Annotated in this window: 421 protein-coding genes, 6 tRNA genes, 1 pseudogene and 1 riboswitch (2 of these 429 cut by a window edge); of the genes and pseudogenes, 227 read left to right on the top strand and 201 right to left on the bottom strand. The window is 66.2% G+C overall.

Going from position 1 to position 459,003, the window contains the following annotated elements; genetic code table 11:
* A protein-coding gene (locus N2L00_RS09865; RefSeq protein ID WP_255862887.1) for a DUF4397 domain-containing protein crosses the window boundary here: on the bottom strand, window positions 1-703 show its 5' portion. It extends 125 nt beyond the left edge of the window; the window shows 703 of its 828 coding nt (coding positions 1-703); its start codon is at window positions 701-703; its stop codon lies off the left edge, out of view.
* A 263-nt stretch (window positions 704-966) separates the two neighbouring features.
* On the opposite strand from N2L00_RS09865, the gene N2L00_RS09860 reads away from it, so the two are divergent.
* The 4 genes from N2L00_RS09860 to ettA all read left to right on the top strand — a co-directional run bounded on the left by N2L00_RS09860 (window position 967) and on the right by ettA (window position 4,635).
* A tRNA-Arg gene (locus N2L00_RS09860) sits at window positions 967-1,039 on the top strand.
* Between the two features lie 363 nt (window positions 1,040-1,402).
* Window positions 1,403-2,017: a single-stranded DNA-binding protein gene (gene ssb / locus N2L00_RS09855; RefSeq protein WP_255862888.1), complete on the top strand. Its 615-nt coding sequence runs from the start codon at window positions 1,403-1,405 to the stop codon at window positions 2,015-2,017.
* A 112-nt stretch (window positions 2,018-2,129) separates the two neighbouring features.
* Window positions 2,130-2,543 carry a DUF6993 domain-containing protein gene (locus tag N2L00_RS09850; RefSeq protein ID WP_255862889.1) on the top strand — a complete coding sequence of 138 codons (414 nt, stop codon included), beginning with the start codon at window positions 2,130-2,132 and terminating at the stop codon, window positions 2,541-2,543.
* A 409-nt stretch (window positions 2,544-2,952) separates the two neighbouring features.
* Window positions 2,953-4,635, top strand: a complete 1,683-nt coding sequence (ettA, locus tag N2L00_RS09845) for an energy-dependent translational throttle protein EttA (RefSeq protein ID WP_227921013.1) — start codon at window positions 2,953-2,955, stop codon at window positions 4,633-4,635.
* 78 nt (window positions 4,636-4,713) lie between these two features.
* On the opposite strand, the gene N2L00_RS09840 is transcribed toward ettA, so the two are convergent.
* Complete coding sequence (locus N2L00_RS09840; RefSeq protein WP_255766469.1) at window positions 4,714-5,598, bottom strand: acyl-CoA thioesterase II; 885 nt, start codon at window positions 5,596-5,598, stop codon at window positions 4,714-4,716.
* A 147-nt stretch (window positions 5,599-5,745) separates the two neighbouring features.
* Between N2L00_RS09840 and N2L00_RS09835 the strand changes: the two genes are divergently transcribed.
* Together N2L00_RS09835 and N2L00_RS09830 are read left to right on the top strand one after the other, a co-directional pair.
* On the top strand, window positions 5,746-6,225 hold the full coding sequence (locus N2L00_RS09835) for a thioesterase family protein (protein WP_255862890.1): 480 nt from the start codon (window positions 5,746-5,748) through the stop codon (window positions 6,223-6,225).
* Window positions 6,226-6,888 carry a hypothetical protein gene (locus N2L00_RS09830; RefSeq protein WP_255862891.1) on the top strand — a complete coding sequence of 221 codons (663 nt, stop codon included), beginning with the start codon at window positions 6,226-6,228 and terminating at the stop codon, window positions 6,886-6,888.
* Window positions 6,889-6,906: 18 nt separating this feature from the next.
* Here N2L00_RS09830 and N2L00_RS09825 read toward each other — a convergent pair whose 3' ends face one another.
* The 5 genes from N2L00_RS09825 to N2L00_RS09805 all read right to left on the bottom strand — a co-directional run bounded on the left by N2L00_RS09825 (window position 6,907) and on the right by N2L00_RS09805 (window position 14,515).
* Window positions 6,907-7,395: a globin gene (locus N2L00_RS09825; protein ID WP_255862892.1), complete on the bottom strand. Its 489-nt coding sequence runs from the start codon at window positions 7,393-7,395 to the stop codon at window positions 6,907-6,909.
* Complete coding sequence (locus tag N2L00_RS09820) at window positions 7,388-8,065, bottom strand: mechanosensitive ion channel family protein (RefSeq protein ID WP_255766465.1); 678 nt, start codon at window positions 8,063-8,065, stop codon at window positions 7,388-7,390. The genes N2L00_RS09825 and N2L00_RS09820 overlap by 8 nt, the downstream gene beginning before the upstream one ends.
* 48 nt (window positions 8,066-8,113) lie before the next feature.
* Window positions 8,114-8,632 (bottom strand): OsmC family protein, encoded by a 519-nt coding sequence (locus N2L00_RS09815; protein WP_255862893.1) that lies wholly within the window; start codon window positions 8,630-8,632, stop codon window positions 8,114-8,116.
* A gap of 56 nt (window positions 8,633-8,688) precedes the next feature.
* The gene (gene pepN / locus N2L00_RS09810; protein WP_255862894.1) at window positions 8,689-11,241 is read right to left on the bottom strand and encodes an aminopeptidase N; all 2,553 of its coding nucleotides are present in this window, start codon (window positions 11,239-11,241) and stop codon (window positions 8,689-8,691) included.
* Window positions 11,242-11,419: 178 nt separating this feature from the next.
* Window positions 11,420-14,515 carry a zinc-dependent metalloprotease family protein gene (locus N2L00_RS09805; protein WP_255862895.1) on the bottom strand — a complete coding sequence of 1,032 codons (3,096 nt, stop codon included), beginning with the start codon at window positions 14,513-14,515 and terminating at the stop codon, window positions 11,420-11,422.
* A 248-nt stretch (window positions 14,516-14,763) separates the two neighbouring features.
* Here N2L00_RS09805 and N2L00_RS09800 point away from each other — a divergent pair, with 248 nt between their 5' ends.
* Entirely contained in the window at window positions 14,764-15,234 is a 471-nt protein-coding gene (locus tag N2L00_RS09800) for a ribose-5-phosphate isomerase (RefSeq protein ID WP_255766457.1), read from the top strand.
* Window positions 15,234-16,154 (top strand): Fpg/Nei family DNA glycosylase, encoded by a 921-nt coding sequence (locus N2L00_RS09795; RefSeq protein ID WP_255862896.1) that lies wholly within the window; start codon window positions 15,234-15,236, stop codon window positions 16,152-16,154. Before N2L00_RS09800 ends, N2L00_RS09795 begins: the two co-directional genes overlap by 1 nt.
* A gap of 107 nt (window positions 16,155-16,261) precedes the next feature.
* On the opposite strand, the gene N2L00_RS09790 is transcribed toward N2L00_RS09795, so the two are convergent.
* Window positions 16,262-16,335: transfer RNA gene (locus N2L00_RS09790), tRNA-Gly, on the bottom strand.
* Window positions 16,336-16,486: 151 nt separating this feature from the next.
* Here N2L00_RS09790 and N2L00_RS09785 point away from each other — a divergent pair.
* The 6 genes from N2L00_RS09785 to N2L00_RS09760 all read left to right on the top strand — a co-directional run bounded on the left by N2L00_RS09785 (window position 16,487) and on the right by N2L00_RS09760 (window position 21,758).
* Window positions 16,487-16,560 (top strand) — tRNA-Pro (locus N2L00_RS09785).
* Window positions 16,561-16,614: 54 nt separating this feature from the next.
* Entirely contained in the window at window positions 16,615-17,970 is a 1,356-nt protein-coding gene (tig, locus tag N2L00_RS09780) for a trigger factor (RefSeq protein WP_255766455.1), read from the top strand.
* A 279-nt stretch (window positions 17,971-18,249) separates the two neighbouring features.
* Window positions 18,250-18,870: an ATP-dependent Clp protease proteolytic subunit gene (locus tag N2L00_RS09775; protein ID WP_227922731.1), complete on the top strand. Its 621-nt coding sequence runs from the start codon at window positions 18,250-18,252 to the stop codon at window positions 18,868-18,870.
* A gap of 47 nt (window positions 18,871-18,917) precedes the next feature.
* Window positions 18,918-19,592, top strand: coding sequence for an ATP-dependent Clp protease proteolytic subunit (locus tag N2L00_RS09770; protein ID WP_227921049.1), 675 nt, complete (start codon window positions 18,918-18,920; stop codon window positions 19,590-19,592).
* 168 nt (window positions 19,593-19,760) lie between these two features.
* The gene (gene clpX, locus N2L00_RS09765) at window positions 19,761-21,053 is read left to right on the top strand and encodes an ATP-dependent Clp protease ATP-binding subunit ClpX (RefSeq protein ID WP_255766454.1); all 1,293 of its coding nucleotides are present in this window, start codon (window positions 19,761-19,763) and stop codon (window positions 21,051-21,053) included.
* 66 nt (window positions 21,054-21,119) lie between these two features.
* Complete coding sequence (locus tag N2L00_RS09760; RefSeq protein ID WP_255766453.1) at window positions 21,120-21,758, top strand: DsbA family protein; 639 nt, start codon at window positions 21,120-21,122, stop codon at window positions 21,756-21,758.
* Window positions 21,759-21,828: 70 nt separating this feature from the next.
* Here N2L00_RS09760 and valS read toward each other — a convergent pair whose 3' ends face one another.
* The gene (gene valS, locus N2L00_RS09755; protein WP_255766451.1) at window positions 21,829-24,456 is read right to left on the bottom strand and encodes a valine--tRNA ligase; all 2,628 of its coding nucleotides are present in this window, start codon (window positions 24,454-24,456) and stop codon (window positions 21,829-21,831) included.
* Between the two features lie 47 nt (window positions 24,457-24,503).
* Window positions 24,504-24,827 (bottom strand): hypothetical protein, encoded by a 324-nt coding sequence (locus tag N2L00_RS09750; RefSeq protein WP_255862897.1) that lies wholly within the window; start codon window positions 24,825-24,827, stop codon window positions 24,504-24,506.
* Between the two features lie 1,078 nt (window positions 24,828-25,905).
* Between N2L00_RS09750 and N2L00_RS09745 the strand changes: the two genes are divergently transcribed.
* The 5 genes from N2L00_RS09745 (at window position 25,906) to ndk (ending at window position 32,615) form a co-directional block, all read left to right on the top strand.
* A complete protein-coding gene (locus N2L00_RS09745; RefSeq protein ID WP_255862898.1) occupies window positions 25,906-26,664 on the top strand; it encodes an SDR family oxidoreductase in 759 nt (252 codons plus the stop codon).
* A gap of 328 nt (window positions 26,665-26,992) precedes the next feature.
* A complete protein-coding gene (gene ileS / locus N2L00_RS09740) occupies window positions 26,993-30,292 on the top strand; it encodes an isoleucine--tRNA ligase (protein WP_255766447.1) in 3,300 nt (1,099 codons plus the stop codon).
* Complete coding sequence (locus tag N2L00_RS09735) at window positions 30,292-31,671, top strand: folylpolyglutamate synthase/dihydrofolate synthase family protein (protein WP_255766446.1); 1,380 nt, start codon at window positions 30,292-30,294, stop codon at window positions 31,669-31,671. Before ileS ends, N2L00_RS09735 begins: the two co-directional genes overlap by 1 nt.
* Before the next feature lie 11 nt (window positions 31,672-31,682).
* Window positions 31,683-32,159: a DUF4233 domain-containing protein gene (locus tag N2L00_RS09730; RefSeq protein ID WP_255766445.1), complete on the top strand. Its 477-nt coding sequence runs from the start codon at window positions 31,683-31,685 to the stop codon at window positions 32,157-32,159.
* Window positions 32,160-32,198: 39 nt separating this feature from the next.
* Window positions 32,199-32,615, top strand: coding sequence for a nucleoside-diphosphate kinase (gene ndk / locus N2L00_RS09725; RefSeq protein WP_227921063.1), 417 nt, complete (start codon window positions 32,199-32,201; stop codon window positions 32,613-32,615).
* 84 nt (window positions 32,616-32,699) lie between these two features.
* On the opposite strand, the gene N2L00_RS09720 is transcribed toward ndk, so the two are convergent.
* Complete coding sequence (locus tag N2L00_RS09720) at window positions 32,700-33,800, bottom strand: SDR family oxidoreductase (RefSeq protein WP_255766444.1); 1,101 nt, start codon at window positions 33,798-33,800, stop codon at window positions 32,700-32,702.
* Window positions 33,801-33,926: 126 nt separating this feature from the next.
* On the opposite strand from N2L00_RS09720, the gene N2L00_RS09715 reads away from it, so the two are divergent.
* Entirely contained in the window at window positions 33,927-34,565 is a 639-nt protein-coding gene (locus N2L00_RS09715; protein ID WP_255766443.1) for a CG0192-related protein, read from the top strand.
* A 35-nt stretch (window positions 34,566-34,600) separates the two neighbouring features.
* On the opposite strand, the gene N2L00_RS09710 is transcribed toward N2L00_RS09715, so the two are convergent.
* On the bottom strand, window positions 34,601-35,260 hold the full coding sequence (locus tag N2L00_RS09710; protein WP_370647256.1) for a vitamin K epoxide reductase family protein: 660 nt from the start codon (window positions 35,258-35,260) through the stop codon (window positions 34,601-34,603).
* 441 nt (window positions 35,261-35,701) lie between these two features.
* Here N2L00_RS09710 and N2L00_RS09705 point away from each other — a divergent pair, with 441 nt between their 5' ends.
* From N2L00_RS09705 to N2L00_RS09630, 16 genes are all read left to right on the top strand, one after another.
* Window positions 35,702-39,019, top strand: coding sequence for a ribonuclease E/G (locus tag N2L00_RS09705; RefSeq protein WP_255766442.1), 3,318 nt, complete (start codon window positions 35,702-35,704; stop codon window positions 39,017-39,019).
* A 371-nt stretch (window positions 39,020-39,390) separates the two neighbouring features.
* Complete coding sequence (gene rplU, locus N2L00_RS09700; protein ID WP_146361875.1) at window positions 39,391-39,702, top strand: 50S ribosomal protein L21; 312 nt, start codon at window positions 39,391-39,393, stop codon at window positions 39,700-39,702.
* Between the two features lie 84 nt (window positions 39,703-39,786).
* Window positions 39,787-40,050 (top strand): 50S ribosomal protein L27, encoded by a 264-nt coding sequence (rpmA, locus tag N2L00_RS09695; protein WP_104053918.1) that lies wholly within the window; start codon window positions 39,787-39,789, stop codon window positions 40,048-40,050.
* A 107-nt stretch (window positions 40,051-40,157) separates the two neighbouring features.
* The gene (gene obgE, locus N2L00_RS09690; RefSeq protein ID WP_255766441.1) at window positions 40,158-41,741 is read left to right on the top strand and encodes a GTPase ObgE; all 1,584 of its coding nucleotides are present in this window, start codon (window positions 40,158-40,160) and stop codon (window positions 41,739-41,741) included.
* Between the two features lie 52 nt (window positions 41,742-41,793).
* Window positions 41,794-43,008 (top strand): glutamate 5-kinase, encoded by a 1,215-nt coding sequence (proB, locus tag N2L00_RS09685; protein WP_255766440.1) that lies wholly within the window; start codon window positions 41,794-41,796, stop codon window positions 43,006-43,008.
* On the top strand, window positions 43,005-44,315 hold the full coding sequence (locus N2L00_RS09680) for a glutamate-5-semialdehyde dehydrogenase (protein ID WP_255766438.1): 1,311 nt from the start codon (window positions 43,005-43,007) through the stop codon (window positions 44,313-44,315). Before proB ends, N2L00_RS09680 begins: the two co-directional genes overlap by 4 nt.
* 119 nt (window positions 44,316-44,434) lie before the next feature.
* Entirely contained in the window at window positions 44,435-44,668 is a 234-nt protein-coding gene (locus tag N2L00_RS09675; RefSeq protein WP_227921083.1) for a hypothetical protein, read from the top strand.
* Window positions 44,669-44,703: 35 nt separating this feature from the next.
* Window positions 44,704-45,369 carry a nicotinate-nucleotide adenylyltransferase gene (gene nadD, locus N2L00_RS09670; protein WP_255766437.1) on the top strand — a complete coding sequence of 222 codons (666 nt, stop codon included), beginning with the start codon at window positions 44,704-44,706 and terminating at the stop codon, window positions 45,367-45,369.
* A 24-nt stretch (window positions 45,370-45,393) separates the two neighbouring features.
* Window positions 45,394-46,686 (top strand): hypothetical protein, encoded by a 1,293-nt coding sequence (locus N2L00_RS09665; protein WP_255766436.1) that lies wholly within the window; start codon window positions 45,394-45,396, stop codon window positions 46,684-46,686.
* A 24-nt stretch (window positions 46,687-46,710) separates the two neighbouring features.
* Window positions 46,711-47,097, top strand: a complete 387-nt coding sequence (gene rsfS, locus N2L00_RS09660; protein WP_227921091.1) for a ribosome silencing factor — start codon at window positions 46,711-46,713, stop codon at window positions 47,095-47,097.
* Window positions 47,098-47,106: 9 nt separating this feature from the next.
* Entirely contained in the window at window positions 47,107-47,790 is a 684-nt protein-coding gene (locus N2L00_RS09655; RefSeq protein ID WP_255766435.1) for a histidine phosphatase family protein, read from the top strand.
* A gap of 126 nt (window positions 47,791-47,916) precedes the next feature.
* Window positions 47,917-47,992: transfer RNA gene (locus tag N2L00_RS09650), tRNA-Ala, on the top strand.
* A 49-nt stretch (window positions 47,993-48,041) separates the two neighbouring features.
* A tRNA-Ala gene (locus N2L00_RS09645) sits at window positions 48,042-48,117 on the top strand.
* A gap of 171 nt (window positions 48,118-48,288) precedes the next feature.
* The gene (gene pnuC / locus N2L00_RS09640; protein ID WP_255766434.1) at window positions 48,289-48,951 is read left to right on the top strand and encodes a nicotinamide riboside transporter PnuC; all 663 of its coding nucleotides are present in this window, start codon (window positions 48,289-48,291) and stop codon (window positions 48,949-48,951) included.
* Window positions 48,948-50,054, top strand: a complete 1,107-nt coding sequence (locus N2L00_RS09635) for an AAA family ATPase (protein ID WP_255862899.1) — start codon at window positions 48,948-48,950, stop codon at window positions 50,052-50,054. The genes pnuC and N2L00_RS09635 overlap by 4 nt, the downstream gene beginning before the upstream one ends.
* Window positions 50,054-50,794: an NUDIX domain-containing protein gene (locus N2L00_RS09630; RefSeq protein ID WP_255766432.1), complete on the top strand. Its 741-nt coding sequence runs from the start codon at window positions 50,054-50,056 to the stop codon at window positions 50,792-50,794. The genes N2L00_RS09635 and N2L00_RS09630 overlap by 1 nt, the downstream gene beginning before the upstream one ends.
* A 25-nt stretch (window positions 50,795-50,819) precedes the next feature.
* Here N2L00_RS09630 and N2L00_RS09625 read toward each other — a convergent pair whose 3' ends face one another.
* The 3 genes from N2L00_RS09625 to N2L00_RS09615 are packed head-to-tail and all read right to left on the bottom strand — an operon-like array spanning window position 50,820 to window position 54,093.
* Window positions 50,820-51,524 (bottom strand): lysoplasmalogenase, encoded by a 705-nt coding sequence (locus N2L00_RS09625; protein WP_255766431.1) that lies wholly within the window; start codon window positions 51,522-51,524, stop codon window positions 50,820-50,822.
* A 56-nt stretch (window positions 51,525-51,580) separates the two neighbouring features.
* Window positions 51,581-52,888 (bottom strand): D-arabinono-1,4-lactone oxidase, encoded by a 1,308-nt coding sequence (locus N2L00_RS09620; RefSeq protein ID WP_255862901.1) that lies wholly within the window; start codon window positions 52,886-52,888, stop codon window positions 51,581-51,583.
* Entirely contained in the window at window positions 52,885-54,093 is a 1,209-nt protein-coding gene (locus N2L00_RS09615; protein WP_255862902.1) for an amino acid deaminase/aldolase, read from the bottom strand. The genes N2L00_RS09620 and N2L00_RS09615 overlap by 4 nt, the downstream gene beginning before the upstream one ends.
* A 276-nt stretch (window positions 54,094-54,369) precedes the next feature.
* Here N2L00_RS09615 and N2L00_RS09610 point away from each other — a divergent pair, with 276 nt between their 5' ends.
* Complete coding sequence (locus N2L00_RS09610) at window positions 54,370-55,467, top strand: acyl-CoA desaturase (protein WP_227921104.1); 1,098 nt, start codon at window positions 54,370-54,372, stop codon at window positions 55,465-55,467.
* Window positions 55,468-55,529: 62 nt separating this feature from the next.
* Entirely contained in the window at window positions 55,530-56,603 is a 1,074-nt protein-coding gene (locus N2L00_RS09605; protein WP_255766428.1) for an App1 family protein, read from the top strand.
* A 64-nt stretch (window positions 56,604-56,667) separates the two neighbouring features.
* Here the strand turns inward: N2L00_RS09605 and N2L00_RS09600 are convergent, their stop codons facing one another.
* The 4 genes from N2L00_RS09600 to N2L00_RS09585 form a co-directional block, all read right to left on the bottom strand.
* Window positions 56,668-57,081: a hypothetical protein gene (locus tag N2L00_RS09600; protein WP_255862903.1), complete on the bottom strand. Its 414-nt coding sequence runs from the start codon at window positions 57,079-57,081 to the stop codon at window positions 56,668-56,670.
* 324 nt (window positions 57,082-57,405) lie between these two features.
* Window positions 57,406-58,284 (bottom strand): NAD(P)H-binding protein, encoded by an 879-nt coding sequence (locus tag N2L00_RS09595; RefSeq protein WP_255862904.1) that lies wholly within the window; start codon window positions 58,282-58,284, stop codon window positions 57,406-57,408.
* Between the two features lie 110 nt (window positions 58,285-58,394).
* Window positions 58,395-59,495, bottom strand: a complete 1,101-nt coding sequence (locus tag N2L00_RS09590; protein WP_255862905.1) for an aromatic acid exporter family protein — start codon at window positions 59,493-59,495, stop codon at window positions 58,395-58,397.
* A gap of 40 nt (window positions 59,496-59,535) precedes the next feature.
* Window positions 59,536-60,474: a LysR family transcriptional regulator gene (locus N2L00_RS09585; protein ID WP_255766424.1), complete on the bottom strand. Its 939-nt coding sequence runs from the start codon at window positions 60,472-60,474 to the stop codon at window positions 59,536-59,538.
* A gap of 452 nt (window positions 60,475-60,926) precedes the next feature.
* Here N2L00_RS09585 and nrdH point away from each other — a divergent pair, with 452 nt between their 5' ends.
* From nrdH to N2L00_RS09545, 8 genes are all read left to right on the top strand, one after another.
* Window positions 60,927-61,172 (top strand): glutaredoxin-like protein NrdH, encoded by a 246-nt coding sequence (nrdH, locus tag N2L00_RS09580; protein ID WP_146361766.1) that lies wholly within the window; start codon window positions 60,927-60,929, stop codon window positions 61,170-61,172.
* Window positions 61,173-61,271: 99 nt separating this feature from the next.
* The gene (gene nrdI, locus N2L00_RS09575) at window positions 61,272-61,769 is read left to right on the top strand and encodes a class Ib ribonucleoside-diphosphate reductase assembly flavoprotein NrdI (protein WP_255766423.1); all 498 of its coding nucleotides are present in this window, start codon (window positions 61,272-61,274) and stop codon (window positions 61,767-61,769) included.
* A complete protein-coding gene (gene nrdE / locus N2L00_RS09570) occupies window positions 61,766-63,904 on the top strand; it encodes a class 1b ribonucleoside-diphosphate reductase subunit alpha (RefSeq protein WP_255863299.1) in 2,139 nt (712 codons plus the stop codon). The genes nrdI and nrdE overlap by 4 nt, the downstream gene beginning before the upstream one ends.
* Window positions 63,905-63,958: 54 nt before the next feature.
* A complete protein-coding gene (gene nrdF, locus N2L00_RS09565; protein WP_229951693.1) occupies window positions 63,959-64,933 on the top strand; it encodes a class 1b ribonucleoside-diphosphate reductase subunit beta in 975 nt (324 codons plus the stop codon).
* Between the two features lie 844 nt (window positions 64,934-65,777).
* Complete coding sequence (locus N2L00_RS09560) at window positions 65,778-66,800, top strand: hypothetical protein (protein ID WP_255766421.1); 1,023 nt, start codon at window positions 65,778-65,780, stop codon at window positions 66,798-66,800.
* Entirely contained in the window at window positions 66,797-67,945 is a 1,149-nt protein-coding gene (locus tag N2L00_RS09555) for a hypothetical protein (RefSeq protein WP_255862906.1), read from the top strand. Before N2L00_RS09560 ends, N2L00_RS09555 begins: the two co-directional genes overlap by 4 nt.
* Window positions 67,942-69,708, top strand: a complete 1,767-nt coding sequence (locus N2L00_RS09550; RefSeq protein ID WP_255766419.1) for an Hsp70 family protein — start codon at window positions 67,942-67,944, stop codon at window positions 69,706-69,708. The genes N2L00_RS09555 and N2L00_RS09550 overlap by 4 nt, the downstream gene beginning before the upstream one ends.
* 128 nt (window positions 69,709-69,836) lie before the next feature.
* Window positions 69,837-71,075 carry a hypothetical protein gene (locus tag N2L00_RS09545; protein WP_260554255.1) on the top strand — a complete coding sequence of 413 codons (1,239 nt, stop codon included), beginning with the start codon at window positions 69,837-69,839 and terminating at the stop codon, window positions 71,073-71,075.
* Between the two features lie 720 nt (window positions 71,076-71,795).
* Here N2L00_RS09545 and N2L00_RS09540 read toward each other — a convergent pair.
* Window positions 71,796-72,245, bottom strand: coding sequence for a DUF2975 domain-containing protein (locus N2L00_RS09540; RefSeq protein ID WP_255766417.1), 450 nt, complete (start codon window positions 72,243-72,245; stop codon window positions 71,796-71,798).
* A 136-nt stretch (window positions 72,246-72,381) separates the two neighbouring features.
* Here N2L00_RS09540 and N2L00_RS09535 point away from each other — a divergent pair, with 136 nt between their 5' ends.
* The 9 genes and pseudogenes from N2L00_RS09535 to N2L00_RS09495 all read left to right on the top strand — a co-directional run bounded on the left by N2L00_RS09535 (window position 72,382) and on the right by N2L00_RS09495 (window position 79,417).
* Entirely contained in the window at window positions 72,382-72,984 is a 603-nt protein-coding gene (locus tag N2L00_RS09535) for a DinB family protein (RefSeq protein ID WP_255766416.1), read from the top strand.
* A 9-nt stretch (window positions 72,985-72,993) separates the two neighbouring features.
* The gene (locus N2L00_RS09530; protein WP_255766415.1) at window positions 72,994-73,962 is read left to right on the top strand and encodes an ABC transporter ATP-binding protein; all 969 of its coding nucleotides are present in this window, start codon (window positions 72,994-72,996) and stop codon (window positions 73,960-73,962) included.
* Window positions 73,959-74,753: an ABC transporter permease subunit gene (locus N2L00_RS09525; RefSeq protein ID WP_255766414.1), complete on the top strand. Its 795-nt coding sequence runs from the start codon at window positions 73,959-73,961 to the stop codon at window positions 74,751-74,753. Before N2L00_RS09530 ends, N2L00_RS09525 begins: the two co-directional genes overlap by 4 nt.
* 51 nt (window positions 74,754-74,804) lie before the next feature.
* The gene (locus N2L00_RS09520; protein WP_255766413.1) at window positions 74,805-75,659 is read left to right on the top strand and encodes a hypothetical protein; all 855 of its coding nucleotides are present in this window, start codon (window positions 74,805-74,807) and stop codon (window positions 75,657-75,659) included.
* Window positions 75,660-75,746: 87 nt separating this feature from the next.
* Window positions 75,747-76,562: a ribose-phosphate pyrophosphokinase gene (locus tag N2L00_RS09515; protein WP_255862907.1), complete on the top strand. Its 816-nt coding sequence runs from the start codon at window positions 75,747-75,749 to the stop codon at window positions 76,560-76,562.
* Between the two features lie 10 nt (window positions 76,563-76,572).
* Window positions 76,573-78,120, top strand: a complete 1,548-nt coding sequence (locus tag N2L00_RS09510; RefSeq protein ID WP_255766411.1) for a nicotinate phosphoribosyltransferase — start codon at window positions 76,573-76,575, stop codon at window positions 78,118-78,120.
* Window positions 78,117-78,761 carry an NUDIX domain-containing protein gene (locus N2L00_RS09505; RefSeq protein WP_255766410.1) on the top strand — a complete coding sequence of 215 codons (645 nt, stop codon included), beginning with the start codon at window positions 78,117-78,119 and terminating at the stop codon, window positions 78,759-78,761. The genes N2L00_RS09510 and N2L00_RS09505 overlap by 4 nt, the downstream gene beginning before the upstream one ends.
* A gap of 224 nt (window positions 78,762-78,985) precedes the next feature.
* A pseudogene (locus tag N2L00_RS09500) lies at window positions 78,986-79,192 on the top strand (DivIVA domain-containing protein); the annotation flags it as partial.
* Window positions 79,184-79,417 carry a DivIVA domain-containing protein gene (locus N2L00_RS09495; RefSeq protein WP_396124525.1) on the top strand — a complete coding sequence of 78 codons (234 nt, stop codon included), beginning with the start codon at window positions 79,184-79,186 and terminating at the stop codon, window positions 79,415-79,417. The pseudogene N2L00_RS09500 and the gene N2L00_RS09495, both read left to right, overlap by 9 nt.
* Before the next feature lie 59 nt (window positions 79,418-79,476).
* Here the strand turns inward: N2L00_RS09495 and arfB are convergent, their stop codons facing one another.
* From arfB to N2L00_RS09465, 6 genes are all read right to left on the bottom strand, one after another.
* Entirely contained in the window at window positions 79,477-79,899 is a 423-nt protein-coding gene (gene arfB, locus N2L00_RS09490; protein ID WP_255766409.1) for an alternative ribosome rescue aminoacyl-tRNA hydrolase ArfB, read from the bottom strand.
* A gap of 33 nt (window positions 79,900-79,932) precedes the next feature.
* Window positions 79,933-80,298, bottom strand: a complete 366-nt coding sequence (locus N2L00_RS09485; RefSeq protein WP_255766408.1) for a serine/threonine protein phosphatase — start codon at window positions 80,296-80,298, stop codon at window positions 79,933-79,935.
* Window positions 80,299-80,321: 23 nt separating this feature from the next.
* Window positions 80,322-80,891 carry a DUF1697 domain-containing protein gene (locus tag N2L00_RS09480; RefSeq protein ID WP_255766407.1) on the bottom strand — a complete coding sequence of 190 codons (570 nt, stop codon included), beginning with the start codon at window positions 80,889-80,891 and terminating at the stop codon, window positions 80,322-80,324.
* On the bottom strand, window positions 80,888-81,670 hold the full coding sequence (locus tag N2L00_RS09475) for an alpha/beta fold hydrolase (RefSeq protein WP_255766406.1): 783 nt from the start codon (window positions 81,668-81,670) through the stop codon (window positions 80,888-80,890). Before N2L00_RS09475 ends, N2L00_RS09480 begins: the two co-directional genes overlap by 4 nt.
* 118 nt (window positions 81,671-81,788) lie before the next feature.
* Entirely contained in the window at window positions 81,789-82,622 is an 834-nt protein-coding gene (locus N2L00_RS09470) for an SDR family oxidoreductase (protein WP_255766405.1), read from the bottom strand.
* A 105-nt stretch (window positions 82,623-82,727) separates the two neighbouring features.
* Window positions 82,728-83,156, bottom strand: a complete 429-nt coding sequence (locus N2L00_RS09465) for a VOC family protein (RefSeq protein ID WP_255766404.1) — start codon at window positions 83,154-83,156, stop codon at window positions 82,728-82,730.
* A 100-nt stretch (window positions 83,157-83,256) separates the two neighbouring features.
* On the opposite strand from N2L00_RS09465, the gene N2L00_RS09460 reads away from it, so the two are divergent.
* Both N2L00_RS09460 and N2L00_RS09455 read left to right on the top strand, forming a co-directional pair.
* The gene (locus N2L00_RS09460) at window positions 83,257-84,255 is read left to right on the top strand and encodes a YafY family protein (protein ID WP_255862908.1); all 999 of its coding nucleotides are present in this window, start codon (window positions 83,257-83,259) and stop codon (window positions 84,253-84,255) included.
* Between the two features lie 69 nt (window positions 84,256-84,324).
* A complete protein-coding gene (locus N2L00_RS09455; protein ID WP_255766402.1) occupies window positions 84,325-85,716 on the top strand; it encodes a CoA transferase in 1,392 nt (463 codons plus the stop codon).
* A 20-nt stretch (window positions 85,717-85,736) separates the two neighbouring features.
* Here the strand turns inward: N2L00_RS09455 and N2L00_RS09450 are convergent, their stop codons facing one another.
* Window positions 85,737-86,303: an MOSC domain-containing protein gene (locus tag N2L00_RS09450; RefSeq protein ID WP_255766401.1), complete on the bottom strand. Its 567-nt coding sequence runs from the start codon at window positions 86,301-86,303 to the stop codon at window positions 85,737-85,739.
* Between the two features lie 139 nt (window positions 86,304-86,442).
* On the opposite strand from N2L00_RS09450, the gene N2L00_RS09445 reads away from it, so the two are divergent.
* Entirely contained in the window at window positions 86,443-87,144 is a 702-nt protein-coding gene (locus tag N2L00_RS09445; RefSeq protein ID WP_255766400.1) for a D-alanyl-D-alanine carboxypeptidase family protein, read from the top strand.
* A 10-nt stretch (window positions 87,145-87,154) separates the two neighbouring features.
* Here N2L00_RS09445 and N2L00_RS09440 read toward each other — a convergent pair whose 3' ends face one another.
* The 4 genes from N2L00_RS09440 to N2L00_RS09425 all read right to left on the bottom strand — a co-directional run bounded on the left by N2L00_RS09440 (window position 87,155) and on the right by N2L00_RS09425 (window position 90,668).
* Window positions 87,155-88,462 (bottom strand): Y-family DNA polymerase, encoded by a 1,308-nt coding sequence (locus tag N2L00_RS09440; protein WP_255766399.1) that lies wholly within the window; start codon window positions 88,460-88,462, stop codon window positions 87,155-87,157.
* A complete protein-coding gene (locus N2L00_RS09435; protein WP_227921169.1) occupies window positions 88,455-88,874 on the bottom strand; it encodes a LexA family transcriptional regulator in 420 nt (139 codons plus the stop codon). The genes N2L00_RS09440 and N2L00_RS09435 overlap by 8 nt, the downstream gene beginning before the upstream one ends.
* A 72-nt stretch (window positions 88,875-88,946) precedes the next feature.
* The gene (locus N2L00_RS09430; protein ID WP_255766398.1) at window positions 88,947-89,498 is read right to left on the bottom strand and encodes a TM2 domain-containing protein; all 552 of its coding nucleotides are present in this window, start codon (window positions 89,496-89,498) and stop codon (window positions 88,947-88,949) included.
* A 162-nt stretch (window positions 89,499-89,660) separates the two neighbouring features.
* Window positions 89,661-90,668, bottom strand: a complete 1,008-nt coding sequence (locus tag N2L00_RS09425; protein ID WP_255766397.1) for an NAD-dependent epimerase/dehydratase family protein — start codon at window positions 90,666-90,668, stop codon at window positions 89,661-89,663.
* Window positions 90,669-90,781: 113 nt separating this feature from the next.
* Between N2L00_RS09425 and N2L00_RS09420 the strand changes: the two genes are divergently transcribed.
* Entirely contained in the window at window positions 90,782-91,627 is an 846-nt protein-coding gene (locus tag N2L00_RS09420) for an aldo/keto reductase (protein ID WP_255766396.1), read from the top strand.
* A gap of 26 nt (window positions 91,628-91,653) precedes the next feature.
* Window positions 91,654-91,995, top strand: a complete 342-nt coding sequence (locus tag N2L00_RS09415; protein ID WP_255766395.1) for a hypothetical protein — start codon at window positions 91,654-91,656, stop codon at window positions 91,993-91,995.
* A gap of 6 nt (window positions 91,996-92,001) precedes the next feature.
* Here N2L00_RS09415 and N2L00_RS09410 read toward each other — a convergent pair whose 3' ends face one another.
* Window positions 92,002-92,331, bottom strand: a complete 330-nt coding sequence (locus N2L00_RS09410; RefSeq protein ID WP_255766394.1) for a hypothetical protein — start codon at window positions 92,329-92,331, stop codon at window positions 92,002-92,004.
* Window positions 92,332-92,422: 91 nt separating this feature from the next.
* On the opposite strand from N2L00_RS09410, the gene N2L00_RS09405 reads away from it, so the two are divergent.
* A complete protein-coding gene (locus N2L00_RS09405) occupies window positions 92,423-93,127 on the top strand; it encodes an SOS response-associated peptidase (RefSeq protein ID WP_255862909.1) in 705 nt (234 codons plus the stop codon).
* 21 nt (window positions 93,128-93,148) lie between these two features.
* Here N2L00_RS09405 and N2L00_RS09400 read toward each other — a convergent pair whose 3' ends face one another.
* The gene (locus N2L00_RS09400) at window positions 93,149-94,123 is read right to left on the bottom strand and encodes an aldo/keto reductase (protein WP_255862910.1); all 975 of its coding nucleotides are present in this window, start codon (window positions 94,121-94,123) and stop codon (window positions 93,149-93,151) included.
* A 98-nt stretch (window positions 94,124-94,221) separates the two neighbouring features.
* On the opposite strand from N2L00_RS09400, the gene N2L00_RS09395 reads away from it, so the two are divergent.
* The 3 genes from N2L00_RS09395 to N2L00_RS09385 all read left to right on the top strand — a co-directional run bounded on the left by N2L00_RS09395 (window position 94,222) and on the right by N2L00_RS09385 (window position 96,626).
* Window positions 94,222-95,007, top strand: coding sequence for a thioesterase family protein (locus N2L00_RS09395; protein ID WP_255766391.1), 786 nt, complete (start codon window positions 94,222-94,224; stop codon window positions 95,005-95,007).
* A gap of 15 nt (window positions 95,008-95,022) precedes the next feature.
* On the top strand, window positions 95,023-95,751 hold the full coding sequence (locus tag N2L00_RS09390) for a lipoyl protein ligase domain-containing protein (protein ID WP_255766390.1): 729 nt from the start codon (window positions 95,023-95,025) through the stop codon (window positions 95,749-95,751).
* Window positions 95,752-95,852: 101 nt separating this feature from the next.
* A complete protein-coding gene (locus N2L00_RS09385; protein WP_255766389.1) occupies window positions 95,853-96,626 on the top strand; it encodes a winged helix-turn-helix domain-containing protein in 774 nt (257 codons plus the stop codon).
* Here N2L00_RS09385 and N2L00_RS09380 read toward each other — a convergent pair.
* Window positions 96,623-98,065 (bottom strand): lipase maturation factor family protein, encoded by a 1,443-nt coding sequence (locus N2L00_RS09380; RefSeq protein ID WP_255766388.1) that lies wholly within the window; start codon window positions 98,063-98,065, stop codon window positions 96,623-96,625. The genes N2L00_RS09385 and N2L00_RS09380 overlap by 4 nt on opposite strands.
* 55 nt (window positions 98,066-98,120) lie before the next feature.
* Window positions 98,121-98,663, bottom strand: coding sequence for a hypothetical protein (locus N2L00_RS09375; protein ID WP_255766387.1), 543 nt, complete (start codon window positions 98,661-98,663; stop codon window positions 98,121-98,123).
* 118 nt (window positions 98,664-98,781) lie between these two features.
* On the opposite strand from N2L00_RS09375, the gene N2L00_RS09370 reads away from it, so the two are divergent.
* On the top strand, window positions 98,782-99,588 hold the full coding sequence (locus N2L00_RS09370) for a PIG-L deacetylase family protein (protein WP_255766386.1): 807 nt from the start codon (window positions 98,782-98,784) through the stop codon (window positions 99,586-99,588).
* Window positions 99,589-99,715: 127 nt separating this feature from the next.
* The gene (locus N2L00_RS09365; protein WP_255766385.1) at window positions 99,716-100,465 is read left to right on the top strand and encodes a phosphotransferase; all 750 of its coding nucleotides are present in this window, start codon (window positions 99,716-99,718) and stop codon (window positions 100,463-100,465) included.
* Between the two features lie 239 nt (window positions 100,466-100,704).
* On the opposite strand, the gene N2L00_RS09360 is transcribed toward N2L00_RS09365, so the two are convergent.
* Window positions 100,705-101,904 carry an MFS transporter gene (locus N2L00_RS09360; protein WP_255766384.1) on the bottom strand — a complete coding sequence of 400 codons (1,200 nt, stop codon included), beginning with the start codon at window positions 101,902-101,904 and terminating at the stop codon, window positions 100,705-100,707.
* A 16-nt stretch (window positions 101,905-101,920) separates the two neighbouring features.
* Window positions 101,921-102,604, bottom strand: coding sequence for an SDR family NAD(P)-dependent oxidoreductase (locus N2L00_RS09355; RefSeq protein WP_255766383.1), 684 nt, complete (start codon window positions 102,602-102,604; stop codon window positions 101,921-101,923).
* Between the two features lie 153 nt (window positions 102,605-102,757).
* Between N2L00_RS09355 and N2L00_RS09350 the strand changes: the two genes are divergently transcribed.
* Window positions 102,758-103,630 (top strand): helix-turn-helix domain-containing protein, encoded by an 873-nt coding sequence (locus tag N2L00_RS09350; protein WP_255766382.1) that lies wholly within the window; start codon window positions 102,758-102,760, stop codon window positions 103,628-103,630.
* A gap of 4 nt (window positions 103,631-103,634) precedes the next feature.
* Window positions 103,635-104,369, top strand: coding sequence for an NADPH-dependent F420 reductase (locus tag N2L00_RS09345; protein ID WP_255766381.1), 735 nt, complete (start codon window positions 103,635-103,637; stop codon window positions 104,367-104,369).
* Here N2L00_RS09345 and N2L00_RS09340 read toward each other — a convergent pair.
* From N2L00_RS09340 to N2L00_RS09330, 3 genes are all read right to left on the bottom strand, one after another.
* Window positions 104,342-104,542: a hypothetical protein gene (locus N2L00_RS09340; protein ID WP_255766380.1), complete on the bottom strand. Its 201-nt coding sequence runs from the start codon at window positions 104,540-104,542 to the stop codon at window positions 104,342-104,344. The two genes, N2L00_RS09345 and N2L00_RS09340, sit on opposite strands and share 28 nt — an antisense overlap.
* A 169-nt stretch (window positions 104,543-104,711) precedes the next feature.
* Complete coding sequence (locus tag N2L00_RS09335; RefSeq protein WP_255766379.1) at window positions 104,712-104,891, bottom strand: hypothetical protein; 180 nt, start codon at window positions 104,889-104,891, stop codon at window positions 104,712-104,714.
* A 21-nt stretch (window positions 104,892-104,912) separates the two neighbouring features.
* On the bottom strand, window positions 104,913-105,188 hold the full coding sequence (locus tag N2L00_RS09330) for a hypothetical protein (RefSeq protein WP_255766378.1): 276 nt from the start codon (window positions 105,186-105,188) through the stop codon (window positions 104,913-104,915).
* Between the two features lie 199 nt (window positions 105,189-105,387).
* Here N2L00_RS09330 and N2L00_RS09325 point away from each other — a divergent pair, with 199 nt between their 5' ends.
* Window positions 105,388-105,777: a VOC family protein gene (locus N2L00_RS09325; RefSeq protein ID WP_255766377.1), complete on the top strand. Its 390-nt coding sequence runs from the start codon at window positions 105,388-105,390 to the stop codon at window positions 105,775-105,777.
* Window positions 105,778-105,784: 7 nt separating this feature from the next.
* Here N2L00_RS09325 and N2L00_RS09320 read toward each other — a convergent pair whose 3' ends face one another.
* The 4 genes from N2L00_RS09320 to N2L00_RS09305 form a co-directional block, all read right to left on the bottom strand.
* Entirely contained in the window at window positions 105,785-106,603 is an 819-nt protein-coding gene (locus tag N2L00_RS09320; RefSeq protein ID WP_255766376.1) for a DUF427 domain-containing protein, read from the bottom strand.
* 62 nt (window positions 106,604-106,665) lie between these two features.
* Window positions 106,666-107,214 carry a hypothetical protein gene (locus N2L00_RS09315; RefSeq protein WP_255766375.1) on the bottom strand — a complete coding sequence of 183 codons (549 nt, stop codon included), beginning with the start codon at window positions 107,212-107,214 and terminating at the stop codon, window positions 106,666-106,668.
* Between the two features lie 55 nt (window positions 107,215-107,269).
* Window positions 107,270-107,911 carry an MBL fold metallo-hydrolase gene (locus N2L00_RS09310; protein WP_255862911.1) on the bottom strand — a complete coding sequence of 214 codons (642 nt, stop codon included), beginning with the start codon at window positions 107,909-107,911 and terminating at the stop codon, window positions 107,270-107,272.
* Window positions 107,911-108,996, bottom strand: coding sequence for an S-(hydroxymethyl)mycothiol dehydrogenase (locus N2L00_RS09305; RefSeq protein WP_255766373.1), 1,086 nt, complete (start codon window positions 108,994-108,996; stop codon window positions 107,911-107,913). Before N2L00_RS09305 ends, N2L00_RS09310 begins: the two co-directional genes overlap by 1 nt.
* A 214-nt stretch (window positions 108,997-109,210) precedes the next feature.
* Here N2L00_RS09305 and N2L00_RS09300 point away from each other — a divergent pair, with 214 nt between their 5' ends.
* Window positions 109,211-110,227, top strand: a complete 1,017-nt coding sequence (locus N2L00_RS09300) for a zinc-dependent alcohol dehydrogenase family protein (protein ID WP_255862912.1) — start codon at window positions 109,211-109,213, stop codon at window positions 110,225-110,227.
* 31 nt (window positions 110,228-110,258) lie between these two features.
* Here N2L00_RS09300 and N2L00_RS09295 read toward each other — a convergent pair whose 3' ends face one another.
* Together N2L00_RS09295 and N2L00_RS09290 are read right to left on the bottom strand one after the other, a co-directional pair.
* Complete coding sequence (locus N2L00_RS09295) at window positions 110,259-110,768, bottom strand: hypothetical protein (RefSeq protein ID WP_255766371.1); 510 nt, start codon at window positions 110,766-110,768, stop codon at window positions 110,259-110,261.
* 118 nt (window positions 110,769-110,886) lie between these two features.
* Window positions 110,887-111,111, bottom strand: coding sequence for a mycoredoxin (locus N2L00_RS09290; RefSeq protein WP_227933722.1), 225 nt, complete (start codon window positions 111,109-111,111; stop codon window positions 110,887-110,889).
* 134 nt (window positions 111,112-111,245) lie between these two features.
* Between N2L00_RS09290 and N2L00_RS09285 the strand changes: the two genes are divergently transcribed.
* On the top strand, window positions 111,246-112,034 hold the full coding sequence (locus tag N2L00_RS09285; protein ID WP_255862913.1) for an SOS response-associated peptidase: 789 nt from the start codon (window positions 111,246-111,248) through the stop codon (window positions 112,032-112,034).
* 7 nt (window positions 112,035-112,041) lie between these two features.
* On the opposite strand, the gene N2L00_RS09280 is transcribed toward N2L00_RS09285, so the two are convergent.
* On the bottom strand, window positions 112,042-112,479 hold the full coding sequence (locus tag N2L00_RS09280) for a VOC family protein (RefSeq protein ID WP_255766369.1): 438 nt from the start codon (window positions 112,477-112,479) through the stop codon (window positions 112,042-112,044).
* A gap of 96 nt (window positions 112,480-112,575) precedes the next feature.
* Between N2L00_RS09280 and N2L00_RS09275 the strand changes: the two genes are divergently transcribed.
* The 4 genes from N2L00_RS09275 to N2L00_RS09260 all read left to right on the top strand — a co-directional run bounded on the left by N2L00_RS09275 (window position 112,576) and on the right by N2L00_RS09260 (window position 115,188).
* Entirely contained in the window at window positions 112,576-112,914 is a 339-nt protein-coding gene (locus tag N2L00_RS09275; RefSeq protein ID WP_227921230.1) for a chorismate mutase, read from the top strand.
* 89 nt (window positions 112,915-113,003) lie between these two features.
* A complete protein-coding gene (locus N2L00_RS09270) occupies window positions 113,004-113,840 on the top strand; it encodes a hypothetical protein (protein WP_255862914.1) in 837 nt (278 codons plus the stop codon).
* A gap of 9 nt (window positions 113,841-113,849) precedes the next feature.
* Window positions 113,850-114,422: a DUF2087 domain-containing protein gene (locus N2L00_RS09265; RefSeq protein ID WP_255862915.1), complete on the top strand. Its 573-nt coding sequence runs from the start codon at window positions 113,850-113,852 to the stop codon at window positions 114,420-114,422.
* On the top strand, window positions 114,415-115,188 hold the full coding sequence (locus tag N2L00_RS09260) for a tyrosine-protein phosphatase (protein ID WP_255862916.1): 774 nt from the start codon (window positions 114,415-114,417) through the stop codon (window positions 115,186-115,188). Before N2L00_RS09265 ends, N2L00_RS09260 begins: the two co-directional genes overlap by 8 nt.
* A 10-nt stretch (window positions 115,189-115,198) precedes the next feature.
* Here the strand turns inward: N2L00_RS09260 and N2L00_RS09255 are convergent, their stop codons facing one another.
* Window positions 115,199-116,242, bottom strand: coding sequence for a DUF2776 family protein (locus N2L00_RS09255; RefSeq protein WP_255862917.1), 1,044 nt, complete (start codon window positions 116,240-116,242; stop codon window positions 115,199-115,201).
* Between the two features lie 270 nt (window positions 116,243-116,512).
* Here N2L00_RS09255 and N2L00_RS09250 point away from each other — a divergent pair, with 270 nt between their 5' ends.
* Window positions 116,513-118,195, top strand: a complete 1,683-nt coding sequence (locus N2L00_RS09250) for an MDR family MFS transporter (protein ID WP_255862918.1) — start codon at window positions 116,513-116,515, stop codon at window positions 118,193-118,195.
* A 30-nt stretch (window positions 118,196-118,225) separates the two neighbouring features.
* Complete coding sequence (locus tag N2L00_RS09245; RefSeq protein ID WP_255862919.1) at window positions 118,226-119,830, top strand: MDR family MFS transporter; 1,605 nt, start codon at window positions 118,226-118,228, stop codon at window positions 119,828-119,830.
* Between the two features lie 10 nt (window positions 119,831-119,840).
* Here N2L00_RS09245 and N2L00_RS09240 read toward each other — a convergent pair whose 3' ends face one another.
* Window positions 119,841-120,308: a hypothetical protein gene (locus N2L00_RS09240; protein ID WP_260554247.1), complete on the bottom strand. Its 468-nt coding sequence runs from the start codon at window positions 120,306-120,308 to the stop codon at window positions 119,841-119,843.
* A 314-nt stretch (window positions 120,309-120,622) separates the two neighbouring features.
* Between N2L00_RS09240 and N2L00_RS09235 the strand changes: the two genes are divergently transcribed.
* The 5 genes from N2L00_RS09235 (at window position 120,623) to pgsA (ending at window position 127,689) form a co-directional block, all read left to right on the top strand.
* Entirely contained in the window at window positions 120,623-120,934 is a 312-nt protein-coding gene (locus N2L00_RS09235; RefSeq protein WP_255862921.1) for a DUF6504 family protein, read from the top strand.
* 20 nt (window positions 120,935-120,954) lie between these two features.
* Window positions 120,955-124,380: a DNA polymerase III subunit alpha gene (locus N2L00_RS09230; protein ID WP_255862922.1), complete on the top strand. Its 3,426-nt coding sequence runs from the start codon at window positions 120,955-120,957 to the stop codon at window positions 124,378-124,380.
* Window positions 124,381-124,455: 75 nt separating this feature from the next.
* A complete protein-coding gene (thrS, locus tag N2L00_RS09225) occupies window positions 124,456-126,468 on the top strand; it encodes a threonine--tRNA ligase (protein ID WP_255766358.1) in 2,013 nt (670 codons plus the stop codon).
* A gap of 15 nt (window positions 126,469-126,483) precedes the next feature.
* Window positions 126,484-127,068 carry an HIT domain-containing protein gene (locus N2L00_RS09220; protein WP_255766357.1) on the top strand — a complete coding sequence of 195 codons (585 nt, stop codon included), beginning with the start codon at window positions 126,484-126,486 and terminating at the stop codon, window positions 127,066-127,068.
* A 3-nt stretch (window positions 127,069-127,071) separates the two neighbouring features.
* Window positions 127,072-127,689 carry a phosphatidylinositol phosphate synthase gene (pgsA, locus tag N2L00_RS09215; RefSeq protein ID WP_255766356.1) on the top strand — a complete coding sequence of 206 codons (618 nt, stop codon included), beginning with the start codon at window positions 127,072-127,074 and terminating at the stop codon, window positions 127,687-127,689.
* A gap of 102 nt (window positions 127,690-127,791) precedes the next feature.
* On the opposite strand, the gene N2L00_RS09210 is transcribed toward pgsA, so the two are convergent.
* The gene (locus N2L00_RS09210) at window positions 127,792-129,816 is read right to left on the bottom strand and encodes a M3 family metallopeptidase (protein WP_255862923.1); all 2,025 of its coding nucleotides are present in this window, start codon (window positions 129,814-129,816) and stop codon (window positions 127,792-127,794) included.
* A 200-nt stretch (window positions 129,817-130,016) separates the two neighbouring features.
* Entirely contained in the window at window positions 130,017-130,736 is a 720-nt protein-coding gene (locus tag N2L00_RS09205; RefSeq protein WP_255862924.1) for a class I SAM-dependent methyltransferase, read from the bottom strand.
* Window positions 130,737-131,098: 362 nt separating this feature from the next.
* On the opposite strand from N2L00_RS09205, the gene N2L00_RS09200 reads away from it, so the two are divergent.
* The gene (locus N2L00_RS09200; RefSeq protein ID WP_255862925.1) at window positions 131,099-132,643 is read left to right on the top strand and encodes an HNH endonuclease signature motif containing protein; all 1,545 of its coding nucleotides are present in this window, start codon (window positions 131,099-131,101) and stop codon (window positions 132,641-132,643) included.
* Between the two features lie 136 nt (window positions 132,644-132,779).
* Here the strand turns inward: N2L00_RS09200 and N2L00_RS09195 are convergent, their stop codons facing one another.
* From N2L00_RS09195 to N2L00_RS09185, 3 genes are all read right to left on the bottom strand, one after another.
* Complete coding sequence (locus N2L00_RS09195) at window positions 132,780-133,799, bottom strand: hypothetical protein (protein WP_255862926.1); 1,020 nt, start codon at window positions 133,797-133,799, stop codon at window positions 132,780-132,782.
* A gap of 99 nt (window positions 133,800-133,898) precedes the next feature.
* Window positions 133,899-134,645: a type 1 glutamine amidotransferase gene (locus tag N2L00_RS09190; protein ID WP_255766351.1), complete on the bottom strand. Its 747-nt coding sequence runs from the start codon at window positions 134,643-134,645 to the stop codon at window positions 133,899-133,901.
* A complete protein-coding gene (locus N2L00_RS09185) occupies window positions 134,642-135,913 on the bottom strand; it encodes a Mur ligase family protein (RefSeq protein ID WP_255862927.1) in 1,272 nt (423 codons plus the stop codon). Before N2L00_RS09185 ends, N2L00_RS09190 begins: the two co-directional genes overlap by 4 nt.
* A gap of 278 nt (window positions 135,914-136,191) precedes the next feature.
* Here N2L00_RS09185 and N2L00_RS09180 point away from each other — a divergent pair, with 278 nt between their 5' ends.
* From N2L00_RS09180 to N2L00_RS09145, 8 genes are all read left to right on the top strand, one after another.
* Window positions 136,192-136,950: a YebC/PmpR family DNA-binding transcriptional regulator gene (locus N2L00_RS09180; RefSeq protein ID WP_227921280.1), complete on the top strand. Its 759-nt coding sequence runs from the start codon at window positions 136,192-136,194 to the stop codon at window positions 136,948-136,950.
* 9 nt (window positions 136,951-136,959) lie between these two features.
* The gene (ruvC, locus tag N2L00_RS09175) at window positions 136,960-137,559 is read left to right on the top strand and encodes a crossover junction endodeoxyribonuclease RuvC (RefSeq protein ID WP_255766349.1); all 600 of its coding nucleotides are present in this window, start codon (window positions 136,960-136,962) and stop codon (window positions 137,557-137,559) included.
* 73 nt (window positions 137,560-137,632) lie between these two features.
* A complete protein-coding gene (gene ruvA / locus N2L00_RS09170; RefSeq protein WP_255766348.1) occupies window positions 137,633-138,259 on the top strand; it encodes a Holliday junction branch migration protein RuvA in 627 nt (208 codons plus the stop codon).
* A gap of 1 nt (window position 138,260) precedes the next feature.
* Window positions 138,261-139,355 carry a Holliday junction branch migration DNA helicase RuvB gene (gene ruvB, locus N2L00_RS09165; protein ID WP_255862928.1) on the top strand — a complete coding sequence of 365 codons (1,095 nt, stop codon included), beginning with the start codon at window positions 138,261-138,263 and terminating at the stop codon, window positions 139,353-139,355.
* A gap of 101 nt (window positions 139,356-139,456) precedes the next feature.
* Window positions 139,457-139,876: a preprotein translocase subunit YajC gene (gene yajC / locus N2L00_RS09160; protein WP_255766346.1), complete on the top strand. Its 420-nt coding sequence runs from the start codon at window positions 139,457-139,459 to the stop codon at window positions 139,874-139,876.
* A gap of 93 nt (window positions 139,877-139,969) precedes the next feature.
* Window positions 139,970-141,697 carry a protein translocase subunit SecD gene (secD, locus tag N2L00_RS09155; protein WP_255862929.1) on the top strand — a complete coding sequence of 576 codons (1,728 nt, stop codon included), beginning with the start codon at window positions 139,970-139,972 and terminating at the stop codon, window positions 141,695-141,697.
* Window positions 141,697-142,713 (top strand): protein translocase subunit SecF, encoded by a 1,017-nt coding sequence (gene secF / locus N2L00_RS09150; protein ID WP_255766344.1) that lies wholly within the window; start codon window positions 141,697-141,699, stop codon window positions 142,711-142,713. Before secD ends, secF begins: the two co-directional genes overlap by 1 nt.
* A 448-nt stretch (window positions 142,714-143,161) precedes the next feature.
* A complete protein-coding gene (locus N2L00_RS09145; protein WP_227922739.1) occupies window positions 143,162-145,327 on the top strand; it encodes a bifunctional (p)ppGpp synthetase/guanosine-3',5'-bis(diphosphate) 3'-pyrophosphohydrolase in 2,166 nt (721 codons plus the stop codon).
* A gap of 13 nt (window positions 145,328-145,340) precedes the next feature.
* Here the strand turns inward: N2L00_RS09145 and N2L00_RS09140 are convergent, their stop codons facing one another.
* From N2L00_RS09140 to N2L00_RS09130, 3 genes are all read right to left on the bottom strand, one after another.
* Window positions 145,341-145,961 carry a type IV toxin-antitoxin system AbiEi family antitoxin gene (locus N2L00_RS09140; RefSeq protein ID WP_255862930.1) on the bottom strand — a complete coding sequence of 207 codons (621 nt, stop codon included), beginning with the start codon at window positions 145,959-145,961 and terminating at the stop codon, window positions 145,341-145,343.
* Window positions 145,962-146,062: 101 nt separating this feature from the next.
* Entirely contained in the window at window positions 146,063-147,493 is a 1,431-nt protein-coding gene (locus N2L00_RS09135; RefSeq protein WP_255766342.1) for a DUF349 domain-containing protein, read from the bottom strand.
* 53 nt (window positions 147,494-147,546) lie between these two features.
* Window positions 147,547-148,305 carry a peptidylprolyl isomerase gene (locus tag N2L00_RS09130; protein ID WP_255862931.1) on the bottom strand — a complete coding sequence of 253 codons (759 nt, stop codon included), beginning with the start codon at window positions 148,303-148,305 and terminating at the stop codon, window positions 147,547-147,549.
* Between the two features lie 182 nt (window positions 148,306-148,487).
* Here N2L00_RS09130 and hisS point away from each other — a divergent pair, with 182 nt between their 5' ends.
* The gene (gene hisS / locus N2L00_RS09125) at window positions 148,488-149,843 is read left to right on the top strand and encodes a histidine--tRNA ligase (protein ID WP_255766340.1); all 1,356 of its coding nucleotides are present in this window, start codon (window positions 148,488-148,490) and stop codon (window positions 149,841-149,843) included.
* On the opposite strand, the gene N2L00_RS09120 is transcribed toward hisS, so the two are convergent.
* A complete protein-coding gene (locus N2L00_RS09120) occupies window positions 149,840-150,523 on the bottom strand; it encodes a response regulator transcription factor (protein ID WP_255862932.1) in 684 nt (227 codons plus the stop codon). The genes hisS and N2L00_RS09120 overlap by 4 nt on opposite strands.
* Complete coding sequence (locus N2L00_RS09115) at window positions 150,520-151,830, bottom strand: sensor histidine kinase (RefSeq protein WP_255862933.1); 1,311 nt, start codon at window positions 151,828-151,830, stop codon at window positions 150,520-150,522. The genes N2L00_RS09120 and N2L00_RS09115 overlap by 4 nt, the downstream gene beginning before the upstream one ends.
* 49 nt (window positions 151,831-151,879) lie before the next feature.
* Here N2L00_RS09115 and N2L00_RS09110 point away from each other — a divergent pair, with 49 nt between their 5' ends.
* Complete coding sequence (locus N2L00_RS09110) at window positions 151,880-152,524, top strand: hypothetical protein (RefSeq protein ID WP_255862934.1); 645 nt, start codon at window positions 151,880-151,882, stop codon at window positions 152,522-152,524.
* A gap of 45 nt (window positions 152,525-152,569) precedes the next feature.
* Entirely contained in the window at window positions 152,570-153,580 is a 1,011-nt protein-coding gene (locus N2L00_RS09105) for an adenosine deaminase (protein ID WP_255862935.1), read from the top strand.
* Between the two features lie 24 nt (window positions 153,581-153,604).
* Here the strand turns inward: N2L00_RS09105 and N2L00_RS09100 are convergent, their stop codons facing one another.
* Entirely contained in the window at window positions 153,605-154,903 is a 1,299-nt protein-coding gene (locus N2L00_RS09100; RefSeq protein ID WP_255862936.1) for an APC family permease, read from the bottom strand.
* 125 nt (window positions 154,904-155,028) lie between these two features.
* On the opposite strand from N2L00_RS09100, the gene aspS reads away from it, so the two are divergent.
* From aspS to N2L00_RS09085, 3 genes are all read left to right on the top strand, one after another.
* Window positions 155,029-156,822: an aspartate--tRNA ligase gene (gene aspS, locus N2L00_RS09095; RefSeq protein ID WP_227921325.1), complete on the top strand. Its 1,794-nt coding sequence runs from the start codon at window positions 155,029-155,031 to the stop codon at window positions 156,820-156,822.
* A gap of 120 nt (window positions 156,823-156,942) precedes the next feature.
* Window positions 156,943-157,779 (top strand): PhzF family phenazine biosynthesis protein, encoded by an 837-nt coding sequence (locus tag N2L00_RS09090; RefSeq protein WP_255862937.1) that lies wholly within the window; start codon window positions 156,943-156,945, stop codon window positions 157,777-157,779.
* Window positions 157,780-157,787: 8 nt separating this feature from the next.
* Window positions 157,788-158,825, top strand: a complete 1,038-nt coding sequence (locus N2L00_RS09085; protein ID WP_255862938.1) for a nitronate monooxygenase family protein — start codon at window positions 157,788-157,790, stop codon at window positions 158,823-158,825.
* A 6-nt stretch (window positions 158,826-158,831) separates the two neighbouring features.
* Here N2L00_RS09085 and N2L00_RS09080 read toward each other — a convergent pair whose 3' ends face one another.
* Window positions 158,832-159,419 carry a Vms1/Ankzf1 family peptidyl-tRNA hydrolase gene (locus tag N2L00_RS09080; RefSeq protein WP_255862939.1) on the bottom strand — a complete coding sequence of 196 codons (588 nt, stop codon included), beginning with the start codon at window positions 159,417-159,419 and terminating at the stop codon, window positions 158,832-158,834.
* A 67-nt stretch (window positions 159,420-159,486) separates the two neighbouring features.
* Here N2L00_RS09080 and N2L00_RS09075 point away from each other — a divergent pair, with 67 nt between their 5' ends.
* From N2L00_RS09075 to nusB, 13 genes are all read left to right on the top strand, one after another.
* Window positions 159,487-160,902: a replication-associated recombination protein A gene (locus N2L00_RS09075; protein WP_255862940.1), complete on the top strand. Its 1,416-nt coding sequence runs from the start codon at window positions 159,487-159,489 to the stop codon at window positions 160,900-160,902.
* Between the two features lie 209 nt (window positions 160,903-161,111).
* Window positions 161,112-161,738 carry a 30S ribosomal protein S4 gene (gene rpsD, locus N2L00_RS09070; protein WP_104054795.1) on the top strand — a complete coding sequence of 209 codons (627 nt, stop codon included), beginning with the start codon at window positions 161,112-161,114 and terminating at the stop codon, window positions 161,736-161,738.
* Window positions 161,739-161,968: 230 nt separating this feature from the next.
* Complete coding sequence (locus N2L00_RS09065; protein WP_227921340.1) at window positions 161,969-162,343, top strand: DUF948 domain-containing protein; 375 nt, start codon at window positions 161,969-161,971, stop codon at window positions 162,341-162,343.
* Window positions 162,344-162,370: 27 nt separating this feature from the next.
* Window positions 162,371-162,625, top strand: a complete 255-nt coding sequence (locus N2L00_RS09060; protein ID WP_227921347.1) for a hypothetical protein — start codon at window positions 162,371-162,373, stop codon at window positions 162,623-162,625.
* Between the two features lie 93 nt (window positions 162,626-162,718).
* Window positions 162,719-165,412 carry an alanine--tRNA ligase gene (gene alaS / locus N2L00_RS09055; RefSeq protein ID WP_255862941.1) on the top strand — a complete coding sequence of 898 codons (2,694 nt, stop codon included), beginning with the start codon at window positions 162,719-162,721 and terminating at the stop codon, window positions 165,410-165,412.
* Complete coding sequence (gene ruvX / locus N2L00_RS09050) at window positions 165,369-165,986, top strand: Holliday junction resolvase RuvX (RefSeq protein WP_370646996.1); 618 nt, start codon at window positions 165,369-165,371, stop codon at window positions 165,984-165,986. The genes alaS and ruvX overlap by 44 nt, the downstream gene beginning before the upstream one ends.
* On the top strand, window positions 165,983-167,194 hold the full coding sequence (gene mltG, locus N2L00_RS09045) for an endolytic transglycosylase MltG (protein ID WP_255766327.1): 1,212 nt from the start codon (window positions 165,983-165,985) through the stop codon (window positions 167,192-167,194). Before ruvX ends, mltG begins: the two co-directional genes overlap by 4 nt.
* A gap of 2 nt (window positions 167,195-167,196) precedes the next feature.
* Window positions 167,197-168,066 (top strand): shikimate dehydrogenase, encoded by an 870-nt coding sequence (locus N2L00_RS09040; protein WP_255862942.1) that lies wholly within the window; start codon window positions 167,197-167,199, stop codon window positions 168,064-168,066.
* Window positions 168,067-168,098: 32 nt separating this feature from the next.
* Entirely contained in the window at window positions 168,099-169,307 is a 1,209-nt protein-coding gene (gene aroC / locus N2L00_RS09035; protein ID WP_255862943.1) for a chorismate synthase, read from the top strand.
* Window positions 169,297-169,839, top strand: coding sequence for a shikimate kinase (locus tag N2L00_RS09030; protein WP_255766323.1), 543 nt, complete (start codon window positions 169,297-169,299; stop codon window positions 169,837-169,839). Before aroC ends, N2L00_RS09030 begins: the two co-directional genes overlap by 11 nt.
* On the top strand, window positions 169,840-170,961 hold the full coding sequence (gene aroB, locus N2L00_RS09025; RefSeq protein ID WP_255862944.1) for a 3-dehydroquinate synthase: 1,122 nt from the start codon (window positions 169,840-169,842) through the stop codon (window positions 170,959-170,961). It abuts the gene before it with no gap.
* A gap of 99 nt (window positions 170,962-171,060) precedes the next feature.
* Entirely contained in the window at window positions 171,061-171,624 is a 564-nt protein-coding gene (gene efp, locus N2L00_RS09020) for an elongation factor P (protein ID WP_227911484.1), read from the top strand.
* Window positions 171,621-172,031 (top strand): transcription antitermination factor NusB, encoded by a 411-nt coding sequence (gene nusB / locus N2L00_RS09015; protein ID WP_227921364.1) that lies wholly within the window; start codon window positions 171,621-171,623, stop codon window positions 172,029-172,031. Before efp ends, nusB begins: the two co-directional genes overlap by 4 nt.
* A gap of 63 nt (window positions 172,032-172,094) precedes the next feature.
* Here nusB and N2L00_RS09010 read toward each other — a convergent pair whose 3' ends face one another.
* Window positions 172,095-173,312, bottom strand: coding sequence for a PrsW family intramembrane metalloprotease (locus tag N2L00_RS09010; RefSeq protein ID WP_255862945.1), 1,218 nt, complete (start codon window positions 173,310-173,312; stop codon window positions 172,095-172,097).
* Between the two features lie 146 nt (window positions 173,313-173,458).
* Between N2L00_RS09010 and pyrR the strand changes: the two genes are divergently transcribed.
* From pyrR to N2L00_RS08945, 13 genes are all read left to right on the top strand, one after another.
* A complete protein-coding gene (pyrR, locus tag N2L00_RS09005; protein ID WP_255766320.1) occupies window positions 173,459-174,043 on the top strand; it encodes a bifunctional pyr operon transcriptional regulator/uracil phosphoribosyltransferase PyrR in 585 nt (194 codons plus the stop codon).
* Window positions 174,040-175,035, top strand: coding sequence for an aspartate carbamoyltransferase catalytic subunit (locus N2L00_RS09000; protein ID WP_255862946.1), 996 nt, complete (start codon window positions 174,040-174,042; stop codon window positions 175,033-175,035). The genes pyrR and N2L00_RS09000 overlap by 4 nt, the downstream gene beginning before the upstream one ends.
* On the top strand, window positions 175,032-176,360 hold the full coding sequence (locus N2L00_RS08995; protein ID WP_255766318.1) for a dihydroorotase: 1,329 nt from the start codon (window positions 175,032-175,034) through the stop codon (window positions 176,358-176,360). Before N2L00_RS09000 ends, N2L00_RS08995 begins: the two co-directional genes overlap by 4 nt.
* Window positions 176,360-176,875 (top strand): hypothetical protein, encoded by a 516-nt coding sequence (locus N2L00_RS08990; protein ID WP_255766317.1) that lies wholly within the window; start codon window positions 176,360-176,362, stop codon window positions 176,873-176,875. Before N2L00_RS08995 ends, N2L00_RS08990 begins: the two co-directional genes overlap by 1 nt.
* Before the next feature lie 38 nt (window positions 176,876-176,913).
* Entirely contained in the window at window positions 176,914-178,050 is a 1,137-nt protein-coding gene (carA, locus tag N2L00_RS08985; RefSeq protein ID WP_255863300.1) for a glutamine-hydrolyzing carbamoyl-phosphate synthase small subunit, read from the top strand.
* Window positions 178,050-181,343 (top strand): carbamoyl-phosphate synthase large subunit, encoded by a 3,294-nt coding sequence (carB, locus tag N2L00_RS08980; RefSeq protein ID WP_255862947.1) that lies wholly within the window; start codon window positions 178,050-178,052, stop codon window positions 181,341-181,343. Before carA ends, carB begins: the two co-directional genes overlap by 1 nt.
* A complete protein-coding gene (pyrF, locus tag N2L00_RS08975) occupies window positions 181,336-182,205 on the top strand; it encodes an orotidine-5'-phosphate decarboxylase (RefSeq protein ID WP_255862948.1) in 870 nt (289 codons plus the stop codon). Before carB ends, pyrF begins: the two co-directional genes overlap by 8 nt.
* 112 nt (window positions 182,206-182,317) lie before the next feature.
* Entirely contained in the window at window positions 182,318-182,635 is a 318-nt protein-coding gene (gene mihF / locus N2L00_RS08970; protein ID WP_227921382.1) for an integration host factor, actinobacterial type, read from the top strand.
* Between the two features lie 41 nt (window positions 182,636-182,676).
* Entirely contained in the window at window positions 182,677-183,246 is a 570-nt protein-coding gene (gene gmk / locus N2L00_RS08965; protein ID WP_255766313.1) for a guanylate kinase, read from the top strand.
* A gap of 26 nt (window positions 183,247-183,272) precedes the next feature.
* The gene (gene rpoZ, locus N2L00_RS08960; protein ID WP_227921386.1) at window positions 183,273-183,536 is read left to right on the top strand and encodes a DNA-directed RNA polymerase subunit omega; all 264 of its coding nucleotides are present in this window, start codon (window positions 183,273-183,275) and stop codon (window positions 183,534-183,536) included.
* Window positions 183,537-183,568: 32 nt separating this feature from the next.
* Entirely contained in the window at window positions 183,569-184,846 is a 1,278-nt protein-coding gene (gene coaBC, locus N2L00_RS08955) for a bifunctional phosphopantothenoylcysteine decarboxylase/phosphopantothenate--cysteine ligase CoaBC (protein ID WP_255862949.1), read from the top strand.
* 56 nt (window positions 184,847-184,902) lie between these two features.
* The gene (metK, locus tag N2L00_RS08950; RefSeq protein ID WP_255766311.1) at window positions 184,903-186,132 is read left to right on the top strand and encodes a methionine adenosyltransferase; all 1,230 of its coding nucleotides are present in this window, start codon (window positions 184,903-184,905) and stop codon (window positions 186,130-186,132) included.
* A 6-nt stretch (window positions 186,133-186,138) separates the two neighbouring features.
* Complete coding sequence (locus N2L00_RS08945; RefSeq protein WP_255862950.1) at window positions 186,139-188,325, top strand: primosomal protein N'; 2,187 nt, start codon at window positions 186,139-186,141, stop codon at window positions 188,323-188,325.
* A gap of 75 nt (window positions 188,326-188,400) precedes the next feature.
* Here N2L00_RS08945 and N2L00_RS08940 read toward each other — a convergent pair whose 3' ends face one another.
* The 4 genes from N2L00_RS08940 to N2L00_RS08925 all read right to left on the bottom strand — a co-directional run bounded on the left by N2L00_RS08940 (window position 188,401) and on the right by N2L00_RS08925 (window position 191,921).
* Complete coding sequence (locus tag N2L00_RS08940; protein ID WP_255862951.1) at window positions 188,401-188,550, bottom strand: hypothetical protein; 150 nt, start codon at window positions 188,548-188,550, stop codon at window positions 188,401-188,403.
* 230 nt (window positions 188,551-188,780) lie between these two features.
* Window positions 188,781-189,275, bottom strand: coding sequence for an Hsp20/alpha crystallin family protein (locus N2L00_RS08935; protein ID WP_255766308.1), 495 nt, complete (start codon window positions 189,273-189,275; stop codon window positions 188,781-188,783).
* A gap of 151 nt (window positions 189,276-189,426) precedes the next feature.
* Window positions 189,427-190,164, bottom strand: coding sequence for an MBL fold metallo-hydrolase (locus N2L00_RS08930; protein ID WP_255862952.1), 738 nt, complete (start codon window positions 190,162-190,164; stop codon window positions 189,427-189,429).
* A 140-nt stretch (window positions 190,165-190,304) separates the two neighbouring features.
* On the bottom strand, window positions 190,305-191,921 hold the full coding sequence (locus N2L00_RS08925; RefSeq protein WP_255862953.1) for an HNH endonuclease signature motif containing protein: 1,617 nt from the start codon (window positions 191,919-191,921) through the stop codon (window positions 190,305-190,307).
* A 341-nt stretch (window positions 191,922-192,262) separates the two neighbouring features.
* Here N2L00_RS08925 and N2L00_RS08920 point away from each other — a divergent pair, with 341 nt between their 5' ends.
* Together N2L00_RS08920 and N2L00_RS08915 are read left to right on the top strand one after the other, a co-directional pair.
* Window positions 192,263-192,697, top strand: a complete 435-nt coding sequence (locus N2L00_RS08920) for a MarR family winged helix-turn-helix transcriptional regulator (protein WP_255862954.1) — start codon at window positions 192,263-192,265, stop codon at window positions 192,695-192,697.
* A gap of 36 nt (window positions 192,698-192,733) precedes the next feature.
* Window positions 192,734-193,747 carry an NADP-dependent oxidoreductase gene (locus N2L00_RS08915; protein ID WP_255862955.1) on the top strand — a complete coding sequence of 338 codons (1,014 nt, stop codon included), beginning with the start codon at window positions 192,734-192,736 and terminating at the stop codon, window positions 193,745-193,747.
* A gap of 3 nt (window positions 193,748-193,750) precedes the next feature.
* On the opposite strand, the gene N2L00_RS08910 is transcribed toward N2L00_RS08915, so the two are convergent.
* From N2L00_RS08910 to N2L00_RS08900, 3 genes are read right to left on the bottom strand one after another with little or no spacing between them, the layout of a single operon-like run.
* Window positions 193,751-194,842, bottom strand: a complete 1,092-nt coding sequence (locus N2L00_RS08910; protein ID WP_255863301.1) for a glycosyltransferase family 1 protein — start codon at window positions 194,840-194,842, stop codon at window positions 193,751-193,753.
* Between the two features lie 2 nt (window positions 194,843-194,844).
* Complete coding sequence (locus N2L00_RS08905; protein ID WP_255862956.1) at window positions 194,845-195,774, bottom strand: alpha/beta fold hydrolase; 930 nt, start codon at window positions 195,772-195,774, stop codon at window positions 194,845-194,847.
* Window positions 195,775-196,611 (bottom strand): aldo/keto reductase, encoded by an 837-nt coding sequence (locus N2L00_RS08900; RefSeq protein WP_255862957.1) that lies wholly within the window; start codon window positions 196,609-196,611, stop codon window positions 195,775-195,777.
* 197 nt (window positions 196,612-196,808) lie between these two features.
* On the opposite strand from N2L00_RS08900, the gene N2L00_RS08895 reads away from it, so the two are divergent.
* From N2L00_RS08895 to N2L00_RS08875, 5 genes are all read left to right on the top strand, one after another.
* Complete coding sequence (locus N2L00_RS08895) at window positions 196,809-197,552, top strand: MIP/aquaporin family protein (RefSeq protein ID WP_255766302.1); 744 nt, start codon at window positions 196,809-196,811, stop codon at window positions 197,550-197,552.
* 63 nt (window positions 197,553-197,615) lie between these two features.
* Entirely contained in the window at window positions 197,616-199,139 is a 1,524-nt protein-coding gene (gene glpK / locus N2L00_RS08890) for a glycerol kinase GlpK (protein ID WP_255766301.1), read from the top strand.
* Window positions 199,140-199,286: 147 nt separating this feature from the next.
* Window positions 199,287-200,630, top strand: a complete 1,344-nt coding sequence (locus N2L00_RS08885) for an NAD(P)/FAD-dependent oxidoreductase (RefSeq protein WP_255862958.1) — start codon at window positions 199,287-199,289, stop codon at window positions 200,628-200,630.
* Entirely contained in the window at window positions 200,630-201,568 is a 939-nt protein-coding gene (locus tag N2L00_RS08880; protein WP_255766299.1) for a bile acid:sodium symporter family protein, read from the top strand. Before N2L00_RS08885 ends, N2L00_RS08880 begins: the two co-directional genes overlap by 1 nt.
* Complete coding sequence (locus N2L00_RS08875) at window positions 201,565-202,536, top strand: SDR family oxidoreductase (RefSeq protein WP_255862960.1); 972 nt, start codon at window positions 201,565-201,567, stop codon at window positions 202,534-202,536. Before N2L00_RS08880 ends, N2L00_RS08875 begins: the two co-directional genes overlap by 4 nt.
* On the opposite strand, the gene N2L00_RS08870 is transcribed toward N2L00_RS08875, so the two are convergent.
* Complete coding sequence (locus N2L00_RS08870) at window positions 202,527-203,582, bottom strand: RNA polymerase sigma factor (protein WP_255862961.1); 1,056 nt, start codon at window positions 203,580-203,582, stop codon at window positions 202,527-202,529. The genes N2L00_RS08875 and N2L00_RS08870 overlap by 10 nt on opposite strands.
* Window positions 203,583-203,926: 344 nt before the next feature.
* On the opposite strand from N2L00_RS08870, the gene leuS reads away from it, so the two are divergent.
* The 6 genes from leuS (at window position 203,927) to holA (ending at window position 213,495) form a co-directional block, all read left to right on the top strand.
* Window positions 203,927-206,428: a leucine--tRNA ligase gene (leuS, locus tag N2L00_RS08865; protein ID WP_370647266.1), complete on the top strand. Its 2,502-nt coding sequence runs from the start codon at window positions 203,927-203,929 to the stop codon at window positions 206,426-206,428.
* A gap of 12 nt (window positions 206,429-206,440) precedes the next feature.
* On the top strand, window positions 206,441-207,577 hold the full coding sequence (locus tag N2L00_RS08860; RefSeq protein ID WP_255862962.1) for a DegV family protein: 1,137 nt from the start codon (window positions 206,441-206,443) through the stop codon (window positions 207,575-207,577).
* Between the two features lie 63 nt (window positions 207,578-207,640).
* On the top strand, window positions 207,641-208,309 hold the full coding sequence (locus N2L00_RS08855; RefSeq protein WP_255766294.1) for a hypothetical protein: 669 nt from the start codon (window positions 207,641-207,643) through the stop codon (window positions 208,307-208,309).
* 628 nt (window positions 208,310-208,937) lie between these two features.
* The gene (locus N2L00_RS08850; RefSeq protein WP_255862963.1) at window positions 208,938-209,396 is read left to right on the top strand and encodes a helix-hairpin-helix domain-containing protein; all 459 of its coding nucleotides are present in this window, start codon (window positions 208,938-208,940) and stop codon (window positions 209,394-209,396) included.
* A gap of 472 nt (window positions 209,397-209,868) precedes the next feature.
* Entirely contained in the window at window positions 209,869-212,244 is a 2,376-nt protein-coding gene (locus N2L00_RS08845) for a ComEC/Rec2 family competence protein (RefSeq protein WP_255862964.1), read from the top strand.
* A gap of 213 nt (window positions 212,245-212,457) precedes the next feature.
* On the top strand, window positions 212,458-213,495 hold the full coding sequence (gene holA, locus N2L00_RS08840; protein WP_255862965.1) for a DNA polymerase III subunit delta: 1,038 nt from the start codon (window positions 212,458-212,460) through the stop codon (window positions 213,493-213,495).
* Between the two features lie 219 nt (window positions 213,496-213,714).
* Here holA and rpsT read toward each other — a convergent pair whose 3' ends face one another.
* Together rpsT and N2L00_RS08830 are read right to left on the bottom strand one after the other, a co-directional pair.
* Window positions 213,715-213,975 (bottom strand): 30S ribosomal protein S20, encoded by a 261-nt coding sequence (gene rpsT, locus N2L00_RS08835; protein WP_146361896.1) that lies wholly within the window; start codon window positions 213,973-213,975, stop codon window positions 213,715-213,717.
* A 174-nt stretch (window positions 213,976-214,149) separates the two neighbouring features.
* Complete coding sequence (locus N2L00_RS08830; RefSeq protein ID WP_255862966.1) at window positions 214,150-214,824, bottom strand: type II toxin-antitoxin system PemK/MazF family toxin; 675 nt, start codon at window positions 214,822-214,824, stop codon at window positions 214,150-214,152.
* A 174-nt stretch (window positions 214,825-214,998) separates the two neighbouring features.
* Here N2L00_RS08830 and lepA point away from each other — a divergent pair, with 174 nt between their 5' ends.
* Together lepA and hemW are read left to right on the top strand one after the other, a co-directional pair.
* The gene (lepA, locus tag N2L00_RS08825; protein WP_255766289.1) at window positions 214,999-216,852 is read left to right on the top strand and encodes a translation elongation factor 4; all 1,854 of its coding nucleotides are present in this window, start codon (window positions 214,999-215,001) and stop codon (window positions 216,850-216,852) included.
* Window positions 216,849-218,081, top strand: a complete 1,233-nt coding sequence (gene hemW, locus N2L00_RS08820) for a radical SAM family heme chaperone HemW (protein WP_255766288.1) — start codon at window positions 216,849-216,851, stop codon at window positions 218,079-218,081. Before lepA ends, hemW begins: the two co-directional genes overlap by 4 nt.
* Before the next feature lie 30 nt (window positions 218,082-218,111).
* Here hemW and N2L00_RS08815 read toward each other — a convergent pair whose 3' ends face one another.
* Window positions 218,112-218,540: a DUF4870 domain-containing protein gene (locus N2L00_RS08815; protein ID WP_255766287.1), complete on the bottom strand. Its 429-nt coding sequence runs from the start codon at window positions 218,538-218,540 to the stop codon at window positions 218,112-218,114.
* 117 nt (window positions 218,541-218,657) lie between these two features.
* On the bottom strand, window positions 218,658-219,506 hold the full coding sequence (locus tag N2L00_RS08810) for a DUF3097 family protein (protein WP_255862967.1): 849 nt from the start codon (window positions 219,504-219,506) through the stop codon (window positions 218,658-218,660).
* A 242-nt stretch (window positions 219,507-219,748) separates the two neighbouring features.
* Between N2L00_RS08810 and hrcA the strand changes: the two genes are divergently transcribed.
* The 3 genes from hrcA to N2L00_RS08795 all read left to right on the top strand — a co-directional run bounded on the left by hrcA (window position 219,749) and on the right by N2L00_RS08795 (window position 222,776).
* Window positions 219,749-220,762 (top strand): heat-inducible transcriptional repressor HrcA, encoded by a 1,014-nt coding sequence (gene hrcA / locus N2L00_RS08805; RefSeq protein WP_255766285.1) that lies wholly within the window; start codon window positions 219,749-219,751, stop codon window positions 220,760-220,762.
* A 105-nt stretch (window positions 220,763-220,867) separates the two neighbouring features.
* The gene (dnaJ, locus tag N2L00_RS08800) at window positions 220,868-222,007 is read left to right on the top strand and encodes a molecular chaperone DnaJ (RefSeq protein ID WP_229951825.1); all 1,140 of its coding nucleotides are present in this window, start codon (window positions 220,868-220,870) and stop codon (window positions 222,005-222,007) included.
* Between the two features lies 1 nt (window position 222,008).
* Window positions 222,009-222,776 carry a 16S rRNA (uracil(1498)-N(3))-methyltransferase gene (locus N2L00_RS08795; RefSeq protein WP_255766284.1) on the top strand — a complete coding sequence of 256 codons (768 nt, stop codon included), beginning with the start codon at window positions 222,009-222,011 and terminating at the stop codon, window positions 222,774-222,776.
* Window positions 222,777-222,789: 13 nt separating this feature from the next.
* On the opposite strand, the gene N2L00_RS08790 is transcribed toward N2L00_RS08795, so the two are convergent.
* Window positions 222,790-223,761, bottom strand: a complete 972-nt coding sequence (locus tag N2L00_RS08790) for a GerMN domain-containing protein (RefSeq protein ID WP_255862968.1) — start codon at window positions 223,759-223,761, stop codon at window positions 222,790-222,792.
* Between the two features lie 358 nt (window positions 223,762-224,119).
* Here N2L00_RS08790 and N2L00_RS08785 point away from each other — a divergent pair, with 358 nt between their 5' ends.
* The 8 genes from N2L00_RS08785 to N2L00_RS08750 all read left to right on the top strand — a co-directional run bounded on the left by N2L00_RS08785 (window position 224,120) and on the right by N2L00_RS08750 (window position 233,145).
* Complete coding sequence (locus N2L00_RS08785; protein ID WP_255862969.1) at window positions 224,120-225,196, top strand: PhoH family protein; 1,077 nt, start codon at window positions 224,120-224,122, stop codon at window positions 225,194-225,196.
* On the top strand, window positions 225,193-225,669 hold the full coding sequence (gene ybeY, locus N2L00_RS08780) for an rRNA maturation RNase YbeY (RefSeq protein ID WP_255766281.1): 477 nt from the start codon (window positions 225,193-225,195) through the stop codon (window positions 225,667-225,669). Before N2L00_RS08785 ends, ybeY begins: the two co-directional genes overlap by 4 nt.
* Before the next feature lie 20 nt (window positions 225,670-225,689).
* On the top strand, window positions 225,690-226,994 hold the full coding sequence (locus N2L00_RS08775) for a hemolysin family protein (protein ID WP_370647029.1): 1,305 nt from the start codon (window positions 225,690-225,692) through the stop codon (window positions 226,992-226,994).
* The gene (era, locus tag N2L00_RS08770) at window positions 226,987-227,916 is read left to right on the top strand and encodes a GTPase Era (protein WP_255766279.1); all 930 of its coding nucleotides are present in this window, start codon (window positions 226,987-226,989) and stop codon (window positions 227,914-227,916) included. The genes N2L00_RS08775 and era overlap by 8 nt, the downstream gene beginning before the upstream one ends.
* 90 nt (window positions 227,917-228,006) lie before the next feature.
* On the top strand, window positions 228,007-229,521 hold the full coding sequence (locus N2L00_RS08765) for an LCP family protein (RefSeq protein ID WP_255862970.1): 1,515 nt from the start codon (window positions 228,007-228,009) through the stop codon (window positions 229,519-229,521).
* A 177-nt stretch (window positions 229,522-229,698) separates the two neighbouring features.
* Window positions 229,699-231,441, top strand: coding sequence for a 2-isopropylmalate synthase (leuA, locus tag N2L00_RS08760; protein WP_255862971.1), 1,743 nt, complete (start codon window positions 229,699-229,701; stop codon window positions 231,439-231,441).
* Between the two features lie 67 nt (window positions 231,442-231,508).
* Window positions 231,509-232,258 (top strand): DNA repair protein RecO, encoded by a 750-nt coding sequence (gene recO, locus N2L00_RS08755; protein WP_227921472.1) that lies wholly within the window; start codon window positions 231,509-231,511, stop codon window positions 232,256-232,258.
* A 2-nt stretch (window positions 232,259-232,260) separates the two neighbouring features.
* Window positions 232,261-233,145, top strand: coding sequence for an isoprenyl transferase (locus N2L00_RS08750; protein ID WP_374676608.1), 885 nt, complete (start codon window positions 232,261-232,263; stop codon window positions 233,143-233,145).
* Here N2L00_RS08750 and N2L00_RS08745 read toward each other — a convergent pair.
* The gene (locus N2L00_RS08745; RefSeq protein ID WP_255862973.1) at window positions 233,129-234,127 is read right to left on the bottom strand and encodes an alpha/beta hydrolase; all 999 of its coding nucleotides are present in this window, start codon (window positions 234,125-234,127) and stop codon (window positions 233,129-233,131) included. The two genes, N2L00_RS08750 and N2L00_RS08745, sit on opposite strands and share 17 nt — an antisense overlap.
* A gap of 78 nt (window positions 234,128-234,205) precedes the next feature.
* Between N2L00_RS08745 and N2L00_RS08740 the strand changes: the two genes are divergently transcribed.
* Window positions 234,206-235,276 carry a quinone-dependent dihydroorotate dehydrogenase gene (locus N2L00_RS08740; protein WP_255862974.1) on the top strand — a complete coding sequence of 357 codons (1,071 nt, stop codon included), beginning with the start codon at window positions 234,206-234,208 and terminating at the stop codon, window positions 235,274-235,276.
* 63 nt (window positions 235,277-235,339) lie between these two features.
* Here N2L00_RS08740 and N2L00_RS08735 read toward each other — a convergent pair whose 3' ends face one another.
* Complete coding sequence (locus tag N2L00_RS08735; protein WP_255766274.1) at window positions 235,340-235,933, bottom strand: DUF3043 domain-containing protein; 594 nt, start codon at window positions 235,931-235,933, stop codon at window positions 235,340-235,342.
* Between the two features lie 38 nt (window positions 235,934-235,971).
* On the opposite strand from N2L00_RS08735, the gene N2L00_RS08730 reads away from it, so the two are divergent.
* The 7 genes from N2L00_RS08730 (at window position 235,972) to N2L00_RS08700 (ending at window position 242,731) form a co-directional block, all read left to right on the top strand.
* A complete protein-coding gene (locus N2L00_RS08730; protein WP_255862975.1) occupies window positions 235,972-237,387 on the top strand; it encodes a dipeptidase in 1,416 nt (471 codons plus the stop codon).
* A 160-nt stretch (window positions 237,388-237,547) separates the two neighbouring features.
* Window positions 237,548-237,928, top strand: a complete 381-nt coding sequence (locus N2L00_RS08725; RefSeq protein ID WP_227921490.1) for an iron-sulfur cluster assembly accessory protein — start codon at window positions 237,548-237,550, stop codon at window positions 237,926-237,928.
* 182 nt (window positions 237,929-238,110) lie between these two features.
* Window positions 238,111-238,968 carry a cytochrome c oxidase subunit II gene (gene coxB / locus N2L00_RS08720; protein WP_255766272.1) on the top strand — a complete coding sequence of 286 codons (858 nt, stop codon included), beginning with the start codon at window positions 238,111-238,113 and terminating at the stop codon, window positions 238,966-238,968.
* An 8-nt stretch (window positions 238,969-238,976) separates the two neighbouring features.
* Window positions 238,977-240,701 carry a cytochrome c oxidase subunit I gene (gene ctaD / locus N2L00_RS08715; RefSeq protein ID WP_229951841.1) on the top strand — a complete coding sequence of 575 codons (1,725 nt, stop codon included), beginning with the start codon at window positions 238,977-238,979 and terminating at the stop codon, window positions 240,699-240,701.
* Entirely contained in the window at window positions 240,701-241,102 is a 402-nt protein-coding gene (locus N2L00_RS08710; RefSeq protein ID WP_255766271.1) for a cytochrome c oxidase subunit 4, read from the top strand. Before ctaD ends, N2L00_RS08710 begins: the two co-directional genes overlap by 1 nt.
* Before the next feature lie 226 nt (window positions 241,103-241,328).
* Complete coding sequence (locus tag N2L00_RS08705) at window positions 241,329-242,111, top strand: GntR family transcriptional regulator (protein WP_255766592.1); 783 nt, start codon at window positions 241,329-241,331, stop codon at window positions 242,109-242,111.
* Between the two features lie 62 nt (window positions 242,112-242,173).
* Complete coding sequence (locus tag N2L00_RS08700; RefSeq protein ID WP_255862976.1) at window positions 242,174-242,731, top strand: hypothetical protein; 558 nt, start codon at window positions 242,174-242,176, stop codon at window positions 242,729-242,731.
* Between the two features lie 98 nt (window positions 242,732-242,829).
* Here the strand turns inward: N2L00_RS08700 and N2L00_RS08695 are convergent, their stop codons facing one another.
* From N2L00_RS08695 to N2L00_RS08680, 4 genes are all read right to left on the bottom strand, one after another.
* Complete coding sequence (locus N2L00_RS08695) at window positions 242,830-244,515, bottom strand: ubiquinol-cytochrome c reductase cytochrome b subunit (protein WP_255766269.1); 1,686 nt, start codon at window positions 244,513-244,515, stop codon at window positions 242,830-242,832.
* A gap of 2 nt (window positions 244,516-244,517) precedes the next feature.
* Window positions 244,518-245,549, bottom strand: a complete 1,032-nt coding sequence (locus N2L00_RS08690; protein ID WP_255862977.1) for a ubiquinol-cytochrome c reductase iron-sulfur subunit — start codon at window positions 245,547-245,549, stop codon at window positions 244,518-244,520.
* An 85-nt stretch (window positions 245,550-245,634) separates the two neighbouring features.
* Window positions 245,635-246,435 carry a c-type cytochrome gene (locus tag N2L00_RS08685; protein ID WP_255766267.1) on the bottom strand — a complete coding sequence of 267 codons (801 nt, stop codon included), beginning with the start codon at window positions 246,433-246,435 and terminating at the stop codon, window positions 245,635-245,637.
* A gap of 81 nt (window positions 246,436-246,516) precedes the next feature.
* Window positions 246,517-247,155: a heme-copper oxidase subunit III gene (locus tag N2L00_RS08680; RefSeq protein WP_255766266.1), complete on the bottom strand. Its 639-nt coding sequence runs from the start codon at window positions 247,153-247,155 to the stop codon at window positions 246,517-246,519.
* A 160-nt stretch (window positions 247,156-247,315) separates the two neighbouring features.
* On the opposite strand from N2L00_RS08680, the gene trpD reads away from it, so the two are divergent.
* Entirely contained in the window at window positions 247,316-248,362 is a 1,047-nt protein-coding gene (trpD, locus tag N2L00_RS08675) for an anthranilate phosphoribosyltransferase (RefSeq protein ID WP_255766265.1), read from the top strand.
* Window positions 248,363-248,390: 28 nt separating this feature from the next.
* Here the strand turns inward: trpD and N2L00_RS08670 are convergent, their stop codons facing one another.
* The 10 genes from N2L00_RS08670 to N2L00_RS08625 form a co-directional block, all read right to left on the bottom strand.
* Window positions 248,391-248,672, bottom strand: coding sequence for an Lrp/AsnC family transcriptional regulator (locus tag N2L00_RS08670; RefSeq protein ID WP_227921514.1), 282 nt, complete (start codon window positions 248,670-248,672; stop codon window positions 248,391-248,393).
* 91 nt (window positions 248,673-248,763) lie between these two features.
* On the bottom strand, window positions 248,764-249,168 hold the full coding sequence (locus tag N2L00_RS08665; RefSeq protein ID WP_255862978.1) for a DUF3054 domain-containing protein: 405 nt from the start codon (window positions 249,166-249,168) through the stop codon (window positions 248,764-248,766).
* Window positions 249,165-249,773 (bottom strand): TetR/AcrR family transcriptional regulator, encoded by a 609-nt coding sequence (locus N2L00_RS08660; protein ID WP_255766262.1) that lies wholly within the window; start codon window positions 249,771-249,773, stop codon window positions 249,165-249,167. The genes N2L00_RS08665 and N2L00_RS08660 overlap by 4 nt, the downstream gene beginning before the upstream one ends.
* Window positions 249,774-249,798: 25 nt before the next feature.
* Window positions 249,799-250,500, bottom strand: coding sequence for an ABC transporter ATP-binding protein (locus N2L00_RS08655; RefSeq protein ID WP_255766261.1), 702 nt, complete (start codon window positions 250,498-250,500; stop codon window positions 249,799-249,801).
* Complete coding sequence (locus N2L00_RS08650) at window positions 250,497-251,642, bottom strand: ABC transporter permease (RefSeq protein WP_255862979.1); 1,146 nt, start codon at window positions 251,640-251,642, stop codon at window positions 250,497-250,499. Before N2L00_RS08650 ends, N2L00_RS08655 begins: the two co-directional genes overlap by 4 nt.
* 507 nt (window positions 251,643-252,149) lie before the next feature.
* Window positions 252,150-252,935 carry an SDR family oxidoreductase gene (locus N2L00_RS08645; RefSeq protein WP_255862980.1) on the bottom strand — a complete coding sequence of 262 codons (786 nt, stop codon included), beginning with the start codon at window positions 252,933-252,935 and terminating at the stop codon, window positions 252,150-252,152.
* A gap of 37 nt (window positions 252,936-252,972) precedes the next feature.
* A complete protein-coding gene (locus N2L00_RS08640) occupies window positions 252,973-253,320 on the bottom strand; it encodes a UBP-type zinc finger domain-containing protein (protein WP_255862981.1) in 348 nt (115 codons plus the stop codon).
* Window positions 253,321-253,462: 142 nt separating this feature from the next.
* Window positions 253,463-255,094, bottom strand: a complete 1,632-nt coding sequence (locus N2L00_RS08635) for a glycoside hydrolase family 13 protein (RefSeq protein ID WP_255863303.1) — start codon at window positions 255,092-255,094, stop codon at window positions 253,463-253,465.
* 107 nt (window positions 255,095-255,201) lie between these two features.
* Window positions 255,202-256,449: an RNA polymerase sigma factor gene (locus N2L00_RS08630; protein WP_260554477.1), complete on the bottom strand. Its 1,248-nt coding sequence runs from the start codon at window positions 256,447-256,449 to the stop codon at window positions 255,202-255,204.
* A 2-nt stretch (window positions 256,450-256,451) separates the two neighbouring features.
* Window positions 256,452-256,895, bottom strand: a complete 444-nt coding sequence (locus N2L00_RS08625; protein ID WP_255766257.1) for a YciI family protein — start codon at window positions 256,893-256,895, stop codon at window positions 256,452-256,454.
* A gap of 221 nt (window positions 256,896-257,116) precedes the next feature.
* On the opposite strand from N2L00_RS08625, the gene N2L00_RS08620 reads away from it, so the two are divergent.
* The 5 genes from N2L00_RS08620 to N2L00_RS08600 all read left to right on the top strand — a co-directional run bounded on the left by N2L00_RS08620 (window position 257,117) and on the right by N2L00_RS08600 (window position 262,261).
* Window positions 257,117-258,931 (top strand): BTAD domain-containing putative transcriptional regulator, encoded by a 1,815-nt coding sequence (locus N2L00_RS08620; protein ID WP_255862982.1) that lies wholly within the window; start codon window positions 257,117-257,119, stop codon window positions 258,929-258,931.
* A 60-nt stretch (window positions 258,932-258,991) separates the two neighbouring features.
* Window positions 258,992-259,822, top strand: coding sequence for a class I SAM-dependent methyltransferase (locus N2L00_RS08615; protein WP_255862983.1), 831 nt, complete (start codon window positions 258,992-258,994; stop codon window positions 259,820-259,822).
* Between the two features lie 1,148 nt (window positions 259,823-260,970).
* A complete protein-coding gene (locus N2L00_RS08610; protein ID WP_227911407.1) occupies window positions 260,971-261,273 on the top strand; it encodes a DUF4193 domain-containing protein in 303 nt (100 codons plus the stop codon).
* A gap of 90 nt (window positions 261,274-261,363) precedes the next feature.
* Window positions 261,364-261,798 carry a cytidine deaminase gene (locus tag N2L00_RS08605; RefSeq protein WP_255766254.1) on the top strand — a complete coding sequence of 145 codons (435 nt, stop codon included), beginning with the start codon at window positions 261,364-261,366 and terminating at the stop codon, window positions 261,796-261,798.
* 7 nt (window positions 261,799-261,805) lie between these two features.
* Complete coding sequence (locus N2L00_RS08600) at window positions 261,806-262,261, top strand: GNAT family N-acetyltransferase (protein WP_255862984.1); 456 nt, start codon at window positions 261,806-261,808, stop codon at window positions 262,259-262,261.
* On the opposite strand, the gene N2L00_RS08595 is transcribed toward N2L00_RS08600, so the two are convergent.
* Window positions 262,234-262,794 (bottom strand): heme-binding protein, encoded by a 561-nt coding sequence (locus N2L00_RS08595; protein ID WP_255862985.1) that lies wholly within the window; start codon window positions 262,792-262,794, stop codon window positions 262,234-262,236. The genes N2L00_RS08600 and N2L00_RS08595 overlap by 28 nt on opposite strands.
* A gap of 65 nt (window positions 262,795-262,859) precedes the next feature.
* On the opposite strand from N2L00_RS08595, the gene N2L00_RS08590 reads away from it, so the two are divergent.
* Window positions 262,860-263,489 carry a peptide deformylase gene (locus N2L00_RS08590; protein WP_308219730.1) on the top strand — a complete coding sequence of 210 codons (630 nt, stop codon included), beginning with the start codon at window positions 262,860-262,862 and terminating at the stop codon, window positions 263,487-263,489.
* 44 nt (window positions 263,490-263,533) lie between these two features.
* Here N2L00_RS08590 and N2L00_RS08585 read toward each other — a convergent pair whose 3' ends face one another.
* Window positions 263,534-265,573 (bottom strand): S9 family peptidase, encoded by a 2,040-nt coding sequence (locus tag N2L00_RS08585; RefSeq protein ID WP_255862986.1) that lies wholly within the window; start codon window positions 265,571-265,573, stop codon window positions 263,534-263,536.
* Window positions 265,574-265,630: 57 nt separating this feature from the next.
* On the opposite strand from N2L00_RS08585, the gene N2L00_RS08580 reads away from it, so the two are divergent.
* From N2L00_RS08580 to N2L00_RS08565, 4 genes are all read left to right on the top strand, one after another.
* Window positions 265,631-266,467: a putative RNA methyltransferase gene (locus tag N2L00_RS08580; protein WP_255862987.1), complete on the top strand. Its 837-nt coding sequence runs from the start codon at window positions 265,631-265,633 to the stop codon at window positions 266,465-266,467.
* Window positions 266,468-266,637: 170 nt separating this feature from the next.
* Window positions 266,638-267,117, top strand: a complete 480-nt coding sequence (locus N2L00_RS08575; RefSeq protein ID WP_255862988.1) for an NfeD family protein — start codon at window positions 266,638-266,640, stop codon at window positions 267,115-267,117.
* A gap of 107 nt (window positions 267,118-267,224) precedes the next feature.
* On the top strand, window positions 267,225-268,172 hold the full coding sequence (locus N2L00_RS08570; RefSeq protein WP_255766248.1) for an SPFH domain-containing protein: 948 nt from the start codon (window positions 267,225-267,227) through the stop codon (window positions 268,170-268,172).
* A gap of 244 nt (window positions 268,173-268,416) precedes the next feature.
* Entirely contained in the window at window positions 268,417-268,764 is a 348-nt protein-coding gene (locus N2L00_RS08565) for an RNA polymerase-binding protein RbpA (protein ID WP_227921562.1), read from the top strand.
* Window positions 268,765-268,864: 100 nt separating this feature from the next.
* Here N2L00_RS08565 and N2L00_RS08560 read toward each other — a convergent pair whose 3' ends face one another.
* The 18 genes from N2L00_RS08560 to N2L00_RS08475 form a co-directional block, all read right to left on the bottom strand.
* Window positions 268,865-269,593, bottom strand: coding sequence for a polyprenol monophosphomannose synthase (locus N2L00_RS08560; protein WP_227921564.1), 729 nt, complete (start codon window positions 269,591-269,593; stop codon window positions 268,865-268,867).
* A gap of 494 nt (window positions 269,594-270,087) precedes the next feature.
* Window positions 270,088-271,734, bottom strand: a complete 1,647-nt coding sequence (locus tag N2L00_RS08555) for an amidohydrolase (RefSeq protein ID WP_255766247.1) — start codon at window positions 271,732-271,734, stop codon at window positions 270,088-270,090.
* A 43-nt stretch (window positions 271,735-271,777) separates the two neighbouring features.
* Window positions 271,778-274,639, bottom strand: a complete 2,862-nt coding sequence (locus N2L00_RS08550) for an RNA helicase (RefSeq protein WP_255862989.1) — start codon at window positions 274,637-274,639, stop codon at window positions 271,778-271,780.
* A 69-nt stretch (window positions 274,640-274,708) separates the two neighbouring features.
* Entirely contained in the window at window positions 274,709-275,536 is an 828-nt protein-coding gene (gene tatC / locus N2L00_RS08545; RefSeq protein ID WP_255766245.1) for a twin-arginine translocase subunit TatC, read from the bottom strand.
* Window positions 275,537-275,541: 5 nt separating this feature from the next.
* Window positions 275,542-275,850, bottom strand: coding sequence for a Sec-independent protein translocase subunit TatA (gene tatA / locus N2L00_RS08540; protein WP_255766244.1), 309 nt, complete (start codon window positions 275,848-275,850; stop codon window positions 275,542-275,544).
* 32 nt (window positions 275,851-275,882) lie between these two features.
* Entirely contained in the window at window positions 275,883-276,218 is a 336-nt protein-coding gene (locus tag N2L00_RS08535) for a hypothetical protein (RefSeq protein WP_255766243.1), read from the bottom strand.
* A 43-nt stretch (window positions 276,219-276,261) separates the two neighbouring features.
* On the bottom strand, window positions 276,262-278,232 hold the full coding sequence (locus N2L00_RS08530) for a YafY family protein (protein ID WP_255862990.1): 1,971 nt from the start codon (window positions 278,230-278,232) through the stop codon (window positions 276,262-276,264).
* 96 nt (window positions 278,233-278,328) lie between these two features.
* The gene (locus tag N2L00_RS08525; RefSeq protein ID WP_255862991.1) at window positions 278,329-278,724 is read right to left on the bottom strand and encodes an FKBP-type peptidyl-prolyl cis-trans isomerase; all 396 of its coding nucleotides are present in this window, start codon (window positions 278,722-278,724) and stop codon (window positions 278,329-278,331) included.
* A 36-nt stretch (window positions 278,725-278,760) separates the two neighbouring features.
* Window positions 278,761-279,714: an FKBP-type peptidyl-prolyl cis-trans isomerase gene (locus N2L00_RS08520; RefSeq protein ID WP_255862992.1), complete on the bottom strand. Its 954-nt coding sequence runs from the start codon at window positions 279,712-279,714 to the stop codon at window positions 278,761-278,763.
* A gap of 169 nt (window positions 279,715-279,883) precedes the next feature.
* Window positions 279,884-281,245: a Pup--protein ligase gene (pafA, locus tag N2L00_RS08515; protein WP_255862993.1), complete on the bottom strand. Its 1,362-nt coding sequence runs from the start codon at window positions 281,243-281,245 to the stop codon at window positions 279,884-279,886.
* Entirely contained in the window at window positions 281,245-281,985 is a 741-nt protein-coding gene (gene prcA / locus N2L00_RS08510) for a proteasome subunit alpha (protein WP_255862994.1), read from the bottom strand. The genes pafA and prcA overlap by 1 nt, the downstream gene beginning before the upstream one ends.
* A 2-nt stretch (window positions 281,986-281,987) precedes the next feature.
* Window positions 281,988-282,812: a proteasome subunit beta gene (prcB, locus tag N2L00_RS08505; RefSeq protein WP_255766237.1), complete on the bottom strand. Its 825-nt coding sequence runs from the start codon at window positions 282,810-282,812 to the stop codon at window positions 281,988-281,990.
* A 3-nt stretch (window positions 282,813-282,815) separates the two neighbouring features.
* Window positions 282,816-283,016: a ubiquitin-like protein Pup gene (locus tag N2L00_RS08500; RefSeq protein ID WP_227921592.1), complete on the bottom strand. Its 201-nt coding sequence runs from the start codon at window positions 283,014-283,016 to the stop codon at window positions 282,816-282,818.
* A gap of 40 nt (window positions 283,017-283,056) precedes the next feature.
* The gene (gene dop, locus N2L00_RS08495; RefSeq protein ID WP_255766588.1) at window positions 283,057-284,652 is read right to left on the bottom strand and encodes a depupylase/deamidase Dop; all 1,596 of its coding nucleotides are present in this window, start codon (window positions 284,650-284,652) and stop codon (window positions 283,057-283,059) included.
* A 14-nt stretch (window positions 284,653-284,666) separates the two neighbouring features.
* Complete coding sequence (gene arc / locus N2L00_RS08490; protein ID WP_370647002.1) at window positions 284,667-286,427, bottom strand: proteasome ATPase; 1,761 nt, start codon at window positions 286,425-286,427, stop codon at window positions 284,667-284,669.
* Between the two features lie 102 nt (window positions 286,428-286,529).
* Window positions 286,530-287,585 (bottom strand): tRNA (adenine-N1)-methyltransferase, encoded by a 1,056-nt coding sequence (locus N2L00_RS08485; protein WP_255766236.1) that lies wholly within the window; start codon window positions 287,583-287,585, stop codon window positions 286,530-286,532.
* A 72-nt stretch (window positions 287,586-287,657) separates the two neighbouring features.
* Window positions 287,658-288,809: a site-2 protease family protein gene (locus tag N2L00_RS08480; protein ID WP_255862995.1), complete on the bottom strand. Its 1,152-nt coding sequence runs from the start codon at window positions 288,807-288,809 to the stop codon at window positions 287,658-287,660.
* Entirely contained in the window at window positions 288,806-289,528 is a 723-nt protein-coding gene (locus N2L00_RS08475) for an HAD family phosphatase (protein ID WP_255862996.1), read from the bottom strand. Before N2L00_RS08475 ends, N2L00_RS08480 begins: the two co-directional genes overlap by 4 nt.
* A gap of 104 nt (window positions 289,529-289,632) precedes the next feature.
* Between N2L00_RS08475 and N2L00_RS08470 the strand changes: the two genes are divergently transcribed.
* Window positions 289,633-290,517 (top strand): PAC2 family protein, encoded by an 885-nt coding sequence (locus tag N2L00_RS08470; RefSeq protein ID WP_255766233.1) that lies wholly within the window; start codon window positions 289,633-289,635, stop codon window positions 290,515-290,517.
* 30 nt (window positions 290,518-290,547) lie between these two features.
* On the opposite strand, the gene mshC is transcribed toward N2L00_RS08470, so the two are convergent.
* Genes mshC through N2L00_RS08455 form a run of 3 tightly spaced genes read right to left on the bottom strand, consistent with a single transcriptional unit; the run spans window position 290,548 to window position 293,035 of the window.
* The gene (gene mshC, locus N2L00_RS08465) at window positions 290,548-291,828 is read right to left on the bottom strand and encodes a cysteine--1-D-myo-inosityl 2-amino-2-deoxy-alpha-D-glucopyranoside ligase (protein ID WP_255862997.1); all 1,281 of its coding nucleotides are present in this window, start codon (window positions 291,826-291,828) and stop codon (window positions 290,548-290,550) included.
* A 22-nt stretch (window positions 291,829-291,850) separates the two neighbouring features.
* A complete protein-coding gene (locus N2L00_RS08460; RefSeq protein ID WP_227921605.1) occupies window positions 291,851-292,675 on the bottom strand; it encodes an undecaprenyl-diphosphate phosphatase in 825 nt (274 codons plus the stop codon).
* A gap of 45 nt (window positions 292,676-292,720) precedes the next feature.
* Window positions 292,721-293,035: a hypothetical protein gene (locus tag N2L00_RS08455; protein ID WP_255766230.1), complete on the bottom strand. Its 315-nt coding sequence runs from the start codon at window positions 293,033-293,035 to the stop codon at window positions 292,721-292,723.
* 41 nt (window positions 293,036-293,076) lie between these two features.
* Here N2L00_RS08455 and N2L00_RS08450 point away from each other — a divergent pair, with 41 nt between their 5' ends.
* The gene (locus N2L00_RS08450; RefSeq protein WP_229951905.1) at window positions 293,077-293,310 is read left to right on the top strand and encodes a DUF5703 family protein; all 234 of its coding nucleotides are present in this window, start codon (window positions 293,077-293,079) and stop codon (window positions 293,308-293,310) included.
* An 88-nt stretch (window positions 293,311-293,398) separates the two neighbouring features.
* On the opposite strand, the gene N2L00_RS08445 is transcribed toward N2L00_RS08450, so the two are convergent.
* Window positions 293,399-294,550: an acyl-CoA dehydrogenase family protein gene (locus N2L00_RS08445; RefSeq protein WP_255862998.1), complete on the bottom strand. Its 1,152-nt coding sequence runs from the start codon at window positions 294,548-294,550 to the stop codon at window positions 293,399-293,401.
* A gap of 30 nt (window positions 294,551-294,580) precedes the next feature.
* Entirely contained in the window at window positions 294,581-295,903 is a 1,323-nt protein-coding gene (locus N2L00_RS08440; RefSeq protein ID WP_255766228.1) for a M20/M25/M40 family metallo-hydrolase, read from the bottom strand.
* Between the two features lie 194 nt (window positions 295,904-296,097).
* On the opposite strand from N2L00_RS08440, the gene N2L00_RS08435 reads away from it, so the two are divergent.
* From N2L00_RS08435 to N2L00_RS08420, 4 genes are all read left to right on the top strand, one after another.
* A tRNA-Leu gene (locus N2L00_RS08435) sits at window positions 296,098-296,180 on the top strand.
* 113 nt (window positions 296,181-296,293) lie between these two features.
* Window positions 296,294-297,592 carry a hemolysin family protein gene (locus tag N2L00_RS08430; RefSeq protein ID WP_255862999.1) on the top strand — a complete coding sequence of 433 codons (1,299 nt, stop codon included), beginning with the start codon at window positions 296,294-296,296 and terminating at the stop codon, window positions 297,590-297,592.
* 88 nt (window positions 297,593-297,680) lie between these two features.
* The gene (locus N2L00_RS08425; RefSeq protein ID WP_255863000.1) at window positions 297,681-299,084 is read left to right on the top strand and encodes an APC family permease; all 1,404 of its coding nucleotides are present in this window, start codon (window positions 297,681-297,683) and stop codon (window positions 299,082-299,084) included.
* Between the two features lie 37 nt (window positions 299,085-299,121).
* Complete coding sequence (locus N2L00_RS08420) at window positions 299,122-299,514, top strand: universal stress protein (protein WP_255766225.1); 393 nt, start codon at window positions 299,122-299,124, stop codon at window positions 299,512-299,514.
* Window positions 299,515-299,521: 7 nt separating this feature from the next.
* Here the strand turns inward: N2L00_RS08420 and N2L00_RS08415 are convergent, their stop codons facing one another.
* From N2L00_RS08415 to N2L00_RS08400, 4 genes are all read right to left on the bottom strand, one after another.
* Complete coding sequence (locus N2L00_RS08415; RefSeq protein ID WP_255863001.1) at window positions 299,522-300,745, bottom strand: kynureninase; 1,224 nt, start codon at window positions 300,743-300,745, stop codon at window positions 299,522-299,524.
* 83 nt (window positions 300,746-300,828) lie between these two features.
* The gene (locus N2L00_RS08410; RefSeq protein ID WP_255863002.1) at window positions 300,829-301,782 is read right to left on the bottom strand and encodes a MaoC/PaaZ C-terminal domain-containing protein; all 954 of its coding nucleotides are present in this window, start codon (window positions 301,780-301,782) and stop codon (window positions 300,829-300,831) included.
* Window positions 301,779-303,119: a 3-oxoacyl-ACP reductase gene (locus tag N2L00_RS08405; protein WP_255863003.1), complete on the bottom strand. Its 1,341-nt coding sequence runs from the start codon at window positions 303,117-303,119 to the stop codon at window positions 301,779-301,781. Before N2L00_RS08405 ends, N2L00_RS08410 begins: the two co-directional genes overlap by 4 nt.
* Window positions 303,120-303,121: 2 nt before the next feature.
* Complete coding sequence (locus N2L00_RS08400) at window positions 303,122-304,459, bottom strand: acetyl-CoA C-acetyltransferase (RefSeq protein WP_255766221.1); 1,338 nt, start codon at window positions 304,457-304,459, stop codon at window positions 303,122-303,124.
* An 80-nt stretch (window positions 304,460-304,539) separates the two neighbouring features.
* On the opposite strand from N2L00_RS08400, the gene N2L00_RS08395 reads away from it, so the two are divergent.
* Together N2L00_RS08395 and N2L00_RS08390 are read left to right on the top strand one after the other, a co-directional pair.
* Window positions 304,540-305,265 (top strand): TetR/AcrR family transcriptional regulator, encoded by a 726-nt coding sequence (locus N2L00_RS08395; protein ID WP_308219732.1) that lies wholly within the window; start codon window positions 304,540-304,542, stop codon window positions 305,263-305,265.
* Window positions 305,262-307,364, top strand: a complete 2,103-nt coding sequence (locus N2L00_RS08390; RefSeq protein ID WP_255766220.1) for an acyl-CoA dehydrogenase — start codon at window positions 305,262-305,264, stop codon at window positions 307,362-307,364. Before N2L00_RS08395 ends, N2L00_RS08390 begins: the two co-directional genes overlap by 4 nt.
* Window positions 307,365-307,456: 92 nt before the next feature.
* Here N2L00_RS08390 and glgA read toward each other — a convergent pair whose 3' ends face one another.
* On the bottom strand, window positions 307,457-308,653 hold the full coding sequence (gene glgA, locus N2L00_RS08385; RefSeq protein ID WP_255863004.1) for a glycogen synthase: 1,197 nt from the start codon (window positions 308,651-308,653) through the stop codon (window positions 307,457-307,459).
* A 72-nt stretch (window positions 308,654-308,725) separates the two neighbouring features.
* Here glgA and glgC point away from each other — a divergent pair, with 72 nt between their 5' ends.
* Together glgC and N2L00_RS08375 are read left to right on the top strand one after the other, a co-directional pair.
* Window positions 308,726-309,976: a glucose-1-phosphate adenylyltransferase gene (glgC, locus tag N2L00_RS08380; RefSeq protein WP_308219733.1), complete on the top strand. Its 1,251-nt coding sequence runs from the start codon at window positions 308,726-308,728 to the stop codon at window positions 309,974-309,976.
* A 150-nt stretch (window positions 309,977-310,126) separates the two neighbouring features.
* Window positions 310,127-311,563, top strand: coding sequence for an SDR family oxidoreductase (locus N2L00_RS08375; RefSeq protein ID WP_255863005.1), 1,437 nt, complete (start codon window positions 310,127-310,129; stop codon window positions 311,561-311,563).
* Here the strand turns inward: N2L00_RS08375 and N2L00_RS08370 are convergent.
* Window positions 311,542-314,292 carry a cation-translocating P-type ATPase gene (locus N2L00_RS08370; protein ID WP_260554228.1) on the bottom strand — a complete coding sequence of 917 codons (2,751 nt, stop codon included), beginning with the start codon at window positions 314,290-314,292 and terminating at the stop codon, window positions 311,542-311,544. The genes N2L00_RS08375 and N2L00_RS08370 overlap by 22 nt on opposite strands.
* Before the next feature lie 243 nt (window positions 314,293-314,535).
* Here N2L00_RS08370 and N2L00_RS08365 point away from each other — a divergent pair, with 243 nt between their 5' ends.
* From N2L00_RS08365 to pepN (N2L00_RS08355), 3 genes are all read left to right on the top strand, one after another.
* Window positions 314,536-315,552, top strand: a complete 1,017-nt coding sequence (locus N2L00_RS08365) for a YeiH family protein (RefSeq protein WP_255863306.1) — start codon at window positions 314,536-314,538, stop codon at window positions 315,550-315,552.
* Window positions 315,553-315,628: 76 nt separating this feature from the next.
* Window positions 315,629-317,314, top strand: coding sequence for a hypothetical protein (locus tag N2L00_RS08360; protein WP_255863007.1), 1,686 nt, complete (start codon window positions 315,629-315,631; stop codon window positions 317,312-317,314).
* A gap of 4 nt (window positions 317,315-317,318) precedes the next feature.
* Window positions 317,319-319,928, top strand: a complete 2,610-nt coding sequence (gene pepN, locus N2L00_RS08355; protein ID WP_255863008.1) for an aminopeptidase N — start codon at window positions 317,319-317,321, stop codon at window positions 319,926-319,928.
* A gap of 7 nt (window positions 319,929-319,935) precedes the next feature.
* On the opposite strand, the gene N2L00_RS08350 is transcribed toward pepN (N2L00_RS08355), so the two are convergent.
* From N2L00_RS08350 to N2L00_RS08325, 6 genes are all read right to left on the bottom strand, one after another.
* Complete coding sequence (locus tag N2L00_RS08350) at window positions 319,936-320,274, bottom strand: cupin domain-containing protein (protein WP_255863009.1); 339 nt, start codon at window positions 320,272-320,274, stop codon at window positions 319,936-319,938.
* 61 nt (window positions 320,275-320,335) lie between these two features.
* Window positions 320,336-321,412, bottom strand: coding sequence for a biotin/lipoate A/B protein ligase family protein (locus N2L00_RS08345; protein WP_255863010.1), 1,077 nt, complete (start codon window positions 321,410-321,412; stop codon window positions 320,336-320,338).
* Window positions 321,413-321,532: 120 nt separating this feature from the next.
* Window positions 321,533-321,790 carry a type B 50S ribosomal protein L31 gene (locus N2L00_RS08340; RefSeq protein WP_146361982.1) on the bottom strand — a complete coding sequence of 86 codons (258 nt, stop codon included), beginning with the start codon at window positions 321,788-321,790 and terminating at the stop codon, window positions 321,533-321,535.
* Between the two features lie 131 nt (window positions 321,791-321,921).
* Window positions 321,922-322,893 (bottom strand): hypothetical protein, encoded by a 972-nt coding sequence (locus N2L00_RS08335; RefSeq protein WP_255863011.1) that lies wholly within the window; start codon window positions 322,891-322,893, stop codon window positions 321,922-321,924.
* Between the two features lie 52 nt (window positions 322,894-322,945).
* Window positions 322,946-323,749 (bottom strand): RNA methyltransferase, encoded by an 804-nt coding sequence (locus N2L00_RS08330; protein ID WP_255863012.1) that lies wholly within the window; start codon window positions 323,747-323,749, stop codon window positions 322,946-322,948.
* A gap of 13 nt (window positions 323,750-323,762) precedes the next feature.
* On the bottom strand, window positions 323,763-324,551 hold the full coding sequence (locus N2L00_RS08325) for an ABC transporter ATP-binding protein (protein ID WP_255766208.1): 789 nt from the start codon (window positions 324,549-324,551) through the stop codon (window positions 323,763-323,765).
* A 126-nt stretch (window positions 324,552-324,677) separates the two neighbouring features.
* On the opposite strand from N2L00_RS08325, the gene serB reads away from it, so the two are divergent.
* Complete coding sequence (gene serB, locus N2L00_RS08320; RefSeq protein WP_255766206.1) at window positions 324,678-325,583, top strand: phosphoserine phosphatase SerB; 906 nt, start codon at window positions 324,678-324,680, stop codon at window positions 325,581-325,583.
* On the opposite strand, the gene N2L00_RS08315 is transcribed toward serB, so the two are convergent.
* Window positions 325,580-326,344, bottom strand: coding sequence for an SDR family oxidoreductase (locus N2L00_RS08315; protein ID WP_255766205.1), 765 nt, complete (start codon window positions 326,342-326,344; stop codon window positions 325,580-325,582). The genes serB and N2L00_RS08315 overlap by 4 nt on opposite strands.
* Window positions 326,345-326,466: 122 nt before the next feature.
* Window positions 326,467-327,195 (bottom strand): beta-ketoacyl-ACP reductase, encoded by a 729-nt coding sequence (locus tag N2L00_RS08310; protein WP_255766204.1) that lies wholly within the window; start codon window positions 327,193-327,195, stop codon window positions 326,467-326,469.
* Between the two features lie 137 nt (window positions 327,196-327,332).
* Here N2L00_RS08310 and N2L00_RS08305 point away from each other — a divergent pair, with 137 nt between their 5' ends.
* The 3 genes from N2L00_RS08305 to N2L00_RS08295 are packed head-to-tail and all read left to right on the top strand — an operon-like array spanning window position 327,333 to window position 328,874.
* A complete protein-coding gene (locus N2L00_RS08305; protein ID WP_255766203.1) occupies window positions 327,333-327,731 on the top strand; it encodes a DUF3099 domain-containing protein in 399 nt (132 codons plus the stop codon).
* 9 nt (window positions 327,732-327,740) lie between these two features.
* Window positions 327,741-327,995: a hypothetical protein gene (locus N2L00_RS08300; RefSeq protein ID WP_255766202.1), complete on the top strand. Its 255-nt coding sequence runs from the start codon at window positions 327,741-327,743 to the stop codon at window positions 327,993-327,995.
* Window positions 327,996-328,874, top strand: coding sequence for an SURF1 family protein (locus tag N2L00_RS08295; RefSeq protein ID WP_255766201.1), 879 nt, complete (start codon window positions 327,996-327,998; stop codon window positions 328,872-328,874).
* Between the two features lie 96 nt (window positions 328,875-328,970).
* On the opposite strand, the gene N2L00_RS08290 is transcribed toward N2L00_RS08295, so the two are convergent.
* On the bottom strand, window positions 328,971-330,569 hold the full coding sequence (locus tag N2L00_RS08290; RefSeq protein ID WP_255766200.1) for an ABC-F family ATP-binding cassette domain-containing protein: 1,599 nt from the start codon (window positions 330,567-330,569) through the stop codon (window positions 328,971-328,973).
* A gap of 253 nt (window positions 330,570-330,822) precedes the next feature.
* Here N2L00_RS08290 and N2L00_RS08285 point away from each other — a divergent pair, with 253 nt between their 5' ends.
* From N2L00_RS08285 to N2L00_RS08270, 4 genes are read left to right on the top strand one after another with little or no spacing between them, the layout of a single operon-like run.
* Window positions 330,823-331,512 carry a biotin transporter BioY gene (locus N2L00_RS08285; protein WP_255766199.1) on the top strand — a complete coding sequence of 230 codons (690 nt, stop codon included), beginning with the start codon at window positions 330,823-330,825 and terminating at the stop codon, window positions 331,510-331,512.
* Complete coding sequence (locus N2L00_RS08280) at window positions 331,512-332,228, top strand: energy-coupling factor ABC transporter ATP-binding protein (RefSeq protein WP_255766197.1); 717 nt, start codon at window positions 331,512-331,514, stop codon at window positions 332,226-332,228. Before N2L00_RS08285 ends, N2L00_RS08280 begins: the two co-directional genes overlap by 1 nt.
* The gene (locus N2L00_RS08275) at window positions 332,225-332,878 is read left to right on the top strand and encodes an energy-coupling factor transporter transmembrane protein EcfT (protein WP_255766196.1); all 654 of its coding nucleotides are present in this window, start codon (window positions 332,225-332,227) and stop codon (window positions 332,876-332,878) included. The genes N2L00_RS08280 and N2L00_RS08275 overlap by 4 nt, the downstream gene beginning before the upstream one ends.
* Before the next feature lie 9 nt (window positions 332,879-332,887).
* The gene (locus N2L00_RS08270; RefSeq protein WP_255766195.1) at window positions 332,888-333,790 is read left to right on the top strand and encodes a neutral zinc metallopeptidase; all 903 of its coding nucleotides are present in this window, start codon (window positions 332,888-332,890) and stop codon (window positions 333,788-333,790) included.
* A 72-nt stretch (window positions 333,791-333,862) separates the two neighbouring features.
* On the opposite strand, the gene N2L00_RS08265 is transcribed toward N2L00_RS08270, so the two are convergent.
* The 9 genes from N2L00_RS08265 to N2L00_RS08225 all read right to left on the bottom strand — a co-directional run bounded on the left by N2L00_RS08265 (window position 333,863) and on the right by N2L00_RS08225 (window position 341,907).
* Complete coding sequence (locus N2L00_RS08265; protein WP_260554224.1) at window positions 333,863-335,464, bottom strand: HNH endonuclease signature motif containing protein; 1,602 nt, start codon at window positions 335,462-335,464, stop codon at window positions 333,863-333,865.
* A gap of 256 nt (window positions 335,465-335,720) precedes the next feature.
* Window positions 335,721-336,281 (bottom strand): RNA 2'-phosphotransferase, encoded by a 561-nt coding sequence (locus tag N2L00_RS08260; protein ID WP_255863014.1) that lies wholly within the window; start codon window positions 336,279-336,281, stop codon window positions 335,721-335,723.
* 14 nt (window positions 336,282-336,295) lie between these two features.
* Window positions 336,296-336,631 (bottom strand): hypothetical protein, encoded by a 336-nt coding sequence (locus N2L00_RS08255; RefSeq protein ID WP_255863015.1) that lies wholly within the window; start codon window positions 336,629-336,631, stop codon window positions 336,296-336,298.
* A gap of 1 nt (window position 336,632) precedes the next feature.
* Window positions 336,633-337,031, bottom strand: a complete 399-nt coding sequence (locus N2L00_RS08250) for a nuclear transport factor 2 family protein (RefSeq protein ID WP_255863016.1) — start codon at window positions 337,029-337,031, stop codon at window positions 336,633-336,635.
* Window positions 337,032-337,116: 85 nt separating this feature from the next.
* Window positions 337,117-337,446 carry a metal-sulfur cluster assembly factor gene (locus N2L00_RS08245; RefSeq protein ID WP_227921694.1) on the bottom strand — a complete coding sequence of 110 codons (330 nt, stop codon included), beginning with the start codon at window positions 337,444-337,446 and terminating at the stop codon, window positions 337,117-337,119.
* Window positions 337,447-337,469: 23 nt separating this feature from the next.
* Complete coding sequence (gene sufC / locus N2L00_RS08240; protein WP_227921696.1) at window positions 337,470-338,240, bottom strand: Fe-S cluster assembly ATPase SufC; 771 nt, start codon at window positions 338,238-338,240, stop codon at window positions 337,470-337,472.
* A 105-nt stretch (window positions 338,241-338,345) separates the two neighbouring features.
* Window positions 338,346-339,680 (bottom strand): Fe-S cluster assembly protein SufD, encoded by a 1,335-nt coding sequence (gene sufD, locus N2L00_RS08235; RefSeq protein ID WP_255766187.1) that lies wholly within the window; start codon window positions 339,678-339,680, stop codon window positions 338,346-338,348.
* On the bottom strand, window positions 339,680-341,155 hold the full coding sequence (gene sufB, locus N2L00_RS08230; protein WP_269436537.1) for a Fe-S cluster assembly protein SufB: 1,476 nt from the start codon (window positions 341,153-341,155) through the stop codon (window positions 339,680-339,682). The genes sufD and sufB overlap by 1 nt, the downstream gene beginning before the upstream one ends.
* Window positions 341,155-341,907 carry a metalloregulator ArsR/SmtB family transcription factor gene (locus N2L00_RS08225; RefSeq protein WP_255766186.1) on the bottom strand — a complete coding sequence of 251 codons (753 nt, stop codon included), beginning with the start codon at window positions 341,905-341,907 and terminating at the stop codon, window positions 341,155-341,157. The genes sufB and N2L00_RS08225 overlap by 1 nt, the downstream gene beginning before the upstream one ends.
* Window positions 341,908-342,059: 152 nt before the next feature.
* On the opposite strand from N2L00_RS08225, the gene N2L00_RS08220 reads away from it, so the two are divergent.
* Genes N2L00_RS08220 through N2L00_RS08210 form a run of 3 tightly spaced genes read left to right on the top strand, consistent with a single transcriptional unit; the run spans window position 342,060 to window position 344,775 of the window.
* Window positions 342,060-343,028 (top strand): ABC transporter ATP-binding protein, encoded by a 969-nt coding sequence (locus N2L00_RS08220; RefSeq protein ID WP_255863017.1) that lies wholly within the window; start codon window positions 342,060-342,062, stop codon window positions 343,026-343,028.
* Window positions 343,025-343,768: an ABC transporter permease gene (locus N2L00_RS08215; protein WP_255766183.1), complete on the top strand. Its 744-nt coding sequence runs from the start codon at window positions 343,025-343,027 to the stop codon at window positions 343,766-343,768. Before N2L00_RS08220 ends, N2L00_RS08215 begins: the two co-directional genes overlap by 4 nt.
* Before the next feature lie 5 nt (window positions 343,769-343,773).
* Window positions 343,774-344,775 (top strand): heme A synthase, encoded by a 1,002-nt coding sequence (locus N2L00_RS08210; RefSeq protein WP_255766182.1) that lies wholly within the window; start codon window positions 343,774-343,776, stop codon window positions 344,773-344,775.
* 649 nt (window positions 344,776-345,424) lie between these two features.
* Here N2L00_RS08210 and N2L00_RS08205 read toward each other — a convergent pair.
* Window positions 345,425-346,363: a heme o synthase gene (locus N2L00_RS08205; RefSeq protein WP_255766181.1), complete on the bottom strand. Its 939-nt coding sequence runs from the start codon at window positions 346,361-346,363 to the stop codon at window positions 345,425-345,427.
* Between the two features lie 437 nt (window positions 346,364-346,800).
* On the opposite strand from N2L00_RS08205, the gene tkt reads away from it, so the two are divergent.
* The 6 genes from tkt to pgl are packed head-to-tail and all read left to right on the top strand — an operon-like array spanning window position 346,801 to window position 355,065.
* Window positions 346,801-348,990 (top strand): transketolase, encoded by a 2,190-nt coding sequence (tkt, locus tag N2L00_RS08200; RefSeq protein WP_255863018.1) that lies wholly within the window; start codon window positions 346,801-346,803, stop codon window positions 348,988-348,990.
* A 26-nt stretch (window positions 348,991-349,016) separates the two neighbouring features.
* Window positions 349,017-350,132: a transaldolase gene (gene tal / locus N2L00_RS08195; protein ID WP_255766179.1), complete on the top strand. Its 1,116-nt coding sequence runs from the start codon at window positions 349,017-349,019 to the stop codon at window positions 350,130-350,132.
* 6 nt (window positions 350,133-350,138) lie between these two features.
* The gene (locus tag N2L00_RS08190) at window positions 350,139-351,767 is read left to right on the top strand and encodes a glucose-6-phosphate isomerase (protein WP_255863019.1); all 1,629 of its coding nucleotides are present in this window, start codon (window positions 350,139-350,141) and stop codon (window positions 351,765-351,767) included.
* Complete coding sequence (zwf, locus tag N2L00_RS08185; protein WP_255766177.1) at window positions 351,768-353,312, top strand: glucose-6-phosphate dehydrogenase; 1,545 nt, start codon at window positions 351,768-351,770, stop codon at window positions 353,310-353,312.
* The gene (locus tag N2L00_RS08180; RefSeq protein ID WP_255766176.1) at window positions 353,309-354,244 is read left to right on the top strand and encodes a glucose-6-phosphate dehydrogenase assembly protein OpcA; all 936 of its coding nucleotides are present in this window, start codon (window positions 353,309-353,311) and stop codon (window positions 354,242-354,244) included. Before zwf ends, N2L00_RS08180 begins: the two co-directional genes overlap by 4 nt.
* The gene (pgl, locus tag N2L00_RS08175; RefSeq protein WP_255766175.1) at window positions 354,241-355,065 is read left to right on the top strand and encodes a 6-phosphogluconolactonase; all 825 of its coding nucleotides are present in this window, start codon (window positions 354,241-354,243) and stop codon (window positions 355,063-355,065) included. The genes N2L00_RS08180 and pgl overlap by 4 nt, the downstream gene beginning before the upstream one ends.
* Before the next feature lie 76 nt (window positions 355,066-355,141).
* Here the strand turns inward: pgl and secG are convergent, their stop codons facing one another.
* The 15 genes from secG to N2L00_RS08100 form a co-directional block, all read right to left on the bottom strand.
* Window positions 355,142-355,393 (bottom strand): preprotein translocase subunit SecG, encoded by a 252-nt coding sequence (secG, locus tag N2L00_RS08170; protein ID WP_255766173.1) that lies wholly within the window; start codon window positions 355,391-355,393, stop codon window positions 355,142-355,144.
* Window positions 355,394-355,454: 61 nt separating this feature from the next.
* Window positions 355,455-356,270, bottom strand: a complete 816-nt coding sequence (gene tpiA / locus N2L00_RS08165; RefSeq protein WP_255766172.1) for a triose-phosphate isomerase — start codon at window positions 356,268-356,270, stop codon at window positions 355,455-355,457.
* Between the two features lie 102 nt (window positions 356,271-356,372).
* Window positions 356,373-357,599 carry a phosphoglycerate kinase gene (locus N2L00_RS08160; RefSeq protein ID WP_255766171.1) on the bottom strand — a complete coding sequence of 409 codons (1,227 nt, stop codon included), beginning with the start codon at window positions 357,597-357,599 and terminating at the stop codon, window positions 356,373-356,375.
* 24 nt (window positions 357,600-357,623) lie between these two features.
* Window positions 357,624-358,628, bottom strand: a complete 1,005-nt coding sequence (gene gap, locus N2L00_RS08155) for a type I glyceraldehyde-3-phosphate dehydrogenase (protein ID WP_255766170.1) — start codon at window positions 358,626-358,628, stop codon at window positions 357,624-357,626.
* Between the two features lie 239 nt (window positions 358,629-358,867).
* Complete coding sequence (locus tag N2L00_RS08150) at window positions 358,868-359,494, bottom strand: superoxide dismutase (protein ID WP_255766169.1); 627 nt, start codon at window positions 359,492-359,494, stop codon at window positions 358,868-358,870.
* Between the two features lie 103 nt (window positions 359,495-359,597).
* Entirely contained in the window at window positions 359,598-360,578 is a 981-nt protein-coding gene (whiA, locus tag N2L00_RS08145; protein WP_227921727.1) for a DNA-binding protein WhiA, read from the bottom strand.
* A gap of 10 nt (window positions 360,579-360,588) precedes the next feature.
* Window positions 360,589-361,608: a uridine diphosphate-N-acetylglucosamine-binding protein YvcK gene (yvcK, locus tag N2L00_RS08140; protein ID WP_255766168.1), complete on the bottom strand. Its 1,020-nt coding sequence runs from the start codon at window positions 361,606-361,608 to the stop codon at window positions 360,589-360,591.
* Window positions 361,608-362,507 carry an RNase adapter RapZ gene (rapZ, locus tag N2L00_RS08135; protein WP_227933489.1) on the bottom strand — a complete coding sequence of 300 codons (900 nt, stop codon included), beginning with the start codon at window positions 362,505-362,507 and terminating at the stop codon, window positions 361,608-361,610. Before rapZ ends, yvcK begins: the two co-directional genes overlap by 1 nt.
* 81 nt (window positions 362,508-362,588) lie before the next feature.
* A complete protein-coding gene (gene uvrC, locus N2L00_RS08130; protein ID WP_255766167.1) occupies window positions 362,589-364,595 on the bottom strand; it encodes an excinuclease ABC subunit UvrC in 2,007 nt (668 codons plus the stop codon).
* 113 nt (window positions 364,596-364,708) lie between these two features.
* The gene (locus N2L00_RS08125) at window positions 364,709-365,377 is read right to left on the bottom strand and encodes a 1-acyl-sn-glycerol-3-phosphate acyltransferase (protein ID WP_255766166.1); all 669 of its coding nucleotides are present in this window, start codon (window positions 365,375-365,377) and stop codon (window positions 364,709-364,711) included.
* Window positions 365,364-366,062: an HAD hydrolase-like protein gene (locus N2L00_RS08120; protein WP_255766165.1), complete on the bottom strand. Its 699-nt coding sequence runs from the start codon at window positions 366,060-366,062 to the stop codon at window positions 365,364-365,366. The genes N2L00_RS08125 and N2L00_RS08120 overlap by 14 nt, the downstream gene beginning before the upstream one ends.
* Before the next feature lie 148 nt (window positions 366,063-366,210).
* Window positions 366,211-369,114, bottom strand: coding sequence for an excinuclease ABC subunit UvrA (gene uvrA, locus N2L00_RS08115; protein ID WP_255766164.1), 2,904 nt, complete (start codon window positions 369,112-369,114; stop codon window positions 366,211-366,213).
* A 147-nt stretch (window positions 369,115-369,261) separates the two neighbouring features.
* Window positions 369,262-369,678, bottom strand: coding sequence for a GntR family transcriptional regulator (locus tag N2L00_RS08110; RefSeq protein WP_255766163.1), 417 nt, complete (start codon window positions 369,676-369,678; stop codon window positions 369,262-369,264).
* Between the two features lie 9 nt (window positions 369,679-369,687).
* Window positions 369,688-371,655, bottom strand: coding sequence for an ABC transporter ATP-binding protein (locus N2L00_RS08105; protein ID WP_255863020.1), 1,968 nt, complete (start codon window positions 371,653-371,655; stop codon window positions 369,688-369,690).
* Complete coding sequence (locus N2L00_RS08100) at window positions 371,652-373,385, bottom strand: ABC transporter ATP-binding protein (protein ID WP_255863021.1); 1,734 nt, start codon at window positions 373,383-373,385, stop codon at window positions 371,652-371,654. Before N2L00_RS08100 ends, N2L00_RS08105 begins: the two co-directional genes overlap by 4 nt.
* Before the next feature lie 95 nt (window positions 373,386-373,480).
* On the opposite strand from N2L00_RS08100, the gene N2L00_RS08095 reads away from it, so the two are divergent.
* Entirely contained in the window at window positions 373,481-374,119 is a 639-nt protein-coding gene (locus tag N2L00_RS08095; protein WP_255766160.1) for an MBL fold metallo-hydrolase, read from the top strand.
* Window positions 374,120-374,150: 31 nt separating this feature from the next.
* Here the strand turns inward: N2L00_RS08095 and N2L00_RS08090 are convergent, their stop codons facing one another.
* Window positions 374,151-374,930: a trans-aconitate 2-methyltransferase gene (locus tag N2L00_RS08090; RefSeq protein WP_255863022.1), complete on the bottom strand. Its 780-nt coding sequence runs from the start codon at window positions 374,928-374,930 to the stop codon at window positions 374,151-374,153.
* Window positions 374,931-374,999: 69 nt separating this feature from the next.
* Between N2L00_RS08090 and N2L00_RS08085 the strand changes: the two genes are divergently transcribed.
* Genes N2L00_RS08085 through N2L00_RS08075 form a run of 3 tightly spaced genes read left to right on the top strand, consistent with a single transcriptional unit; the run spans window position 375,000 to window position 379,364 of the window.
* A complete protein-coding gene (locus N2L00_RS08085) occupies window positions 375,000-377,540 on the top strand; it encodes an RNA helicase (RefSeq protein ID WP_255766158.1) in 2,541 nt (846 codons plus the stop codon).
* A gap of 10 nt (window positions 377,541-377,550) precedes the next feature.
* Window positions 377,551-378,039, top strand: coding sequence for a GNAT family N-acetyltransferase (locus N2L00_RS08080; protein WP_255766157.1), 489 nt, complete (start codon window positions 377,551-377,553; stop codon window positions 378,037-378,039).
* 59 nt (window positions 378,040-378,098) lie between these two features.
* Window positions 378,099-379,364 carry an alpha/beta fold hydrolase gene (locus N2L00_RS08075; protein ID WP_255863307.1) on the top strand — a complete coding sequence of 422 codons (1,266 nt, stop codon included), beginning with the start codon at window positions 378,099-378,101 and terminating at the stop codon, window positions 379,362-379,364.
* Window positions 379,365-379,427: 63 nt separating this feature from the next.
* On the opposite strand, the gene N2L00_RS08070 is transcribed toward N2L00_RS08075, so the two are convergent.
* The 6 genes from N2L00_RS08070 to coaE all read right to left on the bottom strand — a co-directional run bounded on the left by N2L00_RS08070 (window position 379,428) and on the right by coaE (window position 384,904).
* Window positions 379,428-379,607, bottom strand: coding sequence for a hypothetical protein (locus tag N2L00_RS08070; RefSeq protein WP_255766156.1), 180 nt, complete (start codon window positions 379,605-379,607; stop codon window positions 379,428-379,430).
* Window positions 379,570-380,025 carry a hypothetical protein gene (locus N2L00_RS08065; protein ID WP_255766155.1) on the bottom strand — a complete coding sequence of 152 codons (456 nt, stop codon included), beginning with the start codon at window positions 380,023-380,025 and terminating at the stop codon, window positions 379,570-379,572. The genes N2L00_RS08070 and N2L00_RS08065 overlap by 38 nt, the downstream gene beginning before the upstream one ends.
* A 48-nt stretch (window positions 380,026-380,073) precedes the next feature.
* Window positions 380,074-380,634, bottom strand: coding sequence for an NUDIX hydrolase (locus N2L00_RS08060; RefSeq protein ID WP_255863023.1), 561 nt, complete (start codon window positions 380,632-380,634; stop codon window positions 380,074-380,076).
* Window positions 380,634-381,974 (bottom strand): hypothetical protein, encoded by a 1,341-nt coding sequence (locus N2L00_RS08055; protein ID WP_255863024.1) that lies wholly within the window; start codon window positions 381,972-381,974, stop codon window positions 380,634-380,636. Before N2L00_RS08055 ends, N2L00_RS08060 begins: the two co-directional genes overlap by 1 nt.
* Before the next feature lie 173 nt (window positions 381,975-382,147).
* The gene (gene uvrB, locus N2L00_RS08050; protein ID WP_229951969.1) at window positions 382,148-384,226 is read right to left on the bottom strand and encodes an excinuclease ABC subunit UvrB; all 2,079 of its coding nucleotides are present in this window, start codon (window positions 384,224-384,226) and stop codon (window positions 382,148-382,150) included.
* 57 nt (window positions 384,227-384,283) lie between these two features.
* Entirely contained in the window at window positions 384,284-384,904 is a 621-nt protein-coding gene (gene coaE / locus N2L00_RS08045) for a dephospho-CoA kinase (RefSeq protein WP_255863025.1), read from the bottom strand.
* Between the two features lie 51 nt (window positions 384,905-384,955).
* Here coaE and N2L00_RS08040 point away from each other — a divergent pair, with 51 nt between their 5' ends.
* The 7 genes from N2L00_RS08040 to N2L00_RS08010 all read left to right on the top strand — a co-directional run bounded on the left by N2L00_RS08040 (window position 384,956) and on the right by N2L00_RS08010 (window position 392,847).
* On the top strand, window positions 384,956-385,633 hold the full coding sequence (locus N2L00_RS08040) for a YigZ family protein (protein ID WP_255766151.1): 678 nt from the start codon (window positions 384,956-384,958) through the stop codon (window positions 385,631-385,633).
* Entirely contained in the window at window positions 385,626-386,795 is a 1,170-nt protein-coding gene (locus N2L00_RS08035; RefSeq protein WP_255863026.1) for a methyltransferase, read from the top strand. The genes N2L00_RS08040 and N2L00_RS08035 overlap by 8 nt, the downstream gene beginning before the upstream one ends.
* Window positions 386,796-387,040: 245 nt before the next feature.
* Window positions 387,041-388,354 carry an ABC transporter substrate-binding protein gene (locus N2L00_RS08030; protein ID WP_255766149.1) on the top strand — a complete coding sequence of 438 codons (1,314 nt, stop codon included), beginning with the start codon at window positions 387,041-387,043 and terminating at the stop codon, window positions 388,352-388,354.
* Window positions 388,355-388,410: 56 nt separating this feature from the next.
* Window positions 388,411-389,412 (top strand): carbohydrate ABC transporter permease, encoded by a 1,002-nt coding sequence (locus tag N2L00_RS08025; RefSeq protein WP_255766148.1) that lies wholly within the window; start codon window positions 388,411-388,413, stop codon window positions 389,410-389,412.
* Between the two features lie 20 nt (window positions 389,413-389,432).
* A complete protein-coding gene (locus tag N2L00_RS08020; protein WP_370647031.1) occupies window positions 389,433-390,314 on the top strand; it encodes a carbohydrate ABC transporter permease in 882 nt (293 codons plus the stop codon).
* Window positions 390,314-391,768 (top strand): GH1 family beta-glucosidase, encoded by a 1,455-nt coding sequence (locus tag N2L00_RS08015; protein WP_255863028.1) that lies wholly within the window; start codon window positions 390,314-390,316, stop codon window positions 391,766-391,768. Before N2L00_RS08020 ends, N2L00_RS08015 begins: the two co-directional genes overlap by 1 nt.
* Window positions 391,769-391,872: 104 nt before the next feature.
* The gene (locus tag N2L00_RS08010; RefSeq protein WP_257795032.1) at window positions 391,873-392,847 is read left to right on the top strand and encodes a LacI family DNA-binding transcriptional regulator; all 975 of its coding nucleotides are present in this window, start codon (window positions 391,873-391,875) and stop codon (window positions 392,845-392,847) included.
* Window positions 392,848-392,859: 12 nt separating this feature from the next.
* Here the strand turns inward: N2L00_RS08010 and N2L00_RS08005 are convergent, their stop codons facing one another.
* The 4 genes from N2L00_RS08005 to polA form a co-directional block, all read right to left on the bottom strand.
* Complete coding sequence (locus N2L00_RS08005; RefSeq protein WP_255863029.1) at window positions 392,860-393,069, bottom strand: hypothetical protein; 210 nt, start codon at window positions 393,067-393,069, stop codon at window positions 392,860-392,862.
* A 148-nt stretch (window positions 393,070-393,217) separates the two neighbouring features.
* Entirely contained in the window at window positions 393,218-394,690 is a 1,473-nt protein-coding gene (rpsA, locus tag N2L00_RS08000) for a 30S ribosomal protein S1 (RefSeq protein ID WP_227921792.1), read from the bottom strand.
* Window positions 394,691-394,967: 277 nt separating this feature from the next.
* Window positions 394,968-396,308 carry a GNAT family N-acetyltransferase gene (locus N2L00_RS07995; protein WP_255863030.1) on the bottom strand — a complete coding sequence of 447 codons (1,341 nt, stop codon included), beginning with the start codon at window positions 396,306-396,308 and terminating at the stop codon, window positions 394,968-394,970.
* Between the two features lie 40 nt (window positions 396,309-396,348).
* Window positions 396,349-399,192 carry a DNA polymerase I gene (gene polA, locus N2L00_RS07990; protein WP_374676609.1) on the bottom strand — a complete coding sequence of 948 codons (2,844 nt, stop codon included), beginning with the start codon at window positions 399,190-399,192 and terminating at the stop codon, window positions 396,349-396,351.
* Between the two features lie 19 nt (window positions 399,193-399,211).
* Between polA and N2L00_RS07985 the strand changes: the two genes are divergently transcribed.
* Entirely contained in the window at window positions 399,212-399,700 is a 489-nt protein-coding gene (locus tag N2L00_RS07985; protein ID WP_255863032.1) for a PaaI family thioesterase, read from the top strand.
* Here N2L00_RS07985 and N2L00_RS07980 read toward each other — a convergent pair.
* Complete coding sequence (locus N2L00_RS07980; protein WP_255863033.1) at window positions 399,697-400,233, bottom strand: dihydrofolate reductase family protein; 537 nt, start codon at window positions 400,231-400,233, stop codon at window positions 399,697-399,699. The two genes, N2L00_RS07985 and N2L00_RS07980, sit on opposite strands and share 4 nt — an antisense overlap.
* 128 nt (window positions 400,234-400,361) lie before the next feature.
* On the opposite strand from N2L00_RS07980, the gene N2L00_RS07975 reads away from it, so the two are divergent.
* Window positions 400,362-401,495 carry an alkene reductase gene (locus N2L00_RS07975; RefSeq protein ID WP_255863034.1) on the top strand — a complete coding sequence of 378 codons (1,134 nt, stop codon included), beginning with the start codon at window positions 400,362-400,364 and terminating at the stop codon, window positions 401,493-401,495.
* A 66-nt stretch (window positions 401,496-401,561) separates the two neighbouring features.
* On the opposite strand, the gene N2L00_RS07970 is transcribed toward N2L00_RS07975, so the two are convergent.
* From N2L00_RS07970 to N2L00_RS07955, 4 genes are all read right to left on the bottom strand, one after another.
* On the bottom strand, window positions 401,562-401,804 hold the full coding sequence (locus tag N2L00_RS07970; protein WP_257794955.1) for a hypothetical protein: 243 nt from the start codon (window positions 401,802-401,804) through the stop codon (window positions 401,562-401,564).
* On the bottom strand, window positions 401,801-403,075 hold the full coding sequence (locus tag N2L00_RS07965; protein ID WP_255766140.1) for an inorganic phosphate transporter: 1,275 nt from the start codon (window positions 403,073-403,075) through the stop codon (window positions 401,801-401,803). Before N2L00_RS07965 ends, N2L00_RS07970 begins: the two co-directional genes overlap by 4 nt.
* A gap of 165 nt (window positions 403,076-403,240) precedes the next feature.
* On the bottom strand, window positions 403,241-405,247 hold the full coding sequence (locus tag N2L00_RS07960; RefSeq protein ID WP_255863035.1) for an MFS transporter: 2,007 nt from the start codon (window positions 405,245-405,247) through the stop codon (window positions 403,241-403,243).
* A 32-nt stretch (window positions 405,248-405,279) separates the two neighbouring features.
* Window positions 405,280-405,690 (bottom strand): Hsp20/alpha crystallin family protein, encoded by a 411-nt coding sequence (locus N2L00_RS07955; protein WP_227921809.1) that lies wholly within the window; start codon window positions 405,688-405,690, stop codon window positions 405,280-405,282.
* Window positions 405,691-405,990: 300 nt separating this feature from the next.
* Here N2L00_RS07955 and N2L00_RS07950 point away from each other — a divergent pair, with 300 nt between their 5' ends.
* The 3 genes from N2L00_RS07950 to glsA are packed head-to-tail and all read left to right on the top strand — an operon-like array spanning window position 405,991 to window position 409,963.
* A complete protein-coding gene (locus N2L00_RS07950; RefSeq protein ID WP_255766138.1) occupies window positions 405,991-407,370 on the top strand; it encodes a glutamate decarboxylase in 1,380 nt (459 codons plus the stop codon).
* 17 nt (window positions 407,371-407,387) lie between these two features.
* Complete coding sequence (gadC, locus tag N2L00_RS07945) at window positions 407,388-409,016, top strand: putative glutamine/gamma-aminobutyrate antiporter GadC (protein ID WP_255863036.1); 1,629 nt, start codon at window positions 407,388-407,390, stop codon at window positions 409,014-409,016.
* The gene (glsA, locus tag N2L00_RS07940; RefSeq protein WP_255863037.1) at window positions 409,013-409,963 is read left to right on the top strand and encodes a glutaminase A; all 951 of its coding nucleotides are present in this window, start codon (window positions 409,013-409,015) and stop codon (window positions 409,961-409,963) included. The genes gadC and glsA overlap by 4 nt, the downstream gene beginning before the upstream one ends.
* On the opposite strand, the gene N2L00_RS07935 is transcribed toward glsA, so the two are convergent.
* Genes N2L00_RS07935 through N2L00_RS07925 form a run of 3 tightly spaced genes read right to left on the bottom strand, consistent with a single transcriptional unit; the run spans window position 409,960 to window position 413,488 of the window.
* A complete protein-coding gene (locus N2L00_RS07935) occupies window positions 409,960-410,715 on the bottom strand; it encodes an IclR family transcriptional regulator C-terminal domain-containing protein (RefSeq protein ID WP_255863038.1) in 756 nt (251 codons plus the stop codon). The two genes, glsA and N2L00_RS07935, sit on opposite strands and share 4 nt — an antisense overlap.
* On the bottom strand, window positions 410,716-412,596 hold the full coding sequence (locus tag N2L00_RS07930) for a bifunctional sugar phosphate isomerase/epimerase/4-hydroxyphenylpyruvate dioxygenase family protein (protein ID WP_255863039.1): 1,881 nt from the start codon (window positions 412,594-412,596) through the stop codon (window positions 410,716-410,718). It lies immediately after the preceding gene.
* 19 nt (window positions 412,597-412,615) lie between these two features.
* Window positions 412,616-413,488: a shikimate dehydrogenase gene (locus N2L00_RS07925; protein ID WP_255863040.1), complete on the bottom strand. Its 873-nt coding sequence runs from the start codon at window positions 413,486-413,488 to the stop codon at window positions 412,616-412,618.
* Window positions 413,489-413,688: 200 nt separating this feature from the next.
* On the opposite strand from N2L00_RS07925, the gene N2L00_RS07920 reads away from it, so the two are divergent.
* The gene (locus N2L00_RS07920; RefSeq protein ID WP_255766132.1) at window positions 413,689-415,035 is read left to right on the top strand and encodes an MFS transporter; all 1,347 of its coding nucleotides are present in this window, start codon (window positions 413,689-413,691) and stop codon (window positions 415,033-415,035) included.
* 101 nt (window positions 415,036-415,136) lie between these two features.
* Here N2L00_RS07920 and N2L00_RS07915 read toward each other — a convergent pair whose 3' ends face one another.
* Window positions 415,137-416,795 (bottom strand): AarF/ABC1/UbiB kinase family protein, encoded by a 1,659-nt coding sequence (locus tag N2L00_RS07915; RefSeq protein ID WP_255766131.1) that lies wholly within the window; start codon window positions 416,793-416,795, stop codon window positions 415,137-415,139.
* 157 nt (window positions 416,796-416,952) lie between these two features.
* Here N2L00_RS07915 and N2L00_RS07910 point away from each other — a divergent pair, with 157 nt between their 5' ends.
* Window positions 416,953-419,214, top strand: a complete 2,262-nt coding sequence (locus tag N2L00_RS07910) for a glycoside hydrolase family 3 C-terminal domain-containing protein (protein ID WP_255863041.1) — start codon at window positions 416,953-416,955, stop codon at window positions 419,212-419,214.
* On the opposite strand, the gene N2L00_RS07905 is transcribed toward N2L00_RS07910, so the two are convergent.
* Window positions 419,211-420,278: a glycosyltransferase family 1 protein gene (locus N2L00_RS07905; protein ID WP_255863042.1), complete on the bottom strand. Its 1,068-nt coding sequence runs from the start codon at window positions 420,276-420,278 to the stop codon at window positions 419,211-419,213. The two genes, N2L00_RS07910 and N2L00_RS07905, sit on opposite strands and share 4 nt — an antisense overlap.
* Before the next feature lie 129 nt (window positions 420,279-420,407).
* Between N2L00_RS07905 and N2L00_RS07900 the strand changes: the two genes are divergently transcribed.
* The gene (locus N2L00_RS07900) at window positions 420,408-421,313 is read left to right on the top strand and encodes a glycosyltransferase family 2 protein (RefSeq protein WP_255863043.1); all 906 of its coding nucleotides are present in this window, start codon (window positions 420,408-420,410) and stop codon (window positions 421,311-421,313) included.
* Here the strand turns inward: N2L00_RS07900 and N2L00_RS07895 are convergent.
* The 8 genes from N2L00_RS07895 to abc-f all read right to left on the bottom strand — a co-directional run bounded on the left by N2L00_RS07895 (window position 421,297) and on the right by abc-f (window position 432,093).
* A complete protein-coding gene (locus N2L00_RS07895) occupies window positions 421,297-422,394 on the bottom strand; it encodes a glycosyltransferase (protein ID WP_255863044.1) in 1,098 nt (365 codons plus the stop codon). The two genes, N2L00_RS07900 and N2L00_RS07895, sit on opposite strands and share 17 nt — an antisense overlap.
* 12 nt (window positions 422,395-422,406) lie before the next feature.
* Window positions 422,407-423,555, bottom strand: a complete 1,149-nt coding sequence (locus tag N2L00_RS07890) for a glycosyltransferase (RefSeq protein WP_255863045.1) — start codon at window positions 423,553-423,555, stop codon at window positions 422,407-422,409.
* Window positions 423,556-423,640: 85 nt separating this feature from the next.
* Entirely contained in the window at window positions 423,641-424,090 is a 450-nt protein-coding gene (locus N2L00_RS07885; RefSeq protein ID WP_255766125.1) for an acyl-CoA thioesterase, read from the bottom strand.
* 120 nt (window positions 424,091-424,210) lie between these two features.
* The gene (locus N2L00_RS07880; RefSeq protein WP_255863046.1) at window positions 424,211-425,038 is read right to left on the bottom strand and encodes a hypothetical protein; all 828 of its coding nucleotides are present in this window, start codon (window positions 425,036-425,038) and stop codon (window positions 424,211-424,213) included.
* 79 nt (window positions 425,039-425,117) lie between these two features.
* A complete protein-coding gene (locus N2L00_RS07875; RefSeq protein ID WP_255863047.1) occupies window positions 425,118-426,767 on the bottom strand; it encodes a DUF4389 domain-containing protein in 1,650 nt (549 codons plus the stop codon).
* Between the two features lie 37 nt (window positions 426,768-426,804).
* Complete coding sequence (lpdA, locus tag N2L00_RS07870; protein WP_255766122.1) at window positions 426,805-428,205, bottom strand: dihydrolipoyl dehydrogenase; 1,401 nt, start codon at window positions 428,203-428,205, stop codon at window positions 426,805-426,807.
* A gap of 96 nt (window positions 428,206-428,301) precedes the next feature.
* Complete coding sequence (locus tag N2L00_RS07865) at window positions 428,302-429,819, bottom strand: carboxylesterase/lipase family protein (RefSeq protein ID WP_255863048.1); 1,518 nt, start codon at window positions 429,817-429,819, stop codon at window positions 428,302-428,304.
* A 636-nt stretch (window positions 429,820-430,455) separates the two neighbouring features.
* The gene (gene abc-f / locus N2L00_RS07860) at window positions 430,456-432,093 is read right to left on the bottom strand and encodes a ribosomal protection-like ABC-F family protein (RefSeq protein WP_255863049.1); all 1,638 of its coding nucleotides are present in this window, start codon (window positions 432,091-432,093) and stop codon (window positions 430,456-430,458) included.
* A gap of 86 nt (window positions 432,094-432,179) precedes the next feature.
* Between abc-f and N2L00_RS07855 the strand changes: the two genes are divergently transcribed.
* Entirely contained in the window at window positions 432,180-433,073 is an 894-nt protein-coding gene (locus tag N2L00_RS07855; RefSeq protein WP_255863050.1) for an arginase family protein, read from the top strand.
* Between the two features lies 1 nt (window position 433,074).
* On the opposite strand, the gene N2L00_RS07850 is transcribed toward N2L00_RS07855, so the two are convergent.
* Window positions 433,075-434,592, bottom strand: a complete 1,518-nt coding sequence (locus N2L00_RS07850) for a carboxylesterase/lipase family protein (protein ID WP_255863051.1) — start codon at window positions 434,590-434,592, stop codon at window positions 433,075-433,077.
* A 186-nt stretch (window positions 434,593-434,778) separates the two neighbouring features.
* Between N2L00_RS07850 and N2L00_RS07845 the strand changes: the two genes are divergently transcribed.
* On the top strand, window positions 434,779-435,432 hold the full coding sequence (locus tag N2L00_RS07845) for an SDR family oxidoreductase (protein WP_255766117.1): 654 nt from the start codon (window positions 434,779-434,781) through the stop codon (window positions 435,430-435,432).
* Between the two features lie 59 nt (window positions 435,433-435,491).
* Here N2L00_RS07845 and N2L00_RS07840 read toward each other — a convergent pair whose 3' ends face one another.
* Window positions 435,492-436,304 carry a 1-acyl-sn-glycerol-3-phosphate acyltransferase gene (locus N2L00_RS07840; protein WP_255766116.1) on the bottom strand — a complete coding sequence of 271 codons (813 nt, stop codon included), beginning with the start codon at window positions 436,302-436,304 and terminating at the stop codon, window positions 435,492-435,494.
* A 166-nt stretch (window positions 436,305-436,470) separates the two neighbouring features.
* On the opposite strand from N2L00_RS07840, the gene N2L00_RS07835 reads away from it, so the two are divergent.
* Entirely contained in the window at window positions 436,471-437,415 is a 945-nt protein-coding gene (locus N2L00_RS07835; RefSeq protein ID WP_255863052.1) for an alpha/beta fold hydrolase, read from the top strand.
* Here N2L00_RS07835 and N2L00_RS07830 read toward each other — a convergent pair.
* Window positions 437,375-438,136, bottom strand: coding sequence for a glycosyltransferase family A protein (locus N2L00_RS07830; protein WP_255867575.1), 762 nt, complete (start codon window positions 438,134-438,136; stop codon window positions 437,375-437,377). The two genes, N2L00_RS07835 and N2L00_RS07830, sit on opposite strands and share 41 nt — an antisense overlap.
* A 263-nt stretch (window positions 438,137-438,399) precedes the next feature.
* Here N2L00_RS07830 and N2L00_RS07825 point away from each other — a divergent pair, with 263 nt between their 5' ends.
* The gene (locus tag N2L00_RS07825; protein WP_255863053.1) at window positions 438,400-439,452 is read left to right on the top strand and encodes a YeeE/YedE family protein; all 1,053 of its coding nucleotides are present in this window, start codon (window positions 438,400-438,402) and stop codon (window positions 439,450-439,452) included.
* Window positions 439,453-439,487: 35 nt separating this feature from the next.
* The gene (locus N2L00_RS07820; RefSeq protein ID WP_229952011.1) at window positions 439,488-439,715 is read left to right on the top strand and encodes a sulfurtransferase TusA family protein; all 228 of its coding nucleotides are present in this window, start codon (window positions 439,488-439,490) and stop codon (window positions 439,713-439,715) included.
* A 51-nt stretch (window positions 439,716-439,766) separates the two neighbouring features.
* Here the strand turns inward: N2L00_RS07820 and N2L00_RS07815 are convergent, their stop codons facing one another.
* Both N2L00_RS07815 and N2L00_RS07810 read right to left on the bottom strand, forming a co-directional pair.
* Entirely contained in the window at window positions 439,767-440,408 is a 642-nt protein-coding gene (locus tag N2L00_RS07815; RefSeq protein WP_152272204.1) for a response regulator transcription factor, read from the bottom strand.
* Window positions 440,405-441,742, bottom strand: coding sequence for a sensor histidine kinase (locus N2L00_RS07810; RefSeq protein WP_255863054.1), 1,338 nt, complete (start codon window positions 441,740-441,742; stop codon window positions 440,405-440,407). Before N2L00_RS07810 ends, N2L00_RS07815 begins: the two co-directional genes overlap by 4 nt.
* 177 nt (window positions 441,743-441,919) lie before the next feature.
* Here N2L00_RS07810 and N2L00_RS07805 point away from each other — a divergent pair, with 177 nt between their 5' ends.
* On the top strand, window positions 441,920-443,002 hold the full coding sequence (locus N2L00_RS07805) for an ABC transporter permease (protein ID WP_152272206.1): 1,083 nt from the start codon (window positions 441,920-441,922) through the stop codon (window positions 443,000-443,002).
* Window positions 443,003-443,042: 40 nt separating this feature from the next.
* The gene (locus N2L00_RS07800; protein ID WP_255863055.1) at window positions 443,043-443,780 is read left to right on the top strand and encodes an ABC transporter ATP-binding protein; all 738 of its coding nucleotides are present in this window, start codon (window positions 443,043-443,045) and stop codon (window positions 443,778-443,780) included.
* Here N2L00_RS07800 and ligD read toward each other — a convergent pair.
* Together ligD and N2L00_RS07790 are read right to left on the bottom strand one after the other, a co-directional pair.
* Entirely contained in the window at window positions 443,777-444,799 is a 1,023-nt protein-coding gene (gene ligD, locus N2L00_RS07795; protein ID WP_255863056.1) for a non-homologous end-joining DNA ligase, read from the bottom strand. The two genes, N2L00_RS07800 and ligD, sit on opposite strands and share 4 nt — an antisense overlap.
* Before the next feature lie 46 nt (window positions 444,800-444,845).
* On the bottom strand, window positions 444,846-446,066 hold the full coding sequence (locus tag N2L00_RS07790) for an MFS transporter (protein ID WP_255863057.1): 1,221 nt from the start codon (window positions 446,064-446,066) through the stop codon (window positions 444,846-444,848).
* Between the two features lie 540 nt (window positions 446,067-446,606).
* Window positions 446,607-446,760, top strand: a riboswitch (cyclic di-AMP (ydaO/yuaA leader).
* Between the two features lie 3 nt (window positions 446,761-446,763).
* On the opposite strand from N2L00_RS07790, the gene N2L00_RS07785 reads away from it, so the two are divergent.
* Window positions 446,764-447,642: a LysM peptidoglycan-binding domain-containing protein gene (locus N2L00_RS07785; protein ID WP_255863058.1), complete on the top strand. Its 879-nt coding sequence runs from the start codon at window positions 446,764-446,766 to the stop codon at window positions 447,640-447,642.
* 89 nt (window positions 447,643-447,731) lie between these two features.
* Here the strand turns inward: N2L00_RS07785 and N2L00_RS07780 are convergent, their stop codons facing one another.
* From N2L00_RS07780 to N2L00_RS07750, 7 genes are read right to left on the bottom strand one after another with little or no spacing between them, the layout of a single operon-like run.
* Complete coding sequence (locus tag N2L00_RS07780; protein ID WP_255766103.1) at window positions 447,732-448,406, bottom strand: response regulator; 675 nt, start codon at window positions 448,404-448,406, stop codon at window positions 447,732-447,734.
* Entirely contained in the window at window positions 448,403-450,937 is a 2,535-nt protein-coding gene (locus N2L00_RS07775) for an ATP-binding protein (RefSeq protein ID WP_255766102.1), read from the bottom strand. The genes N2L00_RS07780 and N2L00_RS07775 overlap by 4 nt, the downstream gene beginning before the upstream one ends.
* A gap of 3 nt (window positions 450,938-450,940) precedes the next feature.
* Complete coding sequence (gene kdpC, locus N2L00_RS07770; RefSeq protein ID WP_255766101.1) at window positions 450,941-451,549, bottom strand: potassium-transporting ATPase subunit KdpC; 609 nt, start codon at window positions 451,547-451,549, stop codon at window positions 450,941-450,943.
* 54 nt (window positions 451,550-451,603) lie between these two features.
* Window positions 451,604-453,754, bottom strand: coding sequence for a potassium-transporting ATPase subunit KdpB (gene kdpB / locus N2L00_RS07765; protein WP_255863059.1), 2,151 nt, complete (start codon window positions 453,752-453,754; stop codon window positions 451,604-451,606).
* 2 nt (window positions 453,755-453,756) lie between these two features.
* Entirely contained in the window at window positions 453,757-455,418 is a 1,662-nt protein-coding gene (gene kdpA, locus N2L00_RS07760) for a potassium-transporting ATPase subunit KdpA (RefSeq protein ID WP_255766097.1), read from the bottom strand.
* On the bottom strand, window positions 455,418-455,507 hold the full coding sequence (locus tag N2L00_RS07755; RefSeq protein WP_227921892.1) for a potassium-transporting ATPase subunit F: 90 nt from the start codon (window positions 455,505-455,507) through the stop codon (window positions 455,418-455,420). The genes kdpA and N2L00_RS07755 overlap by 1 nt, the downstream gene beginning before the upstream one ends.
* Complete coding sequence (locus N2L00_RS07750) at window positions 455,504-455,632, bottom strand: hypothetical protein (RefSeq protein ID WP_255766094.1); 129 nt, start codon at window positions 455,630-455,632, stop codon at window positions 455,504-455,506. The genes N2L00_RS07755 and N2L00_RS07750 overlap by 4 nt, the downstream gene beginning before the upstream one ends.
* 200 nt (window positions 455,633-455,832) lie before the next feature.
* Between N2L00_RS07750 and N2L00_RS07745 the strand changes: the two genes are divergently transcribed.
* Window positions 455,833-456,546: a TetR/AcrR family transcriptional regulator gene (locus N2L00_RS07745; protein WP_255863060.1), complete on the top strand. Its 714-nt coding sequence runs from the start codon at window positions 455,833-455,835 to the stop codon at window positions 456,544-456,546.
* Complete coding sequence (locus tag N2L00_RS07740; RefSeq protein ID WP_255766092.1) at window positions 456,530-457,279, top strand: SDR family NAD(P)-dependent oxidoreductase; 750 nt, start codon at window positions 456,530-456,532, stop codon at window positions 457,277-457,279. The genes N2L00_RS07745 and N2L00_RS07740 overlap by 17 nt, the downstream gene beginning before the upstream one ends.
* Here the strand turns inward: N2L00_RS07740 and N2L00_RS07735 are convergent.
* Together N2L00_RS07735 and N2L00_RS07730 are read right to left on the bottom strand one after the other, a co-directional pair.
* Window positions 457,276-458,622, bottom strand: coding sequence for an alpha-amylase family glycosyl hydrolase (locus N2L00_RS07735; RefSeq protein WP_255863061.1), 1,347 nt, complete (start codon window positions 458,620-458,622; stop codon window positions 457,276-457,278). The genes N2L00_RS07740 and N2L00_RS07735 overlap by 4 nt on opposite strands.
* A 98-nt stretch (window positions 458,623-458,720) precedes the next feature.
* On the bottom strand, window positions 458,721-459,003 hold the 3' end of the coding sequence (locus tag N2L00_RS07730; protein ID WP_255863062.1) for a transglycosylase domain-containing protein. 1,769 nt of this gene lie beyond the right edge of the window; the window shows 283 of its 2,052 coding nt (coding positions 1,770-2,052); its start codon lies beyond the right edge, outside the window — the gene reads right to left on this strand; the stop codon is at window positions 458,721-458,723.

Raw genomic sequence — 459,003 nt, 5'->3', positions numbered from 1 at the left:
GTGCACCCGGAACCGCGTGCGGCGCGGAGTGCAGCCCCTCGATGGTCTGGGTGGCGAGGGCCAGGTTTCCTGCTTCGAGCGAACCCCACGCATAGACAATCGTGTTCGTGCCTTCGGCCAGGGCGAGATCTGCCGGACCGATCACCGGAGTGGTGGTGCCGGCTGCAGCGACCGAAGCGGAAACCGTTCCGGCATCCACGGTCAGCGCTTTCTCATTGGGGTTGGTGAGGCCCTCGATCACCGGTGTGCCGCCGGCCAGGACATCGACGGCCGGTGCGGCGGCCACGTGGCGGACGGTCAGGCGTGACTTGCCCGCGTCGACGGCGGATGTGTCATTGGTGAACAGGTTTGCCGTCGGGTTGCCCGAGGCATCCAGGTTGGCGGTGGCGGTGTAGTTGCCTCCCGCTGCCAGGTCAGCCGAGACCGGGCCGATGATCGGGGCGGAGGCGTCGGCGGCGTCGGCGGCAGTGATGGCCAGCTGGTAGTTGCCGCCCGGCAGCTCCAGCGGCCCGGCAAGATCACCGGGCATGAAGTCATCCAGGGTAAGCGTGCCGTTGACGTAGACGTCCACGGGAGTGTCCGGGACGCCGTGCAGTACCGACAGTTTTGCCGTGTCGGAATCAGCAGCGGATGCCGGTACAGCCGAGAAGGCTGCGGCGGCACCCAGTCCGAGGGTCGCGAGAGCGGTAGCGGTCTTGCGCATGGTCTGAGCTCCTTGATCTGCCGCACCTTTCGGGTACGGGTTCCGTGACTTACACCCCTACTACTTCCGGTGGGATCGTCTTGGATGCAGAACCGGAGATAATTTGCGCAGAAGTTTTTCGAGGAGCCGGGCCGGGGACTTCGAGGAGCCAAGTCCGGGACGGTGGCGGCGGGCATTAGCCCGGGACGGGCGGCCCGCAGCAGCGGGGTGCGGGAACGGACTCGGACGGGAGCCTGCGGCGTCCGTAGTATCATCGTGTGGTTGCCCCCGTAGCTCAATGGATAGAGCAACGGCCTTCTAATCCGTAGGTTGCGCGTTCGAGTCGCGCCGGGGGCACTCAGCAGGATCTGTTGCAGCGCCCCGGCGGCGGCCTGGGGCTTCGCGTTTTGGCTGCCCAGCGACGCCAAGCCCGCGTAAACGCCCCGCCGGCCGTCCCGTCGGTCCGCGGCCACCCCACCTTCTTGGCATGACCTTCACCGAGGCAGGGCACATGGTCCGGGGACTGACAGCTCTGCCTCCACAGGACCGGCAGCGCCCCTTGCCGCCTTACGCGGTCCACATTTCGGCCCTTCCCGAGGGCACGCGCACACGCATCGGTGAAGACTCGCACGCACCGGCGGACCAGCCGGAACGCATGCGGGCGACACTGCGCATCGTCAAAGCACAGGCGCCGCGGTACCGAACCGAAGGCAGGAAAACATGAGTGACACCATTACGCTCCGGGGCTACGTTGCCACCGACCTCCGTCAGAACACCACTGACAACGGACTCGCGGTGGCGAGCTTTCGAATGTGCACCACGGAGCGCCGGTATGACCGTGACACCGGGGGATGGCAGGACGGACAGACAAACTGGTACGCCGTCAGCCTGTTCCGCCAGTTGGCCACCAACGCCGCGTTCAGCATCCACAAGGGGGACCGGGTAGTAGTGACCGGCCGGCTCCGCCTGCGGCAGTGGGTCACGGAGGATGGTCGCAGCGGCACCAGCGCCGAGATTGATGCCGACACGGTGGGCCATGACCTGATGTGGGGGACCGCCAGCTTCCGCCGCACCACGTCCGCCGGCAGCGACGCATCCGGTGTCGACGGCGGGATGGCCGGCGGTATCGACGGCGGGATGGCCGGCGGAGCAGGAACGGATGACGCCGCCGGGCCCGGGTCTCACGAGGATCTTGAGTCCGCGGAGTCCCTGGGCCGGATTGATGCGCTGACCGGTGAACTTCTTGATGCCGTCGCCGGGGACAGCCTGGCCGCGGAGGACAAACAGGCGGAAACCACGAAGGCTGCCCGTGAAGGAGCTGCCGCGCCGTATTGAGAGCGCACCCCTATATATCCCGGGACCCCTTTTGTCCGCGCAGCGTAATACGTGGCACAATCGCCGGATGAACCCCCGCCGCAGAGCCCGACCGACCCCTCCCGCCGCTGGCATGGCGGCCGGGTTCCTGGCGCTCGCGGTCGGGCTTTCCGGCTGCGGATGGCAAGGGGGAAACACCGAGGAACCTGCGCCGGCGGGATCGGCCGCGCCGGGATCGACCTCGGCGGAGACACCCTCGCCCCATGCCGCGATCACCGAAGTACTGGAATCCGAGTTGGGAAAGCTGGCTGATTCGGATTCGCTGCCGGACGGGGAAGCGGTGGCTGCGGCGTTTGCCGCGGCCGGCTTCCCGGCGGGATCGGTGGAAGTATCGGCTGACAGCACCCCGACCGGCCTGGAGGTTGACTCGATCCAGGCTGCAGCTGTGCAGGACGGGGAATGCATTTTCGGTGAGGTCCGGGATGGGGCGGCCTACGTCACAGTGTTGCCGGTGTTGTCCGGCGGCGGATGCTTCGTCGGGAACTGACCGGGAACTGACCGGGAACTGACACCGGAATCAACCCCCATGTAGGCACCGGCGCGGAGTCGGATCAGCTGTCCGGACCGCCAGGCCGACTCGGCCGGGGAAAGCCCCTTCGGTTTGTCGTGATCCCTGCGGTCTGTGACAATTCCTGCGCCGCGCGGAGCAGGAATCCGGACATACTGCGGGGATCCGGACAACTTGCGGGGACAACCTGCGGGGATCCGGACAACTTGCGGGGACAACCTGCGGGGATCCGGACATACTGCGGGGATCCGGACGCTTTGCGGGGACAACCTGCAGGGATCCGGACACTCTGGAGCCCCGGTCTCCCCGGTCGCAGCGCAGGAGCGACAGCCCGCGCCCGAAGCAGGGAAATGGTACATATCGGCGCTGACACATTAGCCTTGTAGATATGGCGGAATTTATCTACACGATGACCAAGGCCCGCAAGGCCGTTGGCGACAAAGTTATCCTCGACGACGTAAGCATGTCCTTCTACCCCGGTGCCAAGATCGGCGTGGTGGGTCCCAACGGTGCGGGTAAGTCCACCATCCTCAAGATCATGGCTGGACTGGACACCCCCTCCAACGGTGAGGCCCGGCTCAGCGCCGGCTACACGGTGGGCATCCTGCTCCAGGAGCCGCCGCTGAATGAGGAAAAGACCGTACTCGGCAACGTCCAGGAGGGCGTCGGCGAGATCTACGGCAAGATCCAGCGGTTCAACGAAATCTCCGAAGAGATGTCGCAGCCGGATGCGGACTTCGACAGCCTGCTTGAGGAAATGGGCAAGCTGCAGGAAGCCATTGACGCCGCCGATGCCTGGGACATTGATTCCCAGCTCGAACAGGCCATGGACGCCCTGCGCTGCCCGCCGCCCGAAGCCGATGTCACCCTCCTCTCCGGCGGTGAGCGCCGCCGCGTGGCGCTCTGCAAGCTGCTGCTGCAGAAGCCGGACCTGCTGCTCCTCGATGAGCCCACCAACCACCTGGACGCCGAGAGCGTGCTCTGGCTTGAGCAGCACCTCTCCGCCTACCACGGCGCCGTCCTGGCCGTGACCCACGACCGGTACTTCCTGGACCACGTGGCCCAGTGGATCGCCGAAGTGGACCGCGGACATCTGTACCCGTACGAGGGCAACTACTCCACGTACCTGGAAAAGAAGCGCGCACGCCTGGAAGTCCAGGGCAAGAAGGACCAGAAGCTGGCCAAGCGCCTCACCGATGAGCTGGACTGGGTCCGGTCCAACGCGAAGGGCCGCCAGACGAAGTCCAAGGCCCGTCTGGCCCGCTACGAGGAAATGGCAGCCGAAGCGGACCGCACCCGCAAGCTGGACTTCGAAGAAATCCAGATCCCGCCGGGCCCCCGCCTGGGCTCCCTCGTGCTGGAAGCCAAGGGCCTGCAGAAGGGCTTCGGCGACCGGCAGCTGATCGACGGACTGTCCTTCTCGCTTCCGCGCAACGGCATCGTCGGCGTCATCGGCCCGAATGGCGTGGGTAAGTCCACCCTGTTCAAGACCATCGTCGGTCTGGAAGAGCTCGACGGCGGTGAGCTGAAGATCGGCGACTCCGTGAAGATCTCCTACGTGGACCAGTCCCGCGGCGGCATCGACCCGGAGAAGAGCCTGTGGGAGGTCGTTTCCGAGGGGCACGACTGGATCCAGGTGGGACAGGTGGAAATGCCGTCCCGCGCCTATGTCTCCGCTTTCGGGTTCAAGGGCCCGGACCAGCAGAAGAAGGCCGGCGTGCTTTCCGGTGGTGAGCGCAACCGGCTGAACCTGGCCATGACCCTGAAGCAGGGGGGAAACCTGCTCCTGCTCGATGAGCCCACTAACGACCTGGACGTCGAAACCCTGTCCAGCCTCGAAAACGCGCTGCTGGAATTCCCCGGCTGCGCCGTCGTGGTCTCGCACGACCGGTGGTTCCTGGACCGTGTGGCCACCCACATCCTCGCCTTCGAGGGCACCGAGGAAAACCCGGCGAACTGGTACTGGTTCGAGGGTAACTTCGAGTCCTATGAGCAGAACAAGATCGAACGCCTCGGCCCGGATGCAGCCAAGCCGCACCGTGTGACGCACCGCCGCCTGACCCGCGACTAAGTCCGGCGCAGCCCGAGAAAAAAGAGCTCCGCTTCCCTTCGGGGAAGCGGAGCTCTTTTCGTTCAGGGTCAGCAGTGCTTACTGCGGGACGCGGACCATGCCTTCCTGGGCAACGGTGGCCACCAGTTCACCGCTTCGGTTGAAGATCCGGCCGGTGGACAGCCCCCGCGCGGCGGAAGCGCTGGGGGATTCCTGGACGTAGAGCAGCCAGTCGTCCACCCGCACCGGCCGGTGCCACCACATGGCGTGGTCCAGGCTGGCAATGCTCATGCCCGGGGTGGTCCAGGCAAGCCCGTGCCCGCGCAGCACCGGTTCCAGCAGGGTGTAGTCGCTGGCGTAGGCCAGGGCCGCGCGGTGCAGGTTCTCGCCGTCGGGCATGGGCTTGAAGGTCTTCATCCAGACGGCGTTGTGCGGGGTCTTTTCCCGTCCGGCGCGGACGTAGACCGGGTCCATTACGTGGCGGATGTCCATGGGGCGCCGGTGGGACCAGGCCTCGGCCACCGGGTGGTCGAAGTCCTTCAGCAGCTCGGCAGTGGTCGGCAGGTCCTCCGGCTCGGGGATGCCGGCGGGCATCTCCTCCTGGTGGTCCACCCCCGAATCGGGAACCTGGAAGGAAGCGATCATGGACAGGATCGGCTTGCCGTTCTGGTAGGCGTGGCTGCGCCTGGCGGAGAAGGAGCGGCCGTCCCGCAGCCGTTCCACACCGAAGGTAATGGGTACCTCGGTGTCGCCGGGGCGGAGGAAGTACCCGTGCATGGAGTGCATGATCCGGTCTTCGGGAACGGTGCGGGCCGCAGCAACAAGGGACTGGCCCAGCACCTGTCCGCCGAAGACCCGCTTGCGCGGTTCTGCCTGGGAACCCCCGACAAAAATGTCCTCGTCGGTCTTCGCGCCGTCGGCCCAGCTAAGGTTCAGGAGCTCGAGCAGGGACGCGGTCGGATCGAAGGATTCATCAATGGACATGAGGGACTATCTCCTAGCAGGAAAGGCGGTGCTGCCTGAGGCAGGAACCGTGGAACACTTCTAGCTTAAACGTACCGGCCAGTAACCAGTGCGGCCGCCGGTGCCCTGCGTTTTAGGGCTAACCTCACTCTCTGGAAAGATGGGGGCATGTCTGTGCATCGTTTCCCCGTCCAGCTTCGGTTCGGCGACCAAGATCCCAACGGCCACATCAACAACGTTCGGTTCGTCCAGTTCCTCGAGGAAGCGCGGGTCCAGCTGGGCCTGCTGCCGCTTCCGGCCGGTGCGGGCGGACCGGGTAGCTTCCGGGACCTGGCCGGGGACCGGACGGCAACCTACGTGGTCCGGCAGGAAATCGAGTACGTGTCGCCGTTGCTTCACCGGAAGGAACCTGTCTGGGTGGACGTCTGGGTGACCCGGATCGGCTCCAGCAGCCTTGCCTACGGTTTCCGCGTCGCGGATGAAGAGCCGGAGACGGTGTACGCCTACGCCGAAGCAGCCATGGTGCAGGTGGAGGCTGCCACCGGCAGGCCCACCCCGCTCACGGACGAGCAGCGGGAAGTGCTCCAGGCGTGGATGGGTGAGCCCGTGCCGTTCCGTGCAGCCGTTCCTGCCGGACAGGGGAACTAGATGGACAGCGAACTCCGGCTGGCGGATCCGCAGGTCACGGCCGATCTGCGCAACTTCGTGGCCCGTGCCCGAACGGCCGACGACGGCGCGGTCCGCCTGCAGGCCGTGGGCAGTGTCCTGGCCGCCTATGTCTGCGTCCTGCGCCCCCGCATCCTCGGGGAAGACACACCGACCGTGCTGGGCCTGCGGACCATGCCGCTGGCTGCTCCGGCGGAGGTGGACGCCACGGTCCAGCTGTCGGCTGTGGGGGACCGGCTCGCCCGGATGGGAACCGCAGACACCGTGCTTCCCGTGCCGCCGATGACCGTGCGGGAAACGTGGGCGGGCATCCTGGCACCGCGTTCGGGCTGGCAGCCTGCCGGCCGGGTTCCGGTACAGCTGCTCGAGCAGACGGCACACCGCGGAATCCGCGAGGTCGCGGCGATGCTGCCCCAGAGTCCGGGAGCCGCCGTCGTGCACAGTGCCCGGACACGGGTCTGGGCGCAGCCCATGGGCGGAACCGAAACGCCGGTGCCCGCAGGGGCTGCCTTTGCGGCGCTGTCCCTCGGCTTCCTGCCCGCCGACGGACCCGAGACCGACGCCGCCCTGTTCAGCAACGGGCGCTGGCTGCGGCTGAGCACCACCCTCGGGCACGTCCTGACCCGGTTGCCGGCGGTCCTGTAGGCCTGCCTCGGCGGCGGATCAGGCCGAATTGACCATGGAGTGGGCAGCCCGCTCCAGGTAATCCCAGAGGGTCCCCTCGTGCAGGGGTGAGAGCTCGAGGGAGTCGACGGCGGCACGCATGTGCCGCAGCCAGGCGTCCCGCGCCGCGGGGGTGACGATGAAGGGCATGTGCCGCATCCGCAGGCGGGGGTGCCCGCGCTGCTCGCCGTAGGTCTTCGGGCCGCCCCAGTACTGCTCGAGGAACAGGAGCAGGCGTTCCTTGGCCGGCCCGAGGTCTTCCTCGGGATACATCGGCCGCATCAGGGGGTCCTCCGCCACTCCGGCATAGAACACGTCCACGAGTTTCACGAACGTGGGATGCCCGCCCACGGCCTCATAGAAGTTGTCCGTGTACTGCGGCTGCTGGAAAGCCTGCGGCTGCAGCGTGGGCTGCTGCGCCGGCTGCAGCGGCAGGGATGCCGCGCTCGGGGGCGCCTGGGGTGCCGTTTCAGGCAACGGTTCAGTCATTGGCGGCCATGCCGTCCTTGAGTGCGCCGGCCTTCGCCGGTTCCTCCGGTTCTGCCGGTGTTTCGCCCAGGTACGTGCCCTGGGAGCGGTTGCCGATCTTGGCGATCTCGCCGTTGCGGATGTACCAGATGACGCCGCGGTCATCGATGATCCGCGTGATCCGGATGCCAACGGACTGCACCGTTCCGGCGGTGTCGCCGACTTCGATGACGTCGCCGATTCCGTACTGGTCCTCAATGGTGATGAAGAACCCGGCCAAGGCGTCGCGGATGAGTTCCCGCGCGCCGAAACCGAGGGCGATGCCGACAATGCCGACACTGGCCAGCAGCGGGGCGATGTTGATGCCGACGGCATCCAGGACCATGATGATCGCGACGGTCCAGATGGAAACGTTGACGGCGCTGCGCAGCAGGGCACCGATGGTGTCTGCGCGCTGGGCGCGGCGTTTCTTGTCCAGGTTGCGCATCACCGGCTGCGCCCACTTGATCTTGGAGGAGTGCAGCAGCGAATAGCCCTTCTGGGCGCGCGCCACCAGCCGGTTGATCAGGAAACGGGCGACAAACCACACGCCCGTGGCGGCCAGGACAATAAAGGCAGCCTCGATCAGGCCGGAAAAGTCGAAATCATTGACGGTCACTGAAGAGAGGTCAATTTCGGAAGCGGAAAGCACGGGTAGCCGTTCACCTTTGTGTAGCCGGACAGTGGTCTGCGGTTAAGGCTACCCGTGCCGGCCGTGCCCGGAGGGCAGCACGGGCACGGTCAGCGTCCGGGGCCGGTGCTCCACCGGGAAATTGACGCTCCGCGCAATGAAGCACAGCCGGTTCGCCTCGGCGTGCATCGGCCCGGCTGCCAGTTCGACGGCGGCCGGCCCCGCGCCGCCGTCGATAGTCACCTTGGGACGAAGCACGGCTGTGGTGAACTCACCGCTGCCGTCCCGGTTGAGCCGCAGCAGCCCCTCCGGGGAGTCCTCATAGGCGAGCACCCTGATGCCGTTTCGGACCGCCACGTGCAGGTAGGAAAGCATGTGGCACTGGGCCAGTGCGGCCAGCAGAAGCTGCTCGGGGTTCCAGCGGTCCCGGTCGCCGTGGAAGGTGGGATCCGCCGTTCCGGGCAGGTCAGGCAGTCCGGGGGCGCGGATGATGTGGTCGCGGCCGTAGCCGCGGTAGGAAGCGGTCCCGTCGCCGCGGTTTCCCGTCCATTCCAGGTCGAGCGTGTAACGGTGTTCGGAGAGATTCACGTTCTCCAAGCTACCGTCTGAGCCGTTGGATGGAAGGGAACCGCGGCGGCAAGGTGTTACCGGTCGGCCTGCTGCGCCTTCAGGGCGCGGACCACGCCGTCGCGGCTTTCCAGGATCAGCCGTCGCAGCGAGGGCGAGTCCCCGCCCAGATCGGCGAGGAAGGCATCGGTGGTGTCCACCGTGTCCTGGCGCGTCAGCCGGGACGGATAGAGGCCGACGGCGATCTGCTGGGCGATCTCATGGGTGCGGCTGGCCCACACGTCGCGGATCGAGGCAAAGTACTTCTGTGCGTACGGTTCCAGCAGGCCGGTGTCGTGGACCCGCATGAATCCGGCGATGGCCGAACGCTGCGCGGCGTTGGGCATGTCGGAGCGCTCCACGATCGCTTCCCAGGCCGCTGCCTTGGCTTCTGCCGTGGGGATGGCCGCACGGGCCATGGCCGCTGCAAGGGCACCCGTGGCGGTGGCATCGCGCTCGAGTTCCGCGTCGATGTCCGCTGTGCCCAGCCGGCCTCCGGCCACGAGACCGGTGAGCAGCTCCCAGCGCAGGTCCGCGTCGACAGCCAGCCCCTCAAGGGACTGCTCGCCGGTGAACAGACCTGCCAGCGCGTCCAGCTGCTCGTCCGACGAGGCGTGGGCGGCGAAGGCCTTGACGAACTGCAGCTGTGAATCGGAGCCCGGCTCCGCTGCCGAAGCCAACTCCCAGAGACTCTCCGCAGCGGCAACGGTCATGGGCCCGCGGTCCTGGGGGCTGACGTAGAAGGCCAGGGTGGTGGCCAGCTGGCGCAGCAGCACCTGGACAACAGTCGAGTCGGACTCGGAGGCGATGTTCTGCAGGACCAGTTCCACGTAGTTGCGGGCGGGGATCTCGGCGTCCCGCGCCGCGTCCCAGGCGGAGGCCCACACGAGCGTCCGGGGGAGGGAATCCGCAATGTTGCGCAGGCTGCGGGTGGCGGTGTGCTGCGAGGCGGCGTCCAGGCGGATCTTTGCGTAGGCAAGGTCGTCGTCGTTGAGCAGCAGCAGGGCCGGGCGCGGCTGGCCGATGAGTTCGGAAACTTCGGTGCGTTCGCCGTCGACGTCGAGCTCCACGCGGTGCGTGCGCTGTAGCCGGCCGTCCGCGTCCGGGTTGTAGAAGCCGATCGCCAGGCGGTGCGGGCGAAGGGTGGGGTATTCCTCGATAGCGCTCTGCAGTACGGCGAAGGACGTGATGGTGCCGTCCTCATCGGTCTCGAACTCCGGACGCAGGGTGTTTACGCCGGCAGTCTCCAGCCACTTCGCGGACCAGTCGGACAGGTCCCGGCCGCTGGCTGTTTCCAGCTCCGACAGCAGATCCGACAGCTCGGTGTTCTGCCAGGAGTGCTTGCCGAAGTACTCGCGCACGCCGGCCATGAACTTATCCTGTCCGACCCAGGCCACCAGCTGCTTGAGCACGGAAGCGCCCTTGGCGTAGGTGATGCCGTCGAAGTTGACCTGGACGTCTTCCAGGTCCCGGATTTCGGCGACGATCGGGTGCGTGGTGGGCAGCTGGTCCTGGCGGTAGGCCCAGGCCTTTTCCAACGAGGCGAACGTGGTCCAGGACTGCTTGAACTCGGTGGCCTCGGCAGCGGCGAGGGTGGACATGAACTCTGCGAAGGATTCATTCAGCCACAGGTCGTTCCACCAGCGCATCGTGACCAGGTCGCCGAACCACATGTGCGCCAGTTCGTGCAGGATCGTCACGGCGCGGCGTTCCACGGTGGCTTCGGTAACCCGGGAACGGAAGACATAGCTCTCGAGGAAGGTCACGGCACCGGCGTTTTCCATGGCCCCGGCGTTGAACTCGGGCACGAAGAGCTGGTCATACTTTTCGAACGGGTACGGCGTACCGAACTGCTCCTCGTAGAAGGCGAAGCCCTGGCGGGTGAGTTCGAAGATGTTCTCCGCGTCCATGAACTGCATCAGGGACCGGCGGGCAAAGACACCAAGGGGGATGGTGCGTCCGTCGGAACTGGTCAGCTCGCTGCGGACGGACTGGTACGGACCTGCGATCAGCGCGGTGATGTAGGAGGAGATCCGCGGCGTGGGTTCGAAGGACCAGGTGGAGCGCGGACTGGCGTCCGTCAGGTCGCCGGCGGCAACGGGTTCCGGGGTGGGGGAGTTGGAAATGACGTCCCAGTGCGACGGCGCGGTGACCGTGAAGCGGAAGGTGGCCTTCAAATCCGGCTGTTCGAAGACCGCGAACATCCGGCGGGAGTCCGGAACCTCGAACTGCGAATAAAGGTAGACCTCGTTGTCCACGGGGTCCACGAAACGGTGCAGGCCCTCACCGGTGTTCATGTAGCGGGCGTCCGCGTCCACCACGAGTTCGTTGGACTCGGCGAGGTTCGGCAGGGAGATCCGCACGCCGTCGGACACCTCCGCCGGGTCCAGGGACACGCCGTTGAGCGTGATCCGGTGAACCGTGTCGGTGACCGCGTCGATGAAGGTCGAGGTCCCGGGGCGGGCGGAGAACCGGACGACGGTCGTGCTGCCGAACACCGTCTCTCCCCGGGTCAGGTCGAGGTTGACGTCGTAGGACTCGACGTCGAGGAGTTCTGCACGTTCACGGGCTTCGGAGCGCGTGAGATTCATACCTGGCAAGGTTGGGCCTTTCTCAAGGACAAGGAGTGCGGCGCTTTCATGGTGTTTGCAAGAATCTTCCACACTAGTGATCTTGTGCAACAGTCTCTCATCGCCAAGCACCCTTCCAAAGCACGGAACGGCGGATTGCAAAGAGCAATCCGCCGTTCCGGTGTCCTGCCGTCAGCCGCTAGTTGTAGCTGACCTGTACCTTGCCGTCGGCATCCCGGGTGATCTTTCCGCCCTTGAAGCTCTGGACCGTTGCACCGCCTGCGGCCGCGGTCGGACCGGAGGTCGGGTATCCGAGACGTCCCGTCTCCGCGCCCTGCGCACGGTAGGCGTCCCGGACGGGCCCGTTTGCGAGGATATGCGTTCCCGTGCCGGCAGAGGAGAGGATGGTGCCGCCCTCGTATTCCTGTGTGGTTCCGCCGTTGGAGGATTTTTCTCCGCTGGTCGGCAGGCCGAGGTAGCCCGAGTTGAAACCGGTGGAGCCCCAGGCTGAACGAATTGCCCCGTTCTTCGAGATCTGCGCCCCGGTCTTCTGGGACCAGATGATCGCGCCGCCCTCATAGTCCTGGTACTTGCCCTGCGCTCCCATGCTCCGTTCCCCTCCGGTGGGAAGCCCCAGATAGCCGGAGTTGAAGCCCGTGGAACCCCAGGCGGAGCGGATCGGTCCGTTCACGGAGACCTGGGCTCCGGTCTTTGCGGACCAGATAATGGCTCCGCCTTCGTAGTCCTGGTAGCTGCCCTGGGTGCCCATGGCCCGTTCCTCCCCGGTCGGCAGGCCCAGCGGACCGGCGTTGAAGCCTGTGGCGCCCCAGGCCGAGCGGATGGGACCGTTCCGGGAGATCCTGGCCCCGGTCTTCTCCGACCAGATGATCGCGCCGCCCTGGTAGTCCTGGTATTTCCCCTGAGTGCCCATGCTTGTCTCCGGGCCGGTGGGAAGCCCAAGGTAGCTGGCGTTGAAGCCCGTGGCGCCCCAGGCCGAGCGGATGGGGCCGCTCTTGGAGATCTGTGCTCCGGTCGCAGCGGACCAGATCATGGCACCGCCCTGATAGTCCTGGTAGGTGCCCTGGGTCCCCATCAGGACTTCATTGCCCACGGGATATTTGAGGTCCGACTTTTCCGCTCCGGCGGCACGCCAGACATTCCGGACGGCACCCGTGACGATCCAGGCCCCGGACGCAGGGGAGTGGATGATGGTTCCGCGCTGGTACTCCTGGGAGGTGCCGCCGTCTGCGAGCGTCACCTGGTTTGTCGTCGGGTAGCCGATGGGGCTGTTCTCGAAGCCGGAACGGCGCCAGGCTTCACGGATGGGTCCGTTCCGGGAAACGCGCGCACCCGTGGCCGGAGACCAGATGATGGCTCCGTTCTGGAAGTCCTGGTAGGTTCCGCCGTTGGGCAGTCCGCCTATTTCGTTGCTCGTGGGATAGCCCAGGTAGCTGCGTTCAAAACCGGTGTAGCCCCACTCGGTGCGGATCGGGCCGTTCTTGGAGACCCGCGCCCCGGTGGCGGGCGACCAGATAATGGCGCCGCCCTGGTAATCCTGGTAGGCGCCGCCGTTGGGCAGGCCGTAGACCTCGTCACTGGTGGGAAGGCCGAGGTAGCCGGCGTCGAAACCGGTGGACGCCCAGGCGGAGCGGATCGCTCCGGTGGAAACGCGTGCACCTGTGTTGGGGGACCAGATGATGGCTCCGTTTTGGAAGTCCTGGTACGCCCCGCCGTCCTTCAACCCGCCGCGGATATCGCCGATCGCGTTGCCCAGCTCCGGGTGCGCCCTGCGGGCTTCGTCGATCGGGGCTCCGGCACGAGCGGCGACGCCGCCGGTCACCGTGACGGACGCGGCTTCGCCGCTGATCCAGTTGACGTGCACCGTTGTGCCGGAATGCGAGGTGAAGGTCTGGCCGGCCTGCCAGGTGCTGTTGGCATTGGTATAACCGCTGAAATCCCGGGTGTTGGGTGCAATAACCAGGGAATTCACGGCCCAGTCGTTCGCCAGGTCCGGCTTGACGATCTTCACGCCGCGGTTGCCGCCGACAGCCGTGGACTCGTCATATCCCACCGGAAGCCGAAGCTCGAGGTAATAGGTCTCGCCGGAAGAATCCCTGAATTTCACCGCACGCTGCGCGGAAGAGCCGGCCCAGGGCCTCAGGGTGTATGTGATCGAGGATCCGGGTGTACCGGCGTTGTAGATCTCGTCGCCGCGGCCGAAACCGCCGGCGTCCCAGAAATACGAATTAATGGCCGGCGAAGGATACTGTGCGTAACCCATGAGATCGGAAGTGTCTCCGTACTCACGCGAGGTGCAGGAACCGTCGGCCCAGGCGCCGTTGGAGCCGACACCGATATCGGATCGGCCGTTGTTGCATTTGAGGCTGTTGGCGTGCAGCAGGCCCAGTACGTGGCCGAATTCGTGCGTCACCACGTTGTTGGTGAAGCCCGAAGGCTGCGGCATCAACACCGAACCGCTGGTGGGACCGGAAGTCCAGCCGCCGCCGAGGATGCCGCCGTACCCCCCGCTCTTGAGATCGCCGGCAGGCACAAAGACCAGCAGGGCATTGTTGGCGCTGTCCCGCCATCCGAGGTCACGCTTGATGGTATTCATCATGTCGGCGTAGTCCTGCCGGGAATTGGCGGAGCTGTTGATGGCGCGGGTGCTGGTATGGAGCACGCCCAGCCGGCCGTTGGACATGGCACGCCAGTACTGGTTGGCCGCGGTCATCGAGTTAAGTGCTCCGGCTTCATTCACCGCGCCCCGGTTATCGGTAAGCGTGGCGTACACGAGCGTGATGTTGATCGTCCCGCTGCGGGCGGCGGCACCCATCGTGCTTGCACCGCCGGCCGCGCTGCTGAAGGCAGAGGCGCCGTGGTCATGCGCTGCGGAGATGTCCGTCTCCACGGCGGAACGCACGGTCCCGTCCGGGTCCGTGACCATCGGAGTGTTGGGACCGGGGACCGGGAAGCCCCCGCCGACCACGGGGTCGTACCCGAGCTCATCCCCGGATTCGGCCGTGTCCGTGTGGCTTTCTTCGCCGTCGGCGGGATGTTCCTCAGCCGGGGCGGCGGTCAGCGGGGCGGATGGCGTCGGTTCAGCCTCCGGCACGGCTTCCGCGACGGCGCTGCCGGCGTCGGGCGCAGGAGAGGGAGGCAGGGTGGCGGCGCCGGGATCGGCGGGGACCTGTGTGGCCGCGGGTTCGCCGGGGACGGCGTACTCCTGTGCCGGAAGCCCTCCTGCTGTCAGCGAAACGGCGAGGAGGGCCAGAACGGCGAGTTTTGCACTTTTCAAATGACTAATCCTTGTAGGGCGATTCCTGGTGGGCGCAACGGTGCTGTATCCGCGACGCCAGCGTCGGACGCGGGTAGACCGCTCCAATCCGGAGGGATCGGAGTATAGTCCTACCTGCTCTATCGGCACGCAGCAACGCCATGTAAGGGCGGTTTCCGGTCGGGCCGGGGGAATTTGGAGACGCGGCTGCAGCGGAAGCTAGGCTGGAAGCGTCTTTTCCCCATCCTCAAGAAACGGACTTACCCCAAATGCGCGTCCATATTGCAACCGACCACGCAGGCATGGAACTGAGCTCCCACCTCATTGCCCATCTGACGGGCAAGGGGTACGACGTCGTCGACCACGGCCCCCGGGAATACGATGCCGAGGACGATTACCCCGCGTTCTGCATCGACGCGGCCGAGGCCGTTGTCCGGGATCAGGAAGCGGGCACGGATGCCCTGGGAATCGTGCTGGGCGGCTCAGGCAACGGCGAACAGATCGCCGCCAACAAGGTTCGGGGAATCCGGGCCGCACTGGCCTGGAACCTGGAGACCGCAAAGCTCGCACGCCAGCACAATGATGCCAATATCGTCGCCGTGGGCGGGCGCCAGCACAGCGTAGAGGAGGCCACCGGAATCATCGAAGCCTTCCTCGCCGAGCCCTTCAGCGACGCCGAACGCCATGTCCGCCGGATCGGACAGATTGCACGGTACGAAACCACCGGCTCCACGCTCTAATGCCCGAAGGGCATTCCATCCACCGCCTGGCCCGGCAGTTCTCCTCGGTGTTCGGTGGCGAAAGGCTCACCGTAAGCAGCCCGCAGGGCCGGTTTGCTGCCGGTGCCGCCCGGCTGGACGGACATGTGCTCGAGGCGGCGGAAGCCCACGGCAAGCAGCTGTTCCTGCGTTTCGACCATGATCTCTACCTGCGCATCCACCTTGGCCTCTACGGCGCCTTCGATTTCGGCGGGGACGAAACGTTCATCGGATCCTCCAGTATCGGAGCGCCCCGGCGGCTGGGGGAGCAGGAGGTGGCAGGCGACGACGGCGCGGGCTACTCCGGGCCGCCCGAACCCAAGGGGGCGGTGCGGGTCCGGCTGGTTTCCAAGCACGGCTGGGCGGACCTGCGCGGCCCCACCGCCTGTGAGGTGGTGACCGAAGCCGAACGCCGAAAGGTGCTGGCCAGGCTGGGGCCGGACCCGCTGGCGGGCGGGGACGGCGGCGCCGGGGATGACGGCGCCGCAGGTGCCGGGCGTGCTGCGGAATTCACGCGCCGGCTGCGCAGCAAGGGCTCGCCTGTCGGCCTCCTGCTGATGAACCAGGAGGTGCTGGCGGGGGTGGGCAACGTCTACCGCGCCGAAGTGCTGTTCCGGGCCCGGATTTCACCCTGGCGGCTGGGCCGCAGCGTGGGCGAGGGCGAGGCGGGGGCCGTGTGGGACGACGTCGTGCGCCTGATGAACGACGGAGTGCGGCAGGGCCGGATCATCACTACGGAGCGGCAGGACCGGGACGACACCGGCGAGCCGGTCCCCGTGTCCGAGGCCCACTATGTCTATAAGCGGACCGGACTGCCGTGCCGGCGCTGCGGAACCCCGGTGGCGGGAACCGAGATGGGCGCCCGCAAACTGTACTGGTGCCCGTCCTGCCAGGCCGACTGATCCTGCCAGGCCGACTGGGCGCGGGCGCGGGCAGCGGCCTGGCCGCCTGGCCTGCACGGGCCTAAAAGCAAGAAGGGCCTTCCGCGCGGCGGAAGGCCCTTCTAAGGTGGAGGGGATGACGGGAATCGAACCCGCGTAATCAGTTTGGAAGACTGAGGCTCTACCATTGAGCTACATCCCCGGCGCCGTAAGGCAGGTTTTACCTTAGCACGCGAAAACCGGCCGTGAGTAATCGGCCGGTATCCGGCTCCCAACCGGGTGCGGAATCGATCGTGGTGCCGGGAAAATTCGTCATACCAGCTTCAGGGCAGGTAGGCTGTCAGGTGCACTGACGGGGTGTAGCTCAGCTTGGAAGAGCGCCTGCTTTGGGAGCAGGAAGTCGCAGGTTCAAATCCTGTCACCCCGACTCTGTATAACCATGGTGCAGACCAATCCCAGAACCCTCAGGAGAACTTACGCTGTGAAGAGCGCCGTAGAAAACCTCACACCCACGCGGGTAAAGCTCAACGTCGAAGTTCCGTTCGAGGAACTGAAGCCGAGCATCGAAGAGGCCTACAAGACCATCGCCACTCAGGTGCAGGTCCCGGGCTTCCGCAAGGGCAAGGTTCCCAACCGCCTCATCGATCAGCGCGTTGGCCGCGGCTACGTCCTCGAGACGGCGATCAACGACGGACTCAATGGCTTCTACGCCGAAGCCGTCCAGGAAACCGGAATCAGCCCCCTGAGCCGGCCCGAAGTTGAGATCACCGAAGTGCCGGACCCGACCACCGACGAAGGCCAGCTGGTCTTCACCGTCGAGCTGGACATCCGCCCCGAAATCGAGCTCCCGGACTACGCCGGCCTCGAGGTCACCGTCGAGCCCGCCGAGGCTTCCGACGCCGACGTCGACAAGGCCCTGGACGAGCTGCGCAGCCGCTTCGGCACGCTGAAGTCCGTGGACCGCCCCGCCGCCGCCGATGACTTCCTGACCATGGACCTGGTCGCCAAGGTAGACGGTGAAGAGGTGGATTCCGCTGCTGACCTGTCCTACCAGGTAGGCGCCGGCACCATGCTTGAAGGTATGGACGAGGCCGTTACCGGCCTGAGCAGCGGCGAATCCGCCACCTTCAACACCAAGCTGGCCGGCGGTGAGCACGCCGGTTCCGACGCCGTGGTCACCGTTACCGTCAAGGCAGTCAAGGAGCGCGAGCTCCCCGAGGCCAACGACGACTTCGCCCAGCTGGCAAGCGAGTTCGACACCATCGCCGAGCTCCGCGAAGACCTCACCAAGCGTGCCGCCGAGTCCAAGCTGATGGAGCAGGGCGTCGAAGCCCGCGACAAGGTCCTGGAGAAGCTGCTCGAGCTCGTTGAGGTTCCGGTTCCGGAATCCGTCATCGAAGAGCAGATCGAACAGCACTTCAACTCCGAGAGCGCCCAGACCTCCGGTCCGGACCACGACACCGAAGAGCACCGCGCCGAGGTTCGGTCCAACACCGAGCAGGCGTTCAAGAACGAGATCATCCTTGACGCCGTAGCCGAGAAGGAAGAAGTAGGGGTCAACCAGAACGAGCTGATCGACTACATCGTTTCCTCCGCTTCGCAGTACGGCATGGATCCGAACCAGTTCGCCCAGCTGATCGACCAGAGCGGCCAGGTTCCGATGATGGTCGGCGAAGTCCGCCGCCGCAAGGCACTGGCCAAGGTCCTCGAGCTGGCCAAGGTCACCGACACCACCGGTGCCGAGATCGACCTCACCGAATTCGTCCGGCCCGCCGGCGAAGAGGTCGAGGCAGCAGAAGCAGAAGCAGAAGAGCAGCAGAACGAAGACAAGGCCTAGCCTGTCCCGGTTTCCTTAACCGCCTGTTGTGCCGCCGGTCCGAAAGGGCCGGCGGCACAGTGGTTTAAGCGTTCCTTTGGCGGGCGGCCCGCGCCACAGACCGATGTGACGCGCATCGTGCGCCGTCAGCGAACAGCCGGCCAAACAGAAGCAGATCGCCGCCGCGACAGGCTAGTGTCCTAGAAGAGACAAACGGCAGGAGCCGCTGGCACGGCCAGCACCCGTTCCTGCCAGAGCGAGAGGTCACTCAGTATGGCAACTGCACCGAACACACCCACCATGGCTACGGTGGACCCGGCCGGCCGGGACGACTACATCTACAACCGCCTGCTCAAGGAGCGGATCATCTGGTTGGGCTCGGAAGTCCGGGACGAGAATGCCAACGCGATCTGCTCCCAGCTTCTGCTGCTTTCCGCGGAAGATCCCGAAAAGGACATCTACCTTTACATCAACTCTCCCGGCGGCTCCGTGACCGCAGGCATGGCGATCTACGACACCATGCAGTTCATCCCGAACGACGTCGTCACCGTCGCCACCGGCCTGGCCGCCTCCATGGGCCAGTTCCTGCTCTCCTCCGGCACCAAGGGCAAGCGCTACGCAACGCCGCACGCCCGCATCCTGATGCACCAGCCCTCCGGCGGAATCGGCGGCACGGCTTCGGACATCAAGATCCAGGCCGAGCTGATCCTGAACATGAAGCGTGTGATGGCTGAGCTGACTGCCGAGCAGACCGGCCAGACCGTCGAAACCATCCTCAAGGACAATGACCGCGACAAGTGGTTCACCGCGCAGGAAGCCCTCGAATACGGCTTCTTCGACAAGATCTCCGCGCACGCAGGCGGAGTGACCGGCGGCGGCGGAACCAACCAGGACCAGGCAGAGGGCAAGGACGAGGACTAGGGTCCCCGGCCAGCCACCCCTCCATTTGCAGACTTCAGGAGTAATTCATGAACCATAATTTCGGCACCGCCGGCTCCGCCGTCGCCCCGCAGATGCCCACCAGCCGCTACGTCCTGCCGCAGTTCGAAGAGCGCACGCCCTACGGCTTCAAGCGCCAGGATCCGTACACCAAGCTGTTCGAAGACCGCATCATCTTCCTGGGCGTCCAGGTTGATGACGCCTCCGCCGACGACGTCATGGCCCAGCTGCTGGTGCTTGAGTCCACGGATCCGGACCGCGACATCACCCTGTACATCAACTCCCCGGGCGGCTCGTTCACGGCCATGACGGCCATTTACGACACCATGCAGTACATCCGTCCGGAGATCCAGACGGTCTGCCTCGGTCAGGCTGCCAGCGCCGCCGCCGTGCTGCTGGCCGCAGGGACCCCGGGCAAGCGCCTGGCACTGCCGAACGCCCGCGTGCTCATCCACCAGCCGTCGCTGTCCGGCGGCCAGGGCGGCCAGGCCTCCGACCTGGAAATCCAGGCCGCCGAGGTCATGCGGATGCGTACCTGGCTGGAGGACACCTTGGCGCTGCACTCCAACCGCACCTCCGAGCAGGTCAATACGGACATCGAGCGTGACAAGATCCTGACGGCCGACTCGGCCCTGGAATACGGGCTGATCGACCAGGTGCTTGATTCCCGCAAGCTCAAGACGCCGGCCATTAACAAGATGTAACCTGCTTCGCCGAAATAACGGCATGTCCAGCCGGCCCGTGGCGCGTAATATCGCACCACGGGCCGTTTGGTTGCTGAATAGCTCCTCCAAGTGTCCTAGAGTGGATCATGGTTGGCTCAGCCCATGCTGCGGAACCGTTTTTGATGGACCATCTAAGGGGACTGAACTATGGCTCGCATTGGTGAGAGCACGGATCTGCTCAAGTGCTCTTTCTGCGGAAAGAGCCAGAAGCAGGTACGCAAACTCATTGCCGGCCCCGGCGTGTATATCTGCGATGAGTGCATCGACCTCTGCAACGAGATCATCGAGGAAGAACTCTCCGAGGTTGCTGACCTGGGTACCTTTGAGCTGCCCAAGCCGCGGGAAATCTTCGACTCGCTGCAGGAATACGTCATTGGCCAGGAACCTGCCAAGCGGTCGCTGGCCGTTGCGGTCTACAACCATTACAAGCGGATCCAGGCCGGCCATGCTCCGCGCAACGCCGGCAACCTTGCGGACGCGGTAGCGGCCGACGACGTCGAAATCGGCAAGTCCAATATCCTCCTGATCGGTCCCACCGGCTGCGGCAAGACCTATCTGGCGCAGACCCTGGCCCGCCGGCTCAACGTCCCCTTCGCCGTCGCCGACGCCACCGCGCTCACCGAAGCCGGGTATGTCGGCGAAGACGTGGAAAACATCCTGCTCAAGCTCATCCAGGCGGCGGACTACGACGTCAAGAAGGCCGAGCAGGGCATCATCTACATCGACGAGATCGACAAGATTTCGCGCAAGAGCGAGAACCCCTCGATCACCCGGGACGTCTCCGGCGAAGGCGTACAGCAGGCGCTGCTGAAGATCCTCGAAGGTACGGTCGCCTCCGTGCCGCCGCAGGGCGGACGCAAGCATCCGCACCAGGAATTCATCCAGATCGACACCACCAACGTCCTCTTCATCGTGGCCGGCGCCTTTGCCGGACTGGAAGAAATCATCGGTTCGCGCTCCGGCCGCAAGGGCATCGGCTTCGGCGCGCCGCTGATCGAAACCACCAAGGGCACGGACTCGTACGCCGAGGTCATGCCCGAGGACCTGCTCAAATTCGGCCTGATTCCCGAATTCATCGGCCGGTTGCCCGTCATTACCACCGTGTCCAATCTGGACCGCACGGCCCTGATCCGTATCCTGACCGAGCCGAAGAACGCCCTGGTGAAGCAGTACCAGAAGATGTTCCAGCTCGACGGCGTCGAACTCACCTTCGAGCAGGGCGCCCTGGACGCGATCGCGGACCAGGCGCTGGACCGCGGCACCGGAGCCCGCGGCCTGCGTGCCATCCTCGAAGAAGTGCTGCTGCCGGTAATGTTCGACCTGCCCAGCCAGGAGGACGTCGCCACGGTAGTCATTACCGCGGATACCGTGGAGAAGAAGGCCGAACCGACCCTCATCTCCCACGCAGTCGCCACCAAGCGCCGGAACAAATCCGCGTAGTACGGGGTTGGGGGGAGTAGTACGTTCGGCGCTGAATGCGCCATCGACCGCTTCGAAGGAGTTTCCATGACCGTAAATGGTTCTGCGTCGCCTGCCAGTTCCGCATCGACTGCCGATTTCTGGTTTGACCCGATGTGCCCGTTCGCCTGGGTCACCTCCCGCTGGATGGATGAGGTGGAAAAGGTCCGCGACGTCCGCACCAACTGGCACGTCATGAGCCTGTCCGTGCTGAACGAGGGCCGCGACCACCTTCCGGAGGACTACCGGAAGCGGATGGATGCGGCCTGGGGTCCTGTGCGCGTGATCATCGCAGCGCAGGAACTGCACGGCAGCGAGTACATCAAGAAGCTGTACGACGCCATGGGAACCCGAATCCATATCGGCGGCAACTCCGACTTCCCCACGGTGATCCGTGAGGCCCTGGCCGAGGTCGGCCTGCCCGCCGAGCTCGCGCAGTACGCCGAAACCGACGAGTATGACTCCCAGCTGCGCGCCTCACACAAGGAAGGCATCGCAAAGGTGGGCGACGACGTCGGCACCCCCATCGTGGCCTTCAACGGCACCGCCTTCTTCGGCCCGGTCCTGACCCGCATTCCGCGGGGCGAAGAGGCCGGCGCGATGTTCGACGGCGCCGTCATGCTTGCCTCCAACCCGGCGTTCTTCGAACTCAAGCGCAGCCGCACCGAGAGCCCGCAGTTCGACTGATTGCTTTGCTTCCACAAAGCAGAACGCCCGGCCGGGTAACCCGGCCGGGCGTTCTGCTGTCCTGCTGCGGTTACTCTGCCGGCGGTGCCAGCTCGACGTCGGAAACGCTCAGCTCGCCCTCGCCGACGGCCAGGTTGAGTTCGCGGACGTTACCGGCGGCCTTCAGATCCGCCTGCCCGGCACGGAGGCGGGCGACGGCACCCTCAGGCGCGGTGACCGTGGCCTTGAGGACCTCGGTCCGCTGCTTCACCTTGGCCTCGGACTTCGCCTTGCGGATACCGCCCAGGGCGGCGGCAACCGTACCGAGGATGCCGGCGTCGGCATCCACCACTGCGGCGGCGAGACCGTCCACGTTCGGCCACGGCGCGCGGTGCACCGATCCGGCGCGCCACCAGCCCCAGACCTCTTCCGTTGCGAACGGCAGGAACGGTGCGAACAGGCGCAGCAGCGCATCCAGCGTGGTCGCCAGCGTAGCGAGCACCGAAGCCTGCTCCGCGTCCCCGGCAGCCCCGTAGGCACGGTCCTTGATCAGCTCCACATAGTCATCCGTGAAGGACCAGAAGAAGGACTCGGTCAGCTGCAGTGCCTTGGCGTAGTCGTAGCGTTCGAAAGCACTCGTGGCGGCGTTGACGACGTCGGTCAGCTGGGCCAGCAGTGCCAGGTCCAGCGCGTTGGTGATCACCGAGGTGTCCGCCAGGGCCACGTTCTTCTCCGTAGCGCCCAGGTTCAGGACGAACTTTGACGCATTGAGCAGCTTGATGGCCAGCCGGCGGCCGATCTTCATCTGCGCAATTTCGTAGGCCGTATCCGCACCGAGCTTCGCCGAAGCGGCCCAGTAGCGCACGGCGTCGGAACCAAACTCGTTCAGCACATCGGTGGGGACCACCACGTTGCCCTTGGACTTGGACATCTTCTTCCGGTCCGGATCCAGGATCCAGCCCGAAATCGCGGCGTGCTTCCACGGCGCAGCGGCGTTCAACGCATCGGCACGGACCACTGACGAGAACAGCCAGGTCCGGATGATGTCGTGGCCCTGCGGCCGCAGGTCGAACGGGAAGACCTTCGCGAAGAGGTCCTCGTCCACGCTCCAGCCGCCCACAATCTGCGGGGTCAGCGAGGAGGTGGCCCAGGTGTCGAGCACATCCGCGTCGCCGATGAAGCCGTTCGGCTGGTTGCGGGCAGACTCTTCGTAGCCCGGAGCCGGTTCGGCGGCCGGGTCCACGGGGAGGGATGCGGAATCGGGCAGCACCGGGTGGTCGTAATCCGGGTTGCCGGCGGCATCCAGGGGGTACCAGACCGGAACGGGCACGCCGAAGAAGCGCTGGCGGGAGACCAGCCAGTCACCGTTGAGGCCCTCAATCCAGTTCTCGTAGCGGGAGCGCATAAACGCCGGGTGGAAGTCGATTTCCTTGCCCCGGGCAATCAGGCGTTCGCGGCGTTCCTCGTCGCGGCCGCCGTTGCGGATGTACCACTGGCGGCTGGTGACCACTTCGAGGGGCTTGTCGCCCTTTTCGAAGAAGTTGACCGGGTGGGTGATCTTCTTCGGTTCGCCGTCGAGGTCGCCGCTTTCGCGGAGCATTTCCACCACGGTCTCTTTGGCGCTGAAGACGGTCTTCGTGGCGATGGCCGCGTAGTTTTCCTTGGCCGTCTCGGTGGCAATCCACTCCGGGGTGTCGGCGAGGATGCGCCCGTCGCGGCCGATCACGGCACGGGTGGGCAGGTTCAGCTCGCGCCACCAGGTCACGTCGGTCAGGTCGCCGAAGGTGCAGATCATGGCGATGCCGGAGCCCTTGTCGGGCTTGGCCAGCGGATGCGCCTTCACTTCCACCTCGACGTCGAACAGCGGCGACTTCACCGTGGTGCCGAAGAGGCGCTGGTACCGCTCGTCGTCGGGATGCGCAACGAGGGCAACGCAGGCCGGCAGCAGTTCCGGACGGGTGGTCTCGATGTAGATCTTCTCGCCGTCGGGGGCGTGGAAGCTCACCCGGTGGTAGGCGCCGGGCTGCTCGCGGTCCTCAAGCTCTGCCTGGGCCACGGCGGTGCGGAAGGTGACGTCCCAGAGCGTGGGGGCTTCGGCCATGTAGGCGTCGCCGGCCCGCAGGTTGTCCAGGAAGGCGCGCTGGCTGACGGCACGTGAGTGGTCGTCGATGGTGCGGTAGGTGCGGTTCCAGTCCACGGACAGGCCCAGGGTGGAGAAGAGGTCCTCGAAGACCTTCTCGTCCTCCACCGCCAGCTCCTCGCACAGCTCGATGAAATTGCGGCGGGAGACGACGTCGAAATCACGCTGGTTCTTCGCAGCCTTGGCCGGCGGACGGTAGTCGGCGTCGTACGGCTTGGTGGGATCGCACCGCACACCGTAGTAGTTCTGCACGCGGCGCTCAGTGGGCAGGCCGTTGTCGTCCCAGCCCATCGGGTAGAAGACATTCTTGCCGGTCATCCGCTTGTAGCGGGCCATCACATCGGTCTGCGTGTAGGAGAACATGTGCCCCACGTGCAGCGAGCCGGAGGCCGTGGGCGGGGGAGTGTCGATGGAGTAGACCTCGTCGCGGACCGTGTCCGGCTCGAACGCGTACGTTCCCTCCTCGCGCCAGCGGGCGCTCAGCTTGGACTCAAGCCCCTCAAGGGCGGGCTTGTCGGGGACGGAAACGGTCTGGGGTTCGTTGTCGGGCGTGTCTGTGCCCGGGATATGTTCAGCCATGGTTTCCATTCTTCCATGCAGGCCTATGGTCTGAGGCACTGCCGGGTTTACCGGACTGTCCCGGGTGTTGCCGCCTGTTTCCCGTCCTGCGGTGACTTGCCGAAGTAATGGGCCAGGAAGAAGGTCATGGCGACTGCTCCGGTGAGCAGCGAGATGCGTTCACGTGGACCGGACGGGGCCCGGCCCAGAAGGGCGACGCCGCCCGCTGCGTTCAGGGCGCTCCAGACGGCGTTGGCCACGGGGCCCGAGAGTCCGACGCCGGGCGGATTGGCAAAAGGGGTGGGGAACCTTCGGCCCTGGACGGCGCTGACCCCGTGCGGGACTGCGTTGGCGAGGAGTACTCCGGCGAGGAATCTGGCGACATGAGGCATGGATAGGTCCTGTTCGGTTCGCGGAGGGTGGGGGCAGCTAGCGGGGACGGCGTACCGAGAGCCTACAGCTTGGCCCCCGCCTGTGCGGGCAGGGGGTCTGCTGCGAGCACAGCGTCCCACCGGGTGGTGCTGTTGGTGCCGGTGGGGCCTCAATGGATGCCAGGAGCCCCAAACCGTGGGACCCCGTGCGGGCAGGCACGGCCTCCATCCCTCCACACAGGACCGAACCGCATCGGGTGACCTGATGCACGCCACCCCGCAGCACGGAAGAGCAACAACCGGCCGGAGACCCACCACTGTGAGGGGATGCAGCAACTGGAGGCATTCCTGCTCACACGTTACGGAGTAGCCAGCTACGGGACGCTGACCGCCAACGGGTTCCCTCGGCGCACGATCGACCAGGCCTTGCGCACCGGGATCGTCCGGCGCGTGGCCCGCGGAACGTTGGCGCTGCCTCAGGCAGACGCCCGGTTGGTCCATGCCGCACGCAGCCAGACCTCGCTGACATGCACCTCGGCGGCCGACATTCTTGGCTGGTGGTTGCTGACCCCACCCGAAACCGTACACGTCCGGTGCGACGCGGCCCGGTCAATACCCGGCACGGTTGTCCACCGGGGACAGCGGTCGGCACACCGGCTGATAGCACCGCCCCGGCAGATCCTGAAGGACGCCTTCCGCTGCCTTCCCCCGCTGGACGCACTGGTGATGGCGGAATCCGCAGTCGTAACCAAAGCCGTAGGACTGCAGAGCCTGCACAAGGAATTCTCCGGTCAGCAGGACTGGCAGGTCCGGGCCCTGCTGGGGACCGTTCGGCGCACCACGGCATCACCGCTGGAGGAGGGAGCACTACCGCGCGGACCGGCGACGCTGGAACGCGTCGGCAGCGGGCGGGTGGATCACGCTGCGAATCACCGCGGAACTTGTCCTGCACCGGCCGGAAGAGTTTGTGGACCTGGTGAAAAAGACGCGGGACATGTGGAGCATTCGCGAACATGCCCAGCGACCGCCGCCGTCGTCACAGAGGGAAGGAAAGCGCCGCAAAACCAGGACGGAACCAAACGCTGGCTAAAGTGGTGCCATGACTGAGATCACGCCGAGGCGGGCCGTTGTTACCGGAGCAAGTTCAGGGATCGGGGCTGCCGCAGTGCGCGCACTGCGCGCCTCGGGCTGGGACGTCGTCGCCGTGGCCCGCCGCAGGGAGAAGCTGGAGGCGCTCGCAGGGGAAACCGGCGCTGAAGCCATCGCTGCGGATGTCACCGATGACGCTTCGGTGGCACGGCTCGCCGAGCAGGTCCTGGCGGGCGGGGGAGTGGACGCCTTGATCAACAACGCCGGCGGTGCCTTCGGACTCGACCCGGTCGCGAGCGGAAGCATCAGCGACTGGCAGCGCATGTACGACGTCAATGTGCTGGGGGCACTGCGGACAACGCAGGCATTCCTGCCCGCACTGCGGGCGAACGGCCGGGGATCGGTCCTGCTGCTCACGTCGACGGCGGCCTTTACCGCCTACGAGGGCGGTGCCGGCTACAGTGCAGCGAAGTCCGGGGAAGAGATGCTGGCCCGGACGCTGCGCCTGGAGGAAGCCGAACACAATGTCCGTGTCATCGAGATTGCCCCGGGCATGGTCAAGACAGAGGAGTTCTCCCTGAACCGGGTGGGGGACAAGGAGGCTGCGGACAAGGTGTACGCCGGCGTCGAAAAGCCGCTGACGGCGGAAGACGTCGCCGAGGTCATCGCGTTCGCGTTGAACGTGCCGCACCACGTCAACCTGGACCAGGTGGTCCTGCGCCCGCTGGCGCAGGCTGCCCAGCACAAGGTCATACGCACCGGATTGTAGGCGGGCAGGTACTCCCGGAGCGCCCCGCCGGGGACGGTGCTTCGACAACCGGCGCGGGCGTGGCCTAAACTTGACCGGAACAGCACTGACCCGGCCATCACCGGTGAGCTTCCGGAAGAACAGCTACCCCTTAAATAGGGGCAGCCCAGTAGAACCGGACGGGTAAGCCCGTCACAGCAGTCAATGAGCGGCAGCCGCGCGACCCCAGCACCAGCGGGAACGCACGGCGGCAAGCGAGGTGGTACCGCGGTTACCGCCGGCCTTTCGGGGCCGGTAGAGGCCGCCCTCGCATCCTGTTCCACAGCCAGATTCACTTGCCGCTATCAGGATGACGAATATGCCCTCTGTATACCCCAAAGCCAGCACCGGCGACGCAGCTTCTGCTGCCGTTCCCTCCTCTCCCCGGTTTCCGGAACTCGAAGAACGCGTTCTGAAGTACTGGGAAAATGACGGCACCTTCCAGGCTTCCATCGACGCCCGGCCGGCCGGAAACGACGGCGAGAACGAGTTCGTCTTCTACGACGGTCCGCCCTTCGCCAACGGCCTGCCGCACTACGGCCACCTGCTCACCGGCTACGTGAAGGACCTGGTGGCCCGCTACCAGACCCAGCGCGGCCGCCGCGTGGAACGCCGCTTCGGGTGGGACACCCACGGCCTTCCCGCCGAACTCGAGGCCATGAAGCAGCTCGGGATGAGCGACAAGGTCCAGATTGAGAAGATGGGCATCGACAAGTTCAACGATGCCTGCCGCGCCTCGGTCATGAAGTACGCCGGCGACTGGCAGGACTATGTCACCCGCCAGGCCCGCTGGGTCGATTTCGAGAACGATTACAAGACGCTCAACGTCGAGTACATGGAATCGGTCATCTGGGCGTTCAAGACCCTGCACGAAAAGGGCCTGACCTACAGCGGTTTCCGGGTGCTTCCGTACTGCTGGAAGGACGAGACACCGCTGTCCAACCATGAGCTGCGCATGGACGACGACGTCTACAAGATGCGCCAGGACCAGACGGTCACGGTCACCTTCCCCATCACGGCCGGCGACAACGCGCTTTCCGCCGAGCTCGAAGGCGTGCAGGCCATCGCCTGGACCACCACCCCCTGGACCCTGCCCACTAACATGGCCCTCGCCGTCGGACCCGAGGTCCGCTACGCCGTCGTGCCCGCGGGTCCGAAGGGCACCCAGGCCGGCGAGGGACGTTTCCTCCTGGCCGAGGACCTTGTGGGCTCCTACGCGAAGGACCTGGGGTACGACGACGCCGAGGCGGCCCGCGCGGCCGTCACGGCCGTCCACCTCGGCAAGGACCTCGCCGGGCTGCGCTACGCACCGCTGTGGAACTACTACACCGACACGGAAAAGTGGGGCACTGCCAACGCCTGGCAGGTCGTCACCGCGGATTACGTCACCACCACCGACGGCACCGGCATCGTCCACCAGGCACCCGCCTACGGTGAAGACGACCAGAAGGTCTGCGAGGAATACGGCATCCCCGTGATCCTCTCCGTGGACGAGGGCGGCAAGTTCCTGCCCATGTTCGCCGTCGGGGAGCTCGCCGACATCGCCGGACTGCAGGTCTTCGACGCCAACAAGCCGATCACCCGCGTCCTGAAGGCGGAGGGGCGGCTGCTGCGCCAGGCCAGCTACGAGCACAGCTACCCGCACTGCTGGCGCTGCCGGAATCCGCTGATCTACAAGGCGGTCTCCTCCTGGTTCGTTGAGGTCACCAAGATCAAGGACCGCATGGTCGAGCTGAACCAGCAGATCAACTGGATCCCGGAGAACGTCAAGGACGGCCAGTTCGGCAAGTGGCTGGAAAACGCCCGTGACTGGTCCATCAGCCGCAACCGCTACTGGGGCAGCCCCATCCCGGTCTGGGTTTCGGACGATCCCAACTACCCCCGTACCGACGTGTACGGTTCGCTGGCTGAAATGGAAGCCGACTTCGGCCGGCTGCCGCTGAACAAGGAAGGCCAGCCGGACCTGCACCGCCCGTTCATCGACGAGCTGACGCGACCCAACCCGGACGACCCCACCGGGCAGTCCACCATGCGCCGCGTGGAGGATGTCCTGGACGTGTGGTTCGACTCCGGGTCCATGCCGTACGCCCAGGTGCACTACCCGCACGAGAACGCCGACTGGTTCGAGAACCACAACCCCGGCGACTTCATCGTCGAGTACATCGGCCAGACCCGCGGCTGGTTCTACACCCTGCATGTCCTGGCCACGGCACTGTTTGACCGGCCGGCCTTCCGCAACGTCATCAGCCACGGCATTGTCCTGGGCTCCGACGGGCAGAAAATGTCCAAGTCGCTGCAGAACTATCCGAATGTCTCGGAGGTGCTGGACCGTGACGGTTCCGACGCGATGCGCTGGTTCCTGATGGCCTCCCCGATCCTGCGCGGCGGCAACCTGATCGTCACCGAGCAGGGTATCCGCGACGGCGTCCGCCAGGCCATCCTGCCGCTGTGGAATGTGTGGCACTTCTTCAGCCTCTACACCAACGCCGCCAACAACGGCAACGGCTACGAGGCCAAGGCCTGCTACGACTCCACCGAGCCGCTGGACCGCTACCTGCTCGCCGCCACCGGCGACCTCGTGCGGGACATGGGCACGGCACTGGACACCTATGACGTGTCCGTGGCCTGCGAGATCCTCCGCGCCTACATGGACACGCTGACCAACTGGTACATCCGCCGCAGCCGTACACGCTTCTTCGAAGAAGATACGCAGGCCTTCGACGTGCTCTACACCTGCCTGGAGACCGTGTGCCGGGTGGCAGCTCCGCTGCTGCCGCTGATCGGTGAGGAAATCTGGCGCGGCCTGACCGGCGGGCGCTCCGTGCACCTGACCGACTGGCCGGACGCGGACCTCTTCCCGAGCGACCCGGCCCTGGTGGAACGCATGGAGGCGACCCGCCGGATTGCCTCCGTCGGTTCCTCGCTCCGCAAGGGTGCCAACCTGCGCGTGCGCCTGCCGCTGTCCGAAATGACCGTCGTCGCTCCGGAGGCGCAGTCCCTGACCGGCCAGTTCGCAGCGATCATCGCGGATGAGCTGAACCTGAAGAACGTCCGCCTGGTGGAGGCCGCCGACGCCGACCCGGCAGAATTCGGCATCAGCCAGAAGCTCGTGGTCAATGCGCGCGCCGCCGGACCCCGCCTGGGCAAGAACGTCCAGACGGCCATCAAGGCTGCCAAGTCCGGCGACTGGTCCGTGGACGACGCCGGCACGGTCACCGCCGGCGGCCTCGCCCTGGAGCCGCAGGAGTACACCCTGGAAACCGTCGTCGAATCGGATGAAGGGGAATCCGCCAAGGCGGTTGCCGTTCTGCCCGGCGGCGGCTTCCTGGTGCTCAACACCGAGGTCACCCCGGAACTGGCCGCCGAAGGCACCGCCCGCGACGCCATCCGGGCGGTCCAGCAGGCCCGCCGCGACGCGAACCTGCATATCAGCGACCGCATCCGCACCCGCATCAGCACGGGGGAGGAAGAGGCAGCCGCCCTCCAGGCCAACGTGGCCCTGGTGAAGGCCGAAACGCTCACCGATGACCTCGTCATCACCGGGGACCTGGTCACCGACGGCGCCGATACCGACGCCGAGAAATACACCGTCACAGTGGAGAAGATCTAATGAGTTCAGCAGACCGCCCGTCCGGTTCCATTGACGGGTTCTCCGTGGAGAGCGTCTACGCCGAGCTGCTTAGCCGCGCGCCGGAGAACAAGATGGAGCCGCGCATGGCTCCGCTGTTCCGGGCAATGGAGGTACTGGGGGAGCCGAACAAGGCGTTCCCGATCATCCACATCACCGGTACCAACGGCAAGACGTCCACCGCCCGCATGATCGAAGCCGGGCTGCGGGCTTACGGGCTGCGGACCGGCCGGTACACCAGCCCGCACCTGACCAGCGTCACCGAGCGGATCAGCATTGACGGCGAGCCTGTCAGCGATGAAACGTTTGTCCGGATCTGGGACGAGATCCATCCCTACCTGGACATTGTCGACGCCGAGCTGGAGGCCGCGGGCGAGCCCCGGCTGACGTACTTCGAAGCCGTGACCATCCTGGCCTTCGCGGTGTTCGCGGACGAACCGGTGGACGTGGCGGTCATCGAGGTGGGCCTCGGCGGCATCACCGATGCCACCAACGTCGGCGACGGCACCGTTTCCGTAGTCACACCCATTTCCCTGGACCATACCGAGCTGCTCGGCGACGACGTCGCCGACATTGCCCGGGAAAAGGCCGGCATCATCAAGGAGGACGGGTTCCTCATCAGCGCCGCCCAGCCCATGGAGGCAGCGCAGGTGCTGCTGGAAAAGGCCCACGAGGCAGGCGTCCCGTTCCGGTTCGAAGGCGTCGAGTTCGGCGTCGAATCCCGGGTGATGGCAGTGGGCGGACAGATGGTCACCATCAACGGCCTCGCCGGCCGCTATGAGGACCTGCAGGTTCCCCTGCACGGCGCCCACCAGGCCGAAAATGCCGCAGTAGCCGTGGCGGCGCTGGAAGCCTTCATCGGCGGCGGGACCAAGGAGCTCGACGTCGAACTGCTGCGTACCGGGTTCCTGACCGTCACCTCGCCGGGCCGCCTTGAGGTGGTGCGGACCGCACCCACCATCGTTGTCGACGCCGCGCACAACCCGGCGGGCGCGAAGGCAACCGCTGAGGCGCTGCGCGAGGCGTTCAACTTCACCACGCTTGTCCTGGTGGTCGGCATCCTGGCGGAGAAGGACGCCGTCGGCATCCTGAGCGAACTCCGGGAACAGTTCGGCGACCTGGTCAGCGGCGTTGTCCTGACCCAGTCCGGCTCGCCGCGGGCCATTCCCGCCGAGGAACTGGTCCAGGATGCCGTGGACGCCGGGTTCGCCGACGAAGACATCCAGGTCGAGCCCGGCCTGGACAACGCCATCGAATGGGCCGTAGCCAAGGCTGAGGAGAACAACGATCTCTCCGGCGGCGTGCTCGTGGTCGGTTCCATCACCTTGGTCGCCGAAGCGCGCACCCTCCTCGGAAAGTAGGCTTCGCAGCCATGGCTAAACTGACCAAAGCGCAGCGCGAATGGCGTCCGGGAATGCCCAAGAAGCGCCGCTCCGTCAAGGTAATGTTCGCGTCGACGGTGCTGACACTGGAAGCATTCGTGGTGCTGTTCGGGACGCTGGCGGTCTTCGGGCTGCACCGGGACAGCATCTCCCCGCCGCTGCTGCTCAGCGGCGGACTGCTGCTGGCAGTGGCGCTGATCGGAACCTGTGCGCTGCTCTCCAAGCCGGCGGGTCCGCTGATCGGGTGGATCCTGCAGCTGGTGATCATTGCCAGCGGATTCCTGGAACCCATGATGTTCCTCGTCGGCGTGCTCTTCGCCATGACCTGGTGGTACGGACTCAAAGCCGGAATGCGCCTGGACCGGGAAAACCGCGAACGGGACCGGATGCAGGCCGAATGGGAGAAAGCCCATCCCGAGGAAGGCAACGCGGCAGCCGGCCCCGAAACCGCCGCCGGCACCGACTAGGCTTAGATCCGATATCCGATCGTTCCAAGGAGATACACCGTGAGCACCGAGCGCACACTTGTCCTGATCAAGCCCGACGGCGTCGAGCGCCGGCTCACCGGAGCCATCCTGGCCCGGATCGAAGCCAAGGGTTACACCGTGGCCGAGCTGAAGAAGACCGAAGCCACTCGCGGCATCCTCGAAGAGCACTACGCCGAGCACCAGGGCAAGCCGTTCTACGAGCCGCTGGTCGAGTTCATGCTCAGCGGGCCGATTGTTGCGGTGGTCCTTGAAGGACAGCGCGTGATTGAAGGCTTCCGGTCCCTGGCCGGCACCACCGACCCCACCACGGCGGCACCGGGCACCATCCGCGGCGACTTCGGCCGCGACTGGGGTTCCGCCGTCCAGCAGAACCTGGTCCACGGGTCCGATTCGCCTGAATCGGCGGCCCGCGAAATCGGCATCTGGTTCAACTGACAGCACAGTCCATCCGGACGCAGGAAGGGCCGGCACCATCACTGGTGCCGGCCCTTCCTGTGTAATCCGCCTGCTTCCCGCCCGTTAGGGAATCAGGTTTTCGGCCCGAAGCCGCGCAAAGAGCGCCTTGAAGGCATCCTCCGTGCGGCGGTAGCCCGTGAAACCGGCGACCCGGCTCTTGCTCATATCCGTGAGTACCTCGACCTTCCGGCCAAGGTCGGCATCGGTGTGCCACCAGGAAGCCAGGCGTCCGAGGTCAGGCTCGGCCAGGCCGTGCTCGGCGGCAATCTTCGCCCAGGCTTCGGACATGCCGGCCATTTGCTCCTCCAGCGGACGCGGCTCCGACTCAAAACCGACGGGTTCCACCCCGAACTCGGCGGCCAGGCGCGGCCACAGGGAACGCCAGCGGAAAACGTCGCCGTTGACCACGTTGAAGGCTTCATTGGCGGTGTGCCCATCCGTAGCGGCCCAAAGCATGTGCTCGGCAAGCAGGCCGGCGTCGGTCATGTCGGTGACCGAATTCCACTGGGTTTCGGAACCCGGGAAAATAAACGGCATCCCCAGCTCGCGGCAGAGTGTCGCCTGCACGGCAAGGGTCTGTCCCATGTTCATGGCGTTGCCGACGGCGAAGCCGATCACGGTGTGGGCACGGTGGACCGACCAGGCGAAGCCCTGCCGCTCGGCCGCTGCCATCAGTTCGTCTTCCTGCGCATAGTAGAAGTTCTCCACCGGCAGGCGCGGCTCGTCTTCGGAGAAGGGAGTGTCCGGCATGGGACCCTCCCCGTACGCCTCGAACGGCCCCATGTAGTGCTTGAGCCCGGTCATCAGGGCCACATGCTCCAGGGGAGCGTCCGCCAGAGCGGTGAGCAGGTTCCGGACCATGGCCGAATTGACGGCAATGTTCTCCGCCTCCGTCTCCTGCCGGGACCAGGACGTAAAGAAGACATGCGTGGGGCGGGCGCCTTCCAGCGCCTTTGCCAGGCTGTCGGGGGAACCGAGGTCCGCTGCAACCGGAACGACGCCGGGACGCGCCGGGTCGGGGTTTCCGGCCTTCCGGGACAAGGCCAGGACGGTCCAGCCCTCGTTCGCGAGCAGGTCCACCAGGGCCGCTCCGGCGATTCCGGTGGCGCCGGCAACGAGTGCGGTGCGGGGAGTTTCCGGGCGGGCGGGCGTGGTTCTGAGCATGGTTCTCCTCATGGATCGAAATGCGGCGCTGCGGGGCAATCTTCCGCACGCCTTCCTCTGGGCCAACGGGGAACCGGCGGGGGAAATTCCTCACGGGTTCCGGAGAAAGTCGCCTAGGCTGTGGCCATGGCACTTATATACGACGCCGAGCTGCGTCCGGGCAAAATGGAATTGATCTCCGGCTGGTTGCCGGGCACCTGGTGGTTTCCCTCAACGGAACCGGTGACGGCTCGGAAGGTGGCTTCCTTCCGGTTCGATGACCCCGAGGGCGAGGTGGGAATCGAAACCCATATCGTGGAAGCCGGTTCACTGCTGCTGCAGGTGCCCCTGACCTACCGCGGCGCACCGCTGGCCGGCGCGGAGGAATTCCTGATCAACGAAATGGAGCACTCGGTGCTCGGGCGGCGCTGGGTCTACGACGCGCTCGGCGACCCGGTCTACGCCCGGGCCCTGGAAGCGGCACTCCTTTCCCGGCAGCCGCAGGCCGCCCAGTACCTTGAAAGCGACGGCGGACGCGAGCTGTTGTCCGAAACCGTGCAGGTCAGCAGCACGGGGATGCCCGACGGCGCCGGGCTGGTTGATGCGCCTGCTTCCGATCCGGAGGGCTGGGCAACCTCCGTCCTGACCGAGGGCGGCTGGGAGTTCTCCGTAGTGCGCTTGCTGGACCTGGACGGACGCACGGCACCGGACCCCTCGCTGACGGCCACATGGGAGGGCCAGGACATACCGGTGGTGCTCGCCTGGGGGCTTCCGCTGGAACGGTAGCTTCAACCCAAGGCCGCTGAGACTCCGGGGGAGGTCTAGCTGCCCAGGAAGGAGTTCAGGAACCGGAAGAAGATGGACGCCGCCGTCGCGACCCAGAGGAGAACGACGATCGGCCACGCCCAGTCCGTGAGGAAGCGGACCAGGCCGGCCGGCGCCGGGATGGTGCCGGCCGTCAGGTTGCGGATGGTCGTGAAGACGAACAGCGGAATCATGGCCGCCCACACCACGATGCAGTAGATGCACAGCACGTAAATGTCGAACAGTGCCTGGCTCCACAGCCAGACCACGAACACCATGCCGAGGGTGACGCCGATCTGCAGTCCGATCCAGTACCAGCGGGCGAACCGGGCACCCGCCAGCAGCCCCATGGCAGTGGTGATGACGACGGCGAAGGCCACGATGCCGATCAGCGGGTTGGGGAAGCCGAAGATGGCCGCCTGCCAGGTCTGGAACACCGTTCCGCAGGAGACCCACGGGCTGATGTCGCAGCTGGTGATGTAGTCGGCGTCCGCGTACACGTGGAGGCGTTCAATCACGAGGATGCCGGACGCGACCCAACCGACTACCGAGGTGACCAGGAGCGTCCAGGCAAAGGACCGGCGTTCCGGACGGACGGCAGCGGCTGCCTGGTCCCGGGGATCGGCGGCTTCGTCCGGGGTGGCGCCGGATGATGGACGGGCTGCGCTGGAGGGCACGGAAGCTCCTTACGGAGTAGCTGTCGGAAGTAACTATCTGCGTCGAGTCTATGCGCAGGGACGGGCCAAAAAGGCGGCCGTATGCGATAATGAAGCTTGGCTGACAACGGAACCACATTCCGTCGCCGGTCCAGCGACAGGCTTCCGGTTCTGCCGGTGACGCTTCCCGTGTAGTTGGCCCATCAATCCGGATGGGAACCAGGGAATCCGCCGGCCAGACCTACCCAGAACAGCCGTAACGAAAATTATCCGTTCCGCAGGGGTAGCAGGAAAAGCGCCGCTGGTCTTCGAGTGATACCGCGCCCCACAGCTGGCACGACCTCGAATGACATCCAGACGACTTCCGGCTGGCGGGCAGGCTGCGATGCCACCGCACAGCCGACACATTGCCTTGGGGCATTGGAATGTGGCCAGTGCCGCAGGGCCGGAGCATAGGCCTACATGACTAATCAGAATAATGGAACCAATGAACTGCCTGTGGAAACCGCAGCGGCAGGGGATCTTCCCGTGCAGCAGGGCGAGCAGCCGGCACCCGTAAAAAAGGCCACCCGCAGCCGCCGTAAGTCTGTCCCCGCTGCGTCCCCCGCAGGGCAGTCCGCAGCGGAGGCGCCGCAAGCCGAAACGGCAGCGGCGGACATCCAGCCGGAAACCCCCGCGCCCGCCGCTGAGAAGCCCAAGCGCACACGCACCCCCCGTAAGAAGGCAGCACCGGCCGCCGAAGCAGTCATGCCGCCCGAAGAGACCCCCGAGGCCGTTGCCGAGACCGCTTCCGCCGCTGCGGACTCGGTTTCCGCTGACGCAGCTGCCGAAACCGCCTCCGCTGAAGCAGCTCCCGCCAAGACAGTGCGCCGGCGCCGCAGCCCGGCCAAGAAGCCTGCCGTGGATGCCGTTGCCGTTGAGAACGCTGCTGCCGACGAAGTGACGCTGGCTGCCGGTCCGGAGTCCACCAACACTGCCGAACCCGCTGCCGAAGCGGCCGCTGCACCGAAAACCCGGACGCGCCGCCGCGCCAGCACGCCGACCGGCCCGGCACGCTCGGCTGAGTCGGCCGCGTCCGCTGCTGCGGAACCCGCCGAAACCCCGGCCGAGCCTGTGCTGCCCGCCGCGGCTGAAGCACCCGCCAAGGAAGAGTCCCCCGCCAAGGACCAGGAGCCGGCAAAGGCTGAAGCCGCAGGCCCCACCTCGGCGCTGGATCCGTTCTCGGTACCGGAATCGCCCACGTCGGTGCTGTTCCACGCCCCGGACCTCACCGCTGTGCGTTCCGTGCCGGTGGCCAAGCCCGCCGAAGCCGAAGAAACAGACGAGCCGGAGGGCAGCGACGATTCCGGCCGGTCCCGCCGCCGGTCCCGCCGCGGCCGCAGCCGCCAGGGCTCGGAATCAGGAAACGGGCAGGAAGCCGGTGCAGAAGAAGCAGCGACCGGCCCCGAGGACTCCGAGTCCGACGGTGTAACCTCCCGCCGTCGTCGTCGGCGCCGCCGCGGGGACGCCGATCTGGAACTGACCGGGGGAGCGGACGATGATCCGCCCAACACCGTCACCCGGGTGCGTGCACCGCGCGCCCACGCCGAGGCTCCGGTCTCGGACCGCGTGACCAGCGTCAAGGGGTCGACCCGGCTGGAAGCCAAGAAGCAGCGCCGCCGCGAGTCCCGCGAGTCGGGCCGGCGCCGCCACGTAATCACCGAGGCTGAGTTCCTGGCCCGCCGTGAGTCCGTGGACCGCCAGATGATTGTGCGCCAGCGTGACGAGCGGATCCAGATAGGCGTGCTGGAAGACGGCGTCCTCGCCGAGCACTTTGTCTCCAACACCCAGCAGGACTCCCTGATCGGCAACGTCTACGTCGGCAAGGTCCAGAACGTGCTGCCCAGCATGGAGGCCGCCTTCGTGGACATCGGCCGCGGACGCAACGCCGTGCTGTACGCCGGCGAGGTCAACTGGGATGCCGCCGGCCTGGACGGCCAGCCGCGCCGTATTGAACTGGCGCTGAAGTCCGGCGATTCGGTCCTGGTGCAGGTCACCAAGGATCCGGTGGGCCATAAGGGTGCACGCCTGACCAGCCAGATTTCCCTGCCGGGCCGCTACCTCGTGTACGTCCCGGGTGGTTCGATGACCGGCATCTCACGCAAGCTGCCCGACGTCGAACGCAACCGGCTCAAGAAGATCCTCAAGGACCACCTGCCGGAAAACGCCGGGGTCATTGTGCGCACTGCCGCTGAAGGTGCCAGCGAGGAAGAGTTGATGAATGACATCAACCGCCTCCGCGCCCAGTGGGAGAACATCGAAGCCAAGTCCACGTCCACCAAGACGCTGCCGCCGGAACTCCTGTACGGCGAACCGGACCTGACCATCAAGGTGGTCCGCGACGTCTTCAACGAGGACTTCTCCAAGCTTGTGGTCTCCGGTGAAGAGGCCTGGGACACCATCGAGGCCTATGTCACGTACGTGGCTCCGGACCTGGTGGGACGCCTCGAGAAGTGGACCAAGGACGAGGACATCTTCTCGGCGCACCGCATCGACGAGCAGATTGCTAAGGCGCTGGACCGCAAGGTGTTCCTGCCTTCGGGCGGCTCCCTGGTGATTGACCGCACCGAAGCCATGACAGTGGTGGACGTCAACACGGGCAAGTTCACCGGCAGCGGCGGCAACCTGGAAGAAACCGTCACCAAGAACAACCTCGAAGCGGCCGAAGAAGTGGTCCGCCAGCTGCGTCTGCGCGACATCGGCGGCATCATCGTCATCGACTTCATCGACATGGTCCTTGAAGCCAACCGCGACCTGGTGCTGCGCCGTCTCGTGGAGTGCCTGGGCCGGGACCGTACCAAGCACCAGGTCGCCGAGGTTACCTCGCTGGGCCTGGTACAGATGACCCGCAAGCGCATGGGCACCGGCCTGCTCGAGGTCTTCGGTGAGACCTGCGAGCACTGCGACGGCCGCGGCGTCGTCACGCAGGACGTACCCGTGGAGCACCGCCGCAGCACCAGCCACACGCCGGCCGGCAACGGCCACGCGGTTGCCGATGATAACCACCAGCAGCACCTCAAGCAGGAAAAGCAGTCCCGCGGGGACCGTAAGCGCAACCGCAGCCGCGGACAGAACGGCAACGTCCAGGCAGCGGAAGAGCAGCCGCAGGCTGAGGAACCGGTACAGGAAGACGCCGAGCGGCAGGCGAAGGCCGAAGCCGCCCGCGCGGCCTTGGCCAGCATTGCCGCTGCGACCGCCGCCGCACACGAGGTGGTTGACGCTGCCGCCAACGGCGACGCGGGATCGTCGGTACCGGCCGCGAATGAGGCAGCCGATGATGAGTCCGACACCGAGCCGGGGGCCGTGCTGAACATCCAGGGGGAAACCGTAGTGGTTCCCCGCCGCCAGAGGCGCCGCCAGGTGAAGGAAGAACCCGTCCTGACCCTCGAAAGCCTGACCGAAGCCTTCAACGAGGTCGCCTCGGCCGTGTCCCAGCCCGTGCAGCCGGCCGCCGATCCGGAGCCCGCTGCCCAGGCGCAGGAGCCGAAGTCCACCCGGCAGGCTGCAGTGCAGGCATCCGCACCGGAGGCACCGGCCCGCCCGGCACGCCGCCGCAGGGCAGCCAGCAGCCCGCAGGGTGCCGCCGAGGTCCTGGCACCGGCAGCAGGGGAAGCAGTTTCCTCCACGCCGGCACGGCATACGGTTACGGCGGCCGGCAAGCCGCCGGTTGCCCGTGAGGAAAAGACCGGTGCTGCGGCTCCGGTGATCCTTGGCGTAGGCGTACCCGCCTCCGAGCTGTAGGCCCGCGTACCACTGCCTGCGGGCGGCCTGTCCCTTAGGGGCCGGGCCGCCCGCAGGCTTTTAAGCCCGTGCCATGGACCCGCCGTGGCGCCGATGCCCGGAACACCGGCATCATGGGATAAAGTAGAGATCGAGCAGTGGCACCGGTTCGGTGGCGCCCTTGGTCCGAGTGCATATGTACGGCTGCATATACCGTGTGCAGGCACCGCATTTGCGGGTTATAGGACCATTAGCGTAGCCTTGAACTTCGGTGCGAACGCCTTCCAACCGTTTATCGGCTTAGGCGGAACTGCATGGCGCAAGGCAGGCCCAATCTGGTCCCAGCTAAATGCGCATCCAAGTATTAAACGTCGAGAGAAGTGAGTTCCCAAGTGGTGTACGCGATTGTCCGCGCTGGCGGCCGCCAAGAAAAGGTTTCCGTCGGAGACCTCGTAACCCTGGACCGCGTCCCCGGTGGAGCCGGTAGCACCTTTGAGCTGCCTGCCCTGCTTTTGGTTGATGGCGACAAGGTCACCTCTGCTGCACAGGACCTGGCCAAGGTTACCGTGACTGCAGAAATCGTCGAGAACTTCCGGGGTCCGAAGATTGTTATCCAGAAGTTCAAGAACAAGACCGGCTACAAGAAGCGTCAGGGCTACCGCTCCTCGCTGACCAAGGTCAAGGTTACGTCCATCAACTCCTGATTCTCCTGCCGGCCCCAGGGCCGGGAACGCGGGTGTGATCCCGCCTGAGGGTTTCAATATCAGTTAGCAAAGGCAGGCAAAGAAATGGCACATAAGAAAGGTGCGAGTTCCACTCGCAACGGTCGCGACTCCAACGCCCAGTACCTCGGCGTAAAGCGTTTCGGCGGCCAGGTTGTCAAGGCAGGCGAAATCATCGTTCGCCAGCGCGGCACCCACTTCCACCCGGGTGAGGGCGTTGGCCGCGGAGGCGACGACACCCTGTTCGCCCTGGAAGCAGGCGCAGTTGAATTCGGCAGCCGTCGTGGCCGCCGCGTCGTGAACATCGTGGCTGCTGCAGCCGCCGAGTAATCACCGGCATTTAGCTTTTCCGACGGGGCGGGCCTTGATGGCCCGCCCCGTCGTTTTTTAAGCCAAGTAGAATTGGCATGATCAAGAAGTTCCTTTGAAGGAGAACCATGGCCAGCTTTGTAGACCGCGTAGTGCTGCATGTTTCGGGCGGTACAGGCGGCCATGGTTGCGTGTCCGTCAAGCGTGAAAAGTTCAAGCCCCTGGGTGGGCCCGACGGCGGCAACGGCGGCGACGGCGGCGACGTCATCCTGCGCGTTGACTCGAATACCACCACCCTGCTGGACTACCACCACGCCCCGCACCGGCATGCCACCAACGGCGGCAACGGGATGGGCGACTGGCGCGCGGGCAAGACCGGCGAGACGCTGATCCTCCCCGTGCCGGACGGCACCGTCGTCAAGAACAAGGCCGGCGAGGTCCTGGCGGACCTGGTTGGGGAGGGCTCCGAGTACATCGCCGCCGCCGGCGGCCAGGGCGGCCTGGGCAACTCCTCGCTTTCCTCACAGAAGCGCAAGGCTCCCGGATTCGCGCTGCTGGGCGTGCCCGGCGAAGAGTCCGACATTGTCCTGGAGCTCAAGTCCATCGCCGACATTGCACTGGTCGGCTTCCCGTCGGCCGGCAAGTCCTCGCTGATTGCGGCCATCTCCGCGGCCCGGCCGAAGATCGCCGACTACCCCTTCACCACGCTGATCCCGAACCTGGGCGTTGTCCAGTCCGGTGACGTGCGCTTTACCGTCGCCGACGTTCCCGGCCTGATTGAAGGCGCCTCGGAAGGCAAGGGCCTGGGCCACAACTTCCTGCGCCACGTGGAACGCTGCGCCGCCCTGGTGCACGTGCTGGATTGTGCCGCACTGGAAACGGATCGGGACCCCATTGGGGACCTGGAAGTCATTGAGCGCGAGCTCGAGAAGTACGAAGTGGACATGAGCTACGCGGGCACCGACGGCGACGTCGTGCCGCTGAACCGCCGTCCCCGCCTTGTCGCACTGAACAAGGTCGACGTTCCTGACGGCCGCGACATGGCCGAGTTCGTCCGGCCGGAACTGGAGAAGCGCGGCTACCGCGTGTTCGAGGTTTCCGCGTCCAGCCATGAAGGCCTGCGTGAGCTCGGGTTCGCCATGGCTGCCATCGTCAAGGAAGCACGGGACGCCGTGGAGAAGGCTCCGCCGCGCATCCAGCCGCCGGTCCTGAAGCCGCGCGGCGTCAACTACAAGGGCGGCTTCCTGATCCGCCGCGAGGAGCGCAACCTTGAGCCGCTCTTCCGCGTCCTGGGCGAGAAGCCGGTTCGCTGGGTCCAGCAGACCGACTTCACCAATGACGAAGCCGTGGGCTACCTGGCGGACCGCCTGGCCAAGCTGGGCGTGGAGGAGAAACTGTTCAAGGAAGGCGCCAAGCCCGGTGACGCCGTGGTCATCGGCGAGGGCGACGGCGTCGTCTTCGACTGGGAGCCCACGATGATCGGCGGTGCGGAACTGCTTGCCGCCTCCCCGCGTGGCAGCGACATCCGTGTCGAAGACTTCTCCCGCCCCACCCGCGAGGAAAAGCGCGGCGACCACCAGAAGCGCAAGGAAGCCCGGGCTGCCGCCCGGGACGAGCTCGAAGCCGAGCGCAAGGCAGGCATCTGGACCGAGTCCGTGAACTACAAGCACTCGTCCCGTCCTGCGGACGTCGAGGGTAACGAAGCGGAGTAACGCCTTCATCTTCCCGGTAGGGACGGGGCGCAGCGCATAGGCTGGGCAGGTTATGAGTGAACACATCGAATTCGCCTCTCCTGCCCGCCGTGCGTTGACTTCCCGCTCCGGGCTTGCCCGGGCCCGCCGGGTGGTGGTCAAGGTAGGTTCCTCGTCCCTGACCTCCGTGGCGGGCGGGATCTCCGACTCTGCCCTGCGGTCCCTGGCCGACGTGCTTTCCGCCCGGCATGCGCAGGGAACCGAGATCATCCTGGTCTCCTCCGGCGCTATCAGCGCCGGGCTGGCGCCGCTGGGCCTCACCAAGCGTCCGGCGCAGCTTTCCTCCCAGCAGGCTGCCGCCAGCGTGGGCCAGGGCCTGCTGATGGCGCGTTACACGCAGGCGTTCAGTGTGCACGGTGTCACCGTCAGCCAGGTGCTGCTCACCATTGAGGACCTGATGCGCCGCGCCCATCACGCCAATGCGCACCGGGCCATGGAACGGCTGCTGAACTTCGGTGTCCTGCCGATCGTGAATGAGAACGACGCCGTCGCCAGCCACGAAATCCGCTTCGGCGACAATGACCGCCTGGCCGCCCTGGTGGCGCACCTCGTGAAGGCCGACGCGCTCATCCTGCTATCCGACGTCGACGCCCTCTACGACGGTCCGCCGTCCGAGGGTGCCCGCCGCATCCCCGAAGTCACCGGTCCCAAGGACCTGGCGGACGTGCGGATCGGCAAGGTGGGCAGGGCCGGCGTCGGTACGGGCGGGATGGCAACCAAGGTCGAAGCAGCCACCATTGCCGCGGAATCGGGCATCCCGGCACTGGTCACGTCCACGGCCAACGCGGCCGCCGCGCTGGCCGGAGAAGACGTGGGCACCTGGTTCACCACCCGCGGCCGGCGCCGGTCCATCCGCCTGCTGTGGCTCGCCCACCTCGCCCGTATCCAAGGCACCCTGGTGCTCGACGACGGCGCCGCAAAGGCAGTGGGGGACCGGCACCGTTCGCTGCTGCCGGCAGGAATCACTGCGGTCAAGGGGCAGTTCGAACCCGGTGACGCCGTTGCCCTGGCCGATACCGCGGGCCGCGTGATTGCCCATGGCCTGACCAACTACGGTTCGGACGAGCTGCCCTCCATGCTCGGCCGCTCCACCCGGGAACTGTCCCGCGAGCTGGGGCGCGGCTATGAACGCGCGGTGGTCCACGTTAACGACCTCGTTCTCCTGCACCCCAACGAAGCACCGGCACCCGCGCCGGATGCCGGCACCGGGCCTACACTGGGGTCATGACTTCCGTGAACACAACAGAGGCTGACCTGGAACCTGCCGGCACGGACAACGGCGTGGAAGCCCAGGTCCATGCCCTTGCCGACCGTTCCCGCGCGGCTGCCCGGCGCCTGGCGCGGGCCAACCGTGCCTGGAAGGACCGCGCCCTGCGGCAGATTGCGCAGAACGTCAATGCGAAACAGGCCGCCATCCTTGCGGCCAACGCCCGCGATGTGGCGGCAGGCCGGGACAACGGGACCTCCGCGGCCATGCTGGACCGGCTGTCGCTGACGCCGGCACGCATCACCGCGCTGGCCGCAGCGCTGGAGAACCTGGCCGGGCTGCCGGATCCGGTGGGATCCGTAGCCCGCGGCCAGACGCTGCCCAACGGCCTGCGGCTGCGCCAGGTGCATGTTCCGATGGGCGTGGTGGCCGCGATCTACGAGGCCCGCCCCAACGTCACCCTCGATATTGCCGGACTGGCGCTGAAAAGCGGCAATGCCGTTCTCCTGCGCGGCGGCAGCGCCGCGGAGAACACCAACGCCGTCCTCGTGGAGATCATCCGTGACTCCCTCGAGGAAGCGGGCCTGCCCGCCGATGCCGTGCAGAGCGTTGACCAGTACGGCCGTGAGGGCGCCACCGTCCTGATGAAGGCCCGGGGCCGGGTGGACGTGCTGATTCCGCGCGGCGGCCGCTCCCTGATCCAGTCCGTCGTCACCAACGCCACCGTGCCCGTCATCGAGACGGGGGAGGGCAACGTCCACATCTACCTGGACCGGACGGCGCCGGTGGAGATGGCAGTGGATATCCTGCTCAACGCCAAGACGCAGCGCCCCAGCGTCTGCAATACCGTCGAGACCCTGCTCATCCACGAGGGTGCTCCGGCTGCCCGCGACGTCCTGGCGGCGCTGGCTGCCGCCGGCGTCCGCCTGCACGCCGACCCCCGCGCCATGGAACTGCTGCCCGCCGGAGTCAGCGCGGAAAAAGCCGACGACGGCGACTGGGGTCGTGAGTACATGGACCTGGACCTGGCCGTGGCGGTAGTGGACACGCTCGATGACGCGCTGGAGCACATTCGGCGCTGGACCACCGGACACACTGAAGCGATCATCACCAATGACCTTGCCAATGCGGAGCGGTTCATTGCGGAGATCGATTCCGCGGCGGTGATTGTCAATGCCTCCACCAGGTTCACGGACGGGGGCGAACTCGGGCTCGGCGCCGAGGTGGGCATTTCCACGCAGAAAATGCATGCGCGCGGCCCCATGGGGCTCAGGGAACTGACCACCACGAAATGGATCATCCAGGGCGACGGGCAGATCCGCGACTAGTTCCGTCCAGCGCCCGGCGACGGGTCCGGCTGCGATGTGCACTCCGTTACGCGTACCATTGACTAAGAACCCGTTCCGCCGGCTGCCCGGCGGAACCTATCGATCTCTAGGGGAGATACATGCTGATCCAGCTTACGGGCGCCGTGTTTACTGCTGCCGAAGAACACCACGTTGAACTGCCGGCGTCTCCGTACGTCTACGGCGGAGTGATCTTTGCGGCGCTGCTGCTGCTGATGCTGATCACGGTGTCCTTCTCCAATGTGGGCAACCGCCACACGGCCGAGCCGGAGCACGTTGACCCCCAGCGCCAGTTCCCCGACAAGCATGACCACGGCCAGGCCATCCGGGACTGACCCCGTACGTGGAGTCAGCGGAGGCGTTCTTCCCCATGGGTGAACCGCAGCGGACACAAAGCAACGGAAAGCGCAGATTCCGCCTCGGAGTCATGGGTGGAACGTTCGACCCCATTCATAACGGCCACCTGGTTGCCGCGAGTGAGGTTGCGTCCACGTTCGATCTGGACGAAGTGGTTTTCGTCCCCACCGGCGACCCGTGGCATAAGCCGGCCGCCCAGCAGGTGAGTCCGGCCGAGCACCGGTACCTGATGACGGTCATTGCTACGGCATCGAACCCGCGGTTCACGGTGAGCCGCGTCGACATCGACCGGCCGGGCCCTACGTACACCATTGATACTCTGCGTGACTTGAAGACGGCAAGGCCCGAGGCTGACCTGTTCTTCATTACCGGCGCCGATGCCATGGCGCAGATCCTGTCCTGGAAAGACATCCAGGAGCTGTGGTCACTGGCGCGGTTCGTGGGGGTGACGCGGCCGGGGCACGTTCTGGAGAACGTCGGCCGGGATGACGTCTTCCTGTTGGACGTGCCGGCCATGGCGATTTCGTCGACCGATTGCCGGCGCCGCGTGGCCGAAGGCAACCCCGTGTGGTACCTCGTCCCGGACGGGGTAGTGCAGTACATCGCGAAGCACCGTTTGTACGCCGCCGACAGGCAGGCTCCGAACTCCGCGGAAACCGAAACAGAACCAGTAGCGTAAATACACATACCGGATGGGTAGGAAATGACTAACGGTCCAGAGTCCGCGCCGCGGCGCAGCCGCCGGGCGGCCGACGTACCCGTGGATTCCCCGGCCGGGCCGCGGGAACGTGAGTCCCAGCAGCGTGCCCGGGACCGGGAAGCGCTGCGTGCGTACAAGGCCCTGGCAGAGACGCCGGAGCGCCGTGACCCTGAGACTGCGCCGCCCACCCGCCGCCAGCTGAGGCTGCAGCAGCAACAGCGTGCTGCAGCTGCGGGTACCGGGGCCGGCTCGGCTGAGTTGCCCGCGGATGTCCCGGCCTCGCCGGAGGCAACCGGACCGGTCTCTTCCGAACCGTCTCCACCGGCACCTGCCGGTCCGTCGCTGCGTCGGGAACGACGCCGGCAATCGTCCTTGGCGGGTACGGACGCGGAACCGGAGTCCCAGGTCCCGGAGCCCAAGGCTCCGCAACTTAAGGCTTCGGAACGGCAGGTTGCGGAAACGCAGGACGAGCAGGAATTGAGCTCTCGGGCATCCCGAAAGCAGAGCCGCCGCGCGGCACCGGCTTTGGCAACTCCCGCCGTTACGGAAGGTCCGGCCGCCGGTCCCGCTGCCGGCACCGACCCGAACGCCGACGTCGAGGGTATGAGCGTGGAACAGGCCCTGGCTGCCCGCCAGGCACTGGAGGGACAGGCCCGCAACCATGTTGCGGCCATGGAGGCACTGCAGGTTGATGATCCGCAGGCCGTGGACCTGGAACTGCTGGCCCAGCAGAAGGCCCTGGCCGAACGTGCCAAGGTACTGAACCGCCGCACCCGCGCCATCGAGAAACTGTCGCAGGAAAACGAGCAGCGCAAACCGTCGCCGAGCGACCCGAGTACTGCCCACAACCTGGCGATGGTGACGCCGCTCGAGTTCGTGAAGGTCCCGGGGATGGAACATCCCGTGATGAAGGCGCCGCAGACCTCGCACATTCCCATTGTCACCTCGTCGACGCCGGTGGTGGATCCGGAGGCTGCTGCCGCGCGGCCCCTGCCGGCGGTTCCTGCCCAGCGTCCGGCGTCCGTGCCGCGCCGGGTACCCGTCGGCGCCACGGACGTGCGCCATTCACGGATCCTCGCCCGCGCTGATGCGCTGGTCAATAAACCGGTTGAATCCGAGGAAGCTGCGGCCCCCATCGGTGCCCGCAGTGCCTTCGGGCTTGACCCCCTAGATGTCATGACGGCCGGACTCGGCCGTACCCGGAGGCTGCGTTTTGCGGCCGCCGGAGTTGCAGGTCTGGGCACACTTGCCCTGATCGTCGGAGTACTAATGATCGTCGGCGGCCTTGGCGGCTGACCGATTACCCCAAGGAGACACACTTTGAGCGCCACCGAATCTTCCATCGACATTGCACGGGCGGCGGCCAAAGCGGCCTCGGCCAAGATTGCGGACGATATCGTCGCAATCGACGTGAGCGAACGGCTTGCCATCACCGACGTCTTCCTCATTGCCTCGGCCTCGAATGAGCGCCAGGTCAACGCCATTGTTGACGGCATCGAAGAGGAACTGTCCAAGATGGACCTCAAGCCCGTGCGCCGTGAAGGACGCAGCGAAGGCCGTTGGGTCCTGCTGGACTACGCCAACGTCGTTGTGCACGTCCAGCACGAGGAGGACCGCGTGTTCTACGCCTTGGAGCGTCTGTGGAAGGACTGCCCCGAGGTTGACCTCCAGCTTGAAGACGCTCCTGCCGGCGCCGAGTCCGAATAGCCTGTGACCATGAGCGCCCCTGCCCCTTGGGATCCGGATTCCGCGTCGCGCCGGGTGGTTTTCTGGCGCCATGGACGTACGGAATGGAACCGGGCGGGGCGCTTCCAAGGGCAGCAGGATATTGCCCTTGACGACACCGGCCTGCGGCAGGCTGCCGAGGCGGCGGCAGTGCTGCGGTTCCTCGAACCCGACGCGATAGTTTCCTCGGACCTGAGCCGTGCCCTGGGCACAGGCAGGGTCCTGGCCGCCGAGACCGGTCTTGACGTGGCGGAGGACAAACGCCTGCGGGAAACATTTGCCGGCACGTGGGAAGGGCGTACCTTCACACAGATCGCGGAGCAGGACGCACCGCTGCTCAGCGCCTGGTCGGCGGGAGTAGGCAGCGCCCGGGCGGGCGGCGGGGAAACGCGCGTCGACGTCGGCCGGCGGGTCGCCGAGGCAGTGGGGGAGGCCGTCCAGGAACTGCCTGCCGGCGGCACGCTTGTGGCCGTAAGCCACGGGGGAGCGATCCGCGCCGGAATCTGCGCGCTGCTCGGCCTGCCTACGGAGTCCTGGGCGGTCATCTCGGGGGTATCCAATTGCCACTGGTCGGTCCTTCAGGAAATCCCGGACCGGCACGGGAATTCCGCCTGGCACCTGGCCCAGCACAACGTGGGGCTGGACTCGCTTCCCAGCGGCCCGGTGGAGGGCTGAAAGACCCTCTTTCCTGCCCGTCAGGGGAGCGCTGAGTGGATTTTGCGCTCCTGTTGATTTGTACTAAGGTAGAGGAGTTGCTTCGCCCCGGTGAACGGGAAAGTGAAGTAAACAACCTTTAGTTTTGGGGCTGTGGCGCAGCTGGTAGCGCACCTGCATGGCATGCAGGGGGTCAGGGGTTCGAGTCCCCTCAGCTCCACCAAAACCTTCGGGAGACCGAAGGGTTTGCGGTGGAAAATCACTGAAAGTTCGGGGCTGTGGCGCAGCTGGTAGCGCACCTGCATGGCATGCAGGGGGTCAGGGGTTCGAGTCCCCTCAGCTCCACCAACAAGACCGCTGGAACACGGGAAATCCTGTGTCCAGCGGTTTTTTAGTGCCCGGAATGCTCCGGTTTGTTGTGACGTAGCTCTCAATACTGGTCCACGGCAGGTCTTCCGTTCTCTCACCATCGGCCTTAGGCTACTCATTGTCACACTGACAATAAATCAGGAGAGCGTCATGAATGCAGTACTGGACTGGATGAACTCGCCGGCAGCATCCCTGCTTGGAGCACCCGTCAGCTGGATCGAAGTCATCGGGTTCGTCACCGGTGCTGCCTGCGTCTACGGCGTCGCCCGGCAGAAGGCCTGGAACTGGCCCGTGGGCATCATCAACAACATCGCGTTTATGGTTCTCTTCTTCGGGGCCGGGCTCTACGGCGAGACCCTCCTGCAGGCCGTGTTCGCCGGCGTCGCCGTTTACGGGTGGTACAACTGGGTCCGCGGCGCCAAGGATACGGAGCAGAAAAGCGACCTGCCGATCCGCGACGCAAGCCGGAACGAGATTATTGCCGGTATCGCCGCCGTCGTCCTGGCCACCGTGGGGATCGCCATGATCCTCACGCACGGAACCGACTCCGAGGTTCCCTGGCCCGATGCCTTCGTCCTGGCCGCGTCGCTCCTGGCCACCTACGGACAGGCGAAGAAGATCTTCCAGCACTGGTACGTCTGGATTGCCATCGACCTCGTCAGTGTTCCGCTGTACTTCTCCCGCGGACTCAACCTCACCGCCATCCTCTACATCGGTTTCACCGCCCTCTGCGTCTACGGTCTTATCGACTGGAAGCGCACCCGCACCGCGGCCGTCCGCCCGGCTGCCGAGGCCGGAAAGATACCGGCATGAGCCTGTTTGGCCAGGGTGTCGTGATCGGCAAGTTCTATCCGCCGCACGTCGGCCACGGGCACCTCATTGCCCGGGCGTCGGAGCAGTGCACGAGGCTCGCCGTCGTCATCCTTGGCAGCCGGTTCGAAAGTATCGCCCTTGAAGACCGGGTGAAGTGGCTTGCCGCGGAGTTCGCGGAGACGAACGTAACGGTCATCGGGATGCCGAACGACTGCCCGGTGGACTACAACTCCCGGACCATCTGGAAGGCGCACAACGAGGCCTTGCGCATCGCCCTCAAGCTGAAGGGCATCACGGCCGTCGACGCCGTCTTCAGCTCCGAGGACTACGGCAGCGAACTCGCGCAGGACTTCGGTGCGGCCCACGTCATGGTGGACAGGCTCCGCACCGCCTATCCCGTCAGCGGCACCCTCTGCCGGGACGACATCGGCGCAGCCTGGCGGAACATCATCAAAGGTGCCCGGCAGGACATGGCCGTGCGCATCATCGTGGTCGGAGCCGAGTCCGCCGGCACCACCACCCTCGCCCGGGCACTGACCGAGCACTACCGGGCGAGCTTCCCCGAGCTCGTCGACGTTCCCGAATTCGGCCGCCAGTACACCTATGACAAGTTCGCCGCTCTGCAGGAAACCAAGCCCGACGCCGTCCTGTCCGACATGGTCTGGACCGCGGAGGATTTCGCCGTCATCGGTGAACGGCAGAACGAGATGGAAAACGAAGCAGCGGCGCGGTGCCCGCTGGTCATTGCCGATACGGATGTGATCGCCACTGCGCTCTTTGAACGGATCTACATCGGTGAGCAAAGCTACGGTTCCTACCATGCCGTCGAGCGGTTGCCCCGCCGCGACCTCTACCTCGTCACCGACCACGACGGCGTGCCCTTCGAGGACGACGGATGGCGCGATCCGGAGCACCCCCGGGCCGAAATGACCGAGTGGTTCAAGGAGGAGCTCACGGCAGCCGGGCATTCCTGGATCCTTGTTTCCGGCACTCCGGAGGAGCGGATATCCACGGCAACTGAGATAATCGACCTCATCATCGCCCAGCGGAACCGCTTCACCTCACCGCCCTGGGCAAAGCGGACGGTACTGACAGGAGCCTGATGGCCACCGAAGAAGAGCAGTTCCTTCAGGACTACGCGCCCAGGGAGTATCCCTCCGTTGCGCTGACCGTGGATCTGGTCGTCTTCGCCGTCAAAGGAAGCACCCTCCATGCAGCCCTCGTCCGCCGCGGAGGGCATCCCTTCAAGGGTGCCCTGGCGCTGCCCGGCGGCTTCGTGGGGCCGGATGAGGATGCCCTCACGGCTGCGTGGCGTGAGCTGCAGGAGGAAACCGGACTGGACCTGGGTGCGCACCGCGCCTACGTCGAGCAGCTCGCCACCTACAGCTCACCTGTTCGCGACCCGCGGATGCGCGTTGTGTCCGTCGCCCATCTGGCGCTGCTCGCAACCGACGGCAGCGCCCTGCCCGCGCTGAACCCGGGCACCGACACTGCAGCCGCGCAGTGGATGCCGGTATATGACGTCCTCGCCAATGAGGCGCTGGCCTTCGACCACCGCGAGATCCTCACCGCGGCCCTGGACCGCCTTGCCGGCAAGATCGAATACACCCTCACCGCAGCCAGGCTTCTGCCTGAGGAATTTGCCCTCTACCAGCTGCGCCGCGTGTACCAGGCCGTGTGGAACACCGACAAGCTCGACGCCGGGAACTTCACCCGGAAGATGACCGGCGCCCTGCGGGACACCGGACGCAAGGTCCTCCGCGGGAAGGGTGCCCCCGCAGCGGTATTCACCGTCAAGGACGAGTACCTCAGCCCGCCGATGATGCGGCCCGCGGAGGGCTGAGGCGTTTCCACCGGGGGCTGGACCCTCAGCGTCCGTCCCGCCAGGTCCGAAGCACCCCGGCAACAATAAGGGCCTGCCCCGCACAGTAGGTCAGCATGACAAGGGGATTGGTCCAGTCAGGCATCTGCTCGGGCAGGAAGATCCGGCCGGCCAGGATCGTGTCCGAGGCCAGGAACAGCAGGCCGCCGGCGGCCACCATCGGCCGGCAGCGCGCCGCCGTCGCCGCAGTGCCGGCGAGGACAATGCCGTACGCGGCCACGGCCAGGGCCAGACCGCCCAGTGCAGGCCACAGCACCACAAGCATCAGTACCCACCACAGCGGGAAGACCAGTGCCCACCGCGGGATTCGTCCGGCAGCGGCGTACCCCGCCAGGAGCCAGATATAACAGACGTGGGCCAGGCCGAAGGAGCCGAGCATTACCGGCAGTTCCGGTGCCGACGGGAAGAACGCGGCGGCGCCGTCACCGATCCAGGAGAAGAACAGGGCCGCAAGCAGCAGTGCCGCCGGCAGCATCCGGCCGGCAGGCCCGCGGACGACGCCGCGCGCGCCCCAGAGGGCGGCGACGGCAAGCAGCGGCATCAGGGTGAGTTTGGTGGGTTCGGCGATGTCGGTGGCTTCGACTGCCCGCGCCCCGACATGAACGGCAGAGGCTGCTGCGAAAGGCAGGAATCCCCACCACCACGAGCGGGGCAGGACGGTGGTCTGGCTTTGGGCGGGCGCGGCGGTCACGGCACTCCTTCGGGTCGGCTGCAGACCATCGTACGGTGCCTCCGGCGCGATGGCCGTTAGGCGCCCAGCACCCGGTCCAGATAGGCGTTCGCGAAGACCCGGCCCGGATCCAGCTGCTCCCGTACCGCCAGGAAGTCCCTGAAACGCGGGTACCGCTCCGCCAGTGCCGCCGCCTGGAGCGAATGCAGCTTGCCCCAATGCGGCCGCCCGCCGTGGGCGAGCATAAGTTCCTCGACGGCGTCGAAGTACTCGGCGAAGTCCTCCCGGTAATAGCGGTGCACGGCTATATAGGCGGTCTCCCGGCCGTAGGCGGTGGACAGCCAGCGGTCATCGGCCGCCGCCCAGCGGACCTCCACGGGAAAAGAGATCCGCCAGCGGCGCTCCTCGATCAGCTCCCGGAGGGCGGAGAAGGCCGGGCCCAGGCGGTCCGCCGGGACGGCGTACTCCATCTCCCGGAACCTCACGTTGCGCCGGGTGGTGAAGACCCGCGCCGAAGCGTCCGAATAGTCCCGGCCGCCGAGCAGCCGTGCCGCGGCGGCGTTCACGGCAGGGACAACCGCCGGTACCGCACTGCCTACGGCACAGGTACCCCGGAACACGGTGTTTGCCAGCAGGGAGTCGTTAATCCAGCGCGCAGCGGGACCGGGCGGACGGCAGCGGGCAGCACCGGGCAGGCGGGTGTTCGCCTTGGTGGCAGCGCGGTCGGTGTGCGGAAACCAGTAGAACTCAAAATGGTCGGTTGCTTTCACCCGGTCGTCCAGTCCCTCGAGCACATCCGCCAGGGGCTCGGACCGTTCTTCGGCCTGGAGCACGAATGCGGGTACGCACTGGAGGGTGACGTCGGCGATGACACCCAGGGCACCCAGTCCGAGGGCGGCGGCCGGGAGCAGGGGATCCCCGCTGCCCACGCTGAGCAGGCCGCCGTCGGGCTGGACCAGGGTCACGCCCGCCACTTGGGTGGCCATTCCGCCGAACCCGGCACCCGTTCCGTGCGTCCCGGTGGAAACTGCACCGGCGATGGACTGCCGGTCAATGTCGCCGAGGTTCGGCATTGCCAGTCCGTACGGTTCCAGCAGTGCCGGAATCCGATGCAGCCGGGTGCCGGCCCGGAGCCGCACCCGGCACCTTTCGGTGTCCACTGCGACTACTCCCTGCAGGGCACTGAGGTCCAGCTGGACGCCGTCGGTGGCGGCAATGTCGGTGAAGCTGTGGCCCGCCCCTACGGCCTTGACCCGCTGCCCGGCGCCGGCCGCGCCGGCCACGCAACGCTGCAGGCCGGCGGTATCGATCGGGCGCTCCACGCGAAGCGGTTCCGCAGTAACGTTCCGTCCCCAGTTTTCCCACCCGGCGCCCGCCGTCCTCACAGGAACGCCTTCCCCTCGCCGCGGTAGGTGGGCAACGTGTCCACGATCTTCCCGCCGTCCACGACCTGGTACTCGTTGAGGTGTTCGGCCGGCTCGCCGCTCTTGGCATGCCGGAACCAGGCGCGGTCACCGGGACGCAGCGTCCCGGCAGCCGCTCCGTGCAGGGGAGTCTGTACCTCTCCCGCCCCTTCCCGCGGGAGGAAACGCAGGCCCGCCGGCCAGACCGGACGCGGAAGGCGGCTGGCTCCCGGCGGCCCCGAGGCGATCCATCCGCCGCCCAGCACGGTGGCGGTGTCCGACGTCGGACGGCGGACGACGTCGAACGCGTAGGCGGCGGCAGGGGCCGGCGTAAACGCACGGTAGTTGTCGAACAGGTGTCCGCCGAAGAGTCCGGAACCGGCCGTAATCTCGGTGACCGCCGGGTCCGCGCGCGTGGCTTCGATGGAGCCGGTGCCGCCGCCGTTCACGAATTCGAGCGGGGCCAGATCGCGCAGCCGCCCGGCAATGAGCTGCCTGCGGCCGAGGAGCTCGGCCATGGACCGCGGCTGCAGGTGCCGCATGAGGACATTCCGCGGGCCTGCCCCGGGAACCGCGTCGCCCACGCCGGCCACCTGGGCTTCGTACATCATCAAACCCACCAGCCGGAAGCCGGGGCGGGCGGCAATCCGACGGCCCAGTCGGACGGCTTCGTCCGGGGTGTGCAGGGGAGACCGCCGGGTGCCGATGAAGCCCAGCGCCGGCGCCTGCCAGGAGGCGTCCGCATCCAGGCAGATACGCACCTCCGGGCGCTTGCCCGCCGGTGCCAGGGCATCTATCAGGTCCAGCTGGGACTCGTCGTCGACCATCAGGGTCACCCGGGCGGCCAGCCGTTCGTCGCCCAGCAGCCGGGTGAGGGCCGGCCGGTCCGTGCTGGGATATCCCACTAAAACATCCGTGCACCGCTCCGCCAGCCACAGGGCTTCGGGGAGTGTGTAACCGAAAACGCCCCGAAAACCGGGGAGCTGAAGCAGCGCCTCTATGACGCCGCGGACGCGGAGGGACTTGCTGGCAATCCGCAGGGGCATGCCGCCGGCGCGCCGGAGCAGGTCCGCAGCGTTGGACCGAAGAGCCTCCAGCCCCAGCACCGCCACCGGTGCCGGCAGTGCCGCCGTGGCCTCCGACAATGCGGGCCAATAGGTTTCGGGGGTCAGCCAGGGAGGGGACACGGGAACACCGGACGGCTCCGGTGTTCCAGGCAAGCCGGGCGGGAACAGTTGCAGAGGGGGAGCCGGAGTCCCGGCGTCGTTGCGGTTACCCATGGTGACCTCCGTTGTCTGCACCCACCCTAAACGCGGAATGCCGCACCCTCCAGCACGCAACGCTCGGCAGCCGCAGCGCAATGTCACAGACAAACACCAGCCTTCCGGGTTAGGGTGGTCACATCCGCAGAGCGAAACCGCTCGCCACGCCGACTGGGAAGTCGTACACCACCAGAAGGCCGCATGAGTTTAACCGCATCCTCCACTGCACCCGTTGAAGAAGTCCCGAGCGAAAAGAAGCCGCGCCGGAATAACGTCACCAGCACCTACTCCGGACTGCTTAAAGCCGTCCGCGACGAAGGCCTGCTGAAGCGCCGGAGCTCTTTCTACATCACCACTTTCGTGTTCCTGTGCATCGGCCTGGTTGCCGCCGCCACAGGGTCTTTCTTTATCGGGGAGAGCTGGTTCCAGCTGCTCATCGCCGCGGCGCTGGGCATACTCCTGACGCAGCTAGCGTTTATTGCGCACGAGGCCTCGCACCGCCAGGTGTTCGAATCGGGGCCGGCTAATGACCGGGCCGGTAAGTTCGTGGCAAACGCCGTCGTCGGCATCAGTTACCAGTGGTGGATGAACAAGCACAGCCGGCACCATGCCAACCCCAACACGGTGGGCAAGGACCCGGACATCGACATGGACACCATCTCCTTCCTTCCGGAGCAGGCGGCACGGCAGAAGGGCTTCATGGCCTGGTTTGCACGCCGCCAGGGATGGCTGTTCTTCCCGCTGCTGATGCTGGAGGGCATCAACCTGCATGCGACGTCCATCAAGCACCTGTTCGCGAACAAGCAGGTCAAGGGACGCATCTCCGAACTGGTCATGGTCTTCACCCGTCTGGGCCTGTACCTGGCTGCCGTGTTCTTCTTCCTGCCGGTGGGAATGGCCTTCGCCTTCATCGGCGTGCAGCTTGCAGTTTTCGGTGTCTACATGGGTGCTTCGTTCGCCCCGAACCACAAGGGCATGCCGATTCTCCCCAGGGACTCCAAGGTCGATTTCCTTAGCCGCCAGGTTCTGACTTCGCGGAACATCGTGGGCCGCGGCATGAACACCCTGATGGGTGGACTGAACTACCAGGTGGAGCACCACCTGTTCCCGAGCATGCCCCGGCCGTCGCTGGCCCGGGCCAGCGAACTGGTGAAGGAACACTGCTCCAAGCACTCCATCCCCTACACCGAGACCACGCTCGTGCAGTCCTACGCCATTGTGGTCCGGTACCTCAACGAGGTGGGGCTCTCCGCCCGGGATCCGTTCGACTGCCCGGTCCGGTCAAAGTACCGCATCTAGCGTGCTGATCCGCCGGAGCAACGGCAAATACCTGCGATCGAAGCATCTGACAGACTAGGAATATGACAAAAAACCCCGCAGACCGTCCGGCGGACAAAACTCCGGTGGCCCACCTCGGCATGCGCATGGAGGATTCCCTGCATGCATGGCGCGATGAACGTGCCCGGAAGCGGGGGGACGTGCAGATAGTCCTTCCCTTCACCGGATACGGCTCCACGGAATGGGTGCGCGTACTTGGCCGGGTCATCCTGGCCAAGCCCGGTTATTTTGACGGCGCTGAAAAGTCGATGGCGTCCAAGGCGATCGCCGACGGCATCCGCGGCTGGCGGAACTTCATGAGCCCGCCGGTCAACAAAGCCACGGTCACCGTGGTTGTGGGCGACCAGAAGCATGTGGTCACCGCGGACCGGGGAGGAGTGGTTGACGCCGTCCTTCCTGCGGATCTTGCTCCGGGCTGGACTACCGTCCTGCTTCGTTCCGAAGACGGCGAGGAAACCACCGCGCCGATCTACGTGGTGGATCCGGCCGCCGAGGTAGGCGTGGTGTCGGACATTGACGACACCATCATGGTCACCGCACTTCCACGGCCGATGCTGGCAGCCTGGAACACCTTTGTCCTCGATGAGCACGCCCGTACGCCCACACCGGGAATGGCGGTGATGATGGACCGCCTGGCACGGGAAAACCCCGTGGGCCCGGTGCTCTACCTCTCGACCGGCGCCTGGAACGTCGCCGCTACGCTGACCAGGTTCATTACCCGCAACCTGTATCCGGCCGGTCCGCTGCTGCTGACCGACTGGGGTCCCACCACGGACCGCTGGTTCCGCAGCGGCCAGGCGCACAAGCGCAGCCAGCTGGAACGGCTGGCCCAGGAATTCCCGGACATCAAGTGGCTGCTGATCGGCGATAACGGCCAGCATGACGAAGAGATTTACGCCGACTTCGCCCAGCGCCACCCGGAAAACGTCCGGGCCATTGCCATCCGCCAGCTGTCGGCCGGCGAAGCGGTGCTGGCCGGCGGACGGACGGGCAAGCCGGGGGAGACCCCCGTGGACGTCCCCTGGATCTACGCGCCCGACGGCGCCGGGATGGCCCGTCAGCTCGCGGAGCTCGGGCTGCTGACCGACGAGGGGTAGTTTTCCCGCTTTCGAGAACCGGCTCGTGCCCTGGGAGGTCCCAGGGCACGAGCCGGTTTGCGGTTTAGGGCAGTTCCGCCTCAGTGATCGTTACTCCCCAAGGAACGCCTTCGGTGCCGTGTACGTCCACATCGAGCACCCCTGCGGCGGGCCTGATGTCCACGGTAAGCGAATGGTTGTTCGCATCCGGCCCGCATGAGAGCTCCATTGGTCCTACCCTGGCCAGCTCGATGGTCATGGTGCCGGTCTGGGCGCAGGCTGCCTGCAGAGTGACGGCCTCGGCCTCGGTCTTGAGACCGCGGACGGCGCGGACGCCGCCGTTCCGGCTATTGGTCTGGACGACCAGGACGGCTGCGCCCGGATCCGGCGCTGCGACCGGGAGCGCGGACTCGGACGGGTCGGCTCCCGGGCTCTGGCTTGCCGGGGTCTCCGAGACAGCGGAGCCTTCCGCCGTATCTGCTGTTGAACAACCCGACAAGGATATAGCGGCAAGTGAGAATACGGCTAATGCCGGCAGTGCAATTCTGCGTTTTTTCATTAACATTGGTTCCCCTTTTTAGTGGGGAGGCCCTCCATGTTGTCTAACCCGATTTCCGGGCGGCTGACCCCTACGGATGGTGCTTTATGAATCGCAGTTCAATCTGTGTTTACATTTCGAAGTCTTGCTTTTCCGCCGGGCAGTGTCAATAAGAAGACGCGTTCCCGGAGGGCCCGCCAGCCCTTGGATGCCCTTTATTTCAGGCTTTTTGGGGAATGCAATTAATTTCCTGAAACCGGCTTCCAGGGGGTAATTTCCCGTGTACTAGCTCTGCGGATTCAGGGCCGGGCGAAGGACATCGTAAGCCCACGCCGCCAGGGCGGTGGGGGTGGAGGTCACCAGGCTGCGGGGGTCTTCCGGGGTGAAGTCCAGCTGGCCGCGCGACATCCCCAGGATCCCCTCGATCCTGGCCTCCGTTAGTCCGGCCCCGCGCAGCATGCCGGCATACTCCGTCTCGGATATCTGCAGTGCGGCCAGCGGGCGGCCGACGGCGGCACCCACAACCGCGGCAACCTCACGGAACGAGAGGTCCTGCGGGCCGAGAACCCCGAGGGTGCGCCTGCCGTGCCAGTCCGTGGCCAGCAGCCGCCCGGCCGCAACGTCCCCGATGTCCCGCGGATCGACCCACGGCATCCGGTGCTCGACGGGCAGGATGGTGGTCAGCACGCCGGCGCGCACGGAGTCCAGATCAGCGAGCAGGTTCGTGAAGAAATAGCCGCAGCGCAGGTGCGTCACGTGCGCGCCCGTACCGTTCAGCAGTACTTCCGTGCGGGCCAGGCCGTCCACTTCACCGAACCCGCTGCGGACCTCGGCCCCCACACTGCTCTGGAACACCACGCGCGGAACGGCATTGGCGGTCACCGCTGCGGCGGCCGTCTCCCCGAACCGCTCATAGCCGTCCAGCGGGTCGTCGTCATCACTGGGCGGATCCACCCAGTACAGGGCATCGGCGCCGAAGGTGGCACGCAGGACGGCGTCCTCATCGTCCTGGTTGCCCTCCACCACATCGCAGAACCCCCGGAGCCCGGGCTCCAGCCGGGAGGCGTCGCGCAGCAGGGCCGTCGGCCGGACGCCTGCCTGGATGAGCAGCCTTAAGACCCGGGAACCAACGTGCCCCGTGGGCGTGGTAACGACAATTTTCACGGCGCTGTCCCTTGTCCGGCGTCATCCTTCGTGCGGCGCGGCCTGGTTGCGGTCCCTGCTGCGGGGGAGTCTAACCGTCCGCCCGCGCTGCAGGAAAGGGCGGCGCGGACCTAGGCGTCGCCGTCGGACTCCGTGTTGATGATCCGCAGGATGCGGCGCAGGTCCATGGCCAGGGCGGCCGTCGCATCCACGGGGCTGTCGGCCGAGCCCGAGGTGTTGACCAGGCGCACCAGCTCCACGAGCGCCTGGGTTGCCGTGGAGTGCTCCTCGCTTTCGGGATCCCAGGCCTCCACCGCTTCGGCACAGCCGTTTACTGCCTTGGCCAGGGGTACGGTCAGGGCGGCCGGGACAGCGACGTTCTGCGGATTCCGCCAGATGGCGTCGGTGAGGACTTCGGTCATGTCCTTCACATGCCGGGTGGCGCGTTCCATGGCCCGCAGCGCCCGGTAGTCGGCAGTGAAATCACGGCTGTACTTGCGGCTGCGGATGTTTCCGTGCCGGCTGGTGTCCGCCAGCTCCACGGCTTCCCGGACCTCCTTGGTCAGGGTATCCAGTTCGCTCTCGCGCTGGGACCAGTCCTCGTGTTTGGGCGGCCAGGTTTCCTCCAGCGCCGTTCCCATGTCCCGCAGTTGCCGTGCCAGCGATTTCCGCAGTGTGACCAGCCCGTTGACGGCGCCGTTCAGGTGCAGGGGCGGGAAGACGAGGGCGTTGACGCCCAGCCCGACAACGACACCAACCAGCATCTGCACGCCGTAGCCGAACGAATAGCCGTCCGGATCATCACCGCCCAGGAGCAGCACGAACAGCGCAGCCATCGGCACGTATTCCCGGCCGGACGCCCCCAGGAAGTTCAACCCGCCGAGCAGCACGCCAATGCCGACGATCACGGAAATGGTCCAGACATTCGGGGTGCCGATCAGCAGGGCCCCCAGCGCCAAAAGCATGCCGGTCACCAGGCCCGCCAGGGTTTCCATGCCGGTGCGGAAGGAACCGGAGACGGTGGGGTACATGCTGACAATGGCACCCAGCGGAGCGTAATACGGGTACTGCGAAGCCACCCCCGGCACGTGCGGGGCAAGTGTCCAGGCGATGCCGACAGCGAGGGTGGCCTTGAAGGCGAGCTGGAAGCGGGTGACGCGCAGGACTCCGGTCACCCGGTTGGTAACGGCACTCAATGACCGTTTGGAGATGGTTTTTTCGCCAGTGGTCATGTTTCGAGTATGGCCCGGGCCTAACTCAGGAAACGACTTTTCAGCCCTGCCGGGCACCGGATGTGGGGAGCGGCACTATGCTCCGGCGGCCCAGCACATCGGCCAGCCGGTCCAGGAACAGCCGGACCTGCACGTTTTGTTCATGGATCAGCAGGGCGAAGATGCTACGGGCCAGCCGGATTTCGGGGACATCCAGCACCACGGTGCCGGCCGGCCGGTTCAGCATCGCCAGTTCGGGCACCAGCGCCGCGCCAAGGCCGGCGGAAGCCATGGCCAGGCTGGCGTTGAAGTCATCGCAGTACGCGGCCACCTGCGGGTGGAGGCTGCAGCTGGCGAAGAGCCGCTCGATCACCAGGGCATCGGGGGTGCCTGGATGATGCATGATCCAGGGCATCCCCGCCAGCTGCTCGGCGGACATCTCGGCGCCGCTGCGGATGCCCCAGGACTCGGGCAGCACCACACGGAAATTATCGTCGCCCAGCCAGCGGCGGCTGATGGAGGACGGCCAGGCCAGTCCGCCCTGGCCCACCTGGTACACCAGTGCGACGTCGAGGTTCCCTCCCGTGCGAAGCCCCTGGATGGTCTGTGCCGGTTCGGCGACGGAAAGCAGCAGGTCAATTCCCAGATCCCGCCACTGGGGCGACGCCAGCAGTTCCGGCAGGGCGAAGGTGGCCAGGCTGGGGAAGATGCCCAGGCGCAGCACCTCTGAGCTGCCCGGTCCGGGACGGGCCGCGGCCGCCAGGAGGGCATCCATGTCGGTGAGCACCTTGACGGCGTGCCGGGCCATGACGACGGCGGCTTCCGTGGGCGAGGCGGTGCGGGCGGAACGCTCGAACAGGCGCGCACCGGTGTCCTTCTCCAGGGCGGACATCTGCTGGGACACGGCCGAGGCCGTGTAGCCCAGCCGCAGGGCGGCTCCGGCAAACGACCCGGTGCGGAGAACCTCCAGCAGCGTCTTCAGGTGCACGGGGTTGACCATTCCGGCACCCTCCTTCCTCGCCCCTGCGGGGCCGACCACAATATCTAGTGTTGGCGGGTACTAGACCCGACACGCCCACGGTACGCGACACGCTTGAATCTTGCCTGCCTCGTCACATGTGCATCGCGTTCTGCACAGGCTGTGGAGAACCCTTGCCGGCCCGCTGGAATCCCGCCTATTTACGCGGCATGCCCTGTGCACAAACTGTGGACGGCGGCCCCCTGTAATGACATACTTGTAATACATCATGTAGGGGTTCCACCTTGAGGGGCGCACTAGATGTAGTGTCTGGGCATGGAACTGGATGTAGTATCTAGGAACAGACTTCGAGAGCTTCACCAAGCTCCACAAGCAACTTTTTGAACACAACGAACGACCAGTATCGCCAGCTTCATCAGGCACCATCCAGCAGCACAGAACAGACTTCACGCTTCACTAGGGGAGACCACGCCATGACCGTTACGGTTTACACCAAGCCCGCCTGCGTACAGTGCAACGCCACTTACCGCGCCCTCGACAAGAAGGGCATTGTGTACCAGAGCGTGGACATGTCGCAGGACCCCGAGGCCCTCGAGCGCGTCCGTGCCATGGGCTACATGCAGGCCCCCGTTGTCGTCACCGAGCAGGACTCCTGGTCCGGCTTCCGGCCCGACAAGATCGAAGAGCTGGCCCAGGCGCAGGTTTCCTCCGTAGCCTAGGGAGCCGCCGGGCCCCGTCCGGCTTTCCCGCCGCAGCACCTCGCATCACGCACCACCCGCGCAATACCCGTCAGGAGCGCAGCAACCATGGCACTGGGGATGGCAGACCAAGCCGGCTTTGCGCCGGCATCGGCATCCGCAGGGGATGGACAACCGGAAACGGACGCCTCCCTGATCTACTTCTCCTCAGCCTCCGGGTATACCCGCCGTTTTGTGGAAAAGCTCGGGATTTTCGCGGCGGCTCTTCCGCTCCACACCTCCCAGCCCACACTGCTGGCCACCCGGCCCTACGTACTGCTGCTTCCCACCTACGGTGGAACGGCTGCATCACCGGGGGCCGCAGCCCGGGGCGCCGTTCCCAAGCAGGTCATCAAGTTCCTGAACAACGAGCGCAACCGCTCCTTGATCCGGGGTGTGATCGGGGCGGGCAACACAAACTTCGGGGACTCCTATTGCCTCGCGGCGGACATCATCGCCGTGAAGTGCCAGGTCCCCGTGCTGTATCGATTTGAACTCATGGGCACGTCCGAGGACGTCGCCAAGGTTAACGAAGGATTGGAAAAGTTTTGGACACATCAGTCGCAGAAGCCGGCATGACGGACTCCAAGGAGCTCCCGGAGGCTTACAAGGACCTGGGCTACCACGAGCTCAACGCCATGCTGAACCTGTACGGCAAGAACGGAGAGATCCAGTTCGACGCCGACCGCGCTGCTGCGCGCCAGTACTTCCTCCAGCACGTTAACAACAACACGGTCTTCTTCCATGACCTGGAAGAGAAGCTGGAATACCTGGTCAAGAACGAGTACTACGAGCCGGAAACGCTCGACCAGTACTCCATGACCTTCATCAAGGAGCTGTACACCCGCGCCTACAAGAAGAAGTTCCGCTTCGAAACCTTCCTCGGCGCGTTCAAGTTCTACACCTCGTACACGCTGAAGACCTTCGACGGTAAGCGTTACCTGGAGCGCTACGAAGACCGTGTCTGCATGGTTGCCCTGCACCTGGCCCGCGGCGACGAGCAGCTCGCCACGCAGATGGTGGACGAAATCATCGAGGGCCGCTTCCAGCCGGCCACCCCCACGTTCCTCAACGCCGGCAAGGCCCAGCGCGGCGAGCTCGTCTCCTGCTTCCTGCTGCGCATCGAAGACAACATGGAGTCCATCGGCCGCTCCATCAACTCCGCGCTGCAGCTCTCCAAGCGCGGCGGCGGCGTCGCCTTTGCACTGACCAACATCCGCGAGGTCGGCGCGCCGATCAAGCAGATCGAGAACCAGTCCTCCGGCGTCATCCCCGTGATGAAGCTCCTTGAGGACAGCTTCTCCTACGCGAACCAGCTCGGTGCCCGCCAGGGTGCCGGTGCCGTGTACCTGCACGCCCACCACCCGGACATCAACCGGTTCCTCGACACCAAGCGCGAGAACGCCGACGAGAAGATCCGCATCAAGACCCTTTCCCTCGGCGTCGTCGTCCCGGACATCACCTTCGACCTGGCCAAGCGCGACGAGGACATGTACCTGTTCTCGCCGTACGACGTCGAGAAGGTCTACGGCATGCCGTTCTCCGACATCTCGGTCACCGAGAAGTACTACGAGATGGTGGACGATTCCCGGATCAAGAAGACCAAGATCCGTGCCCGCGAGTTCTTCCAGACCCTTGCCGAGATCCAGTTCGAGTCCGGCTACCCGTACATCATGTTCGAGGACACGGTGAACCGGGAGAACCCGATCGACGGCAAGATCATCATGTCCAACCTGTGCTCGGAAATCCTCCAGGTTTCCCAGCCCACCACGTACAACGATGACCTGTCCTACGACGAGACCGGCAAGGACATCTCCTGCAACCTCGGCTCGCTGAACATTGCCAAGACCATGGACTCGCCGGACTTCGGCCGGACCATCGAGACGGCTATCCGTGCGCTGACCGCCGTTTCGGACATGAGCCACATCGGCTCCGTTCCGTCCATTGCCAAGGGCAATGACATGTCGCATGCCATCGGCCTGGGCCAGATGAACCTGCACGGCTACCTGGCACGCGAGCGGGTCTATTACGGTTCCGAAGAAGGCATCGACTTCACGAACATGTACTTCTACACGGTGGTCTACCACGCCGTGCGGGCGTCGAACCTGCTGGCCATCGAGACCGGCCGCAAGTTCGCCGGCTTCGAGCGCTCCAAGTACGCCACGGGGGAGTACTTCGACAAGTACACCAACCAGGAATGGGCACCGCAGACGCAGCGTGTCCGCGAACTGTTCGACGGCGTGCACATCCCCACCCAGGCTGACTGGGAGGCGCTGAAGGCTTCGGTCATGGAACACGGCATCTACAACCAGAACCTGCAGGCCGTGCCGCCCACCGGCTCGATCTCCTACATCAACAACTCCACCTCCTCCATCCACCCGGTGGCGTCGAAGATCGAGATCCGCAAGGAAGGCAAGCTGGGACGCGTCTACTACCCGGCTCCGTACCTGACCAACGACAACCTGGAGTACTACCAGGATGCGTACGAGATCGGCTACGAGAAGATCATCGACACCTACGCCGCTGCGACGCAGCACGTGGACCAGGGCCTGTCCCTGACGTTGTTCTTCAAGGACACCGCAACCACCCGCGACATCAACAAGGCGCAGATCTACGCCTGGCGCAAGGGCATCAAGACCATCTACTACATCCGCCTGCGCCAGCTCGCGCTGGAAGGCACCGAGGTTGAGGGCTGCGTTTCCTGCATGCTGTAAGGCTGCCGCTTTCCGCACCCCCTTCCCCGAACTTTTGAAGACAAGGAATTATTCATGACCGAGAAGCTGAAGCTGATCGACGGCGTCCAGGCGATCAACTGGAACCGGATCCAGGATGAGAAGGACGTTGAGGTCTGGAACCGTCTGGTCAACAACTTCTGGCTGCCGGAGAAGGTGCCGCTGTCCAACGACGTCCAGTCCTGGGCCACGCTGACTCCGGATGAGCAGCAGCTCACCATGCGTGTGTTCACGGGCCTGACCCTGCTGGACACCATGCAGGCCACCGTCGGTGCCGTCTCGCTGATCCCCGATGCGCTCACCCCGCACGAGGAAGCGGTCTACACGAACATTGCGTTCATGGAGTCCGTGCACGCCAAGAGCTACTCCTCGATCTTCTCCACCCTGGCTTCCACCAAGGAGATTGACGAGGCCTTCCGCTGGTCCACGGAGAACCCGAACCTGCAGAAGAAGGCGCAGATCATCACCGATTACTACCGCGGCGATGATCCCCTGAAGCGCAAGGTGGCTTCCACCCTGCTGGAGTCCTTCCTCTTCTACTCGGGCTTCTACCTGCCGATGTACTGGTCCTCGCGGGCCAAGCTCACAAACACGGCCGACCTGATCCGCCTCATCATCCGTGACGAGGCAGTGCACGGCTACTACATCGGCTACAAGTTCCAGCGCGGCCTGGAGACGGTTCCCGAGGAGCGCCGCCAGGAGCTGAAGGACTACACGTACGAGCTGCTCTTCGAGCTGTACGAAAACGAAGTCCAGTACACGCATGACCTGTACGACGGCGTCGGCCTGGCCGAGGACGTCAAGAAGTTCCTGCACTACAACGCCAACAAGGCGCTGATGAACCTGGGCTACGAGGCCATGTTCCCGTCCACCCTGACGGACGTGAACCCGGCGATCCTCTCGGCCCTGTCACCGAATGCCGACGAGAACCATGACTTCTTCTCCGGCTCCGGATCTTCCTACGTGATCGGCAAGGCCGTGAACACGGAAGACGACGACTGGGACTTCTAGTTCCTTAGCTGTACCGCATCATTGCCGCCGCGGCGGGCCTTTCGGGTCCGTCGCGGCGGCAGCGCTGTTTAAGGCGCGGAATGTTCTTCTTTCAGCCCATCACTCCGTACCTGTGAGATCTGGCCCTAGTTGGCGGAAACTCCGCCTACTAGACGACGCTTTCACGGATCCGTCTCCGAGGATGACCATCATGAACGCTCACCTGTAGTCGGGGACATCAGGTTGAGCCGAGAGGGAAGTGTGGGTGTGGCGGCATTACTCCCAGATTGGGCTGGGAGGGACGTCGACCGTTGGGCTGGGGCTCTAGCGCGAGTTCGTCTCTCGAGAGTGGCGGGCTGGGTGAAATTCTAGCTGCGGGTCCAGATGGAACTTTGGAGTCAAAAGCCGGAGAATGCCGAGGCTCGTCGTCGAACCGACCCGGGCTGTTCGTTCGTCACCGCGAAGTGACTGCTTGTACCCGACCGCAGCCGCTCTATGGCATTAAACAGAGCACTGGGTGGCGGACGGCCGAGTGGATTTTGGAGTACCGCCCCGAGATCAAAATTCACCAGTGAAACTCGCGTCGCAACGGGGAATTCGGTACTGGCGTCGTAGGCTCATTTCAAAGGCCGCTCTAAGGCGCAGGCGATAGGCAATTAGACACCTTCCGCTCTTTTCGCAAGGCAAAGCGTTCTTGAAGTGCCAATGGCTGACGGCACGCAATCGTTTGCGGTTGATGGCAGGTATGCAAGAAGGGGGAGGCATGGGGTTTTGGCACACCGGCTACATGGAGTTCCATGAACCGACTGGGGAAGGCACGGCCTTAGCGCCACGGCCTGTGACATTTCCATGCGGGAAATGCGGGGTGGAATTATCCACCGAACGCGATCTTCGCGTGCACAACTTCGAGGGACATTCAACTCAACGGCCAATCATGGTACTTAGGGGACGAGAGTGCGGCAATAGCCGACTCACCATCACTGGCGCGACATCTGTTGAGGATTGGGTGATCCACTCCGCTGACGCGGTGGCGCTAAACGGGAGCCCCGCGTCTGCCGACGATGTGGCGAAGAGCTTAGCAACCAAACGAAGCGGCATTGCTGAGGTGTCTCTGAGGAACAGCGATGTGGTTCAAACCTTCCACTTTGAGTTCTCTCTAGCCGAGGAAGACGACCTCGACGGAGTGGATGATGCCCTGAATCACTTCATCAAGAGTGGTGAGCTGAGTCTCCGTGCCATCGACGACTTCATCATGCGCTCCAAGCGTTACTCGACAGCATCTCGGTACCTGTCTGGTGTTGCCAACTATCTGTATGGCGTCCTCGCGCGTGAGGACAGCGCTGATTCAGCCGTCTGCGACGAGGCGCGTGACCGGGGCAGCTACCAGGGAAAGTACGACAAAGCAGTTGCAATCTTGAGAGGCTTTGACCGGCCACCTGCCGAGGCAGTGTGCGGCATCGTCGCTTTCCACTACAACCAATTCGGTCATGCGATGACGAAGACCAAGAGCCAGCGTGTCGCTGAAGTATCGCTGCGGTTTCAGGCTCTCCTGAAGGGGGAAGCGTGGTCCCGCGACGATTTGTCGCGGTCACCGCACTCGAGCTTGGATTTCGCGCTCAGTGACTCGGTCATCGAACAGGTGCTTCGGTGGAGTGCCTTACCGCTCAATGGCAGCGCCTTGGCAGAAGTAGAGGAATTGACGGCCAGTATCGACTCCCAACGACCATACGACGTTCTAAAGCTGCATCTGATCGCTGCCGAACACGCGCTCTCAGCAGGGGATCTCATCTCGGCGACTCGGCACGCTGAACGTCTTCGTGACAGCAGCGTGGCGGAAATCTGGTATGCGGCCTTCCGGAACCGTGCCCACAATCAAGGAGTTTCGTGAAATTTACTACCGACGATGGATTGCACGAAGTTATCGCGGAGCAAGTTCCTGCGATTGTCTCAATCAAGAATCCGCCAGCCGACGGACCGCGGGCGCTCAAAGTGGATAGCAAGAGGAAGAGCCGGCCACGATCAATTCTCGAGTTGATCGAATTCTCCTACGGTGAAGCGGGGCGCAAGCTCAACCTTGCTCGCAAGGACTTGGACAGTCTTTCTGTGAACAAAGACGTAATGCCGGAAGAGATCGCCGCCGTCCGGCGCCTAGCACCTGCAGATCCAATGCTTGCAGTGCCGCTTAGTCTGCTGGCAGCCCTGGCAGAGCTCGGGGCGAAGCATTCTGTCCTTCTCCGCCTTCTCCAGTTGGTCGAAGTGGCTTTCGCCAGCCACCCTCTTTTCGAAGGACGGATCGAACAGCTGCACGATCCCCGTGCCCTTCCGGGTCTCACAGCTGAGGAAGTGAATGAAGCGGTCACGAAGCTCAATCTCAAAGGACTGTGTCAGCAGACGTCGGTGGAGGCTTCGGAAACCGATCTGAAGCGCCTCCGGGTGAACGCGGTTACCGGATTGGGTCTGTTCCGCGTACTTCGTGATGGCTGGACGTCGAAGCAGTTCATTGCAGATATGGCTGCCTTCGTGTGGGACTCGCCGCCCCAGGAAAGCACGTCCAAGACTGCCGCTCTACTCGCAACTTCCAAAAGCACAGAAGCGCTGGCACAGCTGTCACGGCATTTTGAGGGCGCGATTCGTGATGCTCAACGAGCGACAGCCACCGCTCGCGCCCACGCCGCACATCAGGAACACCGCGCCGCGGCAGCGGAGGCCCACTGCCAAGGGCTTTCCGCCGAGCTGGAGATCGAGAAGCAGCGCTCTAATAAGCTTCTCGTTCAGGTGGATGACCTCACTCGGCTGCTTACGGCAGAGCAGAGCAGCCGAGTCGTCGACAAGAGCCATTTGGTGGATGACTACGAGGCATTGCGGACTCAAGTTATCCGGCGGCTCACGGACCAGGTCGGGCTCCTCAGCGACGGGCTTCACGCAATACGAAATGGAAGCACCGGTGTAGCGGAAGAGTTCGTCGACAGGGCTCTGACCGCAATAGATGGTGAGGTCACGCACCTCAAGGACCTTGATGGAGGGGTGCAATGATCGTCGGGTTTGACTTCGGGACTACTAACAGTTTGATTTCGGCCGTGGTAGGCGACCGCGTTATCGACGTGGTGGATGAGGAGGGGCGGCCGCACCCCTCAGTTGTTCGCTACGAGGGTGAAAGCGTTATCGTCGGTCGTGAGGCGCGGCGCGCGCTGGAGGAGGTCGGGATCGGGGTTTACGGCAACACCGTGCGCTCACCGAAGTTCCTCCTTGGGCAGGAAGTGGTCAGCGTGGGCGGGGTCGAGCGCAGCCCCATCGACATCGTGGCGGACGTGATCCGATATGTCCGCTCCGAGACGCGCCGCAGCCGACAGCGGCAGGTGCTGGGCGAGCTGGACCGCGCCGTCGTCACTATACCGGTCAATATGAACGGCCCACGCCGTGCTGCGCTTCGTGAGGCCTTTGCTCAGGCCGGAATCTCAGTGGCTCAGTTCGTGCATGAGCCTCTGGCCGCCTTATACGGCCACTTGCGCGGAGCGTCTGATCCTGTGAGTGAAATTCGCCGGCTCATGCGACGAAACGTGCTTGTTGTGGATTGGGGTGGAGGAACGCTCGACCTCACTCTGTGTCGGATCGAACCTGGCCGGATCGTCCAGCTTCGTAATGGCGGCACCGATCAAGTTGGTGGTGACAAATTCGATGAGGTCATCCGCGACGAAGTGGTCGCAAGGTTCTCGACCAAGCACGGAATTTCCGAATCGGATCACCCGATCCGGGAAGCGCGCCTCCGCTTGCTGCAGGACGCCGAACGTAACAAGATCGAGCTCTCCGATCGCCCGAGCGTCACCTTCTATCGACCTAACTACTTCCCTGAGTCCGACACCACGCTTGAGTATGCTCTGAGCCGCCAGGAATTGGACGGTATCACCCGTCCTTTGGTGACCAGCGGCATCCGAGAGATAGAGGCGCTTCTCGATAGCGTGGGCATGGCGCCTGCGCAGGTCTCTCTTTGCCTGGTGGCGGGCGGCATGGCGGCGATGCCAAGCATCCGCAGCCGATTGCACGAACTATTTGGACCGGAGCGGGTGCTCGTCCCAGCGAACAGCGCGACCCTTGTGTCCCAAGGAGCTGCGCGGATTGCGCACGATGCGCAGCGGCTGGTACTTGCGAAGCAGATCGAGTTGGAGATGGCCCGGGGGTCGCGGCTTCCACTACTACGGGCTGGAACGGAGATGCCCGCTGACGGTGAAGTCCGCCAGGATCGGTTTCACCTGTATTGCACTGACCCGACCGAAGGTGTTGCGAAGTTCTCCATTGTTGCCCCATCTGAGGTGGTTGAGCAGCCACAAGCGAGCGATCCGCGGACGTCGCTCGGTATTGTGACTGTATCGGTGGACACGACGGCGCCGCCGCTTGTTGAGCGGTTGGAACTCGGCGTGCAGGTCGATGACGACCTGATCTTGACGATCGACGCGGCATCCAGTCAGCGCGGTGACCGGTCGCGCGCGTCGTACTTCGACCTCGAGTTCGGCATCGGACTCACAGGGAGCGCCAATCTCGGACCAGTTGATATCGCAGATACGGACGCCTGGGTACAAAACGATGGTCTCATCGCCCGTGCCAACGTTGCGAATAAGCCGGACTCACAGCTGATCCCTGGGGATGTGTTGCATAAGCACAATCCGCTCGCGTTTGCCCGGATCCCCGGTCCCGATGAGGCAACGAGCGAGCAACGCACTGAATACCTCTACTACAAGCCGTGCGCCGTTTGTAGGCGCAAGTGGGGCGACCCCGCTTGTAGGTGCGCCACGGTGGCCTAAAGGTGGCAGCACAACAACTCGATGTACGCGTCACAGACGGCACTTCCGTCGTTGAATCTGTCCGCCGCGCGGTTCGGTTAACCCCGGAGGGGTACGCCGGCATCGTGTATGCAGGAGCTGTCTACCCGGTGTTCGTCGACGACGTTGTTGACATAGGCGGGGCGTCGCAGGAGATCGAGGACTGCAATAGGTTCCTCTTCGCGGGTGCCGCTGTCCCGTATGCCCCTAGAGCGGATGCCGCAGAGGCGCCGCAGCGGTTTGAAGGGTTCCACGGCGAGTGGAGCATCGAGACAGGTTCCTTTGGGCACTACGTCGTCTTCAACGCTTCCGAGCGGCTCGCAACGATCGTCGTCGACGCTTTGGAAGCTGGTGGTCTCGCTGTACAGCGGTGGGATGTCAGCCACCGTCTGGCCAGCGACGGCCAATTTTACGACTGGTTCGCCCGACTCCGCTTCAAAGGAAGTCACGACGAGGCCGTGTCGCGGGTCTCGGCTGTGCTCTTCCCTGTATCGGTCGATCCGTCTGTTGAATACCCTGATGCCCCGGCAGACACTCGTCTTGAGGATCTCGCGGCCAGGGTCGAAGAGCTGCTTGACCTGACGGGAGAGCTCAGAGAGAGACTCAACGCGTCCGAAGTTGAAGTTGCGTTCCTAACCCGGCGGCTCGCATCAGTTACGGACAGCGAGTTCAAGTTGTACGGGGAACTGGATACGGCGCTTGCTCATCAGAAGTCGCTCCACGATCAAATTAGCGAGTTGAGCCGCTCTCCGGAGCAAACCGCCGATACCAGGGCCCTTCTCGAAATGCAGTCGGAAACCGAAGAACTGCTCGAGCTGGCACTGACCGAGAACTCCGACCTTACTAGCAGCATCGGTGCACTCCGTAACCAAGTTGATCACGGAGACGCGCAAATTCTCACCTTAGAAGCAGCCGTTGTCGGTTTGAAGGCGAGGCTCGAAGAACTTGCGGAGCAGGAGGCGGAGCGTCGCCGAGCCGACTCTGTTCATCGTGCACCTCGCCGCGGTCTTCTCGGATTTTTGGATACGGCATTTGCCCGGCTCAACTTTGTTCTGGACGGTGACGAAGTTCTGGCCAATGTCGACGCGCCCGCCTCGCTGTTGCGGTCACTCGTGCAAATCGATATGGGACAGATGGTCGGAAAAGATCTTGAAGGCCTGGGCGGATGGCGTGAAGTTTCCAAACTGGGTACCGGCATGGCCGGCAGCGAAAGCATGGGCCGGATCTACTACAAACCTGATGGTGAGCGGGTGCTGGTAAGTGTCCACGTCAAGCAGGACGACAAGGAGCAACGCCGCCACATTGAGCGCCTTCGCTCACTTAACGGAGGCAACAAGCGCAGCCGCTAAGGTGTTCTTTACGGTGGAGGAGGTCCCGCACCTTCGGGACTGCCGACACTTGGAAGTGACACCAATCAACTCGCGGTAAAGGCGGTTCATGAGCTGAGAGCGGGTTCCAGGCAATCGGCAAAGCGCCTAATGTATCTCGCTGCATGCAACTGGCTTTGCCCGTACTCCTCCACAGCTTCCTGCGCTGCGACCTGAATATCGTTGAGTTTGAAGACTGCTAGATTGTGGGGCTCCTGAGCGTCTGCGGCAGTCGATCCTCCTAAGGGTTGTCCATGACGCCCTTATCACCTGCAGCGATGCCTCCGGCAGTCACTATGAGCAGTGGGACAACTAGAGGGGCAACCGTGTATTCACCCGGTGGTAGGTAAGAGAGCATGGTGCCACTGGGTGATGCCAATCCTAGGTTTTCGACTGACGTGGCATGACCGAAACGGCCTTCTCGCGAGTTGCTGTCTGTACCGCCCCGCCCAGCAAAGTCATGAGGTGAATACGGCCAGCGTGCTCACCACCCAATGATGATCCCCGGCCAGCGCCTGCCGGCACCTGATTAGCTATGTGCCAGCGGCGCACCGTTTGCTCTCCCCAATTTCTTCGGACGCCGAGGATACCCAACGGCAGTTCAGAACACTGCGCGATACCCACGGTTCGAGACTTCGCCCACTAGGTCCGTTGACTTTTGATGATGGGCCGGGGAAATTCCGCGGAGATATGCAAGGACTATCAGGTAGGTGCCGCCAGCCAGCCCAGAACCCCGTATCTGAAGGCAAAGGCGACGGGGATGAGGGCGAGGAAGACCACTAGCCCGAACAGTATCGCCGGACCGCCGATATTCTCGATGAACCCGGCATGGGCGAAAACCCCTGCAAAAAGCACTGCCATAACACCCAGTGAAACTGCCATGATGTTGGCCCATCCCGTCGACCGACGTGTCACGGACCTGTCTGCTGCTGCAGCTGAGACCAGTTGCCAGGCTGCCAGCAACGCCAGCTCGAAGGCTGCCACCGCGACCCCGATGACCGTGATGTACGAGGACGCCAGATCAGCAACCTCCGGATAGGCAGCCGCGGACCGAGCCGCCATCCGCGGAACAACGACGAGTTGGGTCAGCAGGGCGGCCACGGCAAACGCCACGACCGCGCAGCGGAGGGGGAGGGCTTCCTGCCGAGTCATGACGTGATCCTCGCCCGGGCCGGGACAGCTGTCAACCATGCATCAGCGGCCGCCGTTCCAGTAAGCAGGGCCGAGAAGCGCGTTGGAGCGAAGCACGTATGGACGCGGCTGCGCCGTCCGCTTACTCTTCGGCGCTATGACTGGAATCCCGGACAAAATCGAACCTCCGCTTGCCGGAACGGAAACCGAAACCCTGCTGGGTTCCCTGGACCGGCAACGCGCCACCTTTGCCTGGAAAACCGGCGGGCTTGGTGCCGAAGCCCTCACCGCCACCATCGGCTCCTCCGCGATTACCCTCGGCGGTCTGCTCAAGCACCTGGCGGGTGTGGAGGACATGTACTTCGCCTGGCGGCTGAAAGGCCAGGACCCGGGAGCTCCGTGGAATGCCGTTGACTGGCAAAACGACCCGGACTGGGATTGGCGTACCGCTGCAGACAACACCCCGGAGGACCTCTACGCGCTGTGGAGCTACGCCGTCGGACGTTCACGGCAACGCCTTGCCGCAGCGCTGGCCGAGGGCGGACTCGACCAACTGCTGCCCGCCATTAATGGCCAAGCCGGGAGCCTGCGCCGCATGCTGATCGACCTGATTGAGGAATATGCCCGGCATACCGGACATGCCGACCTGCTCCGTGAATCCGTGGACGGGCTGGTGGGGGAGGATCCTCCGGGGGACGTGTCCTGGCCCGCTCCGGCGTCCGGTGCCGCCGCCTATCCGGCCCCCGCGGCAGGCGCGTAGCCTGACCGCATGGAACCTGGCTCTGGCTCAGCCGTTGTCCGCACCCGCGGGCTGCACAAGAACTTCGGACGCGTTGCAGCGCTGAAAGGCATCGACTTGGATGTCCCGGCGGGAAGCGTCTTCGGGGTCATCGGTCCCAACGGTGCCGGCAAGACCACGCTGATGCGCCTGCTGCTGGACCTGCTGCGTCCCAGCTCCGGGGAGATAGCCGTCCTCGGCGTTAATCCCCGCAGCGGAGGGCCGGCCCTGCGTCGTCGTATCGGCTTCCTGCCGGGGGATCCGGCATTAGCGGACAGAGTCAGCGGACGGGAACTTCTCCGCTTTTTCTCACATATCAGTGGAGCCGTAGACCCGGGGACCGTTCCGGCGCTGGCGGAGCGGCTCGATCTGGACCTCGGCCGCCCGGTGCGTGCCCTGTCCAAGGGAAACCGGCAGAAACTGGGACTCATCCAGGCGTTTATGCATCAACCGCCGCTGTTGATCCTTGACGAACCAACCAGCGGATTGGACCCGTTGGTTCAACAGGAGTTTCTGGCGCTGGTGAGGGAGGCGAGCAGCAACGGCCAGACGGTACTGCTCAGCTCGCACGTTCTCAGTGAGATTGAGGAAGCCGCTGACACTGTGGCCATCCTTCGGAAGGGGGCAGTGGTATCCGCCGCCAGCACCGCGGATATCCGTGCGTCGGCCGGCCGCCGTGTGCGGATTGGTATCCCTGCAGCAGAGGCACCTGCCTTGGTTGAACGCCTTCGGCGGGTGCCCGGTTTCGAGCTGCTGCAGGTGCCCACGGACCCGGACCCCCTGGGCCCAGCCTCAATCCATGGCCGGTTCAAGGGTGACATGCCGGACCTGATCACGGCCCTGGCGGGACATCACCTCCTCGACCTGGTGGTGCAGGAGCCCGACCTCGAGGAGGCCGTGCTGCGGTTTTACGGGCCGGAGAACGCTGCCGGGCCGGCCGACGGCGGTGCCGCCGAATGAGTCGCCTCCCCTTGTTCACCCGTTCACTCGCCGCGTCATGGCGTCCGCTTCTGGGATGGGCGGCAGGCATCCTCGCTGTCCTGAGCCTGTACCTGCCCCTCTATCCGTCCCTGGCCGGCCAGGATTTCCAGGATCTCCTGCAGAGCCTGCCGCCCGAACTCATTTCCGCGCTGGGCTATGACGAGCTGACCACCGGCGCCGGCTACACCCAGGCGACGTTCTTCGGCCTCATCGGGTTCGCCCTCTTCACCATCGCCGCCATCTCCTGGGGAACCCGGGCGATTGCCGGCGACGAGGAGAGCGGGACACTGGAACTCGTGCTGGCCCACGCGGTCGGCCGGGTCCAGCTCGTGCTGGAGCGCAGCGCCGCCATTGTTGCGCGTCTGCTGCTGCTCGGCCTTTTCGCGGGTCTGGCCGTGCTGGTTTTCAACCGCCCCGCACAACTCGGACTCGTCCCTTCCCACGTTTGGGCCGGGTGTGCGGCGCTCGTCGGGCTGGCACTGCTGACGGCGTCCGTCGCCCTGGCTGCGGGGGCCTTCACCGGCCGCCGCGTCTGGGCGCTCACTGCGGCCGTTGCGGTCGCCGTCGGCGGGTACGCCCTCAACGCGGTGGCCAACCAGAACCAGGACCTGGACTACCTCCACGACTGGACGCCCTATCACTGGGCCTTCGGCTCCGGGCCGCTCAGCAACGGGGCGGATTGGGCCGGGCTCGGTGCGCTGTATGGCACAAGCGCGCTGCTGGTCCTGCTCGCTGCCGTCGCCCTTACCCGGAGGGACATCGGCACGTGACCGCCAGCCCTGTGCAATGATGTCCCCACCAAACACGACGGGTGGGCGCCGATGCGCAAGGTAAAGGGACTCGCAGCCGCGGCAGCGGCGGTGCTGCTGCTTTCCGCCTGCACGGACGCCGGATCGTCGACCGCGGAAGAGCAGTCCACTCCGCCGGTACCGAATGACGGCGCCTCAATCACGGCCTGCCAAAATGCCGTGGTCCTTGGCGAGGACCGGGTGCTGGACTTGAGCGATGCCCGCGACTTCCAGGCCTGGGGCTTAGTGGCGCCAGCCGGCGCTTCGGTTCCGTTCTCCACCGGATCGCCGGTGGAAATTGCCTGGCGGGTTACCGGGACCGGTACGTTCGATACATGGCTTGCCGATCCGCAGGGAAACCGGGTTGAGGCGTTGAAGAAACCGGGCACTTCCACTGGAGGGGAGCTGGACAAGCCGGGGGAGGGCTGGGACGCCGTCTACGAGTTTGACGAGCCCGGGTGCTGGTCGCTGCGGGTGGAGCGGCAGATGCCGGACCGCACGACGGCGATATCGGTCGACCTTCGGGTTGAGGAGGGGGCCCCTTCCTTCGCCTCAGTCAACGAAGTGTACGACGCCGTCGCGGGCGTCCTGGACTGCGACCCCGGCACCACAGCGGAACCGGTCACGATACAGATCGACGGATATCTTCCCGAGTACCGGATGTGCACCGACGCGGTCGAAATAGTCCGCTACGAGAACGAGGCGGACCGGGCCAAGGCGTCTGAATTGCTGCAGGCCGCCGAAAACCCGTTCCCGTACTTCGCCGAAGGCAGCAACTGGCACGTGCTGGTCCTGCCGGACCGTGAGGGACGGATGCCGGGCCCCGACCAAATCGCTGCCCTCGCCGCGGAACTGGGCGGCAGTTATGTCAGCGCAGCGGGCGAATAGCCCGCACGCCAGGCGTCATTATTCGTAACACTACGTTTATTGGACCAATAAACTTCCAATGACGAAAAAGCTGTGTAGGCTGGCAGCATGTTCACCGCATACGCCACAGTCCCGCAGGGATACACCGTCCACTCGGCAGCGACGCCGATGTCCTTCCCGGCCGGGGAGGCCCACCTCAAGGTCGAAGGCAGCCCGGCGGAAACCCCGCTGTACTTCTACCTCACCGGCGCCGATGCCAACGAGTACATAACCGCGGCCATGTGGATCGACTACGCCCACCAGGGCGGACACAAGGTCCAGGCCCTCATTCCGTACCTGCCCGGAGCCCGCCAGGACCGCGGCAATCCCTTCGGCGCCAAGGTCTACGCCAACCTCATCAACGCCATGAACGCCGACGAAGTGGTCTGCTTCGACCCGCACTCTCCCGTCATGCCGGCTCTGGTCCGCAACCTGCGCGCTGTGGATTCCTCGACCGTCATCGCCCAGGTCCTGCGGAACAAAGCAGGGGAGTATGCCGGCGTCATCTGCCCGGACGCCGGGGCGAAGGAACGCACCGCCCGAACCGCTGCAGCCCTCGGACTTCCGCTCTACTCCGCCGAGAAGCACCGGGACTTTGCCACCGGCAAGCTGTCCGGGTTCACCTGCGCGGAACTGCCCGACGAAGGACGCTTCCTGGTCGTGGACGACATCTGCGACGGCGGCGGAACCTTCATGGGCCTGGCCGCAGCCACCGGGCTGGGACCGGACCGCCTGGACCTGTGGGTGAGCCACGGAGTGTTCTCCGGCAAAGCAGCCCAGCTGCGGCAGGCCTACGGCTCCATCTACACCACGGATTCACACCCCGGCGCCGCCAACCCGGACGTCGCCGCTTCCATCACGCCCCTGATCTCCCACCTCATCTAAGGAACCGGCCATGACCACGACATCAGCACCGACCGCCCTGACCACCGCCAGCATCACCGCAGCCCTGTTCCAGACAGACGCGTACAAGCTCGGCCACGTCCACATGTACCCCCGGGGCACCACAAAGGTTCTCTCCAACTTCACCAACCGCGGCTCCCGGATCGAGGGTGTGGACCATGTGGTGCACTTCGGGCTCCAGGCCTTCCTGCAGAGGTTCTGCATTGAAGCCTTCGCGCCGTTCTTCGCCGCCGATGAAGACGACGCCGTGGCCGAGTACCAGGCCGGCCTCAACGACATCCTCGGCCCCAACACCGTCGGCACCGACCACATCCGGTCCCTGCACCGCCGCGGTTACCTGCCGCTGATCTTCCGTGCCGTGCCCGAGGGAACCCGGGTGCCCCTGCGGGTCCCCTCCGTCACCGTCGAATCCACCGAGCCGGAGTTCTTCTGGCTGGTCAACTACATCGAGACGGCGCTCAGCGCCTCCATCTGGCAGCCCTCCACCGCAGCGACCATTGCCGACAAGTACCGCGGCATCCTCGACACCGCCGCGGCGAAGACCGGTACGGACGCCGCCTATGTGGACTGGCAGCTCCACGACTTCTCTTTCCGGGGCATGCCCGGTGTCGAAGCTGCCGCAGCCTCCGGCGCCGGCCACCTGCTCTCCTTCAAGGGCTCGGACTCCCTCGGTTCGGCCGACTTCATCCGCCGCTACTACAACTCCTCCTTCGGCACGGACAACGGCCAGATCCTCGGTTCCATCCCCGCCAGCGAGCACGCCGTGATGTGCGCCGGCGGCCAGGACGGAGAAGCGGAAACCTTCCGCCACATCCTGGAGGTCAACCCCACCGGTAATATCTCCCTGGTCTCCGACGGGTACGACCTGTGGCACGTGCTGCAGGGCATCCTGCCCGGGCTCAAGGACATCATCACCTCACGCGACGGCAACGTCGTCATCCGTCCCGACTCCGGAGACCCGGCCGACATCGTCTGCGGAACCTCCACCCGCCCCGGCGCCGTCGCCCCGGACACGGCACCATCGATGGCAGAGGACCCGGCCTACTTCGGCGTCGTCGCCCTCCTGGACGCCGAGTTCGGCTCCACCCGCAACGACGCCGGCTACAAGGTGCTGAACAACGTGCGCGTTATGTACGGCGACTCCATCACCCCCGAGCGTGCCGCGGACATCACCGCACGCCTGGAGAAAGCGGGCTACGCCTCGGAGAACGTCGTGCTCGGCGCCGGTTCGTTCACCTACCAGTACGTCACCCGGGACACGTTCTCCTCGGCCATCAAGGTCACCTACATCGAGGTCAACGGCCAGCCCCGCAACGTGTTCAAGGATCCGATCACCGCCCAGGGTTTCGGGTCCAAGCGTTCCGCCACCGGCCGCCTGGCCGTCACCCGGAACGACGACGGCGAACTGGTCCTCATCGAGAAGGCCACCCCCGAGCAGGAAGCGGCATCCCTGCTGCAGCCCGTGTGGGCCAACGGCGAGTTCCTCCGCCGCCAGTCCTTCGCGGACGTCCGTGCCGTGCTCGGTAACATTGCCTCATGAATTCCGAAAGACAGCAGCCCCTCGTCTCGATCGATACCGTGCCCTTCATCGTGAGGGACGGGGGGCTGTGCCTGGTGACGGCGGAGCGGGCCAACGAGCCCTTCGCCGGCGTGCAGGCGCTCCCCGGCGTCCTCCTGCTTCCCTCCGAACGGCTGGCCGAGGCCGCACTGCGGGCGCTGACGGTCAAGACCGGAGTAGGGGAGGACCGAGTGGAACACCTCGACACGGCGGGTGTCTACGACAACCCGGACCGGGATCCACGCGGGCCGACCATTTCGATTGTCCATACCGCTGTCCTGCACCCGGACGCCCGGCTGAACGAAGCCGCCGTAAGGGTCACGCCGGTGGAGCGAGTATCCGGGCTGCCGTTCGACCACGACACCATCATCCGCCGTACCGCCGGCACCGTGCTGGACGCGCTTTGGGTGGACGCGCCACTGACCAAGGCGCTGCTGGGGAAGCACTTCACCACGGCCCAGGCCGCACGGATCAGCCGGAGCCTCGCGGCGGCCGCCGGACGCACCGAACCGGACTCCTCCAACCTGGGCCGGATGCTCGCCCGTAACCCTGGCCTGTCCAAATCCAGTGAGACAGTCGCCGCGGGCCGCGGGCGGCCGGCTGCAGGGTGGTCCTGGACATAGCCGGAAACATCGAAATTAATGGCGGCTTTCGAAAGGAGCAATCGGTTACAGTTATTGTCGCCAGGATTTGATCCGTTCAGCTGTGACACAGACTGACCTTACGAAAGTCGAACTCCATGTCTTTTGAGTATGTTTCAGCGGTAATGGCCCAAGGGGCGGGTGAAAGCGACGGCTCAGGAAAAACCTGGATCTTCGTCGCGGTAATAGTCCTGCTCACCTTGGTATTGCCGAATGCTTCGAAATCCACCAAATCCAAGGGGGAATCCGTCACATACGGAACCGGAACTCTCACAGCTGAAGAGGTTGTCGCGAAGCGCTTCCAGCCCACCAAATTCAAGGAGGGCTATGACCAGGACGAGGTGGATGACTTCTTGGAACGCACTGTCCAGGAGCTTCGGCGACTCGAAAAGGAACGTCTTGAACTGCAAAAGACGGACATTTTTAGGCAGGACGTTACCGCTTCAATTCTCAGCCCTGAAGAGGTAATAAATCAGAGGTTCCAGCCGACAAAGTTCCGCGAGGGGTATGCGCAGAATGAGGTGGATGACTTCCTGGACCGGATTGCCACGGGTCTTCGGGACCGGGTTTCCGAAAATGAGCAGCTTCGGCGCCGGCTAGGCCCGTCCCAGTACGGAACTCCGACGACGCCGAGCTGACCCGGATACGGCACTTCGACGGACAGCAGCCCTCAAATTGATGCCAATCACTGGTGGAATTAATCAGTCGGCGGCCGTTGCCGTTGCCGCTTCGTGGCACCCCGTTGTTTCTTTGCATCGAGGCGGCGGTAGTTCGAGCCGCGGGTAGGTTTGGTGGTCCGGCGCGGAGCAGGTCCGGGCGCCAGTCCGTCTGCCACGAGTGCGGCGAGCTTGGCCAGGGCTGTTTCCCGGTTGCGAAGCTGGGAACGTTGCTCGGAGGCCGTCACGGTCAGCACTCCGGCCACGAGACTGCGTTTCAGCCGCTGCAGCAGCAGCAGGCGTTGCTGTTCCGACAGCACCGCAGAACCGGCTACGTTCCAGGAGAGTGCGACGCGGCTGTCCGAGGTGTTGACGTGCTGGCCCCCGGGGCCGGACGAACGGGAGAACCGCCACTCGAGTTCAGCCGCGGGAATCGTGAGCGCGGGCGACACCACCAAATCCATCCCTCCAGCGTCGCACGAACGAATCCGGTACGGCTAACGCGACTGCAGCCGGTCGGTGGGCAGCAGCAACTCGATTGCAGCGGTCATATCGGCGGCCTTGGCAATCGCGCCCTCCGCTGTGGGGGCCACCACCACCCGGTCCCGGTGGACTTCCTGGATCAGCACCGGAATCTGCCGGCCGTCGTCGTCGAGCCACCACTGCTCGATGAACATCCGAAGGCCGAGCTCGTCGAGCAGGGCTTCGGCGGCATCGAGGTCACCGGCCTCAGCGCAGCGGCGGTGCAGCAGGTCATACGGGACAAACCCGCCGTCGTCGGTCATATGGATATACCCGACGTGCTCGCCGTCGAGGCTCCGCAGATGGTCAAAGGTGTTGTCGGGCGGCAGGGGTTCGGACATGGCAGGACCCTAGCACCCTGGGATCACTCGGGCAGCAGGTCCCACAGTTTCCGGGTGGTGTTCCAGCTGCGGATGGTCATCGATTTGTACAGCGGCGAGGCCGCGATGGCACTCAGCCGGCTCTTGGTCAGCTCGGCGCTGAGCCGCTGCGAATAGATGACGCCTTCGCCGGCCCAGATCTCGTCAACGCCTTCCCTCGGCCGGAAAGCTTCCAGGGCGGTGTCGGCATCGATGTCCATGAGGAAGATCGCGTCCGAGTGGTAGAGGTCCGGCCGCTCACCAAAGTGCTGCGGCCGATGCTCGACGACGGCCTGCAGCTGCGCGCGGCCCAGCACCAGGACCTTGATGAGTTCGTCGTCGAGGTCGAAGCGGTCCGTGAGCGCGGCTTCGATCTGCCGTCCGACCGAGCCGGCGTCGTCATTCGATGCCAGGAAGACATTCCCGCTCGCAATGTAGGTGGACACCTGCTGGAACCCGAGGTTTTCCAGATGCCCCCGTAATGCCTTCATGGGGACCTTGTTCCGCCCGCCGACGTTGATGCCGCGCAGGAGGGCCAGATAAGGGAACGTGTCCGCGGCCGGGCTGTCGGTCACTGCACCGGGATGCGGCGGCGGATTTCGCGAACCGTGCCCGCCGGATCGGGGGAGTGGTCGTGGGACTCGGGCACGGTGACCAGCACGGCCTGCGGCATCCGCCGCGCCAGCTTCTCGGTGGCGGCCATGATCACCGGGTAGGTGGTGGTTCCCCGCAGGATGGTGACGGGGACCGAAACCTGTGCCATCGCCGCCGTCGGGGTGGACACGGCCTGCGACAGCAGCGCGTCATAGACGGCGGACTGCGCCAGCGGAACCAGGGAATCGAACATGGGGCTGGCCTGGATCTGTTCAATAAACGGTTCGGGCAGACCGATTCCTTCCCGCTGGAAGGTGGTCACGGCATCCGCCGGGTTCCCTGAATCAACAAGGGCCTGAAGCCGCTGCGGAAGGTCCATCGAGGGTTCCCCCTCGCCGAAGAGGAACGGCGGCTCGGACAGGAACAGATGGCTGATCGGTGCTCCCTCGGCCGCCGCCAGCAGGGCGAGCATGGCGCCGGAGGAATGTCCGAGGACCACCGCGTCGCCGCCGACGGCGTTGAGGACCGCTGTGAGGTCCTCCACCTCCCGCCGCGGAGAGTAGGGGGAAGAGTCCGTGCTTTCCCCGCGGGCACGGCGGTCCATCGTCACCGCCTGGAAACCGGCGGCTTTCAGCGCGTCGGCCAACGGGGCGCCGGCGTCGGCTGTCGAAAACGCACCGCCGACAATGACCACCGGCGGACCATGGCCCGTCTGCTCGAAAGCGATCCGGGTGCCGTCTGCTGAGTCTGCGTACAACATGCCCCAGATTCGATCATGCCGACGAGGCCCCGGCAATCAGTGGCTCCGCATCCGCGGCTCCGGCGGCCAACTTTCTTCCGCGCCTCCGGCACCCCGCCGCCGCGCGCGGGCCGTGGACCTAGCCGGCGACCTGGCTGCGCTGGCCGGTATCGACGGCGGCCACCGCACCGCCGTCGAGCAGGAGGTCCGCGCCGGTCATGAAGCTGGCATCCTGGCTGAGCAGGAAGGCCGTGGCATTGGCGATGTCGAAGGCGGTGCCGAGGCGCTTGGTGCCGGACGCCTCGATCATGGCACGCATTTGCGCGCCCGATTCGCCGGCGAGTTCCTGCTGTCCCATCGGGGTGGAAATGACGCCGGGGCTGATGCTGTTCACGCGTGCCCCGCGGGCACCCCAGCGCAGGCTGGCGGTCTGGACGCGGACCTGATTGGCGCGCTTGGCCACACTGTAGGCGTGTCCGGGGTGGTCGATGCCGGCAACAAACGGGATCAGCAGCAGATCGTCCGCAGGGACGGTGGCCAGGCTCGCCAGCACGTCGGCGGGCATCTGGCCGCCGGCCATGTAAGCGGACATGCTGGAAATGACGACGCCGGCACCGCCCGGGGCGATGACCTTCTCGAACTCCTCCAGCACCACGGCCACGCCGAACAGGTCGACCTTCCAGATCGCCTCCACCGGTGCCTGGACGGGGGAGAGCCCGGCGGTGTGGACGACGCCGGTTACCGCTCCCAGCTCACGGGCAGTTGCGGCCAGGGCGGCCACGGACTGACGTGAGGAGACGTCCACCTGCTGGGAGACGACGTCGTAGCCCTCACCGAGCGCGGTGGCCACTGTGCTCTCCAGCAGTTCTTCATTGAAGTCCGCCACCAGGATCTTCCGTCCTGCGCCGGACCGGCGCATAACCGCCTGCCCCATGCCGCCCATGCCGATAACTACCAGTACTTCCGAGGCCATGATGCTCCGATGCTTAGAGTGCCGGCGGGAAACCGCCGGATGTATGCCTCTGAGACTAGCGGGTCTCGGTTTCCCCGCGGCACGGCGCGGCGGTGGGCATCGAAGTTAGCCGGCAGGGTCATAGGCGACGGCGACGTCGAGTACCCAGACGACGCCGAAGCGGTCCTGCACCATTCCGTAGGCGGGGGAGAAGGCCGAGGGCGCCAGGTCCTGCAGCACGGTGGAGCCCTCGGCAAGCCGGTCCCAGAGAGCTGTGATCTCCTCGGCCGATTCGCCGCGGACCGAGACAAAGGAGGATTTGTCCCCCTGGTCGTAGGACACGCTGGCGGGAACGTCGTAGGCCATGATCGAGAAGCCGTTCCCGCCGATGACCTGCCCGAACTTGACCTGGCCGGCCTCCTCCGGGAGTTCGACGCTGTAGGCATCCTCATTGGTGACGACGATAAGCTGCCCGCCGAAAACCGAGTGGTAGAACTCCAGCGCATCCCGGGCATCGCCGCGGAAGTTCAGGTGGGGCGTGGTGGTGACAGACATGGGTTGCTCCTTCTGGGGTAGCCCGGGTGTTTCCCGGTAACACCCACTCTTCTCCCAGTAGAGGTCAGTTTCTGGCCGCTATATCGTTTATCTTTCTCGTATGCCCACCACGACGTCGCGGCTCCTGCTGCTCCTCTCACTTCTGCAGACCCCGCGGGACTGGCCGGGGCAGGTGCTCGCGGACCGGCTGGAGATCAGCCCCCGGACCGTGCGCCGCGACGTCGACCGCCTGCGGGAAATGGGCTATTCAATCCGGGCGTTGAAGGGGCCGGATGGGGGCTACCGCCTGGACGCCGGTGCCGAGCTGCCGCCGCTGCTTTTCGATGAGAACCAGGTGCTGGCGCTCGCCGTCGCACTGCAGTCCGCACCCCTTACGGGTGCGGCGATCGAGGAGGCCGCGGCACGGGCGCTGGCCACGGTCCGGCAGGTGATGCCCTCGCGGCTGCGCCACCGTCTTGACGCGCTGCAGTTCACCGCGCTGTCCGTGGGTCCCGGTGACGCCGGATCGGTTTCGCCGGAACTGCTGCTGACCCTCGCCGCTGCCGTCCGATCACGTCAGGTGCTGCGCTTTGACTATGCAGGTGCCCAGTCGGGAGACGGCGACGTCGGCTTCTCACCGCCGCGCCGGGCGGAGCCGCATCATCTGGTGGCCTCCCGCGGACGCTGGTACCTGGTGGCCTGGGACCTGGACCGGAACGACTGGCGGATCTTCCGTGCCGACCGGATCGCGCCGCGGACGCCGGTGGGTGCCCGGTTCCGGGAGCGGGAACTGCCCGGCGGCAGCGTGCACGCCTTCGTCTCCGCCCGGTTCCGGGGAACGGAGCCGGGAAAGAATCCCGGTAAGGGGTCCGACTGGCCCTGCCGGGGTGCCGTAATCCTGCATCTGCCGGCGGCCGCCGTCGTTCCGTTCGCCGGTGACGGCACGGTCGAAGCAGTTGGATCCGACCGGTGCCGGCTGGAGGCGGGCTCCTGGTCCTGGGCGGCACTGGCAGCCTCCTTTGGCCGGTTCGACGCCGGACTCGAGGTGGTCGGCCCGCCTGAACTGGCCGCCGCCTTCGGGAAGCTGGCTACCCGCTTCACCGCGGCGGCAGCACGGTAGGCGCGTGATATCTCCGCTTCTCGGTCGAGCGGGCCCGCGGGAACCGGGATCGGACTGCATAATGCCGTTATGGCTGCCCATCACCGGAACACGAATCCACTTCCCGCACTCTGGCAGGACCTGGCCCCGCTGCTGCCGACGGACACGGACACGGCGCCGTGGTCGGGGCCGCGCTGGTGGTGGGCGGGCGCACTGGACGTGGAAGGACTGGCCCTCGGATCCCTGCAGGCGCTGGCTACGGCGCTCGCCGCCGGGACCGGCGCCGCGGGCAGGAGCCGGGACATCGGACTGACCTCCCGGGGTGCCGCGGCGTCCTTTGCCTCCTATACCCACCTGCGGGTCAACGGCCAGGCCGTGGGCGGGTTCGCCCCGCTGTCGGGTTTCCGCCGCACCATCGACGGATGGGTCCGGCTGCACGCCAACTATCCGCACCACGAACGCGCCCTGCTTACGGCGCTGGGCGTTGCCTCACCGGACGCCGTAGATGCCGCACTACTGCGGTTGACCGCCATGGAGGTGGAGGACCGGGTGACGGCATACGGGGGAGTGGCAGCCGCGGTTCGGCCGCCAGCGGAGTGGATGAACTCCCCGGCAGGCAGGGCCCTGCAGGGGGAACCCTGGATCCGGCTGAACACAGCCCCGGCACCAGCGCCCTCCCGTACAGTGCCGGCTGCCCTGCGCGGCGGGTCCGGCGGGATTCTGGACGGCCTGCATGTTCTGGACCTGACGCGGGTGATCGCCGGTCCGTCGGGCAGCCGGATCCTGGGCGCCCTGGGGGCCGACGTGCTGCGGATCGACCCGCCCGCCACACCGGAGCTGGTGGAGCAGCACATTGACACCGGCTTCTCGAAGCGCAGTGCGGTGGCCGACCTAACCGACCCGGCCGCTTACCGGCGGTTCCGCGAGCTCCTCGAGGAGGCCGACGTCGTGCTGCTGGGGTACCGGGGCGGCTCCCTGGCCCGCTTCGGACTGGATCCGGAAGCGCTGCGGGCGGATTTCCCGGGACTGGGCGTGGTCAGCTTCGACGCCTGGGGGAATGCCGGGCCATGGGCGGCCCGGCGGGGTTTCGACAGCATTGTGCAGGCCGCGAGCGGCATTGCCACCATCTACGGCGGCGGGGAGGGAGACTCGTGGCGGCCCGGAGCGCTGCCGGTCCAGGCGCTGGACTATGCCACCGGCCTCGGGGCAGCCGCGGCTGCGGCGGCGCTCATGGGTGCCCGGAATCGAGGGATCAGCGGATCGGCCCATCTGTCGCTGGTGCGCACCGCGCTGGAGCTGATGCGGCTGCCTGCTCCGCCCTCGGGTACGGAACGGAACGAACTGGAACCGGAGCTCCGCACCTCGCCAAGCGCCTACGGCGAACTGACGTTTGTGCCGCCGCCCCTGCTGGTGGACGGAAAGCATCTTGAGTACAGCCGGCCGCCGCAGCGTTACGGCAGTTCTGTGCCGGTGTGGGACTGACCCCGCCTCCGGTCCGTCCGTTAGGGAAGGCGGCCCGGCCTCAGCAATGAGGGGACGGCAGCCCGCGCCGGATCCAGCGGCACGGGGCTGATAAGCACCGCCGGTCCGCGGTGAAGCGTCCCGCTGCTCAACGGCCGGCAGCGCAGCCCGCCCCGGCCCCGCATCGCCTTGTGCGCGCCGGGCGCCAGGACCTGATCCATCCAGGCGCACGGGTGGGCCTGCCTGCCGCCGTGGAACTCAACCAGGCCACCTGCCGATTCGAGAACAAAGTCCTGCCCCAACAGCGGGACCAGCTCGGCACCGCGGAGCACCACGTTCCGGCGGGCCAGCAGCGGGTCGAAAGGATCGGCACCAAGCTCCGCGGCGATGGCCTCCAACGACTCGACGGCGAACAAGGTCACGGCCGCATCCATGTGGGCCGCCTTGCCGAAGAACCGGTCCCCGACAATCCCCTTGCCGGCCACCACCTCAGCCTGGTCCGCATCAGTGGTGACGACGTCGGCCGCGCCGTCCTTGGCACGCCCGAAGTAGGCGTGTGCGGGCGACACGAGCAGGTGCAGGATCTCGACGTCGTACGCGTAACTCATGCCTCCACGCTAACCCTTCCGGTGCGGACGGTCCGCAGCCGCTCATCCCGTCCCCGGCACGGGCGCGCCGGTGCCGCGCGCGTTGGGCCGCACGTGCGAGGATGGCGCGAAATGACGAGGGTGCCATGCCGGATAAGGGGTGGGTAACGGGACAATGCGGTACGTCTACCTGCGGACCTGCGCGTCAATGGCCGGCCTGCTGTGTTTATGCCTGGTCGTCTCCCTTGCCGTGTTCCTGAACCTTTCCAATGAGCCGGCCGGCGCGGCGGCTGCCCCTGAAGCCCAGGCACCGGACAGCGTCACGCTCGTGGTCAACAAGCACCGTCCCCTGGCGGCGGACTATGTGCCGCCGGACCTGGTCGACGCGGGCGGGCTGCTGCTCCGCGCCGAAGCGGCTGAAGCCTATGCCCGCATGGTTGGGGACGCCGCCGCGGAGGGTGTCGCCATTTCTCCCGTCAGCGGCTATCGGTCGAGCGAAGAACAGTCCCGGCTGCACTCCTCCTACACCGAGAGGTACGGGCAGGAGGGAGCCGATTCGCTCTCCGCCCGGCCCGGCTACAGCGAGCATGAGACCGGGCTGGCCGTGGATGTCGGCAACCCGGATGGCCTGTGTGCGCTGGAAACCTGTTTCGAGGGAACGGCGGCCGGTGCCTGGACGGCGGCGAACGCGCACCGGTACGGCTTCCTGATCCGCTATCCGGCGGGGGCGGAACACATCACCGGGTATGCCTACGAGCCCTGGCACCTGCGCTACGTGGGGCCGGAGGTTGCGGCGGCCGTCTACGACGCCGGGGTGACCCTGGAGGAGTTCCTCGGCTTTCCGGCCGCCCCGGATTACTGATCGGGTGTAGCTAAACCGCCTTTACCACCGGCAGTTCGCTCCACTCGGTGGTGTACCGCGGCGAGGAATACTTACGCGACATGGTCCACTCCGGCGTCGCCGTCGACATCCCCGCCAACCCGAGCCCGATGCTCGCCGCCCCGTATTTGTCCGTGACTTTCCCCAGCAGTTCGCCCAGGTTCCGCCGTTCCTGTGCGGAGACGAACTCCTCGAACAGGGGCTGCGCTCCGGCGGATTCCAGCCCGCTGAGCATCACCCCGGCCTTGGTGTAGGGCACCCCCTCGACCACCTGGGACTCCAGGGCACCGACGGCGGCCCGGCTGAGGACCACGGGATCCGACGTCGGGCTGGGCAGGCGCACCGTGGCCGAGGGGAACGACGCCGCCCGCTCGCTGAAGTGCGACGTGCCGGCATAAGCGGTGAGAATGCTGGCCTGCTGTCCTTCGCGCTCCAGCCGGGCGGCAGCCTGCTGGGCGTAGATGCTCATGACCTGGCGCATTTCCGCGCCGGTGGTGACCGGGGTTGAGAAGCTCCGGGAGAAGATCAGCTGCTTGCGGTCCGCCCGCTCGTCCTCGTGCGGAATGCAGGCGGTGCCGTTGAGCTCCAGCACGGTGCGCTGCAGGATGACCGAGAATTTCCGGCGGATCAGCGCGGGATCAGCGGCGCGCAGGTCCGCGACGGTGGAGATTCCCATGGCTTCGAGCTTCGTGCCCAGCCGGGACCCCACGCCCCACAGGCCGGTGACCGGCACCCGGGACATGATGGTTTCCACGGCGGCCGGGTCCATGGTCTCGAGGTTGCAGACGCCCTGCAGATGCCGGTTCTGTTTGGCGATCCGATTGGCGAACTTCGCCAGGGTCTTGGTGGTGCCGATGCCCACGCAGACCGGCAGGCCGGTGTGGCGGGCGACGGCGGTGCGGATGGTTGCGCCCTGCGCCTCCAGGTCGCGCGGCGTCCCGGCGAGTCCGAGGAAGGACTCATCGATCGAGTACACCTCCTGCCACAGCGCGTAGCGCCCCAGCAGTTCCATCACGCGGGAACTGAGGTCTCCGTAGAGCTCATAGTTGCTCGAGCGCTGGATCAGGCCCACGCGCGGCGCGGATTCGGCGAGCTTGAACCACGGCGTGCCGGTCTTGATGCCCAGCGCCTTCGCCTCGTCCGAGCGCGCCACCACGCAGCCGTCGTTATTGGACAGCACCACCACCGGCACCCCGGCCAGTTTCGGGTCGAAGGCGCGCTCGCAGGAAACGTAGAAGCTGTTGACGTCCACCAGGGCGATCCGCTGGGCGGCGTTCGGCGACACGGACTGCTCAGACATGGTGCAGGCAGCGGGTCACAACACCCCAGACGGACAGTTCCGACGGCTCCGCCACGAGGATGTCCGGATACCCGGGGCTTTCGGCCCGCAGCACGATCCGCTGCCCGCCCAGCAGCAGCCGGCGGACCGTGAGCTCGCCGTCCACCACGGCGACGACGACGGCGCCGTCGCGCGGAGTGAGTGAACGGTCCACAATTAGTTCATCCCCGTTGCAGATGCCGGTGCCCGCCATGGAATCGCCTTCCACCCGCACCACGTAGGTGGAGGTGGGATCGCGGATCAGGTGCCGGTTGAGGTCGATCCGGCCGTCGAAGTAGTCCCGGGCCGGACTGGGAAAGCCCGCTGCGGTGGCTGCGTCGGACTCCGTCGGCGGCGCGGGGCGGCGCGACCGGTCCGCTGAGAACACCGCCATGCCGAGGCCTCCTGAGGGGAAAATTCTAGAACATACTTTCGAACCCTCAGCCTAGCACCGGACCGCTGTACGTTACTTGAGCGGAACCCCGTGCGCATCGGTGCGGAAGGACTTGGCGTTGCAGAGAATCATCAGGCCTTCGACGAATCCCCAGACAGCTCCCATGCCCGTGAAACAGGTGAGGACAACTTGCGCGATGCCCACGCTGTTGTTGCCCAGGTAGAAGCGGTGGACGCCGAAGCCGCCGAGGAAAATCCCGAGGAGCCCGGCGGCGACGCGGGATTTCTGGGGCCGGTAACCGGACCCCTGCGGCGCATGGCCGAACTGGGCATGACCGTAGCCCTGGGCCTGCTGGTGGCCGGCAGCCGGATAACCCTGGCCGGGATACCCCGGGGCGGGCTGGTTCGGGTAGCCAGGGTTCGGGTAGCCCTGGACGGGATACCCCTGGGCCTGGTTCGGATATCCGGGTGAGGGATAGTGAGGTGCCTGCTGCTGCGGCTGCTGAGCCTGGGCCGCCGGCGGCGGGGTGGGCTCGGGTTTCTTGGGGGAGGCGTATTGCTCGTCCCACTCGTCGGACCACCGGTTTCCGTGGTTGTTTCCCTGGCCGGGACCGTTACCTGACATGGTTTCCTCCAACGTTTATTCGAAGCCATCCGGACCGGGTGTCGAGACTGCGCTTCCACTCCGGCGGCGAGCGCCGCAACCGTCCGGATATACCTGCTGCCTGCACTCTAACAGCCGCCGGAAACAGAAGCTTCGGACCCGCCGCCCCGGAGGGAGTTGCCCCTAGGCGCCCGCCCGTGCCCAGCCCGCGAGCCGGTCGCTGACTTCCATCCATCCGGTTTCCAGTACCTGTTCGCGGGGATGGGCGTCGTACCACTGGACGATTTCGCGGGCACCCTCGGAAAACGGAATGACTGCACGGTAATCCGGCACCAGGGATTTGATCTTGCTGTTGTCGAAGATGACCGAATGGCTCTTGTCGCCCAGCAGGCCCGGGCCCCGCCCCGGATCCAGCGCTGCAATGGTCTCGGAGGCCACGTGGACCAGGAGCGGCTCGGGGACGCCGGCGGCAGCGGCCAGGGAACGGTAGACGGCATCCCAGGGCAGGAACTCATCGGAGGTGATGGTGTAGCTTTCGCCGACGGCGGCGGGCCGGCCCAGAAGGCCCACGAAGGCCTTCGCGAAATCCCGGCTGTGCGTCAGCGTCCACAAGGACGTGCCGTCACCGTGCACCACCACCGGTAGCCCGGAGCGCATCCGGTGGATATCCGTCCAGTGTCCGGACAGCGGGACCATGGTGGCGTCATAGGTATGCGACGGGCGCACCACCGTCCCCGGAAAGCCCTCGCTCCGGTAGGCCTGCACCAGGATGTCCTCCCCGGCGATCTTGTCCCGGGAGTACTGCCAGAACGGGTTGCGCAGCGGCGTCGACTCCCGCACCGGCAGCCGCGCGGGCGGTTTCTGGTAGGCGGAGGCCGAGCTGATGAACACGTACTGCCCGGTCCGGCCGCGGTACAGCTCCACCGCCGCTGCCACATGCTCGGCGGTGAAGGACAGGAAGTCCGCCACGGCGTCGAACGTCCGGCGGCCCAGGGCGTCCCGCACGGCACCTGCATCCCGGACATCCGCGGCCAGGACCTCGACGCCGGCCGGCACCGGACGCAGCGCAGACACGCCCCGGTTCAGCACGGTCACCCGATGCCCGAGGCTGGAAGCGTGCGCGACGGCCGCGGCGCTGATTACGCCGGTGCCGCCGATGAAAAGCAGATCAAGAGCCGCGGGATGCGTCATTGCGGGTTTCCTTACGGGTTTCCTTGACTGGGGGCAGGAGCCGGGCTTAGGTGGAGGTGCCCGGCTCCGAACTGCACCAAGCCTAGATGAACGCACGGCAGGAAGGCACCGCCATGACAGAGAGTCCCCGCACCGTTGTCCCGGAACTGACGCTCGGCAACTCCGTACGGATTCCGCAACTGGGGTTCGGCGTCTTCCAGGTTCCGGCGGACCGGACGCAGGAAGTGGTGGAGGACGCCCTGGCTGCCGGATACCGGCATATCGACACCGCTGCAGCGTACGGCAACGAGGCCGGAGTGGGAGCGGCCATCGCAGCGTCCGGCATTCCGCGGTCCGAGATCTTCGTGACCACCAAGCTGCGCAACGGAGACCAGGGGAGGGCGAGGGCAGCGTTCCTGGACAGCCGGCGAGCGCTGAACCTCGACGTCGTCGACCTCTACCTGATCCATTGGCCGGTGCCCTCGCAGGGGACGTTCGTGCAGGCCTGGAAGGAACTCGAGGCCCTGTACCGGGACGGCTATATGCGCGCCATCGGGGTCTCCAACTTCCTCGCGGACCACCTGGATGCCCTGTATGAGCAGAGCCAGGTCCTGCCGGCCGTAAACCAGATAGAGCTGCATCCCGGATATCAGCAGGCGGCGCTCGCGGCCGACACCATTTCCCGCGGCATCGCGGTCGAGGCCTACAGCCCGCTGGGGCAGGGCCGGGAACTGGCCGGAGCGGAGGTGGCCGCGCTCGCAGAGAAATACGCAGCCACGGCAGCTCAGGTGGTGCTGGCCTGGCACCTGGGGTCGGGACGGATCGTCATTCCCAAATCCTCCGACTCGGCACGGATGCGGGAGAACCTGGCTGCCGCCGGGCTCGAACTGACGCAGGAGGAACTGGACCTCCTGGACACGCTGGAGGGAGGTCGCCGGATCGGTGCCGATCCGGCGACGGCGGACTTCAGCCAGTTCTGACCCGCCGGACAGTCTGGGGAGGATGGATGCGGCCGTCTCAGGAAGCACTGGATCTCCTGCACGCCATCGCCGACGTACTGCAGGACGGTCCGCTGACCGTGGGCACCATGTTCCGCAGCCCGGGGCTGCGTACCGGATCTAAGATCGTGGCCTTCCTCGGTTCCGGCGATTACCTGATCGTGAAGCTGCCGAAAGCCCGCGCCCGGGAGCTCATTGCTGCAGGCGCGGCAGGGCCGGTCACCATGGGTAAGCGCACCATGCGGGAATGGGTCGAGGTGCCGTCCGCCGCGGACCCGGAGTCCACGGCACGTCAATGGACGGCACTCACCCGGGAGGCGCTGGCATATGTCCGCAGCCTTCCGGGTTAGCTGACCTCATCTGGTATCCCGGGCGGTGCGGTCACCCAGGGTTTCCTTGCGTGAGTTGTTCGTGCGGCGGGTGACGGCCGAGGCCCAGACCCAGGTGGCCCGGCGCAGTCCGGCATCCTCCCAGAGCACCTGCACCGCCCGGGAGGACCAGCTGCAGGCTTCGCCCTTAACCCGCTCGGCAGCGCCGGGGAACCGGATCCAGGCCCAGACGGGCACGCCGGGCACCGACGTGGTGACCGGATTGTGCTCGAAGTCCAGCTCTTCCGGGGTAAGGCTGATCGGCTCGGCCCGCCGCGCATAGCGGGCCGCCAACCGCTCGGCGGCGTCCTGGTTCATACAAATAGAATATATGTTCGAATGCGGGTAACCGGCCCGGGTCCCTTCCCTGCTCCTGCGGGCGGCCGGTCCATGGTGCACAATAGGTGCCATGTGCGGACGGTACGTAATGGCAAGGGCGACGTCGGATCTGGTCTCGGCGTTCGCCGTCGAGCAAACGGTGGGACCGGATGTGCTGCCGTCCTGGAACGTCGCCCCCACGGACGACGTGCGGATCGTCACCGAGCGGTTCGCCAACGAAGCACCGGTGCGGCGGCTGGCGACGGCTAAATGGGGGCTGGTGCCGGTCTGGGCCAAGGACCCCAAGATCGGCTCCCGGATGATCAACGCCCGGCGGGAGACCATCCTGGAGAAACCGGCGTTCCGCAAGGCGGCCGTAAAGCGCCGTGCCCTGGTGCCGGCGGACGGCTACTACGAGTGGGAAAAGTCCGCGGACGGCAAGATCCCCACCTACCTCTACTCCGGGAAACAGGACCCGCTGGCCTTCGCCGGCCTGTACGAATTCTGGCCGGACCCGGCGCTGCCGGAGGACCACGAACACAAATGGCTGCTGAGCGTCACCATCATCACCACGAAAGCCACCGACGCCCTGGGCCACATCCACGACCGCACCCCGCTGATCATCCCGCCGGACCTGTACGCGGACTGGCTGGACCCGAAGCTGACCGACGGTGCCGACGTCGCCCAACTGCTGGACGCCGTGCCCGAACCCACGCTGACCCCGCGGGTGGTGTCGCGCGAGGTCAACTCGGTGCGCAACAACGGGCCGGAACTGATCGAGCCTGCGAGCGCCTGAACCCCGGTGAACCCCGGTGGATCACCAGGCGTAGTCCTCCGGCGCCGGGGAGTGCCCGGGAAAGATCTCATCCAGGCGGGCCAGCGTCCGTGTATCCAGGGGAACGTCCAGGGCCAGCAGCGCCTCGTCCAGCTGCTCCTGGGTCCGCGGGCCCACCAAAGGCGCCGTCACCGCGGGCTGGTGCAGCAGCCAGGCCAGTGCCAGGACGCCGGGCAGGATGTCCAGTTCCGCGGCCAGGTCCTCGTACTGCCGGATCTGGTCCCCGTGTTTCTCGAGCAGGTCCCGCACCCTGCCCTCGGCGCGCCGCCCGCCGCCGTCGGCCTCCTTCGCCAGAATCCCGCCGAGCAGCCCGCCCTGCAGCGGTGACCACGGGAGGATGCCGAGCCCATACTGCTGCGCGGCGGGGAGGACTTCCAGCTCCACGGACCGGTTGATCAGGTTGTAGATGCTCTGCTCGCTCACCAGCCCCGCGAAGTTCCGCCGGTTGGCGTTCTCCTGTGCCCGGGCAATGTGCCAGCCGGCGAAGTTGCTGCTGCCGCTGTAAATGATCTTGCCCTGCGCCACCGCCACCTCCATGGCCTGCCAGATCTCCTCCCACGGCGTGTTCCGGTCCACGTGGTGGAACTGGTACAGGTCGATGTAATCCGTCTGCAGCCGCTTCAGGCTGGCGTCGAGGGCGCGGCGGATGTTCAGCGCGGAGAGGTACGTGTCATTGGGGCGCTCGCTCATGGAGCCGTAGAGCTTGGTGGCCAGGACGGTGTCCTCGCGCCGCCCGCCGCCTTTGGCGAACCAGCGTCCGATGATCTGCTCGGTCCAGCCCTTACGCTCGCCCCAGCCGTACACATTGGCGGTGTCGAAGAAATTGATGCCGGTTTCCCGGGCGGAGTCCATGATGGCGTGGGCGTCCGCCTCGTCGGTTTTGGGTCCGAAGTTCATGGTGCCCAGGCACAGGCGGGACACGGACAGGCCGGAGCGGCCAAGATGCGTATATTCCATCGGGCCAGTGTGCTCCCCGTTACGTTGCGGGGCCAGCCGTCGGGCGGCGCTGGGGTAGCCTGAAAGCCAATTCCGGAACGGCAGGGAGAAGCAAGCACGTGGCTGAATCGTATTACCGCTCGCTGGGCAACGACGCCTATGAGGCAACCATCCATACCCAGGGCGCCTGGAATCCGCAGGAGCAGCACATGGCCCCCATTTCCGGCCTGCTGGCCCACTGCCTGGAGCAGTTCCGTCCACGCCCCGAGCTGCGCATGGCCCGGATCAGCTACGACATTTTCGGGTTGATCCCGCGCACCGCCTTCGAGGTGAAAACCTCCGTCCTGCGCCCCGGACGGACCATTGAACTGGTGCAGGCCGAGATGGTGGTTGACGGGCGCACCGCCGTCCGCGCCACCGCCTGGCGCCTGGCCCGCGGCTCGACGGCCGAGGTGGCTGCCGTGGAAGACGATGCCATGCCCGGTCCGGCAGAGGCGGGCACCCATGAGGGCATGACCGAGTGGCCCGGGGCGTTTATCGAATCCCTGGAGAAGCGGGCGCTGCCGGGGCTGCGCCCGGGCCGCGGCCGGGCGTGGCTGCGCACCCCGCACGAAATGGTGGAGGGTACGCCGACGTCGGACCTGGTCCGCCTCGTGGGCATGGCAGACACCGCCAACGGTATTTCCACCCGCGTGCCTCCGGGCGGGGACAGCTACATGTTCCCGAACGTTGACCTGCAGCTGCACCTGCACCGCGAACCCCGCGGGGAATGGCTGGGCCTGGACACCCGGGTGACGTTCGGTGCCGACGGCATCGGCCTGACTTCGACGGTCCTGCATGACCTGCAGGGCCCGTTTGGACGCAGCGAGCAGATCCTGACCGTCCGGCCGCTCGGCGGAGCGTAGGCGGTGCCCGCCGCCTTGGAAGTATTCCGGCAGGAGGAATCCCTGGGCGCCGCCGCCGACCTCGACTTCGCGCTCGCCATGCTCGACGCCGTCCGCAGCGGTGGGCTCGGCCCGGCCCTGCGGATTTACCGTCCCCGCCCCACGGTGGCCCTGGGGCAGCGCGACGCCAAGCTGCCCGGCTTCGCCGCGGCGCAGGAGGCCTGCCGCCGGCACGGATTCGAGCCCCTGGTCCGCAAGGCCGGCGGCCGGGCAGCCGCCTACCATGACGGCTGCCTGGTCCTGGACCATGTAGAGCCGGACGCGGATGCCCTCGCCGGCTCGAGACGCCGGTTCGCGGACTTCGGCGAGCTGCTGGCCGGCGCGTTCCGCAAGGTCGGGCTGACCGCAGGTGTAGGCGAAATCCCGGGGGAGTACTGTCCCGGGGAATTCACCGTCTCCGGCCAGGCATCCGGCGGGGAGCGGATCAAACTGGTGGGCACGGCCCAACGGGTGATTGCCGGCGGCTGGCTGTTTTCCTCGGTGCTGGTGGTGGACAACGCCGGCCCGCTGCGCCGGGTGTTGACCGACTGTTATGCCGAGCTCGGGCTGGGCTGGGACCCGCGCACCGCCGGAGCCGCCCGGGACCTGGCACCGGGACTGGACATGGCCCAGGTCCTGGATGCCGTGCTGGCCGCCTACGCCGGCTACGCACCCGTCGTCGACGAGGACTTCGCCGCACTGCAGGGGAGAGTTGCGCAACACTAGGGCCGCGTCGCTTCGTCCCGGCGGTTCCCGGCGATAGTGTTGATGCCGGTGAGCCGGCATAACCGGAGCGGCCATCAACATCTCGTAACAAAGGAATTCCATTGGGCTCAGACACCGTTGAAAATACTGCGCTGCGGCTGCAGGCGGTCCTTGAGATCCTCGCAGCAGAGGACCCGTCAGCTACCGGCAAGGTCAGCAGGGCAAAGGTACTCGGTGCCGCCCTGGACCGTGTGCCGCTCGCAGGACGCGAAGCGGAGGCCCTGGCCAGCGGCACCTCCCGCGGTGAGCGTGCCCTGGTGAATGCCACCACCAAGCTCGTCAAGGCGGGCTGGATCCTCAAGGAAGCCCGCTCGGGCTGGAGCATCACCAACGAGGGCCGCCGGGCCCTGAAGGACTTCCCGGAACCGGCGCACCTGTCGGCCGCCCTCAGCGGAAAGCCGGTGGCTGCGGCCGAAGCCGCTTCCCCGGCAGAGGAAGTAGTGGAAGAGGTCCTGCGCGACGCCGTCGCCGTCCCCTCCGCTCCGGCCGAGCAGCACGGCTCGCACCCGGAGACCGATATCCCGGAGCCGTCCTTCCCGCAGCCGGAGTCCGTGGCCCTCGCCGGCGATTTCGGTGCAGCGCTCGGCACCGAGGACTGGAATCCGGCCGGGGCACAGTTCGCCTTCGACCGCCATGACGAACTGTGGAAGCTCACGGTGGACCTGCCCGAAGGCACGTACACCTACAAGGTGGCCTTGAACGGTTCGTGGGAAGAGAACTACGGGTTCGACGCACACCGCGACGGCGGCAACATCGAGCTGTGGCATGCCGGCGGTCCGCTGACGTTCCTGTATGACCACGCCACGCACAACGTGGTCACCAAGGCAACCGCCTAGGACCGACGCGGCGTCGTGCCCGGACCCTCAACGGGGTCCACCAGGAATCCGCGGGGTTCCCGCACCCACCAGACCCGTTCGCGGCGCAGCTCCGCGGGCGTGGAAAAGCGGTAGCGGTAGACACGGGCACGGATCCAGCGGGGCGGCTCGCCGTCGAACGGGTCCCTGCGCAGCAGGCGCAGGGTCCGCCGGTCGGCGGTGAGCAGCTTCCGCAGCAGCACCGGGAACCAGGCACCCGAGGCGCCCAGGCCCAGGAACCACATCAGCCAGTCCAGCCGCAGATGATAGGGCGCAAACTGGCGCGGCATCCGGTGCGGGTCCCCGGGCTTGCCCTTGAACTCGTACTCCAGCCAGCGGGCGTCCGGCCCCGGCGGATCGTTGGTGCCCTCGATGACCACCTCGTTCCGGTGCCGCGTGATGCTGCCGAACGCCCCGTAGGCATTGGAGAGGTGCCAGCGGTTGAAGCTGGCATTCATCAGCTGGTCGCGGCGGACCAGATTCTTCAGCGGTGCCCACGCCCAGTACAGCACCGCCAGGGTCACGGCGCCGACGACGACGGCGAACGCCGCCGGGGTTGCCGCCGGATCCGGTGCGGCGAACTGTGCCTCCGGGAGCACCGCCTGCACCGCCGAATCGCTGATCGCCGTGCACGCGAGCAGGATGGTCAGCACGTTCAGCCAGGCGAAGTTCCCCGAAAGGACCAGCCAGAACTGGGTCACAATCACCACCGCCGCGGCAATCGACGCCACCGGCTGCGGGAAGAACAGGAAGAACGGCACCACCAGCTGGGCGAAGTGGTTGCCCAGCACCTCCATCCGGTGCAGCGGCTTTGGCAGGTGGTGGAAGAACCAGCTGGCCGGGTTCGGCATCGGCTGGGTTTCGTGGTGGTAGTACAGGGCGGTGAGGTCCCGCCACACCTTGTCGCCGCGCATCTTGATCAGGCCGGCACCGAATTCGAGCCGGAACACCAGCCAGCGGAAGGCCCACAGCACCGCGACCGGAACCGCGACGTCGTCCGAGCCGAGGAACGCGGCCAGGAACCCCGCCTCCAGCAGCAGCGATTCCCAGCCGAACCCGTAGAACGTCTGCCCGATGTTCACCACGGACAGGTACAGCCCCCAGATAAACAGGAAAGCTGCCATCGGCAGCCACCACGGCCCGGACTGCGGCACTCCGGCCACCAACAGGGCGGCGACGACGGCGCCGGCCCAGACCACTGCGAGCAGGAACCGGTCCGAATAGTGCCAGTGGAAGAGGGTGGGGATTCCCCTGCCCTTGATCCGGGCCAGGAACTGCGGGGCCGGGAGCAGGCCGTTTTCGCCGAGCAGCGCCGGAAACTGGGCGGCCGCGGAGAGGAACGCGATCAGGTAGACGGCGCCGATGCCGCGCTGCAGCACCTGTCGGGCGAACTCGTATCCTTCGGCGCTGAACCACTCCATGGCATGTCAGCCTAGCTCCAGCGGCGGGCCGGCGCCGCCCGTCCGGGGGCCCGGCTTAAATGTACTTATTGATGTACACCCAGCGTCCCCCGAGGTCTGCACGGAGGGCTTCGAGCAGGGTCGTGACGAGTTCGGGTGAATACCCGCCGGTGCCGGTATCAATAATGACCGCGAAGGACGCCATTGCCATGCAACTCCCCAGGTCCCAGTCACCGAATAGTCCCGTCCATGAGCAGTCGGGACAGGCAAGCCGAGGCTCGGGGCCGCCGTCGTACCATTCACTGACCAGCGGAACAATCAGCTCGAGCGGAAACTGGAAGGGGCAGCGCCGGCAAACGGGACCCTCGGTACCCTCACCGGCAAAGTAGTACTCCCGTTCGGCGACAAAACTGTAGCTTCCGTTGGCGTCTGCGGATGCCGCCAAGGTGCGCGGTCCGAAGGCGTCGGCGGGGTGCTTGTCGTAGTAGGGGTCGTAGACCGTAGGGTCGGCCATGCTCCAGCCGGTGCTGCGGAACCAGCTCCGTACCTGGCTGAATCGTGCCTCGCTTCCTTGCGCGTCTACGGAAAGGTCCAGCAGTTGTTCCCGGTTATCGCTCATGCCACACGGTAACGAATGCCGCCGGAAAATACCCGGAAGAGCAACAGGTTCCTCTTGCCTGCCCCTCGTCCTACGCTGGAACGGTGGCAGAACCCTCTGCCGCGGGAGGTGCCGGAAAATGACCGGATCGCATGTCCTTGCCCTCGTTGTCGCCCATCCCGACGACGATGCCTACGGGCTGGCGGGAACAGTGGCACTGCACGAAGATGATCCGCAGTTCCGCTTCGTCCTGGTCCACGCGACCGACGGCGGCGCCGGGCAGATCGATCCGTCCTATCCGCCGGTCAACGAGCCGCTCGGGCGGATCCGCCGGCGGGAAACGGACGCGGCCTGGACGGCTCACGGCCGGCCGCCGGACCGCCACGAGTGGCTGGACTACGACGACGGCGCGGTGGCCGAGGTTCCCTTCGCGGAACTCGAGGAACGGATCGGCGGCATCCTGGCGCAGGAGCGGCCCGACGTCGTCGCCACCTTTGGTCCCGACGGGCTCACCGGGCATCCGGACCACATCGCGGTCGGTGCGGCTACGGACGCGGCCTTCGGGCATCTGAAGGCCGACGGCGGACCGGGACTGCAGCGCCTGCTGCACGGCGGAGTGTGCCGCTCCACCTGGGACCGGTGGAACCGCAGCCGGATCCGGCACGGACTCCAGCCGTGGATCGAGGGGAGGGTGTATGACGTGCATCCGATCCCGGATGAGCTGATCGGGATCGAGGTTGATGTCGGCAGCGTGGTTCACCGGGTGGTGGCGGGCCTGATGGAGCACCGGACCCAGCGCCATGTGGTCTCCCCGGGGGTGCCGCCGGACGTGGAGGAAGACGTCCGCTGGGGACGCACCGTCAGCTCCGAGATGCTGGCCATCGCGTGGCCCCCGTGGCAGCCAGGGGGTGCGGTGCTGGGCGATGTCTTCGAGGGGCTGGACTAGACGGGCGTCGTATCCGTCTTCGGTTCCTTGCGGTGCCCGGCGGAGGGTCCCTTAGCGGGCGTGTATTGGTTCCGCCCGCCCGTGAGATGGCTTGGTCAGATTGTTTGCACGCAGTAGCGTTCTTCGGGTGAATGAGGAAGCTGAAGAACTTGAAGGCGGAAACGCCTCAGAGAGTGTCGTTCGTATTGGCGATACTGTCCGCAAACCGTGGCAGGAAAACTCTGCCACGGTTCAGAAATACCTGAAAGCTCTCCAAGCGGCTGGCGTTGACGTGCCCGAACCCCTGGGCAAGGATCACGATGAGCGGCATGTCATCGAGTACGTCGATGGTAAATCTGCGATGGACCAGTTGCCCCTAGGGCAGAATGACCTCCTGCGGATCGGTCGTTTGATTCGCCAAATTCACGATGCCAGCGAAGGATTTGGCCTCCCGGATACGACCGGATGGAACCTTCTGCTTCCTGCCGACAACGCGAACCTAATGTGCCACAACGACCTGGCGCCATGGAACCTCATCATGGGTGAACGGTGGGTATTCATCGATTGGGACGCCGCGGGCCCGAGTACGCGCCTCTGGGACCTTGCATATGCAGTGCAGTCCTTTGGAATGCTCTTTGAAGGCCAACCCGTTCCAGAGGCAGCCGCGAGGCTGCGTGCTGTTATCGACGGATATGAAGCTGACGAGGTCTTACGGGAAGCGTTGCCCGAAGCCCTAGGAAAGAGGACGGCGGCCATGCATGAGCTGTTGAAGTCCTCACATGAAACCGGATTCCAGCCTTGGGCAGAAATGTATGTCAGCGGACACGGCGATCACTGGCGCGGGGCGGCTGACTATGTCCTACGCAATAAAGATGCCTGGAAACGGGCCCTGGCTTAGATTGCTGTTGGCCTACAGAGACCCGATGCAGGATCCTTCAGCGGGCACGTCCCTTGCCAGGCGGGGGAATAACGACAGTTGAGGTAGCTAAAGGCTGGTGTGAGCATGGCGAGTACACCCAGGCCGATCTCGCTGGACTATTCCCAGTCTCTCGAACGACGATCTACCGAGAAGTGCAGCGACGAGCAATCGCGGCCATGCCACAGCCCCGTCAATAGAATTGGTTTGACTGCGGTGCGTTAACCGGCTGACACCACCGTCGTTTTTGTTCGGGGAAGACTCGTCAGTACCAACGCGCCGACGATCGCCGCAATTCCACCTACGGTCAGGGCGTAGGTCGCACCGGCGCCGTCGACGAGGAGTCCGCCCAAGCCGGCTCCGACGGCGATCGCGATATTGCAGACCGTCACGATGAGCCCGCCGATTTGTTCAAGCCGTGTCGGTGCAGTCCTGGCGCCCCAGCTGAGCACTGCGGTCGGGAGTCCGCCGAAACCAAACCCCCAGAGTGCGGCGGCGATGAAGAGGCCGGTGATTGATCCGCCGGCGAGGAGCATAACGAGCATTCCGAGCCCCAATACCGCAGGGAAGAGGAACACGGCGGCCCGAAGCGCACGGTCGGCCAGGGGGCCGCTGAGAACGGTGCCCAGGACGCTGGCGGCTCCGAACACGAGCAGCAGCACGGCCAGGCCGCCGGCATCGATTCCGGACACGGTTTCTGCCGCCGGGCGGATATACGTGAATCCGCCGAAGTGGCCGCCGAAGACCAGCAGGACCGCAACCAATCCCACCACGACCACTCCGGAGCGAAGGGTCGATCCGAGGGCGCGAAGCCCGCTCACCCCTGTAGGTCTGATGGCCGGCAGTGTGGCCGCCTGCACGAGCAGGGCCAGAGCCGCGACGACTGCGGCGATGGAAAAGACGGCCCGCCATCCCCAGATTTCCCCGAGCCAGGCACCGAGAGGTACGGCAACGATGGTTGCAACCGCTACACCGGCGTTGATGACGGTCAGCGCGCGGCCGAGATGGTCGGCGGGTACCAGGTGCGCGGCCATGGCGGTGGCCATTGCCCAGAAGCCGCCAAGGGCAACGCCGAGCAGGAGCCGCGCCGACAGAAGAATGAAAAGGCCGGGTGCCAGGGCAACGAGGATGTTGGAGAGGATGGCCAAGGCGGTAAGACCGATCATGACCCGCCGGCGATCGGTGCGGGGGAGGACCACGGCGATAAAGAGGGCCGAGAAAACAGCAGCGACGGCGGTCATTGTCACGCTTTGTCCTGCAGCACCGACCGATACGTCCAGGGTTCCGGCGATACGCGGAAGGAGGCTCGCGGGCAGGAACTCAGACATAACGATCGCGAAGATTCCAAGGCCGAGCGAGACAACACCGCCCCAGGAGGCTGTCTGGCCTGCTTTGGTGAGGTGTAAGGGGGTGGCGGTCATTGTGGTGATCCTTCTCCTAGAAGTGCAGCTCGCCGTTTTCGTCCCGGAGGGTTCCGGTTGGGCCCTCCGAGCCGTGGGTGGCGAGGCGCACAACGACTCGTGCGCTTTCTTCCGGTGGCCTCCCGATTCCGAAGCGGGCCGTCATTTCCGTGGCAGTGGTGCCGGGTTCGAGTGCGTTGAACTTGATGCCGGGGTGGGACTTGGCGTACTGCACGGTGAGCATGGTCGCCGCCGTCTTGGACGCCGAGTAGAGGGCGAGCGGCAGGTCGAACTCCGGTCGATCGGGGTTGGTGACCGCCCAGAAGGATCCGGCGCTGCTCGAGATGGTGACCACATGGGCGTTGGCGGACCTGCGCAGCAGGGGGAGTGCGGCCTGCGTGACGCGGACAATACCTACCGCATTGGTATCGAAGGCCCGGAGGGCGGAGGGGCCGTCCATCTCTGTCTCGAGGACGCCCGCGTTGTGCACCAGGACGTCGAGCCGGCCCTCGGCGGCATCAATGCTCGCGAGTGCGCTGCTGACTGAGGGGTCGTCCGTTACGTCGAGCTGCACGAATCGAGCGCCCAGCTCTGCTGCGGCTTTCTCACCCCGCTCGGCATCACGGGCACCTATGTAAACGACATGCCCCAACTCCAGCAGTTGCCTGGCTGTTTCGAATCCGATGCCCTTGTTCGCCCCGGTGATTAATGTGATGGTCAATTTTCTGTCCTCTCGGTAGGCTCAGCTCCAGCTGAGCCACTGCAACGCTACGAATGCCTGCTTTCACCGGCCAGAGCCCTGTCCAGCCGGGGGAGTGACAGGACCCCCTCTGCCGCTGTCCCAACCGCCCTGCCAGGTCCTAGGCTGGCTCCCATGAGTAAGACATCGAACGCCCTTGGCGACTATCTGCGGGCCAGGCGCGAGCTGGTAACACCGAAGCAGGCCGGCATCCCGGACATAGGTGTGCGTCGCGTGCCCGGACTGCGGCGCGAGGAAGTGGCCATGCTCGCCGGCATCAGCGCCGATTACTACCTGCGGTTGGAGCGTGGACGGGACCGGCACCCCTCCGTGCAGGTCCTCGAGTCCATCGCCCGCGTGCTCCAACTTGACGACGAGCACCTCGCGTACCTGCTCACGCTGGTCGCGGACGTTCCCCGGCAGCGCGTTCGCCGGCCGTCCAAGGAAACCGTTCCCGCTGGTGCACTCAAGCTGCTGGATTCGCTCGCCCAGCCCGCCTTCATCGAGGGCCGGTACTTTGACATCCTGGCCGCAAACAGCCTGGCGAAAGCGCTCTCACCGCGTCTTGATCTCGGGGGGAACCAGCTGAGGGACATGTTCCTCGACCCGGCCGAGCAGGCCCTTTATCCGGAGTGGGAAGTGGTGACGGAGTGCTTCATTGCGAACCTTCGGCAGTCCGTGGGCAAGGATGTCGACAATCCCCGTTTCATCGAACTCGTCGGAGAGCTTTCGCTGGCGAGCCCCTACTTCCGCCGAATGTGGGCACGGCATGAAGTGCGGGCCCAGAGAGGCACACCGATGCGCCTCAACCACCCGCAGGTCGGGGAAATGACCCTCAACCGGGAGCGCCTGGGCATCAACGGAGCGGACGGACTGATGCTCGTCATTTACCACCCCGACGCCGGCTCCGACAATGCTGAGAAACTTGCGCTCCTTGCCTCCGCGGCCTTCTCAACGAACACGAGCCAGGAACATCCGCAAACCGGCGCCGGGTTAACCAGGGAGTGAAACCGTGACTACTGTCGGCATCCTCGGCGCGGGCCAGGCCGGAGCAACGCTTGCCCGCGTGGCAACCGCGGCGGGCTACGACGTCGTTATCGCGAATTCGCGGGGACCTGAAACCTTACAGCGGCTGGTCAAGGACTTGGGACCGCGGGCACGCGCAGCCTACGCGGCAGAGGCTGCGGCTGCAGCTGACTTCGCCGTCACCGCGTTCCCGTACGCGCCCGGTGACCGGCTGCCGGTGCGGGAACTCGCAGGAAAGGTCGTGATCGATAACAACAATTACATGGTCTGGCGCGACGGGAACTTCCCCGACGTCGACTCCGGGCTCAAGACAGTCCATGAGTTACGTCAGGAACAGCTGCCCGCTTCGAAGGTCGTCAAGGCGTTCACTCACGTCCAGTTCCATGAGCGCTTCCACCTCCGTGTCCCCAGCGACGCGCTGCCGGCCATCATGCGGCTGGCGCGACCGGCCGGAGCACCTGACCGTAAGGCGCTGGTCGTCTCCAGCGACTATCCGGAGGCCGTCGAACTGGTGACCCGGTTCTATGACGATCTCGGATTCGACGCAGTTGATAACAGTCCCCTGAGCGAATCCTGGCGCAGCAGCCCCGGTACGCCGATGTGGCACCACCACGTCGATGGACAAAGCCGCGAGGAACTCATCCGCAATCTGCAGCGCGCTCAACGGTCCGTCATCTCAACCCCGGCAGCGGCTCAGGCGAAGGGGCCCACGCCTGCGTAAAAAGCTTCGGGAGGCAGGCTCAGCTGGTCCTTGACGGCTTGCGTGTCTGCATCCAAAAACTCGTGCGACCCCTTCACCAGGGCATCGAGCACATCCGAGATGATCACGCGGGGGTCGTTCTTGGGAATGTCCCAGCCCTTCATCATGTCGGTATCGGTGGAAGAGAGGTGCACGCCCATCACGTGTGTGCCCTGGCCGGCAAGCTCCAGGCGCGTGCTGTTGGTGAGCTGCCACTCGGCGGCCTTCGCGGCAGCGTAGGCACCCGCTCAACCAGCTGGATCACGAATTCCCGTCCCAGCCCCCTGTTCGCTCCGGTTACCAGCGCAACCGTCTCAGTCATGTTCATGGCGCTGACATGACTCCCTGAACGATGAGGCCGACGCCGGCGGCCAGCACGCCGACGCCCAGCACAGCCGCTCCAATCCAGAGAAGCATAATGGCTCCGTTGGGCCGTGCGGGATCCTGGCCGAGGACGGTGAGGAGAACGACGCCGGCGATGACCTGGTGAGTGCTGTCGAGCATGATGTCCTCTCCTGGTACTGGTCAGCCGTTTCGCCGCATCCGAGCCACTTCGGCTTCAATACGGCGATCCGATATGGCGGGACGGCCTGCGTAGACGGGGATCCCCGCAATGACTGCGGCGACAAGAGTTCCCAGGATCGGCCAGACCGGCCAGAAGTAGCCGTCCGGCGTCGTGAAGTACCAGATAGCGACCTGAAGGACCGCGAGCAGCAGCCAGAGACCGACCACCCCCTTGTAGATGGTCTTCGCGATGACGCGGCGGCGGGCGAGTTCGTACGATTCATTGGGCGTTGACATGGTGTGGTCTTCCGTTCTGATGTCGGCGTTGGGGCATCAACGCTACAAATCCCGCTTATCAGCGGCCAGTGCCCTGCACAGCCGGGGGTTTGACAGGACCACCTCTCCCGCATTTGCCTGGCGCACCGGATACTGGCCGTGTGCCGACGGAACTCCCGGATAGCCGGCACGTGAAAACCCGAACAGATAGGGAGCAACCATGAGGATTGTGGTGACCAGTATTTTTGTGGACGACCAAGATAAGGCACTGGATTTTTACACGCGGGTGCTGGGATTCGAACAGCGGCAGGATGTGCGGGCGGGCGGGGCGCGCTGGCTGACCGTGAGGGTGCCGGGGGAGGACGCCGGGGTGGAACTGCTGCTCGAGCCGACCGGGCATCCCGCCGTTGCGCCGTTCACGGAGGCGCTGGTAGCGGACGGGATCCCGTTCACTTCCTTCGCTGTGGACAGCGTCGAGGACGAATATCACCGGCTATTGGACCTGGGCGTGGCTTTCACTCAGCCGCCTACCCGGATGGGACCGATAACGACGGCGGTTTTCTCCGACACCGTGGGCAACCTCATCCAGATCGCGGATACGGCGGACTGAAGCAGCCTTAGAAGCGGAACAGGGAATTGATCTCCTGCTTGGCGTCGTCCACGTAGACCTCGGTGCGCTCGTCGAAGAACGAGACCCGGTCCTTGAGCTGCGCCGAATCCGGAAGCACCCGTTCAAACGACCAGGCCAGGTCCGTTCCCGCCGGATGCCCGGTCACCGACCAGTAGTTCGCCGTCCCCTTGTACGGGCAGACGGACCGGAAGCTCGATGCGTTGAGGACATCCCAGTCCACGTCCCTGCGCGGAAAGTAGGTCCGCGGCGGAAGCATGGTTTCGTACACGAGCAGCGGCTGCCGGGTCTCGGCCAGCAGTTGTCCGCCCAGATGCACCCGCACGGCTCTCGAGGAGTCCACGGCGTCGACCCGGTGGAAAGGATCCCGGGGGTGTCCCTCGACCACCTGGTCTTCCTCCAGCCACCGGTCGAACGCATTGAAGTCGAGCAGCACATACCCGCCAAGATCTGCATCATCCGGACGGAACCCGGCACCGGGCAGCTCATGCGCTCCTGCACGCAGGTCCAGTGGCTGGCCGGGGGCAGTGTGCGCGGAGAACGGGTAGCGCGGGTCCATCAGGGCGCCGGGCGGCACATCGGCCAGCGGATCGCCGTCGGGTTCCGAAGCAGCCGTCACCTCCGCTGAGATATCCCCGGCGGGTACGGCGTAGATAGGGGTGACCCGCCTCGGCTCGTAGGCCAGCACCGTATTGGTGGAATCCACCACGGTGTTGCCGCCGAGCTGCGCACGGATACGCCGAGGCGTGGGTTCATAGCGCAGCTCCGGCAGGAGCTTCCAGAAAGCGGGACTGATTTGCAGGGCCATAAGTTCAGTTTCCGGCGGGATAACACCCGATACAAGGGCCTGCGGATACGGTTGGCAAAGTCTTAACCCTTGAAGTGCATAAGCACCCAGCGCCCGCCGAGATCCGCCTGCAGCTGCTCCGTAAGATGCCGGGACAGTTCCTGCGGATCCGGGGTCTGGGAGTCCTGATGGATGATGACGGCCAACGCGGAAAGCACCAGGGACCAGCTCAGGTCCCAGTTCCCCCAGGGCGCCTTCCATGAACAGCTCGGACAGGTAAGCTCCGGTTCGCGGTGCGAGTCCAGCCACTCCTGAATCATCCCGGCAGCTTCGTCGAAGTCCCGGTATTCGCCGCATTCCCGGCACTGGGGCCCGCCCACAGACCCTGCGTAATAGAAATCACGGCCGGGAATGAAAGTGAAGACAAAGTGCGGCGAGCGGGAATCCAGCTGCTCCCTCAAACGGGGACCCGGCCCGTCGGAAATATGCTCGATGTGGCGCGGATCGTAGTTATCGGGTGCGGGTGCACTCCAGCCATTGGCACGGAACCAGTTCCGCACCTCGCACATCCGCGCTTCGGCAGAACTCTCGTCCACGGACAAATCCAGCAGCATCTCGCGGTGATCCCCCATGCGCATACCCTAACCCGGGCGGTCAAGGCATGCGCATGGAAGATCGCGGCGAGTCCTAGTGTCCCCGGTCGATCCATTCCTGCAGATGCGGACCTTCGGCGGCGATCGACGTCGAATCCCCGTGCCCGGTGAGCACCTTCGTCTCCGCCGGCAGCGTCAGCAGCCGTTCCCGGATGGACTCGATGATGGTCGGGAAATCGCTGTAGGAACGGCCGGTGGCGCCGGGGCCGCCGCTAAACAGTGTGTCGCCGCTGAAGACCACCGGCTCCGGAACGTCCTCGCCGGCGGCCAGCGAGAAGCAGACCGATCCGGGGGAGTGGCCCGGCGTGTGCAGGGCGCGCAGGGTATGGCCGGCAATCTCGAACGTGTCGCCGTCCTCGATCACATCGTCCGGTCCCTCGTCGGGGAACACGGCGTCCCACAGCATCCGGTCCGCGGCGTGCAGGAACACCGGGGCGCTGAAGCGGTCCCGGGCTTCGCCGACGGCGCGGATGTGGTCGTCGTGCCCGTGGGTGAGCAGGATGGCCATGACCTCCCGGTCACCCACGGCTTCGGCTACCGCGTTGATGTTGTGGGCGGGGTCGATGACGATCACCTGGGCGTCGTCGCCGACAATCCAGACGTTGTTGTCCACGCCCCAGGTGCCGCCGTCCAGGGAGAAGGTTCCCGAGGTGACCACGTTGTCGATGCGGAACATTACAGTTCCACCACCGAACGCAGGACCTTGCCGTCATGCATCTTGGTGAAGGCTTCCTCGATGTCGCCCAGGCCGATGCGCTCGGTGACGAAGGCATCCAGGTCCAGCCGGCCGAGCTTGTACTGCTCCACCAGCATGGGGAAGTCCCGGGAGGGCAGGCAGTCGCCGTACCAGGAGGACTTCAGGGAGCCGCCGCGGCCGAACACATCCGCCAGCGGCAGTTCGATCTTCATCTCCGGGTTCGGCACACCCACCAGCACCACGCGGCCGGCGAGGTCGCGGGCGTAGAAGGCCTGCTTATACGTTTCCGGGCGTCCCACCGCGTCAATCACGACGTCGGCGCCGAAGCCGCCGGTGAGGGCGCGGATGGCTTCCACCGGATCTTCGTCCTTGGAGTTGATGCCGTGCGTAGCGCCCTGGGCCATGGCCAGTTCGACCTTGGCCGGGTCGATGTCCACGGCGATGATGGTGGTGGCTCCGGCCAGCTTCGCGCCGGCGACGGCGGCAATGCCTACGCCGCCGCAGCCGATGACGGCCACGGATTCTCCGCGCTGTACGGCGCCGGTGTTAATGGCGGCGCCGATGCCGGCCATCACGCCGCAGCCGAGCAGGCCCACCGCGGCGGCGTCGACGTCGTCGTCCACCTTGGTGCACTGGCCGGCGGCCACGAGGGTCTTCTCGGCGAAGGCACCGATGCCCAGCGCGGGCGTCAGCTCGGTGCCGTCCTCCAAGGTCATCTTCTGCGTGGCGTTGGCGGTGTTGAAGCAGTACTGCGGCTCACCCTTGCGGCAGGCACGGCATTCGCCGCAGACAGCGCGCCAGTTCAGCACCACGCGGTCGCCGGGGGCTACCTCGGTCACGTCGGGGCCGACGGCGGACACGACGCCGGTGGCTTCGTGCCCGAGCAGGAACGGATAGTCATCATTGATGGCGCCCTGCTTGTAGTGCAGGTCGGTATGGCAGACGCCGCAGGTGAGGATGTCCACCAGCGCTTCGCCGGGCCCGGGATCCGGAACCAGGATGGTCTCCAGGGAGACGGGGGCGTTCTTTTCCTTGACGACTACGGCCTGAACCTTATGAACCATGAGTGTGCTGCCTCTTTCGATGTCCGGGCGGGACGCCTGAGTCCAGCATCCCGCTTCCCATCCTATGGACCCGGGGCGCTGGGAGCGAAGCGGGAATTACCCTTCCGCTCCCGGCTCAACCGTCAGGGCCTGCCGCCGGACCGGGTACCGTCCTAGCATGGAAGGCAGGAACGGGTCCGGAGTCTGCCGGCCGCCAACACCAGGAAGTGCCCCCATGCTAGGAACCCTGTTGTACGGAGAGCGGGATGTCCGGGTGGAGGATGTCCCCCGGCCGGCACTCCAGGAACCCACTGACGCCATCCTGCGAGTGGTGGCGGCCTGCGTCTGCGGATCGGACCTGTGGCCGTACCGGGGCATCGACCCGGTGCGCCGCCCGCGCCCGATGGGGCATGAATACGTGGGCATAGTCGAAGAAACCGGGGCAGCGGTTTCGCTGATCCGGCCGGGCCAGTTTGTGGTGGGCTCGTTTTTCGCCTCCGACAACACCTGCGAGATCTGCGCCGCGGGGTATCAGAGCCGGTGTGTCCACGCCGCCGGCGTCGGCGGAGCGCAGGCCGAGTATCTGCGTGTTCCCCTCGCGGACGGCACACTCGTGGCGACGGCGGACCCGCCGGATGCAGACGTGATCCCCTCACTGCTCGCCGCTTCGGACGTGCTCGGGACGGGCTGGTTCGGTGCGGCGGCGGCCGAAGCCGGGCCCGGCAAGACAGTTGCGGTTGTGGGCGACGGCGCGGTGGGTCTCCTGGCCGTGCTGGCCGCCCGGCAGATGGGCGCCGAACGGATCATCGCCATGAGCGGCCACGCGGACCGTCAGGAACTGGCGCGGGAGTTCGGAGCCACGGACATCGTCCAGGAACGCGGCGACGACGGCGTAGCAGCGGTGCGCGAACTGACCGGCGGGCTGGGCGCCCACAGCGTCGTGGAGGCAGTGGGGACCCAGGCCTCGATGCTGCAGGGTATCGGCTGCACCCGCCCCGGCGGCCATATGGGCTACGTGGGGGTGCCGCACGGCGTGCAGCTGCCCGGGGAACAGCTCTTTTTCGCGGAGATTCACCTGCTGGGCGGCCCGGCACCGGTGCGCCGGTTCCTGCCCGAGCTCATGGGGTTGATCCTGCAGCGCAAGATCAACCCGGGGAAGGTCTTTACCCTGGAGCTGCCGCTGGGCGAGGCCGCGGAAGGCTACCGGGCCATGGATGAACGGCGCACCATAAAGGCCCTGCTGCGTCCCTGACTCACCGCCCGGCAGGTTCCCACCCGCGGCGCTAGAAGTCTACGTAGGTTCCGGTTGGAACGGTTCCGCTGAAGTCCGTTGCGGGACCGAAGCGTCCGTCGAGTCCACATTCCTGCTGTGAACCGGAAAACGACATCAGGTTGAACCCGTATGTCACATCGTGTGACTGGCCCGCCGGCAAGGTTAGTTGGAATACCGACTGTCCGGCACGCCAGCTGGCGGTTTCGAACGCCAGCGGGGTGACCTCGGTCCGCACTGCGGGGAGGATCGCGCTGAGCGGTATCGTCCCCTTGGAAGACGCCTGGCTGGTCACGGAACGTTCACTGGTGAGCGCGACAGGTGCAGTGACCGTGGAACTGTTCGTGAGCGTTGCCGTGCCGACTGTTTCCCGGCTTGTGGTGGACCCGGTGAAGGTGGTTGATGTGGACCCGGGTTCACATTCGGTGACAGCCGCTGAGGCCGGTGCCGCAAAAACCGCGGAACCGGCGATCAGTCCGGCTGTCGACAAAAGGACGGCGGTCCGCGTCGTCGTGGTCTTCATCTCGCTCCTTCGTGTCCCGGTAGTACCGTTCCCTCTGGAAGAGCCCCCACACTACTACTCAGTAACCGTGAGTCAAGCACGCGGTTCCGCCGTCCGCCGGGCCCGAGGGGCCTACCGCCTAGAGGCCGAGGCGGGACTTCACCTCGGAAGCGGAAGGGTTGGTGGCCGCGGAACCGTCCGGGAAAATCACGGTCGGGACGGTCTGGTTGCCGCCGTTGAGCGAGGCCACCAGCTCCGCAGTACCTTCCACGTCCTCGATGTTGACCTCGGTGTAGCCGATGCCCTGGGCATCCAGCTGGGACTTCAGGCGCCGGCAGTATCCGCACCATGAGGTGGAGAACATGGTGATGGTTCCGGTTGCGGGGGTGAAAGCTTCAGCAGTGGCAGCCACGATGGTTGCTCCTCTTCGTCGAAATGGATTGTTGCCCGATCCAACAATATTCCGGCCGGCGGCATTCCCGGTGGCAGACTGGAGGCATGTGCGGAAGATACGTCATGGCCCGCTCCGTGGGGGACCTCGTGGCCGACGCTGAAGCGGAGGCTGACGCCCGGCTGGAACTGCGCGCGTCCTGGAACGTGGCCCCGACGTCGGACGTCCCTGTTGTCCTCGAACGGTTCGTGGAGGTGCCGGGCCGGGGGCGGATGCAGGTGCGCCAGATCCACGTTGCCCGCTGGGGCCTGGTTCCGGGGTGGGCAGCCGACGGGTCCGCAGGCGTACGTGCGTTCAATGCCCGCAGCGAGACCGTCCTGGAAAAGCCCACGTTCCGCGACGCAGTTCTCTCGCGCCGCTGTGCGGTGCCGGTGGACGGTTACTACGAATGGAAGGCCGGCCCCGGCAAGGCACGCCGCCCGTTCCACGTGTCCCGGGCCGACGGCGCCCCGATCTACTTTGCCGGCCTGTATGAGTGGTGGCGGGATCCGGCCAAGGCCGAAGGCGACCCGGAGATGTGGCTGCTCTCGACGTCGATCCTCACCGTCGCCTCGCCCCCGGAGGACAGCGCCGAACCCGTGCTGCGGGAACTGGCCGGCCTGCATGACCGGCTGCCGCTGCCGCTGTCCCCGGACGCAATGGCTGCCTGGCTTGACCCGGCACGGCGCGATGCGGGCACGCTGGTAGCCCTGGCCGCGGCGCAGGCCTACACGACGGCGGCGGACTGGGTGTTGTCCGAAGCCCATCCGGCCGTAGGCAACGTGCGCAACGACGGCGAATACCTGCTGCATCCGGACCCGGCGGAGACGGTGCCGACGGAGAACGTGCTGTTCTAGCGGGAACTTATTCGGAAATCACTGCCAGGGTGACCCGGCCGGCGTCGTCCACCCTGAGGCCGGGGTTGAAGCAGACTTCCCAGCGCAGCCCGTCGGGATCCGTGAAGTAGCCGGAATAGCCGCCCCAGCTCATCTGGGTTCCGGGGGCGGTGATGACCCCGCCGGCACCGGCGGCGTTGGCCAGCACGGCGTCTACCTCTGCTGCCGAGTCCACGTTGTGCCCGAGGGTGACCGGGGCGTTGTGGAGCTCGCCGACCGCGCCGGCTTCAGCCGCCAGATGGTCTGCCCGGAAAAAGGCCAGGAGCAGCCCGTGGTTGATCTGGAAGAAGATCACCTCGTCGGGGACGTATTGGACGGTTTCCCAGCCGAGCCGCGAAACGTAGAACGCGTGAGTTACTTCGAGGTCCCGTACGCCTACGGTGACCACGGAAACGTGGGGGTTCACGCCTATGATCCTGCCATGAAGACGCCCAACGGCCGTTACCCGGGTAGCGGAGGCCCGGTGCGGTGCCTGCTGCCCGGGAATGGTTACTCTTAAGGCATGGAACCAGCTGAGCAGAAATCCGTTTCGGGACAGCTCGATAATGTCCGGACAGCAATTGACGAAATCGATGAGGAAATTGTCGCGCTGATCTGGCGGCGGCAGCGGCTGGTCCGGCTCGCCGGGGGACTTAAAGACAACGACGACGCCGTCCGCTCGCCCAAGCGCATGGAGGAAGTCATTGCCCATGTCCGCCATGCGGCCCAGGAGCAGGACGGCGACTGCAATGTGGTGGAACGCACGTACACGGCCATGATCGAGGCCTTCATCGACTACGAGCTGAAGGTCCGCCACGAGATGGAGACCCAGCGCAAGCTGGACGCCTTCAGCCGCAGCTAGGGGGAGCCCGGTTCCGGGCATGCCGAGCCGAGCCACACGCCGTCGGCGCCTCAACCGCGGGGTTGCCCGCATCGGGTAGGTTGTGCCGCATGACACAAACAGTCGGTGGCCTCTTCCCTATCCCCGATGGCGAACGGGTCCACGCCTGGCTGTCCCTGGAGTGGGGATCACGCAAGGAGACCCCGGTGCGGGTTGCCGAGCGCATCCTGCTGACGCTCCCCCTGATTCGGAAGAGATTCCCCGATCCGGACGCCCAATGGCAGATGTCGGCGCAGATCCTCCTGGTGTCCGGGCAGAAGTGGATCGACATCCCGAAGGACCCCGAGTCTCTGGGAGCGCTGATTCAAAGTCCACGCCAGCGCGATGTTCCCTATTCCAAGGTGGATACCGGAACCCTCAAGGCAAAGTTCTCACTGACCGGCACCGGCGATCCGGAAAACGGACTGTTTTCGTTCGAAATTTCTGCCGGCCGCAGCGGTGTCTGGGGGAACCCGGCCAATGAGATCACCCTGCTGCCGCCCGCGGAGTTCGTCATCGGTTCCCCTGAGGATGCCCGCCGCTGGTTCGGTGAGCTGGTCCATATCTGGCAGCCCGAGACTGCGTGCCTGACGACTCCGGAAACCATGACCCGCTGCACAGAGAGGGGAACGCAGCTGGGTGTTGGACAGCGCTCCATATATGCCCCGTCCGTCGGCTATCTGAACTGGTTTTCGCGCACCGGGTACGGCAGGCTTCCCTTCCCCCTGGACGCGGCAACCCGGGAATGCCCGGACGGGACGCTGATCGCCGTAAGGGAATGGAACGCCGCTGCGGTGGCTGACCTGTACGCCGAGCTTGAGACCATGGGGATGCTGCATAAGATCCCTGATGTACAGCTTCTCGATGAGCCGGTCGGTGGATACGGGACCTGCAGGTCATCGGAATGAAGGAGAGCCATGGGGGAAACTAGTTCGACGCCGGAGGCGAACCGCTGGCGTCCCGTGGCGGCGGCGCTCGCAGACCGCCGGCGCCTGCACCTGTACGCCCGCGCCGTGCTGGCGGCCGACGACGGCGCATGCCTGGACCCGGAGGATCTCACCTCCGCCGAGGCCAAGTCGCTGGCCGTGCTGCAGAACGCCGGCCTGGTCCGCGTCGGCGAGCGCGGGGTGGAACCCGTGGCGACCGTCTTCGCCGATCTGCTGGCCGCCGGGGTGCGGCCACCCGACACGTCGGCCCGCCGCTTCCTGGTCAACGGCAGGCTCGAGTCCTACCCGCGCAAACGCTCCGACCGGCTGGAGCTGCTGCACTTCCTGGCCGGGGAGGTCTTTGAACATGCCCGGCCGCCGGAGCCGGGGCTGCGGCCGGTGCTGTCGGAGAAGGAACTCACCACCCGGCTGGCGGCCTTCACCGCAGACCCCGCTGCCATCCGCCGCTATCTGGTGGATGAAGGCATCGTGGCCCGGGATGCGGCAGGCACCCAGTACTGGCTCACCCGTCCCCGCCCGGCTGAAGGAATGGAATTTGCCTAGTTCCCCGGATACGGCCAACCTCACTGCAGTCGACGCGCGGGTTCTTCGCCCCGTGGAGGGGCTGGTGAACTTCCGTGACCTGGGCGGACGACGACGGCGCGACGGCACGCTTACGCCGCACGGGGTCTTCTTCCGCTCCGAAACGGTGGACCTGGTCCGGCCCGGCGGCTGGGACGCCCTGCATGCGCTGGGAGTGCGTACCGTCGTCGACCTCCGCCAGCCGCCCGAACGTGCGCGGGACACCGCCGCCCGCCCGGACTGGCTCACCACGGTTCCCGTGGACCTGGACGGCCTGGCCGAGAACCCGGAGTTCTGGGAAGGGTACTGGAACAACGGGCTGATGGGTACGCCGCTGTACTACCTGCCGCACCTCACGCGGCTGCCGGACCGGATGGGTGCCGTCCTGCAGGCGCTTGCCGATGCTCCGCCCGGCGGGGTGCTCTTCCACTGCATGGCCGGACGCGACCGCACCGGAATGACCGCAATGGTCCTGCTCGCGGCAGTGGACGCGGAGCCGGAGGAGATCCGGGAGGACTACTTCGAAACCGTCCGCAACGCGGACGCCTTCGCAGCAGCAACGGGACGGCCCAATCCGGAGGCAGAGAGCGAAATACTGTGCGCCGGGCACGGAACCAGCATGGACGGTGCCTTCCGTGCGGCGGTGGACGGCTTTTCGCTGCAGGGGCTCTTTGACGACGCCGGGCTGCCGGAAGCAGTCCGCACCGGCATCCGCACCTGGCGGGGAGCAGTTACCGCCCGGCCTTAACGCTGCTCTGCTACTCCGACGTTCCCGCTTCGAGGATCGACACGATTGAGAAGAGCGTAAAGCAGACAGCTCCGAGCCCAACCAGCACGTGCGCGGGGACAAAGAACGCCGGGTCTGTGCCTGCGGCTTCAAAGAGGAACGCTGCGAAGAACAGACAGGTGAGCGCTGTTCCGATGGGCATCAGCGGGATGCGGTTGGCCAGGGCAAACGTGCGACGCCAGACGAGGGCGAGCAACAGCACCTTCGACAGGATGCTGAAGCAGATCAGCCCGAGGCCGATCAGCACACATCCCGGGGCCAGCCGATAGGGTTCGTGTGAGATGAACAGCACGAATAGTCCGAGCAGCACATTGATCGTGCCGGCGGCAGCGACAAGCCAGGGCCAGGCGGAACGTTCGCCGTCGCTGAATTCGTTGCGCACCTGGCGCACGATGCTCGCGACCAGGGCGATCAGCGCCGTGCAGATTGCCGACAGTCCGATCAGGACGTGGCCGGCAACGAATCCGGGAGTATCTCCGCGCACCAACAGGCCGATCGCAAGGGAGAAACCGACGACGGCGGACACCACCGGAACTGCGAGCAGCACGGCGCCGACGGCGCGTGAGTGAGCACCTTCCGGCGGGCCGCCCTGGGGCTCGAGTAACTGTGCTGACTGGATGAGCGTGAATTTTGTGGACGCGGCCGCGACGGTGCTGACGCACGCGGCGACGAAGCCGATGCCGATCACAACGAAGCCCGCCGTGAGGTTCTCCGCGGTGTTGTCCCGGTTGGCCAGAACGATGCCCCAGAGGATGGCGGCGGCAGCAGCCACGTAGCCGGAGAGCGGCAGGATGATCGCCCAAACACGCCCATAGCGGTTGATGAGCTGCCTGATGATGGTGGCCGCCGTAGTGAACAGTGCATAACAGATTGCGGTCAGCCCGACGTTGACGTGTCCGGCGACAAACCGATTGGCATCGTCAGGCCCGGCCAGGATGTAGAGGCCAAAGGACAGACAGACAGCGCCCATGATTAGCGGTATGACGCGGAAAATGACACTTATCGTACGGTTCATGGCGTACCCCGAAGGTGAGCCCGTGCGGCTTCGACATCTTGGCCGGTCCGCGTTTAGTGCCAGTTTGCGCCTGTCCTGACCGCGGAACAACGCCGGGGCAGGGAGTCGCTCCCGGACTATGGAAGTTAGCGCCCTCCACAGCCACGACGCCGGCTGGCACCGGCGGCAGGGATGGCCGCCGCCGACCGTTGACTTGGCAGGACGGCGGGCGTCGAATGGAAGTTCCAACCGGACTGCCATCATCCGGCCGAAATTTCCAAGGAGGAGTGCATGGCCGACCGGTTTACGCCCCACGGAACCGCAGCCACCCATCCGATAGCAGGTATGGCCGGAGCCATGGGAGCGCCGGTCAACGCCGTCCCCCTGGTGGCCCATTCCCCGCAGGCGCGGTCAACGCCTCCGCCGGGCGGTGCCGGAGCGCAGGGCAGCGCCGAGGCGGGAGGCGGGCACTCGCGGCGCCGGATCGCCTTCGTATTCGCCGGGCTGATGCTGGCGGTGCTCGTTGCGGCCCTGGACCAGACCATCGTCGCCACCGCGCTGCCCACCATCGTGGGGGACCTGCAGGGCATGGACCACCTGTCCTGGGTGATCACCGCCTACCTGCTGACCTCCACGATCGGGCTGCCGATATACGGGAAACTCGGGGACCTGCTGGGGCGCAAGAACATCTTCATTTTCGCCATCGTGGTGTTCCTGGGCGGGTCCGCCCTGTCCGGGCAGGCGCACAGCATGGCCGAACTCATCACCTACCGGGCCATCCAGGGCGTAGGCGGCGGCGGGCTGATCATCGGTGCGCAGGCCATCATCGGCGACATTGTGCCCGCCCGCGAGCGCGGCAAGTACATGGGAATGATCGGGGCGGCGTTCGGCATCGCTTCCGTCAGCGGACCGCTGCTGGGCGGCTACCTTACCGATTACTGGTCCTGGCGGTGGGTGTTCTACATCAACCTGCCCATCGGTGCGGTGGCGCTCGCGGTCATCATCACCGCCCTGCACCTGCCGCGGTCCGAACGCAAGGGGATCCGGCTGGACTATGCCGGTGCCGCACTGCTTGCGGTCGGCAGCGCGGCCCTGGTGCTGCTGACCAGCTGGGGCGGCAACAACTACGCCTGGACCTCGCCCACGATCCTTACGCTGGGAGCGGTGGCCGCCGTCGCCGTTGCCATCTTCATTCCGGTGGAACTGCGCGCGTCCGAACCGATACTTCCGCTGCGCCTGTTCGGGATCCGCAACTTCCTGATCTGCACACTGGTGGGGCTGGCGGTGGGGCTGGCCATGTTCGGGTCCATTGCCTACCTGCCGACCTTCCTGCAGATCGTCAACGGAGCCAGTCCCACTATGTCCGGGCTGATGATGCTCCCGATGACCGCGGGGCTGCTCACCACCTCGATCGGGACGGGGCAGCTGATCTCCCGCACGGGCAAGTACAAGATCTATCCGATACTCGGGTCCCTCACCATGGTCGGCGGCCTGCTGCTGCTCTCACGCATCTCCAGCACGACGCCGTATTCCCTCACCGCGCTGGGCATGTTCGTGCTGGGACTGGGGATCGGGGCGCTGATGCAGAACGTGGTGCTGATTGTGCAGAACAGCGTCCCGGCCAAGGACATGGGTACCGGGGTTTCCACCGCCAACTACTTCCGGCAGATGGGCGGTTCCCTGGGGATTGCCCTTTTCGGTTCCCTGTTCATCCGCCGGCTGAACGACCAGCTGGCCTCGGCACCGCCCGGAGCCGGCGATGCGGCGTCGGGCGGTGCCAATTCGATCAGCCCGGACAAGATCCGGGCGCTGCCCGCACCGGCGCAGGACTTCATCAAATCCGCGTTCGGCGAGGCGCTGCCGCCGATCTTCCTGCTCGGGGTGCCGATCCTGGGGGCGGCCTTTGTCCTGACGCTGTTCCTGGTGCAGCAGCCGTTGTCCAGGACGGCGCGGGTGGACGTGGACGCAACGTAGGCCGCCAACCGAGAAGAGAAGAAACCCGCCATGTCCCACAGAGCAATAACGCCGCGCACCGCGGCGCCCGCGGCCCGCTCCGGGACCGGCCTGCCGAAGCACCGGGTGGCGGCTGCCCCGGGCGAGGAACCGAAGCGGAACCTCGTGCCGGTTTTCACGGGTCTGGTGCTCTCGGTGCTGCTGGCAGCCCTGGACCAAACCATCGTCGCTACGGCCCTGCCCACCATCGTGGGGGACCTGAACGGGTTGGAGCATCTGTCCTGGGTGGTCACCGCGTATATCCTGGCGGCAACCATCGGCCTGCCGATCTACGGCAAGCTCGGCGATCTGTTCGGCCGCAAGAGCATTTTCATTTTCGCTATCGTAGTGTTCCTCGCCGGCTCGGTCCTGTCCGGACTGGCGCAGAACATGGGCCAGCTGATCGGGTTCCGTGCGCTGCAGGGGGTAGGCGGCGGCGGGCTGATGATCGGGGCGCAGGCCATCCTCGGAGACCTGGTTTCCCCGCGGGAGCGCGGGAAGTACATGGGCCTGATCGGGGCGGCCTTCGGGCTGGCGTCCGTGGGCGGTCCGCTGCTGGGCGGCTGGATCACTGATGCCTGGTCCTGGCGGTGGGTGTTCTACATCAACCTGCCCATCGGCGCGGTGGCGCTCGCCGTCGTCGTCTCTTCGCTGCATCTGCCCAAACCCCGCGGCAGGCGCCCGAAACTGGATTACGCAGGCGCCGGACTGCTTGCGCTCGCGAGCGCCGCCCTGGTGATGCTCACCACCTGGGCCGGCACCACCTACGCCTGGTCAAGTCCGCAGATTCTTGCCCTGGCCGTGGTGACGCTGGCGGCCGGCACGTCATTTGTCCTGGTGGAGAGGCGGGCAGCGGAACCCATCCTTCCGCTGGACCTGTTCCGCAGCCGGAATTTCCTGCTGCCGGTGCTGGTGGGCATCGCCGTGGGCATCGCGATGTTCTCCACCATCTCCTACCTGCCCACCTTCCTGCAGATGGTCAACCGGGCCACCGCCACGCAGTCGGGCCTGATGATGCTGCCCATGATGGGCGGGCTGCTGCTGACCTCCATCGGCACCGGGCAGCTGATTTCGCGCACCGGCCGGTACAAGATCTACCCGGTGCTGGGCTGTGCGGTGATCATCGCCGGGTTGGTGCTGCTCTCCCGGATCTCAGACACCACCGCATACAGTTTCACCGCTCTTGGCATGCTGGTGATGGGACTCGGGCTGGGAATGCTGATGCAGAACCTGGTGCTGATTGTGCAGAACAGCGTGCCGGGCAGGGATATGGGCGCGGCCATCTCCGCAGCGAATTATTTCCGCCAGATCGGCGCCTCGTTCGGGATCGCGCTGTTCGGGTCGATCTTCATCCACCGGTTGGGCAATGAGATTGCAGCGGCGCCGCCGGGGGCCGGGACTGCCCTCGGCGGGGACATCAATTCGCTGAGCCCGGCCATGCTCCGCGGACTCCCCGCACCGGCGCAGGACTTCATCGCTGCGGCCTTCGGGCAGGCCCTGCCTCCCATTTTCCTTCTCAGTGTGCCCATCGTGGCCGTTGCCCTGGTGCTGTGCCTGTTCATCCGGGAAACGCCGTTGTCCACCACGGCGCGGGTAAGCGGAGAAGCGGACCGCTAAGCGGGCTGTGTCAGCCGTCATAACTGAGAAAGGCGATCACCAGCAGGAGAAGTGCAGCCAGGATGCCTCCCTGCCAAATCAGGGAGGGGATGATGTAGAGGCGGGCTGCAAGCTTCTTGTTCCCCTTGGCGAGCGCCACGCTGAATCCCACCACTCCTCCGAGCAGTATGGCCAACCCGGAATAGATGAACAGGTCAAACACTGAGTCCCCCAAATCGGGGAAGTTCCAGGTAGCGAAGTTGACAAGAGGGCGGATGAGGATCGCCCAAACGATCGTCACGAGGACCATTCCAATGATTGCCGCTGCGCTGAACCGTGTCGGCTTGGGGCCGGCTGCGGGAGGAAACGGGCCCTGATCCGCAGGCAGGACGTCCTGCGCATATGGATTAAAGTGCGGCGGTTCAGGCTCCTGCCCGAACGGATTCCACGGTTCCGGCTGCTGCCGTCCATTAGGTGGTGTGTTGCTGTCTGCCGTCATGTTAGGCCCCCATTCGATAAAACTGCCCGGACCCCGGCTTCTGCGCCGAATCCAGTTGTCTGGGAACAGTGTGCCCCATGTGGGCACCGACGCCGGCAGCGGCGCACCTGGCTCCCGCAGTGCCAGAGCGGATCTCCCTTTCCGTCCATCCCCGAGTGGTGCCGTTTGTCCCCGGCTGGTCGTACACTGGTGGCGGAGCTGTTCGAACATATGTTCGAATTAGTTGCCAACTGATAACCAAGTGAACCAATGGATAAACCAGTGGGTTGGTGCGTGTGCGGCGTGCATGCATCCATGGGCGGAGAGGAAGCTGAATGGGTACCTTCAGCGAAGCAATCGAGGTGGTGTGCTCGCCCGCGGGCCAGCCTCTCCGGCTTATCTGGGGCGGGCGCACCTACAAGGTGGGAGCGGACCCGGTGCGCTGGTATGAACGCCGCAACTGGTGGGAAGAGGAAACCCGCGCCGAACGCGGGCACGGTGCCGGGCTGGTGGATACCGAAATCTGGCGGGTCCAGGCCCGGATCAATGACCGCTCCGACCTGCGCACCCTCGACATCTCGCACCATGTCCGCAGCAACCGCTGGCGCCTGATCCGCATCCACGATGCCCTGAGGGACAGTGCCTAATGGAAGACAGTGCCTAAGCAATGAGCTTTACCCACCTGCACGCAGCCACTGCGTTCAGCGCCCACTACGGGGTGTCCTGGCCGGAGGAGATGGCGCAGGCCGCAGCGGCCGACGGTGCGGATGCGCTCGCCTGCACCGACCGGGACGGGCTCTATGGAACGGTCAAGCATCTGCGTGCGTGCATGGAGGCGGGCATCGATCCCATCGTGGGCGTGGACCTGGCCGTGCTGGATGGCAGCAACGCCGTCACGGGACGGGTGGTCATTCTCGCCCACGGGCATACCGGGGGAGCGGGCTACCGTGCCCTGTGCCGGCTGATCTCCGCCGCGCACGCCGCCACCTCCGCCTCCCGGGCACGCGCCGGCAAACCGGTAGGCGTCACCATGGAGCAGCTCGCAGGGTACGTCCGTGGCGTAGGAGCAGGGGAAGGTGTCTCCGATGTGGAGGCCGCACCGGTCCTGACCGTCCTCGTCGGCCCGCAGTCCGACGTCGGCCAGGCCATGCGCAGCCGCAGCTACGCCGTTGCCCGCACCCTGTTCGGCCGCTGGCGCTCGCTGATCCCTGCCCGGGCGCTCGCCGTCGAGGTGGTTACCCATCTGTCCGCCCCGGGGGAGAACCTCAGCCTTGCCCACGCCGTACGCATGTTCCGGCTGGCCGATGAGATGCGCGTGCCAGGCATCCTCACCAACGCCGTGCGCTACGTGGACGAGGATGGAGCCGCCACCGCTGACGTGCTCGACGCCGCGCGCTCGCTGACTTCCCTCTCCCATCTTCCGGACCGGCAGCCCAACGGGCAGGGCTGGCTCAAGGGGGCACGGGAGATGACGGCGCTGGCCCGCGAGATCAGCTCCGAGGCAGGCTACGGTTCCTCGGGAGCGGCACGGATGCTGGCCGACACTGCGGCGCTCGCGGATAGCTGCCGGATAGACCCCGTGGCGGATATGGGCTGGAAGCAGCCCGTGGTACCCGAAGCCTCGGTGATCGGCATCGAGGCCGAACCCATGATCGAACTGCGCCAGCGCTGCGAGGCGGGGATTACCCGCAGGCTGCGCGCCCGGGACTCGATTGCCGAGGTGGAACTGCGCAACCGGCTCGAACACGAGCTGGGCATCATCGAGCGGCTGGGCTTCGCCTCGTACTTCCTCACCGTTGCGGAAGTCTCCGCCATGATCACCGGAATGGGGGTACGCGCCGCGGCCCGGGGGTCGGGGGCCTCCTCGCTGGTGAACTACCTGCTGGGCGTCAGCCACGTGAACCCGCTGGACCACGACCTGATCTTTGAACGCTTCCTCTCCCGGGACCGCTCCACGCTGCCGGACATCGACATAGACGTGGAAAGCGCCGAGCGGCACAACGTTTATCACCGCATCTTCGAACGCTTCGGCTCCGAACGGGTCACGCTGATGAGCATGCAGAACGGCTACCGGGCGCGCGGAGCGGTGCGCGACGCCGGACTGGCGCTGGGCATGCCCGAGGAGGAAATCGGCGCTGTGGCTAAACAGCTATGGCGTTTCTCGGCCCGCAACTTCCGCGAGGCGCTCGCCGAAAAGCCCGAACTGCGCGAATTCTCCGGCCAGGTGGAAAAGAACCAGCAGCTGGACCTGCTGGTGGACCTCACCGAACGCCTGGACCGGCTGCCCCGGCACATTTCCATGCATCCGTGCGGAGTGATCCTGGGGGACACCTCCCTGCTGGACCGCACCCCCGTGCAGCCCAGCGGCCTGGGCCTGCCCATGTCCCAGTTCGACAAGCACGACATGGACCCCATGGGCATGCTCAAACTCGACGTGCTGGGTGTGCGGATGCAGAGCGCCATGGCCTTTGCCGTCCGCGAAGTAGTGCGTGTGCACTCCTCCCGTGAAGAGGTCATTGCCGCCGGGAAGCATCGGGACGGGCCGGAGAAGCCGGACCCGGAGTTCGTTGAACCCGACGGACGGATCAACCTCGACGCCGTGCCGTTCGACGACGAACCCACCTACGAACTCATCCGCAGCACGCACACCCTGGGTTGCTTCCAGATCGAATCCCCGGGACAGCGCGAGCTGGTGGGCAAGCTGGCGCCGCGCGAGTTCAATGACCTGATCATCGACATTTCCCTGTTCCGGCCCGGGCCGATGAAATCCGACATGGTCCGGCCGTTCCTGGAACACCGGCACGGTTTCTCCCCGGAGGTCTATCCGCACGAGGCACTGCGCCCGGTGCTGGCCGAAACCCACGGCGTCACGGTTTTCCACGAGCAGGTGCTGCGGACGCTGAACGTCTTTACCGGCTGCGGGCTGGCGAAGGCGGACGAACTGCGCCGCCTGCTGGGCAACGAATCCGCTGAGCCCGGAGTAGAGGAATACTTCCGCAGCAAGTCCGCCGCCCGCGGCTACACGCAGGAGACCATCGACAAGGTCTGGGACACGCTCAAGGCCTTCGGCAGCTTCGGCTTCTGCAAGGCCCACGGCGCGGCCTTCGCTGTGCCCACCTACCAGTCGGCATGGCTGAAGGCACACCACCCGGCGGCGTTCCTCGCGGGCATCTTCGAACACGATCCCGGAATGTACCCGCGCCGGCTGCTCGTCGCCGAGGCCCGGCGGATGGGCATCCCCATCCTGCCCCTGGACATCAACCGCAGCGGCGAAACCTACCGGGTGGAACGGCTCGACGACGGCCGGCTGGGGATCCGGCTGTCCCTGGCCGGGATCTACGGGCTGTCCGCCGTCGAGCTAAAGCGCATTGCCGCCGGGCAGCCCTATGACTCCCTGGCGGACCTGAGGGCACGCGCGAAGGTCTCCCGGCCCACCCTGCGCCGGCTGGCGCAGCTCGGTGCCTTCGATTCGCTCAGCAAGCAGACCGGCTCCGAGGGCAGCCGTGCGGACCTGATCCAGTACCTCGACGCCGCGCCGGCAAAGTCCGCGTCCCGGAAGCACGATCCTATTCCCGGGCAGCTGGCCCTGCCGCTGGGGGATACCGAGCTGGCGAACCTGCACCACCACCTGCCGGAACCGGGGCTGCGGGAAAAGGTCCGCACCGAACTGGACCTATTGTCCGTGGACGTGAGTGCGCACCTGATGGAAAGCTACGGTCCATTGCTGCGCGGGCTGGGCGTCACGCCCGCGGAAGCACTGATGGACCTGCGCAACGGGACCGAGGTGCTGGTTGCCGGGATCCGGGTGGCCACGCAGACGCCTCCCATGCGCGGGGGACGCCGGGTGGTGTTCATCAGCCTCGACGACGGCACGGGCTGCATCGACTGCACGTTCTTCCACGAGGCGCAGGAGAAATCCGGTCCGCTGCTTTTCGGCACGGAACTGCTGCTGGTCCGCGGGCTGACCCGCCGCACCGGCCCGCGGGGCATCAGCCTCCAGGCGCTCGAAGCATGGAATCTGGCGGACACGGACTCGCTTCCGAAACCCGGCAGCCCGCGCGGCATGTTGGTGGGGTCCAAGCGCAGCGGATAACATCGGTACGGGCGGAAGTGCGGCCGTGTCCAGGCCGTGCAGCAGACGCCGTACAACGAAATCTAGGAGACAACCGTGTCAGTGCCAGAGAAGTTCACCCTCATCGTCGACGGCGAAGAGACCACGGTGGATACTGGCACCACTGGTGCTCAGCTCTTCTTCGAACGCCGCGACGTCGTCGTGATGCGCGTGCACTCCGTCCTCAAGGACCTGGATACGCCGCTGGAGCAGGGCGACATCGTGGAATCCGTCACCATTGAGTCCGAAGACGGACTGAATGTCCTGCGCCACTCCACCGCGCACGTCATGGCCCAGGCCGTGCAGCAGCTGCGTCCGGATGCCAAGCTGGGCATCGGCCCGTACATCAAGGACGGTTTCTACTTCGACTTCGACGTTGCCGAGCCGTTCACGCCGGAGGACCTGAAGACCCTCGAGAAGATGATGCAGAAGATCATCAACTCGAACCAGAAATTTGCCCGCCGCGTGGTCAGCGAAGACGAAGCCCGCGAAGCCATGAAGAACGAGCCGTACAAGCTTGAACTGCTGGGCAAGAAGGACGGCGCCGAGGAAGCCGGCGAAGGTGCGAGCATCGAGGTCGGCGCCGGCGAGATCACCATTTACGACAACGTGGACCGCAAGTCCGGCGACGTCGTCTGGTGCGATCTGTGCCGCGGCCCGCACCTGCCCAACACCAAACTGATCTCCAACGCCTTCGCCCTGACCCGCTCCGCCGCCGCCTACTGGCTGGGCAACCAGAAGAACCAGCAGCTGCAGCGCATCTACGGCACCGCCTGGCCCACCAAGGACGCACTGAAGGCCTACCAGGAGCGCCTGGCCGAAGCCGAGCGCCGCGACCACCGCAAGCTGGGCACCGAACTGGATCTGTTCTCCTTCCCGGATGAGCTGGGTTCGGGCCTGCCGGTGTTCCACCCCAAGGGCGGCATCATCCGCAAGGCCATGGAGGACTACTCCCGGCAGCGCCACACCGAGGCCGGTTACGAGTTCGTTTACACCCCGCACATCACCAAGGGCCACCTGTACGAGGTTTCCGGCCACCTGGACTGGTACCGCGACGGGATGTTCCCTCCCATGCACGTGGATGAGGTTACCGATCCGGAGACCGGCGAGGTCACCAAGCCCGGCCAGGACTACTACCTGAAGCCGATGAACTGCCCCATGCACAACCTGATCTTCCGCTCCCGCGGACGGTCCTACCGCGAGCTGCCGCTGCGGCTGTTCGAATTCGGTTCCGTGTACCGCTACGAAAAGTCCGGCGTGATCCACGGCCTGACGCGCGTGCGGGGCATGACCCAGGACGACGCCCACATCTACTGCACCCGTGAGCAGATGAAGGACGAGCTGACCACCACGCTGAAGTTCGTGCTGGACCTGCTCAAGGATTACGGCCTGGATGACTTCTACCTGGAGCTGTCCACCAAGGACCCGGAGAAGTACGTCGGCTCCGACGATGTGTGGGAGGAAGCCACCCGCACCCTCGCCGAGGTTGCCGAAGCCTCCGGCCTGGACCTGGTCCCGGATCCGGGCGGAGCAGCCTTCTACGGCCCGAAGATCTCCGTCCAGGCCCGCGACGCCATCGGCCGCACCTGGCAGATGTCCACCATCCAGCTGGACTTCAACCTGCCCGAGCGCTTCGAGCTCGAGTACCAGGCCGCCGACGGCACCCGCCAGCGCCCCGTCATGATCCACCGCGCCCTGTTCGGTTCCGTGGAACGCTTCATGGCCGTGCTCACCGAGCATTACGCCGGCGCGTTCCCGGCCTGGCTGGCACCGGTGCAGGTGGTCGGCATCCCCGTGGCCGAAGCGTTCAACGACTACATGTTCGACGTCGTCGACAAGCTCAAGGCGCACGGCATCCGCGCCCAGGTGGACACCGGTACCGACCGCTTCCCGAAGAAGATCCGCACCGCGTCCAAGGACAAGATCCCGTTTGTCCTGATCGCCGGCGGCGACGACGCCGAGGCCGGCGCCGTCTCCTTCCGCTTCCGGGATGGCAGCCAGGACAACGGCGTACCCGTTGAAGAGGCCGTCAAGCGGATTGTCGAAGCCGTCCGTAACCGGGACAAGTAGGGCGGCGGGGACGCAATGGGAGAACAGCCTGACGACGCCGCGGTGACGGACACGTTCGAACTCGCCGGTGTCCCCGACGCATTCCAGCGGCTCTGGACCCCGCACCGGCTTGCCTACATCAAGGGCGGGCAGAAGCAGGTCTCCTCGAAGGAGACCTGCCCGTTCTGCGCCGCTCCGGAGCGGTCGGACGAGGAATCGTTGATTGTCCACCGCGGCCGGCACGCCTTCGTGATCCTGAACCTCTTCCCGTACAACGCCGGCCACCTGCTGGTCTGCCCGTACCGGCATGTGCCGGACTACACGGACATCGACCCGGAGGAGACGGCGGAGATCGCGGCGCTTACCCAGACCGCCATGCGCGTGCTGCGGAAGGTGTCCAGCCCCACCGGTTTCAACCTGGGCATGAACCAGGGGGAAACCGGCGGGGCCGGGATCGCCGCCCACCTGCACCAGCACATCGTTCCGCGGTGGGGCGGTGATGGAAACTTCCTGCCGATCATCGCGCAGACCAAGGCCATCACCCAGACCCTGGGCGACGTGCGCCGGCAAGTGGCCGATGCCTGGCCCGTAGAGGGCTCCGGCCCGGACAGTGAGGACTGACGCGTGCTCAACAAATACGCACGGGGATTCTTCACTGCCGTTTTCACCCCGCTGGCCACCTGGCTGCTCCGCCGCGGCGTAACCCCGGACATGGTCACCATTGCCGGCACGCTCGGTGTGATGATCGGCGGACTGGTCTTTTATCCGCTGGGTGAGCTGTTCTGGGGCACCATCTTCATCACCGTTTTCATCTTCTCCGACGTGGTGGACGGGATCATGGCCCGGCAGCAGCAGCGCAAGGGCAGCTGGGGCGGGTTCCTGGATTCCACCCTCGACCGCTTCGCCGACGGCGCCCTGTTTGCCGGCGTCGCCATCTGGTTCTTCACCGGCGGCGGCAACGACGCGATCGGCATCGCGGCCATCCTCTGCCTGGTAGTCGGCATGCTGGTTTCCTACATCCGGGCCAAGGCCGAGTCGCTGGGCTTCTCCGCCAACGTCGGCATTGCCGAGCGGGCCGAGCGGCTGGTCTCCCTGCTGGTCGCTACCGGGCTGGTGGGCCTGGGCGTCCCCGAGGTCCTGCTGCTGGTGGTCCTGATCCTGCTGACCCTGGCCAGCTGCGTGACCATCGGGCAGCGGATGCACACCGTGCGGAAGCAGGCGCGGATGGCCAACCCTGCCTAGGCAGGCTTATTAGGCGCAGCAGAAGGCGGGAACCGGTTATATCCGGTTCCCGCCTTCTGTTTATGGTCCCTGCGGCTGCGGCTGCGGCTGGGGGAGCGGAGCCTAGGCCAGACCGCGCCGGTCCAGCAGCGGCTGGATCTGCGCATCGCGTCCCCGGAAGTTCCGGAACGCCTGCAGCGGGTCGATGCTGTTGCCGCGGGACAGCAGTTCCGTCCGGAAACGGCCCCCGTTCTCCCGGGTCAGGCCGCCGTTTTCCCGGAACCACTCGACCGTGTCGGCGTCGAGCACTTCACTCCAGATATACGCGTAGTACGAGGCCGCGTAGCCGCCGGCAAAGATGTGCTTGAAGTATCCCGTGCGGTAACGCGGGGGAACCAGGTCCAGGTCGACGCCGGCCGCCGCCAGGGCCGCGGACTCGAAGGCTTCCGGATCCTGCACCGTTTCGCCCGGTGCGAGTTCGTGCCAGGCCAGATCCAGCAGGGCGGCACCCAGGTACTCGGTGGTGGAGAACCCCTCGCCCCAGACGGCCGCCGCATTCACCTTGTCGATTTCCTCCTGAGGCAGCGGCTCCCCGGTGACGTGGTGCTTGGCGAAGTTGCTGACCACCTCCGGCCACAGCATCCACATCTCGTTGACCTGTGACGGATATTCAACGAAGTCGCGCGGTACCGAAGTGCCGGAGAACTGGGGATAGGTGACATCCGAGAACAATCCGTGCAGCGCATGGCCGAACTCATGGAATGCCGTAACCACTTCGCCGAAGGTGAGCAACGTCGGCTCACCGGCCGCGGGCTTGGAAATGTTCAGGTTGTTAATGACCACGGGCGGGGCGTCCAACAGCCGGGACTGGTGGACCAGGGAATTCATCCAGGCGCCGCCGTTCTTGGTGTCCCGGGTGTAATAGTCGCCCAGGAACAGGCCCAGCCCGGTGCCGTCGTCGTCCTTGACCTCCCAGACCCGGACGTCCGGGTGATAGCCCGCTAGGTCTGCCCGTTCGGTGAAGGACAGTCCGTAGAGCCGGTTCGCGGCGTAGAACACGCCGTCAGTGAGGACGCGTTCCAGTTCGAAGTACGGGCGCAGGGCGGAGGAGTCGACGTCGAACTTCTCCCGGCGGACCTGCTCCGAGTAGTACGCCCAGTCCCAGGCGGCCAGTTCGTGTCCGTCCCGCCGGGCCGCTGCGCGCAGCTCTTCGGCCTCGGCCTTGGCATTGCGGACGGCTGCAGGGGCGAGCTTGTCCAGCATGGCGTGGATCGCCGCCAGGGACGGTGCGGTCTGGTCATCGGTGCCGTACTCGGCGTGGTTCGCGAAACCGAGCAGGGCTGCCTTTTCCGCCCGCAGTGCGGCCATTTCCGCCGCGATTGCAAGCGTGTTCCCGTCATTGTTCCGGAAACCGCGGTTTCGGGCTGCCTCATGCAGCCGACGGCGGCTCTCACGGTTGGTCAGCGACGCCAGGGCCGGCTGCGGGGTGGGCAGCACGAGGGGCAGCAGGAACTTTCCGTCGTGTCCCGCTTCCGCCGCAGCGGTCGCTGCTGCGGCGATGTCGTCGTCGGGCAGGCCGTCCAGTTCGGCGGCGTCGTCCACCACCAGGGCCGAATCGTTGGTGTCCCTCAGCAGGCGCTGGGAAAAGTCCGTGCCCAGTTCCGAAAGCCGGGCGTTCAGCTCCCGCATGCGGGCCTGCCCGGCGTCATCGAGCTGCGCTCCGGCGCGGATAAAGCGGCGGCGGTACTCGGACACGAGGCGTGCCTGTTCATCGTCCAAGCCGGCGAGGTTCTCCGCGACGGCTTCGACCCGGGCAAAGAGCTGCCGGTTGAGGTAAATCGTGTCCTCGTGCGCGGCGAGCCGCGGGCCGATCTGCTGCTGGATCCGCTGCACGCCTTCCGTGGCGTGAGCGGCACAGAGGGTGAAGAAGACGACGGCGGTGCGCCCCAGCTCCTGGCCCGATAATTCCAGGGCTTCGATCGTGTTTTCGAAGTCCGGTGCCTGCGGGTTCGCGGCAATACGGTCAATCTCGGCGGCATGCCCGGAAATTCCGGAGTCAAAGGCGGGCAGGAAAACGTCTTCGTTGATCTGCTCGAACGGGGGCAGCTGGTACGGCAGGCTACTCGGGTAAAGGAAAGGGTTGTCCATAAAGCCCAAGACTGGCACAGCGGGGCATCCCGCTCCAACCTGGCACTGCAGTATGACCGGTCCGACTCCCCGCTGCCGCAGCCCGCGGGCCTGGGGAGATGCATGGGGAAGTTCATGAAACGCAACCTGGGTGTTCGTCCTGCGGCGGTGCTGGTGACGCAGGACGGCGGGGGAGGGTAGGCGTGTGGCGTGCGGACGGGTTAAACCGCTTCGGTGAGAAAGATCCACTCCGGTGAATCCCGTCGCACCGGGCTTCGGTCCCAGTGGCCCCAGCACTGGTCGACCGTAAGTCCTGCGGCTTCCAAACCGGCGGTAACCGTGTCCCAGGAAGGGAAGCGGAGGGTCTCGATCGTCGTCCGCGTTCCGGAACCGTCGGTCCAGGTATCGGTGTGCGTGACCAGATCGTCTTGCCGCCGGACGGTCTGCGTGACCGTTCCCCGGCTGGTGCTGTGCGTGCCCTCCCACCGGCGCCAGGCCTCAACATCCGGGTTGCGTACTTCGAACGCGAGCCTGCCTCCGGGCCTGAGCGCTCGTCCGGCATGGGTGAGCACCCGCACCCATGCGGTGTCATCAAGGAAGTACTGCGCGACATGTCCGGTCATCAGCACCAGATCTGCCCAGGCTTCCGGCAGGTTTTCCGCGGTTCCTCGAATCCAGGTGACGGCGTCGGCATGCGGCTGGGCGGCTGCGAGCGAAAGCATGGTTTGTTCAGGCTCGACTCCCGTGACCTCATACCCCTGCCCGGCCAGCAGGCTGCACAGCAGGCCCGTTCCCGCTCCGAGATCTGCAACGCGCCGGGCTCCCGTCTCGGCGGCCAGTGCCAGGTAGAACTGCAGGTCCTGCCGGGCTTTGCTGTCCGCATCATATGCGGCCGCAAGTTCAGGGACGGCATAGTAGTTAGCGGGCTTCGCTGTGCTCATGCGGTTCGTTTCAGTCGGGGCTTTTCACTAGGGGAGCAGGGGAGCTTCGGTCTGGGTACGCGCCTGAACGGTAGCACGCGTCCCGGACCCGGGGCTGGCAGAGGCGGCGACCGGCGGGCCCGGGACTCGCCGGCGGCGGGCCGCCCGGCCGGCCGACTGCGGCCGGGTCCAGACCAGCCTCCGGGCCGACGATGGCACGCCTCCAACGAGCACCCAATACCGGCAGCCCGCGGCAGGATTCTGACCAACCCTTTCAAGTGTTACCCCAAGTCAGGGCGGGGGTACCCAAGGGTGTGGGTAGTTTTCCACAAGGACGAAAACTCCTATTGCAGCGGTGGTTGGAAGTCCATAGCATCGAACACATGTTCGAATCAAATCGGGACTATCCGCCACCTGTTCATGGCGTTGAGCCCTGCTTCGGTACACTCGCTGGGCAGCACTGTGGCAGTAACGGTCCGGCGTCCGCGACACCACTGTCCAGCCGTGAGCGCCCTGGTCCGGCAACCCTCAGCGAGGCGTATTGCGGCAATGAACCGTCATCCCCGCAGGTCGCCACGTGGATCACCGAGCTGTCTTCCGGGCGGGTCCTGGAGGAGATCGCCTCCGATACAGATGCCTGTCTGATAAGCCGGCTGCGCGTACTGGAAGAACTCAAGGCGGCTGCTGCAGCAGCCCAGGTCCGGGTCGCCGCCGCTTTCGATGCTTCCGTCCGTGCGGCACATGCCCGCTCCGGGGTTCCCCTGGAGCAGCAGGGGAGAGGAGTAGCTGCTCAAATTGCCCTCGCCCGACGCGAATCGCCTGCCCGCGGCGGGCGGATTCTTGGCTTCTCCAAAGCGCTTGCGCATGAAATGCCGTGCACGCTCCGGGCGCTGTCCGAGGGCAGACTCAACGAATGGCGGGCCACGCTGCTGGTCCGCGAGACGGCGTGCCTTTCAGTATCCGACCGTCGTTTGGTGGACCGTGAGGTAGCTGGAGACCCCGCAGGGCTGGAGGGTTTGGGCGGCGGACGCTTGATCGGCCGGATCCGGAAACTGACCTACCGGATCGATCAGGAAGCGCTGGTCCGCCGGGCAGCCAAGGCGCAGACGGACCGCCATGTTTCCTGCCGGCCCGCACCGGACACCATGACCTACCTGACCGGCCTGCTGCCGGTGGCACAGGGAGTCGCAGTCTTTGCAGCCCTCAGCCGTGAAGCAGATTACCTTCGGGCACGGGGCGATTCACGCGGGCGCGGCCAGATCATGGCGGACACGATGGTGGAAAGAATCACTGGGCTTGCCCAAGCGGACCGGGTGCCGTTGGAGGTCCAGCTTGTTATGACCGACCGTACGCTGCTGGCGGGTTCGAACGAACCGGCCTATCTCAGCGGATACGGCGCGGTGCCAGCCATGTGGGCGCGGGACGCGGTGCGGAAAGCTGCAACTGGAAGGGCTGGTGGTGGACTGGCCGCAAGCGGCAGCGCCGGCGGTGAAAGGAGCGGCAGCGCCTCGACACCCAAAGCCGGACGTAAGGACCCCGCGAGCCGACACGAAGAATCAGCGTCACCGGATCTCTGGCTCCGCCGCCTCTATACGGCGCCGACCTCCGGAGAGCTGATCGCCATGGATTCCAAGGCGCGGTACGTCCCCGATTCCCTGGCCAGGTTCATCTCCGCGAGGGATCAAACCTGCCGGACACCGTGGTGCAACGCCCCAATACGGCACCGCGACCATATCCGTCCGCACCGCATCGGCGGGAGTACAAACGCCGAAAACCTGCAGGGCCTGTGCGAAGCCTGCAACCAGGCCAAGGAAGCACCAGGCTGGCGGGCAAGGAGTGTTGGAAGTCCGGGCCGGCACACGGTCGAAATCACCACGCCGACTGGATACTCCTATCAATCCACGGCGCCGCCGCTGCCGGGCGATTGATCATTTGAGCCGCACGCTAAACGGCAGGTGCGCGCAGCGCTTTGATTGCACCGTCGATTATGGATGTCCCGTAGCCGATCCCTGACCGGGACGCCGAGCTGGCGGGTGGTTCCGATCCGGGCCCAGTATTGAGCACCTATCGCTGTCGGTATCGCGCTGCGAGGGCATCTTCCGTGAGGGCACGGAACATCTCGGTCATATGGACAGCGACACCCGCATATTGCGCGATTCGGTCGGCACCGGCGCCGAGTGCGGCTCGAACTGGCTCCAGCGCAGGCATGGTGGGGTCAGCGGCGGCAGCACGCAACAGCTCCAGACGCTGCGGGGCGGAGGTATAGCCGAGTTCAAATAGCGTCCAGTGGAACAGGTGCATCAGGGCGGTATCGCGGTCAAAGCCGTCATGCGTGAGCATGGATGCTTCTTCCTCCGCAGTGAGGTCGAAGTCGCGGTGGAGCGCCAGGCCGAAGTCGGTGAAGAGCAGTCTGCCGTCCCGGATGAGGATGTTCCCGGGGTGCACGTCAAAGTGCTGGAATCCCTGGCTGTTCATCCACGCTGTGGCTTTCAGGAGCTGGTCGACAACTTCAGGAAAGACGGTCGCCCCAGTGCCCTCGACCAGGCTTCTGCGCACCCAGGCGCCCAGAGTCTCGGGCACGTACTCAAGGAAGAACACCATGCTTTTGGACGCGTTCTTCATCGCGGTGAGCTTGCTCTGGACCGAAGGCCAATGTGGCCCCCACTGGCGGGGAGACGCATCGCCGTCGAACTCGCTAAGGTCTGCCTCGCATTTCAGATCAATGACTCGCCAGCCGAGCAGGAGCGGGAAGAAGTCCGCCACTCCCGTTTGAACCCACTCGGACGTCGCCTGATGTGCTGCCAGCTCCCGCCCGACCGCGTGGGTAGGGCTTCCTATGCCGTAGTGGGAAACGAAGGGAAGCCGGAGCAGACTTGCAGTGGCGGTGGGATCCAGTTCTTCGATGCTTGTCAGCGGGAGCTGTTTCACGAAGACAGTGGATTCACCGATGCGCACTGTCTTGGTTGTTCCCCCGATACCGATGCCTACTTGATCAGCATCATGGATAAGCATCCGCACGCCGGCATCGTCCAGCCCGTCGAGTATAGAAGAGATCGCTTGGGCTTCATCTATACGGACCGTCATCAGTACACCCTAAGGCCCGGTGCCGGCTCCGCGCGGCGGATCAAATGCTCTTGCCGGACCATCAGCGGGGGGAAGCCGCCCCTCTTCCGGCAAGAGAGGCTAGCGCGGCCGCTGCCCGGCGTGCTGGCGTGCCATTTCCGAAAGCTTCGACAGATCAGCCAGGTCCTGTTCCGAACGGGGAGCAGGGGAGAAGCTGCCGAACTTCCGCGTGGCTGCCTTTTCGATCAGGAAGTCGGCAATTGCCGGGTTCTTGGGAAGGAGGGAACCGTGCAGGTAGCTGGCCACGACGTTCTTGTACCGCGCGCCCTCGGTGCTGTCCTTGGTGTTGTTGCCCTCACCCTTGCGGATCTCCGCCAGCGGCTTCACACCCGGACCGAGGAACGTCTGGCCGCTGTGGTTCTCATAGCCGTGGATCTCGCCGAACTCTTCGCTGACGGAAAGCACGTTGCCGATCAACCGCACGTCACCTCCGTGGGTCTCCAGATCCAGGATGCCGATTCCCGGAATGAGCGCACCCTCATGCGTCTTGAAGAACCGTCCGAACAACTGGTACAGGCCGCAGATCACCAGCATCGGCAGGCCGTCCTCGGCAAGCCCCTGCAGGGTGGGAGCCAACTGCTGGAGATCCTGCTGGATTACCACCTGTCCGCTGTCCTGGCCGCCGCCGCCGACAATGATGTCGACGTCGGCAGGGAACTCGTCCCCCGCGTTGTACTCCTCGACGACTGGCTGGTAGCCGTACCACTTCAGGCGCTGCTTGAGCACCAGCACGTTGCCCCAGTCGCCGTAAATATTCATTTCCCGCGGGTACAGCTGCAGGATCTTGATTGTGCGGTCCTCGGTCATGAGACCACCTCTACCTTCGTGATCTTGGAGAGTTCCCGGCGTACGGCCAGCATGGCCGTGTACGTGCAGAAGATCCGCATGGGAACCCCGGGGGAGTCCTTGATGAAACGCTTCAGTCCGTCCGTGATGTCCGGTTCGATGGTGCGCACCGGCACGTCGTCGTACTTCAGGCGCAACGCCATGTCGTAGGCGCGCACGCCGCTGACGACGTCGACGCCGCCCTCGGCCAGGGACTCGAAGTCGACATCCCACAGCCAGGACATGTCCCGGCCGTCGGCGTAATTGTCATTGATGGCGATCATCGTCGAATAGCCGTGGGCGGCAAAGGACTTCAGGCCCAGGCGGAAGCCGCTGGGATTCTTCACCAGCACCAGCTCCAGCGGCTGGCCGTTGACGGTCAGGGACTCGCCGCGCCCGAAGGCAGGCTCCACATTGGCAAGCGCCTCGAACAGCGCGTCGGAGTCGAGGTCCTTGCCCTTGATGGTGCGCGCGAAGGCGAGGGCAGCGGCGGCATTGAAGATGTTGTAGACGCCGCGCAGCTTCAGCCCCGAGGTGCGGACCTGTCCGTCGACCAGGAAGTCCGCGTCCGTCTCACTCACGCGTTCAAGGACGACGTCGGCCTCCTGCGTTGCGGCCAGCGCTTCGGCAAGGCTGCCGCGCATCTCGTCGTCGTTGGGGAAGGTGCTGCGCAGCGAGGCATCGAGCCCGAAGTACACGGCACGCTGGCCGTTCAGGGAATCGGCGATGCCCGCCACGCGGGGATCCTCGCGGTTCAGGACCACCGTCTCGGTGGTCGCGCGGGCAATGGATTCCAGCAGGCGGGTGGTCTTGTCGATCTCGCCGAACCGGTCCAGCTGGTCACGCAGGACATTCAGCAGCAGGCTGTAGCGCGGCTGGATCAGTTTCACGAAGTGCACGGCGTGCGCCTCGTCCAGCTCCAGGACGGCGATGTCCGCATCCAGGTGTCCGCGCAGGTTCACCTCGCCCAGCAGTGCTGCCGCAACGCCGCGGGTGAAGTTGCTGCCCGTGCGGTTCGTGAAAACCTTCAGCCCCTGGCTCTCGAGCAGCTCCACCACCATCTTGGTAGTGGTGGTCTTACCGTTGGTTCCGGAGACGACGGCGACGCCGAGCGGCAGGTCTGCGAGGGTGCGGCGAATGAAATCGGGATCGATTTTCTCCACTACCAGGCCGGGCAGGGCGGAACCGCCGCCACGCAGTTTGGAGGCACTGCGGACCAGTTTTCCGACCAGGATGGAGAAAGAACTCATGGTTACTGAATATAGCGCACACCCTTGATACGGCACCGTTCCGCAAGGCGTGAGGCTGCACGCATCGTGACAGGTCAGAGGTGTTTTATCCGTCCTTATCCGACGCCGGCCGGGAGCGCGGAAGCGTTTCCGGCCCCGGAAACGGATTCGGTCGCTAGAATTGTGGCAGTGCGTTCGGGAAGCTTAGCTGGTCTCCCTGTTCGGGCCGGGTTCCCCGGAGTCCTGGACGGGTGGCAAGCAGCCGGACTTTTTTATCGATCAGAGGAGAAGCGTAGAGCATGTCGGGCCACTCTAAATGGGCAACCACCAAGCACAAGAAGGCCGTAATTGATGCCAAGCGCGCCAAGTCCTTCGCCAAGCTGATCAAGAACATCGAAGTTGCAGCACGCGCCGGCGGAGCCGACATGGCAGGCAACCCGGCCCTTGAACTGGCCGTTTCCAAGGCCAAGAAGACGTCGGTGCCGATCGACAACATCAACCGTGCGGTCAAGCGCGGCGCCGGCCTGCTCGGCGAGGCCGTCGATTACCAGACGATCATGTACGAGGGCTACGGACCGCAGGGCTCCGCCCTCCTGATCGAGTGCCTCACGGACAACAAGAACCGTGCAGCCTCCGAGGTCCGCCTTGCCGTGACCCGTAACGGCGGCAACATGGGTGATCCCGGTTCCGTCGCCTACATGTTCACCCGCAAGGGCGTAGTGAACCTGCCCAAGAACGGCCTCACCGAAGACGATCTGCTGATGGCCGTCCTTGACGCCGGTGCGGATGAAGTAAAGGAATCGGGCGAGAACTTCGAGATCATCTCCGAGCCGCAGGACCTCCGCGCCGTCGTCGGTGCGCTGGAAGAGGCGAGCATCGAGTACGAAACCGATGAAGCCGAATTCGTTCCGTCCATGCATGTGGAACTGGATGCGGATGCTGCCCGCAAGTTCCTCAAGCTCGTGGATGCGCTGGAAGACCTCGACGACGTCCAGAACGTTTACTCCAACGCTGATATCCCGGCCGCCGTAATGGCCGAGCTTGAAGAAGACGACTAAGACGTACCTGTGTCTTTACGCGTCCTGGGGGTGGACCCCGGCCTGACCCGCTGCGGCCTTGGAGTAGTTGAGGTCGAGGGAAACCGCCGGGCCACCCTTGTGGCCGTCGGAGTTGTCGGCACAGTCGCCGGAACGGCGCTTGACGCCCGGCTGCTGGTCATTTCCGAAGCCATCGATCTGTGGCTGGACACCCACCGGCCCGATGTCCTGGCCGTGGAACGGGTCTTCAGCCAGCTCAATGTCAGCACGGTGATGGGTACCGCCCAGGCGTCCGGCGTCGTTATTGCCGCCGCTGCCCGGCGCGGCATCCCGGTCGCCCTGCACACGCCTACTGAGGTCAAGGCGGCGGTCACCGGCTCCGGCTCGGCCAACAAGGACGCCGTGGGCAAGATGGTGACCAAGATCCTGCGGCTGGACGAGATGCCCAAGCCCGCCGACGCCGCCGACGCCCTTGCCCTGGCGATCACCCACGCCTGGCGCCGCGGCGTCGCCGGTCCCGGACCCACCGCCGGCTCCGCCTCGCGGGGCACGGCACCCGCGACCGGGTTAACTCCGGCCCAGCGGCTGTGGGCCGAAGCGGAAGCGCGGGCAAAACGCGGAAGCTACTGAACAGCAGGGGAATGCGGGCGCCAGCAAGTAGGGTATTCGTAGATATGTTCTATACAGCCTCTGGAGTTCCTTCATGATCAGTTCCCTCCGCGGGGTCGTTTCGCACGTGGGCCTTACCTCTGCCGTCATTGATGTCCACGGATTCGGGATGCTCGTCCAGGCCACCCCGCAGACCCTGGCTTCGCTGCGCACGGGAAGTGAAGCCAGCGTCCATACCGCCATGATCGTGCGCGAAGACTCCATGACCCTGTACGGGTTCAGCGACGCGGACCAGCGCGAGGTCTTTGAAATCCTCCTCGGCGTCAGCGGCGTGGGTCCGCGGATCGCCCTCGCTGTCCTGGCGGTCCACACTCCTGAAGCCATCCGGGTGGCCGCCTCCACCGGGGACGACAAGGCCTTCAGCAAGGTCTCCGGCATTGGCCCCAAGGGTGCCCGCCGCATTGTCCTCGAGCTGGCCGACAAGCTGGTGCCGCACGGCACCGTGGAAAACCCGGCGGCACCGCGCTGGCAGGAACAGGTCCTGGCCGCAATGACCGGCCTCGGCTGGTCCGAAAAGGACGCCACCGCCGCCATGGACGACACCGCCGCCGAGCATCCCGACGTCGCTGCCGCCGGCAACGTCGGGGAAATCCTGAAACTGACGCTGCGCCGCCTCGGGACCGACGGCGCCCGGGTGTCCTCGCGCCGAAAGGCCGGCTGAGGTGTCCACCGCAGACTCCCTCGTCGCACCCGGTCCCGATCCGGACGACAAAGCCATCGAAGCCGCCCTGCGGCCCAAGAACCTGGACGACTTCGTAGGTCAGAAGCGCGTCCGCGAACAGCTGTCGCTGGTACTCGAAGCGTCCCGGCTGCGCGGCCGCAGCGCCGACCACGTACTGCTGTCCGGCCCGCCCGGACTGGGCAAGACCACCCTGTCCATGATCATTGCAGCGGAAATGAACGCACCGCTGCGGATCAGTTCCGGGCCGGCCATCCAGCACGCCGGTGACCTCGCAGCCATCCTGTCTTCCCTGACCGAGGGCGAGGTGCTGTTCCTGGACGAAATCCACCGCATGTCCCGGCCGGCCGAGGAAATGCTCTACATGGCCATGGAGGATTTCCGCGTCGACATCATCGTCGGCAAGGGCGCCGGTGCCACCGCCATTCCGCTGGACCTGCCGCCGTTCACCCTGGTGGGAGCCACCACCCGCGCCGGCCTGCTGCCCGGCCCGCTGCGGGACCGTTTCGGGTTCACCGGCCACCTGGAGTTCTACTCGACGGACGAGCTGGAACTGGTGCTGCGCCGTTCGGCCATGCTGATGGACATGAAGGTCAACTCCGCGGGCTTTGCCGAGGTTGCCGGACGCTCGCGCGGCACCCCGCGAATTGCGAACCGGCTGCTGCGCCGCGTCCGGGACTGGGCGCTGGTGCACGGCATCGAGCAGATCGACGCCCGCTCGGCGGGAGCCGCGCTGGATATGTACGAAGTGGACGTCCTCGGCCTCGACCGGTTGGACCGCGCCGTGCTGACCGCGCTGATCACCAAGTTCAACGGGGGACCGGTGGGACTGTCCACACTGGCAATCGCCGTCGGCGAGGAACCGGAGACCGTGGAGACGGTGGCCGAACCGTACCTCGTCCGTGAAGGCCTGCTCGGCAGGACCCCGCGGGGCCGCATTGCGACCCGGGCCGCGTGGGAGCATCTGGGCCTCCAGATGCCCGAGAACGTTGCCGCAGCCATGCCGCAGAACATGTTTTCCGGCCCCGGCACAAACACCTCATCCGCTCCCGCCGAGGAGGCCGGGCCGGAAACTTAACAGTCCGCTCCCACGTTTTCCGTTTAGACTGGCCCTTGGGCACGGTCCCGGCAGTATGCCAGGACGCCCGGCACTTCCCCAACAGAAACGGAACTCTCCACGTGAATATTGCTGATCTCTTTCTCCCTCTGCTGCTGGCGGTCTTCGTCATCATGATGTTCCGCAAGCAGAAGAAGTCGCAGCAGACGGTTACCCAGCAGCGGGCCCAAATGCTTCCCGGCACCGAGGTCATGACCCAGTTCGGGCTTTTCGGCCGGATTGTTTCCGTGGACCAGGAAGAAAACAAGGCCGTGCTGGAGCTTTCCCCCGGCAACACCGCCACGGTGCACCTCCAGGCACTGACCAAGGTCGTCACTGTTCCCGCCGAAGAAGCACCGGCCGATGACGCCGCTGCGGTCCCCGATGACGCCTCTTCCCTCACGCTCGGCAAGGACTCCTCCGAGCGCCGGGACGCCGTGCAGGACGAGACACCTGAAGAAACACTCAAGCGCCTGAACCGCGACGACAAAAAAGAGAACTAGACTCTCCACGAGCCAAGCGGGGCATCGGTGCCCCGCTTGCCGCCCGGAGACCATGACGGTCCCGGTGATCTTCGCCCTTAAGGAAAATTCCCTATGCCCCGTACCGGCCCCGGCTCGGCCGCGAAAAAGACGCTCCTCTGGTTGGGCGTCATTTTTGCTGCCCTGGCCCTTTTGCTTGGCGGTGGTTCCATGTGGAGCAACGCCAGCTGGACCCCCAAACTCGCCCTCGACCTTGAGGGCGGAACCCAGATGATCCTTGCTCCCGAGGTGCAGGGCGGTGACTCCGAAATCACGACCGAACAGCTCGACCAGGCCGTGGAGATCATCCGCCAGCGCGTGGACGGCAGCGGCGTCTCCGAAGCGGAGATCAGCACGCAGTCCAACCGCAACGTCGTGGTGTCGCTGCCCGGTGTCCCCGATTCCGAGACCCGCGAACTGATCCAGGCTTCCGCGAACATGGAGTTCCGTCCGGTCCTCACCGGCGGCGGGGGACAGGGTGCAGCAGTCACGGATCCCACTCCCGCGGAACAGCTGCCCACACCGTCGGCGGAACCCACGGATGCTTCGGACACCAACTGGATTTCACCCGAGCTCCAGACACAGTTCGAAACCACTGACTGCCTGAACCCGGACACCATCGCCAACGCGGAGCAGGCGCCGGCCGACGAGCCGATGGTCGCCTGCGAGCCCGGCACCGCCGGCAAATACATCCTGGGTCCGGTCGAAGTTCCCGGCGTGGACATTTCCACCGCCAGCTTCGGCATGGCACAGGGCAACAACGGTGTTTCCACCAACCAGTGGGCCGTGAACATCGAGTTCAACCGCGAGGGCACCGACAAGTTCCGCGACGTGACCGAGCGTCTCTTCGCCTTCCCGCAGGGCGACCCGCGGAACCAGTTCGCCATCGTCCTCGACGGGCAGATCATCTCGGCGCCGACCGTCAACGCCGTCATCACCGACGGCAAGCCCCAGATCACGGGCAACTTCACCCAGGAAAGCTCCGAAGCGCTCTCCGAGCAGCTGAAATACGGTGCCCTGCCGATCAGCTTCGAGATCCAGAGCGAACAGCAGGTCTCGGCGACCCTCGGCGCGGACCAGCTGCGGATGGGCATCATCGCCGGCCTGATCGGCCTGGCCCTTGTTGCCGTCTACTCGCTCTTCCAGTACCGCGCGCTGGGCTTCGTCACCATCATCTCGCTCGTCGTCGCCGGCCTGCTGACCTACCTGGCCATCGCCATCCTGGGCTGGAGCCACAACTACCGGCTCTCACTCGCCGGTGTGGCCGGCCTGATCGTCGCCATCGGGCAGACCGCGGACTCGTTCATCGTGTACTTCGAACGCATCCGTGACGAGCTTCGCGACGGCCGCGGGCTGGTTTCCGCGGTGGACAACGGCTGGAAGCGCGCCAAGCGCACCGTCCTGGCCTCCAAGGCCGTGAACATCCTCGCCGCCGTCGTCCTGTACTTCGTGGCAGTGGGCAACGTGCGGGGCTTTGCCTTCACCCTGGGCCTTACCGCCATTGCGGACCTCATCGTGGTCTTTATGTTCACCCACCCCACCATGGTGCTTCTGGCCCGCACCAAGTTCTTCGGCGACGGCCACCGGTTCTCCGGCCTCGATGCGAGCAAGCTGGGCGCGGTACCGCTGTACCGCGGCGCCGGACGGCTGCGTGATCCCTCCGAAGCGCCGGCTGCGCGCACCAAGAACAAGGGAGCGGCCAAGGAAGCCGAACGAAGGATGACCATCGCCGAACGGCGGCTTGCCGAAAAGCAGGATTCAATGGCCGGTACCGGCCGCAGCTCCGAGAAGGACGGCGAGTAATGAGTAAGCTCCCCAGTTTCGCCGCATTCGGCAACGACCTTTACACCGGAAAGCGGTCCTACAACTTCGTTGGCAAGGCAAAGCTGTGGTTCTTCATCGCAGCGGCAGCCGTGCTGCTTTCGATCCTCATCCCGGTGGCCAAGGGCGGATTCAACCTCGGCATCGAATTCCGCGGCGGCTCCGAGTTCACCGTCTCCAACGTCAGCAATACCGACGTCAGCGGCGGTGAGAAGGCCGTGGCCGAGGTTGCCGGCACCGCCGACCCGAAGGTCACCAACATCGCCCCGGGCACCATGCGGATCCAGACGGAGAAGCTGAGCGATGACCAGACCATCGAGGTCAAGGAATCGCTGGCGGACACCTACGGCGTAAGCCAGGACGAGGTCACCTCCACCTTCATCGGTCCCACCTGGGGAAGCGACGTCAGCCGGCAGGCACTGGTGGGCCTCGTCGTCTTCGTCGCACTGGCAGCAGTGCTGATGGCCTTGTACTTCCGGACCTGGAAGATGTCGGTAGCTGCCGTCGTCGGGCTTCTGGTGGTTATGGTCGTCACGGCCGGCGTCTATGCGCTGAGCGGTTTCGAAGTGACGCCGTCGGCCATCATCGGTTTCCTTACCGTGCTCAGCTACTCGCTGTATGACACCGTGGTGGTGTTCGACAAGGTCCGCGAAAACACGAAGGACCTGGACAAGCGCACCAAGCGGACCTTCGCGGAAGAAGTGAACCTGGCCGTGAACCAGACCCTGGTGCGGTCCATCAACACGTCCGTGGTCGCAGTCCTTCCGGTGGCCTCCATCCTGTTCATCGGTGCGCTGCTGCTGGGCGCCGGCACCCTGAAGGACCTGTCCCTGGCATTGTTCGTGGGCATCATCCTGGGCACCATCGCGACCATCTACATTGCAGCGCCCCTGTACGCCTGGCTGCGCCGGAATGAACCGGACATCCGCAAGCAGGCCAAGCGGGTGGCTGAACGCCGGGCCAACGAAGCAAAGGGCTCCGCGGCTGTCAGCGCCTAAGGGGTAAATCCCGCTCCGACCATCCGGTTCCGTACTCCACGCCAAAGGAGTACGGAACCGGCGGTTTAAGTGCGGTGCGGGCAGGCTTAGACTGGTTGACAGGTGCCGCGTAAGCGCGGCCGCCGAAAACGTTTTGACCACCTGCTTTTGAACGTACGAAGAAAGGTCGTCAGTGGCCAACAGTGCAACACCTGCCGATGAGGCAGGAAACAGCGGCACCGCGGGGATCGACCCGGGGCATGAGGACACCGCAGCGCGCGAAGCTGCGGCATTGGATGCTGCCGCCGGCAACACTGACGCCCTGCTTCCCGTCCCCGGCCCGGCGAAGGCCCCCGTACCGGTGAAACCCGGCAGCGGCGCAGGCCGTACGCCCTCGACCGGCCGCCGGGCCTCGACCCGTGCCCGGCTCGCCCGCCTGGCCGGCCGGGGCAACCCCGGCTACTCGCCGATGCTGGAACCGCTGCTCCGCACGGTCCGGGTCAACAACCCCAAGGAAGACCTGGACCTGATCCAGCGCGCCTATGTGGTTGCCGAGCGGAGCCACGAGGGACAGAAGCGCAAGAGCGGGGATCCGTACATCACGCACCCGGTGGCGGTGGCGACCATCCTGGCGGAGCTGGGCATGACCGGCACCACCCTGGCCGCGGCGTTGCTGCATGACACGGTGGAGGACACCAGCTACACCCTGGACGAGCTGAGGCGCGAGTTCGGTCCGGAGGTGGCGATGCTCGTGGACGGTGTCACCAAGCTGGACAAGGTCACCTTCGGGGACGCCGCGCAGTCCGAAACCGTACGCAAGATGGTCGTCGCCATGGCCAAGGACATCCGCGTTCTGGTCATCAAGCTCGCGGACCGGCTGCACAACGCCCGCACCTGGCGTTTCGTGTCGCCGGAATCGTCCGCCAAGAAGGCACGCGAAACCCTGGAAATCTTCGCCCCGCTGGCGCACCGGCTGGGCATGAACACCATCAAGTGGGAGTTGGAGGATCTTTCCTTCGCCGCACTGCACCCCAAGGTGTATGACGAGATTGTCCGGATGGTGGGCGACCGGACTCCGGAACGGGAAAAGTACCTGGGTACCGTGCGGTCGCAGATCGCCGATGACCTGCACGCGGTCAAGATCAAGGCCACCATCACCGGCCGGCCCAAGCACTATTACTCGATCTACCAAAAGATGATCGTGCGGGGCAAGGACTTCGACGACATCCATGACCTGATGGGCGTGCGCGTCCTGGTGGACTCCGTCCGCGACTGCTACGCCACCCTCGGTGCCCTGCATTCGCGGTGGAACCCCCTTCCCGGGCGGTTCAAGGACTACATCGCGATGCCGAAGTTCAACATGTACCAGTCGCTGCACACCACGGTAATCGGCCCCGGCGGCAAGCCCGTGGAAATCCAGATCCGCACGCATGACATGCACCGCCGCGCCGAATACGGCGTCGCCGCGCACTGGAAGTACAAGGACGGCAACAAGGGCCCCGAAGCCCCTGACGACATGGGCTGGCTGCGCAGCCTGGTGGACTGGCAGCAGGAAACCTCGGATCCCGACGAGTTCCTGGATTCGCTGCGCTTCGAGATTAATGCGCGCGAAGTCTTCGTCTTTACGCCCAAGGGCGAGGTCATGGCGCTTCCGGCCGGATCGACGCCGGTGGACTTCGCCTACGCAGTGCACACCGAGGTGGGCCACCGGACCATCGGGGCACGCGTCAACGGGAAACTGGTGCCGCTCAACAGCGAACTGCAGCACGGCGACTGGGTGGAGATCTTCACCTCCAAGGCCGAGGGCGCCGGCCCAAGCCAGGACTGGCAGGGCTTCGTCAAGAGCCCGCGCGCCCGGAACAAGATCCGGCAGTGGTTCACCAAGGAACGCCGCGAAGAGGCAATCGAAAAGGGCAAGGACCTGCTCACCCGCGGCATGCGCAAGCAGAACCTGCCGCTGCAGCGCCTGATGACGCATGATGCGCTGGTGGCGGTGGCCGAGGAACTGCACCACCAGGACATTTCCGCGCTGTACGCCGCGGTGGGCGACGGCCATACCTCTGCGCAGAACGTCATTGAGCACCTGGTCAACCTCATGGGCGGGCACCAGGGCGCCGAGGAGGACCTGGCCGAAACGCCGGTGGCCACCGCAGCCCGCCGCCCCAAGTTCTCCGATTCCGGCGTCACCGTACGCGGTACCGGCGATGTGTGGGTCAAGCTGGCCCGCTGCTGCACCCCGGTCCCGCCGGATCCGATCATCGGGTTCGTTACCCGCGGTTCGGGTGTCTCGGTACACCGCAGCGACTGCCGCAACGTACAGGAACTGCGCGCCACGCCGGACCGCATTGTCCCCGTGGAGTGGGCGCCCACCCAGTCCAGCGTCTTCCTGGTCGAGATCCAGGTGGAGGCACTGGACCGCAAGAGCCTGCTGTCGGACGTGACACGGGTCCTGTCGGAAAACCATGTGAACATCCTCTCCGCCAGCGTCAACACCTCCAGCGACCGCGTGGCGATGTCGAAGTTCGTGTTCGAGATGGGGGATCCGAAATATCTGAACCACATCCTCAGTGCGGTCCGCAAGATCGACGGCGTGTTCGACGTCTACCGCACCACGGGGTCGCAGCGGCGGGTCTAGGTTCCGGGTTCCACTAACCGGTCGGCTCGGCGGCGGCAGCTGCAACGCGTTCCAGCGCCGCCGCCTTGCCCGGTACCCGGTGTCCGGCTTCCAGCGCCCGCTGCACGAGGTCCAGCCGGCAGCCCAGGGCCGGGAGCGCCGCCAGGCGCCGCAGGGTGGAAACCGCTTCCGCGGTGCCCGCATAGAGGGCGACGTCGACGGCGGTCCGCAGCGGAGAGGTGACGGACACTGTTCCTACGTCCACGCGGTCTGCGGGGCCCAGCAGGACCTCGTGGAGGACGGCGGTGCTGAAGGGCTGCAGGGCACCGGTGCGGCTGCGGCGGTCCGCCAGCACATCGAGCCGCGGCGGCCGCCGAGCGCAGCCGTAGATCCAGGCAGCGGTCAATCTCCCCATGGTCAGCCTGCGGCGCAGCTGCACGGGCAGCTCGGCAGACGCCGCAAGGGCACGGACCACCGGGTCCGGCCGGACATCCCAGCGGACAAAGGTTCCCGCGTACACGTGCCGGAGCAGCCCGTCCATTGCCATGGCCTGGAGTTCCTCGTGCCGGAACACCTCACCTGCGGTGAACAGCGCTCCGCCCGTGGAGGTGATCTCCGGGAGGGCACCGGGGTAGGGAAAGAGCTGCGCAGGCATGCACACCAGCATGTGCAGCCGGCGGGCAAAGCGAAAGCCCCGCCCCGCCCGTTGTGGATAACGGGAGGGACGGGGCTTTCCCCGTGGAGCCGGTACGCAGCCTAGGCGAAGTCCTGCGCGGACTTCTGCAGCATTGCCAGCCACTGCTGGCGGGCTTCCAGGGCCTCGCGGGCGTCCGCGATCTTTTTCGCGTTGCCCGCCTTCTCGGCGTCGGCCAGGTCCTGTTCGAGGGACGCGATGGTCGCCTCCAGCTGGGACAGGGCCGAGTTGGTGCGTGCCTTGGTCTCGGGGTTGCTCCGCTGCCAGTGCTCGTCTTCGGCAGCCTTCACGGCTTCCTCAACCTTGCGGATGCCGGCCTCCATGCGGCCCATATCGGCCCGGGGCACCTTGCCGGCGTCTTCCCAGCGTTCCCGGATCGACTGGAGGGCCTTGCGGGCCGAGTTCAGGTCCGTGATCGGCAGGAGGGCCTGTGCTTCCTTCAGCAGCTCTTCCTTGACCACGAGGTTCGCGGCGAATTCCTCGTCGATAACCTCGTTGGCTGCCTGGCGGGCGGCGAAGAACTGATCCTGCGCTGCACGGAAGCGGGCCCACAGGGCATCGTCATCCTTGCGGCTGGCGCGCTTGGAGGCCTTCCACTCGTCCATGAGCTGCCGGTATTCGGCGGCGGTGTTGCCCCAGTCCGTGGACGTCGCCAGTTCCTCGGCGCGGGCAATGAGTGCCTCCTTCGCAGCCTTGGCGGACGAGTTTTCACTGTCCAGCTGGGAGAAGTAGGCACGGCGGTGGCGGTCGAAGACCGTGCGGGCGGAACGGAACCGCTTCCACAGGGTGTCCTCGGTGCTGCGGCCCAGGCGCGGGCCGTTCTTCTGCGCGGTCTTCCACGCATCGAACAGCTCGTTCATCCGGTTGCTGCTGGTCTTCCACTGAATCGTGGCCGGGTCCTTGGCAGCGATTTCCTCCGCCTCGGCAACAATGGCCTCACGGGCGGCAAGCTCACGCGCCTTGGCGGCCTCAGCCTCGGCGCGCTCGGCGGCCTCGGCCTCCTTGAGCGAGGCTTCGAGTGCTTCGATGCGGGCATCGAGAGCCTTGATATCGCCCACCATCTTGCGCTCGGCCACCTGCTGGGCCAGGTGCTTCAGGGTCTTGTGGATGTCCGCGGCCGGAGCCTTGACCTGCACCCGCTGCTCCAGGAGCAGCAGCTGGCTGGCGACGTCGTCGTACTTGCGCACGAAGTAGGCCAGTGCTTCTTCCTTGGAGGCGTCGGGGAACTGGCCGACGGCCGATTCCTCGCCGTCCACGATCAGGAAGACGTGGCCGTCCTCCTCGACCCGCGCGAAGCGGGCGGCTTCCTCCAGCGGGGTGGAGTGGGCGGCCGGAGCTGCCACCACCGGCTGGGCTGCCGCGCCGGGCCGGGGGCCTACGGCTGCGGGGGAGGGCCGTCGCGCCGCAAGTGCTGCGGGGCTCGGAGTGGCAGGCCGGGACGTCTCCGTAGTGGAAGGGCCTGCTGTTTCGTCGGATTTCTGACTGTCTGTCACCGCTAAAAGTCTTTCACTCGATGGATGGCAGTTTGCGAAGCCCGCGCCGCCACTTAGTTCAGGGTGAACGAGTTAATCGTCACCGGGTCTTTCGGGAAACCATCGGTCTCCCCGGAGGCTGTGCCCGAGGAAGCGATGGCCTCCAGTACGTCAAGACCTGACGTTACCTTACCCATTATCGTGTAGCCGCCGGTTTCCTGCGTTAGCGTCGAATCCTTGTAAACAATGAAGAACTGTGTGCCGTGGCTCATTTGGTCTTCACCGCGGGCGACGGCGATGGTGCCGGCGGGGTAAAAGCCGTCTGCCGGCGAGTTCTCCACCGGCCCCCACAGGAAGTCCTGGTCGGCCTTCCCGTTCCCGTACGGGGAACCGCACTGGAGCACGGACGTGGATTCGGTGGCGGTCAGCCGGTGGCAGTCCTTGCCGCTGAAGTAGCCCGCATCGGCAAGCGTCTTGAAGGAGGCAACCGCCTGGGGTGCCGCCGTGCCGTCCAGTTCCACGCCGATTTCGCCCTGTCCCAGCGCCAGGGACCCGGTGAAGGTCCTGCCCTCGGCGACAGACGGATCCGGAACGTCGGGCAGTTCGACGACGTCGGCCTGTTCCCGCAGCAGCTCCAGGTCCGCCGCCGTGGGATCGGAACTGAACCACGCCATCTGCAGCGCAACGGCGAGGGCCAGGACAACGACGGCGGCCGCTGCGGCGAAGAGGTTGTCACGCTTGCGCCGCTTGGCACGGGCGGCGGCGAAGGCCCTCCGCGCTTCCATCCGGGCCAGCCGGCGCCTGTCTTCACGGCTGGTGCGGTTTGCTGCCACCGTTGCCTCCTGTACTGGATCGGATCGGGATCGGGTCTGGGAGCGGCGCGCCGGTCTGAAACGGGGGCTGCGTCCCAAGCGGCTAAAATGAGTGCCGCACATAGTTTATGCACGCTCATGCGTGCACCGTGGCCGGGCGGGGTTCCGCCTGCGCCGTTTCGCCCACCTAAGGAGTTGCCACCATGGCACGCAAGGCCTCACTGTCCGGTTTCCCCGAATGGCTACCGCAGGAGCGCCTTGTTGAACTCCATGTCCTGGACGTACTGCGCCGGACCTTCGAGCTGCACGGCTTCTCCAACATCGAAACCCGGGCCGTGGAAACGGTGGGCCAGCTGCTGCGCAAGGGCGACATTGACAAGGAAGTCTACGCGCTGAGCCGGCTGCAGGCCGAAGAGGGCGAGGCCGCCGGCAAGGAAGATCCCAACCAGCTGGCCCTGCACTTCGACCTGACCGTGCCGTTTGCCCGCTACGTGGTGGAGAACGCCGGCCACCTCTCCTTCCCGTTCCGCCGCTACCAGATCCAGAAGGTCTGGCGCGGCGAGCGTCCGCAGGAGGGGCGGGCCCGCGAGTTCACGCAGGCGGACATTGATGTGGTGGGTGACGGAGAGCTGCCGTTCCGGTACGACGTTGAGCTGGCGCTGGTCATCGCCGAAGCCCTCGGCGCGCTGCCCATCCCCGAGTTCAAGATCAGGGTCAACAACCGCAAGCTGGCCGAAGGCTTCTACCGCGGCATCGGCCTGGAAGACACCGCCGGCGTGCTGCGCAGCATCGACAAGCTGGAGAAGATCGGGGCGCAGCGCGTAGCCGAGCTCCTGCAGGAGGAACTCGGCGCCACCCCCGAACAGGCCGAGGCAGCCCTGAAGCTGGCCTCCATCCGCACGGAGGACACCTCGTTCGTGGAGCAGGTCCGGGCACTGGGTGTGTCCAATGAACTGCTGGACGAAGGCCTCGATGAACTGTTCCAGGTCATCAGCGAAGCCTCCCGCCGCGCTCCGGGCCGGGTCCTCGCGGACCTCAGCATCGCCCGCGGCCTGGACTACTACACCGGCACCGTTTACGAAACGGTCCTGGTGGGACATGAAGCGCTCGGCTCGATCTGCTCCGGCGGCCGCTACGATTCCCTGGCCAGCAAGGGGAACCGCACCTTCCCCGGCGTCGGCCTCTCCATCGGCGTCACGCGGCTGGTCATGCGCATCCTCAGCCAGGAATTCGCGCAGGCTTCGCGCAGCGTTCCCACTACAGTGCTGCTGACCCTGGCCACCGACGAGTCCTGGTCCGAAGCCCAGGACACCGCCGCCCAGCTGCGCAGCCGCGGCATTTCGGTGGAAGTGGCCCCGAAGGCGGAAAAGTTCGGCAAGCAGATCAAGTTCGCCGACCGCCGGGGCATCCCGTTTGTCTGGTTCACCGCCGAAGACGGCAGCCACGAGGTCAAGGACATCCGCACCGGTGAGCAGGTGCCGGCCGATCCCGCGCTGTGGACTCCGCCGGCCGAGGACCTCACCGTGCAGGTAACCCCCGTGCAGGTGCCGTCGGCCTAGCGGCCCGGGCCGCCGCCGCGTTCCCGGAACGCGATGGCGGCCTGCACCCGGGAGGAGACTCCCAGCTTGGCCAGGACACGGGAGACATGGGTTTTGACGGTGGTCTCGGCGATCCCCAGCCGGCGGGAAATCTGCTGGTTGGACAATCCCTCGCCGATGCAGGCCAGGACCGCTTCCTCCCGTGCGGTCAGGGACTCCGCCGGCAGAGTCCCGGTAGCGGCTGCCGCTGCCGCTGCCGGTGCCGCAGCCGCAGCCGGTGACTGCACGAACGCGGAGATCAGCCTGCCGGTGACCTCCGGGGAGAGGACACTGTCGCCGTCGGCCACGCTTTGCACCGCGCGCACCAATTCGGCAGGTTCCACCGATTTCAGCAGGAATCCGGCAGCGCCGGCCCGCAGCGCGGCGAAAACGTACTCGTCAATGTCGAAGGTGGTCAGCACCAGCACCGCGGACAGTCCCTCTCCGGTGATCTCCGCGGTGGCGGCAATTCCGTCCATCCCGGGCATGCGAAGGTCCATCAGGACGACGTCGGGCCGCAGGGCGCGTGCCATGCGTACGGCTCCTGCACCGTCCGCAGCCTCGCCGACGACGGTGAAGCCGCCGATGGACTCCAGGATTATGCGCAGGCCGCCGCGGATGGCCGAGTGGTCATCCGCCAGCAGCACGGTGGCGGCGGTCAAAGCGTCTCCTGGTGCTGGCGGGGGAGCGCGCGGGGGAGCGCAGATGCTGCTCCGTCGGCGTCTTCTGCAGGCAGGACGGCTTCGACGAGCCAGGCTGGCCGCAGGTCCTGCCCCGCGGCAGGGCCGGCGACCCGTCCGGCAGAGAAACTGCCGCCGAGCTGCGCCGCCCGCAGTTTCATATTCCGCAGGCCCGAACCGTTTCCGGCGGCCGCGGAACTGCCGCCGTCGGAGGCGGGGAGAGCGTTGCGGATCCGCAGCTCCAGCTGTTTGTCCTGCCGCCGGACCGAGATACTCACGGGGCAGCCCGGCGCGTGCCGGACCGCGTTGGCCAGCGATTCCTGCACGATCCGATACACGCTGCTGCCCACCAGCACCGGCACCTCAACGTCACCGGACAGACGCAGTTCCACCGGGCTTCCGGCCAGCCGGGCGGAAGCGGCCAGGGACTCCAGATGGCCCAGGCCCCCTGCGGCCGCAGCGGCTTCCGCCTGCTCCCGGCTGTCCAACGGGCCGTCGGACTGGAGCAGGTCGATCATGGACCGCATTTCCCGCAGGGCGGCGACGCTTTCCGTCCGGACCTGGGCCAGCACCCGGCGGTCCAGGGCAGCATCGGCTGCCGCCAGTGCAGCACCGGACTGCAGCGCTATGGCGGACAGATGCCCGGCAATCGCGTCGTGCAGTTCGCGCGCCATCGCTCCGCGCTCCGACGCCACGGCAACCTGCAGGTTGAGCTCGGCCAGCTGGGCGGTGCGTTCGGCCTTGAGGCGTTCCGTTTCCGCCCGCTGCCGTTCGCGTTCGGCCCTCTCGGTCTGGCGGCGCAGGGAGCCGGCCCACCAGAGCGGAACCAGGCAGACAAAAACCGCCTGGAACAAACCGAAGAGCAGGTACGGCCATCCCCGGTAGACCAGTCCTACGGAAACGGGAAGGACAACCATGCCGGTCACCGCCGCCCGCTGCACGCCGCGGCTTACGCGCGGGGAGCCAAAGAGGATTCCGGAGTACAGCACCTCGAACAGGAGCAGGTAGGTGATGATCCCGCCGCCGAGCAGTGCGCCGGCACCGGTTGCCGTTCCGGTGACGGCCAGCATCAGCGGAACATTCCGGCGGCGGAACAGCAGGCCCGTACATCCCAGCACCAGGACCGGTACCCAGGCCCAGTCCGGTGCACCCGGAATCGGCGGGAACAGACCTGCGGCGTTCACCCCGAGGAGTTTCAGCACGGTACCGCCCACCAGATAGCCGGCGGCCGCGGCGGCGCCGGAAGGCCAGATTCCGTTCCCGGTGCCCTGGTCTGGGGTTCTTTGCATGGGTTCAGCCTAAATGAGCGGCGCTCCCCGGGGGTCCGGGCGGCGGGCTATGTCCTCCGAAGGGATGACGGAAGGCACCCTCGCGGTGGCACCTTTCGCCGACGACACCGGGTTTCCCGCGCGGAAGGCTGGGGTCATGGACATCCTCGTGTATTTGATCATCGGCTCAGAGATTGGTTTCTGGGTCCTGCTGGCGGCCGGCCTGGGCGCCCGCTATCTGCTTCACCGCAGACGGCTGGGCATGGTGCTGCTCGCCTGTGTTCCGCTGCTCGACGTCGTGCTTTTGGCGGCATCCGCCGCCGATTTGGCACAGGGCGGACGGCCCGGGTCCATCCACGGACTTGCGGCGTTCTACCTGGGCTTCAGTGTCGCCTTCGGCCACAGCCTAATCCGGTGGGCGGATGTGCGGGTTGCCCACCGGTTCGCCGGGGGACCGGCACCGGTGAAGCCGGTGAAGGGGACGCCGGAGTACCGGCGGTCACTGTGGGTGGAATACGGCCGCGTCCTGCTGGCCACTGGAATTGCCGTCGCCGTCCTGCTGGGCATGATCGGAATCGTGGCCGCACCCGGGGAAGCGGAGGTGCTGTGGGACTGGGTGAAGCGGGCCGGCCTGGTCGCAGGGATCTGGCTGCTGGCCGGTCCGGTATACGGAATGTTTGAAACCGCTCCCCGCGAACGCGCCGGCCTCCGCTGACCTCGTGGATGGCGGTCCAAGGCACAGGCCCCCTAGGCTTTAACCATGGCTGTTGACCCGCTTCCCACCCCGCCGTGCGCCGAACTCCACCTCCACATTGAGGGAACGCTGGAACCGGAGCTGATCTTCGAACTGGCCGCCCGCAACGGCCTGGACCTGCCCTACGACAGTCTCGAGGACCTTCGTGCGCGGTACCGGTTCACGGATCTGCAGTCCTTCCTGGACCTCTACTACTCCAATATGGATGTGCTGCGGACCGAGGCGGATTTCACCGACATGACCCGTGCCTACCTGCGCCGGGCTGCGGCGGCCGGGGTGCGGCATGTGGAAATGATGATGGATCCGCAGGCGCACCTAGTCCGCGGCGTCCCGTTGAGCGTCTCGGTGGGCGGAGTCTGGGCGGCTTTGGCCCGCAGCGAGGAAGAATTCGGGATCTCCACGGAGCTGATTGCCGCGTTCCTGCGCGACCATCCGGTGGCCGAAGCGCTGGAGGTGCTGGAGGAACTGCTGGCCATGGATGCGCCGATCATCGGGATCGGCCTGGACTCCGCGGAAGTGGGGAACCCGCCGTCGTCGTTCATCGAGCTGTACCGTCGTGCCCGGGAGGCAGGGCTGCGGTCCGTAGCCCACGCAGGTGAGGAGGGTCCGTCCTCGTACATCGAGGAGGCGCTGGACCTGCTTCACGCGGACCGCATCGACCACGGGATCCGCTGCCTGGATGACCCGGACCTGGTGGACCGGCTGGTCCGCGATCAGGTGCCGCTGACCGTCTGCCCGCTGTCCAACGTGCGGCTGCAGGCGGTGTCGGCCCTGGCTGAGCATCCCTTGCCGCGGATGCTCGAGCACGGCCTGAACATTTCCGTGAACTCGGATGACCCGGCCTACTTTGACGGCTACGTGGATGACAATTTCCGGGCGGTGCAGGAAACCTTCGGGCTCAGCAGGGCGCAGCTTGCCCGGCTCGCCGCAAACTCGATCGAAGCCTCGTTCGCGCCTGCCGGGCGCCGCGCCGAGCTGCTGGGCGAAGTCCGTGCGTGGGAGGCTGCCGGCGCCTAGGTGAGCGCCGGCCCCCGGATGAGGCTAGAACGGCGGCGTCCTGGGGGTCCGCGGGCGACGGAAACTCAACCGGACCACGAGCCCCGCCACCAGGATGATCAGGGCCAGGCTGATGGACACGGGCGGCAGGGCGAGGGCCAGCAGCAGTGCGCCCACCGCACCGGCCAGGTTCAGGACCCGGGGTGCGTAGCGCGTGCGGTCCTTCAGGGTGAAAGCACACACGGTGGTGATGGCCGCGTAGAACAGCAGGGCGAAGGACGCCATCCCCAGCAGTGCGTCCAGTTCCCCGAACAGCACAAGCAGCAGGACGACGGCGGCCGCCGTGGCTTCGGCGGCCCACGGGGTCTGTCCGCGGCCGAAGCGGGATTCCCTCGACGCGCCGAAGAAGGACGGAAGGTCGCGGTCCGCGGCCATGTCGGAGGCTGCCCGGCCTGCCGATTCCGTCAGCGACCACAGGCCGCCCAGGGCGGCGGCGGCAACAGCAAGGATAACGGCACCCGTACCGACGCCCGCGCCCACGCTCTCCAGGGGTTCAAGCAGGGGAGCGGTCTCGGCGGACAAGGCAGCCGCTCCGTAGTAGGCCAGCATCGAAGAACCCATGAACCAGTACAGTCCGAAGGCCACGGCAATGGCAGCGGGGATCGCGATGGGCAGGTTGCGTGAGGGATTGCGCACACCGGACCCCATCGTGGCCAGCCGCGTGTACCCGGAGAAAATGAAGAACAGCAGCCCGGCGGCCTGCAGCACGCCCGAGGTGGAAGCCTCAATCTCCGCACCCACCCGCACCGGCTGGTGAGGCGCCTCGTTGAAGAGCACGACCACTGTGAAGGCCAGGACGCTGAAGACAAAGGCCACTATGAAGCGGGTGACCCAGGAACCCCGGTTCACCCCCAGCAGGTTCACGGCGGCCATGACAATCACGGCTCCCGCTGCGCCGGCCCGAGGATGCTCAGGGACGACATACGCCCCGAATGCGAGGGCCAGGACAGCCGAGGAAAGCAGTAATGCCCAGATCAGGGTCCAGCCGGAAAGGAAACCGCTGTACGGCCCCAGCAGGATCCGCGCGGCTGTCCGCGCCGTGGCGTCTCCGCCCCGGTCCTCGGGGAGCCGGCGCGAGACGGCCCTGCTGAGCTGGAAGGTGGAGAGCCCGCAGAGGAAGGCCACAACCGCGGCTATGCCGAGGCCCGCGCCCAGCGCCGGTCCTGCAGCGGCCGCAGCCGGAGCGAAGGCGACGAACGCACCCGCACCGACGATGGAGCCTAGGCCGGCAGTGGTGGCATCAAAGCCGCCCAGGGGAACACGCGGCTGGGTAGTGCCGGACAACAGGCTTATCCAATCGGTAGGTACATGGCGGAGCGGGGGTCGGTTCACCGGTAAACTCTGAAGGAGACCGTGTATTTACAATGGGCGGAAACAGTGGTTTCCGCAAGTTTTTCGAAAGGACAGCTGTGCTGCGCACTCATGCCCTTGGTTCCCTGAGGGCCGAGCATATTGGACAGACCGTTACTCTCGCAGGATGGGTCGCCCGACGGCGCGACCACGGCGGCGTTGCCTTCCTCGACCTCCGCGATGCCTCGGGTGTGGCGCAGGTTGTGGTGCGTGAAGAGGATGTCTTCCACGGGCTGCGCAACGAGTACGTCCTGCAGATCACCGGCACCGTGCAGAAGCGGCCCGAGGGTAACGAGAACCCGGCCCTGGCTACGGGCGAAGTCGAGGTGATCGCGGACGACGTCGTCATCCTGAACACCTCTGACCCGCTGCCGTTCCAGATCGACGAGCATGTGGAGGTCGGCGAGGAAGCCCGCCTGCGCCACCGTTACCTGGACCTCCGCCGCCCGGCACCGGCCGCTGCCATGCGCCTGCGCTCGGAAGCCAACCGCGTGGCCCGTGAACTGCTGCACGATGAAGGCTTCGTGGAGATCGAAACCCCCACGCTGACCCGGTCCACCCCCGAAGGTGCCCGCGACTTCGTGGTTCCCGCACGCCTGGCCCCGGGTTCCTGGTACGCCCTGCCGCAGTCCCCGCAGCTGTTCAAGCAGCTGCTGCAGGTTGGCGGCTTCGAAAAGTACTACCAGATTGCCCGCTGCTACCGCGATGAGGACTTCCGTGCGGACCGCCAGCCGGAGTTCACGCAGCTGGACATTGAAGCCAGCTTCGTCGAGGAAGACGACATCATCGCCCTGGGCGAGCAGATCGTGAAGTCGCTGTGGAAGCTGATCGGCGTCGAGATCAGCACCCCCATCCCGCGCATGACCTACGCCGATGCCATGGCCCGCTACGGTTCGGACAAGCCGGACCTGCGGTTCGGCCTGGAACTCACCGAGCTGACCGAATTCTTCAAGGACACCACCTTCCGCGTCTTCCAGGCTCCCTACGTGGGTGCCGTGGTGATGCCGGGCGGTGCTTCCCAGGCACGCCGCACCCTTGATGCCTGGCAGGAATGGGCCAAGCAGCGCGGCGCGAAGGGCCTGGCCTACGTGCTGATCCAGGAAGACGGCACGCTGACCGGACCGGTCGCCAAGAACCTGACCGACTTCGAGCGGGAGAACCTCGCCGAAAAGGTGGGCGCCAAGCCCGGTGACTGCATCTTCTTCGGTGCCGGCGAAAAGAGCGAGGCACGTGCCCTGCTCGGCGCCGCGCGCGTGGAAATCGGCCACCGCACCGGCCTGATCGATCCCAAGGACTGGGCGTTCGTCTGGGTGGTTGACGCACCCATGTTCGAGCCGGCGTCGGCCGCAGTTGCCGCCGGCGACGTGGCTGTGGGCGGCGGGGCCTGGACGGCCGTGCACCATGCCTTCACCTCGCCCAAGCCCGAATTCATGGATACCTTCGACACGGATCCCGAGTCGGCAGTGGCCTACGCCTACGACATTGTCTGCAACGGCAACGAAATCGGCGGCGGTTCCATCCGTATCCACCAGCGCGACGTGCAGGAACGCGTCTTCAAGGTCATGGGCCTTTCGCAGGAAGATGCACAGGAAAAGTTCGGATTCCTGCTCGAAGGCTTCAAGTACGGCGCACCGCCCCACGGCGGCATCGCCTTCGGCTGGGACCGCGTAGTGGCCCTGCTGGCCGGCACCGAGTCCATCCGCGACGTCATCGCCTTCCCGAAGTCCGGCGGCGGCTATGACCCGCTGACGCAGGCTCCGGCGCCGATCACGCCGCAGCAGCGCAAGGAAGCCGGCGTGGACTTCAAGCCGGAAGCCAAGAAGGACAAGGAAGCAGCCGCGAAGGAAGCGTAGCTTCCCGCCGCAGGTACGGTACCCGGTCGCAGCATGCGGCCGGGTACCGTGTTTTAACCGTGTTTTGACATGCCCGCCTGCGCTGGACAGTCCGGCACCGGCACCCGATAGTGTTTGGGCATGAGAGATCGCTGGTTCAAGCAGGTGGACGTATTCGGCACGAAGCCCTATCTGGGCAACCCGGTGGCCGTGGTGTTGGATGCCGACGGTGTTTCCGACGCCGCCATGGCCTCCTTTGCCCGGTGGACGAACCTGTCCGAGACGACGTTCGTGCTGCCGCCCACGCAGGACGGCGCCGACTACCGGGTCCGGATCTTCACGCCCGGGGGAGAGATCCCCTTCGCAGGACACCCCACGCTGGGCACCTGCCACGCCTGGCTCGAAGCCGGCAACATCCCGCATTACCCCGGCGTCGTGATCTCCGAATGCGAAGTGGGACTGGTGACCCTGCACGCCTCGGCCGGGATGGCCGCGTTCGGCGCACCGCCGCTGATCCGCTCGGGCGAGCTGGAGGAAGCCGTGCTGAAGCAGGCGGTGGACGCCCTCGGGATTACCCGCGACCAGGTTGCCGCCTCGAACTGGATCGACAACGGTCCCGGCTGGCTGGGCCTGCTCCTGAAGGATGCCGAAACCGTGCTGTCCCTGACACCCGATCCGGCGGCTATGGGCTCCCTGGCCGTGGGCGTCATCGGCCCGCAGCCCGACGGCGGCGAAACGGACTTCGAAGTCCGCGCCTTTGCACCCGGGCACGGGGTGCGGGAGGATCCCGTCACCGGCAGCCTCAACGCGGGGCTGGCACAGTGGCTGATCGGAGCCGGCCTCGCGCCGGAGCGTTACACCGTCACGCAGGGCACTGTGCTGGAGCGTTCCGGACTGGTGCGGATCTTTACCCGGGACCGGAAGATCTGGGTGGGCGGGGAAACCGCCACCTGCATTGACGGCACCGTAAAGCTGTAGCTGCGGACATGTTTACGCTGGCGTCCCTTCCGCACGCCGTCGTCGGCGCTCCCATGGCCGGCGGGCCGTCCACTCCGGCGCTGGCGGCGGCCGTCAGCAACGCCGGGGGTCTGGGCTTCCTCGCTGCGGGCTATAAAAGCGCCGAAGCGCTGGCCGGGGAAATCACGGCGACCCGCGGGCTGACCGGCCGGCCGTTCGGGGTGAACCTCTTCGTGCCGGACTCCGCGAACACGGGCGGTTCCGGAACATCCCGGCAGGTCGCTGCCGCCCTGGCCTACCGGGAGCAGCTGGCCCGGAACTATCCGCCGGAGCTGCTGCCGCTGCCGGACCCGGAGGACGACGACGGGTGGGATGCCAAGCTCGAACTGGTCCTCCGCCTGCAGGTACCCGTGGCGTCCTTTACCTTCGGCCTGCCCGGCGCAGACGTTATTACTGCGCTCCGGGACGCAGGCACCGCCGTCGCCGTCACCGTGACCACTGCACGGGAAGCCGAGCTGGCCGTTGCGGCAGGTGCACGGATGCTGTGCCTGCAGGGAGCGGCGGCCGGCGGTCACCGCGGAACCTTCGACGCCGCGGCGGAACCGTCCGCGCAGCCGTTGGATGAACTGGTGCGTGCGGCCCGGGACGCCGTCAGTGACGATGTCGAGCTCATTGCCGCCGGAGGAATCAGCACCGCTGCACAGGTCCGGTCCCTGCGGGCCGCCGGGGCGGATGCCGTACAGGTCGGCACCGCGCTGCTGTTGAGCCCGGAGGCCGGGACCGCAGCCGTGCACCGGGCTGCCCTGCAGGACCCGCAGTTTACGCAGACCGCACTGACCCGGGCCTTTTCCGGCCGTACCGCCCGGGGACTGGCCAACCGGTTCATGGCCGAACATCCGGATGCCCCGGCCGCCTATCCGCTGGTCAACCAGGTCACCAAGGGGCTCCGTGCGCGGGCGGCAGCCGCCGGAGATCCGCACGGCACCAGCCTCTGGGCCGGAACCGGCTTCCGATCGGCGGTACCCGGACCTGCCGCAGCCGTGGTCGCACGGCTGGGGACGCGGTAACCGTTCCTAGGGCAGGCTGATCCGGACAAACACCGAAGCCGCATTCCGGGCCGCCTGTGCCAGCACGGCCGCTTTCGGGTCTGCGACGTCCAGCGGGCGCAGCCGGGGCAGGGCGGCCCAGCGGGCGAACACCCGCCGGTCGGCCACCTGCTCGGCCAGCATCCGGTCGCCGCCGAAGACCAGGTACTCCGGAGCGGCGCTGCTGAATACGGCCGCTGCCTGCTCCGCGACGGTCGCCACGAGGGCATCGGCTGCATTGGCCCGGCGGCTGTTCGGCGAACCCGTCTTCGAGCCCAGCAGGCGGCCTTCCCGGGCAACGCCCACGGCATAGCCGCCGCGCCGCACCAGCACCAGGCCCAGGGTCCGGGCCTGCCCGGCCAGCGAAGCCAGGCGTTCGACGTCGTTGGTTCCCCGTCCGGGGCGGCCGTCGGCGGGCCACGGTTCGAACAGTTCGGCCTCGGCGCCGGACGCGGCACGGACCCGCACACCCTCATTCCAGGGGACAAACTCCAGTGCGCCCTGGCCAGCTTCGAACCGTTCCAGCCAGCCGGCCAGCCGTTCTGCCGAAACATAGGTGGTGCGCGAGGCAGGCATGGACGGGTCTGCTTTCAACGAAAGAGGGGTGGACCTGCTCAGGTTACGGCACGAGTAGCCTTGAAGCGTGAATGGTTTGCCGGGGAATGATTTGTTCAGCGTAGACGGAGACGACGACGCGGAGTTCGACGACGCCGGGGCAGTCCCGGGCGCGAGAGTGCGGCCGCGCAGCCCCCTGGCTGTCCGGATGCGCCCGCGGACGGTGGACGAGGTGGTGGGACAGCAGCACCTGCTCGGCCCCGGTTCGCCGCTGCGCACGCTGGCTTCCTCCGCCGATGAACGCAACCCCGCCGGGCCCTCCTCGGTCATGCTGTGGGGGCCGCCCGGCACGGGCAAGACCACGCTGGCACACGTCGTCGCCCGGGGCGCCGGGCGCAAGTTCGTGGAGCTCTCCGCCATCACCGCCGGCGTCAAGGATGTCCGCCGGGTCATGGAGCAGGCCCTGACAGACCGGGACCTGCACGGCGTCACCACCATCCTCTTCCTGGACGAGATCCACCGCTTCAACAAGGCGCAGCAGGATGCCCTGCTGCCCGGGGTGGAAAACCGGTGGGTGGTCCTGATGGCCGCCACCACGGAGAACCCGTCCTTCTCCGTGGTCTCCCCGCTGCTGTCCCGGTCGCTGCTGCTGACACTGAAACCGCTGACCGAGGAGGACATCGCCGCCCTGCTGCAACGCGCCGTCGAGGATGAACGGGGACTGGCCGGACGGGTGACGCTCAGCGCGGAGGCGCTGGAGCACCTGGTCCGGCTGGCGGCAGGGGACGCCCGCCGCGGCCTGACCGCGCTCGAGGCCGCCGCCGGCGTCGCCTACTCCGAAAAAGCGGACGGCGACGACATCCCTGAAGTCACCCTGAAACACGCGGAAGAGGCACTGGACGTTGCGGCGCTGCGCTATGACCGCGCGGGTGACCAGCACTATGACATCACCAGCGCGTTCATCAAGTCCCTCCGGGGATCCGACGTCGACGCCGCCCTGCACTACCTTGCCCGCATGCTGGAATCGGGGGAGGACCCCCGGTTCATCTCCCGGCGGCTGATCATCTCGGCATCGGAGGACGTGGGAATGGCGGACCCGACGGCGCTGCAGACCGCCGTCGCGGCCGCCCAGGCCGTCCAGCTGATCGGCATGCCCGAAGGACGGATCATCCTGGCCGAGGCGGTGGTGCATATTGCCACCGCACCCAAGTCCAACGCCGCCTACAACGGCATCAACGCCGCCATCGCCGATGTGCGGGCCGGGCGCGGGCAGGGCGTTCCATCCCATCTGCGCGATGCCCACTACCCGGGTGCGAAGCAGCTGGGGCACGGCAAGGGGTATATCTATTCGCATGACTCACCGCACGGCGTCGCACGCCAGCAGTACGCGCCGGATGACCTGGTCGGAACGAACTACTACGAACCCACCGGCAACGGAGTGGAGCGTGACATCTCCGCCAGGCTGGACCGGCTGCGGGGAATCATCCGGGGCGAGAAGTCCTGACCGGGAGCGCCTGTTCCTGACCGGCGGGTCCTGCGGTGCGTGTTAGCATTGATGGTTGACTGGCAAGCCGGTTGTCGATTTCGACACCCTCGGCTGTAGCAGACGGCAGCGGTTGGCCGGAGCTCTCCCTAATGGAGGCCAGCATATTTCGCAGCAGTCACGGCACGTACTACCGCCGTGGCCAAACCGCCAAACAGTGAAAGGTGAACGTGGCTAACAACACACGTGCACGCCGGCAGGCACGCGCATCGCGCGCCCTCGGCATTGCTTTGACCCCCAAGGCAGCAAAGTACTTCGAGCGTCGGCCTTACCCCCCGGGTGAGCACGGCCGCGCACGTCGCAAGCAGGACAGCGACTACGCCGTACGTCTGCGCGAAAAGCAGCGTCTGCGTGCCCAGTACGGCATCCGCGAAGCACAGATGACCCGTGTCTTCGAAGAAGCCCGCCGTACCGCCGGCCTGACCGGTGAAAACCTGATCGAACTGCTCGAAATGCGTCTCGACGCACTCGTGCTGCGTGCCGGCTTTGCCCGCACGATCGCCCAGGCCCGCCAGCTGGTTGTGCACCGTCACATCATGGTTGACGGCGCCCGCGTGGACCGCCCGTCCTTCCGCGTTTCCGAAGGCCAGCTCATCCACGTGCACCAGCGCAGCGAGACCATGACGCCGTTCCAGGTTGCCGCAGCCGGCGCCCACCGCGACGTCCTGCCCGCCGTTCCGGGTTACCTCGATGTTTCCCTGGACAAGCTGCAGGCACGCCTCGTGCGTCGCCCGAAGCGCTCGGAAGTCCCCGTGACCTGCGAAGAGCAGCTCGTGGTGGAATACTACGCACGCTAATAACGGAAACATTTCCGTTTACTGTTCAGCCCGCGGCCTTGTGCCGCGGGCTGTTCCGTTATCCGGGGCCGTATTCCTCCTTTCGTGGCGTACACGGCAAAAGTAAGTGCCGCGGCGTTGCAGTAGGTAAGGTACATACCGGAGTCTTTCGCCGTATCCAGGCGGGGACTTCCGGGCAGAGCCGTTAACGGCGATGCGAACCACGAATTTTCTGCGCAAGAAGGAGTCCCATGTCGGGTGGAGATATAGCCGGTCTGATCGCGGCCGGTGTGTTTGCCGTATTGGTCGCGTTGCTGGCCGTTCCCGTCTGGAAACTGGGGAAGGTCTTCGACGAGATGCGCGGCGCCATCCGTACGCTCAGCGAGGAGACCACTCCGCTGATCGACGAGGTCACCACCACGGTGTCCACCACCAACCTGCAGCTGCAGAAGGTGGACGGCATCTCCTCGAACGTTTCGGACGCATCGGCCAACTTGTCCGCTCTGTCCTCCCTGGTGGCCGCCACCGTGGGTTCCCCGCTGATCAAGGTCTCGGCGTTCAGCTACGGCGTACGTTCCGCCCTCGCCTCCCGCAGGACCGCCGGCCGTGGCCGGCGCAGCCGCTAAGCACACCAACAATTACAGGAGCCAGCCATGATCAAGCGCGTATTTTGGATGTCCATTGGCGTTGCCATCGGCGTAATCGCCGTCCGCCGGGTTTCCGAGGCCAAGACCAGCCTGAGCCAGGCGGGGATCAACCGTGCGGTGGATTCCGCAGCCGGTGCCGTGCAGAGCTTCGCCGAAGCCCTGCGTGAAGGCATGGGCCAGCGGGAGGGCGAGCTGCGCGCTGCCCTGGGCCTGGACAACTCCGACAACGTTGCCGAGACCCTGAGGTCCACGCGCCGCTAAGCGCCGCACTTCTTCGTCACTGGCAGCACAGCATTACGCACGCAGTCCCACCTGCCTGCTGAAACACCATTACCGGAAGGGTATAGAAGCACCATGAAGTCCCACGAGATTGCACGCCGCTGGCTGGATTACTTCAGCAATAAGGGACATACGGTGGTGCCCTCGGCGTCGCTCGTCTCCAACGATCCCTCGCTGCTGTTCACCGTGGCCGGCATGGTGCCGTTCATCCCTTACCTCACCGCCCGCGAAAAGGCTCCGTACAGCCGGGCAACCAGCGTGCAGAAGTGCATCCGCACCGCGGACATCGAAGAAGTGGGCAAGACCGCCCGCCACGGCACCTTCTTCCAGATGGCAGGCAACTTCTCCTTCGGTGACTACTTCAAGGAAGAAGCAATCACCTACGCCTGGGAACTGCTGACCTCCGACGTCGAGAAGGGCGGTTACGGGCTGGACCCGCAGCGGCTCTGGGTCACCGTTTACGAGGACGGCGACGAGCGCGACGACGAAGCCCGCGCCATCTGGCGGGACAAGATCGGCATCCCGAATGACCGCATCATCGGGACCGGCAAGGCGGACAACTACTGGAACACCGGACAGGCAGGCCCGGGCGGCCCCTGCTCCGAGATCTACTACGACCGCGGCCCGGCCTACGGCCAGGAGGGCGGCCCGGCAGTAGACGAGACGCGCTACATCGAGATCTGGAACCTGGTCTTTATGCAGTACCAGCTCTCCGCCGTGCGCTCCAAGACGGACTTCGACGTGGCCGGCGAACTGCCGCAGAAGAACATCGACACGGGCCTCGGCCTCGAGCGTCTGGCGATGATCCTGCAGGGCGTGGAGAACATGTACGAGACGGACCAGGTCCGTCCCGTGCTGGATAAGGCCGCCGAGCTCTCCGGCAAGACCTACACCAGCTCCGAAAACCCCTCGGACCCGCACCACACGGACGACGTCCGGATGCGCGTGGTTGCCGACCATATCCGCTCCGCCCTGATGTTGATTTCCGACGGCGTGAGCCCGTCCAATGAAGGCCGCGGCTACGTGCTGCGCCGCCTCATCCGCCGGGCCGTGCGCGCCATGCGCCTGCTGGGCGTGGACACCGCCGTGCTGCCCGAACTGCTGCCCGTCTCCCGCGACGCCATGAAGGGCACGTACCCCGAGGTTGAAGCCGACTTCGCCCGGATCAGCCGGATCGCCTATGCCGAGGAGAAGGCGTTCCTGCGCACCATCGCCTCCGGCACCGAGCGCCTGGAAGAGGCCGTCAAGGTTTCCAAGGCCGCCGGAGCTCCGTTGAGCGGCGAAGAAGCGTTTGCCCTGCACGACACCTACGGTTTCCCCATCGACCTCACGCTGGAAATGGCCGAGGAAGCGGGCCTGAAGGTCGACGAGGCCGGATTCCGCTCGCTCATGTCCGAGCAGCGCAAGCGCGCCCAGGCAGATGCCCGCGGGAAGAAGCACGGGCACGCCGATATGTCGGTGTTCAACGAACTGCTGGCCGCCGGTTCCACGGTATTCACGGGCTACGACGAGCTGAAGACCGAATCGAAGGTCCGCGGCATCATTTCCGGGAACTCCCGCGTGGAATACGCCGGACAGGGTTCCGAAATCTCCCTGGTGCTGGACTCCACGCCGTTCTACGCCGAAGCGGGCGGGCAGGCCGCCGATACCGGCCTCATCACCGGTGACGGCTTCGTCCTCGAGGTGCAGGACGTCCAGCGTCCGGTCAAGGGGCTGAGCGTGCACAAGGCGATTGTCCGCGAAGGCGAGATCGCTGCCGGCGCCAATGTGCTGGCCGCCGTCGACGCCCAGCGCCGCCACGAGGCCGAGCAGGCGCACTCCGGCACGCACATCGTGCACGCGGCCCTGCACCAGATCCTCGGCCCGGAAGCGCTGCAGCGCGGCTCCTTCAACAAGGCCGGCTACCTGCGCTTCGACTTCTCCTGGGGCGAAGGCCTCTCCGACGCCGCGAAATCCGAAATCGAAGAGGTCTCCAACCTCGCGATCCGCAGCAACTACCAGGTAGAGACCAAGATCATGTCCCTGGCGGACGCCAAGGCACTGGGCGCCACCGCACTGTTCGGCGAAGCCTACGGTGACACCGTGCGGGTCGTGGAGATGAACGGCGACTGGTCCCGCGAACTCTGCGGCGGCACCCACGTGGCCTCGACTTCCCGCATCGGCAGCCTGACCCTGCTGGGCGAACAGTCCGTCGGATCCGGCAACCGCCGGGTCGAAGCCTTCGTGGGTATGGACGCCTTCCGCCACCTCGCCGCCGAGCGGGCACTGGTGAATGAGCTCTCCGAGATGCTCAAGGTCCCTTCGGTGCAGCTGCCGGACCGCCTCGCTGCCACCCTGGCCAAGCTGAAGTCCACCGAGAAGGAACTCGAAAAGCTGCGCCGCGAGCAGCTGGCCGCTTCCGCCGCTGCCCTCGTAGGCACCGCAGTGGACGTAGACGGCGTCCGGCTCCTGGCCCACAACGCCGGCGAGGTCGGGGGAGCGGATGACCTGCGCACCTTGGCCCTCGACCTGCGTTCCCGCCTGGGCAGCGAACCCGCAGCGGTGGCTGTCGCCGGTGTCTCCAACAACCGTCCCGTGGTGATTGTTGCCACCAACGAAGGTGCCCGCGGTGCCGGCGTCAAGGCCGGTGCCCTCGTCAAGGTTGCTGCCGGCGTGCTCGGCGGCGGCGGCGGCGGCAAGGACGACGTCGCCCAGGGCGGCGGCTCCGATGCAGGCAGGATCGGAGATGCCCTCACGGCGATCCGCGAAGCCGTGGCCGGGCGGAGCTGACTTGAGTGGTCTGCGCGGGGTGAAGCTGGGTGTCGACGTCGGCCTGGTTCGGGTCGGCCTCGCAGCCAGCGACCCCGACGGCGTCCTGGCCATGCCGGTCAGGACGCTGAAGCGGGACGCGAAGAAAAACAGCGACATCCGCGTGGTGGTCCGGGAAGCTGCGGAGCGGGGTGCCGTCGAAGTGTTTGTCGGCCTGCCCCGCAGCCTGGGCGGCGGCGAAACCGCCTCCACCCAGATGGCCCGGGACTACGCGCAGGCGCTGGTCCGGGCCCTGGCCGACGCCGGCCAGGAACAGCAGGTGCGGCTGGTGGACGAACGCCTGACCACGGTCTCCGCGCACCGTAACCTGCGCGAAGCTGGAATGAACAGCCGGAATCACCGTACAGTGGTTGATCAAGCGGCTGCAGTGGCTATTCTGCAGCAGGCTATTGACACACAACGATCCCAGAACCGGGACGTAGGGGAGCTGGTTACACTGCGCCGGCCGCGCCGCGAAAGCGGCGGGATGCCGGCCCCGACCGAGGAGTTCGAAATTTCGCAGGACATCGAGCGCGAAAGCGGTAATACGCCGTGAGCCACAGATATCCCGAGTACCCGGCCATGGCGGAGCCTGACCGCAGGCCCCGGGAGGGCGGCAGTCCTCTCCCCGTGGGCGTGTTCTTCGAGGAGCCCTCGGAGCTTCCCAGCCGCAGGAGCCAACGGCCGAGCCGCGAAAAGCAGCGCCGCCGCCGTCGCCGCACCATCATCATGATCACCGTGCTGGCCGTGTTTGCAGGCGTGATTTTCGGCCTCATCATGTTCCTCCGGGACCTGCTGGGCATGAACGAGATCCAGGACTACGAGGGTGCAGGCAACGGCACCGTGGCGTTCACCGTGGCAGAAGGTGACGGCCCGCTGCTGATCGGCGGAAAGCTCGAAGCCGAAGACATCGTCGCCACGTCCAAGGAATTCGTCAACGCCTTCACCGCCCAGTCTGACGGACGGGAAATCCAGCCCGGCACGTACGAAATGAAATACCAGATGTCCTCCTCCGCCGCCGTGGATGCCCTGCTCGGGGACGGCGGCAGCCAGGTGCATTACGCGGCAGTGGCACGCGACCTGCGCCAGGGCGAGGTCTTCGAAGTCCTGAACACCTCCACCCGGATCCCGCTTTCGGAGTTCCAGGCCTTGGCCGCGGACCCGCAGCAGTTCGGTCTGCCGGAGGAAGCCGTAAGCCTTGAGGGCTACCTGCATCCGGGCGAATACCGGTTCGACGTCGAAAAGGACGCCACCGAGATCATCACCGAAATGGTGGATAACACGTTCGCTGAACTCGAAGCGGCCGGTATTACCGATCCCGCCGAGCAGTACCGGATCCTGACCAAGGCCAGCATCATCCAGGCCGAGGCCGGGGAGGCTGACTACGGCGCCGTCGCCGGCTCCATCGAGAACCGGCTGGGCCCGGACAACAAGGAAACCAACGGGCTGATCCAGTCCGATGCCACGGTGACCTACGGCCTGAACCGCAAGAGCTATGAACTCACCGCGGAGGAAAAGGCGGACAAATCCAACCCGTACAACACCTACGCCAACCCCGGACTGCCCGTCGGTCCCATCGGTTCCCCGAGCCGGGAGGCCATTGAGGCAGCGGCCAACCCGGATGACGTCCCGTACTACTACTGGGTCACCGTCAACCTGGACAGCGGCGAAACCAAGTTCTCCTCCACCCTCGCCGAGCACGCCAAGTACGTCGAGGAATACCAGAACTGGTGCAGTACCCAAAAAGCCGGGCGGTGTGGTTAGCGGTGGGTAGCGCCCCGCGGCGCGCAGCCGTGCTGGGGCATCCGATCAGCCATTCCCGGTCACCCCGGCTGCACCGGGCTGCGTACAACCATCTGGGGTTCGACTGCAGCTACGAGGCAATAGACCTCCGTGTTGAGGAGGCCGCGGGATTCGCGGCCTCCCTCCGCGGGCAGGCGGGCTGGACCGGTCTGTCCGTCACTATGCCGCTGAAGGCGGTCATGGCGGCGCAGATGGACGAGGTCGAGCCGCTGGTGAAGGCCCTCGGGGTGCTGAACACCGTGACCTTCTCCCGGACAGGCTCCCGCACGGTCCTGACCGGCCACAACACCGATGTGGCCGGCATTGTCGGCGCGCTGCGGTACGCCGGAATCGGTTCCGGAGCGCGCGCCGTGGTGCTTGGCGCAGGCGGAACCGCGTGCGCCGCTGTTGCGGCACTGGCCCGGCTGGACCCGGCCGAAACTGTGGTCTGCGCCCGCCGCTTCCCGGTACCCGCCCCCGGGCAGGCAGGGGTGCTGGAGGCAGGCCGCGCAACCGGCGTTGCCGTACACCCGCGCCCGTGGGAGGAGGCAGCCGCCGCCTGCGCGGCAGCCGACGTCGTCATCTGCACCCTCCCGCCGCACGGTGCCGACGGCCTCGCGGACGCAATCTCCGAAGTCCGGCAGGACGCCATCCTCCTGGATGCCGCGTACGACCCCTGGCCAAGCCGGATCGCGTCCGTCTGGTCCGGGTTCGGCGGAACGGTGGTGCCGGGCATCGAGATGCTGCTCTACCAGGCCGTGGAGCAGGTAAAGCTGTTTACTGCGGACGCGTTCTTCGATGAACCCGGCGTCATAAACGCCATGTGTGACGCCGTGCGAATACCGCGGCGCTGAACGCCCCCGCCGGGCATGGCAGTATTGAAAGCATGTTGCGTTGGTTGACCGCCGGTGAGTCCCATGGCCCTGCATTGGTTGGAATTGTTGAAGGTGTCCCTGCCGGAGTGGAGGTGGACAGCACCCTCATCTCCGCGGCTCTGGCCCGCCGCCGCCTCGGTTACGGCCGCGGCGCGCGGATGAAATTTGAACAGGATGCCGTGCGCATCCTGGGCGGCGTCCGCCACGGCAAGACCCAGGGCGGCCCCGTCGCCATCGAGATCGGCAACACCGAGTGGCCCAAGTGGGAACAGGTGATGGCTGCCGATCCGGTGGACCCGGCAGTCCTGGCCGACTCTGCACGCAACGCGCCCCTCACCCGTCCCCGTCCGGGGCATGCTGATTTCACCGGCATGCAGAAGTACGGTTTTGACGAAGCCCGTCCTGTCCTGGAACGCGCCAGCGCAAGGGAAACCGCCACCCGCGTGGCGCTTGGTGCCGTGGCCTCCGCGTTCCTGAAGCAGCTGGGCATTGAGCTGGTCAGCCACACCGTGGGTATTGCCGGCGTGATGGCGCCCGGCGACTCGGCGTTGCCGCTCCCTGCCGACGTCGACGCGCTCGACGCCGATCCGATGCGCTGCTTCGATGCAGGCGTCTCGGCCGCCATGGTGGCTGAGGTCGATGCCGCCCATAAGGAGGGCGAGACGCTCGGGGGAGTGGTGGAGGTGCTGGCCTACGGACTGCCGCCGGGACTGGGCAGCTACGTTCATTGGGACCGCCGGCTGGACGCCCGGATCGCCGGTGCCCTGATGGGCATCCAGGCCATCAAGGGCGTGGAAGTAGGGGACGGTTTCCTGACTGCCACCCGCCGCGGCTCCGCCGCCCACGACGAAATCCTGCAGGATGCCGAGGGCCGGGTGGTCCGCTCCGGCAACCGCGCCGGAGGCATTGAAGGCGGCATGAGCATCGGCGAACTGCTGCGGGTACGCGCCGCAATGAAACCCATTGCCACCGTGCCGCGGGCACTGCGCACCGTTGACGTGAGTACCTCCGCACCGGCCCGGGCCCACCACCAGCGCTCGGATGTCTGCGCGGTCCCCGCTGCCGGTGTGGTTGCCGAAGCCATGGTGGCGCTGGTCCTGGCCGAAGCCGTGATCGAGAAGTTCGGCGGCGATTCCGTGCCCGAAACCGCACGGAACCTGCACGCCTACCTGGCCGCCATCCCGCAGCCGCTGGAATCCGCCGGTACCGATGTCTCCTAGGAGCGGCAGGTCCAGCGGGCTCGATCGGCACCTGGTCCTGATGGGCTTTATGGCCGCCGGGAAGTCCGTCGTCGGACGCGGGTTCGCCGCCCGCCACGGGATGCCCTTCCTGGACACGGACGAGGCCGTCGTGGCACGGTACGGCCCCATTGCCGGCATTTTCAGCGCCTACGGCGAGCACTATTTCCGCGAGGTTGAAGCGCGGGCCGTTGCCGCGGCCCTTGAGGCCCGGGTGCCCACGGTGATTTCACTGGGCGGGGGCGCGGTGCTGGACTCGGGGACCCAGCAACTGCTCGGCCGCGCCACTGTAGTGTTTCTGGATACGGACCTTGCCACCGTGCTTCCACGGATCACCCGTGCAGGCCACCGTCCACTGCTCGCACCGGACCCCGTCCGGCGCTGGCAGGAGCTGGCGGACATCCGCCGCCCCATATACGAATCCCTGGCCGACATCACCATTGACACCAGGGGACTTACTGTTCCGGCCATTATTGACCGGCTGACTTCCGTCCTCATCAAAGGAGAAGACTAGATGCCCTCCGACCCCACGATCATTCCGGTGACCGGCACCAACCCCGCAGAGAACTACGACGTCGTCGTAGGCAACGGCCTGCTGGGCCGGCTGCCGGACATGCTCGGTGAGCGCGTGCGCCGCGTCCTGGTGATCCACCCGCGCGCCCTGCGCACCACCGGCGATACCGTACGCGATGAACTCGCCGCCACGGGCCTGACCGCCGTCACCGCGGAAATCCCGGACGCCGAAGAGGGCAAGCACATCCAGGTGGCGTCCTTCTGCTGGCAGGTCCTGGGCCAGAACGATTTCACCCGGTCCGATGCCATTGTCGCCGTCGGCGGCGGGGCGGTCACCGACGTGGCCGGCTTCGTGGCCGCCACCTGGCTGCGAGGCATCAAAGTGGTGCACATCCCCACGTCCCTGCTGGGCATGGTGGACGCGGCCGTGGGCGGCAAGACCGCCATCAACACGGCTGAAGGCAAGAACCTCGTGGGCGCTTTCCATCCGCCCGCCGGGGTCCTGGCCGACCTGGACGCCCTGGCCACCCTGCCCAAGAACGAGCTGCTCAGCGGCATGGCCGAGGTCATCAAATGCGGGTTCATCGCCGACCCCGCCATCCTGGACCTGGTCGAAGCGAACCCGGAGGCAGTGGCCGACGGCGCTTCCGACGTCGTCCGCGAACTGGTGGAACGCTCCATCGGGGTCAAGGCCGAGATTGTCTCCTCGGACCTGCGCGAATCCGGCCGGCGGGAATTCCTGAACTACGGGCACACCCTGGGCCACTCCATCGAGCTGGCGGAACGCTACCAGTGGCGGCACGGCGCGGCAGTGTCCGTCGGCCTGGTCTTCGCTGCGGAACTGGGACGGACGGTGGGCCGGCTGGATGACGCCACCGCGGACCGGCACAAGGAGATCCTCTCCTCGCTGGGGCTGCCCGTGACCTACCGCAAGGACCGCTGGTCCGCCCTGCTGGACGGCATGCGCCGGGACAAGAAGTCCCGCGGGGACCTGCTGCGCTTCGTGGTGCTGGACGGACTGGCCAAACCGTCCATGCTGGAGGTGCCGGATACCTCGCTGCTGTTCGCGGCCTACCAGGAGATTGCCTCCGAGCCGCAGGGCGGAATCCGCCTCAGCCTGTAGGTTCCGCGCGAGCGGGTAGAATAGTCGACGGACTTGAATAAAACGCACTTTGACTAATGACTGACGAACAATATCTAGACGGACAACGGAAGAGAAACTGTGGCGACGACCAACGACATCAAGAACGGCACCGTGCTGAAGCTTGAAGGCAACCTCTGGAGCATCATCGAGTTCCAGCACGTGAAGCCGGGCAAGGGTGGTGCGTTCGTCCGTACCAAGATGCGCAACGTGACTTCGGGCAAGGTAGTGGACAAGACGTTCAACGCCGGCATCAAGGTCGAGACCGCCACGGTGGACCGCCGCGACTACCAGTACCTGTACCAGGACGGCGAAGACTACGTCTTCATGGACACCTCCGACTTCGACCAGCTCACGGTCCCCGGCAAGATTGTCGGTGACAACGCGAACTTCATGATGGAGTCCATGATGGTCACCATCGCGATCCACGAGGGTTCGCCGCTGTACATCGAACTGCCGCCGTCGGTCACCATGGAGATCACGTACACCGAGCCGGGCCTGCAGGGCGACCGCTCCACCGGCGGCACCAAGCCCGCCACCATCGAGACCGGCTACGAGATCCAGGTGCCCCTGTTCCTGGAGCAGGGCACCAAGGTCAAGGTCGACACCCGCACCGGCGACTACCTGGGACGCGTTAACGAGTGAGTGCACGCAGTAAAGCACGGACCCGGGCACTGGAGGTCCTTTTCGAAGCCGAACAGCGTTCGGTTTCTGCCTTCGATGCCATTCGGGCCCGCCGCGAAAAGACCGACCAGACCATCAACCCCTACACCATGGACCTGGTGGAAGGCGTGGTTGCGATGCAGGAGCAGATCGATGAGTTCCTGAGCACGTATTCGCAGGGCTGGACGCTTGATCGCATGCCTTCGGTGGACCGCATCATCCTCCGCCTGGGCACTTGGGAACTTCTCTACAACGACGACGTTCCCGACAAAGTGGCCATCAGCGAAGCCGTGGAATTGGCGAAAGCGCTCTCCACGGACGAATCCCCGGCCTTCATCAACGGCCTGCTCGGACGGCTGCAGGAACTGAAGCCCTCCCTGCTGGCCTAGGCAGGATCCAAGCCAGAAAAGACCGGCCCCGCGGGGCCGGTCTTTTCTGCGTTTCCAGCCGTTTCACCTGGCCTGCAGCGCCTGCCCGGCCAGCATAGTGGTCCGGATGCCGGTGAGTTCTCCCAGCAAGGTCCGCTCGTACTCCATATTGGCGCTGACATCCCGGCCGGAGGCTATCTGCTGCCGGGTCAAGGCCAGGCGGGTGGCACGCCGGATGAACTCCTTCATGTGCGGTGCCGCCCCGGTGGCCCGTGCCCAGCCCATTGCCTGGCGGCGGCCGGCGCCGGTGGCCAGCATCCGCACTTCTGCGGGGGTGAACCAGCCCGCCGCTGCGTATTCGGAAAGCCGTTGCAGGGTCAGGCGCTGCTCCGCGCGGCGCAGCAGCCATACCCCGGTGACCGCCGCGCCGAAGAACGGAACCTGGAGCAGGAAGTAGAAGAGGAAGAAGTCCCCGAAAAACAACGCGGGACCGCCGTTCCACAGCATGTGCCCCAGAATGGCGGGAATCAATCCGATGGCGAAGGCCGGCAGGATCCACGCGTTGCCCGCACGCCGCGCCGCCAGGCCCAGGGCGAGCCCGGTGCAGGCGGTGAACAGGACATGCGCAAAGGGGGAGAGCAGCCCGCGGAGGATGAAAATAAACCCGAGCTCGTACACCGTCTCGGGCCCGGCTGTCCGCAGCGCTGCCCCGAAATAGAGGATGTTTTCCGTGAAGGCGAACCCCGCTGCCACGGCAGCCGCAAACACGATGCCGTCCACCGGCCCGTCAAAGATCCGCCGGCGGACCAGCAGCAGCAGGAGGATGCCCAGGCCCTTGGCGATTTCCTCCACTACGGGAGCCTGGACCACCGCGCCCAGCAGGTCCGCCGAGCCGTAGGGGACCAGCTCCAGCAGGGCAAACGTGAAGTACGGGCCAACCACCAGGGCGATGGCCACCGAAACCCCGGCACCCCACAGGAACGAGAAAACCAGGCTGCTTCGCGGTTCCGGCTCCCACCGGTCCACCCACCAGATACCCAGCACGCAGATGCCCAGGGGAACCAGCGCCAGGAGCCCGCAGAAAATGAAGGCCGGCGGGCCGAGGCCGTCGAGAAGGTACATGCCCACCCAGGCCAGGGCCACGGAGGAGAGCGCAATCAGCACCACGGTGGCTGCCAGGCCCTTGTCCCGGCGTGGTGCCGGAGGGGACCAGAACGGCTGGACAGGTGCGGCGCCGTCGGCAGCGCCGTAGCCCGGAGGGGCGGGATGCTGCTGGTCAGGGTAGATACCGGGTGCGCTCATGCGCTGGGCCTGCTCATAGCAGACAGGATAGTTCCACCGCGGCATATCCCGTCACACACAGCGGGCGGCGGCGTGGCCTGTGATAGCTTGGTGCCGCATTCAACCTTTAAATTCCGTCCTGTGAGGCGGGGAAGGAGGAAGCGAATATGACGGCCAAAGATGCTCTTTCCAGCCGTACTGTTTTGTCTTCAGCTGACATCGACCGCGCCCTGACGCGTATTGCCTACGAGATCCTCGAGGCCAACAAAGGTCCCGAAGACCTGGTCCTGATGGGGATCCCGCGCCGCGGTTATCCGCTGGCCCAGCGCCTGGCCGCCAAGATCGCGGCGGCGGCTCCCGGCGTCGATCCCGCTGCCATCACCGGCCAGCTCGACGTCACCATGTTCCGTGACGACCTCGCCCGCAGGCCCACCCGGCCGCCCTACGCCACCCGCGTCCCGGTCACCGGGATTGACGACAAAGTGGTGGTGCTGGTGGACGACGTCCTGTATTCCGGCCGCACCATCCGTTCCGCGCTCGATGCCCTCGTGGACCTGGGCCGGCCGCGCATCGTCCGGCTGGCAGTGCTCGTGGACCGCGGCCACCGCGAACTGCCCATCCGGGCAGACCATGTGGGCAAGAACCTGCCCACCGCATCCATCGAACAGGTCCGGGTCCGGCTGGCCGAAAGCGACAGCGCGGCCACGGGTGAAGCGGCCACAGACGAAGTGGTCATCGAGGGCACTGCATGAGGCACCTCCTGTCCACGCTGGACCTCAGCCGGTCCGACGCCCTGGCCATCCTGGATACGGCAGAGCAGATGGCCGCAGTAGGGGAACGGGAAGTAAAGAAGCTTCCGGCCCTGCGCGGGCGCACCGTGGTGAACCTCTTCTTCGAGGACTCCACCCGCACGCGCATCTCCTTTGAGGCGGCCGCGAAACGGCTGTCCGCCGACGTCATCAATTTCTCCGCCAAGGGATCGTCGGTCTCCAAGGGCGAATCACTGAAGGACACTGCACAGACGCTGGCTGCCATGGGTGCCGACGCCGTAGTGATTCGGCACGGTTCCTCCGGCGCGCCGGCGCGGCTGGCGTCCTCGGGCTGGATAGATGCCGCAGTTCTCAACGCCGGGGACGGCACGCACGAACACCCCACCCAGGCGCTGCTGGATGCCTTCACCATGCGACGGCACTGGGCGCGGCTGCACGGTACGGAATCCACCGGCACCGACCTGGCCGGAATGAAGGTGGTGATTGCCGGGGACGTGCTGCATTCGCGGGTCGCCCGCTCGGATCTGTGGCTGCTTCGGACACTGGGCGCGGAAGTCACCCTGGTTGCACCGCCCACGCTGCTGCCGTTCGGCGTCGAATCCTGGCCCTGCACCGTCAGTTACGACCTGGACGAGGCACTGGCGACCCGGCCGGATGCCGTCATGATGCTGCGGGTGCAGGGGGAACGGATGCAATCTGCCTTCTTCCCCTCCGTCCGCGAGTATTCCCGCCGCTGGGGCCTGGACGACGTCCGCCTCGACCGGCTGGACACCCTGGGCCTGACGGACACCATCATCATGCACCCCGGTCCGATGAACCGCGGGCTGGAAATTTCCGCCCGTGCCGCTGATTCGCCCCGCTCGACCGTCCTGGACCAGGTCCGCAACGGCGTTTCGGTGCGGATGGCCGCCCTTTACCTGCTGCTCTCCGGAGAGAACAGCACCCCCCGTACCCAGCAGGAGCAGCCCCGATGAGCACTACCGGCACCTATCTGATCCGCGGAGCGTCACTGCTCGGCACCGAACGTGCGGATATCCGCATCGAAGACGGCACCATCACCGCCGTCGCCCCTGAACTGCCGGTGCCTCCCGGCGCCGCCGTGGTCGAGGCGGAGGGCCTGATCGCCCTGCCCGGCATGGTGGACCTGCACACGCACCTGCGCGAACCCGGCCGGGAAGACGCCGAAACCGTAGAGACCGGCACCCGTGCCGCGGCACTCGGCGGCTTCACCGCCGTACACGCCATGGCCAACAGCATGCCGGTTGCAGACACCGCCGGCGTGGTGGAACAGGTCCTCAGCCTGGGGGAGCGGGCCGGCTGGGTGGACGTGCGTCCCGTCGGGGCGGTCACGGTAGGCCTGGAAGGCCGGCAGCTGGCGGAACTCGGCGCGATGGCCGACTCCCGGGCCCGGGTGCGGGTGTTTTCCGACGACGGCAAGTGCGTTTCGGACCCGGTGCTGATGCGCCGTGCGCTGGAATATGTGAAGGCGTTCGACGGCGTCGTTGCCCAGCACGCGCAGGAGCCCCGCCTCACCGAGGGGGCACAGATGAACGAAGGCGAAGTCAGCGCCGTCCTCGGACTGGCCGGCTGGCCCGCCGTCGCCGAGGAATCCATCATCGCCCGCGACGTCCTGCTGGCACGGCACACGGGCTCCCGCCTGCATGTCTGCCACCTGTCCACCGCCGGGTCGGTGGAAATCATCCGGTGGGCCAAGGAACGCGGCATCCGGGTTACCGCCGAGGTTACCCCCCACCATCTGCTGCTCACCGACGAACTGGTCCGCACCTACGATCCGGTCTACAAGGTGAACCCGCCCCTGCGCACCGAAGCGGATGTGCAGGCGGTCCGCCGCGGCCTCGCCGACGGCACCATCGATATTGTCGGCACCGACCACGCCCCGCATCCCAGCGAACACAAGGAAGGCGAGTGGGCGACGGCGGCCATGGGCATGACCGGCCTGGAGACCGCGCTGTCCGTGGTGCAGCACGCCATGATCGACACGGGGCTGATGGACTGGGCAGGTTTCGCCCGGGTCACCTCTTCCACCCCTGCGCTGATCGGCCGGGTGGCGGGCCAAGGCAGGCCCCTTGCCGCCGGCGAACCGGCCAACGTCATATTGGTGGACCCGTCTGCGCGAAGGAGGGTCGACCCTTCTAAGATGGCTAGCAAGGGACGCAACAGTCCGTTTGCCGGACTGGAACTGCCCGGTGGAGTCGAAGCGGTTTTCTACGCCGGCCACCCCACCGTCCTGAACGGCAGACTGAACACGCCCCACCCCGCTGCCGCAAAGGAATCCTGATGGAACTGGTCTTTTTCTTCCTGGGCCTGGCCGCCCTTATCGTCGTGGTCCTGGGCCTGTTCGCCCTGGGCTGGCGCGGCCGACGACGCCGCCAGCAGGACACGCCCCGCCCCCTGCCCCTGCCGGACGAACTCTCTGATCCGGGCTTCCAGGCACTCGGCCAATACGTCGCCACCACCACCGCCGGTGACTGGCTGGACCGCGTGGCACTCTACGGCCTGGGCGTAAAGTCCAACGCCACCGCGGCGGTTTTCCCCGAAGGCGTGCTGTTTGCCCGTTCCGGTGCCGACGACCTCTGGATTCCGCGGCAGGACCTGCACGGCGTCCGCCTGGAGCGCGGCATAGCCGGAAAATTCGTCGAAAAGGACGGATTGGTGATTGTGACCTGGCAGCTGGGCCCCAAGCGCGTGGATACCGGCTTCCGTACCCGCTCCTCGGATGAGAAGACTCCCCTTGTCCGCGCCATTACCGAACTTCTGCCGGAATCGGCCACCCCTAGCGAGGAACAACTGTGACAGTTCACGAAACCATCAACCCCACGCCCGCCGTCCTCATGCTGGAAGACGGCCGCACCTTCCGCGGGCGTGCCTACGGTGCGCAGGGAACGGCCCTGGGCGAAGCGGTGTTTGCCACCGGCATGACCGGCTACCAGGAGACCATCACCGACCCCTCCTATGCCCGGCAGCTCGTGGTCCAGACGGCCCCGCATATCGGCAACACCGGAGTCAACGGCGACGACGCCGAGTCCCGGCGGATCTGGGTGGCCGGGTACATCGTGCGCGACGCCGCCCGCCGCCCCTCGAGCTGGCGTTCCGAATCCACCCTGGACGAGCAGCTGGCGGATCAGGGCGTCGTCGGCATCTCCGGCGTCGACACCCGCGCCGTGACCCGGCACCTGCGCGAACGCGGGGCCATGAAGGCCGGGATTTTCTCCGGGCCCGACGCCGAACGCCCCGACAGCGAACTGCTCGCCGAGGTCCGTGCCCAGCAGGGTATGGAGGGCGCACGGCTGGCCGAAGAGGTCAGCGTGGACGAAACCTACCTCATTGACCCGGCAGACCACGGCTGGGCCGGCGACCCGCTGTTCACCGTTGCCGCCATCGACCTGGGCATCAAGTCCATGACCCCGGTGCGCCTGGCCGAGCGCGGCATCCGCACGTATGTGCTGCCCGCCGCCTCCACCTTCGAGGACATCAAAGCCCTGGGCGCCGACGGCGTGTTTATGTCCAACGGCCCCGGCGACCCGGCCACCGCCGATGTCCAGGTGGACCTGCTGCGCGAAGTGCTGGATGCCCGCATTCCGTTCTTCGGGATCTGCTTCGGCAACCAGATCCTCGGGCGTGCCCTGGGCTTCGGCACCTACAAGCTGCGCTACGGGCACCGCGGGATCAACCAGCCCGTCCTGGACCGGCGGACCGGCAAGGTGGAAATCACCAGCCAGAACCACGGATTCGCCGTCGACGCCCCGCTGGACGGCCCCGTCACTGCACCGGAAGCCCGCTACGGCCGGGTGGAGGTCAGCCACGTCAGCCTGAACGACGACGTCGTCGAGGGCCTCGCCTGCCTCGACCTCCCCGCCTTCTCGGTCCAGTACCACCCCGAGGCTGCCGCCGGACCGCACGACTCCGCCTACCTCTTTGACCGCTTCGTCGAGCTTATGGCAGCCAGCAAGAGCAAGGAAAGCATCTAATGCCCCGCAGAACCGACCTCAAGTCCGTCCTGGTCATCGGCTCCGGCCCGATCGTCATCGGCCAGGCCGCGGAATTCGACTACTCCGGCACGCAGGCCCTGCGGGTGCTCAAGGAGGAGGGCCTGCGGGTCATCCTCGTGAACTCCAACCCGGCCACCATCATGACCGACCCGGAGTTCGCCGACGCCACGTACGTGGAACCGATCACCCCGGAGATGGTCGAGAAGATCATCGCCAAGGAACGGCCCGACGCAATCCTGCCCACCCTCGGCGGGCAGACGGCCCTGAACACCGCCATCGCCCTGGACAAGAGCGGCGCGCTGGAGAAGTACAACGTGGAACTGATCGGCGCGAACATCGCCGCGATCGAACTCGGCGAGGACCGCGAGAAGTTCAAGGGCGTCGTCGAGCGCTGCGGTGCCGAATCTGCGAAGTCGATCATCGTGCACAGCATGGATGAGGCCTTCGCCGCGGCCGACAAACTGGGCTACCCGATGGTGGTCCGGCCTTCCTTCACCATGGGCGGGCTCGGCTCCGGCCTGGCTTACAACGCCGAGGACCTGCGCCGCATTGCCGGGGCCGGCATCCAGTACAGCCCCACCTCCGAGGTTCTGCTTGAAGAGAGCATCCTGGGCTGGAAGGAATACGAACTGGAGATGATGCGGGATAAGAACGACAACGTGGTTGTCGTCTGTTCCATCGAGAATTTCGATCCGGTGGGCGTGCACACCGGAGACTCCATCACCGTGGCCCCCGCCATGACCCTGACCGACCGCGAGTACCAGAAGCTGCGCAACATCGCGATCGCCGTCATCCGCGAGGTAGGCGTGGACACCGGCGGCTGCAACATCCAGTTCGCCATCGAGCCGGACACCGGCCGCGTGGTGGTCATTGAAATGAACCCGCGCGTCTCCCGCTCCTCGGCGCTGGCGTCCAAGGCCACCGGCTTCGCCATCGCCAAGATCGCCACGAAGCTTTCCCTCGGCTACACCCTGGACGAGATTCCGAACGACATCACCAAGAAGACGCCGGCGTCGTTCGAGCCCACCCTCGACTACGTCGTGGTGAAGGTCCCGCGGTTCGCTTTCGAGAAGTTCCCGGCCGCGGATCCCACGCTGACCACCACCATGAAGTCGGTAGGCGAGGCCATGGCGATCGGCCGCAACTTCACCGAAGCCCTGCAGAAGGCACTGCGTTCCCTGGAGCAGAAGGGCGCCTCGCTGTCCTTCGACCCGGTGGACGCAGCCGACGTGCCCGGACTCATTGAGGCGTCGCGGCGGCCCACCACCGCCCGGCTGCAGCAGGTGCAGCAGGCGCTGCTGGGCGGTGCCTCCATCGAGGAGCTCTTCGAAGCCACCGGTATCGACCCCTGGTACCTGGACCAGTTGGTGCTCATCAACGAAACCGCCGAGCAGATCCGTGCCACGCCGTCGGTCAACGAGGACATCCTGCGCCTGGCCAAGCGGCACGGCTTCTCCGACGAGCAGATCGGCGCGCTGACCAACACCCCCGAAGCAGTGGTGCGCGGCGTCCGGCACGCCCTGAACGTACGCCCGGTCTTCAAGACCGTGGACACCTGCGCCGCCGAATTCGCCGCGTACACGCCGTACCACTACTCCTCCTATGACGAGGAGGACGAGGTGGCCGAGCATGCCAAGCCGTCCATCATCATCCTTGGCTCCGGGCCGAACCGGATCGGGCAGGGCATCGAGTTCGACTACTCCTGCGTCCACGCGACCATGGCACTGCGCGAAGCCGGCCACGAGACCGTGATGATCAACTGCAACCCGGAAACCGTGTCCACCGACTACGACATCTCCGACCGGCTCTACTTCGAGCCGCTGACCCTGGAGGATGTCCTGGAGGTCATCGCCGCGGAGCAGCGCACCGGCGGCGTCCTGGGTGTTTTCGTCCAGCTCGGCGGGCAGACGCCGCTGAAGCTGGCACAGGCCCTGGCCGACGCCGGCGTGCCCATCCTGGGCACCTCGCCCGCCGCAATCGACCTGGCCGAACACCGCGGTGCGTTCCAGCAGGTGCTGGACGAGGGCGGGCTCACCGCCCCCAAGAACGGCACGGCCGTGTCCTTCGAGGACGCCAAGCGGGTGGCGGACGAGATCGGCTACCCCGTCCTGGTCCGCCCGTCCTATGTCCTGGGCGGCCGCGGCATGGAGATCGTCTATGACGAAGCGAATCTCTCCCGCTACATCACCAACGCCACCGAGATCACCCCGGACCACCCCGTCCTGGTGGACCGGTTCCTGGAAGACGCCATCGAGATCGACGTCGATGCGCTCTTCGACGGCACCGACCTCTACGTGGGCGGAATCATGGAGCACATCGAGGAGGCCGGCATCCATTCGGGCGACTCCGCCTGCGTGCTGCCGCCCATCACCTTCGGCACCGACGTGATCGACCGGGTCCGCGAGGCCACCCGGGTGATCTCCGCCGGCGTCGGCGTCCGCGGGCTGATCAACATCCAGTTCGCCCTGGCCTCGGACATCCTCTACGTCATCGAAGCCAACCCGCGTGCCTCCCGCACCGTGCCGTTCGTGTCCAAGGCCACCGGCGTCCAGCTGGCCAAGGCCGCGGCTCTCATCGGCACCGGCGCCAGCATCGCAGAGCTGCGGGCCGCCGGGAAGCTGACCGCCGTCGGCGACGGCTCCACCCTGCCGCTGGACGCCCCGGTGGCCGTGAAGGAAGCGGTGCTGCCGTTCAGCCGGTTCAGGACCCCCGAGGGCACCGTGGTGGACTCTCTCCTGGGCCCGGAAATGCGGTCCACCGGTGAGGTCATGGGCATCGACAAGTACTTCGACACCGCCTTCGCCAAGTCACAGGCCGCCGCGAACAGTGCCCTGCCCACCGCCGGCAAGGTCTTCGTATCGGTGGCGAACCGGGACAAGCGCTCGATCATCATGCCGGTGAAGCGGATGAGCGACCTCGGCTTCGAGATCCTCTCCACCGGCGGCACGGCTGAGGTGCTGCGCCGCAACGGCATTGCCGCCACGGTGGTGCGCAAGGTCGCCGAGGGTGCCGGACCGGACGGCGAAGGGACCGTCGTGGACCTGATCACCGCCGGCGAGATCAACCTGGTGGTCAACACGCCTTCCGGCGGCCAGGCCCGCGGCGACGGATACGAAATCCGGGCCGCGGCAACGTCCATCGGCTGCCCGGTGGTCACCACCGTCTCCGAGTTCGGTGCCGCCGTGCAGGCGATCGACGCGATGCGCTCCTACGAATGGGACGTGACTTCCCTGCAGGAACACGCCGCCCGGTTGAAGGCAGCCGGTGCCTGAGGAACGTCCCGCTTTCGGTGCGCGGCTGCGCGCGGCCATGGACCGCCGCGGGCAGCTGTGCGTCGGCATCGATCCGCACCCCGAACTGCTGGCCCAGTGGGGCCTGAACGACGACGTCGCCGGGCTCGAACGTTTTTCCCTCACCGTCCTCGCGGCGGTGGGGGAGCAGGTTGCGGCCGTGAAGCCACAGGTGGCGCTGTACGAACGCCACGGATCCGCCGGGCTGGCGGTCCTGGAACGCCTGCTGCAGGAGTGTTCGGACGCCGGCGTGCTCAGTATCGCCGACGCCAAGCGCGGGGACATCGGCTCCACGATGGCAGCCTATGCGGACGCGTGGCTGCGGGACGGTTCGCCGCTGGCGGCCGACGCCGTGACGCTCAGTCCGTATCTCGGGTTCGGGTCCCTGCGGCCCGCCCTGGACCTTGCGGCTGCCACCGGACGCGGTGTATTTGTCCTGGCACTCACGTCAAACCCGGAAGGGGCGTCCGTTCAGCACGTCGGCGCCGGGGGAGCGGAACGGTCCGTGGCTGCCCGGATCGTGGACGCGGCAGCGGCGGAAAATGCCGGCCCGGGAGGTGGTTCCGGGACGGAACTGGGCTCCGTGGGACTTGTGGTCGGCGCGACCGTCGGCACGGCACTGGCAGATCTGGAGATCGACCTTGCCGCCTCGCGGGCACCGCTGCTCGCTCCGGGCCTGGGCGCCCAGGGGGCAACCGCCGCCGACCTGCGCGGAACCTTCGCTGCGGCGTACCCCAATGTCCTGGCCACCTCCAGCCGCGGCATCCTGCGGGCCGGCCCCGACCCCCGGGGCCTCCTCGACGCAGCACTGCGGACCGGATCGGAGCTGGCATCCGTACGCTAGGGGAGCGGCGTCTGCGAATCGGGTTCCATTGCAATTGGGCTTCGATTGCGGATAGGTTCGGAGCTACCAGCAGAGCCGCTGACAGCGGTGTGTCTTCGTCCGGGAGCGTCTCTTGAACCTCAAGCCACTGACAGAAGCCGAGCGTACGCTCGCCCGCGAAAAGGCCACCGCGGCCCGGGCAGTCCGTGCGGAGGTCAAGTCACGTATCAAGTCCGGTGATCTCAGCATCGAGGAAGTCATCCTGTCCCGTTCCGGCGAGGAAGCGGTTGGCCGGCTGAAGGTCATGGACCTGCTGCGCGCCCTGCCTGGTGTCGGGGAGCGCCGCGCAGCTGGAATAATGGCTACGGTAGGTATTGCGCCCACCCGCCGGGTCCGGGGGTTGGGCGTGCATCAGCGCAAGGCGCTGATAGACCTGCTGGCGAGCCATTAGGCTCAGGAGGCCCGCAATAACAACGAGTGAATGAGGTTTACGTGTCGCAACCGCGGCTGACAGTTCTGGCAGGTCCAACCGCAGTTGGCAAGGGCACTGTATCCACCTATATCCGGGACAACTATCCCGAGGTCTGGCTTTCCGTCTCGGCCACCACCCGTGCCCCCCGTCCGGGTGAAGAAGACGGCGTACATTACTTCTTCGTCAGCGCCGAAGAGTTCGACGCCATGATTGAGCAGGACCAGATGCTCGAGTGGGCAGTGGTCCACGGACGCAACCGCTATGGAACCCTGCGCCGCACCGTGGAAGCAGCCATGGCCGAGGGCCGCAGCGTATTGCTGGAGATCGATCTCCAGGGTGCGCGGCAGGTCAAGAAGTCCATGCCGGAGGCGAATTTCGTGTTCCTGGCCCCGCCTACCTGGGACGAAATGGTGCGGCGATTGGTCGGGCGCGGAACCGAAACGCCCGAAGAGCAGCAGCAACGGCTGGAAACCGCTAAACTGGAACTTGCTGCCGAGTCCGAGTTCGATCACACCGTCATTAATGATGACGTCCAGCGGGCTGCAGCTGAGCTTGTATCACTCATGGGAATCAGTCCGCGCACGCGCTGACAAACCGCGAATCCCGTTCAAGAATTTTGGAGAACCCTGTGTCTGAAGGCATCATCAACCCGCCGATCGACGACCTGCTCGAAGCCGCCGATTCCAAGTACGCGCTGGTCATCTACGGTGCCAAGCGCGCCCGCCAGATCAACGCCTACTACTCCCAGCTGCACGAGGGCCTGTTCGAGTACGTCGGCCCGCTGGTGGAAACCAAGCTGAACGAAAAGCCGCTGTCCATCGCCCTGCGCGAGATCAACGACGGCATGCTCGTGGTGCGCCCGAACGAGAACGCCGAGTAAAGCTCAGCGACCACAAGGGGGAAGGCAGCAGCGTGCGCATAGTCCTGGGCGTCGGCGGCGGAATCGCCGCGTACAAGGCCGCGTCGCTGCTGCGGCTTTTCACCGAGGCCGGGCACAACGTCACCGTTGTCCCCACCGAATCCTCCAAGCAGTTCGTCGGTGTTGCAACGTGGAAGGCGCTCTCCGGCAACCCCGTCTCCTCCTCCGTCTTCGACGAAGTGGAGAAGGTCAACCATGTGCGGCTCGGACACGAAGCGGATCTGATCGTGGTGGCCCCGGCCACTGCGGACCTGCTGGCCCGGGCTGCCGCCGGCCAGGCAAACGACCTGCTCACCAATACCCTGCTGATGGCCCGCGGGCCGGTGGTTTTCGCCCCGGCCATGCATACCGAAATGTGGATGCATCCCGCGACCACCGCCAACGTCGCCACCCTGCGCAGCCGGGGTGCCGTGGTGCTGGAACCGGGCATCGGGCGGCTGACGGGCAAGGACACCGGTCCCGGCCGCCTGCCGGAACCGGAAGCCATCTTCACCGCCGCACTGGCCGCCGTGGAAGCTGACAGCGTCGAAGCTGACAGCAGCGAGGCCGCAAACACCGCAGCCGCTCCCGGCGATCTGGCCGGCACCACCGTCACCATCACCGCCGGAGGCACCCGCGAACCGCTGGACCCGGTACGGTTCCTCGGCAACCGCTCCTCAGGAAAGCAGGGGACCGCGCTGGCCGAAGCGGCGCTGGCGGCCGGCGCCCGGGTGCGGCTCATCGCGGCGCACATGGATGTTCCGGCGCCGAGCGGCGTCGAGCTTGTCCGCGTCGAAACAGCCCTCGAACTCCGTACCGCCGTGCACGCGGCCGCCGCGGATTCCGACGTCGTGATCATGGCCGCCGCGGTCGCGGATTTCCGCCCGTCACAGGTGGTGGACACCAAAATCAAGAAGCGCGACGACGAAGCGGATCCCGTGATCACCCTCGTCCGCAATCCCGACATCCTGCAGGAACTGGTCCAGGCGCGCGAAGCAGCCGGAGCGGGCACCCCGAAACTCATTGTCGGTTTCGCCGCCGAAACCGGAGATGCCAGCTCCGATGTGCTCGAATACGGGCGCAAGAAGCTTGCCCGGAAGGGCTGCGACCTGCTGGTCCTCAACCGGGTCGGCAAATCCCTGGTCTTCGGCCAGGACGACACCGAGGTGAGGATTCTCTCACCGGCAGACGCCGCAGAGGATGCAGGCGAAAGCGCAGCCGGCACCAAAGCCGACGTGTCGGCACGCATCATCGCGCGGATTTCCGCCGAGCTCGCCGCACGCGCCGCCTGAGGCCGCGCACCCTGCACGTGCTTCGATGGTCGGTGCGGCCCGGTAGAGTAAATCCCGTGACTTTTTCCGATACATCATCCCCCTCCAAGCCGCAGTCCAACCTGCGCCTTTTCACCTCGGAATCCGTCACTGAGGGCCACCCGGACAAAATCTGTGACCAGATCAGTGACGCAATCCTCGACGGCCTGCTCAAGGTCGATCCCGAGTCCCGGGTAGCCGTTGAAACCCTGGTGACCACAGGCCTGGTGCACGTCGCAGGAGAAGTGACCACCGAGGGTTACGTTGAGATCCCGCAGCTGGTCCGCGACACCATCCTGGACATCGGCTACGATTCCTCGGCAAACGGCTTCGACGGCGCCCGCTGCGGCGTGTCCGTATCCATCGGCCAGCAGTCCCCGGAAATCGCTTCAGGTGTGTTCAACTCCCTGGAGAACCGGACCGGCAAGGTTGTTGACCCCTATGACGCCCAGGGCGCGGGGGACCAGGGCATCATGTTCGGCTACGCCAGCGACGAGACCTCGGTGCTGATGCCCACGCCCATCTGGCTGGCCCACCGCCTCTCCGAACGCCTCACCACCGTCCGCAAGGACGGCACCCTCCCGTACCTTCGTCCGGACGGCAAGACCCAGGTCACCGTGGGGTACGACGGCGACCGGCCGGTTTCCGTGGACTCCGTGGTTGTCTCCACCCAGCACGCCGCGGAGCTGGACCTGGAACAGCTGCGGGCCGACATGGTCGAGTACGTGGTGAACCCCGTCCTGGCCGGCACCGACCTGGACATTTCCGACGTCAAGCACATCATCAACCCCGGCGGACCCTTCGTCATTGGCGGTCCCGTCGGCGATGCCGGCCTCACCGGCCGCAAGATCATCGTTGACACCTACGGTGGATTCGCCCGCCACGGCGGCGGTGCGTTCAGCGGCAAGGACCCGAGCAAGGTGGACCGTTCCGCGGCCTACGCCATGCGCTGGGTAGCCAAGAACGTGGTTGCCGCCGGCCTGGCCCGGCGTGCGGAAATCCAGATTGCCTACGCCATCGGGATGGCCCGCCCCGTAGGCATCTACGTGGAAACCTTCGGTACCGAGACGGTGGACCCGGCCCGGATTGCCGACGCCGTGCAGGAAGTCTTCGACCTGCGTCCGCTGGGCATCATCAACGGCCTGGACCTCAAGCGTCCCATCTACCAGCGGACTGCCGCCCACGGCCACTTCGGCCGTGAGGACGAAGGTTTCACCTGGGAGCGCAAGGACAAGGTCGAGGACCTCCGCAGCTACTTCAACGTGTAGCCGGCCATGGCCGCCGACGACACTACCGAGGCCGTGCAGCTTTCCCTGCTGCACGGCTTCACGCCGTCGGCAAAACCGGTAGGCAAGTCCCAGCCGGCTTCCGCCCTGCCGATTGCCCGTGTCCTGCTGGATTCCCCGCTGCCGCACCTGGACCGGCCCTTTGACTACCTGGTCCCCGCAGACCTCGACGCCGACGCTGTGCCCGGCGCCCGGGTCAAGGTGCGGTTCGGCGGCCAGGAACTCCCTGGATTTATCACTGAACGGGCGGCCGAAGCGGACACCACCGCCCGGTTGATGCCGCTGGGGAAGGTAATCTCCCCGCAGCCCGTGCTTTCGCCGCAGATCCTGCGCCTGGCCGAGGCCGTTGCAGCACGCTACGCCGGAACCGTCCATGACGTGCTGCGGGTGGCGATTCCGCCGCGTGCGGCGAGGGTGGAGAAGGAATTCACTCCGGAAGCGCGGGCGGCATCAGCTGGGGCTGGCGCCGGGATTGACGCCGGTGCCGGTGCCGGTGCCGGCGCCGATTCGGCAGCGGCAGACACCGTACCCGGACCGGAAGGGGCCGGAGCCAACCCGCTGGCACGCTATCCGCACGGACCGCGGTTCCTGACCCATCTGGCCGCGGGCCACCGCCCCCGCGCCGTGCTCTCCTCGCTCGGCGGTTACGGCGCGAAGGACTGGCCTGCCGAAATTGCCGAAGCTGTGCGCTCCACGCTGCTCTCCGGGCGGGGCGCCGTCGTCGTCGTTCCCGACAATAAGGACCTCTCGCGGGTGCAGTCGGCGCTTACTGCCCGGATCGGTGCAGACTCCTTTGTGCGGTTGACGGCCGACGACGGACCCACTCCGCGCTACCGCAGTTTCCTCCAGTTGCTGCACGGCGATGTCCGTGTGGCCATCGGGACCCGTTCGGCCGCTTATGCGCCGGTGCGGGATCTTGGGCTGGCCGTGATCTGGGACGACGCCGATGATCTGCACGCCGAACAGCGGGCCCCCTACCAGCACGCCCGCGACGTCCTTCTGCTGCGTGCCGAACTGGAAGACGCAGCCCTGCTCCTGGCGTCGCATTCGCGGAGCACTGAGGCGCAGCGGCTGGTTGCCAGCGGCTGGGCAGCCGGTATAGCGGCCGACCGTTCAACCGTCCGGGCGCATGCCCCGCGGGTGGTCAGCACTACCGATTCCTTCACGATGGAACGCGACCCCTTGGCTGCCCGTGCCCGGATACCGCACGCCGCGTGGAAGGCGGCGCAGGACGGACTGACGCGCGGACCGGTGCTGGTCCAGGTGGCCCGGACCGGTTTCTCGCCGGCGTTGTCCTGCCAGGAATGCCGGGAACCCGCCCGGTGCCGCAACTGCTCCGGCCCCTTGGGCCTTGCCAGCAGGAACGGTATTCCGGCATGCCGCTGGTGCGGGCGGCCGGAGCCTATGTGGCATTGCGGCAACTGCGGAGGAACCCAGCTGCGGGGCTCCACCGCCGGTGCCGGGCGCACCGCCGAGGAGCTGGGCCGTGCGTTCCCCTCCACCACAGTGATTTCTTCCGCCGGCGACCACATCCGGACCGAGATTCCGGACACTCCGGCACTGGTCGTCGCCACCCCCGGCGCCGAGCCCGTAGCTCCGGGTGGCTACGCCGCAGCCATTCTGCTGGACGGCAATGCGATGCTGTCCCGCGAATCACTGCGCGCAGGGGAGGACACCCTGCGCCGCTGGTTTACGGCGGCATCGCTGGTCCGGCCGGCAACGGAAAAAGGCCTCGTGGTTGTCACGGCTGATGATTCGGCAACGGTTGGCCATCTGCTCCGTTGGGACCCGGCGTCGGCGGCGGAACGCGAACTGGAGCTGCGGCGCGAGCTGGGTTTGCCGCCGGCCGTGCGGTATGCCGAACTGACCGGGTCGCGGGAGGGCCTTGACGCGTTTATTACGCGGCTCGAGCTGCCTGAGGGTGTCCGGACCGTGGGGCCGGCGCCGCTTGCACCCGCAGTTGCCCCGCCGTCGGGGAACGCCCAGCAACGGGACAGCAAGTCCCCGGACGGCCAGTTGGGCGGCGCCGGCGGACGCTACCGGACACTCCTGTTTTTCCCCTACGCTGCGGCCCCCGCGATTACGGCGGCGCTTCGTTCAACCAAGGCTGCTGCCTCTGCCCGCCGGACGGGCGATCCCGTCTACATTCGAGTGGACGGAACCGACGTTCTTTAGGGCCTGGCGTCCTGCGACTGGTTCCAGCTGCAGTCCTTGCTTACAACAACTCGTGTTCCTGCAGCTGGTTCTTGCTTACAGCAGCTCGAACAGCACGGCGCAGGCGCCAAGCAGGGAAAGCAAAGCCAGTTGGGCCGCGCCGCCCAACCGGGACAACCGCCCCAACAGTCCACGGGGTACTCCGTGGATCATCCGGTACCGATGATTGACAGTGGGCAGCTTCACTGCTGCGTCCCCTTTCCCAGCCCCCGGGCCTGGCGGCTGCAGCTGTGTGTGCCCACCCACTTGCCCGGGCCGATCCGTTTCAAGGCGTACATTTCCCAGTATCCCGCCCCGCGGAAAGCGGAATTGACCGGAATCGGGGTGAAGTTTGCCACTGGGTGTGCACCTGTGGCGGGTACAACGAAGGGCTCCGGATTTCCGGAGCCCTTCGTTGCAGAAAATGGAGTCAGGAATTAGGCCCCAACGGTTTCCCGGCTGGTACCTTCGACTGCGCTGTTTCCTTCGACTGCACCGTTTCCTTCGACGGTTTCGCCGTTGATAGCGGAAGCTTCCGTTGAGGTTTGGACGGCGATCTTGCGGGGCTTGGCCCGCTCAACCACCGGGATGATGACACTGAGGACACCGTTCTCGTACTGGGCCGAAATCTGTTCAGTGTCGATCCCCTGGCCGAGGTTGAGCTGGCGCAGGAAGGAACCGCTTTCCCGTTCGCGGGTGAGCCACTTGACCCCGTCCGTGTTCTGCAGCGTGCGCTGGGCCCGGATGGTCAGCAGCTGGCCGTCGACGTCAATGTCGATGGATCCGGGATCGATCCCGGGGAGATCTGCTGCGAGGATGTACTGGTCGCCTTGCCGGTAGAGGTCCATGGGCATGCCGCGCAGGGTTCCTTCGCCACGCAGTGCCTGAGCCATGCGGTCCAGTTCCTGGAACGGATCAAACTTCATAGCCATGGTGGTACCAACTCCTTCAACATAATCGCTTTTTCAGCGGTGCCGAGATTCAGTTCCAAAGTTGAGTCGGTGACGCTCAACTTGCGAAAATGAGATTAGCACTCTCAAGGGGCGAGTGCCAACTACTTTTTCCGGTGTTGAATTTGTTCTCTTAGCGGTTGCCTCCGCGACCCGTCCGCACTGCTGCCAGGCGTGCCAGCTCCTGGACGTCGCCCGGGGTGCCGCGCCATGGAGCCCCGTGTCCGGGGAGCACCCAGTTGGCCTCGATGCCGGCCAGCCGGTTCAGGGAATGCAGGGCTAACGCAGGGTCATCAGTGAACGGTGCGGGCCGAATGCCCGTCCGCCCTGTCAGCACGTCGCGGGTGGTGAGTGCATCCCCGACAAAGACCGCATCCGCGGCCGGCACATACACGGCAATGCTGCCCGGGGAGTGCCCCGGCAGGGTTATGACCTGCGGTTCACCCGGCAGCGGGAGAACGGCACCGTCCGCCACCTCGGAGACCTCGGTGAGGTACGTGGTTCGCCAACCCCGCTTGCGCACCGCGTAGGCGAAGAACCGGACCACGGGACCCGGCCGCATGGGGCCCATCGCAGGCTTTGGCTTCTTGCCGCCGCGAGCACGATCTGCATCCTCGGAGTGGACGAAGACAGGCACGTTCCGGGTCCGGCGCAGTCTTTCGGCAAAGCCGATGTGGTCACTGTCCCCGTGCGTCAGGACCACCCCGCGTATGTCGTCCAGGGTTCGGCCCATGGCCTTCAGTTCAGCGAGCAGATCCTTCCAGTGCCCGGGGAGTCCGGTATCGATCACGGTAATCCCGTCCTCCGTGTCCACCAGATAAGCGGCCACAATGTCGTTGCCGATGCGGTGCAGGTGCGGTCCAAGCTTCACTGGTACTCCTTCTCATGGGCAGGCAGTTGGCCGATCCGTGCGTGCTGATTTGGCGGCACCAGCTGATGTGCTGCCATAAGCTGATTGGCCGCCACTATAGCCATGTGCTTCCAGCAGTGGCAGTCCTCCAGGGGCCGCCTTCAGGCTGCCCAAACAAAATCCGCTATGCATGCTTCAACGGGGGAGTGCAGGGAACGCTCTGGGGAACGCGCCAGGGGAAGTTCCGGGTGGAATGGCCGGTGCGCCGGCTGCGGCATTGTTCCGCGCGGTGCCGTCCCGGGCAGGGGCGGAGCGGTGGAACGATACGTGTGGCCGGTCGGCGTCGTCGTGTTCACCGTGTGTCCGGCGGGTGCCGTGCCTGCCGTGCCTGCCGTGTCCGCCGTGTCTCTGGTTCCGGTGTTGATGCCGGCATCTGCTGCGGGCACCGGACTGCTTATTCGGACTGGTTCAGCGGTCCACCCCGGCGCTTCCTTGGCATGGTTGCACGCCTCGCATAGCCCCTGCCCGTTGGCAGCATTTGTGGGTCCGCCGCGGTTGTGAGGGCGAATATGGTCCAGATGGCGGATTGGTGCTCCGCACCAGGGCATTCGGCAGGTGGTGTCCCGGGCCGCGATGAATCGTGCCAGCGATTTGGGAAACAGTCGTGCCCGGGAGTCCATTGCCACCAGTTCTCCGGTATCGGGAGCCGCGTAGAGCCTCCGGATCCAGCGTTCCTCGTGCTTGTCGGGCCCGCCCACGGCCTGGTCCTTGGCCCGGCCCCGGTTGCTCCGGCCCCGCCTGCTCCGGGCCAGGCTGCTCCGGCGTCGAACCAGATCCCGAGCCCATTGCGCCGGAACCGGGCCATACCCGGGCACTAGCACCGGTTCGGAATCGCCTGCCAGCAAAGTCCGGTCGGTCATTACCAGCTGGATCTCCACCTTCAACGAGCCGGCATCTCCCTGCCCGGTGACCCGTTCCACCAGGGTGTCGGCCATGATCTGGCCTCGCCCCCTTGCGTCGCCGGCGGCGCGTAGCCGGTCAGCCTCGCGTGAAAGGGCTGCGTAGACGCCCACCCCCTGCGCGACGGGCAGTAATCCGGTCAGGTATGTCATGGTGTCCGGCGCCGGACGGCAGGAAACAAACCGTTCGGATGCTGCTTTCGCGGCACGGTTCACTGCCCCCCGTGGGTCCAACCGGTATGCGGCAGCCTTGGCGCGGGCGATGATTTGCCGGTCACCCAGGGACTCCAAGAGGCCGGTATCACCTGCCACTTCTTCATCCACTAGCCTGCGGTCCTGAAGGGAGAGGCAAGCTGTCTCGCGCACCAGGAGGGTGGCCCGCCATTCGCTGATCTTCCCCAGGGACAAGGCCCGCATTGTGTACGGCATTTCCGCGGTAAGGACTTTTGCAAGACCGAGCAGCCGTCCGCCCTTGTTGGCGGATTCCCGCCGGGCCAGAGCGATCTGTGAAGCTACCCCTCGCCCAAGATCTTCCTTCCGAAGTCCGGCATGTTCCTGCTTGCGCCGCTGCGAGGCATCGAATGCCGCTGAGATCCGTGCCTGCGCGGCGGCAGCTGCACCCTTCAGTTCCTCCAGGGCGCGGAGTTGGTCGATCAGTTCCGCATCCGAGACGATTTCCGAAACTGAACCCTCCGGCGTGTGGCCGGAGGTGGGCCCGGAATCTGCGGCCAAGTACTCCACCCAGGCGTCGAACACTGCGGATTGGACCTCCAGCGGCCCCCTCCGATGATGATCAGCCGACGGCGAGTATTCGAACATGTGTTCGAGTTTAGCCTTCGTTCGGACTGCCTAAAAGGGCAAAACTACGCGACCCTATACCTGTTTTTTTGATCGGACACTGTGCGTTTGGCCTCGCGGGAACCGCGCAGATTGCGGGGGGCAAACGGCGCTGCGGAGCGCGCTGCGCCAGTAGGTGCCCGGGGATAAACGTTGCCCGGGTCGTTTCCAGGTCGGCCACAGCCCAAGCAAAGCAGTGCCGGCCTCTCCGTGCAGCCCGCCATGCGGTGATCAACCGCCGAAGCAAGCAGCGGGCAACCGGACATCCACTGACGCGGCAAAAACAGGTTGTGCACAATTGAATTGTGCCCTACGGTGGGTCCATGAACGAATCCCTACAGCGGCAGGTGTGCTTCTCGCTGTACTCCGCCTCCCGGGCGGCCACGGCCCTCTATCGTCCGATGCTTGAAGAGATGGGGCTGACCTACCCGCAGTACCTGGTGATGTCGCTGCTCTGGGAGAAGGACGCACAAAGCGTCCGGGACCTGGGGGAGGCGCTGGACCTGGATTCCGGCACGCTTTCACCGCTGCTCAAGCGGCTGGAGGCAGCGGACCTGGTGCAGCGCCGTCGCGCCGTCGAGGACGAAAGGCGCGTCCGTATCCACCTCACGGCTGCCGGCCGCGCGCTCGAACATGACGCGAGGAACCTGCCGGACCGGCTCGCAGCCTCCGCCGGACTGGCACCGCAGGACCTGGAAAGCCTGCAGGACACCCTCGCCAAGGTCACTGCCGCACTGCGGCAGGCCGTGGCGAAGTAAATACCGACCATCAACCCCGACAGTAAGGTTCATTCCATGAGCAGTTACCCCGAAACCGGCCGCGAAATCCAGCTTGCTTCCCGCCCCGAAGGGTGGCCGACGGAGAAGAACTTCCGCCTGGCGGAGGTGCCGGTACCCGAGCTGCAGGAGGGCCAGGTCCTGGTCCGCAACCTGCACATGTCCGTTGACCCGTACATGCGCGGCCGGATGAATGACGCCAAGTCCTATGTTCCGCCGTTCCAGCTTGACGCTCCGCTGGAGGGCGGCGCCGTCGGTGAAGTCGTGGAGTCACGCTCACCGGACCACAAGCCGGGGGACAAGGTACTGCACGGCCTCGGCTGGCGCGACTATGCCGTCCTTGACGGGCGCCGTGCCCGCATCATCGATACGGAGGCTGCTCCGGCCAGCGCGTACCTCGGGGTGCTGGGCATGACCGGCCAGACAGCCTATGCCGGCCTGACCAAGGTGGCGGAGTTCAAGGAAGGCGACGTCGTCTTCGTTTCGGGTGCCGCGGGCGCCGTGGGTTCGCTGGTCGGGCAGATCGCCAAGGCCATGGGTGCCAAGAAGGTCATCGGCAGTGCCGGTTCCGCCGAAAAGGTCCAGCGGCTGCTGGACCTGGGCTTCGACGAGGCGTTCAACTACCACGACGGTCCGGTGAAGGATTCGCTGAAGAAGGCCGCCGGTGCCGACGGCATTGACGTCTACTTCGACAACGTGGGCGGCGAGCACCTCGAAGCGGCCCTTTCGGTAATGAACAAGTTCGGCCGGATCGCCATGTGCGGTGCCATCTCGCAGTACAACGATGCACCCGTGGGCCCGCGGAACCTGGCCATTGCCATCGGCAAGGAAATCACCCTCCGGGGCTTCCTCGTGGGCAGCTACAACCAGTACGCCGACGAGTTTGCCTCCCTGATGACCAGCTGGCTGCAGGAAGGCCTGGTCCGTTACGACGAGACGTTCGTGGACGGGCTCGAAAACTCCCCGCAGGCCTTCATTGACCTGATGAAGGGCGCCAATAAGGGCAAAATGATCGTGAACCTGGGCAAGTAAGGATCAACGACGACGGCGGCGGCCGGGGAACAGGCGGACAGCCTCCCCGGCCGCTTCCATGAGCTGGTCGGCAGAGGCCGCCCAGCTGTAGTCGGCGGCCCGCTGCACGCCGGCGTCGGACGCCTTCTGCCAGCGCCCCGGTTCGCCCAGCTGCCGGACGGCGTCCGCGAAGGCCGACGGATCCTCCGGATCCACCAGCAGCGCCGCACCGCCGGAGACCTCGCGGAAAATCGGAATGTCGCTGGCGACCACCGGGGTGCCCACGGCCATTGCCTCAATCACCGGCAGCCCGTAGCCCTCGGCTTGTGACAGGGTCACCAAGGCCGTGGTGCGGCGCAGCAGGCCGTCATACTCCTCATCGGTCACGCCGTTGTGGAACGTTACGCGCGCACCCGCGGGAATCAGCGCTTCAAGCTCGCTTCGCCGTGCATCGGAAATCCGGCTCAGCAGGTGCAGGGCGTAATCCGGCAGGTATTCCATGCCGCGGATGATGGTCTCCACGTTCTTGTACGGCATGAAGGACCCCATATACAGCAGCGACGCCTCGGCTCCCGCGTCCGGGTCCCGCGGCACGGCACACTCCTGGGGTGCGTTGGCCACTATCCGGACGGGCCGTTTGGTCAACCGGTGGCGGGACATCAGCTCCCGCGTCGTCCCGCTGATGGTGGCAACGACGTCGGCCCGGTCCAGCAGCAGCCGCTGCGGCCAGTAGGCCAGGTGGTACAGCCGCCACAGCCAGCGCACCGCCGCCGGAAGGAACGACGGCGGCGTCGGGTTCGAGTAATAGATCAGGTCATGCAGGGTCAGGATCAGCGGATACTTCCGGCCCCAGCTGCCCATGGTCTGCATCGGGCAGAAAACCGCATCGGCGCCGAGTCGGTTGATCCGGAAAGCCACAAACAGCTCGGCGGGGGAAAGCGGGCTGTTGATCTTCACCCACGGCAGGTCCGGGAGCAGTCCCAGCTGGCGTTCGTCCGAAATCAGCATCACGACGTCGGCCTGCCTGGCCGCCGCCTCGATCAGGCTCGCGCCGTAGCGGCTGATGCCGTCATGGTGGTCGGTGCGGGTAAACCGGGCGTCTACGGCCAGGCGCATCCTCATATATGCCTCCGGGACAGGAAGTCCTCGATCGTATCGGCTGCCTCAGCCGGCTTTTCGTAATGCACCAGATGGCCCACGCCGGGCAGTATCTGCAGTTCGGCGTCGGGAATCAGCTCGGCAAGCAGGCGCTGCCCCCGCACCGATCCGAGGTCGTCCTGTTCCGCGGCGATAAGCAGCACGGGCATGGAAAGCTGCCCGGCGACGTCGCGCACCGTGGCCGAAATGGAGGCCCGGAAGGCATCCAGGACCACCCGGCGGTTGGCGAAGGCACTGAAGTACGCATCGTGCTGGGCATGGATCCAGCGGCGCAGGCCCGGATCCTTTGTCTTTGCCATCAGCATGCTCATGCCCCGCACGATCAGCGGGCTGCGCAGCAGCGCCATGCCGGGTTTTTCCGGCAGTGCGGCCGCCAGCCGGTAGTAGAGTTCAGCCGCCTTGCTGGTGATCCCCTTGGGACCCTCCAGCGCAGGCTCGCAGATGGGGTTCACGAGCACCAGCTCACTGATCAGTTCCGGTGACTGAGCCGCAAGGTGCGCGGCAATAATGGAGCCGAAGGAATGGCCGAGCAGGACCGTGTCCGGGCCCAAGCCCAGGTCGGCCAGTGCTTCGCGGACAAATGCGGTGTAGGCGGGGACATCGTGCGTGCCGGGAAGGGCGGCACCGGCGCCGAAGCCGGGAAGGTCGGGCACCAGGACGCGGTGCCGGGGGAGCGCTTCGACAATCCGCAGCAGTCCATGGTGGTCGCCGCGGAAGCCGTGGACCATGAAGATCGGCGGCAGGCCGGCGTCGTCCTCCGCGACCGGCGCGAAGTCCCGGCAGACCTGCTCGGTACCGTCCACCGAAAAGGACCGCACGGCGGCCTTGCGCAGGAAAGGCGCAGGGGCGCCCGACGGCGTCGACGCACTCCGCGCTGCAGTGCCGGACATTCAGTTCACCTCGTCGGGATGCGATCCGGACCGCTGGCCCCGGTCCAGTCCGTTCAACGCCGTCCGGTGATCGCCGGTCAGCTCGAAGGAGTACAGGTCCAGGTTGCCGGCAATCCGCTCCGGACTGCTGGCCTTGGGGATAACGATGTTGCCGAGGTCCAGGTGCCAGCGGAGGATCACCTGCGCGGGGGTGCGGCCGAGCTCGGCCGCAATCCGCACAACCACCGGGTCCGCGAGGACTGCACCGCGGCCCAGCGGGCTCCACGCGGCCGTGCGGATTCCGAGCCGCTGGTGCAGCTGCCGCAGTTCCTCCTGCGCCAGCCAGGGATGCAGTTCAATCTGGTTTACCGCCGGGACAATTCCGGTCGCGTCCAGCAGCTGCCGCAGATGGCCGGGCTGGAAATTTGAGACGCCGATGGCACGGACCCGGCCCGCGGCGTAGAGCTCCTCCAACGCCCGGTACGTGTCGACGAACTGTCCCCGCTGCGGGCACGGCCAGTGGATGAGGTACAGATCCAAGTAGTCCAGGCCCAGCCGGGAGAGGGACGCGTCAAAGGCACGCAGAGTGGAGTCGTAGCCCTGGTCTGTGTTCCAGACCTTCGAGGTGACGAAGATGTCGCTGCGGTCGACGCCGTTCGCGCGGGTGAAGGTGTTCACGGCCTCGCCCACCCCGGCTTCATTGCCGTAGAGGGCGGCCGTGTCGAGGTGCCGGTAGCCCGCCCCGAGTGCCTCCAGGCAGAGCCGGGCGGCGTCGTCGGCCGGGATCTTGTAGGTACCGAAGCCGACCTGATCCATCAGGACGCCGTTATTGAGCGGAATTCGAGCTGCAGGCTGCATATGACGACTTTACCGAGGTGCGGGCACCGTACCGAATCGCGCGCTGACTACCTGTTTTGCCGCGGGAAGATTGGCGTGGCGCCAAAGAGGTCGGCTAAGGTAATGGCGCTTCTTGCAAAAGATTGATTGCATAGAAACCAACAGTCCGCCCTCCCACTTGGGTCGTGGACAGATACGAATGATCGGAGGAGTCGATGGTGACTCTCGGAGAAGTTTTCATCAGTGAGCTGGCGGGCACCGCCATCCTCATTATTCTGGGCTGCGGCGTTGTGGCCAACGTCGCGCTGGCGAAAACGAAGGGTGCCGGCGGCGGGTTCCTGATGGTCAACTGGGGGTGGGCCATCGGTGTGTTTGCCGGCGTGTACGCGGCCGCTATTTCCGGCGCGCACATCAACCCCGCCGTTACGGTAGGTCTCTGGGCAGCCGGCAACGAGGAGTTTGCGCCGGGCGTCGAGGTTTCCTTCGGTGCGGCCATGGTCTACTTCGCAGGGCAGATGGCCGGTGCCATCATTGGTGCCTTCGTGGCGTGGCTCGCCTACAAGAAGCAGTTCGACGACGAGCCCGACGCCGCCAACATCCTGGGTGTCTTCTCCACAGGTCCGGCTATCCGGTCCTACGGATGGAACGTTGTGACTGAGGTTGTAGGTACCTTCGTCCTCGTCTTCACGATCGTTGCCTTCGCGGGAACGCCCACGGAACTCGGCCCGCTGGCTGTGGCCCTCGTGGTGCTCGGCATCGGTGCCTCCCTCGGCGGCCCCACCGGCTACGCCATCAACCCGGCCCGTGACCTTGGCCCGCGCATCGTGCACGCCCTGCTGCCCATCCCGGGCAAGGGCAGTAGCGACTGGGGCTACGCCTGGGTGCCCGTCGTCGGCCCGCTGATCGGCGGCGCCCTGGGCGGCCTTCTGGGCGCCCAGATTCCCCTCCCGCTTCCGGTATAAGCGGACCGGCCGGCCGTATGGTCCGGCCACCCCCAAAGACCCCCACCGCAAGGAGCAGAAACAATGCCTGACAATCCCAGGTACATCATCGCCATCGACCAAGGCACCACCAGCAGCCGGGCAATCGTCTTCGGCCACGATGGAAACATCATTTCCACCGGGCAGAAGGAACACGAGCAGATCTTCCCGCACGCCGGCTGGGTGGAGCACGATCCGATGGAGATCTGGACGAACGTCCGCGAAGTTGTCGGCAGTGCCCTGTCCAAAGCCAACCTGACCCGGCACGACATTGCCGCCGTCGGTATCACCAACCAGCGTGAAACGGCAGTGGTCTGGGACCGCAACACGGGCGAACCCGTCTACAACGCCATTGTCTGGCAGGACACCCGTACACAGCCCATCGTCAACGAGCTGGCGGAAAACGGCGGCCTGGACCGTTTCAAGGACACTGTCGGCCTGCCGCTGGCAACGTACTTCTCGGGTACGAAGATCAAGTGGATCCTGGACAACGTTGAGGGGGCACGCGAACGGGCAGAGGCGGGGGACCTCATGTTCGGCAACACGGACTCCTGGATTGTCTGGAACCTCACCGGCGGGACGGACGGCGGCGTACACATCACTGATGTGACCAACGCTTCCCGCACCCTGTTCATGAACCTTGAGACACTCACCTGGGATGAGGAGATCCTCAAGGAATTCGGTATTCCGCGGTCGATGCTGCCGGAAATCAAGTCCTCCTCCGAGGTCTACGGCATGGTCGCGGGCTCGCAGCTGCTCCGCGAAACCCCGGTGGCCGGCATCCTCGGCGACCAGCAGGCCGCAACGTTCGGGCAGGCCGCGTTCGAGAAGGGCGACGCCAAGAACACCTACGGAACCGGCTGCTTCCTGATCTTCAACACCGGTGAGGAGATTGTCCGTTCCGAGAACGGCCTCATCACCACCGTTGCCTACCAGCTCGGCGACGCCAAGCCGGTCTACGCCCTCGAGGGTTCCATCGCCGTCACCGGCTCCCTGGTGCAGTGGCTCCGCGACAACCTGGGCATCATCAACAGTGCCCCGGAAATCGAAGAGCTTGCCCGCAAGGTGGAGGACAACGGCGGCGTGTACATCGTGCCGGCGTTCTCCGGACTGTTCGCACCTTACTGGCGTGCGGATGCCCGCGGTGCGATGGTGGGCCTGACCCGCTACGTGAACAAGAACCACATTGCCCGGGCAGCACTGGAAGCGACCGCGTTCCAGACCCGGGAAGTACTCGACGCCGTGAACGCCGACTCCGGTGTTCCGCTGACGGAGCTGCGGGTCGACGGCGGCATGGTTGCCAATGACGCGCTCATGCAGTTCCAGGCCGATATCCTCGGCGTGGACGTGGTCCGGCCCAAGGTCATCGAGACCACGGCACTGGGCGCCGCCTACGCCGCAGGCCTGGCCGTCGGGTTCTGGAACGACACCGACGAGCTCGAGCAGAACTGGGCTGAAGGCAAGCGCTGGACCCCGCAGATGGATGACGCCGAACGTCAGCGCCAGATGCGGCTTTGGAAGAAAGCAGTCACCAAGACCTTCGATTGGGTCGACGACGACGTTGAGTAATCCGTACGCAGAGTGAAAAGGCCCCGGCAGCCAGGCTGCCGGGGCCTTTCGCATCTCTTCACACGGAGCCGGTTTGACCGGCACATCCACCCTTGGGTAGCGTTCGGGCAGCATCTACAGTGATGCAGGTCACAGAAGCAGGTGGAAGTGTCTCCCGCAGCAAACGCCGTACGATCGGAACTGCCAGTCGCCGTCATAGGCTCCGGACCCAGCGGCCTTGCCGCCATGCGTGCCTTGTCTCGACAGGGGCTGGACTTTGTCGGCTTTGAACAGCACACGGACGTGGGCGGGCTCTGGAACATCGAGAATCCAGCCAGCACGGTTTACGAATCGGCGCACCTGATCTCCTCGAAATCCACCACCCAGTTTTCCGAGTTCCCCATGCCCCGGGACACTCCCGACTATCCCGGGCACCGCCACCTGCACGCCTATTTCCGCTCCTATGCGGACCACTTCGGTTTGCGCCGTTTCATCCGGTTTGGTGTATCGGTCACCGCCGCGGAGCCGACCGACGACGGCGCCTGGACGGTTTCGTGGGACAGCACCGACGGGCACGGAAGCGGCCGTTTCAGTGCTGTCATCGTTGCGTCCGGCACCCTGCACACGCCGGCAATGCCCGCCCTGCCCGGCCGGTTTGCCGGTGAGGTCCGCCATTCCGCCTCCTACAAAGATGCCCGGGAGTTCGCCGGGAAACGGGTACTGATTGTCGGCGCGGGCAACAGCGGCTGCGACATTGCGGTGGACGCCGTCCACCACGCCGCCGCCGTCGACATCAGCGTCCGGCGCGGCTACTACTTCATTCCCAAGTACGTCTTCGGCCGGCCAACCGACACCCTGAACCAGGGCAAGCCGCTGCCCCGGCCGCTGAAGCAGTTCTTCGACAAGCGGCTCCTGCGCATGTTCACCGGAGACCCGCACCGCTTCGGCTTCCCGAAACCCGACTACCGCATCTACGAATCCCATCCCGTGGTGAACTCCCTGATCCTGCACCATCTGGGGCACGGGGACCTGCAGGTCAAAGGCGACATTGACCGGCTGGACGGGCAGACCGTGTACTTCCGGGACGGCAGCACGGGGGAGTATGACCTGCTCCTGCTCGCCACCGGGTATGCCCTGGACTATCCGTTCCTGGACCCGGCGCTGCTCGGCTGGGACGGCCCGTCGCCGTCGTTGTACCTGAACATCTTCAGCCGCCAGGCGGAGAACCTGCTGGTCATCGGCATGGTGGAAGCTTCCGGACTCGGCTGGGAGGGAAGGTTCCGGCAGGCCGAACTGGCAGCCGCCTACCTTGCAGCCCAAAAACACACCCCGGAGGCCGCAGAGGAGTTCCGGCAGCTGCTGGCGGGGGAGTCCCCGGATGTCACCGGCGGCTACCGGTATCTGGGCCTGGACCGGATGAGCTACTACGTGAACAAGGACGCCTACCGCGCCGAACTCGACGCACACCTGGACCTGCTTGCCGCTGCCGCTAGTGAAAAGGTGAACCACTGATGCCCATCGACGACGTCGTCCTGAACTTCACGCCGGCCTCCCTGCTGATCCTGAACGTGGTGCTGGCGATCATCATTCTCGGCATCGCCCTCGAGGTGCGTCCGGCGGACTTCCGGACCGTGGCGCGCAGCCCGAAGGCCGTGCTGCTGGGAATCTGCGCCCAGTACCTGGTGCTTCCCGCGGTGACGGTAGGGCTGGCGCTCCTGCTGCAGGTCCCGGCATCCATCGCCCTGGGCATGATCCTCGTTGCCTGCTGTCCGCCCGGCGGCATTTCGAATGTGCTCACCCACCGGGCGCACGGCAATGTTGCCCTGTCCGCTTCCATGACCGCCGTCTCGAACCTGGTGGCTATCGCCGTGATGCCGCTGAACGTGGCACTGTGGGCGCGGCTGAATCCGGCCACCGCCGGGCTGATGCGGGACTTCTCCCTGGACCGCTGGGAAATGCTGGTCCAGGTCCTGCTTATCATCGGCGTGCCCTTTGCTGTGGGCATGCCCCTCGCCCGGCGCTTCCCCGCGGTGACCGACATCCTGCGGCCCTGGGTGCAGCGGATCGGCCTGCTGGCCCTGCTCGTTTTCATTGTTGCCGGGACGGCCAGCAACCTTGGGCCGCTCCGCGAGCATTTAGGCACCATCTTCCTGGTCGTGCTGCTGCATGATGCCGTGGCGCTGGCCGTCGGATACTGGACGGCGGCGGCGGTGCGGCTGGACGAACCCAGCCGGCGGGCCTTCACCTTCGAAGTGGGTGCCCGCAATACCGGACTCGGACTTGGCCTGACGCTGACCTTCTTTGCCGGGCTGGGCGGGATGGCGATGGTGGCCGCCTGGTGGGGCATCTGGGACATCCTGGCCGGGCTGCTGCTGGCCGCCTGGTGGCGGCGGCGGGATGCGCGCCGCAGTACCGCAGCCAAGCCGGAGCCGCGGGAGACAGCACGATGACCCGAGTCTGCGTCACCGGCGGCAACGGCTTCCTGGGCAGCGCGGTGACCGCCGGCCTGGCGGACCATCCCGAAATCTCCTATGTCCTCAGCCTCGACATCCGGGAACCGGCGGAGGAACGCCGGCTCGCCGGGGTCGAGTACGCCCTCGCGGATGTATGTTCCCCGGACGTGGCGCGGCTGCTGCAGTCCCACCGGATCGACACCGTGGTCCATCTGGCCGCCATCGTGAATCCGGGCAAACACACCACCCGGGAACAGGAATTCCAAGTGGACGTGGTGGGTTCACGAAACGTACTGGCGGCCTGCATTTCCGCCGGCGTGAAGCACATGGTCATTTCCTCGTCCGGCGCCGCCTACGGATACCACCCGGACAACGCCCCGTGGCTGACGGAATCCGATCCGCTGCGCGGCAATGACGAGTTTGCCTATTCCCGGCATAAACGGCTGGTCGAGGAGGAACTGGCCCGCGTCCGCGAAGAGCATCCCGAACTGCAGCAGACCATCTTCCGGATCGGCACCATCCTCGGCGAGCGGGTCCGTAACCAGATCACCGCCCTTTTCGACGCACCGAAGCTGCTTCGGGTAGCCGGCAGCGAATCCCCGTTCGTGTTCATCTGGGATGAAGACGTGGCCGGCATCATGGTGCAGGCCGTCGTCACGGGACGCAGCGGCATTTTCAACGTGGCCGGAGACGGTGCCCTGACCGTCCGCGACATCGCCGGGCTGCTGGGACGCGGCACCGTCACCGTTCCGGCGCCGGTCCTGGCCGCCGCGCTCTGGCTGGGGCACCTGCTGCGGCTGACCGTGCACGGGCCGGAGCAGGTGAGGTTCCTGCGTTACCGTCCGGTGCTGGACAACACCGCCCTGAAGCAGGAGTTCGGGTTTACTCCCACGCGGACGAGCAGGGAAGCATTCCTCGCGTTCCGGGCCGCCCGGGACGCCGCCCGGGACCTGCGTCAGAAGTAGGAAACCCCGTTCGTCTTGAACGGCAGCCCCAGCCCGCCGGCCACCTCGGACAGGACTTCCGGGCAGAAGAAGTACCACCGGAGTTCGGCTATCAGCGGTTCCCCGTGGGCACAGCTGAGGCGAAGGACATCGGCCACAACCTCGGGAGTTTCCGGCGCATCCTTAGGGCGTTCCCACAGGAGGATCAGGTCCTCGCCGTCATAGCGGTGCACGCTGGCCCGGTAGAGCTCTGCGGCGTCCGGCCCGAAAGTGTGGGTCATGGAGCCGGTGCGGATCTCCTCGTGTCCGGTTTCGCTGACGTTGCCGATCACCTCCGTGCGTCCGCCGGCCAGGAACAGGCTGACCATGGCATCAATGTCGTATGAGTTGAAAGCATCGGCGAGGCGGCGCAGCAACTCGGGATGCCCCTCCGGCCGGGGTGGGCCGGCCTGTGTTGGGCGGGCCTGTGTTGAACCGGTCCCGTCGCCGGCGGCAGCGCCGTCGTCGGCGGGAACAGGTCCTCCATCCCGGGCTGTTGCCAGCGTGCCCCGGCCGCGGTGAAGCGCGGACTTTACCGCCCCGGCGGTGGTGTCCAGCATTTGCGCGATCTCGGCCAGGGAGTAGTGAAACACGTCCTTGAGGACCACGCAGGCTCGTTCCCGGGGAGGCAGGACCAGCAGCAAATGCCCCAGCGCCGACTCCACCTCCAGGGACGTCAGGGGATCCGCGCCGTCGTCGGGCCGGTCCGCGCCCGGTTCGCTGAAGTCCTGCACCGTTACCCGGCCGCTGCGGCGCAGGGTATCCAGCCAGGTGTTCGTGGCGATCCGGATCAGCCAGGCCTGCACGTTGCTGATGGGTTCATGCCGTTGGGAGGCATCGGAAAGGGCCTTCACCAGGGTTTCCTGCAACAGGTCCTCGGCATCCCAGACAGTGCCGGTCAATCTGCGGCAATAACCGTAAACGGCCGGGCGCACAGGCTCGAGTGCTACCAGGAAGTTCCTTCGGGCCTGCCGGAGTTCTCCGGCCTGGACGTATATCGGTTCCGGCTTTGTTGCTGCTGCTGACATTCCTGGCTCCATCCCGTTCGGCCGCCCCGGCGGCTCCTGCGACAACAATGGCATTTTTGCTTTTGTCTTACCGGGTAGACGCACGGGATGGGGCAAAAGATACGTAGGGGTCCATCCTCCCTGCGGCTCACCCCAATGCACTGGCTCCGGGGGCCGTGTGCTGTTGTAAAGTGGAGAAATGATCGCAGTACTCCTCCTTAGCTAGCCGCGCACCGTCCGTGCGCGGCCGCCCCTTGCTTGTCGAGGGGCTTTTGTGTGTCTGGGGAGGACCTAAAAATTTATCGGGCCGGATTTACCGACGGCCCGCAGCGCGGATCGATTTTCTTTGAGGACAGAGGCGAAGCATAGTGAGCACGCAGTCACAGACTGATCAGCAGGAAGAGGCCGTCTACAGTTTCGCGGCCATCGAGCAGAAATGGCCGAAGGTCTGGGATGACCTCGGTGTTTTCACCCCTGCCGACGACGGCTCGCGCGAACGACGCTATGTACTGGACATGTTCCCGTACCCCTCCGGCGACCTGCACATGGGCCACGCCGAAGCGTTCGCGATGGGCGACGTCGTCGCCCGTTACTGGCGCCAGCGCGGGTATGACGTGCTGCACCCGATCGGCTGGGACTCCTTCGGCCTGCCCGCGGAAAACGCGGCCATCAAGAACAACGCGCACCCCAGCGACTGGACCTACCGCAACATCGAGACGCAGGCGGAGTCCTTCAAGCGCTACGCCATCAGCGTTGACTGGTCCCGCCGGATCCACACCTCGGACCCCGAGTACTACCGCTGGACCCAGTGGCTGTTCACCCGGTTCTACGAGCGCGGCCTGGCCTACCGGAAGAACTCCCCGGTCAACTGGTGCCCCAAGGACCAGACCGTGCTGGCCAACGAACAGGTGGTCAACGGTGCCTGCGAACGCTGCGGAACCCAGGTGACCAAGAAGTCGCTGAACCAGTGGTACTTCAAGATCACCGACTACGCCGACCGCCTGCTCGATGACATGGAACAGCTCAAGGGCCACTGGCCCGAGCGTGTCCTGGCCATGCAGAAAAACTGGATCGGCCGCTCCGAGGGCGCGCACGTCCGGTTCAACATCGAGGCCGACGGCGGCAAGCCCGCCGAGCAGGTCACCGTGTTCACCACCCGCCCGGACACCCTGGCCGGCGCCACCTTCTTCGTTGTCGCCGCGGACGCCCCGCTGGCGCTGGACCTGGTGACGGACGAAAACCGGAACGCCCTGCTGGACTACCGCGAATCGGTGAAGGCACTCTCGGACATCGAGCGCCAGTCCACCGAACGCGTCAAGACCGGCGTCTTCACCGGCCGGTACGCCGTGAACCCGCTGAACGGCGAGAAGCTGCCCGTCTGGGCCGCCGACTACGTGCTGGCGGACTACGGCACCGGCGCCATCATGGCCGTCCCGGCGCACGACCAGCGTGACCTGGACTTCGCCAAGACCTTCGACCTGCCCGTCAAGGCTGTGCTGGACACCGGTGAAGAGGATCCCGCCGTCAGCGGTGTGGCCACCACCGGCGAAGGCACCTTGATCAACTCCGGCGCCCTGGACGGCCTGCCCAAGGCCGAAGCCATTCCGGCCGCCGTCCGGATGCTCGAGGAACAGGGCACCGGCGAGAAGTTCGTGAACTTCCGCCTGCGCGACTGGCTGCTGTCCCGCCAGCGCTTCTGGGGTACCCCCATCCCGATCATCCACTGCGACAACTGCGGCGAGGTTCCGGTCCCCGATGACCAGCTGCCGGTCACGCTGCCCACCGGGCTGCGCGGCGAGGCACTGGCTCCGAAGGGCACCTCTCCGCTGGCCTCCGCAGAGGAATGGGTCAACGTGGCCTGCCCGAAGTGCGACGGTCCCGCCCGGCGCGATACCGACACCATGGACACGTTCGTGGATTCGTCCTGGTACTTCATGCGCTTCGTGTCCCCGCACTTCACGGACGGACCGTTCGATCCCGAAGCAGCGAAGAACTGGATGCCGGTCGGGCAGTATGTGGGCGGCGTCGAGCACGCGATCCTGCACCTGCTCTATGCGCGTTTCTTCACCAAGGTGGTCCACGACATGGGCCTGCTGGAAGCCAGCGAGCCGTTCAGCTCGCTGCTGAACCAGGGGCAGGTGCTCAACGGCGGCAAGGCCATGTCCAAGTCGCTGGGCAACGGCGTGGACCTGGGCCAGCAGCTGGACAAGTACGGTGTGGACGCGGTGCGCCTGACCATGATCTTCGCTTCCCCGCCGGAAGACGACGTCGACTGGGCGGATGTGTCGCCGTCGGGCTCCGCCAAGTTCCTGGCCCGCGCGTGGCGCCTGGGACAGGACATCACCAGCGAACCCGGCGTGGACTACTCGGCCGGGGACCGGAAGCTGCGCGCGCTCACGCACCGGACCGTTGCCGATGCCACCGAGCTGCTGGAGAACAACAAGTTCAACGTAGTGGTCGCCAAGCTGATGGAACTGGTCAACGCGACCCGCAAGGCCATCGACTCCGGCGCCGGCGCCGCTGACCCGGCAGTACGCGAGGCGGCGGAAGCCGTCGCCGTCATCCTGAGCCTCTTCGCGCCGTACACGGCCGAGGATCTCTGGAACCTGCTGGGCCGCGAAGCCTCCGTCGTAAACGCCGGCTGGCCCGTGGTCGATGAAACCCTGCTGGTGCAGGACACGGTCACCGCCGTTGTCCAGGTGCAGGGCAAGGTCCGCGACCGGCTCGAGGTCGCCGCGGACATCAGCGAGGAGGACCTGCGGGAGGCTGCCTTGGCATCCGACGCAGTGCAGCGGTTCCTGGACGGACGCAGCATCCGTACGGTGATCGTCCGGGCGCCGAAGCTCGTCAACATCGTCCCGGCCTAGGCCCGGACAACCATGGACTGGCTCGAACGGCTCGCATCGCGGGCCAGGGGACGGCAGCGGGAAACCGCGGCCGTCCCCGGGCCGTCCGTGGGAGTGGTGACCGATTCGGCGTCGGCACTGCCGGCTGGCTGGGCGGACTTGGCCAACGCCGCTGATTTTGTCCGGGTGGTTCCCATGCCCGTGATGATCGGGGACCAGATCTACGGCGAAGGATCTGCGGACCTGATTCCGGCCCTTGCCCTGGCGATGGCACAGGGCCATGAAGTGCGGACCTCCCGGCCGGCGCCGGGGCAGTTCGAAGCGGCCTACCGCGAGCTGGCTGCCGCCGGGTGCACCTCCATAATTTCCATCCATCTCTCCGGTCAGCTCTCAGGCACGGTGGACTCCGCCCGGCTGGCCGCCCGGACCGCCGAAATTCCGGTGGAGGTCATCGATAGTGCGACGGCGGCCATGGGCCTTGGTTTTGCCGTGGCGGCCGCGACGGAGAGCGCCCGGTCCGGTTCCTCCGCGGCGGAGGTCGCGGCATGCGCCCGTTCGGTAGCGGTCGATGCAACCATCCTCTTTTACGTCCCCAGCCTGGACCAGCTGCGCCGGGGCGGACGGATTGGTGCAGCTGCCGGCTGGCTGGGCACCCTGCTTGCCGTGAAGCCGATCCTGGTGGTCCGCGACGGCATGGTCCTTCCGCTGGAACGGGTGAGGACCGCGCCCAAAGCCCTGGCACGGCTGGCCGAACTCGTGCAGCAGGACATTGCCGGGCGCGACGGGAAAGTCCGCGCCGCGGTGCACCACTTCGGTAACGCCGCTGAAGCCGAACGGCTGGCCGGGATCATCGGCGCCGCCGCGCCCGAGGTGGAGTTCCTCCTCTGCCCGCTGCCCGCCGTCCTGGCTGCGCATGCGGGGCTGGGGGTGCTGGCCGTGGCGGTTGCCGGAGACGGGAGCGATGGTGGCCGGAGTGATCCTGCCGGACAGGACACGGGACCTGCCGGTACCCGTGTGCCGACGGAGGGGACCGCCGCGGAAGATGAAGGCTGCCGCATGGACAACGACAACGCAGCCGGGAAACCGGCCGCCAAAGGTCCGGCATCCCGGACCAGGTCCGCCGGACTCAAAGCCAGGGGCAATAAGACTTCCGGCGGCGCCAAGAATTAGCCCCCGCAATTGCGGCCGGTACGTGAAAACCGGGTGCTATAGTGAGCGGAAAATTTGCCCCTATTGAAAGCGATTACCGCTATGGCACCGTTTGGATTCGGCAAGAACAATGAAACTGCTCCGGCCGCTCCGGCTGTAGACCTTGGAAAGAAAGCCGGTGCTATTTCCCTTGAAAAGGGGAACCGGGTCACCATTGAAAAAACACCGGTAGTCACGGCCCGCTGCGAATGGTCGTCCAACACCGACTATGACCTTTACGCACTGGTCATCCTCAAGGATGGAACAGAGCTGGTTTGTTCCACATTCGGCTCCGAGGCCCAGCCGGTTCCCACGCCGGAACTGCTCGGGGGCGCCGTCCGTCATCTTGGCGATGTTGGTCGCGGGCAGAACGGCAAGGCGCAGGAAACCATTGAAATCAAGCTGACCGACGAAATTGAAGCCGTCGTTCCGATTGCTTACTCAGCCCAGTCCAACGGTATGGGCTCTTTCCGTAAATACGGGGTTTCCCTGGGGATCGACAACGGTTCGGGAACCAGCGTAACTATCGATTCGGCGAACGCTTCCAAGCGCATGAGTGTGTTCACTGTTGCCATCGGAGTTATTCGCAATACCGCCGAAGGGGTTGTCGTTGAGTCGCTGGAGACTTATTCAAAGTCACTGAGTGAATTCCGTCCGGCCTGGCAGAATGGCCAGGTTGTTATGGACGCAGGCTCCAAGAACATCTTCAAGTAAATCCGAAACCGGATTGATGCAGGCGCCTAGAGGTTCTGTTTCATCCGGACCGGATCCGGGAGGCCTTGAAGTCCTGGATCGTGAGCGGGGAACGGTGGGGAACCGCAAAGGTCCAGGAGTGGCCGCGGGAAATGGGCGGCCGCTTGTCTCGTCCTCAACAATGCCATCTCTGAGCGGCGGCTGGCCTTGGTCCGTCCACCGGCCTCAACACCGTGGAACCCCGGCGGGTGGCGATAGCTAGTTTTGTCCCATGGCACAGCATCGTTGGGATACCTCGGACGTCCATGTCCCTGATCTGCAGGGGGTGGAGCCGTCGGGCGATTCTCACCCCGGAAGTAGGCGCCGGTGGGCATTCTCCCTGCCGGCAGCGGTGCTGGCGGTGTGTCTGTTGCTGGGCAGCGGTGCGGCGATCATACTGTCCCGGGACCGAGGTCCGGTTCCGGTGGCCAGCATCGATCTGTCCCCACCTGCCTCCGACCCGTCATCTGCCTTGGATCCGTCAGCGCCCACGGAAGGCAGCGGCAGCCCGCGGGGCACTTCGCCTCCTGCATCCGCGACCCCGGCGCCTTCGGCTGTGCCGTCAAATCCGGGGGAGCCCGGCGGGGGCCCGGCAACCACGGTGGTTCACGTGGCTGGAGCCGTACAGCGCCCGGGGGTCGTCCGATTGGCGCCGGGCAGCCGGATTGTTGACGCCGTTGAAGCCGCCGGTGGAACGGCAGCCGATGCGGACCTCGCCGGCGTGAATCTCGCGGCCCTGGTGGAGGATGGCGCGATGGTGCTTGTTCCGAGGATCGGGGAGAACCCGCCGCGCACTGCCGGCGCAGGAGGAACTGCGGCGGATGGCAGCGCATCCGGTGCGGCTGGTTTCGGAGCACGTGCTGAAGACGGCGCTTCGGGCAGCGTCAACCTGAACACGGCAGACTCGACCCGGCTTCAAACCCTGCCGAGGGTCGGGCCGGTGCTGGCCGAGCGGATCATCGCGTGGCGGACCGAGCACGGCAGGTTCAGCCGGCCCGAAGATCTGGACGCCGTTCCCGGGATCGGGGAAGCGATGATGGCTGCGTTGCTCCCACTGGTCACCGTCTAGCAGTTGACCAATGTCCAGCCGGGAAACGAGCAGGTGGTCGCGGTACGTCGCGTCGGCGTTGGATCCGGGTGCGCAGCCCTCGGGTCCGCAGGACACCGGCAGCCAGGCAGCAGGTGACGGGGAGCCGGACGCGGGGCGCGGCGCGGCCGTTGGCGGGCCGTGGGAGAGGAGCCGGGCCGGAATCGGCAGGGCACGGGAAGCCTGGGACAACCGGGAGGCTGCGTCCGCTGACGTGCCGCCGCCGCTCCGTGAACTGCGGCTCCTGCCTGCGGCAGCAACGGTATGGGCCGCAGCCTTTGCCGCGGTCCGGTTACCGCCGCCGGCGGGATGGGCTGTGGCAGGCTCCGCCGCTGTTTTGGCGGTCCTTCTGGTCCTGGCAGCATCACGCGGGCAGGTCCGGGATCTACGGGGAGGAAGCACCCGCCCGGCAACATCCCGGAGGACGCCGCACCGCGGCCGCAGAAGCAGACCCGTGCACACCGGCGCCGCGGCGTTCCTGCGAGGTGCCGCTGTCCCGGCCGCGGCGGCAGCACTGGTCTGTGCCGGCGCAACGGCCAGCTTGGCGGCACGCACCGGCGGACCTGTCTCCGGGCTCATCGCCGAAGAATCCGCCATCACTGCAGAACTGCGGGCCGCATCGGATGCACGGCCTGCGGCGGCGGACCGGTTTACGGGAAAGCCGCGTTACCTCATTGACGCCGTGGCGGAATCGGGCACTGCGGACGGCCGGCGGTTCGGAACTTCGGCAACGCTCCTGGTTGTCGGCGGGGAGGATTATGCCCCCATCAGGTTGGGGGACCGGTTCAGCAGTGCCGGCTCCCTGCAGCCTCTTCCGGCGGGAGACCGGAACCTTGCCCTCCTGCGGGCTGCCGTTCCGCCCGAGGTCACGCCTGCCGGCGGCTGGTACGCAGCGACGGCAGGACTCCGCGGAGCTTTTGTCCGGGTGGCTGAAGACCGCGGTGCGGACGTGGAGGGGCTGCTTCCGGGCATGGTGCTCGGTGACCGGGGCGGCCTCGATCCGGGCCTGGAGCAGGCGATGAAGAATACCGGCCTGACCCATCTGACGGCTGTCTCCGGCGCCAACTGCAGCTATCTGCTGGCATTCATCTTCCTGAGCGCCCGGGCGCTGCGGATGCCGCGGGCCCCGGCGGTGCTGCTGGCCTTGACCGGGCTGACGGCGTTCGTGCTCCTGGTAAGGCCGGATCCCAGTGTGCTGCGCGCAGCGGTTATGGGCGGACTGGGTACCCTCGCCGTGCTCTCCGGACGCGGACGTCTTTCGGCAGCATTGCTCTTCCTGTCGATCTCCGTACTGCTGTGCATTGATCCCTGGTTGTGCGGAAGCTACGCGTTCATCCTGTCAGTCTGCGCGACGCTGGGTCTTATTGTCTTGGGACCGCATCTGGTGCGGGTGCTGTCGATGCGCCTGCCCCGCTGGTTGGCAGCGGCCCTGGCCATACCCGTCGCAGCGCAGCTGTTTTGCTCCCCGGTCCTGGTGCTCCTGCAACCTCAGCTGCCGGTGTATTCGGTTCCTGCGAATCTGGTGGCTGCGCCCGTTGTTCCTGCCGTGACGATTGCCGGGATGCTTGCCGTCGCGCTGGTGGGTGCAGCTCCGGCGCTGGCGACGCCGCCGCTCCTGCTTGCGTCCGCCGGAGCCTGGTGGGTGGCTAAAACTGCCCGGCTCTTTGAGTCCGTTCCCGGTGCGTTGGCGGCCTGGCCGGAGCGCAGCCTTGGCGTGGTGCTCATGAGCGTGTGCGCGGGTACGGCCGTAGTTGGCATCCTGTATCTCTCGCGGCGCGCAGGCGGCGGGATATTCCCGGCCCGGGCGGAACGGGCGGAAAGAGGGAACGCAAAGGACGGGGAGGACGAAGCGGACCAGGGGGACAGGCGCACCGGGTCCCGGCGTCGGGGTTCAGGAACCAACCGGCAGGCAGGCTTCGCAGGGTGGTCCAGCCCCCGCCGGCGCTGGGTAGCGGCAGGTGCAGTCGCTTCGCTGGTCCTGCCGGCCGGTGCGGTCCTTGCTGTCCGTGCGCTGCAGGGAGAACGGGGCGAGGAGAATGAGTGGATGGTGGCCGCCTGCGACGTCGGGCAGGGGGACGGGTTCGCGATCCGTGCGGGTCCGGACAGTGCGGTGGTGATCGATGCCGGCGGAGAGCCCGACCCCATGGATGCCTGCCTTGATCGGCTGGGGGTGCGGACCGTTGAGTTCCTCGTGTTCACTCATGCCCATCTGGACCATTACGGCGGTGCTGCCGGAGTGCTTTCCGGACGGTCCGTGCTGCAGGTGGGCTACTCGTCGGCGGATCGGGAACTGCCGGAGAATCTGACCGGGGTGTTGGCCGGAACGGCAGCACCCCGGACACGCCTGGCCCAGGGGATGGCCGGAACGGCCGGCCTCGTGCACTGGGAAGTCCTCTGGCCGCCGGCATCGGGCATTGCGGTGCCCGTGGCCGGAGACGGGGAGGAGAACAATGCCAGTGCCGTCCTGCTGGTGACTGTCGGGGGTCCGGGGCAGGGGGAGCGGCCGCTGCGGATTCTGTTCACCGGTGATGCCGAGGAGGAGGCCGCCGCAACGATTCTCGCAACACAGGCCAATCTTCGTGCCGGCGTCGACGTGCTGAAGGTGGCCCACCATGGGGCACGCAACGGCGGTGACGGCTGGTTCCGCGCAGTCCGACCGTCCCTGGCATTGATTTCCGTTGGTGCCGATAACGAGTACGGGCACCCGGCACCGGAAATCCTGGCGCAGCTCCGGTCTGCCGGCACCGGGGTGGCGCGGACGGACCAGCACGGCACGGTAGTGGTGGTCCGCGAAGGCAACGGTCTTGAGGTCCAGAGCCTGCCGCCGTAGATCCGATAGATCCCGTAGGTCCGGTAGGTCCCGCTGAGGATCGGCAGTCGAGGGCCGCCGCAGGCCGGAAAACACGGCCGCGGCCGGACGGAAAATTGGCCGCCGACCGGTACCGTGGCAATCTTGGAGGGAGGATATCCGCGGTGCGGATACCTTTCGATCCTTCGCCCCGGCAGGCCGGAAGGCCGCCACACAATCCCAGGAGCACCAGCTGTGAATCCGGCAGTCCCTTCCAAACGCAGCTCCGGCAGTAAGTCCTCCGCGAGCAAGTCCTCAGCGACGGTCTCCTGGCGCGAGGTCGAACCCGCACCGGTGGTCCTGCTGGCGGGCCCGGAGGACTATCTGGCCTCCCGGGCCCGGGACCGGCTGCGCGGGCTGCTCCGGGAGAAGCAGCCCGACACGGAGCTGGTGCACTTCGACGCCTCCACCTACGCCTCCGGGGAACTCACACTGCAGTCGAGCCCCTCGCTGTTCGGCGAGGCCAAACTTATCGAGGCCGTGAATCTCGCGTCGATGAACGAGGATTTCCTCACCGAAACGCTGGCCTATTTGAAGGATCCGTCCCCGGATGCCGTTCTGGTGCTGCACCACGCGGGCGGCAACCGCGGCAAGAAGCTGCTGGATGCGGTTAAGGCTGCCGGAGCCCCCGTCGTGGAGTGCCAGCCCTTCAAGAAGGATGCGGAGAAGCTGGACTTCGTCACTTCGGAGTTCCGCACTGCCCGTCGCAGGATCGACCCGGGCGCGGCCCGCGCGCTGGTAAACGCCGTCGGGTCGAGCCTCTCCGAGCTTGCAGCATCCTGCCAACAGCTGATCAGTGATTCCACCGGCGAGGTCACCGAGGAACTGGTGGAGCGCTATTACGGCGGGCGGGTCGAGGCCACGGCCTTTAAAGTCGCCGACGCAGCCCTGGCCGGCCGCGCTGCGCAGGCGCTGTCCATGCTCCGGCACGCGCTGGATACCGGCGTGGATCCGGTGCCGCTGGTCGGCGCCCTGGCCATGAAAGTCCGGGCCGTAGCCCGGGTGGCCAATCTGCGTGGCTCCTCTGCCTCGATGGCCAAGGAACTGTCCATGGCGCCGTGGCAGGTGGACCAGGCTCGACGGGATGCCCAGCGGTTTACCTCGGAGTCCCTGATCGAAGCTGTCCAGGCCCTCGCCGAAGCGGATGCACAGGTCAAGGGCGCCGGACGTGATCCGGTGTACGCCGTGGAACGGGCCGTCACCGTCATAGCCCTGGCAGCCTCCGGGCGCTAGGAGCAGTTAGCCCGCCGACACGCGCCGGCCCGGCTATGCCGCAGGCGGGCACGCAGCCGACACGCACCCCGCATCCTCGGCTGCCCACCGGCCCGCCGACACGCACCCGCACGGCTGTCCGAAACAGTCGAGAACAGTCCGGAAGCCGGCTTAAAACAAAGCGTGGCCGGTCCCGAAGGACCGGCCCACGCTGAGTAAGTCTGTAATGCTGGCTGCTGGTTAGAGCGCGCTGACCTTCTTGGAGATGGCCGACTTGCGGTTGGCAGCGTTGTTCTTGTGGATTACGCCCTTGCTGACGGCCTTGTCCAGCTTGCGGCTGGCGGTCTTCAGCGCTTCGGCTGCTGCGTCCTTGTCGCTGGCCTTGACTGCGGCATCAACCTTGCTGATGACGGTCTTCAGCTCGGACTTCACCGAGTTGTTACGCTGACGCGCCTTCTCGTTGGTGAGGATGCGCTTCTTCTGGGACTTAATATTGGCCACTTATAAACTCTCTTTGTATTGCGGACTTGGTCGGTGAGGGTATTTCAGCCCAGACATTGACTGAGCGGCGTGGGGATACCGTAATGGCGTCTGAACCAAAGTGCCCGTCGACCTGCGCGGACACACAGCAATAAATGTTAGCAGAGTTTGGGCTCCGGTAACTAAAGTGCCGGTTCAGCGTGCCGGGCGCATCACGGCCAGCCGACGGGCAACTGTCTGGAACACGTTCCTATCCATGATTGCACCTTCCCGGCGCACGCTGCCCGGTTCGAGCTGGAGGACGCGGTCCAGCTTCACCTCACTGGGACGACCCTTGCTGTCCCACGGGCCGGTGCCGACGTCGAGGTAGCGAGGGTCGGACCCGCTGCTGTTGTTCCGGTCCCGGCTGGTCATCATCAGGCCCAGCAACAGGCCGCCGCTTCGCCCGATCAGCAGGACCGGACGGTCCTTGCCCTGGCTGGGGTCATCTTCGTACGGGACCCAGGCCCACACCACTTCGCCGGGATCGGGATCGCCGTCCGGCTGCGGGGCATAGACCGGGGTGACAGGACCGGCGTAGTCGCCGGCGTAACCCGAAGGGGCTGCTGCCGGAGCGGTCCGCGCGGATGACGACGGCGACGGCGGCGACTGCCGGGCAGCCGGGGTGCGCGGGGGAGTGGCCTTGGTCCCGGGGGAGGGCGACGGCGTCCGCCGGGTCTCCGGCGTCCGGCGGCTGTCCGGCGTTCGGGGACGGGCCGAACGGCCGGTTCCGCGGCTGCTTTCGGCAGGGCCGGCAGAGGAAGAAGCGGAGCGCAGCAGGCGCAGGGCCGAGCGGGCAAAGGAGGCAAAGGCGCGGGCATTAAAGGGCATGGCACTACGTTATGCTCCCGGCCACGAAACCTCAGGTGCGTCCGGTTCCTGCTGCGGCAGGCAAACGTGGGAGACTGTTAACTCGATAGAACACCCACCAGACCGCCAGGACCAAGGACACCCGCGCACCGCGCCGCGTCCGGCTTGTCCCGGAACAGTAAAGGAACCGCCACAGTGTCACCCATGGCCCGCTTCTCGCCGGTGCCTGCCGCGACGGATCCGGCGATCATCAGAAACTTCTGCATCATCGCCCACATCGACCACGGCAAGTCCACCTTGGCCGACCGCATGCTCCAGTCCACCGGAGTGGTTGAGCACCGGAACATGAAGGCCCAGTACCTGGACCGGATGGATATCGAGCGTGAGCGCGGCATCACCATCAAGTCCCAGGCCGTACGCATGCCGTGGGAACTGGACGGGCAGTCTTACGCCCTGAATATGATCGACACTCCGGGCCATGTGGACTTCACCTACGAAGTCTCCCGTTCCCTGGCTGCCTGCGAAGGAGCAGTGCTGCTGGTGGACGCCGCCCAGGGTATCGAGGCGCAGACGCTGGCGAACCTTTACCTGGCGATGGAAAACGACCTGACCATCATTCCGGTCCTGAACAAGATCGACCTCCCGGCGGCGCAGCCGGAGAAGTACGCCGAGGAACTGGCGAAGCTGATCGGCGGCGATCCGGAGGACGTGCTGAGGGTCTCCGGCAAGACCGGTGTTGGCGTTGAAGCCCTGCTGGACCAGATTGTCCGCGAGATTCCGGCACCGGTGGGCGACCCCGACGCTCCCGCCCGAGCCATGATCTTCGACTCCGTGTATGACACCTACCGCGGCGTCGTCACCTATGTCCGCGTGATCGACGGGTCGCTGTCCCCGCGTGAACGCATCCAGATGATGTCCACCCGGGCCAGCCATGAGCTCCTCGAAATCGGTGTGAGCTCGCCGGAACCCACCCCGTCCAAGGGCCTGGGCGTGGGTGAGGTGGGGTACCTCATCACCGGCGTGAAGGATGTACGCCTGTCCAAGGTGGGCGACACCGTCACCAACCTGGCCAAGCCGGCCGAGAAGTCACTCGAGGGCTACGCCGATCCCAAACCCATGGTGTTCTCCGGGCTGTACCCCATCGACGGCGCCGACTACCCGGTGCTCCGCGAAGCGCTGGAAAAGCTGATGCTCAACGATGCCGCGCTGGTATACGAACCCGAGACGTCCGCGGCGCTGGGCTTCGGCTTCCGGGTGGGCTTCCTGGGCCTGCTGCACCTGGAAATCACCCGTGAACGCCTCGAGCGCGAGTACAACCTGGACCTGATCTCCACTGCCCCCAACGTGGAGTACGAGGTGACGCTCGAGGACAAAAAGGTGGTCACCGTGACCAACCCCAGCGAGTACCCCGAAGGCAAGATCAAAGAGGTCCGCGAGCCGATGGTCTCGGCCACGATCCTGGCGCCGAATGAATTTGTCGGCGCCATCATGGAGCTGTGCCAGTCCCGCCGCGGCGTTCTGGGCGGCATGGACTATCTCTCCGAGGACCGGGTGGAAATCCGGTACCGCCTGCCGCTGGCCGAAATCGTTTTCGACTTCTTCGACATCCTCAAGTCAAAGACCCGCGGCTACGCCTCCCTCGATTGGAAGGCCGACGGCGAACAGGTCGCCGACCTGGTCAAGGTGGACATCCTGCTTCAGGGCGAACAGGTTGACGCCTTCAGCTCCATCACGCACAAGGACAAGGCCTACGCCTACGGCGTTATGATGACCGGCAAGCTGCGTGAGCTGATCCCGCGGCAGCAGTTCGAAGTGCCCATCCAGGCAGCCATCGGCTCCCGCATCATCGCCCGCGAATCCATCCGCGCCATCCGCAAGGACGTGCTTGCCAAGTGCTACGGCGGCGACATCAGCCGTAAGCGCAAGCTGCTGGAAAAGCAGAAGGAAGGCAAGAAGCGCATGAAGATGGTGGGCCGCGTGGAAGTTCCCCAGGAAGCCTTCGTGGCTGCGCTTTCCTCCGACGAGTCCAAGGACAAATCCAAGAAGTGACACCCAGTGCACTGCCCCTCGGAGACCCGGCACCTGCCGACGGTCTCCTCCCCGCACAGGCCGCGGACGGAGCAGCGGAGCGGAACTTCGGACTGTACGTCCACATTCCGTTCTGCTCCGTCCGCTGCGGCTACTGCGATTTCAACACGTATACGGCCACCGAGCTGGGCGGCGGTGCGTCGCAGGCTGCCTACGGCGGCACGGCGGCCCGCGAGGTGGTCTTTGCCGCTGACGCCCTGCGGCGTTCGGGCCTGCCGGAGCGCCGGATGGGCACCGTCTTCTTCGGCGGCGGCACTCCCACGCTGCTCCCGGCGGAGGACCTCGCGCTGATCCTCCGCACCGCCGTCGACCAGTGGGGCCTGGCGCCCGGCGCCGAAGTCACCACCGAAGCGAACCCGGACTCCGTCACGCCGCAGTCCCTGCAGCTGCTTGCCGACGCCGGCTTCACCCGGGTTTCCTTCGGCATGCAGTCCGCCGTGCCGCACGTGCTGGCAGTGCTGGACCGCACGCACACGCCGTCGAGGGTTCCGCAGGCCGTGCAGTGGGCGCGCGACGCCGGCCTGCACGTGAGCGTGGACCTCATCTATGGAACTCCCGGGGAGTCCATGGCCGACTGGAAGCACTCGCTCGAAGAGGCACTGAGCTACGAGCCTGACCATATCTCCGCCTACGCGCTCATCATCGAAGAAGGGACCAAGCTCGCCGCCCGGATGCGCCGCGGCGAGGTCCCGCCCATCGACGACGACGACCACGCCGACAAATACGTGCTGGCGGATGAAATGATGACCGCCGCCGGACTGAACTGGTACGAGGTCAGCAACTGGGCGCGGACCCCCGAGGACCAGTGCCGGCACAACCTGGCCTACTGGCGCAGTGATGACTGGTGGGGCGTCGGCCCGGGTGCCCATTCACACGCCGGCGGCGTGCGCTGGTGGAATGCCAAGCATCCCACCGCCTATGCCCAGCGGATCGGCGCGGGGGAGTCGCCCGCCGTCGGACGCGAGACCCTGGACGCCGATACCCGGTACATGGAAGACGTTATGCTGCGGACCCGGCTCGCTGAAGGCCTGGCACTGGACCGGCTGCGTGAGCCCGGCAGGCTGGCCGTGGCGGGACTCATGGCCGACGGCCTTGTGGATCCGCGCGCTGCGCTGACCGGCAAGGTGATCCTCACGCCGCGGGGCCGGCTGCTGGCCGACGCAGTGGTCCGGCGGCTGCTGCCGGACTGAGTTCCCCGGCAGCGGTCCCGCCCTGCGGCGCTACTTGATGCGGCGCAGGTTGAGCGGGTAGCGGTACGGCCGGCCGCGGTTGCACTCGATGCCTGCGATCACCGAGGACACAGCCACGTAGACCCAGATCATGGCATTGAGCACGGCGAAGAAGCCGCCGATCTCGGGAATGAAGGACAACGCCCAGACGGTCAGGGCAGCAATGCTGGGCGGAAGCGTGAAGTTCAGGGCTTCCTTGGATTCCTGGGCAGTGAACGGACCGCGGTCGCGGAACACCAGGTAGATGATCAGCGACGGAACAAAAGCGAGGATGCCGCCGAAGTGCGCCAGAGTTGCCCACTGCCGGTCTTCGGACGCGGTCAGCGGCAGTGCGTTGGCCGGAGCCCCCTGGTAAACAGGACGCTGCGCTCCGCCGTGTTCTTCCGGTCGGGGGCGGTGGTTCTGGCGTGTGTTGGACACGGCGTATTTTCCTTTTGGCTCATGGTGACACAGGGTCGGTCCACTACTACGTATTCCTCAAGAGTACTGGCTCGCACGCTTCCTCACGGAAAGGAAAGAGGCAGTGCGATGCGCGTCTCACCCGGGAACGGTCAGGAAATCGATGACTTCCTCCACTCGTCCGAGCAGTGACGGTTCCAGATCCGCATAGCTGTTCACCTGCCCCAGCAGCTTCTTCCAGCCCATTGCGACGTCGGTATGGTCGCGGTGCGGCCAGCCCAGTCCCTGCAGGATGCCGGTTTTCCAGTCCAGGTGACGGGGGACCACGGGCCAGGCGGTACGCCCGATCACGGACGGCTTGATGGCCTGCCAGACGTCCACGTACGGATGCCCGACAATCAAGACATTGCCCGGCGCGCCGGGGGAGGTCATCGCCTCGGCGGCAATGCGCGATTCCTTGGAGCCCGGAACCAGGTGATCCACCAGTATGCCCAGCCTGCGCCCCGGGCCCGGGGAAAACTCCCGGACCGCGGAGTACAGGTCGTCGACGCCGTGGAGGGGCTCGACGACGATTCCCTCCACCCGCAGGTCATCGCCCCATACCTTCTCCACCAGTTCGGCGTCGTGCTTGCCCTCCACCCAGATGCGGCTGGCCCGGGCGGTGCGGGCGCGCTGGTTGGCGACGCGGACCGAGCCGGACGCCGTCCGGGCCGGACCTGCCTTGGCCGCCGCCGCAGCCGCGGGCACAACTTCCACCGGCTCGCCCTCGAGCAGGAAGCCGAAGCCCAGTTCGAAGGATTTCTTTTTCCCGCGCCGGTCTTCCAGCACCATCAGGTGCAGTCCGCCGGATTTCTCCACGCGCACCACCGCACCAACCCAGCCCGAGGCAACGTCCTCAAGGACCAGGCCGGTTTCGGCGCCGACTTTGCGCAGGACGGTCCGGGCCGGCGCGGTGATGTCCTGCGGACCCCAGGAAAAGCTGGACACGGAAGTTGCCTCACTTACGGTTCTGATCGGGCGGAAACCGCAGCAGGCCGCGGGTTCCTCAATGCTAGCAACGCTGCCGATCCGTACTAGACTTGGCACTTGAACACTGTGAGTGCTAAACGTCCGGTGCTCTGCCCATAGGTCACCACACAGGTCACCACACGGATCACCACGCAAGTAAGAATGCCGAGCAACCGCCGAGCAACCGCCGATCAACCGCCGATCAACAGGGAGGGAAATCCATGAGTGAGCCACGCCGACTCGAGGTCCTCCGCGCCATTGTTGAGGACTACGTCCATTCGCGGGAGCCCGTGGGATCCAAGGCACTTGTGGAACGGCATCACCTGGGTGTTTCCTCGGCCACCATCCGAAATGACATGGCCGCCCTTGAGGAAGAGGGGCTGATCACCGCCCCGCACACGTCCGCCGGGCGCATCCCCACCGACAAGGGCTACCGCCTGTTCGTCGACCGGATTTCCGACGTCAAGCCGCTCTCCGCTCCCGAACGCCGCGCCATCCAGTCGCTGCTGGAAGAAGCCGACGACCTCGACGATGTGATGGACCGTACCGTCAGGCTGCTGTCGCAGCTGACCAACCAGGTGGCCGTGGTGCAGTACCCGCATCTGGGCAATGCCAAGGTCCGGCACATTGAATTTGTCCTGCTGGCTCCGGCGCAGGTGCTGGTAGTGCTCATCTCGACCACGGGGCGGGTGGAGCAGCGCGTCATTACCGTTCCGCAGCCGGTGACGGAGCCGGACCTGGGCGACCTGCGCCAGCACTTCCTGTCCGCGTTGGCAGGCACGCCGCTGAGTAGCATCACGAGCCAGCTGGCCAATGCCCTTGCCACGGTGCCGGCCGAACGCAGGCGCGTGGGCAACTCCCTGGGGCACTGCCTGGAGCAGCTGGCCGGCATCAACCGCGAGGACCGCATGGTGATGGCAGGGACAGCCAACCTGGCCCGCTCCACTGTAGACTTCCCGCTGACTATCGGTCCCGTGCTCGAAGCGCTCGAGGAGCAAGTGGTGATGCTGCGGCTGCTGTCGGAGATGGAACAGGATGCCCGCGGCGTTGCCGTCCGGATCGGCCGGGAGAATCCGTACGGCGGATTGTCGGAAGCCTCGGTGGTGGCTACGGGATACGGTCCCGACGCCACCGCGAAGGTCGGCATTCTCGGTCCCACGCGGATGGACTATCCCACCACCATGGCAGCGGTGCGAGCCGTGGCCAGGTACCTGTCCCGAATACTGAACAACTAACGCGGTCCCCAGCAGTTACGGACCCGCCTGCCGGGGAACCGGCGGGAACCCAACCTCCGTCTTCAAAGTTTGAAGGCACGCAATACAGGAAAGCGATGTGCACGAGTGAGCGATCACTACCAGGTTCTGGGTGTCGGACGAGACGCCACCGGTGAAGAAATCAAGAAGGCGTACCGGAAGCTAGCCCGCAAGCTGCACCCGGACGTCAACAATGCTCCGGGCGCCTCGGACGAGTTCAAAGCCGTATCGCACGCCTACGAGGTTCTTTCCGATCCGGAAAAACGGCGGATCTACGACACCACGGGCAACGAGAACGGCAACGACAACGGCTTCGGAGGCGGCGGTTTCGGCGCCCAGGGGTTCGGTTTCCAGGACATCTTCGACACCTTCTTCGGCGGCGGCGCCCCGGGCGGAGGACGCGGACCGGCCTCACGCAGCCGCCGCGGACAGGACGCCCTGATCAACGTCCGGATCGACCTCAAGGATGCCGTCTTCGGCACCAACAAGAAGATCGACGTCGACACTGCAGTCGTCTGCCCCACCTGCGACGGTTCCTGCTGCCAGCCCGGCACCTCTCCGCGCACCTGCGACATCTGCCACGGCACCGGTCAGGTCCAGCGGGCGGTCCGCTCGATCCTGGGCCAGGTCATGACCTCGGCACCCTGCGGCACCTGCAACGGCTTCGGCACCGTCATCCCGGACCCCTGCCACGAGTGCTCCGGCGAGGGCCGTGTCCGCAACCGGCGTACCCTGACCATCAAGATCCCGGCCGGCGTCGCCACCGGTACCCGGATCCAGCTCGGCGGGCAGGGTGAAGCCGGGATGGCCGGCGGCCCCGCCGGCGATCTGTACGTGGAGATCCGGGTCAACAATGACCCGACGTTCCTCCGTGACGGCGACGACCTGCACGCCACACTCACCATCCCCATGACTGCCGCAGCGCTGGGAACCACCGTGGCACTGGAGACCTTCGACGGCGAACGCGAAATCACCGTCAAGCCCGGCACGCAGTCCGGCGAGGTGTCCGTCCTCAACGACCTGGGCGTCACGCACCTGCGCGGCCACGGCCGCGGCGATCTTCGGGTGCACCTGCACGTGGAGACCCCGCAGAAGCTGGACTCCGAGCAGGAGGAACTGCTCCGCCGCCTCGCCAAGCTGCGCGGCGAGGAATACAGCGAGGGAAAGCTCAATAGCTCAGGTAACGGCGTTTTCGCCAAGCTGCGGGACCGTCTGGGCAACCTCTGAGATGACCAACCCGATTTTCTTCGGTGACCCGGCGCAGGTGGCGGCGGCCGGGCCCGGAGACATCTTCCGTCTCGAGGGCCCGGAAGCTCGGCACGCTGTATCTGTGAAGCGCCTCGGAGCCGGTGAAAGCGTGGACGTGGTCGACGGCGCCGGCCGCCGGCTCACCGGCACGGTAACGGAAACCGGTGCGTCGCTTCTGGAACTGCGGGTGTCAGGTGTCATCGACGAACCGGTCGAGCCCGAACGGTTCTTCCTGGTCCAGGCGCTGGCCAAGGGGGACCGGGACGAGCAGGCAGTGGAAGCCGCGACCGAGCTGGGTGTGGACACGGTGATCCCGTGGCAATCCGACCGCAGCATTGTCCGGTGGCGCGCCGAGAAGGCGGTTAAGGGACAGGCCAAATGGCAGGCCCTGACCTTTGCCGCTGCCAAGCAGTCCCGCCGTTCCCGCATCCCTGCGGTGGAGCCCGCGCTGGACAGCCGTGCCCTGCCGGCCAGGCTGGCGGAACTTGACCTCGTCCTTGTCCTCCATGAGGAGGCCGACGTGCCGCTGGCGGATGCGGTGCGTGACCTTGGCAGGCGCGGTCCCGACGAGGCCTCCGCCTCCATTGCGGTAGTCGTGGGTCCGGAAGGCGGCATCAGCCCCGCCGAGCTGGAAGCGCTGCGCGGTGCCGGAGCGGTCGCCGTCCGGCTCGGACCGCATGTGCTGCGTTCCTCCACTGCAGGTCCGGCGGCGCTGGCCGTGCTGAATTCGCTGCTCGGCCGCTGGTAGGAAGACCACCGGGCTAGCCCTCCGGATCCTCCCGGGAAGCAGACACCGTAATGCGCTTGGAATCCCCGGCGGTTTCCTGCCCGCTGTAGAAGACCCGGAGGCTGTATTCGCCCGGGGCGAGGGAAGCTGTGAAGCTGAATTCGCCCGTCTTGCCGGGCGCCTTGTCCAGTTGCACGCTGCCGGAAGCCGCAGCCCCGGCCGACGGCCTGCCGTCCACTATGGGTTCGGCCCGCCAGAGCAGTTCAACCGTCTGCGCCACCGCAGTCCCGCTGACCTCGACCTCGGTGCCCCGGATCTGCGATTCCTGCGGATCAATCACCCAGATCGGTGCCACCAGCGCGGGATCCCTGTGCAGCGGCTCCTCCAGGGTCACATGGCCGAACGCGCGGTACCCCTCCTTGCCGTCCACCAGGATCGCCACGCTGCTTTCCTGCCCTACGGTGGTCAACCCCGCGTTGGCTGCTGCTGCCGTGGCGGTGTAGACCAGCTGCTGCACTGCACGGTGGGCCATGCCCGAGTCGAGGGAGCCCTTGAACGCGTCCGAGGAGATGTCCACGGTAATGACGTTCTTGCTGGAAATGGATGCGGTGACGCTGTCCGCCGCGTGCCAGGGAGTGAAGTAGTCCTGGTCCAGCGGTTGGGCCGCCGTCATGGCCTGGACTGCCTCGCCGATGGGATCACCGGTGTTGTCCGAGGAGAGGAACTCACGGTAAAGACTGACCGTCGAGTCGTTCCGTCCCAGCCAGTACACCGGCATGAGCGTTCCGGCGGAACTGGCCTCCGCCGGCGGGGAGACCGTCATTGGAGCAGCAGCGGAGGCGTCTGAGCCGTCGAAGGACGACGGCATCGTGATGGTGGGATTCTCGGCTAAGACGCCGCATCCACCCAGCCCCAGCGCAGCCGCGGCCAACAGGGAACCGGCCAGGAAATACCGCTGGCGAAGCCCTCGGAGACAGGACGTTGCGTCGTTGGATCCGGCGTCCATCTATCCTCCTCTGGGGTAACTCGAAAACGTACGTCTTCAACCTTTGCACATGCTTTGGGGCCTTCCCGTGCCGGGGACGGGCCAGCGCCCGGACTGAAACACGATTGAGACATCACCGTTGCGGGGCCGAGACAAAAACCCGATGCCGGTCGGTTCGCCGGGGAGCACATCAAGTAAGATTTAGGTAGCGTGCGGTGCGCGGCGCGTCGTCCGGGACCCGAGGAAATAATCGTCTGTACCAGGGCGTTTACTTTCCCGGGACGGATGGCCGGACCGGCCGCCACCACCGTAAAAAGTTCGAAGAACTTTAAAACCAGACTCTATAAGGGGCGATGAAAGGCCTGAAAGGGCCGTCTATATGACCGAATCTTCAACGGAAATCGGCACCATTCGGCTGGACAACCAGACAATAGTCTTTGACTCGACGGAACACATGGTCCAGTCACTGGGTGCCAATGATGAGGCGCTCAGGATCATTGAGACGGCAAATCCCGAGGTAAGCCTGATGGTGCGCGGCAACGAACTGTCCGTGTCCGGCCCCGCTGCAGAGGTCGAACAGACCGTACGCCTGGTCAACGAAGTCCGCGTACTGGCCCGCCACCAGACCCGCGTCACGCCGCAGGTTCTCGAACAGCTGATCAGCATGCTCAAGGACCAGAGCACCCACCGCCCGGCCGATGTCCTGACGCAGAACATCCTCTCCACCCGGGGAAAGACCATTCGGCCCAAGACCCTGAACCAAAAGAACTACGTGGATGCGATTGACCGCAACACGGTGGTTTTCGGCATCGGTCCTGCGGGCACCGGCAAGACGTACCTGGCGATGGCCAAGGCAGTGCAGGCCCTGCAGCAAAAAGAGGTCAACCGGATCATCCTCACCCGTCCGGCAGTGGAAGCGGGGGAGCGGCTCGGCTTCCTTCCGGGGACGCTGAGCGACAAGATCGACCCGTACCTGCGGCCGCTCTACGACGCCCTGCACGACATGATGGACCCCGAATCGATTCCCCGCCTGATGGCGGCCGGCACCATCGAGGTGGCGCCCCTGGCCTACATGCGCGGCCGGACGCTCAATGACGCGTTCATCATCCTCGATGAAGCCCAGAACACCACGCCCGAGCAGATGAAGATGTTCCTTACCCGTCTCGGCTTCGGCTCGAAGATGGTCGTCACCGGCGACGTTACCCAAGTGGACCTGCCCGGCGGCACCGCCTCCGGCCTGCGGATTGTCCACGACATCCTGGGCGGCATCGACGACGTCGCATTCTCGGAACTGCAGGCAGTGGACGTTGTCCGGCACCGCCTGGTCAGTGACATTGTCACGGCCTACAGCGAATGGGACGAGGTCCGGCGCTCCGGCGCAGCCCGCGCCGACGGCGGCCGGTCCAACGGCAGCGGCCATGCCAACGCCGGACGCAACCGGGAGGCCCGCGCATGAGCATCGAAGTGAACAACGAATCCAGTGCACCGGCTGTCGATGAAGAGGAACTCGCCCGGCTGGGCAGGTACCTCCTGGACAGCCTGTACGTCCATCCGGAGGCAGACCTGTCCATCATCCTCGTGGATGAGGACGCCATAGAAAAGCTGCACATCGAATGGATGGATCTGCCGGGTCCCACAGATGTGCTGTCCTTCCCGATGGATGAACTGCGCCCCGGAACCGCCGGCCGGATCACCCCCGCCGGGGTCCTTGGCGACATTGTGCTGTGCCCGCAGGTGGCGGCCCTGCAGGCTGCCGACGCCGGCCACAGCACCGGTGAGGAGCTGCTGCTCCTGACCACCCACGGCGTCCTTCACCTGCTGGGCTACGACCACGCCGAGCCGGAAGAGGAGAAGGAGATGTTCGGTCTCCAGCGCCGCCTCCTTTCCGCTTACCTGGGTAAACAGGCACCCAAGGAGACCCGAAGTTGAGTATTGGTGTCCTCGTCGTCATGGCCATGGCTTTCATGGTCCTGGCGGGCCTGCTCACCGCCGCGGAGTCGGCCTACGGCTACCTGCCCCGGCAGGATGCCGAAGCGCTGCTCCACGGCAAGGCAGGAGCCCCGCTGCGCCGCATCCTGGCGCACCCGGTGGCACACATGCACGCGCTGCGGTTCTGGCGCGTGTGGTTCGAAATGGCCATGGCGGTGTCCGTGGCGACGCTCTTCCAGCTGCTGCTGGACAATATCTGGCTGGCGGGACTGCTTGCCACGGTGACCATGGCTGCCGTCGGTTTTGTCCTCGTGGGCGTCTCTCCGCGGCAGATCGGGCGTAAGCACGTCACGGCCGTCGTTGTGCTCACGGCCGGACTGGTCCGCGTGCTGCGGACCGTCCTGGGGCCGATCCCCGGATGGCTCGTCCGCCTCGGCACCGCCGTCGCCCCCGGCACCCAGGGGCCCGATGCCGCGTTCTTCACGGAAGAGGAATTCCGCGAGCTGCTGGACCGCGCGTCCGACGCGGACATGATCGAGGATACCGAGGCGGAACTGATCCACTCGGTCTTCGAACTCGGCGACACCAAAGTCCGGTCCGTCATGGTCCCGCGCACGGACATGGTCTGCATCGAAGCCGGCAGCACCCTGCGCCAGGCCATGTCCCTGTTCCTGCGCTCGGGCTATTCCCGCGTCCCGGTGATCGAGGACAGTGCCGACCACCTGGTGGGCATCCTCTACCTGAAGGACGTCGCCGCGCAGATGCACAGTGACCCGGAGCGCGCCTCGGTGCAGAAGGTCGAAGATTACGCCCGAAGCGTCCGCTACGTTCCCGAGTCCAAGGCCGTAAGTGAACTGCTGCAGGAACTGCAGCGTGAATCCACGCACGTGGCGATCGTGATCGACGAATACGGCGGAACGGCGGGATTGGTTACGCTGGAGGACCTGATCGAAGAAATCGTCGGGGAAATCGTGGACGAGTATGACTCGGAGCGCCCCGACATCGAAGGCCTCGGCAACGGCCGCTACCGGGTCAGCTCCAAGACCGGGATCGACGACCTTGGTGAGTTGTTCGGCGTCGAACTGGAGGATGATGAAGTGGACACGGTGGGCGGCCTCCTGGCCAAGGCCCTGGGCCGCGTCCCGATTGTCGGCAGCGAGGTAGTGGTCGAAGGCATCGCCCTGCACGCCGAACGGCTGGAGGGCCGGCGCAACCGCGTTTCGCATGTGCTGGCCTGGAACACCGAAAACGAAGAAATCAGCGATGAGGGCAGAAACCCTGCTCCGCGCACCCGCTCTACAGAATTGGTACCCCGTAATGACTGAACCGCAGTTCCGCGCAGGATTCGTTTCCCTGGTGGGCCGGCCCAACGCCGGAAAGTCCACCCTGACCAATGCGCTGGTCGGTTCCAAGGTGGCCATCACTTCCGCCAAGCCGCAGACCACCCGGCACACCATCCGCGGCATTGTCCACCGAGAGGACTCCCAGGTGATCCTCGTGGACACGCCGGGCCTGCACCGTCCTCGGACCCTGCTGGGCAAGCGGCTGAACGAGCTGGTGGCGGATACTTTGGCCGAGGTTGACGCCGTTGGTTTCTGCCTGCCCGCCAACGAGGCAGTGGGTCCCGGCGACCGCTACATCGCTGCTCAGCTGGCGGCCCTGAAGCGGACACCCGTGATTGCCCTGGTTACCAAGACGGATCTGGTGGACCGCGCCGCGCTGGCCAAGCAGCTGATGTCCGTCACCGCGCTGGGCAATGAAGTGCTGGGCGAGGCAGGATGGGCCGACGTCGTGCCCGTTTCGGCAGCTGACGGCTTCCAGGTCGACACCGTGGCGAAGGTCCTGGCGGGGCACATGCCCGCGTCCCCGCCCCTGTACCCGGACGGCGAACTGACCGACGAGCCCGAAGCCGTGATGGTGGCCGAACTGGTCCGCGAAGCAGCCCTTGAAGGCGTCCGCGACGAGCTGCCCCACTCCCTTGCCGTGGTAGTGGACGAGATTGTGCCGCGCGAGGGACGCAGCGAAGACAACCAGCTGCTGGATGTCCGGGTCAACCTCTACGTGGAGCGATCTTCGCAGAAGGCCATTATTATCGGCCGCGGCGGGTCCCGGCTGCGCGACGTCGGAACCACTGCGCGACGCGGCATCGAGGCGTTGCTGGGCACTAAGGTGTACCTTGACCTGCACGTTAAAATCGCCAAGGACTGGCAGCGGGATCCCAAGCAGCTGGTGAAGCTCGGTTTCTAGTCCGGAGCGGCCGGCTCCCGTATCCACAGGAGCTGGCCGTACACTTTGAAGCATTCGTTTGAGCACATTGATTCATGAAGGGGACCGGCTATGTCATCTCGCCGTGCCGCAACGGGCGGCGGCCCCTTGGGAAAACCGACTGCAGGTAAGGGTTCAGCGGAACCGGGCGGGAGGCACCTCTCGAGCGGAGCCGCCGCAGGCCATCCGCTGCTGAAAGGCATCGCCGCGGCGCTGGCCCTGGTCCTGGTCGGCGGGGTGGTCTTCGGTGCCGTCCAGCTGCTGAGGCTGAGGGGCAACTTCGATACCCAGCCCCTGAACCTGGGGTCGAACGACACCCAGGTGGAGCAGGTGGACGCCAACACCGATCCCATGCAGATCCTGGTGCTCGGTACCGACCAGCGGGACGGGCAGGACTCGAACAACTCCGACGTAATGATGCTGGTGAACCTCACGGCGGACCGCTCGAACGTCACCGTGGTCAGTTTCCCGCGGGATCTCCTGGTCCCGCTGCCGGAATGCGAGGATCCCGCGTCCGGCGCGGTGTATGACGCCATGGATCTGGGCCAGCTCAACGGTGCCCTGGGCAACGGCGGACCCGGCTGCACCGTTGCTGCCATCAACGAGGTCACCGGCCTGTCGATCGACCACTTCATGATGGCCGACTTCGATGCGGTGAAGGAACTGTCGAACACCCTCGGCGGCGTGGAAGTCTGCGTCAACCAGCCCGTTGACGACCCGCTTTCCGGCCTGAACCTGCCCGCCGGAGTGAGCAGCGTCCAGGGCGAGCAGGCCCTCGCCTTCCTCCGGACCCGGCACGGGTTCGGCAACGGCGGCGACGAAGGCCGCATCCGCGCCCAGCAAAGCTTCCTGGCCTCCATGGTGCGGAAGGTCAAGGAGGAGGGAACGCTGAACAACCTGCCCAAGCTCTATTCGATTGCGGAAACCGTCACGAAGAACCTCACCGTGGACGAAGAGCTTGCGAACATCCCCGATCTGGTCTCCCTGGCAACCCGCCTCAAAGACGTTGACCTCGGGAACGTTGCCTTCGTGACGGCTCCCGTAGTGCCGTACGAATACGACACCAACCGGCTGGTCCTCGACGAAGCCAAAGCCCAGCCGCTCTTCGATGCGCTGGTCTCCGACCAGGGCATCAGTGCGGGCGAAACCCCGTCCACGGCGGCCACTGATACGGCCGAAGCAGGCACCCCCGCGACGGCGGAACCTGCCGCGCCCGCCGTGGACCCCGCTGCGGTCCCGGTGACGCTCGTCAACGCTTCGGGCACCGCCGGCCGCGACGCCGCGGTCCTCGGGTACCTCACTTCCAAGGGGTTCACCCAGGCACTTGCCGGCGGCGCAGCCGAGTCTGAGAGCCCGGCCACCCAGATCTTCTACGGCTACGGATATGAAGAGATGGCCCTGGAAGTGGCCCGGACACTGAACATCCCGGGCGTGCAGGTGGTACTCAGCACCGCCTACACCGGAGTGTCGGTGGAGATCGGCGCGGACTTCGCCAGCGGCTCCACCATGGGGGACCTGGGCGATCTGGGTGACCTGGACGGGCAAACCGCGGCCCAGGTTACGTGCCAGACGGCGTTTGGGAACTAGCCGTTCGGCAAACGGGATCGGCTGCATGTTAGTCTGGTCACGTGCACGCAGAGATCCTCCTCCTTAGCTGCCGCGGCGAGGCCACACAAGCACCTGCTTAGGCCGCCCCTCGCTGCGGAGTCTGTGTTGCCCGGCCACTCTTTCTGATGATCGACTAGAAAAGGCCAAACCAACACCATGCGTAACGCACAGCAGTCTTCGGGCATGCCGATCTCCAAGTACGTCCCTTTCCACGAACAGATTGCCGTGGACCTGCCGGATCGGACCTGGCCGGACAAGGTCCTCACCAAGGCACCGCGCTGGTGCGCCGTGGACCTGCGGGACGGAAACCAGGCGCTGATCGATCCCATGACGCCCGAACGCAAGCACAAGATGTTCGACCTGCTGGTGAAGATGGGCTTCAAGGAGATCGAAGTCGGTTTCCCCTCCGCCTCCCAGCTGGACTTTGACTTTGTCCGCCAGCTCATCGAGGGGGACCGGATCCCCGATGACGTCACCATCCAGGTGCTCACCCAGTCCCGGGAACACCTGATTGAGCGCACCTACGAATCCCTCGAGGGCGCAGACCGGGCGATTGTCCACCTCTACAACTCGACCTCGGTGCTGCAGCGCCGCGTTGTGTTCAACACAGACCGCGACGGCATTGTCGATATTGCCCTCTCGGGTGCGCGCCTGTGCAAAAAGTACGAGGAGCAGCTGCGCGGCGTCGACGTCACCTACGAGTACTCGCCCGAGTCCTACACCGGCACGGAGCTGGATTTCGCCCTGCGGATCTCCGACGCCGTCGGGGAAGTGCTGGAGGCATCTCCCGACCGGCAGATGATCCTGAACCTGCCGGCGACGGTGGAAATGACCACGCCGAATGTCTACGCGGACTCCATCGAGTGGATGCACCGGAACATTGCCAACCGTGAATCGGTGATCCTGTCGCTGCACCCGCATAATGACCGGGGCACCGGTGTCGCAGCGGCGGAACTGGGCTACCTCGCCGGCGCGGACCGGATCGAGGGCTGCCTCTTCGGCAACGGCGAACGCACCGGCAACGTGGACCTGGTGACGCTGGGCATGAACCTGTTCAGCCACGGCATTGACCCCCAGATCGACTTCTCCGACATGGACGAGATCCGCCGCACCGTCGAATACTGCAACCAGCTCCCCGTGCCCGAACGGTCTCCGTACGGCGGAGACCTGGTCTTCACCGCCTTCTCCGGCTCCCACCAGGACGCTATTAAGAAGGGCTTCGAAGCCATGGAGAAGGAAGCCGCCGCAGCCGGCAGGACGGTGGACGAGCTGCAGTGGGGCGTGCCCTACCTGCCGATCGATCCGAAGGACATCGGCCGCAGCTACGAAGCCGTGATCCGGGTGAATTCCCAGTCCGGCAAGGGCGGCGTGGCCTACCTGCTCAAGAACGAGCACAACCTGGACCTGCCGCGCCGCGCGCAGATCGAATTCTCCGGTGTGATCCAGCGCCGCACGGACACCGCCGGCGGCGAGATCACCGGAGCCGAGCTCTGGAAGGTGTTCCAGGACGAGTACCTGCCGAACACGCCGGAGTCCGACGGCGCCGCCTGGGGACACTACGAGCTCACTTCGGTGAACGCGGACACGGCTGCCGACGGCCGCTTCAACCTCACCGCCGCCCTGAGCACGGACGGAATAGTGAAGCGGCGGATGGCCAGCGGAACCGGTCCCATCGCGGCGCTGCTGGAAATCCTGGGCCAGGACGGAATCGACGTCCGGCTGCTCGACTACACCGAACACGCCTTGTCCGCCAGCGGCAATGCGCACGCTGCGGCGTACGTTGAGCTGGCCGTGGGGGAGCGGGTGCTGTGGGGTGTCGGGATCGATCCCAACACGACCATGTCCGCGTTGAAGGCAGTCATCTCGGCCGTGAACCGGGCCATCCGGGACCAGTCCTAGGCCGCCCGGAGGCACGCCGGGCGGCAGCGGTCCGCCGGGCGTGCCCGGGCATGGGAAAATAGGTTCCGTGGCCAAATCCTTTGCATCCCGCACCTATCGGGATGACGCGGTTGTCCTGCGCACCCACAAGCTGGGCGAAGCGGACCGCATCCTCGTCCTCCTCACCCGCGAGCACGGGCAGGTGCGTGCCGTGGCCAAAGGCGTTCGGCGGACCTCCAGCAAGTTCGGTGCCCGGCTGGAACCCTTCATGGTCGCCGAACTGCTGCTCTCGCACGGCCGGAACCTGGACATTGTGACCCAGGCCCAGACCAAGGGCGCCTACGGGCACGGCATCGCAGCCGATTACGCCCGCTACACGGCGGCGGCCGCCATTGCCGAAACCGCGGAGCGGCTGACCGACATTGACGGCGAATCCGCGAAGGCCCACTACCAGCTGGTGATCGGCGCCTTTGCGGCCCTCAGCCGCGGCTCCCACGCCCCGGAACTGATCCTGGATTCCTATCTGCTGCGCGCCCTGTCCACCGCCGGGTGGGCACCGAGTTTTACCGACTGTGCGCGCTGCGGAGCCGCCGGCCCGCACACCGCCTTCTCCGCACCGCTGGGCGGCGCTGTTTGTCCCGCCTGCCGCCCGCCGGGCTCGGCGTCGCCGTCCCCGGAAACAATGGTGCTGCTGGGGGCGCTGCTCACCGGCGACTGGCCCACTGCCGACGCCTCCGGCCCGCAGCCGCGCCATGAATCCGCCGGCCTGGTGGCCGGATATCTTCAGTGGCACCTGGAACGGGTGCTGCGGTCCCTTCAACATGTGGAGCGTGTCTGACCTTGCGTTCAAAATCTTCCGCCGCCAAACCGGCAGGACCCGCGAGCCGGCCTGCGCCCCACCCCTCCGGTGCGGTTCCGCCGCAGGTTCCGGCCGAACTGGTGCCCGCCCATGTGGCGATCGTGATGGACGGCAACGGCCGCTGGGCGAACCAGCGCGGCCTGCCCCGGACCGAGGGGCACCGCGCCGGCGAGGCCGCGCTGCTGGACGTGATGGCCGGGGCCATCGAGATGGGCATCCGCCACGTTTCCGTGTACGCGTTCTCCACCGAGAACTGGAAGCGGTCCCCGGAGGAGGTCCGCTTCCTGATGGGCTTCAGCCGGGATGTGCTGCGCCGGCAGCGGGACCAGCTCAGCGAGTGGGGTGTACGGATCCGCTGGTCGGGGCGCCGTCCGCGGCTGTGGCAAAGCGTAGTGCGGGAACTGGAGATCGCCGAAGAGGAAACCCGCAGCAACACCGTGTGCACCTTGAACATGTGCGTGAACTACGGGGGCCGGGCCGAGATCGCCGACGCCGTTGCCGCCATTGCCGCCGACGTCCAGAAAGGCAAGCTGCGGCCGGGATCCATTTCCGAGAAGACCATCCAGAAGTACCTCGACGAACCCGACCTGCCCGACGTCGACCTGTTCCTGCGCACCTCGGGAGAGCAGCGGTTCTCCAACTTCATGCTCTGGCAGTCCGCGTACGCCGAGATGGTCTTTATGGATACGCTCTGGCCGGACGTGGACCGGCGGACCCTGTGGGAAGCCGTGGAGATCTACGCCCGCCGGGACCGCAGGTACGGCGGTGCGGTCGACAGGGCGGCCGGGGGCACGGACGCCGGCGAAGCGGACGGCCAGGCTTCTGCTCCTGCCGCCGACAAGGCCGGAGCTAGCGCGGGAGCATAAAGGCCCTGGACCACCGCAGGATTCCGTCGTAGACCCGGGTGCGGACCGGCAGCGCGGACAGCAGGGTGTCGTGCAGGGCGCCGTCGAACCGGTACACGGTGATTTCCGGACCAAGCAGGACGCCGCGCTGAACCATCAGGTTCACGTCCAGCACGCTGTCGGTCCGCAGCATCAGCGGATTCCACGCAGGGGCGATGGTGGAGGCCGCGGAGGCCAGCAGCAGCACCGGCACGCGGATGTCCAGGCCCCGGGCAACCTGCGCGTGGCCCGCGAGCACAGCCCGGAGCCAGCCGGCACGGACCGGGAAGCTGAACGGCGGCCGCCAGAGCGGATCCACGTCCCACTCTCCGTCCATAGCCGAACTGATGCTCCGGAAGTAGAAACCGAACTCCGGGATTTTCAGCCGTGTCCGGGGCCGGCGACGGGCGACCGGTTCCAGCAGGCCGTTGGTGGCGAAGCGCAGCATGGAGCTGCCGCTGAGCTCCAGCCAGGGACTGTTCAGGATCAGTGCCTGCAGGCGCCCGGGGAAACGGTCCGCCCAGAGCGCGGCGACCAGCCCGCCGGTTGAGTGCGCCATCAGCGTGGTGCGCATGCCGGCGCCGCAGCGGGCCTGGAGGTCCGCTTCCATTGCCTCGAGCGCTGCCTCGATATCGGCGTCGTACTCGGCCAGGTCGCCCACATAGCCCTCCGACTGGCCCGGGCGCAGGCTTCTGCCGTACTTGCGCAGGTCAAGGGCATAGAAGGCCACACCCTGGGCGGCCCAGAACCGCGCCAGATCCGCCTGGAAGAAATAGTCACTCCATCCGTGCAGGTACAGGACGGCATCCACTTTGCCCTCGACCGGGACGGGCGGAACCGCCGGGCAGTGCGAGACCAGGGTGGCAACCACCGGGCCTTCATCGTCTTCCCCCAGCTCGAGGGTCAGGCTGCGGAACCCGTCGCCGAGAACGTCAGGTTTCCAGGCGGGGTGTTCACGGCGCATGCAACTGACATTAGCCGACAGGCCGCCGGTTTGCGGTTGGGGTTTGGAACACGGTGCCGGTTCTGGAATCTTTGACGTATGCGCATCTATCCCACCTTCTTCCGGCTCGTTTTCTCCGGCATGGATCCCGAACTGGCCCACCGGATCGGTTTTGTCCTGATCCGCGCGGCCGCCCGCACCCCGGCCGGTCCGGTACTGCGCCGCCTGATGCGCCCTGCCTCGGTACTGCGGACCGAGGCGCTGGGCCTGACGTTTCCCTCCCCGTTCGGGCTGGCGGCGGGATTCGATAAGGAAGGCTCGGGCATTGTTGCCCTCTGCAACCTGGGCTTCGGACACGTGGAGGTGGGTACCGTGACCGCTTCCGCCCAGCCGGGCAATCCGAAGCCGCGGCTGTTCCGCCTGGTCGAGGACCGGGCGGTGATCAACCGGATGGGTTTCAACAACGACGGCGCCGCGGCGGTGGCCCCCCGCCTGGACAAAGCCCGGAAGGGACTGGCAAAAGCCTTCGGGACGCCGCGCCCCGTCATCGGCATCAATATCGGCAAGACCAAGACCGTCGAGCTCACGGACGCCGTTGAGGACTACCTCGCCAGTGCCCGGGCCCTCGCCCCGCACGCGGACTACCTCGCCGTAAACGTCAGCTCACCCAACACGCCCGGGCTGCGGCTGCTGCAGGACATTTCCACGCTGCGCCCGCTGCTGGCCCAGGTGGGCAGCGCCGCGGACCAGGCCGCCGGCCGGCACGTCCCGCTGCTGGTCAAGATCGCCCCGGACCTGAGCGACGCGGACATTGACGACGTCGCCGAGCTCGCCCTGGCCCTGAAGCTGGACGGCGTGATCGCCACCAACACCACCGTCACCCGGGAAAACCTGGTGACGGACCCGGAGCGCGTCATTGCCTGCGGCGTCGGCGGGCTCAGCGGTGCACCGCTGAAGAAACGGTCCCTCGAGGTCCTGCGGCGGCTCCGCACCGCATTGGGGGAGGACGGCCCGGCCATCATTTCCGTCGGTGGAGTGGAAACGGCTGCCGATGTGCAGGAGCGACTCGACGCCGGTGCGGTCCTGGTGCAGGGGTACACCGCGTTCCTGTATGAGGGTCCTTTCTGGGCGGCACGGATCAACCGGGGCCTGGCCCGGTCCCGGCGTTAAAGCAATGAAAGGGCCGCCCGCGGGCGGCCCTTTCATTTTCGTACGGAAGTTGTCCTGGAAAACCTAGGAAGGGTACTGGCCGCGGGTGACCTGCGGCTTGGGCAGGCGGAAACGCCGCAGCTGCAGGGACCGGGAAACCCCATACCAGACATCACCGGGATTGGGTCCGCCGAACTTGGCCGTCAAGCGCTTCCGGATCTGCCGGCGCAGCATAAAGCTGTCCGCAATGACCAAAAGGATGAGTACCCAGAACGCAGCCATCACAATCAGCTGGACATCGACGCTCTGGATGAAGCTGAACAGGACGAACACCAGCGCAGCGATCATGATGAATTCGCCGAGGTTCCAGCGGGCATCGACAATGTCGCGGACAAACCGGCGGTTGGGGCCCTTGTCCCGAAGGGGAAGGTAACGCTCCTCGCCGGTGTCCAGCGCGCGGCGGGTCTTCAGCCGCTCCTCCCGGAGTGCCTCGCGGTTGGCAGCCTTGGCCGCCTTCCGGTCGTCAGGCACCAGCGGCCGCCGGCGGGCGGCTACCTGGTCCTTGCGGCGGGGCGTCGGGGCTCCCTTGCCCACCCGTACGTTGGCTGCCTGGTCAGCGGCAGCTGCCTGGTCCACAGTTTCCTGCGCGGTGGGCGCTTCTTTCTTTCGTCCGAACACATCCCAAGGATACCGTGAAAGATTGTAGGGTTTTGGCTATGACTTCCAACCCCACTCCAGACGCAAATCCCTCATCCGCGGACGTCCACGAAGACGCCCTCCGTGCCAGCGTGGCCGCGGATTTCCCGCGGACCGTCGAGCAGCTCAAGTCCCTGGTGAGCATTCCGGGCATCGCGTGGGACTCCTTTGATCCCGAGCACCTCAACCGCAGTGCCGCCGCCGTCGCCGAGTTGGTCCGCGAAGCCGGCATCGAAGACGTCCAGGTGCTGCGCGTGGACAACAACGGCACGCCCGGCGGCCCCGCCGTCGTCGCCCGCCGTCCCGCCCGGGCCGGCGCGCCCACCGTTCTGCTGTACGCCCACCACGATGTCCAGCCGCCCGGGGACCCGGACCTCTGGGAGTCCGACCCGTTCACCGCCGAAGAGCGCAACGGACGGCTCTACGGCCGCGGCGCCGCTGATGACAAGGCCGGCATCATGGCGCATATCGGTGCGCTGCGTGCCCTGGAAGACGTCCTGGGGGAGGAGTCCGGCGTCGGCGTCACCCTGTTCATCGAAGGTGAGGAAGAAGCCGGGTCCCCGACCTTCCGCACCTTCCTGGAGACCTACCAGGACCTGCTGCGCGCCGACGTCATTGTGGTGGCCGATTCGGGCAACTGGAAGGTAGGCGTACCGGCGCTCACCACGAGCCTGCGCGGGCTGGTGGACGGCACGGTCGAGGTCCAGGTGCTGGACCACGCCGTGCACTCGGGGATGTTCGGCGGTCCGGTGCTGGACGCGCCCACCCTGCTGGCCCGGTTGATTGCGACCTTCCATGACGACGCCGGTGACGTTGCCATCGCCGGACTCGTGTCCGGCGACGACGCCGCAGTGGACTACCCCGAAACGGACTTCCGTGCCGATTCGTCGCTGCTCGACGGCGTCCGGCTCGCCGGAACGGGCTCCATTGCCTCCCGGCTGTGGACCAAGCCCGCCCTGTCGATCATCGGCATAGATGTGCCGACCGTGGCGATGTCCTCCAACACCATCCAGCCGAAGGCCCGCGCGAAGTTCAGCCTGCGCCTGGCCCCCGGGCAGAGCCCGGAGGAAGCCATGGCAGCCGTCGAGGCGCACGTCCAGGCCCACGCTCCCTTCGGTGCCAAGGTCACCTTCACGCCGGGGGAGCAGGGCAATGCCTTCGCTACCGACACCAGCGCCAGCGCCGCACGCACCGCGCTGTGGGCCCTGGAACGGGCGTGGGGGGTGCAGCCGGTGGAATCGGGCATGGGCGGATCCATCCCGTTCATTTCGGACCTCGTGGAACTGTTCCCGGAGGCGCAGATCCTGATCACCGGCGTCGAAGATCCGGATTCCCGCGCCCACAGCGCCAACGAGTCGCTGGACCTGGGCGACTTCCGGAACGCGATCCTGGCCGAAGCGCTGCTCCTTGCCCGCCTTGGCGCCGTTGCCGGCTAGGAAACAGGACAAAAGCAGGTGCCGGGCGGGAATTCTTTTAGGCCCGGCACCTGTTAGATCGTTGGGGGTGAGCAGACGTACCATTGAGACACTGGTCCGGCCCGCGGCAGGCGATTCAAGGCGTGCACGCGGAAAGACCAGCTGAGGAAAGAGAGAAACTATGAGCGTTTCCACCAGCGAAAACAAGACCGCCGCAGCAGAGGCCGAGCTGCCCGTACACGAAGTACTGCTGTCGGATGTAGCAGCACAGAAGGTCCGCAGCCTGCTGGAGCAGGAAGGCCGCACCGACCTCCGTCTCCGTGTGGCAGTCCAGCCCGGAGGCTGCTCGGGACTCATCTACCAGCTCTACTTCGACGAACGCGTCCTCGACGGCGACGCCGTCCGTGACTTCGACGGCGTCGAGGTCATCGTGGACAAGATGAGCGTTCCCTACCTGTCCGGCGCGTCGATCGACTTCGAGGACACCATCTCGAAGCAGGGGTTCACCATCGACAACCCCAATGCCGGCGGCTCATGCGCCTGTGGAGATTCCTTCCACTAGGAGCCAAGGCTGCGGCGGCCCGTAACAGGAGCATTAAACGCCCGGCGCGGCGGTGATCTGTCACTGGATCGCCGCGCGTACGGGTAAGCTCTACACGTAGTAGTAAAACTAATGTCCGTAACCGGGAACTTTTTTGTCCCCGTGCGGACAGCACTTGCACGCAACAAGAGGAAGGGCCGTCTGTGAGTTCGCAGGACCGAACCAGCAGCCGACGCGCCAGGATCTTAAAGATCTCAGCCGTAACGTCGGCCGGCGCGTTGTTTTTATCGGGGTGTTCATCGGAGGCTCAAACGGGCTGGTTGCCGACGGACCGCGACACCACTAACCACACCGGCCGGATCATTGACCTTTGGGTCAACTCGTGGATCGCTGCCTTGGCTGTTGGTATCCTCACCTGGGCTTTGATCCTGTGGTGCATGGTTGCCTACCGCCGTCGCAAGAACGAGACCGGGTACCCGCGCCAGCTCAGCTACAACCTGCCGCTGGAGATTTTCTACACGGCTGTGCCGCTGTTCATGGTTCTGGTGTTGTTCTACTTCACCAACCAGGACATCAAGGCGATCAATGCAACCAGCGATGACCCGGACCGGGTCATTATTGATGTGCGCGCCAAGCAGTGGTCCTGGGACTTCAACTATGTCAACGAAGACAAGTACTACCAGGGCGTTCAGGTCAACCTTGACGGCCAGGAAGTCGACCAGGATGAGTTCCCCACGCTGGTGCTCCCCGTCGACAAGACCATCGAGCTGCAGCTGAACACCCGCGACGTCCAGCACTCCTTCTGGGTGCCTGCATTCCTGCAGAAGATGGACGTCTACCCCGGCCGCACCAACGTCATCACCCTCGAAACCGGCAAGACCGGCACCTTCGACGGTAAGTGCGCCGAGCTTTGCGGTGAGTACCACTCCGAAATGCTCTTCAACGTCGAGGTTGTCACCGAAGAGGCCTACAACGACTACGTAGAGACCCTGCCCAGCGGGCAGGTCGACGGGGACTACGACCGCCAGTACAACTCAGAATCTAGCGAAGTTAGGAAGTAGGTGACGTCATGACTACTCTCGAATACACTTCGGAAGATTCCGGCACCAGGGTTGCGCCTCGCGTAGTACCCGTCTCCAAGGGACGAATCGTTGTCAGCTGGATCACGTCCACTGACCACAAGACCATCGGGTACATGTACCTGATCGCCTCGTTTATCTTCTTCTGCCTCGCCGGCGTGATGGCCCTGGTCATCCGCGCGGAGCTGTTTGAGCCCGGTATGCAGATCCTGCAGACCAAGGACCAGTACAACCAGCTCTTCACGATGCACGGCACCGTGATGCTCCTGATGTTCGCCACCCCGCTGTTCTCCGGCTTCGCGAACGTCATCATGCCCCTGCAGATCGGCGCACCGGATGTCGCGTTCCCGCGGCTGAACGCCCTGGCGTTCTGGTTCTTCCTCTTCGGCAGCACCATTGCCGTTGCCGGCTTCATTACGCCGCAGGGCGCTGCGTCCTTCGGCTGGTTTGCGTACACCCCGCTCTCCAGCACCACTTTCTCTCCGGGCGTGGGCGGAGACCTCTGGGTCTTCGGCCTGGCACTGTCCGGCTTCGGCACCATCCTTGGTGCCGTCAACTTCATCACCACCATCATCTGCATGCGTGCCCCGGGCATGACCATGTGGCGGATGCCGATCTTCACCTGGAACACCCTCGTGACGGCCATCCTGGTCCTGATGGCGTTCCCGCCCCTGGCCGCTGCACTGTTCGCCCTCGGCGCCGACCGGCGCTTCGGAGCTCACATCTTCGATCCGGAACGCGGCGGCGCCATCCTGTGGCAGCACCTGTTCTGGTTCTTCGGCCACCCCGAGGTCTACATCATCGCGCTGCCGTTCTTCGGCATCGTGTCCGAGATCTTCCCGGTCTTCAGCCGCAAGCCGATCTTCGGCTACAAGGGCCTGGTCTACGCGACCATCGCCATCGCCGCACTGTCGGTGACGGTCTGGGCGCACCACATGTACGTGACCGGCGCAGTCATGCTGCCGTTCTTCGCCTTCATGACGATGTTGATCGCGGTGCCTACGGGCGTGAAGTTCTTCAACTGGATCGGCACCATGTGGCGGGGGTCCATTACCTTCGAGACCCCCATGCTCTGGAGCATCGGCTTCCTCATTACGTTCCTCTTCGGCGGCCTGACCGGCATCATCCTGTCCTCCCCGCCGCTGGACTTCCACGTCTCGGATACGTACTTCGTGGTGGCGCACTTCCACTACGTCATCTTCGGTACCGTGGTGTTTGCAATGTTCGCAGGCTTCTACTTCTGGTGGCCCAAGTGGACCGGCAAGATGCTCAACGAACGCCTGGGCAAGATCCACTTCTGGCTCCTGTTCATCGGCTTCCACGGCACCTTCCTCATCCAGCACTGGCTGGGTGTCCTGGGTATGCCGCGCCGCTACGCCGATTACCTGGTGGAAGACAACTTCACCGCGATGAACCAGTTCTCCACCATCGCCTCCTTCGTCCTGGGTGCCTCGATGATCCCGTTCTTCTGGAACGTGTACATCACCTGGCGCCACGGCAAGAAGGTTGAAGTGGATGACCCCTGGGGCTTCGGTGGCTCGCTCGAGTGGGCAACTTCCTGCCCGCCGCCGCGCCACAACTTCACCTCGCTGCCCCGGATCCGTTCCGAGCGTCCGGCACTGGACCTGCACCACCCCGAGCTGCAGCAGCACGTCACTGACGATTCCGCCGCTGCCAAGGTATTCGGCCCCGGCGACCGGAAGGAAAAAGTCTAATGAAGGTTGAGACTAAGCTCTTCGCTTACATGACGCCGTTCTTCATCGTCGTCGGTGTTGTCTACGGCTACATGGTGGATTGGATGGAGCCCGTCGGTTACCTGGCGCTCTTCCTCACCGGCGGCATGTCCGGCATGATCGCCTACTACATCGGCTTCACCGGCAAGCGCGTCGGCCCCCGGCCCGAGGACCGCCTGGACGCCGAGATCCACGAAGGATCCGGCGAGCAGGGCTTCTTCAGCCCGTGGAGCTGGTGGCCGCTGCTGCTGGGTGCCTCTGCCGCTATCGGCTTCCTGGGCATGGCAGTAGGCTGGTGGATCCTTTACATCGGCGCCGGCCTGGCCGTTGTCGCACTGGTTGGCTGGGTATTCGAATACAGCCGCGGAAACCACGCCCACTAGGGACCGCATAAAAGCATAAAAAAGGAAGGACCCGCAGGAGACTGCGGGTCCTTCCTTTTTGCCTTGGCCTGCCGCGGCAGGACAAGGAGCGCGGCAGGGGAGGGGCGGTGCGGGATGCCGGTATCCTTAGACGGCAGCAGTTTTCCCAGCCGGAGGGGCGGAATAGATACATGCACGTTACGGGTCCGTTCATTCGCTCGGGATACCGCGGGTGAGCAATCACCGGCTGCGCCTGATAACCGAGGGCATCGATCCCGGCACGGGCGTCGCCAAGCACTTACAGCTCCAAGGCATCCTCCGCCGCTTCGTGGAAACCCATGCCGGGGCAGGGGAGATCATTCCGTCGGAGCGCGAGCTCTCCGAACACTTCTCCGTAGCCCGCATGACCATCCGCCAGGCCGTGGATGCCCTGGTGGCGGACGGCGTGCTTGAGCGCGTCGTCGGGCTGGGGACCTTCGTGGCACGGACGAAGATGGACCTGCAGGTTCAGCTGACCTCGTACTCCGAGGAAATGCACCGCCGCGGCATGGTCCCTGACGCACACGTCCTGAGTTTCGAGCAGATCGGCGCCTCGCAGCTGGTGGCGCGTGAACTCCAGATCGAGCCGGGCCAGCCCGTCGTGCGGTTCCGGCGGCAGCTGCTGGCGGACGGCGAACCGATGAGCGTCGATGAGAACTTTATCCCCGCACACTACGTGCCCGGGATTCTCGAGGAAGAGCCGCCGACGTCCCTCTACAACGTGCTGAGCGAACGGTACGGCCTGGTGATGGAGTGGGGCGAGGACACCATTGAGGCAACGGCCGCCTCGGCCTCCATCGCCCGCCTGCTCAACGTTGAGCTCGGAGCACCGGTGCTGAAGATCCAGCGCCACGCCTATGTCTCGCGGGCGATGGTCGACTATTCGGTGTCCTACTACCGGGCGGACCGTTACAAGCTCTGGGTGCCGTTGCAGCGGCCCGGAGTCCGCACCCCACGTTCTTACCACCCACGCCGGCGCCCGCACGCCTGAGCGCCGACCAGGGGGGCTCGCAGCCCCCGCCAAGACCCCACAGCAGGAAGAGGAACACCACGATGGTCACTATTCGGATGTACAAGCGCGACGAGGCGGGGGTGCTCCACTTCCGTGAGGCGCTCTATGACGAGGACGAAGGGCAGCTGATGCTTTCCTCCGGACCCGTGGGCTACGAAGGCTCGGCCAAGGTCCAAGAGGTGGCACCGGAAGCCGCGGAGGGCCTGCTGCACGCCTTTGCCGTCACCTCGGAGGAAGAGGGGTACGCGGAGATTGATCCGGCGGACCAGCACTGGGTCATCGTCCAGTACGCACTCAAGACCGCCGAAGGCACCGAGCGGGACCGCTACCTCGAGCACAAGGCCACCCAGGCCATTTCCTCGTACTTCCTGTGGCGGGGACTGGGGGAGGTGGACCACACGGAATTCGCACCGCGGAAGCTGAATATCTATTGCCTGGTCCCGGACGTGAACAAGGCAGTTGCAGGCCTGAAGGTAGTGCTGCGGGATCCGCTGCTCGACTTCACCAAGCTCACCATCGGATCGGCGCCCGTGGCGGACCTCTCCGCACTGAAGCAGCGGTACCCGCTTCCGGCCAAGCGACCCTTCACACTGGCCTAACTGCGTTATCCGCCCGCCGGCGCATTGCCGAGGGACAAACAAAAGAAGAGGGCCCGACCGGATGATCCGGTCGGGCCCTCTTCTGCACTGCCTTGCGGTTAGTGCTGTTCGATCGATGCCTGGTCGTCAGCCTTGGCTGCAACCTCGGACGGCGATTCGTGGTGATGCGCGTTCTCCAGCTCGGACGGCGTCACCGGAGCAACGCGGTCCTCGAAGAAGAAGCGGGAGAGCTTCGCGCGCCGCTTCTCCTTCCGGGAGACCTTGCCGTTGGCGTCCGGCTGGGCCGGGAGTGCCTTGTAGGAGTCAAAGTCCACCAGGCGGTAGCGCTTGTACTCGTCGAGCGGCTCATGCACCTCGATGTACTCACCGTGCGGGAGACGGACGATACGTCCGCTCTCAACACCGTGAAGGACAATCTCGCGGTCCTTGCGCTGCAGCGCCAGGGCGATGCGGCGGGCAATGATGAAGCCCAGGATCGGACCGACGAAGAACAGGACGCGGAGCCAGTACGTCACATCGTTCAGCGACACGTGGAAGTGCGTGGCGATGAGGTCGGAGCTGGCAGCAGCCCACATGACGCAGTAGAACGTGATGCCTGCAACGCCGACGGCGGTGCGGTACGGAGCGTTGCGCGGGCGGTCCAGCAGGTTGTGGACCCGCTTGTCCTTGGTCAGCCAGGCTTCGATCCACGGCCATGCGAAGAGCAGGGTGAAGACGAGGCCTGCCGGGCCCAGGGCCGGGAGCAGCACGTTCAGCGACAGGGTGTTATCGCCCCAAGGGAACGGGATGACCCATTCCAGCGGGAACGCCCCGATGAATCCGGGCATCAGGCGCAGGGCGCCGTCGACCCAACCGATGTACCAGTCGGGCTGGGTACCGGCGGACACGGGCGAGGGATCGTAGGGACCGTAGTTCCAGATCGGGTTGATGGTGAAGAAGCCCGCGATGATCGCAATCACGCCGAAGACGATGAAGAAGAAGCCGCCGGCCTTCGCTGCGTAGACCGGGCCTACCGGGTAGCCGACAACGTTGTTGTTGGTCCGGCCGGGGCCGCGGAACTGCGTGTGCTTGTGGATAACCACCATGAACAGGTGGATGGCAATCATCAGCAGGATCAGCGCCGGAACCAGGAGGATGTGCAGCATGTAGAGGCGGCCGATAATCGCGGTTCCGGGGAATTCACCTCCGAAGAGGAAGAAGCTGATGTAGGTTCCTACCACCGGGACCGACTTGATGACGCCGTCGATGATGCGCAGGCCGTTGCCGGAGAGCAGGTCATCGGGGAGGGAGTAGCCGGTGAAGCCCGCAGCCAGGGACAGGATCAGCAGGACGCCGCCCACCACCCAGTTGAGTTCGCGGGGCTTGCGGAAGGCGCCGGTGAAGAACACGCGGAGCATGTGCACCGAGACGGCTGCTACGAAGAGCAGGGCCGACCAGTGGTGTACCTGGCGCATGAAGAGGCCGCCGCGGACATCGAAGGAGATGTTCAGGGAGGACTCGTAGGCCACGGACATTTCGACGCCGCGAAGCGGTACGTAGCTGCCTTCGTAATGCGTTTCCGCCATGGACGGATCGAAGAAGAACGTCAGGAACGTTCCGGTCAGCAGCAGGATGACGAAGCAGTACAGCGCAACTTCGCCGAACATGAACGACCAGTGGTCGGGGAAGACCTTGCGGCCGAGCCCCTTGACTATGCCGGAACCGTTGACGCGGGAGTCAACGAAGTTGGTGACCCGTCCCAGACGGGTCTTGGCCTCGTAAGGCGTGGCAGAGGGAACACTCATGATCAGCCACGCTCCCAGTAGCTCGGTCCGACAGGTTCTTCGAAGTCGCGCTGGGCGACCAGGTAGCCCTCGCTGTCGACCTCGATCGGCAGCTGCGGCAGTGCGTGCCCGGCCGGTCCGAAGATGACTTTGCATTCCTGCGTGACATCGAAGGTCGACTGGTGGCACGGGCACAGCAGGTGGTGCGTCTGCTGCTCGTAAAGGGCAACAGGGCATCCAACGTGCGTGCAGATCTTGGAGTAGGCGACAATGCCGTCCACTGCCCAGTCTTCGCGTCCGGGGGAGGGATTCAGGTCCTCGGGGTTCAGGCGCATCAGCAGGACAACTGCCTTGGCCTTTTCCTCAAGCTTGTGCTCGGGCAGGTCGTTCAGACCGTCCGGGATGACGTGGAACGCAGAGCCCAGGGTGACATCCGAAGCCTTGATGGGCGTGCCGCTGGGGTCGCGCACCAGGCGGGTTCCCTCTTTCCACATGGTGTGGCGAAGGGTGTTGCCCGGAAGCGGGCCGAGGTCCCGGAAGACGGCGATGGCCGGCAGCGGTGCCAGGACCATGGCGCCGAGGAGAGTGTTGCGGATCAGGGGACGGCGCTTGATGCCCGTTTCCTCGATGATGTCCCCAACCATCTTCTCCGCGACCACGCGGTCCTCTTCAGGACGGATCTCGTGACGGTCTTCGGTGATCTCGTGGTCCGGCATAAGCGTCTTTGCCCAGTGGACAATGCCGACGCCGATTCCAAGCATCGCGAACGCGGTGCCGAGTCCCAGGAGGATGTTCTGCAGCCGCAGTTCAGCGATGCTGGCATTATCCAGGTGGATGCTGAAGTACCCGATGAAAAATACGATGGTGCCGATGATCGACACGATGAACAGGCTCGCCACCTGCCGCTCTGCCCGCTTTTCGGCGCGGGGATTTGTGTCGGCTAGACGAGGGCGGTGTGGGGGAAGTCCCGGATTCTGGAACTTCTCCTCATCTCCCTGGCCAGCCGTAGCGACGGTGCCCGAGGTGTTCGGACTGCCGTGACTATGGTCGCCCATGATCCCCCTCATCCTTCTCTGAAAACTGCATTTATAGACCTATATGTAACTGTGATGTCACCCGTGGAGGTGAGCGCGGCTGTGGTTAGGAAGACCGGGAGGTCAACCAGATGGTGAAAGCGATGATGATTCCCAGACCAGCGGTCCAGATGAACAGACCCTCGGAAACCGGACCGAGCGAGCCCAGCTGGGCTCCACCGGGGGAGCCGCTGGATTCGATGTCCTTGAGGAACGTGATGATGTCCTGCTTGTCCTCGGGAGTGATGTTGGTGTCGCTGAAGACAGGCATGTTCTGCGGGCCGGTGACCATGGCCTCGTAGATGTGCTTTTCGCTGACGCCGTCCAGGCTCGGAGCGAACTTGCCCCGGGTCAGTGCACCGCCGGCAGCTGCTGCGTTGTGGCACATGGCGCAGTTCACGCGGAAGAGCTCACCGCCGTTGGCGGCTGCCTCTTCGTCTGTGGTGTCCGGCTCAAGGTATTCCGAGTCCGGAACCGAAGGTCCGGCACCGAGGCTGGAAACGTAGGCAGCCAGGTCAGCGGTCTGGTCTTCGTCAAACTGGACCGGCTTCTGCTGGGCCTGCGGGCCCTGCATGGCCATCGGCATGCGGCCGGTGCCAACCTGGAAGTCGACCGATGCTGCGCCGACGCCTACCAGCGAAGGACCGTTTTCGGTGCCCGTGGCTTCAATGCCGTGGCACGTTGCACAGTTGGCGACGAAGAGCTTCTCGCCCTCGCTGACGTCTTCGGCAGTGTACGTGGTGGTAGCCGCCTGGGCCTGGTTGGCTCCGTTGGCTACGGCATAGAGACCACCCGTAACGAGGAGTCCCAGCAGCAGCAGCGCGACTGCTGCGAGGGGATGACGCCGCCTTTGCGATAGTGCCTTCACTTCGTAGTTCCTAACTTATGTGGTCTTTGGGAAACTTGTGCCACTTTGAAGTATTTCGTGGGGTGCGATCCTCAAGCAGTGTTACTTGAGGAAGTAAATGATGACGAACAGGGCAATCCAGACCACATCAACGAAGTGCCAGTAGTACGAAGTTACGATCGCCGAAGTTGCTTCGAAGTGTCCGAAGCGCTTGGCGGCGTAGGCACGGCCGATGATGAAGAGGAACGCGATCAGGCCGCCGGTCACGTGCAGGCCGTGGAAACCGGTGGTGAGGTAGAACGCGGAACCGTAGGAGTTCGACGAGAGGGAGACGCCTTCAGAGACGAGCATGGCGTATTCGTAGGCCTGTACGGAGACGAAGATGGCTCCGAGTACGAAGGTCAGCAGGAACCACTCAGTCATGCCCCAACGGGAGAACTTCAGGAGCCCTCCGGTGCGGCGTGCCTGGAGTCGTTCTGCGGCGAAGACGCCGAACTGGCAGGTGAAGGAGCTGGAAACAAGGATCACCGTGTTCACGAAAGCGAACGGAACGTTCAGCTTCTCGGTCTCCATGGCCCACAGTTCGCTCGAAACCGAGCGGAGAGTGAAATACATGGCGAAGAGGGCAGCAAAGAACATCAGTTCGCTGGAGAGCCACACCACGGTTCCTACGGAAACCATATTGGGGCGGTTCAGCGTGGGGTGAGCCGGGGTACTGGGGGCATGGGTCGCTGTTGTCACATAGACATTATGGCGGTAAAACTGCCCAGTTCTCCAACAGATCAGGGCCGACGGCGCGTCCAAAGTCAGCCACGGCGCCCCGGATCCCTGTATTGGCGCGGAAATAGGCCTCGCAGAAAGAAATCAGCTTTTTCTACGAAACGTAGATAACCTAGGGTGTGTGACTACGATTCCGAGTTCCGGTGACACCTGGCCGAGCCTGATTAATGCCCTCATTGGAGGCGAAAACCTCTCCACCGAACAGACCCGATGGGCGATGGCCACCATCATGGCGGGCAACGCCACGGACTCGCAGATTGCTGGGTTCCTCGTGGCGCTGCGGGCCAAGGGCGAAACCGTCGATGAGCTCACCGGGCTGGTCGAGGCCATGGTTGCCAGCGCCCGGCCCATCAACATCCCGGGGGAGACCCTCGACATCGTGGGCACCGGCGGGGACCGCCACAACACCGTGAACATCTCCTCCATGGCTGCACTCGTGTGCGCCGGTGCGGGCGCGAAGGTGGTCAAGCACGGAAACCGTGCTGCGTCGTCGGCCTCCGGATCCGCGGATGTCATTGAAGCGTTGGGGGTCCGGCTGGATCTGTCCGTGGAGCGGGTGGCGCAGGCTGCTGTTGAAGCCGGCATCACGTTCTGCTTTGCCCAGGTCTTCCACCCGTCCATGCGCTTCGCCGCCGTACCCCGCCGCGAAATGGGGGTGGCCACGGCCTTCAACTTCATGGGGCCGCTGACAAATCCGTCCAACCCCAGCGCCTCGGCCATTGGTGTCGCAGACGCCCGGCTGGCACCGCTGATGGCCGGCGTGCTCGCACGGCGCGGTGTGCGCGCCCTGGTGTTCCGCGGCGACGACGGGCTCGACGAGATGACCACCACCGGCGTCTCTACCGTCTGGGAAGTCCGTAACGGGGCCGTAGAGGAGTCCGTAGTGGATCCCTTGGATCTCGGGATCAGCCGGGCCACGCTGGAGGATCTGCGGGGCGGTGACGCCGCCGCGAATGCGGCAGTGGTGCGCAGCGTACTGGCGGGGGACAAGGGACCGGTGCGGGACGCCGTCGTACTGAACGCGGCAGCGGCACTGGTGGCCCTGGACAGCGAGGCGGACGGCCCGCTGATCGACCGGCTGTCCCGCGGCCTGGTCCGTGCCTGCGAGTCGATTGACAGCGGCGCGGCCCAGGCAGCGCTGGACCGCTGGGTGGCCGTTACGCAGTAAGCTCCGGCGGTCAGGCCGCCGGGGTTTGCTAGCTGTCGAAGCCCAGCGAGAACGCCGCGTCCAGGTCATGCTGCGAGTAGGCACGGAACGCGATCTGCGTGGTGGTTCCGATCACGCCGTCGACCTTGGACAGGCGGTTGGCAATCGCATCGGCGAGGTCCTCGTGGCGCTGCACCCGTGCGATGGCAATCAGGTCGCATTCGCCGGTCACTGAGTAGACCTCGCTGATGCCGTCGATCTCGGAGATTTCCTCGGCGCATTCCGGGATCCTGGCGGAGTCGGTCTGGATGAGTACGAAAGCGGTGATCATGGAGGGCCTTCCCTGCGGGTCTTTTAGCGCGGTGGCTTCTAAATGCGGTGGCGTCTAAATGCGGTTGCGTTGAGTGGTGCTCTCTTTGAGCCTAGTGGATGGAACGGCGCCGGCGGCGGGAAAGCACTGTCCACACTGCTCGCTGGCCGAGCAGGAACACCCCGAGCACTGCGAGGGTGACTACTTGGAAGCTGACGGCGGTGCCGCCGCCGGCCAGCGCACGGATACCCAGGCCGGCGGCTACGGTTCCGAGCCAGATGACGACGCCGTCGGGCCATAGCCGTGCCGGACGCCGCCAGGCGCGCATGGCCGCCCAGGAGAGCAGGCAGGCCAGCAGGAACGGCAGCGCGGTGGTGAGGATGCCGAGCATGGCCAAGCCGTGTTCGTGGCTTTGCCGGCCGAGTGCGGCGAAAACGACGATGAGGACGAGGTCCGAAGCGAGAACCCAGGGCCAGGTCCGGACGGCCGTTGCGGATCGAACGGTCGTGTCTGTCATGCGGAGTCCTCCCGGGCGGGATGGGTGGAGCGTTTGTCGCGGACGTAGGGGCCGAGGAGCTCCCGGACGCGCTCCTCGACTGTCTCCCGGGCGGTACCGGATTCCAGCAGCCGGGTGGACGAGTGCACGATGGCGTTGATGAGCTCGGCAGTGACCTGCGGCTCCGGCACCCCCAGCAGCGTGAGCGTGTCCATCAGCGGGGTCAGCAGCTGGCGGTGCATCATGGCACTTTGGTTGTTCAGTTCCTCGCCGGGGGCGACGGCGGCCAGCGCATTGCCGACGGCGTGTTCGCCCTCTGCGACGAGCGCGATGTTGGTCAGGACGTACGCCAGGATGCGGTCTGCGGGATCCGGTTCCGCATCCATGGCCTCGCGCACCCGGCGGGTCCAGCGCGGAAACACATCCAGCACCAGGGCGTGCAGCAGGTCCTGGCGGGACTTGTAGTACTGGTAGGCACTCGGACGGGCGAGGCCCGCCAGCGCGGCCACTTCGGCCATGCTGGGGGCCTCGCCCGTGCGGGCCAGGAGGGTGCGTGCCGCATCGAGCAGCGCCCGCTGCTGTGCCGCCCGGTGTTCGGCCACCGTGGGGGCAGTAATTCGGGGCACTTATGCCCTCCTGTTCGTGCTCTGGCTAGCTTGAGAGGCGACCATCCACCATCTCGACGACGCGGTCGCAATGGTGCAGGACGTCGTGATCGTGCGTCACCATAACTGTAGCAACGCCGCGCTCATGGGTTTCCCGGGCGAGCAGGGCAACCACGTCCTGGCTGCGGGCGCGGTCCAGTGCTGCAGTGGGCTCATCCACAAGCAGCAGCGAGGGCCGGTTTACCAGCGAGCGGGCAATGCCGACGCGCTGGCGCTCACCGCCGGACAGCTGGTCCGGACGGCTCCGGGCCTTGTGGTCCATGCCCACTGCCGCCAGGAGCTCCAGCGGATCGAGCGTGTCCCGGCTTCCGGCAAGCTTCTGCATCAGGCGCAGCTGTTCCACCGAATTCAGTGCCGGAATCAGGTTCCCGGACTGGAACACGAAGCCGATCTCCTGCAGGCGGAACCGGGCCCGGGCCGCCTTGCCCAAGGTGCCCAGATCCACACCGTTGACCCGGACCGTTCCGGAATCGGGGGTGGTGAGGGCCCCGGCCACGGCCAGCAGGCTGGATTTTCCGGCGCCGGACGGGCCGACGATGGCGACCATCTCACCGGGCCGGACGGTCAGCGACACGTTATCCAGGGCCTGCACCGTGCTGTCACCGTCGCCAAGGGCGAGGTTTGCGGACTCGATCAGCAGTCCGCCGGTACGCGTGCCGGGGGTGCGTTCTTCAGTGGCGGTGCTCATCTCTGTCCTCCAAGGGCTGCAAGGGGATCTACGCGGGAAATCCGGACGATGGCCAGGGCGGCGCCCACCAGGCCCAGGACGATCGTCAGGACCGTGGCCGTCACGATGGGAGTGGCCTCAAGCGCGAAAGGCATGGCCGTACCGCTCAGTCCGGCCCCCATGGCGAGGCCGGCGAGAATGCCGACGACGGTGGAGGTCACCAGGATGATGGCCGCCTGGAGCAGTCCGTCACGCAGCAGGTAGCCGGTGGAGGCGCCTACGGCGCGCAGCACCGCAAGTTCATGCTTCCGCTGGATGGTCCAGACCGTGAAGAACGCTCCGACCACGAGGGCGCAGATGGCGTACAGGAAGATCTGGATCATTTCCAGGGTCATGGTTTCGGCGGAGTAGCCGGGGGAGGCGTTGAAGGACTCCGCCAGGGTCGAGGTGACCGTTCCGGCGGCTTCATCGCCGGCGGCGTAATCGATGTCCGCACCGTCGGCTGCCTTCAGGGCAACCGTGCTGGCGGTGTCGAAGTCGACGCGGGACATGGTGTCAGTGGTCGGCGTTCCGGGGGCACTCTGTCCGCTGGCCAGGTACTGCCAGGTGTCCAGCGGGAGGTAGGCGAGGTCAACGTGTCCGAAAGTCTCCTGGCCGTCGGTGTAGCCCACTACGGTCAGCTCGACGCCGATCCGCTCCAGGGTGACGACGTCGCCGATGTGCAGGCCTTCTTCGGCTGCGGTGGCGGACACCACGATCTCGTTCGGGGCGGCCATGCTGCGGCCCTCGCCGACGCTCGGGGCCAGGAAGGAACCGGGCTCGATCCCGAACAGGGCCAGGTCAACCTGGGTGCCGTTGCCGGTGGTGCCATTCATCATGGCGGTGCCCATCAGTGCGGACTCTTCCACGCCGGGCTGCTCGGCCCAGACGGCGGCCTGGTGCTCGTCCACCACGCTGCGGGAAAAGGCATTGTCGGTCTTGGTGCCCTCGTTGAAGGCGAAGGCGGTGGCTGGCATGGCTTTCAGGCCGGACACGCCGTCGTTGACGAGTCCGGAGGACAAGCCGGATAGAAGGACCATAAGAACGGCGATGAGGGCGACGACGCCACCCATCAGTCCGAACCTGGCCCGGGCAAAACGCAACTCTCGAAGCGCTAGGAACATCGGAACCCCTTGGTGGATTGCTGGAAATGTTGCCAACACCGTGTTGGGAACATACCAACATCATGTCAGAAAAAGACCGGCTGGGCGAAATGCGCGCACTGGAGCTGCCCGGCCCGGGCCGGGCAAAGACAGGGGAGTGGCCTGGGCGCAGCCCGTCTGCTGCGTAGGTTCCGTGCCGGCGCACGGCTTCGCGGCGGGTGCAGGGGGACGACGTCGGCTGCAGGCCGTATCGGGCTGATCAACCAGCCGGCACTGTTCGTGCGTGTGATGGTTCTGCCGACCGTGCTGGACCGGCATCCCGCGGGCGTGGGGCGGGGCGGTGTGGGCGGTGCGGTCGGTGGCAGGGACGGTTCCAGTTGCTGGTTGCCGATCCCCGCGGGGGCGCCGGCCCAGGTCTTACTGCGGCCGGGCGCACTGCGGCCGCGCGCACTGCGCCGGGCGAGCCGCCGGCGCCGGGAGGTAGTCCTCACCGGCGCCAACGGTTCCGCCGAAGGGCGGTTGGGTTGGTTAGGACCAGATGTCGTCGCCGCGCAGCGTGGCGTCGGCGCCGCCGTCGGTGTAGATGGTCTGCCCCGTGGTGTGGGTGTTCTCTTCGGAGGTCAGCCAGACCAGGAGGCGGGCAATAACTTCCGGTTCCGAGTGGCCGTTCAGCGGCATGGGCACGTTGGAATCCACCATGGCCCGGCCTTCAGGGGTGGACAGCAGGTCTCGCGTCATGGTGGAGAGCACGGTGCCCGGTGCAACCGCGTTCAGCGGAATCCCGGCGCCGGCAAAGGCGGGGGTGATGCTCTCGCGGCGGACCCAGCGGCTCAGTGCCCGCTTGCTGGACGGGTAGTTCAGGTAACCGGTCTGGGGGCCGTTGTCGGCAAGCGCCTGGCCGATCCGCAGGGCTTCCTCCTCGTTGCCGGCGAGCATGGCGTCGACAAGTTCGGGGGAGTTGGGCTGCAGGCTCGCCATGGAGCTGACGACGGCGGCGCGCGGGGCGCTGCTCTTCGCCAGGGTCGGGGCCAGTTCGGTCAGGAAATCCGTGACGCCGAAGAAGTTCACGGCAACGGTGATGGGTGCCGGAGCGGAAATGCCGGCGCACGCGATGACTGCGTCGACGTTCCCGCCGGCAAGTTCCACGGCCTTCGCGACGGCGGCGGAGCGGCCCTCGGGCTTGCTCAGGTCCGCTTCGACGTCGGCGTTGCGCAGGTCGACGCCGATGACGGTGTTGCCGCGCTCCTTCAGGATGGCGGCGGTTGCTGCTCCGATGCCGGAGGCGGATCCGGTCACAATGTAGGTTCTAGTCATGTTTACAGTGTAGACCTGTCAGCCTCGCCCCGGCGTTTCAATGCAGCAGTTCCTGCCAGTCCGGCGGCACCCGGTCAGCCGGTCCGGGAACAGACTGGCTATTCGGGTGGTGGGCCGGCGGGGCGAGCTCCGGCCCCGCGAAGACCGAGGACTCCGCGTAGTTCCAGAACCAGTCCTCCCCGGGTTCGAAGCTGCGGATCACGGGATGCCCGGACTGCTGTTCGTGAAGGGTGGCGTGCTGCCCGGGGGAGCTGTCGCAGCAGCCGATGTGCCCGCATTCGGCACACCGGCGCAGGTGGTACCACCACCCCTGCTGCTCGGCGCATTCCACACAGCCCGGGCCGCTGGGCGGAACTGAAACGTTGATACCGGGGATCGGGTCCATGACGGACCTCCTTTGAGGTACGGGCTGATCATCAGTACCGGCCGGCATACGGGAATGCCGTCCCCACCACGTTAGCCACCCGGCCGTCCCCGTCAACAGGTGCCGGGCGCAACAGGTCCCGGATCCGGGACCCGGGTCCGGACTAGGCCAGCCAGGCGGTGGTGTCGGGCGGCAGCAGGCCGCCCTCGAGTGCGCCGCTGCTGAGCAGCACGGATCCTTCCGGCAGTTCGATGGCTGCGTCGCCGAAGTTGGTGATGCTCTGCCACCCGCCGGGCCGTTGGAAGTGCAGCACGGTAGCCGCGCTCCGGACCCAGAGCAGTTCCTCCGGACCCTGCTGCTTTCCGCGCAGCTCCAAGGCACGGCGGTAGAAATTCAGGGTCGAGTCCCCGTCCTGCTCCTGGGCGGAGACGGCAGCCCGCGCGAAGTCGCCGGGCTGGGGCAGATGGGCGGCACCGGTGCCGAAGCCGAAGGACGGGCCTTCCGCGGTCCAGGGCAGGGGTACCCGGCACCCGTCACGGCCCTTGTCCACACCCGCGTTGCGGTGGAACGTTGGATCCTGCCGGTCTGCGTCCGGGATGTCCGCCACTTCGTGCAGGCCCAGTTCCTCCCCCTGGTACAGGTAGGCCGAACCCGGCAGCGCGAGCATCAGCAGCGTGGCGGCCCGCGCCCGGCGCAGGCCCAGCTCACGGTCCAGCGCCGGTTCGGTGCCGCCCGAGAAGACCCACGCTTTTCCGTCCTGTCCTTTTTTACTCCCTGCCGGAGCGGGCGGCAGGCCGTACCGCGTGGCGTGCCGGACGACGTCGTGGTTGGACAGCACCCAGGTGGAGGAGGCTCCGGTGGCAGCGGCCTGGTCCAGGTTGGCAGTGATGACCTCCCGGAACCGGGCGGCATCGAAGTCCGCCTGGAGCAGGTCGAAGTTGAACGCCTGGCCCAGGCCTTCGGGACTGGCGTACCGCCCGCGGCGCGAGGCATGCACCCAGGCCTCGGCAACCGCCGTGCGCGGAGGATCGTACTCGTTGAACAGCTTCCGCCACTCGGCATAGATTTGGTGGACCTCGTCACGGTCCCAGAACGGGTGGCCGCCGTCGACACCGTCACCTTCCGGCGTCAGCTCGGCACTGGCTGCCAGGGGCTCGGTAAGGTCCTTCGCCAGTGCGTGGGCCACATCGATCCGGAAGCCGTCCACACCGCGGTCGGACCAGAAGCGCAGGGTGGTGAGGAACTCCGCGCGCACCTCGGGGTTCTCCCAGTTGAAATCGGGCTGTTCCGGGGCGAACAGGTGCAGGTACCACTGCCCGTCCGGCACCTGCTCCCAGGCGCTGCCGCCGAAGACGGACTGCCAGTCCGAGGGCGGCAGGCTTCCGCCGGGTCCTGTTCCGTCCCGGAAGATGTACCGGTTGCGGGCCGGGGAGCCCTTGGGGGACGCCAGCGCTTCCTGGAACCAGGCGTGGCGGTTGGAGGAGTGGTTCGGGACGATGTCCACGATCAGTTTGATGCCGCCGGAGTGCAGTGCCGCGGCAAGGTCATCGAAGTCGTCCAGGCCGCCCAGGCGCGGATCGACGGCGCGGTAGTCGTCGACGTCGTACCCGCCGTCGGCGAGCGCCGAGGGGTAGAACGGGCTCAGCCAGACGGCGTCGACCCCCAGCTGCGCAAGGTACGGAACCTTGGTCGTGATGCCGGGCAGGTCACCGAGGCCGTCTGCGTTCGAATCCGAGAAGCTGCGCGGATAGATCTGGTAGACGGCGGCCTGCCGCCACCAGTGCGGATCCTTCATCGGGTCGGCGTGGAACGGCTGTGCGGAAGCGGTCAAAGCGGTCCTTCGGGTATGCGGCGTTTATGCGTTCCCTGGACTCTACCAACGGGTGTGGCACAGCTGACATCTCAGGGGGCGGCGGCCCGGCGTTCGAGCACCTCCCGTTCGCGGCGGTTCCGGGCCAGGGCTGCGGCAGCGGAAAATTCGGCCCGGGCCTCCTCTGTCCGGCCGAGCCTTGCCAGCAGCTCGGCCCGCACACTGGGCAACAGATGGGATCCCCGCAGTGCACCTTCGGCCGCCAGGCGGTCCACGATGGCCAAGGCAGCTTCCGGGCCTGTCGCCATGGACACTGCCACCGCCCGGTTCAGTTCAACCACGGGACCGGGGGAGAGCCGCCCCAGTGCTTCGTAGAGCAGCACGATGCGGGGCCAGTCCGTGAGCCCGGGCCGTGCGGCCGTGGCGTGGCACTGCGCGATAGCGGCCTGCAGGGCATAGCTCCCGCGTGCGCGGCCGAGTTCCTCCGACAGCCCGTCGGCACGGGCAAGGCCGGCGGCGCCGCGGTGGATCTGCGCCCGGTCCCAGCGGGTGCGGTCCTGGTCCGCCAGCAGGACGGGCGCACCGCCGGGACCGGTGCGGGCGGCGAAGCGGGAGGCGGAGAATTCCATCAGGGCCACGAGCGCGTGTGCTTCCGGTACCCGGGGGACCAGCCCGGCGAGGACCCTTCCGATCCGCAGCGCTTCGTTCGCCAGGTCCGGCCGGGTCCAGTTCTCGCCGCTGGTCGCCGCGCACCCTTCGGTGAACATCAGGTAGATGACATGCAGCACCCCGCGCAGCCGCGGCGTCCACTCATTGGGCTCCGGCGGTTCAAAGGGAACCCTGGCCGCCGCCAGGGTTTTCCGGGCCCGGACAATGCGCTGCTGCACTGTGGCTGTGGGGACCAGGAACAGCCGGGCAATTTCGTCGGTGCGCAGCGACCCCACCACCCGCAGGGTCAAGGCAATCTGTGCCTCCGTGGAGAGCACCGGATGGCAGGCCGTGAACAGCAGCCGAAGCACATCATCGGGCAGCGGGTCCCACTCCGGGGCTGCCTCGTCCTGCGCCCGGCGTGCCAGCATCTCGTAGCGGTCCTGAAGCCGCTCGGCCCGCCGCCACCTGTCGATGGCCCGGCGTTTGGCCACCGTACTGATCCAGGCACCGGGGTTGCGGGGAATGCCGGTTCCGCTCCATGAGGCCAGGGCCTCGGCGACGGCGTCCTGCGCGGCGTCCTCGGCAAGGCCGACGTCGCCGGTCACCCGGGCCAGGGCGGCCACAATCCGGGCGCCTTCGATGCGCCACAGGGCATCGAGGCGTCCCCGGACTGCTGCCGCGGAATCCACGGCTATCTGTTCTCCGCGTTCAGGTTCTCCTCTTCCTGACGCCACAGCTCTTCCTTCCGGATGTATTCGTTGTCCGCAAAGTCGGCGAAATCGTCGGCTTCATTCACGCGCCGGACCTCGAGTTTGGACCCGGGGCCAAGCGGCGCACGGCTGGCCCACTCCGCGGCCTCCTCACGGGAGCCCACCTGCACAATCCAGAATCCGTTGAAGAGTTCGTGGGTTTCGCCGTAGGGGCCGTCGGTGACCAGCGGCGGATCCTCGGAGAAATCCACCACCAACCCGCTGCCCTCGGAGACGTCCGCCAGGCCTTCGCCTCCGATCATCACTCCGGCATTGATCATCGATTCGTTGTAGGCACCCATCTGGTTGATGATCTGCTCAAACGGGATGGCCTTGGACGCCTGCAGCGCCTCGTCGGTGGCCCGCATGATGAACATGTACTTCATGGCACTCTCCTTGCTGCTTGTTTTATGGAAGGTGCTGATGCGCCTCCTACTATGACGTCGAACGGGCAGGATGGATATCGACAGCAGAGAAGAATTTTCCTGGCGCCGGAGTGCGGGGGCCGCCTCAGTGCCAGCAGCCGTTCAGCCGACGGCGGCGATGCCGCCTGTCTGGTTGCGTCCCGGCCTTTCGGCCCGCCGGACCGGGTCCTACAGTGTGGTGCATGGCCGGGATTAGGGTGCGCCTCATGGGGCCGCCGTCGATCGAGTGCCCAGCCGGTGACGGGAGGCAGCCCCGTGGCCGGAAGGGTTGGGGGCTGCTCACCTATCTGCTGCTGCACCGCATTCCCACTCCGCGCGGCCAGCTGGCCGCGATGCTGTTTCCCGATGCCGGGGATCCGCTCGGGGCGCTGCGCTGGCACCTGTCGGATCTGCGCCGCGTGCTGGGCCCGGGCTCGGTGCTGCAGGGCGACCCGCTGATCCTGCGGCTGCCGCCGTCGTCGTCCTGCGACGCCGATACCGCCGCACCTTGGTCAGCGGACACCGCGTCCGCCGAACTCCTTGAGCGGCTGGAGTTCGCTGACTGCCCCGGCTTCGATACCTGGCTGACCGTGGAACGTCACCGGCTGCGGCACTTCGTTGAAACAGCGGCCTACGAAAAGGGGTTGGCTGCCCTCGCCGACGGCGATACCGGCAGTGCCGTGAAGTTCGCCGGGCAGGCCGTTCGCCTGGACCCGCTGAACGGTGACTTCCATGCCCTGCTTGTCCGCGCCCTCCTGGCCGTCGGGGACCGCAGCGGAGCCCGGGACCAGGCCGCCCGGTGCACCCGCCTTTTTGCCGAACACCTTGGCCTGGGCATGCCCGCTGAAGTCCAGCAGGCCCTGGCCGCCCCGGATGTCAGGATCAGTGCCCTGCCGGCCACCGCCGTCGCGGTCAGGTCCTATCTGGAAGCGGCCGCGTCCTGCCTCGCCGCCGGTGCCGCCACGCCCGCGTTGGCGCACCTGCGGGTGGCCGGCGGCCTGGCCGAACGGACCCGGAACCGCCAGCTGCAGGCCGAGGCACTTCTGGCCCTGGCGGGAGCCCTGATCCACGGTGCCGGCGGCCGCGGCGCCGAGGTCGCCGACCTGCTGCACCGCGTGGTGTCCCTCTCCGGGCCGGACGGCAGTCCTGCCGTGCAGGCTGCCGCGTACCGGGAACTGGGATTCCTCGCCGTGCAGCGCGGCTTCCCGGCGAGCGGGATTCGCTGGCTGGCCCGGGCGTTGGCGTTGGCGTCGGCGGCCGGACTGGCGGACGAAACGGCCAGGGTGTTGGGCGTCCGCGGAATGCTGGCCACCGATACCGCTGACTATCCCGCGGCCGCCGAAGCGCTGGCCACATCGACGGGCCTGAGTACCGACGGCGGCAACCTCCGGCAGGCGGCGTTCGCCCGTGCCATGCTGGGCCGGCTATACCTGCTGACCGGGCAGCACGGCACCGCCGCTGAGGAACTGGACGCGTCCCTGATGCTCCTCGCGAGTGAGCACTGGACCGCGTTCCGACCGCTGGTGGAGGCCCTGAGAAGCGAGGCATATCTGCTTTCCGGCGCTTCGGTGGAAGCGGCGGAGCTGGCCGACCACGCGGTCGCGCTGGCCGAGGCGTTCGGGGACCGCTGTTATCTGGACTCGGCGTTCCAGGCCAAGGCCCGGGTCCTGCTGGCTGCCGGCGACCGGGCTGCTGCGGGAGAGTGGATCCGCCGCGGGCTGCGCCCCGACCCCTGGTACCGCTGGTTCCGGGGACGGAACCTGGAATTCGCCTGCACGGTTGCGCTGCATTCGGATCCCCCGCTGGCACTCGTGTACGCACGGGAGCTCAGCGAGTTGTCCAGCCGCTACGGGCACGACGAGCTCACCGTCCGGGCCTATTCCTTCCGGGCGGCGCTGGGGGACTCGGCCGTGGAAACGGCTATTCCGCTGCTGGCCGCCCGCATCACCAATCCCCGGCTGCGGGCTGACCTTGCCGGCCTTGCACACGGCACCGCACACGCCGGGATCGGACACTGACGGGGTCAGGCAGCACAAGGGGCGCAATGCAAGCCCCTCAAACGCAAGGACGTGAGGATCATGACGGACACACAAACCAGCCCCGACCGGGAACTGAAGGCGAAGCTCCGGGCGGTATGGGCGCTCGGGAACTATCCGGCCGTGGCCAGCGAGATCATTCCCGGCCTGGGACCGGTGCTGGTGGAGGCCTGCGGTGTTACGGACCGGGATGAGGTCTTGGACATCGCGGCGGGTACGGGCAACGCAGCAATTCCGGCGGCGGAGACCGGCGCCGCCGTGACAGCCTCGGACCTGACACCGGAACTCCTAGAATCGGGCAAACGGATAGCGCAGTCCCGGGGTGCGTACCTGAACTGGGTGGTGGCCGACGCCGAATCGCTTCCGTTCGCGGACGGCTCCTTCGACGCGGTGATCTCCTGCGTCGGAGTGATGTTCGCTCCGCACCACGGGCCGGCGGCGTCGGAAATGGTGCGTGTGTGCCGGCCCGGCGGAAGGATCGGGCTGATCAACTGGACCCCGGAAGGATTCATCGGGCGCATGTTCGCCGCCATGAAGCCGTACGCGCCGCCTCCGCCTCCCGGAGCGGAGCCGCCGCCGTTGTGGGGAAACCCCGAGCATGTGGAGTCTCTCCTGGCGGGCAAGGTGCGGAATTTCACCGCCGAACGCCGGACCCTTCGTGTTGACCGGTTCGCGACGCCGGAGGAATTCCTGGGCTTTTTCAAAGCGAACTACGGTCCCACCATCGCCGTGTACAAATCGCTCGGGGACAGCCCGGACCGCGCTGCAGCACTGGATCAGGAACTGCTGGAACTGGCGAGCCGGTTCAGCGCCGGCACGGGCAACACGGCCATGGACTGGGAGTACTGGCTGGTCACGGCGCGGCGCGCCTAGGGGAGTGGCCCAGGAGAGTAGGCCCAGGAGAGTAGGCCCAGGAGAGTAGGCCCAGGCGAGTGGGCCGGGCCCGGCCCGGTCAGTTCGGCTCCGCGCACCCGGAAGTCCCGCCGCGCACAGCGTCCCACTGAGTGAGGCGTATGTGACTGGAGGGTTCATTTTCTCCCCATGCGTCACAAACCTCGGGATCCTGTGGGAATCAGCCGCACCTTGTGTACAGCTGATGCTGCCTGCGGGCGATCCAGACAGCATCAGCTGTACACAAGCGGAACGGACCGGCGTCCGTCGTGAGGCATGGATGCTGCCGGAGAGTCGGCCCGGGAATCCGGAATTCGGTCAGCCGCTTGTCTATCAAGCCGCCGTTTGTGGGTGTAGGACGGTTTCCGTGCGAGCCTGGCCCTCCGGGCCGGGGAACCCGCCCCGGGGGACCCCCTTCTCAACGCTAGTTGACATAATGTAGATTATCGGCGTTATTAACGGGGTGCCGGAAGTGGCGTAAACCACAGATATTCCCCAATCGTCCATCCGGCCCCGATTACCCGCTAATCCCCCGTTTTCGCCGCATTTTCCGGACATTACCAGCGTCCGTCGTTTTCCGCGCAGGCTCCGGCGCCGTGGATGCTGTCCCGTACTGAAAGGCCGCCAACGGCTGGGGGCCCCAAAACCGGCTGACCAGGTCCGACGGTTTCCGTCCCCTTGGCGCCCGATGCGCCGCCGCGTACTCAGTTGACATAACGTCCTACGGGAACCCGGTTGGGTGATCTGCACGGCTTTACATAACCGCCGCTCGGCTCCTGCCCTGCCCGGGAAACCGCGTGACCTGGTCACGCGCCTTTCAGCCGGCGCCAGCCGCGCAAGGCGTAGCTTCCCGGGTTGACATAATGCCCCGATCAGCTGCTCGGCCGGGACTGCGCGGATTGACATAACCGGCTGCTCAACGCTGCCCTGCCGTGCCCTGCAGGGTGACCTGGCCCCGGCCGGCCCGGGCATGAAAGCGGGAATACAAAGTTCCGACGGGACGTTGATCACTTTCCTGCCGTATTTCGTCATCCGTGGCCCGCCACGCCTGTACGGTTTGGTGCAGCGACTTTCGTTGCCCTATATGATCTACGCTTCACCCCCCACAATCAGGAGATAAGCACAAGAAAATGGCTACCGATTACGATGCCCCGCGCGTCAAGGAAGAAGACCAGCACACAGACTCCCTCGAGGGTCTGAAAGCTCAGCAGCGTGGCGGAGCGATGACAGCAGTCATCGATGTCGAAGAGTCAGACGCCATTGACGGTTTTGACCTTCCGGGTGCGGATCTTTCCGGCGAGGAACTGCTCATCAAGGTGGTTCCCCCGCAGGCAGACGAGTTCACCTGCATGTCCTGCTTCCTCGTACGCCACCGTTCGCAGATTGCCCGCGAAAAAAACGGCGAGGCCTACTGCGTGGACTGCGAGGGCTAGTCACTCCCCGAGCCGCCCAGCCGGGTTCCGCCAGACGGCGGACCCGGCTGTTTGTCTTTAACGGCCGGACCCGCGCCGTAGACTCTGCGCATGCCTACTTCCCTTCCCCCGTCCGCCCTGCCGCTTACCCCTGCGGACCGGGCACTCGTGGACCTGGCCCGGTGCACCATTGACGCTGCCACCGACGCCGGGCCCGACGAAGACGGCATCCACACCATGGGCGCGGCGGTCCGCACGGCCGACGGCGGCATGCACGCGGGTGTGAACCTCTATCACTTCACCGGCGGTCCCTGCGCCGAACTTGTTGCCCTGGGCGCGGCACGGGCGGCCGGAGCCGCCGAGCCCACCTGCATTGTCGCCGTCGGCAACCATGGCCGCGGTGTCCAAAGCCCGTGCGGCCGGGACCGGCAGATCCTTGCCGACTACTACCCCGGGATCCGCGTGATCCTGCCGACGCCGGAGGGCCCGGTCAGCATTTCCGCGGGAGACCTGCTGCCACTGGGATTCGTCCCGCCTGCGACATAACCGCCGGATGCGGGCCGCTCCCCTGCTGCGTGCCTGGACGCAGGCCGACGCTCCGTCCCTCCATGCGGCGTTCGCCGCCGATCCTGGGCTCGAGCACCAGCTGGGCTGCCGGCTCGACGACGTCGGACAGGCCGCCCGGTATCTCCAGACCGCCCGGGTCTCCTATTGGCTCGCTCCGTCCGCGCGGGGACATTCCCTGGCCTCCCGCGGCGTCGCGGCCGCAGCAGCCTGGGCCCTCGGCGACGGCGGCCATATCCGCCTCGAGCTGGGACACCGGACCAACAACCCCGCATCCTGCCGGGTGGCGCTGAACGCCGGGTTCCGGCCGGAGGGTATCGAACGGTCGAAACTGCGCTACGGCAAGGACCGCTTCGACGTGGAAACCCATGCGCGGCTTGCCTCCGATCCGGTGCCTGGCATCAGTGCGCTGCCGCTTCAATCCCCCGGCCCCTCCACGTCCTGAACCACTTCATTGCGGCGCAGGAACCACGGCCGGAACGGCGGGTCGAACCGCGCGAAGCGCGGACCGCCCAGAGGGGAGAACCCTTCGGCAGATACTGCAGCCAGCAGGGTATGGAGATGGCTTTGGTAGTTGGCTTCGCTCCAGCGGCCGGAAAACGCCGCAGCAACCGCCGTCTGACCCGGCACCGAAACAATGCTGACGGCCGGATCCTCAGGTACCGGGGCGGCGGCAGCAGTCAGCTCCGCGGGCAGGACGAAGGCCACGCAGAAGGCACCCGGAATCGGGCTTGGCTCCAGCAGGACCGGAGCCGTCATCGCCAGGATCTGTCCGTCGGTACCGGACGGCGCCTGTTCCGGCGGGAGCAGGAACGAGTTCCTCCCGCTGATGTACGCGTAGAGGTGCCGGAAGCCGGCATTGCCCGCCACCTGGAAGCCTGCGTTCACGGTGACCTGGGCCACGAGGTGCGCGGGGTAATGGCGCAACTCGAAACCCGGATACCGCCCCAGGACGCTGTACGTCTGCTGCTCGGTCATGGTGCCCACGACGTTACGCCGCCCTGGCTGCGCGCGAACACCGTAGCGGCCACTAGGATGAAGCGGTGCCCACAGATTCCACCGCCCTGCTGCGCGACCTGGTCCTGCCGATGCTTGAGCAGGAGCTCGTGCCGATAGTCCAACTGGGGCACCCCGCCCTCCGCCGTGAGGCGCTGCCCTTCGACGGCGAACTGGACGCCGCCGAACTGGACGCTCTCGTTGCGCTCATGCGCCGGGTCATGCATGCCGCCCCCGGCGTGGGACTGGCTGCACCCCAACTGGGTATTCCGCTCCAGATCGCGGTGCTGGAAGACACCTTCGACGCCGGTGCCGAAGCCTCCGCCCTCCGGGAGCGGGTTCCCCTGCCGTTCTTCACCATCATCAATCCCCGGTACGAAGCCGACGGAGACGAGACCGCCGCGTTCTTCGAAGGCTGCCTGTCCTTCGAGGGCTACCAAGGCGTGGTCCGCCGGCCCCGTTCCGTGGTGCTGGACTACACCGACCTGCAGTCCCGGCAGCGCATGGAGCGCTTCAGCGGCTGGCAGGCGCGGATAGTCCAGCATGAAACGGACCATCTCTTCGGAACCGTGTACGTGGACAAGATGCTTCCCCGGTCCCTGTGCAGCAACGCCGAATACGCCCGCCGCTGGGCCGCACCGGGTATCGGCGAGGCCCAGCGGATACTGGGTTTCTAGGCTAGGCAGGTTCTAGGCTAGGCAGGTTCTAGGCTAGGCAGGTTCTAGGCACGCGCAGGCTCCGGCGTGCGGGCCTGCTCCGGGGCCGGGTTCTGCGGCGTCGGCAGCCAGCGGGCCCACCATGCGAGCAGATGCTCGAAGCGGCGCCGCCGGTGCCACGGCGTGCCGCTGCGTGAAAGCTCGTGGTTTTCGCCCGGGAAGAGCAGCAGCTCGGTAGGCACCGACCGCAGCTTTAAGGCGGTGTAATACCGCTGGGCCTGCTCCACCGGACAGCGCAGGTCCTCTTCGGAATGGACCACGAACGTGGGGGTGCGGACGGAGTCCACGCACGCCATCGGGCTCTGCGCCTGCACGGCGGCCGGATCCGTGCCGGTGTAGCCGGCGCTGAAGAACCAGCCGATGTCCGCGGAGCCGACAAAGGACAGGGGATCCAGGAAGCCGCGTTCCACCACGGCGGCAGTGAACCGGTGGTCGTGCGCGATGGTCCATGCCGTGAGATAGCCGCCGTAGGATCCGCCCATGATACCCAGCCGGCTTCCGTCCAGTTCCGGATGCGCGGCCAGCGCACCGTCCACGAACGCCAGCACGTCGGCCAGGTCCAGGGTGCCCATGGCTTCCTTGATGCTTCGGCCGTGCGCCTGCCCGTAGCCGGCTGACCCGCGGGGGTTGCACATCAGCACCGCGTAACCGGCGTTGGTGTAGACCTGTGTCTCGTCGAAATAGCCCCAGCCGTACTGGGCGAACGGACCGCCGTGGATGTTCAGCAGCACCGGGTGCGGGCCGGGCCCCTCGGGCAGCGCCAGCCAGCCGTGCACGGGATAGCCGCCCCCGGAGGGATGGGTTTCCTCCACCGGCAGCGCCACTGCGGTTTCCCGGCGCAGCGCGTCGGAGAAGTCCGTGATGGGGCGGAGGCCGCCGGCGTCGACGACGGCGAGGTCGCCGGCCGTCCGCGGGTCGGTGTAGCCGACCACCACTGTGCCGCCCGCGGACCCGGCCGTTTCCACGACCCGGGGCCCCGCCACCAGGACTTCCACGCGTCCGCGCGGATCCACGGCCAGGAGTTCACCTGCCCCGCGCGTCCGGCGAAAGACCAGCACCTCGGCGTCGTGGTGCGGCACCACGGTACCCTCTGCGAGGTCAGTGCTCTCCGGATCCGTCAGTCGGCGCACTGCCGTTGGATCCGCTGCCGGGGCCGCATACAGTGCGGTGTTCCGGGCGACGAAATCGGTGCCGGTGACGGAAACCTCCTGGCCCAGATAGAACAGCCAGTGCCCGTTGGTGCTCTCCACCGGGTCCGAAACCGTCAGCGGGTTGCCGGCGTCGTGGTTGGTAAGCCGGGTCAGGCCGGTGCCGTCGGGGTGGATGCTGAAGACATCGGACACCAGGGACGCATCCAGATCCGGGGAGGACGTGAACAGGATCCGGCCGCCGTCCGCCGTGAACACCGGCTGCAGATGGTCTGCTGCGTCGGAAGTCAGCTGGACGGCCTCGGGCAGGCCCTTTCCGGACTCGCCGCCGTCGTTGGCCCGGCCCCGCGGCTCGATGTGCGGCTCGACGTCGAGGTCCGGCAAGAGCAAGTGGAAGATCTGCACGGGCTTGTCGCCGGTGTAGCCCACCCCGTTCATCCGGTATTTGAAGGTGGTGATGAGCCGGGGATCCTCAGCGGCGGAACCCACGCCGTCCGTGGTTCCGTACCGGCCTTCCTCCGGTACGCGGGCGGAAAACACCACGCTGCGGCCGTCCGGCGAGAAATTGAACCAGGATACGCCCAGCAATGCGTCAGTCAGCCGGACGGGCTCCCCGCTGCCGGCACCGAGGATGAACAGCTGGGCCGGCTCCCCCGGTGCCGCACGCAGGAACCCGAGGCTGGAACCGTCGGGACTGTACTTCGGCGACGTGTCCCGGAAACCGCGGGTGAGCCGGCGCGGCCGGCCTCCCTGCGTCAGGGGAACCCGCCACAGCTGCCCGGTATAGGCATCGGCGGTGAAGTCCGGCCGGGTCACTGAGACCACGCAGTGCAGGGCATCGGGATGGACGGCCGGAGCGGACAGGGAATTCAGGAGAGGCAGGTCACATGGTTTCACGCTCCGAAGCCTAATGTCCGCGGCCGCCGGGGCCAACCGCCGCCTTAGGATGGACTCATGCCTTCCCTGCCGCTGCTGGTCTGTCCCGTCTGTGGCAGCAGCCTCGAACCCGATTCGGGCAACCGTTCCCTCAGCTGCGCTGCCGGCCATCGATATGATGCGGCCAAGCAGGGCTACTTCAATCTCCTCACAGGCGGCGGCACCAAGTTCCAGGCCGACACTGCCGCCATGGTGCAGGCCCGCACGGACTTCCTCGCGGCCGGGCACTACCAACCCATGGCGGCCGAGCTGGCACGCCTCGTATCGGCAGCAGCACCTCACGCAGGAGCGGTTCTCGACGCCGGCGCCGGCACGGGCTACTACCTCGCCGAGGTGCTTCGGCCGCTTCCCGGGGCCGCCGCGGTGGCACTGGACATTTCCAAGTACGCGCTGCGCCGTGCGGCCCGTGCGCTGCCGGGAAGCTACGCACTGGTGTGGGACGTCTGGCGGCGGCTACCGCTGCGGGATGCCTCCGTGGATGTGGTCCTGAACGTCTTCGCGCCGAGGAACCCGTCCGAATTCCGCCGTGTCCTGGCTCCTGGCGGCATCCTGGCAGTGGTGACTCCGCAGCCTGGGCACCTGCAGGAAATCAGGGCAGGCGCGGCGATGCTGGGTATCGCCGCCGAAAAGGAAGAACGGGTCAGCGCGTCCCTGTCGCCCGGTTTCTCTCCCGTGCAGACCGCACAGTGCACGTACTCCATGCAGCTGGGCAAAGCGGACGTTCGAAACGCCGTGATGATGGGTCCCTCCGCCCGGCACCTGGAGCCGTCTGCCCTTGAACAGACCCTGGCCGGCCTGCCCGACCCCGTCGAGGTGACTGCGTCCTTCACCCTGCAGATCTTCCGCGCGGACTGAGCACGGACGCACAAAACGTTATCCTTCCGCCGCCCGTAGCCCTAGGTCTGCGGCACGGTCTCGGGCAGAATGTACTAAACGCCCGGTAACCGACGCCGCGCGCTACCGGCGCCAAAGGCGGGGGAACAACCAGGACAAGCGGAACTGTCCGGAAGATAAGGGGAAAACGGATGCAGGATGTCTTCGAATGGATGCTCAGCTACGGCTGGGCCCTCTGGTTGGTGCTTTTCCTCGGATTCGCCGCCGTGGAGGCCCTTACCCTGGACCTGTTCTTCGGCATGCTCGCCGTGGGCGCCCTGGCCGCTATGCTGGCGTCGTTCTTCGCCGCCCCGCTCTTCCTGCAGGTGGTGGTGTTCGCGGTGGTCTCCGTACTCATGATCGGCGTAGTCCGTCCGGTCGCCCTGAAGCACCTGCAGAAGGGCGACAAGGACCAGTTGTCCAATATCGACCGGATAATAGGCGCGCCTGCGCTGACGCTGGAATCCGTGACGGGTTCCTCCGGAACGGTGAAAATCGGCGGCGACACGTGGACTGCCCGCAGCGTTGACGGATCCCCGCTTCCCGCGGGCGTCGAGGTCAGCGTCGCACGCATCGAGGGTGCCACCGCCCTGGTCCAGGCTGCGGGAACGGAAACAAAAGCGGCATCCTGAAGAACCGGCGGCAAAGCCGCCAAACCGAATGCGGGCATTTCCGGAAGGGATCCCGCTGAACCAAACCGCGGGAGCCGGCCCGGCACCCGCGGAACGCAAGGGGGAACATGAGTGGAACAGCAGTCCTAGTAATTCTCGCCGTCCTGGTGATCTTTGTACTGGTCATCCTGGTCAAGGCGGTCAAGATCGTCCCGCAGGCCCGGGCAGGCGTGGTGGAACGGCTTGGCAAGTACCAGCGCACATTGAATCCCGGCCTGACCATCCTGGTTCCTTTTGTGGACCGGATGCTGCCCCTGCTGGACCTGCGTGAGCAGGTAGTGTCTTTCCCTCCGCAGCAGGTCATCACCGAGGACTCCCTCGTGGTTTCCATCGATACCGTGGTCTACTTCCAGGTCACCGACGCCCGGGCAGCCACCTATGAGATCGCGAACTACATCCAGGCAGTGGAACAGCTGACCACCACCACGCTCCGCAACGTGGTGGGCGGCCTCAACCTGGAAGAGGCGCTGACCTCCCGTGACCAGATCAACGGCCAGCTGCGCGGCGTCCTGGACGACGCCACCGGCCGCTGGGGCATCCGGGTCTCCCGGGTGGAGCTCAAGGCCATTGAACCGCCCCTGTCGATCCAGGATTCCATGGAGAAGCAGATGCGGGCCGAGCGGGAACGGCGCGCAACCATCCTGACGGCCGAAGGCACCAAGCAGTCGCAGATCCTCACCGCCGAAGGCCGCCGGCAGGCCGCCATCCTCGCTGCCGAGGGTGACGCCAAAGCCGCGATCCTCCGGGCCGACGGCGAGGCCCAGGCCATCGCCAAGGTCTTCGATGCCATCCACAAGGGCAATCCGGACCAGAAGCTCCTGGCCTACCAGTACCTGCAGACCCTGCCGAAGCTGGCCGAAGGCACGTCCAACAAACTGTGGATCATTCCCAGCGAGCTCGGCGAAGCCCTCAAGGGTGTCGGCAGCGCACTGGGCGACTTTGTGCCGGACGCGGCCATGCACTCATCCAACGGGAGCACCCCGGCCCAGGCCGCCGGCCCTGCAGCCGGAGCCTAGCCCCTCCGCTCCCCCTGTTAGCCGATTCCCGTTCGGTGCCGGTATAATCGGTTGTTTGCCGGACAATAGCTGCGGCACCGAACGGGACCGCCGACGGGAACAGCTGCGGCGTCGTCGGCGTTGTATTGGCTGTGACGGCCAGCCTTAGGCACCCTGCCGGTCCGCCTCCGGGCGGCAGGCGGGTACGGCACCGGCATAACAAGGGATCCGCCAGCGGATCCAGCGGATTGAAGAGGGAGAAAAGATGAGCGATCGTAGCCTGCGGGGTATGCGCCTGGGCGCGCAGAGCATGGAGACTGAATCCGGTGTGGAGCCGGCTCCCCGCCAGCGGGTGGAATACCGCTGTGAGGACGGCGAGCGTGTTTTCGTAACTTTCGCTGCCGAAGCGGACGTTCCTCCGGTCTGGATCTCCAAGACCGGCAAGGAAGCGCTTCTGGTGGACGGCGAGAAGCCGGACACCAGCAACGACAAGCCGGTGCGGACGCACTGGGACATGCTGCTGGAACGACGCAGCATCGAGGAACTTGAAACGATCCTCCAGGACCGCCTGACGATCCTGCGCGAACGCCGCGGAGAGCGCACCAGCGCCTAGATCCCTGCGGTGCCCTGGTCCGGTGAACGGACAAGGGCGCTTAGAGACAAAAAAGCGGGGCGGCTGCCAAACGGCAGCTGCCCCGCTTTTTCTTTTCGGCTCAGCCGCGTCCGGTGAGCTTCCGCCAGCGGGCGGTCAGACCCCAGCGGGTCACATTGGCCATTGCCTCAACGACAATGTTGCCGCTCATCTTGGAGTCACCGAGTTCGCGTTCGACGAAGGTGATCGGCACCTCGGTGATCTTCAGGCCCAGGCGTGCCACGCGGAAGGTCATGTCCACCTGGAAGCCGTAGCCGACGGACTCGACGGCGCCCAGGTCCAGCTGCTCCAGCGTGCCGCGGCGGAAGGCCCGGTAGCCTGCGGTGATGTCCCGGACAGGGATGCCCAGCATGAACCGCGAGTAGGTGCTGCCGGCGCGGGAAAGCAGCTTTCGGTGGAACGGCCAGTTGACCACCGATCCCCCGGTGACCCAGCGGGAACCGATGACGAGGTCGGCACCTGCCTTGGAGGCTTCAAGCAGGCGGGGCAGCTCCTCCGGGCGGTGCGAACCGTCGGCGTCCATTTCGACCAGGATGTCGTAGCCGCGTTCCAGGCCCCATCGGAAGCCGGCAATGTACGCAGCTCCGAGCCCTTCCTTGCCCTTGCGGTGCAGCACATGCACCTTCGGATCGTTGGCAGCGGCTTCGTCGGCGTAGCCGCCGGTGCCGTCCGGGCTGTTATCGTCCGCGATCAGTACATCCGAATCTGGAACTGCGTCCCGCAGCCGCTTCAGTGTGATGGGGAGCGACTCGATCTCGTTGTAAGTGGGGATGATAGTCAGGACACGCACTCAGTAAGCCTTTCAGCGGACGCACGCCGCGTTGTTCGCGGCAGGGACGGGGTTACTCCCCCGGCAGACTATCCAGTATATGGGAGTACGCGGCCCCTCGGGTCAGCGCCTTGCAGCCCGGGACAGCGCAACCGGGCGGATCCAGCCGTCTTCGGGCCAGTACCGGCGAACTGCCGGCCCTGTTTTCTACTGACGGTTGAATCCACCCGGTTGTGTAATGCTGGACCCGGTAACCGTCACCCGCGGAGCAGCTGCTCCGGTGCGCGTAGTACAGGCCATGGCAGTACGGGCCGGCCGAAGGCATCCGAAGCGCAGCCTGGAAAGAGCTCCAGGACAGCGCTCGGCATACCTCAAAAGGCCGGACCCGACTACGGTCCTCATAGACTACGTGCTGGCTAGCGCCTGTCAATATGGCCCCTGACTAGGACGTTTTCATGTCCATGCAGGTCAGAGGCGGTGTGGAGGAGGCCGAAGCACGCAGGTTGTTTCGCTGTTCAGGCAAGATCCGGAGCGCGGTACAGTTCTTTGCCGTTGTGGACCGTCTGCAGGCAGCGCGGCTCGTCTCCGTTGTCCAGCGCGGGCAGCAGCGGCGTGCCGGCGCGCGGATCCGTGCTCCACGCGGATACGTTCGCATCCGGCGTCTGGACCATCAGTTCCTGCACTTCCCAGAGCGCAAAGGACGCCGGTGCTCCGGCGGCCAGCTGGCCCCGCATGAAATTGCTCTCCCCTGCCGCACGCCAACCGGCACGGGTATGGCCGATAAACGCCGCCCGCGCCGAGACCCGCTCCTTCGGGTTGGAATGGGACACAGCGGCGCGCACACCGGACCAGGGATCCAACGGCAGGACGGGAGTGTCGGAGCCCAGGGCAACGGGCACACCGGCGGAGAGCAGCGAGGCCATCCGGTTCATATTTCCGCGCCTGTCCCCCAGACGCTGTTCATACAGTCCGCCGGGATGGCCCCATGCAGCATCGAACCCGGGCTGCAGGCTGACAGTGACGCCGAAGCGCAGCAGTTCGGCAATGGCGGCGTCATCAGTCAGTTCCGCATGTTCCAGCCGGTGGTGGGCAGCCCGGACGGCTGCTTCCCCGACGGCCTCGGCAGCGAGGCGGAGCCCGGCCAGCGCCGTGTCCATCCCTGCGTCGCCAATGACGTGGAAACCGCCCTGCAGTCCGGCCTTCGTCATGAGCTCCAAGTGCCGCCCGGCCTGTTCCGGAGTCAGGTACATGGTGCCGCTCGTGTCGGGCCGGTCGGCGTAGGGCTCGCGCAGCGCAGCCGTCCGGGCACCGAAGGACCCGTCGATGTTCAGGTCGCCGGCGAGGCCCAGCAGCCGGCCCTCAAAGAAGTCCACCAGTCCGGCTACCTGCGCCTCGCTTTCGGCCAGCTGGCCCCAGTACGGCAGGATCTGCGGCAGCGCCTCGTCGCTGAGGGGACCGTCCAGGCCCAGCAACCGGCGCAGGTCCTCCGGCGGCGCAATGTGCGGGGCGGCCATTTCCGCGACTGCCACCACCCCGCGGGAGGCCGCATGCTTCAGGGCAGCCAGCTGGAAGACGCCGCGCTGGTCCGGATCGGCGTCGCGCGCTACGGTGCGCGCGGCGTCGTGCGCGGCACGGACGACGAAGCCGTTGTCCCAGCCGTCGTACTCCTGCAGCCGGAGTTCGGCCGCCAGCGTGCCGGAGACGGCCGCACAGTGCACATCGGAGCGGGAGAGGTATACGGCGCGGTTGCCGGAGGCTGCGTCGAGCTCGGCCGCGGTGGGCGCGCGCCGTTCCGGCCAGCGCGACTCGTCCCAGTTGGACCCCAGGATCAGGCCCGTGGTCCCCGCCGCATGGTCCCGGACCTTGTCCAGCAAATCGTCGAGGGAGGTGCATCCGCTCAGATCCAGCGTCACCAGGGACATGCCCAGCTCGGTGGTGTGGACGTGGGAATCCACGAATCCGGGCGCCACCAATGCGCCCTGCAGGTCCACTACGTCCATCTTGCTGTCCTGGATGGAGGTGGCGGCCTGTTCCGACCCCACCCAGGCGACGGTATCGCCGTCGACCAGCATTGCGGTGGCAAAGGGATCGCCGGCGCTGTAGACCGAACCGTTGCGGTAGAGCGTCAGGGTGCGGGCGCTCGGGATGGGACTGCCGTTCAAGGACTCACCTGTTTTCTGTAGGGCGATGGAGGGTGGCGGCGGTTCAGTCGCCGACGTTGGAGTAGGCGACGACGCCGCGCCGCACCAGGGAAATGGCGTCCAGGAAGCGGCGGCGCATGCCGTCCGGCAGGTCCGGGACCTTGGCCAGCTGGTCCAGCAGGTCGATCACCTGCTTGGCCCAGCGGACAAAGTCCCCCGCAGCCAGCTCAGTGCCGTTCAGGGCCACCTGCAGGTGCTTGCCCTTGACCCACTTGTACATGGGCCAGACCAGGCCAAGTTCGGGTTCGACGGTCTGCGGCAGCCGGGACGCCTCTTCGAGGTCCGTGAGCTCGGACCACTGGCGGATGACGATGTCCACCGCCGACTCCAGCGAAACACTCGGCATCTTCGGCCGCAGCCCGCGCTCTTCCCGCTTCGCCTGGTAGACCAGGGCGGAGGCCAGGCAGGCCAGCTCGGCGGCGTCGAGGTCGGTGAAGGCGCCCTGCTCCAGCGAGAGGGCCACGAGGAGGTCCTTTTCGCCGTAGATGCGCCGCAGTTTCTGGCCTGCCGGGGTCACGGCGTCGAGGCCGGACTCGTCCGGGGCTACGTAGCCGTACCTGGTCAGCACCTCGCAGACCCGGTCGAAGGTCTTGGCAATGGTGTTGGTGCGGCCCCGGATCTGTCCGACGAGGTTGTCGGTCTCCCGGCGCAGCTTCCACCAGCGCTCGGCCCAGCGGGCGTGGTCTTCGCGTTCGCTGCAGCCGTGGCAGGGATGCGCCCGCATTTTCCGGCGCAGCTCTGCGATTGCCTGCTCCTGCCGCTGGGTGCCCGCCGTGTGCATGGCATTGGCGCGGGCCGACGCCGGCCGCGGCGGCCGGTGGTCGTGCAATGCGTTGCGCAGCGACGAGGACAGATCGCGGCGGTCCTTGGGTGAGCGCGCGTTGAAGGACTTGGGGATGCGGATGTGCGAGACCGGTTCAAGGACGTCATCGATGTCGGCAGCGCTGATGCGCCGGATCTGCTTGTCTTCGGTCAGGATCGCCGGCCGCACCTCGCGGGCGGAGGCATCCACGTCCAGTACGACGGCGTGGCCGGAGTTCCGGCCGGCGGGAAGGAACACGATGTCCCCCGGGCGCAGGTTCTCCAGCGAGGCTGCGGCAGCACTCCGCCGATTCCGTGCCTTCGTCTTTGAAGCGGTGTTTTCCAGGTCGGAGAGCTGCCGGCGCAGGGCCGCGTATTCGTTGAAGTCCCCCAGATGGCAGGTCATTGCCTTTTCGTAGCCGGCGAGTGATTCTTCACGCGAACGGACCTGCTTCGCCAGGCCCACCACGGACCGGTCCGCCTGGAACTGGGCGAAGGAGGACTCGAGGATCCCGCGCGCCCGTTCCCGCCCGAACTGCGCGATGAGGTTGATGCTCATGTTGTAGGTGGGCCGGAAACTGGAGTTCAGCGGGTACGTGCGCCGCGAGGCCAGGCCCGCCACGGCAGCGGGGTCGGTTCCCGGCTGCCAGAGCACCACGGCGTGGCCCTCGACGTCGATTCCGCGGCGTCCTGCCCGTCCGGTCAGCTGGGTGTACTCGCCGGCTGTGATGTCCACGTGCGCTTCGCCGTTGAACTTGTCCAGCTTTTCCAGCACCACCGACCGTGCCGGCATGTTGATGCCCAGCGCCAGCGTTTCGGTGGCGAAAACCGCGCGGACCAGCCCGGCGGCGAACAGGCGTTCCACGACTTCCTTGAAGGTGGGCAGCATGCCGGCGTGGTGGGCGGCGAAACCGCGCACCAGGCCTTCGCGCCACGTCCAGAACCCCAGCACCTCGAGGTCTTCTTCGGGAATGTCCTGGGTGGCTTCGTCCACCACCCGGGCAATCTCCCGGCGCTCGTCTTCGTCCGTCAGCCAAAGCCCCGACTCGACGCACTGGCGTACAGCGCCCTCGCAGCCGTTGCGGGAAAAGATGAAGGTGATGGCGGGCAGCAGGCCGTTGCGGTCCAGCTGGGCGATGACCTGCGGCCGCGATGCCCGCTGGATGCGCGTGATCGGCGGCCCGCCGTGGCCGCCGCCGTGGCCGCCGGGCCTCCCTCCGCGGGAGGAGTCACGGCGTCCGCCGCGGGAGGAACCGCGTGGACCGCCCCAGTGGCCGCGCTGGTTGACGCGGGACTCGGCCCGCGCCAGTTCCATCAGCTCGGGGTTGACCCGGTAGCGCTCCTTGGCGCCGGGCTGCTCATCGGCCGCCTCGTCGAAGGAAACATCGGATTCGAACAGGTCGAAGATGTCGCGGCCAACCATCACGTGCTGCCAGAGCGGAACCGGACGGTGCTCTGAAACCACCACGTCGGTGTCGCCGCGGACGGTGTCCAGCCAGGCGCCGAATTCCTCGGCATTGGACACGGTGGCGCTGAGCGAAACCACCCGGACGTCGGAAGGCAGGTGGATGATGACCTCTTCCCAGACCGCCCCGCGGAACCGGTCCGCGAGGTAATGCACCTCGTCCATGACCACGTAGCCCAGGTCGATGAGGGTGTCCGAGTTGGAATAGAGCATGTTCCGCAGCACTTCGGTGGTCATCACCACGACGTCGGCGTCCGGGTTGATGCTGGTGTCTCCGGTCAGCAGGCCCACCCGGTCACTGCCGTAGGCGGCCGCCAGCTCACTGTATTTCTGGTTGCTCAGGGCCTTGATGGGGGTGGTGTAGAAGGCCTTCAGGCCGTTCTGCAGGGCCAGATAGACGGCGAACTCCCCCACCACTGTCTTGCCGGCCCCCGTGGGAGCCGCGACGAGGACGCCGCGCCCGGCTTCGAGGGAGCGGCAGGCTTCCGACTGGAAAGCGTCCAGTTCGAAGCCCAGCGACTGCTCGAAGACCCCCAGCTGCGTCTTGGAATGTTCGGAACGTTGTTTTGCGGCAAGGTACCGCTCCGAAGGAGAAGTCATGAACCAAGCCTATGCGCTGCGCCCGCCGCGGTACGCCAATATCATCGGTGGGCGAACGCGTCCATGGCCTTACAGCTTGTCGATGGGGGTGGCGGTGTCCGCTTCGGCTTCCACTGCTGCTTCCCGCTCGGCCTGCTTCCGGACCCGGCGCCGGTCATTGAGCAGGCAGATGCCCACTGCTACGGCGAACAGCAGCAGCAGCGGCGCGGCGAGGTAGAACATGCTCAGGGCGTCGGCGCCGGGGGCAGCCATGGCGGCGAAAAGGCAGATCAGGAAGACGGTGATCCGCCAGTATTTGATGATGGTCCGCCCGCTCAACAGGCCGGCCAGGTTCAGGCCCACCAGGAATACCGGAATCAGGAAGGCGATGCCGAAGGCCAGGAGCAACCGCAGCACGAAGGCCAGGTAGACCGAAGCCGTAATGACGTTGGACCCGCCCTCGGGCGTGAAGTCGGTAAGCACCCGCACGGCCTGGGGCAGGATAAGCCACGCCAGGACAATACCGCCGATGAACAGCGGAACGGCGGCGGCCAGGAAGCCCAGGGCCGCGCGGCGTTCCTTGCGCTTGAGGCCGGGCGTGATGAACGCCCAGGCCTGGTAGAGCCACACCGGGCTGGAGGCCACAAGCCCCACGAATACCGAGACCTGGACCATCTGGTCGAACGGAGTAGCGACGCCTTCGAAGTTGATGGTGGTGAATCGGCCGCCGCTGTTGCCTGCGTCCAGGAGCGGCCGGGTCAGCGCCTCAAAAACGGGCAGGTAGACGAAGAACCCGCCCACTGTGCCCAGCACCACGGCGATGGCCGATTTGAAGAGCCTGTTGCGGAATTCCCGCAGATGCTCCTTGAGGGCCATCCGCCCTTCGGGGTTGGATTTGCGCCCTTTGTTCAGCGCCACGGCTGCTAGCGGCTGGTTGGCGGGTTACCCGCAGAATCCGGGGACCCGCCCGGGGTGCCGGAGGGCGGAGTCTGTCCGGGGAAGAACGTCTGTTCGGACGCCTTCTGCTGCGGTGCGGGGTGCACTACCTTCCCCTCCACCGGATCGGTGGGCGCCGTGGTCGAAGGACTGTCGTCCTTCATCTGGCGGACTTCGGATTTGAAGATGCGAAGGGACTGCCCCAAGCTCCTTGCCAGCCCCGGAAGCTTCGGAGCGCCGAAGAGCAGAATGGCCAGTACAACAATGACGATGATTTGCCAGCCTTCAAGCCTCATGGCGGTGTCCTTTCGTTGGAGAATATTCTATGTCAGAGTTCCGGGAAATCCCGCCACGCGCGCGGCTGTCCCTTGGCGGTGCGCCGCTCGATGCGGCGCAGGCGCCGGGCCTCCCGGCGGGCCGCCTTGCCGGCGTCGTAGGCCTTCCGTGCTTCGTCCGGATCCGTGAAGATGCCGGCAGGCTCTTCTTCGAGGACGGTGGACGGAACGGTATCCGGAGTGCGTAGGGACAGCTTCGCAGATGCGGCTTCGAATTCCCGGAGAATACCGAGGAACCTCTGGAAGAGCCGGTAGCCGATCAGGGCGTAGAAAGCCGCAGCGCCTGCCGCGAGGGCAAGCCAAATGAGTATCCAGGACCACCAAGGCATATCCCCAGCATAGTGGAGACTGCCCGCCCGGCCGGACCGGAGGCTAGGCAGGCCGGTAGTTCGCGGCGGCGGCCTCCAGCCAGGCCAGGGTGGCGGAACGCAGTTCGTCCGGCGCCGCGACCGCGGCTGCTCCGCCCAGCCGGGCAGTGAAAGCCGGGATCCAGCCGGTATCCGCGGTGCGCAGTTCCACGGCGGTCCGTCCGTCCGCCAGCGGGGCCTGCCGTTCGGCGTCGTAGGCCTCGGCCACCCAGAGGGCGGCGGGGTCCAGGACCATTGTGACCCGGTGATCCAGGGGTCCCGGCGTGAACAGGCTGGCGGGGAATGCGGCCCCCGGCTCCGGGGCGTGGGTCAGCGCCGGGCCGGTGTCCCGCACGCCGTGGATCCGGTCCACCCGGAAATTCCGCGGCGCTTCCGCCCGGTGGCACCACGCTTCCAGGTACCAGGTGTTGTCCACGGAGAAGAGCCGCCTCGGGTCAACGGTGCGGAGAGTGACTTCGTCGCGGCGCGGGACCAGATAGCGCAGTTCAAGCTGGCGCGTGCCGCTGATCGCCTGCTGGAGTTCGGCCAGTACGGTGCCGTCGGATTCGTCGTCCAGGCGGGCGGCGACGGCGGTGCCGACGCCGCCGGCCTCCCCTGCCGCTTCGGTCAGCTTCTCCAGGGCGCTGGCAACCGCGGCGGAGGAACCGATGCCCGGCAGTGCCGACAGTGTGTCCAACCCCACGATCAGGGCCGCGGCTTCGTCCATGCCGAAACGCACCGGCTCGGAGAGGTTCTCGGCGTTCTCGATGTAGATCCGGTCGTCGTCGAAACTGACGTCCATCAGCCCGTTGGGGTAATGCCGCGGGCCGCTCACGAACAGCAGGTTCAGGTCCTTGCCCAGCTGTTCCTTGCTGACACCGAAGGCATCGGCGGTCTCGTTCATGTCCGCGCCCTGGTTCGCCAGGACGTAGGGCACCAGGTCCAGCAGGCGGGTGAGGTGGTCCTGCGCGCCCGACGCCGGACGGCGGGCCGGAGCGGCGGAGGCGGCCAGTTCGAACCCGGGCAGCGGCCGGCGCTGGGTGTCCAGGGCCCGCGCGAGGGCGGTACGGACGGCGTCGGCAAATTCGGCCGGTTCGACGGCGACGGCGGCCGCACCGAGGGCGGCGGTGTCCGCGGCCAGCGCATCCAGGTCGCGGACCCGCAGGTGCAGCCGGTCCCGGCCCGCGTTTCCGGGCTCGATGGATTCTGCCTGCAGCCGCAGGGCCGCCCCGGCGCCGGGGTCCACGTCCACTGCTGCCGGCCGCGGCGCGTAGACATCGTCCAGGGAAGCGAGCGAGGCGTCGATATCGAAGTCCGCGGGGACGGTGTAGGCGCCGGGCCGCAGCCGTACCGGCCCTTCCATCCGGGAAAGCCGGAAGATCCGTTCCGCACCGCGGTCCAGGTCGTAGCCCACCAGGTACCAGTGGCCGAAGCGGCTGCCCATGCCCCAGGGCTGGACCTGCCGGACGGACTGCTCCGTGCTGCCGACCGGCCGGTAGCCGAAGGTTACCGGGGTACGGGTGGTGGCGGCACGCCAGATCTCGTCGAAATGCGCGTCATTGGTGCGGATGCTGGGCTGGAGGGGGATGGCCGCGGCGTCGTCGGGAAGTACCCCCCGGGCGTGGAGCTTGCGCAGGGCGCGGGCGGCGGCGGAGCCCAGCGATGCCTGGTCCCACATGCGGGCGGCCAGGGTCAGGACGGCGGATTCCTCGGGCGTGAACCGGACACCCGGAAGCCGGTATGCGTCCTGCCGGATGCGGTAGCGCTGCGTGGTGTTGTCCTCGAACATGGTCTCTTCGCTGTAGGACTCCACCGGGATGCCCTGCTCACGTAGGAAGGCCTTGTCCCGGTCAAAGAGCTTTTCCCGGGCATCTGCCGTGGAGGCTTCGGAATACAGTTCAATCTCTTCGAACAACTCATGCTTGGTGAAGCCCCTGCGCGTGGACAGCAGCGCAATGACCAGATTCAGCAGGCGTTCGGTTCTCTTGGCGGACACGGGAGCTAATCTACCTTCCTTCCGGGCCGGGACATGCGAAAGGGCGGAACCGCCGTCGCAGGTGACAGCGGTTCCGCCCTTGGCAGGAAGGACGGATCAGCGGACGCCGAGCAGGTCCACTACGAAGATCAGCGACTCGCCCGGAGCCACGGCGGATCCGGCGCCCCGGTCCCCGTAGGCCATCGAGGAAGGGATCTCGAGCCGGCGGCGGCCGCCGACCTTCATGCCCAGCAGGCCCTGGTCCCAGCCCTGGATAACCTGGCCCACGCCCACACGGAAGTCCAGGGGTGTACCCCGGTTCCAGGACGCGTCGAATTCCTCGCCGGTGGAGAAGGCGACGCCCACGTAGTGGGTGGAAACCGTGTCTCCGGCCTTTACTTCCCGGCCTTCGCCGACCACGAGGTCCTCGATAACGAGATCCGTGGGGGCATCGTGGGCCGGGAAATCGATTTCCGGCTTCTGGCGGTCGTATTCACGCTTTCCGAATGACATTGGTGCTCCTTATGTCTGGTGGGTCAGGAGTTAAGGCTACTTGACTTCCTTGATGTCTACGACGAAGACCAGCGGACCCGAGGGGCTGCTGCCGCCGGCAGGATCACCGTAGGCCAGCTCGGACGGCAGGACCAAGAGGACCTTGGAGCCGGCCTTCTGACCGGCCAGGCCGTAGGTCCAGCCCGGAATCACGTTCGCCAGGGGGAACTCGGCAGGTTCGCCGCGCTCGTAGCTGGAGTCGAACGTCTGGCCGTCCCGCAGGCCGACACCGAGGTAATCGGCTACCACGGTCCCGGTGGATTCGAGCACCGGACCGTCGCCTTCTTCCAGGACCTTCACTACCAGGCGCTCCGGTTCCTCGGCGCCTTCCGGGATGGTGATGGACGGGGTGCCGTCTTCGGCGAAGGAAACCTCGGGAAGCTTCCCTTCGTCTTCAAGGGCCGTGACGTCTTCGCTGCTCATCAGCAGGGTGCCGTCGGTGTTCCGGGCAGCAGCTTCGTCCGGGCTCAACGTCGGGACCGTGTCCATCGCATCAGTGATGGTGAAGACGAGGAAATTCGCTTCGGTTCCGGCTTCTTCATTGGCCGGAATGTAATACGCGAAATCCGAGCCCACGGGAGCGCCGAGCAGTGCGTCATACATCTGCGAATTGCCGGACTTCAGGCTCTCGTCCACGGCGATGCCTTCTGCGTTTTCGCCGCTGTAGGTTTCCTGGCCGACCGTGCCGTCTTCCGGGTTGACGATCGCGAGGCGGATCATGGCCGTCTGGCCCTCGGCTACTTTGTCGCCGTCACCGTCGTTGACCCGGGTCAGGGTGGGCTCGTCGGCGCTCAGCGGCTTATCGAAGTCGACGCTTGGGACGGAGGTTTCTTCGTCGCCGCGCTCGATCTTCACGGAGGACAACGGCCCGCTGCTCTTGGCTTCATCGCCGCCGGAGCAGGCGGTGAGGAACAGCAGGAAGGGCAGGAGGATTGCTAGTACTTTACGCACAGTACTTCTTTCAGTGGTGGACAGTGAGCAGGGCGGCCTTACCGTAGTTGCCGGTACGCCGGGCAGGGAGACGCCGCGCGGCCGCAATACGCCCCAGACTAGCCGGTCCAGCTGGATGAAGCCTAGGTAAGGTTCCGCGGCAGCGCCGGCGGACGGCGGCGAAGAGGGATCAGAGAGTGGACAGCAGCGCCTCGACCCGTTCATCGACGGACGCGAAAGGGTCCTTGCACAGCACCGTCTGCTGGGCACGGTCATTAAGCTTGAGGTGCACCCAGTCCACCGTGAAGTCGCGGTTCGCATTCTTGGCACGGCGGACGAAGTCGCCGCGCAGCTTGGCGCGGGTGGTCTGCGGCGGCTGGTCCACGGCTTCCTTGATGTCGCTGTCCTCCACCACACGGGCCGTTTCGCCGCGGGACTGCAGCAGGTAGAACAATCCGCGGCGCCGGGAGATGTCGTGATAGGTCAGGTCGACCTGGGCCAGGCGCGGGGAAGACATCTCGAGTCCGTGCCGCTCTGCCACCCGGGTCACCAGTTTTTTCTTGATGGCCCAGTCGATTTCCGTGTCGATCCCGGAGTGGTCGCCGGATTCGATGGCGTCCAGCGTGCGTGTCCACAGATCGATGATCCGTCCGACATGCCGGTTGTGCTCACCGTTGGCTCCGACGAAGTCCTGGACGCGCTGCAGGTAGATGCGCTGCAGGTCCAGCGGCGACATCGTGGAGCCGTTGGCCAGTTTCAGCGGCTGCCGGCCGGAGAGGTCATGGGAGGTTTCCCGGATGCTGCGGATCGGGTTCTCCAGGCGGAGGTCCCGCATCAGGACGCCGGCCTCGATCATCCGCAGCATCAGGTCGACAGACCCGGCCTTGAGGAGCATGGTCGTCTCGGACATGTTCGAATCTCCGGCTATCACGTGCAGCCGGCGGTAGTGCTCGGCGTCGGCATGCGGCTCGTCCCGGGTGTTGATGATGGGCCGGGACCGGGTGGTCGCAGAGGAGACGCCTTCCCAGATGTGGTCCGCCCGCTGGGAAAACGCGAAGAGGGAACCGGACTGGGTCTTGAGCACCTTGCCGGCACCGACCAGCAGTTGGCGGGTGACCAGGAACGGAATGAGGACGTCCGCCAGCCGGGAAAATTCGAGGCGGCGCGGAATGAGGTAGTTTTCGTGGCTGCCGTAGGAGTTTCCGGCGGAGTCGGTGTTGTTCTTGAAGAGGTAGACGTTGCCGTTGAAGCCTTCGGCTTTGAGCCGGTCCTCCGCCTCCTCCACCAGGTCTTCCAGGATCAGCTCGCCGGCGCGGTCATGGGCCACCAGCTGTGCCAGGTCGTCGCACTCCGCGGTGGCGTACTCCGGGTGCGAGCCGACGTCGAGGTAGAGGCGTGAGCCGTTGGTCAGGAAGACATTTGATGAGCGGCCCCAGCTGACGACCTTGCGGAAGAGGTAGCGGGCCACTTCCTCGGGGGAAAGGGGACGCGAATCGGGCCCGGAATAGGCAATGCCGAATTCCGTTTCGACTCCATAGATCCTGCGGTCCATCAGTCTCCTTCCGCGCTGGCCAGCAAACGGTCCAGCTCAACGGTGTTTATCCTGCGGAACGCCCTGACGGTGCCGCGGGTGGAAAGCGGGTTCCGGTCCAGGACGGCGACCTCCAGCAGTCCGGCGCCCAGCGGCTCGGGTGCCTGCCCATTGCCCGAACCGCTGGCTGCGCGGGTGGCGGAAAGCGCCTGAACCGCGGTCCGGATGGCGGAGCCGAAATCGGCGTCCTGGTTCCAGGACCGGCTGAGGGCTTCGTTGACGATCTCCGCCTGCCCGCCCATCACCGTGTAATTGCTTTCATCCGCGATGGAGCCGTCGAAGTTCAGGCGGTACAGGCGGTCCGAATACGGATCCTCCCCTACCTCTGCGACGGCCAGCTCCACCTCGAACGGTTTTCCCTCGGTGGTGAAAACCGAGCCGAGGCTCTGCGCGTAGACACTGGCCAGCCCGCGCGCGGAGACGTCGTCGCGGGAATAGGAGTAGCCGCGCACATCCGCGAACCGGATGCCGGCCTGGCGCAGGGACTCGAATTCGTTGTACTTGCCGACGGCGGCGAAGCCTATCCGGTCATAGATCTCGCTGAGCTTATGGAGGGACGGTGAAGGGTTCTCCGCCACCAGGGCAATGCCTTCCCTGCAGGTCAGGACCACTACCGAGCGTCCCCGGGCAATGCCTTTGCGGGCGAAGTCCGCCCGGTCCTTCATCAGTTGTTCGGGCGAGACGTAGAACTGCTGGGTCACGGCTACGCCTCCAGTCCGGCAGCGGTGCGCCTTGCGATGAGGTCACGGGAGAGTTCCTGCAGTTCCCGTTCGGGGATCTCCCGGTTGCCGGCACTGTTGACGACATAGACCACCGGCCACAGACGCCGGACCATGTCCGGGCCGCCGGTGGCCGAATCGTCGTCGGCCGCGTCGTAGAGGGACTCCACGGCCACCCGGACCGCATCCTCCTCGTCGAGGTTCGGCTGCCAGAGTTTTTTCAGGGCGCCGCGTGCGAACACGGACCCGGACCCGACGCTGTGGTGCTCGTATTCCTCATACCGGCCTCCGGTGACGTCGTAGGAAAAGAGCCGGCCGGTCCGCCGCTGGGTGTCGAACCCGGCAAAAAGCGGGACAACGGCCAGTCCCTGCAGCGCCAGCGCAAGGTTGGAGCGCACCATGGCCGCGAGCCGGTTGGACTTGCCGTCCAGGCTCATGGGCGTTCCCTCGATCTTCTCGTAGTGCTCCAGTTCCACCTGGAACAGCCGGATCATGTCCAGGGCGAGCCCTGCCGTACCGGCGATCCCGAGCACGGAGTAGTTGTCCGCCGGGAAGACCTTCTTGATGTGCCGGCTGGCGATCATGTTGCCCATCGTGGCCCGCCGGTCCCCTGCCATCAGGACTCCCCCTGCGTAGGTGAGGGAAACGATGGTGGTGGCCTGCGGGGCGAGCTCCCCCGCGGAACCGTGCGACGCCGGTCCCAGGGATCGGGAGGACGGCAGCAGTTCGGGGCGGTGAAGGGCGAGATGGTCGGTAAAGGAAGAGGACGGGGCTTGATGGATGGAGGCGGCGGGGTCCCGGGGGGCCATCCGTTACTGACCGCCCTTCTGGATGAAGCCGCGGACGAACTCTTCGGCGTTGCTCTCCAGCACGCCGTCGATCTCGTCCAGCAGGTCGTCCACGCCTTCAGTCTCGGTGGAAGCTTCCGCTTCGGCTGCAGGGGGCGGGACGGCCTCGGTTTCTTCTTCTTCGACGGGATGCGTTCCGGTGTTTTTGCGGTCCTGGGTTGCCATGATGCCTAGCCCTTTCTTGCCCGGGGGATGAATCCTAGTCCTATGGTGCCACGGCGGCGTCGGAACCGGTCAGGAGTCTGGTGACAAAATCCTCCGCATCGGCTGATGCGTTGAAGAGTTCCTCGGTCAGGGCCCTGGTGCCGCGCAGCGGCTCGCGGGTGGGGATCCGCTGGAGCCGCCGCCGGGAGGGCAGTTCGAAGATGATCGAATCCCAGCTTGCTCCGATCACTTCCTTGGGGAAACGGGTGAGGCAGTTCCCGCGGAAGTAGGCACGGGTGTCGTCCGGCGGGGAGGTGACGGCACGGGCAATCTCCTCGTCGGTAAGCACCCGTTCCATCTGGCCCCGGGCCGCCAGCCGGTAGTACAGCCCCTTCTCCGGGCGCATATCCGAGTACTGCAGATCCACCAGGTGCAGCCGGGCGTCCGACCAAGCCAACCCGTCGCGCTCGCGGTAGGCCTGCAGCAGCTTCAGCTTCGCCACCCAGTCCACGGAAGCGGCTGCCTCCAGCGGGTCGCGCTTCAGGGTGCCCAGCAAAGCGGACCAGCGGGCGAGTATGTCTTCGGTGTCTGCGTCCGTTCCTCCGCCGGCGCGGGAGTGCGCCGCTGCTGCTTCGAAGTAGATCTCCTGCAGGTCCAGGCCGGTCACCATCCTGCCGTCCGTCAGTTCCACCAGCTGTTCCAGCGACGGGTCGTGGCTGATGGCCTGCAGTGCGCCCACCGGGTCCCGCAGCTCGACGGCGGGGGCGCTGCCGGCTTCGATCATCGACAGGACAAGCGAGGTGGTGCCGATCTTCAGCAGGGCGGATACCTCGCTGAGGTTCGCGTCCCCGATGATGACGTGCAGGCGCCGGTACTTTTCCGCTACGGCGTGCGGCTCGTCCCGGGTATTGATGATCGGCCGGCGGATGGTGGTTTCCAGCCCCACTTCCGTTTCGAAGAAGTCCGCCCGCTGGCTCAGCTGGAATCCCTGGCGCTGGTTGTTGGTGCCGATGCCCACCCGGCCCGAACCAGCGATGACCTGGCGGGAAACGAAGAACGGCACCAGTCCGCTCACGAGGGCTCCGAAAGGAACGCTGCGGGGAACAAGGTAGTTTTCATGCGACCCGTAGGAGGCGCCCTTGTTGTCGGTGTTGTTCTTGTACAGGTTGACGGGTGCGAATCCCGGCATTCTGGCGATATGCCGCATGGCGGACAGCACCACGGCGTCCCCGGCCTTGTCCCACAGCACTGCGTCGCGGGGCCGGGTGACTTCGGGCGAGGAGTACTCCGGGTGGGCGTGGTCCACGTACAGCCGCGCCCCGTTGCCCAGGACCATGTTCATCAGCACCGGGTTGTCCTGCGTCTGTTCTCCATAAAGTGCTGCGGGTCCGCCGCCCTCCATGGCGATCTGTTCGGCGTCCAGCACCGGCGGTTCGTCGGTCAGCTGGGTGGGATCCGCAGCGGCACGGGGCACCGCGAATCCGCGCGCATCGTTCAGCGGCGCCTCGTCGGTGTAGTCCCAGCGGGTGCCCGACAGGTTGCCCGTCCCGGTCCGCAGCGTGGCCGCGTACGCGTTGACGATCTGGCTGGATAGGACGGTGGCGTTGGCGGTCGGCAGGGACGGAGCGAGCACGCCGTACTCGGTTTCCGTCCCCATGACACGGCGGACGGTCACAGATACTGTCCCGGGTTGGCCGCCGTTTCGATGGTCCGGCCCGGTTCCTGGCCGGCCTTGCCCTGGACGATGGTGCGGATGTAGGTGATCCGTTCGCCCTTCTTCCCCGAAATCCGTGCCCAGTCATCAGGGTTGGTGGTGTTGGGCATGTCCTCATGCTCGCGGAATTCGTCCACGACGGCGCGCATCAGGTGTTCGATGCGCAGGCCGCGCTGGTGCAGCTGCAGCAGGTCCTTGATGGCGTACTTCTTGGCCCGGTCCACCACGTTCTGGATGACGGCGCCGGAGTTGAAATCCTTGAAGTAGAGCATCTCGGTGTCCCCGTTGGCGTAGGTGACCTCCAGGTATTCGTTGGCCTTGTCCTCGGCGTACATCTTCTCCACCGTGCGCCGGACCATGTCGCTGACCGTTTCCACCGGATCGTAGCCGTGCTCGGCAAGGTCGTCGCGGTGCAGCGGCAGGTCCGGGGTCAGGTACTTCGCGAAGATCTCCGCCGCGCCTTCGGCATCGGGGCGCTGGATCTTGATCTTCACGTCCAGGCGGCCGGGCCGCAGGATGGCCGGATCGATCATGTCCTCCCGGTTGGAGGCGCCGATGACAATCACGTTTTCCAGCTTCTCGACGCCGTCGATTTCGCTGAGCAGCTGCGGAACAATGGTGGTTTCGACGTCGGAGGACACCCCGGTGCCGCGGGTGCGGAACAGCGAATCCATTTCGTCGAAGAACACCACCACGGGGCTGCCGTCGGAGGCCTTCTCCCGGGCGCGGCCGAAGATCAGGCGGATGTGGCGCTCGGTCTCCCCCACGTACTTGTCCAGGAGCTCGGGTCCCTTGATGTTCAGGAAGTAGCTGCGGGCACCAAGCGTACCGGTCTGCTCCATCACCCGTGCCGCGAGGGCGTGTGCCACGGCCTTGGCAATGAGCGTCTTGCCGCAGCCGGGAGGGCCGTAGAGCAGGATGCCCTTGGGCGGCTTCAAGCCGTGTTCGCGGTAGAGATCGGGATGCATAAACGGCAGTTCGACGGCGTCGCGGATCTGCTCGATCTGCGGGCCGAGGCCGCCGATGTCGGCGTAGGAGATGTCCGGGACCTCTTCGAGGACCAGATTCTCCACTTCGCTGCGCGGGATCTTTTCCAACGCGTAGCCGATGCGGGTGTCCACGGTGAGGGCATCCCCCACCCGGACCTTTTCCCGGCTCAGGGGCCCGTTCAGGCGCACCACGCGCTCGTCGTCGGCCCGGCCGATCACCAGCACCCGGTCCGGTTCCAGGAGTTCCTTGACCGTAAAGAGTTCCCCGGCGCGTTCGAAGCCGAGGGCGGCGATGACGGTAAGGGATTCGTTCAGCAGCACCTCCTGGCCCGGGACGATCTGGCCCAGGTCCAGGAGGGGTGAAACGGCAACCCGGAGTTTGCGGCCCGACTGGATGATGTCCAGGCTTTCCTGGACTGCCGCGATGGTCGTCACGCCGGGTTCGGCTTCGCGGCGCTGGTTCACGCCGATGACGGTGCCGAAGCTGAAGGGTGTTGCTCCCTCGTTTTCGAGGGCATCCTTCAACCGGATGATTTCGGCTTTCGCGGTCTCCAGCATGGTCACGAGCCGGGCGTTGTTGTGGGTAAGGGCAGCGAGCTGCCGGTCCAGATTCCGGAGTTTGTCCCGAAGGACATTCAATTGGCGTGCTTCGGTGCCTGCTACAGCCGCTGCGGACACCGGGCGGGATTCCCCGGTCCCGGGTCCGACGTTTTCGGGTTCAGCCATCATACCGACCGCCTTCACGTAGCTCTGGGTCTGTTCAATGACAGTAACCCAGCGCTGCTGAAGATACACGGGGTCCGGCGTCTTGCGTTTAGCCGGTTACCCCCGTTATGGGGTGTCGGTCTCCTGCTGGAACTTTTCGGCGTTTTCGAGGGCTCCGCGCTGCACGGTGGAGCTGGCATCCTTGGCCGCACGGCGCAGCTTATGGGCGGAAACTTCCCGCTCCCCCACGGCCGCGGGGGTCCAGGCGTTGAGGTCCTCTTCGCTGAAGTTGGTTTTCGAAGCGCGGCGCTTGGCCACGAGCCCGGTGGCACCCTCTGCGAGCCGGCGCGCGGTGAGCAGGAAGCCGGTGTGGGCCACCATGCGGTGGTCCGGGCGTACGGCCAGGCCCTCGAGGTGCCACCCGCGGACCATGGATTCCCAGCCGTCCGGCTCGGTGAAGCGGCCGTCTGCCCGGATGGCTTCCGCGGTGCGGGAGAGCTGGGTGACGGTGGCCACGTAGGAGATCCACACGCCGCCCGGGGCGAGTACGGTGGCTACGGCGTCGGTGCATTCCCAGGGAGCGAGCATGTCCAGGACCACGCGGTCCACGCTGCCGGGTTCTTCGGTTTTCACGACTTCGTCCTGGAAATCCCCGAGGGTGATGTCCCAGGCCGGATGCGGTCCGCCGAAGAAGGTTTCCACGTTTCCGCGGGCGATCTGCGCGAATTCCTCGCGCCGTTCAAAGGAGTGCAGGGTGCCGTGGTCACCGACTGCACGCAGCAGCGAGATGCTCAGGGCGCCGGAGCCGACGCCGGCTTCCACCACGCGGGCGCCGGGGTAGATGTCCGCCATGGTGACAATCTGGGCGGCGTCCTTGGGATAGACGACGGCGGCACCGCGCGGCATGGACAGGACGAAGTCCGAGAGCAGCGGACGCAGGATCTGGTACTGGTGTCCGGCGGTGTTGGACACCACGGACCCTTCGGGCAGTCCGATGACGGTGTCGTGCTGCAGGTAACCGCGGTGCGTGTGGAAGGCGCCGCCCTCGGTGAGGGTGATGGTGTTGCGGCGGCCCTTCTCATCGGTGAGCTGGACCCGTTCCCCGGGGCGGAGCGGTCCCCTGCGGATCTCGGCACCGTGGGGTGCAGCAGCGGCGGCCTGCGCCTGGTTATCGGAGTTCATGGTATTCCTTTGGTTCTCTTGCTGGATTATGGGTGCCGGCGTGCTTGTGCCGGCAGGTAAAAGCTGGAGGTGTCAGCGCCGCGGGGCGGGCTTGCCGGTGACGGCGGCGACGACGGCGGATTGGCGCAGCAGGCCGGTAACCGTTCCGTCCCGGTTAATGACCGCGTATTCGCTGCCCTGCAGTTTGGCCAGGTACTGGACGAGTTCCTGTCCGGCCGCGGCTTCGGGAACATAGGCGCCGGCAGCCAGCGGGCGGGCGACGGCGCTCACCGGCACCTGGGCGGCCTGTTCGTGGGGAACCGAGGCAAGGGCGCCGCGGTCCACCACGGCTTCCGGCTGGCCGGTTGCGGCAGTGAGCACCACGGCGGCGTCCGGATACTCGCGGGCCAGCCGGAGTGCCTCGCCGACGGGTGCCCCGCCGGGCAGGGACACCGCCGGTTCCATCAGTGCACCGGCACTGACCTGCGGGAGCCGCAGGCGCACCCGCGCGTTGGAGATGGCAGAACCTGCCCCCATCCAGAGGAAGCCGCACAGCAGGGCGGCCAGCAGGACAAGGCTCAGTGAGGGCGTCTCTCCCCGGAGGTAGGGCGGAACGAAAACGGCGGCGAGGAGCAGGACCGAGATGATGCGTCCGGCCCAGCCGGCTGCGACCGTGCCGCGTTCCTGCGATCCGGTGATCTTCCAGACCGCGCTTTCCACAATGCGTCCGCCGTCCAGGGGCAGCCCGGGCAGGACGTTGAAAACGCCTATCAGCACATTGGCGGACACGAAGATGAAGGTGACCAGCGCAGCCACGCTGCCTTCGGAAAGGAGCTGCAGGACCCCGAATCCGGCTGCCGCCAGCAGGAAATTGGCTGCCGGGCCCGCCAGGGCGACGAGCAGGGAGCGTCCCGGGGTGGAGCGCAGGTCCCCGAACTGGGTGTGCCCGCCCCACAGCGTGAGGACGATCTTGGAGGTGGGCCAGTGGTAGGCGCGGGCGGTCAAGGCGTGCGCGGCCTCGTGCGCCAGGATCGAGAGCAGCAGCAGGACCGCGTACCCCAGGGCCACGGCAAAGGCACCGGCCCCAAGGCTCGGGAAAGCGTCCCGCACCTGCGGTCCGAACACCGCCACGATGAACGCGGCAATGAGGAACCACGAATACGCCAGGGTTACCGGTACTCCGGCAATGCTGCCCAGCGGGATACCTTCCCGGCGTTCCGTTCCGGCGGGCCCGTTGCTGCTCACCTAGCGGACTCCAGGACGGAACCGGGAAGCAGTTCGCGCAGCTGGTCTATTCCGCGGCCGGCCAGGGACTGCCATTCGTGCTCAAAGGCACCCGGCGGCAACGGAACGAAGTTCGGGACCGTCAGGGTCACCAGGCCGGCCGCCTGTGCGGACGTTGCCCCGGGCAGGGAGTCCTCGACGGCGACCACGCCGGCCTTGTCCAGGCCCGGAACGGAGCCCGCGAGCGTGTCGAAGGCCAGCTGATACGGCTCGGGATCCGGTTTGCCGCGGCTGACCATGTCACCGGTCACCACGACGTCGAACGTCCCGGCGGGAAGCGCGCGGATGATTTCCTGCGCGAGCACCGGCTCGGACATGGTGACCAGGGCGCAGGGAATACCCGCGGCCTGCAGCTCGGCCAGCAGCTCGCGGGCGCCAGGGCGCCAGGGCACCTCGCGGCGGACCTGTGCCGCAACCTGTCCGATCAGCCGGTCGATGATTTCGCGGTTTTCCAAGGGGACACCTGCTCGTTGCAGCATGCCGGCGCTGACCGCCAGGGCCTGGCCGACCATCCCCTCGGCCTGGGCGTCCGTCCAATCAACGTTGAAATCCGAGGTCAGTTCCTTTTCGGCGGCGATCCAATACGGCTCGGTATCCACGAGCGTGCCGTCCATATCCCAGAAAACTGCCTGCAGTGCTGCGTCGGCGTGGCTGTGGGAAGAATCGGAAAGGAGGGGCATGCCCTAAGTCTACGGGGCAGCGGAAGCCGGTGTTTCTTTTGCTCTACGCGAAGCGCCGTTGCCCGGTCCTGACATGCAGGGCGGACGGGGCATAGTGTGAAGTGGTGAGCAATACCGAAGGCTTTGAAGCCACAGGCCTCCAGGACTTTTTTGGCGACGGGACGTCCTCCGAACGCGTCACGGTGATGCTGGCCGCGTTCGAAGGTTGGAACGATGCAGGTGAAGCAGCCTCCGATGCCCTGAAATTCCTGAGCCGGCACTGGGACAGCGAAAAAATAGCCAGTATCGACGCGGATGAGTACTACGACTTCCAGTTCACCAGACCGTCGCTGAAACGGACGGCTTCGGGCGGGCATCGGATCAAGTGGCCGACGACGCGGATCTCCCGTGCCGAGGTGCCGGACAGCAACCTGGACATCATCTTCGTTACCGGCGTCGAACCCTCCTACAAGTGGCGGGCCTACACCGCCGAGCTCATCGCCCTGGCCAAGGAACTGGACGTGGACTGCATTGTCCTGGCCGGTGCCCTGCTCGCCGATGTTCCGCATTCCCGGCCCATCCCGGTGAGCGCTTCCTGCGAGGAACCGGACCTGCAGGAAAGCCTGAGCCTGGAACCTTCCACCTACGAGGGGCCCATCGGCATTGTGGGCGTGGTGTCCGAAATGGCCGGCCTGGCGGACATCCCCTCCATCTCGCTCTGGGCAGCCGTACCGCACTATGTGGGGCAGGCACCCTCGCCCAAGGCGCAGCTGGCGTTGCTCAACCGGATCGAGGAGCTGCTGCAGGCGCCCCTGGACACGCATCTGCTGACCGAAGAGGCGGAAGCCTGGGAACGCGGCGTGGACGAGCTCGCAACCGAGGACCCGGAAGTTGCGGCGTACGTACGCCAGCTGGAAGAGGCCAAGGACACGGCGGAACTCCCCGAAGCCAGCGGCGAATCCATTGCCCGTGAATTCGAGCGGTACCTGAAGCGCCGACGCCGGGACTGAGCAACGCCGAACCGCGGTTCGGCGTTCCGCCTAGAGCTGGAGTCCGAGCAGGGCATTCAGCGAGGCGCAGACAAGTTCGGCGCCCGCCTGGCTTCCCGCCGTTTCGCTGCGGACTGCGGCAGCAGCCCAGGCGTCGACGGCCTGCAACGCGGCCGGGGCATCCAGGTCATCGGCCAGCGCGGCGCGGATCTGCTCCAGGAGCGCGGCGGCGTCGTCGGCATTGGTGGACTGCAGGGCCTTCCGCCACGCCACCAGGCGTTCCTCGGCGCCGCGCAGCTGGTCGGAGGTCCAGAACCAATCCGTGCGGTAGTGGTGGGAGAGCAGCACCAGGCGGATGGCGGCCGGCTCCACTCCCTCGGCACGCAGCCGGGAAACCAAGACCAGGTTGCCCAGGGACTTGCTCATTTTCTGCCCGTCCAGCCCCACCATGCCGGCATGGGCGTAGTGCGAGGCCAGCGGTGTGCCCTCGCAGGCAAAGGCGTGTCCGGCACTCATTTCGTGGTGCGGGAAGACCAGGTCCGAGCCGCCGGCCTGCACAGTGAACGGACGGGGCAGGAAACGCTGGGCGATGACGGAGCACTCAATGTGCCAGCCCGGACGTCCGGTACCGAGCCGGCCGCCGTCCCAGGACGGTTCGCCGGTACGGGCCATGCGCCACAGCAGCGGGTCCAGGGCGTTCCGCTTGCCGGGACGCTCCGGGTCTCCCCCGCGCTCTGCGAAGACCGGAAGCATCTGTTCCCGGGTCAGGTGCGAAACCTGTCCCAGCCACCAGGCATCCGGATCGCCTTCGGCCAGGCGGGAAGCGGCCTCCACGTCGAAGTACAGGTCGCCGTCGGGCTCTGCGCCGCTGCCGGAAACCCGGTAGGCCAGGCCGCGGTCCATCAGGTCCTCCACCACCGGCACGATCCACTCCACGGCTTCTACGGCACCGATGTAGTGGTCCGGTGCCAGGACGTTCAAGGCCTCCATGTCGTCACGGAAAAGCTGCGTCTGTTCCTGTGCGAGCTCCCGCCAGTCCGCACCGGTGGCGGTGGCGCGCTCGAGCAGCGGATCATCGACGTCGGTGACGTTCTGGACGTACCGGACGGTGTGCCCGGCGTCGCGCCACTGGCGGTTGAGCAGGTCGAACGCCACGTAGGTGGAGGCGTGGCCCATGTGCGTGGCGTCGTACGGAGTGATTCCGCAGACGTACATGCTCGCTTCGCCGCCGGGACGCACGGTCACCCGGGCCTGTGCGGCCGTGTCATAAAGCCGGACGTCGTCCGACTTTCCGGGCAGGGAGGGCAGGGAGGAAGATTTCCAGGCAATCACCCCTCCACTCTAACGGGCACGGCTAGGCGGTAAGGACGCCGAAGCCCAGCAGGAGGTAGATGCAGATGCCGAGAAGGATGCGGTACCAGACAAAGAGGCGGTAGCTGCGGGTGGAGACGTAACGCAGGAACCAGCCGATGATGATGAAGCCCACAACGAAGGCGACCACCGTAGCGGCGCCGGTCTGCAGGGCGGTGTAGGGCATGGGCTCGTCCAGCGACTTGACCAGCTGGAACAGCCCGCTGCCGAACACTGCGGGAATGGCCAGCAGGAAGGCATACCGGGCGGCGGCCTCGCGGGTGTAGCCCATGAGCAGCCCCGCGGTAATGGTGCCGCCTGACCGGGAAACGCCGGGAATCAGCGCCAGGGCCTGGGCGAAGCCGTAGAGGATGCCGTGCCGATAGGTGAGCTGGTCCAGTTTGCGCTGCTGGCGGCCGACCGTATCAGCCACCGCCAGGATGATGCCGAAGACAATCAGCATGGTGGCGACGATCCAGAGACTGCGGAAGGTGCTTTCGATCTGGTCCTGGAAGAGCAGGCCCAGGACCACGATGGGGATGGTGCCGATGATGATCAGCCAGCCCATGCGGGCATCCGGATCATTGCGCGGTACCCGGCCGAACAGGGAGCCGAACCAGGACTTGATGATCCGGACAATGTCCTTCCAGAAATACACCGCGACGGCGGTTTCCGTGCCGAGCTGGGTAATGGCGGTAAAGGCCGCTCCCGGGTCCTGGGCTCCGGGCAGCAACTCCCCCACTATGCGCAGGTGAGCGCTGGAGGAGATGGGGAGGAACTCTGTCAGGCCCTGGATCAGGCCAAGGAAGATCGCTTCAAACCAATTCACACCTAAGACTCTAATTGACTCCTGCGACGCAGCCGTTCACCACCGCTACCGGTTGGCTGAACGTCCCAGCGGGTTGCCGTTGTCCTGGTCTCCGACGCTCGGATCCTCCAGGATTTCGTCCACCTCGTCCGCGGTGTCGTAGTCGTCCTCGTCCTCGTCGTCTTCGTAGATCTCCAGCGGCGTCACTTCGCCGTAGGCGTCGTAAAGCACTTCCTCATAGACTTCGAAGGCATCGGCGATGGCCAGGTACGCGCTTTCGACCACTGGATCCTTGTCACCGCGTCGTGCGGCCGCGGCCGCGAGGTGTTCCTCGAACGCAGCGACAAGGGACTGGAGCGCGATGCGCGGATCTATGCTCATGACCTAGACGTTATCGGTAAAGTAGGGAAAATTGGAGGGAAATGCGCGAACAAATTCTTGCACCTGATGTCTCCCGCCGGCGCGAAAACTCCCGGGACTACGAGTACCTGGTGGTGTCGGTTGACCCGAACGAATCGCTGCCCGATGCTCGGCGCCGCCTCGTCGAGCACGCAGAATACGGCAAGTGGGAACTGCACCGCAGCCGCATCTACAGCGGCGGCGGACGGCGATTCTGGCTGCGCCGAAGAGTCCTGCGCGTCCAGCGGACCACCTAGCCTCCGACCTTCCCTACTCCACCGGGCCCTACTCCACCGGGCCCTGCTCCACCGGGCCCTGCTCCACCGGGCTCTACTCCACCGGGCCCTACTCCACGGGGCCTAAGACGGCGTTCGCCACGCCGGCATGCACGGAGTCCTCGCTCGAGGGGTGGAACATTCCGGCGAGGACGTCGCGGTAGAGCCGTTCCAGCTCGGAACCCCGGAAATAGCTGCGTCCGCCCGCTACCCGGACAGCGGTTTCCACGACGCCGCGCGCCGTTTCGGTGGTCCGGTACTTCAGGCCGGAAAGCAGCGGGAACCAGTAGCTGCCGTGGTCCGTCCCCTCCTCCAGATCCCGCGCCACAGCGCCGAGCTGCAGATGGACGCCGTCCATCCGGAGCGCGGCGTCGGCAATCTTCCAACGGGTAGCGGGGTCCGCCGACGCCGGAACGCCGTCGCGCCCGGCACGGCCGGAGGCGGCCTCGACGGCCAACTCCACGGCCCGGTCCCCGATGCCCGTATAGACGGCGGACAGCAGGGTCTCAAACAAGGCGAAAATTCCGAAGACAAAGGCATCGCGGTGCGGACCCACCGGCGTCGAACGGACCATCCGCCCGGCCGGCACCACCGCGTTGTCCAGGCGGGTGGTGCAGGATTGGCTGGCCCGCATGCCCATGGTGTCCCAGTCATCCGCGATGGTGATGCCCCCGGTTCCGCGGTCGGCAAACCCGAAGACCAGCCGCGGCTCCTCCGGGTCCGACGCATCCTTTCCGAAGATTCCCAGCCGGGTCCAGGCCGGGGACAGGCTGGTGAAGATCTTGGTGCCGGTGAAGGCGTAGCCGCCGTCGCCCGTCGGACGGGCCGCGGTGTGTGAATCGAAGAGCACGGCGGGGTTCCCCGGCTCGGACACGCCGAAGGCAAACAGCTCGCCCGCCGCCGCCTCGCGGAGCACGAAGTCCAGCGAGTGGTCTCCCGCCAGTGCGAGCAGGTGCGCCACGCCGCACCAGACCAGGTGCATGTTCACTGCCAGTGCCGTCGCCGGCGCGGCGGATGCCAGGAGCCGCTGGCAGGAGACGACGTCGGGAATCCCCAATCCGGCCCCGCCCTCATCCGTTGGGGTGAACAGGGCGAGATAGCCCGCGGCGCGCAGGTCCGCCAGGTCCTCGGTGAAGAAGCTGTTGGTTTCGTCATAGCCCGCGGCACGGGAGCGCAGGCGCTCCAGCAGTTCCGGGGTGAGGATATCGGCGGGGGCCGGCAAGGGGTTCTCCTTCGAAAGGCGGGGCAGGGATCAGTAGTCGGTCAGCAGCCGGGACAGGACCCGGGTGCCGAACTTCAGGGAGTCCACCGGAACCCGTTCATCGACGCCGTGGAACATGCCGGTGAAGTCCAGGTCCTCCGGCAGGCGTAGCGGGGCGAAGCCGTACCCGGTGATGCCCAGCCGGCTGAGGGACTTGTTGTCGGTGCCGCCCGAAAGCGTGTAGGGCAGCACCGGGGCCCCGGGATCCTCTGCCTGCAGGGCGGAGATCATAGAGTCGACCAGGTTTCCCTTGAACGGCACTTCGAGGGACACGTCCTGGTGCTCGTAGCTGATGTCGATGCCTTCGCCGGCCAGTTCCCGGATGGTGGCCAGCACCTGTTCCTCCTGCCCGGGCAGGGTCCGGGCATCGATCAGGGCCTCGGCGGTGCCGGGGATGACGTTGTGCTTGTACCCGGCCTTCAACACGGTCGGGTTGGAGGTGTTCTGCAGGGTGGCACCCACAAACCGGGCAACGGTCCCCAGTTCGGCGAGGATCCGGTCCGGGTTCTCCGGATCGAACTCGACGCCGGTCAGTTCGGTGACGCCGTCCAGGAAGGCACGGGTGGTGTCCGTCAGTTCGATGGGCCAGGGGTGGCTGCCGATATTGGCGACGGCGCGGGCCAGCCGGGTGACGGCGTTGTCGGTGTTGATCTGGGAGCCGTGCCCGGCACGGCCGTGGGCGACCAGCCGCAGCCAGGAGATGCCCTTTTCCGCTGTCTGCAGCAGATACGTCCGCTTCCCGCCGATGGTGGCCGAGAATCCGCCCACCTCGGAGATGGCCTCGGTGGCGCCGTCAAACAGTTCCGGACGGTGTTCCACGGCCCAGCGTGCGCCGTAGTCGCCGCCGGCTTCTTCGTCGGCGAAGAACGCGAAGACAATGTCCCGCCGCGGACGTGTTCCGGTGCGGGACATGGAACGCATCACGGACAGGATCATGGCATCCATGTCCTTCATGTCCACGGCCCCCCGCCCCCAGATCAGGCCGTCCCGTTCCTCGCCGCTGAACGGGTCCACGGTCCAGTCCGCTTTCTGCGCCGGAACCACGTCAAGGTGGCCGTGCACCACGAGGGCGGGCAGGGAGGAGTCGGTGCCCTCCATCCGCGTGACTACGGAGGCGCGGCCGGGGGCAGACTCAAAGAGATCGGCGGACAACCCGGCTTCTTCGATCAGCCCGGCGGTGTACTCGGCGGCGGCGCGCTCCCCCGGCCCCGAATTGTCGCCGAAGTTGGAGGTGTCGAAACGGATGAGCTCCTGGCAGATCCGGGCCACCTCGTCTTCGGCGCGGGGCTGCTCGGCACGGACGTCTGTAGGCATGGGGCTTCTCCTTCGATGAACTGTGCAGCCAGCTTAGCCAGAGCAGCGGGAGGATGGGCCGTATTGCGCCTTCGCGGGACACCAATCTGCCTCCGGCTTGGGCCGATTCGTGGTTCGCGCCTAAACCGTGTTAGAGTTTTTCCCGTTGCTTCCACAGCTTTTGAACAACTGAAGAGCCTGTGGAAATCACCCAAGCGCGGGTGGCGGAATGGCAGACGCGCTAGCTTGAGGTGCTAGTCCTCTAACGAGGGTGGGGGTTCAAGTCCCCCTCCGCGCACAGCGAAGTCCTCCTGGAATCTACGGATTCCAGGAGGACTTTTTTGTTTGTCCGGAACCAATCCGTGTGATCTTTGACTCACATCACCCGCCGCCCTTCGGTACCCTCGCACCATGGACGGCAGCGGAGTCTTTAATCTCCTGCTCGTGGCTTTTTTCATTCTGCTGGGCGGAATCTTCGCCGGTGCGGAGATGGCACTGGTGTCGCTCCGCGAGAGCCAGATCAGCGCCATCGAGCGGACCGGGAAGCAGGGCAGGCGCACAGCACTCCTGGCCCGCAACCCCAACCTGTTCCTGTCCGCGATCCAGATCGGCGTCACCCTCTCCGGTTTTTTCTCGGCTGCGTACGGCGCCTCGGCGCTGGCACCGGCGGTTGTGCCCTTGCTGCGTCAGTGGGGGCTGCCGGAGCCGACGGCGGAGGCAACAGCGTTCATCCTGCTGACCCTCGTTGTGGCCTACCTTTCCTTGGTGTTCTCGGAACTGGTGCCCAAGCGGCTGGCCATGCAGAATGCCGTCCTCTACGCGCGGTTCCTCTCCCCCGCCCTGAACCTGTTTGCCGTGCTGATGCGCCCCGCCATCCGGCTGCTTTCCTTTTCGACCGACACCGTGGTGCGCCTGCTGGGCGGAAATCCGAACGTCAAGACCGTGCCGGTGAGCAGCCAGGAATTGTGGGACATGGTGGCGGCGAGTCCGATGCTTGCCGAGGACAGCCGCCGGATTCTTTCGGACGTCTTCGGAGCGGGCACCAGGCTGGTGCAGGAGGTGATGCGGCCCAGGACCGAAGTGGTGTTTGTCCGGGCAGACCTTCCGCTGGAGGAAGCAAGGAACCGGGTGCGGCACCAGCCCTATTCCCGGTACCCGGTTACCGGCGCATCGGTGGATGACATCCTGGGGTTCATCCACGTCCGGGACCTGATGCCGGACCCGGAAGTGACGGGCACGGATGACCGCACCGTAGCCGACATCCTCCGGCCCGTCCTGTTCCTGCCGGGGACCGCAGCAGTCCTGCCGTCCCTGGGCAGGATGCGCCGGGAGAACAGCCACATCGCAATAGTGGCGGATGAATACGGCGGCACTGACGGCATTGTCACGCTGGAAGACCTGGTGGAGGAACTGGTCGGGGAAATCTACGACGAGTACGACACAGGCCGGGACCCCGAGGACCGTTACCGCAGGGAAAAGGGACAGCTGGTGGTGGACGGTGCACTCATCCTGCAGGAGTTCGAACGGCTGACAGGCGTCGGCCTGCCCGAGGGCCAGTATGAAACGGTGGCCGGGTACATCCTGGAGCAGCTGGGCCGGATGGCCCGGCCCGGTGACACGGTGCAGGGCCCGGACTGCAGGCTCGAGGTACTCGGCGTGCGGGGACGGCGGATCGGCGCGGTCCGGGTAATTCCCGCGGCACCCGGGTAAACCCTCACCGCAGCCCATTGCCTAAAGACGGCGCCACCGCGCAGAATACCGACCAACGCGGCATCCCTGAACGTCCGGAAGGACAGCCATGGCTGACATCAAGGCGGAAACCGTCCAGCCCGAACTCAAGCGGGTCATGGGCACCAAACTGTTGCTGCTCTTTATTGTCGGCGACATCCTGGGCACCGGTGTCTATGCCCTGACCGGACAGGTGGCCGGCGAAATCGGCGGTGCGGCCTGGGCTCCGATCCTGCTCGCTTTCGCAGTGGCGACGATTACTGCCTTGTCCTACCTGGAACTGGTGACAAAGTATCCGCAGGCCGCCGGTGCAGCCCTGTACACGCATAAGGCCTTCGGCGTGCATTTCCTGACCTTCCTCGTGACCTTCGGGGTGCTTTGCTCCGGGATTACTTCCGCGTCGACGGCGTCGAAATTCCTTGCCGAGAATTTCATTGTGGGATTTCAGCTGGAGTGGGGGCAGACCGGGGTCACGGCGATCGCTGTCACCTTCATGCTGCTGCTGGCGGTGGTCAACCTGCGGGGTGCCGCGGAAAGCGTGAAGTTCAACATCGTGCTGACGGCCATTGAGCTGACCGGGCTCCTGATCGTGATTGTCATCGGGTTCTGGGCCATGACCCAGGGCAACGCGGACTTCTCCCGGGTGGTCGTGTTTGAAACCGAAACCGGCAAGAGCGTGTTCCTGGCCCTGACCGGAGCCACCGCCCTGGCCTTCTTCTCCATGGTCGGTTTTGAAGACTCGGTGAACATGGCGGAAGAGACCCGCGACCCGGCACGGATCTTCCCGAAGGTCATGCTGACCGGCTTGACCATCACGGTCTCCGTCTATCTCCTGGTGTCCATCGCGGCCGTGGCCGTGGTGCCGGTGGGCCAGCTGTCCGAATCCGCCACCCCGCTGCTGGAAGTGGTGCGTGCCGGTGCCCCCAACCTCCCCGTGGACACCATCTATCCGTTCCTCTCCATCTTTGCCGTGGCCAATACCGCCCTGATCAACATGCTGATGGCCAGCCGCCTGCTCTACGGCATGGCGAAACAGGACGTCCTGCCCCGCGCACTGTCCGCCGTCCTTCCCGGACGCCGCACTCCGTGGGCATCCATTGTCTTCACGACGGCCATCGCAGCCGGTCTGATCATCGTGGTCACCAACTTCATGGGCCGGGAAACGGTGACCGCGCTGGGGGGAACCACCGCGCTTCTGCTGCTGGCCGTCTTCACGGTGGTGAACATCGCCTGCATCGTCCTGCGCCGCACGCCGGTGGACCGGCCGCACTTCCGCTCCCCCGGCATCATGCCCTTCATCGGTGCCGTAACCTGCGCCTTCCTGCTTGGCCCCTGGGCGCAGGACGCCATCGAGTACCGGATTGCCGGGTTGCTGCTGCTGCTCGGACTGGCTCTGTGGGTGCTCACCTGGATCTGGAACCGGGCGGTCAAGGCGCGTAAAACCCGTTTCAGTGACCCCACGCAGCTGAGTTGAGCGAGCCAGCGATGAAGCAGCCAGGAAGAAGGAAGCCATGAGCGTCGTCGTCGGATATGTCCCCACACCGGAGGGGGAAACAGCACTGCGTGCTGCGCTCCGCGCGGCCCGGGACCTGGCCACCGCACTCGTGGTGGTCAATGTGGAGAGCACCCGCAAGCCGCGGCCGGAACATACCCCGGACTACCTGCAGACGTTGACCGGCGTCCTGGAGGGCAGCGGGGTTCCGCACGTCCTGCTTCACCCCATGGGGGATTTTGATGCCTCCGAGGAAATCCTGAAGGCTGCCCAGGAGCACGGGGCCCGGCTGGTGGTGCTGGGGATCCGGCACCGGACGCCGGTGGGCAAGCTTTTCCTGGGCAGCACTTCCCAGCGTGTGCTGCTGGAGGCTGCCTGCCCGGTCCTGGCGGTCAAAGCGGGCCAGGCGTGAGGCCCGGCTAGCCCCGGAGCTCGCCCAGAATCGCTTCGATCCCGGTGAAGGTCTCCACGAAGGACGTGGACAGGGGCGACAGGCCCAGTCGGATACCGTCCGGATTGCGGTAGTCCGGAATGATCCCCTGCTCCCAGAGCGCGGCGGTCACCGCTTTGAACTTCGGATGGTCGACGGTGATGTGGCTGCCGCGGCGCTCCGGATCGCGCGGCGAGGCCAGCACGACGCCGCGCGGCACCAGCAGCGCGTCCACGGCTGTGACGGCGTATTCGGTAAGCGCCTGCGACTTCGCACGGACGGCATCCATGCCGGCCTCCCGGATCAGGGCAATCATGTCCTGCATGGCAAGCATGCCCAGGATGGGAGGGGTGCCCGAGACCAGGCGGCGGATGCCCTCGGCCGGAACATAGCCCTGCGCCATGCCGAACGGATCACTGGAGCCCAGCCAGCCCTGGATGGGCTGGGAGAAGTCCGCCTGATGGCGGGCGGCCACGTAGGCCCAGGCCGGCGCGCCCGGCCCGCCGTTGAGGTACTTGTAGCTGCAGCCGACGGCGTAGTCGGTGCCCTCGGCGTCCAGCTCGGCGGGAACGGCGCCTGCCGAATGGCACAGGTCCCACAGGACCAGGCCGCCGGCGTCGTGCACAATCTCGTTGATTGCCGCTGACTCGGCAAGGTAGCCGGAGCGGTAGGCCACGTGGCTGAACACGGCCAGCGCCGTCTGCGGCCCGACGGCGTCCGCCACCGCCTCGGCGCTCACTCCGCCGGCGTAGTCGGCCGACACCCAGCGCAGGGTCAGCCCGCATTCCCGGGCCACGCCTTCCAGGACGTACCGGTCGGTGGGGAAATTGTCGGCATCGAGCAGGATCTCGGACCGGCCGGGGCGGGCGGCAACGGCGGCGCGGGCCAGTTTGTAAAGCAGCACAGTGGTGGAATCCGCCACGATGCACTGGCCGGGGGCGGCACCGAGCGCCACCTCGCCGAGTGCGTCGCCGATCCGGCCGGGCAGCTCGAGCCACTGCTCGTCCCAGCCGCGGATCAACCGTCCGCCCCACTGGCGGGAGACGAAATCCTGCAGGTTTTCGGCGGTGGCGCGGAGCGGGCGGCCCAGCGAATTCCCGTCCAGGTACGCCCCGACTCCCTCTGCCGGCAGGAACCGGTCCCGGTAGCCCGCGAGGGGATCGGCGGCGTCGAGTTCCTTGGCGGCAACCAGCAGGCCGGCAGCATCAATCATGAGGGAACCTTAGCATCAGGCACATCCAAGCCCGTCCGCTTCCGGGCGTTGCCGGAGGCGGACGGGCTGTGTCTGAGGTGTGCTCAGGCCCGGGTTGCGGCGCCGAACCCGTTGGGCCCCGCGCCGTTCGGATCCAGTGGAGATACCGAACCGGAGAAGTGCCGGCGCTGCGAACGCGGATTCCACCCCGTGAAGGTGGAGCCTGCCCAGCCGTCGGGCGTCTGGTCATCCGAGATGGCTACGGCAACGGTGGCCGGCAGGAACACCGGAGCCTCGAAGTCGATGCTCCACTGGAACGGACCCTCGTGCGTCTGCACGGTGTCCGCGACGACCCGTGAGGCCAGGTACATGCCGTGGGCCAGGGACTGCTTCATGCCCAGTGCCTTCGCCGACAGGCGGCTCAGGTGGATGGGGTTGAAGTCGCCGGAGACCCGGGCGTAGTTGCGGCCGGCGTCGGCACCCAGTCGCCACATCGCCGTCGGGAGCGGGGGAACGAACTCCGCGCGCGCCGCAGACTTGTCCGGGCGGTCGAACTTCGGCAGGAAGACGCCCTTGGCCAGATAGGTGGAACGGCCCCGCCAAACTGTTTCCGCGTTGCCGCCGGCTTCAACAGTGACCTCCGCGACGAGTTCCACCTGGGTGCCGGCACGGTGCCCGGCGAGGTTCTCCGCCCACGCCGTCACCGTCAGCGCTTCGCCGTAGTGGATCGGCCGCAGATGCTGCACCTCATTGCGCAGGTGCACCATGCCCAGCAGGGGCAGCGGGAAGTCCTCGCGTGCCATCAGGCTCATGGCCACCGGGAACGCGAAGGTGTGCACGTATCCGGTGGGCAGGTAGTCGCTGGCGCTGTGCTGGACCAGGCGCTGGAAATCGGTGAGCCGGGCCAGGTCCACGGACGCTCCGCGGACCACGTGCCGGTCCGACGTCAGCGTGCCCGCGGCCTTGGACGGCGACAGGCGCGACTTCGCCGCGCTGCCCACCGCCCCGGCATAAAGCCGCCCGAGCGTGGGGATCTCGCTCAGCTGGGTATCGCTCATGCGCCCACCATGTTCTGCCCGCAGACCCGTACGACCTGGCCGTTGACGCCGGCCGCGGAGTCGGAGGCGAGGAAGGAAATGGTCTCGGCCACATCCACGGGCAGGCCGCCCTGCTGCAGGCTGGACAACCGGCGGGCCACCTGCCGGGTGAGGGCGGGAATGGCAGCGGTCATGTCGGTTTCAATGAAGCCCGGCGCGACGGCGTTGATCGAGCCGCCGCGCGGTGCCAGCAGCGGTGCGGTGGCACGGACCATGCCGATGACGCCGCCCTTGGAAGCTGCGTAGTTGGTCTGGCCGCGGTTGCCGGCAATGCCGCTGGTGGAAGCCAGCGAAACAATGCGGCCTTCCGGACTGAAGCCTCCGGAGGCCAGGAAGGTTTCGTTCATCCGCAGCTGCGAGGCAATGTTGACGGCAATGACCGAACCCCAGCGGGCTTCGTCCATGTTGGCCAGCAGCTTGTCACGCGTGATGCCGGCGTTGTGGATCACGATGTCCAGGTGCCCGTAGCGTTCGACGGCGTGGGCCAGGATACGGTCCGCGGCGTCTTCGCGGGTGATATCGACCTGGAGCGCGGTGCCGGAGATTTCGTTGGCCACCTTCGCCAGCTGCTCTCCGGCGGCAGGCACGTCCACCACGATCACGGATGCACCGTCACGGTGCAGCACGCGGGCGATGGCCGCACCAATGCCGCGGGCGGCACCCGTGACCACCGCGACCTTGCCGGCGAGGGGCGCGTTCCAGTCCGCCGGAAGTTCACCGGCGTCGGAACCGACGGTGATGAACTGACCGCTGACGTAGGCGCTCTTGCCCGAGAGCAGGAACCGCAGTGCCGCCGCCACCGAGGGCGCGGTTGCCTGCACGCCGTTCGCCAGCACGATGCCGTTGGCCGTCGCTCCGCCGCGCAGTTCGTGCGCAATGGAGCGCAGCGTGCCGTCAACACCCTGGCGGGCCGCTGCGGCGGCCGGGTCCTGGGCTTCCCCGGCGGGCCGGGAAACCGTGACGACCCGGCCGCCGGGAGCGAGGTCCCGCAGGGCCGCACCGGCGGCCAGGGTAGGTTCGCCCAGGTCCGTCGGCGCCGCGGCGTCGTCGAGCACGATCAGGATGGCGCCGAGCTTTTCCTTGGGCGTGGCGTGCCGGCGGACGTCCTGGTCCCAGCCAAGGAGCAGCTTGGAGAGGTCATCGGCGGCAGCGCTCTTGCCGAGCACGAGGACGGGGCCCGGCACCAGGGGCTTGGCCGGGTCGAAACGCCGCAGGATGGCCGGCCGGGGCAGGCCGAGCTTCTTGGACAGTTCCTTGGTGAAACCGCTGTTTACGAGGTTCAGGTAGGTGTCACTCATGGTTAGCGTGCCTCGAGGATCGCGACGAGGCCCTGGCCGCCGGCAGCGCAGATGGAGATCAGGCCGCGGCCCGAACCCTTTTCGTGCAGCATCTTGGCCAGCGAGGCGACAATGCGTCCGCCGGTGGCGGCGAACGGGTGGCCGGCGGCCAGCGAGGAACCGTTGACGTTGAGCTTGCTGCGGTCAATGCTCCCCAGCGGGGCGTCCAGGCCGAGCCGGGTCCGGCAGAATTCCTCGTCCTCCCAGGCGGCCAGGGTGGAGAGGACGGTTCCGGCGAAGGCCTCGTGGATTTCGAAGAAATCGAAGTCGTCGAAGGTCAGGTTGTGGCGGGCCAGCAGGCGGGGAACGGCGAAGGCCGGGGCCATCAGCAGCCCGTCCTTGCCGTGTACGAAGTCGACGGCGCCGGCTTCGGCATCCACGATGTTCGCCAGCATCGGCAGGTCATGTTCGCGGGCGTAGTCCTCGGAGCCCAGCAGCACCACGGAGGCGCCGTCGGTCAGCGGGGTGGAGTTGCCGGCGGTCATGGTGGCGTCATCGCCCAGGGACTTGCCGAAGGCGGGCTTGAGCTTGGCAAGCTTTTCCATGGTGGTGTCGGGGCGCAGGTTCGCGTCCTTTGCCAGGCCGCGGTACGGGGTCACGAGGTCGTCGAAGAAACCGCGGTCGTAGGCGGCGGCCATGTTGCGGTGGCTGTTGTAGGCCAGCTCATCCTGGGCCTCGCGGGTGATCTTCCACTGGGCGGTGGTCAGGGCCTGGTGCTCGCCCATGGACAGTCCGGTGCGCGGTTCGCCGGTGGACGGCGCGTTCGGGGACAGGTCCTTGGGGCGGATCTTTGCGACCGCAGCCAGTTTCTGCTTGGTGGTCCGGGCGCGGGAGAGGTCCAGCAGTGCACGGCGGAGGCCTTCGCTCACGGCGATGGGCGCGTCCGATGCGGAGTCGACGCCGCCGGCAATGGCGGATTCCAGCTGTCCCAGTTTGATCTTGTTGGCCAGGCTGACCACTGTCTCAAGGCCCGTGGCGCAGGCCTGCTGCACGTCATAGGCGGGGGTTTCCGGCGACAGTGCCGAGCCCAGGACCGCTTCGCGGGTCAGGTTGAAGTCGCGTGAGTGCTTGAGGACGGCTCCGCCGGCTACTTCGCCGATCCGCTCGCCCTGCAGACCGAAGCGGGCAATCAGCCCGTCGAGGGCCGCGGTGAGCATGTCCTGGTTGGAGCTGTAGGTGTACTTGCCGCCCGAGCGGGCGAAGGGAATGCGGTTTCCGCCGATCACAACCGCCTTGCGCACCGAAGACCCGGCGCCGTTGTTCGTGGGTGTAGCTCGTGCGGATTCAGGCTGTGCAGCCATTCGTCGTTCTCCTTGGGAGTGCATGGGGGTTGGTGTGACGCCAGTTACTGTAACCCAGCGTACCTGATACGCTCAGTATCGTGAACAACGTACTGGAAGATCCTTCCGCGCCGTCCCCGGCCGCGGACGGCCGTGCCCTCCGCTGGGAGGCGCACCGGGCCGAGCGCCGTCGTACCCTCATCAAGACGGCCCGCCGGGCCGTGCATACCCTGGGCTGCGCGGCGTCGATGGAAGAGATTGCCGCCGCTTCCGGGACATCGAAGTCCGTGTTCTACCGCTACTTCGGGGACAAGGCCGGACTGCAGAAGGCAATGGGCGAAATGGCGGTGGCCCGGATGCAGGAAAAGATCCTGGATGCAGGCCGTACCGCCCCCTCCGCCAGGTCGGGCCTGCGCGCCATGGTCTCGGCCTACCTGCAGATGGCCGAAACCTCCCCCAACGTCTACCTGTTCGTGACCGGCCAGCTGGCCGACGGCGGGCCGGGACAGATCGACAGCACCCTCTCCTCCTTCTTCGAAACCATCACCGCAATGATGGACTCGGCCATGCGCCACTACCTGGCGGGCCGGGAGGTTCCGCCCGAGGCCAGCGCTACCGCGCAGTACTGGCCCACGGCGGCACTCGGGATGATCCGGGCAGCCGGTGAGCGCTGGATTGCCGCTCCCCCCGGCCCCGGGAAGCCGACCGAAGAACAAATGACCGACCAGCTGACCGCCTGGCTCTTTGACGGCATCGGCTACGACCGGGGGCATCCGCTCCCGACCCCTCCAGTTACTCCCTCCACCCACGAGAAGGAAACGCAATGACGCAAACACTTTCCCCCACCGAACGGCAGCTTCCGGCCAGCGCCACGATCAGCGACAACGATGCCGCCGTCGTGGACGTCGAGGCACTTGGCCGGGTCCTGCTCGGCAAATGGGCCGAGAAGCGGCTCGCAGCCCGCAAGATCGCCGGCATGGAAGCCATGCATACGCCCGCGGGGCTGACGTACACCGAGCACCGTGAGCGGGTCATGGACCAGCTGAAGATCCTGGTGGAGAGCAAGTCCGTCCACGGCGCATTCCCCAAGTACGTGGGCGGCGAAGACAGCCACGGCGCAAACGTCGCAGGCTTTACCGAACTCGTGGTGGCCGATCCGTCCCTGCAGATCAAGGCCGGCGTCCAGTGGGGTCTCTTCGGTTCCGCCGTGATGCACCTGGGCAACCGGGAGCACCACGAAAAGTGGCTGCCCGGCATCATGAGCCTGGAGATTCCGGGCTGCTTCGCGATGACGGAAACCGGCCACGGTTCCGACGTTGCCAGCATCGCCACCACCGCGGAGTACGACGCCGCCTCCGAAGAGTTCATCATCAACACCCCCTTCCGTGCCGCCTGGAAGGACTACATCGGCAACGGCGCCGTCAACGGCAAAGCCGCCGTCGTCTTCGCCCACCTCATCACCCAGGGCGTGGACCACGGAGTGCACGCGTTCTATGTGGAGCTTCGCGACGACAACGGGTTCCTGCCCGGAATCGGCGGCGAGGATGACGGCATCAAGGGCGGGCTGAACGGCATCGACAACGGCCGGCTGCACTTCTCCAATGTGCGCATCCCCCGCACCAACCTGCTGAACAAGTACGGCGACGTCGCCGCGGACGGCACCTACACTTCGGACATCAGCAGCCCCGGACGCCGCTTCTTCACCATGATCGGCACCCTGGTGCAGGGCCGCGTTTCGCTCGACGGTGCAGCCGTCAACGCGAGCAAGCTGGCGCTGAAGACGGCCATCCAGTACGGCACCGAGCGCCGCCAGTTCAACGGTGCTTCCGACATCAAGGAAGAGGTGCTGATGGACTACCAGCAGCACCAGCGCCGCCTGCTCCCCCTGCTGGCCACCACGTTCGCTGCCACGTTCGCCCACGAAGAGCTGCTGCATAAGTTCGACGACGTCTTCTCCGGTGCACATGACACGGACGCAGACCGCCAGGACCTGGAAACCCTTGCCGCGGGCCTGAAGTCCCTCTCCACCTGGCACGCCCTGGACACGCTGCAGGAATGCCGGGAAGCCACCGGCGGCGCCGGGTTCCTGGCCGAGAACCGGTTCACGTCCCTGCGCGCGGACCTGGATATCTATGCCACCTTCGAGGGCGACAACACGGTGCTGCTGCAGTTGGTTGCCAAGCGCCTGCTGGCCGATTACGCCAAGGAATTCGCCGGTGCGGACTTCGGCGTGCTTGCCCGCTACGTGGTGGGACAGGCCACGGACGTGACCCTGCACCGCACGGGCCTGCGCAGGATTGCCCAGTCCTTCCGTGACTCCGGCTCGGAGAAGAAATCCGCCATTGCGCTGCGCGATCCGCGCACCCAGCATGACCTGCTGGCAGACCGCGTGGGCACCATGGTGGCGGAGGTTGCCACCGCACTTAAGGAAGCCCGCGGGCTGCCGAAGGACAAGGGCGCGGCGGTGTTCAACGAGAACCAGCACGCCCTGATCGAAGCAGCGCGTGCGCACGCAGAACTGCTCCAGTGGGAGGCCTTCACCCGGGGGCTGGAACGGATCGAGGATGCCGGCACCCGGCAGGTCATGACCTGGGTCCGCGACCTGTTCGGGCTGCGCCTGATTGAAAAGAACGTGGGCTGGTACCTCATGAACGGGCGCCTGTCCGCACAGCGTGCCCGCACCCTGGGCCCGTACATCAACCGCCTGCTCGCCAAGATCCGCCCGCATGCCCTGGACCTGGTCGATTCGTTCGGTTACGGCCAGGAGCACCTGCGTGCTCGGATTGCTTCGGGCGCTGAGAAGGTCCGCCAGGACGAGGCCATGGAGTACCAGCGACTGCTGCGTGCCAGCGGCGCCGCGCCGGTGGACGAAAAGGTCCTGATTGCCCGCCGGAAGGCCGAGCAGAAGAAGTCCGGCCGGAAGTAGCCTCCCCGGGTCCCCGGGCAGGAGAAAGCCGAAAGGGCGCCGTCGCACACTGTGCGGTGGCGCCCTTTGGGCGTTCGGATCCCCCGCCCGGCCTAGGCCAGGACGGAGCGGTACACCGCGAGGGTCTCCTCCGCGATGGACTCCCAGGAGAACTGCTCGGTCGCCCGGATGCGGCCGGCCTCGCCCATCCGCCGAGCCAGCTCCGTATCCGTGACCACTTCGGTCAGCGCAGCAGCGAAGTCCCGCACGAATTTCTCCGGGTCCAGCGGCGTGCCGGTCCCGTCGGTGACCTGCTCGATGGGCACCAGCAGCCCGGTGACGCCGGTATCGACGACTTCGGGGATACCCCCGGTGGCGCTGGCGACGACGGCGGTCCCGCAGGCCATGGCCTCGAGGTTCACGATGCCCAGCGGCTCGTAGACCGACGGGCAGGCGAACACGGTGGCGATGGAGAGGACCTTGATCAGCTCGGCGCGCGGCAGCATGCGCTCAATCACCACGACGCCGGTGCGGGTGCGCCGCAGTTCCTCGATCAGCACGGCGGTTTCCGCAGCCAGTTCAGGCGTGTCGGCTGCGCCGAGGCACAGCACCAGCTGGACTTCCGGCGGCAGCAGTGCCGCCGCGCGCAGCAGGTAGGGCACACCCTTCTGGCGCGTGTTGCGGCCGACGAAGACCACGCTGGGACGGTCCGGATCAATGTCGAGGGCACGGACGCCGTCGGGGTCGATATCCGGCTGCCACTGCTGCACATCGATGCCGTTGTGGACTACCCGAACCCGGTCCGGGTCCACATCGGGGTAGCTGCGCAGGATGTCCTGGCGCATGCCCTCGGAGACGGCGATGATGGCGGCGGCTGCCTCGTAGGCGGTTTTCTCCACCCAGGAGGAGACGGCGTATCCCCCGCCGAGCTGCTCGGCCTTCCATGGCCGCAGCGGCTCCAGGCTATGGGCGCTGAGCACGTGCGGAACGCCGTGCAGCAGCGATCCCAGGTGGCCGGCCATATTGGCATACCAGGTATGTGAATGGACCAGGTCCGCTCCGGCCAGTCCGCCCAGGATTTCAAGGTCTGTCCCGAGGGTCTGCACGGCAGGATTCGCGGACTGGAGTTCCGCCGGCACCGCATAACTCTTTACTTTGGCTCCGTGGAAATCTTCGGGGCGCGGGGCCCCGAAACAATGCACATGGAGATCTACTTCTCCGGCCAGGACCCGGCTGAGCTCGGCAACGTGAACGCCTGCTCCTCCGTAGATTTCCGGCGGGAATTCCTTCGACACAATATCTACTCGCACTAAACCAACGTAGTGCACCGGGCAACCAGTGATCTAGTCTGAAGTCAGTAGACTTATTTTCGGAAGAGGTTCATGACAATGGCGCCAAAGAAGGTCCTGGCAGTAGTTCTCGCAGGCGGCGAGGGTAAACGGCTAATGCCGCTCACAGCAGATCGGGCTAAACCGGCGGTTCCCTTTGCCGGACGTTACCGCCTCATCGACTTCGCACTTTCAAACCTGGTGAACTCCGGGTACCTGCAGATCGTGGTCCTGACCCAGTACAAATCCCACAGCCTGGATCGGCATATTTCTGAAACCTGGCGGCTTTCCACCCAGCTGCAGAATTATGTAGCCTCCGTGCCCGCACAGCAGCGGGTGGGCAAGAGCTGGTTCCTGGGCAGCGCGAACGCCATCTACCAGTCCATGAACCTGATTGAGGATGCCCAGCCGGACATCGTCGTCGTTATCGGTGCGGACCACGTGTACCGCATGGACTTCTCCCAGATGGTCGAGGCGCACATTGCCTCCGGCGCGTCGGTCAGCGTTGCCGCCGTGCGGCAGCCGCTGCACCTGGCGGACCAGTTCGGCGTGATCGAAACCGATTCCGAGAATCCGGAGCGCATCGCTGCGTTCGTGGAAAAGCCGGAGACCACCCCCGGACTGCCCGATGATCCGGGCAGCTTCCTGGCCTCCATGGGCAACTACGTCTTCAACACCGATGCCCTGGTCTCGGCGCTGCAGTGGGACGAGGAGCGCCTGGTCACCAAGCACGACATGGGCGGGGACATCATTCCCTACTTCGTGGAACGGGGCGATGCTGCCGTTTACGACTTCACCCGGAACATCATTCCCGGTGCCACCGGCAGCGACCACCAGTACTGGCGTGACGTGGGCACCCTGGATTCCTACTACGACGCGAACATGGACCTGATTTCGCCGCTGCCGGCGTTCAACCTTTACAACCTGAAGTGGCCCATCTACACGCGGCAGAGCATCTCCCCGCCCGCCAAGTTCGTCCGCAGCGCCTCCGACCAGGCCGGAACCGCCGTCGACTCGATCGTGTCCGACGGCACCGTGATCTCCGGCGGCACAGTGACCGGGTCCGTGCTGGCGCAGGACGTCTACGTGGCCTCCAACGCCGAGGTGACCGACTCGGTGCTGATGGATAAGGTGCATGTGGGTGAGGGCGCGGTGGTCCGAAGGGCCATCATCGACAAGAACGTGCGCATCCCCGCCGGTGCCACCGTGGGCGTGGACCGGGAACTGGACCTCAGCCGCGGGTTCACCGTGACCGAGTCCGGCCTCACCGTGCTCAGCAAGGGACAGCGCGTCCCGGAGAACTAATCGGTCAGGGGCGGGGGCACCGGGTGTGAGATATCCCGGTGCCCCCGCCCCCGATACGGGTGCCTGCGGTCATGTCCGGTATCCTCGAAAAGGCGCACATGGTGCGCCTGCACTGTGGATCCTCCGGTGCCGATGAGCGTAAAGGCCCCCATGAGTACCCCTGAACTAAGCCCGGAAGAAATCCAGACAGCCCTGAAGGTCCTGGCTTCCATCCATGTCCTGGATGAAGAAAACCCCGACTACGTCGCGGTCCGGCGGGCCACCGCCAAGATGTTCAAATCCGTGAAGAAGCACCGGAAGAACGAAAAGCGCACCGCCGTGGCAGAGGCGGACCGCGCCGTCGTCGCCCTCACGGCCACCGGCGCCGCTGACCGGATTGATGATGAAACCCGCGGGGCGCAGCTCACCACCGCGGCGCACGGACCGTCCGCCGGCACGCTGCTCAAGCCGCGCAACTGCTACATCTGCAAGCAGCCCTACACCGTGGTGGATGCCTTCTACCACCAGCTCTGCCCCGAATGCGCGGGCTTCAGCCACACCAAGCGGGACGCCCGCACCGACCTGACCGGCAGGCGGGCACTGCTGACCGGCGGCCGCGCGAAGATCGGCATGTATATCGCCCTGCGGCTCCTGCGCGACGGTGCGCACACCACCATCACCACCCGCTTCCCGAAGGACGCTGCACGCCGTTTTGCCGCGATGGAAGACTCCGCGGACTGGCTGCACCGGCTGCGCATTGTCGGCATCGACCTGCGCGACCCGGCCCAGGTCATCTCGCTTGCCGAGTCCGTCGCGGAGGCCGGTCCCCTGGACATCCTGATCAACAATGCCGCCCAGACCGTCCGGCGGTCCTCCAACGCCTACCGCCCGCTGACCGACGCCGAACTGGCACCGCTGCCGGACGGTCCCATGCCCGAGCTGGTCACCTTCGGGCACACCTACGACGCGCATCCCACGGCGCTGGCCGGGTCAGTCGCCGCGCATCCGGTGCTGGCAGCCGACGCCGTCACTGCCCTGGCGCTCACCGCCGGCTCTTCGTCGCTGGCGCGGATGGAGGCCGGAACGGCAATCGACGCCGGCGGGCTGGTCCCGGACACGGCGCCGATCAACAGCTGGACGCAGGTGGTGGACCAGGTGGACCCGCTGGAGATGCTGGAGGTGCAGCTGTGCAACGTCACGGCGCCGTTCCTGCTCGTCAACCGGCTCCGCCCCGCGATGGCGGCGTCTCCGGCACGGCGGAAGTACATCGTGAACGTCTCAGCCATGGAAGGCCAGTTCTCCCGCCGGTACAAGGGACCCGGCCATCCGCACACCAACATGGCCAAGGCGTCGCTGAACATGCTCACGCGCACCAGTGCCGAGGAAATGCTGGAAACGGACGGGATCCTCATGACGGCCGTGGACACCGGCTGGATCACCGACGAGCGTCCCCACCCCACCAAGGTGCGCCTGGCGGAGGAAGGCTTCCACGCGCCGCTGGACCTGGTCGACGGCGCGGCCCGCGTCTACGACCCGATCGTGATGGGCGAAAACGGCGAAGACCAGTACGGGGTCTTCCTCAAGGACTACAAGCCCTCCCCCTGGTAGGCCTTCGGCACCGGCCCCGGCCGACGACGGCGGGCGGACAGCCGCTGCACCGCCTTGCCGATCTCGGAGACCACCAGGACGGTCGCCCCGACGGCGAAGCAGAGGAACCACTGCGCTGAGGTCAGCGGCACCGTGTCGAAGATGCCCGCGAAGATGCTCAGCTGCACCACCAGGATCTGCAGCACCACCACAGCGACGAGGGAAACCCAGATGGCGCGGTTGGTGAAGGTCCGCAGCGTGAAGACGCTGCCGGTTTCGGAGCGGACGTTCAATAGGTTGAACACCTGGTAGAACACGAAGGTGGTGAAGGCCATGGTCGTGGCGAAGTTGGTACTGCCGGCGCTTTCGGGGAACCACCGCGGAGCATTGACCAGGACGGCGCAGGTACCCACAGCCATCACGATGCCGAGCATTGTCAGCACGGCGATCCGCCGGCCCGTAAGCAGGGGCTCGGTGGCCGGCCGGGGCGGCTTTTTCATCACGTCCGGGTCGGTCCGGTCCACACCGAGGGCCAGGGCGGGCGGACCGTCCATGATGATGTTCACCCACAGGATCTGCAGTGCGGTGAAGGGTGCCCCGCCGGCGAAGCCGAAGGTTGCCGCCGCGAGGAAGATCAGCACGAAGCCCCAGGCGGTGGTCAGCTGGAACCGGACGAATTTCAGGATGTTGTCGTAGATGCCGCGGCCTTCTTCGACGGCCGCCACGATGGTGGCGAAGTTGTCGTCGGTGAGGATCATCTTGGCCGCACCCTTGGACACGTCGGTGCCGGTGATACCCATGGCAATCCCGATGTCGGCGCGTTTCAGCGCCGGAGCGTCATTCACGCCGTCGCCGGTCATGGCCACGATGTAGCCGTCCGCCTGGAGCGCCTCCACAATCCGGATCTTGTGTTCGGGGGAAACCCGGGCCAGCACCCCCAGCTGCGGCGCCTGCCGCCGCAGCTCTGCATCATCCATGGCGTCAAGCGCCGTGCCCGCAGCGGCCCTGCCCTCGATCCCGAGGTCCCTGGCAATCGCCGAAGCCGTGACCAGATGGTCCCCGGTGATCATGTGCACGTCGATCCCGGCGGCCCGCGCCCGGGCAATGGCTTCGGCTGCCTCCTGCCGCGGCGGATCCAGGATCCCGACGACGGCGTACAGCACCAGGTTGGCGGCCTCGGCAAACAGCGCATCCGGGCTGGACGGCAGCGGTGCATCCAGTACCCGCCCGGCTACCGCCATGGTCCGCAGGCCGGCGTTGGCCAGGGACTCCACGTCGCGGGAGATGCGCGCGCGTTCCTCGGGGTCCAGCGGGACCAGGCCGTCCGGGGTCTGCAGGAACGCTGTCCGGTCCAGGACCACGCCGGGCGCCCCCTTGACGTTGCAGTGCACGGCGGCCGCGGCGTCGTCGGAGCGGTTGAACGTGGCCATGAACTTGTAGTCGGAGTCGAACGGAACTTCGGCGATGCGCCGGTGGGTGGCACGGGCGCCGGCGACGTCGATCCCGCCCTTTTCCGCCAGGACCACGAGGGAGCCCTCGGTCGGGTCTCCGGTCAGCCTGCCGTCCTCGACCGAGGCGTCATTGCACAGCGCCATGGCCATAAAAGCCTCCGGCGGCAAGGGGGCGGACTGCCCGTCGGGGCTGAGGATCTTTCCGTCCGTGGAATAGCCGTTTCCGGTCACCCGGAACCGGCGGCCCTCGGGCGAATACAACCGCCGCACCGTCATTTCGTTGAGGGTGAGCGTGCCGGTCTTGTCCGTGCAGATCTGCGACGTGCTGCCGAGGGTCTCCACGGCTGCCAGCTGCTTGATGATCGCCCCGCGTGCGGCAAGCCGGGAGGCACCCATGGCGAGGGTGAAGGCCACGACGGCGGTCAGCCCCTCGGGAATGGTGGCCACGGCCAGTGAAACGGCGGTCAGGAACAGGTCTTCCCAGCTGTCCCCGCGCAGCAGCCCCAGCACGAACACGAGGGCGACGACGGCGAAGGCGATGTAGGTCAGGACCCGTGCCAGCTGGTCGATGCTGCGCTGCAGGGTGGTCTTTTCCTCCGCGGTACTGCCCAGCAAATGCGCGATGGTGCCGATCTGGGTTTCCATGCCCGTACCCGTAACCAGCAGCACGCCGCGCCCTCGGGTCACATCGGTGTCCATAAACAGCAGGTTGGTGCGGTCCGCGACCGGCAGCTGCGGATCCGACAGCGGGGCGACCATCTTGTTGGTGGGCTTGGACTCGCCGGTGAGGGCCGCCTCGGCCACCTGCAGGCGCACGGCCTCCAGCAGCCGTCCGTCCGCGGGCACGCTGTCCCCCGCCTCAAGGAGCACGACGTCGCCGGGCACCAGCTCCGTCCGTTCCGCCGTTACCGCGTTGCCGGACCGCAGCACCCGGCAGCTGTCGACCGACGCGTTGCGCAGGGCTTCCAGGCTGTTCTCGGCCCGTTGCTCCTGCACGTAGTTCAGGGTGGTGTTGAGGATGATGACCAGCAGGATCACCACCGGGGTTTCCCACTCGCGGGAGACCACGGCACTGACAACCGCGGCGATGATCAGGACGATGGTCAACCGGTCCGAGAGCAGGGCCAGGACCTTCCGCCACACCGGTACTTTTTTGCCCTCGGCGAGCTGGTTCGGCCCGTAACGGGCCAGCCGGTCCCGGACTTCGCCGGCGTCGAGCCCGGTCTCCGGGTCGGTTCCCAGCGCCGCTGCCACCTCTTCTGCGGGGAACAACCACGGGGATTGGATCTGCTGCTGCATGGAAACGCCTTGGACGCTTCCACTGTTGCCTTGCGAACTCATGGGCGCTTCCCGGTTCCTTGAGGATGGTGCCCCAATGGTAGCAACGCAGGCCTTGGCAGCAGTATGCCAACGGCGGGCGGCCCGGGCCGGGAAGGCGGAAAGCCGGAGCGCTTTGGATAACGGCAGCGTCTGCGGCAGGGTGTAAACGTGCCAGATTCCTCCGCAGCCTCCTCCGCAGCCTCCACCGCCGCATCCTCCCCTGTGCCGCCCTCCCGGCGTGCCCGCCTGCAACGCACCGTCCCCGGGCTGCTGACCGCTGCGGCCGCCGTCGCCGCGTCCTTCCTGGTGCATCTGCTCCTGCCCGCGGTACCTGTCCTGACGGCCGCAGTCGTACTGGGCCTGCTGGCGGCGAACCTCCCCGGTACCGCCGCCCGGGCCGTCGGTTCCTGGAAGCCCGGACTGGCCCTGGCCGCGCGGAAATTCCTGCGCCTCGGAATCGTGCTGCTGGGGCTGAAGGTCTCGCTGGTCGATATCGCGGGACTGGGCTGGACAGCACTGCTGCTGATCGTGGCGCTGGTGCTGGCGGCGTTCGCGGGGACGTACGTCATCTGCCGGTTGTTCCGCCTTCCGGGTGATGAACCGGTGCTGATCGCCGCAGGGTTCTCCATCTGCGGTGTTTCCGCCATCGGGGCAATGGCCGCAGTCCGCAGGACCCGCACCGAAGAAACGGTGGTACCGGTCGCCCTGGTAACCCTCTGCGGCACGCTGGCCATTGCAGCGCTGCCGCTTGCCGGCAGGGTGTTGCACCTGCCGCCGGAAGTTTTCGGCTCCTGGGCCGGGGCGTCCGTGCACGACGTCGGACAGGTAGTCGCCACGGCGCAGACCGCAGGAACCGCGGCGCTGGCGGCCGCCGTCGTCGTGAAGCTGGCGCGGGTGGTGCTGCTGGCCCCGATGACCGCAGCCGCCGGGCTGCTGGCCCGCCGCGCAGAGTCGCAGCTTCCGGTGCAGGGCAAGCGCCCACCGCTGGTCCCCTTGTTTGTCCTGGGGTTCCTCGCGCTGATCCTGGTCCGCACCTGGGGCGTGCTGCCCGGGGCGGCGCTGGAAGCCGCCGCCGTCCTGCAGGAACTGCTGTTTGCCGCGGCGTTGTTTGCACTGGGGGCCGGTGTCCGGGTGAAGGCGCTGTTCGCCTCCGGTTTCCGTGCGGCGGCAGCGGCGTTGACCTCGTGGGCCCTGATATCCGGGCTGGGCCTAGCCGTGGCGGTGCTGCTGGCCGGATAGTGGGACCGGGGTTCCGCCAGGGCAGAACCAGTCCCGCCACCCAACTCCCCCGCCAGCCAACTAGGACTCGTGAGCCATGTCCGGAGAAGGCGTTGCGCAACACACCGTCGGCGGCGTCCAACGGCGTCATGCCGCGTCGTCGCGATCCCGCCCGCGGCCCGCGGACTTACCGGCTGCTGCCGGCCTGGTGCTCTGTGCGTTGATCCTGTGGGCCCTGCTGACCAACGTGGTTGACCCGCACTACGGCATTTCGCGGTACCGCACCGGATGGGCCCTTCTGGCCGCGGCGTCCGTGCCGGTGCTGATGGCGGGGCTGTATTGGCTGCTGCAAAAAGCGGCGCCGCTGGCTGAGCGGCACCGCACCTGGACGTACCTGCCGTGGGCAGCGGTGTGGGTCCTGCTGCTGATCCTGCAGCTGCGGGTGGCCTACGCCGTTCGGCTTCCCCCGGACTGGGACGCGCATGCAATCGCCGATGCCGCCGCCGGACTGGCAGGCAAAACCGCTGACTCCGTCACCCCCTATTTCGAGACCAACCCGAACAACCTGCTCCTGGTGCTGCTGGTGGCGGCGTACTACGAGTTCGCGCTCTCGCTCGGCTACCAGGACCTGGGAATGATCACGGCGTTCCTCAACGGGCTGGTGCTCTTCGCCGGGACGGTGCTGACCTATTGCGCGGTACGCATGCTGGGCGGCCGGACAGCCGCCGCCGTTTCGCTGGTGCCGACAACTGTCTTCCTGGTTCTCTCACCGTGGGCGGGAGTGCTCTACTCGGACACGGCGGGCGTGCTGTTCACCGTCCTGATCCTCTGCCTGCTGCTTGCTTCCCGCCGTTCGGCCCGGCTTGCCGTCCGCGTGCCGCTGTGGATCCTTGCGGGCGCGGTGGCCGCAGTGGGCTACGGAATCAAACCCACCGTGCTGATCTGCGTGGTGGCTGCCGGCATCACGGCGGTATGCCTGCTCGCATCCCGGAAGACCCCCGGAGTCCTGATTCTGGCGGTTGTGGTTGTTGGGGGGAGCTTCTTCACCGGTAACCGGCTGATCGCGGCCTTCGAAGAACAAACCCCGGTCATTGCGTTCGATATCGAGGACAATCCCCGCGCGATGAACCCGGGCCATTTCCTGAAGGTCGGAGCAGGCACTACGCAGGGACCCCACGGCCCCTACTACGGCACGTACAACGAGGATGATTACCAGAGCACGGTTGCCCTCACCGGCGAAGAGGAGAAATTCCGGCAAGGGGTGCAAACGTACGCGGAGCGGGTGTCCAGCATGGGACCGGGCGGCTACGTTGTCTTCCTTCACCACAAGCTGGCGTGGTTCACCGGAGACGGTTCCTTCTTCTCCTGGGGCGAAGGAGTGCTGACCGGGGAAGATTTCCTTTCGTCCCGCCCGGCAGACCAAGGCATCCAGGACCTGTTCGGCAATACCCGTCCGAACTTCCACTGGCTGCTCTCCCTCTGGCAGGGAACCTGGTTCGCGGTCCTTGCCCTCGTGGCCGTGCCGTTGTTCCTGCGGACGCCCCGCCTCCTGCGCCCGGAGCTTTCGGCAATGCGGATTGCACTGCTCGGATTGCTCCTGTTCCTTTTGCTCTTCGAGGCCCGCGCGCGGTTCCTCTATCTCTACGCGCCGTATTTCATAGTGCTGGCCTCGTTGTCCTTCACTGCAGTGATGGAACTGCTGCAGGCAGCAGCGGTTCGGAGCCGCGTGCGGAGCCGGCCACGTCATGCGGCACCGCCGGGGCCTGCAGAAGTGATTGAATGAACAAGTGCCTAACCAGAACCTGAGCCGTGACGAAGCCGCTCTGCGGTCCCGCCTGCTGTCCGTGACCTCCTACGACGTCCAGCTGGACCTGGGCAATGCCCGGGACCAGGACGCCGCAGGCTTCGGGTCGCGAAGCACCATAACCTTCGGCTGTTCAGAGCCCGGTGCCGGGACGTTCCTGGACTTCATCCACGGCGGCGTATCCTCGGTGGTCCTGAACGGCGTCGAGCTGGACCCGGCGGACGTTGTGGACGAATCCCGGATCCACCTGCCCGGCCTGCAGGAGCAAAACACCGTCACCGTGGACGGCACGGCGCTCTACAGCCGCAGCGGCGAGGGCCTGCACCGCTTCCGCGACCCGGCGGACGGGCAGACCTACCTCTACACGCAGTACGAGCCCGCCGACGCGCGGCGCGTGTTTGCCGACTTTGAGCAGCCGGACCTGAAGGCATCCTTCAGTTTCACCGTAACGGCACCGACCGGCTGGGAAGTGGCCTCCAACGGCGTCGAAACGCAGCGGACACCGCTGGGTGACGGCACCTTGAGCCGGTGGGAGTTCGCCCCCACCCAGCGCATCTCCACCTACATCACCACAGTCCTCGCCGGGCCGTACCACCGCGCCGATGACGAGTGGTCCGTCCGGCTCGACGACGGCACCGATCTGCGCGTTCCGCTGGCTGCGTACTGCCGTTCCTCCCTGGCCGGGTATTTCGACCCGGAGAACATCTTCGCGGTCACTAAGCGGGGACTGGACTACTTCCACCGCCTCTTTGCCTTCCCGTATCCCTTCGGGAAATACGATTCCGCCTTTGTTCCCGAGTACAACCTCGGCGCCATGGAGAATCCCGGCCTGGTGACCTTCACGGAGGCCTATGTGTTCCGGTCCCGGGCTACGGAGGCGCAGTACGAGGCGCGGGCAAACACCATCCTGCATGAGATGGCGCATATGTGGTTCGGCGACTTGGTGACCATGAAATGGTGGGACGACCTGTGGCTCAAGGAGTCCTTCGCGGACTACATGGGCGCCCTGGCCGTGGACCGCGCCACCGACTTCACCAACTCGTGGGTCAGCTTCGCGAACCGGCGCAAGGCGTGGGCCTACGTCCAGGACCAGCTGCCCACCACGCACCCCATCGTGGCGGACATTCCCGATCTGGAGGCAGCGAAGCAGAACTTCGACGGCATCACGTATGCCAAGGGTGCCTCGGTGCTCAAGCAGCTGGTGGCCTACGTCGGGTTCGATACCTTTATCGAAGCCGCCCGCGGGTACTTCCGGGCCCACGCCTTCGGCAACACCACACTCGCGGATCTCCTCGGCGCCCTGGAAGCGGCGTCCGGCAGGGATATGGCGCTGTGGTCCAGCCGGTGGCTCCAGACCGCAGGTGTTCCGGTCCTGGTTCCGGAGACCGAAACCGACGACGCCGGTGCCTACACGTCCGTGGTGATCCGGCAGAATGCTCCGGATCCGGTCAGCGGCGAACAGGTCCCCCGGCCGCACCGGCTCCGCGTCGGCCTGTACGATTTCGACGCCGCCGGCGCGCTGGTCCGCACCGACAGCGTGGAACTGGACGTCGCCGGTGCACGGACGGAGGTACCCGAACTGCTCGGCAGGCAGCGTCCGGCGCTTCTGCTGCTCAATGACGAGGACCTTACCTACGCCAAGATCCGCTTCGACGACGCGTCGCTGGGCACCCTGCTGGAGTCCCTGCACCGGCTCAGCGATCCCCTGGCCCGGGCCATCACGCTCTCAGCTCTGTGGAACAGCGTCCGTGACGGTGTCCTCAGTGCCAAGGACTACGTACGGCTGGTCCAGCGGGTGGCGCCGCAGGAAAGCGGTGCCGGCGTCCTGCAGGTACTGCTGGACAACGCCCTCAGTGCCATCGAGTACTACGCACCGACGTCGCGGCGGGACGGATTGCGTGAGGAGTTCTACGCGCATATTGCCGAGCAGTTGACGTCGGCGGCACCTGGCAGCGACCGGCAGATCATCTGGGCCCGGGCCGCCGCCGGCGCCGGACGGCGCAGCAGCACCTACAACCAGCTCCTGCGCGGACTGCTGGACGGCAGCGCCGGCATCGAAGGCCTGGCAGTGGATTCCGATCTTCGCTGGCGCCTCTGGGTTGCACTTGCGGCCACAGATTCCGCGAGCCGCGCGGAACTGGATGCGGAGCTGGAACGGGATACCACGGCGTCGGGCCGGGTGGGCCACACCACCGCTGCGGCTGCCTTCCCGGATCCGGAGGTAAAGGCCGCGGCATGGCAGGCGGCAGTGCACTCCGACACTCTCTCCAATGAACTGCTCTCGGCCACGATCACCGGGTTCGGCCTGGGCAGCCACGAGCTGCTCGACGGATACATAGAGAACTATTTCGCCTCCCTTACCGGGGTCTGGTCCGCGCGCAGCATCGAGCTGGCTTCACGCGTGGTCGGCGGGCTCTACCCGGGGCACCAGGACGCAGCAGCGGGCATGGTGCCGGCCGACCATCCGGTGGTGCAGAAATCGGTCGAATGGCTGGAGCTCCATCCCCACGCGCCGGGCGCGCTGCGCAGGATCATTATCGAGCAGCAGGACCAGCTGCTTCGGTCCCTGCGCGTCCAGGCGGCCGGACTGTAGTCCCGGGTCAGGCCAGCTGCGGCTTGGCGACGGTGAGGAGGATGGCCGAGTCCTCCAGGGCCTCGACGGAGTGCCGTGCCTGCGGAACAATCAGCAGGTCTCCCGCGGAGCCGTCCCAGCTGTTTCCCTCGGCAGCGAGGGCAACCCGGCCCTTGAGGACGTAGACCGTAGCCTCGCCCGGATTCTCATGCTCGTCCATAACAAACCCGGCCCGGAGGGCGATCACGGTCTGCCGCAGCACGTGCTCGTGTCCGCCGTAGACGGTGGAGGCGCTGCGTCCGCTGGCCGCCTGCCGTGCGGATTCCATGTGTTGGCGGGCGAGGGCGGTCAGCGACTTTTTCTCCATCTCCGCAGTCTAGGCCTACGGACCGCCGCCGGGGTAGTTCGACGGCCCGCAGGCCCGCGGGTTAGGGAACGCGGCTCAGCCACTCCGGGGTGTCGAACTTTTCGGCGACCTTCTGCTCCGCGAGGGCAAGCTCCTCGTCGGAGATCGATGCCTCCACGGCGCCGTAACGCGCGGCGAAGGTGTCCATCATGGTTGCAATGATGTCTTCGCGGGAAAGCCCGGTCTGCCGCTTAAGCGGGTCCACGCGCTTTTTGGCGCTGGTAGTGCCCTTGTCGGAGAGCTTTTCCTTGCCGATGCGCAGCACCTCCACCATCTTGTCCGCGTCGATGTTGTAGGACATGGTGACGTGGTGCAGCATTCCGCCGCTGCTGAAGCGCTTCTGCGCGGCACCGCCGATCTTGCCCTGGTCGGTGGCAATGTCGTTCAGCGGAACGTACCAGGCGGAGATTCCGAGCTTCTTCAGGGATTCCATCACCCAGCCGTCCAGGAAGGGGTAGGAATCCGCGAAGCTGAGTCCGTCCACCAGGGACTGGGGAACGTAGAGGGAGTAGGTGATGGCGTTGCCGTGCTCCATGAACATGGCACCCCCGCCGGTGATGCGCCGGACAACGGTGACGCCGTGCCGGTCCGCACCTTCCGGATCCACCTCGTTCTTCAGGGACTGGAAGCTGCCGATCACCACTGAGGGCGACTCCCATTCCCAGAACCGGAGCGTGGGGTTGCGCTTGCCGGCACCCACTTCCTCCGCCAGGACCTCGTCCATGGCTACATGCATGTGGGTGGACAGCGGGGTGGGCGGGATGATCTCCCACTGGTGGTCGCCCCAGCCGGTGGCCTTGCCCAGGGCGCGGCGCACGGTGGTGGCCACGGCTTCGGGCGAGAAGCCGAAGAGGACCGCATCCGGGGACAACCGGGAGCGGACGGCTACGGCAATATCACCGAATGTCGTCTCGGCAGGCAGCCCTTCGAGGGCGGCATTGATATCCCCGAGTGCTTCATCAGGTTCCAGGAAGAAGTCGCCGCCAAGGGACACATCGGCCAGCCTGCCGTCACGGACTTCCAGATCCACTACAACAAGTTTTCCGCCGGGCACTTTGTATTCCCCGTGCCGGCGCCCCTTGTTATCCGTGCTTGCCATCAAGACTCCTTAGCTCCGAACCGCTCTGCCGGGACCGCACGGCCCCCTGTTACAGGGAAAGGCCCGCCGGGCTGATGCCGGCGGACCTTTCTCTAAGTACTGCTGTATTTCCGTTACTGGCTACTTCTTTGCGCCGAAGCCCTTGAAGCGGGCGTTGAAGCGCTCCACGCGGCCGGCGGAGTCCATGATGCGCTGCTTGCCCGTGTAGAACGGGTGCGATGCAGAGGAGATTTCCACCTCGATGAGCGGGTAGGTGTTTCCGTCTTCCCACTCGATCGTCTTGGAGGAGGTGGCGGTGGAGGCCGTCAGGAAAGCGGTGTCGGACGCGAGGTCACGGAAGACAACCGGAGCATACTTGGGGTGGATATCAGACTTCACAGTTTTACCTTCTTTTGGTGCCTGGATTTTGCCAGGCACAGTGTGGTTGAAAGCTTTAACGGCCGTACATTCGGCCAGCAACCCATACTAGCGCATTTCGCGGGCCGGCAGGAAACCCTTCGACCCTCGGTTCAGGAGAGCGGGCGGGTGCCCCACTGGGCGTTGACCGCGGTGATCGTCGAGGTGATGCCCTGGTTCAGTCCGGTGATCTCAATCTTCAGGGGCCGGTAAAAATCATCCAGGCAGAGTGAAAACGATCCGGCCGGAAGCACCGCGGATGAGCCGTCCGGAGGTCCGGTTTCGTTTCCTCGCTGCTGCGCATCCCCGGTGTCTAAATCCCCTGTGTCGAAGCTGCCGCTGATCTGCGTGCAGGGCTCCCCGTCGAGCATTGCCCCGTACCGGACGGCGACCTCTTCCGCCGGCGCCAGCAGTGCGGCTACTTTCTCCGGCCGGACGGTCAACTCGGCGGCGTCGGCAAGGATCGCCGCATAGGCCTCTTCAGCCGTGCCGTCCCGGTCCGCGGAGATGTCCTGGTTCTCCTTGTGCAATACCCGCTGCCCCTCGCGGATGGTGATGGAGAGGTCCGTATCCGTGTCCTGCAGGGTCATGGCAAAGTCAGGCCCGCTGGCGAACCGGACACTGTATGTGCCCGCCGGGAGCCAGCTGGTGTCGGTCCGAAGGGTCTGGACGCCGCCTCCGCCCGCGGCCATGGCGGCAGAGACGCAGGCCCCGGCTTCCGCGCCGGACGCCGGCTCCGGATCCCGGCGGAGGAGCCACTGGCAGGCATCCTGGACCGGCTGCGGCATGCCTGCCTGGCTGCCGGTGACACCCACCCGCGTCGGCGGAGCGGTGGTTGCGGGAACGGGCGCCGGCGGCTGGGTGGGATGGGCGGTGCGGGACGGCTCGGCAGCACCACGTCCGGTGGCCGACGGTGCCGCCGAAGCCGATGCGTCCCGTTCCTGCAGCTGTCCAGCTGTGGGGCCGCAGGCCGAAACGGTCAGCAGTAATCCGGCGCACAGCGCCAGGACCTTGCCTGGCCGGGTGCTTGCACGGGATTCCATGGCAGCTCCGCTGTTGTCCTCGAAGGGTGGATGACTGCGCACAGTCTGGCACCTGAGGGGCTGCAGGGTAAGGGCAGCAGGCCGCCCGGCGGCCTTAGGGCCGACACTCCCAGAAGGCGACGGCGCTGGCGGCGGCCACATTCAACGAATCGACGCCCCCGCTCATCGGGATGCGCACGGCCAGGTCGACGCCGGCGAGGGTCGTTTCGGCCAGTCCGTCGCCTTCCGTGCCAAGGACCAGGGCCAGGCGCTCGTCGCGGCGGGCGCTCAGTTCATCCAGGGTCAGGGAATCCTCCCGCAATGCCAGGGCAGCAGTCACAAAGCCGGCTTCGCGGAGCTGTTCGAGTTGACCGGGCCAGTCAGTCAGCCGCACCCACGGAACCTGGAAGACGGCACCCATGCTTACGCGGATGGCCCGGCGGTACAGCGGGTCGGCGCAACGGGGCGTCACCAGCACGGCGTCCACCTGCAGGGCGGCTGCGGATCGGAAGATCGCACCGATGTTGGTGTGGTCGACAATGTCTTCCAGCACCGCAATCCTGCGGGCCGTACCCAGCAGGCCGGGCAGGTCCAGGGGCGCCGGGCGTTCCATGGCCGCGAGGGCACCGCGGTGCAGGTGGAACCCGGTGATCTGTTCCAGGACCTCGGGCGTACCTACGTAGGCGGGCACATCCGGAAACCGGGCCAGGATGTCCGCCAGGTCCGGAAGCCATTTCTCGGCCAGGAAAAAGGACCGCGGGCGGTGTCCGGCGTCGACCGCACGGCGCAGGACCTTGGAGGATTCGGCGATGTACATGCCTTCCTCCGGTTCCCGCCGCTTCCGGAGGGAGGTGTCCGTGAGGGAGGTGTAGTCGTAGACGCGGGGATCGTCGGCGGACAGCAAATACTGGAGGTTCACCCGGAAACTGCTCCTAGCCGCGCCGGGCAGTGGCCGAGTAGCGGCCGCCTTCGCGGCGCAGATCCAGCGGCAGGTCAAAGGCGGTGCTCAGGTGTTCCTCGGTGAACACCTCGTCGATGGGACCGGACGCCACCACGCCGCCTTCGCGGAGCAGCAGGGCGTGGGTGAAGCCGGTCGGGACCTCTTCCAGGTGATGGGTGACCAGCACCATGGCGGGTGCTTCCTCGTCCCGGGCCAGTTCGCCGAGCCGGAACAGCAGGTCCTCGCGGCCGGCGAGGTCCAGGCCGGCGGCCGGCTCGTCCAGCAGCAGCAGTTCCGGATCCGTCATCAGGGCGCGGGCAATCTGAACGCGCTTGCGCTCCCCTTCGCTGAGGGAGGAGAAGCGGCGGTTCATGAAGGTGGACATGCCCCACTCGTGCAGGAGGCGGAAGGCGCGCCGTTCGTCGAGCTTTTCGTACTTCTCGCGCCAGCGCCCGGTCATCCCGTAGGACGCGGTGAGCACCACGTTGAGGACTGTTTCGTCTTCGGGGATCTGCCCGGCCAATGCCGCGGAGGCGAGGCCGATACGCGGGCGGAGTTCAAAGACGTCCACCGCGCCGAGGACTTCCTCGAGGATTCCCGCTACGCCGCGGGTTGGGTGCATCCGACCGCTGGCAATCTGCAGCAGCGTGGTCTTTCCGGCACCGTTGGGGCCCATGATGACCCAGCGTTCCCCCTCCTTGACCTGCCAGTTGACGCCGTCCAACAGGTTTTTGCCGCTGCGGACAACGCTTACGCCGGCAAATTCAAGAACATCACTCATAGCACTAGACATTAGGCTAAAGAAAGGGGCATTGGCGAAACGATGCGCGCCGGCGGCCATGCAGACGCGGCCGGGATCCCCGTAGCAAACACGTACCCACCCGTTGGACCGATCAGAACGGAAACCATGCCGAACTCCCCCGAATACAGTGTCGTCAGCTACGGGCGGGACCTGTCCGACGCCTATCTGGGGGCGGTGCAGAGTGCCGTCTCGGGCTTGGGGGCGCGGATCCTGGAACTGGAGAACGCTGCGGGGAACGGTTACACCGTGTCCAAGCTTTACGTGGGCTACGACGGCGGCCTCCCCCGGCTGCGGCGCGCCGTCGAAGCAGCCGCGGCAGCCGTGCCGGCAAGACCGGGCGGTGAGCACAGCGCCGTGGTGCCGCCGTCGCTCCTCGAGGACGCCCGGAAGCTGCTGGTGCTTGACGTGGACTCGACCCTGATCAAACAGGAAGTCATTGAACTGCTGGCGGCGCACGCAGGACGGGAAGCGGAGGTGGCCGCGGTGACCGAGGCCGCCATGCGCGGGGAACTGGATTTTGCTGCGAGCCTGCACGCCCGGGTGAAAACGCTTGCCGGGCTGCCGGCGTCCGTCATCGACGAAGTGGGTGCCCGGATTGAGCTTTCCGACGGCGCGGAACTGCTGGTGAAGGAGTTCCTTGCGGCCGGGCACGGGGTTGCCGTGGTGTCGGGTGGTTTCACCCAGGTGCTTGATCCGCTGGCCGACCGCCTGCGGCTCAGCTTCCGCAGGGCGAACCTGCTGGAAATCGAGGACGGGGTGCTAACCGGCGCCGTGTCGGGGGAAGTCGTGGACCGTGCGGTCAAGGCCCGCTCCCTGGCTGAGTGGGCTCGGGAGCTGGGTGTGGCACCCGGGCACACCATTGCGGTGGGCGACGGCGCCAATGACCTGGACATGCTCGCGGCGGCCGCACTGGGCGTGGCGTTTAACGCCAAACCGGCAGTGCAGGCCGCCGCGGATGCCGTGCTGAACCTGCCCCAACTGGACGCGGTTCAGCACTTCGTGAAGCTCTAGGCGGGTCCGCCTGCCGCTCCGGCGGCCAGGTAGTCCGCACCGCCCACGTATTCGGTGTGCCCGGACGGAACGTCGGCCATGGCCATGCGGGCTACTTCGGCGCCGAACTCCTGCACGGAGTAAAGCCTTCCGGCTTCCTCGCGGCGGGCTTCGATGGCGCCCGGGTTGGCCCGGTCCAGCAGGGTTGCCGTCACGGTGCCTTCGATCATGTCCCCGGAGACCACCACCAGGCTGATGCCCTTCTCTTCCAGCTGCGGGAGCATGCTGCGCAGCGCGTCCTCGCCGGCGCGCTTGCTGAGGGCAACGGCTTCGTATTCGGGCATGGTCGGTACCGAGCGAATGAAGTGCGCCTGGTGGCTGGTGACGAAGACCACCCGCGAACCGGCGGGCATCACTTCGAGCGCGGCGGTGAGCATGTTGACCTGCGCGTCGCGGTTGAGCTTCAGCGCGTAGTCCTCTTCCACGCCGGTTTCCATGCCGCCGGAGGCATTGAGCACCAGGATGTCGAGGCCGCCGAAGTTTTCCTGCGCGGCGGCCACCAGGGCAGCTGTCCCCTCGGGCGCGGTGAGGTCCGCGCCAACGGCGACTGCGCGTCCGCCGGCTTCCTCAATGGCGGCGACCACCTTGTTGGCACGCGGTGCCTTTTGGCGGTAGTTGACGACGACGCCGGCACCCTCGGCTGCCAGGAACCGGGCCACTTCGGCTCCGATTCCGCGCGATGATCCGGTGACTATCGCGGCTTTGCCCTCCAGCAGACCCATGTGAACTCCTCTTTGTAGAAAGTATCTAAGCGTTCAGCTCTTTGAACCCATCCTGCCAGCCGGCGGGCCGGCTGGCAGTTGAGGAAACCTCCAATGATTCCGGAGCCCCGCGTTGGGCCGTGCTAGTGCCCCATGCCCAGGCCGCCGTCGACCGGGATGACTGCACCGGAAATGTAGCCTGCCTCGTCGCCGGCAATCCAGCGCACCACGTTGGCAACTTCCTCCGGCTCGGCGAACCGGCCGGCGGGGATGGAGGACAGGTAGTTCTTCTGCGTGTCCTCGGGCAGGGCGCGGGTCATGTCGGTGTTGATGAACCCCGGAGCCACGACATTTGCCGTGATGTTGCGGGAACCCAGTTCGCGGGTGAGGGAACGGGCAATGCCGATCAGCCCGGATTTGGAGGCGGCGTAGTTGATCTGCCCGGGCGATCCGTACAGTCCGACCACCGAGGAGATCAGCACCACCCGGCCCTTCTTCATCCGGAGCATGCCCTTGGAGGCACGCTTAACCACACGGAAGGCGCCGGTGAGGTTGGTGTCGATGACGTCGGAGAAATCCTCTTCACTCATCCGCAGCAGCAGCGTGTCCCGGGTGATCCCGGCATTGGCTACGAGGACTTCGACCGGCCCGTGAGCGGCCTCCACCTCGGTAAATGCGGCGTCGACCGATGCCATATCCGTCACATCAGCCTTGACGCCCAGCATCCCATCGGGAACCTCGCCGCTGCGGTATGTGATGGCCACGCGGTCACCTGCGGCCAGGAACGACTTGGCGATTGCCAGCCCGATTCCGCGGTTTCCTCCGGTCACCAGGACGCTGCGGCCGGATGAGTTCTCTGTCGTGTTCTGCACGGATGTTCCTTCTTTCAGCCAGCGATTGGGGGTTTCCTCGATCCTACGTGCGACGGATTCAACTTCTGCAACGCCGCCGCTAGTGAGAGAATGAACGAACCTGTTTGGAGGGTGAGGAAGACTACCGATGGCTACTGATGGCTAGGGACACAAACCGCCGGGACAGCGTCCCCAGAATCACTGACGCGCCCAGCCCGCACACGGACGAAATGCGCGCCCGCATGATCAAGTACAGCGTGTCCATGGGTATCCGTGTGGTCTGCCTGTTCCTGATGTTCTTCGTGCACGGCTGGTTGTTGTGGGTGGTGATTGCCGGAGCGGTGGTGCTCCCCTACTTCGCGGTCGTCATCGCCAACGGAGGCTCGGATACCCGGCTTATGACCGGCTCTGATGCGATGATAGAGCGTCCGCCGGCCACTGCGCTGGACGCTCCGCGGGCGGCCGAAGAACCCGGTGAAAGCCCCGAAACCACTGTGTTGTCGGGCGAAATCGTAGACAATGACGACAACATCAATGACGACGAAGACAAGGCCTGATCCCCCAGCATGAACCTCCTCGATTCCCTCTCCGGCACCCCGGACGCCGGCGCCGGGACCCCGGTGTGCTCCCGGAAGGCGTGCCGGCTCAACGCGAGCTGGCAGCTGCTGTGGAACAACCCCCGCATCCATACCCCGGAACGCCGCAAGGCCTGGCTTGCCTGCGATGAGCACCGGGACTGGCTGGAGGATTACCTGCGCACCCGCGGCCTCTGGAAGGAAACCCTCCCGCTGGACGGCAGCACTGAAGGCGGTACGGCGTAGATGTACCGTTTCCTCTTTTCGCCCCGGTGGCTGGGCTGGTTTGTCCTCGTCTGCATCCTTGCGGCCGCCTGTGTGGGGCTGGGCCGGTGGCAGATGGACCGCCGCGAAGCCTCCCTCGCCGACAGCGCCCGGATCGAATCCAATTACGACGCCGCGCCGGTCCCCTATGACGAGGCCAGGAACTACTTCGACACGTACGACGAAGCAGCCGAATGGCTGCCCGTGAAGCTTGAGGGAACGTATGACTCCTCCGAGCAGCGCATCATCCGCAACCGCCCGCTGAAGGGCCGGCCCGGCTACGAGGTCCTGGTACCGCTGAAGCTTGATGACGGCACCAGCGTGGCGGTCAACCGCGGCTGGCTGCCGATCGGCGACGACGAGGCCGGCCGGCCGGACAGCATCCCTGCCGCCCCCGAGGGACGGGTGGGCGTGGTGGCCCGGATTAAGGCAACCGAACCCACCCTGGCCCGCAGCGCCCCTGAAGGCCAGCTTCCCTCCATCGATCTCGGCGCCTTCGCGGAGCAGCTGGACTATCCGCTGCACCAGGGCTCTTACGGGCTCATGGCCAGCGAGGACCCGGGTGCCGCCGTCGCACCCGAAAGCGCACCGCGGCCGGAGGTGGACGAGGGCCTGCACCTTTCGTACGGACTGCAGTGGTACGGGTTCGCGCTGATGATGTTCATCGGGCTGGGGTACGCCGCACGCCAGGAAGCCCTGAACCGCTATTACGACGGCATCGACGATGAAGACGAGGAGGACGACGATGAAATAATCGCCGCCCACCCGACTCCGTCCCGGCGTCGTCCGCCGCGCCGCAAAAAGCGCGGGCCCACCGGCGAAGAGGAAGAGGACGCGATCCTGGACGCCCAGGGGTTCTAGCCGCCGCTTCCGCAGGCATCTGCTCCCAGTGACATAAAAGGCGGCCCTGCTCCGATTGGAGCAGGGCCGCCTTTTATGTGCGGGGTGGGCCGGCGGCTAGGCCAGGGTCACCAGGTCGAGGTAGTTCTCGTTCCAGTGGTCCTCGTCGCCGTCCGGCAGGAGCACTACGCGTTCCGGGTTCAACGCCGCAACGGCGCCCTCATCGTGGCTGACCATCACCACGGCGCCGGTGTAGTTGCTCAGGGCGCCCAGGATCTCGGCGCGCGACGCGGGGTCCAGGTTGTTGGTGGGTTCGTCCAGCAGCAGGACGTTGGCGGAGGACGCCACGATGGTGGCCAGCGCCAGTCGGGTTTTCTCGCCGCCGGAAAGGACTCCGGCCTTCTTCTCGACGTCGTCGCCGCTGAACATGAAGGAACCCAGCACGCTGCGGACCTCGGCGTCGTCCATATCGGGTGCGGAGGAACGCATGTTCTCCAGAACGGTCCGGTCCGTATCGAGGGTCTCGTGCTCCTGGGCGTAGTAGCCCACCTTCAGCCCGTGTCCGGCAATGACCTTGCCGGTGTCCGGCTTGTCGACGCCGGCCAGCATGCGCAGCAGGGTGGTCTTGCCGGCGCCGTTGAGGCCCAGGATGACTACCTTTGAACCGCGGTCAATCGCGAGGTCCACGTCGGTGAAGATTTCCAGGGACCCGTAGCTCTTGCTGAGGCCCTCGGCGGTCATGGGCGTCTTGCCGCACGGTGCCGGATCCGGGAAGCGCAGCGCAGCAACGCGGTCACTGGCGCGGACTGCGTCCAAACCGCCCATCAGGCGGTCCACGCGCTTGAGCATGCTCTGGGCCGCGGAGGCACCGGACGCACGGGCCTTCATCTTGTTTGCCTGGGCCAGCAGGATGCCGGCCTTCTTTTCGGTGTTGGCACGCTCGCGCTTGCGGGCGCGCTCGTCGGTCTCGCGCTGGACCTTGTAGCGCTTCCAGTCCATGTTGTAGATGTCGATGGTGGCGCGGTTGGCGTCCAGGCTGAAGACCTTGTTGACAGTCGCTTCAAGCAGCTCGGTATCGTGGCTGATCACGATCAGGCCGCCGGTGTGGTTCCTGAGGAACTCCCGCAGCCAGGCGATGGAGTCGGCATCGAGGTGGTTGGTGGGCTCATCGAGGAGCATCGTCTCGGCGTCGGAGTACAGGATGCGGGCCAGTTCCACACGGCGGCGCTGGCCGCCGGAGAGGGTCTTCAGGGGCTGGTTCAGCAAGCGGTCCGGCAGCGCCAGGTTGGCACAGATGGAGGCTGCCTCCGACTCTGCCGCGTAGCCGCCGGCCGAGAGGAACTCGGACTCCAGCCGGTCATAGCGGTTCATGGCCTTCTGCGAGATCTTCGGATCATCGCTGGCCATCTCGTCCTGGCACTTCTTCAGCTGCGCGGAAACCTTGTCCAGTCCGCGGGCGGAGAGGATCCGGTCCCGGCCCAGCTGGTCCATGTCCGGCGTGCGCGGATCCTGGGGCAGGTAGCCGATCTCGCCGACGCGCTTCACCGTGCCGGCGGCCGGGAGGGCTTCACCGGCGAGGACCTTGGTGAGGGTGGTCTTGCCGGCGCCGTTGCGGCCGACCAGTCCGATTTTGTCTCCCTTGTCAACACGGAATGAAACCGCTTCCATGAGCAGCCGTGCGCCTGCACGCAGCTCGAGACCAGATACGGAAATCACTCAGTGGACCTTTCGAAGGTTTTTGTATTGCAGATACGCTGCGCGGTGCGCGGGCCTTGAACGGTGGGATTCCACCGAGGCGGGAAGGGTCACAATGACCGGTCATGGGGGCCTGGTTGGCCGTAACAGCCTTTCCAGTCTAGCCGCCGATGCCCATTTGTAGAAAACCTCCAATGGAATCCCGCTCCGGCGCAGCTAATGTTCGAAACGAAATCCGGACCGTTTTTCTTCCCCTACAAGGAAAAGTGCAGCGATGAACAACACATCGGCCAACGCGCCGCGACCCCTCCCCGGCACTGGCACGCACGGCTCCAGGGGCTCCCACGGCACCCCCGGCACTGGCACGCACGGCTCCCCCGGCTACAGGCGCTCCCGGTGGACCTCGGCCGACCTGTCCCTGATCGCTGTCTTCGCCGCCCTCACCGCCGTCTTCTCCATCCTTCCCGGCGTGCCGCTGGGAGCCGGTGTGCCGATCACCCTGCAGACGCTGGCGGTCATGCTGACCGGAATGCTTCTTGGTCCCGGACGCGGAGCAGCGGCAGTGGGCCTCTTCCTGGTAGCGGGCCTGGCCGGCCTGCCGGTCTTCAGCGGATTCCGCGGCGGCCTGGGTGTCCTGGCCGGACCGTCCGCGGGGTACCTGCTGTCCTTCCCGGTGGCGGCCGCCGTCGTCGGCCTGCTTGCCGGCCTGGTGCTGCGCCGCGCCCGGAAGGGGAGGACGGTTCTCTTGTTCGCCGCGGGACTGGCCACGAGCTTCGCAGTGGTGCATCCGGCCGGCATCGCGGGGCTCATGCTCAACGGGCACCTGTCGTTCCCGGCAGCACTGGCAGCGGACATGGCGTTCTGGCCCGGTGACGTGGTCAAGAACCTGCTTGCCGCTGCGGTGGCCGTCAGTGTCTTCAAGGCCTTTCCACGTATGGCTGTTCCGGACCGCGGCGGCCGCTGATGCCCTGCATCCAGCTGCAGGACGTTTCCGTCATTCCACCCGGGGCAGCCGGGGAGGCCGGGGAGTCCGCGGAACCGATACTGCACCTGCTGTCGCTGACGCTGGACACTCCCCGCACCGCCGTCGTCGGCGCCAACGGTTCGGGCAAGTCCACCCTGCTGAAGCTGCTGAACGGGTTGGTGCTGCCGGATACCGGCACGGTCAGCGTGGACGGCCTGGACACTGCCCGGCACGGCGCGGATGTACGGAGGCGGGTCGGGTTCGTTTTCACCGATCCCCTCTCGCAGCTCGTGATGCCCACGGGGCGGGACGACGTCGAACTGTCCCTGCGTGCTTCGGTCCGGAACAGGTCCCAGCGGCGCGCAGCGGCCGAGGCCCGGCTGGTGGCGCTGGGGCTGCTGGAGTTGGCGGACCGAAGCATCTACGACCTTTCCGGCGGTGAACGCCAGTTGATGGCCCTGGCCTCGGTGCTGGCGGTTGAGCCTGCCGTGCTGGTGGCAGACGAACCCAGCACACTGCTGGACCTGAGGAACACCGCCCGGCTGCGGGAAGTCTTTGCCTCCCTGCCGCAGCAGGTCATCTACACCACCCATGACCTGGAGTTCGCCGCGGACGCCGATCGGGTGCTGGTGATGGATGCCGGCGCGGTGGTGTTCGACGGCGGCCCGCGCGAAGGTATTGCGGCGTACCGGGCGCTGGCGCTGGGGGTGCGATGAAGCGTTCCGCTGGCTCCTACGACCTGCTGGGCGCCTACCGCCCCGGCGTTACGCCCGTGCATGCGGCACCGCTGGGCATGAAGGCGGGCGCTCTGGTTCTGCTGTCCGTAGCTGTTTTGGCGGCGCGCTCCCCTGTGGTGCTGGTGGTTGCCGCAGTCCTGGTGCTGGCCGCCTATGCCGGCGCCCGGCTGTTGCGGGAGGCCTGGGTGCCGCTGAAGCTGATGTGGCCGGTCCTGCTGCTGCTGGGGGTTTTCCAGTGGTGGGCGTCCGGTGTGCTGGCAGCGGTCCTGGTGACCGGCAGCATTGCGGTCTGCGTAGTGGCGGCTCGGCTGCTGACACTGACCACTGCACCGCAGGTGCTGCTGGACGGGCTCGTGTCGTTGGCCCGCCCGCTGCAACCGCTCGGTGCGGACCCGGAACGTTTCGGGCTGACCTTGGCGCTGATGCTGCGCAGCATTCCGTTCCTGCTCGGGTCCGCCCGGGATGTCCGTGAATCTGCCATGGCCCGCGGACTGGAGCGCAATCCCCGCGCACTGACTGTTCCCGTGGTGATCCGTGCGGTTGCCTATGCCCGGCAGACCGGTGATGCGCTGGCCGCACGCGGTATCGGGGAAAGCTCCGACACGAAGGTTGACCAAGGCAACCGATAACCTGAGGGCATGAGTTTCAATAACAACGCGCGCCTGGATTCCTCCCGGGTCAGTGACCGGCGCGGCAAGGGTAAGGGCATTGCGGTCGGCGGCGGACTGGGCGGCGGGCTGCTGCTGATCCTGTCCCTGTTCTTCGGGTCGGACGTGATTGACGGCCTCGGCCTGAGCGACGGCTCCGGTGTAGCCGCCGGCCAGGCGCAGTCCGAGAGCATCGACACCTGCTTGAACGGCGAAGACGCCAACGAACGGCTGGACTGCCGCATCCTGGGCACCGCCGAAAGCCTGGACAGCTTCTGGGAACCGTACCTGGACGGTTACGGCCTGACCTACACGGAGCCCGGCGTGGTGCTCTTTACCGACCGGACCACCACCGGCTGCGGCACGGCAACCAGCGCTGTCGGACCGTTCTACTGCCCGGCAGACGAGCAGACCTATTACGACACTGCCTTCTTCTCCGACCTCGTCACCAACTACGGTTCCTCCGGCGGTCCGCTGGCGCAGGAATACGTGGTCGCGCACGAGTTCGGCCACCACATCCAGCAGATCACCGGCTCCAGTGCCGGCCGGAACGCCGATCCGCAGGGTGCGGACTCCGCCTCCGTACGCACCGAGCTGCAGGCCGACTGCTATGCCGGCCTGTGGGCACGGCATGCGGCGGACCAGCCGGCTCCGGGTTCGGACATGCCTTTCCTGGCTCCGTTCACCGAAGCCGATATCAGTGACGCCCTCTCTGCGGCGTCCGCTATCGGTGATGACCGGATCCAGGCTTCGGCCACCGGTCAGGTGAACCCGGAGAGCTGGACCCACGGTTCCAGCGCGCAGCGCCAGGCCTGGTTCCTGGCCGGCTACAACGACGGCGGCAGCCTGGAAAAGTGCGATACCTTCAGCGCTGCGGACCTGTCCCGCCCGTAGGGTCTGGCCGGACGGCTGTCCCGTTCCTGGGCCTGCCGTCCAGTCGCGTGTCGCCGGGTGAGAAAGGCGGCATCAGAATGGTGGTGCTTGTTCCGGCATAGAGTCCTGCAGCGCGTCATACTGTAGTGCTGAGTCCGTCTGTGGCACTTGCCTGAAATCTGGACCCGGACCTGGACCTGGCACCGCGTCCGGCGGTCCGAGTTCCAGAAAGGGGTCGGTCCGATAAACCCTCCCGGTCGGGGACGTCCATTGGATGACTCCGGGCGCGGGTTGGCACGCCTTCCAATAACCCAGAGTCTTGAACCGGTGGTGTCGACGGCACAGGTGTTCCAAGTTCCCATGGTCCGTAGGCCCGCCCTGTGCCCAGTCGATGGTGTGGTCAACGTCCGAATTCGCCGTACTGACCCGACAGCCGGGGAATCTGCAGGTTCCGTCCCTGGCCCGAAGCCAACGCCGGAGCCCGGCCGGGACTTTTCTTCGGCGTCCCACCCCGAGGATTTCTCCGGTGTGCGGGTCCTGCGCCAGTCCGGTCCACCCGACGGCGTTCCTAGCCAACCTACGGGCGGCTTCAGCGCTGATGGGACCGTAACCGTGCAGTTCTGCTGGCTGGTCGTCGGCGCTGAAGAGGGTTTCGGCGTTGATCAGGACCATGATTTCCGTCTTCGGGATTACCCCCTCATCCGGTTCGTTCTCTGAACCGGGCTTCCCCTTCACGGCGCCCTCAAATCCGAGCCCGTCCCCGCACTCTGTGGATCCGTCAGTGTCGTCGCCGGTTTGCCTCACGCTGCTGTTGTTCGAAGCCCCTCCCCGGGTTCCCGCCGCGGTGAAGAGTCCACGGCTGCTGCCCATCAGCAGCTGGGCGAGGATGTCGGCACGGAGCTGGTCTGCTGTCCGGGAATCCCCCGCGGACTGCTCGCCCCGGGCTGCAGTACTGAGTGCCGTGTAGATCTGCTGGGCTTCGGCCGCACGCAGGTGCGCGGACAGGCAGGACATACCGTCCTCTTCCCGGTCCAGAGTGACCTTGCGCTGTTCGAACGCGGTCAGGTGCCGCTCGCTTATGGTCTCCGGAAACTTCCGTTCCCGCAGACGCCGTGCCTTGCAGGAGAACTGGGTCCGCGTCTGCCCGGACGCAGCCGCCAGCAGGTCCGCCTCGAATTCCGGGAGCTGATCCAGTGGAACGTTCAGGCACTGGTCCAGTACGACCTGTACGTGCTGGTAACTCAGCTGTCCTTCTTCCAAAGCGGTCAGGGTGGCCGTGTGGGTGCTGCACAGCCTGTCCGCTTCGAACATCATCCGCTGGGCGGTGAGCTGCGGGATATTCAGGATGGCGGCGCATTCGGTCGCCGCAAGGCTGAACGCCATCCCGGGCTCGAGCCGTCCCGAAGCGGTGTGGAAGTCCTCCCGGAAGATCTCTTCCATGCGGTTGATCAGGCGGGCGTGCAGCGACTGTACCCAGGACATCAAATGGGCCATCCGGGACAGGGCTTCACCGACTGTCTGTTCGTCAAAGGCTTCCAGGTTCTGCAGTGCCAGTGTCCCGGTGAAGCCGTCCGGATATTCGGCGTCAGGACTTCCGACCTGAGCGGCACCATCAGCGTCTGGCTCGGCGTCCAGTTCCGCCCGATACACCGCGAGGGTGCAGGCCGCACGGGGCGCATCCGCTTCACCCGCCATGCCTTCCGGCTGGGGGCATTCACTGCCTAGTTCTTCGGTTGTCCGTTCGGTGTTCCCGAGGTGATCCATACCTCAGGATTTCATCCCGCACTGACATTCCAGGCCCGAAAACTGGCCCAAACAGGCCTGATCCGAAGACCGGAAATACCCGTCTTTCGAACGCAACTACCTACCCCGGACACGCCGGTTCCGTTGACTGTTTCCGGACCATCGACTCGGGCACAAGGGCCGACGCCGACCGAACCTGCCCCTCAACTCAGGCTTCCAGCAGCCCAACAGCGGACGCTGGAACGGCCCCGGCCAGCCAGACTCCTGAATCCGATCGATAGAAAGATACCCCCTGGGCCACGGCGACCCCGGTATCCACCGTAAGGATCACGGGATCGGCGTCCTTGCGCTGTCCGACCTGATGCGCCTGCTCCACGGAGTCGGACAGATGGACGTACTGCCGCTGCATCGGAAGTATCCCGGCGGCGAGAATCTGCGGCACAGCAGCAGGCGAGGTCCCATGGAACAACACCGCCGGCGGTGAACCGGGCTCCCCTGCCGGCTCCACCGGTACGGAGTGGCCGTGCACGGCACGAATTCGACCGTCCCTTATCTGGTGCCGCTTTTTCTCCGCAGCTTCCAGCACCTCGTGAAGTTCCTTCTCATCAACGGATGTCCACTCCGGTCCCAGCCGGTGCAGCGCAGCGAGCACGTCAGAAACCGGCGCCCAACCCTCCGGATCCAGCTCCAGCGAATACTCTTCCGGAGCATGACGCAGCGCATGGGATAACACCCGGCTGATCTCTGTCCGGCTCGGTGGCTTAGCCATCGGTTCCACTTTCCTCAGCTCCAGTCGAACTCAACGAAGTCACGCACGGCAGCCAAAAGCCACTCCTCCATTGAGGGGTATTCATCCTGAACGTGGCGTATCGGCTTTCCGTCGGTCGACCACACGTCCCAGTCGTCGATCACCACAACGCTGCTGCCGGTCCAGCACGCAACGTCATCGTTGTCGGTCCTGCGGGCAAAGGGAACGATCCCCCATCCCGGGAAAACCTGCTCAATGTGCCGTGCCCGCCTCACCTGCGTTTCCCCGCGCAGCAGGTGCCACGGATCCAGATCAACCACGCCGCACTCGATCATATGGGCGTAAAGCGGCGGCAGGGACTGCTCCGGCATCCTAGGAAGCCGGCTGCCCGACGTTCACTTCAGTGAAATCGCGGCAAAGCAGCCACCGGCCATCCTGGAGCCGCCAGGATTCCATCAGCAGGGCCCGCCCGGTCACTTCGCTGCCCGAACGGTAGGTCATCTCGTAGAACACCACAGCCTCGTCCCGGCCGCGGGGCGTAACGGTCCGGAAGTCCGCGTGCACGGTACTCCCCCGCAGGGCGGACACTGTGCCGCCAAATCCCTCGCGCGCCGTCGCCGCATCAAACGGCTCCGTGGCGGTTGCGTCCTGCCCCAGCCAGCCGTGGTACTCCGGCGACAGGAAGGATTCGATCGGAGCGCTGTCGCCCGTTGCCATGGCTTCGTTCCACGCCGCCAGATACTGGTCATGAAAATGTGTGCTGTTCCCCATGGCGCACACGCTAGCACGCAGACAGGGCCGCTTCCCCGCATTGGGGAAGCGGCCCTGCCTGTTCGACTAGCTAGCTGCCGAACCTTTAGATGTTGAAGCCGAGGGCCCGCATCTGGTCGCGGCCGTCGTCGGTGATCTTGTCAGGTCCCCACGGCGGCATCCATACCCAGTTCAGGCGCCACTCATCAACGACGCCGTCCAGGGCCTGGGCGGTCTGCTCTTCAAGCACATCGGTCAGCGGGCAGGCCGCCGTCGTCAGCGTCATGTCGATCAGCAGTGCGCCGTCCTCGGCGTACTTCAAGCCGTAGAGCAGGCCAAGGTCAACGACATTCACCCCGAGCTCGGGGTCAATGACGTCCTTGAGGGCCTCTTCGACGTCCTCAAGGGACGTGGAGGCCAGATCGGAGTCGCTCATATTTGCTCCTTAAGCTGTCTTTACTACGCGCCGGCTGCGGCGTTGGCGCCGGTGAAGCGGTCGTAGCCTTCTTCTTCGAGGCGGTCGGCAAGTTCAGGCCCACCCTGCTCGGCGATGTGGCCGTCGACGAAGACGTGCACATAGTCGGGCTTGATGTAACGAAGGATACGCGTGTAGTGCGTAATGAGCAGCGTGCCCATGCCGCCCTTGGAGTGCTCGCGGTTAACGCCTTCGGAAACGATCTTCAGGGCGTCGACGTCGAGGCCGGAGTCGGTCTCGTCCAGGATGGCGATCTTCGGGTGGAAGAGTTCCATCTGGAGGATCTCGACGCGCTTCTTCTCGCCGCCGGAGAAGCCTTCATTGACGTTGCGCTGGGCGAAGTCGGCATCGATGCGAAGGTCGGCCATGGCCGCCTTGACGTCCTTGGTCCAGTGGCGCAGGGAGGGGGCTTCGCCGTCGAGCGCGGTCTTGGCGGTACGCAGGAAGTTGGTCATGGTGACGCCGGGAACCTCTACCGGGTACTGCATGGCCAGGAAGAGACCGGCGCGGGCACGCTCGTCAACGCTCATGGCCAGGACGTCTTCGCCGTCGAGCGTGATGGAGCCGCTGTCCACGCTGTAGCGCGGGTGACCGGCAATGGTGGAGGCCAGGGTGGACTTGCCGGAGCCGTTGGGGCCCATGATGGCGTGCGTCTCACCGGTTTTGATGGTCAGGCTGACACCCTTCAGGATCGGCTTGCGGCCCTGTTCGGTCTCAATGCTGACGTGAAGATCCTTGATCTCAAGAGTAGACATGCGAGTTGGCTTTCTCCTTTGCACCCGCGGGTGCGTTACTAAGCTTTGGGGATGGAAGGCGAGAGGGTCCGGGTGCCGGATTGCTCCGGCACCCGGACTTGGGTCTCAGTAGGCTCCGGAGGCTTCGAGCTCGCGCTCGACAGCGTCGGTGAGACGCTCTTCCAGGGCAGGTACCTTGATCTGCTGGATGATCTCGGTGAGGAAGCCCCGAACCACCAGGCGGCGGGCGGTGTCCTCGGGGATGCCGCGTGCCATCAGGTAGAACAGGTGCTCGTCGTCGAACCGGCCGGTGGCGCTGGCGTGGCCGGCACCCTCGATCAGTCCGGTTTCGATCTCCAGGTTCGGTACGGAGTCGGCGCGGCCGCCGTCGGTCAGCAGCAGGTTGCGGTTGACTTCGTACGTGTCGGTGCCTTCTGCTTCCTTGCGGATCAGGACGTCGCCAACCCACACGGTGTGCGCGTCGCGGCCCTGCAGGGCGCCCTTGTACATAACGCGGGACTTGCAGTTCGCCACTGCGTGGTCCACGAACAGGCGCTGCTCAAGGTGCTGGCCGGCGTCGGCGTAGTACAGGCCGAACATTTCCACGTCGCCGCCGGTGGCGGTGAACTTGGAAGACGGGGTGACGCGCACCAGGTCGCCGCCAAGGCTGACGACGACGTGCTTGAACTTCGCGTCGCGGCCGATCTTCGCGTACTGCGCGGAGGCGTGCACGGCGTCGTCGTCCCAGTCCTGGACGGAGACGACGGTCAGTTCCGCACCGTCGCCGACCACGATTTCGACGTTCTGGGACAGCACTGCCGAACCCTTGTGGTCCAGGACCACAACGCCCTTGGAGAACTTCTCCGCGGTGATGACGATGTGCTGGGCGGCCGGATCCTTGCTGACACCGTTGATGGTCAGCGTGACGCTGCCTTCAACTACGGTCTCGGCGGGAATGGTTACGGCAGTGGCCTCGCGGAAGTCTTCCCACGCGGCGGCGGCAACCCGGTCTTCGGGGATGCCGGCCGAGCCGATGCGGGCGTCGGTGCGGGCAATGCTCTCGACCAGCACGCCGTCGGGGGCGACGACTGCCAGCTCGGGAGCTGTTCCGTCGAGGTCCGCGGTATGCAGTCCGCGCAGGCGCTTGAGCGGGGTGAACCGCCAGTCTTCTTCGCGGCCGGTCATTTTGCCGAAGTCAGCCCGGTGGAACGAGGTGGTACGGCCGGCGCGCGAGCTGTCCGGGATGCCCTCTCCGCCACCGTGGCTGTGGGACTTGCTGCTGTCGCCGCCCAGCGGTGAGGAGGCCTCGTTCAGCGGGGAGAGGTTTTCGCCCTCCTCGGTGAAGCCGTCAATGCGCACACGGCTGGTTTCCTTGGGGGAACCAACCTTGGCCTTGACCTCCTCCACTACATTGCTGACCTTTTCGGTCACGGTTTCGACGACGTCGTTAAGCTTCGACATTAACCGACGGCTCCTTCCATCTGGAGTTCGATGAGGCGGTTGAGTTCAAGGGCGTATTCCATCGGCAGTTCACGCGCGATCGGCTCGATGAAGCCGCGCACGATCATTGCCATTGCCTCGTCCTCGGGAAGGCCGCGGGACATGAGGTAGAACAGCTGCTCCTCGCTGACGCGGGAGACAGTGGCTTCGTGGCCCATGGTGACGTCATCTTCGCGGATGTCCACGTACGGGTACGTGTCCGAGCGGGAGATGGTGTCCACCAGCAGGGCGTCGCAGCGCACGGTGTTGGCCGAGTGCGTGGCGCCTTCGCGGACCTGGACCAGGCCGCGGTAGGCGGCGCGGCCGCCGCCGCGGGCCACAGACTTGGAAATGATGGAGCTCTTGGTGTTCGGGGCAATGTGGACCATCTTGGATCCGGTGTCCTGGTGCTGGCCCTCGCCGGCAAAGGCGATGGACAGGGTCTCACCCTTGGCGTGCTCGCCGACCAGGTAGACAGCCGGGTACTTCATGGTGACCTTGGAGCCGATGTTGCCGTCAATCCATTCCATGGTGGCGCCCTCGTGTGCAATGGCGCGCTTGGTCACCAGGTTGTACACGTTGTTGGACCAGTTCTGGATGGTCGTGTAGCGGACGCGGGCGCCCTTCTTCACGATGATTTCGACGACGGCGCTGTGCAGCGAGTCCGAGGTGTAGATCGGTGCGGTGCAGCCCTCGATGTAGTGGACGTAGGAATCCTCGTCCGCAATGATCAGGGTGCGCTCGAACTGGCCCATGTTCTCCGTGTTGATACGGAAGTAGGCCTGCAGCGGGATCTCCACGTGGACGCCCTTGGGGACGTACACGAAGGAACCGCCGGACCACACGGCAGTGTTCAGCGAGCCGAACTTGTTGTCACCGACGGGAATGACGGTGCCGAAGTACTCCTGGAACATTTCCGGGTGTTCCTTCAGCGCGGTGTCGGTGTCCAGGAAGATGACGCCCTGGCGTTCCAGGTCCTCGCGGAGCTGGTGGTAGACAACCTCGGACTCGTACTGCGCTGCGACGCCGGAAACCAGGCGGCCGCGCTCAGCCTCGGGGATGCCGAGCTTCTCGTACGTGTTGCGGATGTCCTCGGGGAGGTCTTCCCAGGTGTTGGCCTGCTTCTCCGTGGAACGGACGAAGTACTTGATGTTGTCGAAGTCGATGCCGGAGAGGTCTGCGCCCCAGGTCGGCATCGGCTTGCGCTCAAAGTACTTCAGGCCCTTGAGGCGAAGGTCCAGCATCCACTGCGGCTCGTTCTTCTTAGCCGAAATGTCGCGGACGACTTCCTCACTCAGGCCGCGGCGGGCGGTTGCACCGGCGACGTCCGAGTCTGCCCATCCGTACTCGTATGTACCGATGCCCTCGAGTTCGGGGTTCTTCTCCAGGATGTCTGAAATCACAGACTCCGGCACCATGGAAGGTGCCGTTGGCTTCTGGGTTACTTGATCCGTCATCACGGCCTTTCTTGCTGATGAATGGATGTGGACTGGTTGGTCTCGGCGTGCAGTGGAACCTGCGGCGCGGATCGGGTCCGACCCACGGGAATGTGGGTCGTACAAACATGGCCGCCGCGGGAGAGCGTGGACAGTCGGCGGACGTCCACCTCCAGCAGGCGGGCAAAAACTTCGGTCTCCTTGTCACAGAAGACGGGGTAGGCCGTGGCGAGTCCCTGGATGGGGCAGTGCGCCTGGCACAGCTGGATACTCAGCAGCGTGCTCTTTTTCGCCGTGGCGCCGATCATGGTGGTCGACGCGACGAAACCGTCCTTTGTCAGTTCGGCGGCCAGCGCTTCGGCGCGGTCGGCGAGTTCGGGACCGGCGGCGTCGACGACGGGTCGGTAGCGATCCTCCATCCGGCCGAACCGTTCCGCGGCAAACGCCTCGATTGCCTGGGGGCCAAGGGCTGCACCAAGCTGGCGCAGCGCCTCGGTGGCGATGTCGAGGTAATCGTTGCCCAGGTGGGCCTGTCCCTGCGGGCTCAATACATACCGCCGGGCCGGCCTTCCTGCACCGGAAGAGGAATTGCGGACAAGCTTGACCTGGATCAGGCCCTTCCCCGAGAGGGCGTCAAGATGGCGGCGCACGGCGGCGGGCGTGAAGCCCAGCCGTTCCCCGAGCTCCGCGGCACTGACCGGGCCGTGCTCCAGAACCGCACCCAGCACTTTGTCCCGGGTGCGCTCCTCCGCTTCGCGGGCAGCGCTCGGCACGGCCGCCGCCTTAGTCTCAGAGTTGCTCACAGAATACACAACACAAGCATGACCTAATCTGTTCCCCGATTCCACTAAGGCAAGGCTTGCCATCGCCAAGGTCCATCGGGCGTGATGCCTGTGCCGGGGTCCTGTACTACCTAACGTAGAATATGCAGGTGCCTATCGATGAACCCTGCCTGACCATTAAAGGTCTGATCAAGGACTGCGGCCCGGTTGCTGGTCTCGACGGCAAAATGATCCGTGTGCTGGCCGGCGTCGACTTCAGTGCCCGCCGCGGATCCGTCACTGCCCTCCTTGGTGCCAACGGAGCGGGGAAGACCACCACGCTTGAATGCGCCCAGGGCCTGCAGTCCATTGACGGCGGGGAAATCCGCCTGCTCGGACAGGATCCTTACCGAGCGGATGCCCGCCTCCGGAGCCGCGTAGGCGTGATGCTCCAGGAAGGCGGACTCCCGCCGTCGGCCCGTCCCGTAGCCCTGCTTGAGCATGTGGCCCGCATGTACGAGGCACCCCGGCCGGTCGCCGAGTTGGTGGACCGCCTGGGTATCCGCAGCTTCGCCAACACCGGCATCCGGCGCCTCTCGGGCGGGCAGAAGCAGCGACTGGCCATGGCCGCGGCGCTGATCGGCCGCCCCGAGGTCCTTTTCCTGGACGAACCCAGCGCCGGCCTGGATCCCCAGTCCCGCCAGATCGTGTTCGACCTGATCTCCGAGCTGCGCGACGAGGGCCTGGGCATCATCCTCACCACCCACCTGATGGACGACGCGCAGAAGCTGGCCGACTACGTCTACATTATCGACGCCGGCAAGACCGTCGCCTCGGGCACCGTAGCCGAACTCACCTCCGCCACCGGCTCCCCCGCCGAGCAGCGGTTGCTGACGTTCGACGCGGAACCCGGGCTCGACGTCGTCGCCCTCGCCTCAGGACGGCTGCACCATCTGGAGGTGCAGGAGGCCGCACCCGGACACTACGCCGTCCGCGGGGCGCTGACGCCCCACGACCTGGCCGCACTGGCCGCGTGGTGGGCGGAACGGAACATCCTGCCTTCTTCAGTACACATGGCTTCGCGTACCCTCGAGGACGTTTTCCTCGACCTGTCCGGAAGGACCATCCGTTGAGTGCTCCCGCATCGTTGCCGGCGCGCATCCTGAACCAGGGCCGGTATGAGGCCCTGACGATGCTGCGCAACGGCGAACAGCTGATCCTCGCCGTGGTCCTGCCGCTGCTGGCCATGGTGGCCCTGGTGGTCACTCCCCTGCTGGACGGCTACGGGACCAGCCGGATCAACATGGCTGCCCCGGGCATCTTTGCGCTCTGCGCCATGTCCACCGCATTTACCGGGCAGGGCATCGCCACCGGCTTTGACCGCCGGTACGGCGTGCTCCGCTACCTGTCCACCACTCCCCTGGGCCGCACCGGCCTGATTGCCGGGAAGGTCATTGCGGTCCTGGCCGTCCTGGCCATCCAGGCGGTACTGGTCTCCGTAGCGGCGCTGCTGTTCGGCTGGCAGCCGGAGCTGAGCGGGTTGCTGCCGGCCGCCGTGCAGCTGGTGCTCGGCGCGGTGGCGTTCACTGCCCTCGGCCTCCTGGTCGCCGGCACCGTACGGCCTGAGGCCACCTTGGCCATAACCAACCTGCTGTGGATCCTGCTGGCTGCCGCCGGCGGTATCATCATCCCGGTAGGCAACCTGCCCGATGTACTGCAGCCGTTTATCGAGGTCCTCCCCTCTGCGGCCCTTGGTGACGCACTGCGCTCGGCCCTGATCGACTCGCAGTTCAACATTTCCGCCACGCTGATCCTTCTGGCGTGGACAATACTGGGCGGCCTGGGTGCTGTCCGCTGGTTCAAATGGAGTTAGAAACCGTGTCATCAACCTCGGCCGGTGTCCCCGCCCGGCAGTCCAACAGCCAGCTGCCGGTGGCCGGACGCCTTATCCGCAACCTTGCCGTGGCCTCACTGGTGGCCAACATCGTAATCGTGGTGACCGGCGGTGCCGTGCGCCTGACGGCGTCCGGGCTCGGCTGTCCGGAATGGCCGCTGTGCACGGCCGATTCCCTCGTTACGACCCCCGAGATGGGGCTGCACGGCGTCATCGAGTTCGGCAATCGGCTACTCACTTTCGTGCTGACGGCCATTGCCTTTGCGATGGTCTTCTCCGTGTGGCGCCTGCGGTCCGAACGCCGTGATCTCTGGTGGCTTTCCATTGCCCTGCTGGCCGGCGTCCCGGCGCAGGCCGTCATCGGCGGGATCACCGTCCTGACGGACCTCAACCCGTGGGTTGTGGGCCTGCACTTCCTTGCCTCCACCATCATGATCACCGTGGCCGTGGTCATGGTGAACCGCTCAAGGCTTTCCGCGATGGACCTCCAGGCACGCCATGCTCCGCTGGCGGATAAAAACCTCCGCCCCGTACTGGGTGCCATCGGCGTCCTGTCCGCGCTGACCGTGGTGCTGGGCGTTGTAGTAACCGGTTCCGGCCCGCACGCCGGCGACCACGGAGCTGCGCGTAACGGCCTGAACCCGGACCTGATCACCCGCATCCACGTGGTGCCCGTCTACCTGCTGGTCTTTGCGCTGGCCGTGGCCCTGTACCTGGTGGTCCGCAGGGCGACCGATGCCCGGGTGCGCCGGGCCGTGATGGTGCTGGGCGTCGTCGTACTGGCACAGGCAGCCATCGGCTACGTGCAGCACTTCCTGCACCTGCCCATCGCACTGGTGGCCCTGCACATGTTCGGCGCCTGCCTGCTGACGGCCGCAGCCGCCCAGGCCGTCTATATCGGCTTCAACAAGCAGGTTCCCGGCGGGGCCGCGATTGCGGTCCAGCAGGCCCGGCGGGCGCGGAAGACCCGGACCGTTCGCAGGTAACGGGCGCACTTTCCGAAGAAGGGCCGGACTCCTGACGGGGTCCGGCCCTTCTTCTGTCTCCGGGCCTGGCCGGGACCGGCATGCACGGGGCCTGGTCGTCTGCCGGCCCGGACCCTGCCCCGCCCCACCCCGACACTGGATCGGCTGAGCAGATAACGGGGCTATGCCGGGTTCTGAAGGCCGTTATCTGCTCTTTCGACGCTTCACAACGAGGTTCCGGCTGGCATAACCGCTTCCGCAGCAACAGCACACTAGGTGGTGGGAATACCCGCTCGGAACTGCACTGGCCGGGGCTGCTGCATTCAAAGGGCAGTGGATCGGCACGTCCTAACGGAGGATGCGGCACGTTCTGGGTGAACACACGCACGGACCGGCACGGGAGAGGCACGGGGTGCTGTAACGGGCGCGGAGGACGTTCCGGGTTAGGCGGCTTTAATACTCCCTGCGAGCTCTGCGAGCAGGGAGTTTCGTTGCCGCCGTTCCGGAACGCCCGAAGCGCACGGCGCCCGAAGCGCACGGCGCCCGAAGCGCACGGCGCCCGAAGCGCGTTCTGCCCCCGGAACGCCCCGGCGAACCCTGGAAACAGAGAAGCCCGGACACAACAATGGCCGGACCCCTAAGGGGATCCGGCCACCGTAAAGCGGAAAGGCTAGACCAGCGCGCCGCCCACGAACGGATCCACGGCCAGGGCCAGGAAGAGGATCGTGAGGTAGCTGATGGACAGGTGGAAGACCTTCATGGCGGACTTGTCATTGAGCTCTTCGCGCTGCGCACGGGAATGCAGCTTGTGGGCCTCGGCCACGAACCAGCCGCCGGAGAGCAGGGCGGCAACGGTGTAGACCCAGCCGGCACCGCCCACGGGAACCAGCAGCAGCGAGCAGGCGACGGTGGCGTAGGCGTACAGCACCACCTGGACGGAGACGAGCTTGGCGCCCGCAACCGCGCCGAGCATCGGCACGCTGGCGTTGCGGTAGTCCTCGCCGTACTTCATGGACAGCGGCCAGTAGTGCGGCGGCGTCCACAGGAAGATGATCATGAACAGGATGATGGCCGGCCATTCCACCTTGTCGGTGACGGCAGCCCACGCGATGAGTACGGGCATGCAGCCCGCGGCGCCGCCCCAGACAATGTTCTGGGTGGTGCGGCGCTTGAGGATCAGCGTGTAGAAGACCACGTACAGGAGGATTGCTCCGAGGCCCAGAAGGCCGGTGAGCGGGTTGGCCCCGAACCAGAGCAGGGCAATGGCGACTATGCCCAGCACCCACGCAAAGACCATGGCCTCCCGCGGGGACACCTCGCCGGTGACCAGCGGACGGTTCTTTGTCCGCTTCATCAGCTTGTCCATGTCGCGGTCGATATAGCAGTTGAAGGCACCGGCGCTTCCTGCTGCCAGTGCGCCGCCGATCATGGTGACCAGGATCAGGCCCAGGGACGGAAGTCCCTGCTCGGCGAAGATCATGGTGGGCAGGGTGGTCACGAGCAGGAGTTCGATGACACGCGGTTTGGTGAGCGCCACGTATGCCCGGACCTTGCGGCCCGCCGTCATCTTCCCCGTGTGGACCGGGGACTCGGCATGCTGGGTAGTCACGAAGCGATCACTTTATCCAATCTGGAACGAAAAAGTCCGTCCTCATCATAACCTCTATCGGCTGTAGAAATCGAAGCATGGAATACGCATGCGCCTGCACACGTGCAGGAATCGGAACAGCGCCGGCCCGAAGGCCGGGATCATGCCGCAGGGGCGGGCAGGAAGCAGCCTTAGACGATAAGGTTGGAACGGACCTTTCCCGCGGCTAATTACGCTGCGGCACGGGAAAAGCAACAAACAGCATTAAGCAGTATCCGCGGCCTCGGCTGCGGAACGCGGAACAAGTTATGCCGTGAACGCGGTATCGATTTGCGTCTGCCGTTGGTTGTAGTGGTAAAGGAACCGGACGCACCCCGTTCACGGGGGCTTCCGGGCATGTCCGGCGCTGTACGGCGCCGGTTGTCTGTAGAGAGAGGGGCCCGGTAAACGTGCCACATATGGAAGAGCAAGAACTGATCTGGACCGAGACAGACCGCAAGGCAGTGGACACCGTCCGCGTCCTGGCTGCCGACGCCGTGGAGAAGGTCGGCAACGGCCATCCCGGCACGGCCATGAGCCTGGCTCCGGCCGCCTACCTTCTGTTCCAGAAGGTCATGCGCCATGACCCGTCCGATCCGCAGTGGATTGGCCGCGACCGCTTCGTCCTCTCCCCCGGGCACACCTCCCTCACGCTCTACATCGAGCTCTTCCTTTCCGGCTACGGCCTGGAACTCGAGGACCTGCAGTCCCTGCGCACCTGGGGTTCCAAGACCCCCGGCCACCCGGAATACCGCCACACCGACGGCGTGGAAATCACCACCGGCCCGCTGGGCCAGGGCCTGGCGTCCTCGGTTGGCTTCGCGTTCGCCCAGCGCCGCCTGCGCGGCCTGCTCGACGCCGACGCCGCCGAAGGGACCAGCCCGTTCGACCACACCATCTGGGTCATTGCGTCCGACGGCGACCTGCAGGAAGGCGTTACGGCCGAGGCCTCCTCACTGGCCGGGCACCAGGAACTGGGCAACCTCGTAGTCCTGTACGACGAGAACCACATCTCCATCGAAGATGACACCGACATTGCCTTCACCGAAGACGTGCTCAAGCGCTACGAAGCCTACGGCTGGCACACCCAGCGGGTGGACTGGACCAAGACGGGCGAATACGTCGAGGACGTTCACGAGCTCTACAACGCCCTGATGGCAGCCAAGGCCGAAACGGGCCGGCCGTCCATCATCTCCCTGCGCACCATCATCGGCTGGCCCGCGCCGAACAAGCAGAACACCGGCAAGATCCACGGTTCCGCACTGGGCGCCGATGAAGTGGCCGCGCTGAAGGAAACCCTGGGCTTCGACCCGGCCAAGAACTTCGACGTTGACCCCGAGGTCCTCGAGCACGCCCGCCAGGCAGTCGCCCGCGGCGCCGAGGCGCACGAGAAGTGGAACGAAGGTTTCAAGGCCTGGGAGGAAGCCAACAACGAAGGCTCCGCACTGCTGGCCCGCCTGGAAAAGGGCGAGCTGCCGGAGGGCTGGGAGGCATCACTGCCCGTCTTCGAGGCCGGCAAGGACATGTCCACCCGCGCGGCTTCGGGCAAGGTCCTCTCCGCCATCGGCCCGGCACTGCCGGAACTGTGGGGCGGCTCCGCCGACCTCGCCGAGTCCAACAACACCACCATTGAAGGCTCCCCCTCCTTCATCCCCGCGGGGAAGCAGACCAACGCCTGGTCCGGCAACCCCTACGGCCGGGTGCTGCACTTCGGCATCCGCGAGCACGCCGCGGCATCGATCGTCAACGGCATCACGATGCACAGCAACACGCGCGCCTTCTCCGGTACGTTCCTGATCTTCAGCGACTACCAGCGTCCGGCCATCCGCCTCGGCGCACTGATGGGCGTGCCTGCCATCTACGTCTGGACCCACGATTCCATTGGCCTGGGCGAAGACGGTCCCACCCACCAGCCGGTGGAGCAGCTCGCTTCCCTGCGCGCAATCCCGGGGCTCGACGTCGTCCGTCCGGGCGACGCCAACGAGGTGGCCGTCGCGTGGCGAACCATCCTGGAGAACACCGAGAACCCGGCCGGCATTGTGCTGACGCGCCAGAACATCCCGACCTATGCGCGGGGCGCCGGCGCTGCCACCGCGACCGAGTTCGGCTCCGCCGAAGGTGCCGCCCGCGGCGGGTACGTGCTTGCCGAAGCCGTCCGCGACGGCAGCGTCGTAACGCCGGACGTCATCCTGGTCGGCACCGGTTCCGAGGTCCAGCTGGCTGTTGAAGCCCGCGAAGCACTCGCTGCCGAAGGCGTAGCCGCCCGCGTGGTATCGATGCCGAGCATCGAGTGGTTCAACAAGCAGGACAAGGAATACCGCGAGTCGGTACTGCCCAAGGACATCCGTGCCCGGGTTTCCGTCGAGGCGGGAATTGCCCTCGGCTGGCGTGAAATCGTCGGCGACGCGGGCCGCAGCGTCTCCCTGGAGCACTTCGGTGCCTCCGCCGACTACAAGACGCTGTTCCGCGAATTCGGCATCACTGCCGACGCCGTGGCCCAGGCTGCCCGGGACTCCCTCGACGCTGTCGGCGGCACCGGATCCGCCCCCGACGGCACAACCGGTGCCGCTTCCGGAGCACAGTCCACCGAGACCGGCGACCAGCAGTAATCCCCTTAGTTAAGGAGCATCAAACAATGACTTCCACTCCCACCGCCCGGCTTTCCGAAGCCGGAGTCTCCATCTGGCTCGACGACCTCTCCCGTGAACGGATTGTTTCCGGTTCCCTGAAGAAGCTCATCGATGAGCGCAACGTGGTCGGCGTGACCACGAACCCGAGCATCTTCGCTGCCGCACTGGCCAACGGCGAGTCCTACGCCGCCCAGGTGCAGCAGCTCTCGCGGTCGGGCGCCGACGTCGACAAGTCCGTCTTCGAGATCACCACCGACGACGTCATCCAGGCCTGCGATGTCTTCGCCCCCGTAGCCGAGGCCACGCACGGCGTTGACGGCCGGGTGTCCATTGAGGTTGATCCGCGCCTGTCACGCGACACGCAGGGCACCATCAATGAGGCGAAGGAACTCTTCGACAAGGTTGGCCGCTACAACGTGCTGATCAAGATCCCCGCCACCCAGGAAGGCCTGCCGGCAATCACCGCCACGCTGGCCGCGGGCATCAGCGTCAACGTGACCCTGATCTTCTCCCTCGAGCGCTACCGCGAGGTCATCAACGCGTACATGCTCGGCATTGAGCAGGCGAAGGAAAACGGGCACGACCTCTCCACCATCCACTCGGTGGCGTCCTTCTTCGTCTCACGCGTGGACGCGGAAATCGACAAGCGCCTGGACGGCATCGGCACCGACGAGGCCAAGGGCCTGAAGGGCAAGGCCGGCCTGGCCAACGCCCGCCTGGCCTACCAGGTCTTCGAAGAGCAGTTCGCCAGCGAACGCTGGCAGGTGCTGGCCGCGGCCGGTGCCAACGCCCAGCGCCCGCTCTGGGCCTCCACCGGCGTGAAGGATCCGGCTCTGCCGGACACCCTGTACGTCACCGGCCTCGTGGCGCCGAACTCGGTGAACACCATGCCGGAAAAGACGCTGGAAGCCACTGCGGACCACGGCGAAGTCACCGGTGACACCATCACCGGCACGTACGCCGAGTCCAATGCCGTCCTGGACCAGCTGGACGGCCTTGGCATCTCCTACAACGACGTTGTGGAGCAGCTGGAGACCGAAGGCCTGGATAAGTTCGTGGTCAGCTGGGGCGAACTCCTCCAGACCGTTCAGACCGCACTGGATACCGCGAAAGAGGCATAGGAAAAAATGACCACACTGTCCTTTGAAGCAGCCGGGGCGGCCAGCGTTGCCGTCGATGCCAAGGTGCCCGAACTCGTGGGGGATGAAGTTGCCTCCCGCCTCGTGGCCCAGGATCCCACCCTTTGGGGACCCGATGCCGAAGCCGAGGCGTCCATCCGCCTGGGCTGGCTCAACCCCGGAGAAAGCTCCCGGCCGCTCGTGGGACAGATTGCGGCGCTGAGGGAAGAGCTCGCCGCCGAGTCAGTGACCCGCGTGGTCCTGGCCGGCATGGGCGGCTCTTCCCTGGCACCCGAGGTCATTACCCGCACTGCGGGCGTGGACCTGACAGTCCTGGATTCCACCGACCCGGACGTCGTTGCGGCCGCCCTTGGAGACCGGCTGGCCGAAACCGTCATTGTCGTGAGCTCGAAATCGGGTTCCACGGTGGAGACGGATTCGCAGCGCCGGGTTTTCGAACAGGCCTTCACCGACGCCGGTATCGACGCCAGGTCCCGCATAGTGGTTGTCACCGACCCGGGGTCGCCGTTGGACGCGGCGGCCCGCGAGGCCGGTTACCGCGCCGTGTTCAACGCCGACCCCAACGTCGGCGGACGCTACTCCGCCCTGACGGCCTTTGGCCTGGTGCCTTCGGGCCTGGCCGGAGCCGACATTGAAACCCTGCTGGACGACGCCGAGATGACGGCGGAAATCCTGCGGGACGACGCGCCGGACAACATCGGCCTGGAACTCGGCGCAGCACTCGGCGGAACCGACCCGCTGCGCAACAAGATCGTCATTGTGGACGAAGGCTCCGGACTGGCCGGCTTCCCCGACTGGGCAGAGCAGCTGATCGCGGAATCCACCGGCAAGCTTGGCACGGGCCTGCTGCCCGTCGCCGTCGAACCCGGCGCCCCGGAGATGGTTTCGGGTGCCGGCGACGTGCTTACCGTACGGATTGTCCCCGTCGATTCCGAGGTCCTCCCCGAAGGAGACCAGGTAGTGGTTTCCGGCAGCCTGGGCAGCTCCATGATGCTCTGGGAATTCGCGACCGCGGTGGCCGGACGCCTGTTGAACATCAATCCGTTTGACCAGCCGGATGTCGAAGCTGCGAAGAAGGCGGCACGCGGCCTGCTTGACGCTACCCCGGAGCCCACGGAACCGTCCTTCATTGACGGGTCCGTCGAGGTGCGCGGGCCGGCTGACCTCCTCGGCACGGCGCACACCCTGCGGGGCGCGCTGGCAGCCCTGCTCCGGCACCTCGGCACGGACGGCTACCTCAGCGTCCAGGCCTACCTCGACCGTTTCCGGCAGGCAGAACTGGAGCAGATCCGTCCGGAGCTTGCTGCAGCCACCGGCCGTCCCGTGACCTTCGGCTGGGGTCCGCGCTTCCTGCACTCCACCGGCCAGTTCCACAAGGGCGGCCCGGCGCAGGGAGTTTACCTGCAGATCACCGGTAAGCCGGCACAGGACATCGGCATCCCGGACCGGCCCTTCACCTTCGGTGAACTCATCAGTGCGCAGGCTGCCGGTGACGCGCAGGTCCTCGCGGACCAGGGCCGCCCGGTACTGCGGCTGCACCTGTTGAACCGCGACGAAGGGGTCCGTGAAATCGAAAACGTCGTGCGGGCCCTCGCCGCAGAAGCAGGCAGTAAGTAAATGCCCGCCAAGGAAAAGACCAGGAAGGGCAACCCGCTCCGGGATCCACGGGACCGCCGGCTGAGCCGGATCGCCGGTCCGTCCTCCCTGGTGATCTTTGGCGTCACCGGAGACCTGGCCCGGAAGAAGCTCATTCCGGCGGTCTACGATCTCGCCAACCGCGGCCTGCTTCCGCCCAGCTTCTCGCTGGTGGGCTTCGGCCGCCGGCCGTGGAGCCACGAGGAATTCGCCGCCCAGGTGAAGGAAGCGGTGCAGGCGCATGCCCGGACCGATTTCAATGAGGGCGTGTGGAAGCAGCTGGCTGAGGGCATCCGGTTCGTCGAAGGCGGATTCGACAGCGACGAAGCCTTCGAGGAACTCAAGGCGACCCTCGAGGACCTTGACGAACGACGCGGAACCCGCGGGAACCACGCGTTCTACCTTTCCGTGCCGCCCAAGTCCTTTGAACAGGTCTGCCAGCAGCTTTCCGAACACGGCCTCGCCAAGACCTCCGAGGGCAAGTGGCGGCGGGTGGTCATTGAAAAGCCGTTCGGCCACGACCTCGCCTCAGCCCGGGAACTCAACAACGTGGTGGAATCGGTGTTCCCCGCCGATTCGGTCTTCCGCATCGACCACTACCTCGGCAAGGAGACGGTCCAGAACATCCTGGCGCTGCGTTTCGCGAACCAGCTGTTCGAACCGATCTGGAACGCCAACTACGTGGACCACGTGCAGATCACCATGGCCGAGGACATCGGCATCGGCGGTCGGGCGGGTTATTACGACGGCGTGGGCGCCGCCCGCGACGTGATCCAAAACCACCTGCTGCAGCTTTTGGCGCTGACCGCTATGGAGGAACCCATCTCCTTCAATGCGGACCACCTCCGCGCGGAAAAGGAGAAGGTCCTGGCTGCCGTCCGGCTGCCGGAGGACCTCTCCCGCAGTTCCGCCCGCGGCCAGTACACAGGCGGCTGGCAGGGCGGTGAGAAGGTCACCGGTTTCCTGGAGGAGGAAGGGTTCAACCCGGATTCCAAGACCGAGACCTTCGCCGCGATCCGGCTCGATATCAATACCCGCCGATGGGCCGGAGCACCGTTCTACCTGCGGGCCGGTAAACGGCTGGGCCGGCGCGTCACCGAGATCGCCGTCGTCTTCAAGCGCGCCCCCAATCTGCTGTTCCGCGAACACAACGGTGACGACTTCGGCCAGAACGCCGTCGTCATCCGTGTCCAGCCGGACGAAGGTGCCACCATCCGCTTCGGCTCCAAGGTACCGGGCACACAGATGGAGGTCCGCGACGTTTCCATGGACTTCGGCTACGGGCACTCCTTCACCGAGTCCAGCCCCGAGGCCTATGAACGGCTGATCCTGGACGTGCTGTTGGGTGAGCCTCCGCTCTTCCCCCGGCACCAGGAAGTCGAGCTGTCCTGGAAGATCGTGGATCCGTTCGAAGAATACTGGGCGTCGCTCGACACCCAGCCGGAGCCTTACGCGCCCGGTAGCTGGGGGCCGGACTCCGCCAACGAGCTGCTCGCCCAAGACGGAAGGACCTGGAGAAGGCCGTGATAGTAGAACTGCCGGACACCACCACCTCCAAGGTGTCCAAGGAAATCGTAGCCATGCGCGAAAAAGGCGGCGTGGTCACCCTCGGCCGCGTGCTGACCCTGGTGGTGGATACCCAGCCGGACTTCGTAGAGGAGGCCATCGCCGCCGCCAACGAGGCCAGCAGGGAACACCCGTGCCGCATCATCGTGCTGGCCGAGGGCAGCCCGGACGAGAAAACCCGCCTTGACGCTCAGATCCGGGTGGGCGGCGACGCCGGCGCCTCGGAAGTGATTGTGCTGTCCGGGTACGGCGAACTTACGGGGGAAAGCGAATCCCTGGTGTCCGCCCTGCTGCTGCCGGACGCGCCCATAGTGGTCTGGTGGCCGCACGGAGTTCCTTCCGATCCGGCGCAGACTCCGCTGGGCTGCATTGCCCACCGCCGGATTACCGATGCCGCCACGGAGGATGATCCGAAGAAGGCGCTGTTGGGCCTGGCGGACAGCTACGCTGCCGGGGATACCGACCTGAGCTGGACCCGGTTGACGAATTGGCGCGTCCAGCTCGCCGCTGTCCTGGACGGTGGCGGAGCGGCCCAGGTCCGGTCCGTCGTCGTCGAGGGCGCCTCGGACTCGGCCAGCACCTTCCTGCTGGCCGCCTGGCTGAAAAAGGCATTGAAAGTACCGCTGGAGATCATCGAAGGGGAAGCCGGAACCGGCATCCACAGGGTAGTGTTTAGCCGCGGCGACGGAGACGTGGAACTGGCCCGGCCGGACCAGGTCACCGCGCATCTGACCCAGCCGGGGCAGCCGGAGCAGCAGATTGCGCTGCCGCGCCGCACCCTGCGCGACTGCCTGGCGGAGGAACTGCGTCGGCTGGATCCGGACGAGGTGTTCGGAGAAGTACTTACCGAGGGGCTGGCTGCGTGCCTGTCCAAGGAAGGGGCGGACGCATGAAGCACTCCCCCAAAGGCGTCAGCATCCACCCGGATCCCCAGGCGCTCGTCTCCACAACGGCAGCGCGGCTGATCACCAAGCTCGTGGACGTCCAGAGCCGACGCGGGGAGGCCACCGTGGTGCTCACGGGCGGAACCGTGGGTATCGCGACGCTGGAGGCTGTGACGGCCAATCCGGCGCGCACAGCGGTGGACTGGACGAAGGTCAACTTCTGGTGGGGCGATGAACGGTTCCTGCCGGCCGGCGATCCGGAGCTGAACTCACTGCAGGCGCGGCAGGCGATGCTGGATCCGCTTGGCGTCCCGGCCGGCCGCATCCACGCGGTCGCTTCCGCCAATGAGGCGGAGACGGTGGAAGACGCCGCAGCCGACTATGCCCGGCAGCTGGCCGACGCCGCCGCCGCCGAACACCTGGCAACCGGGTTCGAACCTGTGGACCCGCGGCTCCCCCGCTTTGACGTCCTGCTGCTCGGGGTAGGGCCGGACGCGCATATTGCGTCCCTCTTCCCCGAAACCCCGGGCGTTCGGACCGTCGGCGCCACCACCGTAGCCGTGCGGGATGCTCCCAAGCCGCCGCCGGAGCGGATCTCGCTCACGCTGGAGAGCATCAACACGGCGTTCGAGGTGTGGCTGGGTGTCGCCGGCAATGACAAGGCCGGCGCCGTGGGCCTGGCTCTCGCCGGCGCGGGGGAAATCCAGGTCCCGGCCGCGGGTGCCCACGGCCGCACCAAGACCCGGTGGCTGATTGACCAGGCAGCGGCATCGCAGCTGTCCCAGCGGCTCTTCGACTCCGAAGACCGCGACGCCGGCGACGAGGACTAGGCCCGACCCGCTTAAAAGGAATGGCCCCCGGACTCATCCGGGGGCCATTCCTTTTAAGCTATTGCTGCGCTGCTGCCTACGCTTCGCCGGCGAAGCGCTGGATCAGCCCGAGGGCCACGATGACCAAGCCCCAGGAGAGCGCCAGCGCCACCGTGAAGCGGTTCAAGTTCTTTTCGGCAACACCGGAGGATCCGAGGCTGCTGGTCATGCCGCCGCCGAACATATCCGACATGCCGCCGCCGCGGCCCTTGTGGAGCAGGATGAGCAGCGTCAGCAGCAGGCTCGTGATCGCAAGGAGCACCAGCAGGACGATCTTCAGAATTTCCACTTACGGCCTTTCGGGTGACTCATGGATTGGAGACGCCGCTGCGGCGCCCTTCAGCTGCAGTTCAGTCAGTCACCAGATGTTGTTCGAACCTGACAATATTAGCAAATTCGCCTACATCCAAACTGGCGCCGCCTACCAGCACGCCGTCCACGTCCCGCTCCCCCAGAATGCTTGCTGCATTGGCCGCCTTCACCGAGCCGCCGTAGAGCAGGCGGGTCTTGGCAGCAACGGCATCGTCGTACAGGTCCGCGATTTCGGCACGGATAGCGGCACACATTTCCTGGGCGTCCTCGGGGCCGGCAACTTCACCGGTACCGATGGCCCAGATGGGCTCGTAGGCAATGACAAGGCGTGACACCTGCCCGGCATCCAGTCCCGCGAGGTCCCTGCGGACCTGCTCCAGGGTGTGGATCACGTGATCCCCGGCCTGCCGGACTTCGAGACCTTCGCCAACGCAGAGGATGGGCACGAGGTTGTGGCGGTAGGCAGCCTTGAGCTTTTCGTTCAGCAGCTCGTCGCTCTCGCCGTGGACGGACCGGCGTTCGCTGTGCCCCACGAGGACGTAGCTGCAGCCGAGCTTGGCGAGGAACTGGCCGGAGATGTCACCGGTGTACGCGCCGGAATCGTTGGGCGACAGGTCCTGCGCGCCGTATTCCACCTTCAGCTTGTCGCCCGCTACCAGCGTCTGCGTGCTGCGCAGGTCGGTGAACGGAGGGAACACCACAACTTCCACGCGGCCGTAATCATGCCGTGCGTCGCTCAGCGTCCACGCCAGCTTCTGCAAAAGGGTGATGCCCTGGACGTGGTCCATGTTCATCTTCCAGTTGCCGGCGATCAGGGGTGTGCGGTCGAACTTGCCGTTCGTGGAGGTGGTCATGGTTACTCCGGTTTCTTACTCGCGGTGCGCCGGCGCTGAGGCCGGGCGGGATGGGACATGCGGGTGCGGGCCCGCTGGAACAGCGGACCCGCACCGTGGGTTTTACTTGTCGAGGACGGTAAGGCCCGGAAGGGCCTTGCCTTCGAGGTATTCGAGGCTGGCGCCGCCGCCGGTGGAGATGTGCCCGAAGTCGGCTTCCGAGAAGCCCAGCTTGCGGACGGCCGCTGCTGAATCGCCGCCGCCGACGACGCTGAAGCCGCTGGAGTCCTTCAAAGCCTGGGCAACGGCACGGGTGCCGTTGGCGAAGGCTTCGAACTCGAACACGCCCATCGGGCCGTTCCAGAAGATGGTCTTGCCGTGGCGGATCCGCTCGGCGAAGGCGGCAGCCGAGTCGGGGCCGATATCCAGGCCGATGCCGGAAGCGCCGAAGCGGCTGTCCTCCATGCCCTCGGCCGGAACGGTGTCGACGTCGGCGTCCGCAGCGAACTTATCCGCCACCACAATGTCGGTGGGCAGCACAAACTCGCAGCCCACCTCCTTGGCCCGGCTCAGGTAACCCTTCACGTTTTCGATCTGGTCTGCCTCGAGCAGTGACGCGCCGACCTTGTGGCCCTGTGCTGCCAGGAAGGTAAAGACCATGCCGCCGCCCACCAGCAGATAATCGGCCCGGTCCATCAGGTTCTCGATCACTGCCAGCTTGTCGGACACCTTGGAACCGCCCAGAACCACCACATAGGGCTTCTCCGGGTTCTCGGTGAGGCGCTTGAGGACCTCGACCTCGGTGTGCACCAACCCTCCTTCGTAGGCGGGCAGCACCTCGGCAACGTCGTAAACACTGGCGTGCCTGCGGTGCACGGCACCGAAGGCATCATCCACGTAGGCTCCGTTGCCGCCGGTCAGGGCCGCCAGCTCCCCTGCCAGCGCCTGGCGTTCGGCGTCGTCCTTGGAGGTCTCGCGCGGATCGAAGCGGATGTTCTGCAGCACCAGGACGGACCCGGCGGCCAGGGAGGCTGCCAGGCTGCGGGCACTGTCGCCAACCACGTCCTCGGCGAACTCCACCGGGAAGATGGAGAGTTCGTCGAGGCGGTCGACGGCGGGACGCAGCGAGTACTTCTCGTCCGGCTTGCCCTTCGGGCGGCCGAGGTGGGCCATCACAATAACCTTGGCACCGTGCTCCACGAGGGTCTGCAGGGTGGGAATCGACGCCCGGATGCGTCCGTCGTCGGTAACCCGGCCGTCGTCGAGCGGGACGTTCAGGTCGGAGCGGACGAGGACGTACCTGCCGTCAACGCCTTCGCTGATCAGGTCGGGGAGAGTTTTGACAGTCATGTCTACCTTTGCGTACTCGGTTGATTAAAGCTTTGAGCCGACAAGCTTGGTGAGGTCCACCAGACGGCAGGAATAGCCCCACTCGTTGTCGTACCAGCCCACGACCTTCACCTGGTTCCCCATAACGCGGGTCAAGCCGGAGTCGAAGATGCACGAGGCAGGATCGGTGACGATGTCGGAAGAGACAATCGGCTCGTCCGTGTAGCGCAGGATGCCCGCCAGCGGTCCGTTGCCCGCGGTCTTGTAGACATCGTTGATCTGTTCCACCGTGGCCTCCTTGGAAACCGTCACGGTGAGGTCGGTGACCGAACCGGTGGGCACCGGCACGCGCAGCGCGAAGCCGTCCAGCTTGCCGTCGAGGGCCGGCAGGACCAGGCCGATGGCCTTGGCGGCGCCGGTGGTGGTCGGGACGATGTTAAGCGCTGCGGCACGGGCCCGGCGGAGGTCGCGGTGCGGGCCGTCCTGCAGGTTCTGGTCTGCGGTGTAGGCGTGGACGGTGGTCATCAGGCCGCGTTCAATGCCGAACGCCTCATGCAGGACCATGGCCAGCGGGCCGAGGCAGTTGGTGGTGCAGGAGGCGTTGGAGATGATGTTGTGGGACGCCGGGTCGTAGTCGCCGTCGTTGACCCCCATAACAACCGTGAGGTCGGCGCCCTTGCCCGGCGCGGAGATCAGGACCTTCTTGGCGCCGGCGTCGATGTGCTTCCTGGCGTCCTCGGCCTTGGTGAAGAATCCGGTGGACTCAATGACGATGTCCACGCCGAGATCGCGCCAGGGGAGGTTCGAGGGATCCCGCTCGGCCAGTACGCGGATGGTCTTGCCCCCGACAACGATGTTGCCCTCGCTGACTTTGACATCGGCACCCAGGCGTCCGGTGACTGAATCGTACTTGAGGAGGTGGGCGAGGGTCTCGGGGCTGGTGAGGTCATTTACCGCGACGATGTCGAGGTCGGCGTTCTGCTCCAGGGCCGCCCGGAAGTAGTTGCGGCCGATACGCCCGAATCCGTTGATTCCAACACGAGTAGTCACTGTTCTGTCTCCTTGAGTAGGGGTTCAATCGAGAGCTGCGTGACCTCATGGTAAGAAGCCACCGGACTGACTGCGGCCTGACACTTCCGCTTGGGAAACCCTTCCGGCCGCGGCGCCGTGGCCCCGTCCCGCCGGTGCCCGAAAGCACCGGGCGGGACCGGACCTACGGATTTATCTTACGCGTCACAGTCTCCGTAGGGACCGGGGCACCCGCACAAATGTGCGGCAGGGGCTCAAGACTAAGCCGGGACGATCAGGCTCTTGGCGCCGGTGCGGGCGGCGTCGAAGCGCGCGGCGACGTCGGCCCAGTTCACGATGTTCCACCATGCCTTGACGTAGTCGCCCTTAACGTTGGCGTAGTCCAGGTAGTAGGAGTGCTCCCACATGTCGAGCATCAGCAGCGGGATGGTGCCCACCGGGATGTTGCCCTGCTGGTCGTAGAGCTGCTCGATGACCAGGTTCTTGCCCAGCGGTTCGTAGGCCAGGATGGACCAGCCGGAGCCCTGGATGGAGTTGGCCACGGCAGTGAACTGGCCGCGGAAACCGTCGAAGGAACCGAAGAACTCATCGATGGCTGCTGCCAGTTCGCCTTCGGGCTTGTCGCCGCCGTCCGGGGACATGTTGTTCCAGAAGATGCTGTGGTTGGTGTGGCCGCCAAGGTGGAAGGCCAGATCCTTGGAGAGCTTGCCGATGGTGCCGAACTCGCCCTTGTCGCGTGCCTCTGCCATCTGGGCGAGGGCGGTGTTGGCGCCGGCCACGTAGGTGGCGTGGTGCTTGTCGTGGTGCAGCTCCATGATGCGTGCGGAAATATGCGGCTCAAGGGCCGCGTAGTCGTACGGCAGTTCCGGCAGTGTGTATTCGTTCACGAAAATCCTCCGTTGGTGTCGGATCAAAGTTCCGGGCGGAATTCCCGTCCGGAAACTCGTTGTGCCGCCGAAAGGCAGCAGGCTTCCATCCTATGCAATAACGCTATTCGTCCAACATTTCCGGAGTGACGCTCGACTCAGTACCCGGAATGCCCAGTTCCGCTGCCCGCTTGTCAGCCATGGCCAGCAGCCGCCGGATCCGCCCGGCAATGGCGTCCTTGGTCATGGGCGGGTCGGCCAGGTGGCCCAGCTCGTCCAGGCTGGCCTGCTTGTGGGCCACGCGCAGTTCGCCGGCGTAGCGCAGGTGCTCAGGGACGTCCTCGCCGAGGATCTCCAGGGCACGCTCCACCCGGGCGCCGGCCGCGACGGCGGCCTGCGCGGAGCGGCGGAGGTTGGCGTCGTCGAAGTTGGCAAGCCGGTTCGCCGTGGCGCGTACTTCCTTGCGCATCCGGCGCTCTTCCCACACCATGAGCGCGTCATGCGCACCCATCCGGGTGAGCAGGGCCGCGATGGTGTCGCCGTCGCGGATTACCACGCGGTCCACACCGCGCACCTCGCGTGCCTTGGCAGCGATGCCGATCCGACGGGCGGATCCAACCAGGGCCAGGGCAGCTTCAGGTCCCGGGCAGGTGACTTCAAGCGAGGAGGAGCGCCCGGGTTCGGTGAGTGAACCGTGGGCAAGGAAGGCGCCCCGCCAGACGGCCTCCGCGTCGGCCGCGGAACCGTTCACGACGACGGAGGGCAGCCCCCGCACCGGACGTCCGCGGGCATCCAGGAGGCCGGTCTGCCGGGCGAGTGATTCGCCGTCCTTGACCACCCGAACCACGTAGCGGTTGCCGCGGCGCAGTCCCCCGCCGGACACCACAATGATGTCGCTGGCGTGGCCGTAGACCTCGGCAATGGCTGCCCGCAGCCGTCGGGCAGTAGACGCGAGGTCTACCTCGGCTTCGATGACTATCCGTCCGGAAATGATGTGCAGGCCGCCGGCAAAACGCAGCATTGCCGACACCTCGGCCTTGCGGACTGAGGATTTCTTCACGTCCAGACGCGACAGTTCCTCTTTTACAGCTGCGGTTAACGCCACAAATACACTCCTAATTCTCCCCAAAAATATCGTGGAAGGCGGTCGCGAGGCGGAGCGGATCATGGATCGGACGCCCCGACGCTGCCCCCACCTTACCGAAGACCGGACGGCCGCCCATTTCTGCTACAGCGTCCTCGAAGGCCGCTTTGTCCGCCACCACCGACGGATCCACCAGCACGGCGTCCACCTTGAACTCCGGTGCGTAGCGGCGGATGACGGCCAAGTGGTCGACGGCGGTCATCCCCGACGTTTCGGTTGTCTCATTGCTGAGGTTCATGGTCAGGCAGCGTTTGGCCGATGTGGCGCACAACGCGTCCCTAAGCTGCGGCAGCATCAGGTGCGGCAGGACCGACGTGTACCAGGAGCCGGGTCCCAGGACCACCCAGTCGGCCAGGTCGATTGCTTCCAGCGCGGCCGGGCACGCCGGCGCGTCGACGGGCAGCAGCCGGACGTCGCTGACGTTGCTGCGGGCACCGGCAGCGGCGAGGCTGGCCTGGCCGCTGATGGTCTCGAACAGGTCTCCGTCGGCGGTGCGCCGAAGGACGTCGCCTTCAATGGTCAGCGGCAGGGTGGACATCGGCAGTACCTGGCCGCGGGCACCCAACAGGGCGCCGGCCCACTGGAGTCCGGCGACGGGATCCCCCAGCAGCTCCCAGAGCGTGACAATCAGCAGGTTGCCGAGGGCATGGTCGTCCAGGGAACCTTCGACACCGGGCTGGGACCGGAAGCGGTGCTGCATGACGTCGCGCCAGGTGCGCCCCCAGTCAGTGTCGTCGCAGAGCGCCGCCAGGGCCATCCGCAGGTCCCCGGGCGGAAGGACGCCCAGTTCCCGGCGGAGGCGGCCGGAGGAGCCGCCGTCGTCCGCCACCGTAACGATGGCCGTGAGGTCGGTGGTGAGCAGGCGGAGGGCCGAGAGGGAGGCGGACAGCCCGTGGCCGCCGCCGAGCGCGACGATCGATCCGCTCCCGCTCCCGCTCTCACGCCCCTTCCCCTCGGGAATCAGGGGCAGGGGTCCGGTGAGGAAGGACATTACTCGCGCCCCAGATCCCGGTGGTGGGAGCTGACCGTTACGTGCGGAAGCTGGGCCAGTCGCTTGGCCAGTTCCTCCGTGACGGCCACGGAGCGGTGCTTGCCGCCGGTGCAGCCGACGGCGATCGTGGCGTAGTGCTTGTTTTCCCGGCGGTAGCCGTCAATGACGGGCTCCAGGGCGTCCACGTAGCGGTCCAGGAACTCCGCGGTGCCCTTGGCCTGCAGGACGTAGTCGCGGACGTCTTCGTCCAGTCCGGTGTGCGGGCGCAGCTGCGGAACCCAGTGCGGGTTGGGGATGAAGCGGACATCGGCGACGTAGTTCGCGTCCACCGGCAGTCCGTATTTGAAACCGAAGCTCATCACGTTCAGGCGCAACACAATCGGGCCGGACTCCGTGAACAGCTCCGTGACGGCGGTGGCCAGTGCGTGGACATTGAGCTTGGAGGTGTCCAGGACGATGTCGGAGGACTCCCTCAGCTCCGTCAGGACCTCGCGTTCGGCGGCGATGCCGTCCAGGATGCTGCCGTCGGCCTGCAGGGGATGCGGGCGGCGTCCCTGTTCAAAGCGCCGGACCAGGGTGGAATCATCGGCGTCGAGGAACAGCAGGCGGTAGGTGACGCCGGCGGCGCGCAGGTTGCGCAGGGCTTCGCGGATGTCCTGGAAGAGTTCCTTGCTGCGGACGTCGACCACCACGGCCAGCTTCGGGATGGACTGGGGCATCCGGGAGACCAGCTCGGTGAGGGTGCCGAGCATCATCGGAGGCAGGTTCTCGACGACGTACCAGCCGTGGTCTTCCAACGCATTGGCGGCGGTACTGCGCCCGGCACCGGACATGCCCGTGACTACGAGCAGCTCCGATTCCTCCGGTTTGACTACGGTCAAGCCGTCCTCTTGCGTCATTACTGTGATCCCATCCTGATTGTCCTGCTTTTCGAAGAACTCCGAACGGTTCGAAGCCGACACGCCGGTTCCCAAGCCTAACTAAGTTTCCAGGATTTCGCCGGTGGCCATATTGACCGCCGGAACTCCCGCCGTTTCCTTGTCCGCCAGGCGGCTGCGCAGGTTGGCGGCCATGGCCGGGCCGATGCCCGGCACCTCCAGGAGTTCCTCCTCGGTCGCGGCACGCAGTTTCTTCACGGAGCCGAAGTGCTTGAGCAGCGCCTGCCGCTTGGACGGTCCCAGTCCGGGCACCTCATCGAGCAGGGACGCAGTCATGGACTTGCCCCGCTTCTGCCGGTGGAAGGTGATGGCGAAGCGGTGCGCCTCGTCCCGGACGCGCTGGAGCAGGAACAAGGCCTCGGAAGCGCGCGGGAGGATCACCGGGAAGTCACTGTCCGGAACCCAGACCTCCTCCAGGCGCTTGGCCAGTCCGACCACCTGCACATCGGTGATGCCCAGATCCGCGAGGGCCTTCGATGCCGCCGCGACCTGGGGCTGGCCGCCGTCCACCACCACCAGGTTCGGCGGGTAGGCGAACTTTGCCTTGGGCGCCGGGGTCAGGGTGTCCGTCAACGGCTGGACATCGCCGTTGCCGCCGCGCTCGTCCGGCAGGTCCACCGGGGCATCCGGATCGGCGGCGGGATCCGCGTTCTCCGCAAGGTAATTGCGGAAACGGCGGGAAATGACGTTGTACATGGAGGACGTGTCGTCCCGGGCGGCGTCGCCGGTGATCGAGAACTTGCGGTAGTCCGATTTCTTCGGCAGGCCGTCTTCGGCCACCACCATGGAGGCCACCACATTGGTGCCCTGTACATGGGAAATGTCGTAGCACTCGATGCGCAGCGGCGGCGAGGGCAGGTCCAGGGCCTCCTGCAGTTCCTGCAGGGCGGCGGAGCGGGTGGTGATGTCCCCGGCCCGGCGGCTCTTGTGCAGCCGCAGGGCATCCGCGGCATTGCGGGCAACGGTTTCCATGAGGGCCTTTTTGTCTCCGCGCATGGGCACCCGGATGTCCACCCGGGCGCCGCGCAGCCCGCCCAGCCACTCGGCCAGCTCCTCCGCGTCCGGCGGCAGCACCGGGACGAGGACCTGCCGTGGAATGCGGTCGGTCGAGTTCGCCTCGCCGTAGACCTGCTGGATCAGGTGCTCCACGAGGTCGGCGGTGTCGTTGTCCTCGACCTTTTCCACCACCCAGCCGCGCTGGCCGCGGATGCGTCCGCCGCGGACATGGAACACCTGGGCCGACGCCTCGAGTTCGTCCTCCTCCAGCGCGAATATGTCCGCGTCCGTGTCTTCGCTGAGGACCACGTTGTTGCGTTCGAAGACTTTCCGCAGGGCCGAGATGTCGTCGCGGAGCCGGGCGGCGGTTTCGTAGTCCAGTTCGGCGACGGCGGCCTGCATCTCCTTCTCGAGGCTGGAGATGAAGCGCTTGCCCTCGCCGGCCATGAAGTCGCAGAGTTCCGAGGCCAGCTCGCGGTGGTCCTCGGGGCTGATCCGTCCGACGCAGGGGGCGGAGCACTTGTCGATGTAGCCGAGCAGGCACGGCCTGCCCGTGCGCTCTGCGCGCTTGAAGACGCCGCTGCTGCAGGTCCGGACGGGGAAGACCCGGAGGAGCGTGTCCAGGGTTTCGCGGATGGCCTTGGCCGGATAGAAGGGCCCGAAGTAGCGGGTGTCCTTGCGCCGGTCCCCGCGCATGACCTGGGCCCGGGGGTACTTCTCCCCCATGGTCACGGCCAGGTAGGGGTAGGACTTGTCGTCCCGGAACATGATGTTGAACCGGGGGTTGAATTCCTTGATCCAGGTGTATTCCAGCTGCAGCGCTTCGAGCTCGGTGCCGACCACCGTCCATTCGACACCGGCCGCGGTATGCACCATGGCCCGGGTCTTGGGCATCAGACCGCGCGGGTTCGCAAAATAGGAGTTCAGGCGGGAGCGGAGGTTCTTCGCCTTGCCCACATAGATAACCCGGCCGTGCTCGTCCCGGAAGCGGTATACGCCCGGTGCCGTGGGGATCTCCCCTGTTTTCGGCCGGTAGGTTGCTGGATCTGCCACCTCTCCATCCTACGTTCGCCTTTCGCCTGCCCCGGACGGCGGCATGGGGTTTCGCGCGGCGCTGAACGGTCCGGCCCGCTTCGGGTGCCGGTACGCGTGTTTACCGGGTACGGCTACCCCTCCGGCCGGTTCCGGTTGTAGCTGTCCGAGCGCTCCTGTCCGCTGAGCTCGGCGATGGCGTCCATGACGCGGTCAGTGGCCTGGCGGCGGGCCGGCAGCGCATGCTCCGGACCGGTCTTCTGGAAGTACAGCGGCTGCCCCACCTTCAGGGCGAAGTGTCCGGGCTTGACCGTTTTCTTGCCGGCGGGCTGCAGTTTGTCGGTGTCGATGAGCCCCACGGGCACCACCGGCGCCCCGGAGGTCAGGGCCAGCCAGCCCACGCCGGTGCGTCCGCGGTAGAGCAGTCCGTCGCGTGAGCGGGTGCCTTCGGGGTAGATTCCGACGCCGCCGCCCTCCTCAAGGATGTCCAGCAGGGTCTTGAGTGCCGCAACACTGGCGGCCTGCTGGTCGCGCTGCACCGGAATGGATCCCACGCCTTCGAAGAAGCTTTTCATCGCAAGCCCCTTGAGGCCGGTCCCGGTGAAGTATTCGGCCTTGGCGAAGAAACCCACGCGGCGCGGCAGCAGGGCCTGGACCAGGACGCTGTCCAGGAAGGACTGGTGGTTGCAGGCGACGATGAACGGGCCGTGGGCGGGAACGTGCTCGAGTCCGGTGATCGTGGGCCGGCACAGACCGGCGACAAGCCCGCGGGTGCTTGCCCGGGTCAGGTTATAGAGAACCATTCAGTGCCGCTCCGTTCTGCGCATAGGCCAGCACAGCATCGGCCAGTTCTTCCGCGGTGTCAACGACGACGGCGGCCCCCGCCGCGTCGAGCTCGCCGTCGGCAGCGAAGCCCCAGGAGACTCCGATGCAGTCGATTCCGTTGGCGGCGGCGCCCTCGACGTCGTGCCGGCGGTCGCCGATCATGACGGCCCGGTCGAAGGTGCCCGCGTGCCGCTCCAGAGCGGCACGGATGATGCCGGCTTTCCCGTTGAGCGCGGCGGCGGCCTGCTCGTCGGCGGGTGAGCCGTGAACGGAAGCAAAGAGGCTGTCCATGCCCTGCACCTCCAGGAGTTCCACCGCCAAGTGCCCGGGTTTCTGGGTGGCCACGGCCACGGTGTGTTCCGTGCGCAGTTTCTCCACCAGTCCGCGGATGCCCGGGTAAGGCCGGCTCTGTGCCATGCCCGCCTCCCGGTAACCCTGCCGGTAGTGGCGGATCACCGCTTCCAGGCGGTCCCGGGGAACGCCGGCAATGTCACGCAGGGACGTCACCAGGGACGGGCCGACCATCCGGAACAGGTCCGCCTCTGACGGCTCCGGCAGCCCGCAGGCGGTGAGGGCGGAACAGATGCCGCCCGTAATGGCACCGGCCGGATCAACCAGCGTTCCATCGAGATCGAACAGCACCAAAAGCCGGGGAGAAGTCACGGGCCTAAGTTTGGCATATCGGGGCGGCCCAAGGGAAAAAGGTATGCCCGGCGGCGCATATCTCCCGGGTGCGTTTTGCCCGCGCGACGGGACCGGGCATGCCGAAGGCCGGCGCCGCCCCCTCGGGCGGCCACCGGCCTTCATTGGACTACGGGTTGAGGATCTCCGCCAGGAACGTCGCGGTGTGGCTGCCTTCCACCTTGGCAACCTTCTCCGGGGTGCCGGAGGCTACCACCTTGCCGCCGCCGGTACCGCCGTCGGGGCCGAGGTCGATAATCCAGTCGGCGCTCTTGATGACGTCCAGGTTGTGCTCGATGGTGATCACGGTGTTGCCCTTGTCCACCAGTCCCTGCAGCACTTCCAGCAGCTTGCGGACGTCTTCGAAGTGCAGGCCCGTGGTGGGCTCGTCGAGGACGTAGATGCTGCGGCCGTTGGACCGCTTCTGCAGTTCGCTGGCGAGCTTCACGCGCTGCGCCTCGCCGCCGGAGAGCGTGGTGGCGGGCTGGCCCAGCCGGACGTAGCCCAGGCCCACGTCCACCAGCGTGTTCAGGTGCCGGGAAATGGGACCGAAGGCGGCGAAGAACTCTGCCGCCTCTTCGATCGGCATGTCCAGCACCTCGGCGATGTTCTTGCCCTTGTAGTGCACCTCCATGGTTTCCCGGTTGAACCGGGCGCCGTGGCACACCTCGCAGGGAACATAGACGTCGGGCAGGAAGTTCATTTCGATTTTCAGCGTGCCGTCGCCGTGGCAGGCCTCGCAGCGGCCGCCCTTGACGTTGAAGGAGAAGCGGCCCGGCAGGTAGCCGCGCACCTTCGCTTCGTTGGTCTCGGCGAAGAGCTTGCGGATGTGGTCCCAGACGCCGGTGTAGGTGGCCGGGTTGGACCGCGGGGTCCGTCCGATCGGGCTCTGGTCCACGTGGATGACCTTGTCCAGCTGCTCCAGGCCCTCCACGCGGGTGTGCCGCCCGGCCACGTGCTTGGCACCGTTGAGCTTGTTCGCCATGGTCCTGTAGAGGATGTCGTTGATCAGCGTGGACTTGCCGGACCCGCTGACGCCCGTCACGGCGGTGAAGACGCCCAGCGGAACATCTACGTTCAGGTTCTGCAGGTTGTTTTCCCGCGCTCCGACGATCTTCAGCTGGCGGGACTTGTCCACCTTGCGCCGCTTCGCCGGGATTTCGATCTTCTTCCGGCCGGACAGGTAGGCGCCCGTGATGGAGCGCTCGTTGGTGAGCAGCTCGGCCAACGGTCCGGAGTGCACCACCTCGCCGCCGCGCTCTCCGGCGCCGGGGCCGACGTCGACAATCCAGTCCGCTTCCTGGATGGTGTCTTCGTCGTGTTCCACCACGATCAGGGTGTTGCCCAGGCTGCGCAGCCGGATCAGGGTGTCGATCAGGCGCCGGTTGTCCTTCTGGTGGAGGCCGATGGACGGCTCATCCAGGACGTACAGCACGCCCACAAGCCCCGAACCGATCTGCGTGGCCAGGCGGATGCGCTGGGCCTCGCCGCCGGACAGCGTGGCTGCCGGGCGGTTCAGGCTCAGGTATTCGAGGCCGACGTCGAGCAGGAAGGTCAGGCGGGCCTGGATTTCCTTCAGCACCTGGTTGGCGATCTGTGCTTCGCGCCCGGTGAGGACCAGGGTGTTGAGGAAGTCCGCGGCTTCACGCAGCGGCAGGGCGCTGATCTCGGCAATGTTGCGGCCGTTGATCAGCACGGACAGGGACGCCGGGTTCAGGCGCGCTCCCCCGCACTCGGGGCAGGCGATTTCCCGCATGTACTCCTCGTACCGGTCGCGGGCGTGGTCCGATTCGGTTTCCCCGTGCTTGCGGTGGATGTACTGGATGACGCCTTCGAAGCCGGTGCTGTACTTGCGTTCGCGGCCGAAGCGGTTCCGGTACTGGACCACGACCTTGTGGTCCTTGCCGTGGAGCACTGCCTCGCGTGCCTTGGCCGGCAGCTTCTTCCAGGGGGTGTCCATGGAGAAGCCCATGTCCTTGGCCAGGCCGTCGAGCAGCCGGTTCCAGTACTCGGTGGTGGCGGTGCCCAGGGACCACGGGGCGATGGCGCCCTCGGCCAGGGACTTGGAGGGGTCCGGAATGATCAGGTCCTCATCGACTTCCAGCCGGGAGCCGATGCCGGTGCAGACCGGGCAGGCTCCGAACGGGTTGTTGAAGGAGAAGGACCGCGGTTCGATTTCGTCGATGGCCAGCGGGTGCTCGTTCGGGCAGGCCAGGTTCTCGGAGAAGGTGCGGGTGCGTCCGCTGCTGTCCTCGGGGAGGTCGACGAAGTCCACCACCACCCGGCCGTCGGCCAGGCCGAGTCCGGTTTCCACCGAGTCCGTGAGCCGCTGCCGGATACCGTCCTTGGCCACCAGGCGGTCCACGACCACTTCGATGTTGTGCTTGTACTGCTTGCCAAGCTTCGGCGGATCGGACAGCTGGACCTGCTTGCCGTCCACCCGGGCACGGGAGTAGCCCTTGGCGGCGAGTTCCTTGAACAGGTCGACGAATTCGCCCTTCCGGCCGCGGACCACCGGGGCAAGGATCTGGAAGCGGGTTCCTTCTTCCAGTTCGAGGAGCTGGTCCACGATCTGCTGCGGGGTCTGCCGGCTGACGGGCTCGCCGCAGACGGGGCAGAAGGGGCGGCCCACACGGGCCCAGAGCAGGCGCATGTAGTCGTGGATCTCGGTGATGGTTCCCACCGTGGACCGCGGGTTCTTGCTGGTGGACTTCTGGTCGATCGAGACGGCGGGCGAAAGCCCCTCGATGAAGTCGACGTCGGGCTTGTCCACCTGGCCGAGGAACATGCGCGCGTAGGCGGACAGGGACTCGACGTAGCGCCGCTGTCCCTCCGCGAAGATCGTGTCGAACGCCAGGGAGGATTTGCCCGAGCCGGACAGGCCGGTGAACACGATCATGGCGTCCCGCGGCAGGTCCAGGTCAACGTTGCGGAGGTTGTGCTCGCGCGCACCTTTCACTACCAGGCGGGAAAGGTCATTGGCTTTATGCGGCACGAACGTGGTGTCAGCCGTCGGAAGAGTCGATTTAGGCACGTTTTCCACTGTAGTTCAAACGCCGATTCGAAGAAGTATTCGACCCCCCGGGTTTCGCCGCGGGCGAAGCGGAACCGGTGCGGGGCTCCCTGGCTGCATGGCCTTGGAGCGATCCGAAACCCCGCAAACCGGAGGCTACGTGGCCGTTTAGCCCAGCGCCGCCCGCAGGAGGGACACGGCGTCGTCATCCGAGACGCCGTTGGCCCGCACCGCCGCGGCATAGGCGGCGGCAGCTTCGGCCACCCGGCCGCGGCCGGTGTCGCCGCCCGCCGCGACAACGGTGCCGGCGCGGGACCGCGTGGTGACGACCTGCGCCTGCTCCAGCTCGCGGTAGGCCTTCGCCACCGTGTTGACGGCCAGTCCGAGGTGTCCGGCCAGGGCACGCACCGGTGGAAGCCGGGTTCCGATGGCGAGGCGCCCCTCATTCACGGCGTCCAGGATCTGCAGGCGCAGCTGTTCGTAGGGCGGGACCGAGCTGGAAGCGTCAATCCGGACCCCTGCCAGCACACCGGCGTCGTTGCCGGCGGAGGTCGGTGCGGTTACGGGGGTTGTGTCAGGCGTCATGGTGCAATGCTAGTGCCCGGCCGGATCGGCAGGCGCCGGCATGTCGTCCTCCGCCCCTGCATCCTGTGCCGGCTCGGCGAACTGTGAACGGTAGAGCTCGGTATAGAACCCCTCGGCCTCCAGCAGCGCAGCATGGGTTCCCTGCTCCACGATCTGCCCGTCCCGCACCACCAGGATGATGTCCGCGTCCCGGATGGTGGACAGGCGATGGGCAATCACGAAGCTAGTGCGGTCCTGCCGCAGGGCGTTCATCGCCAGCCGGATGGCGATTTCGGTGCGGGTGTCCACGGAACTGGTGGCCTCGTCCAGCACCAGGATGGACGGGTTTGAAAGCCAGGCCCGGGCGATTGTCAGCAACTGCCGCTGGCCCTGGCTCAGCGCCCCGCCGTCGTACCCGAGCACGGTGTCGTAGCCCTCCGGCAGGGACCGGACGAAGTGATCCACATGGGTGGCCTGCGCCGCCTCAACGATCTGCTCCTCGGTTGCATCGGGTGCGCCGTAGGCCAGGTTCTCCCGCACCGTGCCCTCGAACAGCCAGGCGTCCTGGAGCACCATGCCGATGTGGCCGCGCAGTTCCTCGCGGCGGAGCCGGGCAATGTCGATGCCGTCGATGGTGATGCGGCCCGCGTCCACCTCGTAGAAACGCATCAGCAGGTTGACCAGGGTGGTCTTGCCGGCACCGGTGGGACCCACGATGGCCACGGTCTGCCCGGGCTCCGCGGTGAAGGACAGGTTCCGGATCAACGGCGCATCGGGGCTGTAGCTGAAGGAGACATCCTCGAAGGCCACCCGCCCCCGCACCGCCTTCAGGTGCTCGGGCCGGGAGGGGTCCGGCTGCTGTTCCTTCGCGTCAAGGAGGGCGAACACCCGTTCGGCGGACGCGACGCCGGACTGGAGCATGTTGATCAGCCCGCCAAGCTGTCCCAGCGGCTGGCTGAACTGGCGGCTGTACTGCACAAAGGCCTGCACGCCGCCGATGGACAGCTGCCCGTTGGCGACCTGCAGTCCGCCGACCACCGCCACGGCCACGTAATTCAGGTTCGAGATGAACGTCATGGCCGGCATGATGATGCCCGAGACGAACTGGGCCCGGAAGGCGGAGCGGTACAAGCGGTTGTTGGTGGGGGCGAAGCCTTCGATGATCCGCTCCTGCTGGCCGAAGGCCTTCACCACGTCCTGCCCGGTGAACATTTCCTCGATATAGCCGTTTACCTCGCCGGTGGACTTCCACTGGGTCTTGAACTCTGCCTGCGAGCGCCGGGCAATGAGGACGGTGACCAGTGCAGAGACGGGCACGGTAATCACGGCGATCAGCGCCAGCAGCGGGGAGATGGACACCATCATTGCCAGCACGCCCATGATGGTCAGGACCGAAGTGATGATCTGGGTCAGGCTCTGGGAGAGGGTCTGGGCCAGGTTGTCGATGTCGTTGGTGACCCGGCTGAGGACGTCTCCCCGCGATTGCTGCTGGAAGTGGGACATGGGCAGCCGGAACAGTTTGCCGTCGACGTCGCGGCGCAGCCGGTACATGGCGTTCTGCACAATGCGGGCGGTCACCCGTGCCTGGAACCAGCCGAACGCGAAGGCGGCCAGGTAGATGCCCAGCACGCCGAGCAGGATCCCTGCCAGTCTGCCGAAGTCCAGTCCCTGCCCCGGGACCACGTCCATTGCCGCGAGCATGTCCGCCAGTTCCCGCTCCCCCGAGTCCCGCAGTGCCTGGACCTGGGCGTCCTTGGACACCCCCGCGGGCAGGCCCTGGCCGATGAAGCCGTCGAAGATGACGTTGGTGGCCTCCCCGAGGATCCGTGGCGCGCTGACGGCGAGCGCCACGGAGACGACGGCGGCAACCAGTACCGCCGCTACCCGTACCCGGTCCGGTGCCATCAGCACCAGGATCCGACGGACACTGGAGGCGAAGTTCTCCGGCTTGGCCGTTGCGGCGGCTCCCGGGCGTCCCCGTACCCCCGGCGTACTCATGCCACTTCCTCCGCGGTGAGCTGCGAAGCAACGATTTCCCGGTAGGTGTCCGAGGATTCCATCAGCTCTGCATGGGTTCCCTGACCTACGATCCGGCCTTCTTCCAGCACCAGGATCTTCGCGGCGTCGGTAATGGTGTTCACCCGCTGTGCCACGACAACTACGGTGGCATCCCGGGTCTGCGGCTTGAGTGCCGCCCGGAGCCGGGCATCCGTGGCGAAGTCGAGGGCGGAGAAGCTGTCGTCAAAGAGGTAGATGGACGGCCGAACCACCAGGGCCCGGGCAATCGCGAGGCGTTGCCGCTGTCCCCCGGAGAAGTTGGCTCCGCCCTGTTCCACCTGGTGGTCCAGTCCTCCCTCGGCTGTCCGCACGAAATCTGCCGCCTGGGCGGTCTCCAGGGCTTCCCAGAGTTCGGCGTCGGTGGCGTCCGGCCGGCCGAAGCGCAGGTTCGAGGCGATGGTTCCGCTGAAGAGGTAGGCCCGCTGGGGAACCAGCCCGATACCGCGGCGCAGCGAGGAGAGGGTGACCCCGGCAATGTCCTGCCCGTCGACGGCGATGCTGCCGGAAGTGGAGTCGAGCAGCCGCGGGACCAGGTTGAGCAGCGTGGTCTTCCCCGCCCCCGTGGAACCGATGATGGCCGTGGTCTCCCCGGGCAGGGCTTCGAAGCTGAGGTTGAACAGCACCGGGTCCTCCGCGCCCGGGTAGCTGTACCCGACGTCGGTAAAGGTGAGCCGCCCGCCGTCGTACGCCAGCGTCCCCGCCCCGGGGGCATCCGCAACGCTGGTCCGGGTATCCAGCACCTCGAAGATCCGTTCGGCGCAGACCGCTGCGCGGGGAAGCATCATGATCATGAACATGGACATCATCACCGCCATCAGGATCTGCATGATGTAGGCAATGAACGCCGTAAGCGCACCGATCTGCATCTGCCCGGCGTCAATCCGGAAGGCACCGAACCACACCACCGCGACCGTGGCGAGGTTGGCGATCAGCATGGCGGCGGGAAACAGCAGGGCCAGCAGCTGGCTCACCCGCAGCTGGGTGGAGGTGAGGTCCCTGTTCGCCCCGGCGAAGCGTTCCTGCTCGGAGTGCTCCCGGATGAACGCGCGGATGACGCTGATCCCCATGATCTGTTCCCGCAGGACCGAGTTGACCCGGTCGATCTGCCGCTGGGCCCGCCGGAACAGGGGAATCAGCCGCTTCAGCACCAGCCCGATCACCAGGAACAATGCCGGCAGGATCAACAGCAGGATGCCGGAGAGCGGTATGTCCTGGTTGAGGGCCAGCAGGACCCCGCCCACTCCCATGATGGGAGCCGAAACCATCATGGTGAAGGTCATCAGCAGGGTCATCTGCACCTGCTGCACGTCATTGGTGGTCCGGGTGATCAGCGACGGCGGCCCGAACAGGCCGACTTCCCGGGAGGAGAAGGTCTCCACCTTGGTAAACAGCGCGGCCCGGATGTTGCGGCCGGCACTCATGGCCACCCGCGACGCCAGATAAGTGGCCGCGACGGAACACAGGACCTGACCCGCCGTGACGGCAAGCATCCACCCGCCCACCTGCATGATGACGCCCGTATCTCCGGTGACCACGCCGCGGTCAATGATGTCCGCGTTGAGGGTAGGGAGGTACAGCGTGGCGACGGTCTGCAGCAGCTGCAGGAGAACGACGGCGGCCACCGCGCCTTTATAGGGGGCCAGGTTTTCCCGGACCAGCCTCAGAAGCATCCTTGCAACGTACGCCCGTCCGCGAGCGCAGACAATACCCGGGTAAGACTGCTGCCCCCGGGGCCGGGACAGGGCCGGATCGCTAGACTGGCGGGATGGAGGATCTGGAGAACATCACTATCCGCAGCGTGTCCGTCAGCGAGATGGACAACAACGTCTACCTGCTCACCGGTAAAGCATCCGGTGCGCAGGTACTAATCGATGCCGCCGCCGACTTCCCCGCCATCCAGCAGCTGCTGGCCGAGGGTGCGCAGGACGCAGCGGTACCGGCGAAGCTGGAACTGGTCATCACCACGCACAGCCACTGGGACCATGTCCGGGCGCTCGCCGAAACGGTGGCGGCCACCGGTGCCCGGACCGCAGCCGGCACCGCGGACATCCCCGACATTGAGGTGCCCACGCTTGTTCCCCTGGAGCACGGGGACACCGGCACGTTCCCGGACTTCGAGCTGGAGGCCATCTCGCTGCGCGGCCACACGCCCGGGTCCGTGGCGCTGCTCTACCGCGATCCGCACGGTCCGGCCCACCTGTTTACCGGGGATTCCCTCTTCCCCGGCGGGCTGGGCAACACGCAGAAGGACCCGGAACGGTTTGCCCAGCTCTACCAGGACGTATTCGAACGTGTGTTCGATTACCTGCCGGATGACACGGTGGTGCACCCGGGACACGGTGCCGGCACCACGCTGGGCGCCGAGCGTCCGCACCTGCGGGAATGGAAGGAACGCGGCTGGTAGCTGCCGCGTTCCGTACCGCCAGGGCGCGCCGCTAGCCCGCCTTCCGCCCCACCATGAACAGCCGCCGGAACGGGAAAACGGTTCCCCAGGCCTGCCGCGGATAGGCCTGGCGGAGCAGCGCCGCGTATTCGGTTTCGAACGCGGTGAAGTCCTCGGTGGACAAGGCATCGATGACCGGACGCAGGGCGGTGCCGCGCACCCACTCCAGTACCGGGTCCTCACCGGCTAGGACCTGGGCGTAGCTGGTCTCCCAGACGTCCGCTTCGAATCCGGCCTCGGTGAAGAGGGCCAGGTAGTCCACGGGCTCGTCCACGGCGTCGGCATGCCGCAGCACCCCCTCCAGCTTCGGGGCCCAGGCGGCGCTCGCCGCCAGTTCCCGCATCAGCACATGGGAAGGTGCCGTGAAGTTGCCGGGGACCTGTACGGCCAGCCAGGCGCCGTCGTCGAGCTGCTTGGCCCAGCGGCGCAGCAGCTCCTGGTGACCGGGCACCCACTGCAGTGCGGCGTTGGACACCACCACCTCCGTGCCCGGCTCCGGTTCCCAGTCCTCGATCCGGCCCTGCACGAAGTCCAGGTTCGACGGCGCGCCCTCCAGGGCCCGGGCCGCGGCGACCATCTCCTGCGAGGAATCGACGCCGGTAACCTGCGCCTGCGGCCAACGGGCCGCGAGTGCGGCGGTGAGGACGCCCGTGCCGCAGCCCAGGTCCACCACCCGGGCCGGGGAAGAAGCCGCTACCCGGGCCGTGAGGTCGAAGAACGGGCGGTCGCGGTGCGAGGAGAACTGTGTGTACTTTTCGGGATCCCATTTCATGGCCCCGAGCCTAGCCGCCGCACCCCGCGGAAAACGGGACCGGCACGGCCCCGTTAGTCTGGTATGGACATGAAACTTCTTGAGCAGCTTGCCTCCGGCCCGTCCAGCACCCGCACCATCGATCCCGACGAGACCTACACGTCCTTCCTGGAGTGGGTGGAGAGCCGGGGAATGTCGCTGTACCCGGCGCAGGACGAGGCAGTGATGGAGCTGGTGACGGGCAACAACGTCATCCTGGCCACCCCCACCGGGTCCGGCAAATCGATGGTGGCGATTGCTGCGCATTTCCATGCCATGGCGCACGATGAGCGCAGTTACTACACCGCCCCCATCAAGGCCCTGGTGTCGGAGAAGTTCTTTGCCCTGTGCGAGATCTTCGGCGCCGAGAACGTCGGCATGGTCACCGGCGACTCCTCCGTCAACAAGGACGCCCCGATCATCTGCTGCACCGCGGAGATCCTGGCCAACATCGCCCTGCGCGAAGGGGCCGACGCGGACCTGGGCACCGTCATCATGGACGAGTTCCACTTCTACTCGGACCCGCAGCGCGGCTGGGCCTGGCAGGTTCCGCTGCTGGAGCTGCCGCAGGCCCAGTTCCTGCTCATGTCCGCCACCCTGGGCGACATGACCCGGATCGCCAACGAGCTCAGCGAACTCACCAACCGGGACACCGTCACGGTCTCCTCCGTGCAGCGGCCCATCCCCCTGCACTACTACTACGTGGAGACACCGGTCCAGGAATCCCTGGAGGAGCTGCTGGCCACCAAGCAGGTCCCGGTCTACGTAGTGCACTTCTCCCAGATCGAAGCCATTGACCGGGCCCAGGCCCTGATGAGCATCAATGTCTGCACCCGCGAGGAAAAGGACCGGATTGCGGAGCTGATTGCCGGCTTCCGGTTCGCCCCCGGCTTCGGCAAGACCCTGAACCGGCTGGTCCGGCACGGCATCGGCGTGCACCACGCCGGCATGCTGCCCAAGTACCGCCGCCTGGTGGAGCAGTTGGCGCAGGCCGGCCTGCTGAAGGTCATCTGCGGCACCGACACCCTGGGGGTCGGCATCAACGTGCCCATCCGCACCGTGCTGATCACCGCCCTGTCCAAGTACGACGGCACGCGCACCCGGCCACTGAAGGTCCGTGAGTTCCACCAGATCGCCGGACGCGCCGGGCGGGCCGGCTATGACACGGCGGGCACCGTCGTCGTACAGGCACCGGAACACGTGATCGAGAACGTCAAGGCGATGGCCAAGGCGCAGGCGAAGTTCGGTGATGACCAGAAGAAGCTGCGTCAGGTGGTGAAGAAGAAACCGCAGGCCGGGTTTGTGTCCTGGGGCAAGCCCACCTTCGAAAAGCTGGTGGACGGCACCCCGGAGCCGCTGACCTCCAGCTTCAACATCACCCACTCCATGCTGCTGAACCTGCTGGAGCGTCCGGGTGACCCGTTCACCGCGGCCAAGAAACTGCTCACCAACAACCACGAGACCCGGTCCTCCCAGCTGGCCCTGATGAAGAAGGCCCTGAGCATCTACCGGGAGCTGAAGACCGCCGGCATTGTCGAGGTGCTGCCCGAGCCCGACGCCGACGGCCGCACCGTCCGCCTGAAGGTGCACCTGCAGCCGAACTTCGCCCTCAACCAGCCGCTGTCCCCGTTTGCCATGGCCTCCCTGGAGATCCTGGACCCGGACAGCCCGTCCTACGCCCTGGACGTGGTGTCCGTGATCGAGGCGATCATGGAAAAGCCCCGGCAGGTCCTCTCCGCCCAGGAGAAGAAGGCCCGCGGCGAGGCGATCGCCGCCATGAAGTCCCAGGGCATCGAGTACGACGAGCGGATGGCCCTGCTGGAGGAAGTCACTTATCCGCAGCCGCTGGCGGAGCTGCTGGAACAGTCCTTCGAGGTGTACCGGTCCGGTGCTCCCTGGCTGGGCGAGTTCGAACTCAGTCCCAAGTCGATTGTCCGCGACATGTACGAGCGGGCCATGAGCTTCGGCGAATACGTGCAGTTCTACTCGCTGGCCCGTTCCGAAGGCGTGCTGCTGCGCTACCTCTCGGACACCTACAAGGCCCTGCTGCACACCGTCCCGCCGGAACGGCTGCGCGAAGACCTGGAAGACATCATCGAGTGGCTGGGCGAGCTGGTCCGCCAGACCGATTCCTCGCTGCTGGACGAATGGGAAGAGCTGACCAACGGCATCAACCCCGATGCTTCGAACGAACCGGTCCTTCCGCCGGTGCCGGACCGGCTGACCGCCAACGTGCGGGCCTTCCGGGTCATGGTCCGCAACGAGATGTTCTCCCGGGTGAAGCTCTTTGCCGACGAGGACGACCGCGCCCTGGGCGAGCTCGACGGCGACGCCGGCTGGGACGCCGACCGCTGGGCCGAGGTCCTGGACGCGTACTTCGAGGAACACGAGGACATCGACGACGGGCCCGACGGCCGCGGCCCGAACCTGCTGATCATCAAGGAACTGCCCGGCAAATGGGAAGTCCGGCAGATCTTCAAGGACCCGGCCAACCACTTGGACTGGGGCATCACTGCGGAAGTGGACCTGCCCGCCTCGGATGAAGCCGGCAGCCCCGTCATCAAGGTGATCACCGCCGGCCGCCTGGATTAGGCTGGGCAGCATGCAGATCCGTCCCGCACGTCGAGAAGACGTCCCCGTCATCCTCGAACTGATCCATGACCTTGCCATCTATGAAAAAGAGCCGCACGCGGTAAAAAACACCGTGGCGGCCCTGGAAGCCAACCTCTTCGGCGAGCACCCGGCCATCTTCGCCCACGTGGCGGTGGAGCACGGAGCGATACAGGGCTTTGCCCTCTGGTTCCTGAACTACTCCACCTGGGAGGGCGTGCACGGCATCTACCTCGAGGACCTCTACGTCCGGCCCGAGGCCCGGGCCGGGGGCATCGGCAAGGCGCTGCTGCGCACGCTGGCGGAAACCGCCGTCGAGCGCGGCTACGCCCGGGTCGAATGGTGCGTGCTGAATTGGAATGAACCTTCCATCGGCTTCTACAAATCCCTGGGTGCCGTCCCGCAGGATGACTGGACCACGTTCCGGCTCGCCGGGGACGCACTGGCCAGCTTCGGCACCTCGTCAGAGGCGGCGAAGTGACCGCCGTCCCGCACATCCCTGTCCCCCACTCCGCCTCGCGCACCTACCCGGTGCGCGGCATGAACGTGACGGACCACTGGTTTACCGTGCCGCTGGACCACTCGGCGCCGGACGGCGAAACCATCACGGTCTTTGCCCGCGAATACGTCGACGCCGAACTGCCCGCGGGTGACATCGAAGACCTGCCGTGGCTGCTGTACCTGCAGGGCGGCCCCGGCGGCAAGGGCAACCGGCTGCTGCAGTTCGGCGGCTGGACGAAGGCGGCGTCCAAGCACTTCCGGATCCTGATGCTGGACCAGCGCGGCACCGGGCTTTCCACTCCGGCGGACCGGCAGACCCTGCCGCGCCGCGGAGACGCTGCGGCGCAGGCAGCGTATCTCACCCATTTCCGGGCAGATTCAATTGTGGCCGACGCCGAACTGATCCGGCAGGCCCTCGGCTCAGGGCCGTGGAGCACCTACGGGCAGAGCTACGGCGGCTTCTGCACCCTGACCTACCTCTCCTTCGCCCCCGAGGGACTGCGCGAATGCCTCGTCACCGGCGGGTTGGCCCCCTTGACGGGACCCGCGGACCGGGTCTACGAGGCAACCTTCCGGCGGGTGGCGGCACGCAACGCGGAGTACTTCGGACGCTACCCGGAAGACCGGGAAACCACCACGCGGATTGCCCGGCACCTCGAGTCCGTCCCGGAGTTCCTGCCCACCGGGGAACGGCTGACCGTGCGGCGTTTCCAGATGGCCGGGTCCTATCTGGGCGGCAACACCCGGGTGGACGGGCTGCATTACCTGCTGCAGGAAGCCTTCGTTCCCACCCCGGACGGCGAACGCCTCTCGGACACCTTCCTGGAGGCCGTCCACGGGCTGGTCACCCGTGCCCCGAATCCGCTGTACGCGGTGATGCACGAGTCAATCTACGGCCAGGGCGAAGCCACCAACTGGGCCGCGGAGCGCGTCCTGGAGTCCTTCCCCGAGTTCGAACCCACGGCCACGGAACCGCTCTTCACCGGCGAGATGGTCTACCCGTGGTACTTCGACGAGGACCCGGCGCTCGTCCCGCTTCGCGGCACGGCAGAACTGCTGGCCCGGAAGTCGGACTGGGATCCCCTCTACGACACCGCCCAACTGGCGCGCAACACCGTGCCCGTGGCCGCGGCCGTCTACACGGACGACATTTACGTGGACCGGGAGCTGTCCATGGAGACGGCCGGCGCCGTGAAGGGTGTGCAGGTCTGGGAAACCGCCGATTTCCACCACGACGGAATTGCGGACGACGGCGAGGCCATCTTCAACCGCCTGCTGGGCATGGTCCGCGGCAAGGACGCGTAGGGTCAAAGGCAAAGGCAGGTCCCCCGGCGTACCGGGGACCTGCCTTCGTTGTCTTGGTGGCCGCTACAGCGGACGGTCAGCGAGTTTCCGGACCCATTCCGGGGTGGGCTTGCCGAGCTTGCGGTCGGTGGTGAGCCGGAGCCGTGCGGCCCGGATCTGCACCCGTTCGCGGTCCCGATCGCGTTCGGCCTTTTCGGCGGGGACCTTAGAGCCTCGTGCCAGCGGCAGTGCTGCTGTTGTCATCGTCAGCCTCCTCCGTTCCGCGTGCGCTCGTGATGTTTTCATTCTGGCTCATATCGCCGGTCGAGTCCACTATCGCCGTCAGCGGGCGTGCCCACGCAATGCTGATGATAGCCGCTTCCTCGGTTCCGGCAAGGTCACTCTGGGCCAGCAGGTCCAGGACGCCCAGTCCCGTCTCCTGCCGGCGGGGATCATCCGACAGGGAGGCCTCGATGGCCCACTGGGCACGGGTCCACCACTCCGAGCGCTGATCCGCCTTCCGGCGCTGCTCCAGTGTCTTCCAGCCGACAAAGAAGGTCAGGGCGCCGGCGAGCAGGACCGCCAGCGGGCCAAGGGCAGCGAGAATTTCCCACCAGGGTGCGCCGCCGAAAGGAACTGACGCAGCCGCCTCCGGCGGCGGGGTGGGTGGCGGAGAGAACATATCCACACCTTAGCCGCCGCCTGTGACACTCCCGGGCATTAGGTGCGGCTACTGGCCGGGTGTCCGGTCACCCGTCCAGAACGCGTAGGCGGACAACGTCAGGCCGTCGGCTATCTCCCCTGCCGCCATGAGGGCCGGGACGCTGTCCACCGGGACCCAGCGGAACCCATCTATTTCACCGTCGCGGGTGAGCGGTTCCGCGGACCGGTCCACGGTGGTCGCGACAACCACTGCATGGCCCTGCAGGAGAGAGCTGTCTGCCCACACGGACCCCAGTACCCGGAAGCGGGTACCCTGCAGTCCGGTTTCCTCTTCCAGCTCGCGCGCTGCATCGCGGACGGCCAGGTCCGGCCCGGAGCCGGCAGGGCTCCCGAACCCCCTCGGAAACTCGAGGAAACTGCGCCCGGCTGCAGGCCGCCAGTGCTCCACCATGGCAAAGTGGCCGTCGGCCACCGCGACGATGACCACGCCGGGGGTGCCGTGTTCCGCAACAAGCCGGTGCTGCAGCCAGGACCTTCCGTTGCGGGTGACCTCTTCGGTCCACAGTTCAAGGCTTGGCGGTCCGGACCAGGCATACACCAGGCTCTGGCCCGGGCGAGGCTCCGGCATCACCGCGGGACTGCCGGGAAGTGGATATGTGCTCTCATTTTCTTCTTTCGCGTTGCGTGCAGCTCGGCAAACTCCACCAGGGGGACACCCAGGACAACCGTAGCTATGGCTGAACCGACGCCGGCAAGCAGGTTGGAGAAAAAGCCCGCCGTCAAGGTGCCGACGACGGCCGGCAGGAGCGTCAGCGCAATCCTCGTCCACATGGCTTTCCGGTCCTCCCCCAGGCTGACCGCGGCATTCGACCTGGCGACGGCATAGGCAAGTGCGTCGGATGTTTTTTGGCTTGGACGGGTCTGCCAATCGTGGATGGCTGACCGGGCCTGATGCCGCAGGACTGCATAAACCTGCGGCGGCATATCGTGGAGGGTGGCCACCAGGCTCCCCTGGAACTGGATGGTTTCACCTCCGGTCGGGCCCCGCCCGCGGCGCTGCGCCTCCTGCATAACGGTGTCCTCGCGGAACCGGAGCCAGTTGGTCTCATGCTGCTCAGCCATGGCGTCGAAATACGCGCCCATCCACCAGTCCTGCAGAAGCGTCGCGTTGCCTGCCAGCCGGGGCGCGTTTGCGTCAAGGTAGGACAGTGCGGCGGTACGGATCACGGTTTCCGACAGGAACTGCACGGCGGCGTCGGCCTCCGGCTCCGAATCGCGGAGTTCCCGTACGACGGCGGCCCGCCGGGACAACGCTCCCCTCAGGTCGAACGGTTCCCGGGTCCTTTCACGGACACGTATCTGATCTGCGGCTGCTTCGGCAAACCACGCTTCCCAGGCCCGGGCGAGCCGGTCGAATTCTCCCGTGGGCGCCTGGACATGCTGGCCTGCGTCCAGGCCTTCCCAGGCAGCCTGCAGTTCGGCCGCCACCGTCCGCGCCACCTCGGACGCCGGACAGCTGCGAAGCCGGGCGCTGCTCCTGCCATGGAGGGCGGCCGCCAACGGGCGCGGTGTTTCCCAGAACATCGCCAACGAAGAAAACTCGAACTCCGCCAGGACCGGACTCAACGGATCCGTGCCCAGCAGGAGGAAGCGCAGGCTCTCCTCCAAGGAGGGCTTCCGCGCCACGACGGAGAACGTCTGGTCGAAGGAACCGGTGCGGGCGAGGAGCGTCCGGACGGCATCGGGGCCCCGATCCAGGAAGAAGGCGCCGTCGAGCAGCTGCACATCCAGCAGCAGAATCTCCCGGCTCAGGAGGTCGGCTGCCCGCAGCATGCCCGGGAAAGACACCCGGTTTTCCGGTGCAGCCGCCACGTCCGGGTCGGTAAAGAGTGCCTCGTCGGAGACCAATGAACGGAAAGTGTTCTTTTGTTCCACGGTGTCGAAGTCGAAAACCAGGGTCCGCTTCATTTGGAGCGGTTGTGAGCCACCAGCGTCAACCACGGTGTTGCCCTGCCTCCGGTAGGTTCGTCCGGCGTGCGGTTCCCCCCGGCTCAGTCATCCTGCAACCATAAGCGCGGCCTGGGCGATGACTGAAATTACCGGTCCACGGTCCGGGCCATACCTGGGGGAACGGCGCCCGCCTAGGCGTGCCCGGCGGCCTGCATCTGCCGCAGTTCCTTCTTCAGGTCCCCCACCTCGTCACGCAGCCGGGCAGCCAATTCGAACTGCAGCTCGGCGGCAGCAGCATGCATCTGCTCGGTCATGGACGCGATCAGGCTGGTGAGGTCCTCGGCGGGAGCAGCTGCCAGGCCGTCCTTCCGGACCCCCTTGCCCTTGCCCTTCGTCTTCTGCTTGGCAGCCTCCGCCAGGAGGGCCTTGGTGTCGGCATCCTCGCGCGCCAGCTGGTCCGTGATGTCCGCGATCTTCTTGCGCAGCGGCTGCGGGTCCACGCCGTGCTTCTTGTTGTACGCCACCTGGATTTCGCGCCGGCGGTTGGTCTCATCAATGGCCTTGGCCATGGAATCGGTGATCCGGTCCGCATACATGTGCACCTCGCCCGACACGTTACGGGCGGCACGGCCGATGGTCTGGATCAGCGAGGTGGAGGAACGCAGGAAGCCTTCCTTGTCGGCGTCGAGGATGCTCACCAGCGATACCTCGGGAAGGTCGAGGCCCTCTCGAAGCAGGTTAATGCCGACCAGCACATCGAAGGTGCCCATCCGCAGTTCGCGGAGCAGCTCCACGCGGCGCAGCGTGTCGACGTCGGAGTGCAGGTATTCCACCTTGACCCCGTGCTCCAGCAGATAGCCGGTCAGGTCCTCGGCCATCCGCTTGGTCAGCGTGGTCACCAGGACGCGTTCATCCCGTTCGGTGCGGGTGCGGATTTCACCCAGCAGGTCATCGATCTGGCCCTTGCTCGGCTTGACCACCACCTGCGGATCCACCAGGCCGGTGGGGCGGATGATCTGCTCCACGTAGCCGTCGGACTTGGACAGTTCGTACTTGCCCGGGGTAGCGGACATGTAGACGGTCTGGCCGATCCGTTCCAGGAATTCGTCCCATTTCAGCGGGCGGTTGTCCATGGCAGAGGGCAGCCGGAAGCCGTGGTCCACCAGGGTGCGCTTGCGGGACATGTCGCCTTCGTACATGGCACCGATCTGCGGAATGGTGACGTGCGATTCGTCCACCACCAGCAGGAAGTCGTCCGGGAAATAGTCCAGCAGGCAGTGCGGAGCGGTGCCCGGGCCGCGGCCGTCGATGTGCCGCGAGTAGTTCTCGATGCCGTTGCAGAAGCCCATCTGCTGCATCATTTCCAGGTCATAGGTGGTGCGCATCCGCAGCCGCTGGGCTTCCACCAGCTTGTTCTGCGATTCCAGTTCCTTCAGCCGCACCTGCAGCTCGTCCTCGATCTGGCGGATGGCCCGGTGCATCCGGTCCTCGCCGGCCACATAGTGCGACGCCGGGAAGACGTACATCTCCGTCTCTTCGTGGATCACGTCCCCGGTCAGCGGATGCAGGGTGTAGATGTTCTCGATCTCGTCGCCGAAGAACTCGACGCGGATCGCGTTCTCTTCGTACATCGGAATGATTTCCACGGTGTCGCCGCGGACCCGGAAGGTGCCGCGGTGGAAGTCCATGTCATTGCGGACGTACTGCATGGCCACGAAGCGGCGCAGCAGGTCATCGCGGTTCATCTGCTGGCCCCGGCGCAGGGTCACCATTGCCTCGATGTACTCTTCCGGTGTGCCCAGGCCGTAAATGCAGGACACCGTAGCCACCACAATCACGTCACGCCGGGTCAGCAGGGCGTTGGTGGCCGAGTGGCGCAGGCGTTCGACTTCCTCATTGATCGAGGAGTCCTTCTCAATGAAGGTATCCGTCTGCGGGACGTAGGCTTCCGGCTGGTAGTAGTCGTAGTAGGAAACGAAGTACTCCACCGCGTTGTTGGGCAGCAGCTCCCGGAACTCGTTGGCCAGCTGGGCGGCCAGCGTCTTGTTCTGCACCATCACCAGCGTGGGCCGCTGCACCTGCTCCACGAGCCAGGCCGCCGTCGCGCTCTTACCGGTACCGGTGGCACCAAGCAGCACGACGTCCTTCTCGCCTGCGTTGATCCGCTCGGCGAGTTCCTTGATGGCGGTCGGCTGGTCACCGGCGGGCTTGTAGTCACTGATGACCTCAAACGGTGCTACGACTCTCTTGATGTCCTGCGCAAGACTCATGCCTATAAAACTACTCCGGTCCGCGGACAGCCGCGGTCCGCTTTGCTAGGGGCTGAACTACCGGCCGGCCCGGCTCCGCGCCTCGTTCAGCGGCACCAGCCGGGTCTCCCAGAGGTCGCGTACGGCGGCCACCAGTTCCTCGGGGGTGCCGGTGTTGTGCAGGACGACGTCGGCCGCCTCCGCCCGCTGTTCGGGAGTGGCCTGCGCGGCGATCCGGGCGCGCGCGGCCTCGGGATCCATCCCCCGGTCCTGCACCATGCGCTGCAGCCGCACGTCCTCGGGCGCCTCCACCACGACGACGAAGTCGAAGTTCCCGGCCTGGCCGGTTTCCACCAGCAGCGGGATGTCCTGGACCAGGATCCCGTCCGGCGGAGCCTCCGCCGCAAGCTGCGCCGCCCGCGCGCGGACCAGCGGATGGACAATGCCGTTCAGTACGGCACGGCGTTCCTCGTCGCCGAAGACCACGGCGGCCAGCGCCGGGCGGTCCAGCGAGCCGTCCGCGGCCAGGACCTGAGGGCCGAAGGCCTCGACGACGGCGGCCAGGCCTTCCGTGCCCGGCGCCACCACTTCACGGGCCAGGGCATCGGCGTCCACCAGCACGGCACCGCGCTGGACGAGGGTCCGGGCGACCAGGGATTTTCCGGCGGCGATCCCGCCGGTGAGTCCAACCTTGAGCATGCCCCCACCTTACCGCCGTCCCGGGCCGGAACCGCCTACTAGACTGGAAGGGTGAGCGATATCGACGCGGCGGCGGGGCGCTACACCACCATCGCCGGTGAACACCGCGCTGAACTCGAAATCAGACGCTCACGCTTCATCACCGTGCTGCGCCGCACCGAAACCGAGGAGCAGGCGCGCGCCCTGGTGGCGGACCTGCGCCGTGAGTTCCATGACGCCCGGCACCACTGCAGCGCCTTCGTGCTGGGCCCCGGGCGCGAGGTCCAGCGTTCCAACGACGACGGCGAACCCTCCGGCACCGCCGGCATTCCGATGCTGGAAGCGCTCACCAAGCGGGAAACCTTCAACGGAGCGACCGACCTCAGCGACATCACTGCCGTGACCGTCCGCTACTTCGGCGGGATCCTCCTCGGCGCGGGCGGGCTGGTGCGTGCCTACTCCGAGTCCGTCTCCTCGGCCCTCGACACCGCTCCCCTGCTGCGCCGACGGCGGATGCAGCTTTACGGCATTCCGGCCGGACACTCCGCCGCCGGAAGGCTGGAAAACGACCTCCGTACCGCAGGCGTCAGCGTGCTGGGCACGGATTATTCCGCCGCCGGTGCCTCCATCAACGTCGCCCTGCCGGACACCCCCGACGCCCTGGCTGCCTTCCATGCCAGGCTCGCCTCCCTGACCGCCGGAGCCTCCGAACCGGTCCCCCTTGGAACAGAATGGATCGACCGTGACTGACCCCGCACCGGGCCGGACCGATTTCGACTTTTCCCGACTGCGCCGCAGGCCGGACGTCGAAGCTCCCAACCTGCAGGCCTGGGATACCGCCGACACACTTCTGCTCGACACTGCCGCAGCAGATCTTTCCGCAGCAGCGGACCCGGACCAGCCCGGCGTCGTCGTCATCGGCGACTCCTACGGCGCGCTCACGCTCGGAGCCGCGGCCCGGCACGGGCTGCACAGCCTCCGCGTGCACCAGGATCCGCTGAGCGGCGAACAGGCACTGGATGCCAACGCCGCGGACCTGGGGCTGCCGGACGTTTTCAGCCACCATTCCCTCACGGCGCCGCTTGTGAAAGACGCCCGCCTGGTGCTGCTGCGGCTCCCCCGCTCGCTGGCCGCGCTGGAAGAGATCGCTGCGCTGATCGCGGCCTCCGCCGCACCCGATGTCACGGTCTACGCCGGCGGACGGGTCAAGCACATGACTCCGGCCATGAACGAGGTCCTCGCCCGGTACTTCGGCTCCGTGACCGCCGGGCTGGGCCGGCAGAAATCCCGGGTCCTGACGGCCGGCTCGCCCCTTCCGGCCGGACAGCTCCCGGAACCCTCCTTTCCGATGTCGCAGCGGCACGACGTCGGACTGGCGCGGCCGCTGGAACTCTGGGCCTACGGTGCGGCGTTCGGCGGTACCGCACTGGATCCCGGCACCCGGTTCCTGCTGCCGCACCTGGCCCAGGCGCGCGCTGCCCGGCGCGCCGTGGACCTGGGCTGCGGGACCGGGACCATCGCCGCCTACCTCGCGCTGACCCGGCCGGGCCTCACGGTCCTGGCTACGGACCAGTCAGCCGCTGCCGTGGCCTCGGCCGCACGGACACTGGCGGCCAACGGCGTGGCGGACCGCGCCGTCGTCACCCGGGCCGATGCACTGGGCCCGCTGCCGGACAGTTCGGAGGAACTGGTGGTGCTGAACCCGCCGTTCCACATCGGTGCCGCGGTGCATGCCGGCATCGCCCTCAAGCTTTTTGCCGATGCCGGACGCGTCCTGCGGCCGGGCGGCGAACTCTGGACGGTTTGGAACAGCCACCTGCTGTACCGGCCCGCCCTGGCCAGGCTGGTGGGTCCCACCCGGGAAGTGGCCCGCAACCCCAAGTTCACGGTCACGGTCAGCACCCGGCGCTAACGCCGCATCCGCCGTACGTCCCCTAACGGTGCGGCTTCTTTAATCGGAGAGAGCGCTCTCTTGACAGTGGCGCAGATCACTCCTAGCCTGTAACCGACGCGTAGAGAGCGCTCTCTCAGACTCCGCTCCCGGCGCAGGAACCGCTTTTCTTTCTCCCGCTTTCGTCGGATCACGCCACCGAACCACCTGGCACGGTCTACCACCCGGGATCATCAACTGCTTTACCCACACACAAAGGAGTGACCGTGAAGAATTTCCGACATCCCGCGGCGGCGATTGCAGGTGCTGCCGTAGTGGCCCTGCTGGCCGTAGGCTGCGGCGGCGGCGACAGCGAAGCTGCCAGCGAAGACAATCCCCTCGAACTGACCGTCACCACTTTCGGAACCTTCGGGTATGACGATCTGTATGCCGAATACGAGGAAGCCAACCCCGGCATCGACATCAAGGCCAACAACATTGACCGCGGTGCCAATGCACAGACCGATCTCTTCACCAAGCTCGCGGCCGGATCCGGCGTCAGCGACGTGGTGGCCCTCGAAGAGGGCTGGCTCGGCGCCGTCATGGACGTCTCGGACCAGTTCGTGGACCTGAACGAGTACGGCGCGGAAGACATCAAGGACAACTGGGTCGACTGGAAATACAAGCAGGGCACCGACGCCGACGGCCGGGTCATCGGCTACGGCACCGACATCGGACCGCAGGGCCTGTGCTACAACGGCAAGCTGTTCGAAGCGGCCGGCCTGCCCAGCGACCGCGAGGCAGTCGCCGAGCTCTTCGGCGGAGACGACGCCACGTGGGACACCTACTTCGAACTTGGAAAGCAGTACCACGAGAAGACCGGACAGGCCTGGTACGACCAGTCCGGGTTCGTCTGGAACTCCATGGTGAACCAGATGAAGGAGGGCTACTACACCGCCGACGGTGACTTGAACATCGAAGGCAATGACGCCATGAAGGAACAGTTCATGCAGCTCGCTGCCGGAACCCAGGCAGGGCTCTCCGCCAACGAAACCAAGTGGGACTGGGGAACCGGCAAGGCGTTCACTGACGGCTCCTTCGCCACCTTCGTGTGCCCGGGCTGGATGCTGGGCACCATCCAGGAACAGCTCGAATCGGCCGGCGGCGGCGCGGATTCGGGCTGGGACTTCGCCGATGTCTTCCCCGGCGGCGCCTCGAACTGGGGCGGTGCGTTCCTTGCAGTCCCCGAAACCTCCGAACACAAGGAGGAAGCGGCGAAACTCGCAGCCTGGCTCACGGCCCCCGAGCAGCAGGTGAAGCAGTCGGCGGCGGCCAACAACTTCCCCAGCACCCTTGAGGCGCAGGAACAGCTGGCGGCGGATGCCACTCCGAATCCGATGTTCAACAACGCCCCGACCGGTGCCATCCTGGCTTCACGGGCCGAAGGCGTAGTTGCCCAGTTCAAGGGCCCGGACGATTCAGTAATCCAGGAAAAGGTCTTCGGTGTGGCACTGACCCAGCTTGATGCGGGCAAGGTCGACGGCGAAGGCGCCTGGAATGAAGCAGTTCAACTCCTGAACGAGCTGGTCGTCAAGGACTAGTACCCAGCGGGGCCTCCGGGTATCCGGAGGCCCCCTGATGGACTGTGAGAATCGATATGACCGTAACCATGAAACGGCCCGCGCCAGCCGCGCCGCCGGAGAAAATCAAACCCACGTTCAGGCAGCGGCTCAACATCTGGGACGTCAAAGCCTCCCCCTACCTGTACATATCCCCCTTCTTCCTGCTCTTCGCGCTGGTGGGCCTGTTTCCACTGGTCTACACGTTTTATGTTTCGCTCCACGACTGGCACCTGCTGAAGGGCCAGGGCGAGTTTGTCGGACTGGGCAACTTTGCGGATGTCCTCGCCGACCGCTTTTTCTGGAACTCGCTTTTCAACACGATGAGCATCTTCCTGCTCTCCGCGATTCCCCAGCTGGCCGGCGCACTGCTGATTGCAGCTGTCCTGGACCAGAACATCCGCGCCAAGACCTTCTGGCGCATGAGCGTCCTGCTCCCCTATGTGGTCACCCCGGTTGCCGTGGCCCTGATCTTCACGAACATGTTCAATGAGCAGCACGGCCTTATCAACAGCTTCCTGGGCAACTTCGGCGTCGATCCGATCATGTGGCGCACGGAGACATTCCCCAGCCACGTGGCCATAGCCGCCATGGTCAACTGGCGGTGGACCGGCTACAACGCGCTGATCCTGCTGGCCGCCATGCAGGCCGTGCCCCGCGACATCTACGAATCGGCCGCCATCGACGGTGCGGGTGCTGTCCGGCGCTTCTTCAGCATCACCCTGCCGAGCATCCGCCCCACCATGATCTTCGTAGTTATCACCTCCACCATCGGCGGACTGCAGATCTTCACCGAACCGCGCCTTTTCGATCCGACGTATGCCGGCGGCCCGGAGCGCGAGTTCCAGACCACCGTCCTGTACCTGTGGGAGATGGCCTTCCAACGGCAGGACTTCGGAGAGGCATCTGCCATTGCCTGGCTGCTGTTCCTCATCATCGTTCTTTTCGGAGTCCTTAATCTGGCCTTGTCCAGGCGGATAGCGTCCTCCGACGGCAGGCGGCAGCGCCGCCGGCCGGCAGTGAAAGGGAAGCAAAAGTGAGTATCGTCCAACAAAAGACCGTGCCGCGAACCCAACCGCAGCCGGTGCGCCGCGGTCCGGCGCTGCGGCATCGGCTCCTGGGCAACGGCCTTCGCCCTGGCTACCTGACCTACGGCCTGCTGCTTGCTTTCTTCATCGGGTCCTCCTACCCGCTCTGGTGGTCCGCGGTGGTGGGGAGCCGGTCCAATGAGGCATTGAGCCTCACCTGGCCGCCGCTGCTGCCAGGGGGGAATTTCTGGACCAATGTTGCCGAGGTGTTCGACACGATTCCGTTCTGGACGGCCTTGTGGAACAGCATCCTGATCTCGACCATCATCACCGTTTCCGTGGTGATGTTCTCCACGCTGGCGGGGTACGCCTTTGCGAAGCTGCGGTTCCGCGGGAACAACGGGCTGATGGTCGCAGTAGTGGCAACCATGGCGATTCCGACCCAGCTCGGCATCATCCCCCTCTTCATGGTGATGCGGCATTATGGCTGGACCGGTGAGATCGGTGCGGTAATCATTCCGACACTCGTGACCGCCTTCGGAGTGTTCTTTATGCGCCAGTACCTGGTGGACGTCATCCCGGACGAGCTGATCGAATCCGCGCGGATGGACGGCGCCAACATGATCAAGACCTTCTGGCATGTGGCCCTGCCCGCCGCGCGGCCGGCGATGGCCATCCTCAGCCTGTTTACGTTCATGTCGGCGTGGACGGACTTCCTGTGGCCGCTGCTGGTACTCGACGCCGGCAATCCCACCCTGCAGACGGCCCTGAGCCAGCTGCAGTCCAACCGGTATACCGACTACTCGGTGGTCCTTACCGGTGCCGTGCTGGCAACCATTCCCCTGCTCATCCTCTTTGCGGTGGCAGGCAAACAACTTATATCCGGAATCATGCAGGGAGCAGTGAAGGGCTAATGACGAACAACGCCACGGAGTGGAAGAATTTCCCGGCCGGCTTTATCTGGGGGTCCGCCACGGCGGCCGCCCAGGTTGAAGGAGCCGCGTGGGAGGACGGGAAGGAAGACTCCGTGTGGGACGCATTCGCCCGCACCCCCGGAAACATCAGGAACTCCGACACCCCGGCAACCGCGGTGGACCATTACCACCGGATGCCCGCCGACGTCGCCCTGATGAAGGACCTTGGACTAGACTCCTACCGCTTCTCCACCAGCTGGGCACGGGTGCGGCCGGGAGACAGCGGCGCCAACAGTGCGGGGCTGGACTTCTACTCCCGCCTGGTGGATGAACTCCTCGGCGCCGGGATCCTGCCCTGGCTCACCCTCTACCACTGGGATCTGCCGCAGGCCCTGGAAGAGAAGGGCGGCTGGGCCAACCGGGACACTGCGTACCGCTTTGTTGAGTACGCCAATGATGTCTACTCCGCCCTTGGGGACCGGGTGCAGCATTGGACCACCTTCAACGAACCGTTCTGCTCGTCCCTGCTGGGCTACGGGTCCGGGGTACACGCTCCGGGCCGGCAGGAACCGCGGGCAGCGGTGGCAGCCGTGCACCACCAGCATCTGGCGCATGGACTGGCAGTCAACGAACTGCGGAGCCGGGGTGCGCAGGAGCTGGGGATTACCCTGAACCTCAGCAACTCCATCCCCCGCGATCCCGCTGACCCCGTGGATCTGGAAGCCGCCCGGCTTTTTGACTCCCTGCAGAACCGGATCTTCCTGGACCCCATCCTGCGCGGCGCCTATCCGGAGGATTCACTGAAGGACCTGGAACCGTTCGGCCTGGGCGAGGTCATCCACCCAGGTGACCTGGACATCATCTCCGCCCCGATCGACTTCCTCGGCGTCAACCACTACCACGATGACCTCATCAGCGGGCATCCGGATAACAGCGGAACGGACGGCCACTCCGGCGGTTCCGGCCGGGAAGCTGCGTCGCCGTGGATCGGCGCCGAACACATCACCTTCCCGAGCCGCGGCCTGCCCCGCACCGCCATGGACTGGGAGGTCAACCCCGACGGGCTCCGCCGGCTCCTGGTCCGCCTCGGTGAGGAGTACCCGGCGCTGCCGCCGCTGTACATCACCGAAAACGGGGCTGCCTACGACGACGTCGTGAGCGACGACGGAAGCGTGCCGGATGCCGAACGGACCGGCTTCATCATGGACCACATCGCCGCGGTCGGCCGTGCAATTGAGGCGGGAGCAGACGTCCGCGGCTACTTCGTGTGGTCCCTGATGGACAACTTTGAGTGGTCCTGGGGCTACAGCAAGCGTTTCGGCATTGTCCGGGTGGATTACGACACCCAGGAACGCACCGTCAAGGACAGCGGCCTTGCCTACAGCCAGCTGATCGCAGCCAGCCGGGGCGAAGATTCCGGCACCCGTGGGACGGCTGCCGCGTCGATGGTGTGACGTCCCGTAAACTGGGCACCGATCGGGCGTCTCAGCCCTCAGTCGCGTAGGAGAAAACTGTGAGTGCTGAATCCGGCCAGGCGCGCCCCGCACCGACCCTGGAAATGGTGGCCGCCCTGGCCGGCGTTTCCAGGGCCACGGTGTCCCGGGTGGTCAACGGTTCGCCGTCAGTTGACCCGAGCATGGCCGACTCGGTGGAAAAGGCCGTCAGGGCGCTGAACTATGTACCCAACCGCGCCGCCCGGACCCTGGCCAGCCGGCGGACGTATACGGTGACCCTGCTCGTTCCGGAGTCCACCTCCAAGGTCTTTGCGGATCCCTTCTTCGCCAGTGTGGTGGAAGGAATCGCCCGCTACCTGAACACCACCGAATACATGCTCAACATGGTGACCTCCTCGGAATCCAACCCGGAGAAAACCCGCCGCTACCTGCTGGGCGGCAACGTGGACGGCGTGCTCGTGGTTTCACACCACACGGGCGACCATTCCTGGGAGCGGTTGAACGGCCAGCTGCCGGTGGTTTTCGCCGGGCGTCCGCTGGTGGACGCCGGCCAGAGCTACTTCGTGGAAGTGGACAATGAGGAAGGCGCTGCGGCGGCCACGGCCAGGCTCACCGGCGCCGGACGGCGGAGCATTGCCACGATCGCCGGGCCGCAGGACATGCTTGCGGGTGTGGACCGGCTCGCCGGCTGGCGGGCGGAAGTCCGCCGGGCAGGCCTGGATGACGCCCTGGTGGAGACCGGGGACTTTACCGTAGCCTCCGGGGCGGCCGCGATGCGCCGCCTGCTGGACCGCGGCAGGGAGATCGACGCTGTGTTCGCGGCAAACGACCAGATGGCGTCGGGTGCGTATTCGGTGCTGCAGGAACGCGGTCTGCGCATCCCGGAGGATATTGCCGTGGTGGGGTTCGACGACGACTACTACGCCACCAGCCTTAGTCCTGCCCTGACAACCATCCACCACCCGATCACCGCCCTCGGGGCAAAGATGGCGGAGGTGCTGGTGGACCTGATTGAAGGCAGGCCGACCGAACGGGTCAACCGCCTCCCGACATCGCTGGTGGTGCGGGACTCGGCCTAGGCGCAGTCCGGGTCATCCCGCAGAATCCGCCATGGGGAACGCCGGTTCCGGACCCAGCCAGAACAGGAACAGCAGGACAACGAATTCCACGAGCGCGGCGTAGGCGCCGACGACGGTGGTGAGCACCGAGGCGGTCATCAGGGCCGCGAACTCGGCACCGGATCCGGCTTCCGCCGTTGTTCCGCCATGATCTCCCCCTGATCCCCCCTGATCGTCATCCAAGAACGGTTCTCCGGCCCTACCCCAGGGTGCCGCCCACCCGTCCGCACACAGACACGCCCTTACACGCAAAAGCGGACCCCCACCGAAGTGGAGGCCCGCTTTAGGCAGTTACACGGTCCGGCTTACCGGACAGCGGAACCAGTGGGAATTAGTTTCCCGTGAGCTTCTCGCGCAGTGCAGCCAGGGCTTCGTCGGAAGCCAGCGTGCCGGCACCCGTCTCGGCAACGGCCGGCTCGGAGGAGTAGCTGGTGGTGCCGGAATCGGTGGATTCCGAAGCAGCAGCGATGTCCTCGGAGTTGTGCTGAGCGACCTGCTTCTTGTGGGCTTCCCAACGAGCCTGGGCGTCAGCGTACTGCTGCTCCCAAGCTGCGCGCTGGGTTTCGTAGCCTTCGAGCCATTCGTTGGACTCGGGGTCGAAGCCCTCCGGGTACTTGTAGTTGCCGGCTTCGTCGTACTCTGCGGCCATGCCGTACAGAGCCGGATCGAACTCGGTGCCCTCGGGATCGACACCCTCGTTGGCCTGCTTGAGGGACAGCGAGATGCGGCGACGCTCGAGATCGATGTCGATGACCTTGACGAACAGTTCGTCACCAACGGAGACAACCTGCTCGGCGAGCTCCACGTGGCGGACAGCCAGTTCGGAGATGTGGACCAGGCCTTCGATGCCGTCTTCGACGCGGACGAACGCACCGAACGGAACCAGCTTGGTGACCTTACCCGGAACAACCTGGCCGAGGGCGTGGGTGCGGGCGAAGGTCTGCCACGGATCTTCCTGCGTAGCCTTCAGCGACAGGGAGACACGCTCGCGGTCAAGGTCAACTTCCAGAACCTCAACGGTGACTTCCTGGCCAACTTCGACAACCTCGGAGGGGTGGTCGATGTGCTTCCAGGACAGCTCGGAAACGTGGACGAGGCCGTCTACGCCGCCAAGGTCCACGAATGCACCGAAGTTGACGATGGAGGAAACAACGCCGGGACGAACCTGGCCCTTTTCCAGCTTGTTGAGGAACGTGGAACGAACCTCGGACTGGGTCTGCTCGAGCCAGGCACGGCGGGACAGAACAACGTTGTTGCGGTTCTTGTCCAGCTCGATGATCTTGGCTTCGATCTGCTGACCGATGTACGGAGCCAGGTCGCGGACGCGACGCATCTCCACGAGGGATGCCGGCAGGAAGCCGCGCAGCCCGATGTCGAGGATAAGACCACCCTTGACAACCTCGATGACGGTACCGGTAACGACGCCGTCTTCTTCCTTGACCTTCTCGATGTCGCCCCAGGCACGCTCGTACTGAGCACGCTTCTTGGAGAGGATCAGACGGCCTTCTTTGTCTTCCTTGGTGAGCACCAGGGCTTCGACCTGATCGCCAACGGAGACAACGTCTCCGGGATCAACGTCGTGCTTGATGGAAAGCTCGCGGGAAGGGATGACACCCTCGGTCTTGTAACCGATGTCGAGCAGGACCTCGTCGCGGTCAACCTTGACAACGGTACCTTCGACGAGATCGCCGTCGTTGAAGTACTTGATCGTTGCGTCAATCGCGGCGAGGAAGTCCTCGGCAGTACCGATGTCGTTGATGGCGACCTGCGGGGTACCGGACTTCTCGTTGGTGGTGATGGTCATGTAGTTGGGACTCCGATGTGGAAGTTGTTTTGTATTCCGGACTGGTTTCCACTAACCGGCGGTTGGGCCGGGTGGCCCCCGCAGGCAAGATACTTGCCCAAGTGATTGCCGAAGGCACGAAAGTGCCGAAGACGAACAGCTTGTTTGCCCGGAGATGGACAGGATTGGTTATAACTTGCGCTATTACGCGCCCGATCAGTCTAGCCGGACCCGCCAACGCAGGTCAAAGGGAACTGCCGGTCCGTGGCTGAAAAATACGCGACTGCCACTCAGGTGATTAGAAATGCGTGCTGCAGTAAGGCGCCGGTCCGGCCGAAAACAGCTCGTCCAGGACGCCCAGGGCCGCTTCCCCGGCCTGCACCGACCCGGCTGCCGCCAGTGTCCGCGCACTCACGGCCCCCAGATACAGGGAACCGAGTGCCGCGGCAGTCAGCTGCACCCGCGGCGTGTCCGCTTCTTTTCCGGCTGCGGCCGGACGCACGGTTCCGACGCCGCCGCGTACCTCGAGCACGAAACTCCCCGCTGCCAGCGCCATCGGATCGTTGACGTCGAGCACTACCGTGCCGTCGCCGAAGTATCCTCTGGCAGCAAGTGCGGCCACTGGGTCCAGGATCCGCAGCCACAGGACGTCCTCGACGTGCTTCACCTTGTAGCGCCGGCGGTCAGTCAGCATCCACGGCAGCGGATCCTCCACCGGGGCCTCGGAGAAGGACAGCCGGTCCACCAGGTCAATGGATCCTAGGTAGCGCCAGAGTTCGCGGTAGGCCTCGTCGCTGGCAGCCACCAGGTCGGTGACCTTCACTGTGTGCGGCTCGTTCTGCCAGCCCAGCGACTTGTAGGCCGCATAGCCGTCCGGGACGCCGTCTGCGTTGTAGCGGAGAACACCGCGCACGGCCAGGTCCGGTTGCGTGTTTTCCCCGCTCCACTCTCCCGCGGCACGCATGGCGTACGCATACTGCCGGCCCAGGGCACCGAAGGTGCGTTCCAGGTGGGCCCGGAAGATTTCCGGCGCCAGCCCCCGGAGCTTGTCGGCGTCGGCAATCGCGATACTGCCGCGCGGCGGGGCGGCGAATTCGAGGCCGCCGCGGGTGTCCAGTTCGACGCCGGCGGTGGAGGTGGCGGCCCCGAACCCGAAGCGCCCGTAAATGGTTGCTTCCGACGCGGTGAGGGCGGCCAACGCCAGGCCGGAGTCTTTGGCCCGGGTGAGGTCCGCGGTAATCATCCGCCGCAGGATGCCCCGGCGCCGGTGCGTGGGACGGACGGTGACCGCCGTGACCAGGTGCGCGGGCAGCAGTTCACTTCCCCCGACATTCAGGTCATTGACCATGGTCCCGTAGGTGGCCACAGGCACGGCCGGATCCCAGGCATACTCCGGCAGGCCGTCGTCGTACACCGCGGTCAGGACGCGGCCGTCCCGCCGGTAGCCGTCCACTTGGGCAGGCAGCCCCTCCGCTTTGGTGCGGTCCTCGTGGAAACCCAAGTTGACGGCGTCGAACCACCTGGCGGTCCGTTCGTCGGCTTTGCCCGGGTCCGCGGCGTCGTAGCCGGCAGGGAAGGAAGCGAACCGCAGCCCGTCCGCCGTGCTGTCCGTGCAGTCCGTGCTGTGGTCCGTATCCATGGTTCCCCCTGTGTCTAGGCGGCAGTTTCGGCGGTAGTGCCTAGTGCCCGGCCTCGTGCCAGCTGATCCCCTCGCCGACGGAGACATCCAGCGGAACGGACAGGTCCGCCGCGGAACCCATCTGCTCCCGCACCAGCTTCTCCACCGCGTCCCGCTCCCCGGCGGCGACTTCGAGGACCAGTTCATCATGGACCTGCAGCAGCATCCGGGATTTCAGCCCCTGCGCCTTCAGCTCGCTGTCCACGCCGAGCATGGCCTTCTTGATGATGTCCGCCGCGGATCCCTGGATGGGGGCATTGAGTGCGGCCCGTTCGGCCATTTCGCGGAGCTGCCGGTTGTCGCTGGACAGGTCCGGCAGGTAACGGCGGCGGCCCTCGATGGTGGAGGTGAAGCCGTCCTTGCGGGCCTGCTCGACGACGCCGCGCAGGTAGTCACGCACGGCACCGAACCGCTCGAAGTAGTCACGGATCAGGGTCCGGGCCTCGTCCACCGGGATGGCCAGCTGCTTGGACAGGCCGAAGGAGCTCAGGCCGTAGACCAGGCCGTAGGACATCGCCTTGACCTTGGACCGCATGGCGCTGGTGACCTCTTCAGGGGCCACGTTGAACACGTGCGACCCGACGAACCGGTGCAGGTCCTCGCCCGCCTGGAAAGCGGAGATCAGCCCTTCGTCGCCGGAGAGATGGGCCATGATCCGCATTTCGATCTGCGAGTAGTCCGCGGTGAGCAGCGAATCGTAGCCCTCGCCGACCACGAAGACCTCGCGGATGCGGCGGCCCTCTTCGGATCGGATCGGGATGTTCTGCAGGTTCGGGTTCACTGAGGACAGCCGTCCGGTGGCGGCCACTGTCTGGGCGTAGGTGGTATGGATGCGGCCGTCGTCGGCAACGGACTTCCGCAGGCCCTCGACGGTGGAGCGCAGCTTGGACGCGTCGCGGAAGGCGAGCAGCTGCTCCAGGAACGGATGTCCGGTCTTCACGATCAGGTCCGTCAGCGCATCGGCGTCCGTGGAGTACCCGGTCTTGATCTTCTTGGTCTTCGGCAGGCCGAGTTCGTCGAAGAGGACGGCCTGCAGCTGCTTCGGGGAGCCGAGGTTGATCTCCTTGCCGATGATCCGGAAGGCTTCCTCGCTCGCACGGGTGATGGTGGCGCTGAAATCGTCCAGCAGCCGGTCCAGCTTCTCCGAGGACACCGCAATGCCGGCGAGTTCCATTTCCGCGAGGACCTCGGACAGCGGCAGTTCCAGTCCGCCGAGGAGCTGGTTGGCGCCGCGCTCCACGAGCTGGCCGGCGAAGTGCTCGCTCAGCCGCAGGGCGGCAAACGCCTTGGACACGGCGGGTGTTGCCGCGTCTTCGTCCCCGAGGGACAGTTCCAGCTGGTTGCTGGCGGCCGCCGCGGGCACAATGTTCATCTTCAGGTGGTACTGCGCCAGGTCCGCCAGCTCATAGCTGCGGCGGTCCGGCTGGATCAGGTAGCCGGAGATGGCGGTGTCATCGACCTCGCCGGCCAGGTGGAGGCCGCGGGCAGCCAATGCCTTGTAAGCCTCCTTGAAATCGTGGACCACCTTGGGCGCGTCAAGGTCTGCCAGCCAGTCCGCCAGCACCTGCTCGGCGGCGCTGTCGAGCTCGGTGAGCGGCACGTAGGCGGCCGATGCGTCCGTCACCAGGGCAATGCCGACGACGTCGCGTGCCCCGGCGGCACCCTCCGTCACCAACTGCACGGCAGTGCGGGCCTGGTTGGCGGCACGGAACCAGCTGTCCAATTCCCCGGCATCGGTGATGATGCTGTGTTCAGGGGCGGGCACTTCGGCGTGCGCGGCGGCCTCGCCCTCATCTTCCCCGTAGACGTCGAAGAGCCGCTTGCGCAGCGCGTTGAACTGAAGGGCGTCAAAGAGTTCCTCAATGGCCTCCCGGTCCGGCCGCTGGGCGGCCATGGCCTCGAGGTCCACCGGCAGGTCCAGGTCCCGCAGGAGGCGGTTCAGGCGCCGGTTCCGCTTGACGTCCTCGATGTTCTCGCGCAGGGAATCGCCGACCTTGCCCTTGATGGAGTCCAGGTTCTCGAGGATGCCCTCCAGCCCGCCGTAAAGCTTGATCCACTTCGCAGCGGTCTTGGGACCCACACCCGGGACGCCGGGCAGGTTGTCCGCGCTCTCGCCCACCAGGGCAGCGAGGTCGGAGTACTTGTCCGGGGGAACCAGGTATTTTGCTTCCACGGCTGCGGCGTCCATGCGCGGCAGGTCGGAAACACCCTTCTTGGGGTAGAACACCGTGACGTGGTCATCCACCAGCTGGAAGGCATCCCGGTCCCCCGAGACAACCATGACGTCCCAGTTGAGGGCGGACGCCTTCTCGGCCAGCGTCGCAAGGATGTCGTCCGCTTCGTAGCCGTCCATGGACAGTGTGGGAATACGCATGGCTTCCATGACCTTGATGATCAGGTCGATCTGCCCGTGGAACTCCTCGGGCGTCTTGTTCCGGCCGCCCTTGTATTCGGTGTATTCCTCAGACCGGAACGTAGGCGTGTCCAGGTCGAAGGCCACGGCCACGTGAGTGGGCTTCTCCTCCTTGATCAGGTTGATCAGCATGGAGGTGAAACCGTAGACGGCATTGGTGTGCTGGCCGGTGTCGGTGGAGAAGTTCTCGGCCGGGAGCGCGTAGAAGGCCCGGAACGCCATGGAGTGTCCGTCAATCACCAGCAGCCGGTTGTGTCCCCCGGCGTTCACGGTTCCCAGGGAAACGGGCGCTGCACCCGGGGTGCCCGGGGTTTCGACGGCGGTACCGCCGTTATCAACGCTGCTTTTGCCGTCGTCTCCCGTGTTGCCGTTAATGTCGCCGTTAATGTTGCTGCTAAGGGGGGTCGTAGCCAGTTTGGTAGATTCACTCACAAATGCAAGCCTAGTTGCCATGAGCGAGATTTTCACGCCGGGCCCTTCCGGCCATCAGGCGGACACCAACCCCTACAAGCAGGAACTTATCGACGCCGGTGTCCCGGAAGAGATGCATGACTGGCTGTCCGCGCACGGCGTGGGCCGGCTGGTGGCGAAGATGGGCATCCGTTTCCTCGAGATGTCGGCGGACCGGTTGGTGGCCACCATGCCGGTGGAGGGCAACGAACAGGTGGCAGGCATCCTCCACGGCGGCGCGCACCTGGTCCTCGCCGAGACCCTCGGCTCCTTCGGAGCCGGTATCCATGCCGGACCCGGACGGCACGCCGTGGGAATAGAAATCGGAGCCACGCACCACCGGTCCGCGTCCTCAGGTCTGGTCACCGGAACGGCCACGGCCGTGCACCTGGGCAACACCCTCACCACGCACGAAGTGGTTATGACCGACGAGGACGGCCGCAGGCTCTCCACGGCACGCATTACGAACATGATCCGGGAGTCCCGCTAGGGCTCCTGCCCGGCGTGGATCCCGTAACACAGCCGTACGCTGCCGTCGGCGGACGGCCGGGCGCTGAGCAGCAGCGCCGGCCGTTCCGCGGCGAGGGGCAGCAGCGGCCGGCCACTGCCGAGCAGGACCGGATGCACCACCAGGCGCAGTTCGTCCAGCAGTCCGTGGTGCAGGTACTGGCCCGCCAGATCCACACCCCGCAGCCAGACGTCCCCGCCGTTGGCCGAGTCCGCGATGTCCGCCGCGAACTCCTCCACCGGACCGCGGACAAACATGATGTCCGCTCCGGCGACGGCGGGAAACTCGCGATGTGTGTAGACCCAGACAGGCCCGGGCGGACAGTCCCACGCGTCGGCGCCGCCCTCCCCTACCTGCCGCTGCAGCCGGCCGTAGGTCCCCGCCCCCATCACCACGGCACCGGCGTTCGCCGGTGATTCGGCCACCCGGAACCGGTGGTCCTCCGGCGGGCCGGCGTCGTCGTCGGCGGTGAATCCGTCAAGGGAAACAGAGGCGTAGTACACAGTCCGCACCATGCCGCCATGGTAGCCAGCCGGCGGCCGGACGGGTATGGGCTGCGCCACAGTCGGCGCCGCCCGCGGAATAGGTTGGCGGGGTACCGGGTTGCGCCTATGAACCCACACTGCCGCTGTCAGCGCTGCCTATGCAGGCGCGGGCAGCGGCAATCGATAGGAAGAGTTACTTAGTGAACCTGTTTTCCCCGATGACCGCCGGCAGCCTTGAACTGTCCAACCGCCTCGTGATGGCCCCGCTGACCCGCCAACGGGCCGGACGCGACGGCATCCCGGGCCCGATGATGGTTGAGCACTACAGCCAGCGTGCCTCGCTCGGCCTGATCGTCAGCGAAGGAACGTATCCCAGCCGTGAAGGGCAGGGATTCCCCGGACAGCCCGGGCTCGTGGACCCCGAGCAGCTGGCAGGCTGGCGCCGGGTCACCGACGCCGTGCATGAAGCCGGCGGCCGGATTGTCGCGCAGGTCATGCACGCCGGCCGGGTGACCCATCCGAACATCAACGGCGGCGTGGACCCCGTAGCCCCGAGTGCCGTGGCTGTGGACGGCATGTCCCACACCTATGACGGCAAGCAGGCGTACACAGTGCCGCGTGCACTGGAAACCGAAGAACTAGCGTCTGTGACCGCGGACTTCGTGCGCGGGTCCAGGGCAGCGGTGGACGCCGGGTTCGACGGCGTGGAGCTGCACGGAGCGAACGGTTACCTCCTGCATGAATTTCTCTCCCCGACGGCGAACCAGCGCACGGACAACTACGGCGGAAGCCCCGAAAACCGTGCACGGTTCGTCATTGAAACCCTTTCCGCCGTGGCGGCCGAAATCGGCGCCGACCGGGTTGGCCTGCGCATTTCGCCCGAGCACAATGTGCAGGGCTGCCTGGAGATGGACCCGGAGGATGTGCTTGCCACGTACGGCGTCCTGCTGGATGCCGTAGCACCGCTCGGCCTCGCGTACCTGAGCATCCTGCACCGTGATCCCGCCGGCGAGCTGGTCCAGGCCCTCCGCACCCGCTTCGGCGGCAAGGTGCTGCTCAACACGGGCTTCGGCCCCCTCACCACCCGCGAGGAAGCCCTGGCCATGATGGACGACGGACTGGGCGACGCCGTCGTTGTCGGCCGTCCGGCCATCGCCAACCCGGACCTCGCGCGCCGCTGGCAGGAAGACCTGCCGCTGAACACCCCGGACGCAACGACGTTCTACTCCTTCGGACCCGAGGGCTACACGGATTACCCGTTCTACGCCCCGGACCCGGCGTTGCAGAACTAGGCACCACCAACGTAAAAGGCCCGCAGGATCAAATGATCCTGCGGGCCTTTTAGTGTTTCTGAAAGCCTAGCCGTGCAGCGCCGGGACAATCAGGTAAATCCCGAACAGTACCGCTGCGGCGCTAAGTGCGAAGCAGGTGAACGCTCCGGCCTTTGCCAGGGCGACGCGGTTGCGCGGGGTGGAACCGGTCTCAGCATCGAGCGAGACCGCGTACAGGCGAACCCCGAACGAATAGATGCAGACCACGGTCAGCGCGGCGAGAAGCGTGACGCCGAAGACCGTCAGGTAGTCCATCCAGTGGATGTTCATTTGGAACCTTCCTTGACCTTGACCCCGGCAGCGGTGCTTCCGCCCTTACCGGAGTTGTTGTTCTTGCCGGTGCTGCCGTTCTTGCCCTTGCGGTTGTTCTTGCCGCGGCGCTTCTTGATGCGGACTACTTCGCCGGCATTTTCAATGTCGCTGACGGCGTTGTCGTGGTTCACCGGGCTGCGGCGTGACCACAGGAAGATGCCCAGGATGGTGAGGGTGCCGAGGATGGAGATTGCAACCACACCTGCAGTGCCGATGGACGCGATGAGCGCCGCAATGGCACCCATGACGGCGGCAGCGGGAAGCGTGAGGAGCCAGCCGGCACCGACCTTCCCTGCGGTGCCCCAGCGGACCTCGGCGCCCTTGCGGCCCAGGCCTGAACCGATGACGGAGCCGGAGGCGACCTGGGTGGTGGACAGTGCGAAGCCCAGGTGGGACGAGGCCAGGATGGCAGCGGCCGTACTGGTTTCGGCAGCAAAGCCCTGTGCCGGCTTGACCTCGGTCAGGCCGGTTCCCATGGTGCGGATGATGCGCCAGCCGCCGGCGTAGGTTCCGGCGGCAATGGCAATGGCACAGGCTGCAACGACCCAGAAGGCGGGGCCGGTGCCGGAGGTCTGCAGGCCGCCGGCAACCAGGACAAGGGTGATCACACCCATCGTCTTCTGGGCGTCGTTGGTGCCGTGAGCCAGGGCGACCAGGGAGGAGGAGAAGATCTGGGCGTAGCGGAAGCCGCCGCGCTTGCGGGGCAGCTTGTTGCCCGAATCGGGATCATGCCGGCGGGTGATCCGGTACGCCAGCTTGGTGGCGAGATAAGCCACGAACAGGGCGATGCACGGAGCGATCAGCGCAGGCAGGACAACCTTGGACATCAGCACGGAGTAATCCACCGAACCGAATCCGGCGCCGACAATCGCGGCACCGATCAGCCCGCCGAACAGGGCGTGGGAGGAACTGCTCGGCAGTCCCCGCAGCCAGGTGATCAGGTTCCAGATGACGGCGCCCATCAGGCCGGCGAAGATCATGACGGGGGTTATCTGGATCCCGCCCTCACCTTCCTTGATGAGTCCGCCGGAGATGGTTTTGGCTACCTCCGTGGAGAGGAAGGCACCTACCAGGTTGAGCACGGCCGCCAGGGCGACGGCCGTTTTGGGCTTGATGGCACCGGTTGCGATGGGGGTAGCCATCGCATTGGCGGTGTCATGAAAGCCGTTGGTGAAGTCGAAGAATAGTGCTAGCGCGATCACCAGCGCGACCATGAGGGTGAGGTCCACCGCATACCCTAACTAAAGACGAGTGAAAGAATCCGCGCAGCGGGACATAGCTCGGCACGTGTTTGGCTGCCGACGCCCGCTTTACGCCAGATTGATCGTATGCGCTTGGACAGGCGCGTACCAAAGCGGCAGATGTGCCCTTGGTCTCGCTGATGGGCGGCCCGGTCAGATCCTGAGGCCGGTGTGCGGTTCCCGTCCTCCGAGTTCCACGTCGATCACGGTGTCCGGCGCCGGGAGGACCACGGTCCGGGTGTGGGTGGTCCGGGCATCCGGTTCAATGACGCTAAGGACATACTCACCGGATCCGGGCAGGGGCAGCTCGTAGTTCCCCCTGCCGTCTGAACGGGCCGAGGCTGCTACCTCTCCGCCTGGCCGGACCAGGATCACGAGTGCATCAGCGACGGCGCGGCCGGCATGCCGGATCCGTCCCGTAAGGGCCAGCGGCCGGCGGAAATGGAGGTCGTGGTGTACCGCCGCACCCCGGATGGCCAGCACTTCCGAAACCGGCAGCCAGCTGGCCTGGCTCGCAACCATGACGTATTGTCCCTCGCCGGGAAGCAGGACGGCATAGCCGCCGTCCTGGTCCGTGCGGTCCCAGTCCACCGGACTGCCACCGCTGTCCAGCACAGTGACGGTGCCCCGGCCCACCGGCCTGCCGTCAGCGGCCGACAGCAGCCGTCCGCTGACCATGATCTCCCGCTTTTCCTCCGGTTGCGGCTGCCGTTGTCCGCCGTCGGCGTGCAGGTCCGGGTGCGTGGCCTCGTGCCGGCGGGACCGGGGAATCAGGCAGGCGACGCCGGCGGCGGCCAGTGCCGCCAGACCGGCCAACACGAAAATGGTCCGGAACGCGTCCAGTCCGGGGAAGCTGCTGCCGCCGATGGTTATTGTCAGCGAGGCCAGGATAGTGGCCACTGCTGCGCTGCAGGTGGAGGTGCCTACGGACCGGAGCAGGGTGTTCAGGCCGTTGGCTGCCGCTGTGTCGGTGAGCGGGACGTTGCTCATGATGATGGTGGGCATGGCGGCCATGGAGATTGCCGTGCCGATGGACACGATCACGGCCCCGGTGATGATTTGAGGAACCGTGTGCACGAAGAGGATGCGTGCCAGATACCCCGCAGCCATAACGGTGCAGCCGGTCACCAGCGTGACCTTGGCTCCGTACGTGTTGGTGATGCGCGCCGAGACCGGGGAAGCCGCCACCATGGCCAGCCCCGACGGGATCATGGTGAGGCCGGCCGCGAGCACGCTCAGCCCGAAGCCGTAGCCGGTCTCCTTCGAGAGCTGCAGCTGCTGCGTGGTGACCAGCATGTTCGCGTACATGGAAAAGCCCACCAGGACGGCTCCGATGTTGGTGAGCAGGACCGGGCGGAGGGCGGATGTCCGCAGGTCCACCAGGGGCTGTCCGTTGCGCAGCTCCGCCGGAAACCACAGTGCGAAGCAGACGGCGGCGGCGGCAAAAAGGCCCAGGATCGGGTAACTGGTCCAGCCCCAGACCCCGCCCTTGGTAATGGCCAGCAATACGGCGGTCATGGCGGCCGACAGCAGCAGGGCCCCGACGTAGTCAAACGGTGCCGGGTTGCGGACCTTCGACTCCGGAACAAAGACGACGACGGCGGCAATCACCAACGCGCCAATCACTCCCACCACCCAAAAGGTGCCCTGCCAGCCCAACCGTGCATAGACCAGCCCGGCAAGCGGCAGCCCCAGGGCGCTGCCGATGCCGAAGCTGGCACTCATCAGCGCAACGGCGCCGGCGATCTTCTTCTGCGGCAGGGTTTCCCGCAGGATGCTGATCCCCACCGGTATCACCGCACCGGCAAGGCCCTGCAGCCCGCGGCCGACCAGGGCCCACGTGAAGGTCCCGCCGATGGAGGCCGTGAAGGCGCCGGCAACCATCAGGGCCATGGCCACCAGCAGCATCCGGCGTTTGCCGTACATGTCCGCGAGCCGGGAGACGATGGGGGTTGCCACCGCTGCGGAGAGCAGCGTGACGGTGACCAGCCAGGACACGTCGTCGGAGGTGACTCCGAAGATCCGGGGGTATTCCGGCAGCAGCGGAACCACCGCGGTTTTTTCGAGCGAGACCACTATGCCGCCGCAGCCCAGCGTGGCAATGACCAGCCAGTCCGGGAACGTCCGCGCGCCCTTGCGTGCTGCTGGCCGTTCAGTCATGCGGTTCCTTCGGCTTCAGCTCGGCGGCCGCCCTAGCCCCGCGAGATGGGAACCTTGGTTGACGATGGTCCAACCTCGGGGACCGGCACACGCACCTCCAGCACGCCGTCGTTGTAGGTAGCCGTGACATTGTCCTGGCTGGCTCCGGACGGCAGCGCTATTTCGCGGGTGAATGACCCGTAACGGAACTCGGAACGGTAGCCGTGCCGTCCCTTGTGCTCCGTCTTTTCCTTCCGTTCCCCCTTGATATGCAGGACCCCGTCGCTCACCGTGACGTCCAGGTCCTGTTCCGGATTGATGTTGGGCAGTTCGGCCCGGATCACCATGGCCGAGCCGTCCTGGTATTCCTCGACGGGGAAGGCAGGGACCTCCCAGTCCCCCTCGAAGAATTTACGGACCTGGTCCGGCAGTTCAAAACGCTCGCGCCGTGCAAGGGAAGCCATGGATATCTCCTTCTCGATTGCCCGGTCCGGCGGCGTTGGAGCGCGGGAGCCGGGCAGGAATAAGCGGTCCGGCAAGGGTACGTCCGGCACGGGCCGGCCCTCAATGAAAGACCAGGAAAAAGCGCTGCCGGACACTGCCTTTACCGCCGTTTTGGGTCCGGAGCCGCCTAAACCGCGCCAAACCTAGCACCGGGTATTTGCCGCGCGTAGAGTTTTTCCTGCGCGCAGCCTTGGGGGGACCCACCGCCGTTCACTACGGCCTGATGCCGGTTGGCATATTGTCGATGAGAGGCTTCCAAAATGGTGCAGAAAAATCCTGATTCGCTTTCCGTCAATCCGCTTTTTGCCCGGCCGGGCGAGGAGACTGCCGCTCCGAAATTCCGGCTGAATGATGGTGAAATGCTGCCGGAAACGGCATACCAGATTGTCCATGACGAAACCATGCTGGACGGCAACGCACGCCTGAACCTGGCGACGTTTGTCAGCACCTGGATGGACGACCACGCGAACCGGCTCTACAGCGAGACGTTCGACAAGAACATGATCGACAAGGACGAATACCCGCAGACTGCGCAGATTGAGCAGAACTGCTGGCGGATCCTCGCCGATCTGTGGCATTCCCCCTCCCCGGAGAACTCCATCGGCACCTCGACGGTCGGTTCCTCCGAAGCCTGCATGCTGGGCGGATTGGCGTTCAAACGGCTTTGGCAGCATCGGCGCCGCAGCGAGGGAAAGCCTACTGATAAGCCGAACCTGGTGATGAGTTCCGCGGTCCAGGTGTGCTGGGAGAAGTTCTGCAACTACTTCGACGTCGAGCCGCGGCTGGTGCCCATCAGTGAAGAGCACAAATGCCTGGACGGCTTCGAATTGGAGAACTATGTCGATGAAAACACCATCGGCGTCGTCGCCATCATGGGCGTGACCTACACCGGCATGTATGAGCCGGTAAAGCAGATCGCGGCCAAGCTGGACGAGATCCAGGCCTCCACCGGCCTCGACATTCCCATCCACGTGGACGGGGCGTCCGGCGCCATGATCGCGCCGTTCATCCAACAGGACCTGGAGTGGGACTTCCGGCTGGAACGGGTCCACTCGATCAGCACTTCCGGCCATAAATACGGCCTGGTCTATCCGGGGCTCGGCTGGGTGGTCTGGCGGGAACGGCAGTGGCTTCCGGAGGACCTGATTTTCTACGTGAGCTACCTCGGCGGCGATATGCCGACCTTTGCCCTGAACTTCTCGCGCCCCGGTGCACAGGTGGTCCTGCAGTTTTACTTGTTCCTGCGCCTGGGCCGCGACGGCTATGCACGGATCCAGCAGGCCTCGCAGGACGTTGCGCTGCACCTGTCCGGCGCGATCGCTGAGCTGGGCCCCTTCGAACTGTGGAACGACGGCTCCGACATCCCGGTGTTCGCCTGGCGGCTGAAAGATGGATACACGGACAAGTGGAACCTGTATGACTTGGCGGAGCGGCTCCGCACCAGGGGGTGGCTCGTGCCCGCCTATCCCCTGCCGGACAACCTCTCGAACCTGACGGTGGAACGGATTGTGGTCCGCAACGGGCTGAGTATGGACCTGGCAGAGAAACTGCTGGCGGATATCCGACGGGAAACCACGTACCTGGATCAGCTGAGTGCCCCGATGCCTCGCGAGGCGGAGCGTCCCGGATTCCATCACTAATCGAGGAGGTGGCCTGAATGAGCGATTCGAAGGCAGCAAATTCCCCCGCAGCGGATGCGCAGCGGGCGAAATCGAAGCAGAATGCCCAGATCACCATCGGCGCCCTGGCGGTGATGAACATTGTGGCCGTGGTCAGCCTCCGCGGGCTTCCGTCGGAGGCCGAGTACGGCCTGAGCTCGATTTTCTACTATGTCCTGGCCGCCGTCGTCTTCCTGATTCCGGTCTCCCTCGTGGCCGCGGAGCTGGCCACTGGATGGCCGGAGACGGGCGGCGTCTTCCGATGGGTCGGCGAGGCGTTCGGGCCGCGGTGGGCCTTCCTGGCCATGTTCATGCTCTTCATCGAGGTGACCATCTGGTTCCCCACCGTGCTGACGTTCGGCGCTGTGTCACTGGCCTACACCGGGGACAACCAGAACCTTGACGCGCAACTCGCAGGAAACAAGCTCTTCGTCCTCGCGGTGGTCCTGGTGGTCTACTGGCTGGCCACGTTCATTGCCTTCCGCGGTGCGAAGGCCTTCTCCCGGGTAAGCCAGTGGGGCGGCATCATCGGAACCATCATTCCGGCAGCCATCTTGATCGTCCTTGGCTTCTCCTATTTCTTTGCCGGGAACACCCCGCAGATCCAGCTGGGCTGGGGCGAACTCATTCCCGACTTCGGCAACTTCTCCAACGTGGTGCTCGCGGCGTCGATTTTCCTTTTCTACGCCGGCATGGAAATGAACGCGATCCACGTCAAAGAGGTCAAGAACCCCACCCGCGACTACCCGATCGCCGTGCTGACCGCGGCGGCAGGGACCGTCATCATCTTCGTGCTGGGAACCCTGGCCATCGCGTTCGTGGTGCCCCAGGCCGATATCAACCTCACCCAGAGCCTGTTGACCTCCTACAACGACATGTTTGAATGGGCCGGCATTGGCTGGGCTGGACCCATAGTCGCGTTTATGCTGCTGATCGGCGTCCTCGCCGGCGTAGTGACCTGGGTGGCAGGTCCGTCCATGGGCATGCTTGCCGTGGCGAAGGCAGGCTACCTCCCCCGCTTCTGGCAGCACACCAACAAGAATGGAATGGGCACCCACATCCTGTTCTTCCAGGCCTTTATGGTCACCGGACTGGGACTGACCTACGTAGTGCTGCCCTCGGTTCAGGCCGCCTACCAGATCCTGAGCCAGCTGACGGTGATCCTGTACCTCATCATGTACATGCTGATGTTCGCTGCCGCGATTTACCTGCGCTACAGCCAGCCGAACCGTCCGCGGCCCTACCGGGTGCCCGGAGGCGACGTCGGCATGTGGATTATCGGCGGCGTGGGTTTCCTCGGTTCACTGATGGCTTTCGCCTTCAGCTTCATCCCGCCCGACCAGATTTCCGTAGGATCCCCGGAAGTCTACGTGGGCATCCTTGTGGGCGGGGCTGTGGTGATGGTCATCCTGCCGTTCCTTATTTATGCCTTCCGCAAGCCGCACTGGCGGGACCGGACCAGCGAGTTCGTTCCGTTCACGTGGCAGATTGAGCATTCGCATCCCGGGACGGTCTCGGAGTCCAGTGTTTCCACCCAACAGTTGACCAGGGAAGCGGAATCCTCCGGTTCGCCGGTGATGTTCTCGCACGACGACGGCGGCGGGCACGGCGGGAGCACGGCGGTATGACACTCGATGACACCGCAATTGAATCGGCGGTCCGGACGGCGTACGCAGACCACCGAAACGACTCCGGGGGCAGGAACGCCAGCTACATCCCGTACCTGGCGTCCGTGAACCCGGACCTCTTCGGGATTTGCGTGATGACCGCGGACGGAGCGTTGTTCGAAGCCGGTGACACAGGCTTCGAATTTGCCCTGGAATCCATTTCCAAGGTGTTCTCCATGGCGTGGGCCATGGAACAGGTGGGGCTGGAAACCTTCCAGGAAAAGGTCGGTGCGGATCCTACCGGGGAGCCGTTCAACTCGGTGATTTCCGTTGCGCTGCACGGTGACACACCGGTGTCGCCCTTGGTCAATGCCGGAGCCATGTCCACGGTTTCCCTGATTCCCGGCGACAACGCCGAGGATCGGTGGGAGGCGATCCTGCAGGTCCAGAGCGCATTTGCCGGCCGGAGAATCACGCTGAGTGACGAGGTGAATAACTCCGAGCAGTCCACCAACTTCCACAACCGGGCGATTGCCTGGCTGCTGTACTCGGGCGGCACCATGTATTCGGATCCGATGGAAGCGTGTGATGTGTATACCCGGCAGTGCTCCACCCTCGTCACCGCCCGTGACCTGGCGGCCATGGGAGCCACCATCGCCAACAAGGGAATCAATCCCTTGAGCGGGGACCGGGTGGTGCAGGCTGCCAACATCCCGGCCATGCTGGCCGAGATGACCATGGAAGGGATGTATACCGCCTCCGGTGACTGGGCCTACCGCGTGGGACTGCCGGGAAAGTCCGGCGTGGGCGGGGGCATCCTGGCCATCATGCCCGGCAAGCTGGCGATTGCCGGGTTCGCGCCGCCGCTGGACGAAGTGGGTAACAGCGTCAAGGCACAGCGGGCGGTGGCCCAGGTTGCCGCGGCGCTGGGCCTGAATATCTACAAGGCCACCGAGTACAGCGACTAGCCCAGGTCCCGGCCTATCCGGTCCGCGGCGGCGCGCAGCGGCGGAAGCACGGTCTCCTCCACGCGTTCGGTGCTGTGCAGCTGCAGCGACACGTTGGCAGCCGCGACCACTGTGCCGTCGCCGCTGCGGACCGGAACGGCCACGCCCCGCAGGCCGTCCTCCAACTCATCAGCCACCCGTGACCAGCCCCGCTCGCCGGTCTCCCGAACGGACGCCCTCAGCTCCTGGATGGTGCGGACGGTGCGCGCGGTGTAAGGCATCAGTTCCACGGTGCTGAAATAGGCTTCCTGCTCCGCCTCGGGCAGGGACGCCAGCAGCACCCTGCCCATCGAAGTGGCCCAGGCCGGGAACCGGGTCCCGACGTTGACCGCCACCCGCACCAGCCGGGGGGAAGTGATCCGCGAAACATAGACGACGTCGGTCCCGTCCAGGATGCAGAGCGACGTCGTCTCGCCCAGGTCAACGGAGAGCTGCTTCAGGTGCGGCTCGGCGGCGTGCGGCAGGGAAAGATGCGCCAGGAACGAGGACCCGATGTCCAGGGTCCTCGGCGCCAGGCGGAAAGTGGTTCCGTCAAAGCCCAGGTAGCCGAGGTCCCGGAGGGTGAGGAGGAACCGGCGCGACGCAGCCCGGCTGATGCCTGCTGCCGCGGCTGCGGAGCTGACCGTGTGTTCGGGCACGTTCAGCGTGAAGGCGCCCAGCACGGCGAAGGCCTTCTCCACCGATTTCACGTAATAGCCGTCTGCGCCCTCCACTTAACGCGCTTTCGGTTCCCCGCGGGAAGCCAGGTACTGGGAGGCCAGCCGAACGGGTGCATTGGGTGCACCGTAACCTTCGTACCCGCCCCGCCGCTCCACCACTTCGAAGAACACGTTGCCCACGGTGCCCGTGTAGAAGTGCAGGAATTCGCCGTCGCCGTCGCGGTCATAGAGCAGGTTCAGGCCCTGCAGTTCCGCCAGGAACCCCGGATCAAGCCGGAAGCGGGCTGCCAGGTCCTCATAGTAATTGGCCGGCACCGGCAGGAACCGAAGCCCCCTTTCGGCCGCCTGGCGGGCGGTGGCGACCAGATCGGTGGAGGTGAAAGCGACGTGCTGGGGGTACTCCGCGCCGCCGGGCCCGGATTCCACGATCAACGGGGCAATGTTCAACGCCAGCCGCACCCCGCCGTCGGCGCTGCGCATCACCTGGCTGCGGACCAGGCCCATGGGACTGGGGACTTCCTGCGAGGCTATCGGGGTCAGGGAAAGCGTGGACTCGTAGAAGAGCACCGCTTCGTCGAAGTGCTGCCAGGGCTGGGACAGGTTGATGTGGTCAATGGCCGAAATCAGCGGCTGCGGCGGTTGCCCGGCGGTTTCCCCGGGGCCGGGCGTCGCCGCGGGTCCGAACTCGTCCGCCCACGCGGCAGTGCCGTCGGCGGTGGCTTCGCAGAGGAAGACCTCCGTGGAATCCGGGGCAAACACGGCCTGGAGCACCTGCTCGTCCGCCTGGCTGCGCCGGCTCACCGGCCGGGCCCGCAGCTGCACCGCGCGGGAAGCTGCGGCCTGCGGGTCCTGCACGTCCAGCCCGAGTGCGGAAATGCCCGGTTCCATCCCGCCGGCCTGCTGCCCGTTGATGATCACCCGAGCCGTGCCGGAGGTCCACAGCTGCACGGGTTTGGTCCGGTGCCGCCCGGCGAAGGTGAAGCCCAGCTGGTGCAGGAGCGCGGAGACCGTGTCCGGGTTCCCGGCCTTGACCTCGGCGAAGTTGAACCCGGTGGGCTCGGCCACGCTCGGCAGGGTCGCGAGGGACATCGGATAGTGCGCACTGCCGTCGTGCTGCAAGAGGTACGACGCCGTGCGCTCCTCCAGCCAGATAAGGGACCGCATCGCGTCCACCGCGGTGCGGTCCTCGGCGGTCTGCCGGAACACGTCGTTGAAGATCTCCAGGGACACCGGTCCGTCATAGCCGCTGCGGACCAGATGGGCCATGAACCGCACCAGGTCGAACGCGCCCTCACCGGGGAAGACCCGGTAGTGCCGGCTCCAGGAGAGGACATCGAGGGATAGTTCGGGCGCGTCGGCGAGCTGGACGAAGAAGATTTTCTCCGCCGGGATTTTTTCGATCGCGGCCGGGTCCCAGCCGCGGGAGAGGATGTGGAAGCTGTCCAGGCAGGTGCCGATCTGCGGGTGGTCGGCCAGGTCCACTATGCGCTGGGCATGCTCGAAGTCATTTACGTAGCGTCCCCAGGCGAGTGCTTCGTAGGCGACCTTTACCCCGTAGCCGGCCGCCAGTTCACCCAGCCGGCGCAGCTGGTCCGCCGCCGCGGCGTCGTCGTCGATGGTCGCCGTGCCCACGTTGCTGCACAGCAGCATGGTTTCGATCCCGAGGCGGTTCATCAGTTCGAACTTTGCCCGGGCGCGGTCCAGGTTGGCTTCGAGCAGGGGGTCCTCGACGCCTTCAAAGTCGCGGAACGGCTGGTACAGGTCCAGGGTCAGTCCCAGGTGGGCCGCCAAGGCGCGGATCTGCTCCGGGCTGGACGGAGAGACCAGAAGGTCCGGTTCGAAGATTTCGACGCCGTCGAAGCCTGCATCGGCGCAGGCCCGCATTTTCTCTTCGAGCGTTCCGCTCAGGCAGACGGTGGCAATTGACGTGCGCATGGTGCTCCGGTCCCGGCCCTCAGCGGCCCTGGCTAATCAGTTCGTGGAAGTGGGCGAGCATCCGTGCCGCGTCGGGCCGGATGCCGGTAATCAGTTCAAAGGCATCCACGGCCTGGCCCACGGCCATCCGGCCGCCGTCCAGCACCTGGCAGCCCCGCGCCTGGGCGCCGCGGATCAGTTCCGTTTCCACCGGACGGTAGACGACGTCGGCCACCCACTGGGAGGAGTTGAGCAGGTCCAGGTCCACGGCAAGGCCTGGATGGGAATGCATCCCCACCGGAGTGGCATGGACCAGGCCGTCGGCACCGGGCAGGACGGCGGGGAGGTCAGCGGGCGTGCCGGCGCTGATCCGCTGGTCCGGGAAAAGCCCGGACAGCGCGGCTGCGCGTTCTGCGGCACGATCGGGGTCCAGGTCCAGCAGGGTCAGCTCGCCGGTTCCGGCTTTGAGGAGGGCGTAGGCCACGGCGGCGCCGGCACCACCCACGCCCAGCTGGACCACCGAGGCCAGCGCGGCATCCGGAAGTCCGCCGGCCAGCGCCCCGCCGAAGCCGGAGAAATCGGTGTTGTGCCCGATGAACCGGCCGTCCCGGATCAGGACCGTGTTTACTGCGCCGAGCCGCTCGGCGTCGTCCGACACAACATCAAGTTCGGCCAGGACCAGCTGCTTGCAGGGATGCGTCACGTTGAAGGCATTGAAACCCAGGTCCCGGCCTGCGCGAAGCAGCGCTCCGACATCGGTGCCCGGGCGGCCCAGCTGAGTGAGGTCAATCGGCCGGTAAATGTACCGGAGCCCCTGGTGATCGGCCTCCCTTTCATGCATGGGCGGGGTAAGGGAGGCGGTGATGCCTTCCCCGATCAACCCGACAATGAATGATTCCTCGGTGCCGCTCATGGCGCTGTTCCTTCCGGTGCCTACGTGCGGGCGGCAGTGCCTTTCGAACACGCAGGACACATATGCGCCGCTGCTTGCCGGACCCTTAGCTGTGGGCTACATTACTTCAAGCGTACGGACAATGCACACAAGTGCGTATAGCGCACACCGCCCCGGAGTTCCGTACCCCCCCCACCACAGCCCACGTCAGGAGAGATGCAATGGACGCATCCGCCCCCGCTGGACCAGCAACGGGCAAGACCCCGCGCAAGGCCGCCACTGCCAGCTTTATGGGCAGTGCCGTCGAGTACTACGACTTCTTCATCTTCGGTTCCGCTGCCGCGCTCATTTTCCCGCGCGTGTTCTTCCCGGACGCCGACACCCAGGCCAGCGTCATGTCGCTCGCCACCTTCGGCTTCGCCTATATTGCCCGTCCGGTCGGCGCCGTCATTCTCGGGCATTTCGGTGACCGGGTGGGCCGCCAGAAGGTCCTGATGTTCACCCTCCTGCTGATGGGCGGAAGCACCTTCCTGATCGGCTGCCTGCCGGACTTCAATACGATCGGCTGGTGGGCTCCGGTCCTGCTGGTCTTCTGCCGCCTGATGCAGGGACTTTCCGCCGCAGGCGAGCAGGCCGGTGCCAGTTCCATGACCCTGGAACACGCGCCGGACAACCGCCGCTCGTTCTTCACGTCCTGGACACTGACAGGTACCCAGGGCGGGCAGATCCTTGCCGCACTGGTGTTCATCCCCGTGGTTGCCCTGCCGGACGACATCAAATACGGCATCGGCTGGCGCATTCCGTTCTGGCTGAGCGCCGTGGTTGTCGTCGTCACCTACTTCATCCGCCGCTCGCTGCATGAAACCCCCACCTTCACGGAGGCCAAGGAACGCAACGAGATCGCGAAGCTGCCGGCAGGCGTCCTGCTGAAGGACCACTGGCGCGACGTACTGCGGGTCATCTGCTGCGCCTTTATTGCAGCGGTTTCCACCGTCTACGGGACACTGGCCATCAAGTACGGCACCGAGGTAGGCAACGTGGACGCGAACATTACGCTCTGGCTCGTGGTGGCCGGCAACGTCTTCGCACTGTTCACGCAGCCGCTGTTCGGCCGGCTGGCCGACCGGATCGGCCGCCGTCCGGTCTTCATCTACGGCGCACTGTCCAGCGCGGTGATCATGCCGTTCTACCTGCTGTCCATGGAGTCCGGTAACACCCTGCTGCAGTTCGCCCTCTCCGTGGCGGTCTTCTCCTTCGGCTACGCGGCGGCGAACGCTGTCTGGCCGTCGTTCTACGGAGAGATGTTCAGCGCCAAGGTCCGATTCTCGGGCCTCGCCATCGGCACGCAGCTCGGCTTCCTGATGGCCGGTTTTGCACCGTCCATCGTTGCTGCCATCGGCGGACTGGAGCCCGGCGGATGGCTGGTGACCAGCGTATTCACCGGCACTATCTGCGCCATCGCCGCCATTTCCGCCCTCACCGCCAAGGAGACCGCGCACACCCCGACGGCGGAACTGGGCCTGAACCTGGCCAAGGCCGCCGCGCCGGTGCGCCCGGCCACGGCATAGGGACGGCAAGCACCAGTACAAGCACAAGCCAACAGGGCCGGGGCGGGAACTTTTCCCGCCCCGGCCCTGTGCCGTCTGCAGCGGTGCCATCTGCCGCAGTGTCACATACCGCGCAGCCGCGCCCGGCGCGAAGTCCAGGCGATGTATCCGCCCAACGCCCCCGTAGACGCGAGCCCGGCACTCATCAGCGGTGCCTGCCACGATTTCCAGCGGGACGAATCACCCAGCGTCAGCTCCCCCACTCCACGAATAAACGCCGACGCGAAGATTGCCGCCACCAGCCGGTTTCCCACGCGCTCCAGCCGCATCACCAGCGGAAGCAGTTCCTCGCCGCGGAGGTGGACCTCCACCCCCTCGATCTCCAGGGTGCTGAGCAGCCGGCGGGCCTGGTCCGGCAGTTCGGCACCCAGCTCCAGGACCTCCGTTCCGGCACGGCCGAGCCTGCGGGCATAGTTCACCGGGTTCAGCTGCTGCAGTGCCATCCTGCGCGCATAGGGGCCCAGGGTGGGGCCGAGCCGGAACTGGGGATCCAGCACCTCGCCCATGCCTTCGGTCATGATCAGCATCCTCAGCAGCAGCGCCATTTCCCGCGGCAGCTGGATGTGGTGCGTGCGCAGGATGCCCAGCCCGGTTGTAATGATGGTTCCCACCGGTGCCGACGCCAGGTCCTTGCCGGAATACAGGCGGATCAGCGGACCAAGGTCCATCCTGAGCTTCACGCGGTTCACCCGCATCCCTGAAGCATTGATCCGGACCAGCGCATTGGTGATCCGCTCCGGATCCTTGCGCACAATGCCGATGAACAGGGCCGACAGCTGGCTGCGCAGCTTCTCGTCCACCTCGCCCACCATGCCGAAGTCGATCAGTCCAACCCGGCCGCCGGGCTCCACGAAGAGGTTTCCCGGGTGCGGGTCGGCATGGAAAAACCCGTCATCGAAGACCATCTTCATTTCGACGCGTGAAGCAGCCACCGCCAGCGCCGGACGGTCGATCCCGGCGGCGTCGAGAGCGGCAACGTCCGTGACCTTCATTCCGCGGATCCGGTCCATCGTCAGGACACGGGAGGTGCTGTGGTCCCAATAAACGTAGGGAATGGTTATCGCAGCGTCGTCTTCGAAGTTGGCCCGGAACCGGTCCGCGTTGCGGCCTTCCTGGAGATAGTCCAGCTCCGAGCGAAGCGTGGAGGCAAACTCGTCCATCAGTCCGGTGAGGTCGTAGTCGCGGGCGGCTTCCCAGCGTTTGCTGGCCGCGTTGGCCAGGTTCTGCAGGATTTCCAGGTCCTGTTCCACCTGGGCAGCGATCCCGGGCCGGCGTACCTTGACCACCACCTCCGTGCCGTCCTTCAGGACGGCGGCATAGACCTGCCCGATCGAGGCGCTTGCCATGACCGTGGTGTCGAAGGACCGGAAGACCTCCAACGGGTCTCCGCCCAGTTCCTGGTGCAGCTCGTCCTTGATCTGCGGCCACGGGACCGCTTCGGCGTCATCCTGCAGCTTCGCCAGTTCACTCTGGTAGTCCGGGGGCAGCAGGTCCGGACGGGTGGAGAGCAACTGGCCCATCTTCACGTACGTGGCACCGAGCTCCTCGAGGGCCGTACGCAGGTACTCCGGACGGGTGCGGGGTTTGCCTCCCGCCTCGGCCGCGTGCTGGCGGCGGAACGGCAGCCTGCCCTCCAGGCCAAGGGCGGACACCAGGAAGCCAAGGCCGTTGCGGGAGAGAATCTCGGCGATCTGCCGATAACGGTCCAGCTGGCTGATCATTGGTCTGCTCCGTCCGCGAAGGCTCGGTTCTCCGCTGCTGTTCGCTAACGAAACACTAGCCGCAGGGCAGGTTCCGCCGACAGGTCCTTCGTGCCTGCACCTCTTCTGTCGCCCGGTGCTCTTCTCCCGGCTGCGGAGGGCACCTAGACTCCGGCACATGCCGATGTCCTCACCTGACCAGCCGTCCGCCGCTTCGCTGCGGGAGCGGGTGTCTTCCCTCCCGCCGGATGAAAGACCCGCCCTGCTGTCCGGAGCGTCTTTCTGGACCACCGTCGCTGCCCCGGCGGCGGGGCTCCGGCCCCTGGTGCTCTCCGACGGGCCACACGGTATCCGGCGTCCACGCAGCGAGTCGGAACCCGGAATCGGTGACGCGCTGCCTGCCACCTGCTTCCCTGCGGAATGCCTCACCGCGTGTTCCTGGGACCCGGACCTGCTGGCCCGGCTCGGCACGGCGACGGCGAAGGAAGCGGCAGCTGCGCATGTCGACGTCGTGCTGGGGCCGGGACTGAACATCAAGCGCACTCCCCTGTGCGGGCGCAACTTCGAGTACTTTTCCGAAGACCCGCTGCTCGCCGGCGCGCTGGGTGCCGCCTGGATCCGCGCCCTCCAGTCCGAGGGGGTGGCTGCCTGCCCCAAGCATTTCGCGGCGAACAACCAGGAAGCGGACCGGATGCGGATTGACGCGTCGGTGGACGAACGCACCCTGCACGAGATTTACCTCCGGGCCTTCGAAACGGTGGTTCGGACCGCACACCCGTGGACCCTGATGGCTGCCTACAACAAGGTCAACGGCATCCACGCTGCGGAGAATGCCTGGCTGCTGCAGACGGTCCTGCGTAACGAGTGGGGATTCGACGGCCTGGTGATGTCCGACTGGGGTGCGGTCACCGACCGGGCGGCGGCGCTCGACGCCGGACTGGACCTGGAAATGCCCGCCAGCGGCGGATTGGGGCCGGCGGAGCTGCAGGCCGGACTGGAAGCCGGCACCGTCAACCAGGAGATGGTGGATACATCCGCGGCGAGGCTCCTGCAGCTGGCGGACCGCACCGCCTCGCCGTCGCACAGCAGCGCGGACCCTGACGAACAACACCGGCTGGCACGCGAGGCCGCTGCGGCCTCCATGGTGCTGTTGAAGAACGAGGGCGGGATCCTGCCGCTCTCCCGCGGTCTCCGACTGGCCGTGGTGGGCGAGCTGGCCCGCACCCCGCGGTACCAGGGCGCCGGCTCCTCGCAGGTGACCCCCACGCGGGTCAGCGTTCCGCTGGAGGTCCTGTCCGAGCGGACCGCTGCGGCCGTCTTTGCCGCCGGCTACCGGCTGGACGGAACGCCCGACCCGGAGCTGGTGGCCGAGGCGGAGGCCGCTGCCGCCGCTGCGGACGCAGTGCTGTTCTTCCTTGGCCTGCCCGAGGACAAGGAGTCGGAGGGATTCGACCGGCCGGACCTGGCCCTGCCGGAAAACCAGTTGGCGCTGCTGCGGGCGGTGACCTCCGCCAACCCCTGGACAGTGGTGGTCCTGTTCAACGGCGGCGCCGTGGAGACCGGGTGGGTGGAGCAGGTACCGGCCGTGCTGGAGGCGTGGCTGCCCGGCCAGGCCGGAGGCGAGGCGCTGGCGGATGTCCTGCTGGGAGATGTGAACCCGTCCGGAAAGCTGGCGGAAACCTTCCCCCGGCGGATCGAAGACACTCCGGCGTTTGGGAACTATCCCGGCGAGGCAGGCACGGTCCGCTACGGCGAAGGGGTGCTGGTGGGCTACCGCTGGTATGACGCGCGTGGGATCGAACCGGCGTTCGCCTTCGGGCACGGCCTGTCCTACACAGCTTTCGATTACACCGGCCTGGACCTCCGCCTTGTGGACACGGATACGGGGCCTGCCTTGGCCGTCGGGGCAACGCTCACGAATATCGGCAGCCGGGCCGGAGCCGAAGTCCTGCAGGTGTACTCCGGCGCTCCGGCGGGACCCGCGGTACGGCCGCCGCGCGAGCTCCGGGCCTTCCGCAAGGTCTTCCTCGAACCCGGCGCCTCGGCTCCGGTTGCGCTGACGGTACCGCTGCGGGAGCTGGCGAGGTTCGACCCGGCGTCGCACCGGTGGATCACCGACGGCGGAACCTACCGCATCGACGTCGGGTCCTCCTCCCGGGACATCCGGCTCAGCGGAACCATCGACCTGCCCGGCACCGACGGCGGCACGGCGGCGCCGCTGACACTGGATTCGACTATCGCACAATGGCTGGCGCATCCGCTGGGCCGGCAGCTGCTGGGCGGCGGGGACCCGGGCATGGCCGACGCGCTGGCGCTCATGGGCAGTATGCCGCTGCGCCGGCTGGCCCGGTTTCCCGGCACCCCCCTTACGCGGGACCGGCTGGCCGCACTGGAACAGGCGCTGCGCGGCGCCGGCCCTGCGGGAGGCGCATCCGGCTAGGCGCCGAGCAGGGACCGGTAGATTTCCTCATGCGCTGCGGCTACCTGCCGGCGCTCTGCGGTCCGTTCCCCGCGGCTCATTCCCGGCCAGCTCCGGGCGGCGTGCACCTGCTTGAGCGCGCTGGTCAGGGACTGGGCATCGAGGCCGTCCTCGTTATGCACGAATTCCGTGACGCCGGCACGCTGCTGGGCGTAGAAGCCGCAGGACGGCGCTAGCACGGCCGTGCCCAGATCGGTGCACGCTTCGAGCCAGCCGGAATGGGTGCCGAACCGGTACGGCAGCACGGACACATCCAGGCTCGACAGGTAGTCCCAGAGCTGCGGTTCGTCGAAGTAGTCCCGGACCTGCAGCTCGAGCCGTCCGGCCGCGGCGGCCTCCGCCAGCCAGCGGTGCAGTTCCGGCCGGTACTTGTCCCCTCCGGGGGTGAGGATGTCCGGATGCCCGTTCACCTGCAGCACGGCACCGGGAAGCTGTTCCACGGCGTCGAGCAGGTCCGGAAGGACCGCACCCTCCATCATGTTCGGGCGCAGGCTCTTCAGGTGCACACCGACGCGGAACTCCTCCCGCGGACCGGCTGCCAGCCGCAGGGCCTGGCGCCGCTCAAGCTCCGCCAGGTCCACCACGTGCGGATGCGGCAGCACGTACGGGCGGCGGCCCCACCGGCGCTCGACGACGGCGGCGGCCCCGGGCGTCAGCGTGATCAGTTCATCGGCTGCGGCAATCAGCACATCCAGCTGCGCGTCATGCGCCTCCGGAGTGAGGTGGTGCGGATTGCGCAGATCGTGGACCGTGTAGACCAGCGGTTTCCCCTGGGCCTTCAGCTCGTCGGTAACCGCCTGCAGGTCCCGGGGCGAAATGGCGTCGAAGCCGAAGTGGATGTGCATCAGGTCGAAGCTGTCCGCGTTCTCCCGGATCCAGCCGGCGTCCAGCATGACCGGCGGCCACCATGTCGCCTCCGTGGACTGGCCGGGATTGCGGGGGTCCGGGTCCGGCAGGCGTACCACCGGGTTCCGCTCCCCCGGGACGGCGCCGGTATGCCGGATATAGACCTGGCTGTGCGGCACTGACGCCACCCTGATGTTCGATCCTTCCGGCCTGCCCACGCATCCTCTTCCGCCGCTGTAAACAATCCGTGTTCAGTATACTTAGTATTTTGCGGCGCCCGCGGAGGGCGCCCCCGGCGGAAGGAAAGAATGCAGCCGCAGCAGACCGCCCCGGAGCAGGCGTTTTCGGTGCTTATCATCAGCTCGGGACGAGATGCCCACCTGGCCAACGCCGTCCGCGGGATCAGCCGCTCCACCCGCCGGCCGGCAGAGATCGTGGTCTGCTACCTGAACCAGCCCGAGGCTGTTCCCCCGCCGAGCGACGTGCCGCTGCGGGTGGTCCATGCGGCGTCGGGCGCCGGCGAACCGCTGCCGCTGGGGGCGGGCAGGAACGCCGCTGCTGCGGCGGCGCGGTCCGAAACACTGGTCTTCCTCGACGTGGACTGCATTCCCGCAACTGGCATGTTCGGGCACCTGCTGTCGGACCTGGACCGCAACCGCGGCCTGGTGATGGCCGCCCCCCGCTACCTCACGGCAGATGCGGACGTGCCGGGGTGGGTATCCGACGGCGACGATCAGGTGCTGTACCGGGACTCCGTACCGCACCACGCACGTGCTGCCCTGGCACCGGCGCCGGGAGAACCGGCACGTGCCTCGCAGGAATACGCCCTGTTCTGGTCCCTGGGGTTTGCCGTGCACCGCGGGACATTCGAACCGATCGGCGGCTTTGACGAGTCCTTTGCCGGGTACGGCGGCGAGGACACGGACTTCGCCTTCACTGCGCAGCGGAAGGCGGTCCCGCTGGCATTTTCCGGGGCAACCATGTTCCACCAGCACCACGGCGTTCACCGGCCGCCGCTGCAGCATCTGGAATCCATTGTCATTAACGCCAAGGCGTTCCGGGGCAAATGGGGCAGCTGGCCGATGACCGGCTGGCTCGAAGCCTTTGCCCGGGACGGCTACGTATCCTGGGAGCGCGACGGCGGGGACCTGCGGCTGCTGCGCCGTCCGGGTCCCGCCGAGCTCGCCGCCGCCCGCGTCAATGCGCCGTACTGACGTCCCTGCCGGCGGGAACGGGATCTCCCTCGCTCCCGGAGACGGCCGACTCGACGGCGGCCAGGAACCGTTCCCGGAAGTGGGCGGGAGAAACCAGCAGGGTCCTGGCCAGCAGCTGCGGATCGGTCCCGCGCAATTCTTCCAGCAGGCCCCGCCAGTCCGCCACTGAGGCGAAGCTTGGCGCGGCGGCTGCGCCCGCCGACGCGAGCGAAGAGGCAAAAACGGCCTGTTCCCGGAACGGCCGGGGTTCGGGAATCAGCAGCGCCGGACGGCGTGCGGCGGCCGCGGCGGCCACCGCATTGTGGCCGGCCGAGGTGACCACCACATCCGCGGCGGCCAGCCGGGGCCCCGGATCCGCCACTACGCCCAGCAGCGACACATTCGCGGGAACCTGCCCCGGGGCGCCGGCGGTATGTCCCATAACGTCCCACTGCCACCCCGGTGTCTGCCGGGCCGCGGCAAGGACGTCCTCAAGTGATACGCCGCTGCCGCCCAGGGAGGTCTGCACCGCGACGGTCCGGGGCCGCACGGGGATGGGCCCGGGTGCGGTGTCCGGAGCGAGCATGCCCAGATAAGTGCTCTTGGAGCCGTAAGCCTGCAGATGCGCCGGATCTTCGATGGCTTCCGGGAAGTAGGCGATGAGCCGGTGAACGGAGTCGTAGGCCAGCCGGTGTGCCGTGTCGGTCCGTTCCCCGTGCATCCGGCGGTGGATAACCGGATAGCCCGCGAGCCTGGCAAAGGCGGCGACCTCCACGGACACATCCACGACCACCACGTCCGGGGCGAACTCTTCCCAGAGCCGGTGCAGCTGGCTGAAGCGGGACTGCAGCGCCGGACCTGCCGGCGCATAGTGCAGGAAGCTCCCCGGCCCGGGCGCGAAGGGTCCGTCGGGTCCGACGTCGGGCGGGAGCGGCGCGAACCGCGCTCCCCCGGGCAGGCGCGGAAGTCCCCCGGCCGGGGTGGTGCCGGTGACAAGCAGCTCCACGGCAGCCAGCCGGGCAATGTTGGCGGCGTGACGCAGGTGTCCGGTGCCGTGGTGGTGCGCGTAGTAGGCCACGCGGGGCATGCGGGAAGAAGTCAAGTGCTGCTCCTGTTAGGGCACGAGGACGGCGTCGGGATGACCGGAGTCGGGCAGGCCGTCCGGTTGGGGGAGGGAGCGCATCTGCTCCTCGTAGGAATCCACCATGGCTGAGGCGCTGAAGCGGGCCGCGGATTTCCGTACCCGCTCACGGTCGAGGCCGCGCGCGTCCGTGATGGCTGCGGCCAGGGCATCGGCACCGAGGCCTTCCGCGAGCCGGCCCCCGTCGGCGTCGATGATCTCCGGCATGGCGCCCAGGGGCAGGGCAGCCACCGGCGTACCGCAGGCCATCGCCTCCAGTGCGGTCAATCCGAAGGGCTCGGACCAGACAGGCGAGGCAATGAAGACCTCTCCGGACCCAAGGAAGGCGGCCAGTTCCCGGTGGTCGAGGTGGCCGACGTGCTGCACCCCGCGGCCCAGGTGCGGTGCGACGGTGCGTTCGAAATACTTCGCATCGCTGATCGGCCCGGCGAAGTGCAGTTCCATCCCTGCCATCCGGGCCGCATCAATCGCTATGTGGAGGCCCTTTTCGGGCGTGACCCGTCCGGCCCAGACGACGGTTCCGGTGCGGCGTCCGGTGCCCGCGGGCCAGTCCGCCAGCCGGATGCCGTTGTGGATGACGTGCAGGTCCGGCAGGTGCGGGGACCAGCCGGTGGCATTGCGGGCCGAAACACTGACGAAGCGGTGCAGCGGTGAGAGCGGCGCGCGACCGTCCTCCACGGCGTCCACGATCCACGGCAGCGGCGGGGTGTGGAGGATGGTCAGCATGGGCACATCCGCAAGCTCCAGGTATGGGAGCAGGCTCAGGGAGTTGTTCACGACGACGTCGAAAGCGCCGGCCCGGACCGCGGCAACGGCGGAGCCCAGCGCGGCGTCGAGGGACTGCTGCTGCCGCTGCATTTGTGCGGGAGCCAGCCCGCGCCGGAATTCGAAAGTTTCCGGGAGGACCTCCACCACCCGGCCGCTGGACACGGAGCCGGCCTTGGCGAAGAGCGTGACGTCGTGGCCGCGGGACGCGAGTTCGTCCGCCATCAGCGAGGTGTGCATTTCGAGTCCGCCCTGGAACGGGCTGGAGATCGGGTGGTGCAGGTGGGACAGGACGGCTATGCGCAATGGTTTCCCGCCTGCCGCACGCCCCTGCGGCAGGGGGAAGTCAAGACTCATATTAGTAAGTATGCCTTGTATTCGCGGCCCGCACCTGAGCAGGCAGGCGGGTACTGACAGGCGGGGGTACTGGCAGGCGGAGCCGCTAGGCGGAGTACGGTTCCACGCCGAACGGCACCGGCGGGATGTGGTGGGAAGGCAGGCGGTCGCGGTCGTAACTGATGGTGGTGTAGCCGTGCGGGACGGGCTTGCCTTCTTCATCCAGGTTGACGAACACGATCTTGTCGATCGTCAGGATGCTGCGGCGGGTAATCATGTTCCGCACTTCTGCCTGCATGGTCAGCGACGTACGGCCGAACTTGGTTGCCGTGAGCCCCATTTCAATCAGGTCGCCCTGCACCGCCGAGCTGACGAAGTTGATCTCCGACATGAATTTGGTGACCACCCGGCCGTTGCCCATCTGCAGGATGGCATAGACCGTAGCTTCTTCGTCGATCCAGCGCAGCAGGCTGCCGCCGAACAGGGTGCCGTTGGCGTTCAGGTCCTCGGGGCGGACCCACTTGCGGGTGTGGAAATTGATGTTCTCGAGGGGCATATATTCAGCTTATCCACAGGACTGTTGCTCATCGGCCGGATCCGTGGATGCCTTGCTCACAGACCCCTGTTAGCTGTCTGACGCTGCTGTGACGGCGCTCCCGGGCAGACGGCCGCCGCTTCAGTCGGGGACCTCATTCAGCTGGTCGCCGAGATGGGTCAGGTCACCGTCCGGTGGAACCTCCATGGCTTCGAGCGCTGCGGCCTGCTGCAGGTCCCGGATCAGGTCCGCCGACCCGCCCACGATCGTGGAGTCGAAGTCGATCTCGGAGGCCAGGAACCATGCGCCGTCGGCCGGCCAGAGAAGATTGGGGCTCTGGATCGGATCCCAGCCGTTGTGCTCCTGCCAGCCCGGTTCGGCAAAGACCGCCAGGCTGCCGGCAAACAACAGGTAGTCGCGCAGCGGCAGCTCGAGGCGGCGCGCGGTCTGCACGGACTCGTGGCCCCGGAAGGGCTGCGCCGGCCCCTCCGGGTCTCCGGCGCCCGGGAACCCGGGAAGGGTCTCCCCGCTGCCGGCCACCCAGCCGTACCCGTCCCACAGCCCGGCAAAGCAACGGCCGGAAGTTTGTGTGTGTGCACCGAGAATGCGGCTTACCTCGGCCAGGGTGCCCGCCGGGAGCGCGCCGACCAACGGGTCTTCATAGTGCCACCCCGGTTCATTCGATACCGGATTGCGGTAGCCGGCCAGAATGGAGGACCACTGCATCATCGGATGGGCCACCGTGCCGCGCACCTCCGCCAGCTCTTCCCAGCGCATGGGGCGGGACTCGGCACGTACCGGCCCGTCCTGCTGCCAGCCCAGCAGCTGCGCCCGGATCGGGTGGAAAACCCGTGCGTAGGCCTCGAACCCGCCGGGAACGGTGCCCGCAACTGTACCGGGCTCAGCCAGCCGCTCCGCGATCCAGACTCCGGACTGCGGATCGGAAAGCGGCCCTTCCAAGCTCGTCATGCGGCCCAGTATGCCCTACCGGACCCCGCAGCGGGTGCCGCTGCGGCAAGGGCTGCCGTGCCGTAGGCAGATCGGCCGGCTAGCTGAAACGTGCCGCACCCCCGGCAGCCGGCAGGTCCCGCGCGTCAACCGGTCCCTGGTCCAGCCGGAACGGCGGGTATTCGTCGCGCATCAGCGCCGTGTAAGCCAGGACGCGGTAGGACCAGCGCTGCAGGCCCATAACGAACTCGAACAGCGGACGCGGATAGCGGCCGGTGAACAACAGGGCCACTGCAGCGACCAGGACCAGCAGGGTCAGCAGGGAGATGCCCACTGTCCAGCCGCCGGCCGACCGCAGGCCTTCGCCGGCCGGGTCCGTTGCCCAGTTCACCGCCGAGCCGCCGTCGCCCATGCTTCGGTCCCACCCGCCGAACGGGCCGTTTTGGCGCACAATGACGTAGCCGGACCCGGTGAACGCCCCCACGATCAGTGCCTGCGGGATAACCAGCAGCCACCACTTCACCAGGACCAGCCCGCGCGAAAGCCGTTCCGGGTAGGCAACGTCGAAGTCCGCCGGATAGTCGGTGCGCTCCAGGCTGAAGGGCGGATACCTGTCCGTGCCCAGCACGCCTGTGGCATAGAACGCCACCCGCCAGCTCCAGCGGAGCACCCCCACGTTGAACTCGAAAAGCCCCCGCGGATAACGGGCAGTGAAGAGGATGGCGAAACCCGCAATGACGGTGGCTACCCAGAAGGCGATCCACAGGAAGGCCAGCAGGATGAAGTGCGGAATGGCCAGGAACCACTTCACCAGCCACAACCAGCGGGAGAGCCCCGGGTCCAGTTCCCCGTAGAGCCGGGCCGGATACGGTGCCCCGGTGCCTCCAGCGGACAGCTGCGCTGCCCGGGCGCCGGACAACGCCGGTGCCTCCGCGGTGCCCGGCGGCGCACCTGCCGCCGTGGCGCCTGCCGGAACCTGCGTCCCTGCAGGCGTCCCCGCCGGCGGGGACGCAGGCGTCTCACCGGAAGCGGGAACCGGCGCCGCTGCGTAACCATAGGGACCGTGCCCGCCGCTGGGACCGGGGTATGCTCCGGTGTGCTTCCGGCCGGCCAGGATCGCAGCGAGGATCAGCGCCGCGCCGCCGAGCACCAGGACGACGGCCCCGATCAGCAGCCACCAGGCGAGAGGTCCCAGAACGTCGGAGCGGATTCCCACCTGCAGGTCCGCCGTGACCCCGGGAGAGGCGTCGGCGTTCATCACGACGACGGTCCATTCGCCCTCCTGCAGCGGCCACTCAAGCTCCTGCGTGCCGGTTCCTGCGGAAGAGGCGGACCAGAAGTCCTGCTCCCCCGGCGGGGCCGGTGCGGCGGCGCCCGGGCTCTCCTCGTATTGCGCGGAGAAGGGATCGAACGTAACGTCTCCGAGTTCCGAATGGGCAACCCCGGCCAGGTACCGGTCGACGTCGGCCCTGGACGCAATCCCGATAAACAGCTCACCGTCGGGGTCGGTTCCCCGGACCTGCACCCTCCCGACATCGTCCTGAGCCCGGATGCCCGTACTCACCTCGACGTTCTCGCTGGTCAGGGCGTACGAGCCGACACTGTAGGTCTCTTCGGGAACGGATAGGTAGCCGTCGTCGCCCTGGGCCGCGGCCAGGGTTCCCAAGCCGGCAGCGCCGGCCCCGGCAGTCAGTCCGGCGAGGACCAGCAGGGAACCAATAACGATCAGTACGATTCTGCCTGCATTCATGGCGGTGCCCTTCGCTCGCTGGAAAGCGGTACCCCGGCTAGAAGTTGATCATGTGGCCGGTCAGTCCGTGGAAAGCTTCCTGCAGCGCTTCACTGAGGGTCGGGTGGGTGTGCACATTGCGGGCGAGTTCGGCCGCTGTCAGGTCCCACTTCTGTGCCAGGGTCAGTTCCGGCAGCAGCTCCGAGACGTCGGGGCCGATCAGGTGCCCGCCCAGCAGTTCCCCGTACTTGGCGTCGGCCACCAGTTTCACGAAGCCCACCGGTTCGCCCAGCCCGTGGGCTTTGCCGTTGGCGGTAAACGGGAAGGTGCTGACTATGACCTCGTGACCCTCGTCGCGGGCCTGCTGTTCGGTGAGCCCGAAGCTGGCTACCTGTGGCTGGCAGAAGGTGGCACGGGGCATCATGCGGTAATCGCCCAGCGGCAGGGTTTCCGCCTTGCCGATGGTTTCAGCTGCCACCACTCCCATGGCCTCCGCCACGTGGGCGAGCTGGAGCTTGGCAGTGATATCGCCGATGGCGTAGATGTGCGGGACATTGGTGCGCATGTAGTCATCGATGCCGATGGCTCCGCGGTCGGTGAGCTCCACCCCGGTTTTTTCCAGGCCGAAGCCCTCGGTGCGCGGGGCAAAGCCGATGGACATCATCACCCGGTCGGCTTCGATGCTGCCCTGCTGGCCGTTCTTGTCCGTATAGGTGACTGTGACGGACGAGCCGTTGTCCTTCACCGTTTCCACCTTGGTGGAGGTGAGGATGGGGATGCCGAGCTTCTTGTACTGCTTGGTGATCTCCTTGGAGACGTCCACATCCTCGTTGGGCAGGGCCCGGTCCAGGAATTCGATGATGGTCACATCCACGCCGTAGCTACGCAGCACATAGCCGAATTCCATCCCGATGGCCCCGGCACCGACGATCACCATTTTCTTCGGCAGGTCCCGGTCCAGGATCTGGGCTTCGTAGGTGACCACGTTTTCGCTCAGTTCGACGCCGGGCAGCAGCCGTACGTAGGTCCCGGTGGCGATGATCGCGTTGTCGAACGTGATGCTCTCGCTGCCGCCTTTGGACAGGTCCACCTCGAGGGTGTGGTCGTCGGTGAAGACGCCGTGGCCGTCGTACTCCGTGATCTTGTTCTTCTTCATCAGGAAGTGGACGCCCTTGACCCGGCCGTCGGCGACCTGGCGGCTGCGGTCAAAGGCCGCTCCGTAATCAAAGGTGACGTCGCCGCTCATGCCGAACGTCTTGGCCTGGTTGGTGAAAATCTGCGCCAGTTCGGCATTGCGCAGCAGTGCCTTGGACGGAATGCACCCGACGTTGAGGCAGACGCCGCCCCAGTATTTCTCCTCCACGATTGCCGTCTTCAAGCCCAGTTGGGCCGCGCGGATGGCGGCCACATAGCCTCCCGGTCCGGCCCCGAGGACCACGACGTCGTAATGTTCGCTCATGGGAACCAACTCTCCTTGCCTGGGGGTGCGGGGAAATTCCTCAGCCGGTTTAAGGCTCTCACGAGGTGCCGCCAAGGGCACGGGTGCCGGGAACGATCAGATGTAGCCCCGGTAACCGGACCAGGCCCGGCGCCGCTCCGGAAACGGATCCGATTCAATCCGGTCCAGCTTGTCGAACACGCGGGTTTGCCGGCGGACTTCGTCGTAGGCCGGCCAGTCACTGCCGGGGTGGGAATGCCGGGCCAGGCTCAGCAACGAACCCTGGAACCGTTTGGACAGGGCCCTCAGCTCTCCTGCTCCGCCCAGCAGGGTCAGGGCCTTGGCGGTTCCGATTCCGATATCCCCGAACATCACCGGCACATCGAAGGAATGGGTGGCGCCGAACCCCAGCAGGTTCATTGCCGGTGTTGCATAGTCATAGCGGTATGCCCAGGTGGGAGCAACACGCGAGTGGCCCTCGGCAACCATCTGGCTGGGATACCAGAACACCAGGTCGCCGCTGATATCCACCGAACGCTGCCGGGACGGGTAGCCGGGATACGCAGCCACCACCCGGTCCCGCGCCAGCGGATCGGTGCCTGCAAACATCTTCTCGATCCGTTGGGGCGTGGACGGCAGGATGTTGGAAACCTTCGCGAACAGCGCACCCTCCCGGGCCATGGTGCCCAGCACCAGGGGAACCGGATTCGAATCTCCGGCAAGGAACATGTCAACGGGGTGCCTGGGCAGGAAGTCGCCGTCTATCACCGGTGACACACTCAGCGACCCGGGCTGCTTGACCGGACCGATCTTAGTGGTCAGTTTCCGGGTGGCGTTGACCAGTTTCGCCGCGGGCAGCCCGGTCAGCGCTTCGGCGGCGCCAGAGGGCGGTACGCCGAGGATTTCCAGCAGATCAGCTGCCCACGCGGCGTGCATCTCCGGAGAATAGGCCGCCGATGGTGCCGGACTTTGCGCATAGGCCTGGTGGAACAGGGACCGGGCACTGGGAACGCACATCAGGGAGGTGACGGCGAGGCCGCCGGCGGATTCCCCGAAGAGGGTGACGTTGCGGGGGTCACCGCCGAATGCTTCGATGTTCTGCTGCACCCATTCCAAAGCGGCGACCTGGTCCCGCAGGCCCAAGTTGGCATCGAACTGCCGGTCCGGCGTCGAGTACGCGCGGAAGTCCATGAAGCCCAGCGCACCGATGCGGTAGTTGAGCGACACGTAGACAACGCCGCCGTCCCGGACCAGCCTTGTGCCCCGGTACGTCGGCTCCGCCGAGGACCCGGAGCTGAAGGCACCGCCGTACAGGTAGACCAGGACCGGCAGCAGCCCGGCCGCGGGTTCCAGCGGTGCAGAGACATTCAGGGAGAGGCAGTCCTCGTCCATGGCCACCCGGCGCCGGGTTCCGGTGAGGCTGGGGGCTTTGGACTGGGGAGGAACAGGCCCAAAGCTGCCGGCGAAGCGGATACCGCTCCAGCTCTGCGGCGGCTGCGGCGCCCTGAGCCGGAAGCCGCCCACGGGTGGTGCCGCGTAGGGGATGCCGCGCCAGGTGCGCACGCCGTCGTCGACTATGCCCTGTACCAGCCCGCTGCCGGTTTCAACCACCAGTGAAGCAACGTCAATAGCCACAATCGACTCTTTTCAGCCGGGGGAACCGCTGACCTGCGACTACCTACGATAGGCGTGCGTCGATTGGGCCACCAGATCACGACCCGTTGCCGGCCGTCCCGGCCCAACATCCCCGCCCAACATCCCCGGGCCCGGCCGTCCCGGTGCCTAGGCTGCGGTGGCGAGCTGCCGCTGTGAACCGGCGCTGCGCCGTCCATGGGCGGGCCTCGCCCCCAGGCGGCGGTGCAGAATGGCTTCCCGAAGGCAAAGTGCAGCCACTGCTGCGACGTTGAGGGCGATTTTTGTGCCCGTTGACCAATCGGTGCCGACGCACAACATCCAGACAAGGATCAGGACGGGCACCTCCGCCGACCTTAACGCCTTCACAGGGCGCTTCCGAGGCGCGCCAATGGAGTGCGCGGAATCCCTGCGCACCTGTACTGAACCGTAATGCCGTTGCTCCCGCAGGCCGCTGAGGCAGCACTGCGGTATTCCATCCTTGGAGCCATGAGGACACTTCTTCCGTGAAATCGCCCGAGACCTACGTTCCACACCTCCCAAGGATGCGTCACAGCATACTTTGTATCACATCCGGCACCGTGCCGCCGGATCGGAGGCCGGCGCCGGATCCGCCGGGTGCCCGGCGGCCAGCCGGGGCTAGGCTGCGCTGACTTTCCCGTCCGCGACTTCCCAGCGCGTGTCGAGCCGGACGTTCTCCAAGAGCCGCCTGTCGTGGGACACCAGCAACAAAGCCCCCTCATAGCTTTCCAGCGCCTCTTCGAGCTGTTCGATGGCGGGCAGGTCCAAGTGGTTGGTGGGCTCATCCAGGACCAGCAGGTTCACGCCCCGGGCCTGCAGGAGGGCCAGCGAAGCGCGGGTACGCTCCCCCGGGGACAACGCGTCGACGCGGCTCGCCACCTGATCCGCCTTGAGTCCTAATTTGGCCAGCAGGGTCCGCGCTTCCGCGGATGAGAGTTCCGGAACGGCAGCTTCAAAGGCTTCCCCCAGCGGCAGGTGGCCCGGGAGCTGGCCGCGGCCCTGGTCGATTTCCCCCACCGCGACCGAGGCGCCCAGAGAGGCCGTGCCGGCATCGGGCACCTCGCGCCCCAGCAGCAGCCGCAGCAGCGTGGACTTGCCGGCACCGTTGGGGCCGGTGATACCGATCCGCTCCCCGGCGTTCACCTGCACCGACACCGGGCCGAGGGTGAATCCGCCCCGGGTGAGTGCGGCGTCGTTCAACGTGGACACCACCGAGCTGGAGCGGGGCGCAGACCCGATGCGCAGCTGCAGCTGCCACTCCTTGCGTGGTTCCTCCACCTCGTCCAGGCGGGCGATGCGTGACTCCATCTGGCGGACTTTCCGTGCCTGCTTTTCGGATGACTCGGTGCTGGCCTTGCGCCTGATCTTGTCATTGTCAGGGTTCTTCTTCATGGCGTTGCGCACGCCCTGCGAGCTCCATTCCCGGGTGGTCCGGGCGCGGGAAACCAGATCCGCCTTCTTGTCAGCGAACTCGTCGTACGCCTCGCGGGCATGCCGGCGGGCGACGGCGCGTTCCTCCAGGTACGCCTCGTAGCCGCCGTCGTAGACCGCCACGCTGTTCTGTGCCAGGTCCAGCTCCACCACGGTGGTTACGCAGCGGGCGAGGAATTCACGGTCATGTGACACCAGCACGACGCCGCCGCGGAGTCCGCGGACAAACTGTTCCAGACGTGCCAGGCCGTCCAGGTCAAGGTCATTGGTGGGTTCGTCGAGCAGGACGATGTCGAAGCGGCTCAGCAGCAGGGCGGCCAGCGCCACGCGTGCCGCCTGCCCGCCCGAAAGCCCGGCCATCCCGGTGTCCAGGCCGAGCTGCAGGCCCAGGTCCGCCAGTACGGCGGGTGCCCGGTCTTCCAGGTCGGCTGCGCCGGACGCCAGCCACCGGTCCAGTGCGGCCGCATAGGCGTCATCCGCTCCGGGGAGTTCGGATCCCAGCGCCTCGGCAGCAGCCTCCATGGCTTCGGTGGAAGCCGCCGCCCCGGTACGCCGGGCCAGATACGCGCCCACGGTTTCACCGGCGAGCCGTTCGTGTTCCTGCGGCAGCCAGCCGACAAAGGCATCGGCCGGGGATGTGCTGACCGTGCCGGCCTGCGGTTCGGCCGCTCCGGCGAGCAACCGCAGCAGCGTCGATTTGCCGGCACCGTTGGCGCCCACCACGCCCACGACGTCCCCCGGCGCGACGGTGAGGGAAAGATGCTCGAAAAGGGTGCGGTGGGCGTGGCCGCCGGAAAGGTCCCGGGCGACGAGGGTTGCAGTCATGCCTCCATTCTATTTTGTGCACGCACCTGTTTCGGCTCAGGTCCGCGGCGGTAAGGTAGGCACCTGTTCCGTACCTAAGGACGATCATGACCTCCATGCATCCATCCGGTCCCGGGGCCCTTCGGCTGATCTTTCCGCAGTGGCAGGGCGCTGCCGGAGCAGGCGCCGTCGGTTCGCTGCCTGCGGGTCAGCCGCACCAGACCCAGCTTTCGTACCATCTCGGACCTTCCCTGCTCGAGTTGCTCTCCCCCGCCCATGAGGGACCCACCGCCTTTGTGCCGGTCAGCACCGACACAAAGGATGAGGCAGTGGAGACGGTGGACGGCATTTATGCCCGCGAAGCGGTCCTGCGCCAGCTCCGGGAAGGGCTCCGGCTGGTGTCGGAAGCCGATCCGGCGTCAGTGGTCACTTTCGGCGGGGAATGTTCGGTGAGTGTCGCTCCGTTCAGTTACCTGGCCGCCAGGTACGGGCCGGACCTGGCGGTGCTGTGGGTGGATGCGCACCCGGACACCGGGACCCCGGGCGACAGTTATACCGGGTTCCGGTCGATGTCCCTGTCGACGCTCGCCGGAGAGGGCGACGCCGAATTCCTGGCCGCGCTGCCGGCAGTGGTGGCGCCGTCAAACGTCCTCCACGTCGGCCTGCAGGACTGGCAGGATCCCGGCATGGCCAATAAGCGCCGGCTGGGAATCTCCAGCGTCGGGATCACCGACACTCCGGAGGACACCCGCCGGATTCTGGATTGGCTGGCGCTCACCGGAGCTACGAAGCTGGCCATCCACGTGGACCTGGATGTGCTGGACCGGCGGGATTTCACCGGAACAACGGGCAACGGCACCCGGGGCATGCGGGTGCCGGACATGCTTCGGATTATCGACGCCCTGGGCGATGCCGGGGAGATAGTCGGCCTCTCGCTCGCCCAGCACGCACCGCTGGAGCTCCTCCGCCTGGGCGGACTGCTGCGGGACCTGCCGGTCTAGGTCAGCGGTAGCCGCGGTACCCGTTCCAGGCTTCCCGGCGGTCCCGGTGCGGATCATGGATCACGTTGTCGGTGCCGTCGAAGACCTTGGTGGCGCGCGTCTCGACGCTGTACTCCGGCCACAGGCCCGGACCTCCGGTGCGGGCAAAGCGCAGCAGCGCGCCGCGGAACCGGTTGCCAACGGAAACGGCAGTGCGCTTGCCGCCGAGCAGCGTCAGGAACCGGCCCAGTCCGTCGTCGTAGTTTCCGAACACCGCAGGGATGTCCATAGCGTGGGTGGCACCCATTCCCAGCAGGTTCGCCATCCGCGGGGCATAGTCAAACCGGTAGGACCACGTGGGCGCGTACGCGCTGTGCCCTTCCGCCACCTGGATACTGGGCAGCCAGAAGACGACATCCCCGCCTACGTCGACGGCGGCGCGCTTGGACGGGTAGCCGGGGTAGGCGGCGAGGACCTGTTCCTTGAGCTCCGGTTCCGTGCGGGCAAACATCGTGTCGATCCGTTCCTCCGTGGTGGGGAGGATGTCCTGCACCCGGTCGAACAGCGCGCCTTCGCGGAACATATTGCCGATGACGAGCGGGATCCGGTGCGCCTTGCCCGTCCGGAAGGCATCGATGGGATGCAGCGGCAGGAACTCCCCGTCGACCACCGGTGCTACGGCCCGGGCACCGGGCTCGGACTCCGGCGTGACCTTGCGGGTGAGCGTGCCGACTGCCTTCACCAGGCGCTGGGCAGGCAACGTGGCCAGCGCATTCGGCGCGTCCTCTTCGGAGACCCCCAGCAGCTCGATCAGGCTGGCTGCCCACTTTTCCGGCAGGCCGGGGCCATAGGCAGTAGAGGGGGCCGAACTCTGCACGAAGGCCCGGTGGAAGAGCCCCTCGGCAGACGGAACGCACATCAGCGCAGTAATCGACATGCCGCCGGCAGACTCGCCGAAAACAGTCACGTTCCCGGGATCCCCGCCGAAGGCGGCAATGTTGCGCTGGACCCAGCGCAGGGCGGCCACCTGGTCCGCCAGCCCGACGTTTACGTCGAACGACCGCTCCGGCGTCGAATACCGGCGGAAATCCATGAAACCGAGTGCTCCCAGCCGATAATTCATGCAGACGTAGACCACATCCCCGCGTTCCACGAGGTTCCGGCCGTCATAGTCCGGCGCGGAAGCCGCCCCGATGGTGAACGCGCCGCCGTGGAAATACACCAGGACCGGGCGCGGCGGTGCCTCGCCCACCGGTGCAGTGACGTTGATGGTGAGGCAGTCTTCGTCCATGGGAGTCTTCCGGCCGGCGCCCATGGACGGCAGTCCGCGTTCCTGCGGCGCTACGGGACCGTAGCGGCCGGCGTCCAGCACGCCCTCCCACGGCTCCACGGGTCGCGGCAGGCGCAGCCGCAGCCCGCCGATCGGCGGTGCCGCGTACGGTATTCCCCGCCACGTCCGCACGCCGTTCACTAGTGTTCCCCGCACCATTCCGTCCGACGTCGAAACAGTGAGGTCCGGCTGAGCCGTAGTTGTTGCCACAGCGTTCCTTCCGCGGTTTTTCGAGCCCAGCGCGATCATATCCACGCCGCGGAGGCCGCCGCTATCCCCGCCGAACCTATTCGCACGAACTGCTAAGCCCGTGGCGGACGGGAGGGGCGCAAACCCTGCACAAGTTCAACAGCATGCTTATGGTGGAGGAACCGTCACCAACCAAAGGAGTAACGCATGTCCCGCATCGCCATTATCGGAGGTCACGGAAAAGTCGCCCTGCACCTGGCCCGCCGGCTGACCGACAAGGGTCACACCGTCACCTCCCTCTTCCGCAACCCGGACCACGCAGCCGATGTTGAACAGACTGGCGCCGAAGCCGTCGTCGCCGACGTGGAAAACCTCTCCACCGAACAGATCACCGAACTGCTTCGCGGGCAGGACGCCGTCGTCTGGAGCGCCGGGGCCGGGGGCGGCACCCCCGAACGCACTTTCGCCGTGGACCGGGACGCCGCAATCCGCTCCATGGACGCCGCAGAAGCCGCCGGAGCCGGCCGCTACGTGATGGTGTCCTACTTCGGTGCCGGCAAGGACCATGGAGTCCCCGAAGACGACGGGTTCTTTGCCTACGCCGAGGCCAAGGCGGACGCGGATGAGCACCTGCGGGCCAGCGGCCTGAACTGGACCATCCTTGGCCCCAGCGCGCTGACCATGGATCCCGGCACGGGCCGGATCGAAACGGGAGCAGGAGTCGAGGGCAAGTCCGTTTCGCGCGAAGACGTTGCCCACGTGGCCGCCGAAGTCCTCGAACGCCCCGAAACCGCCGGAAAGACCATCGAGTTCAACAACGGCCCGACGCCGATTGCCGAGGCCCTGGATTCCCTCGCCTAGCCGGTCCACCAACAGCAACGGCAGCCGCACCTGCGGCTGCCGTTGCTGTCTGCCCGGTGTTAACCAGTGATTTTGTACTTCTCGCGGTCCGCGGCGTCGAGGACCTGCTGTTCTTCAACGGCCATGGCGCTGCCGCCGCGGCTCCGCGGCATCCACCACGCGCCGGGCTCGGGCGTCACGGGGTAGGTATCGATGCAGTAATCGATTCCCTCCTGCAGTTCCTCCTGCAGCCGGCGGGTCTCTTCGACAACGTCGGCATCCGCTTCGACGCGCATCATTTCGCCCACGTGCACGCGCACCGGGGTTTTCCAGACGGCCTTGATGCTTAGGCCGTGCCCGCGGGTCAGCATGCGGTGGCCGCCCCAGACCGATACCGGAATGATCGGGACTCCGGCCTCGGCGGCCATGCGAACGGCGCCGGTCTTCAGCTGCCGCACGGTGAAGCTGCGGCTGACGCCTGCCTCGGGCAGGACCGCAAGGTAATCACCGCCGCGCAGCTTTTCTACGGACTCCTTGTAGGCTGCTGCGCCGTCGGCACGGTCCACCACAATGTGCTCGCACCAGTCGCAGACAGCCTTGACGAACTTCTTTTTCGTGGCTTTCTTGGTGACGAGGAACCGCATGTGGACCTTCAGCTTCCGCCACATCAGGAGCTCCGCGAACGCGAAGTCCAGGTAGCCAAAGTGGGTAATGGCCACCACTGCCCCCTTGCCGGGGACGACGGTGCGGTTCAGGCCGTGGATGTCTTCGTGGGCGGGAAGGTTCTCCAGGCCGGAGGGGATCACGGGGACCCTGAAGAGGCTGCGGGCAGTGAGGCCCGTAAATACGATGCCTCGATAGACGAACTTGTTGGGGTTACGCTTTGCGGGCAACGTCGGCTCCTGAGTCGGGGGGAATTTCGGGGCAGGCAACGAAATTCTACCGCGGTGCCCGATGGACGCCGGCCTGTTTGTCCGCGCGGCGGGGAAATGTCCGGCTCCGTGCTTCCCAGGTCCTCGACCAGCAGACGGGGGCCCGTTTGGCGGCTATCTTTTAGCCATGGTGATACGCGGAAGGTTCGCCGGCCGGGGGCCGGGCGGAAGGCCGCGCACCGAACCGGCCGCCCCGGCCGATCCTGCTGCCGCACGCGACGCACAACTCGGCGACGTTGACTGGTTCGCTCTTCCGGAGGGAGCGGTCCGTTCACGGTTCGCGGCGCCCAGCGGGTCCCTGGCTGCTGTAAGCATGGGAGAGCCGGGCAACCCGCCGGTGGTCCTCGTGCCCGGTGCCATGGGGTCGAAGGAGGACTTCTCCCTGGTTCTGCCGGAGCTTGCGGCTGCAGGGTATTTCGCCTTCTCCTTCGATCTTGCCGGGCAGTACGAATCGACGGGCGCGGGCCCTGAGCATCTCCGCCCGCCGCGCCAGCGGTTCGACTTCGATCTGTTTACGGACGACCTCACGGCAGTGCTGACAGCGTGCGGCCCGGCCCATGTGGTGGGCTATTCATTTGCCGGCATTGTTGCCCAGCTGACCCTGCTGAAACGGCCGGACCTGTTCCGCAGTATTACCCTGCTCGGCTGCCCGCCCCAGGGCGGGCAGAGTTTCCGCGGCGTGAGCTGGATCGGCTGGGCGGCCCCCCTGGTCGGGGACAGGATCAGCGCGGACCTGATCGTCTGGGGTGTGAAGCGCAATTTCATCCGCGCTTCCCCGGGCCGGATGGCGCTTGTCATGCACCGGTTCACGCTCACCCGGAAGGACTCGATCCGGGACATGGTGGGACTGATGCGCCACGCCCCGGACCTGAGGCCGGCCCTGCGCGCCACCCCGGTTCCCAAATTAGTAGCCGTGGGCGAGCATGATGTGTGGCCGCTGCAGCTGCACCGCAGTTTTGCCGACAGCATCGGGGCGTCCTTTGCGTCCTACAGCAGCGGACACAGTCCCAGCGAGCAATCGCCGTACGAGTTCACCCGCGACCTGCTGCGTCTGTTCGGTTCCGCGTCCTGAGAGCGGCCCGCTCCCTGCGGCGCCGCAGCGGCGGCTCCTCGCGGAACTCCACTTTGAAGGTGTCATAGGCCATGGCCACCCGCCGGCCGAGGCCGCGCCACGTGTTGAAGGGCCGTGCGGAGACGGCCACGCGCAGGTCCGGATCCCACCGGACCTGCATCCCGGGACGCAACTGATAGCAAAGGTCAAGGTCATCATGCACCCGAGGATTGTCCCGGTGCACCCGGGTCCTTAGCCGGTTCCACATGCTGCAGTGGAGGCCGAAGTTGGAGCCGAAGATCGGCGGGTGGCCCATCAACAGTGTCATGGACCAGCGGTACCCGCCGATGTAAAGGTGTTCCGCGATCCACCGGATCAGCCGGTTAGCACCGTAGAACTGACCCGGTCCGGTCACCGCAGTGTCTTCCCCCGCTTCAAGCAGGTCTGCTTCCAGCCGTTCCAGCCATTGCGGCGGCGGTACCGAGTCCGCATCCAGCCGGGCCAGCCATTCGCCCCGCGCCTCGTCAAAGCCGCGGAACGTCGCGGAGGTGACCCCCACGCGGGGTTCGTAGATCCGGCGCACTCCCGCTGCCCGGCAGACGTCCGCCGTTGCATCGGTGCTGGCGTTGTCCACGACCAGCACCTCGTCCGGCGGCCGGGTCTGCCGTGACACCGCGTCCAGGCAGGCGGCCAGCATGACGGCGTCGTTATGGGAAGGGATTACCACTGTGATAGTTGACATCGCGTCCTGGCTGCCGGTTGTCCGTTGCCCTCCGATTCTGCCACCGCACCCCTGCCGCGGCCATGCCGCGGGCAGCGGGGGCGGCGCCGGGCACCAAAACGGGAACCGCCCTTCCTGGACCGGCCTTCGTCCAACCGCCCGTCACGCGGCTTAACCCGCGGACATACGGGGCCACAATCCTTGGCGGGGCGAAAGCTGCGCAATTAGCGTGGCAGGGCTGCGGCAGTCGGCTGCGCAATCCCCTTTTTCCTAGGAGCAGTTCAATGCTTATTTCAGGCCTGCTGGTCGGGTTGGCACTCGGATTCGTTATGCAGCGGGGCCGCTTCTGCGTCACCGGAGCCTTCCGCGATGTCTGGGTTACACGCAATACCCGCTGGCTCACCGCGTTCCTGGTGGTTGTGGCCGTGCAAAGCGTCGGCGTCTTCGCCTTGGACGCCGCGGGCGTCATCACCCTGCAGGCCGAGGCGTTCCCCTGGCTGGCAACTATCGTGGGCGGCTTCATCTTCGGCTTTGCCATTGTGCTGGCCGGCGGCTGCGCCACCGGAACCTACTACCGCGCCGGCGAGGGCCTGGTCGGCAGCTGGCTGGCGCTGATCTCCTACGCACTGTTTGCCGCGATCATGAAGACGGGACCCCTGGCCGGTTTCAACACCGCGATGCGTTCCGTGACCGTGGAGCAGAGCAATTTCTACTCCGTCCTGGGCATCTCCCCGTGGCTGTTCGTGGCGGTGCTCGTCACCGCCGTGGCACTGGCGGTCCGGCACCACCTGGCCAAGCCCAAGTTCACCATGGCCGCCCTGCCGGCGTCGAAGACCGGACTGGCGCATCTCCTGTTCGAAAAGCCGTGGAATGCCTTCGCCACCGCCGTCGTCATCGGGCTCATAGCCACGGCAGCCTGGCCGCTGAGCTGGGCCACCGGCCGGGAAGACGGCCTGGGCATCACCACCCCCTCCTCCAAGCTGGTCACCTACCTTGTCACCGGCGATGCCGAGCTCGTGGACTGGGGTGTGTACCTGGTCATCGGCATCCTGCTCGGCTCCTTCATCGCAGCCAAGGGCAGCGGTGAATTCCGGGTCCGGGTCCCCGACGCCGCAACCGCCGTGAAGAGCCTCGGCGGCGGTGCCCTGATGGGCATCGGCGCCGCCCTGGCCGGCGGCTGCACCATCGGCAACGCCATGGTGCAGACGGCCCAGTTCACCTTCCAAGGCTGGACCGCGCTGATCTTCATGATCCTCGGCACGGGCGTCGCTGCGAAACTCACCATCATGAACCACCGACCGGCGCCTGCCTCCGCACGCGTCCCCGTCGGCGTCTGATTCCCCCACCCAAAAGCTCGAAAAGGAAATACACCATGGCACAGGTCACCCTGGAAACCAACGGATCCGTCTGCCCCTTCCCCCTCGTGGAGGCCAAGCAGGCTATGACAACACTGACCAGCGGCGATGAACTCGTCATCCACTTCGACTGCACCCAGGCCACGGACGCAATTCCGCGCTGGGCTGCCGAAAGCGGCTACCCGGTCACGGATTTCTCCAAGCGCGGCCCCGCGGAGTGGTCCATCACGGTGCAGAAGGCCTAGCACCGCTTGACCGCCGCACCGCTGAAGCCCGGCTCCTCCGTTCCGCGCCAGTCAAGAGCGCAGGATCCGCTGGCGCCGGGCTTCGGCGATGGCGGCGGTCCGGTTGTCCACACCGAGCTTTTCGTAGATGTGCACCAAGTGCGTTTTCACGGTCGCTTCAGAGATAAACAGCTTCCGGGCGATGGCCCGGTTCCCGAGGCCCGTTGCCAGCAGCTCAAGCAGTTCGAGTTCACGGCTGCTGAGGGCCGGAGCCGGACTCCGCAGATGGCCCATCAGCCGGGCTGCAACCAGCGGCGACAATGCCGTCCGCCCGTCCGCAGCAGCAGTGACCGCGGTACGGATCTCCCCGGGATCCGCATCCTTGAGCATGTAACCGGCCGCCCCGGCTTCGATGGCCGCCAGGATATCGGCGTCAGTGTCATAGGTGGTCAGAATCAACACCGGCGGGCCGTCGGCCGCCCGGATTCTCCGCGTGGCCTCCACTCCGTCCATGCCGGCGCCCATCTGCAGATCCATCAGTACAAGATCGACTGGGGTGCCCAGCACCTCCTGTTTACGGACTTCTGCCACGGCTGATTCCCCGTCCGCGGATTCGGCGGCAACCCGAATGCCTTCAAAGTCCTCCAGCATGGCGCGCAGACCGGCCCGAACCACCGGGTGATCGTCAACCAGCAGGATCCGCATCACTCTCATGTCCGTGTCTTCGCCGGAGCCGGTTGCGCCGGTTGCTCGGCAGCCGGCAGCGGAAGCCGTACCGCCACCACCGCGCCTTCGCCGGGCGCGGATTCGATGCTCAGCACCCCGCCCAGATCCCCTGCCCGCTCGCGCAGGGAGAGCAGCCCGAATCCGCTGCCGTCCCGGCGGGGGACGTCCGGGAGCGTTGCGGTGCTGAAGCCCGCACCGTCATCGAAGACATCCAGCGTCACTGCGTCGGGGGCATAGCTGAGGGTCAGTACCGCGGTATGTGCGCCGGAATGCGCCCGCACGTTGGCGAGGGAAGCCTGCGCCGCCCTCAGCAGCGTGGTTTCATACCGGGCATCGAGATCCACTGGCTCTCCGTCCACCCGGAGGGTGCACTCCAGCGGCTGACCGCCGGAAGCGGCCTGCCGGGAGTTATCGGCGCAAAGGCGCTCCAGCCCCGCGATGAGGGTCCCGCTCCCCGTTGCCGGTTCGGTCAGGCCGCGCACAAACTTCCTGGCCTCGGCCAGGTTTTCCGACGCAGTGGCCTGGACGGTGGCAATGCGTTCCCGGGCCAGATCCGCCTGTCCGCTTTCCAGTGCCGCGCCGGCCGCCCGCGACATCAGGACAATGCTGGAAAACCCCTGGGCCAAGGTGTCATGGATCTCGCGGGCCAGGCGTTCCCGTTCCGCCAGGACGCCCGCACGATGCTGGGACGCTGCCAGCTGCCCGCGGGTGCGCCGAAGCTCGGCCAGCGCACGCCGCTGGTTCACGCTTTCTCCGTGCAGCGCCGCGTAGGCGAAGCCCATCACCACCGCAAAAAGGGCCCCCACCACCGGGCCCAACAGAACTGCGAGAGTAAACCCTCCGGAGTGCACGCCTTGGGCGGCGACCACCGCAGCCGTCATCGCGATTACTGCCGCCAACGCGGGCACGGTCCGCAGCAGATGCAGGTCCAGGAAGAACAGGGGGAAGGCCAGCCAGGAAAAATCGGCGCTTATCAGCAGCAGAAGAAGCCATAGGAACGTTACGGCCGCCAGCCAATAGGGCCCGGCACGGCCGGGGTCCGGCCCGGTCCCCGTTACTGCGTAGCGTTTCTCTGCCACGGTTCCGGCGAGATAGACGACGGCGAGCACACAGGCGCAGGCATAGGCAGCCACGAGGCGGGGTGTTCCGGGCCCGTCCAGGGTCAGCTGGACCAAAGCCAGAACAAGCAGCCCGGCGAAGGCAACGTGCAGGGCTACCCGCAGCAGGCGGAGCACGGCGTCCCCTGCGACGGTCGCTGCAGCGGCAGACACGGTGCCGGCGCCGCCGTCGGGGCCCCCACTGCTTTGATTCGGCGCGCTCATGATTCCAGCCTAGGTCCGGCCGTCGGCGTCGGCATCAACCAAACGGTTGAGCGCAGGACCAACCGGTTTCTCCGCCCGGATCATCCGTCCATGCGATGGGTTCGCCCCGGAACCGGCGGAGGGTTGAAAGGTACCCTCCACTGCCGCTGCGGCGGCCGATCCGAAAGGAAGCAAAACGTGTATCTGGCACTCCGCGACATTCGCTTCGCCAAGGGGCGGTTTGCCCTGATGGGCAGCGTCGTCGCCCTGATTACCCTCCTTCTGGTGCTGCTCTCCGGGCTTACCGCGGGCCTGGGCAACCAAAACACTGCGGCGATCAAGGACCTTGGCTCCGCCGGGGTGAACATCGTTGCCTTCGGTGCACCCGACGGCGGTGAAGCCAAGGTCTCCTATACGGAATCAACCGTCACAGCTGAGCAGTTGGCTGAGTGGCGGAAGACGCCCGGCATCGAGACCGCTGAACCCGTAGGCATCACCCAAACGCGCATTACCGGCGGGGCCAGCGCAAACGTGGCTGTCTTCGGCGTCGAACCGGGCAGCACTCTCGCGCCCCGCCAGGTCGGCGACGGACAGATCCTCATTGGATCGGAAACAGCGGATTCCCTGTCCCTGGATCCGGGGGACGAAGTGCGCCTGGGCGGCCGGGTCCTGACTGTTGAAGACATTGTCGACCAGTCCTACTACAGCCATACGCCGCTCGTCTGGACGTCCCTGGCTACGTGGCAGGCTGCGGCCCATACCAACGATGAGGGCTCCGACGCGGCGCCGGTGGCCACCGTGATCGCCGCCTCGGGCTCCGCCGCCGAGCAGGCAGACGACGCCGCAGGCACTGTCTCCACGGGTATCCGCGGCTCTTTCAACGGACTGGGCGCCTACACCTCGGAAAACGGTTCGCTGCTGATGATGCAGGCGTTCCTGTACGGCATCTCCGCACTGGTCATTGTGGCCTTCCTGGCGGTCTGGACCATCCAGCGCACCCGCGACATCGCCGTGCTGAAGGCCTTGGGCGGGAGCTCCGCTTACCTGATGCGTGACGCACTGGCCCAGGCGGGGACCATCGTTGCCGCAGGTGCCGTCACCGGCGGGGTGCTCGCCGTACTGATCGGCCTGGCCGCCGCTGCGGTTGCTCCGTTCATCCTGTCGGTTTCCACCGCACTGCTGCCGATCCTCGGCATCGTGGTGCTCGGGCTTGCCGGGGCGGCCGGCGCCGTACGCCGGGTTGCCAAGGTAGATCCGCTGACTGCTCTCGGCGGCAACTAGGGACCTCCAGTCTGTATTCCCAAGAAAGGACCAGCACAACATGGCAGAAACCTCAGCTTCGGCATTTGTTCCACCCACCCGCGCAGCCACTGCCGCACTGCACCTGCAGGACGTAACCCTCGAATACCCCGACGGCGTCAGCACGCTGAAGGCACTGGACCGGGTCAGCCTGGCTGTTCCCCGGGGAAAAATCCTCTCGCTGGTGGGTCCGTCCGGGTCCGGCAAGTCCTCCCTCCTCGCCGTTGCCGCCACTCTGATACGCCCGGCGTCGGGCACCGTGACGGTGAGCGGCCGGGATGCCGGCGAACTGGACGACGCCGGCCGGACTGCACTGCGGCGTACCGCACTTGGCATTGTCTTCCAGCAGGCGAACCTGATTCCGTCCCTCACGGCCGTGGAGCAGCTCGTCATCACTGACCGGCTGCGCGGCAGGGCCGGGAAGGAATCCGAGTCCCGGGCGCGGGAGCTCCTGGAACTCGTGGGGCTGTCCCAATCCACCGCGGCGCGCCATCCCCACCAGCTCTCCGGCGGACAGCGTCAGCGGGTCAACATTGCCCGTGCCCTGATGGGCAGTCCGTCCCTGCTGCTGGTGGATGAACCCACCGCCGCGCTGGACCACGACCGGTCCGAGGCGATTGTCCGCCTATTGGTTGCCGTGACACGCGAATTCGACCTGGGTACGGTGATGGTGACCCACGATACCGAGTTCGTGCCCCTGACCGATGAGGTGGCGGCCATGCGGGACGGCAGGCTTATTGAACACGGCCCCGCAGCCTAGTCCTTCCGACGGGCGCGGCTGGGCTGGACCCGGGGCGGCTCCCCCGGCATCTTCGGATAGTCCGGCGGGAAAGGCAGTTCGCCCAGGCCGTTGGCCAGGTCCCGTTCCCACCAGCCCAGCAGGACGTCGATGGACCCCGGCCGGGCGGACATCTCCGCCCAGGGATCCCCGACGGTGCGCAGCCGCTCCGGAACTGTCTGCATAGTGAAGTCCGCAGGATGCACCCGTTCCAGCTCGTCCCAGGTGATCGGGCAGGAGACGGGTGCGTTCGGAAGCGCCCGGGGGCTGTATGCGCCGGCCATGGTCCGGTCGCGGTTGGCCTGGTTGAAGTCCACGAACACCCGCGTGCCGCGCTCTTCCTTCCACCAGGCCGTGGTCACCTTGTCCGGCATCCGGCGCTCCACCTCCCGGGCCGCGGCAATCACGGCATGCCGGACGTCCAGGAATTCACGCTCCGGGCGGATGGGCGCGAAGAGGTGGATGCCCCGGTTGCCCGAAGTCTTGATGTAGGCGTCCAACCCGGCCTCGGCGAGGATGGACCGCAGCTCCTGGGCCGGACGCACGGCGTCGTCGAAATCCGTGCCCGGCTGCGGATCCAGGTCAATACGCAGCTGGTCCGGGTTGTCCGTGTTGTCCGCCCGTGACGGCCAGGGATGGAACACCACCGTGTTCATCTGCGCCGCCCACACCGCGGCGGCAGGCTCATCCAGGACCACCTGCGGGTGTGAACGCGCGCTCGGGTATTCCACGGTGACGGCGCGCATCCAGTCCGGCATGCCGCGCGGCGGATTCTTGGAGAAGAACACCTCTCCGCCGATGCCCTCCGGGAAGCGCTCCAGTGAGACGGGCCGGCCGCCGTTGGCCCGGATGAACGCCTCACCCACCTCCGCGAGATAACGGGCCAGATCCAGTTTCGTGATTCCGGGATCAGGCCAGATGACCCGTCCGGGACTGGAGATGCGGACCTGCCGCTCCCCCTCCGGGCCGGGAACGGCCAAGGTGGTTTCCTCGCGTGCCATCGTTCTGCTTTCCCTCATCGGACAGTGTGGGAAAGAGGCTACCGTGTCAGGCCGCAGGCTTCCCCCGCACCGGTTCCACCGGTGCGCCGGGCCGGTAGTTCTTCCGCCCGTGGACAAAGTGGTACAGCACCGTGGAGGCCAGCAGCACGGCGGCCAGCACCCAGTACATGCCGTGGAATCCCATCAGCGGCAGGAGCATGCCCAGAAGCAGCGGACCAAGGCCCACACCGGCGTCCATCAGGATGAAGAACGTGGACGTCGCCAGGCCGATCCGGGCCGCCGGCGCCGTTGTCACGGCAATCGCCTGGGCGCACGGCATCAGTGCACCGAAGCCGAACCCCACAAACACGCCGGCCAGGGCCATCACGGTGTCATTGGGGGCGTAGGCCAGCAGCGCCAGGCCGACGGCGAAGGACACCAGGGTCGGGTACACCACGGCGTTGTCACCGTGCCGGTCCTGGATGCGGCCCACAAACAACCGCGAAACCAGCACCACGCACGCATAGACCACAAAGAAGAGGCTGGCGCCGAGCACCAGGCCTTCCGTCTGGGCATAGGAGTTAAGGAAGGAGAGGATGCCGGCGTAAGCCGCGCCGGCAATGAACATCACCGATGCGATGGCCAGTGCCGACGGATCGATGATGTCCGTGAGGTGCATCCGCCATTTGTTCTCTTGTTCCTCGGCGGTCGGTGTGCGTTCCGGCAGGGACAACACCAGGGACAAGGCGAGGGCGACGGCGGCGCAGCCGGCAGCAAACAGGAACAGGGCGCGGTAACTGACGGACTCCGCCAGGAACACGGCCAGGAACGGGCCTACCGCGGTAGCCATCGTGGTGGAGATACCGAAGTAGCCGGTACCCTCGCCCCGCCGGTGGACCGGAATGAGCCCCATGACCGAGGCGGAAATACTCGTGCTGGCCGCTCCGAAGGCCATGCCGTGCAGGATCCGGACAATCAGGAGCAGCGCCAGGTTGGACGCCGGGATATACAGCAGCGAGGCCACCACGAACACCGCAAGGCTGGTCACCAGCAGCCGGCGCCGCCCCACGAAGTCCAGGAACTTCCCGGCGAACACCCGTGCCGCCAACGCGCCGAGGACGAAGGATCCGGAAGCAAATCCGGCAGCGCTGTCGGATGCGGAGAACTCCTGCACCGTATAGAGCGCCATGGTGGTCATCAACAGATAAAACACCAGTGAGATAAAGAGGTTCGTGATGATCGCCAGCACAAATCCCCTGGTCCATAATTTCTGACCGCTGCCAGCCACTGCATTCTCCTGTTTCCTCGGAACAAGCGACCGATATTGGAAGGCCGCCTAACAATCTTACGCGCCGTCGTCACCGGTCGGGAAATCGGCCTGCCGCCGCCGTCCACGGGCTGGATTGGACGAAATTACAGTGATCCCGACCACTTTTAGCTGCGTGGTGATGCAGTCGTGACGGATGCGAAAACTTCAGTCACTCCTGTACCGGAGGGTGGAATTCTTCGAGCGCAGATCAGGGCGCAGGGACAGCGATTCCGAGGCGGTGGTACGCCTGTTACTGAAGGGGTCACACGCGTAACACCTGTCTCGAGGCCTGGATGACCAGCGACTCGGGGCAGGAGGAAAAGCCCTGTTAATATTGAGACTGAAGCCGGCCGATGTGGCCGAAGAGGCAGATTTCGGTTAGCATATCGCGCCCTCGATCACACGCCTGAGAGAAGCAGATCACACAATGGTTATCCAACCGTAACTATCTTGTACGGTTATTCCCATGCCGCTTTCTGATGCGGCTCCCCCGGGCTTGTTACCTAGCTCTGCCGCTAGTCCCGGGGTCCACAGAACGCACAACCACGGCAGAGGCGGGGGAACCAATTATGGGTTCCTTGAATCCTTGGGGTTAAGTCTCCGGTTTCACCGGCGGCCGGGTGTCTCCCATCCGAATCCGACAGCTCACCTCGCAGGTATCGGGAGAGGTTATTACATGACTTTCAACAAGACTCGTGGACGCCACCGCGCCGAGAACATCGTCGTTGCTGGCCGCGGACGGACCATCGGCAGCGCCGCTGCAGTAGTCGTCGCAGGTTCCGGCCTGATGCTCAGCATGGCCGCACCGGCCTCCGCCGGAGTTGTCGCCAATGACAACTACACCCCGTCGCAGGCCGTTGCACCGGCCGCTCCGGTAGCAGCCGCACCCGTTGCAGCCGCACCGGTAGCTGCCCCCGCAGCTGCTGCCACCACCCACACCGTTGTTTCCGGTGACACCCTGGGCCAGATCTCCGCCGCTTACGGCGTTGGCCTGGACTCCGTCCTGGCGCTGAACGGCCTGTCCCTGGCTTCGATCATCTACCCCGGCGATGTCATCACCGTTGCCGGCGAAGCCGCTCCGGCCATTGCTGCCGAGCCCGTTGCGTCCTACGCCGCTCCGGCTGCAGCACCGGTCGCAGCACCGGTTGCAGCACCGGTTGAGCCCGCCAATACCGGCGTGGTCACCACCCAGTCCACCAACATCACGCCGGCTGCAGCAACCCCCGCAGCCAGCGGCACCAACGCCATCATGCTGGCTTCGGCACAGTCGCAGCTGGGCGCAGCCCAGGACTGCACCGTGCTGGTTGAGGTTGCCCTGCGCGCCGCAGGCCACAGCGTGGGGGACCTTGCTCCCGCACAGCTGGCCGCCTACGGCACCCAGGTCTCCACCCCGGAGCCCGGTGACATGGTCTACTACGCCGACGGCGGCATGGGCCTGGCCCACATTGCCATCTACATCGGCAACGGCGAAGCCATCCACAGCGGCTGGAACGGCAACCAGACCGTAGTCCAGTCCGTCAACGTCGGCTCCGGCCCCGTGTTCTACCGCGCATAAGGCTTCCAGCCACACCGCGCCAAAATAAGCGTCCGTCCCGCAAGGGACGGACGCTTGTTGCGTTAAGCGGTGAGGACCGGCCGGACGCATCAGGGCACAAACCGGTAGCCCATGCCGTGTTCAGTGAGCAGGTGTTCCGGAGCAGCCGGGTCACGCTCCAGTTTCCGCCTCAGCTGTCCGATGTACAGCCGCAGATAGCCCGAGTCCGTGGTGCCGGGGCCCCAGACGTTCGTGAGCAGGGCCTGCTGGGTGACCAGCATGCCTGGATGGGCGAGCAGTTCGGACAGGAACCGCCACTCGGTCGGCGTCAGGCGGATGTCCGAGCCGTCGTCGACCCGCGCGATGCGCCGCGCGGCCAGGTCCACCCGTACGGCCCCGAACGTGATCTCGCTGGGGCCGGCCGCGGCGGGCGACCGGCGGGACAGTGCCCGGATCCGGGCCAGCAGCTCCTCGGTGGAAAAGGGTTTAGTGACGTAGTCATCCGCCCCCAGGTCCAGCGCCCGCACCTTGTCCGCCGGGTCGATCCGGCCCGAGACCACCAGGATGGGCACGGCACTCCAGCCTCGGACCGCTTCAATGACGTCCATGCCGCTCAGCCCCGGCATGCCCAGGTCCAGCACCAGCAGGTCCGGATGGGTGTCCACTGCCTTCCGGATGGCGGCACTGCCGCTTTCCGCTGTCACTACCTCATATCCGTACGCGCTCAGCGTGATGCGCAGCGCGCGGAGGATCTGCACGTCGTCGTCGGCGACCAGGATCTTCATCCGGCCACCGCCGGCGTGGAGATCCCTGCCGCATGGATACCGCGTTCAGCGGCAGGCAGCGAGAGGACCATGGTCAGTCCGCCGCCGGGTGTGTCTTCGGTTTCCAGCGTTCCGCCCATTCCTTCGGTGAATCCCTTGGCCAATGCCAGGCCCAGGCCCAGCCCGGTTGAGTTATCCGTGTCCCCCAGCCGCTGGAAGGGGACAAAGATTTCTCCCCGCCGCTGCTCCGGGACACCGGGTCCCGAGTCTATGACGCGGATTTCCACCCGGCCGGCAAACTCGCTGACGGACAGGACAGATTTCGTTCCCTCCGGGCTGAAGCGCACCGCGTTGGCCAGCAGGTTGACCAGAACCCGCTGCAGGAGCACCGGATCGGCCACCACCACGCGCGGGGCGGCGGGGATTTCCAGTTCCACGTCCGCCGGTCCCAGTTCGAGTTCCTCGAGCGCCGGCAGCACCGCATCCGCTACATTCAGCGGCTCCAGGCTCACGCCGACGACGCCGGCCTGCAGCCTGCTCACGTCCAGCAGGCTGGTGACGAGTCCGGAAAGTGAGGCCAGTGATTCCTCGGCGGTGGCGAGAAGTTCGCTGCGGTCCTGCTCGGACCAGGTGACGTCCGTTGCCCGCAGCCCGGTAACGGCGGCGGTCGCTGCGGTCAGGGGCCGGCGCAGGTCATGCCCGACGGCGGCCAGCAGCGCGGTGCGGACCTTGTCCGCCTCGGCCAGTGAGCCGAGCCCCCTGGCGGTTTCGGTCAGTTCACGGTGTTCCAGCGCCGCCTCCAATTGGGCGGTGATGACCGCCAGCAGCCGCCGGTCGGACGCAGCCAGTTCGCGCCCCCACAGATCAAGGGAGCACCGCTCCCCCACCGGCAGGCGGGTGAACGCCGGATCGTCGGGTGAGGCGGAGGCCGGCCACTCGCCTTCGGAGTACAGGTCTTCGCCCTCGGACCGCATCCGTGCGGCGCTCACGTTGAAGGCTTCACGGGTGCGGCTGACCAGGGCGGCCAGTGCATCTTCACCGCGCAGCACGCTGCCGGCCACCGATGCGAGCAGCTCGGATTCCGACGCCGAGCGCCGGGCGGTGCGCGCCCTCCGCGCGGCGGCATCCACCACGTAGCTGACGAGCAGTGCGTTCACGACGTAGAGCCCCAGTGCCAGCATGTGCGACGGCGTGGCCACGGTAACGGTGTACAGCGGTTGGATGAAGAAGAAGTCCAGGGTCAGGCCCGAGAGCAGCGCCGCGAACAGGGCCGGCCAGATGCCGCCGATCAGGGCCACGAGGATGACCAGCAGCTGGTAGCTCAGCACGTCGCCGGTGATGGTTTCGGCGCTCCGGAGCGAAACCAGGCCTGCCGTCAGCAGCGGACCGCCCACAAGGGCGAAGGCGAAGCCCAGCAGCCGCCGGCGCATCGAGAGGGCACCGCCGAAGTGCGGCAGCACCAGGGTCCGGGCAGCCGCCGAGTGGGAGACCATATGCACGTCGATGTCCCCGGATTCCCGGATGACCGTGGCGCCGATGCCCGGTCCGGACAGCAGTGCTGCGATCCGGGGACGGCGGCTGACCCCCACCACCAGCTGCGTGGCGTTGACGCCCCGGGCAAAGTCAACCAATGCCCGCGGAACATCGTTGCCCACCACCTGGTGGAACGTGCCGCCGAGCTTCTCCACCAGGAGCCGCTGCGCGGCCAGTTCTGCCGGTTCCGGCCCGCGCAGTCCGTCGGCCCCGGAGACGTGGACGGCCAGCAGCTTTCCCCCGGCGGACCGGGCAGCAATCCGTGCCCCGCGGCGCAGCAGGGTGCGCCCTTCGGCGCCGCCGGTGAGCGCCACCACCACCCGCTCCCGGGCCTCCCATTTGCGGCTAATGCCGTGCTCTTCACGGTAGCGGTTCAGAGCCGAGTCCACCTCGTCCGCCAGCCACAGCAGGGCCAGTTCGCGCAGGGCCGTCAGGTTTCCGAGGCGGAAATAGTTGGACAGGGCTGCGTCCACCCGTTCTTCCGGGTAGATGACGCCGTCGGCCAGGCGGCCGCGCAGCGACTGGGGAGTGAGGTCCACCAGCTCCACCTGTTCGGCTCCGCGCAGGACGGCGTCCGGTACGGTTTCGGCCTGCAGGGTCCCGGTGATCTGCTCGATCACATCGTTGAGGGAGTCGATGTGCTGGATGTTCACGGTGGACAGGACGTTGATCCCGGCGTCGAGCAGGGCCTGCACGTCCTGCCACCGCTTTTCGTTCTTCAGTCCGGGCACGTTGGTATGGGCCAGTTCATCCACCAGCGCGTATTCCGGCGCCCGCGCCAGGACGGCGTCCAGGTCCAGCTCCGTGAGTTCCAGCCCGCGGTGGCTGAGGGCGGCGCGCGGGACCGTCTCCAGCCCCTCGGCCAGGGCAGCTGTCGCGGCGCGGCCATGGGTTTCCACCAGCGCGACGACGACGTCGGATCCCTCATCCCGGAGGCGGCGCCCCTCTTCAAGCATGGCGTAGGTCTTGCCCACGCCGGGCGCCGCCCCCAGGAATACCCTCAGTTGTCCTCGCGTCATGGACTAAGTGTCCAGCTCCGCCAGCGAAATGTTCAAAAGCAACACGTTGACGGTACTGCTGCCCAGGACTCCGGCGAACGGGGCCTGCGTGGCGTCGTCCACCAGGGCGGAGACCTGCTCCGGGTCCAGGCCGCGTTCGGCGGCCACCCGGTCCACCTGCATCCGGGCGTACTCGGGGCTGATGTGCGGATCCAGCCCGGACCCCGATGTGGTGACGGCATCGGCGGGGACGTCTTCCGGATCCACCCCTTCCAGCTCGGCCACGGCGGCCCGCCGCTCGGCCACGGCAGCCGCCAGGTCCTCGCTCAGCGGGCCGAGGTTGGAACCGCTGGAGGCACCGCCGTCATACCCGTCCCCCGCTGCGGAGGGCCGGGACTGGAACCATTCGGGCAGGGCCGCGCCGTCGGCGTCCGTGAACGGCTGGCCGATCAATTCGGAGCCCACCTCGTTGCCGCCGCTGCTGACCATCGAGCCATTGGCCCGGCCGTGCAGTGCGGCCTGGCCGATCCCGGCCACTGCCAGCGGATACACGACGCCGAGCAGGAGCGTGAGCACCGCCAGGGCGCGGAGGGAGACGCCAAGCTGGCGCATGCTGCTGCGGACGGGATTCATTTCCTGCTCCTAGTAAGGGGGATGCTGCGGATGGTGCGGATGATGGTTGCCATGTCAGAACCCCGGGATGAGGCTGATCAGCAGGTCAATGAGCTTGATGCCGATGAACGGCGCAATCACGCCGCCCACTCCGTAGATCAGCAGGTTGCGGCTGAGGATCGAGGAGGATCCGGCAGCCCGGTACTTCACGCCGCGCAGCGCCAGCGGAATCAGTGCCACGATGATCACCGCGTTGAAGATCACCGCGGAGAGGATGGCCGAGGCCGGAGAGTGGAGCTGCATCAGGTTCAGCGCGGCAAGGCCGGGGAAAATCCCCACGAACATCGCCGGGATGATGGCGAAGTACTTGGCAATGTCGTTGGCGATCGAGAAGGTGGTCAGGGCGCCGCGGGTAATCAGCAGCTGCTTGCCGATCCCGACGATGTCAATCAGTTTGGTGGGGTCCGAGTCCAGGTCCACCATGTTGCCGGCTTCCTTGGCCGCGGACGTGCCCGTGTTCATGGCCACGCCGACGTCGGCCTGGGCCAGTGCCGGGGCGTCGTTGGTGCCGTCGCCCGTCATGGCCACCAGATGCCCGCCCGCCTGTTCGCGGCGGATCAGGGCCATCTTGTCCTCGGGGGTGGCTTCGGCCAGGAAGTCGTCCACGCCTGCCTCGGCGGCAATGGCCTTCGCGGTGTACGGGTTGTCGCCGGTGATCATCACGGTCCGGATGCCCATGGCCCGCAGCTGCGTGAAGCGTTCCTTCAGGCCGTCCTTGACCACGTCCTTCAGGTGGATCACACCGAGCACCCGGGTGCCGCCGTCGGCGTCCCGAACCGCCACCAGCAGCGGAGTGCCGCCGCCGGTCGAGATCTTCTTGACCTGGTCCTCGACCGCGATGAGGACGTCGACGTCGATGCCGCCGGACTCCGCCGTCCAGTCCAGGATGGCGGAGGAGGCGCCCTTGCGGATCTTCGCCCCGTCGGGGAAGTCCATGCCGCTCATCCGCGTCTGGGCGGTGAAGGGAACACTGGTGGAGCCGGCCGGCGGTTCCGGGCGGCAGCCCTTCGCGGCGGCCAGGTCCACAACGGACTTGCCCTCCGGGGTGGGATCCCCAAAGGAGGACAACACGGCGGCGTCGATCAGGTCGGTGCTGTCGGTGCCGTTGATCGGGGTGAACCCGGCGGCCTGGCGGTTGCCGTACGTGATGGTGCCCGTCTTATCGAGCAGCAGCGTGGTGACGTCGCCGGCGGCCTCCACCGCACGGCCGGACATGGCCAGGACATTGCGCTGGACCAGGCGGTCCATGCCGGCAATGCCGATGGCCGATAGCAGCGCGCCGATAGTGGTGGGGATCAGGCAGACCAGCAGGGCCACCAGGACGGGGATGCTGACCGTGGCGGATGAATAGCTTGCCAGCGGGTTAAGCGTCAGCACCACCACGATGAAGATGAGCGACAGCGTGGCCAGGAGGATGTTCAGGGCAATCTCGTTGGGCGTCTTCTGCCGCGCGGCGCCTTCGACGAGCCGGATCATCCGGTCCACGAAGGTTTCCCCGGGTTTGCTGGTGATCCGGACGATAATCCGGTCGGACAGGACCCGGGTACCACCGGTAACCGCCGAGCGGTCGCCGCCGGATTCGCGGACGACCGGGGCGGATTCGCCGGTGATTGCCGACTCGTCGACGGACGCGATGCCGTCGATGATGTCGCCGTCGCCGGGGATGATCTGCCCGGCCTCGACCACCACCACGTCGTCCAGCCCAAGATCGGCCGAGGGAACCTCCGAGATGGTTGCCCCGAGGCCGGCGGGATCGCGGCCGGAGTCGTAACCCTCCAGCCGGTAGGCGGTGGTGGTGGCCCGGCTGTTGCGCAGGCTGGCTGCCTGCGCCTTCCCGCGGCCCTCGGCCACGGCTTCAGCGAGGTTGGCAAAGATGACGGTGGCCCAGAGCCAGCCGGCAATCAGCCAGGAGAAAACGCCGGGGACGGGTGTGCCGCCGGAGTCCTGCGGGCCGCCGAGGAAGGGCTCGGCAACGGCGATCGCGGTGATCAGTACGGCACCCACTTCGACGATAAACATCACCGGGGTGCGGACCATCAGCCGCGGGTCCAGTTTCCGGAAGGCTCCGGGCAGGGCGGCGGCCAGCGAGCCTGCGGTTATGCCACGGCCGGCAGGAGCCGGTTCGGAGTCCGCAACGGATTCCAGGGGTTTGGTAAGTGTGGACATGGTTATTGCAGTCCTTCCGCCAGGGGACCCAGCGCGAGTACGGGAAAGAAGGTCAGGGCAGTCACGATCACGGTGACGCCGCACAGCAGCGTCACGGACTGGGGCCTGTGGGTGGGCAGGGTGCCGGCCGAGGCGGGGACCTTGCCCTGTTCGGCGAAGGCTCCGGCCAGGGCGACCACGAAGACCATCGGCAGGAAACGGCCCACAAGCATGGCCACGCCGAGTGCCGTGTTCAGCCACGGGGTGTTGGCCGTGAGTCCGGCGAACGCGGAGCCGTTGTTATTGGCTGCTGAAGTGAAGGCGTAGAGAACCTCGCTGAAGCCGTGGAGCCCGGTGTTCAGGATGGAAGTGCCCTCGATGTCGGCCCGGATGCCGGGAACCGCGAAGCTCAGCGCCGTCCCCACCAGGACCAGGGTCGGCATGGTGAGGATGTAGAGGCTGGCAAGCTTGATTTCCCGCGGGCCGATTTTCTTGCCCAGGTACTCAGGAGTGCGTCCCACCAGGAGCCCGGCCACAAAAGCGGTGATGATCGCCAGGATCAGCATGCCGTAGAGCCCGGACCCGACGCCGCCCGGCGCCACTTCCCCGAGCATCATGTTCAGCATCGCCATCATGCCGCCCAGCGGACTGAAGCTGTCATGCATGGCGTTCACCGCACCGGTGGACGTCAGCGTGCTGGTTGAGCCAAAGAGGGTCGATGCGGCTATTCCGAACCGCTGTTCCTTTCCTTCCATGGAACCGGCCGCACCGTCCGCGGCGCCGAATTCGAATGCGGTCATGGCCGCGAGCGACACCGTGAAGATTGAGGCCATGGCTGCCAGGATCGCGTACCCCTGCCGGCGGTCCCCCACCATGGTGCCGAACGTTCGGGGCAGGCTGAACGGGATAACGAGCATCAGGAAGATTTCCACCAGGTTGGTCCACCCGCTGGGGTTTTCAAACGGGTGCGCGGAGTTGGCATTGAAGAAGCCGCCGCCGTTGGTGCCCAGGAGCTTAATGGCTTCCTGGGAGGCCACCGGTCCGCCGGGGACCGTGGACGTTCCGCCGAGGAGGTTGGTGACGGAGGTGAAGCCGTTGAAGTTCTGGATCACGCCGCCGAGGATCAGCACAACGGCGGCCAGGAAAGCGCCGGGCAGCAGCAACCGCAGCACGCTGCGGGTCAGGTCCACCCAGAAATTGCCGATGGTGGTCGAGTTGCGGCCGGCCAGGCCGCGGATCAGTGCCACCGCCACGGCCAGACCCACGGCTGCGGACAGGAAGTTCTGCACCGCCAGGCCGGCCATCTGCACCGCGTAACCCATGGTGACTTCGGGCGAGTAGGACTGCCAGTTGGTGTTGGCCACGAAGGAAGCTGCCGTGTTGAAGGACAGGGCCTCGGGCACCGCCGGAAGGCCGAGCGAGCCCGGCAGCAGGTGCTGGAGTCGCTGCAGCAGGTAAAGCAGGAGCATGCTGGCCCCGGAGAAAACCAGGACTGAGCGCAGGTAGCTCTGCCAGGCCTGGCCGGAGGAACCGTCCACTCCGACCAGGCGGTAGAAGCCGCGCTCCGCACGGAGGTGTTTGTCGGAGGAGTACAGCCGGGCCATGTAGTCACCGAGCGGCCGGTGGACCGCCGCGAGCAGGACCACCAGGCTGAGGACCTGTGCGGCCGTTACCCAGCCGCCCATCAGAACCGCTCCGGTCGAACAAGTGCCACCAGGAGATAGCCGACGGCGGCCACCCCGAGGCAGAGTGCAAGGACGTTGAAAACGATCACAGCTTTTCCACCGCCCCGGCCATCAGGACAAACGCAGCGAAAAGCCCTACGAAGCCCACCACAAATAAAACATCAAGCACGGGAATTGCCCCCAGCCGTTCAGCGTGCTGCCGCTTTGGCAGCACGGGCACACCTTGTGCCGCATCTGATTACATGCCCTCGCCGGCGCTCAAAGAGCCATCCTCACGCTTTCCTCACGCCGGCACCCCAAACCCTTACGGAATGCCCATGTAAATGGGTGATTGCGACGCCGGGCTGCCGGGGTGCAGCCGGGTCGGGGCCGCGCGGTATACACTGTAAACTGTCGTCCACCGAAGGAACCGCCGTGTCCCGCAACCTGCCCCTCAGCCCCGCCGCGATAGCTGCGGCTGCACTCCGAATCGCGGACGCGGACGGCCTTGACGCCGTCTCCATGCGCAGGGTGGCTGCAGAGTTCGGGGTTTCGGCGATGGCACTGTACCGCCATGTGGCGGACCGCAGCGCCCTGCTGCTCCTGATGGCCGATGCCGCCACCAAGGACTACGCCCTCCTGCCCGCCCGGGACCTGTCGTGGCAGGAAACCCTGGCACACCTGGCCGATGCCCAATGGCGGGCCTTCACGGCGCACCCCTGGCTGCTGCGCATTATCCTGACGCCGCGCCGGCTCGTGAACATGGCCACCCCGGACGAGGTGGAACTGGTGCTCTCCCGGCTGGGCTCAGCCGGCCTGAGTGAGGACGAGGGCTTCGACTGCCTGCTGGGGATTTCCGCGGCCGTGATCGGAACGGCGTCCATCACGGCCGCGGCCCACTTCGGTGCCCCGGGAAAGGCTGACGACTCCGATTCAAGCGGCCACCCGCACTGGACGCCGGATGCCGTGGAGCAACACCCGCGGGCGGCCCGGTTCCAGGCCCAGGGCATCAGCTATTCGGGCTCACGCCGGTCACTGGACTTCTTCGTCGCAAACTTCATTGCCGGCGTCGAACAGCAACTCACCCAAGCTCCGGGCGCCCCAACCCGCCCGGTTTCACGGAAGGAAGAAAATGAAACTCAGCAATAAGACCGCCATCATCACCGGCGGGGCCGGCGGAATCGGCCAGGGCATTGTCCGGAGGTTCCTCGCCGAAGGCGCCAAGGTGGCCGTGGTGGACATCGACCAGGCCCAGGGCGACAAGCTGCTGGCCGATCTTGAGGGCAAGGGCGAGGTCATTTTCATCGCCAAGGACATTGCCAAGGCGGAGAACGCTGCGGCCATCGTGGCGGAAACCGTGGAGCGCTTCGGCGGCCTGGACATCCTGGTCAACAACGCCCACGCGTCCAAGCAGGCACCCATCATGGAAACCACGCCGGAGATCTGGGACCTGTCCTTCAACACGGGCACCATGGCAACCTTCCACCTGATGCGCGCCGCGTACCCGGAGCTGAAGAAGACCCGGGGCAGCATCATCAACTTCGGCTCCGGCGCCGGGATCAAGGGCCTGCCGAACCAGGTGGCCTACGCCGCGGCAAAGGAAGCCATCCGCGCCATTTCCCGCACCGCCGCCAACGAATGGGCCGCGGACGGCATCCGCGTCAACGTGGTTTCCCCCGTCGCACTGACCCCCGGCATTGTCCAGTGGAGCCAGGCCTTCCCGGAGGCCTACCAGGAAGTCGTCGACGGCGTTCCCCTGGGCCGCCTGGGCGATCCCGAAACGGACATCGCCCCCATCGTGGTGTTCCTCGCCAGCGAGGATTCCCAGTACCTGACCGGCCAGACCCTCATGGCCGACGGCGGCACCATCAAGCTCTACTAGCCGGCAGCCGGGGCCGGGCCGAGGATTGCCCAGCCCTTCGCGGGCAGGGCCAGCTGCCTGCCCGGAACGTCCAGCCCGCCCGCGCCGGCCAGGACGTCCCGGGCAGCTTCGGGCACCTGCACGGTGACCGACGTGTCCTCGAGGTTCATCGCCACGAACAGCGAGTGGCCGGCGTCGAACACCTCGTAGACCAGCTGCTCGTTGGCGAGCGAATGTACCCGCGTGCGGGCAGCATGCACCCAGTGGTGCCTGCGGCGCAGCCCGATCAGTTCCTGGTGCAGGTGGTAGAGCGGCTGCCCCACGGCCGAAAGCTCCTCGGGGGAAGCCGGGAAGGACGGGCGGATGTCGTCGTCCCCTCCGGCGCGGTCCTCCTTGTCGCCCCGGTAGCCCTGCTCGTCGCCGTAGTACACCGTCGGGGTGCCCGGGAGGGTGAACAGCAGCACCAGTGCGTGCGCGAGCCGGCCCGACGGCGCCAGCCGGCTGGCGATGCGGGTGACGTCATGGTTGCCGACAAAGGTCAACGGCACAAAGGTGTCCAGGAAGGTGTTGTGCCGTTCCAGCGCGGCGGACAGCTCATAGAAGTTCGCTTCGGCCAGCGAACTCCAGATGGCCTTCCACAGTTCGTACTGGGTCACCGAATCCAGGTGTCCGGCACGCACGTCCTCCGGGTAGTTCCCGTGGATGTACTCCCCCACGAAATACGCGTCGGGGAACTCCGTGCGGACCTCGTCCAGGACCTTCGCCCAGAACGGTGACGGCACCGCGTAAGCGGCGTCCAGCCGCCAGCCGTCCGCGCCGCGGCGCAGCCAGTGCTTCATCACGTCGGCCACGAAATCCGCGACGGCGGGCTCGGCATGGTTCAGGGCCACCAGGTGGTGGTGGCCCTCGAAGTCTTTGTAGTCCGGTTCGGTTCCCGGCGTCCAGCCGTCCGGCCAGGTAAAACCGAACCAGTCCGCCGTCGTCGCCCCCGGGCCCTGCTCGAGCGCCTGGCGGAAGGGGGCGAAGGAGCGGCCGGTGTGGTTGAAGACGCCGTCGAGGAGCACCCTGATTCCGCGTGCGTGCGCCTGGGCCACCAATTCGTCGAAGTCGGCATCGTCGCCCAGCCGGGAATCTATCCGGTAATAGTCGGTGGTGTCATACCCGTGGGTTTCGGAGGCAAACACCGGTCCGAGCGCGAGGCCGGAGGCCCCCATCTCCACGAGGTAATCGAGCCACGGAACCAGCTGCGTCAGTCCGTGCCGCGCCGGGGCCTGCTCCGGGAGTGCAGCCTTTTCCGCTCCGGCAAAGCCCAGCGGATAGACCTGCCACCACACCACATGCTCCACCCAGTCCGGCGTCGTCATATGTTTCTCATCCCTTCGCGCTGCGGAGTACTGCCCCCTACAGTCTGCCATCAGCACGCTTACCTTCGGGAATTTCCTCCCGGCACCTGCATCCAGGCCTAGAGCATGCCCTCCGGGACGGAGGGGAAGTCCTTCGCTTCGTAGAGCTTGGCGACGGCGCTCATGTAGTCGGTCCACTGGGCACCGGCGATCGCGGAGCCGTCCACGTAAGAGCGGGTGACGCCGTTGATTTCCTGATCATTCAGGGAGGAGTAGGAGTTCCAGTTCCCCACCCAGGACGCCGTCGCGATGCCGGTGGTGTAGCCGACGGTCCAGGTCTGCTCGGACATGTCCGTGGTGCCGGTCTTGGCCGCGGCAGGGACGCCGATGGGGTGGATGCTG

It is taken from the genome of Arthrobacter sp. zg-Y1171 (assembly GCF_025244845.1).
In the GTDB taxonomy this organism is placed as follows: Bacteria; Actinomycetota; Actinomycetes; order Actinomycetales; family Micrococcaceae; genus Arthrobacter_B.
Note: the sequence above shows the minus strand (reverse complement) of the source record. Positions and strands in the feature narration are given on the sequence as shown.

Excerpts from the sequence above, each read along its gene's own strand:
- ssb (WP_255862888.1), top strand. The coding sequence starts at position 1,403 with ATGAGTGACACCATTACGCTCCGGGGCTACGTTGCCACCGACCTCCGT.
- N2L00_RS09850 (WP_255862889.1), top strand. The coding sequence starts at position 2,130 with ATGGCGGCCGGGTTCCTGGCGCTCGCGGTCGGGCTTTCCGGCTGCGGA.
- ettA (WP_227921013.1), top strand. The coding sequence starts at position 2,953 with ATGGCGGAATTTATCTACACGATGACCAAGGCCCGCAAGGCCGTTGGC.
- N2L00_RS09840 (WP_255766469.1), bottom strand. The coding sequence starts at position 5,598 with ATGTCCATTGATGAATCCTTCGATCCGACCGCGTCCCTGCTCGAGCTC.
- N2L00_RS09835 (WP_255862890.1), top strand. The coding sequence starts at position 5,746 with ATGTCTGTGCATCGTTTCCCCGTCCAGCTTCGGTTCGGCGACCAAGAT.
- N2L00_RS09830 (WP_255862891.1), top strand. The coding sequence starts at position 6,226 with ATGGACAGCGAACTCCGGCTGGCGGATCCGCAGGTCACGGCCGATCTG.
- N2L00_RS09825 (WP_255862892.1), bottom strand. The coding sequence starts at position 7,395 with ATGACTGAACCGTTGCCTGAAACGGCACCCCAGGCGCCCCCGAGCGCG.
- pepN (WP_255862894.1), bottom strand. The coding sequence starts at position 11,241 with ATGAATCTCACGCGCTCCGAAGCCCGTGAACGTGCAGAACTCCTCGAC.
- N2L00_RS09800 (WP_255766457.1), top strand. The coding sequence starts at position 14,764 with ATGCGCGTCCATATTGCAACCGACCACGCAGGCATGGAACTGAGCTCC.
- N2L00_RS09795 (WP_255862896.1), top strand. The coding sequence starts at position 15,234 with ATGCCCGAAGGGCATTCCATCCACCGCCTGGCCCGGCAGTTCTCCTCG.
- N2L00_RS09775 (WP_227922731.1), top strand. The coding sequence starts at position 18,250 with ATGGCTACGGTGGACCCGGCCGGCCGGGACGACTACATCTACAACCGC.
- N2L00_RS09770 (WP_227921049.1), top strand. The coding sequence starts at position 18,918 with ATGAACCATAATTTCGGCACCGCCGGCTCCGCCGTCGCCCCGCAGATG.
- clpX (WP_255766454.1), top strand. The coding sequence starts at position 19,761 with ATGGCTCGCATTGGTGAGAGCACGGATCTGCTCAAGTGCTCTTTCTGC.
- N2L00_RS09760 (WP_255766453.1), top strand. The coding sequence starts at position 21,120 with ATGACCGTAAATGGTTCTGCGTCGCCTGCCAGTTCCGCATCGACTGCC.
- valS (WP_255766451.1), bottom strand. The coding sequence starts at position 24,456 with ATGGCTGAACATATCCCGGGCACAGACACGCCCGACAACGAACCCCAG.
- N2L00_RS09750 (WP_255862897.1), bottom strand. The coding sequence starts at position 24,827 with ATGCCTCATGTCGCCAGATTCCTCGCCGGAGTACTCCTCGCCAACGCA.
- N2L00_RS09745 (WP_255862898.1), top strand. The coding sequence starts at position 25,906 with ATGACTGAGATCACGCCGAGGCGGGCCGTTGTTACCGGAGCAAGTTCA.
- ileS (WP_255766447.1), top strand. The coding sequence starts at position 26,993 with ATGACGAATATGCCCTCTGTATACCCCAAAGCCAGCACCGGCGACGCA.
- N2L00_RS09735 (WP_255766446.1), top strand. The coding sequence starts at position 30,292 with ATGAGTTCAGCAGACCGCCCGTCCGGTTCCATTGACGGGTTCTCCGTG.
- N2L00_RS09730 (WP_255766445.1), top strand. The coding sequence starts at position 31,683 with ATGGCTAAACTGACCAAAGCGCAGCGCGAATGGCGTCCGGGAATGCCC.
- N2L00_RS09720 (WP_255766444.1), bottom strand. The coding sequence starts at position 33,800 with ATGCTCAGAACCACGCCCGCCCGCCCGGAAACTCCCCGCACCGCACTC.
- N2L00_RS09715 (WP_255766443.1), top strand. The coding sequence starts at position 33,927 with ATGGCACTTATATACGACGCCGAGCTGCGTCCGGGCAAAATGGAATTG.
- N2L00_RS09705 (WP_255766442.1), top strand. The coding sequence starts at position 35,702 with ATGACTAATCAGAATAATGGAACCAATGAACTGCCTGTGGAAACCGCA.
- rpmA (WP_104053918.1), top strand. The coding sequence starts at position 39,787 with ATGGCACATAAGAAAGGTGCGAGTTCCACTCGCAACGGTCGCGACTCC.
- obgE (WP_255766441.1), top strand. The coding sequence starts at position 40,158 with ATGGCCAGCTTTGTAGACCGCGTAGTGCTGCATGTTTCGGGCGGTACA.
- proB (WP_255766440.1), top strand. The coding sequence starts at position 41,794 with ATGAGTGAACACATCGAATTCGCCTCTCCTGCCCGCCGTGCGTTGACT.
- N2L00_RS09680 (WP_255766438.1), top strand. The coding sequence starts at position 43,005 with ATGACTTCCGTGAACACAACAGAGGCTGACCTGGAACCTGCCGGCACG.
- N2L00_RS09675 (WP_227921083.1), top strand. The coding sequence starts at position 44,435 with ATGCTGATCCAGCTTACGGGCGCCGTGTTTACTGCTGCCGAAGAACAC.
- nadD (WP_255766437.1), top strand. The coding sequence starts at position 44,704 with ATGGGTGAACCGCAGCGGACACAAAGCAACGGAAAGCGCAGATTCCGC.
- N2L00_RS09665 (WP_255766436.1), top strand. The coding sequence starts at position 45,394 with ATGACTAACGGTCCAGAGTCCGCGCCGCGGCGCAGCCGCCGGGCGGCC.
- N2L00_RS09655 (WP_255766435.1), top strand. The coding sequence starts at position 47,107 with ATGAGCGCCCCTGCCCCTTGGGATCCGGATTCCGCGTCGCGCCGGGTG.
- pnuC (WP_255766434.1), top strand. The coding sequence starts at position 48,289 with ATGAATGCAGTACTGGACTGGATGAACTCGCCGGCAGCATCCCTGCTT.
- N2L00_RS09635 (WP_255862899.1), top strand. The coding sequence starts at position 48,948 with ATGAGCCTGTTTGGCCAGGGTGTCGTGATCGGCAAGTTCTATCCGCCG.
- N2L00_RS09630 (WP_255766432.1), top strand. The coding sequence starts at position 50,054 with ATGGCCACCGAAGAAGAGCAGTTCCTTCAGGACTACGCGCCCAGGGAG.
- N2L00_RS09610 (WP_227921104.1), top strand. The coding sequence starts at position 54,370 with ATGAGTTTAACCGCATCCTCCACTGCACCCGTTGAAGAAGTCCCGAGC.
- N2L00_RS09605 (WP_255766428.1), top strand. The coding sequence starts at position 55,530 with ATGACAAAAAACCCCGCAGACCGTCCGGCGGACAAAACTCCGGTGGCC.
- N2L00_RS09590 (WP_255862905.1), bottom strand. The coding sequence starts at position 59,495 with ATGACCACTGGCGAAAAAACCATCTCCAAACGGTCATTGAGTGCCGTT.
- N2L00_RS09585 (WP_255766424.1), bottom strand. The coding sequence starts at position 60,474 with ATGGTCAACCCCGTGCACCTGAAGACGCTGCTGGAGGTTCTCCGCACC.
- nrdH (WP_146361766.1), top strand. The coding sequence starts at position 60,927 with ATGACCGTTACGGTTTACACCAAGCCCGCCTGCGTACAGTGCAACGCC.
- nrdI (WP_255766423.1), top strand. The coding sequence starts at position 61,272 with ATGGCAGACCAAGCCGGCTTTGCGCCGGCATCGGCATCCGCAGGGGAT.
- nrdE (WP_255863299.1), top strand. The coding sequence starts at position 61,766 with ATGACGGACTCCAAGGAGCTCCCGGAGGCTTACAAGGACCTGGGCTAC.
- nrdF (WP_229951693.1), top strand. The coding sequence starts at position 63,959 with ATGACCGAGAAGCTGAAGCTGATCGACGGCGTCCAGGCGATCAACTGG.
- N2L00_RS09550 (WP_255766419.1), top strand. The coding sequence starts at position 67,942 with ATGATCGTCGGGTTTGACTTCGGGACTACTAACAGTTTGATTTCGGCC.
- N2L00_RS09540 (WP_255766417.1), bottom strand. The coding sequence starts at position 72,245 with ATGACTCGGCAGGAAGCCCTCCCCCTCCGCTGCGCGGTCGTGGCGTTT.
- N2L00_RS09535 (WP_255766416.1), top strand. The coding sequence starts at position 72,382 with ATGACTGGAATCCCGGACAAAATCGAACCTCCGCTTGCCGGAACGGAA.
- N2L00_RS09530 (WP_255766415.1), top strand. The coding sequence starts at position 72,994 with ATGGAACCTGGCTCTGGCTCAGCCGTTGTCCGCACCCGCGGGCTGCAC.
- N2L00_RS09525 (WP_255766414.1), top strand. The coding sequence starts at position 73,959 with ATGAGTCGCCTCCCCTTGTTCACCCGTTCACTCGCCGCGTCATGGCGT.
- N2L00_RS09520 (WP_255766413.1), top strand. The coding sequence starts at position 74,805 with ATGCGCAAGGTAAAGGGACTCGCAGCCGCGGCAGCGGCGGTGCTGCTG.
- N2L00_RS09515 (WP_255862907.1), top strand. The coding sequence starts at position 75,747 with ATGTTCACCGCATACGCCACAGTCCCGCAGGGATACACCGTCCACTCG.
- N2L00_RS09510 (WP_255766411.1), top strand. The coding sequence starts at position 76,573 with ATGACCACGACATCAGCACCGACCGCCCTGACCACCGCCAGCATCACC.
- N2L00_RS09505 (WP_255766410.1), top strand. The coding sequence starts at position 78,117 with ATGAATTCCGAAAGACAGCAGCCCCTCGTCTCGATCGATACCGTGCCC.
- arfB (WP_255766409.1), bottom strand. The coding sequence starts at position 79,899 with ATGGATTTGGTGGTGTCGCCCGCGCTCACGATTCCCGCGGCTGAACTC.
- N2L00_RS09485 (WP_255766408.1), bottom strand. The coding sequence starts at position 80,298 with ATGTCCGAACCCCTGCCGCCCGACAACACCTTTGACCATCTGCGGAGC.
- N2L00_RS09475 (WP_255766406.1), bottom strand. The coding sequence starts at position 81,670 with ATGTTGTACGCAGACTCAGCAGACGGCACCCGGATCGCTTTCGAGCAG.
- N2L00_RS09470 (WP_255766405.1), bottom strand. The coding sequence starts at position 82,622 with ATGGCCTCGGAAGTACTGGTAGTTATCGGCATGGGCGGCATGGGGCAG.
- N2L00_RS09465 (WP_255766404.1), bottom strand. The coding sequence starts at position 83,156 with ATGTCTGTCACCACCACGCCCCACCTGAACTTCCGCGGCGATGCCCGG.
- N2L00_RS09460 (WP_255862908.1), top strand. The coding sequence starts at position 83,257 with ATGCCCACCACGACGTCGCGGCTCCTGCTGCTCCTCTCACTTCTGCAG.
- N2L00_RS09455 (WP_255766402.1), top strand. The coding sequence starts at position 84,325 with ATGGCTGCCCATCACCGGAACACGAATCCACTTCCCGCACTCTGGCAG.
- N2L00_RS09450 (WP_255766401.1), bottom strand. The coding sequence starts at position 86,303 with ATGAGTTACGCGTACGACGTCGAGATCCTGCACCTGCTCGTGTCGCCC.
- N2L00_RS09440 (WP_255766399.1), bottom strand. The coding sequence starts at position 88,462 with ATGTCTGAGCAGTCCGTGTCGCCGAACGCCGCCCAGCGGATCGCCCTG.
- N2L00_RS09435 (WP_227921169.1), bottom strand. The coding sequence starts at position 88,874 with ATGGCGGTGTTCTCAGCGGACCGGTCGCGCCGCCCCGCGCCGCCGACG.
- N2L00_RS09430 (WP_255766398.1), bottom strand. The coding sequence starts at position 89,498 with ATGTCAGGTAACGGTCCCGGCCAGGGAAACAACCACGGAAACCGGTGG.
- N2L00_RS09425 (WP_255766397.1), bottom strand. The coding sequence starts at position 90,668 with ATGACGCATCCCGCGGCTCTTGATCTGCTTTTCATCGGCGGCACCGGC.
- N2L00_RS09420 (WP_255766396.1), top strand. The coding sequence starts at position 90,782 with ATGACAGAGAGTCCCCGCACCGTTGTCCCGGAACTGACGCTCGGCAAC.
- N2L00_RS09415 (WP_255766395.1), top strand. The coding sequence starts at position 91,654 with ATGCGGCCGTCTCAGGAAGCACTGGATCTCCTGCACGCCATCGCCGAC.
- N2L00_RS09410 (WP_255766394.1), bottom strand. The coding sequence starts at position 92,331 with ATGAACCAGGACGCCGCCGAGCGGTTGGCGGCCCGCTATGCGCGGCGG.
- N2L00_RS09405 (WP_255862909.1), top strand. The coding sequence starts at position 92,423 with ATGTGCGGACGGTACGTAATGGCAAGGGCGACGTCGGATCTGGTCTCG.
- N2L00_RS09400 (WP_255862910.1), bottom strand. The coding sequence starts at position 94,123 with ATGGAATATACGCATCTTGGCCGCTCCGGCCTGTCCGTGTCCCGCCTG.
- N2L00_RS09380 (WP_255766388.1), bottom strand. The coding sequence starts at position 98,065 with ATGGAGTGGTTCAGCGCCGAAGGATACGAGTTCGCCCGACAGGTGCTG.
- N2L00_RS09375 (WP_255766387.1), bottom strand. The coding sequence starts at position 98,663 with ATGAGCGATAACCGGGAACAACTGCTGGACCTTTCCGTAGACGCGCAA.
- N2L00_RS09370 (WP_255766386.1), top strand. The coding sequence starts at position 98,782 with ATGACCGGATCGCATGTCCTTGCCCTCGTTGTCGCCCATCCCGACGAC.
- N2L00_RS09360 (WP_255766384.1), bottom strand. The coding sequence starts at position 101,904 with ATGACCGCCACCCCCTTACACCTCACCAAAGCAGGCCAGACAGCCTCC.
- N2L00_RS09350 (WP_255766382.1), top strand. The coding sequence starts at position 102,758 with ATGAGTAAGACATCGAACGCCCTTGGCGACTATCTGCGGGCCAGGCGC.
- N2L00_RS09335 (WP_255766379.1), bottom strand. The coding sequence starts at position 104,891 with ATGCTCGACAGCACTCACCAGGTCATCGCCGGCGTCGTTCTCCTCACC.
- N2L00_RS09330 (WP_255766378.1), bottom strand. The coding sequence starts at position 105,188 with ATGTCAACGCCCAATGAATCGTACGAACTCGCCCGCCGCCGCGTCATC.
- N2L00_RS09325 (WP_255766377.1), top strand. The coding sequence starts at position 105,388 with ATGAGGATTGTGGTGACCAGTATTTTTGTGGACGACCAAGATAAGGCA.
- N2L00_RS09320 (WP_255766376.1), bottom strand. The coding sequence starts at position 106,603 with ATGGCCCTGCAAATCAGTCCCGCTTTCTGGAAGCTCCTGCCGGAGCTG.
- N2L00_RS09315 (WP_255766375.1), bottom strand. The coding sequence starts at position 107,214 with ATGGGGGATCACCGCGAGATGCTGCTGGATTTGTCCGTGGACGAGAGT.
- N2L00_RS09310 (WP_255862911.1), bottom strand. The coding sequence starts at position 107,911 with ATGTTCCGCATCGACAACGTGGTCACCTCGGGAACCTTCTCCCTGGAC.
- N2L00_RS09305 (WP_255766373.1), bottom strand. The coding sequence starts at position 108,996 with ATGGTTCATAAGGTTCAGGCCGTAGTCGTCAAGGAAAAGAACGCCCCC.
- N2L00_RS09300 (WP_255862912.1), top strand. The coding sequence starts at position 109,211 with ATGCTAGGAACCCTGTTGTACGGAGAGCGGGATGTCCGGGTGGAGGAT.
- N2L00_RS09295 (WP_255766371.1), bottom strand. The coding sequence starts at position 110,768 with ATGAAGACCACGACGACGCGGACCGCCGTCCTTTTGTCGACAGCCGGA.
- N2L00_RS09290 (WP_227933722.1), bottom strand. The coding sequence starts at position 111,111 with ATGTTCTCCACCTCATGGTGCGGATACTGCCGGCGCCTGAAGTCCCAG.
- N2L00_RS09285 (WP_255862913.1), top strand. The coding sequence starts at position 111,246 with ATGTGCGGAAGATACGTCATGGCCCGCTCCGTGGGGGACCTCGTGGCC.
- N2L00_RS09275 (WP_227921230.1), top strand. The coding sequence starts at position 112,576 with ATGGAACCAGCTGAGCAGAAATCCGTTTCGGGACAGCTCGATAATGTC.
- N2L00_RS09270 (WP_255862914.1), top strand. The coding sequence starts at position 113,004 with ATGACACAAACAGTCGGTGGCCTCTTCCCTATCCCCGATGGCGAACGG.
- N2L00_RS09265 (WP_255862915.1), top strand. The coding sequence starts at position 113,850 with ATGGGGGAAACTAGTTCGACGCCGGAGGCGAACCGCTGGCGTCCCGTG.
- N2L00_RS09255 (WP_255862917.1), bottom strand. The coding sequence starts at position 116,242 with ATGAACCGTACGATAAGTGTCATTTTCCGCGTCATACCGCTAATCATG.
- N2L00_RS09250 (WP_255862918.1), top strand. The coding sequence starts at position 116,513 with ATGGCCGACCGGTTTACGCCCCACGGAACCGCAGCCACCCATCCGATA.
- N2L00_RS09245 (WP_255862919.1), top strand. The coding sequence starts at position 118,226 with ATGTCCCACAGAGCAATAACGCCGCGCACCGCGGCGCCCGCGGCCCGC.
- N2L00_RS09240 (WP_260554247.1), bottom strand. The coding sequence starts at position 120,308 with ATGACGGCAGACAGCAACACACCACCTAATGGACGGCAGCAGCCGGAA.
- N2L00_RS09235 (WP_255862921.1), top strand. The coding sequence starts at position 120,623 with ATGGGTACCTTCAGCGAAGCAATCGAGGTGGTGTGCTCGCCCGCGGGC.
- N2L00_RS09230 (WP_255862922.1), top strand. The coding sequence starts at position 120,955 with ATGAGCTTTACCCACCTGCACGCAGCCACTGCGTTCAGCGCCCACTAC.
- N2L00_RS09220 (WP_255766357.1), top strand. The coding sequence starts at position 126,484 with ATGGGAGAACAGCCTGACGACGCCGCGGTGACGGACACGTTCGAACTC.
- N2L00_RS09210 (WP_255862923.1), bottom strand. The coding sequence starts at position 129,816 with ATGGACAACCCTTTCCTTTACCCGAGTAGCCTGCCGTACCAGCTGCCC.
- N2L00_RS09205 (WP_255862924.1), bottom strand. The coding sequence starts at position 130,736 with ATGAGCACAGCGAAGCCCGCTAACTACTATGCCGTCCCTGAACTTGCG.
- N2L00_RS09200 (WP_255862925.1), top strand. The coding sequence starts at position 131,099 with ATGTTCGAATCAAATCGGGACTATCCGCCACCTGTTCATGGCGTTGAG.
- N2L00_RS09195 (WP_255862926.1), bottom strand. The coding sequence starts at position 133,799 with ATGACGGTCCGTATAGATGAAGCCCAAGCGATCTCTTCTATACTCGAC.
- N2L00_RS09190 (WP_255766351.1), bottom strand. The coding sequence starts at position 134,645 with ATGACCGAGGACCGCACAATCAAGATCCTGCAGCTGTACCCGCGGGAA.
- N2L00_RS09185 (WP_255862927.1), bottom strand. The coding sequence starts at position 135,913 with ATGAGTTCTTTCTCCATCCTGGTCGGAAAACTGGTCCGCAGTGCCTCC.
- N2L00_RS09180 (WP_227921280.1), top strand. The coding sequence starts at position 136,192 with ATGTCGGGCCACTCTAAATGGGCAACCACCAAGCACAAGAAGGCCGTA.
- ruvA (WP_255766348.1), top strand. The coding sequence starts at position 137,633 with ATGATCAGTTCCCTCCGCGGGGTCGTTTCGCACGTGGGCCTTACCTCT.
- secD (WP_255862929.1), top strand. The coding sequence starts at position 139,970 with ATGCCCCGTACCGGCCCCGGCTCGGCCGCGAAAAAGACGCTCCTCTGG.
- secF (WP_255766344.1), top strand. The coding sequence starts at position 141,697 with ATGAGTAAGCTCCCCAGTTTCGCCGCATTCGGCAACGACCTTTACACC.
- N2L00_RS09145 (WP_227922739.1), top strand. The coding sequence starts at position 143,162 with ATGCTGGAACCGCTGCTCCGCACGGTCCGGGTCAACAACCCCAAGGAA.
- N2L00_RS09140 (WP_255862930.1), bottom strand. The coding sequence starts at position 145,961 with ATGCCTGCGCAGCTCTTTCCCTACCCCGGTGCCCTCCCGGAGATCACC.
- hisS (WP_255766340.1), top strand. The coding sequence starts at position 148,488 with ATGGCACGCAAGGCCTCACTGTCCGGTTTCCCCGAATGGCTACCGCAG.
- N2L00_RS09115 (WP_255862933.1), bottom strand. The coding sequence starts at position 151,830 with ATGCAAAGAACCCCAGACCAGGGCACCGGGAACGGAATCTGGCCTTCC.
- N2L00_RS09110 (WP_255862934.1), top strand. The coding sequence starts at position 151,880 with ATGTCCTCCGAAGGGATGACGGAAGGCACCCTCGCGGTGGCACCTTTC.
- N2L00_RS09105 (WP_255862935.1), top strand. The coding sequence starts at position 152,570 with ATGGCTGTTGACCCGCTTCCCACCCCGCCGTGCGCCGAACTCCACCTC.
- N2L00_RS09090 (WP_255862937.1), top strand. The coding sequence starts at position 156,943 with ATGAGAGATCGCTGGTTCAAGCAGGTGGACGTATTCGGCACGAAGCCC.
- N2L00_RS09085 (WP_255862938.1), top strand. The coding sequence starts at position 157,788 with ATGTTTACGCTGGCGTCCCTTCCGCACGCCGTCGTCGGCGCTCCCATG.
- N2L00_RS09080 (WP_255862939.1), bottom strand. The coding sequence starts at position 159,419 with ATGCCTGCCTCGCGCACCACCTATGTTTCGGCAGAACGGCTGGCCGGC.
- N2L00_RS09065 (WP_227921340.1), top strand. The coding sequence starts at position 161,969 with ATGTCGGGTGGAGATATAGCCGGTCTGATCGCGGCCGGTGTGTTTGCC.
- N2L00_RS09060 (WP_227921347.1), top strand. The coding sequence starts at position 162,371 with ATGATCAAGCGCGTATTTTGGATGTCCATTGGCGTTGCCATCGGCGTA.
- alaS (WP_255862941.1), top strand. The coding sequence starts at position 162,719 with ATGAAGTCCCACGAGATTGCACGCCGCTGGCTGGATTACTTCAGCAAT.
- ruvX (WP_370646996.1), top strand. The coding sequence starts at position 165,369 with ATGCCCTCACGGCGATCCGCGAAGCCGTGGCCGGGCGGAGCTGACTTG.
- aroC (WP_255862943.1), top strand. The coding sequence starts at position 168,099 with ATGTTGCGTTGGTTGACCGCCGGTGAGTCCCATGGCCCTGCATTGGTT.
- N2L00_RS09030 (WP_255766323.1), top strand. The coding sequence starts at position 169,297 with ATGTCTCCTAGGAGCGGCAGGTCCAGCGGGCTCGATCGGCACCTGGTC.
- aroB (WP_255862944.1), top strand. The coding sequence starts at position 169,840 with ATGCCCTCCGACCCCACGATCATTCCGGTGACCGGCACCAACCCCGCA.
- N2L00_RS09010 (WP_255862945.1), bottom strand. The coding sequence starts at position 173,312 with ATGAGCGCACCCGGTATCTACCCTGACCAGCAGCATCCCGCCCCTCCG.
- pyrR (WP_255766320.1), top strand. The coding sequence starts at position 173,459 with ATGACGGCCAAAGATGCTCTTTCCAGCCGTACTGTTTTGTCTTCAGCT.
- N2L00_RS09000 (WP_255862946.1), top strand. The coding sequence starts at position 174,040 with ATGAGGCACCTCCTGTCCACGCTGGACCTCAGCCGGTCCGACGCCCTG.
- N2L00_RS08995 (WP_255766318.1), top strand. The coding sequence starts at position 175,032 with ATGAGCACTACCGGCACCTATCTGATCCGCGGAGCGTCACTGCTCGGC.
- N2L00_RS08990 (WP_255766317.1), top strand. The coding sequence starts at position 176,360 with ATGGAACTGGTCTTTTTCTTCCTGGGCCTGGCCGCCCTTATCGTCGTG.
- carA (WP_255863300.1), top strand. The coding sequence starts at position 176,914 with ATGCTGGAAGACGGCCGCACCTTCCGCGGGCGTGCCTACGGTGCGCAG.
- carB (WP_255862947.1), top strand. The coding sequence starts at position 178,050 with ATGCCCCGCAGAACCGACCTCAAGTCCGTCCTGGTCATCGGCTCCGGC.
- N2L00_RS08945 (WP_255862950.1), top strand. The coding sequence starts at position 186,139 with ATGGCCGCCGACGACACTACCGAGGCCGTGCAGCTTTCCCTGCTGCAC.
- N2L00_RS08935 (WP_255766308.1), bottom strand. The coding sequence starts at position 189,275 with ATGGCTATGAAGTTTGATCCGTTCCAGGAACTGGACCGCATGGCTCAG.
- N2L00_RS08925 (WP_255862953.1), bottom strand. The coding sequence starts at position 191,921 with ATGTTCGAATACTCGCCGTCGGCTGATCATCATCGGAGGGGGCCGCTG.
- N2L00_RS08920 (WP_255862954.1), top strand. The coding sequence starts at position 192,263 with ATGAACGAATCCCTACAGCGGCAGGTGTGCTTCTCGCTGTACTCCGCC.
- N2L00_RS08915 (WP_255862955.1), top strand. The coding sequence starts at position 192,734 with ATGAGCAGTTACCCCGAAACCGGCCGCGAAATCCAGCTTGCTTCCCGC.
- N2L00_RS08910 (WP_255863301.1), bottom strand. The coding sequence starts at position 194,842 with ATGCGCCTGGCCGTAGACGCCCGGTTTACCCGCACCGACCACCATGAC.
- N2L00_RS08905 (WP_255862956.1), bottom strand. The coding sequence starts at position 195,774 with ATGTCCGGCACTGCAGCGCGGAGTGCGTCGACGCCGTCGGGCGCCCCT.
- N2L00_RS08900 (WP_255862957.1), bottom strand. The coding sequence starts at position 196,611 with ATGCAGCCTGCAGCTCGAATTCCGCTCAATAACGGCGTCCTGATGGAT.
- glpK (WP_255766301.1), top strand. The coding sequence starts at position 197,616 with ATGCCTGACAATCCCAGGTACATCATCGCCATCGACCAAGGCACCACC.
- N2L00_RS08880 (WP_255766299.1), top strand. The coding sequence starts at position 200,630 with ATGCCCATCGACGACGTCGTCCTGAACTTCACGCCGGCCTCCCTGCTG.
- N2L00_RS08875 (WP_255862960.1), top strand. The coding sequence starts at position 201,565 with ATGACCCGAGTCTGCGTCACCGGCGGCAACGGCTTCCTGGGCAGCGCG.
- N2L00_RS08870 (WP_255862961.1), bottom strand. The coding sequence starts at position 203,582 with ATGTCAGCAGCAGCAACAAAGCCGGAACCGATATACGTCCAGGCCGGA.
- N2L00_RS08860 (WP_255862962.1), top strand. The coding sequence starts at position 206,441 with ATGGACTGGCTCGAACGGCTCGCATCGCGGGCCAGGGGACGGCAGCGG.
- N2L00_RS08830 (WP_255862966.1), bottom strand. The coding sequence starts at position 214,824 with ATGCCCTTTAATGCCCGCGCCTTTGCCTCCTTTGCCCGCTCGGCCCTG.
- hrcA (WP_255766285.1), top strand. The coding sequence starts at position 219,749 with ATGAGTGAGCCACGCCGACTCGAGGTCCTCCGCGCCATTGTTGAGGAC.
- N2L00_RS08795 (WP_255766284.1), top strand. The coding sequence starts at position 222,009 with ATGACCAACCCGATTTTCTTCGGTGACCCGGCGCAGGTGGCGGCGGCC.
- N2L00_RS08790 (WP_255862968.1), bottom strand. The coding sequence starts at position 223,761 with ATGGACGCCGGATCCAACGACGCAACGTCCTGTCTCCGAGGGCTTCGC.
- N2L00_RS08785 (WP_255862969.1), top strand. The coding sequence starts at position 224,120 with ATGACCGAATCTTCAACGGAAATCGGCACCATTCGGCTGGACAACCAG.
- ybeY (WP_255766281.1), top strand. The coding sequence starts at position 225,193 with ATGAGCATCGAAGTGAACAACGAATCCAGTGCACCGGCTGTCGATGAA.
- N2L00_RS08775 (WP_370647029.1), top strand. The coding sequence starts at position 225,690 with ATGGCCATGGCTTTCATGGTCCTGGCGGGCCTGCTCACCGCCGCGGAG.
- era (WP_255766279.1), top strand. The coding sequence starts at position 226,987 with ATGACTGAACCGCAGTTCCGCGCAGGATTCGTTTCCCTGGTGGGCCGG.
- N2L00_RS08765 (WP_255862970.1), top strand. The coding sequence starts at position 228,007 with ATGTCATCTCGCCGTGCCGCAACGGGCGGCGGCCCCTTGGGAAAACCG.
- leuA (WP_255862971.1), top strand. The coding sequence starts at position 229,699 with ATGCGTAACGCACAGCAGTCTTCGGGCATGCCGATCTCCAAGTACGTC.
- N2L00_RS08745 (WP_255862973.1), bottom strand. The coding sequence starts at position 234,127 with ATGCGCCGTGAACACCCCGCCTGGAAACCTGACGTTCTCGGCGACGGG.
- N2L00_RS08740 (WP_255862974.1), top strand. The coding sequence starts at position 234,206 with ATGCGCATCTATCCCACCTTCTTCCGGCTCGTTTTCTCCGGCATGGAT.
- N2L00_RS08730 (WP_255862975.1), top strand. The coding sequence starts at position 235,972 with ATGACTTCCAACCCCACTCCAGACGCAAATCCCTCATCCGCGGACGTC.
- N2L00_RS08725 (WP_227921490.1), top strand. The coding sequence starts at position 237,548 with ATGAGCGTTTCCACCAGCGAAAACAAGACCGCCGCAGCAGAGGCCGAG.
- ctaD (WP_229951841.1), top strand. The coding sequence starts at position 238,977 with ATGACTACTCTCGAATACACTTCGGAAGATTCCGGCACCAGGGTTGCG.
- N2L00_RS08710 (WP_255766271.1), top strand. The coding sequence starts at position 240,701 with ATGAAGGTTGAGACTAAGCTCTTCGCTTACATGACGCCGTTCTTCATC.
- N2L00_RS08700 (WP_255862976.1), top strand. The coding sequence starts at position 242,174 with ATGGTCACTATTCGGATGTACAAGCGCGACGAGGCGGGGGTGCTCCAC.
- N2L00_RS08695 (WP_255766269.1), bottom strand. The coding sequence starts at position 244,515 with ATGAGTGTTCCCTCTGCCACGCCTTACGAGGCCAAGACCCGTCTGGGA.
- N2L00_RS08690 (WP_255862977.1), bottom strand. The coding sequence starts at position 245,549 with ATGGGCGACCATAGTCACGGCAGTCCGAACACCTCGGGCACCGTCGCT.
- N2L00_RS08670 (WP_227921514.1), bottom strand. The coding sequence starts at position 248,672 with ATGATCACCGCTTTCGTACTCATCCAGACCGACTCCGCCAGGATCCCG.
- N2L00_RS08665 (WP_255862978.1), bottom strand. The coding sequence starts at position 249,168 with ATGACAGACACGACCGTTCGATCCGCAACGGCCGTCCGGACCTGGCCC.
- N2L00_RS08655 (WP_255766261.1), bottom strand. The coding sequence starts at position 250,500 with ATGAGCACCGCCACTGAAGAACGCACCCCCGGCACGCGTACCGGCGGA.
- N2L00_RS08650 (WP_255862979.1), bottom strand. The coding sequence starts at position 251,642 with ATGTTCCTAGCGCTTCGAGAGTTGCGTTTTGCCCGGGCCAGGTTCGGA.
- N2L00_RS08645 (WP_255862980.1), bottom strand. The coding sequence starts at position 252,935 with ATGACTAGAACCTACATTGTGACCGGATCCGCCTCCGGCATCGGAGCA.
- N2L00_RS08640 (WP_255862981.1), bottom strand. The coding sequence starts at position 253,320 with ATGGACCCGATCCCCGGTATCAACGTTTCAGTTCCGCCCAGCGGCCCG.
- N2L00_RS08635 (WP_255863303.1), bottom strand. The coding sequence starts at position 255,094 with ATGAAGGATCCGCACTGGTGGCGGCAGGCCGCCGTCTACCAGATCTAT.
- N2L00_RS08625 (WP_255766257.1), bottom strand. The coding sequence starts at position 256,895 with ATGAAGTACATGTTCATCATGCGGGCCACCGACGAGGCGCTGCAGGCG.
- N2L00_RS08620 (WP_255862982.1), top strand. The coding sequence starts at position 257,117 with ATGGCCGGGATTAGGGTGCGCCTCATGGGGCCGCCGTCGATCGAGTGC.
- N2L00_RS08615 (WP_255862983.1), top strand. The coding sequence starts at position 258,992 with ATGACGGACACACAAACCAGCCCCGACCGGGAACTGAAGGCGAAGCTC.
- N2L00_RS08610 (WP_227911407.1), top strand. The coding sequence starts at position 260,971 with ATGGCTACCGATTACGATGCCCCGCGCGTCAAGGAAGAAGACCAGCAC.
- N2L00_RS08605 (WP_255766254.1), top strand. The coding sequence starts at position 261,364 with ATGCCTACTTCCCTTCCCCCGTCCGCCCTGCCGCTTACCCCTGCGGAC.
- N2L00_RS08600 (WP_255862984.1), top strand. The coding sequence starts at position 261,806 with ATGCGGGCCGCTCCCCTGCTGCGTGCCTGGACGCAGGCCGACGCTCCG.
- N2L00_RS08595 (WP_255862985.1), bottom strand. The coding sequence starts at position 262,794 with ATGACCGAGCAGCAGACGTACAGCGTCCTGGGGCGGTATCCGGGTTTC.
- N2L00_RS08580 (WP_255862987.1), top strand. The coding sequence starts at position 265,631 with ATGCCTTCCCTGCCGCTGCTGGTCTGTCCCGTCTGTGGCAGCAGCCTC.
- N2L00_RS08575 (WP_255862988.1), top strand. The coding sequence starts at position 266,638 with ATGCAGGATGTCTTCGAATGGATGCTCAGCTACGGCTGGGCCCTCTGG.
- N2L00_RS08570 (WP_255766248.1), top strand. The coding sequence starts at position 267,225 with ATGAGTGGAACAGCAGTCCTAGTAATTCTCGCCGTCCTGGTGATCTTT.
- N2L00_RS08565 (WP_227921562.1), top strand. The coding sequence starts at position 268,417 with ATGAGCGATCGTAGCCTGCGGGGTATGCGCCTGGGCGCGCAGAGCATG.
- N2L00_RS08550 (WP_255862989.1), bottom strand. The coding sequence starts at position 274,639 with ATGACTTCTCCTTCGGAGCGGTACCTTGCCGCAAAACAACGTTCCGAA.
- tatA (WP_255766244.1), bottom strand. The coding sequence starts at position 275,850 with ATGAGGCTTGAAGGCTGGCAAATCATCGTCATTGTTGTACTGGCCATT.
- N2L00_RS08535 (WP_255766243.1), bottom strand. The coding sequence starts at position 276,218 with ATGCCTTGGTGGTCCTGGATACTCATTTGGCTTGCCCTCGCGGCAGGC.
- N2L00_RS08525 (WP_255862991.1), bottom strand. The coding sequence starts at position 278,724 with ATGTCATTCGGAAAGCGTGAATACGACCGCCAGAAGCCGGAAATCGAT.
- pafA (WP_255862993.1), bottom strand. The coding sequence starts at position 281,245 with ATGGACCGCAGGATCTATGGAGTCGAAACGGAATTCGGCATTGCCTAT.
- prcB (WP_255766237.1), bottom strand. The coding sequence starts at position 282,812 with ATGGCCCCCCGGGACCCCGCCGCCTCCATCCATCAAGCCCCGTCCTCT.
- N2L00_RS08500 (WP_227921592.1), bottom strand. The coding sequence starts at position 283,016 with ATGGCAACCCAGGACCGCAAAAACACCGGAACGCATCCCGTCGAAGAA.
- dop (WP_255766588.1), bottom strand. The coding sequence starts at position 284,652 with ATGGGGACGGAAACCGAGTACGGCGTGCTCGCTCCGTCCCTGCCGACC.
- arc (WP_370647002.1), bottom strand. The coding sequence starts at position 286,427 with ATGATGGCTGAACCCGAAAACGTCGGACCCGGGACCGGGGAATCCCGC.
- N2L00_RS08485 (WP_255766236.1), bottom strand. The coding sequence starts at position 287,585 with ATGAACTCCGATAACCAGGCGCAGGCCGCCGCTGCTGCACCCCACGGT.
- N2L00_RS08475 (WP_255862996.1), bottom strand. The coding sequence starts at position 289,528 with ATGCCCCTCCTTTCCGATTCTTCCCACAGCCACGCCGACGCAGCACTG.
- N2L00_RS08455 (WP_255766230.1), bottom strand. The coding sequence starts at position 293,035 with ATGAGCATAGATCCGCGCATCGCGCTCCAGTCCCTTGTCGCTGCGTTC.
- N2L00_RS08450 (WP_229951905.1), top strand. The coding sequence starts at position 293,077 with ATGCGCGAACAAATTCTTGCACCTGATGTCTCCCGCCGGCGCGAAAAC.
- N2L00_RS08440 (WP_255766228.1), bottom strand. The coding sequence starts at position 295,903 with ATGCCTACAGACGTCCGTGCCGAGCAGCCCCGCGCCGAAGACGAGGTG.
- N2L00_RS08430 (WP_255862999.1), top strand. The coding sequence starts at position 296,294 with ATGGACGGCAGCGGAGTCTTTAATCTCCTGCTCGTGGCTTTTTTCATT.
- N2L00_RS08425 (WP_255863000.1), top strand. The coding sequence starts at position 297,681 with ATGGCTGACATCAAGGCGGAAACCGTCCAGCCCGAACTCAAGCGGGTC.
- N2L00_RS08420 (WP_255766225.1), top strand. The coding sequence starts at position 299,122 with ATGAGCGTCGTCGTCGGATATGTCCCCACACCGGAGGGGGAAACAGCA.
- N2L00_RS08415 (WP_255863001.1), bottom strand. The coding sequence starts at position 300,745 with ATGATTGATGCTGCCGGCCTGCTGGTTGCCGCCAAGGAACTCGACGCC.
- N2L00_RS08410 (WP_255863002.1), bottom strand. The coding sequence starts at position 301,782 with ATGAGCGATACCCAGCTGAGCGAGATCCCCACGCTCGGGCGGCTTTAT.
- N2L00_RS08405 (WP_255863003.1), bottom strand. The coding sequence starts at position 303,119 with ATGAGTGACACCTACCTGAACCTCGTAAACAGCGGTTTCACCAAGGAA.
- N2L00_RS08400 (WP_255766221.1), bottom strand. The coding sequence starts at position 304,459 with ATGGCTGCACAGCCTGAATCCGCACGAGCTACACCCACGAACAACGGC.
- N2L00_RS08390 (WP_255766220.1), top strand. The coding sequence starts at position 305,262 with ATGACGCAAACACTTTCCCCCACCGAACGGCAGCTTCCGGCCAGCGCC.
- glgC (WP_308219733.1), top strand. The coding sequence starts at position 308,726 with ATGACAATGGCGCCAAAGAAGGTCCTGGCAGTAGTTCTCGCAGGCGGC.
- N2L00_RS08375 (WP_255863005.1), top strand. The coding sequence starts at position 310,127 with ATGAGTACCCCTGAACTAAGCCCGGAAGAAATCCAGACAGCCCTGAAG.
- N2L00_RS08370 (WP_260554228.1), bottom strand. The coding sequence starts at position 314,292 with ATGCAGCAGCAGATCCAATCCCCGTGGTTGTTCCCCGCAGAAGAGGTG.
- N2L00_RS08360 (WP_255863007.1), top strand. The coding sequence starts at position 315,629 with ATGTCCGGAGAAGGCGTTGCGCAACACACCGTCGGCGGCGTCCAACGG.
- N2L00_RS08350 (WP_255863009.1), bottom strand. The coding sequence starts at position 320,274 with ATGGAGAAAAAGTCGCTGACCGCCCTCGCCCGCCAACACATGGAATCC.
- N2L00_RS08345 (WP_255863010.1), bottom strand. The coding sequence starts at position 321,412 with ATGGCAAGCACGGATAACAAGGGGCGCCGGCACGGGGAATACAAAGTG.
- N2L00_RS08325 (WP_255766208.1), bottom strand. The coding sequence starts at position 324,551 with ATGAGTGATGTTCTTGAATTTGCCGGCGTAAGCGTTGTCCGCAGCGGC.
- serB (WP_255766206.1), top strand. The coding sequence starts at position 324,678 with ATGCCGAACTCCCCCGAATACAGTGTCGTCAGCTACGGGCGGGACCTG.
- N2L00_RS08315 (WP_255766205.1), bottom strand. The coding sequence starts at position 326,344 with ATGGGTCTGCTGGAGGGCAAAGCCGCGATAGTCACCGGATCATCGCGC.
- N2L00_RS08305 (WP_255766203.1), top strand. The coding sequence starts at position 327,333 with ATGGCTAGGGACACAAACCGCCGGGACAGCGTCCCCAGAATCACTGAC.
- N2L00_RS08300 (WP_255766202.1), top strand. The coding sequence starts at position 327,741 with ATGAACCTCCTCGATTCCCTCTCCGGCACCCCGGACGCCGGCGCCGGG.
- N2L00_RS08295 (WP_255766201.1), top strand. The coding sequence starts at position 327,996 with ATGTACCGTTTCCTCTTTTCGCCCCGGTGGCTGGGCTGGTTTGTCCTC.
- N2L00_RS08285 (WP_255766199.1), top strand. The coding sequence starts at position 330,823 with ATGAACAACACATCGGCCAACGCGCCGCGACCCCTCCCCGGCACTGGC.
- N2L00_RS08280 (WP_255766197.1), top strand. The coding sequence starts at position 331,512 with ATGCCCTGCATCCAGCTGCAGGACGTTTCCGTCATTCCACCCGGGGCA.
- N2L00_RS08275 (WP_255766196.1), top strand. The coding sequence starts at position 332,225 with ATGAAGCGTTCCGCTGGCTCCTACGACCTGCTGGGCGCCTACCGCCCC.
- N2L00_RS08270 (WP_255766195.1), top strand. The coding sequence starts at position 332,888 with ATGAGTTTCAATAACAACGCGCGCCTGGATTCCTCCCGGGTCAGTGAC.
- N2L00_RS08265 (WP_260554224.1), bottom strand. The coding sequence starts at position 335,464 with ATGGCGGGTGAAGCGGATGCGCCCCGTGCGGCCTGCACCCTCGCGGTG.
- N2L00_RS08260 (WP_255863014.1), bottom strand. The coding sequence starts at position 336,281 with ATGGCTAAGCCACCGAGCCGGACAGAGATCAGCCGGGTGTTATCCCAT.
- N2L00_RS08255 (WP_255863015.1), bottom strand. The coding sequence starts at position 336,631 with ATGCCGGAGCAGTCCCTGCCGCCGCTTTACGCCCATATGATCGAGTGC.
- N2L00_RS08250 (WP_255863016.1), bottom strand. The coding sequence starts at position 337,031 with ATGGGGAACAGCACACATTTTCATGACCAGTATCTGGCGGCGTGGAAC.
- N2L00_RS08245 (WP_227921694.1), bottom strand. The coding sequence starts at position 337,446 with ATGAGCGACTCCGATCTGGCCTCCACGTCCCTTGAGGACGTCGAAGAG.
- sufC (WP_227921696.1), bottom strand. The coding sequence starts at position 338,240 with ATGTCTACTCTTGAGATCAAGGATCTTCACGTCAGCATTGAGACCGAA.
- sufD (WP_255766187.1), bottom strand. The coding sequence starts at position 339,680 with ATGTCGAAGCTTAACGACGTCGTCGAAACCGTGACCGAAAAGGTCAGC.
- sufB (WP_269436537.1), bottom strand. The coding sequence starts at position 341,155 with ATGACGGATCAAGTAACCCAGAAGCCAACGGCACCTTCCATGGTGCCG.
- N2L00_RS08220 (WP_255863017.1), top strand. The coding sequence starts at position 342,060 with ATGCAGGTGCCTATCGATGAACCCTGCCTGACCATTAAAGGTCTGATC.
- tkt (WP_255863018.1), top strand. The coding sequence starts at position 346,801 with ATGGAAGAGCAAGAACTGATCTGGACCGAGACAGACCGCAAGGCAGTG.
- tal (WP_255766179.1), top strand. The coding sequence starts at position 349,017 with ATGACTTCCACTCCCACCGCCCGGCTTTCCGAAGCCGGAGTCTCCATC.
- N2L00_RS08190 (WP_255863019.1), top strand. The coding sequence starts at position 350,139 with ATGACCACACTGTCCTTTGAAGCAGCCGGGGCGGCCAGCGTTGCCGTC.
- zwf (WP_255766177.1), top strand. The coding sequence starts at position 351,768 with ATGCCCGCCAAGGAAAAGACCAGGAAGGGCAACCCGCTCCGGGATCCA.
- pgl (WP_255766175.1), top strand. The coding sequence starts at position 354,241 with ATGAAGCACTCCCCCAAAGGCGTCAGCATCCACCCGGATCCCCAGGCG.
- tpiA (WP_255766172.1), bottom strand. The coding sequence starts at position 356,270 with ATGACCACCTCCACGAACGGCAAGTTCGACCGCACACCCCTGATCGCC.
- N2L00_RS08160 (WP_255766171.1), bottom strand. The coding sequence starts at position 357,599 with ATGACTGTCAAAACTCTCCCCGACCTGATCAGCGAAGGCGTTGACGGC.
- yvcK (WP_255766168.1), bottom strand. The coding sequence starts at position 361,608 with ATGTCCTTCCTCACCGGACCCCTGCCCCTGATTCCCGAGGGGAAGGGG.
- rapZ (WP_227933489.1), bottom strand. The coding sequence starts at position 362,507 with ATGACGCAAGAGGACGGCTTGACCGTAGTCAAACCGGAGGAATCGGAG.
- N2L00_RS08125 (WP_255766166.1), bottom strand. The coding sequence starts at position 365,377 with ATGGTTCTCTATAACCTGACCCGGGCAAGCACCCGCGGGCTTGTCGCC.
- N2L00_RS08110 (WP_255766163.1), bottom strand. The coding sequence starts at position 369,678 with ATGACGCCTGACACAACCCCCGTAACCGCACCGACCTCCGCCGGCAAC.
- N2L00_RS08105 (WP_255863020.1), bottom strand. The coding sequence starts at position 371,655 with ATGAGTACGCCGGGGGTACGGGGACGCCCGGGAGCCGCCGCAACGGCC.
- N2L00_RS08100 (WP_255863021.1), bottom strand. The coding sequence starts at position 373,385 with ATGCTTCTGAGGCTGGTCCGGGAAAACCTGGCCCCCTATAAAGGCGCG.
- N2L00_RS08095 (WP_255766160.1), top strand. The coding sequence starts at position 373,481 with ATGGAGGATCTGGAGAACATCACTATCCGCAGCGTGTCCGTCAGCGAG.
- N2L00_RS08090 (WP_255863022.1), bottom strand. The coding sequence starts at position 374,930 with ATGAAATGGGATCCCGAAAAGTACACACAGTTCTCCTCGCACCGCGAC.
- N2L00_RS08085 (WP_255766158.1), top strand. The coding sequence starts at position 375,000 with ATGAAACTTCTTGAGCAGCTTGCCTCCGGCCCGTCCAGCACCCGCACC.
- N2L00_RS08080 (WP_255766157.1), top strand. The coding sequence starts at position 377,551 with ATGCAGATCCGTCCCGCACGTCGAGAAGACGTCCCCGTCATCCTCGAA.
- N2L00_RS08075 (WP_255863307.1), top strand. The coding sequence starts at position 378,099 with ATGAACGTGACGGACCACTGGTTTACCGTGCCGCTGGACCACTCGGCG.
- N2L00_RS08070 (WP_255766156.1), bottom strand. The coding sequence starts at position 379,607 with ATGACAACAGCAGCACTGCCGCTGGCACGAGGCTCTAAGGTCCCCGCC.
- N2L00_RS08065 (WP_255766155.1), bottom strand. The coding sequence starts at position 380,025 with ATGTTCTCTCCGCCACCCACCCCGCCGCCGGAGGCGGCTGCGTCAGTT.
- N2L00_RS08060 (WP_255863023.1), bottom strand. The coding sequence starts at position 380,634 with ATGCCGGAGCCTCGCCCGGGCCAGAGCCTGGTGTATGCCTGGTCCGGA.
- N2L00_RS08055 (WP_255863024.1), bottom strand. The coding sequence starts at position 381,974 with ATGAAGCGGACCCTGGTTTTCGACTTCGACACCGTGGAACAAAAGAAC.
- uvrB (WP_229951969.1), bottom strand. The coding sequence starts at position 384,226 with ATGAGTCTTGCGCAGGACATCAAGAGAGTCGTAGCACCGTTTGAGGTC.
- coaE (WP_255863025.1), bottom strand. The coding sequence starts at position 384,904 with ATGCTCAAGGTTGGACTCACCGGCGGGATCGCCGCCGGAAAATCCCTG.
- N2L00_RS08025 (WP_255766148.1), top strand. The coding sequence starts at position 388,411 with ATGACCGTAACCATGAAACGGCCCGCGCCAGCCGCGCCGCCGGAGAAA.
- N2L00_RS08015 (WP_255863028.1), top strand. The coding sequence starts at position 390,314 with ATGACGAACAACGCCACGGAGTGGAAGAATTTCCCGGCCGGCTTTATC.
- N2L00_RS08010 (WP_257795032.1), top strand. The coding sequence starts at position 391,873 with ATGGTGGCCGCCCTGGCCGGCGTTTCCAGGGCCACGGTGTCCCGGGTG.
- rpsA (WP_227921792.1), bottom strand. The coding sequence starts at position 394,690 with ATGACCATCACCACCAACGAGAAGTCCGGTACCCCGCAGGTCGCCATC.
- N2L00_RS07995 (WP_255863030.1), bottom strand. The coding sequence starts at position 396,308 with ATGGATACGGACCACAGCACGGACTGCACGGACAGCACGGCGGACGGG.
- N2L00_RS07985 (WP_255863032.1), top strand. The coding sequence starts at position 399,212 with ATGAGCGAGATTTTCACGCCGGGCCCTTCCGGCCATCAGGCGGACACC.
- N2L00_RS07980 (WP_255863033.1), bottom strand. The coding sequence starts at position 400,233 with ATGGTGCGGACTGTGTACTACGCCTCTGTTTCCCTTGACGGATTCACC.
- N2L00_RS07975 (WP_255863034.1), top strand. The coding sequence starts at position 400,362 with ATGCAGGCGCGGGCAGCGGCAATCGATAGGAAGAGTTACTTAGTGAAC.
- N2L00_RS07970 (WP_257794955.1), bottom strand. The coding sequence starts at position 401,804 with ATGAACATCCACTGGATGGACTACCTGACGGTCTTCGGCGTCACGCTT.
- N2L00_RS07960 (WP_255863035.1), bottom strand. The coding sequence starts at position 405,247 with ATGACTGAACGGCCAGCAGCACGCAAGGGCGCGCGGACGTTCCCGGAC.
- N2L00_RS07955 (WP_227921809.1), bottom strand. The coding sequence starts at position 405,690 with ATGGCTTCCCTTGCACGGCGCGAGCGTTTTGAACTGCCGGACCAGGTC.
- N2L00_RS07950 (WP_255766138.1), top strand. The coding sequence starts at position 405,991 with ATGGTGCAGAAAAATCCTGATTCGCTTTCCGTCAATCCGCTTTTTGCC.
- gadC (WP_255863036.1), top strand. The coding sequence starts at position 407,388 with ATGAGCGATTCGAAGGCAGCAAATTCCCCCGCAGCGGATGCGCAGCGG.
- glsA (WP_255863037.1), top strand. The coding sequence starts at position 409,013 with ATGACACTCGATGACACCGCAATTGAATCGGCGGTCCGGACGGCGTAC.
- N2L00_RS07930 (WP_255863039.1), bottom strand. The coding sequence starts at position 412,596 with ATGCGCACGTCAATTGCCACCGTCTGCCTGAGCGGAACGCTCGAAGAG.
- N2L00_RS07925 (WP_255863040.1), bottom strand. The coding sequence starts at position 413,488 with ATGAGCGGCACCGAGGAATCATTCATTGTCGGGTTGATCGGGGAAGGC.
- N2L00_RS07920 (WP_255766132.1), top strand. The coding sequence starts at position 413,689 with ATGGACGCATCCGCCCCCGCTGGACCAGCAACGGGCAAGACCCCGCGC.
- N2L00_RS07915 (WP_255766131.1), bottom strand. The coding sequence starts at position 416,795 with ATGATCAGCCAGCTGGACCGTTATCGGCAGATCGCCGAGATTCTCTCC.
- N2L00_RS07910 (WP_255863041.1), top strand. The coding sequence starts at position 416,953 with ATGCCGATGTCCTCACCTGACCAGCCGTCCGCCGCTTCGCTGCGGGAG.
- N2L00_RS07900 (WP_255863043.1), top strand. The coding sequence starts at position 420,408 with ATGCAGCCGCAGCAGACCGCCCCGGAGCAGGCGTTTTCGGTGCTTATC.
- N2L00_RS07890 (WP_255863045.1), bottom strand. The coding sequence starts at position 423,555 with ATGAGTCTTGACTTCCCCCTGCCGCAGGGGCGTGCGGCAGGCGGGAAA.
- N2L00_RS07885 (WP_255766125.1), bottom strand. The coding sequence starts at position 424,090 with ATGCCCCTCGAGAACATCAATTTCCACACCCGCAAGTGGGTCCGCCCC.
- N2L00_RS07880 (WP_255863046.1), bottom strand. The coding sequence starts at position 425,038 with ATGACGAGCTTGGAAGGGCCGCTTTCCGATCCGCAGTCCGGAGTCTGG.
- N2L00_RS07875 (WP_255863047.1), bottom strand. The coding sequence starts at position 426,767 with ATGAATGCAGGCAGAATCGTACTGATCGTTATTGGTTCCCTGCTGGTC.
- lpdA (WP_255766122.1), bottom strand. The coding sequence starts at position 428,205 with ATGAGCGAACATTACGACGTCGTGGTCCTCGGGGCCGGACCGGGAGGC.
- abc-f (WP_255863049.1), bottom strand. The coding sequence starts at position 432,093 with ATGACTGCAACCCTCGTCGCCCGGGACCTTTCCGGCGGCCACGCCCAC.
- N2L00_RS07855 (WP_255863050.1), top strand. The coding sequence starts at position 432,180 with ATGACCTCCATGCATCCATCCGGTCCCGGGGCCCTTCGGCTGATCTTT.
- N2L00_RS07845 (WP_255766117.1), top strand. The coding sequence starts at position 434,779 with ATGTCCCGCATCGCCATTATCGGAGGTCACGGAAAAGTCGCCCTGCAC.
- N2L00_RS07835 (WP_255863052.1), top strand. The coding sequence starts at position 436,471 with ATGGTGATACGCGGAAGGTTCGCCGGCCGGGGGCCGGGCGGAAGGCCG.
- N2L00_RS07830 (WP_255867575.1), bottom strand. The coding sequence starts at position 438,136 with ATGTCAACTATCACAGTGGTAATCCCTTCCCATAACGACGCCGTCATG.
- N2L00_RS07825 (WP_255863053.1), top strand. The coding sequence starts at position 438,400 with ATGCTTATTTCAGGCCTGCTGGTCGGGTTGGCACTCGGATTCGTTATG.
- N2L00_RS07820 (WP_229952011.1), top strand. The coding sequence starts at position 439,488 with ATGGCACAGGTCACCCTGGAAACCAACGGATCCGTCTGCCCCTTCCCC.
- N2L00_RS07815 (WP_152272204.1), bottom strand. The coding sequence starts at position 440,408 with ATGAGAGTGATGCGGATCCTGCTGGTTGACGATCACCCGGTGGTTCGG.
- N2L00_RS07810 (WP_255863054.1), bottom strand. The coding sequence starts at position 441,742 with ATGAGCGCGCCGAATCAAAGCAGTGGGGGCCCCGACGGCGGCGCCGGC.
- N2L00_RS07800 (WP_255863055.1), top strand. The coding sequence starts at position 443,043 with ATGGCAGAAACCTCAGCTTCGGCATTTGTTCCACCCACCCGCGCAGCC.
- ligD (WP_255863056.1), bottom strand. The coding sequence starts at position 444,799 with ATGGCACGCGAGGAAACCACCTTGGCCGTTCCCGGCCCGGAGGGGGAG.
- N2L00_RS07785 (WP_255863058.1), top strand. The coding sequence starts at position 446,764 with ATGACTTTCAACAAGACTCGTGGACGCCACCGCGCCGAGAACATCGTC.
- N2L00_RS07780 (WP_255766103.1), bottom strand. The coding sequence starts at position 448,406 with ATGAAGATCCTGGTCGCCGACGACGACGTGCAGATCCTCCGCGCGCTG.
- N2L00_RS07775 (WP_255766102.1), bottom strand. The coding sequence starts at position 450,937 with ATGACGCGAGGACAACTGAGGGTATTCCTGGGGGCGGCGCCCGGCGTG.
- kdpC (WP_255766101.1), bottom strand. The coding sequence starts at position 451,549 with ATGAATCCCGTCCGCAGCAGCATGCGCCAGCTTGGCGTCTCCCTCCGC.
- kdpB (WP_255863059.1), bottom strand. The coding sequence starts at position 453,754 with ATGTCCACACTTACCAAACCCCTGGAATCCGTTGCGGACTCCGAACCG.
- kdpA (WP_255766097.1), bottom strand. The coding sequence starts at position 455,418 with ATGGGCGGCTGGGTAACGGCCGCACAGGTCCTCAGCCTGGTGGTCCTG.
- N2L00_RS07740 (WP_255766092.1), top strand. The coding sequence starts at position 456,530 with ATGAAACTCAGCAATAAGACCGCCATCATCACCGGCGGGGCCGGCGGA.
- N2L00_RS07735 (WP_255863061.1), bottom strand. The coding sequence starts at position 458,622 with ATGACGACGCCGGACTGGGTGGAGCATGTGGTGTGGTGGCAGGTCTAT.